Annotated in this window: 416 protein-coding genes, 13 tRNA genes, 1 other RNA gene, 3 pseudogenes and 1 other annotated feature (1 of these 434 only partly in view); of the genes and pseudogenes, 223 read left to right on the top strand and 210 right to left on the bottom strand. The window is 52.5% G+C overall.

Annotated features, from left to right (window positions below; translation table 11 throughout):
• Positions 1-93 precede the first annotated feature (93 nt).
• Positions 94-1,185 carry a LacI family DNA-binding transcriptional regulator gene (locus JQ822_RS00005; protein ID WP_213132940.1) on the bottom strand — a complete coding sequence of 364 codons (1,092 nt, stop codon included), beginning with the start codon at positions 1,183-1,185 and terminating at the stop codon, positions 94-96.
• A 154-nt stretch (positions 1,186-1,339) separates the two neighbouring features.
• On the opposite strand from JQ822_RS00005, the gene JQ822_RS00010 reads away from it, so the two are divergent.
• Complete coding sequence (locus JQ822_RS00010) at positions 1,340-1,948, top strand: class I SAM-dependent DNA methyltransferase (RefSeq protein WP_213131754.1); 609 nt, start codon at positions 1,340-1,342, stop codon at positions 1,946-1,948.
• Here the strand turns inward: JQ822_RS00010 and JQ822_RS00015 are convergent.
• On the bottom strand, positions 1,945-2,895 hold the full coding sequence (locus JQ822_RS00015) for a GlxA family transcriptional regulator (protein ID WP_213131755.1): 951 nt from the start codon (positions 2,893-2,895) through the stop codon (positions 1,945-1,947). The genes JQ822_RS00010 and JQ822_RS00015 overlap by 4 nt on opposite strands.
• A gap of 18 nt (positions 2,896-2,913) precedes the next feature.
• Complete coding sequence (locus JQ822_RS00020) at positions 2,914-3,690, bottom strand: MBL fold metallo-hydrolase (protein ID WP_213131756.1); 777 nt, start codon at positions 3,688-3,690, stop codon at positions 2,914-2,916.
• A 410-nt stretch (positions 3,691-4,100) separates the two neighbouring features.
• On the opposite strand from JQ822_RS00020, the gene JQ822_RS00025 reads away from it, so the two are divergent.
• Both JQ822_RS00025 and JQ822_RS00030 read left to right on the top strand, forming a co-directional pair.
• Positions 4,101-4,346 carry a YmjA family protein gene (locus JQ822_RS00025; protein WP_213131757.1) on the top strand — a complete coding sequence of 82 codons (246 nt, stop codon included), beginning with the start codon at positions 4,101-4,103 and terminating at the stop codon, positions 4,344-4,346.
• Between the two features lie 86 nt (positions 4,347-4,432).
• Complete coding sequence (locus JQ822_RS00030; protein WP_213131758.1) at positions 4,433-4,909, top strand: cold-shock protein; 477 nt, start codon at positions 4,433-4,435, stop codon at positions 4,907-4,909.
• An 89-nt stretch (positions 4,910-4,998) separates the two neighbouring features.
• Here the strand turns inward: JQ822_RS00030 and JQ822_RS00035 are convergent, their stop codons facing one another.
• The 3 genes from JQ822_RS00035 to JQ822_RS00045 all read right to left on the bottom strand — a co-directional run bounded on the left by JQ822_RS00035 (position 4,999) and on the right by JQ822_RS00045 (position 6,664).
• Positions 4,999-5,394, bottom strand: a complete 396-nt coding sequence (locus JQ822_RS00035; protein ID WP_213131759.1) for a VOC family protein — start codon at positions 5,392-5,394, stop codon at positions 4,999-5,001.
• A 25-nt stretch (positions 5,395-5,419) separates the two neighbouring features.
• A complete protein-coding gene (locus JQ822_RS00040) occupies positions 5,420-5,716 on the bottom strand; it encodes a putative quinol monooxygenase (RefSeq protein ID WP_213131760.1) in 297 nt (98 codons plus the stop codon).
• Positions 5,717-5,851: 135 nt separating this feature from the next.
• On the bottom strand, positions 5,852-6,664 hold the full coding sequence (locus JQ822_RS00045; RefSeq protein ID WP_213132941.1) for a DNA-binding transcriptional regulator: 813 nt from the start codon (positions 6,662-6,664) through the stop codon (positions 5,852-5,854).
• 189 nt (positions 6,665-6,853) lie between these two features.
• Here JQ822_RS00045 and JQ822_RS00050 point away from each other — a divergent pair, with 189 nt between their 5' ends.
• The 8 genes from JQ822_RS00050 to mmuM all read left to right on the top strand — a co-directional run bounded on the left by JQ822_RS00050 (position 6,854) and on the right by mmuM (position 15,642).
• Positions 6,854-8,518, top strand: coding sequence for a bifunctional 3-(3-hydroxy-phenyl)propionate/3-hydroxycinnamic acid hydroxylase (locus tag JQ822_RS00050; protein ID WP_213131761.1), 1,665 nt, complete (start codon positions 6,854-6,856; stop codon positions 8,516-8,518).
• A gap of 1 nt (position 8,519) precedes the next feature.
• Positions 8,520-9,464: a 2,3-dihydroxyphenylpropionate/2,3-dihydroxicinnamic acid 1,2-dioxygenase gene (mhpB, locus tag JQ822_RS00055; protein WP_213131762.1), complete on the top strand. Its 945-nt coding sequence runs from the start codon at positions 8,520-8,522 to the stop codon at positions 9,462-9,464.
• A 28-nt stretch (positions 9,465-9,492) separates the two neighbouring features.
• On the top strand, positions 9,493-10,359 hold the full coding sequence (mhpC, locus tag JQ822_RS00060) for a 2-hydroxy-6-oxonona-2,4-dienedioate hydrolase (RefSeq protein WP_213131763.1): 867 nt from the start codon (positions 9,493-9,495) through the stop codon (positions 10,357-10,359).
• A gap of 9 nt (positions 10,360-10,368) precedes the next feature.
• Complete coding sequence (gene mhpD, locus JQ822_RS00065) at positions 10,369-11,178, top strand: 2-keto-4-pentenoate hydratase (protein WP_213131764.1); 810 nt, start codon at positions 10,369-10,371, stop codon at positions 11,176-11,178.
• Entirely contained in the window at positions 11,175-12,125 is a 951-nt protein-coding gene (gene mhpF, locus JQ822_RS00070) for an acetaldehyde dehydrogenase (protein WP_213131765.1), read from the top strand. The genes mhpD and mhpF overlap by 4 nt, the downstream gene beginning before the upstream one ends.
• Positions 12,122-13,135, top strand: coding sequence for a 4-hydroxy-2-oxovalerate aldolase (mhpE, locus tag JQ822_RS00075; protein ID WP_213131766.1), 1,014 nt, complete (start codon positions 12,122-12,124; stop codon positions 13,133-13,135). The genes mhpF and mhpE overlap by 4 nt, the downstream gene beginning before the upstream one ends.
• Positions 13,136-13,204: 69 nt before the next feature.
• On the top strand, positions 13,205-14,416 hold the full coding sequence (mhpT, locus tag JQ822_RS00080; RefSeq protein WP_213131767.1) for a 3-(3-hydroxy-phenyl)propionate transporter MhpT: 1,212 nt from the start codon (positions 13,205-13,207) through the stop codon (positions 14,414-14,416).
• 293 nt (positions 14,417-14,709) lie between these two features.
• Complete coding sequence (mmuM, locus tag JQ822_RS00085; protein ID WP_213131768.1) at positions 14,710-15,642, top strand: homocysteine S-methyltransferase; 933 nt, start codon at positions 14,710-14,712, stop codon at positions 15,640-15,642.
• 59 nt (positions 15,643-15,701) lie between these two features.
• Here the strand turns inward: mmuM and fbpC are convergent, their stop codons facing one another.
• The 6 genes from fbpC to JQ822_RS00115 form a co-directional block, all read right to left on the bottom strand.
• Positions 15,702-16,748 (bottom strand): ferric ABC transporter ATP-binding protein, encoded by a 1,047-nt coding sequence (fbpC, locus tag JQ822_RS00090; RefSeq protein WP_213131769.1) that lies wholly within the window; start codon positions 16,746-16,748, stop codon positions 15,702-15,704.
• 11 nt (positions 16,749-16,759) lie between these two features.
• Positions 16,760-18,838, bottom strand: coding sequence for an ABC transporter permease (locus JQ822_RS00095; protein WP_213131770.1), 2,079 nt, complete (start codon positions 18,836-18,838; stop codon positions 16,760-16,762).
• Positions 18,839-18,907: 69 nt separating this feature from the next.
• Positions 18,908-19,939, bottom strand: a complete 1,032-nt coding sequence (locus tag JQ822_RS00100) for an ABC transporter substrate-binding protein (RefSeq protein WP_213131771.1) — start codon at positions 19,937-19,939, stop codon at positions 18,908-18,910.
• A complete protein-coding gene (gene uhpC, locus JQ822_RS00105) occupies positions 19,936-21,255 on the bottom strand; it encodes an MFS transporter family glucose-6-phosphate receptor UhpC (protein WP_342344232.1) in 1,320 nt (439 codons plus the stop codon). Before uhpC ends, JQ822_RS00100 begins: the two co-directional genes overlap by 4 nt.
• Positions 21,256-21,315: 60 nt before the next feature.
• Positions 21,316-22,857, bottom strand: coding sequence for an MASE1 domain-containing sensor histidine kinase (locus JQ822_RS00110; RefSeq protein WP_213131773.1), 1,542 nt, complete (start codon positions 22,855-22,857; stop codon positions 21,316-21,318).
• Complete coding sequence (locus JQ822_RS00115; RefSeq protein WP_213132942.1) at positions 22,857-23,486, bottom strand: response regulator transcription factor; 630 nt, start codon at positions 23,484-23,486, stop codon at positions 22,857-22,859. Before JQ822_RS00115 ends, JQ822_RS00110 begins: the two co-directional genes overlap by 1 nt.
• Positions 23,487-23,741: 255 nt before the next feature.
• Here JQ822_RS00115 and tauA point away from each other — a divergent pair, with 255 nt between their 5' ends.
• The 4 genes from tauA to tauD are packed head-to-tail and all read left to right on the top strand — an operon-like array spanning position 23,742 to position 27,158.
• The gene (gene tauA, locus JQ822_RS00120) at positions 23,742-24,704 is read left to right on the top strand and encodes a taurine ABC transporter substrate-binding protein (protein ID WP_213131774.1); all 963 of its coding nucleotides are present in this window, start codon (positions 23,742-23,744) and stop codon (positions 24,702-24,704) included.
• 14 nt (positions 24,705-24,718) lie between these two features.
• Positions 24,719-25,486: a taurine ABC transporter ATP-binding subunit gene (tauB, locus tag JQ822_RS00125; protein WP_213131775.1), complete on the top strand. Its 768-nt coding sequence runs from the start codon at positions 24,719-24,721 to the stop codon at positions 25,484-25,486.
• Positions 25,483-26,310 (top strand): taurine ABC transporter permease TauC, encoded by an 828-nt coding sequence (gene tauC / locus JQ822_RS00130; protein ID WP_213131776.1) that lies wholly within the window; start codon positions 25,483-25,485, stop codon positions 26,308-26,310. The genes tauB and tauC overlap by 4 nt, the downstream gene beginning before the upstream one ends.
• Positions 26,307-27,158, top strand: coding sequence for a taurine dioxygenase (tauD, locus tag JQ822_RS00135; protein WP_213131777.1), 852 nt, complete (start codon positions 26,307-26,309; stop codon positions 27,156-27,158). Before tauC ends, tauD begins: the two co-directional genes overlap by 4 nt.
• Before the next feature lie 60 nt (positions 27,159-27,218).
• On the opposite strand, the gene hemB is transcribed toward tauD, so the two are convergent.
• Positions 27,219-28,193: a porphobilinogen synthase gene (gene hemB / locus JQ822_RS00140; protein ID WP_213131778.1), complete on the bottom strand. Its 975-nt coding sequence runs from the start codon at positions 28,191-28,193 to the stop codon at positions 27,219-27,221.
• 509 nt (positions 28,194-28,702) lie between these two features.
• On the opposite strand from hemB, the gene ehaB reads away from it, so the two are divergent.
• Both ehaB and iprA read left to right on the top strand, forming a co-directional pair.
• Positions 28,703-31,627, top strand: coding sequence for an autotransporter adhesin EhaB (ehaB, locus tag JQ822_RS00145; RefSeq protein WP_213131779.1), 2,925 nt, complete (start codon positions 28,703-28,705; stop codon positions 31,625-31,627).
• An 89-nt stretch (positions 31,628-31,716) separates the two neighbouring features.
• Positions 31,717-32,340, top strand: coding sequence for a hydrogen peroxide resistance inhibitor IprA (iprA, locus tag JQ822_RS00150; RefSeq protein WP_213131780.1), 624 nt, complete (start codon positions 31,717-31,719; stop codon positions 32,338-32,340).
• Position 32,341: 1 nt separating this feature from the next.
• Here the strand turns inward: iprA and ampH are convergent, their stop codons facing one another.
• Positions 32,342-33,499: a D-alanyl-D-alanine-carboxypeptidase/endopeptidase AmpH gene (ampH, locus tag JQ822_RS00155; protein WP_213131781.1), complete on the bottom strand. Its 1,158-nt coding sequence runs from the start codon at positions 33,497-33,499 to the stop codon at positions 32,342-32,344.
• A 383-nt stretch (positions 33,500-33,882) separates the two neighbouring features.
• Here ampH and sbmA point away from each other — a divergent pair, with 383 nt between their 5' ends.
• Together sbmA and JQ822_RS00165 are read left to right on the top strand one after the other, a co-directional pair.
• Entirely contained in the window at positions 33,883-35,103 is a 1,221-nt protein-coding gene (sbmA, locus tag JQ822_RS00160; protein ID WP_213131782.1) for a peptide antibiotic transporter SbmA, read from the top strand.
• Between the two features lie 14 nt (positions 35,104-35,117).
• Positions 35,118-36,221 (top strand): DUF1615 domain-containing protein, encoded by a 1,104-nt coding sequence (locus JQ822_RS00165; protein WP_213131783.1) that lies wholly within the window; start codon positions 35,118-35,120, stop codon positions 36,219-36,221.
• On the opposite strand, the gene JQ822_RS00170 is transcribed toward JQ822_RS00165, so the two are convergent.
• Positions 36,206-36,529: a DUF2755 family protein gene (locus JQ822_RS00170; RefSeq protein ID WP_213131784.1), complete on the bottom strand. Its 324-nt coding sequence runs from the start codon at positions 36,527-36,529 to the stop codon at positions 36,206-36,208. The two genes, JQ822_RS00165 and JQ822_RS00170, sit on opposite strands and share 16 nt — an antisense overlap.
• A 265-nt stretch (positions 36,530-36,794) precedes the next feature.
• Here JQ822_RS00170 and JQ822_RS00175 point away from each other — a divergent pair, with 265 nt between their 5' ends.
• Positions 36,795-37,013, top strand: coding sequence for a DUF2754 domain-containing protein (locus JQ822_RS00175; protein ID WP_213131785.1), 219 nt, complete (start codon positions 36,795-36,797; stop codon positions 37,011-37,013).
• 22 nt (positions 37,014-37,035) lie between these two features.
• Here the strand turns inward: JQ822_RS00175 and ddlA are convergent, their stop codons facing one another.
• Complete coding sequence (gene ddlA, locus JQ822_RS00180) at positions 37,036-38,130, bottom strand: D-alanine--D-alanine ligase (protein WP_213131786.1); 1,095 nt, start codon at positions 38,128-38,130, stop codon at positions 37,036-37,038.
• A 300-nt stretch (positions 38,131-38,430) separates the two neighbouring features.
• Here ddlA and JQ822_RS00185 point away from each other — a divergent pair, with 300 nt between their 5' ends.
• The 5 genes from JQ822_RS00185 to adrA all read left to right on the top strand — a co-directional run bounded on the left by JQ822_RS00185 (position 38,431) and on the right by adrA (position 43,272).
• Positions 38,431-39,627, top strand: coding sequence for a multidrug efflux MFS transporter (locus tag JQ822_RS00185; RefSeq protein ID WP_213131787.1), 1,197 nt, complete (start codon positions 38,431-38,433; stop codon positions 39,625-39,627).
• Between the two features lie 247 nt (positions 39,628-39,874).
• Complete coding sequence (locus JQ822_RS00190; protein ID WP_244848667.1) at positions 39,875-40,117, top strand: sigma-S stabilization anti-adapter protein IraP; 243 nt, start codon at positions 39,875-39,877, stop codon at positions 40,115-40,117.
• A 106-nt stretch (positions 40,118-40,223) separates the two neighbouring features.
• Complete coding sequence (phoA, locus tag JQ822_RS00195; protein ID WP_213131788.1) at positions 40,224-41,639, top strand: alkaline phosphatase; 1,416 nt, start codon at positions 40,224-40,226, stop codon at positions 41,637-41,639.
• Positions 41,640-41,736: 97 nt separating this feature from the next.
• Positions 41,737-42,057 carry a phosphate starvation-inducible protein PsiF gene (psiF, locus tag JQ822_RS00200; RefSeq protein WP_135322908.1) on the top strand — a complete coding sequence of 107 codons (321 nt, stop codon included), beginning with the start codon at positions 41,737-41,739 and terminating at the stop codon, positions 42,055-42,057.
• Positions 42,058-42,156: 99 nt separating this feature from the next.
• Entirely contained in the window at positions 42,157-43,272 is a 1,116-nt protein-coding gene (gene adrA / locus JQ822_RS00205) for a diguanylate cyclase AdrA (RefSeq protein WP_213132943.1), read from the top strand.
• Positions 43,273-43,287: 15 nt separating this feature from the next.
• On the opposite strand, the gene proC is transcribed toward adrA, so the two are convergent.
• Positions 43,288-44,097 carry a pyrroline-5-carboxylate reductase gene (proC, locus tag JQ822_RS00210; RefSeq protein WP_096758109.1) on the bottom strand — a complete coding sequence of 270 codons (810 nt, stop codon included), beginning with the start codon at positions 44,095-44,097 and terminating at the stop codon, positions 43,288-43,290.
• 272 nt (positions 44,098-44,369) lie between these two features.
• Between proC and JQ822_RS00215 the strand changes: the two genes are divergently transcribed.
• The 5 genes from JQ822_RS00215 to ppnP all read left to right on the top strand — a co-directional run bounded on the left by JQ822_RS00215 (position 44,370) and on the right by ppnP (position 47,031).
• A complete protein-coding gene (locus tag JQ822_RS00215; RefSeq protein ID WP_213131789.1) occupies positions 44,370-44,822 on the top strand; it encodes a YaiI/YqxD family protein in 453 nt (150 codons plus the stop codon).
• Positions 44,823-45,010: 188 nt separating this feature from the next.
• Entirely contained in the window at positions 45,011-45,556 is a 546-nt protein-coding gene (aroL, locus tag JQ822_RS00220; RefSeq protein WP_213131790.1) for a shikimate kinase AroL, read from the top strand.
• Between the two features lie 26 nt (positions 45,557-45,582).
• A complete protein-coding gene (yaiA, locus tag JQ822_RS00225; RefSeq protein ID WP_096758106.1) occupies positions 45,583-45,774 on the top strand; it encodes a protein YaiA in 192 nt (63 codons plus the stop codon).
• A gap of 223 nt (positions 45,775-45,997) precedes the next feature.
• Positions 45,998-46,675, top strand: a complete 678-nt coding sequence (locus JQ822_RS00230) for an AroM family protein (protein ID WP_213131791.1) — start codon at positions 45,998-46,000, stop codon at positions 46,673-46,675.
• Positions 46,676-46,746: 71 nt separating this feature from the next.
• Complete coding sequence (gene ppnP / locus JQ822_RS00235; protein ID WP_135322902.1) at positions 46,747-47,031, top strand: pyrimidine/purine nucleoside phosphorylase; 285 nt, start codon at positions 46,747-46,749, stop codon at positions 47,029-47,031.
• Between the two features lie 50 nt (positions 47,032-47,081).
• Here the strand turns inward: ppnP and rdgC are convergent, their stop codons facing one another.
• Entirely contained in the window at positions 47,082-47,993 is a 912-nt protein-coding gene (gene rdgC / locus JQ822_RS00240) for a recombination-associated protein RdgC (protein ID WP_135324928.1), read from the bottom strand.
• A gap of 125 nt (positions 47,994-48,118) precedes the next feature.
• Between rdgC and mak the strand changes: the two genes are divergently transcribed.
• Positions 48,119-49,027, top strand: coding sequence for a fructokinase (gene mak, locus JQ822_RS00245; protein WP_213131792.1), 909 nt, complete (start codon positions 48,119-48,121; stop codon positions 49,025-49,027).
• Positions 49,028-49,033: 6 nt separating this feature from the next.
• Here the strand turns inward: mak and araJ are convergent, their stop codons facing one another.
• From araJ to sbcD, 3 genes are all read right to left on the bottom strand, one after another.
• Positions 49,034-50,203: an MFS transporter AraJ gene (gene araJ / locus JQ822_RS00250; RefSeq protein WP_213132944.1), complete on the bottom strand. Its 1,170-nt coding sequence runs from the start codon at positions 50,201-50,203 to the stop codon at positions 49,034-49,036.
• Between the two features lie 160 nt (positions 50,204-50,363).
• Positions 50,364-53,495, bottom strand: coding sequence for an exonuclease subunit SbcC (gene sbcC, locus JQ822_RS00255; RefSeq protein WP_213131793.1), 3,132 nt, complete (start codon positions 53,493-53,495; stop codon positions 50,364-50,366).
• Entirely contained in the window at positions 53,492-54,694 is a 1,203-nt protein-coding gene (sbcD, locus tag JQ822_RS00260; protein ID WP_213131794.1) for an exonuclease subunit SbcD, read from the bottom strand. The genes sbcC and sbcD overlap by 4 nt, the downstream gene beginning before the upstream one ends.
• Before the next feature lie 190 nt (positions 54,695-54,884).
• Between sbcD and phoB the strand changes: the two genes are divergently transcribed.
• The 5 genes from phoB (at position 54,885) to malZ (ending at position 62,057) form a co-directional block, all read left to right on the top strand.
• On the top strand, positions 54,885-55,574 hold the full coding sequence (gene phoB, locus JQ822_RS00265) for a phosphate response regulator transcription factor PhoB (RefSeq protein WP_135322897.1): 690 nt from the start codon (positions 54,885-54,887) through the stop codon (positions 55,572-55,574).
• A 50-nt stretch (positions 55,575-55,624) separates the two neighbouring features.
• Positions 55,625-56,920 carry a phosphate regulon sensor histidine kinase PhoR gene (gene phoR, locus JQ822_RS00270; RefSeq protein WP_213131795.1) on the top strand — a complete coding sequence of 432 codons (1,296 nt, stop codon included), beginning with the start codon at positions 55,625-55,627 and terminating at the stop codon, positions 56,918-56,920.
• A gap of 405 nt (positions 56,921-57,325) precedes the next feature.
• Entirely contained in the window at positions 57,326-58,645 is a 1,320-nt protein-coding gene (gene brnQ / locus JQ822_RS00275; protein WP_213131796.1) for a branched-chain amino acid transporter carrier protein BrnQ, read from the top strand.
• Positions 58,646-58,726: 81 nt separating this feature from the next.
• Entirely contained in the window at positions 58,727-60,100 is a 1,374-nt protein-coding gene (gene proY / locus JQ822_RS00280; RefSeq protein ID WP_213131797.1) for a proline-specific permease ProY, read from the top strand.
• A 139-nt stretch (positions 60,101-60,239) separates the two neighbouring features.
• Complete coding sequence (malZ, locus tag JQ822_RS00285; RefSeq protein ID WP_213131798.1) at positions 60,240-62,057, top strand: maltodextrin glucosidase; 1,818 nt, start codon at positions 60,240-60,242, stop codon at positions 62,055-62,057.
• Here malZ and JQ822_RS00290 read toward each other — a convergent pair.
• The gene (locus tag JQ822_RS00290; protein ID WP_213131799.1) at positions 62,051-62,953 is read right to left on the bottom strand and encodes a LysR family transcriptional regulator; all 903 of its coding nucleotides are present in this window, start codon (positions 62,951-62,953) and stop codon (positions 62,051-62,053) included. The two genes, malZ and JQ822_RS00290, sit on opposite strands and share 7 nt — an antisense overlap.
• A 273-nt stretch (positions 62,954-63,226) precedes the next feature.
• Between JQ822_RS00290 and JQ822_RS00295 the strand changes: the two genes are divergently transcribed.
• From JQ822_RS00295 to JQ822_RS00305, 3 genes are all read left to right on the top strand, one after another.
• Positions 63,227-63,868, top strand: coding sequence for a hydrolase (locus JQ822_RS00295; protein ID WP_213131800.1), 642 nt, complete (start codon positions 63,227-63,229; stop codon positions 63,866-63,868).
• A 103-nt stretch (positions 63,869-63,971) separates the two neighbouring features.
• Positions 63,972-64,517 (top strand): antibiotic biosynthesis monooxygenase, encoded by a 546-nt coding sequence (locus JQ822_RS00300; protein ID WP_213131801.1) that lies wholly within the window; start codon positions 63,972-63,974, stop codon positions 64,515-64,517.
• A 21-nt stretch (positions 64,518-64,538) separates the two neighbouring features.
• A complete protein-coding gene (locus JQ822_RS00305) occupies positions 64,539-66,407 on the top strand; it encodes an amidohydrolase (protein WP_213131802.1) in 1,869 nt (622 codons plus the stop codon).
• Positions 66,408-66,504: 97 nt separating this feature from the next.
• On the opposite strand, the gene JQ822_RS00310 is transcribed toward JQ822_RS00305, so the two are convergent.
• The 4 genes from JQ822_RS00310 to acpH form a co-directional block, all read right to left on the bottom strand.
• Positions 66,505-70,350 (bottom strand): autotransporter outer membrane beta-barrel domain-containing protein, encoded by a 3,846-nt coding sequence (locus JQ822_RS00310; RefSeq protein ID WP_213131803.1) that lies wholly within the window; start codon positions 70,348-70,350, stop codon positions 66,505-66,507.
• Positions 70,351-70,503: 153 nt separating this feature from the next.
• A complete protein-coding gene (locus JQ822_RS00315; protein ID WP_213131804.1) occupies positions 70,504-71,214 on the bottom strand; it encodes a hypothetical protein in 711 nt (236 codons plus the stop codon).
• 664 nt (positions 71,215-71,878) lie between these two features.
• The gene (locus JQ822_RS00320) at positions 71,879-72,481 is read right to left on the bottom strand and encodes a peroxiredoxin (protein ID WP_003021524.1); all 603 of its coding nucleotides are present in this window, start codon (positions 72,479-72,481) and stop codon (positions 71,879-71,881) included.
• Between the two features lie 166 nt (positions 72,482-72,647).
• Positions 72,648-73,229: an ACP phosphodiesterase gene (gene acpH, locus JQ822_RS00325; RefSeq protein WP_213131805.1), complete on the bottom strand. Its 582-nt coding sequence runs from the start codon at positions 73,227-73,229 to the stop codon at positions 72,648-72,650.
• 93 nt (positions 73,230-73,322) lie between these two features.
• On the opposite strand from acpH, the gene queA reads away from it, so the two are divergent.
• The 7 genes from queA (at position 73,323) to JQ822_RS00360 (ending at position 80,013) form a co-directional block, all read left to right on the top strand.
• The gene (gene queA, locus JQ822_RS00330) at positions 73,323-74,393 is read left to right on the top strand and encodes a tRNA preQ1(34) S-adenosylmethionine ribosyltransferase-isomerase QueA (protein ID WP_213131806.1); all 1,071 of its coding nucleotides are present in this window, start codon (positions 73,323-73,325) and stop codon (positions 74,391-74,393) included.
• 55 nt (positions 74,394-74,448) lie between these two features.
• Entirely contained in the window at positions 74,449-75,576 is a 1,128-nt protein-coding gene (gene tgt, locus JQ822_RS00335; protein WP_135322880.1) for a tRNA guanosine(34) transglycosylase Tgt, read from the top strand.
• 22 nt (positions 75,577-75,598) lie between these two features.
• Positions 75,599-75,931 (top strand): preprotein translocase subunit YajC, encoded by a 333-nt coding sequence (gene yajC, locus JQ822_RS00340; RefSeq protein ID WP_052283894.1) that lies wholly within the window; start codon positions 75,599-75,601, stop codon positions 75,929-75,931.
• Between the two features lie 27 nt (positions 75,932-75,958).
• Positions 75,959-77,806, top strand: coding sequence for a protein translocase subunit SecD (secD, locus tag JQ822_RS00345; RefSeq protein WP_213131807.1), 1,848 nt, complete (start codon positions 75,959-75,961; stop codon positions 77,804-77,806).
• Positions 77,807-77,816: 10 nt separating this feature from the next.
• Positions 77,817-78,788: a protein translocase subunit SecF gene (secF, locus tag JQ822_RS00350; protein WP_135322878.1), complete on the top strand. Its 972-nt coding sequence runs from the start codon at positions 77,817-77,819 to the stop codon at positions 78,786-78,788.
• A 144-nt stretch (positions 78,789-78,932) separates the two neighbouring features.
• Positions 78,933-79,301 (top strand): VOC family protein, encoded by a 369-nt coding sequence (locus JQ822_RS00355; RefSeq protein WP_213131808.1) that lies wholly within the window; start codon positions 78,933-78,935, stop codon positions 79,299-79,301.
• Positions 79,302-79,320: 19 nt separating this feature from the next.
• A complete protein-coding gene (locus JQ822_RS00360) occupies positions 79,321-80,013 on the top strand; it encodes a helix-turn-helix transcriptional regulator (protein WP_213131809.1) in 693 nt (230 codons plus the stop codon).
• A gap of 45 nt (positions 80,014-80,058) precedes the next feature.
• On the opposite strand, the gene JQ822_RS00365 is transcribed toward JQ822_RS00360, so the two are convergent.
• Both JQ822_RS00365 and JQ822_RS00370 read right to left on the bottom strand, forming a co-directional pair.
• Positions 80,059-80,922: a nucleoside-specific channel-forming protein Tsx gene (locus tag JQ822_RS00365; protein WP_003021561.1), complete on the bottom strand. Its 864-nt coding sequence runs from the start codon at positions 80,920-80,922 to the stop codon at positions 80,059-80,061.
• Between the two features lie 298 nt (positions 80,923-81,220).
• Positions 81,221-81,760: a DUF3251 domain-containing protein gene (locus JQ822_RS00370; protein WP_213131810.1), complete on the bottom strand. Its 540-nt coding sequence runs from the start codon at positions 81,758-81,760 to the stop codon at positions 81,221-81,223.
• A gap of 152 nt (positions 81,761-81,912) precedes the next feature.
• Between JQ822_RS00370 and nrdR the strand changes: the two genes are divergently transcribed.
• The 6 genes from nrdR to pgpA all read left to right on the top strand — a co-directional run bounded on the left by nrdR (position 81,913) and on the right by pgpA (position 86,020).
• A complete protein-coding gene (gene nrdR / locus JQ822_RS00375) occupies positions 81,913-82,362 on the top strand; it encodes a transcriptional regulator NrdR (RefSeq protein WP_096758088.1) in 450 nt (149 codons plus the stop codon).
• 3 nt (positions 82,363-82,365) lie between these two features.
• On the top strand, positions 82,366-83,469 hold the full coding sequence (ribD, locus tag JQ822_RS00380; protein ID WP_213131811.1) for a bifunctional diaminohydroxyphosphoribosylaminopyrimidine deaminase/5-amino-6-(5-phosphoribosylamino)uracil reductase RibD: 1,104 nt from the start codon (positions 82,366-82,368) through the stop codon (positions 83,467-83,469).
• Between the two features lie 90 nt (positions 83,470-83,559).
• Positions 83,560-84,030 (top strand): 6,7-dimethyl-8-ribityllumazine synthase, encoded by a 471-nt coding sequence (ribH, locus tag JQ822_RS00385; protein WP_045440500.1) that lies wholly within the window; start codon positions 83,560-83,562, stop codon positions 84,028-84,030.
• A 19-nt stretch (positions 84,031-84,049) separates the two neighbouring features.
• Positions 84,050-84,469: a transcription antitermination factor NusB gene (nusB, locus tag JQ822_RS00390; RefSeq protein WP_096758086.1), complete on the top strand. Its 420-nt coding sequence runs from the start codon at positions 84,050-84,052 to the stop codon at positions 84,467-84,469.
• A 77-nt stretch (positions 84,470-84,546) separates the two neighbouring features.
• Complete coding sequence (gene thiL / locus JQ822_RS00395) at positions 84,547-85,524, top strand: thiamine-phosphate kinase (protein ID WP_213131812.1); 978 nt, start codon at positions 84,547-84,549, stop codon at positions 85,522-85,524.
• Complete coding sequence (gene pgpA / locus JQ822_RS00400) at positions 85,502-86,020, top strand: phosphatidylglycerophosphatase A (protein WP_003021578.1); 519 nt, start codon at positions 85,502-85,504, stop codon at positions 86,018-86,020. Before thiL ends, pgpA begins: the two co-directional genes overlap by 23 nt.
• 49 nt (positions 86,021-86,069) lie before the next feature.
• Here the strand turns inward: pgpA and yajO are convergent, their stop codons facing one another.
• The 4 genes from yajO to xseB are packed head-to-tail and all read right to left on the bottom strand — an operon-like array spanning position 86,070 to position 90,130.
• Positions 86,070-87,044, bottom strand: coding sequence for a 1-deoxyxylulose-5-phosphate synthase YajO (gene yajO, locus JQ822_RS00405; RefSeq protein ID WP_213131813.1), 975 nt, complete (start codon positions 87,042-87,044; stop codon positions 86,070-86,072).
• A 56-nt stretch (positions 87,045-87,100) separates the two neighbouring features.
• Positions 87,101-88,963, bottom strand: coding sequence for a 1-deoxy-D-xylulose-5-phosphate synthase (dxs, locus tag JQ822_RS00410; RefSeq protein WP_213131814.1), 1,863 nt, complete (start codon positions 88,961-88,963; stop codon positions 87,101-87,103).
• A gap of 24 nt (positions 88,964-88,987) precedes the next feature.
• Complete coding sequence (gene ispA, locus JQ822_RS00415; protein ID WP_213131815.1) at positions 88,988-89,887, bottom strand: (2E,6E)-farnesyl diphosphate synthase; 900 nt, start codon at positions 89,885-89,887, stop codon at positions 88,988-88,990.
• Entirely contained in the window at positions 89,888-90,130 is a 243-nt protein-coding gene (gene xseB, locus JQ822_RS00420) for an exodeoxyribonuclease VII small subunit (protein WP_135322868.1), read from the bottom strand. It abuts the gene before it with no gap.
• A 196-nt stretch (positions 90,131-90,326) separates the two neighbouring features.
• Between xseB and thiI the strand changes: the two genes are divergently transcribed.
• Positions 90,327-91,775 (top strand): tRNA uracil 4-sulfurtransferase ThiI, encoded by a 1,449-nt coding sequence (gene thiI / locus JQ822_RS00425; RefSeq protein WP_213131816.1) that lies wholly within the window; start codon positions 90,327-90,329, stop codon positions 91,773-91,775.
• A gap of 47 nt (positions 91,776-91,822) precedes the next feature.
• Here the strand turns inward: thiI and JQ822_RS00430 are convergent, their stop codons facing one another.
• The 3 genes from JQ822_RS00430 to panE are packed head-to-tail and all read right to left on the bottom strand — an operon-like array spanning position 91,823 to position 94,402.
• Positions 91,823-92,905: a hypothetical protein gene (locus JQ822_RS00430; RefSeq protein WP_213131817.1), complete on the bottom strand. Its 1,083-nt coding sequence runs from the start codon at positions 92,903-92,905 to the stop codon at positions 91,823-91,825.
• Positions 92,906-92,937: 32 nt separating this feature from the next.
• Positions 92,938-93,528: a protein deglycase YajL gene (yajL, locus tag JQ822_RS00435; RefSeq protein ID WP_213131818.1), complete on the bottom strand. Its 591-nt coding sequence runs from the start codon at positions 93,526-93,528 to the stop codon at positions 92,938-92,940.
• On the bottom strand, positions 93,491-94,402 hold the full coding sequence (gene panE, locus JQ822_RS00440; protein ID WP_213131819.1) for a 2-dehydropantoate 2-reductase: 912 nt from the start codon (positions 94,400-94,402) through the stop codon (positions 93,491-93,493). Before panE ends, yajL begins: the two co-directional genes overlap by 38 nt.
• A 174-nt stretch (positions 94,403-94,576) precedes the next feature.
• Here panE and JQ822_RS00445 point away from each other — a divergent pair, with 174 nt between their 5' ends.
• Positions 94,577-95,068: a YajQ family cyclic di-GMP-binding protein gene (locus JQ822_RS00445; RefSeq protein ID WP_096758076.1), complete on the top strand. Its 492-nt coding sequence runs from the start codon at positions 94,577-94,579 to the stop codon at positions 95,066-95,068.
• Positions 95,069-95,113: 45 nt separating this feature from the next.
• On the opposite strand, the gene JQ822_RS00450 is transcribed toward JQ822_RS00445, so the two are convergent.
• The 8 genes from JQ822_RS00450 to JQ822_RS00485 all read right to left on the bottom strand — a co-directional run bounded on the left by JQ822_RS00450 (position 95,114) and on the right by JQ822_RS00485 (position 103,978).
• Positions 95,114-96,478, bottom strand: a complete 1,365-nt coding sequence (locus JQ822_RS00450; RefSeq protein ID WP_213131820.1) for an MFS transporter — start codon at positions 96,476-96,478, stop codon at positions 95,114-95,116.
• 146 nt (positions 96,479-96,624) lie between these two features.
• A complete protein-coding gene (gene cyoE, locus JQ822_RS00455; protein WP_181688417.1) occupies positions 96,625-97,515 on the bottom strand; it encodes a heme o synthase in 891 nt (296 codons plus the stop codon).
• A gap of 11 nt (positions 97,516-97,526) precedes the next feature.
• Complete coding sequence (locus JQ822_RS00460; RefSeq protein ID WP_213131821.1) at positions 97,527-97,856, bottom strand: cytochrome o ubiquinol oxidase subunit IV; 330 nt, start codon at positions 97,854-97,856, stop codon at positions 97,527-97,529.
• Positions 97,856-98,470, bottom strand: a complete 615-nt coding sequence (locus JQ822_RS00465; RefSeq protein WP_135322861.1) for a cytochrome o ubiquinol oxidase subunit III — start codon at positions 98,468-98,470, stop codon at positions 97,856-97,858. Before JQ822_RS00465 ends, JQ822_RS00460 begins: the two co-directional genes overlap by 1 nt.
• Entirely contained in the window at positions 98,460-100,451 is a 1,992-nt protein-coding gene (gene cyoB, locus JQ822_RS00470; RefSeq protein WP_135322860.1) for a cytochrome o ubiquinol oxidase subunit I, read from the bottom strand. Before cyoB ends, JQ822_RS00465 begins: the two co-directional genes overlap by 11 nt.
• 19 nt (positions 100,452-100,470) lie before the next feature.
• On the bottom strand, positions 100,471-101,418 hold the full coding sequence (gene cyoA, locus JQ822_RS00475; RefSeq protein ID WP_032942534.1) for a cytochrome o ubiquinol oxidase subunit II: 948 nt from the start codon (positions 101,416-101,418) through the stop codon (positions 100,471-100,473).
• A 459-nt stretch (positions 101,419-101,877) separates the two neighbouring features.
• Positions 101,878-103,353, bottom strand: coding sequence for a muropeptide MFS transporter AmpG (gene ampG / locus JQ822_RS00480; RefSeq protein WP_213132945.1), 1,476 nt, complete (start codon positions 103,351-103,353; stop codon positions 101,878-101,880).
• Between the two features lie 46 nt (positions 103,354-103,399).
• A complete protein-coding gene (locus JQ822_RS00485; protein ID WP_135322858.1) occupies positions 103,400-103,978 on the bottom strand; it encodes a lipoprotein in 579 nt (192 codons plus the stop codon).
• Between the two features lie 306 nt (positions 103,979-104,284).
• Here JQ822_RS00485 and bolA point away from each other — a divergent pair, with 306 nt between their 5' ends.
• The 9 genes from bolA to fadM all read left to right on the top strand — a co-directional run bounded on the left by bolA (position 104,285) and on the right by fadM (position 114,642).
• Positions 104,285-104,602, top strand: coding sequence for a transcriptional regulator BolA (gene bolA, locus JQ822_RS00490; RefSeq protein ID WP_213131822.1), 318 nt, complete (start codon positions 104,285-104,287; stop codon positions 104,600-104,602).
• Positions 104,603-104,948: 346 nt separating this feature from the next.
• The gene (gene tig / locus JQ822_RS00495) at positions 104,949-106,247 is read left to right on the top strand and encodes a trigger factor (protein WP_135322855.1); all 1,299 of its coding nucleotides are present in this window, start codon (positions 104,949-104,951) and stop codon (positions 106,245-106,247) included.
• A gap of 246 nt (positions 106,248-106,493) precedes the next feature.
• Positions 106,494-107,117 (top strand): ATP-dependent Clp endopeptidase proteolytic subunit ClpP, encoded by a 624-nt coding sequence (gene clpP, locus JQ822_RS00500; RefSeq protein WP_096758064.1) that lies wholly within the window; start codon positions 106,494-106,496, stop codon positions 107,115-107,117.
• A 126-nt stretch (positions 107,118-107,243) separates the two neighbouring features.
• Positions 107,244-108,518 carry an ATP-dependent protease ATP-binding subunit ClpX gene (clpX, locus tag JQ822_RS00505; protein ID WP_096758063.1) on the top strand — a complete coding sequence of 425 codons (1,275 nt, stop codon included), beginning with the start codon at positions 107,244-107,246 and terminating at the stop codon, positions 108,516-108,518.
• Between the two features lie 184 nt (positions 108,519-108,702).
• Complete coding sequence (lon, locus tag JQ822_RS00510; protein ID WP_016152052.1) at positions 108,703-111,057, top strand: endopeptidase La; 2,355 nt, start codon at positions 108,703-108,705, stop codon at positions 111,055-111,057.
• Between the two features lie 190 nt (positions 111,058-111,247).
• Complete coding sequence (hupB, locus tag JQ822_RS00515; protein ID WP_219352570.1) at positions 111,248-111,538, top strand: nucleoid-associated protein HU-beta; 291 nt, start codon at positions 111,248-111,250, stop codon at positions 111,536-111,538.
• Positions 111,539-111,741: 203 nt separating this feature from the next.
• Positions 111,742-113,616, top strand: coding sequence for a peptidylprolyl isomerase (gene ppiD, locus JQ822_RS00520; RefSeq protein ID WP_213131823.1), 1,875 nt, complete (start codon positions 111,742-111,744; stop codon positions 113,614-113,616).
• 146 nt (positions 113,617-113,762) lie between these two features.
• Entirely contained in the window at positions 113,763-114,137 is a 375-nt protein-coding gene (locus JQ822_RS00525; protein ID WP_213131824.1) for a helix-hairpin-helix domain-containing protein, read from the top strand.
• A gap of 106 nt (positions 114,138-114,243) precedes the next feature.
• Positions 114,244-114,642: a long-chain acyl-CoA thioesterase FadM gene (gene fadM / locus JQ822_RS00530; protein WP_016152055.1), complete on the top strand. Its 399-nt coding sequence runs from the start codon at positions 114,244-114,246 to the stop codon at positions 114,640-114,642.
• Positions 114,643-114,742: 100 nt separating this feature from the next.
• Here fadM and queC read toward each other — a convergent pair whose 3' ends face one another.
• Positions 114,743-115,438 (bottom strand): 7-cyano-7-deazaguanine synthase QueC, encoded by a 696-nt coding sequence (gene queC / locus JQ822_RS00535; protein ID WP_135322852.1) that lies wholly within the window; start codon positions 115,436-115,438, stop codon positions 114,743-114,745.
• A gap of 64 nt (positions 115,439-115,502) precedes the next feature.
• Positions 115,503-117,203 (bottom strand): SgrR family transcriptional regulator, encoded by a 1,701-nt coding sequence (locus JQ822_RS00540; RefSeq protein WP_213131825.1) that lies wholly within the window; start codon positions 117,201-117,203, stop codon positions 115,503-115,505.
• A gap of 227 nt (positions 117,204-117,430) precedes the next feature.
• Here JQ822_RS00540 and cof point away from each other — a divergent pair, with 227 nt between their 5' ends.
• Positions 117,431-118,249, top strand: coding sequence for an HMP-PP phosphatase (gene cof / locus JQ822_RS00545; RefSeq protein WP_213131826.1), 819 nt, complete (start codon positions 117,431-117,433; stop codon positions 118,247-118,249).
• A 51-nt stretch (positions 118,250-118,300) separates the two neighbouring features.
• On the opposite strand, the gene JQ822_RS00550 is transcribed toward cof, so the two are convergent.
• Positions 118,301-119,356: a PLP-dependent cysteine synthase family protein gene (locus JQ822_RS00550; protein ID WP_213131827.1), complete on the bottom strand. Its 1,056-nt coding sequence runs from the start codon at positions 119,354-119,356 to the stop codon at positions 118,301-118,303.
• Positions 119,357-119,468: 112 nt separating this feature from the next.
• Here JQ822_RS00550 and decR point away from each other — a divergent pair, with 112 nt between their 5' ends.
• From decR to amtB, 5 genes are all read left to right on the top strand, one after another.
• Positions 119,469-119,927 (top strand): DNA-binding transcriptional regulator DecR, encoded by a 459-nt coding sequence (gene decR, locus JQ822_RS00555; RefSeq protein WP_164496612.1) that lies wholly within the window; start codon positions 119,469-119,471, stop codon positions 119,925-119,927.
• Positions 119,928-119,971: 44 nt separating this feature from the next.
• On the top strand, positions 119,972-121,744 hold the full coding sequence (locus JQ822_RS00560; RefSeq protein WP_213131828.1) for a SmdA family multidrug ABC transporter permease/ATP-binding protein: 1,773 nt from the start codon (positions 119,972-119,974) through the stop codon (positions 121,742-121,744).
• Positions 121,737-123,515 (top strand): SmdB family multidrug efflux ABC transporter permease/ATP-binding protein, encoded by a 1,779-nt coding sequence (locus JQ822_RS00565; RefSeq protein ID WP_213131829.1) that lies wholly within the window; start codon positions 121,737-121,739, stop codon positions 123,513-123,515. Before JQ822_RS00560 ends, JQ822_RS00565 begins: the two co-directional genes overlap by 8 nt.
• Before the next feature lie 202 nt (positions 123,516-123,717).
• Positions 123,718-124,056 (top strand): P-II family nitrogen regulator, encoded by a 339-nt coding sequence (glnK, locus tag JQ822_RS00570; RefSeq protein ID WP_213131830.1) that lies wholly within the window; start codon positions 123,718-123,720, stop codon positions 124,054-124,056.
• 31 nt (positions 124,057-124,087) lie between these two features.
• Positions 124,088-125,374 carry an ammonium transporter AmtB gene (gene amtB, locus JQ822_RS00575; protein WP_213131831.1) on the top strand — a complete coding sequence of 429 codons (1,287 nt, stop codon included), beginning with the start codon at positions 124,088-124,090 and terminating at the stop codon, positions 125,372-125,374.
• Between the two features lie 72 nt (positions 125,375-125,446).
• On the opposite strand, the gene tesB is transcribed toward amtB, so the two are convergent.
• A complete protein-coding gene (tesB, locus tag JQ822_RS00580) occupies positions 125,447-126,307 on the bottom strand; it encodes an acyl-CoA thioesterase II (protein WP_213131832.1) in 861 nt (286 codons plus the stop codon).
• Between the two features lie 212 nt (positions 126,308-126,519).
• Here tesB and JQ822_RS00585 point away from each other — a divergent pair, with 212 nt between their 5' ends.
• Positions 126,520-127,089: a YbaY family lipoprotein gene (locus JQ822_RS00585; protein ID WP_213131833.1), complete on the top strand. Its 570-nt coding sequence runs from the start codon at positions 126,520-126,522 to the stop codon at positions 127,087-127,089.
• A 31-nt stretch (positions 127,090-127,120) separates the two neighbouring features.
• On the opposite strand, the gene JQ822_RS00590 is transcribed toward JQ822_RS00585, so the two are convergent.
• Complete coding sequence (locus JQ822_RS00590) at positions 127,121-127,432, bottom strand: MGMT family protein (RefSeq protein ID WP_213131834.1); 312 nt, start codon at positions 127,430-127,432, stop codon at positions 127,121-127,123.
• Between the two features lie 162 nt (positions 127,433-127,594).
• On the opposite strand from JQ822_RS00590, the gene ffs reads away from it, so the two are divergent.
• The 3 genes from ffs (at position 127,595) to JQ822_RS00605 (ending at position 128,339) form a co-directional block, all read left to right on the top strand.
• An RNA gene (ffs, locus tag JQ822_RS00595) (signal recognition particle sRNA small type) lies at positions 127,595-127,691 on the top strand.
• A gap of 181 nt (positions 127,692-127,872) precedes the next feature.
• Positions 127,873-128,124 carry a hypothetical protein gene (locus JQ822_RS00600; protein ID WP_213131835.1) on the top strand — a complete coding sequence of 84 codons (252 nt, stop codon included), beginning with the start codon at positions 127,873-127,875 and terminating at the stop codon, positions 128,122-128,124.
• The gene (locus JQ822_RS00605) at positions 128,121-128,339 is read left to right on the top strand and encodes a hypothetical protein (protein WP_213131836.1); all 219 of its coding nucleotides are present in this window, start codon (positions 128,121-128,123) and stop codon (positions 128,337-128,339) included. Before JQ822_RS00600 ends, JQ822_RS00605 begins: the two co-directional genes overlap by 4 nt.
• Positions 128,340-128,399: 60 nt before the next feature.
• Here JQ822_RS00605 and yczR read toward each other — a convergent pair whose 3' ends face one another.
• The gene (gene yczR, locus JQ822_RS00610) at positions 128,400-129,827 is read right to left on the bottom strand and encodes a MocR-like transcription factor YczR (protein WP_213131837.1); all 1,428 of its coding nucleotides are present in this window, start codon (positions 129,825-129,827) and stop codon (positions 128,400-128,402) included.
• A gap of 89 nt (positions 129,828-129,916) precedes the next feature.
• Between yczR and yczE the strand changes: the two genes are divergently transcribed.
• On the top strand, positions 129,917-130,528 hold the full coding sequence (gene yczE / locus JQ822_RS00615; RefSeq protein ID WP_213131838.1) for a membrane protein YczE: 612 nt from the start codon (positions 129,917-129,919) through the stop codon (positions 130,526-130,528).
• Between the two features lie 82 nt (positions 130,529-130,610).
• Complete coding sequence (locus tag JQ822_RS00620; RefSeq protein WP_135322838.1) at positions 130,611-130,964, top strand: DUF1428 domain-containing protein; 354 nt, start codon at positions 130,611-130,613, stop codon at positions 130,962-130,964.
• 54 nt (positions 130,965-131,018) lie between these two features.
• On the opposite strand, the gene JQ822_RS00625 is transcribed toward JQ822_RS00620, so the two are convergent.
• Positions 131,019-132,572: an EAL domain-containing protein gene (locus JQ822_RS00625; protein WP_213131839.1), complete on the bottom strand. Its 1,554-nt coding sequence runs from the start codon at positions 132,570-132,572 to the stop codon at positions 131,019-131,021.
• A gap of 185 nt (positions 132,573-132,757) precedes the next feature.
• Here JQ822_RS00625 and JQ822_RS00630 point away from each other — a divergent pair, with 185 nt between their 5' ends.
• Positions 132,758-133,033, top strand: coding sequence for a type B 50S ribosomal protein L31 (locus JQ822_RS00630; RefSeq protein WP_213131840.1), 276 nt, complete (start codon positions 132,758-132,760; stop codon positions 133,031-133,033).
• Positions 133,020-133,160, top strand: a complete 141-nt coding sequence (gene ykgO, locus JQ822_RS00635; protein WP_005125190.1) for a type B 50S ribosomal protein L36 — start codon at positions 133,020-133,022, stop codon at positions 133,158-133,160. The genes JQ822_RS00630 and ykgO overlap by 14 nt, the downstream gene beginning before the upstream one ends.
• A gap of 71 nt (positions 133,161-133,231) precedes the next feature.
• On the opposite strand, the gene JQ822_RS00640 is transcribed toward ykgO, so the two are convergent.
• The 6 genes from JQ822_RS00640 to acrA form a co-directional block, all read right to left on the bottom strand.
• Positions 133,232-133,702, bottom strand: a complete 471-nt coding sequence (locus tag JQ822_RS00640) for a YlaC family protein (protein WP_213131841.1) — start codon at positions 133,700-133,702, stop codon at positions 133,232-133,234.
• A 104-nt stretch (positions 133,703-133,806) separates the two neighbouring features.
• Positions 133,807-134,370: a maltose O-acetyltransferase gene (maa, locus tag JQ822_RS00645; protein WP_213131842.1), complete on the bottom strand. Its 564-nt coding sequence runs from the start codon at positions 134,368-134,370 to the stop codon at positions 133,807-133,809.
• A gap of 189 nt (positions 134,371-134,559) precedes the next feature.
• The gene (locus JQ822_RS00650; protein WP_002892050.1) at positions 134,560-134,778 is read right to left on the bottom strand and encodes an HHA domain-containing protein; all 219 of its coding nucleotides are present in this window, start codon (positions 134,776-134,778) and stop codon (positions 134,560-134,562) included.
• A 27-nt stretch (positions 134,779-134,805) separates the two neighbouring features.
• On the bottom strand, positions 134,806-135,180 hold the full coding sequence (tomB, locus tag JQ822_RS00655; RefSeq protein WP_213131843.1) for an Hha toxicity modulator TomB: 375 nt from the start codon (positions 135,178-135,180) through the stop codon (positions 134,806-134,808).
• Positions 135,181-135,664: 484 nt separating this feature from the next.
• Positions 135,665-138,814: an efflux RND transporter permease AcrB gene (acrB, locus tag JQ822_RS00660; RefSeq protein WP_213131844.1), complete on the bottom strand. Its 3,150-nt coding sequence runs from the start codon at positions 138,812-138,814 to the stop codon at positions 135,665-135,667.
• A 22-nt stretch (positions 138,815-138,836) separates the two neighbouring features.
• The gene (gene acrA, locus JQ822_RS00665; RefSeq protein ID WP_213131845.1) at positions 138,837-140,027 is read right to left on the bottom strand and encodes a multidrug efflux RND transporter periplasmic adaptor subunit AcrA; all 1,191 of its coding nucleotides are present in this window, start codon (positions 140,025-140,027) and stop codon (positions 138,837-138,839) included.
• A 141-nt stretch (positions 140,028-140,168) separates the two neighbouring features.
• Between acrA and acrR the strand changes: the two genes are divergently transcribed.
• Both acrR and mscK read left to right on the top strand, forming a co-directional pair.
• Entirely contained in the window at positions 140,169-140,813 is a 645-nt protein-coding gene (gene acrR, locus JQ822_RS00670) for a multidrug efflux transporter transcriptional repressor AcrR (protein ID WP_213131846.1), read from the top strand.
• 126 nt (positions 140,814-140,939) lie between these two features.
• Entirely contained in the window at positions 140,940-144,305 is a 3,366-nt protein-coding gene (gene mscK, locus JQ822_RS00675) for a mechanosensitive channel MscK (RefSeq protein ID WP_213131847.1), read from the top strand.
• A gap of 94 nt (positions 144,306-144,399) precedes the next feature.
• On the opposite strand, the pseudogene JQ822_RS00680 reads toward mscK, so the two are convergent.
• From JQ822_RS00680 to priC, 3 genes and pseudogenes are all read right to left on the bottom strand, one after another.
• A pseudogene (locus JQ822_RS00680) lies at positions 144,400-144,489 on the bottom strand (Rpn family recombination-promoting nuclease/putative transposase); the annotation flags it as partial.
• 32 nt (positions 144,490-144,521) lie between these two features.
• On the bottom strand, positions 144,522-144,689 hold the full coding sequence (gene rsmS, locus JQ822_RS00685) for a pleiotropic regulatory protein RsmS (RefSeq protein WP_213131848.1): 168 nt from the start codon (positions 144,687-144,689) through the stop codon (positions 144,522-144,524).
• A gap of 14 nt (positions 144,690-144,703) precedes the next feature.
• Positions 144,704-145,231: a primosomal replication protein N'' gene (gene priC / locus JQ822_RS00690; protein WP_213131849.1), complete on the bottom strand. Its 528-nt coding sequence runs from the start codon at positions 145,229-145,231 to the stop codon at positions 144,704-144,706.
• Positions 145,232-145,300: 69 nt separating this feature from the next.
• Here priC and JQ822_RS00695 point away from each other — a divergent pair, with 69 nt between their 5' ends.
• The 6 genes from JQ822_RS00695 to htpG all read left to right on the top strand — a co-directional run bounded on the left by JQ822_RS00695 (position 145,301) and on the right by htpG (position 151,393).
• The gene (locus tag JQ822_RS00695; RefSeq protein WP_213131850.1) at positions 145,301-145,678 is read left to right on the top strand and encodes a DUF454 family protein; all 378 of its coding nucleotides are present in this window, start codon (positions 145,301-145,303) and stop codon (positions 145,676-145,678) included.
• Between the two features lie 154 nt (positions 145,679-145,832).
• Complete coding sequence (apt, locus tag JQ822_RS00700) at positions 145,833-146,384, top strand: adenine phosphoribosyltransferase (RefSeq protein WP_213131851.1); 552 nt, start codon at positions 145,833-145,835, stop codon at positions 146,382-146,384.
• Positions 146,385-146,485: 101 nt separating this feature from the next.
• Positions 146,486-148,411, top strand: a complete 1,926-nt coding sequence (dnaX, locus tag JQ822_RS00705; RefSeq protein WP_213131852.1) for a DNA polymerase III subunit gamma/tau — start codon at positions 146,486-146,488, stop codon at positions 148,409-148,411.
• Positions 147,744-147,808: a sequence feature (DnaX frameshifting element), on the top strand. (Overlaps the previous gene by 65 nt.)
• Positions 148,412-148,473: 62 nt before the next feature.
• Complete coding sequence (locus JQ822_RS00710) at positions 148,474-148,803, top strand: YbaB/EbfC family nucleoid-associated protein (protein ID WP_003021764.1); 330 nt, start codon at positions 148,474-148,476, stop codon at positions 148,801-148,803.
• On the top strand, positions 148,803-149,408 hold the full coding sequence (gene recR / locus JQ822_RS00715; protein ID WP_213131853.1) for a recombination mediator RecR: 606 nt from the start codon (positions 148,803-148,805) through the stop codon (positions 149,406-149,408). The genes JQ822_RS00710 and recR overlap by 1 nt, the downstream gene beginning before the upstream one ends.
• Positions 149,409-149,518: 110 nt before the next feature.
• The gene (gene htpG, locus JQ822_RS00720; RefSeq protein ID WP_213131854.1) at positions 149,519-151,393 is read left to right on the top strand and encodes a molecular chaperone HtpG; all 1,875 of its coding nucleotides are present in this window, start codon (positions 149,519-149,521) and stop codon (positions 151,391-151,393) included.
• Between the two features lie 57 nt (positions 151,394-151,450).
• Here the strand turns inward: htpG and JQ822_RS00725 are convergent, their stop codons facing one another.
• Positions 151,451-152,137, bottom strand: coding sequence for a GntR family transcriptional regulator (locus JQ822_RS00725; protein ID WP_213131855.1), 687 nt, complete (start codon positions 152,135-152,137; stop codon positions 151,451-151,453).
• 37 nt (positions 152,138-152,174) lie between these two features.
• Positions 152,175-154,085: a PTS fructose transporter subunit IIABC gene (locus JQ822_RS00730; protein ID WP_213131856.1), complete on the bottom strand. Its 1,911-nt coding sequence runs from the start codon at positions 154,083-154,085 to the stop codon at positions 152,175-152,177.
• Between the two features lie 241 nt (positions 154,086-154,326).
• Here JQ822_RS00730 and JQ822_RS00735 point away from each other — a divergent pair, with 241 nt between their 5' ends.
• The 4 genes from JQ822_RS00735 (at position 154,327) to hemH (ending at position 159,424) form a co-directional block, all read left to right on the top strand.
• Positions 154,327-156,618 (top strand): pyruvate formate lyase family protein, encoded by a 2,292-nt coding sequence (locus tag JQ822_RS00735; protein ID WP_213131857.1) that lies wholly within the window; start codon positions 154,327-154,329, stop codon positions 156,616-156,618.
• Positions 156,619-156,623: 5 nt separating this feature from the next.
• On the top strand, positions 156,624-157,532 hold the full coding sequence (locus JQ822_RS00740) for a glycyl-radical enzyme activating protein (protein ID WP_244848670.1): 909 nt from the start codon (positions 156,624-156,626) through the stop codon (positions 157,530-157,532).
• A gap of 165 nt (positions 157,533-157,697) precedes the next feature.
• Positions 157,698-158,342, top strand: coding sequence for an adenylate kinase (gene adk / locus JQ822_RS00745; protein WP_096758027.1), 645 nt, complete (start codon positions 157,698-157,700; stop codon positions 158,340-158,342).
• Between the two features lie 119 nt (positions 158,343-158,461).
• Positions 158,462-159,424 carry a ferrochelatase gene (gene hemH / locus JQ822_RS00750; RefSeq protein WP_213131858.1) on the top strand — a complete coding sequence of 321 codons (963 nt, stop codon included), beginning with the start codon at positions 158,462-158,464 and terminating at the stop codon, positions 159,422-159,424.
• Here hemH and aes read toward each other — a convergent pair.
• Positions 159,421-160,380 carry an acetyl esterase gene (aes, locus tag JQ822_RS00755; RefSeq protein WP_213131859.1) on the bottom strand — a complete coding sequence of 320 codons (960 nt, stop codon included), beginning with the start codon at positions 160,378-160,380 and terminating at the stop codon, positions 159,421-159,423. The two genes, hemH and aes, sit on opposite strands and share 4 nt — an antisense overlap.
• Before the next feature lie 153 nt (positions 160,381-160,533).
• On the opposite strand from aes, the gene JQ822_RS00760 reads away from it, so the two are divergent.
• On the top strand, positions 160,534-161,838 hold the full coding sequence (locus JQ822_RS00760; protein ID WP_213131860.1) for an inosine/guanosine kinase: 1,305 nt from the start codon (positions 160,534-160,536) through the stop codon (positions 161,836-161,838).
• 45 nt (positions 161,839-161,883) lie between these two features.
• Here JQ822_RS00760 and ybaL read toward each other — a convergent pair whose 3' ends face one another.
• The gene (ybaL, locus tag JQ822_RS00765) at positions 161,884-163,563 is read right to left on the bottom strand and encodes a YbaL family putative K(+) efflux transporter (protein ID WP_213131861.1); all 1,680 of its coding nucleotides are present in this window, start codon (positions 163,561-163,563) and stop codon (positions 161,884-161,886) included.
• Between the two features lie 225 nt (positions 163,564-163,788).
• Positions 163,789-165,009: an MFS transporter gene (locus JQ822_RS00770; protein WP_213131862.1), complete on the bottom strand. Its 1,221-nt coding sequence runs from the start codon at positions 165,007-165,009 to the stop codon at positions 163,789-163,791.
• A gap of 174 nt (positions 165,010-165,183) precedes the next feature.
• Between JQ822_RS00770 and ushA the strand changes: the two genes are divergently transcribed.
• Positions 165,184-166,836, top strand: a complete 1,653-nt coding sequence (gene ushA, locus JQ822_RS00775) for a bifunctional UDP-sugar hydrolase/5'-nucleotidase UshA (protein ID WP_213131863.1) — start codon at positions 165,184-165,186, stop codon at positions 166,834-166,836.
• Positions 166,837-167,001: 165 nt separating this feature from the next.
• On the opposite strand, the gene ybaK is transcribed toward ushA, so the two are convergent.
• The 10 genes from ybaK to JQ822_RS00825 all read right to left on the bottom strand — a co-directional run bounded on the left by ybaK (position 167,002) and on the right by JQ822_RS00825 (position 178,498).
• A complete protein-coding gene (gene ybaK, locus JQ822_RS00780) occupies positions 167,002-167,481 on the bottom strand; it encodes a Cys-tRNA(Pro)/Cys-tRNA(Cys) deacylase YbaK (RefSeq protein WP_003831056.1) in 480 nt (159 codons plus the stop codon).
• Positions 167,482-167,682: 201 nt separating this feature from the next.
• A complete protein-coding gene (locus JQ822_RS00785) occupies positions 167,683-168,477 on the bottom strand; it encodes a TraB/GumN family protein (RefSeq protein ID WP_213131864.1) in 795 nt (264 codons plus the stop codon).
• 107 nt (positions 168,478-168,584) lie between these two features.
• Complete coding sequence (copA, locus tag JQ822_RS00790; protein ID WP_213131865.1) at positions 168,585-171,086, bottom strand: copper-exporting P-type ATPase CopA; 2,502 nt, start codon at positions 171,084-171,086, stop codon at positions 168,585-168,587.
• A gap of 146 nt (positions 171,087-171,232) precedes the next feature.
• Positions 171,233-172,003: a heme ABC transporter ATP-binding protein gene (locus tag JQ822_RS00795; protein WP_213131866.1), complete on the bottom strand. Its 771-nt coding sequence runs from the start codon at positions 172,001-172,003 to the stop codon at positions 171,233-171,235.
• A complete protein-coding gene (locus JQ822_RS00800; protein WP_213131867.1) occupies positions 172,000-172,992 on the bottom strand; it encodes a FecCD family ABC transporter permease in 993 nt (330 codons plus the stop codon). The genes JQ822_RS00795 and JQ822_RS00800 overlap by 4 nt, the downstream gene beginning before the upstream one ends.
• A gap of 51 nt (positions 172,993-173,043) precedes the next feature.
• Positions 173,044-173,667 (bottom strand): anaerobilin reductase, encoded by a 624-nt coding sequence (chuY, locus tag JQ822_RS00805; protein ID WP_213131868.1) that lies wholly within the window; start codon positions 173,665-173,667, stop codon positions 173,044-173,046.
• A complete protein-coding gene (gene hutX / locus JQ822_RS00810) occupies positions 173,667-174,161 on the bottom strand; it encodes a heme utilization cystosolic carrier protein HutX (protein ID WP_213131869.1) in 495 nt (164 codons plus the stop codon). The genes chuY and hutX overlap by 1 nt, the downstream gene beginning before the upstream one ends.
• A gap of 12 nt (positions 174,162-174,173) precedes the next feature.
• Positions 174,174-175,511: a heme anaerobic degradation radical SAM methyltransferase ChuW/HutW gene (gene hutW, locus JQ822_RS00815; protein WP_213131870.1), complete on the bottom strand. Its 1,338-nt coding sequence runs from the start codon at positions 175,509-175,511 to the stop codon at positions 174,174-174,176.
• Between the two features lie 18 nt (positions 175,512-175,529).
• Entirely contained in the window at positions 175,530-176,354 is an 825-nt protein-coding gene (locus JQ822_RS00820; protein WP_213131871.1) for a heme/hemin ABC transporter substrate-binding protein, read from the bottom strand.
• 2 nt (positions 176,355-176,356) lie between these two features.
• Positions 176,357-178,498: a TonB-dependent receptor plug domain-containing protein gene (locus tag JQ822_RS00825; protein WP_213131872.1), complete on the bottom strand. Its 2,142-nt coding sequence runs from the start codon at positions 178,496-178,498 to the stop codon at positions 176,357-176,359.
• A 290-nt stretch (positions 178,499-178,788) separates the two neighbouring features.
• On the opposite strand from JQ822_RS00825, the gene cueR reads away from it, so the two are divergent.
• Positions 178,789-179,199: a Cu(I)-responsive transcriptional regulator gene (gene cueR, locus JQ822_RS00830; protein ID WP_135324924.1), complete on the top strand. Its 411-nt coding sequence runs from the start codon at positions 178,789-178,791 to the stop codon at positions 179,197-179,199.
• Here the strand turns inward: cueR and JQ822_RS00835 are convergent.
• The 4 genes from JQ822_RS00835 to JQ822_RS00850 are packed head-to-tail and all read right to left on the bottom strand — an operon-like array spanning position 179,196 to position 183,418.
• Positions 179,196-179,912, bottom strand: a complete 717-nt coding sequence (locus JQ822_RS00835; RefSeq protein ID WP_213131873.1) for a DUF3142 domain-containing protein — start codon at positions 179,910-179,912, stop codon at positions 179,196-179,198. The genes cueR and JQ822_RS00835 overlap by 4 nt on opposite strands.
• Positions 179,882-182,026, bottom strand: a complete 2,145-nt coding sequence (locus JQ822_RS00840; protein ID WP_213131874.1) for a hypothetical protein — start codon at positions 182,024-182,026, stop codon at positions 179,882-179,884. Before JQ822_RS00840 ends, JQ822_RS00835 begins: the two co-directional genes overlap by 31 nt.
• Positions 182,027-182,045: 19 nt before the next feature.
• The gene (locus JQ822_RS00845) at positions 182,046-182,504 is read right to left on the bottom strand and encodes an NfeD family protein (protein ID WP_213131875.1); all 459 of its coding nucleotides are present in this window, start codon (positions 182,502-182,504) and stop codon (positions 182,046-182,048) included.
• Positions 182,501-183,418: an SPFH domain-containing protein gene (locus JQ822_RS00850; protein ID WP_213131876.1), complete on the bottom strand. Its 918-nt coding sequence runs from the start codon at positions 183,416-183,418 to the stop codon at positions 182,501-182,503. Before JQ822_RS00850 ends, JQ822_RS00845 begins: the two co-directional genes overlap by 4 nt.
• A gap of 134 nt (positions 183,419-183,552) precedes the next feature.
• Here JQ822_RS00850 and fetA point away from each other — a divergent pair, with 134 nt between their 5' ends.
• Both fetA and fetB read left to right on the top strand, forming a co-directional pair.
• The gene (gene fetA, locus JQ822_RS00855; RefSeq protein ID WP_213131877.1) at positions 183,553-184,230 is read left to right on the top strand and encodes an iron efflux ABC transporter ATP-binding subunit FetA; all 678 of its coding nucleotides are present in this window, start codon (positions 183,553-183,555) and stop codon (positions 184,228-184,230) included.
• Positions 184,217-184,996, top strand: a complete 780-nt coding sequence (gene fetB / locus JQ822_RS00860) for an iron efflux ABC transporter permease subunit FetB (RefSeq protein WP_213131878.1) — start codon at positions 184,217-184,219, stop codon at positions 184,994-184,996. Before fetA ends, fetB begins: the two co-directional genes overlap by 14 nt.
• Before the next feature lie 40 nt (positions 184,997-185,036).
• Here fetB and JQ822_RS00865 read toward each other — a convergent pair whose 3' ends face one another.
• From JQ822_RS00865 to tesA, 3 genes are read right to left on the bottom strand one after another with little or no spacing between them, the layout of a single operon-like run.
• Complete coding sequence (locus tag JQ822_RS00865; protein ID WP_213131879.1) at positions 185,037-185,891, bottom strand: co-chaperone YbbN; 855 nt, start codon at positions 185,889-185,891, stop codon at positions 185,037-185,039.
• A gap of 59 nt (positions 185,892-185,950) precedes the next feature.
• Positions 185,951-186,721: an SDR family oxidoreductase gene (locus JQ822_RS00870; RefSeq protein ID WP_213131880.1), complete on the bottom strand. Its 771-nt coding sequence runs from the start codon at positions 186,719-186,721 to the stop codon at positions 185,951-185,953.
• A gap of 28 nt (positions 186,722-186,749) precedes the next feature.
• A complete protein-coding gene (gene tesA, locus JQ822_RS00875; RefSeq protein ID WP_213131881.1) occupies positions 186,750-187,376 on the bottom strand; it encodes a multifunctional acyl-CoA thioesterase I/protease I/lysophospholipase L1 in 627 nt (208 codons plus the stop codon).
• On the opposite strand from tesA, the gene ybbA reads away from it, so the two are divergent.
• From ybbA to JQ822_RS00905, 6 genes are all read left to right on the top strand, one after another.
• Entirely contained in the window at positions 187,344-188,030 is a 687-nt protein-coding gene (gene ybbA, locus JQ822_RS00880; protein ID WP_213131882.1) for a putative ABC transporter ATP-binding protein YbbA, read from the top strand. The genes tesA and ybbA overlap by 33 nt on opposite strands.
• On the top strand, positions 188,027-190,441 hold the full coding sequence (gene ybbP, locus JQ822_RS00885; RefSeq protein WP_213131883.1) for a putative ABC transporter permease subunit YbbP: 2,415 nt from the start codon (positions 188,027-188,029) through the stop codon (positions 190,439-190,441). The genes ybbA and ybbP overlap by 4 nt, the downstream gene beginning before the upstream one ends.
• Positions 190,442-190,631: 190 nt before the next feature.
• A complete protein-coding gene (locus JQ822_RS00890; RefSeq protein WP_213131884.1) occupies positions 190,632-191,765 on the top strand; it encodes a porin in 1,134 nt (377 codons plus the stop codon).
• A gap of 205 nt (positions 191,766-191,970) precedes the next feature.
• A complete protein-coding gene (locus tag JQ822_RS00895; protein WP_213131885.1) occupies positions 191,971-192,801 on the top strand; it encodes a MetQ/NlpA family ABC transporter substrate-binding protein in 831 nt (276 codons plus the stop codon).
• A 62-nt stretch (positions 192,802-192,863) separates the two neighbouring features.
• Positions 192,864-193,880: a virulence-associated ABC transporter ATP-binding protein SfbB gene (gene sfbB / locus JQ822_RS00900; protein WP_213131886.1), complete on the top strand. Its 1,017-nt coding sequence runs from the start codon at positions 192,864-192,866 to the stop codon at positions 193,878-193,880.
• Positions 193,873-194,532 carry a methionine ABC transporter permease gene (locus JQ822_RS00905; protein WP_213131887.1) on the top strand — a complete coding sequence of 220 codons (660 nt, stop codon included), beginning with the start codon at positions 193,873-193,875 and terminating at the stop codon, positions 194,530-194,532. The genes sfbB and JQ822_RS00905 overlap by 8 nt, the downstream gene beginning before the upstream one ends.
• Here the strand turns inward: JQ822_RS00905 and mnmH are convergent.
• Positions 194,529-195,623: a tRNA 2-selenouridine(34) synthase MnmH gene (mnmH, locus tag JQ822_RS00910; protein WP_213131888.1), complete on the bottom strand. Its 1,095-nt coding sequence runs from the start codon at positions 195,621-195,623 to the stop codon at positions 194,529-194,531. The two genes, JQ822_RS00905 and mnmH, sit on opposite strands and share 4 nt — an antisense overlap.
• 69 nt (positions 195,624-195,692) lie before the next feature.
• Positions 195,693-196,619 (bottom strand): HTH-type transcriptional activator AllS, encoded by a 927-nt coding sequence (gene allS / locus JQ822_RS00915; protein WP_213131889.1) that lies wholly within the window; start codon positions 196,617-196,619, stop codon positions 195,693-195,695.
• 227 nt (positions 196,620-196,846) lie between these two features.
• Here allS and allA point away from each other — a divergent pair, with 227 nt between their 5' ends.
• The 10 genes from allA (at position 196,847) to glxK (ending at position 208,696) form a co-directional block, all read left to right on the top strand.
• The gene (gene allA, locus JQ822_RS00920; protein WP_213132947.1) at positions 196,847-197,329 is read left to right on the top strand and encodes an ureidoglycolate lyase; all 483 of its coding nucleotides are present in this window, start codon (positions 196,847-196,849) and stop codon (positions 197,327-197,329) included.
• A gap of 45 nt (positions 197,330-197,374) precedes the next feature.
• Positions 197,375-198,226: an HTH-type transcriptional repressor AllR gene (gene allR, locus JQ822_RS00925; protein WP_213131890.1), complete on the top strand. Its 852-nt coding sequence runs from the start codon at positions 197,375-197,377 to the stop codon at positions 198,224-198,226.
• An 83-nt stretch (positions 198,227-198,309) separates the two neighbouring features.
• Complete coding sequence (gene gcl, locus JQ822_RS00930) at positions 198,310-200,091, top strand: glyoxylate carboligase (protein WP_213131891.1); 1,782 nt, start codon at positions 198,310-198,312, stop codon at positions 200,089-200,091.
• 12 nt (positions 200,092-200,103) lie between these two features.
• A complete protein-coding gene (gene hyi, locus JQ822_RS00935; protein WP_213131892.1) occupies positions 200,104-200,880 on the top strand; it encodes a hydroxypyruvate isomerase in 777 nt (258 codons plus the stop codon).
• A 99-nt stretch (positions 200,881-200,979) separates the two neighbouring features.
• Positions 200,980-201,858 (top strand): 2-hydroxy-3-oxopropionate reductase, encoded by an 879-nt coding sequence (gene glxR / locus JQ822_RS00940; RefSeq protein WP_213131893.1) that lies wholly within the window; start codon positions 200,980-200,982, stop codon positions 201,856-201,858.
• Between the two features lie 68 nt (positions 201,859-201,926).
• Positions 201,927-203,177, top strand: coding sequence for an MFS transporter (locus JQ822_RS00945; protein ID WP_213131894.1), 1,251 nt, complete (start codon positions 201,927-201,929; stop codon positions 203,175-203,177).
• 97 nt (positions 203,178-203,274) lie between these two features.
• Positions 203,275-204,735, top strand: a complete 1,461-nt coding sequence (locus JQ822_RS00950; RefSeq protein ID WP_213131895.1) for an allantoin transporter — start codon at positions 203,275-203,277, stop codon at positions 204,733-204,735.
• Between the two features lie 72 nt (positions 204,736-204,807).
• Positions 204,808-206,169: an allantoinase AllB gene (allB, locus tag JQ822_RS00955; RefSeq protein ID WP_213131896.1), complete on the top strand. Its 1,362-nt coding sequence runs from the start codon at positions 204,808-204,810 to the stop codon at positions 206,167-206,169.
• A gap of 58 nt (positions 206,170-206,227) precedes the next feature.
• Positions 206,228-207,526, top strand: coding sequence for a uracil/xanthine transporter (locus JQ822_RS00960; protein ID WP_213131897.1), 1,299 nt, complete (start codon positions 206,228-206,230; stop codon positions 207,524-207,526).
• A gap of 21 nt (positions 207,527-207,547) precedes the next feature.
• Positions 207,548-208,696: a glycerate 3-kinase gene (gene glxK / locus JQ822_RS00965; RefSeq protein ID WP_213131898.1), complete on the top strand. Its 1,149-nt coding sequence runs from the start codon at positions 207,548-207,550 to the stop codon at positions 208,694-208,696.
• A gap of 78 nt (positions 208,697-208,774) precedes the next feature.
• Here the strand turns inward: glxK and allE are convergent, their stop codons facing one another.
• Genes allE through allD form a run of 3 tightly spaced genes read right to left on the bottom strand, consistent with a single transcriptional unit; the run spans position 208,775 to position 211,877 of the window.
• Positions 208,775-209,560 (bottom strand): (S)-ureidoglycine aminohydrolase, encoded by a 786-nt coding sequence (gene allE / locus JQ822_RS00970; protein ID WP_213131899.1) that lies wholly within the window; start codon positions 209,558-209,560, stop codon positions 208,775-208,777.
• A gap of 10 nt (positions 209,561-209,570) precedes the next feature.
• Positions 209,571-210,806 (bottom strand): allantoate deiminase, encoded by a 1,236-nt coding sequence (gene allC / locus JQ822_RS00975; RefSeq protein WP_213131900.1) that lies wholly within the window; start codon positions 210,804-210,806, stop codon positions 209,571-209,573.
• Positions 210,807-210,827: 21 nt separating this feature from the next.
• Positions 210,828-211,877 carry an ureidoglycolate dehydrogenase gene (gene allD, locus JQ822_RS00980; protein WP_213131901.1) on the bottom strand — a complete coding sequence of 350 codons (1,050 nt, stop codon included), beginning with the start codon at positions 211,875-211,877 and terminating at the stop codon, positions 210,828-210,830.
• Positions 211,878-212,193: 316 nt separating this feature from the next.
• On the opposite strand from allD, the gene JQ822_RS00985 reads away from it, so the two are divergent.
• The 4 genes from JQ822_RS00985 to JQ822_RS01000 are packed head-to-tail and all read left to right on the top strand — an operon-like array spanning position 212,194 to position 216,848.
• A complete protein-coding gene (locus JQ822_RS00985; RefSeq protein WP_213131902.1) occupies positions 212,194-213,861 on the top strand; it encodes an acyl-CoA synthetase FdrA in 1,668 nt (555 codons plus the stop codon).
• Positions 213,862-213,870: 9 nt separating this feature from the next.
• On the top strand, positions 213,871-215,130 hold the full coding sequence (locus JQ822_RS00990; RefSeq protein ID WP_213131903.1) for a DUF1116 domain-containing protein: 1,260 nt from the start codon (positions 213,871-213,873) through the stop codon (positions 215,128-215,130).
• Between the two features lie 11 nt (positions 215,131-215,141).
• Positions 215,142-215,951 carry a DUF2877 domain-containing protein gene (locus JQ822_RS00995; RefSeq protein WP_213131904.1) on the top strand — a complete coding sequence of 270 codons (810 nt, stop codon included), beginning with the start codon at positions 215,142-215,144 and terminating at the stop codon, positions 215,949-215,951.
• A 3-nt stretch (positions 215,952-215,954) separates the two neighbouring features.
• Positions 215,955-216,848, top strand: a complete 894-nt coding sequence (locus tag JQ822_RS01000; RefSeq protein ID WP_213131905.1) for a carbamate kinase — start codon at positions 215,955-215,957, stop codon at positions 216,846-216,848.
• Between the two features lie 36 nt (positions 216,849-216,884).
• Here the strand turns inward: JQ822_RS01000 and purK are convergent, their stop codons facing one another.
• The 4 genes from purK to ppiB all read right to left on the bottom strand — a co-directional run bounded on the left by purK (position 216,885) and on the right by ppiB (position 219,905).
• Positions 216,885-217,952: a 5-(carboxyamino)imidazole ribonucleotide synthase gene (gene purK, locus JQ822_RS01005; RefSeq protein ID WP_213131906.1), complete on the bottom strand. Its 1,068-nt coding sequence runs from the start codon at positions 217,950-217,952 to the stop codon at positions 216,885-216,887.
• On the bottom strand, positions 217,949-218,458 hold the full coding sequence (gene purE / locus JQ822_RS01010; RefSeq protein ID WP_213131907.1) for a 5-(carboxyamino)imidazole ribonucleotide mutase: 510 nt from the start codon (positions 218,456-218,458) through the stop codon (positions 217,949-217,951). Before purE ends, purK begins: the two co-directional genes overlap by 4 nt.
• A gap of 227 nt (positions 218,459-218,685) precedes the next feature.
• The gene (gene lpxH, locus JQ822_RS01015; protein ID WP_213131908.1) at positions 218,686-219,408 is read right to left on the bottom strand and encodes a UDP-2,3-diacylglucosamine diphosphatase; all 723 of its coding nucleotides are present in this window, start codon (positions 219,406-219,408) and stop codon (positions 218,686-218,688) included.
• Between the two features lie 2 nt (positions 219,409-219,410).
• Positions 219,411-219,905, bottom strand: a complete 495-nt coding sequence (gene ppiB / locus JQ822_RS01020) for a peptidylprolyl isomerase B (RefSeq protein ID WP_213131909.1) — start codon at positions 219,903-219,905, stop codon at positions 219,411-219,413.
• Between the two features lie 173 nt (positions 219,906-220,078).
• Here ppiB and cysS point away from each other — a divergent pair, with 173 nt between their 5' ends.
• Complete coding sequence (gene cysS / locus JQ822_RS01025; RefSeq protein ID WP_213131910.1) at positions 220,079-221,464, top strand: cysteine--tRNA ligase; 1,386 nt, start codon at positions 220,079-220,081, stop codon at positions 221,462-221,464.
• A gap of 35 nt (positions 221,465-221,499) precedes the next feature.
• Here cysS and JQ822_RS01030 read toward each other — a convergent pair whose 3' ends face one another.
• The 5 genes and pseudogenes from JQ822_RS01030 to folD all read right to left on the bottom strand — a co-directional run bounded on the left by JQ822_RS01030 (position 221,500) and on the right by folD (position 224,503).
• Positions 221,500-222,324, bottom strand: coding sequence for a DUF2145 domain-containing protein (locus tag JQ822_RS01030; protein WP_213131911.1), 825 nt, complete (start codon positions 222,322-222,324; stop codon positions 221,500-221,502).
• Positions 222,321-222,758, bottom strand: coding sequence for an STM0539 family protein (locus JQ822_RS01035; protein ID WP_213131912.1), 438 nt, complete (start codon positions 222,756-222,758; stop codon positions 222,321-222,323). The genes JQ822_RS01030 and JQ822_RS01035 overlap by 4 nt, the downstream gene beginning before the upstream one ends.
• Positions 222,759-222,790: 32 nt before the next feature.
• Positions 222,791-223,297, bottom strand: a pseudogene (locus JQ822_RS01040) (metal-dependent hydrolase); the annotation flags it as partial.
• A 125-nt stretch (positions 223,298-223,422) separates the two neighbouring features.
• Complete coding sequence (gene ybcJ, locus JQ822_RS01045) at positions 223,423-223,635, bottom strand: ribosome-associated protein YbcJ (protein ID WP_096757997.1); 213 nt, start codon at positions 223,633-223,635, stop codon at positions 223,423-223,425.
• A gap of 1 nt (position 223,636) precedes the next feature.
• A complete protein-coding gene (folD, locus tag JQ822_RS01050; RefSeq protein ID WP_213131914.1) occupies positions 223,637-224,503 on the bottom strand; it encodes a bifunctional methylenetetrahydrofolate dehydrogenase/methenyltetrahydrofolate cyclohydrolase FolD in 867 nt (288 codons plus the stop codon).
• Positions 224,504-225,077: 574 nt separating this feature from the next.
• Here folD and fimA point away from each other — a divergent pair.
• From fimA to sfmF, 6 genes are all read left to right on the top strand, one after another.
• On the top strand, positions 225,078-225,632 hold the full coding sequence (gene fimA, locus JQ822_RS01055) for a type 1 fimbrial major subunit FimA (protein ID WP_213131915.1): 555 nt from the start codon (positions 225,078-225,080) through the stop codon (positions 225,630-225,632).
• 77 nt (positions 225,633-225,709) lie between these two features.
• Positions 225,710-226,243, top strand: coding sequence for a type 1 fimbrial protein subunit FimI (gene fimI / locus JQ822_RS01060; protein WP_213132948.1), 534 nt, complete (start codon positions 225,710-225,712; stop codon positions 226,241-226,243).
• Between the two features lie 41 nt (positions 226,244-226,284).
• Positions 226,285-226,977, top strand: a complete 693-nt coding sequence (gene fimC, locus JQ822_RS01065) for a type 1 fimbria chaperone FimC (RefSeq protein WP_213131916.1) — start codon at positions 226,285-226,287, stop codon at positions 226,975-226,977.
• A gap of 7 nt (positions 226,978-226,984) precedes the next feature.
• Positions 226,985-229,597: a fimbrial biogenesis usher protein gene (locus tag JQ822_RS01070; RefSeq protein WP_213131917.1), complete on the top strand. Its 2,613-nt coding sequence runs from the start codon at positions 226,985-226,987 to the stop codon at positions 229,595-229,597.
• Between the two features lie 13 nt (positions 229,598-229,610).
• Entirely contained in the window at positions 229,611-230,618 is a 1,008-nt protein-coding gene (fimH, locus tag JQ822_RS01075) for a type 1 fimbria D-mannose specific adhesin FimH (RefSeq protein WP_213131918.1), read from the top strand.
• Entirely contained in the window at positions 230,611-231,147 is a 537-nt protein-coding gene (gene sfmF / locus JQ822_RS01080) for a fimbria assembly protein (protein WP_213131919.1), read from the top strand. The genes fimH and sfmF overlap by 8 nt, the downstream gene beginning before the upstream one ends.
• Positions 231,148-231,184: 37 nt before the next feature.
• Here the strand turns inward: sfmF and fimZ are convergent, their stop codons facing one another.
• The 4 genes from fimZ to fimW all read right to left on the bottom strand — a co-directional run bounded on the left by fimZ (position 231,185) and on the right by fimW (position 234,636).
• On the bottom strand, positions 231,185-231,817 hold the full coding sequence (gene fimZ, locus JQ822_RS01085) for a fimbria biosynthesis transcriptional regulator FimZ (protein ID WP_117342165.1): 633 nt from the start codon (positions 231,815-231,817) through the stop codon (positions 231,185-231,187).
• Between the two features lie 589 nt (positions 231,818-232,406).
• The gene (gene fimY, locus JQ822_RS01090) at positions 232,407-233,129 is read right to left on the bottom strand and encodes a fimbria biosynthesis regulator FimY (RefSeq protein WP_213131920.1); all 723 of its coding nucleotides are present in this window, start codon (positions 233,127-233,129) and stop codon (positions 232,407-232,409) included.
• Positions 233,130-233,157: 28 nt separating this feature from the next.
• Complete coding sequence (locus JQ822_RS01095) at positions 233,158-233,877, bottom strand: EAL domain-containing protein (RefSeq protein WP_213131921.1); 720 nt, start codon at positions 233,875-233,877, stop codon at positions 233,158-233,160.
• A gap of 165 nt (positions 233,878-234,042) precedes the next feature.
• Positions 234,043-234,636 carry a fimbria biosynthesis transcriptional regulator FimW gene (gene fimW, locus JQ822_RS01100; RefSeq protein ID WP_213131922.1) on the bottom strand — a complete coding sequence of 198 codons (594 nt, stop codon included), beginning with the start codon at positions 234,634-234,636 and terminating at the stop codon, positions 234,043-234,045.
• Between the two features lie 255 nt (positions 234,637-234,891).
• On the opposite strand from fimW, the gene JQ822_RS01105 reads away from it, so the two are divergent.
• Positions 234,892-234,968, top strand: a tRNA-Arg gene (locus JQ822_RS01105).
• A 155-nt stretch (positions 234,969-235,123) separates the two neighbouring features.
• Here JQ822_RS01105 and uspF read toward each other — a convergent pair.
• Complete coding sequence (gene uspF, locus JQ822_RS01110) at positions 235,124-235,552, bottom strand: universal stress protein UspF (protein ID WP_213131923.1); 429 nt, start codon at positions 235,550-235,552, stop codon at positions 235,124-235,126.
• Positions 235,553-235,997: 445 nt separating this feature from the next.
• On the opposite strand from uspF, the gene JQ822_RS01115 reads away from it, so the two are divergent.
• Together JQ822_RS01115 and JQ822_RS01120 are read left to right on the top strand one after the other, a co-directional pair.
• The gene (locus JQ822_RS01115; RefSeq protein ID WP_213131924.1) at positions 235,998-237,092 is read left to right on the top strand and encodes a NapC/NirT family cytochrome c; all 1,095 of its coding nucleotides are present in this window, start codon (positions 235,998-236,000) and stop codon (positions 237,090-237,092) included.
• A 21-nt stretch (positions 237,093-237,113) separates the two neighbouring features.
• Complete coding sequence (locus tag JQ822_RS01120; RefSeq protein WP_213131925.1) at positions 237,114-239,558, top strand: trimethylamine-N-oxide reductase 2; 2,445 nt, start codon at positions 237,114-237,116, stop codon at positions 239,556-239,558.
• 69 nt (positions 239,559-239,627) lie between these two features.
• Here the strand turns inward: JQ822_RS01120 and JQ822_RS01125 are convergent, their stop codons facing one another.
• The 4 genes from JQ822_RS01125 to cusR form a co-directional block, all read right to left on the bottom strand.
• Positions 239,628-240,431, bottom strand: coding sequence for an MBL fold metallo-hydrolase (locus tag JQ822_RS01125; RefSeq protein WP_213131926.1), 804 nt, complete (start codon positions 240,429-240,431; stop codon positions 239,628-239,630).
• Between the two features lie 83 nt (positions 240,432-240,514).
• Positions 240,515-240,724 carry a hypothetical protein gene (locus JQ822_RS01130; RefSeq protein ID WP_213132949.1) on the bottom strand — a complete coding sequence of 70 codons (210 nt, stop codon included), beginning with the start codon at positions 240,722-240,724 and terminating at the stop codon, positions 240,515-240,517.
• A gap of 144 nt (positions 240,725-240,868) precedes the next feature.
• Entirely contained in the window at positions 240,869-242,320 is a 1,452-nt protein-coding gene (locus JQ822_RS01135; RefSeq protein ID WP_213131927.1) for a Cu(+)/Ag(+) sensor histidine kinase, read from the bottom strand.
• Positions 242,310-242,993, bottom strand: a complete 684-nt coding sequence (cusR, locus tag JQ822_RS01140) for a copper response regulator transcription factor CusR (RefSeq protein ID WP_213131928.1) — start codon at positions 242,991-242,993, stop codon at positions 242,310-242,312. Before cusR ends, JQ822_RS01135 begins: the two co-directional genes overlap by 11 nt.
• Before the next feature lie 181 nt (positions 242,994-243,174).
• Between cusR and JQ822_RS01145 the strand changes: the two genes are divergently transcribed.
• The 4 genes from JQ822_RS01145 (at position 243,175) to JQ822_RS01160 (ending at position 249,461) form a co-directional block, all read left to right on the top strand.
• A complete protein-coding gene (locus JQ822_RS01145) occupies positions 243,175-244,557 on the top strand; it encodes an efflux transporter outer membrane subunit (protein WP_213131929.1) in 1,383 nt (460 codons plus the stop codon).
• A 32-nt stretch (positions 244,558-244,589) separates the two neighbouring features.
• A complete protein-coding gene (cusF, locus tag JQ822_RS01150; RefSeq protein WP_213131930.1) occupies positions 244,590-244,937 on the top strand; it encodes a cation efflux system protein CusF in 348 nt (115 codons plus the stop codon).
• Between the two features lie 76 nt (positions 244,938-245,013).
• Positions 245,014-246,306: an efflux RND transporter periplasmic adaptor subunit gene (locus JQ822_RS01155; RefSeq protein WP_213131931.1), complete on the top strand. Its 1,293-nt coding sequence runs from the start codon at positions 245,014-245,016 to the stop codon at positions 246,304-246,306.
• Positions 246,307-246,317: 11 nt separating this feature from the next.
• Positions 246,318-249,461 carry a CusA/CzcA family heavy metal efflux RND transporter gene (locus JQ822_RS01160; protein ID WP_213131932.1) on the top strand — a complete coding sequence of 1,048 codons (3,144 nt, stop codon included), beginning with the start codon at positions 246,318-246,320 and terminating at the stop codon, positions 249,459-249,461.
• 43 nt (positions 249,462-249,504) lie between these two features.
• Here JQ822_RS01160 and rclR read toward each other — a convergent pair whose 3' ends face one another.
• On the bottom strand, positions 249,505-250,359 hold the full coding sequence (gene rclR, locus JQ822_RS01165) for a reactive chlorine-specific transcriptional regulator RclR (RefSeq protein WP_213131933.1): 855 nt from the start codon (positions 250,357-250,359) through the stop codon (positions 249,505-249,507).
• A gap of 237 nt (positions 250,360-250,596) precedes the next feature.
• Between rclR and rclA the strand changes: the two genes are divergently transcribed.
• From rclA to JQ822_RS01195, 6 genes are all read left to right on the top strand, one after another.
• Entirely contained in the window at positions 250,597-251,922 is a 1,326-nt protein-coding gene (rclA, locus tag JQ822_RS01170) for a reactive chlorine resistance oxidoreductase RclA (RefSeq protein ID WP_213131934.1), read from the top strand.
• Between the two features lie 175 nt (positions 251,923-252,097).
• Positions 252,098-252,334, top strand: a complete 237-nt coding sequence (gene rclB / locus JQ822_RS01175) for a reactive chlorine resistance periplasmic protein RclB (RefSeq protein ID WP_342344233.1) — start codon at positions 252,098-252,100, stop codon at positions 252,332-252,334.
• A gap of 11 nt (positions 252,335-252,345) precedes the next feature.
• Entirely contained in the window at positions 252,346-252,906 is a 561-nt protein-coding gene (rclC, locus tag JQ822_RS01180; RefSeq protein ID WP_213132950.1) for a reactive chlorine resistance membrane protein RclC, read from the top strand.
• A gap of 390 nt (positions 252,907-253,296) precedes the next feature.
• Complete coding sequence (locus JQ822_RS01185; RefSeq protein ID WP_213131936.1) at positions 253,297-253,986, top strand: pilus assembly protein PilZ; 690 nt, start codon at positions 253,297-253,299, stop codon at positions 253,984-253,986.
• A 21-nt stretch (positions 253,987-254,007) separates the two neighbouring features.
• Positions 254,008-254,589 carry a helix-turn-helix transcriptional regulator gene (locus tag JQ822_RS01190; RefSeq protein WP_213131937.1) on the top strand — a complete coding sequence of 194 codons (582 nt, stop codon included), beginning with the start codon at positions 254,008-254,010 and terminating at the stop codon, positions 254,587-254,589.
• A 93-nt stretch (positions 254,590-254,682) separates the two neighbouring features.
• Positions 254,683-255,450, top strand: coding sequence for a putative bifunctional diguanylate cyclase/phosphodiesterase (locus tag JQ822_RS01195; RefSeq protein ID WP_213131938.1), 768 nt, complete (start codon positions 254,683-254,685; stop codon positions 255,448-255,450).
• 110 nt (positions 255,451-255,560) lie between these two features.
• Here JQ822_RS01195 and JQ822_RS01200 read toward each other — a convergent pair whose 3' ends face one another.
• The 3 genes from JQ822_RS01200 to JQ822_RS01210 all read right to left on the bottom strand — a co-directional run bounded on the left by JQ822_RS01200 (position 255,561) and on the right by JQ822_RS01210 (position 267,459).
• Positions 255,561-264,896 carry an autotransporter outer membrane beta-barrel domain-containing protein gene (locus JQ822_RS01200; RefSeq protein ID WP_213131939.1) on the bottom strand — a complete coding sequence of 3,112 codons (9,336 nt, stop codon included), beginning with the start codon at positions 264,894-264,896 and terminating at the stop codon, positions 255,561-255,563.
• Between the two features lie 195 nt (positions 264,897-265,091).
• Positions 265,092-265,670 carry a helix-turn-helix transcriptional regulator gene (locus tag JQ822_RS01205; RefSeq protein WP_213131940.1) on the bottom strand — a complete coding sequence of 193 codons (579 nt, stop codon included), beginning with the start codon at positions 265,668-265,670 and terminating at the stop codon, positions 265,092-265,094.
• Positions 265,671-266,283: 613 nt separating this feature from the next.
• Positions 266,284-267,459: a DNA repair protein gene (locus JQ822_RS01210; RefSeq protein ID WP_213131941.1), complete on the bottom strand. Its 1,176-nt coding sequence runs from the start codon at positions 267,457-267,459 to the stop codon at positions 266,284-266,286.
• A 307-nt stretch (positions 267,460-267,766) separates the two neighbouring features.
• Between JQ822_RS01210 and JQ822_RS01215 the strand changes: the two genes are divergently transcribed.
• On the top strand, positions 267,767-268,852 hold the full coding sequence (locus tag JQ822_RS01215) for a YncE family protein (RefSeq protein ID WP_213131942.1): 1,086 nt from the start codon (positions 267,767-267,769) through the stop codon (positions 268,850-268,852).
• A 146-nt stretch (positions 268,853-268,998) separates the two neighbouring features.
• Positions 268,999-270,393, top strand: a complete 1,395-nt coding sequence (gene pheP / locus JQ822_RS01220; RefSeq protein ID WP_213131943.1) for a phenylalanine transporter — start codon at positions 268,999-269,001, stop codon at positions 270,391-270,393.
• Between the two features lie 54 nt (positions 270,394-270,447).
• Here pheP and JQ822_RS01225 read toward each other — a convergent pair whose 3' ends face one another.
• The 4 genes from JQ822_RS01225 to JQ822_RS01240 form a co-directional block, all read right to left on the bottom strand.
• Positions 270,448-271,692 (bottom strand): mechanosensitive ion channel family protein, encoded by a 1,245-nt coding sequence (locus JQ822_RS01225; protein ID WP_213131944.1) that lies wholly within the window; start codon positions 271,690-271,692, stop codon positions 270,448-270,450.
• Between the two features lie 64 nt (positions 271,693-271,756).
• Positions 271,757-272,410 carry an oxygen-insensitive NAD(P)H nitroreductase gene (gene nfsB / locus JQ822_RS01230; RefSeq protein WP_213131945.1) on the bottom strand — a complete coding sequence of 218 codons (654 nt, stop codon included), beginning with the start codon at positions 272,408-272,410 and terminating at the stop codon, positions 271,757-271,759.
• Positions 272,411-272,529: 119 nt separating this feature from the next.
• A complete protein-coding gene (locus JQ822_RS01235; RefSeq protein ID WP_213131946.1) occupies positions 272,530-272,898 on the bottom strand; it encodes an MmcQ/YjbR family DNA-binding protein in 369 nt (122 codons plus the stop codon).
• Positions 272,898-273,479, bottom strand: a complete 582-nt coding sequence (locus JQ822_RS01240) for a TetR/AcrR family transcriptional regulator (RefSeq protein ID WP_213131947.1) — start codon at positions 273,477-273,479, stop codon at positions 272,898-272,900. The genes JQ822_RS01235 and JQ822_RS01240 overlap by 1 nt, the downstream gene beginning before the upstream one ends.
• Positions 273,480-273,668: 189 nt before the next feature.
• Here JQ822_RS01240 and JQ822_RS01245 point away from each other — a divergent pair, with 189 nt between their 5' ends.
• The gene (locus JQ822_RS01245) at positions 273,669-274,781 is read left to right on the top strand and encodes an MBL fold metallo-hydrolase (protein ID WP_213131948.1); all 1,113 of its coding nucleotides are present in this window, start codon (positions 273,669-273,671) and stop codon (positions 274,779-274,781) included.
• A gap of 16 nt (positions 274,782-274,797) precedes the next feature.
• Positions 274,798-275,139 (top strand): RamA family antibiotic efflux transcriptional regulator, encoded by a 342-nt coding sequence (locus JQ822_RS01250; protein ID WP_045440915.1) that lies wholly within the window; start codon positions 274,798-274,800, stop codon positions 275,137-275,139.
• A gap of 22 nt (positions 275,140-275,161) precedes the next feature.
• On the opposite strand, the gene JQ822_RS01255 is transcribed toward JQ822_RS01250, so the two are convergent.
• Both JQ822_RS01255 and JQ822_RS01260 read right to left on the bottom strand, forming a co-directional pair.
• A complete protein-coding gene (locus JQ822_RS01255) occupies positions 275,162-275,410 on the bottom strand; it encodes a DUF1158 domain-containing protein (RefSeq protein ID WP_213131949.1) in 249 nt (82 codons plus the stop codon).
• Positions 275,411-275,477: 67 nt separating this feature from the next.
• Positions 275,478-276,596: a YbdK family carboxylate-amine ligase gene (locus JQ822_RS01260; RefSeq protein WP_213131950.1), complete on the bottom strand. Its 1,119-nt coding sequence runs from the start codon at positions 276,594-276,596 to the stop codon at positions 275,478-275,480.
• 142 nt (positions 276,597-276,738) lie between these two features.
• Here JQ822_RS01260 and JQ822_RS01265 point away from each other — a divergent pair, with 142 nt between their 5' ends.
• Entirely contained in the window at positions 276,739-277,443 is a 705-nt protein-coding gene (locus JQ822_RS01265) for a GNAT family N-acetyltransferase (protein WP_213131951.1), read from the top strand.
• Positions 277,444-277,531: 88 nt separating this feature from the next.
• On the opposite strand, the gene JQ822_RS01270 is transcribed toward JQ822_RS01265, so the two are convergent.
• On the bottom strand, positions 277,532-281,935 hold the full coding sequence (locus JQ822_RS01270) for an alpha-L-fucosidase (RefSeq protein WP_213131952.1): 4,404 nt from the start codon (positions 281,933-281,935) through the stop codon (positions 277,532-277,534).
• 38 nt (positions 281,936-281,973) lie between these two features.
• Entirely contained in the window at positions 281,974-282,366 is a 393-nt protein-coding gene (locus JQ822_RS01275; RefSeq protein ID WP_213131953.1) for a M15 family metallopeptidase, read from the bottom strand.
• A gap of 219 nt (positions 282,367-282,585) precedes the next feature.
• On the opposite strand from JQ822_RS01275, the gene JQ822_RS01280 reads away from it, so the two are divergent.
• Complete coding sequence (locus JQ822_RS01280; RefSeq protein ID WP_213131954.1) at positions 282,586-283,449, top strand: LysR family transcriptional regulator; 864 nt, start codon at positions 282,586-282,588, stop codon at positions 283,447-283,449.
• A 30-nt stretch (positions 283,450-283,479) separates the two neighbouring features.
• Here the strand turns inward: JQ822_RS01280 and JQ822_RS01285 are convergent, their stop codons facing one another.
• Both JQ822_RS01285 and JQ822_RS01290 read right to left on the bottom strand, forming a co-directional pair.
• Complete coding sequence (locus JQ822_RS01285; protein ID WP_213131955.1) at positions 283,480-283,818, bottom strand: hypothetical protein; 339 nt, start codon at positions 283,816-283,818, stop codon at positions 283,480-283,482.
• Between the two features lie 58 nt (positions 283,819-283,876).
• Positions 283,877-284,305, bottom strand: a complete 429-nt coding sequence (locus JQ822_RS01290) for a hypothetical protein (protein ID WP_213131956.1) — start codon at positions 284,303-284,305, stop codon at positions 283,877-283,879.
• Positions 284,306-285,243: 938 nt separating this feature from the next.
• Between JQ822_RS01290 and JQ822_RS01295 the strand changes: the two genes are divergently transcribed.
• Positions 285,244-285,606 (top strand): hypothetical protein, encoded by a 363-nt coding sequence (locus JQ822_RS01295; protein ID WP_213131957.1) that lies wholly within the window; start codon positions 285,244-285,246, stop codon positions 285,604-285,606.
• Between the two features lie 41 nt (positions 285,607-285,647).
• On the opposite strand, the gene entD is transcribed toward JQ822_RS01295, so the two are convergent.
• On the bottom strand, positions 285,648-286,331 hold the full coding sequence (entD, locus tag JQ822_RS01300; RefSeq protein ID WP_213131958.1) for an enterobactin synthase subunit EntD: 684 nt from the start codon (positions 286,329-286,331) through the stop codon (positions 285,648-285,650).
• A gap of 50 nt (positions 286,332-286,381) precedes the next feature.
• Positions 286,382-288,655, bottom strand: coding sequence for a TonB-dependent siderophore receptor (locus JQ822_RS01305; RefSeq protein ID WP_213131959.1), 2,274 nt, complete (start codon positions 288,653-288,655; stop codon positions 286,382-286,384).
• Between the two features lie 252 nt (positions 288,656-288,907).
• Between JQ822_RS01305 and fes the strand changes: the two genes are divergently transcribed.
• The 4 genes from fes (at position 288,908) to wzz(fepE) (ending at position 295,619) form a co-directional block, all read left to right on the top strand.
• The gene (gene fes, locus JQ822_RS01310) at positions 288,908-290,125 is read left to right on the top strand and encodes an enterochelin esterase (RefSeq protein ID WP_213131960.1); all 1,218 of its coding nucleotides are present in this window, start codon (positions 288,908-288,910) and stop codon (positions 290,123-290,125) included.
• A 30-nt stretch (positions 290,126-290,155) separates the two neighbouring features.
• Positions 290,156-290,374, top strand: coding sequence for an MbtH family protein (locus JQ822_RS01315; protein WP_213131961.1), 219 nt, complete (start codon positions 290,156-290,158; stop codon positions 290,372-290,374).
• Positions 290,371-294,261, top strand: coding sequence for an enterobactin non-ribosomal peptide synthetase EntF (gene entF, locus JQ822_RS01320; RefSeq protein WP_213131962.1), 3,891 nt, complete (start codon positions 290,371-290,373; stop codon positions 294,259-294,261). The genes JQ822_RS01315 and entF overlap by 4 nt, the downstream gene beginning before the upstream one ends.
• 224 nt (positions 294,262-294,485) lie before the next feature.
• Entirely contained in the window at positions 294,486-295,619 is a 1,134-nt protein-coding gene (gene wzz(fepE), locus JQ822_RS01325; RefSeq protein ID WP_213131963.1) for an LPS O-antigen length regulator Wzz(fepE), read from the top strand.
• 45 nt (positions 295,620-295,664) lie between these two features.
• Here wzz(fepE) and fepC read toward each other — a convergent pair whose 3' ends face one another.
• From fepC to fepD, 3 genes are read right to left on the bottom strand one after another with little or no spacing between them, the layout of a single operon-like run.
• Positions 295,665-296,462 carry an iron-enterobactin ABC transporter ATP-binding protein gene (gene fepC / locus JQ822_RS01330; RefSeq protein WP_213131964.1) on the bottom strand — a complete coding sequence of 266 codons (798 nt, stop codon included), beginning with the start codon at positions 296,460-296,462 and terminating at the stop codon, positions 295,665-295,667.
• Positions 296,459-297,451, bottom strand: a complete 993-nt coding sequence (gene fepG, locus JQ822_RS01335) for an iron-enterobactin ABC transporter permease (RefSeq protein ID WP_213131965.1) — start codon at positions 297,449-297,451, stop codon at positions 296,459-296,461. Before fepG ends, fepC begins: the two co-directional genes overlap by 4 nt.
• On the bottom strand, positions 297,448-298,455 hold the full coding sequence (fepD, locus tag JQ822_RS01340) for a Fe(3+)-siderophore ABC transporter permease (protein ID WP_213131966.1): 1,008 nt from the start codon (positions 298,453-298,455) through the stop codon (positions 297,448-297,450). The genes fepG and fepD overlap by 4 nt, the downstream gene beginning before the upstream one ends.
• A 110-nt stretch (positions 298,456-298,565) precedes the next feature.
• Here fepD and entS point away from each other — a divergent pair, with 110 nt between their 5' ends.
• Positions 298,566-299,804, top strand: a complete 1,239-nt coding sequence (gene entS, locus JQ822_RS01345) for an enterobactin transporter EntS (RefSeq protein ID WP_213131967.1) — start codon at positions 298,566-298,568, stop codon at positions 299,802-299,804.
• 44 nt (positions 299,805-299,848) lie between these two features.
• Here the strand turns inward: entS and fepB are convergent, their stop codons facing one another.
• Positions 299,849-300,805, bottom strand: coding sequence for a Fe2+-enterobactin ABC transporter substrate-binding protein (gene fepB, locus JQ822_RS01350; RefSeq protein ID WP_213131968.1), 957 nt, complete (start codon positions 300,803-300,805; stop codon positions 299,849-299,851).
• A 187-nt stretch (positions 300,806-300,992) separates the two neighbouring features.
• On the opposite strand from fepB, the gene entC reads away from it, so the two are divergent.
• The 7 genes from entC to JQ822_RS01385 all read left to right on the top strand — a co-directional run bounded on the left by entC (position 300,993) and on the right by JQ822_RS01385 (position 308,381).
• Positions 300,993-302,168, top strand: a complete 1,176-nt coding sequence (gene entC, locus JQ822_RS01355) for an isochorismate synthase EntC (RefSeq protein ID WP_213131969.1) — start codon at positions 300,993-300,995, stop codon at positions 302,166-302,168.
• 9 nt (positions 302,169-302,177) lie between these two features.
• Positions 302,178-303,788, top strand: coding sequence for a (2,3-dihydroxybenzoyl)adenylate synthase EntE (gene entE, locus JQ822_RS01360; protein ID WP_213131970.1), 1,611 nt, complete (start codon positions 302,178-302,180; stop codon positions 303,786-303,788).
• 13 nt (positions 303,789-303,801) lie between these two features.
• On the top strand, positions 303,802-304,659 hold the full coding sequence (locus JQ822_RS01365; protein ID WP_213131971.1) for an isochorismatase family protein: 858 nt from the start codon (positions 303,802-303,804) through the stop codon (positions 304,657-304,659).
• Positions 304,659-305,414, top strand: coding sequence for a 2,3-dihydro-2,3-dihydroxybenzoate dehydrogenase EntA (gene entA, locus JQ822_RS01370; RefSeq protein WP_213131972.1), 756 nt, complete (start codon positions 304,659-304,661; stop codon positions 305,412-305,414). Before JQ822_RS01365 ends, entA begins: the two co-directional genes overlap by 1 nt.
• Before the next feature lie 2 nt (positions 305,415-305,416).
• Entirely contained in the window at positions 305,417-305,830 is a 414-nt protein-coding gene (gene entH, locus JQ822_RS01375) for a proofreading thioesterase EntH (RefSeq protein ID WP_213131973.1), read from the top strand.
• A gap of 184 nt (positions 305,831-306,014) precedes the next feature.
• Positions 306,015-308,120: a pyruvate/proton symporter CstA gene (cstA, locus tag JQ822_RS01380; protein ID WP_213131974.1), complete on the top strand. Its 2,106-nt coding sequence runs from the start codon at positions 306,015-306,017 to the stop codon at positions 308,118-308,120.
• Between the two features lie 63 nt (positions 308,121-308,183).
• Positions 308,184-308,381 (top strand): YbdD/YjiX family protein, encoded by a 198-nt coding sequence (locus tag JQ822_RS01385; protein ID WP_213131975.1) that lies wholly within the window; start codon positions 308,184-308,186, stop codon positions 308,379-308,381.
• Positions 308,382-308,426: 45 nt separating this feature from the next.
• On the opposite strand, the gene JQ822_RS01390 is transcribed toward JQ822_RS01385, so the two are convergent.
• Positions 308,427-309,515, bottom strand: a complete 1,089-nt coding sequence (locus tag JQ822_RS01390) for an oxidoreductase (protein ID WP_213131976.1) — start codon at positions 309,513-309,515, stop codon at positions 308,427-308,429.
• A gap of 132 nt (positions 309,516-309,647) precedes the next feature.
• Between JQ822_RS01390 and JQ822_RS01395 the strand changes: the two genes are divergently transcribed.
• Positions 309,648-310,808, top strand: coding sequence for a pyridoxal phosphate-dependent aminotransferase (locus JQ822_RS01395; RefSeq protein ID WP_213131977.1), 1,161 nt, complete (start codon positions 309,648-309,650; stop codon positions 310,806-310,808).
• On the opposite strand, the gene JQ822_RS01400 is transcribed toward JQ822_RS01395, so the two are convergent.
• The 4 genes from JQ822_RS01400 to dsbG all read right to left on the bottom strand — a co-directional run bounded on the left by JQ822_RS01400 (position 310,809) and on the right by dsbG (position 314,654).
• A complete protein-coding gene (locus JQ822_RS01400; RefSeq protein ID WP_213131978.1) occupies positions 310,809-311,426 on the bottom strand; it encodes an IbrB-like domain-containing protein in 618 nt (205 codons plus the stop codon).
• Positions 311,411-312,634, bottom strand: a complete 1,224-nt coding sequence (locus tag JQ822_RS01405) for a phosphoadenosine phosphosulfate reductase (RefSeq protein WP_213131979.1) — start codon at positions 312,632-312,634, stop codon at positions 311,411-311,413. Before JQ822_RS01405 ends, JQ822_RS01400 begins: the two co-directional genes overlap by 16 nt.
• Before the next feature lie 163 nt (positions 312,635-312,797).
• The gene (gene citR / locus JQ822_RS01410; protein WP_213131980.1) at positions 312,798-313,703 is read right to left on the bottom strand and encodes a DNA-binding transcriptional repressor CitR; all 906 of its coding nucleotides are present in this window, start codon (positions 313,701-313,703) and stop codon (positions 312,798-312,800) included.
• 204 nt (positions 313,704-313,907) lie between these two features.
• Positions 313,908-314,654, bottom strand: a complete 747-nt coding sequence (gene dsbG / locus JQ822_RS01415) for a thiol:disulfide interchange protein DsbG (protein WP_213131981.1) — start codon at positions 314,652-314,654, stop codon at positions 313,908-313,910.
• A gap of 373 nt (positions 314,655-315,027) precedes the next feature.
• Between dsbG and ahpC the strand changes: the two genes are divergently transcribed.
• From ahpC to JQ822_RS01445, 6 genes are all read left to right on the top strand, one after another.
• Positions 315,028-315,591 (top strand): alkyl hydroperoxide reductase subunit C, encoded by a 564-nt coding sequence (gene ahpC, locus JQ822_RS01420; protein WP_004859485.1) that lies wholly within the window; start codon positions 315,028-315,030, stop codon positions 315,589-315,591.
• 129 nt (positions 315,592-315,720) lie between these two features.
• Positions 315,721-317,286: an alkyl hydroperoxide reductase subunit F gene (gene ahpF / locus JQ822_RS01425; protein ID WP_213131982.1), complete on the top strand. Its 1,566-nt coding sequence runs from the start codon at positions 315,721-315,723 to the stop codon at positions 317,284-317,286.
• A 226-nt stretch (positions 317,287-317,512) separates the two neighbouring features.
• Positions 317,513-318,067 (top strand): TorD/DmsD family molecular chaperone, encoded by a 555-nt coding sequence (locus tag JQ822_RS01430; protein ID WP_213131983.1) that lies wholly within the window; start codon positions 317,513-317,515, stop codon positions 318,065-318,067.
• Positions 318,064-320,340: a molybdopterin-dependent oxidoreductase gene (locus JQ822_RS01435; protein ID WP_213131984.1), complete on the top strand. Its 2,277-nt coding sequence runs from the start codon at positions 318,064-318,066 to the stop codon at positions 320,338-320,340. Before JQ822_RS01430 ends, JQ822_RS01435 begins: the two co-directional genes overlap by 4 nt.
• Positions 320,337-320,894 carry a 4Fe-4S dicluster domain-containing protein gene (locus tag JQ822_RS01440; RefSeq protein WP_213131985.1) on the top strand — a complete coding sequence of 186 codons (558 nt, stop codon included), beginning with the start codon at positions 320,337-320,339 and terminating at the stop codon, positions 320,892-320,894. The genes JQ822_RS01435 and JQ822_RS01440 overlap by 4 nt, the downstream gene beginning before the upstream one ends.
• Positions 320,894-321,661: a dimethyl sulfoxide reductase anchor subunit family protein gene (locus JQ822_RS01445; protein ID WP_213131986.1), complete on the top strand. Its 768-nt coding sequence runs from the start codon at positions 320,894-320,896 to the stop codon at positions 321,659-321,661. The genes JQ822_RS01440 and JQ822_RS01445 overlap by 1 nt, the downstream gene beginning before the upstream one ends.
• A 69-nt stretch (positions 321,662-321,730) precedes the next feature.
• Here the strand turns inward: JQ822_RS01445 and uspG are convergent, their stop codons facing one another.
• The 10 genes from uspG to citC form a co-directional block, all read right to left on the bottom strand.
• A complete protein-coding gene (uspG, locus tag JQ822_RS01450) occupies positions 321,731-322,159 on the bottom strand; it encodes a universal stress protein UspG (RefSeq protein ID WP_096757918.1) in 429 nt (142 codons plus the stop codon).
• Positions 322,160-322,356: 197 nt separating this feature from the next.
• Positions 322,357-322,767 (bottom strand): nucleoside diphosphate kinase regulator, encoded by a 411-nt coding sequence (gene rnk / locus JQ822_RS01455; protein ID WP_135322712.1) that lies wholly within the window; start codon positions 322,765-322,767, stop codon positions 322,357-322,359.
• 146 nt (positions 322,768-322,913) lie between these two features.
• The gene (rna, locus tag JQ822_RS01460) at positions 322,914-323,720 is read right to left on the bottom strand and encodes a ribonuclease I (protein WP_213131987.1); all 807 of its coding nucleotides are present in this window, start codon (positions 323,718-323,720) and stop codon (positions 322,914-322,916) included.
• A 110-nt stretch (positions 323,721-323,830) separates the two neighbouring features.
• Positions 323,831-325,294 (bottom strand): citrate/succinate antiporter CitT, encoded by a 1,464-nt coding sequence (gene citT, locus JQ822_RS01465; protein ID WP_135322710.1) that lies wholly within the window; start codon positions 325,292-325,294, stop codon positions 323,831-323,833.
• A gap of 23 nt (positions 325,295-325,317) precedes the next feature.
• The gene (gene citG / locus JQ822_RS01470; protein ID WP_213131988.1) at positions 325,318-326,223 is read right to left on the bottom strand and encodes a triphosphoribosyl-dephospho-CoA synthase CitG; all 906 of its coding nucleotides are present in this window, start codon (positions 326,221-326,223) and stop codon (positions 325,318-325,320) included.
• Positions 326,195-326,746, bottom strand: a complete 552-nt coding sequence (citX, locus tag JQ822_RS01475) for a citrate lyase holo-[acyl-carrier protein] synthase (RefSeq protein ID WP_213131989.1) — start codon at positions 326,744-326,746, stop codon at positions 326,195-326,197. Before citX ends, citG begins: the two co-directional genes overlap by 29 nt.
• 3 nt (positions 326,747-326,749) lie before the next feature.
• The gene (gene citF / locus JQ822_RS01480) at positions 326,750-328,282 is read right to left on the bottom strand and encodes a citrate lyase subunit alpha (RefSeq protein ID WP_213131990.1); all 1,533 of its coding nucleotides are present in this window, start codon (positions 328,280-328,282) and stop codon (positions 326,750-326,752) included.
• 9 nt (positions 328,283-328,291) lie between these two features.
• A complete protein-coding gene (locus JQ822_RS01485) occupies positions 328,292-329,200 on the bottom strand; it encodes an aldolase/citrate lyase family protein (protein WP_213131991.1) in 909 nt (302 codons plus the stop codon).
• Positions 329,197-329,493 carry a citrate lyase acyl carrier protein gene (citD, locus tag JQ822_RS01490; RefSeq protein WP_213131992.1) on the bottom strand — a complete coding sequence of 99 codons (297 nt, stop codon included), beginning with the start codon at positions 329,491-329,493 and terminating at the stop codon, positions 329,197-329,199. Before citD ends, JQ822_RS01485 begins: the two co-directional genes overlap by 4 nt.
• Positions 329,490-330,566 carry a [citrate (pro-3S)-lyase] ligase gene (gene citC, locus JQ822_RS01495; protein WP_135322706.1) on the bottom strand — a complete coding sequence of 359 codons (1,077 nt, stop codon included), beginning with the start codon at positions 330,564-330,566 and terminating at the stop codon, positions 329,490-329,492. Before citC ends, citD begins: the two co-directional genes overlap by 4 nt.
• A 389-nt stretch (positions 330,567-330,955) precedes the next feature.
• Here citC and dpiB point away from each other — a divergent pair, with 389 nt between their 5' ends.
• Positions 330,956-332,617 (top strand): sensor histidine kinase DpiB, encoded by a 1,662-nt coding sequence (gene dpiB, locus JQ822_RS01500; RefSeq protein ID WP_213131993.1) that lies wholly within the window; start codon positions 330,956-330,958, stop codon positions 332,615-332,617.
• Positions 332,586-333,266: a two-component response regulator DpiA gene (gene dpiA / locus JQ822_RS01505; RefSeq protein ID WP_213131994.1), complete on the top strand. Its 681-nt coding sequence runs from the start codon at positions 332,586-332,588 to the stop codon at positions 333,264-333,266. Before dpiB ends, dpiA begins: the two co-directional genes overlap by 32 nt.
• A 145-nt stretch (positions 333,267-333,411) precedes the next feature.
• Here the strand turns inward: dpiA and dcuC are convergent, their stop codons facing one another.
• Positions 333,412-334,794, bottom strand: coding sequence for an anaerobic C4-dicarboxylate transporter DcuC (dcuC, locus tag JQ822_RS01510; RefSeq protein WP_213131995.1), 1,383 nt, complete (start codon positions 334,792-334,794; stop codon positions 333,412-333,414).
• A gap of 460 nt (positions 334,795-335,254) precedes the next feature.
• On the opposite strand from dcuC, the gene pagP reads away from it, so the two are divergent.
• Positions 335,255-335,818, top strand: a complete 564-nt coding sequence (pagP, locus tag JQ822_RS01515) for a lipid IV(A) palmitoyltransferase PagP (RefSeq protein WP_342344222.1) — start codon at positions 335,255-335,257, stop codon at positions 335,816-335,818.
• Between the two features lie 188 nt (positions 335,819-336,006).
• A complete protein-coding gene (cspE, locus tag JQ822_RS01520; protein WP_000034826.1) occupies positions 336,007-336,216 on the top strand; it encodes a transcription antiterminator/RNA stability regulator CspE in 210 nt (69 codons plus the stop codon).
• 52 nt (positions 336,217-336,268) lie between these two features.
• On the opposite strand, the gene crcB is transcribed toward cspE, so the two are convergent.
• Positions 336,269-336,652 (bottom strand): fluoride efflux transporter CrcB, encoded by a 384-nt coding sequence (gene crcB / locus JQ822_RS01525; protein ID WP_135322700.1) that lies wholly within the window; start codon positions 336,650-336,652, stop codon positions 336,269-336,271.
• An 89-nt stretch (positions 336,653-336,741) separates the two neighbouring features.
• On the opposite strand from crcB, the gene JQ822_RS01530 reads away from it, so the two are divergent.
• Together JQ822_RS01530 and tatE are read left to right on the top strand one after the other, a co-directional pair.
• Positions 336,742-337,530 (top strand): deaminated glutathione amidase, encoded by a 789-nt coding sequence (locus JQ822_RS01530; RefSeq protein ID WP_213131996.1) that lies wholly within the window; start codon positions 336,742-336,744, stop codon positions 337,528-337,530.
• 128 nt (positions 337,531-337,658) lie between these two features.
• On the top strand, positions 337,659-337,862 hold the full coding sequence (gene tatE, locus JQ822_RS01535) for a twin-arginine translocase subunit TatE (protein WP_135322698.1): 204 nt from the start codon (positions 337,659-337,661) through the stop codon (positions 337,860-337,862).
• A gap of 97 nt (positions 337,863-337,959) precedes the next feature.
• Here tatE and lipA read toward each other — a convergent pair whose 3' ends face one another.
• The 10 genes from lipA to JQ822_RS01585 all read right to left on the bottom strand — a co-directional run bounded on the left by lipA (position 337,960) and on the right by JQ822_RS01585 (position 347,415).
• Complete coding sequence (lipA, locus tag JQ822_RS01540) at positions 337,960-338,925, bottom strand: lipoyl synthase (protein ID WP_213131997.1); 966 nt, start codon at positions 338,923-338,925, stop codon at positions 337,960-337,962.
• A gap of 206 nt (positions 338,926-339,131) precedes the next feature.
• Entirely contained in the window at positions 339,132-339,773 is a 642-nt protein-coding gene (lipB, locus tag JQ822_RS01545; protein ID WP_213131998.1) for a lipoyl(octanoyl) transferase LipB, read from the bottom strand.
• 114 nt (positions 339,774-339,887) lie between these two features.
• Positions 339,888-340,151 (bottom strand): DUF493 family protein YbeD, encoded by a 264-nt coding sequence (ybeD, locus tag JQ822_RS01550; protein WP_003022706.1) that lies wholly within the window; start codon positions 340,149-340,151, stop codon positions 339,888-339,890.
• Between the two features lie 106 nt (positions 340,152-340,257).
• Positions 340,258-341,469: a D-alanyl-D-alanine carboxypeptidase DacA gene (gene dacA / locus JQ822_RS01555; RefSeq protein ID WP_181618889.1), complete on the bottom strand. Its 1,212-nt coding sequence runs from the start codon at positions 341,467-341,469 to the stop codon at positions 340,258-340,260.
• 142 nt (positions 341,470-341,611) lie between these two features.
• Positions 341,612-342,703 (bottom strand): endolytic peptidoglycan transglycosylase RlpA, encoded by a 1,092-nt coding sequence (gene rlpA, locus JQ822_RS01560; protein ID WP_213131999.1) that lies wholly within the window; start codon positions 342,701-342,703, stop codon positions 341,612-341,614.
• A 10-nt stretch (positions 342,704-342,713) separates the two neighbouring features.
• Entirely contained in the window at positions 342,714-343,826 is a 1,113-nt protein-coding gene (mrdB, locus tag JQ822_RS01565) for a peptidoglycan glycosyltransferase MrdB (RefSeq protein ID WP_213132000.1), read from the bottom strand.
• A gap of 2 nt (positions 343,827-343,828) precedes the next feature.
• Positions 343,829-345,730: a peptidoglycan DD-transpeptidase MrdA gene (gene mrdA / locus JQ822_RS01570; RefSeq protein ID WP_213132001.1), complete on the bottom strand. Its 1,902-nt coding sequence runs from the start codon at positions 345,728-345,730 to the stop codon at positions 343,829-343,831.
• A gap of 30 nt (positions 345,731-345,760) precedes the next feature.
• Complete coding sequence (gene rlmH / locus JQ822_RS01575; RefSeq protein ID WP_213132002.1) at positions 345,761-346,228, bottom strand: 23S rRNA (pseudouridine(1915)-N(3))-methyltransferase RlmH; 468 nt, start codon at positions 346,226-346,228, stop codon at positions 345,761-345,763.
• Between the two features lie 3 nt (positions 346,229-346,231).
• Positions 346,232-346,549, bottom strand: a complete 318-nt coding sequence (gene rsfS / locus JQ822_RS01580) for a ribosome silencing factor (RefSeq protein WP_096757898.1) — start codon at positions 346,547-346,549, stop codon at positions 346,232-346,234.
• A gap of 254 nt (positions 346,550-346,803) precedes the next feature.
• A complete protein-coding gene (locus tag JQ822_RS01585; RefSeq protein ID WP_213132003.1) occupies positions 346,804-347,415 on the bottom strand; it encodes an adenosylcobalamin/alpha-ribazole phosphatase in 612 nt (203 codons plus the stop codon).
• A gap of 96 nt (positions 347,416-347,511) precedes the next feature.
• Between JQ822_RS01585 and cobD the strand changes: the two genes are divergently transcribed.
• The gene (cobD, locus tag JQ822_RS01590) at positions 347,512-348,606 is read left to right on the top strand and encodes a threonine-phosphate decarboxylase CobD (RefSeq protein WP_213132004.1); all 1,095 of its coding nucleotides are present in this window, start codon (positions 347,512-347,514) and stop codon (positions 348,604-348,606) included.
• Here the strand turns inward: cobD and nadD are convergent.
• From nadD to leuS, 4 genes are read right to left on the bottom strand one after another with little or no spacing between them, the layout of a single operon-like run.
• Complete coding sequence (gene nadD / locus JQ822_RS01595; protein WP_213132005.1) at positions 348,581-349,222, bottom strand: nicotinate-nucleotide adenylyltransferase; 642 nt, start codon at positions 349,220-349,222, stop codon at positions 348,581-348,583. The two genes, cobD and nadD, sit on opposite strands and share 26 nt — an antisense overlap.
• Before the next feature lies 1 nt (position 349,223).
• Positions 349,224-350,255, bottom strand: a complete 1,032-nt coding sequence (gene holA, locus JQ822_RS01600) for a DNA polymerase III subunit delta (protein WP_213132006.1) — start codon at positions 350,253-350,255, stop codon at positions 349,224-349,226.
• Complete coding sequence (gene lptE, locus JQ822_RS01605) at positions 350,255-350,848, bottom strand: LPS assembly lipoprotein LptE (RefSeq protein ID WP_213132007.1); 594 nt, start codon at positions 350,846-350,848, stop codon at positions 350,255-350,257. The genes holA and lptE overlap by 1 nt, the downstream gene beginning before the upstream one ends.
• Positions 350,849-350,862: 14 nt before the next feature.
• Positions 350,863-353,445 (bottom strand): leucine--tRNA ligase, encoded by a 2,583-nt coding sequence (gene leuS / locus JQ822_RS01610; RefSeq protein ID WP_213132008.1) that lies wholly within the window; start codon positions 353,443-353,445, stop codon positions 350,863-350,865.
• A 235-nt stretch (positions 353,446-353,680) separates the two neighbouring features.
• Between leuS and JQ822_RS01615 the strand changes: the two genes are divergently transcribed.
• Complete coding sequence (locus JQ822_RS01615; protein ID WP_005121423.1) at positions 353,681-354,163, top strand: zinc ribbon-containing protein; 483 nt, start codon at positions 353,681-353,683, stop codon at positions 354,161-354,163.
• Between the two features lie 35 nt (positions 354,164-354,198).
• Here the strand turns inward: JQ822_RS01615 and rihA are convergent, their stop codons facing one another.
• From rihA to miaB, 10 genes are all read right to left on the bottom strand, one after another.
• Positions 354,199-355,134: a pyrimidine-specific ribonucleoside hydrolase RihA gene (gene rihA, locus JQ822_RS01620; RefSeq protein ID WP_213132009.1), complete on the bottom strand. Its 936-nt coding sequence runs from the start codon at positions 355,132-355,134 to the stop codon at positions 354,199-354,201.
• Positions 355,135-355,250: 116 nt separating this feature from the next.
• The gene (gene gltL / locus JQ822_RS01625; RefSeq protein ID WP_213132010.1) at positions 355,251-355,976 is read right to left on the bottom strand and encodes a glutamate/aspartate ABC transporter ATP-binding protein GltL; all 726 of its coding nucleotides are present in this window, start codon (positions 355,974-355,976) and stop codon (positions 355,251-355,253) included.
• Positions 355,976-356,650, bottom strand: coding sequence for a glutamate/aspartate ABC transporter permease GltK (gene gltK, locus JQ822_RS01630; protein ID WP_213132011.1), 675 nt, complete (start codon positions 356,648-356,650; stop codon positions 355,976-355,978). Before gltK ends, gltL begins: the two co-directional genes overlap by 1 nt.
• Positions 356,650-357,390 carry a glutamate/aspartate ABC transporter permease GltJ gene (gene gltJ, locus JQ822_RS01635; protein WP_213132012.1) on the bottom strand — a complete coding sequence of 247 codons (741 nt, stop codon included), beginning with the start codon at positions 357,388-357,390 and terminating at the stop codon, positions 356,650-356,652. Before gltJ ends, gltK begins: the two co-directional genes overlap by 1 nt.
• Positions 357,391-357,548: 158 nt before the next feature.
• The gene (gltI, locus tag JQ822_RS01640) at positions 357,549-358,457 is read right to left on the bottom strand and encodes a glutamate/aspartate ABC transporter substrate-binding protein GltI (protein WP_213132013.1); all 909 of its coding nucleotides are present in this window, start codon (positions 358,455-358,457) and stop codon (positions 357,549-357,551) included.
• 356 nt (positions 358,458-358,813) lie between these two features.
• On the bottom strand, positions 358,814-360,352 hold the full coding sequence (gene lnt / locus JQ822_RS01645; protein ID WP_213132014.1) for an apolipoprotein N-acyltransferase: 1,539 nt from the start codon (positions 360,350-360,352) through the stop codon (positions 358,814-358,816).
• A 24-nt stretch (positions 360,353-360,376) separates the two neighbouring features.
• A complete protein-coding gene (gene corC, locus JQ822_RS01650) occupies positions 360,377-361,255 on the bottom strand; it encodes a CNNM family magnesium/cobalt transport protein CorC (RefSeq protein ID WP_181618902.1) in 879 nt (292 codons plus the stop codon).
• Between the two features lie 97 nt (positions 361,256-361,352).
• Entirely contained in the window at positions 361,353-361,820 is a 468-nt protein-coding gene (gene ybeY, locus JQ822_RS01655) for an rRNA maturation RNase YbeY (protein WP_135322680.1), read from the bottom strand.
• Positions 361,817-362,863 carry a PhoH family protein gene (locus tag JQ822_RS01660; RefSeq protein ID WP_003022776.1) on the bottom strand — a complete coding sequence of 349 codons (1,047 nt, stop codon included), beginning with the start codon at positions 362,861-362,863 and terminating at the stop codon, positions 361,817-361,819. Before JQ822_RS01660 ends, ybeY begins: the two co-directional genes overlap by 4 nt.
• Before the next feature lie 155 nt (positions 362,864-363,018).
• Positions 363,019-364,449, bottom strand: coding sequence for a tRNA (N6-isopentenyl adenosine(37)-C2)-methylthiotransferase MiaB (gene miaB, locus JQ822_RS01665; protein WP_213132015.1), 1,431 nt, complete (start codon positions 364,447-364,449; stop codon positions 363,019-363,021).
• 145 nt (positions 364,450-364,594) lie between these two features.
• On the opposite strand from miaB, the gene ubiF reads away from it, so the two are divergent.
• Positions 364,595-365,770, top strand: coding sequence for a 3-demethoxyubiquinol 3-hydroxylase (gene ubiF, locus JQ822_RS01670; RefSeq protein ID WP_213132016.1), 1,176 nt, complete (start codon positions 364,595-364,597; stop codon positions 365,768-365,770).
• 103 nt (positions 365,771-365,873) lie between these two features.
• Here ubiF and JQ822_RS01675 read toward each other — a convergent pair.
• The 12 genes from JQ822_RS01675 to nagB form a co-directional block, all read right to left on the bottom strand.
• A tRNA-Gln gene (locus JQ822_RS01675) sits at positions 365,874-365,948 on the bottom strand.
• 36 nt (positions 365,949-365,984) lie between these two features.
• Positions 365,985-366,059, bottom strand: a tRNA-Gln gene (locus JQ822_RS01680).
• Positions 366,060-366,104: 45 nt separating this feature from the next.
• Positions 366,105-366,181: transfer RNA gene (locus tag JQ822_RS01685), tRNA-Met, on the bottom strand.
• Between the two features lie 21 nt (positions 366,182-366,202).
• Positions 366,203-366,277 (bottom strand) — tRNA-Gln (locus JQ822_RS01690).
• Between the two features lie 36 nt (positions 366,278-366,313).
• A tRNA-Gln gene (locus tag JQ822_RS01695) sits at positions 366,314-366,388 on the bottom strand.
• A gap of 23 nt (positions 366,389-366,411) precedes the next feature.
• A tRNA-Leu gene (locus JQ822_RS01700) sits at positions 366,412-366,496 on the bottom strand.
• A 9-nt stretch (positions 366,497-366,505) separates the two neighbouring features.
• Positions 366,506-366,582: transfer RNA gene (locus JQ822_RS01705), tRNA-Met, on the bottom strand.
• Between the two features lie 228 nt (positions 366,583-366,810).
• Entirely contained in the window at positions 366,811-368,475 is a 1,665-nt protein-coding gene (gene asnB, locus JQ822_RS01710; RefSeq protein WP_213132017.1) for an asparagine synthase B, read from the bottom strand.
• 253 nt (positions 368,476-368,728) lie between these two features.
• Entirely contained in the window at positions 368,729-369,481 is a 753-nt protein-coding gene (gene nagD / locus JQ822_RS01715; RefSeq protein WP_213132018.1) for a ribonucleotide monophosphatase NagD, read from the bottom strand.
• Between the two features lie 167 nt (positions 369,482-369,648).
• Positions 369,649-370,869, bottom strand: a complete 1,221-nt coding sequence (gene nagC / locus JQ822_RS01720) for a DNA-binding transcriptional regulator NagC (RefSeq protein ID WP_213132019.1) — start codon at positions 370,867-370,869, stop codon at positions 369,649-369,651.
• Between the two features lie 8 nt (positions 370,870-370,877).
• Positions 370,878-372,026 carry an N-acetylglucosamine-6-phosphate deacetylase gene (nagA, locus tag JQ822_RS01725; protein WP_213132020.1) on the bottom strand — a complete coding sequence of 383 codons (1,149 nt, stop codon included), beginning with the start codon at positions 372,024-372,026 and terminating at the stop codon, positions 370,878-370,880.
• A gap of 61 nt (positions 372,027-372,087) precedes the next feature.
• Positions 372,088-372,888 (bottom strand): glucosamine-6-phosphate deaminase, encoded by an 801-nt coding sequence (gene nagB, locus JQ822_RS01730; RefSeq protein WP_003022803.1) that lies wholly within the window; start codon positions 372,886-372,888, stop codon positions 372,088-372,090.
• A 345-nt stretch (positions 372,889-373,233) separates the two neighbouring features.
• Here nagB and nagE point away from each other — a divergent pair, with 345 nt between their 5' ends.
• The 4 genes from nagE to chiQ all read left to right on the top strand — a co-directional run bounded on the left by nagE (position 373,234) and on the right by chiQ (position 379,260).
• Positions 373,234-375,180, top strand: a complete 1,947-nt coding sequence (gene nagE, locus JQ822_RS01735) for a PTS N-acetyl glucosamine transporter subunit IIABC (protein ID WP_213132021.1) — start codon at positions 373,234-373,236, stop codon at positions 375,178-375,180.
• Positions 375,181-375,366: 186 nt separating this feature from the next.
• Positions 375,367-377,034, top strand: coding sequence for a glutamine--tRNA ligase (gene glnS / locus JQ822_RS01740; RefSeq protein ID WP_213132022.1), 1,668 nt, complete (start codon positions 375,367-375,369; stop codon positions 377,032-377,034).
• 437 nt (positions 377,035-377,471) lie between these two features.
• Positions 377,472-378,878 (top strand): chitoporin ChiP, encoded by a 1,407-nt coding sequence (gene chiP / locus JQ822_RS01745; RefSeq protein ID WP_213132023.1) that lies wholly within the window; start codon positions 377,472-377,474, stop codon positions 378,876-378,878.
• A gap of 49 nt (positions 378,879-378,927) precedes the next feature.
• Positions 378,928-379,260, top strand: coding sequence for a ChiQ/YbfN family lipoprotein (chiQ, locus tag JQ822_RS01750; RefSeq protein ID WP_213132024.1), 333 nt, complete (start codon positions 378,928-378,930; stop codon positions 379,258-379,260).
• Between the two features lie 103 nt (positions 379,261-379,363).
• On the opposite strand, the gene fur is transcribed toward chiQ, so the two are convergent.
• The 5 genes from fur to ybfF form a co-directional block, all read right to left on the bottom strand.
• A complete protein-coding gene (gene fur, locus JQ822_RS01755) occupies positions 379,364-379,810 on the bottom strand; it encodes a ferric iron uptake transcriptional regulator (protein ID WP_213132025.1) in 447 nt (148 codons plus the stop codon).
• A complete protein-coding gene (locus tag JQ822_RS01760; RefSeq protein WP_100247215.1) occupies positions 379,803-379,889 on the bottom strand; it encodes a ryhB-regulated fur leader peptide in 87 nt (28 codons plus the stop codon). The genes fur and JQ822_RS01760 overlap by 8 nt, the downstream gene beginning before the upstream one ends.
• Positions 379,890-380,099: 210 nt before the next feature.
• The gene (fldA, locus tag JQ822_RS01765; protein ID WP_167817546.1) at positions 380,100-380,630 is read right to left on the bottom strand and encodes a flavodoxin FldA; all 531 of its coding nucleotides are present in this window, start codon (positions 380,628-380,630) and stop codon (positions 380,100-380,102) included.
• A gap of 280 nt (positions 380,631-380,910) precedes the next feature.
• Positions 380,911-381,198, bottom strand: coding sequence for a LexA regulated protein (ybfE, locus tag JQ822_RS01770; protein ID WP_135322665.1), 288 nt, complete (start codon positions 381,196-381,198; stop codon positions 380,911-380,913).
• A gap of 128 nt (positions 381,199-381,326) precedes the next feature.
• Positions 381,327-382,100, bottom strand: a complete 774-nt coding sequence (gene ybfF, locus JQ822_RS01775) for an esterase (RefSeq protein ID WP_213132026.1) — start codon at positions 382,098-382,100, stop codon at positions 381,327-381,329.
• A gap of 196 nt (positions 382,101-382,296) precedes the next feature.
• On the opposite strand from ybfF, the gene seqA reads away from it, so the two are divergent.
• Together seqA and pgm are read left to right on the top strand one after the other, a co-directional pair.
• Positions 382,297-382,839: a replication initiation negative regulator SeqA gene (gene seqA / locus JQ822_RS01780; RefSeq protein ID WP_213132027.1), complete on the top strand. Its 543-nt coding sequence runs from the start codon at positions 382,297-382,299 to the stop codon at positions 382,837-382,839.
• A 24-nt stretch (positions 382,840-382,863) separates the two neighbouring features.
• A complete protein-coding gene (gene pgm / locus JQ822_RS01785) occupies positions 382,864-384,504 on the top strand; it encodes a phosphoglucomutase (alpha-D-glucose-1,6-bisphosphate-dependent) (RefSeq protein WP_213132028.1) in 1,641 nt (546 codons plus the stop codon).
• 71 nt (positions 384,505-384,575) lie between these two features.
• Here pgm and potE read toward each other — a convergent pair whose 3' ends face one another.
• The 9 genes from potE to kdpF form a co-directional block, all read right to left on the bottom strand.
• Positions 384,576-385,895 carry a putrescine-ornithine antiporter gene (gene potE / locus JQ822_RS01790; protein ID WP_213132029.1) on the bottom strand — a complete coding sequence of 440 codons (1,320 nt, stop codon included), beginning with the start codon at positions 385,893-385,895 and terminating at the stop codon, positions 384,576-384,578.
• Positions 385,892-388,090 (bottom strand): ornithine decarboxylase SpeF, encoded by a 2,199-nt coding sequence (gene speF / locus JQ822_RS01795; protein WP_213132030.1) that lies wholly within the window; start codon positions 388,088-388,090, stop codon positions 385,892-385,894. The genes potE and speF overlap by 4 nt, the downstream gene beginning before the upstream one ends.
• 253 nt (positions 388,091-388,343) lie before the next feature.
• Positions 388,344-388,448 (bottom strand): leader peptide SpeFL, encoded by a 105-nt coding sequence (speFL, locus tag JQ822_RS01800; RefSeq protein WP_213132031.1) that lies wholly within the window; start codon positions 388,446-388,448, stop codon positions 388,344-388,346.
• A gap of 279 nt (positions 388,449-388,727) precedes the next feature.
• The gene (kdpE, locus tag JQ822_RS01805; RefSeq protein ID WP_213132032.1) at positions 388,728-389,405 is read right to left on the bottom strand and encodes a two-component system response regulator KdpE; all 678 of its coding nucleotides are present in this window, start codon (positions 389,403-389,405) and stop codon (positions 388,728-388,730) included.
• A complete protein-coding gene (gene kdpD / locus JQ822_RS01810; protein ID WP_213132033.1) occupies positions 389,402-392,086 on the bottom strand; it encodes a two-component system sensor histidine kinase KdpD in 2,685 nt (894 codons plus the stop codon). The genes kdpE and kdpD overlap by 4 nt, the downstream gene beginning before the upstream one ends.
• 10 nt (positions 392,087-392,096) lie before the next feature.
• The gene (gene kdpC / locus JQ822_RS01815) at positions 392,097-392,663 is read right to left on the bottom strand and encodes a potassium-transporting ATPase subunit KdpC (protein ID WP_213132034.1); all 567 of its coding nucleotides are present in this window, start codon (positions 392,661-392,663) and stop codon (positions 392,097-392,099) included.
• An 8-nt stretch (positions 392,664-392,671) separates the two neighbouring features.
• A complete protein-coding gene (gene kdpB / locus JQ822_RS01820; RefSeq protein ID WP_213132035.1) occupies positions 392,672-394,720 on the bottom strand; it encodes a potassium-transporting ATPase subunit KdpB in 2,049 nt (682 codons plus the stop codon).
• 20 nt (positions 394,721-394,740) lie between these two features.
• Positions 394,741-396,420, bottom strand: a complete 1,680-nt coding sequence (kdpA, locus tag JQ822_RS01825; RefSeq protein WP_213132036.1) for a potassium-transporting ATPase subunit KdpA — start codon at positions 396,418-396,420, stop codon at positions 394,741-394,743.
• Complete coding sequence (kdpF, locus tag JQ822_RS01830; protein WP_023204346.1) at positions 396,420-396,509, bottom strand: K(+)-transporting ATPase subunit F; 90 nt, start codon at positions 396,507-396,509, stop codon at positions 396,420-396,422. The genes kdpA and kdpF overlap by 1 nt, the downstream gene beginning before the upstream one ends.
• A 308-nt stretch (positions 396,510-396,817) precedes the next feature.
• Between kdpF and JQ822_RS01835 the strand changes: the two genes are divergently transcribed.
• From JQ822_RS01835 to JQ822_RS01850, 4 genes and pseudogenes are all read left to right on the top strand, one after another.
• A complete protein-coding gene (locus tag JQ822_RS01835) occupies positions 396,818-397,024 on the top strand; it encodes a YbfA family protein (protein ID WP_213132037.1) in 207 nt (68 codons plus the stop codon).
• A gap of 97 nt (positions 397,025-397,121) precedes the next feature.
• Complete coding sequence (locus JQ822_RS01840; RefSeq protein ID WP_213132038.1) at positions 397,122-397,676, top strand: DUF1722 domain-containing protein; 555 nt, start codon at positions 397,122-397,124, stop codon at positions 397,674-397,676.
• A gap of 18 nt (positions 397,677-397,694) precedes the next feature.
• Positions 397,695-399,113: a deoxyribodipyrimidine photo-lyase gene (gene phrB / locus JQ822_RS01845; RefSeq protein ID WP_213132039.1), complete on the top strand. Its 1,419-nt coding sequence runs from the start codon at positions 397,695-397,697 to the stop codon at positions 399,111-399,113.
• Positions 399,114-399,274: 161 nt separating this feature from the next.
• Positions 399,275-400,188 (top strand): annotated as a pseudogene (locus JQ822_RS01850) (Rpn family recombination-promoting nuclease/putative transposase).
• Positions 400,189-400,237: 49 nt separating this feature from the next.
• Here JQ822_RS01850 and dtpD read toward each other — a convergent pair.
• Positions 400,238-401,719: a dipeptide permease DtpD gene (gene dtpD, locus JQ822_RS01855; RefSeq protein WP_213132040.1), complete on the bottom strand. Its 1,482-nt coding sequence runs from the start codon at positions 401,717-401,719 to the stop codon at positions 400,238-400,240.
• A gap of 284 nt (positions 401,720-402,003) precedes the next feature.
• Here dtpD and ybgI point away from each other — a divergent pair, with 284 nt between their 5' ends.
• The 8 genes from ybgI to nei are packed head-to-tail and all read left to right on the top strand — an operon-like array spanning position 402,004 to position 408,313.
• The gene (gene ybgI, locus JQ822_RS01860; RefSeq protein WP_196208736.1) at positions 402,004-402,747 is read left to right on the top strand and encodes a radiation resistance protein YbgI; all 744 of its coding nucleotides are present in this window, start codon (positions 402,004-402,006) and stop codon (positions 402,745-402,747) included.
• A 29-nt stretch (positions 402,748-402,776) separates the two neighbouring features.
• Positions 402,777-403,433, top strand: a complete 657-nt coding sequence (gene pxpB, locus JQ822_RS01865) for a 5-oxoprolinase subunit PxpB (protein WP_213132041.1) — start codon at positions 402,777-402,779, stop codon at positions 403,431-403,433.
• The gene (gene pxpC / locus JQ822_RS01870; protein ID WP_213132042.1) at positions 403,427-404,359 is read left to right on the top strand and encodes a 5-oxoprolinase subunit PxpC; all 933 of its coding nucleotides are present in this window, start codon (positions 403,427-403,429) and stop codon (positions 404,357-404,359) included. The genes pxpB and pxpC overlap by 7 nt, the downstream gene beginning before the upstream one ends.
• Complete coding sequence (gene pxpA / locus JQ822_RS01875) at positions 404,349-405,083, top strand: 5-oxoprolinase subunit PxpA (protein WP_213132043.1); 735 nt, start codon at positions 404,349-404,351, stop codon at positions 405,081-405,083. The genes pxpC and pxpA overlap by 11 nt, the downstream gene beginning before the upstream one ends.
• A 55-nt stretch (positions 405,084-405,138) precedes the next feature.
• A complete protein-coding gene (locus tag JQ822_RS01880; protein WP_213132044.1) occupies positions 405,139-405,861 on the top strand; it encodes a DUF969 domain-containing protein in 723 nt (240 codons plus the stop codon).
• Positions 405,858-406,853 carry a DUF979 domain-containing protein gene (locus tag JQ822_RS01885; protein WP_213132045.1) on the top strand — a complete coding sequence of 332 codons (996 nt, stop codon included), beginning with the start codon at positions 405,858-405,860 and terminating at the stop codon, positions 406,851-406,853. The genes JQ822_RS01880 and JQ822_RS01885 overlap by 4 nt, the downstream gene beginning before the upstream one ends.
• Positions 406,854-406,862: 9 nt before the next feature.
• The gene (gene pcp, locus JQ822_RS01890) at positions 406,863-407,507 is read left to right on the top strand and encodes a pyroglutamyl-peptidase I (protein ID WP_213132046.1); all 645 of its coding nucleotides are present in this window, start codon (positions 406,863-406,865) and stop codon (positions 407,505-407,507) included.
• A gap of 14 nt (positions 407,508-407,521) precedes the next feature.
• Positions 407,522-408,313: an endonuclease VIII gene (nei, locus tag JQ822_RS01895; protein ID WP_213132047.1), complete on the top strand. Its 792-nt coding sequence runs from the start codon at positions 407,522-407,524 to the stop codon at positions 408,311-408,313.
• Positions 408,314-408,315: 2 nt separating this feature from the next.
• Here nei and JQ822_RS01900 read toward each other — a convergent pair whose 3' ends face one another.
• Entirely contained in the window at positions 408,316-409,164 is an 849-nt protein-coding gene (locus JQ822_RS01900; RefSeq protein WP_213132048.1) for an AraC family transcriptional regulator, read from the bottom strand.
• 191 nt (positions 409,165-409,355) lie between these two features.
• Here JQ822_RS01900 and JQ822_RS01905 point away from each other — a divergent pair, with 191 nt between their 5' ends.
• The 4 genes from JQ822_RS01905 (at position 409,356) to JQ822_RS01920 (ending at position 414,508) form a co-directional block, all read left to right on the top strand.
• The gene (locus JQ822_RS01905; RefSeq protein ID WP_244848678.1) at positions 409,356-411,137 is read left to right on the top strand and encodes a DUF2264 domain-containing protein; all 1,782 of its coding nucleotides are present in this window, start codon (positions 409,356-409,358) and stop codon (positions 411,135-411,137) included.
• A 24-nt stretch (positions 411,138-411,161) separates the two neighbouring features.
• Positions 411,162-412,427 (top strand): oligosaccharide MFS transporter, encoded by a 1,266-nt coding sequence (locus tag JQ822_RS01910; protein WP_213132050.1) that lies wholly within the window; start codon positions 411,162-411,164, stop codon positions 412,425-412,427.
• Positions 412,428-412,448: 21 nt separating this feature from the next.
• Entirely contained in the window at positions 412,449-413,639 is a 1,191-nt protein-coding gene (locus JQ822_RS01915; protein ID WP_213132051.1) for a glycoside hydrolase family 88 protein, read from the top strand.
• Positions 413,640-413,719: 80 nt separating this feature from the next.
• Positions 413,720-414,508, top strand: a complete 789-nt coding sequence (locus tag JQ822_RS01920) for an oligogalacturonate-specific porin KdgM family protein (protein ID WP_213132052.1) — start codon at positions 413,720-413,722, stop codon at positions 414,506-414,508.
• A 7-nt stretch (positions 414,509-414,515) separates the two neighbouring features.
• Here the strand turns inward: JQ822_RS01920 and JQ822_RS01925 are convergent, their stop codons facing one another.
• The 3 genes from JQ822_RS01925 to JQ822_RS24580 all read right to left on the bottom strand — a co-directional run bounded on the left by JQ822_RS01925 (position 414,516) and on the right by JQ822_RS24580 (position 417,337).
• On the bottom strand, positions 414,516-415,565 hold the full coding sequence (locus JQ822_RS01925) for an AbrB family transcriptional regulator (protein ID WP_213132053.1): 1,050 nt from the start codon (positions 415,563-415,565) through the stop codon (positions 414,516-414,518).
• A 176-nt stretch (positions 415,566-415,741) separates the two neighbouring features.
• The gene (locus JQ822_RS01930; protein WP_213132054.1) at positions 415,742-417,025 is read right to left on the bottom strand and encodes a citrate synthase; all 1,284 of its coding nucleotides are present in this window, start codon (positions 417,023-417,025) and stop codon (positions 415,742-415,744) included.
• 189 nt (positions 417,026-417,214) lie between these two features.
• Positions 417,215-417,337: a hypothetical protein gene (locus JQ822_RS24580; protein WP_442879133.1), complete on the bottom strand. Its 123-nt coding sequence runs from the start codon at positions 417,335-417,337 to the stop codon at positions 417,215-417,217.
• A 383-nt stretch (positions 417,338-417,720) separates the two neighbouring features.
• Between JQ822_RS24580 and sdhC the strand changes: the two genes are divergently transcribed.
• From sdhC to JQ822_RS01975, 9 genes are all read left to right on the top strand, one after another.
• Positions 417,721-418,125 (top strand): succinate dehydrogenase cytochrome b556 subunit, encoded by a 405-nt coding sequence (sdhC, locus tag JQ822_RS01935; protein WP_213132055.1) that lies wholly within the window; start codon positions 417,721-417,723, stop codon positions 418,123-418,125.
• Positions 418,119-418,466, top strand: coding sequence for a succinate dehydrogenase membrane anchor subunit (sdhD, locus tag JQ822_RS01940; protein ID WP_198904906.1), 348 nt, complete (start codon positions 418,119-418,121; stop codon positions 418,464-418,466). The genes sdhC and sdhD overlap by 7 nt, the downstream gene beginning before the upstream one ends.
• The gene (gene sdhA, locus JQ822_RS01945; protein ID WP_213132056.1) at positions 418,466-420,232 is read left to right on the top strand and encodes a succinate dehydrogenase flavoprotein subunit; all 1,767 of its coding nucleotides are present in this window, start codon (positions 418,466-418,468) and stop codon (positions 420,230-420,232) included. The genes sdhD and sdhA overlap by 1 nt, the downstream gene beginning before the upstream one ends.
• A 15-nt stretch (positions 420,233-420,247) precedes the next feature.
• Entirely contained in the window at positions 420,248-420,964 is a 717-nt protein-coding gene (gene sdhB, locus JQ822_RS01950; RefSeq protein WP_135322635.1) for a succinate dehydrogenase iron-sulfur subunit SdhB, read from the top strand.
• Between the two features lie 324 nt (positions 420,965-421,288).
• Positions 421,289-424,090 carry a 2-oxoglutarate dehydrogenase E1 component gene (gene sucA, locus JQ822_RS01955; RefSeq protein WP_213132057.1) on the top strand — a complete coding sequence of 934 codons (2,802 nt, stop codon included), beginning with the start codon at positions 421,289-421,291 and terminating at the stop codon, positions 424,088-424,090.
• A 14-nt stretch (positions 424,091-424,104) separates the two neighbouring features.
• Entirely contained in the window at positions 424,105-425,328 is a 1,224-nt protein-coding gene (odhB, locus tag JQ822_RS01960; RefSeq protein ID WP_213132058.1) for a 2-oxoglutarate dehydrogenase complex dihydrolipoyllysine-residue succinyltransferase, read from the top strand.
• A 92-nt stretch (positions 425,329-425,420) separates the two neighbouring features.
• On the top strand, positions 425,421-426,587 hold the full coding sequence (gene sucC, locus JQ822_RS01965; protein WP_135322632.1) for an ADP-forming succinate--CoA ligase subunit beta: 1,167 nt from the start codon (positions 425,421-425,423) through the stop codon (positions 426,585-426,587).
• Complete coding sequence (gene sucD / locus JQ822_RS01970; RefSeq protein ID WP_213132059.1) at positions 426,587-427,456, top strand: succinate--CoA ligase subunit alpha; 870 nt, start codon at positions 426,587-426,589, stop codon at positions 427,454-427,456. Before sucC ends, sucD begins: the two co-directional genes overlap by 1 nt.
• A 225-nt stretch (positions 427,457-427,681) precedes the next feature.
• Positions 427,682-428,572 (top strand): PocR ligand-binding domain-containing protein, encoded by an 891-nt coding sequence (locus tag JQ822_RS01975; protein ID WP_213132060.1) that lies wholly within the window; start codon positions 427,682-427,684, stop codon positions 428,570-428,572.
• On the opposite strand, the gene cobA is transcribed toward JQ822_RS01975, so the two are convergent.
• A complete protein-coding gene (cobA, locus tag JQ822_RS01980) occupies positions 428,551-429,339 on the bottom strand; it encodes a uroporphyrinogen-III C-methyltransferase (protein WP_213132061.1) in 789 nt (262 codons plus the stop codon). The genes JQ822_RS01975 and cobA overlap by 22 nt on opposite strands.
• 405 nt (positions 429,340-429,744) lie before the next feature.
• On the opposite strand from cobA, the gene JQ822_RS01985 reads away from it, so the two are divergent.
• Positions 429,745-430,644 (top strand): LysR substrate-binding domain-containing protein, encoded by a 900-nt coding sequence (locus JQ822_RS01985; RefSeq protein WP_213132062.1) that lies wholly within the window; start codon positions 429,745-429,747, stop codon positions 430,642-430,644.
• Between the two features lie 42 nt (positions 430,645-430,686).
• Here JQ822_RS01985 and cobO read toward each other — a convergent pair whose 3' ends face one another.
• The 10 genes from cobO to glmS all read right to left on the bottom strand — a co-directional run bounded on the left by cobO (position 430,687) and on the right by glmS (position 441,878).
• Positions 430,687-431,289 carry a cob(I)yrinic acid a,c-diamide adenosyltransferase gene (gene cobO, locus JQ822_RS01990; RefSeq protein WP_213132063.1) on the bottom strand — a complete coding sequence of 201 codons (603 nt, stop codon included), beginning with the start codon at positions 431,287-431,289 and terminating at the stop codon, positions 430,687-430,689.
• A gap of 9 nt (positions 431,290-431,298) precedes the next feature.
• Positions 431,299-432,951, bottom strand: coding sequence for a class I fumarate hydratase (locus tag JQ822_RS01995; RefSeq protein WP_213132064.1), 1,653 nt, complete (start codon positions 432,949-432,951; stop codon positions 431,299-431,301).
• A 93-nt stretch (positions 432,952-433,044) separates the two neighbouring features.
• Positions 433,045-434,046, bottom strand: a complete 1,002-nt coding sequence (gene glsA / locus JQ822_RS02000; protein WP_213132065.1) for a glutaminase A — start codon at positions 434,044-434,046, stop codon at positions 433,045-433,047.
• Positions 434,047-434,172: 126 nt separating this feature from the next.
• The gene (locus tag JQ822_RS02005) at positions 434,173-435,477 is read right to left on the bottom strand and encodes a dicarboxylate/amino acid:cation symporter (protein WP_213132066.1); all 1,305 of its coding nucleotides are present in this window, start codon (positions 435,475-435,477) and stop codon (positions 434,173-434,175) included.
• Positions 435,478-435,647: 170 nt separating this feature from the next.
• Positions 435,648-435,965: a DUF4387 domain-containing protein gene (locus JQ822_RS02010; protein ID WP_135322622.1), complete on the bottom strand. Its 318-nt coding sequence runs from the start codon at positions 435,963-435,965 to the stop codon at positions 435,648-435,650.
• Complete coding sequence (locus tag JQ822_RS02015) at positions 435,962-437,332, bottom strand: acyclic terpene utilization AtuA family protein (protein WP_213132067.1); 1,371 nt, start codon at positions 437,330-437,332, stop codon at positions 435,962-435,964. The genes JQ822_RS02010 and JQ822_RS02015 overlap by 4 nt, the downstream gene beginning before the upstream one ends.
• Before the next feature lie 3 nt (positions 437,333-437,335).
• Positions 437,336-438,577: a methylaspartate ammonia-lyase gene (locus JQ822_RS02020; protein ID WP_213132068.1), complete on the bottom strand. Its 1,242-nt coding sequence runs from the start codon at positions 438,575-438,577 to the stop codon at positions 437,336-437,338.
• Entirely contained in the window at positions 438,577-440,022 is a 1,446-nt protein-coding gene (locus JQ822_RS02025) for a methylaspartate mutase subunit E (protein ID WP_213132069.1), read from the bottom strand. Before JQ822_RS02025 ends, JQ822_RS02020 begins: the two co-directional genes overlap by 1 nt.
• 18 nt (positions 440,023-440,040) lie before the next feature.
• Positions 440,041-441,429 carry a methylaspartate mutase accessory protein GlmL gene (gene glmL / locus JQ822_RS02030; RefSeq protein WP_213132070.1) on the bottom strand — a complete coding sequence of 463 codons (1,389 nt, stop codon included), beginning with the start codon at positions 441,427-441,429 and terminating at the stop codon, positions 440,041-440,043.
• A complete protein-coding gene (gene glmS / locus JQ822_RS02035) occupies positions 441,429-441,878 on the bottom strand; it encodes a methylaspartate mutase subunit S (RefSeq protein ID WP_096757824.1) in 450 nt (149 codons plus the stop codon). Before glmS ends, glmL begins: the two co-directional genes overlap by 1 nt.
• Positions 441,879-443,103: 1,225 nt before the next feature.
• Here glmS and cydA point away from each other — a divergent pair.
• The 18 genes from cydA (at position 443,104) to pnuC (ending at position 454,855) form a co-directional block, all read left to right on the top strand.
• Positions 443,104-444,672, top strand: a complete 1,569-nt coding sequence (cydA, locus tag JQ822_RS02040) for a cytochrome ubiquinol oxidase subunit I (protein ID WP_135322617.1) — start codon at positions 443,104-443,106, stop codon at positions 444,670-444,672.
• A gap of 15 nt (positions 444,673-444,687) precedes the next feature.
• The gene (gene cydB, locus JQ822_RS02045) at positions 444,688-445,827 is read left to right on the top strand and encodes a cytochrome d ubiquinol oxidase subunit II (RefSeq protein ID WP_213132071.1); all 1,140 of its coding nucleotides are present in this window, start codon (positions 444,688-444,690) and stop codon (positions 445,825-445,827) included.
• Positions 445,828-445,841: 14 nt separating this feature from the next.
• Positions 445,842-445,955 carry a cytochrome bd-I oxidase subunit CydX gene (cydX, locus tag JQ822_RS02050; protein ID WP_071828905.1) on the top strand — a complete coding sequence of 38 codons (114 nt, stop codon included), beginning with the start codon at positions 445,842-445,844 and terminating at the stop codon, positions 445,953-445,955.
• On the top strand, positions 445,955-446,248 hold the full coding sequence (gene ybgE, locus JQ822_RS02055) for a cyd operon protein YbgE (RefSeq protein WP_213132072.1): 294 nt from the start codon (positions 445,955-445,957) through the stop codon (positions 446,246-446,248). The genes cydX and ybgE overlap by 1 nt, the downstream gene beginning before the upstream one ends.
• Positions 446,249-446,397: 149 nt before the next feature.
• On the top strand, positions 446,398-446,802 hold the full coding sequence (ybgC, locus tag JQ822_RS02060; RefSeq protein ID WP_003835413.1) for a tol-pal system-associated acyl-CoA thioesterase: 405 nt from the start codon (positions 446,398-446,400) through the stop codon (positions 446,800-446,802).
• A complete protein-coding gene (gene tolQ, locus JQ822_RS02065) occupies positions 446,799-447,491 on the top strand; it encodes a Tol-Pal system protein TolQ (RefSeq protein WP_135322614.1) in 693 nt (230 codons plus the stop codon). The genes ybgC and tolQ overlap by 4 nt, the downstream gene beginning before the upstream one ends.
• Before the next feature lie 3 nt (positions 447,492-447,494).
• Positions 447,495-447,923 (top strand): colicin uptake protein TolR, encoded by a 429-nt coding sequence (gene tolR, locus JQ822_RS02070; RefSeq protein WP_005125437.1) that lies wholly within the window; start codon positions 447,495-447,497, stop codon positions 447,921-447,923.
• A gap of 64 nt (positions 447,924-447,987) precedes the next feature.
• The gene (gene tolA / locus JQ822_RS02075) at positions 447,988-449,244 is read left to right on the top strand and encodes a cell envelope integrity protein TolA (RefSeq protein WP_213132073.1); all 1,257 of its coding nucleotides are present in this window, start codon (positions 447,988-447,990) and stop codon (positions 449,242-449,244) included.
• 128 nt (positions 449,245-449,372) lie between these two features.
• Positions 449,373-450,665, top strand: a complete 1,293-nt coding sequence (gene tolB / locus JQ822_RS02080; RefSeq protein WP_135322611.1) for a Tol-Pal system beta propeller repeat protein TolB — start codon at positions 449,373-449,375, stop codon at positions 450,663-450,665.
• 34 nt (positions 450,666-450,699) lie between these two features.
• Positions 450,700-451,218 (top strand): peptidoglycan-associated lipoprotein Pal, encoded by a 519-nt coding sequence (pal, locus tag JQ822_RS02085; protein ID WP_006685431.1) that lies wholly within the window; start codon positions 450,700-450,702, stop codon positions 451,216-451,218.
• 9 nt (positions 451,219-451,227) lie between these two features.
• Complete coding sequence (cpoB, locus tag JQ822_RS02090; RefSeq protein ID WP_213132074.1) at positions 451,228-452,016, top strand: cell division protein CpoB; 789 nt, start codon at positions 451,228-451,230, stop codon at positions 452,014-452,016.
• Between the two features lie 167 nt (positions 452,017-452,183).
• Positions 452,184-452,259, top strand: a tRNA-Lys gene (locus JQ822_RS02095).
• Positions 452,260-452,294: 35 nt separating this feature from the next.
• Positions 452,295-452,370: transfer RNA gene (locus JQ822_RS02100), tRNA-Val, on the top strand.
• 3 nt (positions 452,371-452,373) lie between these two features.
• A tRNA-Lys gene (locus tag JQ822_RS02105) sits at positions 452,374-452,449 on the top strand.
• A gap of 148 nt (positions 452,450-452,597) precedes the next feature.
• Positions 452,598-452,673: transfer RNA gene (locus tag JQ822_RS02110), tRNA-Lys, on the top strand.
• Positions 452,674-452,721: 48 nt separating this feature from the next.
• Positions 452,722-452,797: transfer RNA gene (locus tag JQ822_RS02115), tRNA-Lys, on the top strand.
• A 269-nt stretch (positions 452,798-453,066) separates the two neighbouring features.
• Complete coding sequence (gene nadA / locus JQ822_RS02120; protein WP_213132952.1) at positions 453,067-454,110, top strand: quinolinate synthase NadA; 1,044 nt, start codon at positions 453,067-453,069, stop codon at positions 454,108-454,110.
• Between the two features lie 25 nt (positions 454,111-454,135).
• Positions 454,136-454,855, top strand: coding sequence for a nicotinamide riboside transporter PnuC (pnuC, locus tag JQ822_RS02125; RefSeq protein WP_213132075.1), 720 nt, complete (start codon positions 454,136-454,138; stop codon positions 454,853-454,855).
• Here the strand turns inward: pnuC and zitB are convergent.
• Together zitB and JQ822_RS02135 are read right to left on the bottom strand one after the other, a co-directional pair.
• Positions 454,852-455,793, bottom strand: a complete 942-nt coding sequence (gene zitB / locus JQ822_RS02130) for a CDF family zinc transporter ZitB (protein ID WP_213132076.1) — start codon at positions 455,791-455,793, stop codon at positions 454,852-454,854. The genes pnuC and zitB overlap by 4 nt on opposite strands.
• 113 nt (positions 455,794-455,906) lie before the next feature.
• Entirely contained in the window at positions 455,907-456,281 is a 375-nt protein-coding gene (locus tag JQ822_RS02135; RefSeq protein ID WP_213132077.1) for a YbgS-like family protein, read from the bottom strand.
• Between the two features lie 317 nt (positions 456,282-456,598).
• Here JQ822_RS02135 and aroG point away from each other — a divergent pair, with 317 nt between their 5' ends.
• On the top strand, positions 456,599-457,651 hold the full coding sequence (gene aroG, locus JQ822_RS02140) for a 3-deoxy-7-phosphoheptulonate synthase AroG (protein ID WP_213132078.1): 1,053 nt from the start codon (positions 456,599-456,601) through the stop codon (positions 457,649-457,651).
• 67 nt (positions 457,652-457,718) lie between these two features.
• Here the strand turns inward: aroG and gpmA are convergent, their stop codons facing one another.
• Positions 457,719-458,471, bottom strand: a complete 753-nt coding sequence (gene gpmA / locus JQ822_RS02145) for a 2,3-diphosphoglycerate-dependent phosphoglycerate mutase (RefSeq protein WP_096757810.1) — start codon at positions 458,469-458,471, stop codon at positions 457,719-457,721.
• A 408-nt stretch (positions 458,472-458,879) separates the two neighbouring features.
• Here gpmA and chbC point away from each other — a divergent pair, with 408 nt between their 5' ends.
• The 3 genes from chbC to JQ822_RS02160 all read left to right on the top strand — a co-directional run.
• Positions 458,880-460,238, top strand: a complete 1,359-nt coding sequence (chbC, locus tag JQ822_RS02150) for a PTS N,N'-diacetylchitobiose transporter subunit IIC (RefSeq protein ID WP_213132079.1) — start codon at positions 458,880-458,882, stop codon at positions 460,236-460,238.
• Between the two features lie 12 nt (positions 460,239-460,250).
• Positions 460,251-461,069 (top strand): transcriptional regulator ChbR, encoded by an 819-nt coding sequence (gene chbR / locus JQ822_RS02155; RefSeq protein WP_213132080.1) that lies wholly within the window; start codon positions 460,251-460,253, stop codon positions 461,067-461,069.
• 72 nt (positions 461,070-461,141) lie between these two features.
• Positions 461,142-461,373, top strand: the 5' end (the start) of a protein-coding gene (locus tag JQ822_RS02160; protein ID WP_213132081.1) for a 6-phospho-beta-glucosidase. Its footprint extends 1,127 nt past the window's final position; the window shows 232 of its 1,359 coding nt (coding positions 1-232); it begins with the start codon at positions 461,142-461,144; the stop codon falls past the right edge of the window.

Here is a 461,373-nt window from a genome sequence, read left to right on the forward strand (position 1 = left end):
GCTCACAATTCCAATCAAAATACGAATAAGCGATCCCTGCTGTAAAGGACAGGGCGTTCAATGAGTGAACTGACTCACACAATTGTTATGCGTTCACATTTTAGGTGTGAGTTGCGAAACTTGCCGCGCTAACTGGATGAGTGAATCGGCCAGCGCCTGAGGGGAGGTGGTTTGCGTATCGGGAGGCAGAACCGTTTTGCGCTTAACCAGGGTTACGGGCAGCAGTTGATTACCCACGGTTGATTCGCCATGGGGAAGTTGTAGCAGTCTGTCGACGCTGGTTTCACCCAGTAATGGAAAATCCTGCCTGATGGTGGTCAGCGGTGGGATATAGCAGGCGCTGTCTTCGGTGTCATCGTAGCCAATCACTGAGATATCAGCCGCTACCCGCAGACCAAACTCGCTAATTGCCCGCATTGCGCCCAGCGCCATTTGATCGTTGGCAACCAGCATGGCGGTGGGGATATTGCCGTTGTTGAGCATCTGCATGGTCTGGTTAAAGCCGGACATCGCGCTCCAGTCGCCTTCCAGCTCCGCGGCGGGTTGCAGCTGGTAGTGCGCCAGATACTTATGCCAGCCCGCATGCCGTAACCTTGCCGATACCGAAGTGCGCGGCCCACTCAGCAGGGCAATGTGCTGATGCCCGTGCTGTACCAGATGTTCAACGCCGAGGCGCGCCCCGTCGTCATGGGAGAAAATCACGCTGTTAATCGGCGTCTGGTCAGAGACATCGAGAAACAACACCGGCACTGTGCCGCAGGCGGCAGCCACGGCAATGGCGTCTTCTTCATCCAGCGGATAGTTGATGATAAGCCCGGTTACGCGTTGAGAAAGCAGGTTGTGGACCGCGGCTTTACACGCCTCAACGCCGCTGCGCTCGACCATGGCGATCACCACGCTGGCACCGGACTGGTCGGCGCGGGATTTAATGGCGGCAACGATTTGCGAGGGGGCATGCAGGGCAAGATTAGAGGTGGCCACACCAATCAGTGGCGTTTGCTTTCCGGCCAGCTGCTGCGCGACGCGGTTAGGAATGTAATTGAGCTCCGCCATCGCGGCCTCGACTTTCTGTCGAGTTTTTGCGGAAACGTGGCTGGCCTGATTCACGACGCGCGAGACGGTCTGGTAAGAGACTCCTGCATAGTCTGCTACATCGTACAGCGTTACCGGTTTCACGTTTATCACCCCTGTCATGTCGTTATCTGCGCGCTATGATGCCACAGTGGGGCAGTTTTGGGGTATTTGCGCATTGGTTCTGCGAGGCGCATTCCAGGGTTGCGGATCGTGTGCTGGAGGATTTATCGTCGTTAAACTTATCAGAATAAAAAGTGAGGACATCGTGAGCGACTCTGCGGCAAACAACATTCTGTCTATCTACCGACGTCATGCAGATGCCTTTGCCAGCCAGCGCTCACGCGCCTTGTTTGAGAAAAGCTGGCTGGACAAGTTCATCACCGTGATGGGCGGGCAGGGTAGCATTGTGGATATTGGCTGCGGCAACGGTCAGCCGATTGCCGGTTATTTTATCCAGCAAGGTTTTCAGCTTACAGGAGTTGATGGTTCCCCGGAAATGCTGGCGCGCGCCCGACAATCTTTTCCCGCACAGCGCTGGCTGGAGCAGGATATGCGCGAGCTGGCGCTCAATGAAACCTTTGACGGTCTGATTGCCTGGGACAGCTTTTTTCATTTAACCCGGCAGGACCAGCAAAAGATGTTCCCGATATTTGACCGGCTCAGCCACCCCGGCAGCGCGTTGATGTTTACCAGCGGTACGGACAACGGTATCGCGATGGGGCAATTTGAAGGCGAGCCGCTGTTTCACGCCAGCCTCGCGCCGGATGAATACCGCGCATTGCTGTCAGCGCACGGTTTTGAGATGGTTGATATGATGATGGAAGACCCGAACTGCGCAGGGCATACCATCTGGCTGGCGAAAAAAAGCGGCTAAACGCCACGAAAGGTTTTGCGCCATTCCGCCGGACTGACGCCAAAGTGGGATTTAAAATGCTGACGCCAGGTGACGGGCGACTGAAAACCGACCTGCTCAGCGATGCGCTCAACGGGCAGTGAGCTGGACTCCAGTAACGTCTGGCTACGGCGCAGGCGCTCGGTAATCAACCATTCCGCGATGCTCGACCCGGTGGCCTTCATAAAATGGCGGGTGAGGGTGCGACGACTCATCATCACCCGCTGCGCCAGAACGTCGAGATTTTGCGGCTCGTGGAGATGCTGGCGTAAGTAGTCGAGCAGGGCGTTGATGCGCCTATCCTGAGTATTTTTCGCTACCGGTTGTTCGATAAACTGCGCCTGACCGCCCTCACGGTGCGGCGGCACAATCATCCGTCGGGCAATCTGATTAGCCACCGTGCTGCCAAAACGCTGGCGGATAACGTACAGACAGCAATCCAGCGCGGCGGCGGTGCCTGCCGAGGTAATAATGCCGTCATCATCCACATACAGGGCATTGATATCCAGATGCGCCGCGGGAAAGCGGGCCTGAAAGTCCTGCTCAAACTCCCAGTGCGTGGCCGCCCGTTTGCCATCCAGCAGACCGGCATAGCCGAGGACAAACGCGCCCAGACACAGCCCGACAATCTGCGCGTCGTTTTGCCGTGCGCGATTGAGCGCATCAAGCAGGCTTTGCGGCGGGCGATGCGCCGTGGTGCCCCAGTAGGGGATCACCACGATATCGGCGGCTTCCACTGCCTCAAAACCATGAACCGCGTTAATGGAAAAGCCATCCTGAGAGGAGACGATGCCGGGCCGTTCGGCGCACAGTTGCACCTCAAAGCGTTTTTTCGCCGCCACTTTGTCACTGAAAATGATGCACGGCACCGAGAAGTGAAACGGGCTGAAATCTTCCACGGCAACAATGGCAACGGTAAGCGGCTGCATACGATTCCTCTACGGGCATTAAAATGTCAGGGTTTCGCCATCTTCCGGCACGTTAACGAATGGCGCAATCTGGTTGTCGCGGGCGTACTCTTTCAGGGCCGCGCGGGTCAGCAGGCAGTGGTTAATCGCCTCCATATGAATCGCGATAATCTGCGCTTCGGGCAGCGTGAAGTGGGTTTTCAGCACATCTTCCGCACCCATAATGATGGGGCCAAAACCGATGACGTGAGCAAAGCCTGCGTTCAGAATAACCACGTCTGGCTGGAAGGTCTGCATGTTGGCTTCCACTTCGTCGCGCCAGATTGTGTCGCCGACCAGATACAGCGTTTTTTCCGCCGGATGCTGGAAGATAACCCCGCAGGCATCGCCTAAACGCTCCGCCATTTGTGGGATGGCGTAAGCGCGATCGGAGCCGTGCTGGCCTCCGGTTTTACACAGGGTGATGTCGCCGAGCGTGGTGCTGTGCGTCAGGATGGTCAGTTGCGTGAACCCCTGACCCCGTAACACCTGTGCATCCTGCTCATTTTGCACATAGATCGGTTTGTTTTTCGGCACAACGCGAGCCGCAGTTTCATCCCAGTGGTCTTCATGCAGATGGGTGACGATCAGCGCATCGACGTTGAGCAGCGTGTCGATATCGACAGGTAATTCCACGGTCGGGTTGCGGATCTCGGCGCGCGCCGTTCCGGCAAAACCCGGATAAGCACCTTTCTCCGCCAGCATTGGATCGATCAGAAAAGTTTTGCCGCCAAAGGCGATGCGCTGCGTAGCATTACGAATTTGCGTGATGTACATGGTGCTTGCTCCACGTGTTGGGTCAGTGGTGGTATCGTAGAGTGTTGTTCAGAAGATGAATGTGGGCAAATGGGCGACTAACGATGGGATCGGGCCAACCGCATTCAGGCCTACAGGGAGCGTTATTTATTGCGTTTAATCACTGACTCATCCACGAAATTAAATAACGTCTACCTTCACATTTTTTCTGCATTATTTAACCTGTGGCTATTATATCGTGCTGAATAAAAATACAGTCATTTAAATAACAGAAGATTTATTAAATGCGAAGCGGCTCCAGAAAATATTGTTGATATATGCAACGCATTACAGCCAATAAAACAGTTCGCGAACCATGAAATAAGAATGCTATCATTCACACCAGACGCGGCAGGCAACTGCTGGCATACGCATTCACCCCGGAGCACCTGATGAACAACGACATTCCGCTAAAATATTATGATATCGCCGACGAGTACGCGACCGAGGCCGCAAAGCCGGTGAGCGATGCTGAACGCGACGCGCTGGCGCACTACTTCCAGCAGTTGATCACCCGTTTGATGAACAACGAAGAGATCGGCGAAGACGCGCAGCAAGAGATGGCAACCGTGGCCGGCGTCGACGCACAGCGTATCGATGATATCGCGGAGTTCCTCAATCGCTGGGGTAACGAGTAGCCAAAGACATGGCCTGTGTTTTACACTGCGCGCAAATTGAGTAGATATACTCTACGAGTATTAGGTTTAATCAGGCGGAAACAGCAATGAACGGAACAATCACAACGTGGTTTAAAGATAAAGGCTTTGGATTTATCAAAGATGAAAACGGCGATAACCGCTATTTTCATGTGATTAAGGTTGCTAATCCTGAGCTGATCAAGAAAGACGCGGCGGTGACTTTTGAGCCCACCACCAACAACAAAGGCCTGTCTGCCTACGCGGTAAAAGTCATACCAGACAGCAAATACATCTATATCGCGGGCGAGCGCCTGAAGCTCACGGCGATCAAGTCCTATCTGGTTTACAGCGAAGAAGTACCGGTTGAAACCCGCATTGATAAAGAAAATGCGGTGCTGTCCGTGGGCGCGCTGATGAACAGCATCAAGCCGAAATCAGATGTGAAGCCTGGCGAAATGCGCTCGCTGAAAAAGCTGGCTATCACCACCTTCCAGGGCACGACGCTGATCTTCTCGGAAGATGAGATCGACATCGACGAGACGGTGAAACTGCTTAAGGTCTGAAGCCCTTCAGACTGAATAAAAACCGAAGCTCAACTCCTTTTCAGGAGCGGGGTTTCGGTTTTTTTGTGTCAAAAAACTAACGCCAGGATTTAAGCCTTCTGCAATAAATCCCATCGATTGCCATAGAGATCCTCAAAGACCACCACGGTACCATACTCTTCTTCTCTGGGAGCTTCGCAGAACTGAACACCGGCTGACTTCATTTTATTGTAATCGCGCCAGAAATCATCGGTTTGCAGAAACAGGAAGACCCGTCCGCCACATTGGTTACCGATGAACGCTTCCTGAGTCTCATTAGCGGCTCTGGAGAGTAACAAATGACAGTCACTGTCCGGGTTCGGTGATACCACAACCCAACGTTTTCCTGGTTGTGGAGTATCTTCAACCAGGGTAAAACCGAGCTTGTTGGTGTAATAATCAATAGCCCTGTCGTAATCATCGACAACAATCGAAATAAATCCCAGGCATTTTTTATGCGTTTTCAAGATGTTTCCCTGTATAAAGTTAATATTAGCGAGGGTTCACTACGTTATCCATAAGTATGTAACGTGCCTCTTTGCGCGTGTATTGATCGATTAACGGCACAAGTCGGCGGAAATGCTCACTGGCACAATGTTCATCTAGCGCCGCGTGGTCTGGCCATTCTTCTATAAAAATAAAATGGCCCGGATCTTTTTCATCAATATAGAGGTCATAAGCAAGACAGAGTGGCTCCTTTTTCGTTGCCGATATTAGCTCACGATACAAAGGGAGAACGGTTTCAATACACTCAGGTTTGATAAAATCTTCAGCAATGACCTTTAACATGCCGCCTCCTGGCAAATAAACAATGCACACTATGTAATGAAGATATCATTTGGGCAAGACGCCACAATGCTATATCGGCAGATTAGTGAGCCGTTCCTGATATCAATCAGATGATCCGCATAACTGTGATCCACTTCACCTCCCGGCAACCAATATCTCCTGCGACGCGACGCCGTCCTCAATTTGTTTTGCCACCTTTTGTAAGGCTGGAAGATGCTTTTCCGCGGCCTGTTCGATGGACATTGCGCTGGCCATATACACCAGGTTCAAGCAGCCGATCACCCGCTGCTCGCTGCGGATGGGAACGGCGATGGAGGCGATTTTCTCCTCCTGATCCCAGCCGCGATAGTTCTGGCCAAAGCCGTCTTTACGCGCACGGTCCAGTATGGCGTCGAGCTTTAAGGGTTCGCGCGCCAGTTGGAACGCTTCTCCCGGTCTTGAGGCCAGCATTTCAATCAGTTCCTGACGCTCATTCTCTGGGCAAAACGCCAGCCAGGTCAGGCCGGAGGCGGTTTTTAATAGCGGCAAACGACGCCCGACCATCGCCCGGTGAAACGACAGGCGGCTGAAGCGGTGGGTGGTTTCACGCACCACCATGGCGTCCACATCCAGCGTGGAAACGTCGGTCGGCCAGATGACCTCGCGTAGCAGATCCCCCAACAGCGGGGCGGCGAGCGCAGAAATCCACTGCTCGTCACGAAATCCCTCGCTGAGCTGGCGGACTTTAATGGTTAAGCGAAAGCTGTCATCGGACAGGCTGCGCCGGACGTAACCCTCATCCTGCAACGTTTCCAGCAGTCGCCTGACCGTGGTGCGGTGCAGGCCGCTCAGCTCTGCCAGCAGGCCAACGCTGGCTCCGCCGTCTAGCCGATTTAACATATTTAATAACATTAACCCGCGCGTTAATCCGCGCACGGTTTTGTATTCGGTACCGTCGTCATTTTTCATATTCATTGACAAATCTACAGATAAAACAACGTTGTGCACTTAGTGCACGCCCAGGCATGTTTTGATTGTAGCGCAAAAACGCGCACCTATACTGACCGCACAATAAAAATATTCACATCTTTTTAACAAAACAAAATGCGCCTCGCCAGGGTCTGTCATTGCGTTTTGTCTGAGTAGTGAGGTTCTGAAATGACAACGATAAACCCGGATATCCAACCCGCTGTGCAGCACACCGCGCAGGTAGCGATTGCCGGTGCCGGTCCGGTAGGGCTGATGATGGCGAACTATCTTGGCCAGATGGGCATTGAGGTACTGGTGGTGGAAAAGCTCGATACGCTGATCGACTATCCCCGCGCCATCGGTATTGACGATGAAGCGCTGCGTACCATGCAGTCCGTCGGTTTGGTCGAGAATGTGCTGCCGCACACCACGCCGTGGCACGCGATGCGCTTTCTCACCCCGAAAGGTCGCTGCTTTGCCGATATCCAGCCGATGACCGATGAATTTGGCTGGTCGCGCCGCAACGCGTTTATTCAGCCGCAGGTGGATGCGGTGATGCTGGAAGGGCTGTCGCGTTTTCCCAACGTGCGCTGCCTGTTCTCACGTGAACTGGAGGCGTTCAGTCAGAAGGATGGCGAAGTGACGCTGAATCTGAAAGCGCCGGACGGTCAGCGTGAAACGGTGAAAGCTCAGTGGCTGGTGGCCTGCGACGGCGGTGGTAGCAACGTCAGGCGTTCGCTGAATGTGCCGTTCGAAGGCAAAACCGCGCCGAATCAGTGGATTGTGGTGGATATCGCCAACGATCCGCTCAGCACGCCGCATGTGTATCTGTGCTGCGATCCGGTGCGTCCGTATGTCTCCGCCGCGCTGCCGCATGCGGTGCGCCGGTTTGAATTTATGGTGATGCCGGGAGAAACCGAAGCGCAGCTCAGCGAGCCACAAAATATGCGCCAGTTGCTGAGCAAAGTGCTGCCGAACCCGGACAACGTCGAGCTGATCCGCCAGCGCGTGTATACCCATAACGCTCGTCTGGCCGAACGTTTTCGCATTGACCGCGTGCTGTTGGCTGGCGACGCGGCGCACATTATGCCGGTCTGGCAGGGGCAGGGGTACAACAGCGGCATGCGCGATGCCTTCAACCTGGCGTGGAAACTGGCGCTGGTGATAAAGGGTAAAGCCTGTGACGCGCTGCTGGATACCTACCAGCAGGAACGCCGCGACCACGCCAAAGCGATGATCGATCTCTCCGTGACCGCAGGCAACGTACTTGCGCCGCCGAAGCGCTGGCACGGCGCGGTGCGCGACGGGGTTTCCTGGCTGCTGAACTATATTCCGCCGGTCAAACGCTACTTCCTTGAAATGCGCTTTAAGCCGATGCCGCAGTACCACGCCGGGGCGCTGGTGCGTGAAGGCGACGCGAAAAGCTCACCGGTCGGCAAGATGTTTATCCAGCCGAAAGTGACGCTGGAAACGGGCGACGTGACGCTGCTCGACAACGTCATCGGACCGAATTTTGCGGTGATCGGCTGGGGCTGTAATCCTCTGTGGGGCATGAGCGAGACGCAAATCCAGCAGTGGCGTGCGCTTGGCACGCGGTTTATCCAGGTGGTACCGGACACGCAAATAAGCACCGATCAGGATAACCACGACGGCGTGACCCGCATCGGCGATACGCAAAACCGTCTGCGCGCGTGGTTTGCCCAACACAACGCTTCGCTGGTGGTGATGCGTCCGGACCGCTTTGTGGCCGCCATCGCCATTCCGCAAACTCTGGGCAGCACCCTGAATAAACTGGCGTCGGTGATGACGCTCACCCGCGCAAATGCCGATATTCCCGTTGAAAAGGTCGCCTGATATGCACGCTTATCTTCACTGTCTTTCTCACTCGCCGCTGGTGGGATACGTCGACCCGGCGCAGGCCGTACTCGATGAGGTTAACGGTGTGATCGCCAGCGCCCGCGCGCGTATTGCGGCGTTCGACCCTGAACTGGTGGTGCTGTTTGCCCCCGATCACTACAACGGTTTTTTCTACGACGTGATGCCGCCGTTCTGTTTAGGCGTGGGGGCCACGGCGATCGGTGATTTCGGCAGCGCGGCGGGGGAACTGCCGGTGCCGACAGATCTCGCTGAAGCTTGCGCCCACGCGGTAATGAAAAGCGGCATCGATCTGGCTGTCTCTTACAACATGCAGGTCGATCACGGCTTCGCGCAGCCGCTGGAGTTTTTGCTTGGTGGTCTGGATAAGGTGCCGGTGTTGCCGGTGTTTATCAACGGTGTCGCCACGCCGCTGCCGGGCTTTCAGCGTACCCGCATGCTCGGCGACGCGATTGGCCGTTTCGCCAGCTCGCTAAATAAGCGCGTGCTGTTTATTGGTTCCGGCGGGCTGTCGCATCAGCCGCCGGTCCCGGAGCTGTCGAAGGCCGATGCTCACATGCGCGATCGCCTGCTCGGCAGCGGCAAACAGCTACCCGAAAACGAGCGTGAACTGCGCCAGCAGCGGGTGATCAGCGCCGCCGAGAAGTTTGTGGCCGATCAAAACACGCTGCATCCGCTTAACCCTGTCTGGGATAACCGCTTTATGACTCTGCTTGAGCAGGGGCGTTTGCAGGAGTTGGATGAGGTCAGTAACGAAGAGCTGTCCGCGATGGCGGGCAAATCAACGCACGAAGTGAAAACCTGGGTCGCCGCCTTTGCCGCCATTTCTGCCTTTGGTAGCTGGCGTAGCGAAGGCCGTTATTACCGCCCGATCCCGGAGTGGATAGCCGGATTCGGCTCCCTGAGCGCCGCCACACAGAACTGAAACAGAACTGAATATGCAGGAGAACATCATGACTTACCAACCGCAAACCGAAGCCGCCACCAGCCGTTTTCTGGAGGTGCAGGAAGCAGGCGAAACCCTGCGCGTACATTTCAATGACTGTGGGCAGGGCGATGAGACCGTCGTGCTGCTTCATGGCTCCGGTCCGGGCGCGACCGGCTGGGCGAACTTCAGCCGCAATATCGATCCGCTGGTGCAGGCCGGATACCGGGTGATCCTGCTGGATTGCCCTGGCTGGGGCAAAAGCGATGGGATCGTTAACCGCGGTTCGCGATCCGATCTCAATGCCCGCATTCTGAAAAGCGTGGTCGATCAGTTGGATATTCAGAAAATCCACCTGCTGGGCAATTCGATGGGGGGGCACAGTTCCGTGGCGTTCACCCTGAGCTGGCCGGAACGTGTGGGTAAGCTGGTGCTGATGGGCGGCGGGACGGGCGGTATGAGCCTATTTACGCCGATGCCGACCGAAGGCATCAAGCGGCTGAATCAGCTGTATCGCGAGCCGACCATCGAGAACCTGAAGCTGATGATGGAGATCTTTGTCTTCGACACCCGCGATCTGACAGAAGCACTGTTTGAAGCGCGCCTGAATAACATGCTGTCGCGCCGCGATCATCTGGAAAACTTTGTCCAGAGCCTGGAAGCCAACCCGAAACAGTTCCCGGACTTCGGCCCGCGCCTGGGGGAAATCAAAGCCCAGACCCTGATTGTCTGGGGACGCAACGACCGCTTCGTACCGATGGACGCCGGTCTGCGCCTGCTCTCCGGAATTGCCGGTTCTGAGCTGCACATTTATCGCGACTGCGGACACTGGGCGCAGTGGGAACATGCGGATGCCTTTAACCAGCTGGTGCTGAATTTCCTCGCACGCCCTTAAGGAGCGGACATGACCAATCTTAATCTTGAGCAGATAGCCGCCGACTTACGACAGGCTGAGGAAAAAGGGGAAGCTATCGCCCCGCTGCGTGAACTGATCGGCGTGGACAACGCCGAAGCGGCCTACGCCATTCAGCGTATTAACGTGCACTACGACGTTGCGCAGGGCCGACGTGTGGTCGGGCGCAAAGTGGGTCTCACGCACCCGAAAGTGCAGCAGCAACTGGGCGTCGATCAGCCGGATTTCGGCACGCTGTTTGCCGACATGTGCTACGGCGATAACGACACCATTGCGTTTGAGCGCGTGCTGCAACCGCGTATTGAAGCGGAAATCGCGCTGGTGCTGAACCGTGACCTGCCCAATGCCGACACCACTTTTGACGAGCTGTATAACGCCATCGAGTGGGTGCTGCCCGCGCTGGAAGTGGTCGGCAGCCGTATCCGTGACTGGTCAATCAAGTTTGTTGATACCGTGGCGGATAACGCCTCCTGCGGCGTGTATGTGGTCGGCGGCCCGGCACAGCGTCCGGCAGGGTTAGATTTGAAAAACTGCGCGATGAAAATGACGCGCAATAACGAAGAGGTTTCCAGCGGGTGCGGCAGCGAATGTCTGGGACATCCGATCAACGCCGCCGTCTGGCTGGCGCGCAAAATGGCCAGCCTTGGCGAGCCGCTGCGCGCCGGAGACATTATTCTCACTGGGGCGTTAGGCCCGATGGTAGCGGTGAATGCGGGCGATCGTTTCGAGGCCCATATTGAGGGTATTGGTTCAGTTGCCGCCACGTTCTCTGCGGCGGTTACAAAAGGAAGTCAGTCATGAGTAAGCGTAAAGTCGCCATTATCGGTTCCGGCAACATCGGCACTGATTTGATGATTAAAATTCTGCGTCACGGCGTGCATCTGGAAATGGCGGTGATGGTCGGTATCGACCCGCAATCCGACGGCCTGGCGCGCGCCAGTCGCATGGGCGTCGCCACTACCCATGAAGGGGTGAAAGGTCTTATCGCCATGCCGGAGTTTGCCGACATCGACATCGTGTTTGACGCCACCAGCGCAGGTGCGCACGTGAAAAACGACGCCGCGCTGCGCGCCGTTAAACCGGGGATCCGCCTGATTGACCTGACGCCCGCGGCAATTGGCCCGTACTGCGTCCCGGTGGTAAATCTTGAGGCTAACGTCGATCGGCAGAACGTCAATATGGTGACCTGCGGTGGGCAGGCGACCATTCCGATGGTGGCGGCGGTCTCTCGCGTGGCAAAAGTCCATTACGCGGAGATTATCGCTTCGATCGCCAGTAAATCTGCGGGACCGGGCACGCGTGCCAATATCGATGAGTTTACTGAAACTACCTCGAAAGCCATTGAAGTGGTCGGCGGCGCGGCAAAAGGTAAAGCCATTATCGTCCTTAACCCAGCCGAACCGCCGCTGATGATGCGCGACACGGTGTATGTGCTGAGCGAAGCGGCCTCCCTGGTGGAAATCGAGGCGTCAATCAACGAGATGGCGGCGGCGGTACAGGCGTACGTACCGGGCTATCGCCTGAAACAGCGCGTGCAGTTTGAAGTCATCCCGCAGGATAAACCGGTCAATTTGCCGGGCATTGGCCAGTTTTCCGGGCTGAAAACCGCCGTCTATCTGGAAGTGGAAGGCGCGGCGCACTATCTGCCAGCCTACGCGGGCAACCTCGACATTATGACCTCCAGCGCGCTGGCGACCGCAGAGAAGATGGCGCAGTCACTGGCACGCAAGGCAGGAGAAGCAGCATGAACGGTAAAAAACTCTATATCTCTGACGTGACCCTGCGCGACGGTATGCACGCCATTCGTCACCAGTATTCGCTGGAAAACGTGCGCCAGATAGCTAAAGCGCTGGACGGTGCGCGGGTGGATTCCATTGAAGTGGCGCACGGCGACGGTCTACAGGGTTCCAGTTTTAACTATGGCTTTGGTGCACACAGCGACCTGGAGTGGATTGAAGCGGCGGCGGACGTGGTGAAACACGCAAAGATCGCCACGCTGCTGTTGCCGGGTATCGGCACTATTCACGACCTGAAAAATGCGTATCAGGCCGGGGCGCGCGTGGTGCGTGTGGCGACCCACTGCACCGAAGCGGACGTGTCGGCCCAGCATATTCAGTATGCGCGCGAGTTAGGTATGGACACCGTCGGCTTTCTGATGATGAGCCATATGACCACGCCGGAGAACCTCGCACAGCAGGCGAAACTGATGGAAAACTATGGCGCGACCTGTATTTATGTGGTCGATTCAGGCGGGGCGATGAACATGTCCGATATCCGTGACCGCTTCCGCGCCCTGAAAGCGGTGCTGAAGCCGGAGACGGAAACCGGGATGCACGCCCACCACAACCTGAGCCTCGGCGTGGCGAACTCCCTTGCTGCGGTAGAAGAGGGTTGTGACCGCATCGATGCCAGCCTGGCCGGTATGGGCGCAGGCGCGGGTAATGCGCCGCTGGAGGTGTTTATCGCCGCGGCGGATAAGCTTGGCTGGCAGCATGGCACCGATCTGTATGCGCTGATGGATGCCGCCGACGATCTGGTGCGTCCGTTACAGGACCGCCCGGTGCGGGTGGACCGCGAAACGTTGGCACTGGGCTATGCCGGGGTATATTCGAGCTTCCTGCGCCACTGTGAAGTGGCGGCGGCGCGTTATGGCCTGAGCGCGGTAGATATTCTGGTTGAACTGGGCAAACGCCGGATGGTGGGCGGCCAGGAAGATATGATCGTCGACGTGGCGCTGGATCTGCGCAACAGCAAATAAAAAATGATTATGCGGCTGGCAACGTATCAGCCGCGATTCACCTGCATCGTGACCTCAGAGGTACATCTTATGACTACCCGTACCCCCTCATCCACCCGCCTGACGTTGACCGTCGGGCTGTGTTTTTTAGTCGCCCTGATGGAAGGGCTGGATTTACAGGCCGCCGGTATCGCTGCCGTCGGTATCGCCCACGCGTTTGCACTGGATAAAATGCAGATGGGCTGGATCTTCAGCGCGGGCATTCTTGGGCTGCTGCCCGGCGCGCTGGTGGGCGGAATGTTGGCCGATCGCTATGGCCGCAAGCGCATTCTTATTGCCTCGGTGGCGCTGTTCGGCCTGTTCTCGCTGGTCACGGCGCTTTCCTGGGATTTCTCATCGCTGGTATTTGCCCGCCTGATGACCGGCGTCGGGCTGGGCGCGGCGTTGCCGAACCTGATTGCGCTGACTTCCGAGGCGGCGGGGCCACGTTTTCGCGGTACGGCGGTGAGCCTGATGTACTGCGGCGTGCCGATTGGCGCGGCGTTAGCGGCGGCGCTCGGGTTTAGCGGTCTGGCCTCCGCCTGGCAAACCGTGTTCTGGGTCGGCGGGGTGATCCCACTGCTGTTAGTGCCGTTGCTGATGCGCTGGCTGCCGGAATCGCAGGTGTATGCCCAGCAAACGCAGGTCGCCGCCGCGCCGTTGCGCGCCCTGTTTGCGCCTGCCACCGCGACAGCCACGCTGCTGCTGTGGCTGTGCTATTTCTTCACCCTGCTGGTGGTGTATATGTTGATCAACTGGCTGCCGATGCTGTTGGTGGAGCAGGGTTTTCAGCCCTCGCAGGCGGCGGGCGTGATGTTTGCCCTGCAAATCGGCGCGGCCAGCGGGACGTTGATCCTCGGAGCGTTGATGGACAAACTGCGCCCGGTGGTGATGTCGTTGTTGATCTACACCGGAATGCTGGCGTCATTGTTGGCGTTGGGGACGGTATCTTCATTGAGCGGTATGCTGATGGCCGGATTTGTGGCGGGGATGTTTGCCACCGGCGGGCAAAGCGTGCTGTATGCGCTGGCGCCGCTGTTTTACAGCACGCAGATCCGCGCGACAGGTGTGGGCACTGCCGTCGCGGTGGGGCGTTTAGGCGCGATGAGCGGCCCGCTGCTGGCGGGGAAAATGTTAGCGCTCGGCACCGGAACGGTAGGGGTGATGGCGGCTTCTGCGCCGGGCATTTTATTGGCAGGCCTGGCGGTGTTTATTTTGATGAGCCGAAAATCGCAGATCCAGGTTCAGGCCAGCGGCTCCTGACCGCGTGCTCATCCAGACGTATGAGAGGCGACACGCGGTTCCCACTTCCGGGTGAACGCCATCGGCTGACTTCGTTGCCAGAGTTGACATAAACCCTGGCAACGGAGGCGTTATGAGCTGGCGACCCTTTTTGTATCTGATCATTACTCCTTACCCAATGTTAAGCGCCCGACGCGGACATCTGCGCCTGGTGCAGGGCTGAGGCATATCCATAATTGTGGGCGCGCGCGGCTCCCCGTCTGTACGGCTGTGTTATGGTGGCAGTTTACATCTGTGAAAACAGGAGCCAGAACATGTCGCAGAATAATCCGTTAAGCGCCATCCTCGATCAACAGGATTTCCTGCTGCTGGATGGTGCGATGGCGACGGAGCTGGAAGCGCGTGGCCGTAACTTAGCTGATAGCCTGTGGTCAGCTAAAGTGCTGGTCGAAAACCCGGAGCTTATCCGCGAAGTCCATCTTGATTACTTCCGGGCGGGAGCGCAATGTGCGATCACCGCCAGCTATCAGGCGACACCGGCGGGTTTTGTCGCGCGCGGTCTGGATGAAGCGCAGTCGAAAGCGCTGATTGGCAAAAGCGTGGAGCTGGCGCGCAAAGCGCGTGAAGCGTATCTGGCAGAGAGCCCGCAGGCGGGCACGCTGCTGGTGGCAGGGTCCGTCGGGCCTTACGGCGCGTATCTGGCGGATGGTTCTGAATACCGTGGTGATTACCAACGTAGCGCTGAAGAGTTTCAGGCGTTTCACCGCCCGCGCGTGGAAGCGTTGCTGGATGCAGGGGCCGATCTGTTAGCCTGTGAAACCCTGCCGAATTTTGCCGAGATTAGCGCGCTGGCTGAGCTGCTGACCGCCTATCCGCGCGCCCGCGCGTGGTTTTCGTTTACCCTGCGTGACAGCGAACACCTGAGCGATGGCACGCCGCTGCGTGACGTAGTCGCGCTGCTGGCGCGTTATCCGCAGGTGGTGGCGATTGGCATCAACTGTATTGCGCTGGAAAACACGACCGCCGCGTTGCAGCATTTACACGGCTTAACGGCGCTGCCGCTGGTGGTGTATCCGAACTCGGGCGAACACTACGATGCCGGGAGCAAAACCTGGCATCATCACGGCGAGACCTGCGCTACGCTGGCGGATTATTTACCGCAGTGGCGGGCCGCTGGAGCACGGCTGATTGGCGGGTGCTGTCGCACCACGCCTGCGGATATTGCCGCGCTAAAAGTTCTGCGCTGATGTTTATTGCCGGATGCGGCTAACGCCTTATCCGGCCTGGAAAACCCTCGCCAATCCCGTTATGCCGCGTCTGCCAGGACAAACATGCCGTACGGGTGGATTTCGAGGTAATACTGCTCGCCGACGTCCGGCTGCAGACGCGTGGCGTTGACCTGCAATAAAATCTCCTGTCCGTGCCACTCCACCGTGACCTCATACTGCGGCCCCATATACGCCACGTGGCGGATTACGCAGCGCTGGCTCTCTTCGCCGCGATCGCTGAGCGTGATCGCTTCCGGGCGCACGCCGACCATGCCTTCGCCTTGCGTGCCAAAGTGCGGCGGGCGCGGCAGATGATAGCCGTAGATATCAACGTATCTGTCGCTGAAGGTGGCCGGGAACAGGTTGGCATCGCCCATAAAGCTCGCCATAAAGCGCGAAGCGGGCTGGCGATACAGATCCTGCGGCGAGCCGATCTGCATGATGTGTCCTTTGTTCATCACCAGCACGGTATCGGATACCGCAAAGGCTTCGCTCTGATCGTGGGTCACGTACAGCGAGGTGATATCAAACTGCTTTTGCAACTCACGGATCTTGTCGCGCATGCTGCGCCTGAGGTTGGCGTCGAGGTTGCTCAGCGGTTCATCAAACAGCAGCACTTTCGGTTTGAGGATCAGCGCACGGGCCAGCGCCACGCGCTGCTGCTGCCCGCCGGAGATCTGATCGACATAGCGGTCTTCAAAGCCTTCCAGATCCACCATCGCCAGCGCTTCTTTTACGCGCGTTTTCAGCTCACTACGCGACACGCCGAGCATCTTCAGGCCGTAACCGACGTTTTCGCCCAGCGACATATGCGGGAACAGGGCATACGATTGAAACACCATGCAGATATCGCGCTGCTGAATTGAGCGATGGGTGACGTCTTCGCCATCAATATAAATTTGTCCTTCGCTCGGTTTTTCCAGCCCGGCGACCAGACGCAAAATGGTGGTTTTGCCGCAGCCGGATGGGCCGAGCAGCGTCACCATTTGCCCCTGTGGAATGGTGAGATTGATATTGTCGATAACCGTGTTGCTGCCAAAACGTTTGGTGACGTTGCGCAGTTCAACGAAATTTTTCTGAGTCATAATGCGCTCCATTACGCCGGGTTTTTGGCTTTTGAACGGGAGGTTCGTGATTCACCGATCAGCCAGTCAAAGATGAAAATAATCGCCAGCATCACCACGATCAGAATCGACCCGTAGGCAATCGCCACGCCGTATTCGCCGTCTTCCACACGGTTCAGAATGTAGGCGGTCGCCACGCGGGTGTCTGGCGTGACGAGGAACACAATGGCGCTGACGGTGGTAATGGCGCGTACAAAGCTGTAGATCAGCGCCGAGAGGATTGCCGGGCGCAGCAGCGGCAGCAGGATGTGCGTAATGGTACGCAGGGAACCGGCGCGCAGGCTGAGCGAGGCTTCATCCAGCGATTTATCGATCTGACCGAGCCCTGCGATCCCCGCGCGAATGCCCACCGGGACGTTACGCATCACCATTGAGATAATCACGATGGCGGCGGTTCCGGTGAGGTACACCGGGGCGCTGTTAAAGGCGAGAATATAGGAGACACCCGCCACGGTGCCGGGGACGGCAAAGCACAGCATGGTGGTGAATTCGATGGTCTTTTTGCCTTTAAACTGCTGGCGCACCACGACCCAGGCGATCAGCAGGCCGAAGATAGCGGTGATCGGTGCGGCGATACCGGCGTAGAGCAGGGTGTCGAGTAGTGAAGGCCATGCGCCGTCGCTCATCCCCTGACCAAACAGTTTGGTAAAGTTGGCCAGCGTCAGGGTGTAGTCCACGCCCCAGTTAACGGTGAAACTGCCGTAGAAAATGCTGCCGTACAGCAGGGCGTTAAAGGCAATCCACACCGCCAGCAGCGCGACCACGCTCCACACCAGCGTCACCGGCAGCGGCTGCACGTCACCACGGTAGGATTTACCGGAAACGGTGACATAGGAGCGTTTACCAATCCACATGTACTGCACGCAGAACACCAGCAGGGAGAACAGCAACAGGAACGCGCCCAGCGTACTGGCGGCCTGGTAGTCGAGCTGTGAACCGGTGATGTAGAAGTAGATTTGCGTCGCCAGCACGTCGAAGTTTCCGCCGAGCACCAGCGGGTTACTAAAGTCAGCCAGCGATTGCACAACTACGATCAGGAAAGCGTTAGCCAGCGCCGGTTTCAGCAACGGGACAAACACGCCGTTAAAGGTCTGCCAGCGGCTGGCGCGCAGGGTATATGACGCTTCTTCCAGCGACGGATGAATGGTCTTAATAGCCCCGTCCAGGATCATAAACGCCATCGGGGTGAAGGCCAGCACCTGTGCCAGCCAGATGCCGGTAAACCCGTACAGCCAGTTGGTGTTGGTTAAACCAAACCACTCGACCATTAATTCGGTGATATAGCCGGAGCGACCCATCATTAAGGTGACGCCAAGGCCGACGACAAACGGTGGGGTGACGATCGGCAGTATTGAGAAAATTCGGCCAATGATGGCGCTACGTCTGGCGATACGGGTGGTGTAAATTGCCAGCACCAGGCCGAAGAAGGTACAGCCGACGCCGACCGCAATTGACAGCATAATCGAGTTGAGGATCACCTGAATGATATGCGCCTGCGACAGCACATTCATAAACGCCAGCGGGGCAAATTCTCCGGCGTCGTTGGTGAACATCGGAATGAAAATAGCGATACTCGGCCAGACGATAAAAATACCGATCAGCGCGACAATCGCGGTGAGCGAGCCGATGACGAAACGGTCGCCGCCCAGCCATTCCAGGCGGGTGAGCGCCAGGGTCATTATCGCGCCAAGTGCGACAAACAGTACGATGGTGGCATAGCCTAAGCCGCGCCCTTCAATTGTGGCGCTGGCGACGATGAACGCCATACAGAAAAACGCCCAGCCCGCGTCGAGATAATGGCGGCTGCGCTGTTCGCGTTTAGCTTCATGGAAGGGGCGAACCAGCAGCAGGCTCGGCAGCAGATACCACAGCCAGCTGATATTGAAATGTGACCAGCTGTAGGCGGCGAGTATTTCGTCGCGCGTGGACTCCAGCAGCCCGTAGTCCAGGCTCCAGCTTGGCAGTAAGGCAAACGCCAGCCAGCCGAACAAAACCCAAAGGAATATCGCATCCCGTTTTTTCACAGGATGGAGTGCAAGTGTGTGTGACATAGCGGTTCCGGTATTCCAGGCCGGGTGCGGTAATTATGCCACACCCGGCAAATGATCGCCGATGTAGGCTTATTTACCCATCTTCACTTCGCTGACCCATTTGTTGATCAAGGCCTTACGCACGTCTGTCGAGCCGTACTTATCCATGTCGTAATTGATAAGCTTCAGGTCGTCGAGCTTCAGCGAGTTGGGGGAAGTCTCTGCGGTGGTATTGGTCAGGATCTGATAGGACTTGCCTTTCTTCCACGCCAGTTCCTGGGCGTCTTTTGATAACACCCAGTCAACGAACAGTTTGGCGTTATCGAGGTTACGCGCGCCTTTCAGGATGCTAACGCCGCCGATTTCATAGCCGGTGCCTTCGCAAGGGGAGATAAGCTCCAGCGGCGCGCCCTGTTCCTTTTCCAGCGAGTAGTCGTGCAGGAAGCCAATACCGATAGCCGTTTCGCCACGGGCGGCGTTACGCGCCGGGGCAATGCCGGATTTGGTGTACTGAGAGACGTTAGCGTTGAGCTGTTTCAGGTAGTCAAAGGCCTGATCTTCCCCCCATAGCTGGGCGAAGGTCGCAAGCGCAGTGTAGGCAGTGCCTGAACTCTGCGGGTCAGCAATCTGGATTTCGCCTTTGTATTCCGGTTTGGTCAGATCTTTCCAGCATTTTGGTATCGGTAGATTTTTCTCTTTCAGGCGCTGGGTATTGACGCCAAAGCCCAGAATACCAACGTAAACCGCCGAGGAGAGGTTGCCTTTCACTTTGGCCGGATCGCGGAAGTTCTCCATAATCTGCGTGAGGTTCGGCGATTTATACGGTTGCAGCAGACCCATTTCACCGGCCTGAGACTGCGGGTCCAGCGTTCCGCCGTACCAGACATCCGCCTGCGGGTTTTTCTTCTCGGCATCCACTTTCGCCAGCGTACTGCCCGAGCCGTTGCGAATGAATGAGGTCTTCACATCATATTTTTCGCCGAAGGCTTTGGTTTCGGTTTCGCACATCTCGTTGGTGGCGCTGCAGTAGACCACCAGACGACCTTCTGCCTGTGCAACGCTGCTTAACGCCGCCAGAGCAAGGCCGGAGGCAATCAGGGTAGAGGTAAGCGTCAGTTTCATTGTTTTATCCTTTGACTGAGAGAAGGGGTAATGCCTGCAATAAGCAGCGGCATCAGCAATAAACCCATAAAGACAGCGGCAACCGAGAGCAAACTGAACATTCCCGACCAGCCGTAGTGTTCTATGACCAGCGACAGCGGCCAACCCGCCAGCGCGGCCCCCAGGTAGGCGAACAACCCGAGAAAACCGGTGATCGAACCTGCCGCCGCCTTGTGCCCGCATTCGACGGCGGCCAGGCCAATCAACATCTGCGGGCCAAACACAAAAAAGCCCACGGTAAAGAAACAGGCTGCCAGCAGCGCGTAGTGGTGCACTGGCGCCAGCCACAACGCAGCGACGGAGACCATCAACCCGAGCGTGAACAGCAAAATCATCGGTGCACGCTGGCCGCTAAACAGCAGATCCGAACCCCATCCGGCAAACAGCGCGCCGAGCAAGCCGCCGACTTCAAACAGCATCACCGTGGCATTGGCGCTGAGCAGATTGACCCCGTGGCTTTCCGTCAACCAGATGTTGCCCCAGTCGTTGAGCGCAATGCGGATCAAATAGACCAGTACATACGACACACCGAGCAGCCAGATCATCGGGTTCTTCAGCATGGTGGTGCGTAACATTTGCCACAGTCCCATCGGCGGGCTTTGCTGCTCCTGACGCAGCTCCAGCGGATCCTGCCGCCATTCTCCAACCGTCGGTAATCCCTCTTCCCGGGGCGTGCCTTTCAGTTGCAGGGTGAGCCAGATGCCTAACGCCATGCTGATTACCCCCGGTGTCAGCATCGCCGCCTGCCAGCCCCACCAGTGGGCGGCAAAGGCGCTAATCAATGGGATAATTGCCCCACCGATGTTGATCGACATGTTCCAGCAGCCCCACCAGAAGCCGCGCTCATTGCGCGAGTACCAGTGGGTCAGCAGTCGAGCGCAGGGCGGCCAGCCCCAGCCCTGAAAAAATCCGTTTAGCGTCCACACCGCCAGCAGCAGCGGTAGGGATTCACCAAAGGCGAACACCACGTTTAAGACGCCGGTAGCAAACAGGCCGATACCCATAAATGCCCGCTGCCCGTGGCTGTCGTGCCACAGTCCGGCGGTGAACTTCGACAGGCCATAGGTCAGATAAAACAGCGATCCCAGCAGGCCGATATCACTTTTATCCAGACCCAGATCCGTTTGCAGCGCCGGCAGCACGTAGTTCACGCTTTTGCGCGTCAGATAAAACGCCGCGTAGCCAATCACCATGCACAACAGCAGGCGTGGACGTAGCGTCCGGTAGCGTTGGTCTGTTTCGCGTGTATGCATGGCCGTCTCCGTTTTGCTGACTATAGGAAAGTGAAATCGAAAGGGGATGAGAGAAAGTCCAGAGTGGCTAAGACTTTTTCCTGGTTAGCGGCGGGTTTGTTGCAAATTTGTGGGCAAGTTAACAATTACCCGCGTACCGTTGTTCGATTCGAGCGTTAGCTCACCGCCCAACGCGCTGACCCGCTCACGCATCCCCTGGATGCCGAAGCCGGGGATTTTTTCCGGCAGAATGCCCACGCCGTTGTCTTCAACGTGCAGATACAGGCTCTGTTCCTGTTGGCGTAACGCAATCGACACCGCACTGGCATTGGCATGTTTACAGACGTTATTGAGCAGCTCCTGCAGCAGGCGGTACAGCGTAAAGCGGACGGTTTCATTGTCTGGCGTATTTTCAAGCTGGTAGTCAAACCGACAACGAATGCCCCGTTCGGCAAAGGCAAATTCATTCACCAGATGATGGAGCGCCTCTTTAAAGGACAGTTCATCGAGCGCGGGCGGACGAAGCTGGCGTAACAGTTGGCGGGTGGAGTGGTGAATGCGTCGGGCAAGGTCGTTGATCTGATTCGCCGCCTCCAGCGTTTGCTGTGGATCCTGCGCCCGCTTGACCAACTGCGAGTGGATCTGAATGGCGGTAATGTTCTGACCAATTTCGTCATGCAGCTCCCGTGCCAGGCTCTTACGCGTATTTTCTTCCGTGCGGATCAACTGCTCGGTCAGCGCGCGCCGCGCCGTTAACTCGGCTTCCAGACGCTGACGATAATGATGCAGGTTCTGCGCCAGATGCTGCTGGCGGCTGATGGCGATCCCAAGACCAATACCCAGCAGCGCCTGGGTCGCGAGGAAAATCTCCAGCTCCAGCAGATTGCTGAATCCCACGCCTACCTGACGGGCGATGGTGATCATCATGCTGCCGAGTAGTCCGGACAACACGCCGCCCTGCCAGCCAAATTTCCACGCCATTACTACGTTGGGCAAGAACACCACGATCAGCAGCAGGCGTTCGATGTCCGGTGACAGCACCATCTGTGTGCCGATGCCGATGATAAAAAACAGGCTACACCAGATGATAAGCGAGGTGCGCAGCGGTGGATTGCTGGTGTCCAGGCCGAGTAAATGATAGCGGTGCTGCTGGCGCAGAAATTCGTAGATCAGATAAACAAATGGCGTCAGCAGTACGCCACCGGTAAACGACGCCAGGCCAATCAGCGTTGCCGGACTTTGAATAAAGGGTGACAGCAGGACGGTATTAAGCAGCGAGGTGATGGTCACGGCAGCCAGTAATAGCGTTAATCGCTGCCAGTAGAGCGGGAAGCGGTGCCAGTATGACTGACCGATACTTGCTGGTAGCAGACTTATCAGCGGGGCAGCCAGCAGAATATAGCTGTTCAATAATTGTTCGCTGTGTAGCCAGAACAGCATCAGCACCGGTGGTAGCACCAGCGCGGGCCAGTAACGGCGCGACAGCAGGATCAGCAGAGCAAGATAGACACCGTGTGGCAGGAATAGCGCCGCCTGCTGCCCGTTATGTGTCAGGTAAAAACCGAGTGTCCACAGCATCAGCCAGCCCGAACCCCAGGCCAGCAGGATAAACAGGGAGATCACCCAATGGCGAGTCGCGCGTGACATTAATGCCCCGTCAGCAACTGGTGGTCGAGCGCAAAATGCACCAGATCGATGGTGCTATGGCATTGCAGTTTGCCCAGCACGTTCGCGCGGTGGACGTGCACCGTTTTATGGCTGAGGTCGAGCTTGAAGGCTATCTCTTTCACGCTGTCGCCTTTAACCAGCAGATCAAACACTTCGCGCTCGCGAGGGGTCAGCACTTCCAGCACCTGTGCGGGCTGCTCACCGCCGCGTAACGCCCGTAGCGCGTCGGCGCACAGGTAATGTCCGCCCATACCTACTGAACGCACCGCTTGCACCAGTTCTTCCGGTCCACAGCGTTTGGTCAGATAGCCGCTGGCGCCGGCATCCAGCGCGCTTTGCACGAACGTGGGCGAGTCATAAATGCTGAGAATAATGGCGCGAAAGTTGGGTTTCTGCGCCCGCAGGCGTTTTAACAGGCTCAGGCCATTTTCATCCGGCATGGCGATGTCCATCACCGCCACGCTGACGTCATCGCGCAGTAATGCAGGCCAGGCCTCTGCGGCGCTGCTGAACTGACCGGCGACGTTAAGGTCATCTTCGAGACTGAGTAATTGCGCAAAGCCGGAACGCACCACCACATGGTCATCCACCAGCACAACATGAATCATGATATTTCTCTCTTGCCTGACAATGGCGTCTATGATGCCTGCCCCCGTCCTGCTGGCAATCCCCGTGGCGCGGATATGTAACGAATGTAACAAAATCGCAATAATTTGCCAGCCTGGAATCAAATGCATTTCTGAGCTAACCATTGCTGCTTTTTTTCTAAAAACGCTTTGTTCTTAGCCAGAATTTTTAATTCCTTCATCAAACGCATCGCGCCGGAAATACTGCACCCATAACAAATAAGGGGAGCAGACACTATGGCACTAACATCGCGTATTACACTCATTGCCACATTGGCATTCGCGGCATTTCAGGCGCAGGCGGTGAATGTCACCGTTGCTTATCAGACCTCCGCCGAACCCGCTAAAGTGGCGCAGGCGGATAACACGTTTGCCAAAGAGAGCGGGGCTACCGTTGACTGGCGCAAGTTTGATAGCGGGGCGAGCATCGTCCGGGCGTTGGCCTCTGGCGATGTGCAGATTGGCAATCTGGGTTCCAGCCCGCTGGCGGTGGCTGTCAGCCAACAGGTGCCGATTGAAGTGTTCCTGCTGGCATCAAAGCTCGGCAATTCTGAAGCGCTGGTGGTGAAGAAAAATATCAGTAAACCGCAAGATTTGATTGGCAAACGCATTGCCGTGCCGTTTATTTCCACCACCCATTACAGCCTGCTGGCAGCGCTAAAACATTGGGGCATCAAGCCCGGTCAGGTAGAGATTGTGAACCTGCAGCCGCCAGCGATCATTGCCGCCTGGCAGCGCGGGGATATTGACGGTGCGTATGTCTGGGCACCGGCGGTTAATGCACTGGAAAAAGACGGCAAGGTGTTAACCGACTCCGAAAAAGTAGGCGAGTGGGGCGCACCAACGCTGGACGTGTGGGTGGTGCGCAAAGATTTTGCTGAGAAGCATCCTGAGGTGGTGAAAGCCTTTGCCAAAAGCGCAATTGCTGCGCAGCAACCTTATATCACTAATCCCGAAGCATGGCTAAAACAGCCTGAGAACATCAGCAAGCTGTCGCGCCTGAGCGGCGTGCCGGAAGCCGATGTGCCGGGGCTGGTGAAAGGTAACACTTACCTGACGCCGCAACAGCAGGTTGCCGAGCTGACCGGAGCGGTGAACAAAGCGATTATCGACACCGCGCAGTTCCTCAAAGAACAGGGCAAAGTGCCTGCCGTCGCAACGGATTACAGCCAGTATGTTACCGATCGCTTCGTGCAATAAATAAGGAGGCGCTGATGCTGCAACTCTCTCATCTCTCTGCCGATTACGACGGTAAACCGGCACTGGAAGATATCAACCTGATGCTTGATAGCGGTGAACTGCTGGTGGTCCTCGGGCCTTCCGGCTGCGGTAAAACCACGCTGCTGAACCTGATTGCCGGGTTTGTACCGTATCAACATGGCAGCATCATGCTGGAGGGTAAAAAAGTAGAGGGGCCGGGGGCGGAGCGCGGGGTGGTGTTCCAGAACGAAGGTCTGCTGCCCTGGCGCAACGTACAGGACAATGTGGCCTTTGGTCTGCAACTGGCGGGCGTGGAGAAATTGCAGCGCCAACGTACTGCGCAGGCGATGCTGAAGAAAGTGGGGCTGGAAGGTGCGGAAAAACGTTTTATCTGGCAGCTTTCCGGCGGTCAGCGTCAGCGCGTCGGCATTGCCCGCGCGCTGGCGGCTAATCCACAGCTGTTACTTCTGGACGAACCCTTTGGTGCGCTGGATGCCTTCACCCGCGAGCAGATGCAAACTCTGTTACTGACGCTCTGGCATGAGACCGGTAAGCAGGTGCTGCTCATTACCCACGATATTGAAGAGGCGGTGTTTATGGCTACCGAACTGGTGCTGCTCTCGCCGGGGCCGGGTCGGGTGCTGGAACGCCTGCCGCTTAATTTCGCCCGCCGCTTTGTGGCCGGTGAGCCGAGCCGCCGCATTAAATCCGATCCACAGTTTATTGCCATGCGCGAGTACGTGTTAAGTCGTGTTTTCGAGCAACGGGAGGCTTTCTCATGAGCGTGGTCATCAACGATAAACCGCGTCAGCGCGCGTTGAGTTGGCGCTGGCCGTTCTCGCGGCAGTTCAGCCTTAGCGTGGCCACCCTGGCTGTGTTGCTGGCTATCTGGTGGGTCGTTGCCGCTTTACAGCTAATCAGCCCGCTATTTTTACCGCCGCCGGGGCAGGTGCTGCAAAAACTCATCACTATTGCCGGGCCGCAGGGGTTTATGGATGCGACATTGTGGCAGCATCTGGCGGCCAGCCTGACGCGCATTGTCACCGCACTGCTGGCGGCAGTGCTGCTGGGCGTCCCGGTTGGGATCGCCATGGGGCTGAGCCCGACGGTGCGTGGCATTTTCGATCCGATCATTGAACTGTATCGTCCGGTGCCGCCGCTGGCCTATTTACCGCTGATGGTGATCTGGTTTGGCATTGGTGAAACCTCGAAGATCCTGCTGATCTATCTGGCGATTTTTGCCCCTGTCGCGATGTCTGCGCTGGCGGGTGTAAAAAGTGCGCAGCAGGTACGGGTGCGGGCGGCGCAGTCACTGGGGGCCAGTCGTACGCAGGTGTTGTGGTTTGTGATTTTACCTGGCGCTTTACCGGAAATTCTTACCGGGCTGCGCATTGGACTGGGCGTGGGGTGGTCGACATTAGTGGCGGCGGAGCTGATTGCCGCGACGCGAGGTCTGGGGTTTATGGTGCAGTCAGCCGGTGAGTTTCTGGCAACCGATGTGGTGCTGGCGGGAATTGCGGTGATTGCCGCGATCGCCTTTATTTTAGAATTGGGTTTGCGTGCGCTCCAGCGCCGTCTGACGCCCTGGCATGGAGAAGTACAATGAGTGAACGTCTGAGCATTATCCCGCTGGGGCCGTACATTGGCGCACAGGTAACAGGGGCGGATTTGACGCGCCCGCTAAGCGATAACCAGTTTGAACAGTTGTATCATGCGGTGCTGCGTCATCAGGTGGTGTTCCTGCGTGAGCAGGCGATCACGGCGCAGCAGCAACGGGCGCTGGCGCTGCGTTTTGGCGATCTGCATATTCACCCGGTCTACCCGCATGCTGAAGGCGTTGAGGAGATAATTGTACTTGATACCCACAACGATAACCCGCCGGATAACGACAATTGGCATACCGACGTGACCTTTATTGAGACGCCGCCTGCCGGAGCGATTTTGGCGGCGAAAGAGCTGCCATCAACCGGTGGCGACACGCTGTGGACCAGCGGAATTGCTGCCTTTGAGGCGCTTTCAGAACCTTTTCGCCAGTTGCTGAGCGGCCTGCGCGCAGAACATGATTTCCGTAAATCGTTCCCGGAGTACAAGTACCGTAAAACCGAAGAGGAGCATAAGCGCTGGCTGGAGGCAGTAGCGAAGAATCCGCCGCTGCTGCATCCGGTGGTACGCACCCATCCGGTGAGCGGAAAACAGGCGCTGTTTGTGAATGAGGGCTTCACCACGCGAATCGTTGATGTGACGGAGAAAGAGAGCGAGGCGCTGCTTGGCTTCCTGTTCGCTCACGTCACCAAACCGGAGTTTCAGGTGCGCTGGCGCTGGCAGCCGGACGATGTGGCGATCTGGGATAATCGCGTGACCCAGCATTACGCTAATGCAGATTATCTGCCGCAGCGGCGCATTATGCACCGGGCGACGATTCTGGGAGATAAACCTTACTTTCGTGCGGGCTAACTGCCCGGTGGCGATTTTTTATCGGGCCTGCAAAATAGCAGGCCCGACAAGGCGACGTCATTAGCGCAGGATTTTTTTCTCTGCCAGATCCAGTGCGAAGTAGCTGAAGATCAGATCCGCGCCCGCCCGTTTGATCGATCCTAAGCTTTCCAGCACCACTTTCTCTTCATCTATTGCACCTGCCAGGGCCGCGAATTTGATCATCGCGTATTCACCGCTGACTTGGTAGGCGCCGATTGGCAGTTCGGTGCGTTCGCGAATATCACGCAGGATATCCAGGTACGCGCCAGCCGGTTTCACCATCAGGCAGTCTGCACCCTGGGCTTCATCCAGCAGAGATTCACGAATAGCTTCGCGACGGTTCATTGGGTTCATCTGATAGGTTTTACGATCGCCCTTCAGCGCGGTGCCTGCGGCTTCACGGAACGGGCCGTAGAATGAGGAGGCGAACTTGGTGGAGTAAGACATGATGGCGGTATCGGTGAAGCCCGCGGCGTCCAGCGCCTGGCGAATAGCCTGCACCTGACCGTCCATTGCGGCTGAAGGGGCGATGAAATCTGCGCCTGCAGCGGCGGCTACCACTGCCTGCTTGCCAAGATTGGCAAGGGTTAAATCGTTATCCACGCCGTGATCGCATAATACGCCACAGTGACCGTGCGAAGTGTATTCGCAGAAGCAGGTATCGGACATGACAATCATTTCCGGTACGGTTTGCTTGCAGATGCGGGACATACGCGCCACCAGACCGTCTTCTTTCCAGGCATCGCTGCCGGTGTCATCAGTATGGTGGGAAATCCCGAAAGTCATCACCGAGCGGATGCCAGCGTTAGCGATACGCTCGATTTCACGAGCCAGATGCTTCTCCGGAATGCGCATCACGCCGGGCATGGCCTCGATGGTTTTGTAATCGTCGAGTTCTTCTTCAACAAAGATCGGCAACACCAGGTCATTTAAGCTCAGTGTTGTCTCTTCAAACATAGCGCGCAGCGCAGGAGATTTGCGCAGGCGGCGAGGGCGTTGGATTAGGTCTGTCATGGTATGCCTGATGTTTGTGGAATCGAAGGCCGTAGTATACCCCAACCAGTGCACCGGTGTTTTACGAAAATGGGTTTTATACTTGCATTTTCTGGGACATACGAGAGTAGTCAGAGCAATATATATATATGAATGGTAATTTATTTATATTTGTCAGTGGTATTGTTATTCGTTAATTGATTTTAAATATCAATGTGTTTTGTTTTTTGGCGTTCAAGTTAATATTAATTATTTATTCATTGATTCTTTATCTATTTTAAGATCCATTTGTTTATTATATGAATCATCTGTCTTTTCTTTAATTAACTATATGAAGAGTATGATTTTTACTGTTTCCCGGTAAAGGTTTTTGCGGGGTTTTAAATGTTGTCCGGTTTCGGACTCGCGGGAAAGAATAATTGAACCTTTCTACCATGACGCCGCATAATCATTCCGCGAAACATAAAATGTTTTCTATGCATTGATAATTGATGGATCAACTATATTACGTCCCTGAGGAGGGATGACAAATGCACACTTGGAAAAAGAAACTCGTAGTCTCACAATTAGCATTAGCCTGCACATTGGCAATCACTTCTCAGGCGAATGCTTCAACTGATATCTCTGGTACCTCTTATACCACGTTCACCCATTATAATGACGCCTCCTACAGTGATGGTGTTTACTATGATGGATACGTTGGCTGGAACAACTATGACACGGATAGTATTTACAACGGTGATATTTACCCAGTAATTAATAACGCTACCGTTAACGGCGTAATTTCTACTTATTATCTGGATGATGGTCTTTCTACTAACACCAATACCAATAGCCTGACGATCAAAAATAGTACCATTCACGGTATGGTAACATCCGAATGTATGACGACGGATTGTACTAACCGTAGCGGCACGGATTATTACTACGACCGTCTGGCGATGAGTGTTATCAATTCAACTATCGATGATAACTACGAACATTATACCTACAACGGTACCTATAATGACGCAGCCGACACGCACGTTGTCGATGTTTATAACCTGGGTACGGCTATCACCCTCGATCAAGAAGTTGATCTGTCTATCTCCAATAACTCACACGTTGCAGGCATTACGCTGACTCAGGGTTATGAGTGGGAAGATATTGACGATAATACGGTTAGCACCGGCGTAAACAGCAGCGAAGTGTTTAATAACACCATCGCTGTCAGCGATTCTACCGTGACCTCTGGTTCATGGTCTGATGAAGGGACCTCCGGCTGGTTTGGTAACACTTCTAACGCCAGCGATTACAACGGTAATGGTTGGAACGCTGATGATGTAGCACTAGCGGTTATTGCGCATCCAGATGCAGACAACGCGATGCAAACCACCGCAGCTTTCAGCAATTCCACGCTGATGGGGGATGTGTTGTTCTCCAGCAACTTCGATGAGAACTTCTTCCCGAACGGTGCTGATACTTACCGTGATACCGATGCAGACCTGGATACCAACGGCTGGGACGGTACTGATCGTCTGGACCTGACTCTGAACAACGGCAGTAAGTGGGTTGGCGCGGCAATGTCCGTGCATCAGGTAGATGCTGATGGTGACGGTGTTTACGACAGCTATGCTGCAGGTACTGAAGCTACCGCTACGCTGATCGATATCGCTGCCAACAGCCTGTGGCCTTCTTCAACCTACGGCATCGATAGCGACACGACCTCTTATGATGAAAATGGTCATGTAGTAGGCAATGCTGTCTACCAGAGCGGTCTGTTCAACGTAACGCTGAACGGTGCTTCTCAGTGGGATACCACTAAAACTTCTCTGATTGATACTCTGAGCATCAACAGCGGTTCTGTGGTGAATGTCGGTGATTCCTCACTGATTTCTGACTCCATCTCTCTGACTGGTGGCTCTGCGCTGAACGTCAATGAAGATGGTCATGTTGCGACCGATACTCTGTCTATCGACAACAGTATTGTCACGATTGCTGATGATGTTGCTGCTGGTTGGGGTGTAGGTAGTGCTGCCCTGTATGCAAATACCATCAACGTTACTAACAACGGTGTTCTGGATGTTGGCAACAGCACGGGTGATGCGCTGCAGGTTGATACGCTGAACCTGACCAGCTACACCGACGCTTACAACCATGTTAATGCCGGTGTTTTCGACATCAACAGCACCAACTATGTGCTGAATGCTGACTTGACCAACGACCGTACCAACGACACAACTCAGGCTAACTACGGTTATGGCGTGATTGCGATGAATTCTGATGGTCACCTGACTATCAATGGTAACGGCGATTCCGACATCTCTGGCGATCAGTCTGAAGTTGATAACTTCGGTGACCACGTAGCTGCGGCAACGGGTAACTATAAAGTGCGCGTCGACAATGCGACGGGTACAGGTTCTATCGCTAACTACAAAGGTAAAGAACTTATCTATGTTAACGATCAGAACAGCACCGCAACGTTCTCTGCAGCAAATAAAGCTGACCTCGGGGCATACACCTATCAGGCTCAGCAGCAGGGTAACACCGTTGTTCTGCAGCAGATGGAGCTGACTGATTACGCAAATATGGCGCTGAGCATCCCGTCTGCTAATACCAATATCTGGAACCTGGAACAAGATACCGTGGGTACTCGTCTGACCAACGCGCGTCATGGCCTGGCAGATAACGGTGGCGCATGGGTGAGCTATTTCGGCGGTAGTTTCGACGCGGATAACGGCAGCATTAACTATGATCAGGATGTTAACGGCATCATGGTCGGTGTTGATTCCAAAATTGATGGTAACAACGCTAAGTGGATTGTTGGTGCCGCAGCAGGCTTTGCGAAAGGTGACATGAGCGACCGTACCGGTCAGGTGGATCAGGACAGCCAGACTGCCTACATCTACTCTTCTGCATATTTTGCCAACAACATCTTTATTGACGGTAACTTAAGCTACTCTCACTTCAACAACGATTTGTCTGCCAACATGAGCAATGGTCAGTATGTTGACGGTAGTTCTTCTTCTGATGCCTGGGGCTTTGGCTTGAAACTGGGTTATGACCTGAAACTGGGTGATGCAGGTTACGTAACGCCTTACGGTAGCGTATCTGGTCTGTTCCAGTCTGGTGATGACTATAAGCTGAGCAACGACATGAAAGTTGACGGTCAGTCTTATGACAGCATGCGTTACGAACTGGGTATCGATACTGGCTATACCTTCAGCTATAGCGATGACCAGGCACTGACTCCGTACTTCAAACTGGCCTACGTTTACGACGATTCTAACAACGATTCTAACGTAAACGGTGACTCTATCGACAACGGCGTAGAAGGTTCAGCGGTACGTGTTGGACTGGGTACTCAGTTCAGCTTCACCAAAAACTTCAGCGCATATACCGATGCTAACTACCTCGGCGGTGGTGATGTAGATCAAGACTGGTCTGCGAATGTAGGTGTTAAATATACCTGGTAAGAAATTTCTTACAGATAAAGTAAAGATAATTTAATCCAGAAAAATGCCCGTCACGGATTTGACGGGCATTTATTGCAAGGAATGCGAAAATGTTATCTATGAATAAGCCACTTCAGGAATTTGGTAAGTTAGATAAATGTTTGTCTACATATGGCACTTACTTTGAGTGTGATAATGAAAAGCAAATCATATATTCTAGTGATGTAAATCATGATGACACCTTTGTTATTTTAAGTGGTGTTGTTTCTCTTCGGCGAGGGGAGAACGTACTTGTTGGCATTGCACAGGCACCGTTTATTATGGGCCTGTCAGATGGTGTGATGAAAACAGATGTACAATACATATTAATGACAGAAAGTAACTGTACGGGTTACCACCTACCTGCCTTACAAACAATTAGCATAATTGAACAGTGTCAGCTATGGCGTGAAGCCTTTAGCTGGTTAGCCTGGCAGCATTGCATGTTTGAAATGCGCGATCTGCAGTTGATTGGCAATAACTCCTACGAGCAGATCCGAGCCACGCTGATATCTATGACGAAATGGGATGAAGTCCTGCGTTCGCGTGTCGGCGTTATGAACTATATTCACCAACGCACACGAATTTCACGCTCTGTTGTCGCTGAAGTCCTCGCGGCATTGCGTAAAGGTGGTTACATTGAAATGAATAAAGGCAAACTGGTAAGCATTAACCGTTTGCCTTCTGAGTACTAAATCAGGATGCGGGAACGACCTGTGGCTTGTTTCCACTTAACTCAGCGACCAGATCGTTAATACCGTCGCTCATATTGGTAAATCGGGTCAGCGGAGAACGGGTTACCACGATAAAAGCCCCAACGTTTTTCTGCGGGATCATCGCCATATAGGTGATGAATCCACCGCCACCGCCTGTTTTCTGAATAATTCCCGGTCGGCCATTCTTCGGTGCCATATAGACCCAGCCCAGGCCAAGCGCATCGGCTTTGCCTGGCACGTCCATGCCAATCACTTTAGTTAACTGCGCGCGCTGATAAATCAACGTCTGCATACGGTCAGCCTGCTGGCTACGTTGATAAAAGTCGGATGAGAGGTACTGCTGCATCCAGCGCATCATATCGCCAGGCGTTGAATAGACGCCGCCGCTGCCCATCGCAGCCAGCGTATTGTTACACGGGCTGGCCCCTTTTTCGGCGATCATCAGTCGCTTGCACTGATCGGGAGAGGGAGTGAATGTAGTGTCCTTCATCCCGAGCGGTCGGGTTATTTTCTCTTCAAACAGCTGCGGATAAGGCTTACCGGATGCGGCGGCCAGCGCATCGGCCAGCAGATCAAACGCCAGGTTCGAGTAAGATGCCTGCGATCCGGGGGCGGCTTTCAGCGTGGCGGTTGAGAGGTAGTTCCAGCGCTGTTCGCGCGTTGGCCAGACAAACACCGGGCGTTTTGCCGCGCCGCCTGGCTGCTCGCGTGGCAAGGCACTGGTATGGGTTGCCAGATTCACCAGCGTGATTGGTGTGCCCTGATACGTCGGGACACGTGCGCCGGGTGGCGCATATTTACTCAATGGGTCGTTTAGTTTTACCGTGCCTTGATCGAGCAATTTCACCAGCATTTCGCTGGTCATTAATTTGGTAATCGAAGCGATGCGGATCACTGAATCCAGCTGCGGATGAACATTATTGCCGGGGCGCGTTTCGCCAAAGCTGCGGAACACACGCTGATTACCATCAATGACCACTAGCGCCATCCCTGTAGCCCCGCTGCCGTAGTAGATATGATCGGCATAACGATCGACAATATCAGAGGCGAAGACCGGATCGGTTATAGGCTGTGCAGCCTGGACAGATGTCAATGACGCCGCACACAGCGCGGCAGAAAAAAGCAGACTACGTTTCAACGGTGGTGTCCATGAGTTAAAGGAAGTAAAAAAGGATGACGTGCGTATGCGTATTTATACTACTCAACGGCATATTGCAAAGCGCTATTACGGCAATGATAGTGTGAAAAACGTAACGATGAGTAAACGTTACCTTTTCCCCCGGAGTGGATGTTCGCTTTTGTGATCTCGCGCTGCGATAATCTGAATATGCCGGAACGCTTTATGGCATGAAAACCATAGAAACAATTCTTCAAGGTTGGTAGCGAACTAAGCGCGTCGGTTCTGGTCACAATTGTCGGTTTCAGCATGTGTTTATTGGGCGTTAGCCGTCTTGCCATCGTTTGCACGCTGGCAAATGCACAGCAGTCGTCATAACGATAAGAAGTTAGCAGGAGAGCACTATGTTTAAGTCTTTTTTCCCAAAGCCGGGACCGTTCTTTATTTCGGCATTTATTTGGGCACTTGTTGCAGTCGTATTCTGGCAGGCAGGTGGGGGAGCCTGGGTTGCACATATCACTGGCGCATCGGGTGATGTTCCTATCAGCGCTGCCCGATTCTGGTCGCTGGATTACCTGATCTTTTACGCGTATTACACTCTCTGCGTCGGCCTGTTTGCCGCGTTCTGGTTTATCTACTGCCCACACCGCTGGCAATACTGGTCCATACTCGGTACGTCGCTGATTATCTTTGTGACCTGGTTTCTGGTTGAAGTCGGGGTTGCCGTCAACGCCTGGTATGCACCGTTCTACGACCTGATTCAAACCGCCCTGAGCGCGCCTCATAAGGTGAAAATTGAGCAGTTCTATCATGAAGTGGGGATCTTTCTCGGCATTGCGCTGATTGCCGTAGTGATTGGCGTGATGAACAATTTCTTCGTCAGCCATTATGTGTTCCGCTGGCGTACCGCGATGAACGAACATTATATGGCGCACTGGCAGCATCTGCGTCATATCGAAGGTGCCGCGCAGCGTGTGCAGGAAGACACCATGCGTTTTGCCTCCACGCTGGAAAATATGGGCGTCAGTTTTATCAACGCGATTATGACGTTGATTGCCTTCTTACCGGTGCTGGTCACGCTGTCTGCGCATGTCCCTGATTTGCCGATTGTCGGACATATTCCTTATGGGCTGGTGATTGCCGCCATTGTCTGGTCGCTGATGGGCACAGGGCTGCTGGCGGTCGTTGGGATTAAACTCCCGGGGCTGGAATTCAAAAATCAGCGAGTGGAAGCCGCCTATCGTAAAGAACTGGTGTACGGTGAAGATGATGCGAATCGCGCGACGCCACCGACCGTTCGTGAGCTGTTCCATGCGGTGCGTCAGAACTATTTCCGCCTCTATTTTCACTACATGTACTTTAATATTGCCCGTATTCTGTACCTGCAGGTGGATAACGTTTTCGGGTTGTTCCTGCTGTTTCCGTCGATTGTTGCCGGTACGATTACGCTCGGTCTGATGACGCAAATCACCAACGTGTTTGGTCAGGTGCGCGGATCGTTCCAGTATCTGATTAACTCCTGGACGACGTTAGTAGAATTAATGTCTATCTATAAGCGTCTGCGCAGCTTCGAACGTGAGTTGGATGGCCAGGAGATTCAGGCAGTTACCCATACACTTAGCTAACAAAAGGAGATGTTATGTCGACGGTTTCCCGTCTTTACCCCTGGTCTTGTCTGGCGGTGTTGGCGCTGGTGGGATGTAGTAGCCAACCCTCACAGCCGCTAAAAAAAGGGGAGAAAGCCGTCGATGTGGCAAGCGTGGTACGTCAGAAGATGCCTGCCAGCGTGAAGGACAGGGACGCATGGGCACAGGACCTGGCGAAGACGTTTGAAAGTCAGAAGCTGGCTCCGACGGTCGAGAACGTCTGTTCGGTGCTGGCGGTGGCGCAGCAGGAGTCTAACTATCAGGCGGACCCGGCCGTTCCTGGCTTAAGCAAAATTGCCTGGAAAGAGATCGACCGCCGCGCCGAACGGATGCACATTCCGCTGTTTGTGGTGCATACCGCGCTGAAGATTAACTCCTCGACGGGGAAAAGCTACAGCGAGCGTCTGGATTCGGTAAAGACGGAAAAGCAGCTTAGTGCCATTTTTGATGATTTTATCAATATGGTACCGATGGGGCAGACGCTGTTCGGTTCGCTGAATCCGGTGCATACCGGCGGCCCGATGCAGGTCAGTATCGCGTTTGCCGAACAGCATGCCTCGGGCTATCCGTGGAAAATGGCGGGGACGGTACGTCAGGAAGTGTTCACCCGCCGCGGTGGACTGTGGTTTGGGACGTATCATTTGCTGAATTATCCGGCGAACTACAGTGCGCCCATCTTCCGCTTCGCGGATTTTAACGCTGGTTGGTATGCCAGTCGTAATGCGGCCTTCCAGAATGCAGTGAGTAAAGCCAGCGGCGTGAAGCTGGCGCTGGACGGTGATTTAATTCGTTACGACAGCAACGAGCCGGGGAAAACGGAGCTGGCGGTGCGTAAGCTAGCAGGAAAGTTGGGGATGAGCGAGAGTGATATCCACCGCCAGCTGCAAAAAGGTGACAGTCTTGCGTTTGAAGAGACAGTACTGTACGAAAAAGTGTATAAGCTGGCGGAAGCGAAAACAGGCAAAACATTACCCCGCGAAATGCTGCCGGGCATTCAGCTCGAAAGCCCGAAAATCACCCGTAATCTGACCACCGCGTGGTTTGCGAAACGGGTGGACGAGCGGCGGACGAAATGTATGAGTCAGTCATCTTTATGATGGCGTTGGCGCCAGCTTAGTACCGCGGCGATGACGCCAAGAATCAGCCCGCCAGCCAGGAAAGGGATTACACCAAAAATCGTTCCGACGCCCAACCCTATTTCGATCCGCGGGCGTCCGCTTTCCTGCATCTGTAGTTGCATCAGCTGTTCATAAATGCCGGGTGCGTGAGCCAGCAGGGTTAATACCTGCGCCCCGACCCAAAAACAAAACAGCACAAAGACGGCATAGACAATATTGCCGGTCAGGGAGGAGGGATCCCGATGCTTGCCCTTAAACGGGAATTTTGAGAGCGTAAAATCAGCCATGAAAGACCTCCAGAAACAACCTGCTTTTCTTGACAGAGTGCCAGTAACTGACAGCAAGTCTGACAGGTGATCGGGATTGTCAATATCAGAATGATGGTAATTTCGGCCAGGGATTATTCCTGGATTTTGGTTTTATGTTTGTCATCACAAATATACAACATTAAGTGAAAATTGATTACATTTAAGAAATTCCGCATACGCCACAGACCGCCGTAGAGAAATGTGCGAGGATGCTGCTTTATGTTGTGATTCCTCCGGAGCTGCTATGAACCTGCCTGTAAAACTTCGCCGCGACTGGCACTATTATGCGTTTGCCATTGGGCTTATCTTTATTCTCAACGGAGTGGTGGGATTACTGGGCTTTGAAGCGAAGGGCTGGCAAACCTATGCGGTGGGGCTGGTCACCTGGGTGATTAGCTTTTGGCTCGCCGGATTCATTATCCGTCGCCGCGTGGAAGATGATGAGGCGCAGGATGCCCAATAGCTATCGGGCATCCCGGTGGATTTTACATGCTGGTTTTCAGTGCGCTGTCCGCAGCGTGACGCTCTAGCGCCAGTTCGATCAGTCGGGTGATCAGATCGGTATAGCCTAAGCCACTCGCCTGCCACAGTTTTGGATACATACTGATATTGGTGAAGCCTGGCAGTGTGTTGATCTCGTTGATCACCACCTCATTTTCTGCGGTCAAGAACACATCCACGCGCGCCATGCCAGCGCAGCCCAGCGTCTGGTAAGCTTGGATTGCAATTTCGCGGATCTTGTCGTTAATTTCCGGTGCGATCGCTGCCGGAACTACTACTTTGGCGCCGTTGTCGTCAATGTATTTAGTGTCGTAGGCGTAAAAATCACTGTTCAGGACGATCTCACCACAGGTACTGGCCTGCGGAAGATCGTTACCCAGCACCGCGCATTCGATCTCACGACCGTTGATCCCTTGTTCCACCACCACTTTATGATCGAACTCAAACGCCAGCGCTACGGCCTGATGGTATTGGGCTTCGTTGGTGACTTTGCTGACGCCAACGGACGATCCCTGATTTGCCGGCTTGACGAACAGCGGCAAGCCCAGACGGGATTCAACCTCTGCGAAGCTGATGCTATTGCGGTTGGCGCGGGTGAGCGTGATAAAGGGCGCGATGTTTAACCCGGCATCGCGCAGCAGGCGTTTGGTCACGTCTTTATCCATGCACGCTGCCGAGCCCAGCACGTCGGACCCAACAAACGGCAGATTCGCTACGCGCAGCATGCCCTGCAGAGAACCATCTTCGCCCAGTGTGCCGTGCACAATAGGGAAAATCACATCGACGGTTGGCAGCGGCTGACCGCTGTGCGCATCAATCAACTGATGTTCTTGCTTTCCTGGTACCTGCGCCAGGCTGGTTGCCGACGGACGGAGCGCAATACGTGCCGGATCGTTGGCATTAAGCAGGTAGTTACCGGCATCACTGACGTGCCATTGCCCTTGTTTATCAATACCTAACAGCACAACATCAAAGCGAGCCTTGTCGATGGCATCGACAATATTTTTTGCCGATTGCAATGACACTTCATGTTCTGCTGATTTACCACCAAATACGATTCCTACCCGCAACTTTGCCATCTTAAAAACCCATTCCATGAATGCAAAGCACATACATTACCACGACAAAACGCAGGATTCCTCGGCTTCTGGCAGAATGTTTTTGCAAAGCCCTGGAGAACGATACGCGTCAACTTATGGACGCCGGAGGGAGTATATTCCCCTGCAATGATTAGGGTTTTAGTGTGATGAATATCACAAATATGATGAGCGGGGAGATAAAATACTAAACTGTGAGGTATCGCACCTCTGAACCCTTGTCCTGACACGTAATTTGTTAAGCTGCTCGCAGTTTTCAGCTACTTATCGTTAAGAGTCCATATGGAATCCTGGAGAGTTAACCTTATTTCCGTTTGGTTCGGGTGCTTTTTTACCGGACTGGCGATCAGCCAAATCCTGCCTTTCTTACCGCTCTATGTCTCCCAGCTAGGGGTGACCTCGCATGAAGCTCTGTCGATGTGGTCTGGGTTAACGTTTAGCGTTACGTTTCTGATTTCTGCCATTGTTTCCCCGATGTGGGGCAGTTTAGCCGACCGTAAAGGGCGTAAGCTGATGCTGTTGCGTGCTTCGCTGGGGATGGCGATTGCGATTTTACTGCAGGCTTTTGCCACTAACGTCTGGCAGCTTTTTCTGCTGCGTGCGGTGATGGGGTTGACGTCGGGATATATCCCCAATGCGATGGCTCTGGTGGCGTCGCAAGTCCCGCGCGAGCGCAGCGGCTGGGCGTTGAGTACGCTCTCTACGGCACAAATTAGCGGGGTTATTGGCGGACCGCTGATGGGCGGCTTTATTGCCGACCACGTTGGCTTACGAGCGGTATTTTGTATAACCGCCGCGCTGTTGGTAGTCAGTTTCCTGGTTACGCTGTTCTTAATCAAAGAAGGCGTGCGCCCGACGATTAAAAAAAGTGAACGCTTAAGCGGTAAGGCTGTTTTCGCCTCCCTCCCTTATCCGGCGCTGATGATTAGCCTGTTCTTTACCACCATGGTTATCCAGTTGTGTAATGGCTCAATCGGTCCCATTCTGGCGTTGTTTATCAAATCGATGGTGCCAGATAGCAGCAATATTGCCTTTCTCAGCGGGCTGATTGCCTCCGTGCCGGGCATATCGGCGCTGATTTCAGCGCCCCGACTCGGAAAGCTGGGGGACAGGATTGGTACTGAGCGCATTTTAATGGCGACGTTAATCTTCGCGGTGGTGCTGTTTTTCGCTATGTCGTGGGTCACAACGCCGTTGCAGTTGGGGATATTGCGTTTCCTGCTTGGATTTGCCGATGGCGCGATGCTCCCCGCAGTGCAGACTCTGCTGGTGAAATACTCCAGCGATCAGGTGACCGGACGTATTTTCGGATATAACCAGTCGTTTATGTATCTTGGCAACGTTGCCGGGCCGTTAATGGGCGCCACCGTTTCGGCAATGGCAGGTTTTCGCTGGGTGTTTATCGCCACCGCGAGCATTGTGCTGATCAACATCTGGCAGTTGGCTGTCGCGTTGCGACGTCGACGTCGTGTGCGTTGAATACCGGATTAACACCGGTGGCTACCGGGTTGTTAATCCATAAGTTTGTATTATATTTTTGGGTGATTATTAAGCACCTCACCCTTTTATATTGAATAATTCTGTCGTAATACCAAATTCATCTTATTTTGCGGTGTGATTGTTTTCGCAAAACGTTTTATTTCTGCTAAAAATACAACTTTCATCCCCTAGGCAGTTGGGAACCATAATGTTACCGTGACCCATATTTTGTTAAGGGAATAGGCAAATGAAAAATCTCGTCACTGAGTTGTTACTGAAGCTCGCCCAAAAAGAAGAAGAGTCACAGGACCTGGCCGCTCAGGTAGAAACATTAGAGCGTGTCATCATGGAAATGCTGCATACGATGGCGAAGCATGATCAGCAAATACTGATTCGTCATCTTGAGGGCGCACTGGCTGGCGTAAGCCGCATGCCAGCCTGTTTAACAACCCTGCATGACGCTGGCGAGAGGGTGCCAAAAGCGTATTGAGGTATCTGCGGATCCTCACGACGATAAATCATCATAAAATTGTCACATCAAATACTTATAGTCGCTTTGTTTTAATTTTACCGTATTTATACATGGAGAAAATAAAGTGAAACAAAGCGCACTCGCTATTGCCCTGTTACCTTTGTTGTTTACCCCGGTTATTTATGCAGAATCATCTGCTATGCCGGTTCTGGATAATCGTGCTGCCCAGGGGGATATCACCACTCCGGGTGGCGCTCGTCGATTAGCCAGCGATCAAACGGCTGCTCTGCGTGATTCACTGATTGATAAACCTGCTAAAAATATTATTTTGCTGATCGGCGATGGTATGGGTGACTCAGAAATTACTGCAGCGCGAAATTATGCCGAAGGTGCGGGCGGCTTTTTTAAAGGGATTGATGCCTTACCCCTGACCGGACAATACACCCATTATTCGCTGGATAAGAAAACGGGTAAGCCCGATTATGTGACCGATTCTGCGGCATCGGCGACGGCATGGACCACCGGGGTAAAATCCTATAATGGTGCGCTGGGTGTCGATATCCACGAAAAAGATCACGCCACGATTCTGGAAATGGCAAAAGCCGCAGGCCTGGCGACCGGCAACGTTTCTACTGCAGAATTACAGGATGCTACTCCGGCCGCGCTGGTTGCGCATGTGACCTCCCGCAAATGCTACGGCCCGAGCGTAACGCGTGAAAAATGTCCGACTAATGCGCTGGAAAAAGGCGGTAAAGGCTCAATCACCGAACAATTGTTGAATGCTCGTGCTGACGTCACGCTGGGGGGCGGGGCAAAAACCTTTGCTGAAACCGCAGCAGCAGGTGAATGGCAGGGTAAAACGTTGCGTGAGCAGGCACAGGCTCGCGGCTATCAGCTGGTGAGTGACGCCGCAACGCTTGCGGCGATCGGCGAGGCGAATCAGGATAAACCGTTGCTGGGCCTGTTCTCCGAGGGCAACATGCCGGTGCGTTGGGAAGGACCGAAAGCCTCTTATCACGGCAACATTGATAAACCGGTTGTGACCTGTACGCCAAATCCAAAACGTGACGACAGCGTGCCAACGCTGGCTCAGATGACGGATAAAGCGATTGAGCTGTTAAGCAAAAATGAAAAAGGCTTCTTCCTGCAGGTAGAAGGCGCGTCAATCGATAAACAGGATCACGCCGCTAACCCGTGCGGGCAGATTGGTGAAACGGTAGACCTGGACGAAGCAGTACAGCGCGCGCTGGCCTTTGCGAAGAAAGATGGCAATACGCTGGTGGTGGTAACTGCTGATCACGCGCATTCCAGTCAGATTGTGGCACCTGATACCAAAGCCCCTGGTCTGACTCAGGCGCTAAACACGAAAGATGGCGCGGTGATGGTCATCAGCTACGGTAACTCCGAAGAGGAATCTCAGGAGCATACGGGCAGCCAGTTGCGTATTGCCGCCTATGGGCCACATGCGGCGAATGTGGTTGGCCTGACCGACCAAACCGATCTGTTTTACACCATGAAATCGGCATTAGGATTGAAATAAGTACACGCCCGGCGGCAATACTTTTGCTGTCGGGTGGTTTTTTTGTCGTTAGCAGCCAGACTTATCTGTGTCTCGTCGTTCAGAAAAGGATGGTGCTATGAAAATTACATTATTAATGACGCTGCTTTTTGGTCTGATTTTTTTAACTACCGTCGGCGCTGCCGAGAAGACGCTAACCCCGCAACAGCAACGGATGACCACCTGTAATCAGCAGGCGACAGCGCAGACCTTAAAAGGGGATGCGCGCAAGACCTATATGAGTGACTGCCTGAAAAACAGTAAATCAGCCCCCGAAGAAAAGAGCCTGACGCCACAGCAGCAGAAAATGCGTGAATGTAACGTCCAGGCGACAGAGCAGTCGCTGAAAGGTGACGATCGTAACAAATTTATGAGCGCCTGCCTGAAAAAAGCGGCGTAGTTGCGTAGTACATAAGGGTGAGCCGCGAAATTCGCTCACCCGAAATATCATACTCCCGCGCTTTACCCCGTTCCTATAATTTGGGAAATTTGTTTCAGAATATTCCCAAATACGATGAATGATGAAAATTTCTATCAAAAACAGGTTGTCCCGAATGAAGCGTTTTTATCCCTTCATCAGAATGACCACCAGCGCTCCGGACTGCGATTTGCCCGACGGATCAGGCTGCCGCGCGCGGTGGGACTGGGAGGGATGTTTTTCCCCATTGCATCGGTCTTAGTGTCACAGCCGATTACCGGTGGTTGGTGGCTTTTGTTGGTGGGATGGGCCTTTGTCTGGCCGCATCTGGCATGGCAGCTGGCGGGCAAAGCCGACGACCCGATGCATAGCGAATTCACCAACCTAAAAGCTGATGCGATCCTGGCGGGAATGTGGATAGGGCTGATGGGAGCGAATCTGTTGCCGTCAACGGCGATGCTGATGATTATCTGTATTAACCTGATGGGCGCGGGGGGAATACGGTTGTTCCTCGCGGGTCTGGTGTTGACGGTCGTTTCATGTCTGGTCACTCTGCAGCTGACGGACATTCCCATAGCGCTTAGCAGTACGCAGGTGAGCGTGCTGCTGTCTCTGCCGGTTCTGGTGCTGTATCCGCTGCTGTTTGCTTGGGTGAGCTACCAGACGGTCATCAAGCTGGCAGAGCACAAGCGTCGGTTGAAGGTGATGAGTACGCGGGATGGAATGACCGGTGTATATAACCGACGCCATTGGGAGCTTTTACTGCGTAATGAGTTTGATAATTGCCGTCGTTATCAACGTGACGCGACGTTACTGATTATCGATATCGACCACTTCAAGAGTATCAACGACACCTGGGGTCATGATGTTGGTGATGAAGCCATTGTGGCGCTGACGCGTCAGCTGCAAATGACGTTGCGCGGCAGCGACGTGATAGGGCGTTTTGGTGGCGATGAGTTTGCCGTGATTATGTGCGGCACTCCCGCGGCCAGTGCCATCGCCGCAATGTCTCGTGTCCACGAACGACTCAGCCTGTTGCGACTGTCCTGTGCTCCGCAGGTTGCTCTGCGCATCAGCGTAGGCGTCGCGCCCTTGACCTCAGAAACGGAACATTATCGAGAATGGTTAAAATCAGCGGATATGGCCCTTTACAAAGCAAAGAATTCCGGACGTAACCGCACCGAAGCGGCGGCCTGACGTCCGGTTGCCTACTCAGGATTTGCTGAGTTTTTCAGATTGTTCCATGCATTTAACCATTGCTTCAATGACTGAAGAACGGAAACCGCGCGCTTCCAGGACGCGCACCGCCTCAATGGTGGTTCCGCCAGGCGAGCACACCATATCTTTCAGCTCTCCGGGATGTTTCCCCGTTTCGAGTACCATTTTTGCTGACCCCATTACCGCCTGCGCGGCGAATTTATACGCCTGCGCGCGGGGCATTCCGCCCTGAACGGCCGCATCGGCCATGGCTTCGATAAACATAAACACGTACGCCGGTGCGGATCCGCTGACGCCGACGACCGGGTGAATCATCGATTCTGCAATCACTTCGGCTTCGCCAAAGCAGCGGAAGATATTTAATACGTCAGCCGTATCTTCCGGCGTCACCAGCGCGTTTGGCGTTACGGAGGTCATGCCAGCATTGACCAGGGATGGCGTATTAGGCATCGCGCGGATAATTTTACGGTCATGACCCAGCGCGCGGGCAAGCTGATCGAGCGTGACGCCTGCGGCAATAGAGACGACCAGAGAATCTTTGTTCAGGCTGGAGGTAATTTCACTTAGCACCTTAACCATAATGCCCGGCTTCACGGCGCCAAAGACAATGTCTGCAATTTGCGCGACTTCTTGCGCCGATTGTGCCGCATTAATGCCGTACTGGTCGTGCAGCGCGGCGACTTTATCAGGAGAGGGGGTATAGACCCAAATTTGTCCGGGGAGAACCTGGCCGCTGGCGATCATACCGCCAAGAATGGCTTTGCCCATATTGCCGCAGCCGATAAAACCAATTTTCTTGTCCATTTGTCACTCCCTATGGATGATATTCATTGTTTTATACCCGTCATACTTCAAGTTGCATGTGCGTTGGCTGCGTTCGCTCACCCGAATCACTTACCAGAGTAAGCTCATCGGGACTCACTCTCTTGCCGCCTGCCTGCAACTCGAATTATTTAGGGTAAATCTGGGAAAGCTAAGCTTAGCGCGGAATGAATGTGTTCAGAAGGAGAAACAGCACTTTGCTGGAAAGTAAAAGCACGAGACAATGTGCGATTGCACGGGAGCCAGGAGGTGTTATGACAATATGGGTGGATGCGGATGCGTGTCCGAATGTGATTAAAGATATTTTGTACCGCGCCTCTGAGCGTATGCAGATGCCGCTGATTTTGGTCGCCAATCAGAGTTTGCGTGTGCCACCTTCGCGTTTTATCCGTACATTACGTGTTCCTGCCGGGTTTGATGTCGCCGATAACGAGATTGTGCGCCAGTGTAGCGCCGGTGATTTGGTGATCACTGCTGATATCCCGCTGGCGGCTGAAGTCATCGAGAAAGGCGCTGCGGCGCTTAACCCACGTGGCGAACGCTATACCGAAGCGACGATACGGGAGCGTCTCACGATGCGTGATTTTATGGATACGCTACGCGCCAGCGGCATCCAGACTGGGGGGCCAGACAGTCTTTCACCGCGTGACCGACAGCATTTTGCCGCTGAACTGGATAAGTGGTGGCTGGAAGTTCAGCGTAGATAATAACGACTGTAATTTATTTTTTACACTTTAATCGTTGTGAAATCTTGTTATAGTAGGGTTTAATGGACTTTTTAGTCTTAAGTGGAACTTATTCTTTACGTTTTGGCGATGTACTAGTTTGATGATATGATTATAACTTTAATAGCATCAGATCCCGCTCGTGGGCGGCTCTCTGGGGAATTTCTGCGATGACGCAACCTCTTTTTCTTGTTGGCCCCCGGGGGTGTGGTAAGACGACAACCGGTATGGCGCTGGCGAAGGCTATCGACTTTCAGTTTGTTGATACCGATCGCTGGTTGCAATCACATGTGCAAATGACTGTCGCCGAAATCGTTGAAAGAGAGGGATGGGAAGGATTTCGCGCCCAGGAAACGACCGCTCTGCAGAGCGTGACCGCTCCCTCGACGGTTATTGCGACCGGCGGCGGAATTATTCTTACCGAATATAATCGTCACTATATGCGAAGTAACGGCATGGTGATTTATTTAAGCGCACCGGTATCGGTTCTGGTGAATCGCCTGGAGGCTGCACCTGAAGAGGGATTGCGCCCGACCTTAACCGGCAAACCGTTGACCGAAGAAGTGCAGGAAGTGCTCGAGCAGCGCGATGTGCTGTATCGCGCAGCGGCGCACTATATTGTTGATGCAACAAATGAGCCTTCCCAGGTGGTAGCGGACATTCTTGGGATAATGTCGCAAGCGCCGTCACGGTTACAGGGCGGGGTCTATACTTAACGCTCATCCCCTCAAAAGGAAGCGCTATGCCGACAAACCCCCCTTATCCACGAAAAGCGACGATTGTTACTGTTGAAAAAGGTACTCCAGGCCAGACAGTAACCTGGTATCAACTCCGTGCTGACCACCCTAAACCTAATTCGTTGATTAGCGAACATCCGTCCGCACAGGAAGCGATGGATGCAAAAAAACGCTATGAGGATCCGCAGAAAACCTGAGGTTAGACGCTGTCTGTATGTATCTGTATCACATTTTTCGCACGTTGCCGGATAGTGCGAAAAATGAAAATTAAACGATAACAATAAAGTACTGGAGCGATTGGGAATCTTTACACAATGCATCGCTTATCTGCTGCTACGCTTTTGAGCATTTATAACGCAGGTCAGCGCTCGGTATTTGTCCGGGATTTTACCGCAAAGTAAGAAGACGGTGGAGCAACACATGAGTACGTCGTTGGCTATCCTCACGATTGGCGTTGTGCCGATGTGTGAGGTATTACCGCTCCTGACGGAATATATTGATGAGCAACACATTACCCACCATAGTCTGCTGGGGCAGATGCGGCGGGAAGAGGTGATGGCCGAGTACGCGGTCTCGCCGGGTGATGAGTTGTTATTAACGCTGCTCAGTGACCGGCAGCTCGCTCATGTCTCACGCCAGAAAGTGGAACGCTCACTGCAAAGCATCGTTGAAGTGCTGGACAACCAGGGGGTTGACGTTATTTTACTGATGAGTACCGCCTCCATTACCCGCCTGACGGCCCGCAATAGCATCCTGCTGGAACCCTTACGGATTATTCCCCCCTTAGTGGCATCAATTGTGGAAGGGCACCAGGTCGGGGTGATTGTCCCCGTTGAGGAGTTGCTGGAAGCCCAGACGCAAAAATGGCAGGTATTACAAACACCTCCGGTCTATGCCGTGGCAAATCCGATTGACGGTTCTGAACAACAGTTGATTAATGCCGGGAAAGATCTCCTTGAGCAAGGTGCTGATGTGATCATGCTGGACTGTCTGGGTTTTAACCAACGTCATCGTGATGTATTGCAAAAATCGCTGGATGTTCCGGTGCTGCTGTCTAACGTCCTGATCGCCCGACTGGCTTCAGAGTTGCTCGCGTAATTTTGCGTGACAGGTGGAACGTCAGGCCCCTATATTGGTCGTTAACTTAATAACGAGACAGGGCCAGTGGTATGCTTCAAAGTAACGAATACTTTTCCGGCAAAGTAAAATCGATTGGTTTCACCAGCAGCAGTACTGGCCGCGCCAGCGTTGGCGTGATGGTGGAAGGCGAATACACCTTTGGCACCGCGGCACCTGAAGAGATGACGGTGGTGAGCGGGGCGCTGAATGTATTGCTGCCGGGCGAAACCGAGTGGAAAGTGTATGCTGCGGGGGATGTGTTTAACGTGCCTGGGCACAGTGAATTTCATCTGCAGGTGGCAGAGCCTACGTCGTATCTTTGCCGCTATCTGTAAGCGTAAAAATAACGAATGGCGACATTGAGCCGCCATTCGGTAAACACGGCTTAACGTTGCGCTTCGCCGCCTAATCCTTCCACCAGACTTTTAATCAACGCGGCCAGTTCACCGGTCATCAGGATGAAATCGGCATCAAAACGCTGACCATAGTCTTCTCTGTCGATATCTTCGTTCTGGTCGCGCAGTTCATCGCTGAACTTCAGACGCTTGATTGAGCCGTCGTCGCACATCAGAAACTGAATGCGTTGCTGCCAGTCGAGAGCCAGTTTGGTGACGACTTTTCCGGCCTCAATGTGAACGGCAATTTCATCGCTCACCAGGTCCTGTTTCTTCGCCCGGATCACGCCGCCGTCTTCCAGCATGGCTTTCAGCTCGGCTTCATCCAGCAACTGGAATCCCTGAGCAACGGTACCGGAACGGACCCATTCGGTGAGCGTAAGCTCAATCGGGTTTTCCAGCGCCAGCGGGACCACCGGCAGTGAGCCGAGGCTTTTACGCAGCAGTGCCAGCGTGTCTTCTGCTTTCTTGGCACTCGCGCAGTCGACCATAATCAGGTCATTAACGGTGTCGATCCACATCATTGTCTGGCTAAAGCGGCTAAAGGCGCGCGGCAGCAATGAGTGCAATACTTCATCTTTTAGCGAGTCTTTCTCAGTCTTCTTGAGTTTGCGACCCTGCTCGGCTTCCAGTTTGAATATTTTGGCTTCCAGCGCCTGTTTGATAACCGGCGACGGCAGAATTTTCTCTTCTTTGCGGGCGCAGATAATAATTTGGCCATTGTTGGAATGCGTCAATGCATCGCTGTGCGATCCCATCGGCGGAACCCAGCCCATTTTTGCCATATCCTGGCTACCACAAGGGGTAAACGTCATTGAGGCTAGCTGTTTTTCCATCTCTTCGGCACGCAAAGATACATCGCGGCTAAGACGGTAAACCATTAAATTTTTGAACCACAGCATGATAATTTCCACGGCCTTGTCGTTAAATCCAGCGGGCATAATAGCGAATTGTCGGCGGGCTTGCATTGCCTAACACCATGCTCGCCTCTACTCTGTTGATATTCCCAAAAAATGAGGAACAGTGTGTGCGTATAGGAATCGATTTAGGTGGCACGAAAACAGAGGTTATCGCGCTTGGCGATGCGGGGGAGCAGCTTTTTCGCCATCGCCTGCCCACGCCGCGTGATGATTATCGGCAAACCATAGAAACCATTGCTGTGCTGGTGGAGATGGCGGAACAAGCAACCGGGCAGAGTGCAACGGTCGGTATGGGGATCCCCGGATCGATTTCGCCTTACACCGGCGTGGTGAAGAATGCCAACTCGACCTGGCTCAACGGTCAGCCTTTTGACAAAGACTTAAGTGCGCGTCTGAACCGTGAGGTTCGTCTGGCTAACGATGCTAACTGCCTGGCGGTCTCTGAAGCGGTAGACGGCGCTGCGGCGGGCGCACAAACGGTGTTTGCGGTGATTATCGGCACCGGCTGCGGATCCGGTGTGGCGTTCAACGGTCGGGCACATGCGGGCGGCAACGGTACAGCGGGCGAGTGGGGACATAACCCGCTGCCGTGGATGGATGAAGATGAGCTGCGCTACCGGCAGGAAGTGCCTTGCTATTGCGGCAAGCAGGGCTGCATTGAAACCTTCATCTCCGGGACGGGATTCGCCACGGATTATCATCGCCTGAGCGGTAACCCGCTGAAGGGCAGTGAAATTATTCGTCTGGTGAGCGAAGGCGATGCGCTGGCGGAGCAGGCGTTACGCCGCTATGAGTTACGTCTGGCGAAATCGTTAGCCCATGTGGTGAACATTCTTGACCCGGACGTCATCGTGCTGGGCGGCGGGATGAGCAATGTCGACCGGTTGTATCAAAACGTTCCGACGTTGATTAAGCAGTTCGTCTTCGGCGGCGAGTGTGAAACGCCTTTACGCAAGGCGTTGCACGGTGACTCGAGCGGGGTTCGCGGTGCGGCCTGGCTGTGGCCGCAGGGGTAATCGTTTCTAGGTCGCGGGTGCAACTTGTTGCACGCCGCGCTTCAGGCGACCATACAGCAGCAGCGACGACATCGCGGAAAACGACAGCAGGGCCGCCGGGATGGTCACGTAATTGTAGGCAAAGCCCAGCGTCAGCATCATGCCGCCGCAGTAAGCGCCGACCGCGCTACCGAGGTTAAAGGCCATCTGCCCCCCGGCAGCGCCCAGCAGTTCACCGCCTTTCGCATTTTGCAGCAGCAAAATTTGTAGCGGGGCCGACAGCGCAAACAGGCCCGCGCAGCAAATAAAGGCGAAGGTCAGCGACGCGGCTTTCATATCGCCGACGAAAAACAGCATGACCAGGGCCAGCACTATCACAAAGTCGGTCACCACCGCGATGCGCAGCGGCGTATAGCGACCCGAGATCCGCCCGCTCAGCAGGTTGCCCAACACCATCCCCAGGCCAGCCAGCATCATTATAAAGGTCATCAGCGCTTCGGAAAAACCGGAGATATACATCATGTACGGCTTCACATAGCTGAACCAGGCGAACACACCGGCATTGCCAAACATAGTGGCGGAAAAAATGAGCCACGGTGCCGGGCTTTTCAGAAAGTGAAATTGCTCGCGCAGTTTGCCTTTTGCTTCATCGCTGATGTTGGGTACCCAGAAGGCAATCGACACAATGACCGCGATATTAAACACGGCAATCAGCAGGAAGGTATAACGCCAGCTAAATGCCTGGCTTATCCAGGTGCCGACGGGAATACCAATCAGGTTGGCGACGGTCATCCCACTGACCATTCCCGCGACGGCGGCGGTCACTTTTCCTGGGCGCACGAGTTTAGTCAGGATAATCGCCCCGACGCCAAAAAATGCCCCGTGCGGAAAACCGGAAACCAGCCTGCCGACCGCCAGCATAAAATAGGATGAGGAGAGGGTGAAGATGGCGTTGCCAATCACACACAACGTGACCAGAAACAGCAGAATATGTTTCAGCGAAAAACGGCTGGAAAAGATCGCAATAATCGGTGCGCCCAGCACCACACCAAAGGCATAAAACGAAATCATATGGCCTGCCGCGGGTATTGTAATACCCACATCTCGTGCCAGTTCGGTTAATACGCCCATGATGCCAAACTCGGCCATGCCCAGCCCAAACGTCCCGAGGGCTAAAGAGAAAATGACTTTTTTCATACCACCTGCCAACAAGAAAGACGCCGGTTGAGCGTCGTAGCGGCGAACGGTCGCCGCCAATGAGGGAATAGCTTGCGGATAAGCGAAGTGGAATGCCATTTCATATCCGTCTTTGTGTATTCACTATCGTGCTATATAGGGCGCCGAATGGCGCTAACGCTTACTCCACCGCAAACATCCTGTCGAGCTTGCTATAACCCAGTCCGTTGATCTTTTTCACTTTGATCTGCACCGGAATGCGTTCTTTCATTGCCTCAACGTGGCTGATAACCCCGATGGTTTTGCCAGTCGCGTTCAGAGCATCCAGGGCGTCCAGCGCAGTATCCAGCGTTTCGCTGTCCAGCGTGCCAAAACCCTCGTCGAGGAACAGGGAGTCAATGCGCGTTTTGTGACTGACCAGATCGGACAGCGCCAGCGCCAGCGCAAGGCTTACGAGGAAGCTTTCGCCGCCGGACAGCGTGCGGGTATCGCGAACGGCGTCGGCCTGCCAGGTATCAACCACCTCCAGTTCCAGTGCTTCGCTGGCTTTCCGCTGCAGCAGATAGCGACCGTGCAGGCGAGTCAGTTGATTGTTGGCCAGCCAGACCAGGTTATCCAGCGTTAATCCTTGAGCAAATTTGCGGAATTTATCGCCTTCTTTCGAGCCAATCAGCGCATTCAGATAGCCCCAGTCTTCAACCAGACGAGCTGCCTCTTTAATTTCCTGCATTAATGCCTGCTGGCGCTGACGGTTATCGCTGTCCTGCTTAAGCTGTTGGCGGATCTCCCCCTGTTGGGTTGTGTTCTCACGAAGTTGTTGCGCCAGTTGTTGCAGCTGTGTTTGCAGGGTTTGTATGTCGACATCCAGCTTTTCCGGGCGCAGCGCCTGATGCGCCTGCAGTTGTTGGTTGGCTTGTCCGGACAGCGCCGTCGCCTGCTGCGTCTGATTTTCCAGCGTTTGTTTTAACTGCTCAAGGCGTCGGACGGTATCGTCATCCAGCAACGCGGCAAGGAATGCGTCTTGATCGGCAAAGCAACTTGCCGCCAGGGCAGTGGCAAAGTGGGCCTGCGTTTGTTGCAAGCGTTCGCTTTCCAGCATTTCCTGCTGCTGTTGTGCGGCAAGTTGGCTTTGTAGCGACACGCAGTCGTCGTGAATGTCGCGCCAGTTTTCAGGGATAACCGTTTCGGCATCTGTGGTGTCCGTTGCCGGAAGCGTGTCGAGCAGCGGCTTCAGGGCATTAATACGCTCCTGAATCACGCCATGCTGCGTCTGTTTCTCCTGCCACTGCGCGAATTCTGTTTCGCGGGAGCTTAGCCAGGCGGCCTCTGTGCCCTCTTCAGGTGCGCTGAGTGACAGCGCGGCCAGGGCGCTTTCCAGACTCTGACGTATTGTCGCCAGCTGTTGTTGATACTGGCGTTCCTGCTCTTCCTGATCGTTTAGCTGGTTTTGCAGCGTCAGACGCTGGCTGAGCTGATAAAGCTGGCGCTCGTAGTGCTCTTGTTCGTCCATCCAGGCGGAAATATCCTCTTGAATATTCAGCGTAATATTCAGGGCGGTGCAAACGTCCAGCCACTCTTTAGTGAGTGCTTGCTCTTCCTGAGACAGCGTCTGTGCGTCTTCTGTCTCGCGTTGGATCTGCTGTGTCAGGGCATTGACTTGCCCGAGAACCAGCAGGCCTTCTTCTTTAAGTGCTGCGACCTCTTTGGCTAACTGGTCGCGACGGCGTTGGTTTGCACTCAGTTCCAGCGCCTGATATTCCGTGACTGCAGGATGTGCAGGAGATCCGCACAACGGGCAGGGGAGTCCGGGCTGCAGAAGTGCACGCTCTGCCTCCAGGCTTTTGATTTTTTCTTCCTGCTTGCAGAGCGTTTCAACGTCCAGATAGTGCTGATTTTTCTCTTTATATTGCTGTCGGCGTAGTGTTAGCGTTTCATTGAGCGTTGCCTGTTCTGCCTGTGCTTTTTGCACGCTTTCACTGTTCTGACGCAGGCGTTTTTGCAGCGGCTGGTAACGGGCATGAAGTGAGGTCAGACGCTGACGGAAAACCCGTGATTGCGCTTGCTGTTCCATCGCTACCGTGACGTCATCTGCGCTTAGTGTCAGGGGATTTTCTGGCAGGCCAGCCAGCTTCAGGCGTAACTCAAATATACGGGCAGCGAGCGCCGTAAGCTGATTTTTATCGCGATTGAGCTGAGAAAAATGTGCGCGCCAGCCGGCAATCTCCTGGCCCCACAAACGGAACCGATCATGCTCCGCCAGCCATTGCGCCAGTGCGGTAAGTTCGGTCTGAAGTTGCTCATGGCTGCGCAGTGCGCCGTTACGGATACGCGAACGTAGCGAGGTTCTGGCGTGTAAGCGAGTATTTACTTCAATAATTCGCTGCGTTGTTTGCGCCAGGCGCGCAGTCTGCTCCTGCTGGCGGTCCCACAGTGGACGTAGCTGGGCGGCGGGCTGAGAAATCTGGAGTTTCGCCAGTTCAGGTGCCGCATCTGCAAGCGCCTGTTGAGCCTGCTGCTCTAAGAGCGCGGCACGCTGCTGTTCACGAACAAGTTCATCGTTGCGCGTAAGCCACTGAAAATCTTTCTGCTGACGTTGTTGCAGCGCCAGCAGGCTTTTTTCTTCGTCAGTAAGCGCCTGCAAACGTTGCTGCAACTGTTGCTGCTGCTCTTCGGTCAGCAGTACGACGCCCGCAGCCTGCGCTTCGCACAGTTCAAGGGTATTGCGTGCTGCTTTGTGTTTTTCAAATACCATCGCCGAAATCTGTCCGTAGATCTCGGTGCCGGTCAGCTCTTCCAGCAGCTCGGCGCGTTCTTTCGGCTTGGCGTTCAGAAAAGCGGCAAATTGCCCCTGTGACAGCAGCATTGAGCGGGTAAAGCGTCCGTAATCCAGTCCGGTGAGCGCGGCGGTCATCTCCAGCTTGTCTTTGACTTTATCGGCGAGAATTTTTCCGTCGGCGCAGCGGGCAAGCTCTACGCGCGGGACCTGCAGGTTACCCTCAGGCTGATTTCGCGCCCGGTTCTGGCTCCAGAATGCACGGTAGGCTTCGCCTTTTACTTCGAATTCCACTTCTGCCAGACACTCCGCGGTATCACGGGTCATCAGGTCATTTTGCGACTGTGATACGGTATTCAGGCGCGGCGTTTCGTGGTAAAGCGCAAGGCAAATCGCATCCAGTAGAGTGGTTTTTCCGGCGCCCGTAGGCCCGGTGATAGCGAACAGTCCGTTGCTGGCAAAAGGCTCTGCCGCGAAGTCGACTTTCCATTCCCCCTTCAGGGAGTTGAGGTTTTTCAGGCGCAGGCTGAGAATTTTCATGCGTCAGCCTCCCCGGTAAGCGTCTGTAACGTATCACTAAACAGCTGATTAAGCCGCTCGCGCTGCGCCTCTTCCAGCTCCTCCAGCGCCAGGCGGCGGTCAAACACCTCCGCCACGCTCAGCTCACTTAACGTTTCACGTCGTTCATTGGCCATAATACGTTCGCGCTGTTCCCGACTGCGGCGCACCAGTAACACCTCAACCGGTAAATCTTCGGTTAAGACCTGGATCTTGCGCTGCATGTCGTGCAGGTAATCGTCGGTGGTGATTTCGATATCTAACCAGACGGGCGGTTGCTGCTCTGTGCCGCGCCATTGTTCAAGCTGGGCAGTAATGGCGGCTAAATCGCCTTTCAATACCGCAAGTGGCTGCGTCACCGGTACGGTGAGGTTCTCAACGGCGCTGAGTTTCCCTTTATCGAAGCTCACCAGATGTACGCATTTGCTTTTACCACACTCGTCAAAACTGAGAGCAATCGGTGAGCCGCAGTAGCGAATATGTTCCGTCCCGCCGATAACCTGCGCCCGGTGAATATGCCCCAGCGCGATGTAATCCGCGGGTGGGAAATTCTGCGCCGGAAAGGCATCCAGTGTGCCAATATAGATGTCACGCACCGCGTCACTTTTGCTGGCGCCGACGGTAGTCAGATGTCCCGTCGCAATGATTGGCAGATTCAGTTCGCCGCGCAGTTTGCAGGCGTCCTGGTACTGCTGCTGGTAATAGTCGGTAATCGCCCCCAGTAGATGCTGCTGCTTTTCGCCGCCGGTCAGTCCCGCCTGGCTGGTGATGATGTCGCGTGGACGCAAAAAAGGAATTGGGCACAGTACAGCGCCCGGCGTGCCGTCGCGGCGTTTCAGTATTTGCGGTGTATGGCCCGCGTTTGCGACCACCGTGGTATTCAGGAACGCCAAAATATCGCGCGATTCATTAAGTGTGGCGACGGAGTCGTGATTACCTGCCAGCACCACCAGATGGCAGCCTGTTTGCTGCAAATTGACGACAAAGCGGTTGTAAATCTCGCGGGCGTAGCTTGGCGGTGAGCCGGTATCAAAAATATCGCCTGCCACAATAATGGCATCCACCTGATGGGATTGTGCGGTCTCCAGCAGCCAGTCAAGAAAAGCCTGATGCTCGGCGGCGCGGCTCTTGCTGTAGAAATTTTGGCCCAGATGCCAGTCAGACGTGTGGAGGATGCGCATAAGAGTTCCATGACGATAAAACAGTGGCGGGGATTATAACCTTTCAAGGACGCTAATATCTCGTCTCCGGGCTGTCATAATTCGACAGGCTGCATTAAACCAGGGTTATCTTTTCATAAATCTGTCATAAATCTGACGCATAATGGCACCGTATTGATGATAAACGATTTAATAATAAACAGGGCAAATCATGGCGAGACGTATTCTGGTCGTAGAAGATGAAGCTCCAATTCGTGAAATGGTCTGCTTCGTGCTCGAGCAAAACGGGTTCCAACCTGTAGAAGCCGAAGATTATGACAGTGCGGTGAACCAACTTAATGAACCCTGGCCGGATCTGATTCTGCTGGACTGGATGCTGCCCGGCGGCTCGGGCCTGCAGTTCATCAAGCATCTCAAGCGAGAAGCCATGACGCGGGATATTCCTGTGATGATGCTGACGGCAAGGGGCGAAGAGGAAGACCGCGTGCGTGGACTGGAAACCGGTGCGGATGACTATATCACCAAGCCGTTTTCCCCCAAGGAACTGGTGGCGCGTATTAAAGCTGTGCTGCGTCGTATTTCGCCAATGGCGGTTGAAGAAGTCATTGAGATGCAGGGGCTGAGTCTTGATCCCACCTCGCATCGCGTGATGACCGGCGAGGCTCCACTGGATATGGGGCCGACCGAATTCAAGCTGTTGCACTTCTTTATGACCCATCCTGAGCGCGTCTACAGTCGCGAACAATTACTCAATCATGTCTGGGGCACCAATGTGTACGTGGAGGACCGGACGGTCGATGTGCACATCCGCCGCTTGCGTAAGGCGCTGGAGCACAGCGGTCACGATCGCATGGTGCAGACGGTTCGCGGGACGGGATACCGTTTTTCAACCCGCTTCTGACGGGTAGGTAAGATTGCCCATTAGATCAAGCTGTAATTGGAGTGTGACGTTTGCTTGAACGATTGTCATGGAAAAGGCTGGTGCTGGAGCTGATCCTTTGCTGCATACCGGCTTTTATCCTTAGTGCTTTTTTGGGTTACCTGCCCTGGTTTTTACTGGCGTCGGTAACGGGCCTGCTTGTCTGGCATTTCTGGAATTTACTGCGTTTATCCTGGTGGTTATGGGTCGACAGGAGTATGACGCCTCCGCCGGGGCGCGGCAGTTGGGAACCGTTGCTCTATGGCCTGCATCAAATGCAGTTGCGTAACAAAAAACGCCGTCGAGAACTGGGGAATCTGATTAAACGTTTTCGCAGTGGGGCAGAATCGTTGCCCGATGCGGTGGTGCTGACCACCGAAGAAGGCGGTATTTTCTGGTGTAACGGCTTAGCGCAGCAGGTTTTGGGACTGCGTTGGCCGGACGATAGCGGGCAAAATATTCTTAACCTGCTCCGCTACCCGGAATTCACGCTATACCTGAAAACGCGCGATTTTAGCCGGCCAATCAATTTGGTTCTGAATACCGGACGGCATCTGGAAATCCGCGTGATGCCCTATACCGACAAGCAATTGTTGATGGTGGCGCGCGATGTCACCCAAATGCACCAACTCGAAGGCTCGCGGCGTAACTTTTTCGCCAATGCCAGTCATGAACTGCGCACGCCGCTGACGGTGCTGCAGGGCTATCTGGAGATGATGCAGGAGCATCCGCTGGAAGGGGCTACGCGAGAAAAAGCGCTGCACACCATGCGGGAGCAAACACATCGCATGGAAGGGCTGGTGAAGCAGCTACTGACGTTGTCGAAAATAGAAGCTGCGCCAACGCTGCAGCTGAATGAGAGGGTAGATGTACCGATGATACTGCGCGTCGTGGAACACGAAGCGCAAACGTTGAGTCAGAATAAACACACATTTACCTTTGACGTGGATAATCACCTGAGCGTGATGGGCAACGAGGAGCAGCTGCGGAGCGCTATCTCGAATCTCGTGTATAACGCAGTGAACCATACGCCTGCGGGAACGCACATCACCGTGCGCTGGCAGTATGTCGCGTCGGGGGCGGAGTTTTGCGTTGAGGACAACGGTCCAGGTATTGCTGCTGAACACATCCCACGTTTGACCGAGCGCTTTTATCGCGTGGACAAAGCGCGATCGCGACAAACGGGCGGTAGTGGACTCGGACTGGCTATTGTGAAGCATGCCTTAAATCATCACGACAGCCGATTGAATATTGAAAGTCAGCCGGGCAAAGGGACGCGGTTTAGCTTTGTGCTTGCGGAACGTTTACTTGCCAAAAGTAACGATTGACGCTTCTTCGTAAGATTATCTTTCCAAAAGCCAGCGCAAGCTGGTTTTTTTTATACGGTCAATGGATACATCCTGAATTTTACGACGTTTGATTGTTTTTTGTTCGAACTATTACCCATACCTTTTTCCATGAAATGGTGTTTTGTGCTAACTCTGTTTTTCATATCACTATATTGTTCCGGTTTTTGGATCCCACCTTGCTTTAAAACGTTATAAGCGTTTAAATTGCGCACCATATGCTGTCATACCGACTGCATTTACGCGGTAAATCGAAAAACTATTCTTCGCCGCGCCAGACTGGGAGAATTTCCCGCTGGAATTGATTAAAAATGCCGCTGTATCGTCCCTCAGGGAAAGGCAAAAATTAAACGTTTACAACACCACATCCACAGGCAGTAAGACTTTATGACCCATCAGTTAAAATCACGCGATATCATCGCTCTGGGATTTATGACATTTGCACTGTTCGTTGGTGCAGGTAACATTATTTTCCCCCCTATGGTTGGTTTGCAGGCTGGCGAGCACGTCTGGACTGCAGCTTTTGGCTTTCTGATTACCGCTGTTGGCCTGCCGGTGCTCACCGTTGTGGCGCTGGCGAAAGTCGGTGGTGGTGTAGACAGCCTGAGCACCCCGATCGGCAAAGTCGCCGGTTTGGTGCTGGCCACCGTCTGCTATCTGGCCGTCGGACCGTTGTTTGCTACGCCGCGTACCGCGACAGTTTCCTTTGAAGTGGGGATTGCCCCGCTGACCGGTGACTCCGCGCTGCCGCTGTTTATCTACAGCGTGGTTTATTTCGCGATTGTTATCCTGGTGTCGCTCTATCCGGGCAAACTGCTGGATACCGTGGGCAACTTCCTCGCACCGCTGAAAATCCTTGCGCTGGTTGTGCTGTCTGTTGCCGCGATTGTCTGGCCTGCCGGTCCGATCAGCGATGCAATGGAAGCCTATCAAACCGCTGCGTTTTCGAACGGCTTCGTGAACGGCTATCTGACGATGGATACGCTGGGCGCGATGGTCTTTGGTATTGTTATTGTGAACGCCGCTCGCTCGCGTGGCGTCACCGAAGCACGTTTGCTGACGCGTTATACCGTCTGGGCGGGTTTAATGGCGGGTGTCGGCTTAACGCTGCTGTATCTCGCCTTGTTCCGTCTGGGGTCAGATAGCGCAGTGCTGGTCGATCAGTCTGCTAACGGCGCGGCAATTCTGCATGCGTATGTTCAGCATACTTTCGGTGGTGCAGGTAGCTTCCTGCTGGCCGCGTTGATTTTCATCGCCTGTCTGGTTACGGCGGTTGGCCTGACCTGTGCGTGCGCCGAATTCTTCGCGCAGTACATTCCGCTGTCTTACCGTACGCTGGTGTTTATCCTCGGCGGCTTCTCCATGGTGGTGTCAAACCTGGGCCTGAGCCACCTGATTCAGATCTCGATTCCGGTTCTGACGGCTATCTATCCGCCATGTATCGCACTGGTTGTATTAAGCTTTACCCGCTCATGGTGGCATAATTCTTCCCGCGTCATTGCACCTGCGATGTTTATCAGCCTGATTTTTGGTATCCTTGATGGCATTAAAGCTTCTGCAATTGGCGACGTCTTACCGGTCTGGACTCAGCGTTTACCGCTGGCGGAGCAAGGTCTGGCGTGGTTGATGCCAACAGTCGTGATGGTGGTCCTGGCCGTTATTTGGGACCGCGCAGCAGGTCGACAAGTGACCTCTAGCGCACACTAATATCACTGACAATAAGTTTTAACCACGGGGCTATTAATATGGCCCCGTGGTTTTTTTATTGTGTTAACAGGTTAGGAATCGATGGAAAGTAATAACAAGCTAAAGCGTGGGCTGAGCACCCGGCACATCCGCTTTATGGCATTAGGTTCAGCAATTGGTACCGGATTGTTTTATGGCTCAGCCGATGCCATCAAAATGGCGGGGCCAAGCGTGTTGCTGGCCTATCTTATCGGTGGCGTGGCGGCGTACATTATCATGCGTGCGCTGGGCGAAATGTCCGTTCATAACCCGGCAGCCAGTTCGTTCTCGCGCTATGCGCAGGAAAACCTCGGACCGCTGGCAGGCTACATTACCGGCTGGACCTACTGTTTTGAAATCCTGATTGTCGCCATTGCCGACGTGACCGCTTTCGGTATTTATATGGGCGTCTGGTTCCCGGCGGTGCCCCACTGGATCTGGGTTCTGAGCGTGGTGCTGATTATCTGCGCCATCAACCTGATGAGTGTGAAGGTGTTTGGCGAACTGGAATTCTGGTTCTCGTTCTTTAAGGTCGCCACCATCATCATCATGATTGTCGCCGGTTTCGGCATCATCATTTGGGGCATTGGCAACGGCGGGCAACCGACCGGTATCCATAACCTGTGGAGCAACGGTGGTTTCTTCAGTAACGGCTGGCTGGGTATGGTCATGTCGCTGCAGATGGTGATGTTCGCCTACGGCGGGATTGAAATTATCGGTATTACCGCTGGCGAAGCAAAAGACCCGGAGAAATCCATTCCGCGCGCGATCAACTCTGTGCCGATGCGAATCCTGGTGTTTTATGTCGGCACGCTGTTCGTCATTATGTCTATCTATCCGTGGAACCAGGTGGGCACCGACGGTAGCCCGTTCGTCCTGACGTTCCAGCATATGGGCATTACCTTTGCGGCAGGTATCCTTAACTTTGTGGTGCTGACCGCCTCGCTGTCGGCGATCAACTCTGACGTCTTTGGCGTGGGCCGCATGCTACACGGCATGGCGGAGCAGGGTAGCGCACCGAAAATGTTCGCCAAAACTTCGCGCCGTGGCGTGCCGTGGGTGACGGTGATGGTGATGACCATCGCGCTGCTGTTTGCGGTGTATCTTAACTACATCATGCCGGAAAACATCTTCCTGGTGATCGCCTCACTGGCGACCTTCGCCACCGTGTGGGTGTGGATTATGATCCTGCTGTCGCAGATTGCCTTCCGCCGTCGTCTGCCGCCGGAAGAAGTCAAAGCATTGACGTTTAAAGTCCCAGGCGGCGTGGTCACGACGGTGATTGGTCTGATTTTCCTGGTCTTTATCATCGGGCTTATTGGCTACCATCCGGATACCCGTATTTCGCTGTACGTCGGTTTCGCGTGGATTGCCCTGCTGCTGGTCGGCTGGGTATTTAAACGCCGTCGCGAGCGTCAACTGGCTGAAGTTAATTGATTCTCTGCCGGGTAATGTATTGCGTTACCCGGCATTTTTCTCCTCCCCCGAACTCCTCCCCTAATAAACGTTAAGATGATGAGTGATCCTTAACTTCCCTATGGCAAGGTGACTTTATTTTCATCAAAGGGGATACGTGATGTTGAACGCCTGGCACCTTCCGGTTGCCCCATTTGTTAAGCAAAACAAAGACAAACTGACGATTACGCTCTGGCTGGCAGGGGACAATCCACCCCTGCGGGTAACGCTACGCGCGGAAAATGATAACGAAGAGATTTCGCTCTGCATGCACAAGCAGCGCAGCCAGCCGCAGCCGGGTGTGACCGCATGGCGCGCGGCAATCGATCTCTCCAGCGGCCAGCCTCGTCGGCGCTATAGCTTTAAATTACTGTGGCTCGATCGCCAGCTGTGGTTTACCCCGCAAGGGTTCAGCCGTATTCCGCCCGCGCGTCTGGAACAGTTTGCTGTCGATGTGCCGGACAACGGCCCGCAATGGGTGGCCGACCAGATTTTCTATCAAATCTTTCCGGATCGTTTTGCGCGCAGCCAGTCGCGTGATGCCGGGCAGGATAATGTCTATTACCACCACGCCGCCGGACACGATATTGTGCAGCGCGACTGGGAAGAACCGCTTACGGCCCAGGCCGGTGGCTCGACGTTTTATGGTGGCGATTTGGATGGGATCAGCGAGAAACTGCCGTACCTGAAAACCTTAGGTGTAACGGCGCTGTACCTGAATCCGGTGTTTACCGCGCCAAGCGTACACAAATACGACACCGAGGATTATCGGCATGTTGACCCGCGATTTGGCGGCGACAGGGCGCTATTACGCCTGCGACATAACACGCAGCAACAGGGCATGCGCCTGGTGCTGGACGGCGTATTCAATCACAGCGGCGATTCGCACGCCTGGTTCGACAGGCATAATCGGGGAACTGATGGGGCGTGTCATCATCCGGACTCGCCCTGGCGCGGTTGGTACCATTTCTCTGACGATGGCGTTGCGCTGGACTGGCTGGGCTATGCCAGTTTGCCCAAGCTGGACTTTGCCTCTGAAAGTCTGGTGAATGAAATTTATCGCGGCGAAGACAGTATTGTACGTCACTGGTTAAAAGCACCGTGGAGTATGGATGGCTGGCGGCTTGATGTTGTGCACATGCTGGGGGAAGCCGGTGGGGCGCGCAACAACCTGCAGCATGTGGCCGGGATTACCCAGGCGGCGAAAGAAACGCAGCCAGAAGCCTATGTTGTGGGTGAACACTTTGGTGATGCGCGCCAGTGGTTACAGGCCGATGCTGAAGATGCCGCCATGAACTATCGCGGTTTTACCTTCCCACTCTGGGGATTTCTCGCCAACACCGATATCTCTTACGATCCGCAGTTTATTGATGCCCAGACCTGTATGGCGTGGATGGATAACTACCGGGCGGGGTTGTCGCATCAGCAGCAGTTGCGCATGTTTAACCAGCTCGACAGCCACGATACCGCCCGCTTTAAATCGCTGTTGGGCAAAGATGTTGCGCGCCTGCCGCTGGCGGTAGTGTGGCTGTTTACCTGGCCTGGCGTTCCGTGTATTTACTACGGTGACGAAGTCGGGCTGGATGGGAATAACGATCCGTTCTGCCGCAAGCCGTTCCCGTGGCAGAAGGAAAAGCAGGACGGCGAACTGCTGGCGCTGTACCAGCGGCTGGCGAAATTACGTCATCACAGTAAGGCGCTACGCCACGGCGGCTGTCAGGTAATTTACGCCGAGGATAACGTGGTGGTGTTTGCGCGGGTTCTAAACCAGCAGCGCGTACTGGTGGCGATTAACCGGGGGCACGCCTGTGAAGTGGTGTTGCCGTGGTCACCGTTGCTAAATGTCGCACAGTGGCAGCACAAAGAGGGCAAAGGTCAGGTTGTTGGCGATGTGCTGACGCTGCCCGCCATCTCGGCTTCGGTGTGGATGAGTCATTGATATAAACTCGTAATCTCCGGGCTTGCCAGCAGCGTTTCCCGCCACCAGCGCTGCGCCAGCCCGTCGCTACTATTGCGCCATGCCATATAAGCGACATCCTGTTGACGAAAAGAGGTCACCGTTTTTTCTACTAACTCGCCCGTGGCAAGCCATGGGCTGGCAATGTGGCGGGGGAGAAATCCGCAGCCCATGCCTGCCCGCAGCAGCAGCACCTTACTGTGGAAATCATCGACGCGAATTTGTGCCTGCTCCTCCATCAGGTTGCTTTGTAGCGGATGACAAAACCGGGCGCTGTCGCTGATAACAATCGCCCGATGCAGACACAATTGTTCGTTCGTTAAGTCAGTTTGTGCTGTGGCCAGGGGATGGTTGGGAGCGACAACAAACACGTTATCCAGCGTACCGAGCATTTTGTAAGACCAGGCGGCGGACGTTGGTGGTTCATTAATCGCGCCCAGAATGATATCCGCCCCGTTGTGGGTGAGTTCTTCCCACGAACCCGCCAGCGTGTGGTGGGTAAAGTTGAGACGCGTTTGTTTATTGAGGGCGTAAAAAGCATCGATTACCGGTAATAAGGCGGCAAAAGGAAAGGAGGCATCCAGCGCAATCGCCAGTTCTTTTTCCCAGCCAGCGCTCAGCTGTAACGCTTGTTTTTCGAGATCTTTTGCCGCACTCAGCAGTAAACGTCCCTTTTCCAGCATCATCAGTCCGGTATCGGTAAACTTTGCCCGATGCCCGGAACGGTCAAGCAATTCGATATTCAGATCGCTTTCCAGCTTCTGAATCATATAGCTGAGTGCCGCAGGGGTTTTGAACAGCGATTCGGCCGCTGCGGCAAATGAACCCTGTTTGTCGAGTGCGTCGAGGATAAGCAAAACATCCAGATTGATGCGCATAAGCAGAAAATATCCTGAAAATTTAATCCCTCTGTTGTACCGAATGAAGAAAAACAATGCCAGTGAATAAATTAGATAAGCCATGCGCATTTTTTTGATGATCATTAGGATATTTCGCAACGCAGAATAAATAGTTTCACAAGATGGTAAGTTTTCTTTAATAACTCGTTAGAAATTTCCCGCTATACTCAACAAGCTTTCTGATTCAGGATCCTGCTGCTGACGGCAGATACAGACCGTTGCCTTTTAACTTATTGATTAAGAAGGTGTGCTATGTCTATTCGGGAACTGATTGACCCACAAAACTCGACGCTTATTTTTATTGATCATCAGCCGCAAATGTCATTTGGTGTGGCGAATATTGATCGTCAGACGTTAAAAAATAATACCGTAGCATTAGCTAAAGCCGGGAAAATATTCAATGTTCCGGTGATCTATACTTCTGTGGAAACGAAAAGTTTTAGCGGATATATCTGGCCGGAATTGTTAGCAGTTCATCCTGATGTAAAACCGATTGAACGCACCTCGATGAATTCCTGGGAAGATGCCGCGTTTGTGAAGGCGGTGAAAGCGACCGGACGTAAAAAACTGATTATCTCTGCGCTATGGACCGAGGTCTGTCTGACCTTCCCGGCGTTGATGGCGCTGGAAGAAGGTTATGAAGTGTATGTGGTGACCGACACTTCTGGCGGTACTTCCGTGGATGCTCATGAGCGTTCTATTGACCGCATGGTGCAGGCGGGTGCGGTACCTGTGACCTGGCAACAGGTTCTTCTCGAGTACCAGCGCGACTGGTCACGCAAAGAAACTTACGACGCGGTGATGGATCTGGTGCGCGAGCACAGCGGCGCGTACGGCATGGGCGTGGATTATGCCTATACCCTGGTGCACGGTGCGCCGGAACGTAAAGCTTAAATACACGTCATCCTTCATGCTGCCTGAATGCATCGTTAAAGATCTCGTGTATTGATATTTATGGCGGGCTATCCCGCCATTCTCCTTCAACAAGGAACCCTTCATGGCGCAGAACAAACATGTGACGTTGGTGATTACTCACACGCTGTTGCCTGAGCAGGCGCAGCGGTATGAGCAATGGCTGGGCAAAATTATGCCGGTAGCCGCAGAGTTTCCCGGTCATTTGGGGGCGAACGTGATTCGTCCCACTGATGGGCAAAATCTGTGGAACATTATTATCCGCTTCGACACCCTTGAGCATCTGTATCAGTGGACCCAGTCCGATACGCGCCGTGCGCTGGTTGAGGAGATAGCACCGCTGTTGGCGGAAGGTGATAAAACCGAGGTGCGTACCGAGGCGGCGTTCTGGTTTACACCGCCCGCGCCTCATGTCCGCCAACCCAGGCGCTGGAAACAGTTCCTGATAACCCTGCTGGTGATTTTTCCCAGCACTAATCTGGTGCCGTGGTTAACCGGCATGGTGCTGCCCTCGTTGAAGGGATCGTTACTCTTGCATCTGATTAATGATGCCTGTGTGGTTGCGCTGGTGGTCTGGCTGTGGATGCCCATCGTAACCCGTCTGTTTGCCGGATGGCTGAAAAAAGCCTGACCGGTTTCTCAGGAGATTGTTATGTCTCAAACTGCCACTCTGATTCTGACTCACGGAAAAATTCATACCCTTGAAAGCCAATGCCCGCAGGTGGAGGCGGTGGCGATCAAAGACGGGAAGATCCTGGCGACAGGTAGCCACGATCGGGTGATGAGCTTTGCCGCTGAAGGCACGCAGGTTGTCGATCTGCAAGGTCATACCGTGATTCCGGGTCTTAATGACTCACACCTGCACCTGATTCGCGGTGGGCTGAACTACAATCTGGAACTGCGCTGGGAAGGCGTTCCGTCACTGGTGGACGCGCTGCGTATGCTCAAAGAGCAGGCTGACCGCACGCCTTCTCCGCAGTGGGTGCGCGTGGTGGGCGGCTGGAGCGAATTTCAGTTTTCCGAACGCCGCATGCCAACCCTGGAAGAGCTCAATGAAGCGGCACCGGACACCCCGGTATTTGTGCTGCATCTCTACGACAGGGCGTTGCTAAACCGCGCGGCGCTGAAAGCCGTGGGGTATACCAAAGCGACGCCGGATCCGGCGGGGGGCGAGATCGTGCGTGATAGCAACGGCAACCCAACCGGCATGCTGATCGCCAAACCTAACGCCATGATCCTCTATTCGACGCTGGCGAAAGGGCCAAAGTTGCCGCTGGACATGCAGGTGAACTCGACGCGTCAGTTTATGCGCGAGCTGAATCGTCTGGGATTGACCAGCGCCATTGATGCGGGCGGCGGTTTTCAGAACTATCCGGAAGATTACGAGATAATCGAGCAATTACACGCCAATAAACAGATGACGGTACGCATTGCCTACAACCTGTTTACCCAGCGTCCGAAGCAGGAAGTGGAAGACTTTGAACGTTGGACCGATATGCTCAAGCCAGGGCAGGGGACCGATTTCTATCGTGCTAACGGGGCCGGGGAAATGCTGGTCTTTTCGGCCGCGGATTTCGAAGATTTCCTCCAGCCGCGCCCTGATTTACCGGAAGGCATGGAAGATGAGCTGGAGCGCGTGGTACGCCACCTGGTGGAACATCGCTGGCCGTTTCGTCTGCATGCCACCTATGATGAGTCCATCAGCCGCATGCTGGACGTGTTCGAGAAGGTGAATCGCGATATCCCGTTCAACGGTCTGCACTGGTTCTTCGATCACGCCGAAACCATTACCGAACGTAATATCGATCGCGTAAAAGCGCTGGGCGGCGGGATTGCGGTTCAGCACCGCATGGCGTTCCAGGGTGAGTATTTTGTCGATCGCTACGGCAAAGACGCGGTAAAACATACGCCGCCGGTGGCGAAAATGCTGGCGGCGGAGGTTCCGGTAGGACTTGGCACTGACGCGACTCGCGTGGCCAGCTATAACCCGTGGACGGCATTGTACTGGCTGGTTTCAGGGCGAACCGTTGGCGGTATGGCGATGTACGATGATAACAACCGCTTGCCGCGCGACGTGGCGTTGGAACTGTGGACCGCAGGCAGTGCCTGGTTCTCCAGCGAACAGGGCAAGAAAGGGCGTATAGAAAAGGATCAACTGGCTGACCTGGTGGTGCTGTCGAAAGACTATTTCAGCGTGCCGGAAGAGGAGATTAAAGGCATTGAGTCAGTGATGACGATTGTCGATGGCAAAGTGGTTTATGCCGCCGGGCATTTCACGCCGCTGGCACCACCTGCCATCCCGATCGTTCCTGACTGGTCGCCGGTGGTGAAGGTTCCGGGACATTATCGTTCCGCGCCGCCGGTTGCAGCGAAAGTCGGGGCGATGGTCCAGATGCACCAGTGTTGCGGCAGCTGTGGCGTACACGGTCATCAACATGATATTGCGCGTAAATCTGGTGTTCCGGTATCGGATGACCGGGCATTTTGGGGCGCGCTGGGCTGCTCCTGCTTCGCGTTTTAATCAAGACGCACAGCCCTGGCAGGAGCTGTGCGTCTTTACGTACTCAGATCAAAATACTCGTCATCCGGTGCGCTGAGGGCGAGTATTTTTAATTACATCAGAAATTATAATTAAATACAGCCATTGCCCCTTGACCAGTCTGGTGCTCAGATGCGTCGATGTTGTAGTTGATGCCGAAAGTTACATTCCCTTTTTGCGCTTTAACGCCTAACTGCCCGGAGAACGAAGTATCATCAACAATGGTTGAAGACAACGTATCGGAAGCATTAATACCGTAGGTACGAACACGGGTTTTCGCGTGGGTATCGCCAGTAACCGGAATAACTGACAGGTCAGCCTGCGAGCTAATTGCCCAGCCCGAATCAAGTGAATACGTTGTACTTAAACGAACACCGACCGGGAATTGCCAGAGGTTTTGTTTTTGCTCTGCGGTTTCAAACAGGTTCTCTTCGGACTGTGTAGTGGTATCAAAATGCTCAGTTTTGAGCTGTATATAACGTAAGCCGACATGCGGAATAATATCAATAGATGACATGCTGTACAGGTATTCTCCAGTAATACCTGCGGTAAGCATTTCTGAATCAATATCTGCTTTTAACTTACTACCCATATCAACGTAGGCAGGAAGATTTTGTTCAACGTCATTACTGTTATTGGACAATCCTAAATCAACGGTGACACTGAAATTATTATTCGTCCAGTTTTCATAGAACGTAGCCCCCCAAAAATCAACATCATTTTTGGTATATTGCAGATCGCCTTTGGAAGATGATTTCCCGGTTCCTGAATGGAATGCTAAACCACTGCGCAAATGACCCAGGGATATCTCATGAGTGATATCTGCGCCAACCATTAAACCAAAGAAGTTAACGTTATTACCCGTATCCAGTGCGCCAGTACTAAACCCATGGGTACGATCGTGTCCGTATAATGTGCTGGCCCAGAAATTCAGACCTTCAGATCCCGCGTTTGGTTGGTGTTTGCTGTTGAGTATTGAATTACGATCGAGGATCGTACCGGAGGCGGATAGCCCAGTGGACAGGGTGGTGTTTTGTACACCTCCGGCCACGGCTAACTGAGCCGCACTGTTAATGGTTTTCACAATATCCTGCGTAGAGACGTAAGGATTATCTATAGCACGTGCCAGGAAACGACTACCGGCAAAGTGACTTTGCGTGTCGTTGATTCCCAGGGCCATCATGGTATCGAGGGTTTGCGTCAGGGCGACGCCTGGTAACGCATCGGCAGCGGATTTAGCCGCTGTTGTAACCTGCAATTGTCCGCTTTTTTCATCCCAGTGACGTGTCGCAATTAACAGGCGGTTGGTCAGCAAGTTTTCGCCATTCCAGCCCTTATCCGAAACACCTGTATGAGTTGAATTATTGGTAACAATTGGCGAATTACCATTAAAACCGTCGACGACATAATAGGTCTGTCTGGCTTGTGCATCGGCAATGTAAAGGCGGGCGCTATCGCTGACATTGAGATTGCCACTTTCAGCGGTGAGTGCATACTGCCCGTCGGCAATGGCTTTGCCGTTCACCATCAACAGTGAATTATCGGCAAAAGTAGCCGTATTGGCATTTGTGTTGGGGACTGACGTCAGTGAACCATCCACAACCAGACTCCCCTTGGTTTCATCCAGTAATTGCGGGGCATTGATGGCTAATGCGGCGGTAATTCCTTCTTCAGACCATTGCTGACCCGTTTTGGCAAACTGTGCTTCAGCCCACTCGGTCGTCGCCTCACCTAAGACCAATAACGCGTTTTGCCCTGCGGTGAGCTTACCGTCAATGCTGTCACCGATAAATTGCAGTGCTGCTTTGGAAGCCTGGGCAATAGTGCTATCGGCATTCCATTGCGGATCAAGGAACAGCGAAGCGCCGTTCAGGTTTACATTCTCGGCAAGTAAATGTCCCGCAGCGCCCTTATCTTCTGTGGTGCCGACATTAATGGTTGTGCCTGTATTAGCGGTGAGTGAGGCGGTTTGCAATGTGCCATTGACCTGCATATTGGTATCTGTCATCTCAATTTTTGCCGCTTGTAACGCCGCGCTATCAGCAATATTGATTGTACTTCCATTGCTTGCAGCAATATCTCCGGTAACGTTGTATTTGCCTCCGGCGACCTGTAAATTTCCTTTATCCAGGTTTACGCCGGCATTCAACGAACCAGTGGCTCCGGACAGAGAAGTATGCCCCAACTGCAATGTACCTTCGGTGACATTAACACTGATGTTTGCGCCTTCCCCGGCGGAAATAAGGTTGGTGCTTTCTTTACCGGTTGCATCACCGGTCAAGGTTAGCGTTTTATAACCTTTTACAGTGACACTGGCTGTGTTGCTTTCACTGGCAGCCAGTACAATGTTTTTCACCCCAATACTGTTTATACTGCCGTCTTGACCTGTACTGGGTTTGTCACCACCAATAACGATTTCACTTTTTGTTGATTCAACGGTAACGCCGGCAAGCAAGGTATTTTCACCCACAGAACCGGCGGTGCCAAAATCTACAATACCAGTAGGATCAGTACCATCAGAAGACACCATGTTGCCCAGCATAATAAGTTCGGCATTGTCGACCAGACCGTTAACAGACTTCACATAATTAAAGTTAAATAACGCATCAGATAGCGCTAATGTGCCATCACTAAAAGTCACCTTTTTACCTGTTGCATTCAGGCCAGTGGCTGCTGCGGTGAGACCGTGACTTCCCAGACCATCAGTGAATAGTTGCGCTGAGCTGGTTTGCAAGGTTCCCTTATTGATGGTTAACGAAGAGTCGCCCCCCAAAGAGAGATTATCTGCCTGCAGAGTGGTTTTATCTGCAACGGTGAGTTGACCATGACCCGCTAAATTAACATCAGCAATGATGTGATTCCCTGTCAGTTTTAGCGTTGGCCCCACGTTTACATCATTAAGACCATTGATGATGGAGCTTTTTCCCTGCACATCTAACGCCGTAAAATCGACAAATTTTCTGCCGTCAAATTCAGTCGCTTCTTCACCCAATTGCAGGGTTGAATCGACTTTGTTGCCGATGATTTTGTTAACGTTGCCGGTTGCGACATTATCGCCCAGAGATACCAGGGCTTCACTGCTCTGGCTGACGTTGATATCTCCGAGCACTTTTGAATTATTATTAACACTGACATTACTCACCCCATCACCGGTGATAATATTACCAGTGAGCGTTGTCTGCTTTGTCAGTTCAATACTGACATCTTGCGAAAGTCCGGCTTGAACAGAACCGTAAAGGGTACTTTCAGAAGCCGTAATATCAACGGAGTCAGAGCCGCCGGTGAAAATACCCGCTTTCCAGTTTTCCGAGCCTAACTGACTGTTATCAATATCGACGGTAATATTGCCGGTGTCACCAAAATCGACATAAACTCCATATCCATTATCATCGTCCTGATTTGCAATCCAATTTTTGTTCTTTGCCGCCCCATTTTTAAGGGCGTTGTCGTAGTTGGCATCCATCTGAGCACCATTAATATGGGTGCCCTTTAAGCTGATGGCAATATTGGTATCAGAACCAGTGCCACCTGATTCGATAAAATCAACAGAAGCGTTTTTCATATTAAGAATAGAGTTGTTTTCAGCAATATTAGTTTTGCTAAAGTTGATGTAATATCCACGCAGATCAAGATCGGCAACATTAACGGTTCTTTGCGGCAACCTTTCGAGGGGGGGGTTGAAATAGATATTCCCTTTATTGCTATTTGCATCAAGAAATATTTCCGCTTGCGTGTTATTAAAGTTCCAGGCATAAATGCCTGGAACGGCTGTATCGCCAGAGCCAGAGTTGGGCTGTAGCAGGCTCCAGTTAAGACCAGATACCTGGCCTGGTTCTAAGTCAGAGGCTATGGCAGTTCCTGATATTGCGAGTAGTATAGAAACTACTAACGTTTTCTTTGAGAAAGCAACGTTTGTTTGAGACATAAATAAATCCTTATATTTGTTAACGGATGGTACTTTCCACAATATGGTGATGAAGCGATAAAGAACTCATCGTTACCTGTGGTGATTTATTTTTTATTTGCTAAGCTTTAAATAATCCATTAATCCGCACTGTGTTGTAGTCTCTGTAAATATTTACCTGTCATGATCTTTCCAGCTTGTTGGTCCCGCTTTTACAGTGAGTGAGTGAATAAAATCTCTACTGCAATGGCGTATGCCTAAAGCTTGCATCATCAACCGGCGATAGTGGTACATCACTTTTTCACTTCTTTTCAGTTGCTTTGCCGTTTCGCGAAGTGAGATGCCTCTGGCTAACCAATCCAGCGTAATAGCGCGCGTACGCGATGAAGGTATTACTCCTGATAACCTTCTTCTGATCCAAATTTCAAGCGAACCCAATACCACCTGCGGAGGAACGCTAGCGCAAAAAGGTCTGATCGGTGGGTGTGCTGCTGAAAATAGTGATGATGTAATATGTTCTGCTATTCCTACATTTGGGTATCCAGAGATTAAAGCATCATATTCCTTGAGCAGCATTGCACCAAAATACTCAGCGACCATACGATCTGAGTAGAGAAAATATTGCTGCGTACAAATCATTAGTGCTTGAGGAAAAATTTTACGGAAAGCCAGTATCAATGCTACATATCGTCCTGGAGGAACATCAAGAATGATTACATGTGGAGGCGGCCCGACATAACTGCACAGATCACTGATAGTGAGTTGCGACAATAAAATATAGCGCTCAGTGGTTTTTTTACCCCTGATTAAATTTTGCAATGCAGTTGCATGCGTCCAGTCTGCGGAATAAATAAAAACTGGCGTGCATTTATCTTTGCTGCTCATGCATATCCCTCATCAATTTGCAAGAAAAACACTGTAAAAAGTGTGGTTTTCTGGAGAAATCCTAATCTGCTGATAAATTGATGGGTAATGATTAAAATCGATCGATAAGATCTGAGTTTTTAATCGAACGTGTAGAATGATGAAAAAAAAGCGTTAATCAGTGATGGAATAATTAGTTTGGTGAATCAATTTATACATTAATTATAACTATTATGATTAATATCGTTTTTTTACTGTTATTGATTTTGTAAAAAATGCTAACACTTTATATAACAGGAACATACAAAATGAGTCGCAAGGTATGCAGTAACACATCCACAGATGTGAAGACATTAAATATATTTATCTCGTTTTGATAAATCACTGCATTTTTGCTCTTTCTTTTTTTCAATTTCTCTTAAAAATTCAGATATCACCTTAAAAAAGTCAGGAAAATTCCTGGTCAATAATGTGATGAAGCGCAAAGGATGATTATCTGAGAGGCAGGATAAACGGCAGTTTTAGGGTCTTTACTGATTCAGAAGCGCGCGTGAACTTAGTGCGGAGTTGAGCTGGGGCGGTGCAAGGGGAAAAAGGGAAAAAAGACGTCAGGCACCTATTAACCTGAATGCTGTTCTACAAAAAAGGCTCGCATTAGCGAGCCTTTTCTCAATTCATCCGCCAATTACAGGCTGGAAACGTTCTCGGTCAGGTATTTTGCAACGCCGTCCGGAGACGCGTTCATACCTTCTTTACCTTTTTCCCACTGTGCCGGGCAAACGTCGCCGTGCTCTTCGTGGAACTGCAGCGCGTCAACCATACGCAGCATTTCGTCGATGTTACGACCCAGTGGCAGGTCGTTTACAACCTGGTGGCGAACAACGCCGTTTGCGTCGATCAGGAAAGAACCGCGCAGAGCAACGCCCGCTTCCGGGTGCTCGATGCCGTAAGCTTTCTGGATTTCGCGCTTGATGTCAGCAACCATTGCGTATTTCACTGCACCAATGCCGCCTTTGTCGACAGGGGTGTTACGCCATGCGTTGTGGACAAACTCAGAGTCGAATGAAACGCCAACCACTTCAACGCCGCGCTTCTGGAATTCTTCGTAACGCTTGTCGAATGCGATCAGTTCAGACGGGCAAACGAAGGTGAAGTCCATCGGCCAGAAGAAAAGAACGGTGGTTTTACCGTTGGTATGCTGTTTGAAGTTGAAGTTCTCAACAATCTCACCGCTACCCAGTACCGCAGCTGCTGTGAAATCCGGAGCCTGACGAGTTACCAGTACCATATAATTCTCCTGCAAAGTTAAGGGGTTTTTGGAACGCAACGCGGGCCAGTATAGAGAGTGTTCGGGAATAAGACAAAGAGGCGCTGACAATCAATGAGACAGGTTTTGGCTATCAATGTTTGCCGGATGGCGGCGTCGCCTTATCCGGCACGTAGCAATAAGGTCATCAAAGCGCTTTACGGCGGGCCTGTTCCATCATTTGCGGATAAAAACGCCAGAAGCGTTCTTCCAGGGCATCGTAGTGCCTGTCCAGGTCATACCATGAGTCACGCAGGGCATCGAGCCGCGGGCGGCGGCTGGCCATGCCATTGAGAACATTCTGGATAAAATCCATATCCTGATAGCGTTCCAGCCATTTCTCTGACCATATATAGCTGTTCAGATTGATAAAACGCGGCGGCGATTCTGGCAGGATAGCGACAACCTGGGTTTGGGCGTAGCTCACAAAGTCCGCTAGCGGGAAGTCGGGGGAGATTTCTGACCAGTGGCGCGATAAAAAGTGATCCCACATTACGTCCAGCGTAATCGGTGCGACGCGGCGCGTCTCGCTGCGAAACCATTCTTTGGCTTCACGGACTTCCGGCAGGTTGTCGGTCATCACGTCGATTCGACGATGCATGAAAATGCCGTCCACCACGTCAGGTGAATAGTGCGTTTCCGGATTACCCCGGACAAAATCGGCCAACAAATTACCGGAAAGCGAGCTGTCGGCTAAATGCGCTAAGTGCAGGTGTGCAAGAAAATTCATTATCTATTATCTGTCCGAAAGAGGGGTAAAGGTTGCAGGGAAAGCGCCCCGGCACTAGACTACCCGCCTCTTATTTTAGTCTGAGTCAGTGTCATGCGCGTTACCGATTTCACCTTTGAACTACCCGAATCCCTGATTGCCCACTATCCGCAAGCCGAGCGCAGTAGCTGCCGCTTGCTGTCTTTGGACGGGCCGACGGGCGCGCTGACGCACGGTACTTTCACTGATTTGCTCGACAAGCTCAACCCTGGAGATTTGCTGGTCTTTAACAATACCCGCGTGATCCCGGCCCGCCTGTTTGGGCGTAAAGCCAGCGGCGGCAAGATAGAAGTGCTGGTTGAGCGCATGCTGGATGACAAACGCATCCTGGCACATATTCGCGCCTCCAAAGCGCCAAAGCCGGGTGCCGAGCTGCTGCTGGGTGACGACGAGAGTATTAAAGCCACGATGGTGGCGCGCCACGATGCGTTGTTTGAAGTTGAGTTTGACGACGAGCGCAGCGTACTGGATATCCTTAACGCCATCGGCCACATGCCGCTACCACCGTATATCGACCGTCCGGATGAAGACGCTGACCGCGAGCTGTACCAGACGGTGTATAGCGAAAAACCGGGCGCCGTGGCGGCGCCGACCGCCGGTTTGCACTTTGACGATCCGTTGCTGGCAAAACTGCGCGATAAAGGCATTGAGATGGCGTTCGTGACGCTGCACGTTGGGGCGGGGACGTTCCAGCCGGTGCGCGTAGACACCATCGAAGATCACATCATGCACTCAGAATATGCCGAAGTGCCGCAGGATGTGGTCGACGCGGTGCTGGCGGCGAAAGCGCGCGGCAATCGTGTTATTGCGGTAGGGACGACGTCAGTTCGTTCGCTGGAAAGCGCGGCCCAGGCGGCTCAAAATGATCTGATCGAACCGTTCTTCGGTGATACGCAAATCTTTATTTATCCAGGCTATAAATACCAGGTGATTGATGCGCTGGTGACTAACTTCCATCTGCCTGAATCGACATTGATTATGCTGGTATCCGCGTTTGCTGGCTATAAAAACACCATGAACGCCTATCATGAAGCGGTTAAAGCGGAATATCGCTTTTTTAGTTACGGGGATGCCATGTTTATCACGTACAATCCGCAGGCTATTTCTGAGCGCGTCGGGGAATAAATTCGCGGCGCAGGTCTTAAACGTTGGACTGTTTTTCTGACGTACTGGAGAAAAAATGAAATTCGAACTGGATACCACCGACGGACGCGCCCGCCGTGGCCGCCTGGTGTTTGATCGTGGCGTAGTGGAAACGCCTGCTTTTATGCCTGTGGGTACCTACGGTACGGTAAAAGGCATGACGCCGGAAGAAGTTGAAGCCACCGGCGCACAAATTATTCTCGGCAACACCTTCCACCTGTGGCTGCGTCCGGGTCAGGAAATCATGAAGCTGCACGGCGACCTTCACGATTTCATGCAGTGGAAAGGACCGATCCTCACTGATTCCGGTGGTTTCCAGGTATTCAGCCTGGGTGATATTCGCAAGATCACCGAGCAGGGTGTGCATTTCCGCAACCCGATCAACGGCGATCCGATTTTCCTCGATCCTGAGAAGTCGATGGAGATTCAATACGATCTCGGTTCCGATATCGTGATGATCTTCGACGAATGTACACCGTACCCGGCTGACTGGGACTATGCTAAACGCTCAATGGAAATGTCTTTACGCTGGGCGCAGCGTAGCCGTGACCGTTTTGATGGCCTCGGCAACAAAAATGCGCTTTTTGGCATCATTCAGGGCAGCGTTTACGAAGATTTACGTGATATCTCCGTCAAAGGTCTGGTAGATATCGGCTTTGATGGCTACGCTGTCGGCGGTTTGGCTGTGGGTGAGCCGAAAGAAGACATGCACCGTATTCTGGAACATGTTTGTCCGCAAATTCCGGCAGATAAACCTCGCTACCTGATGGGCGTCGGCAAACCGGAAGATCTGGTTGAAGGCGTGCGTCGCGGTATTGATATGTTTGACTGCGTGATGCCAACGCGAAATGCCCGTAATGGTCATTTGTTTGTGACTGACGGCGTGGTAAAAATTCGTAATGCGAAGCATAAAAGCGACACCAGTCCGCTCGATGCCGAGTGTGATTGCTACACCTGTCGCAATTATTCACGCGCTTACTTGCATCATCTTGACCGTTGCAACGAAATATTGGGCGCGCGACTCAATACCATTCATAACCTTCGTTACTACCAGCGCTTGATGGCGGGTTTACGCAAGGCTATTGAAGAGGGTAAATTAGAGAGCTTCGTGACCGATTTTTACCAACGTCAGGGTCGACCTGTTCCACCTTTGAACGTTGATTAATATTAATAATGAGGGAATTTGAATGAGCTTTTTTATTTCTGATGCGGTAGCGGCAACAGGTGCTCCGGCGCAGGGCAGCCCGATGTCTCTGATTCTGATGCTGGTGGTGTTTGGTCTGATTTTCTATTTCATGATCCTGCGCCCACAGCAAAAGCGTACCAAAGAACATAAAAACCTGATGAGCTCCATTGCCAAAGGTGATGAAGTCCTGACGAACGGTGGTCTGGTTGGTCGTGTGACTAAAGTAGCAGAAACTGGCTACATCTCTATCGCACTGAACGACACCACTGAAGTGGTTATCAAACGTGACTTCGTAGCTGCCGTTCTGCCGAAAGGCACCATGAAGGCGCTGTAATATTTCGTTTTCCCAAAGGGAACTGCCGTGTTAAACCGTTATCCTTTGTGGAAGTACATCATGCTGGTCGTCGTGATTATCGTCGGCCTGCTTTACGCACTTCCCAACCTGTATGGTGAGGATCCGGCTGTTCAAATCACTGGCGTGCGCGGTGCCGCCGCCAGTGAGCAAACGCTGATCCAGGTCCAGAAAACGTTACAAGAAGAAAAAATCACACCTAAGTCTGTGGCTCTGGAAGAGGGCGCTATTCTTGCGCGCTTCGACTCCACTGATACCCAATTGCGCGCGCGTGAAGTGCTGCTGGGCGTGCTGGGTGATCAATACGTCGTGGCGCTTAACCTTGCTCCGGCAACACCGCGCTGGCTGTCTGCTATTCATGCAGAACCGATGAAACTCGGTCTTGACCTGCGTGGCGGCGTTCACTTCCTGATGGAAGTGGATATGGACACCGCGCTGAGTAAGTTGCAGGAACAAAATATCGATAGCCTGCGCAGCGATCTGCGTGAAAAAGGCATTCCTTATACTACCGTTCGTAAAGAAGATAACTACGGCCTGAGCATCACCTTCCGTGATGGCAAAGCCCGTGACGACGCTATCTCTTACCTGAGCAAGCGTCATCAGGATCTGGTTATTTCCAGCCAGGGCAGCAATGCGCTGCGTGCGGTCATGACCGATGCTCGTCTGAGCGAAGCCCGTGAGTATGCGGTACAGCAGAACATTAACATTCTGCGTAACCGTGTTAACCAACTGGGTGTAGCTGAGCCGGTAGTGCAACGCCAGGGTGCTGACCGAATCGTGGTCGAACTGCCAGGTATTCAGGACACCGCGCGTGCGAAAGAGATTCTGGGCGCAACGGCGACGCTGGAGTTCCGTCTGGTAAACACCAACGTGGACCAGTCTGCGGCGGCATCCGGGCGTGTACCGGGTGACTCAGAAGTGAAACAGTCTCGCGAAGGACAGCCGGTTGTGCTGTACAAGCGTGTGATCCTGACCGGTGACCATATCACCGACTCCACTTCCAGCCAGGACGAATACAATCAGCCGCAGGTTAATATCTCGCTGGATAGTGCAGGTGGGAACATCATGTCCAACTTCACCAAGGACAACATCGGTAAGCCGATGGCGACCCTGTTCGTGGAGTACAAAGACAGCGGTAAGAAAGATGCCAACGGTCGTGCCGTGCTGGTGAAACAGGAAGAAGTGATTAACATCGCTAACATTCAGTCTCGACTGGGTAACAGCTTCCGTATCACCGGTATCAACAACCCGAACGAAGCGCGTCAGCTTTCTCTGCTGCTGCGTGCCGGTGCGTTGATTGCGCCGATTCAGATTGTTGAAGAACGCACTATCGGCCCGACTCTGGGTATGCAGAACATCAAGCAGGGTCTGGAAGCGTGTCTGGCCGGTTTGGTGGTTTCTATCCTGTTCATGATCTTCTTCTACAAGAAGTTTGGTCTGATTGCGACCAGCGCGCTGATTGCGAACCTGGTACTGATTGTCGGTATCATGTCGCTGCTGCCGGGCGCTACGCTAAGTATGCCGGGTATAGCGGGGATCGTCTTAACCCTTGCCGTGGCGGTCGATGCTAACGTACTGATCAACGAACGTATCAAAGAAGAGTTGAGTAACGGACGTTCGATTCAGCAGGCGATCAACGAAGGTTATGCGGGCGCATTCAGTTCCATCTTCGATGCGAACATTACGACGCTGATTAAAGTTCTGATCCTGTATGCAGTCGGTACCGGGGCAATTAAAGGGTTCGCGATTACTACCGGTATTGGTGTGGCGACGTCGATGTTTACCGCGATCGTCGGGACACGTGCCATCGTAAACCTGTTGTATGGCGGCAAGCGCGTCAAAAAGCTGTCAATCTGAGGAGTGCGAAGTGGCACAGGAATATACTGTTGAACAATTGAACCACGGCCGTAAAGTCATCGACTTTATGCGCTGGGACTACTGGGCTTTCGGCATCTCTGGTTTCCTGCTGATTGCGGCTATTGTCGTGATGGGCGTACGCGGATTTAACTGGGGTCTCGATTTCACCGGTGGTACGGTGATTGAAATCACGCTGGAAAAACCGGCGGAAATGGACGTGATGCGCGATGCGCTGGAGAAAGCGGGCTTCGTTGAGCCGCTTTTGCAGAACTTCGGTAGCAGCCACGACATTATGGTACGTATGCCGCCAACCGAAGGTGAAAACGGTGGGCAGGTGCTGGGTAGTAAGGTGCTGAGCGTCATTAACGAAGCCACCAACCAGCATGCAGCTGTGAAGCGTATCGAATTCGTTGGGCCTAGCGTCGGTGCCGATCTGGCACAAAACGGTGCCATGGCGCTGATTGTGGCGCTGATTTCTATTCTCGTGTACGTCGGTTTCCGCTTTGAGTGGCGACTGGCGGCGGGTGTGGTTATCTCACTGGCGCACGACGTGATCATCACGCTTGGGGTTCTGTCGTTGTTCCATATCGAGATTGACCTGACTATCGTCGCTTCATTGATGTCGGTAATCGGTTACTCGCTAAACGACAGCATCGTGGTCTCTGACCGTATTCGTGAGAACTTCCGCAAAATCCGTCGCGGCACACCTTACGAAATCTTTAACGTGTCGCTGACCCAGACGCTGCACCGTACGTTGATCACCTCTGGTACGACGTTAGTGGTTATTCTGATGCTGTACCTCTTCGGTGGTCCGGTACTGGAAGGCTTCTCGCTGACCATGCTTATCGGTGTGTCCATCGGTACGGCGTCGTCTATCTACGTAGCATCGGCGCTGGCGCTGAAGCTGGGTATGAAGCGCGAGCACATGCTGCAGCAGAAGGTCGAGAAAGAAGGGGCGGATCAGCCGTCTATTCTGCCTTAATCGGCGTGAAGTGTAAGAACAGAAATCCCGATCGCAAGGTCGGGATTTTTTTGTCTGTAGATTGTCACAATACTACTGACAGTACGCTGTCAGTAGCCCTGTTTTATAGTCCTCCTGAACTTACTCATTAAGGCAGGAGGATGTATGAAAAATGTCATTAACTGGTTTGAAATTCCGGTGGTGGAAATGGATCGTGCCGTTGCATTTTATGAGACGGTGATGCAGGTTTCGCTGCGCCGGGAGAAGATGGATTGTGCCGATCTGGCGGTATTCCCGCATCAGGATCCTGCTCCTGGCGGCGCACTGGCAAAATTTGACGGTATTATACCTTCGCAGCAGGGCGCTATTATTTATCTGCATACGGACGATCTGGCGGCGACGCTCGATCGGGTCACAACGGTGGGTGGCGAATGTGTGTTTGGGCCACTTGAACTGGGGCAGGATATCGGCACGATTGCGTTATTTACCGACAGCGAAGGCAATCGTGTTGGCTTACATCAGCCTGCGCAATAATTCCTGAGAGAGAGCAAAGATGACCAGACGCGCCGATCGGTTGTTCCAGATTGTGCAGATCCTGCGAGGCAGGCGACTGACAACGGCGGCGCAGCTGGCGGAGCGTCTCGGGGTTTCGCCACGTACGATCTACCGTGATATCTGTGATTTATCATTATCCGGCGTACCCGTCGAAGGTGAGGCTGGCAGTGGTTATCGCTTGCTGGCCGGGTTTGATCTGCCGCCCCTAATGCTTACGCATCGTGAGTCGGAAGCACTTATTGTCGCTATCCGTTTGCTGAAAACCTGGGGAGGGGATTCTCTCGCCCGCGAGCTGGAATCTGCGCAGGAAAAAGTGTTGGCGATCTTGCCGCAAGAGAGCCGTCGCAGAGCGGAGCAAACGCGGATTTTTGCTCCAGATTTTGGCAATCAGCCACATTCACGCAGCGCGTTTGATCTCATTCACCGCGCGGTTTCGGCGCAGCAGATGCTGGCGCTGCATTATCGCGATGAATCCGGGAATCTCTCCTGCCGCGACGTTCAGCCGCTGGGGTTATTTTTCTGGGGTGAGCACTGGCTGCTGGTGGCGTGGTGTGAGAGGCGCGAAGATTATCGCTGTTTTCGTGTGGATCGTTGTCTGCAAATCACCCCACTCGACAGGCAATTTCGCGAACGCGCCGATCGCTCGCTAAGTGACTTTTTACGTAAAGTCCGCTGTGAAGACCAACCATAAAAAAGCCAGCGGTTAAGCTGGCTTGTCGTTGATAAATTGTCTGGATTAGAAGTTGTAACCAACTACCAGGTAACCACCCCAACCGGTAGATTTCGCGCTGAAGTCGCCTTCGCCCCAGTTCAGCGTATCGCCACCTTTCCACTGGCCGCCGTTATGGAAGTAACGAGCGACTACGGAGTAGTGCCAATGATCGTAGTTCAGTGCCAGAACGTGACTGGAAGCGATAGAGTTGCTGGTGCGGTTCGGATCATCGCCCAGATCTGAGCCCCAGTCGAAGTTAGTGAAGCCGATGTAGGTCAGTTGGCCGCCCCAAACCTGGGTGATCGGCACAAAGTATTTCACTTTGAAACGGTAGCCATCCCACTCGTTTTCGTTGGATGCGCCATAGTTCTGCCACTGGTATTTAGCATACACGTTCAGGGACAGACCCATCGGCAGACCGGTGTCGATATCGGTACCCAGACCCATATACCAGGTGCTCTGGCGGCTGGCTTTATTATCACCCATATCGTAGATGTAGTTGTTGGCGAAGTACCATTCTTTGAACGGACCAAAGCTCAGGTCAGCACCGGTCAGTTTGTCGATGGAGAAACGTGGTTCGATTTCCATAAACAGCGGGGAACCGTCAGACCAGATACCTTTATCGTTGCCGTTACCCCAGTCAAAGGTCTTCGGAATATCGATGTAGCCATAGAAATCAAACCAATCTTTTTTGGCGAATGCTTCGTATTCCAGATAGACATCGTTGTTCAGTTTCGGAGAGAAACGGGTGTGGTAGCTACCCACCACGTTAACACTCTGATGCCACCAGTCGGACAGATATTGCGGTTTGTCATTTTCTGCTGCGTTGGCAGTAAAAGACGAGGAGAGCGCCAGCACTGCACCGGCTGCAAGTAATGTTTTTTTCATATGTATGCCACTGTTTGAAATCCCTTTCGGGAGTGAAAAAGGCGCAAATTGCGTTTCTAAATATTTCGTAATTCTTCGGAGCCTATTATAAAAATCATTGTTCACAAAAATATGTCTTGTTTCACAGTTCTATCATTTACGTAATCGATTGCGTTCACGTTTGCGTACTTTAGGCGGCGAATTGTACTGACTCCGGTGAATGTTGCCAAGTTTTACTAAAAATCTCGGTGATGTCAGAGGAGTAACAAAATGGTGGAGGATAGTGTTGCGGAACGCACAAAACATTCCGCGAAAAAGTTTATTGGGTCACAGGTTGGATGTCATGGATGCGCACAAAACCGAGCTGGTCAGGCGACAGGCCATTCAGTTGCAGCGGAATGTCTATGTCGCTGGGGGCAAGAACGCTTGCTGGGGCGTTGATCAATTCATTCTTAACACCCACTTCCTGGTAGTTGTCCGTGGTGCCCTGAATTTGCCCGTACTCCAGGGTAGCGCTAAATGCCGGTAGAGGCGTGTCGGATTCCCCCTGAATACGCAGGGTCAGACGTGTGCCGTCTGCATTTGGTGCAATATTCACCAGCGACATGCGTAGCGTACCAATCTGGCTGTTCAGTCGGGCCGGGGTTTTTGAACCGGGTAATAAATAGACGCCGCGGGTGGATTTCGCATTCAACATATTTTGTTGCGTTATTTTTACCGTTTCCTGATTGAGCTGCGTCATCTCTTTGCTCAGCGTGTTAACGCTTTGATGCATTTGACGTACTTCGGCTTGCTGTGCGCAGGCACTAAGGCTAAAGAGGCTTCCCACCAGGAGAATTCTTAGGTAACGTCTTGTCATTGTGATTACTTCCTTCATTGTCGCGATAGCATAATGGTAGTGTGCACAGAGCACGAAGGCATCGATCCTTTGTCTCAAAAGCGCTCTGCCTTTGTTGTCACGCCAGTTCAGGGTAAAATAGATTTCTGTTAACCACCTGATCAGGACGCCGTATGCATTGCCCATTCTGTTTCGCCGTAGACACTAAGGTAATTGACTCTCGTCTTGTAGGCGAGGGCTCTTCAGTACGCCGACGCCGGCAGTGTCTGGTCTGTAACGAACGTTTTACCACTTTTGAAGTGGCTGAGCTGGTTATGCCGCGCGTTGTGAAAAGCAACGACGTGCGTGAACCCTTTAATGAAGAAAAGCTGCGCAGCGGCATGCTCAGAGCACTTGAGAAACGGCCGGTCAGCGCAGATGACGTCGAAATGGCGTTGAACCATATAAAATCCCAGCTGCGCGGGACAGGCGAGCGCGAGGTTCCGAGTAAAATGATCGGTAATCTGGTGATGGAGCAACTGAAAAAGCTCGATAAAGTCGCCTACATCCGTTTTGCTTCGGTCTATCGGAGCTTTGAAGATATCAAAGAATTTGGCGAAGAGATCGCTCGCCTACAGGACTAAGCCATGCAGGATGAATTTTACATGGCGCGCGCGCTGAAACTTGCTGCGCGCGGACGTTTTACCACCCACCCCAATCCCAACGTGGGCTGTGTAATTGTTAAAGACGGGGAAATCGTCGGTGAGGGGTATCATCACCGTGCGGGTGAACCTCATGCCGAGGTCCATGCGCTGCGTATGGCTGGTGATAAAGCGCAAGGGGCCACCGCTTATGTGACGCTTGAGCCGTGCAGTCATCACGGGCGCACGCCGCCGTGCTGCGATGCGTTGATTGCTGCGGGCGTGACGCGCGTGGTTGCCGCGATGCAGGATCCCAACCCGCAGGTGGCTGGACGCGGGCTTTACCGTTTACAGCAGGCGGGCATTGACGTCAGTCACGGCATGATGATGAGCGACGTTGAGCTGCTGAATAAAGGCTTTCTCAAGCGGATGCGCACCGGATTTCCGTATCTACAGCTTAAGCTCGGCGCATCGCTTGATGGTCGCACGGCGATGGCCAGCGGTGAAAGCCAGTGGATAACGTCACCACAGGCGCGTCGCGATGTTCAGCGCCTGCGTGCGCAAAGTCATGCCATATTAACCAGCAGTGCCACGGTACTGGCGGACGATCCTCAGCTTACCGTCCGCTGGTCGGAGCTTGATGAATCAACCCAGGCGTTGTATCCGCAGGAAAATCTGCGTCAGCCGATCCGCATTGTTCTCGATCGCCAAAACCAGGTCACGCCTGAGCATCGTATTGTGCAACAGCCGGGAGAAACCTGGATTGCCCGCAGCAACGACGATTCGCGTATCTGGCCTGAGAGCGTTCGCAGTCTGAAGGTGCCGGAGCATAACGGGAATCTGGATCTAGTGGTGTTGATGATGCAACTGGGTAAGCAGCAAATTAACAGCATTTGGGTTGAGGCTGGCCCAACGCTTGCTGGCGCGTTATTGCAGGCTGGGCTGGTCGATGAGCTAATCGTTTATGTTGCGCCTAAACTGTTAGGAAGTGATGCGCGAGGATTATGTGTGCTGCCGGGCCTTGAGAAACTGGCCGATGCCCCCCATTTCAAATTCAACGAGATACGCCAGGTGGGCCCGGACGTTTGCCTGCATTTAACGACTGCGTGAGGCTTTCTGATTTAGAGGAAGCAGCGCACAGAATATTATGATAAAATCCGCCCCCCTTACGGGGCTATAAATCGAACCCGAAGGAAGAATATGAACATTATTGAAGCTAACGTTGCTACTCCGGACGCTCGCGTCGCCATCACCATTGCGCGTTTCAACAACTTTATCAATGACAGCCTGCTGGAAGGTGCGATCGACGCCCTGAAGCGTATTGGTCAGGTTAAAGATGAAAACATTACCGTCGTTTGGGTTCCAGGCGCGTATGAGCTGCCGCTGGCGGCTGGCGCTCTGGCAAAAACCGGTAAATATGACGCGGTGATTGCGTTAGGCACGGTGATCCGTGGTGGTACCGCACACTTCGAATATGTGGCTGGCGGTGCCAGCAATGGCCTGGCGCATGTCGCTCAGGACAGTGGCATTCCGGTAGCCTTCGGTGTTCTGACCACCGAAAGTATTGAACAAGCCATCGAACGTGCTGGCACGAAAGCCGGTAACAAAGGCGCAGAAGCTGCTCTGACCGCGCTTGAAATGATTAATGTATTGAAAGCCATTAAGGCCTGATTTTTGTAAGGGGAAATCCGTGAAACCTGCTGCTCGTCGCCGCGCCCGTGAGTGTGCCGTCCAGGCGCTCTACTCCTGGCAGTTGTCCCAGAACGACATCTCTGATGTTGAATACCAGTTCCTGGCGGAACAGGACGTAAAAGATGTCGACGTTCTGTATTTCCGTGAACTGCTGTCCGGGGTGGCGACTAACAGCGCGTACCTGGATGGACTGATGAAGCCATACCTGTCTCGTCTGCTGGAAGAGCTGGGTCAGGTAGAAAAAGCCGTACTGCGTATTGCACTGTTTGAACTGTCTAAACGTAGTGATGTGCCGTATAAAGTGGCCATCAACGAAGCGATTGAACTGGCGAAAACCTTCGGCGCTGAAGATAGCCATAAGTTCGTCAACGGCGTACTGGATAAAGCAGCACCTGCGATTCGCCCCAACAAAAAGTGATCTCCAGGCCGGCAGGATGGCGGAATTATATTTCCGCTGTCGCCGGCCTTTTCTTTTTTCCTGCTGAGGCATAACGTATGGCATGCGGCGAATTCTCCCTGATTGCCCGTTATTTTGACCGTGTTAGAAGCTCTCGTCTTGACGTCGAAACCGGCATTGGTGACGATTGCGCACTCCTGAACATCCCTGAAAAACAGACGCTGGCGATCAGTACCGATACGCTGGTGGCGGGTAATCACTTCCTTCCCGATATTGATCCAACAGATCTGGCCTGGAAAGCGCTGGCGGTTAATCTAAGCGATCTGGCGGCGATGGGCGCTGACCCTGCATGGCTGACGCTGGCGCTCACGTTACCTGACGTCGATGAAGCCTGGCTTGAAGCCTTCAGCGATGGCCTGTTTGAACTCCTCAATTACTATGGTATGCAGCTGATTGGCGGGGACACCACGCGTGGGCCACTGTCGATGACGCTGGGTATCCACGGCTACGTCCCCGCAGGGCGGGCCTTAAAACGCTCAGGCGCGAAGCCGGGAGACTGGATTTACGTCACCGGCACGCCGGGCGACAGTGCCGCCGGTTTAGCTATTTTGCAAAACAGATTGCAGGTTACAGAGACAAAAGACGCAGACTATCTGCTTCAGCGTCATCTTCGCCCCACGCCGCGTATCTTGCAGGGACAAGCCCTGCGTGACCTGGCTAGTGCGGCTATCGATATTTCCGACGGCCTGATTTCCGATCTGGGACACATCGTTAATGCCAGCGGCTGCGGCGCGCGGGTTAACGTCGATGCGCTGCCTTACTCACCGGCATTTATCCAGCACGTTGAACCGGAACAGGCGCTGCGCTGGGCGCTCTCGGGCGGTGAAGATTATGAGTTATGCTTTACCGTACCGGAAATTAACCGTGGTGCACTGGACGTGGCGCTGGGACATCTCGGCGCGTCGTTTACCTGCATCGGGCAGATGAGCGCGGATGTGGAAGGCATTCACTTTACGCGCGATGGAAAACCCGTCACGTTCGACTGGAAAGGATATGACCATTTTGCCGCGCCTTAAAAAAGATGTCGCCAAAAGCCGCCTGAGTATGCGCAACCCGTGGCACCTGTTGGCTACTGGTTTTGGCAGTGGGCTAAGCCCAATAGTTCCTGGCACGATGGGATCGCTGGCGGCGATCCCATTTTGGTATTTAATGACGTTTCTGCCGTGGCAGCTGTATTCGCTGGTGGTCATGTTGTCGATTTGTATCGGTGTTTACCTGTGCCATCAAACGGCGAAAGATATGGGCGTTCACGATCACGGCAGCATTGTCTGGGACGAATTTGTCGGGATGTGGATAACCCTGATGGCGCTACCGACCAACGACTGGCAGTGGGTTGCCGCGGGCTTTGTGATTTTCCGTATTCTGGATATGTGGAAACCGTGGCCGATCCGCTGGTTCGATCGCAACGTACATGGCGGTACAGGGATCATGATCGACGACATTGTGGCCGGGATACTTTCTGCCGGGATCCTGTATTTTATCGGCCATCACTGGCCGGTAGGTATTATTTAAATGGGTTTGCCGGATGGTAGCGTAAACGCCTTATCCGGCAAACCGAGACTTATTTAAATCCCACCACCGGATGCTGTTTGTACGGTGTTTCCAGTTCGGCAATCTGTTCCGGCTTCAGCGTTAAATCCACCGCATTGAGCAACTCATCCAACTGTTCCTCACGCGATGTGCCGATAATCGGTGCTGCCACGCCGGGTTTGCTCAGCAGCCATGCCAGTGCCACCTGCGCACGCGTTACGCCCAGCTCTTCACTGACGCCGGTCAGCCGTGCGGCAATTTGCGCGTCGTTTTCATCGCTCTCACGGTACAAATTTTTGCCGACTTCATCTGAGACTACTCGCGCGGTTGTTTCTCCCCATGGCCGCGTCAGGCGACCACGCGCCAGCGGACTCCATGGGATCACCGCCACACCTTCCTGATGGCAAAGCGGCAGCATCTCGCGTTCTTCTTCGCGATAGATAAGGTTGTAGTGATCCTGCATGCTGACAAACTGCGCCCAGCCGTGTTGCTTCTGTAAGGCCAGCGCCAGCGCAAATTGCGCAGCATGCATCGATGAGGCACCGATATAGCGCGCTTTACCGGCTTTTACTACGTCGTTGAGGGCTTCCAGCGTTTCTTCGATTGGCGTGTTGTAATCCCAGCGGTGAATTTGCAGGATGTCCACATAGTCCATACCCAGGCGTCTGAGACTGTCGTCGATCGAGCGCAGGATTTGTGCGCGGGATAAGCCTTCAGCTAAATCATCAACCTGGTGAAAAACTTTGGTAGCGACCACGACATCTTCACGGCGGGCGAAATCACGCAGCGCACGGCCGACAATTTCTTCACTGCTGCCAGCGGAGTAGCTGTTAGCGGTATCGAAAAAGTTAATGCCGCCCTCAAGGGCGTGTTTGATTATCGGGCGACTACTCTCTTCAGGCAGCGTCCAGGCGTGATTGCCGCGATTGGGCTCGCCAAACGTCATGCAACCCAGGCAAAGGCGGGAGACCCGTAGGTCGGTTTTTCCTAAGGTGTTGTATTTCATCAATCCACTCCTGCTTAGCTCGTGATGAATTAAGCATAGCAGGAGCGGGGAGGGGATTATGCCAGCCAGGCCTTGATTTTGGCCTCAATGCCGGCGGCATCAAGACCCAGATCGGTGCGAGCCTCGTCCTGAGTTCCCTGCGGGATGAAGAAGTCAGGCAGTCCAATGTTCAGCACCGGAACGGGCTTGCGATGGGCCATCAGCACTTCGTTTACGCCACTGCCAGCACCACCCATAATGGCGTTCTCTTCGATGGTGACCAGCACCTCGTGTTGGGCGGCCATTTCCAGGATTAACGTTTCATCCAGCGGCTTCACAAAGCGCATATCGACCAGCGTGGCGTTCAGCGATTCTGCGACCTGAGCGGCTTCCGGCATCAGGGTACCGAAGTTGAGAATTGCCACTTTTTCCCCGCGACGCTTCACGATACCTTTACCAATTGGCAGCTGTTCCAGCGGCGTCAACTCGACGCCCACTGCGTTACCGCGCGGATAGCGCACAACCGTTGGACCATTGCTGTAGTGATAGCCGGTGAACAGCATCTGGCGGCATTCGTTTTCATCGCTCGGGGTCATAATGACCATTTCCGGGATGCAGCGCAGAAAGGAGAGATCGAACGCGCCCTGATGGGTTTGTCCATCTGCGCCAACAATACCTGCCCGGTCAACGGCGAACAGGACCGGCAGTTTCTGGATGGCGACATCATGCAGCACCTGATCGTAGGCGCGTTGCAGGAAGGTAGAATAAATGGCAACGACCGGCTTATAGCCGCCAATCGCCAGACCCGCAGCAAAGGTCACCGCGTGCTGTTCGGCAATTGCCACGTCGAAGTAGCGGTCCGGGAACTTACGTGAGAACTCCACCATACCGGAGCCTTCGCGCATCGCCGGAGTGATCGCCATCAGCTTGTTGTCTTTCGCCGCGGTCTCGCACAGCCAGTCACCGAAGATTTTTGAATAGCTCGGCAGGCCGCCGCTGCTTTTCGGTAGGCATCCGCTGGACGGATCGAATTTGGGCACCGCGTGGAAGGTGATCGGGTCTTTTTCCGCCGGCTCGTAGCCACGACCTTTTTTGGTCATGATGTGCAGGAACTGCGGGCCTTTCAGATCGCGCATGTTCTTAAGCGTCGTGATAAGCCCCAGCACGTCGTGACCGTCTACCGGGCCGATGTAGTTAAAGCCCAGCTCTTCAAACAGCGTACCCGGAACAACCATGCCTTTGATGTGTTCTTCGGTACGTTTGAGCAGCTCTTTAATCGGCGGTACGCCGGAGAACACTTTCTTCCCGCCTTCGCGCAGCGAGGAGTAAAGTTTGCCGGAGAGCAACTGCGCCAGGTGGTTGTTCAGTGCGCCGACGTTCTCTGAAATCGACATTTCGTTGTCGTTCAGAATCACCAGCATGTCGGGCTTAATATCACCTGCGTGGTTCATGGCTTCAAACGCCATGCCGGCGGTGATGGCACCGTCGCCAATCACGCAGACGGTACGACGTTCTTTGCCTTCTTTCTCGGCAGCAACCGCAATGCCGATGCCAGCGCTGATGGAGGTCGAGGAGTGTCCAACGCTCAGTACGTCATACTCACTCTCTCCGCGCCACGGGAACGGATGCAGACCGCCTTTCTGGCGAATCGTGCCGATTTTATCGCGGCGGCCGGTCAGGATTTTGTGCGGATAAGCCTGATGTCCCACATCCCAGATTAACTGGTCAAACGGGGTATTGTAGACGTAGTGCAGCGCGACGGTGAGTTCCACCGTGCCCAGACCAGAGGCGAAGTGCCCGCTGGAACGGCTCACGCTGTCGAGCAAATAGCGGCGCAGCTCGTCGCAAAGCTTTGGCAGGCTCTCTTTTGGCAGCAGGCGTAACTCCGGAGTGGAGTCGACCAGCGCCAGGGTCGGGTATTTGGCTATATCAAAACTCATCGCAAGCTCATGGGATATGTTGGTTTATTTATCACGCTGGATTATATAGTCCGCTAGCGCTTCCAGTGCCGAGGTATCGAGTGACTGTGCGGCCAGCAGGCTTAGCGACTGGCGGGCATCTTCGATTAAATCCCGGGCTTTATTCCGGGCTTGCTCAAGACCCAGAAGTGCAGGATAGGTACTTTTGCCAAGCTGCTGGTCAGCACCCTGACGTTTACCCAATGTTGCAGTATCGCCTACCACATCCAGGATGTCATCCTGAACCTGGAAGGCCAGACCGATGCTTTCTGCGTATTTGTCGAGTATTGCCAGGCAGTCTCGCCCTTTATCGCCAGCGCTTAACGCACCCAGACGCACGGCGGCGCGAATCAATGCCCCGGTTTTATGGCGGTGAATACGCTCCAGCGCATCCAGCGCTACCTGATGACCTTCAGCTGCCAGATCCAGCGCCTGGCCGCCGCACATACCGGCGATACCGCTGGCTTGGGCCAGTTCAGAGATCATCGCGATGCGGTCTCGGTCAGAAACTTCCGGCATCGGGGCGTCGCTGATAATGGAAAACGCCAGTGTTTGCAGCGCATCGCCGGCCAGGATCGCGTTTGCCTCGCCGAATTTAACATGGCAGGTCGGCAGACCGCGTCGCAGGTCATCATCGTCCATCGCGGGTAAATCATCGTGCATCAGCGAATAGGCATGGATGCACTCAACCGCAGCGGCGGGAGCGTCGAGCGTACTCAGGCTGACGCCAAACATCTGACCGGTCGCATACACCAGGAACGGGCGCAGACGTTTACCGCCTAATAATGCGCCATACTGCATGGTCTCGACCACGGGAGTGTTCTGAAAGGGCAATGGCGTGATAAAACGGCTCAGTGCCTGGTTGGCCTGCTCAACGCAAGCCTGCAGCTGCTGCGTAAAATCCATTTACTCATTATCCGGTGTAAAAGGCGTGAGGGTGGCATCTTCAGTATCTGACAGCAGGATTTGTACGCGCTGTTCAGCCTGCTGCAATTTGACCTGTCCCTGACGTGCTAACTGTACGCCACGTTCGAACTCGTTTAACGCTTCTTCCAGCGGCAGGTCGCCGCTTTCCAGACGGGTAACAATCTGTTCCAGCTCGCTCAACGCAGTTTCAAAACTGGCGGGCGCTTCATTTTTCTTCGGCATAATGAATGTCTGACTCTCTGTATTGGCAGCACAAGACTATGGTAACGGACTCGCACTGATAAGCAAATAACGCGCAATGTGCACAGTAGCCGTGTGATGGTGATATACTTGCGCGCCTGGATGCAGTCGCGGGTATGGGCTGCTGTATTTTTTTCCATTACAAGTCGTTCAGACTTGCCAAAGAACCATTGCCGCCATGAAGTTTATCATTAAATTGTTCCCAGAAATCACCATCAAAAGCCAATCTGTGCGTTTGCGCTTCATAAAAATTCTGACAGGGAACATCCGTAACGTTTTAAAGCACTATGATGAAGACCTTGCCGTTGTCCGCCACTGGGATCACGTTGAGGTTCGCGCTAAAGATGAAACCCAGCGTCTGGATATTTGTGATGCGCTGACCCGTATTCCGGGGATCCACCATATTCTCGAAGTAGAAGACGTGCCGTTTACCGATATGCACGATATTTTCGAGAAAGCGTTGGTGCAGTATCGCGATCAGCTGGAAGGTAAAACCTTCTGCGTGCGCGTTAAGCGTCGCGGTAAGCATGAGTTTAGCTCCATTGAGGTGGAACGTTATGTTGGTGGTGGACTGAATCAACATATTGAATCCGCGCGCGTGAAGCTGACCAAGCCCGATGTGACCGTTAATCTTGAAATCGAAAACGACCGTCTGCTGCTGGTGAAAGGCCGCTACGAAGGTATTGGCGGCTACCCGATTGGCACGCAGGAAGACGTGTTGTCATTGATTTCCGGTGGTTTTGACTCCGGTGTTTCCAGCTATATGCTGATGCGTCGCGGCTGCCGTGTACATTACTGCTTCTTTAACCTCGGTGGTGCTGCGCATGAAATCGGCGTTCGCCAGGTGGCGCATTACCTGTGGAACCGCTTTGGGAGTTCGCATCGCGTGCGTTTTGTCGCCATCAACTTTGAGCCGGTGGTGGGCGAGATCCTCGAGAAAGTTGACGATGGCCAGATGGGCGTGGTTCTTAAGCGTATGATGGTTCGCGCGGCGTCGAAAGTCGCTGAACGCTACGGTGTACAGGCGCTGGTAACCGGTGAAGCGCTGGGCCAGGTCTCCAGCCAGACGCTGACCAACCTGCGTCTGATCGACAACGTTTCTGATACCCTGATCCTGCGCCCGCTGATCTCGCACGACAAAGAACACATCATTGATCTGGCGCGTGAAATTGGTACCGAAGACTTTGCCCGTACCATGCCGGAGTACTGCGGCGTGATTTCAAAAAGCCCGACGGTGAAAGCGATTAAAGCGAAGATTGAGGCCGAAGAAGAAAACTTCGATTTCTCAATCCTCGATAAAGTGGTCGAAGAAGCGAACAATATTGATATTCGTGATATCGCCCAACAGACGCAGCAGACCGTGGTGGAAGTGGAAACCGTGAGCGGTTTTGGCCCGAACGATGTGATTCTGGATATTCGCTCTGTGGATGAGCAGGATGACAAACCGCTGAAAGTGGAAGGTGTGGACGTGGTTTCCCTGCCGTTCTACAAGCTGAGCACCAAATTCGGCGATCTTGACCAGAATAAAACCTGGCTGCTGTGGTGTGAACGCGGAGTGATGAGCCGCCTGCAGGCGCTTTATCTGCGCGAACAGGGCTTTGAAAACGTGAAAGTGTATCGCCCGTAGTCGTTCGATGGTTGCCCGGTGGCACGTTGCTTACCGGGCAGACATGACTATTCAAAACGGACGGGGAGCGTCTTCCCGTTCGATTCCCATACTCCCTGATAGACCCCGTCTTTTAAATCCAGCGTTATCTTCTCTTGCGATTGTTCAGCGGCAGACGTCTTCAGTTCATAATGTTGATTGTTGGCTGTGTTGCACTTGCCGGCTAATTCAATCGGTGCACCAAATTTTTGGTAATAATAGGCCCCTTCAAAAAAATCACCGTATTTGCAGTCCACCTTCAACACGATGCGCATACTTTTCCCCAGCGTGCCGTACATCACCTTGCCGTCAATGCCGGGTGCTGGCGAAACCGGTTTTGTATTCTTAGCGGAAGTCAGATACTGACCGTAGGGCGTGAGCCGATCGTGCAGTTCCACGGTTAGGATTTTTGTTGTGAAATCACCCAGCTCGTCGAGCGCACGGCTGGCGTGGTTGCTACAGCGTCCGTTCAGGAAGGCCAGATGGTCTTTTTGCAGGGAGAACTTGCCGATGTAGTACAAACCGTCGGTGTAGGTTGCGCACGATGCGTAGAATTCTACGTAGTTAAAATCCTCACCTTTCTCGTCTTTTATTTGCTCCGGCGTCTGCGATTTATGCGCATCAACAAAGGTGTCGATTTGGCCGCGAATATCTTTTCTGACGCGGGTGTTCAATTCGGCCATCGTGGAGCGGGAAAAGAGGTCGTTGAGGGTAATTGCCGCGCCGTTGGTTAAATCGAAGCTGATCGGCACATTGTACGACTCACAATACGCCCCGCAGCCTTCGACAAACATGTTCAGGGTCAGGACTCTGGCGTCGCGAGACTCAACCGTGTAGTCAAGGTTTGCGGTGGGGTTCATCTCTGATTTCGCAAACTGATTCACTGTTGTTTGCGGATTATTACCCGGTAGATGATTGATGAAGTTTGTGAAAATATAATCGTTTATGCGTTTTGCGACCTTTGGGTTATCCGCTGAGGAAAACCAGGGCAGGCGATACTGCACTTCAGTGCTTGCCGGGTAGCGATACTCAATGCTGTTGATTGCAAGCTGAGCTGCTGTCGCGTAGTCGGAAAGAAGCAATAAAGCCACTCCGTTCAGATATCCTTTCATCGTTATTCCTTGTAAGAGAGTGGCCTGAAGATTTACTCGTAGTAGTTATAAATTCCCGCTGCCATCACCAACTGTGACGCCACCTCGTGGGCTTTTTCGCGACTGACCAGGAGATCGATGATTTTTAAACCGAAATCGATGGAGGTTCCCGGCCCCTGGCTGGTTAACAGGTTGACGCGCGGATCCCACACGACGCGTTTGTCCTGCCACTGTTCAGCAGGAATCTTATCTTTCAGCGCCGGGAAGCCGGTCATGTTCCCTATGGGGAAAATGTCATGCGGGACAAGCACGGTGGCGGCTGCGGCACAAATAGCTGCAACAATGCGTCCGGAGCGGTGAAACTGTTTCACGGTTTCAACCAGCAACGGGCTGTCGCGAAAACACTCTGCGCCTTTAATGCCGCCGGGCAGTACGATAATGTCGTAATCGCCGTCGGCAACTTCGACCAGCGGCGCATCTGCCAGCAGTTTTACACCGCGCGAGCACACAATGGTCAGGTTGCCATCGCTGGCTACGCTGGCGGTAGTCACCTTAATTCCGCCACGAACCAGTAGATCGATAGTGGTGACCGCTTCGGTCTCTTCACTACCATGGGCGAGGCAAACCAGTGCCTGAGCGCTCATACTCACTCTCCTTTCGCTTAACCATTTCAAACAGGTGGGCATTTTCCGGGACGGCGATGCCGTGTGCACGCGCGCGTTTCAGCAAATAACCGGTAATGTAGTCAATCTCTGTATGGCGTAGAGCACGGATGTCCTGCAGCATTGAAGAGACATTTTCCGCCGTACTGTCAATCACTTGCTCAACATAATAGCGTAAATCATCCACGGATGTATGATGGCCTTCGCGTTCGATAACCGCCGCAACTTCCTGACAGATTAGCGCTATTTTTTCAGGATGCTGGCGTAGCTCGCCGTTTTGGCAGTTCCACAGCGCGGTAAGCGGGTTAATGACGCAATTGACTGCCAGCTTGCGCCACAGTTCCGCGCGGATGTTATCGTGCCAGGCAACGTCCGGTAGCACCTCTTGCAGGGTCTCTGCCAGATAGCTGAAATCGCCATCCTGTTCACGCGCTGGTCCGATGCGTGTTGTCCCTTTTGCCACGTGGATAATGACGTTGCCATCACGGCGCGCAGCATGCGTCGTGGTGCCCATCAAAAGCGGTTGTACAATGCTTTGCAGCTCATCAATGGTGCCCATTCCGTTGTGAATTAACAGGATTGGGGTAGTTTTGGGCAGAATGGTTGCCAGACTTTTTACCGCATCAGAAACCTGCCAGGCTTTCAGCGTTACCAGCAACAGATCGCTTTTTGCCAAAAAGTCGGGATCGTTTGCCGTCAGGGATTCATTAAAAACCGACCCATCCGTGTCAATCAAATTAACGCTGCAATAAGGTTGTGGCACGCGTAGCCACCCTTGAACTTCATGTCCATGTTTACACAGCGCTGTCAGCCAAAGCTGCCCTAAGGCTCCGCATCCCAGTACGGTAATTCTCATTCATCCTCCTCACCTGCAACAGCACCAGGTGCTAATCCATATCGTCTGCATCCCATTATTGTTCGCCGCTACCTTTGCCACGTACAATTAGGGGATACAGCCTAGTATAGCGCTGTCTGTTGAGTAACTTTGCAGGTATTATGCTTCGCATCAAAAACGAAGGGAGAGGAAAAGATGCCATCTTTCGATATTGTCTCTGAAGTTGATCTTCAGGAAGCGCGTAACGCGGTCGATAATGCGAGCCGTGAAGTAGAGTCACGCTTCGATTTTCGGGGCGTTGAAGCCACTTTTGAGCTGAACGAAGCAAATAAGACCATTAAGGTGCTGAGCGAGTCTGATTTTCAGGTCAATCAGCTGTTGGACATTTTGCGTGCCAAGCTGCTGAAGCGCGGGATTGAAGGGACGTCGCTGGACGTTCCGGAAACGTTCACCCACAGCGGAAAAACCTGGTTTGTGGAAGCGAAACTCAAGCAGGGCATTGAAAGCGCGGTACAGAAAAAAATCGTCAAGCTGATTAAAGACAGCAAACTGAAGGTGCAGGCGCAGATTCAGGGCGAAGAAATTCGTGTTACCGGCAAAGCGCGTGACGATCTGCAATCTGTCATGGCGTTGGTTCGTGGTGGCGATCTCGGCCAGCCGTTCCAGTTTAAGAACTTCCGCGACTAAGTTGTTATGTCAGATGGCGCGAGTCGCCATCTGACAATCTCATTATCACGCCTGGCTTATTGCCTGCTCAACTTCGAATCGATTGGTCACTTTGCTGTCTATTTTCACGTAGGCCGAATGCTCCTTCGCTACAATTAACACTTCGCTTATCCCTTCTTTCGCCAGCAGACGCTGCTTTAACGTGTCATCTGGGGCAATCCCAGATGGGATTTCTACGCGCAGGCTGCTGACATACGGCGGTTCTTTCATTGTGCTTGCCACCAGTAACCAGACTGCTGCCAGCAGCGCACCGGCCAGGAATACTGCCTGACCATCAAACATTTCGACCACCCAACCGCCCAGCGAACCGCCAATTGCCACGCCAAGAAACTGGCTGGTGGAGTAAACGCCCATCGCTGTGCCTTTGTAACCCGCAGGTGATTCTTTGCTGATAAGCGAGGGGAGGAGGGCTTCCATCAGGTTAAAGGCGAGGAAGAACAGTTGAACGCCCGCAATCAGCCCCCAGAAACGCACGTCAGCGCTCCATAGTACGATCTCTGCGATAAGGATCAGTACCACGCACGACAGGAACACGCGTTTCATACGGCGTTTTACTTCGGCATAAATGATGAACGGTACTACGGAAACAAAGGACAGCAGCATCGTCACCAGGTAAATTTTCCAGTGCTCGGCGGCGGGGAAACCCGCTTTTGCGAGCTGGCCCGGCAGTGCGACGAAGGTGGACATTAATAAAATGTGCAGGCACATGATGCCGAAATTGAGCTTCAATAGTTTAGGCTCAGCCAGCACTTTGCTAAAGCTGCCCTTTACCATGCCCGATTCGCGGTTCAGAACGTGGTTGGTGCTATTGGGAACGACCCAGATGGTCAGCACGATACCTGTGGTTGCAAGCGCGGCGATCATCCAGAACAGTGCATGTAACCCTAGCGCATGAGTGACGATCGGCCCGAGCACCATAGCAATGGCGAAGGTGATACCAAAGCTAACGCCGATAAACGCCATCGCTTTGGTACGATTTTGCTCTCGGGTTAAGTCTGAAAGCAGTGCCATCACGGCGGCGGCAATTGCCCCGGAACCTTGCAACGCGCGACCGAGAATAATTCCCCAAATAGAATCTGATAGCGCAGCAATCACGCTGCCGAAAACGAATACCGCCAGCCCGCCGACGATAAGCGGTTTACGACCGATGCGGTCAGAGAGCAGACCAAAGGGGATCTGGAAGACGGCCTGCGCCAGGCCATAAATGCCAATGGCGAGGCCTATCAGCGCTTCGCTGGCACCCTGCAGCGCCATGCCGTATGTGGTCAGAACCGGCAGGACCATAAACATGCCAAGCATGCGCAAAGAGAATACGGTCCCTAAACCCCAGGTGGCGCGCAACTCACCGGGCGTCATTTTATAATCGTTCATTCCCACCTCTGTTTTAATTTCGCGCCTAGTGTAAAGCGGTAAGCAGGCAGGGTAAATACGTGGTTATTTAACAAATATGACATTGTCATGTTTTATGATGAGAATAAAAAAGGGTGCCGAAGCACCCTTTTCGTATCAGCAGATTCTTACCAGACGTAAGTCAGCAGGTTCTGCGAGTTTGGCACCATAAAGTCGACGGACATCATTACGCTCAATGCTGTGATGGCGATGATGGAGAAACCGAACAGCTTGCGCGCCCAGACTCTGTCATCTTCCACTTTATAACCGCGCAGTGCCATGCCCAACCACCAGACGCTCACCGCCGCAGCAACAATCAGGTATTTATAACCTGCATAACCGCCCAGGGTTAGCATCAGCGTGGCGATAGCAAACGCCACGATGTACAGCGTGATATGGTTCTTCGCGACCGAAATGCCTTTCACCACCGGCAGCACCGGAATGTTGGCAGCCTGATAATCCTTAAAGCGGAAAATCGCGATGGCGTAAGAGTGCGGCATCTGCCACAGGCTGAAAATCGCCAGCAGAATCAGCGCACCGCTGTCGAAACTTCCGGTGACGGCGCAGTAACCAATCACCGGCGGCGCAGCGCCGGAGAGTGAGCCAATCAACGTGCCGTAGACCGAGTGACGTTTCATATACAGGCTGTACACGCCCACATAGACCACGAAGCCCATTACCCCCAGCCAGCAGGCCAGAGGATTCGCGCCAAACCACAGCAGCATAAAGCCAGCAATACCCAGCAAGGTGGCGTATACCAGCGAGACCGCAGGGGAAATCAGACCTTTAACCAGCACGCGGTTTTTGGTCCTCTCCATCTTCCTGTCGATATCCCTGTCGATGTAGTTGTTAAATACACAACCCGACGCCACAACCAGTGACACCCCGACCAACGTGTAGATAAACAGGGGATAATCAATACTGCCTTTCGAGGCCAGCAGGAATCCACCAATCACCGAGATCAGGTTGCCAAAGATGATGCCTGGTTTCGTTACTTGCAGGTATTGCTTAAACATCATAATCGCCGCTCTTAGTGCATCATCATGTTGTAGTTCAGGTTCCACATAATCCAGATGGAGCCCACAACCAGAATGGCGATGATTAGCACAGTAAAGACAAAGGCCGTCATGTTCCAGCCTTCATCAGATTTGCTATTCATGTGCAGGAAGCACACCAGGTGAACCAGTATCTGTACTACTGCCATTGCGAGGATAGTCCCCAGAATGACGGCAGGAGAGGCAGAACCAGTCATCACCATCCAGAACGGAATGACCGTCAGGATCACCGACAGGATAAAGCCTGTCATGTAGGTTTTTACGCTGCCATGGGATGCGCCGCCGCTGACATTAGAATGACTCATTACATCGCCCCCATCAGATAAACAACAGTGAACACACAGATCCACACCACATCCAGGAAGTGCCAGAACAGGCTCAGGCACATGATGCGGGTACGGTTAGTGCTGGTCAGGCCGCGACGGGCAACTTGCACCATCAGCACCGCCATCCAGATAAGGCCGGAAGTGACGTGCAGACCGTGCGTACCGACCAGCGCGAAGAACGCCGACAGGAAGCCACTACGATCCGGGCCCATACCGTTAACGATCAGGTGATGGAATTCATAGATTTCCATCCCGATGAATCCGGCACCGAACAAGAAGGTCAACGCCAGCCAGGAAATGACCTGGCTCTTGTTGTCCTTGTACATGGCGATCGCCGCCATGCCGTAAGTTATGGAGCTGAATAACAGCAGGAAAGTTTCAACCAGTACGAACGGCAGTTCAAAAATGTCCTTACCTGTTGGGCCACCCGCGGTGCCGTTCACCAGAACGGCATAGGTTGCAAACAGAATAGAGAACAGAATGCAGTCGCTCATCAGGTAGACCCAAAATCCGAAGATTTTGGTCTGGCCTGCATCGTGGTGCCCGTGTTCGTGCGCGTGGGCATTCGCGTGCGCTAAAGTATCAGTTGCCATTTTTCAGCCCTGCCTTAGTAATCTCATCGAAATGCTGATTTTCCAGTTTTTCGACTTCCGGGACCGGCACGTAGTAATCCACGTCTTCATCAAAGCTTTTCACAATCCAGCTGATAATCATGCCTGCGAAGCTTGCAATCGCCAGCCACCAGATATGCCAGATCATGGCGAAACCAAACAGTGTCGCGAAGGCGGTAATAACGATACCGGCGCCGCTGTTCTTCGGCATATGAATCTCTTCATAGTGCGCAGGCTGCTTGTACGCTTCACCTTTTTCTTTCATTTCCCAGAAGGCATCACGCTCGTGAACATGTGGCACAACGGCAAAGTTATAGAACGGAGGCGGGGAAGAGGTTGCCCACTCCAGCGTACGGCCACCCCACGGGTCACCGGTCAGGTCACGGTTCTGCTCGCGGTCGCGAATAGAGACGTAGATCTGAATCAGCTGGCACAGGATACCCAGTGCAATCAGCGCGGCGCCACAGGCGGCAACAACCAGCATCGGGTGGAACTGCGGGTCAATCTGCTGGCTGAGGCGACGGGTCATACCCATAAAGCCCAGCACGTACAGCGGCATAAATGCCACGAAGAAGCCGATGATCCACAGCCAGAATGCGCGTTTACCCCAGGTTTCGTTCAGCGTGAAGCCAAACGCTTTTGGCCACCAGTAGGTCATACCGGCGAAGCAGCCAAATACGACGCCGCCGATGATAACGTTATGGAAGTGCGCAATCAGGAACAGGCTGTTGTGCAGCACGAAGTCCGCACCCGGAACCGCCAGCAGTACGCCGGTCATACCGCCGACTGAGAAGGTGACGATAAAGCCAATCGTCCACAGCATCGCTGAGTGGAATACGATACGACCCTGGTACATGGTGAACAGCCAGTTGAAGATCTTCACCCCGGTCGGGATGGCGATGATCATGGTGGTAATACCGAAGAAGGCGTTAACGTTAGCGCCTGCACCCATGGTGAAGAAGTGGTGCAGCCAAACAACGAACGACAGAACGGTGATACACACGGTTGCCCACACCAGCGAGGTGTAACCAAACAGGCGTTTACGCGAGAAGGTCGCCGCGATTTCGGAGAACACCCCGAAGACCGGCAGAACCAGAATGTACACTTCCGGATGGCCCCAGGCCCAAATCAGGTTGATGTACATCATCATGTTGCCGCCCATATCGTTGGTAAAGAAATGGGTGCCCAGATAGCGATCCAGGGTTAGCAACGCGACGGTAACCGTCAGGATTGGGAAAGAAGCGATAATCAGGATGTTGGCGCACAGAGATGCCCAGGTAAATACCGGCATCTTGAACATGGTCATTCCTGGCGCACGCATCTTAATGATGGTCACAAAGAAGTTGATACCGGTTAAGGTCGTACCAATACCGGACAACTGCACCGCCCATATCCAATAATCAACCCCGACGCTTGGACTGTACTCTATTCCCGAGAGCGGCGGATACGCCAGCCAGCCGGTCTGTGCGAACTCACCTACGCCCAGAGACAGGTTAACCAGGATAACGCCGACAACAGTGAACCAGAAGCTCAGGTTGTTCAGGAATGGGAATGCAACGTCACGCGCGCCGATCTGCAGCGGAACCACCAGGTTCATCAGACCGATAACAAATGGCATTGCGACGAAGAAGATCATAATCACGCCGTGAGCCGTGAAGATCTGGTCGTAGTGGTGCGGTGGCAGGAATCCCGCTTCCCCTGCGGAAGCCAGCGCTTGCTGACTACGCATCATGATGGCGTCGGCAAAGCCACGAATTAACATGACGATTGCGACGATGACATACATGATGCCAAGGCGTTTATGGTCAACCGAAGTCAGCCACTCTTTCCACAGGTAGGTCCACTTACCGAAGTAAGTAATGAGGCCCAGTAAGGCCGCTCCACCGATGATAATGGCAGCGATCGTAACCATGACGATTGGTTCATGGAACGGGACTGCATCCAGTGTCAATTTTCCGAACATCGTATTCTTCCTCGGCCCCTTAGTGAGCGGATTCCGCGTGGCTCATGTCCATGCCTTCCATTCCTTCGTGTGCGCTGTGCTCACCTTCTGGTTGGGTCATGTCCATGCTCTTACCGTGAGCCATAAATTTGTTAATAACGTCTTTAAACAAATCTGGTTTCACGTTGGAGAAGTATTCCACCTGGTTGTATTCACTTGGCGCAGCCACTTTTTCGAACGCAGCCATGTCGCTCATGGTGTTCGTGGACTGTTTAGCTTTAGCAACCCATTGGTCGAATTCGGCGCGGTCCTTTGTTGCGATAGCCTTGAACTTCATGCCGGAGAAGCCTGGTCCGCTGTAGCTTGCGGAGATACCATCATAAGTACCGACTTCGTTGGCGATCAGATGCAGTCGAGTCTGCATACCGGCCATGGCATAAATCTGGCTACCCAGACGCGGGATGAAGAAAGAGTTCATCACGGAGTTGGACGTCACTTTGAATTCAACCGGAGTGTTCGCCGGGAAGGCGATTTCATTCACGGTAGCGATACCCTGTTCCGGATAGATGAAGAACCATTTCCAGTCCATGGAAACCACTTCGATGGTAATGGGCTTCTCGTCATGCGCCAGCGGTTTGCTTGGCTCAAGTGCGTGAGTGGTTTTCCAGGTCAGTACCGCAAGGAAAATGATGATTAAGATCGGCACCGTCCAGACCACAGCTTCCACTTTATTGGAGTGTGACCAGTTCGGGCTGTACTTCGCATCTTTATTGCTTGCACGGTACTTCCAGGCAAAACCAACAGCCATCAAGATGGCTGGAATAACGACAATCAACATCAGGCCAAATGCCGTCAGTATCAATGAACGTTGTTCCAGTCCAATCTGTCCTTTAGGGTCAAGCAGCGCAGAATTACAACCACTGAGTAACGCAGTGCCTGCAATTAATGACAACCATCCCAAACTTTTATTGTATTTCCTGAGTCTCATTTAACGACCTCAATTCCACGGGACCGGGTGGCGTTTAAAGTGTGAGGGCATTTTACGGGAAGGTTACATTACTGTAAACATCATTGGATCTGTGTTACCGGGTTCTGCCGTGCATGTCACATATGTTGCAATATACGTCGCATTGACTTTAAGAACCTGTTGCATCATCACGTTATAACGAAAGCCGGTGCGTGGGGGCAGCGTGGAGGGCAATTGGTATAACCAATGCGAAAATAAAACAATTGTTTAACAATTGATTATCAATGAAAAGACAATTAGAGAACAAAAAATAGAATGGTATTGGCTGAATCGAGTAAGGAAAATAGAATTTATAAAAAGCGTCAATAATTTCCAAAATCTATGGCGCACAAAACAACAAATAATATTTTTACTAATTGTTGTTTATTTAGCCGTTATAATTACGCAGGGTTATTACAACGGCTATATTAATGCGGATTTTTACGCCAGACGAGTTTTGCGCAGTGCCAGATAATCCAGTAGTCCACCGAATACCACACCGCAGACGGCGACCACGACCGCTACTTCAAGCAGTTCCGACAGGAAGGAGAAGTTAGTGTAATCAAGGGCGTTCATCGTCAGCAGTAACAGCCAGACTGCCAGCAAACAACAGCCTACCACCAGCGTCATTAATGCCAGATTGTACGCGCCGCGAAATTCTGTGCGTGGGATAAAGCTTTCGTTTTGCCAGCTATGCTCCAGCGTCTGGCGACAAACCAGCAGCAGAATAAGACCCGGGATCGCGGCAAAGACCGAGAACAGATAAAACGTAGGCCAGCCGTGCGCTTCGACAAACCAACCAGCCACCGGACCTACATAAACGCGTCCAACAGCCGAAAGCGCAGAAAGCAGGGCGAATTGCGTTGCGGAGAAGGATTTATTACACAGCGTCATCAACAGGGCGACAAATGCCGCGGTCCCCATACCACCGCACAGATTTTCGAAGAACACTGCCGCACCCATGCTGAACATATGTTTGTCGGTAATGGAGAGCAGCCAGTAACCCGCGTTCGATGCGCCCTGTAAAATGCCGAAAATCAGCAATGCGCGAAACAGCGACAGGCGCTGCATCAGGATCCCACCGTACAGTGCGCCAACAATCGTCGCCAGCAGTCCCAGCGTTTTATTGACCACGCCGACTTCACCGGCATCAAATCCGACACCGCGGATCAAAAACGTGGTGGTCAGGCTCATGGCGAAGGCATCGCCAAGCTTATACAGCACAATCAACAGCAGGATCAGCCAGGCGTTGTTACGGCCAAAGAAATCGCGCAGCGGGGCGGCAACCGCTTGTTCCAGCGTTTTAGGAACAGGAATAGCATCTGTGGGCTCGGGGGCTAACAGGGTGGCGATAATACACGGCACCAGCAGGGCCGCCATCAGCCAGTACATACCTTGCCAACCCAGCCAGCGATCGGCCATCCACAGGGCCAGTCCACCGGAAACCAGCATCCCTAAGCGGTAGCCGAGCACGCTGATGGCAGCGCCGGTTCCGCGTTCTTCGGCGGGTAAAACGTCCGTCTTCCAGGCGTCAAAGACGATATCCTGCGACGCCGAGCAAAAGGCGATGACCACGGCGAGTGCCGCCATCCAGCGCAGCTGCGTACCGGGCTCAAGAAAACCCATCGCGGCAATAGAAATAAGCAGCAAAATCTGCGTGGTTAGTAGCCAGCCGCGACGCCGACCTAAAAACGGCGGCGTGTAGCGGTCCATCACCGGGGACCAGAGAAACTTAAAGACGTAAGCCTGGCCAACCAGGGAAAAGAAACCAATGGTTTTAAGATCGATGTTCTCGACCGTCATCCACGCCTGGAGCGTACCGGAGGTCAGCGCGAGCGGTAACCCGGAAGCAAAACCCAACATCAGCAGAATCGCTGATTTTGGTTGCTGAAAAATGCGTAAGTAGTGATTGGGCATGGGCATTTACAGTTGACCCGGCGCAATGCCGGGTCAGGGGCTTAAATTAACGAGCGTTCTGCTTGATGAAATCGTGAATGCTGGTGTCCTGAGACATATCAGCGATGGTATCGGTCAGGACGCTGTTTACGGCATCAGCAATATTTTTGTTAGAGGCTTGCAGTGCGCCTTCAACAGAGTAGCTTGCACGGTAGTTTTTGGTCATTTTGCTGCCGTTAGCTGCGGTCGCAATAATAGCGATGTCTGCTTTAGTGGCGATGTTATAACGCACGCTACCCTGAGACACGTCAGCATACAGCTGGCTAACAATGATTTGCAGGTTAACTGCACCGTTCGGGCCAATCATATAACCACGCGCGGTCATCTGTTTTTCCAGCACTTCTTGCAGCAGGAAACGCAGATCGCGGGAAGCGGTCAGGGTAACCAGTTGGTTGTCGCGGGTCACTTTTGCCAGTGCCTGATCCTGACGCTGATCGGCCCCGTTAATGCTGACGGTCACGCCCATCAGACTTGGGTCCTGCTGCGGCAGGGTGATTTTTGGGGAAACGTCGATGGTGGTCGGTGGGGTTGCACATCCAGCCAACATAAACAGCGCGACTAACGGAAAGAGGATTTTTTTAAACATGCCAGGGGTCTCAGCGAATCTAAATTGTATGGTTAGAGAAAATTCCCGCCATCATAACATCGCCTACGATGAGGGGAAGTGGGTAACGCATGTAAATTCATCGCGTTGTCCGTTTATCTACTTTAGTGAGACTATAAATGGACTTTTTGCAATAACACGAACAGATGAACCAGTGAACTTCATTCGTTTGAATGAGAAAATCAGATAAACGCTAATTTTTTGTTGATAAGGTGTAATGGAAACGGTAAAAGCGGCTAGTATTTAAAGGGATGGGTGACATCTCAGCGTTGTCGGAGGAAAAATTTCATGATGATTCGTGAGCAAATAGAAGAAAAATTAAGGGCAGCGTTCCAACCCGTGTTCCTCGAAGTTGTGGATGAAAGCTATCGTCACAATGTTCCGGCAGGTTCTGAAAGCCACTTTAAGGTTGTGCTGGTCAGCGATCGCTTTACAGGTGAACGTTTTCTTAATCGTCATCGGATGATTTACAGTACGTTAACGGCGGAACTCTCCACAACCGTACATGCGCTTGCCCTGCATACCTACACCATTAAGGAGTGGGATGCGTTGCAGGATACGATTTTCGCATCGCCTCCTTGTCGTGGAGCGGGAAGCATCGCGTAGAAAAACGGATTTGCAACAACCGACGCTTTTCCAGTATGTTGCTACAGATTATGTGAAAACGGCCTGCGGGCCGTTTTGTTTTGTCTGAATTCTGAGTCAGGCGTACAGTATTCAGACAAAAATTAGCCGGGAATTGTGAAAAAAGCCGCAGCAACGCGCGATAACCGTTCTCGACTCATAAAAGTGATGCCGCTATAATGCGCGTCTTATTTTTCGGAATGTCTTCGGGATGATTCTGACGACAGGGAATGTGATTGATTATGAGAACATCCCGGTTCCGCGAAGCCAACAACCTGTGCTTGCGGAGAAGAGTTGACCGAGCACTGTGATTTTTTGAGGTAACAAGATGCAAGTTTCAGTTGAAACCACTCAAGGCCTTGGCCGCCGTGTAACGATTACTATCGCTGCTGACAGCATCGAGACCGCTGTGAAAAGCGAGCTGGTCAACGTAGCGAAGAAAGTGCGTATTGACGGCTTTCGCAAGGGAAAAGTACCGATGAATGTTGTTGCTCAGCGTTATGGCGCTTCTGTTCGCCAGGACGTTCTGGGCGACCTGATGAGCCGTCACTTCGTTGATGCAATCATCAAAGAAAAAATTAATCCGGCTGGCTCCCCGACCTACGTTCCGGGCGAATACAAGCTGGGTGAAGATTTCACCTACGCGGTAGAATTTGAAGTTTACCCGGAAGTTGAACTGACCGGTCTGGACGCAATCGAAGTTGAAAAACCGGTTGTTGAAGTCACCGACGCTGACGTTGACGTTATGCTGGATACCCTGCGCAAGCAGCAGGCTACCTGGAAAGACAAAGACGGCGCTGCTGATGCAGAAGACCGTGTCACCATCGACTTCACCGGGTCTGTAGACGGCGAAGAGTTCGAAGGCGGCAAAGCGTCTGACTTCGTACTGGCGATGGGCCAGGGTCGTATGATCCCGGGCTTCGAAGAAGGCGTTAAAGGTCACAAAGCTGGCGAAGAGTTCACTATCGAAGTGACCTTCCCGGAAGACTACCACGCTGAAAACCTGAAAGGTAAAGCGGCTAAATTCGTTATCAACCTGAAGAAAGTTGAAGAACGCGAACTGCCAGAACTGACTGAAGAATTCATCAAGCGTTTCGGCGTGGAAGATGGTTCTGTTGCCGGTCTGCGCGCTGAAGTGCGTAAAAACATGGAACGCGAGCTGAAAGGCGCCGTGCGTAACCGCGTTAAGTCTCAGGCGATCGAAGGTCTGGTAAAAGCGAACGACATCGACGTTCCTGTTGCGATGATCGACAACGAAATCGATGTTCTGCGTCGTCAGGCTGCACAGCGTTTCGGTGGCAACGAGAAACAAGCTCTGGAACTGCCGCGTGAACTGTTCGAAGAACAGGCTAAGCGTCGCGTCGTTGTTGGTCTGCTGCTGGGCGAAGTTATTCGTACCAACGAGCTGAAAGCTGATGAAGAACGCGTAAAAGGCCTGATCGAAGAGATGGCTTCTGCTTACGAAGATCCGAAAGAAGTTGTTGAATTCTACAGCAAAAACAAAGAGCTGATGGAAAACATGCGCAACGTCGCTCTGGAAGAGCAGGCTGTTGAAGCGGTTCTGGCGAAAGCGAAAGTGTCTGAAAAAGCCACTACCTTCAACGAACTGATGAACCAGCAGGCGTAATTCGGCGCGATTTAGCACGAAATTCGTACATAAGCCCGTCACCTTCCGGTGGCGGGTTTTTTTTTGTCACGCATTTTGCATGGGAAGAGTGCGAAAACACCGTTTCAGTGTTAGCGTTACAACAAAAGATTGTTATGCTTGAATTATGGCGATGTCGTACCCATTACAGAGGGACTAGCTGATAATCCGTCCATAAGGTTACAATCAGCACAGCAGGTTTTTTCAAATTTTATCCAGGAGACGGAAATGTCATACAGCGGCGAACGAGATAACTTTGCACCCCATATGGCGCTGGTGCCGATGGTCATTGAACAGACCTCGCGTGGCGAGCGCTCTTTTGATATCTATTCTCGTCTACTTAAGGAACGCGTCATTTTTCTGACAGGCCAGGTCGAAGACCATATGGCTAACCTGATCGTGGCGCAGATGCTGTTCCTGGAAGCGGAAAACCCGGAAAAAGATATCTACCTGTACATCAACTCACCGGGTGGGGTGATTACCGCAGGGATGTCTATTTATGACACCATGCAGTTTATTAAGCCGGACGTCAGCACCATTTGTATGGGTCAGGCGTGCTCAATGGGCGCGTTCTTGCTGACTGCAGGAGCAAAAGATAAACGTTTCTGCCTGCCTAATTCTCGCGTCATGATCCACCAGCCTCTGGGCGGTTACCAGGGCCAGGCAACGGATATTGAAATTCATGCCCGTGAAATTCTTAAAGTGAAAGGGCGCATGAATGAACTCATGGCGCATCATACGGGTCAATCGCTTGAGCAGATTGAACGTGATACCGAGCGCGATCGCTTCCTCTCTGCTTCTGAAGCAGTAGAGTACGGTCTGGTCGACTCGATTTTGACCCATCGTAATTGATGCCGAGGACGCAAGTGTGCCGCTATAATTACCAGGAGCGGCACAGCGCTGACAAGCGGCTTGCGCCTGAGAATGGCATTTGCGTCGTCGTGTGCGGCACAAAGAACAAAGAAGAGGTTTTGACCCATGACAGATAAACGCAAAGATGGCTCGGGCAAATTGTTGTACTGCTCTTTTTGCGGCAAAAGCCAGCATGAAGTGCGCAAGCTGATTGCCGGACCATCCGTGTATATCTGCGACGAATGTGTTGATTTATGTAACGACATCATTCGCGAAGAGATTAAGGAAGTAGCACCGCACCGTGAACGCAGTGCGCTGCCGACGCCACATGAAATTCGCAACCACCTGGACGATTACGTTATCGGCCAGGAGCAGGCGAAGAAAGTGCTGGCGGTCGCGGTATACAACCATTACAAACGTCTGCGCAACGGCGACACCAGCAATGGTGTCGAGTTGGGCAAAAGTAACATCCTGCTGATTGGCCCGACGGGTTCCGGTAAAACGCTGCTGGCTGAAACGCTGGCGCGCCTGCTGGACGTTCCGTTCACCATGGCCGACGCCACCACCCTGACCGAAGCGGGTTATGTGGGTGAGGACGTTGAAAATATCATTCAGAAATTGCTGCAGAAGTGCGATTACGACGTGCAAAAAGCGCAGCGCGGTATTGTCTATATCGATGAGATCGACAAGATCTCACGTAAATCAGACAACCCGTCCATTACGCGTGATGTTTCCGGCGAAGGTGTACAGCAAGCGCTGTTGAAACTGATCGAAGGTACGGTTGCCGCTGTTCCGCCGCAGGGGGGACGCAAACATCCGCAGCAGGAGTTCTTGCAGGTTGATACCTCTAAGATCCTGTTTATCTGTGGTGGCGCATTTGCCGGTCTGGATAAGGTGATTGCTAACCGTGTTGAAACTGGCTCCGGCATTGGTTTTGGCGCGACGGTAAAAGCCCAGTCTGATAAAGCCAGCGAAGGTGAACTGCTGTCGCAAGTTGAGCCGGAAGATCTGATCAAGTTTGGTCTGATCCCTGAGTTCATCGGTCGTCTGCCGGTGGTGGCTACGCTGACCGAGCTGAGCGAAGACGCACTGATCCAGATCCTGAAAGAGCCGAAAAACGCCCTGACCAAGCAGTATCAGGCGCTGTTCAATCTTGAAGGTGTGGATCTGGAATTCCGCGATGAAGCGCTGGATGCTATCGCCAAGAAAGCGATGGCGCGTAAAACCGGTGCGCGTGGTCTGCGTTCTATCGTAGAAGCCGCACTGCTCGACACTATGTACGATCTGCCTTCCATGGAAGATGTCGAAAAAGTGGTCATCGATGAGTCCGTTATTGGTGGTCAGAGCAAGCCATTACTGATTTACGGTAAGCCGGAAGCGCAGCAGGCATCTGGCGAATAATTAACCATTTCATACAATCGGTTAATCAAAAAGGGGGGATTTTATCTCCCCTTTTATTTTTCCGTAAACATGGCGTTGAATGTGTGGGAAACATCCCCATATACTGACATACATGTTAAAGGTGGTAAGAAGCACAGCTTTACCATCTAATTACCTGGCGGACACTAAACTAAGAGAGAGCTCTATGAATCCTGAGCGTTCTGAACGCATTGAAATCCCCGTATTGCCGTTGCGCGATGTGGTGGTTTATCCGCACATGGTCATACCCTTATTTGTAGGGCGGGAAAAATCTATCCGTTGTCTGGAAGCGGCCATGGACCATGATAAAAAAATCATGCTGGTCGCGCAGAAAGAAGCGTCAACGGATGAGCCGGGTGTAAACGATCTTTTCACCGTCGGGACCGTGGCCTCTATTTTGCAGATGCTGAAACTGCCTGACGGCACCGTAAAAGTGCTGGTCGAGGGGTTACAGCGCGCGCGTATTTCTGCGCTGTCTGATAACGGCGAGCATTTCTCTGCGAAAGCGGAGTACCTTGATTCGCCGGCCATTGATGAGCGCGAACAGGAAGTGCTGGTGCGTACCGCAATCAGCCAGTTCGAAGGCTACATCAAGCTGAACAAGAAAATCCCACCAGAAGTGCTGACGTCGCTTAATAGCATTGACGATCCTGCACGCCTGGCGGACACCATCGCTGCGCATATGCCGCTGAAGCTGGCGGATAAGCAGTCCGTGCTGGAGATGTCCGACGTTAACGAACGTCTGGAATATCTGATGGCGATGATGGAATCCGAAATCGATCTGCTGCAGGTTGAGAAACGCATTCGCAACCGCGTGAAAAAGCAGATGGAGAAGTCCCAGCGTGAGTACTATCTGAACGAGCAAATGAAAGCTATTCAGAAGGAACTCGGCGAGATGGACGACGCGCCGGATGAAAACGAAGCGCTGAAGCGTAAAATCGACGCGGCGAAAATGCCGAAAGAGGCAAAAGAGAAAGCGGAAGCAGAACTGCAGAAGCTGAAAATGATGTCTCCGATGTCGGCAGAAGCGACCGTGGTGCGTGGCTACATCGACTGGATGGTACAGGTGCCGTGGAACGCGCGTAGCAAGGTCAAAAAAGACCTGCGTCAGGCGCAGGAAATCCTCGATACTGACCATTATGGTCTGGAGCGCGTGAAAGATCGCATTCTTGAGTATCTTGCGGTCCAGAGCCGTGTGAACAAAATTAAGGGGCCGATCCTGTGCCTGGTGGGGCCGCCGGGGGTGGGTAAAACCTCTCTGGGGCAGTCCATCGCCAAAGCGACCGGACGTAAATACATCCGTATGGCGCTGGGCGGCGTACGTGACGAAGCGGAAATCCGTGGTCACCGCCGGACCTATATTGGTTCAATGCCTGGCAAACTGATCCAAAAAATGGCCAAAGTGGGTGTTAAAAACCCGCTGTTCCTGCTTGATGAGATCGACAAAATGTCTTCCGACATGCGCGGCGATCCGGCTTCAGCACTGCTTGAAGTGCTGGATCCAGAACAGAACGTGGCGTTCAGCGATCACTACCTGGAAGTGGACTACGATCTCAGCGACGTGATGTTTGTTGCGACGTCTAACTCCATGAACATTCCGGCGCCGTTGCTGGATCGTATGGAAGTGATCCGTCTGTCCGGTTATACCGAAGACGAGAAGCTGAACATTGCCAAGCGCCACCTGCTGCCGAAGCAGATTGAGCGTAATGCGCTGAAAAAAGGCGAGCTGACGGTTGACGATAGCGCCATTGTGGGCATTATTCGTTACTACACCCGTGAAGCGGGCGTGCGTAGTCTGGAACGTGAAATCTCCAAACTGTGCCGCAAAGCGGTTAAACAGTTGTTGCTTGATAAGTCACTGAAACATATTGAGATCAACGGCGATAACCTGCACGACTACCTGGGTGTACAGCGCTTTGACTATGGCCGTGCGGACAACGAAAACCGCGTGGGTCAGGTCACTGGTCTGGCATGGACTGAAGTAGGTGGCGATCTGCTGACCATTGAAACCGCCTGCGTACCGGGCAAAGGTAAGCTGACTTACACCGGTTCTCTGGGTGAAGTCATGCAGGAGTCCATTCAGGCTGCGCTGACCGTGGTGCGTGCGCGTGCGGAAAAACTGGGTATTAATCCAGATTTTTACGAAAAACGCGACATCCACGTTCACGTACCGGAAGGGGCGACGCCAAAAGACGGCCCGAGCGCGGGTATTGCCATGTGCACTGCGCTGGTTTCTTGTCTGACCGGTAATCCGGTTCGTGCGGATGTCGCCATGACTGGCGAAATTACCCTGCGTGGTCAGGTTCTGCCGATCGGTGGTTTGAAAGAAAAACTGCTGGCAGCACACCGTGGCGGCATCAAAACGGTCTTAATTCCTGATGAAAACAAACGTGACCTGGAAGAGATTCCGGACAACGTAATCGCCGATCTGGACATCCATCCGGTGAAACGCATTGAGGAAGTTTTGACTCTGGCGCTGCAAAACGAACCGTCTGGAATGCAGGTTGTGACGGCAAAATAGTGACCTCGCGCAAAGAGCACTAATAAATATAGGGCTGGCAGGCCATTTCGGACTTGCCAGCCTTTTTTTGTATAGCTAATTTAGATGACGGATTAGGCTTGCCATCATTAACGGGTGTTGTAAGGGCATGGCAGGCCTGATATAACTGCTGCGCGTTCGCACTTTGAAGGATTCCGGTGCGATATAAATTATAAAGAGGAAGAGAAGAGTGAATAAATCTCAACTGATCGACAAAATTGCTGCAGGGGCTGATATCTCTAAAGCTGCGGCTGGACGTGCGTTAGATGCAATTATTGCTTCTGTTACCGAATCCCTGAAAGAAGGTGATGACGTAGCGCTGGTAGGTTTTGGTACTTTTGCCGTTAAAGAGCGTGCTGCCCGTACTGGTCGCAACCCGCAAACTGGTAAAGAGATCACCATTGCTGCGGCTAAAGTACCGGGTTTCCGTGCAGGTAAAGCACTGAAAGACGCGGTAAACTAAGTGATTCCCCCTATGGGGATGTGACTAAGTACAAGGGCGCATCAACCGATGTGCCTTTTTTATTTGTGATTCCGGGACTTTCTACGTGTTGTGGGCTGACAATTGCCCCTGTTTCTTGTCACAATAGACCTTTCCGCGCAGCGTTCAGGAAACGCTATGCTGCGTGAGGTATACAGTCACCTACAGCGGAGTGTGGTTACACCATGATGGACAGCTTACGCACGGCTGCTAACAGTCTCGTGCTCAAGATTATTTTCGGTATCATTATCGTGTCGTTCATTTTGACCGGCGTGAGTGGTTACCTGATTGGCGGAAGCAACAACTACGCCGCAAAAGTGAATGGCCAGGAAATTAGCCGTGGGCAGTTTGAGAATGCGTTTAACAGCGAACGTAATCGCATGCAGCAACAGCTGGGCGATCAGTTCTCTGAGCTGGCGGCGAATGAAGGCTATATGAAAACGCTGCGCCAGCAGGTGCTGAATCGTCTGGTAGACGAAGCGCTGCTGGACCAATACTCTCGCGAGTTGAAACTCAGCATCAGCGATGAGCAGGTAAAAGAGGCTATCTTCTCAACGCCTGCTTTCCAGGTTGACGGTAAATTTGATAACAACCGCTATAACGCGATTGTTAATCAGATGGGGATGACTGCGGACCAGTACGCTCAGGCACTGCGTAATCAGCTCACTACTCAGCAACTGATCAACGGCGTTGCCGGGACTGACTTCATGCTGAAAGGTGAAACGGACGAGCTGGCTGCGCTGGTCGCACAGCAGCGTGTTGTGCGTGAAGCGACTATCGACGTTAACGCGCTTGCCGCGAAGCAGTCTGTTACCGAGCAGGAAGTTGCCAGCTACTACGAGCAAAATAAAAACCACTTTATGATGCCGGAGCAATTCCGTGTGAGCTATATCAAGCTGGATGCTGCAACTATGCAGGAAACGGCCAGCGATGCGGATATTCAGTCTTATTATGACCAGCATCAGGATCAGTTCACTCAGCCGCAGCGTAACCGCTACAGCATCATCCAGACCAAAACGGAAGATGAAGCCAAAGCGGTGCTGGATGCGCTGAACAAAGGCGGCGATTTTGCTGCCCTGGCGAAGGAAAAATCCGCCGACATTATCTCTGCCCGTAACGGCGGTGATATGGGATGGCTGGAAGAATCCACCACGCCAGAAGAACTTAAGAATGCGGGTCTGAAAGAAAAAGGCCAGCTGTCAGGCGTAATCAAATCTTCTGTGGGTTTCCTCGTGGCACGTCTGGATGATGTCAAGCCGGCGCAGGTTAAACCGCTGAGCGAAGCGCGTGACGAGATTGCAGCGAAAGTGAAGCAGGAAAAAGCGCTGGACGCATACTATGCGCTGCAGCAGAAAGTCAGCGATGCAGCCAGCAACGATAACGAATCCCTCGCGGGGGCGGAGCAGGCTGCGGGTATGAAAGCAGTTGAAACGGGCTGGTTTAGCCGTGACAGTCTGCCGGAAGAGCTGAATTTCAAACCTGTTTCAGACGCCATTTTCAATGGCGGTCTGGTTGGCGAGAACGGTACGCCTGGCAGTAACTCTGACATCATCACCGTGGATGGCGATCGCGCGTTTGTTCTGCGCATTGCAGAGCACAAAGCCGAGGCTGTTAAGCCGCTGGCTGAGGTGAAAGAGCAGGTTACTGCGCTTGTTAAGCACAATAAAGCCGAGCAGCAGGCGAAGCTTGATGCCGACAAACTGCTGGCTGAGCTGAAAGCCGGTAAGGGCAATGACGCAATGAAAGCGGCGGGTCTGAGCTTTGGTGAAGCGAAAACCCTGAGCCGTACCGGTCAGGATCCGCTAAGCCAGGCGGCGTTTGGCCTGCCTCTACCTGCGAAGGACAAACCGAGCTACGGCGTGGCAAACGACATGCAGGGCAACGTCGTTCTGCTGGCGCTGGACGAGGTGAAAGCCGGTTCTATGCCTGAAGCGCAGAAGAAAGCAATGGTTCAGGGGATCACCCAGAACAACGCTCAGATTGTCTTCGAAGCACTGATGAGCAACCTGCGAAAAGCGGCAAAAATTAAAATCGGTGATGCGCTGGAACAGCAGCAATAATCGAGACGCTTCGCAAAAAATTGCAAAAAGTTGTATACACCAAAGGCCGCTTTCGCGGCCTTTTCCATTTCTGAACTTTGCCATTTGTCTGCCGTTCTACACCCCGTTATCGTGATTCCACTGTTAACAAACAAGGAGCAAACAGTATGAAACATGGAATCAAAGCACTGCTTATCACCCTTTCTCTAACCTGTGCAGGCATGAGCCAAAGCGCACTGGCCGCCGAACCTGTCGCCAAAAACCAGGCGGTCCAGACCAGGGTAGACAGCTCTGGCGCAGCACAAAGCAAAGCGACGCCACCGGCGAAAGCGAGCGATGAAGAAGGCACCAGGGTAAGCATCAATACCGCTTCAGCGGAGGATTTAGCGCGAGCTATGAACGGTGTCGGACTGAAGAAGGCGCAGGCGATAGTCAGTTATCGGGAGGAGTACGGACCATTTAAAACCGTCGATGACTTAAAGCAGGTACCGGGAATGGGCAGCTCGCTGGTAGAGCGTAATTTGGCAGTTTTAACACTTTAATAACTTGCAGAGCGCTGAAAGTTTGCCAGAATAGAGAGGTCATACCAGTTATGGCCTCTCTACCCTGAAGTCTATTCCTATAAAAACAAACGAAGGTTCCTGCGCTATGCAAACACAAATCAAAGTCCGTGGTTTTCATCTTGATGTCTATCAGCACGTTAACAATGCCCGCTATCTTGAGTTTCTGGAAGAAGCACGATGGGATGGCCTGGAAAATAGTGACAGCTTTCAATGGATGACCGCGCACAACATCGCCTTTGTGGTCGTTAACATCAATATTAACTACCGCCGTCCTGCTGTGCTGAGCGATCTACTGACCATTACCAGCCAGGTGCAACAGCTAAATGGCAAAAGCGGCGTATTAAACCAAACCATCACACTGGAACCGGAAGGGCAGGTCGTTGCTGATGCGCTGATTACTTTCGTCTGTATTGATTTGAAAACGCAAAAAGCGCTGCCGTTGGAAGGGGAGTTACGCGAAAAACTGGAACAGATGGTGAAGTAAGGCAAGATTGCCTGATGGTGCTTCGCGTACCAGGCCTACGGGCATGTCTTTTGTTGGCCGGATAAGGTGCAAGCACTGTCATCCGGCACAACGCATCAAATCACTTTAACCCGGTTTTCTGCTTCATGGCTGCCATAACCGCCGGTTTATCCGCCAGATAATGGTTCAGACCGTTGGCGCGTAGGTTACAGGCTGCACACTGGCCGCAACCGTCGCCCTTGATGCCGTTATAGCAGGTCAGCGTCTCTTCACGAACCAGGTCCAGCTTGCCCCAGTAGTCGGCCAGCGCCCAGGTTTCGGCTTTATCGATCCACATCAGAGGGGTTTCAAAGCGGATATCTTTTGCCATACCCAGATTAACGGCATGATTCAGCGCTTTGACAAACTCATCGCGACAGTCCGGATAACCAGAGAAATCGGTCTCGCAAACGCCGGTAATGACAGCTTCAGCTTTTACCTGATACGCGTAAATCGCGGCCAGTGTTAAGAACAGAATATTACGCCCGGGTACAAAGGTGTTGGGAATGCCGTTAGCGTCTGGTTCGTAATCCGGTACCGGAATGTTATCGCGAGTCAGGCTGCTGACCGCCAGTTCGCTAAGCAGCGTGACATCAAGAACCTTGTGCGCACGCGCGCCCAGTTTTAAGGCCAGGTCACGTGCGACATCAATCTCAGCGCGATGGCGCTGACCATAATCAAAGGTCACGCAGTGGACTTCATCATACTGATGTAGCGCCTGCGCCAGACAGGTGGTGGAGTCCTGACCTCCACTAAATACAACAACGGCACGTTTCATGGCTTTTCCTGACAAATAACGAAAACCCTATGGTAGCGCCTGGGCTTGGCGTCGACCAGCTTCTTCACGACGAAGGTGGTGGCAACCAGGCTTCGGTGAACTCAAACCAGCCTCTGGGATTAAGTCGCACGCCGTATACGCCCGGCGGGGCGCTAATGCGGTAATGGTAATTAAATAGCGGCGTCAGCGTTGCGTCATTCATCAGGCTGGCGAAAACCTGCTGTAACGCCGCGTGACGATGGTCCTCATCAGCCTGGATTTGCAGCGCATCCAGCGTGGCCTGCAGATGAGAGAATGCCGGGGCATCCAGAACATGCGGCCAGAGCTGATCGCAGCGTAACCACTGTTCAAGCGTATATTCTGGTGCCTCGCCAATCAGCCTGTCACCCATCATCAGATCGGCCTGAGCCAGAGGATGGTCGCCGTCCCAGTTCTTGGCATTGTGAAAAATCAGCGTTAACTCGCAGCCGAGCTTCGCCAGTGCCTGACGAAGCTGCTCAGCCATGACGTGCAGTTCTACCGGCAGGTGATAGGCTAGCGTCAGTTTTTCCGGCAGAGCCACGTCATCCAGATCATCCCATTGCGGAATGGTCCACCCTGGTAGCAGCGCATTGCTTGGCGTGATTAGGTTTTCATCTACTTCAAGCGTTTGTAGCAGGGAAGAACGGTGGATAATATTGACCAGCCGGCGGGCTTGCTGCGTATTCAGGCGCGCGCTTTTTCTGAGCGTGAGATAGCAAAACCCAAGGCTGATTCCGCTACTGACCTGGCTTAGCATAGGCAGTTCTTCAGGTTTACCAATCGCAATTTGCACCGGATGGCGGCAGCTGGTACCCAGATCCTGGTCGAAAAGCTGTGGCGTTATCCAGAATTCAATGGCTTTCAGCAGGGGGTGGTTAAGGTGATAGTAGTCGTGGCTCTCAATGCGTACCAGGTCAGGTGTAAACAGCGTTAGCCGAAACGGACCGGTGCCGACGAGCGGCTGTTGTGGGTGTGCCAGATGACTGCTGTAGCTTGCCAGACGATGCGCCAGCCAGAAGTCAGGTCGATGCAAAATAAACGTCAGGCACTGAGGATGTGTCACTTCAATACGCTTCACGCTGATAAACAACTTATTGAGCGCGGGCAGGTCCAGCAGCGATTGCAGGCGTTGATGTAGCTGCGTGGTGCTGAGCGCGTCGCCGTTATGCCAGTGCAGAGTGGAGCGAATATAGAAATCCCAGCGCAGTCCGTCGGCGGAAATATCCCAGCGGTGAGCCAAATCGCCGCAGGGGCGTTGGGTCTTACTGTCAAAGTGGGTCAGCCCGGAGAATATCTGCCCGGCCAGATGCTGCTCGGCGCGACCGGGGAGAAAGCCGGGGCGAAGCGGATCAAGCGGGCGATAATAGGGAATACGCAGGGTTGGCGTATCGTTTTGCCACTGGCCGCCCATAAACGGCTGTAGCAGCGTTTTTAACTCTCCGGGGGCCAGCTGCGCCAGTTCCAGCACGCTAAGCTGTTCTCCTTTTTGCAGTGCCTGCTCCATCATCGTGTTGCGCAGTGAATCGGGTGTCACCAAAAAGCGCAGCTGTCCCCGTTTTCCCCGTCCTGAGCGTGCTTCCCATACCAGCCAGCCAGCCTCCTGCGCTTGTTTTAGCAGGGTACGCACGTGGCGCTCGCTACAAAAACAGCGTTCAGCCAGTTCGCCGACGGTGGCCGATTGCGGTTCTCCGTTCGAGGGCTGCCACAGGCGTTGGTACTGATTCAGGCGATTTAACAGACGCATTTACTCTTCATCCTTCAGGCTGCCTCGTTGTTGGCTGCGTTTATTCACCCCAGTCACATACTGGGATGTATGCTCCAGGGGATTCATTCACTTGCCGCCTCGATGCATCTCGAATGATTTTGTGTAATGAAACCCGGAACAATTTGTTTTATCTATTCACTATTACTTCCGTATATCTCAGGTGATACTGAACCACAAGTTAACCGCGTCACAGTGTGGAGAAAGAAATGGCTCGTCTGGCTGCATTTGATATGGATGGCACCCTGTTGATGCCGAATCACCATTTAGGTGATGAAACGCTCTCTACCCTGGCGCGCCTGCGTGAACGCGACATCACGCTGACGTTTGCCACCGGCCGCCATGTGCTGGAGATGCGTCATATTCTGGGCACCATCTCGCTGGACGCGTTTTTGATAACGGGCAACGGCACGCGTATTCACTCGCTGGAGGGCGATGTGCTGCATCGTCAGGATCTGGATCCCGCAGTGGCTGATATCGTGTTACACCAGAAGTGGGATACCAAGGCCAGCATGCATGTCTTTAATGACAATGGTTGGTTCACCGGCCAGGAGATCCCGTCGATCCTTAAGGCGCATGTGTACAGCGGATTTCGCTACCAGATAGTGGATGTGAAACGTATCCCCGCGCATCAGGTGACGAAGATCTGTTTCTGCGGCGATCATGATTCCCTGATCCGCTTGCGTATTCAATTGAATGAGGCACTGGGCGAGCAGGCAAATCTCTGTTTCTCCGCCGTGGATTGCCTCGAAGTACTGCCGCTGGGCTGTAACAAAGGTTCTGCGCTGGCGGTATTGAGCGATCACTTAGGTTATTCAATGGCCGAGTGTATGGCATTTGGTGACGCAATGAACGATCGTGAAATGTTGGGTAGCGTAGGGCGCGGCTTAATTATGGGTAATGCTATGCCGCAACTGATTGCCGAGCTGCCTCATTTATCGGTGATTGGGCATTGCCGCAATCAGGCGGTGTCACACTTTTTGACGCATTGGCTGGACAATCCGCATCTACCTTATTCCCCCGAATGAGAGATCCCTTCCAGCAAGCCAGACGTTAAGGTCTGGCTTTTTTTTGTCCGCTTAACGGACGTTCAGGAGTTTAGCAAGTTCTGCATTCCACGGTGTCAAATCACCGATATGCGTCTCGACCCACTGCGGGTTGTAGTAGGTCTCCAGATAGCGTTCGCCGCTGTCGCACAGCAGGGTCACCAGCGAGCCCGTTTCTCCGGCATCACGCATGCGGGAGGCTAGTTGCAGCGTACCCCACATATTGGTCCCGGTAGAGGCGCCAACCTTGCGACCTAACTGCGTTTCCAGCCAGTGCGCGGTGGCCACGCTTGCGGCATCCGGCACGCGCAGCATTTCATCAACCACGTCAGGAATGAAAGACGGCTCGACGCGCGGGCGACCGATACCTTCGATTTTACTGCCTACCGGACTGCGTAATGTGGCGTCACGTTCCTGCCAGTACGGCAGAAAAACGGAGTTTTCCGGATCAACCACCATCAACTGCGTGTCATAACCCTGACAGCGGATGTAGCGCCCAATGGTGGCTGACGTGCCGCCGGTTCCGGCGCTCATCACAATATGGCGGGGAACGGGATTTGGCTCGCATGACATCTGGCGGAAAATACTGTCGGCAATATTGTTGTTGCCCCGCCAGTCGGTGGCGCGCTCGGCGTAAGTGAACTGGTCCATGTAATGCCCGTTGAGCTCACGTGCCAGTTGTTCTGAGGCGGCATATATTTCGCAGGCGCTTTCCACAAAATGGCAGCGACCGCCGTAAAACTCAATCTGCTCAACTTTGCGTTTTGCCGTGCAGGACGGCATGACGGCGATAAATGGCAACCCCAGCAGGCGAGCGAAATAGGCTTCAGAAACTGCGGTGGAGCCGGAAGACGACTCAATAATGGTGGTGCCCTCTTTTATCCAGCCGTTGCACAGTCCGTACAGGAACAGTGAACGCGCCAGTCGATGCTTCAGGCTACCGGTCGGGTGTGTACTTTCATCTTTCAGGTACAGTTGAATACCCGGAAACGCCGGAAGTGACAGGCGGATAAGATGGGTGTCTGCGGAGCGTTGATAATCCGCGTTGATTTCATTGATGGCGTTTTTAACCCAGGTGCTATTCATCATTAATATCCATTTGTCATTTTGTGCCCAGATTAGCGAAAAGCACGGAAAAAATTGTTGCCATTTAGCCTTTAAAATAGAATGTAGGGAGAAAATTCTTCTCTGTGGAGTGGATATGTTAGACAAAATTGACCGCAAGCTGCTCAGCTTGCTGCAACAGGATTGCACCCTTTCTTTGCAGGCGCTCGCGGATGCCGTTAATCTGACAACCACCCCCTGCTGGAAACGACTCAAGCGACTTGAGGACGACGGTGTTCTGCTTGGCAAAGTCGCGCTGCTGGATCCCGAAAAGCTGGGGCTGGGTTTAACCGCCTTTGTGCTGATCAAAACGCAGCATCACAGCAGTGAATGGTACTGTCGCTTTGTTACCGAAGTGACCGGGATGCCTGAGGTACTGGGATTCTGGCGCATGGCCGGGGAGTATGACTATCTGATGCGGGTTCAGGTCGCCGACATGAAACGCTACGATGACTTCTACAAGCGGCTGGTGAACAGCGTGCCGGGGCTGTCGGACGTCACCTCAAGCTTTGCGATGGAACAGATTAAATACACAACTGCTCTACCTATTGAATAATTCTCCCGGCGTTCATTGCCGGAAATCATGTCAGGACATAACGCGTGCGATTATTTGCTCAATTAAGCTGGTACTTCCGCCGGGAGTGGCGCCGCTACCTCGGGGCTGTGGCCTTGCTTATCATCATCGCTATCCTTCAGCTTATCCCGCCTAAAGTGGTCGGCATTATTGTGGATGGCGTGACGGCCCAGCGCTTCACTACCGAACGGCTGTTGATGTGGGTCGGCACGATCGCCCTGATTGCGGTCGTCGTCTATTTGTTGCGCTACGTCTGGCGCGTGCTGCTGTTTGGTGCATCCTACCAGCTGGCGGTTGAGCTGCGTGAAGATTACTACCGCCAGCTAAGTCGCCAACATCCAGAGTTTTATCTGCGTCATCGCACCGGCGATTTAATGGCGCGCGCCACTAACGATGTTGACCGGGTGGTGTTTGCCGCCGGGGAAGGCGTGCTGACGCTGGTGGACTCGCTGGTGATGGGCTGCGCTGTGCTTATCGTGATGTCTACGCAAATCAGCTGGCAGCTGACGCTGTTTGCTCTGCTGCCGATGCCGGTGATGGCGTTGATGATCAAACGTTACGGCGATCGGCTTCATAACCGCTTTAAGCTGGCGCAGGCGGCGTTCTCCAGCCTTAACGATCGTACCCAGGAGAGCCTGACCAGCATTCGCATGATTAAAGCCTTTGGCCTGGAGGACCGGCAGTCGGCATTATTTGCTGCAGATGCCAAAGATACCGGCAAGAAAAATATGCGCGTCGCGCTTATTGATGCCCGTTTTGACCCCACCATTTATATCGCCATTGGTATGGCGAACCTGCTGGCGATTGGCGGCGGCAGTTGGATGGTGGTTCACGGTTCGCTGACGCTCGGTCAGTTGACCAGTTTTATGATGTATCTCGGGCTGATGATTTGGCCGATGCTGGCGCTGGCGTGGATGTTTAACATCGTCGAACGCGGCAGCGCCGCTTACAGTCGTATCCGCGCCATGCTCGCTGAAGCCCCCGTGGTTAATGATGGCACGGAACCGGTGCCGGAAGGTCGTGGGGAGCTGGCGGTAGCGATTCGCCAATTCAGCTACCCGTTGATGGCGCACCCAACGCTGGAAAACGTCAACTTCCAGCTCAAACCCGGACAGATGCTGGGTATCTGCGGGCCGACCGGCGCGGGGAAAAGTACCATTCTGTCGCTGATCCAGCGCCACTTTGATATCACCCAGGGCGACGTGCGCTTCCATGATATTCCGCTGACGCGCTTGCAGCTTGATAGCTGGCGCAGTCGGCTGGCGGTTGTGAGCCAGACGCCGTTCCTGTTTTCGGATACGGTCGCCAACAATATTGCGCTTGGACGTCCGCAGGCTACGCAGCAGGAAATCGAACATGTGGCGCGGCTCGCCAGCGTACATGAGGATATTTTACGCCTTCCGCAAGGCTACGACACCGAAGTGGGTGAGCGTGGCGTGATGCTCTCGGGTGGGCAAAAACAACGAATTTCTATTGCTCGCGCGCTGCTGCTTAATGCGGAGATTCTGATTCTGGACGATGCGCTGTCGGCAGTCGATGGTCGTACTGAGCACCAGATTTTGCACAATTTGCGCCAGTGGGGCGAGGGAAGAACGGTCATTATCAGCGCCCACCGTTTGTCGGCGCTGACGGAAGCCAGCGAGATTATCGTCATGCAGCACGGGCATATTGCTCAGCGTGGCGAGCATGACACGCTGGTTCAGCAACCCGGCTGGTATCGTGATATGTATCGCTATCAGCAACTGGAAGCGGCGCTGTCTGACGCCCCGGCACTAAATGAGGAGGCGGCTAATGCGTAGTTTTGGGCAATTATGGCCGACCCTGAAAAGGCTGCTGCGGTATGGCTCACCGTGGCGAAAACCGCTGGCTATCGCGGTGGTGATGCTGTGGGTGGCGGCGGCGGCAGAAGTCAGCGGCCCGCTGTTGATAAGCTATTTTATCGATAACATGGTGGCGAAAAATAATCTGCCGCTGGCGATGGTGGCCGGTCTGGTCGCGGCATATATCGGCCTGCAACTGCTGGCGGCAGGCTTGCACTACGCGCAGTCGCTGTTGTTTAACCAGGCAGCAGTCGGCGTGGTGCAACAACTGCGTACGGATGTCATGGACGCCGCGCTGCGCCAGCCGCTAAGCGAATTTGACACCCAGCCCGTCGGGCAGCTTATCTCTCGCGTAACCAACGATACTGAAGTCATTCGCGACCTGTACGTGACGGTCGTGGCAACGGTGCTGCGCAGTGCGGCATTAATTGGTGCCATGCTGGTGGCAATGTTCAGTCTGGAATGGCGCATGGCGCTGGTGGCGATGGCCATATTCCCCGCGGTGATGGTGGTGATGATAATTTATCAGCGCTACAGCACGCCGATTGTGCGTCGCGTTCGCGCTTATCTGGCCGATATCAACGATGGCTTCAACGAAGTCATTAACGGTATGAGCGTAATCCAACAGTTCCGTCAGCAGGCGCGCTTTGGGGAACGCATGGGCGAGGCCAGCCGTTCGCACTACATGGCACGTATGCAGACCCTGCGGCTGGACGGTTTTTTACTGCGTCCGTTGCTGAGCCTGTTTTCCGCTCTGATCCTCTGCGGGCTGCTGATGTTGTTCAGCGTGACTTCTGGAACCTCCATCGAGGTTGGGGTGCTGTATGCGTTTATCAGCTATCTTGGGCGTCTGAACGAGCCGCTGATTGAGCTGACGACACAACAATCCATGTTGCAGCAGGCGGTTGTCGCCGGTGAACGTGTTTTCGAACTGATGGATGGGCCGCGCCAGCATTACGGTGACGATGACCAACCGCTGAAGAGTGGCAACATCGAGGTTGATAACGTGTCATTTGCTTATCGCGATGACAATCTGGTGTTGCAAAATATCAGTCTGTCCGTGCCTTCGCGCAGTTTTGTGGCGTTGGTCGGGCATACCGGCAGCGGCAAGAGTACGCTCGCCAGCCTGATGATGGGCTACTATCCGCTGACGCAAGGGGAGATCCGTCTTGACGGGCGACCGCTCTCCTCGCTGAGCCATCGCGTCTTGCGTCAGGGGGTGGCGATGGTGCAGCAGGACCCGGTGGTGATGGCGGATACCTTCCTGGCAAACGTTACGTTGGGCCGCGATATTTCTGAGGAACGGGTGTGGCAGGCGTTGGAGACCGTTCAACTTGCTGAGCTGGCGCGCGGCCTGAGTGACGGTATTCATACCCGACTCGGCGAGCAGGGTAATAATTTGTCCGTGGGGCAGAAACAGCTGCTGGCGCTGGCGCGGGTTCTGGTCGAAACGCCGCAGGTGCTGATTCTGGATGAAGCCACCGCCAGTATTGACTCCGGTACGGAGCAGGCCATTCAGCAGGCGTTGGCGGCAGTGCGCGAACACACCACGCTGGTGGTGATTGCCCATCGGCTTTCTACGATTGTGGAAGCAGACACCATTCTGGTGCTGCACCGGGGGCAGGCCGTCGAGCGCGGTACGCATCAACAATTACTGGCGGCGCAAGGGCGTTACTGGCAAATGTATCAGCTGCAGCTGGCGGGTGAAGAGCTGGCGGCTAGTGCACATGAGGATTCAATTATCGCCTGATATCGCTGCTCCGACACGATAATCAACAATCTGGTGCAAAAATGTAACGCACTATGCACCGTCATAGTGCGTTTTTTCTTTTTCCGCTCTGCCCGCGCCCTGCGAGCCTGAATCATCCCGCGTTTTTCATTCCTGGCACACCCCTTGCAATATTCATCCTGTGTATCTGCAGCCACTACTGAATTCTGACTGGAGGGGATCTATGAAGCTGGTTACCGTGGTAATCAAACCGTTCAAACTGGAAGACGTCCGCGAAGCACTGTCGTCTATTGGTATTCAGGGGTTGACCGTCACCGAAGTGAAGGGCTTTGGACGACAGAAAGGCCATGCTGAGCTGTACCGGGGGGCCGAATACAGTGTCAATTTTTTACCGAAGGTGAAGATTGATGTGGCGATTGCCGACGATCAGCTTGATGAAGTGATAGATATCATCAGCAAGTCGGCCTACACCGGAAAAATTGGCGACGGCAAAATTTTCGTCGCCGAGCTGCAACGTGTGATTCGCATTCGTACCGGTGAAGCCGACGAAGCCGCACTGTAACTTTTGGCACACAGTGATAGGAAACCAAAAAATGAAGATAGCAACGATGAAAACGGGTATCGCTTCACTGACGCTGCTGCCTGGGCTGGCGATGGCAGCGCCGGCCGTCGCGGACAAGGCCGATAACGCCTTTATGATGATATGCACCGCGCTGGTATTGTTTATGACCATTCCAGGCATTGCGTTGTTTTACGGCGGTTTGATTCGCGGCAAGAACGTCCTGTCGATGCTGACGCAGGTCACGGTGACGTTCGCCCTGGTATGCATTTTATGGGTGGTTTACGGCTACTCGCTGGCCTTTGGCGAGGGGAATAGCTTCTTCGGCAACTTCAACTGGGTGATGCTGAAAAGCATTGCGCTGACGGCGGTCACAGGGAGCTTCTACCAGTATATTCACGTTGCGTTCCAGGGCTCGTTTGCCTGCATCACCGTTGGGCTTATCGTTGGTGCGCTGGCTGAACGTATTCGCTTTTCTGCGGTACTCATTTTTGTGGTGGTATGGCTGACGCTGTCTTACATTCCGATTGCGCATATGGTCTGGGGCGGCGGTCTGCTGGCTTCCCATGGCGCGCTGGATTTTGCGGGCGGGACGGTGGTGCATATCAACGCGGCGATCGCCGGGCTGGTTGGAGCTTATCTGATTGGCAAACGCGTCGGTTTTGGCAAAGAAGCCTTTAAACCACATAACCTGCCGATGGTCTTTACCGGTACTGCCGTTCTCTACATCGGCTGGTTTGGCTTTAACGCCGGCTCTGCGGGCACGGCTAACGAAATCGCCGCGCTGGCCTTCGTAAATACCGTAGTGGCGACCGCGGCTGCCATTCTCGGTTGGATCTTTGGTGAGTGGGCGCTGCGTGGCAAACCATCGTTACTGGGCGCGTGTTCTGGTGCCATCGCGGGTCTGGTTGGCGTGACGCCTGCCTGTGGTTACATTGGTGTCGGCGGCGCGTTGATCATCGGCGCAATCGCCGGTCTGGCAGGTCTGTGGGGCGTGACGATGCTGAAACGTTTTCTACGCGTTGATGACCCGTGCGATGTGTTCGGCGTGCACGGCGTTTGCGGCATTGTCGGCTGTATCCTGACCGGGGTGTTCGCCGCCAGTTCTCTGGGAGGCGTGGGCTTTGCTGAGGGCGTGACCATGGGGCATCAGCTTTTGGTACAGCTGGAAAGCGTGGCGATTACCATTGTCTGGTCCGGCGTGGTGGCCTTCATCGGCTACAAGCTGGCGGATATGACGGTAGGGCTGCGTGTACCGGAAGAGCAGGAGCGCGAAGGGCTGGATGTGAACAGCCACGGTGAAAATGCCTATAACGCCTGATTCTCAAATTGCCGGATGGCGCTAAACGCTTATCCGGCCTACGACGATTTAGTCTGTAGGCCGGATAAGACATCAATTGCGATTGCGCATTACCCCTTCTTGCACCGTAGAGGCAACCAGCACGCCGTCCTGCGTATAAAACTCCCCGCGTACAAAGCCTCGGGCACCGGATGCTGAAGTGCTCTCGACGTTATACAACAACCACTCATTGATATTGAACGGGCGATGGAACCACATCGAATGGTCAATAGTCGCTATCTGAATTCCTTTCTCCAGAAAACCAATGCCGTACGGCTGTAGCGCCACGGGCAGGAAGTTCAGGTCAGAGGCGTAGCCGAGCAAATACTGATGCACGCGCAGATCGTTCTGCACCGTACCGTTGGCGCGGATCCACACCTGGCGAGTTGGGTCCGCGACGTGACCTTTGAGCGGGTTATGAAACTCCACCGGACGCACTTCCAGCGGGCGGTCATTGATAAATTTCTCTTTCAACAGCGGCGGCAGCAGATGCGCTACCGAGCGGGCAATTTCCGTTTCTGATTTCAGCGCTTCAGGTCCCGGCGCTTGCGGCATGGTTTTCTGATGTTCAAAACCCTCCTCCGGTGCCTGAAAAGAGGCGGTCATGTAGAAAATGGGTTTGCCATTTTGGATAGCGGCAATGCGGCGAGCGCTGAAACTGTTACCATCGCGCAAAACTTCGACATCGTAGATTATCGGTTTTTGGCTATCGCCGGGGCGTAAAAAGTAACTGTGAAAGGAGTGCACCAGGCGTTCTTCTGGCACGGTTTCTTTAGCGGCATACAGTGCCTGACCGACGACCTGTCCCCCAAAAACCTGACGTAACCCTAAGTCTTCACTTTGGCCGCGAAAAAGCCCTTCTTCAATTTTTTCCAAATTCAACAATGTCAGCAAATTTTTCAGTGCCAGACTCATACGTGCTCTCCAGGTGATATCGATGTCGCAGCGAGGTAGGCAGAGTATAACGCAATTTTGAAAGTGGTCCGATGGGTGCAATTGTCTGAATTACGGGCCTATTACAGGCAAAAGCAGCTGTCTTGTGCCACACTTAGTCACGTTATGTTTTTGTTAACCACTCTTCTGGCGAGGAAAGTTCTCGCTGGTGCATAGATGAGAAGGAGAATTTAATGAAACTCGTGCACATGGTAAGTGGTTTAGCAGTTGCGGTCGCTCTGGCGGCCTGTGCTGATAAAAGTGCAGATATTCAGACACCTGCGCCAAGCCCTAACACGTCAATTGCTGACACACAGTCAAAAATTCAACAGCCGAATGTTTCTGGTACGGTATGGATCCGCCAAAAAGTGGCCTTGCCGCCGGATGCTGTGCTGACCGTCACACTGTCGGATGCTTCGCTGGCCGATGCACCGTCAAAAGTTCTGTCGCAAAAAGCGGTTCGTACTGAAGGTAAGCAGGCGCCATTCAGCTTCGTGTTACCGTTTAATCCGGCGGATATTCAGCCTAATGCCCGCATTTTGTTGAGTGCGGCGATCATGGTGAATGACAAACTGGTCTTTATTACGGATACCGTTCAGCCGGTCATCAATCAGGGCGGCACCAAGGCCGATCTGACGCTGGTCCCTGTCCAGCAGATGGAAGTCCCGGTTCAGGCCAGCGGCGGCGCGGCAACCACGGTGCCGTCAACGTCACCCACGCAGGTGAACCCGTCTTCTGCTGTTCCAGCGCCTACGCAGTACTAAGGTTGTCATAACCCTCTCCGCAAGGGGAGGGTTAATACACCCAGCGATAACGCTGTAAATCGATTTGCCCACCCCCTGAAACCATGACACCTTCAGCCAGTAATGCCTGGCGCTGGCGCTGTAAATCCGGCCCGGTTAGCGATATTGCACCATGACGATTAACGACGCGATGCCAGGGCAGGGTGCTGCCTTCGGGAAGTCGTTTGAGTACGCCGCCGACCTGGCGTGCTGCACGTGGCGATCCGGCAAGCCTGGCTACATCACCATAGGTGGTCACGAATCCTTCGGGGATTGCGGCGACGATTTGCCAGACACGTTGGGGAAATGAGTCTTGTATATCCATCGTTTATTCCTGCGCTAATCCTCCAGCATAATCCGGAATGCCGGGTGAGTGAAGCCGCATTGCACAAGAAAACAGCATCCGGTGCTGGATGGGTTGCAATTACAGGGTGCAGCAGTGATAATGCGCCTGCGCGTTGGTTAACAACGCTCTCAATGGGGGCTCTGTTGGTTCTCCCGCAACACTACTCTGTTTACCAGGTCAGGTCCGGAAGGAAGCAGCCAAGGCAGATGACGTGTGTGCCGGGATGTAGCTGGCAGGGCCCCCACCCAATTCTGCCTTCCGGTAATCTCTCTCACTTTTTCTTATTTTTGTCACTGTACTGTCATTTTTTTGTCATCAAATGCTGTCAATGTGTTTCAGGGATGTTATTCACTGTTTCTGCTATCTCGTTCGCGCCGCCTGGATGTGTTTCCAGTGCCTGACCACAAGGATTTTTCACGATGTCGAACGCAGTATTGAATGTCAAAATTGATGAGACGCTAAAAGAAAAACTTCGCCATTACGCTGAAGTGAATAATGAAAATCTAAGCATCACCACACAAAAGTTGCTGCTTATTGCATTTTCCGCAGTAGAAGAGGCGGGAGTCTGTGCAGAAGAGATTGACAGCCAGCACACGGAGGAATCCGTAGTTGAGGCGCTGACTCCTAAAGAAATCAAAGCATTGCGTAGATTGCTGAAGAAGAAAAAATGAAACAACAACCGCTCTCAACCGCCTGTAATTATGGCGAAGCCTGTGAAATGCTGCGTTCCGGCTATGTAAAGCATGTACGCCTGAGCTGGGATGTCGGCAGCGATGAGTTCTTCCGTATTGCTTCTGACTGGTGCGATGCCGGGGCAAAAATTAAGAAAGATGGCGAGAATTTTATTATTTCCCTCAAAGGGTTCCCCGTCCCTCGCCAGCAGTAATAATGTCCTGTCTCACTTCGTGAGTTGTGGCAATCAATGACGAGTCCTGCGACTCGTCGCTTAGATTATTTTGCGTATTTTCCCGTGGCTTGCCTGTGAACGCAGGTTGTCCCAAATCGGCTGCAATGTTCTGAAGGCGGAGCGCATCGTTTCATCCGGCAGCGCGAAGGGCATGCGTAAGAAACGATCGAATGCACCCGCTAATCCGAAGCGCGTGCCGGTGCCCAGTTGAATACCGGCGCTTTCGGCGCGGGTGGCAAACAGCGTCGCCAGCGTATCGGGTAATTCGACCCAAAAAGATAACCCGCCCTGCGGTTGGGTAAATTGCCATTCCGGAAAATGAGACGTCATCAGGGCGCGACACTGGTCGCGTCTGGTGGTGAGCAATTGCCTTCTGCCGGGGAGAAAATGCGCGGCGTTATCCAGCAACCAGCCGGTAGCGAGTTGCTCCAGCACCGGTGAACCTAAATCAAACGTGTCGCGGGTTTGCACCAGTGCGGCAATGGTTCGCGACGGTGCGCGCACCCATCCCAGACGTAATCCTCCCCAGAAACTTTTCCCCGTAGATCCCAGCAAAATGATCGGGGCGTCGCGATTGAAGGCGGCGAGCGGCGGCGGTGGCGGGGCGTCATACCACAGGTTGACCATGGTTTCGTCCACCACCAGGGTGGTGTGTGTCCTGGCGGCGATATCGGCCACAACCTGACGTGTGGCCGCATCCATACAACGTCCGGTGGGATTATGAAAATCCGGCATCAGGTAAGCCATGCGTGGGGCGGTTTGCGCGATAGTCGCGATAAGACCCGCGGTATCCCAGCCTTGTTCGGGCAGCGAGACCCCGACCGGTCGGCAGGAGGCCCCCTGAATAGCCGCAATGGCGAGCGGGTAAGTGGGGTGATCGACCACCACACGATCGCCAGGACCGGTAAGCAATCGCAGGATCAGTGCCAGTCCGCTGACTGCACCATTTACCACCATTACCTCGTCGGGCAACGTAGGCAATCCGCGTTCGCAATAATGACGGGCGATAGCTTCACGCAACGAAGGTAGCCCCTGAGGCAGATACCCCGAACTCAGCAGATGCTGCGGCATGGCAGACAGCGCCTGCTGGTAAGCCTGATGAATTTCGGGGCCGGCACTGAGTGCGGCAGTGGACAGATCGAGCGCGGTGCTGGTGCCGGTGCGCGTAGGGACATGCCGAATATGATCCGGCAGGATCACCCGTGAGCCGCTTCCATGGCGACTTTCCAGATACCCCTCTTCACGCAGTTGCGCCATTGCGCTGGCGATAGTCGTACGGCTGACTTCCAGTACCGCCGCGAGTTCGCGCTCGCCGGGCAGTCGGCTATCCAGCGCCAGCCGACCATCGAGTATCAGCAGACGCAGGGCTTCAGCCAGCTGTCGCCAGATTGGGGTGCGTGAGGAGGTCTCCTGCCAGTGCCCGAGCAGGCGCTGAAGAGACTGACTTCCGTAACGGCGAGATGACATAGCAGTCCACTTTTTGAAAACTGGACATTAATCATAGTGCCAATTGCGGCGAAGATGAAAATAATCTGAGTGGGGAGAGGTGAAAAAACATGCTACGTCGTTTACTGCAATTGTTTATCGGGCTGACGCTTTATGGCGTGTCGACGGCCATGTTTGTGCGTGCGGATTTAGGGGCCGACCCCTGGAACGTTTTTCATCTGGGCGTGGCAAATCTGTTGACGATGAATATCGGCGTGGTGATTATTGCCGTGGGTGTATTGGTACTGTTGGCATGGATACCGCTGCGCCAACGCCCGGGATTTGGCACGTTGAGTAATGTCATTATGATCGGATTGGCGGCTGATGTGGCGCTGATGGTGATCCCGGGATTTGAATCCTTGTTCGCACGCAGTGGGCTGTTAGTGTCGGCGGTGATACTGAATGCCTTAGCGACCGGACTGTATATTGGTGCGGGTTTTGGCGCCGGCCCTCGCGACGGTCTGATGACCGGTATTCACGCGCGTACCGGTTGGCCAGTAAGGCGAATTCGTACTGCCATCGAAGTGTCTGTGTTGCTTATCGGCTGGCTACTTGGAGGAACGGTAGGCGTTGGTACGGTGCTGTATGCGCTGGCTATTGGCCCGCTTATTCAGCTTTGCCTGCCGTGGTTTCGGCATCAACCGCAGTCACGCATTCGGGTTCGGAATGAACCTACGGCATGATCGTGAGCTGACGACTAAACTTAATCTCGACTGACGCGGCCGGAATCGGCTTGCCGCGCAGTAAACTTCGGAGGCTTTTCTCATGAAGTATGTCGATGGTTTTGTGGTTGCCGTACCCGCTGAAAACAAGGAGGCTTACATCGCGATGGCGGCAAAAGCTGCTCCGCTTTTCAAGGAATTCGGTGCATTGCGGGTTGTTGAATGCTGGGCAGATGATGTTCCCGACGGCAAGTTGACCGATTTTCGCATGGCAGTGAAAGCGCAGGATCATGAAGAAGTGGTATTCAGTTGGATTGAATATCCTTCAAAAGAAGCCCGTGATGCGGCGAATCAAAAGATGATGTCCGATCCCCGAATGAAAGAATTCGGGGACTCGATGCCCTTTGATGGCAAGCGCATGATTTACGGGGGATTCTCGCCCATTATGGACGACTGATGTGACTGGCTGTGCGGCGTGCCGCCAGCCATCTCAACATTCACCGGTATCATGCTACAACCGTTGCTCCGCCCACAGGATAAACTCCGCTTTCGGCAATGCTTTACTGTATAGCCAGCCCTGGCCGTATTGCACGCCGTGCTGTCGTAGCCAGTCCTCCTGATTTTTCGTCTCGATACCTTCAGCCACCATCTCCAGCTTCAGCGTTTTGGCGATCTCGATAATATGCGGCGTCACGTTGTTGTATTCCAGCGCATCTACGAAGGATTTGTCGATCTTCAGAATATCGACATCCAGATCCTGCAAATAGCTGAGGCTGGAATAGCCAGTGCCAAAATCATCAATATAAATAGAATGCCCCGCCTGGCGGTATTTGGCGATAAACGGGCCGCTGGTTTTCGGATCGGCAAAGGCGCGTTCTGTCAGTTCCAGGGCAATCTGCGACGGTTTTATCTGACAGTGATTAATCTTCTGGCTGAGCAGACCCGGCAGTGTTTCTGACATCAGATTATCTGCCTCAAGATTGATGGAGATATGCTGTTCTGGATGGTGGTGCAGCCATTTTCCCAGATCGTCAAAAACGCTTTCAATAATCAGGCGAGTGAGTGGCGTCGTCAGTCCGGTCTGTTGTGCCAGCGCGACGAAAATCTCTGGTGAGAGAAAATTGCCATCAGGCTGTGGCCAGCGGGCTAACGCTTCGGCACCCACCACTTTCCCGGTACGAAGGGAAATGATTGGCTGATAGTACACCTTAATATCGCGGTGCTGGATAGCTTCCTGCAACTGGTGATGAGGGGACTGCAAACGGCGCAAAATACGCAGCGTAAAGGCGGCGGTGAGCAGGCCGATAAGGATCCCCGCCGGGAGCCAGATAAGCGCCTGCCGGTGCCATATTTTTTGCAGCGGCAGCGTTGAGGCCCAGCTTACGACAGTGATACCTAATTCAGGGAAGGGGCGGACATTGTAAATAATCCCCTCTTTTTGCAAGTGTGAAGTGGCATTGTCTTGTTGAAGATTATGCAAAATATCTGCAGGCAGCGTGCCGCTACTGGTGACGATCCTTTTTTTATCGGCGCCAATAATGGCGACATCAATCGGCCAGGAACCAAACGGAACAACGTCAATGAAAGTGCTGGGATCGATCATCACCACATAATGTTCGCTACCTAACGCGGCCATAAAACGCTGGATCCCTAAATCGTTTTCAGTGGTTAACCAGGCACGATAACCATCCTGTGTTATTTTCATTGGTGCAGGGAAGGCAGCGGCGCGACTTTTTTTCTCGAGGGAGGAGCATTGCGGAACATTGCCCTTGAGGTACAGCACCTCCTGAATATAGCGATAGCTGTAGGACAATCGACGCATTTCCAGCAAATGTTCCTCCCCGCAGGGTTCTCCCTGAAAGGTCTCGATTTGGCGTAATGCTTGTTTCGCCTGCTCGCCTACTTTCTCTGTCCGCAAAGCAACCCGGTTGGTGTAAGAATCAAGCTCATCAAAAAATTTTGTTTCGACCTGACGATACGCCAGCCACAGGCTTAACCCCACTGGCACAAGGATGGACAGGATCAGTATTCCGGTCACCAGGCCGATCAGATGTCGTGTTGTCACAGTGATATCCTTATTTACACAGCGTAGGGAAAGTATATCCGAAACTGAAAAAGCTATTCGAACGACATCATATATTTAGGCAGCGTATTTCCTGAATTACTTACCCACAGTGAAAATCAGGTTGAGCCTGGGGGGAGAGTGGTGTACTTTATGTGTTATGTTATATTGTAACAATAGAGGTTGCTATGAAGCCGGATATCCATCCCTTTTATCGTACCGTGGTGTTCCACGATACCAGTGCTAATGAATACTTTAAGGTTGGTTCAACCATCAAAACGGAACGTGAGATTGAATTTGAGGGGAAAACGTATCCGTACGTGACCCTTGATATCTCTTCTAAGTCGCACCCGTACTATACCGGGAAACAAAAGACGTTCGACAACGAAGGCAGCGCGGCGCGCTTCCAGAAACGTTTTGGTCATTTTATTGGTGTTAAGCGAGGTTCAAATGCAGGTTCTTAATTCACTTCGTAGCGCCAAACAGCGTCATCCTGACTGCCAGATAGTTAAACGCAAAGGGCGTTTGTATGTTATCTGCAAAACAAATCCGCGATTTAAAGCGGTGCAGGGTCGAAAGAAAAGACGTTAGATATTTTGCCAATATTTCAGGGGATCAAGTGCGTGCCAAAGGGGACGCACTTTTTTTTGCGGGCTGGCAGGTTACTGGCTGGCTTCTGCGCGGGTTAGCGTGAAGACATCGTAGAAGGAGAGTTCGCCTTTACGCGCCATCATTTTTTGCAGTTGTGTCTTACGTTCGCTATCTACTCGCGGTGAGCGCAGTATGGTCTCAATGAGCGTCGGTGGAACAAAGCGCGTGTTGTACCATTCGCCGTTATAGCAAACCCGGAAGTCCAGCACGTCAATGTCTTCAAAGCGGTAACGTGGCGCGACGTCAAAAAAGAAAAAACCATTGAGGATGACAAACAGTACCACCAGCAGCCACACCGAATCGACCAACGTTTCTGATTGCAGCATCACCGCCAGTGTGGCAAACCAGGCGACATACATGCCGATAAACAGCCCCGGATGTTTGCGAATGAAGCTGATGCTAAAACGTGGTCTGTTATCGCGCTTCTCGCGAATATTTAAGTCGTCAATTGTTTCGGTGAGCAGGCGCTGTATTTCTGTCATCTCTTGCCTTCGTGATGTCTTCAATATTCAGGTAGGATCATCCTATTTTAAAAGGGGATAGTGCCTGAAAAAAGTAACAGATTAACCACAATTTAGCATAACAGTTACATTTGAGAACATAGCGTTTTGATGATCCGTGCGGGATTACCGCCCACAACGGTATTGGCTGGGACGCTTTTGGTAACCACCGCCCCTGAAGCCACGACCACGTTGTCTCCCAGCGTTACGCCGGGATTTATCACTGCGCGTCCGCCTATCCAGACGTTATTACCAATGGTAACGGGTTTACCCAATTCTTTACCGCTGTTTCGTTCATCAGCATCCAGGGGATGCGTTGCGGTATAGATATGAACCCCCGGTGCCAGCATGCAGTTATCGCCAATATGGATCGGGCAGACATCAAGCATAACGCAGTCGAAGTTAGCGTAAAATTCTTTACCGAGAGTGATGTTATAGCCGTAGTCGCAACGGAAAGAGGGTTCAATATACGCCCCCTCGCTTTGACCCAACAGATCATGCAGAATAACCTGACGCTCGTGAGTATCTTCGGGAGCGGTGAGATTGTATCGATGAATCAACTGACGAGCGCGCAGTCGGTCGTTGCGCAACGTATCATCTGAAGGACGATACAGGTCGCCGGCGATCATCTTTTGTTTTTCCTCACTCATTACGATTTTTCCTGTTTGCTGATGGTTTATCGCAATACAGTAAAACGCAATAGGCATAAGGGGAACGTTCCCATCACTTCGCTGTGATCGCAATCACGTGATTTGAATTAAATAATAGTTGTATAAACGAAGAGGTGGTCAGTCAGACAAACAAATGTACCGCGATAGCTGACTTAACCTCGTGAGCAATTAGCGAATAAATTTCCAAACGGAAGTTGGGATCTTGTCGTAGAGCTTATTCATCGTCAATTCAGCAAGGCGATGGTCTGCTGCTGAGTAAAATACAGCCAGTTCATTGTCGGACAATTCATATTTATTTTTCTCAATAACGCGCTCAAGCGTGTCAATTGTCTGGCAGCGTCGCAGGCGCATCAAATAATCAGTTTTAGTTAATGGTTTATCGGACATAACTCTTACCTATGATTGTAATAATTTTTAACAAGACAAACTAACAGGATTAGCCCTGGTGGCATTGACAAAACAGCGAAACAGTCGATTTCCGGACTTTCGCCATTTCTGCAAATCCTGCGTATTAATACCATAATTGCTGAACAACATAAAAGTGTCATCCAGGTATTCATCAATCTGTGCAATCAGCTTATTGTCCTCATTGTACTTAATTTTATAATTAAGTGCGAAGGTTGCAATATGCTCTATCAGTTCATTGAGCTGCAAGCTGGTTGCTGAGGTTGGGTCATTAACCCAGCCATGGCTGCTTTGTTCAAGGTTTGCAAGACAATCATGATACAGGGTTTCACAGAGAAATTTAAGCTGTGCGATATCATGTCTTTTAGGTGAGTACTCGTCCATAACGCATCCCCTTCTTAGTGGTTAACTAACCGAACACCTTCGGGGTGGATACAACAAACTACCTGGAACTTGCCCGTGACTCCTGATGATTTAACTATAATCTACTCTAAAAAAGATTTCATCGTCATATCACGAAAAATTACAATTACGCAAAATTATGATGTGGCACCCTTTTACATTCTACCTGACAAATGTGGGTATTCGAAATGGAACAACTTCTTTATTGTTCGGGCAATCATCAGCTTAACGGGTTTAGCTTTAGCAATCAAAGGCAACCCTTAACAATGTCGATGAGTGGCTAGGATTAATCTTAATATTTATTTAAGTAAATAAGAAATCTCAATGAATTTTAAGAATAGCCTTTAAGCCAACAAGGATTATATCGCTTATTCACCTGACAGAAAATAAACGTTATCACAATAAGTGAATTTTATGAGATTAACAGAAAAAAGGCCGCTTGCGCGGCCTTTTCATTAGCGATGAATCAATGGTGATCAACCGGGTGGCTGTGCTCAACATCTTCGGTCTTGCGGCTAAAGCGGCGGCGGACCACCACAAAGAATACCGGAACGAAGAAGATAGCCAGTACGGTTGCCGTGACCATCCCGCCCATTACGCCTGTACCGACGGCGTTCTGCGCACCACTACCTGCGCCGGAGCTGATAACCAGCGGCATAACGCCGAGAATAAAGGCCAGCGACGTCATCAGGATCGGACGTAAGCGCATGCGGACCGCGTCCAGCGTCGCCTCGACCAGACCTTTACCCTCTTTATCCATCAAGTCTTTGGCGAATTCGACGATCAGTATCGCGTTCTTCGCCGACAACCCAATGGTTGTGAGCAGGCCTACCTGGAAGTAAACGTCGTTGGTCAGTCCGCGGAACGTCGCGGCCAGCAATGCACCGATAACCCCCAGCGGAACCACCAGCATAACGGAGAACGGAATTGACCAGCTCTCGTACAGTGCTGCCAGACACAGGAAGACGACGATCAGTGAAATGGCATACAGGGCAGGGGCCTGGTTGCCGGACAGTCGTTCCTGATAAGACATACCGGTCCAGTCATAGCCGATACCGGACGGCAGTTTGCTCGCCAGTTGCTCCATCATCGCCATGGCTTCACCGGTACTTTTACCCGGAGCAGCCTGACCTAAGATTTCCATGGAAGGCAGACCGTTATAGCGTTCCAGACGCGGTGAACCGTATTCCCAACGTGAGGTAGAGAAGGCGGAGAATGGTACCATCTGCCCATCGCTACCGCGGACATACCAGTTTCCGATATCTTCCGGCAACATACGGTATTTAGCTTCAGACATAACGTAAACTTTCTTCACACGACCACGGTCGATGAAGTCGTTCACGTAGCTTCCGCCCCATGCTGCACCCAGGGTTGTATTAATATCACTAATGGAAACGCCCAGCGCCTGCGCTTTTTCCTGATCGATATCGATCTTGAATTGCGGCGTATCTTCCAGGCCGTTAGGACGAACACCCACCAACAGGTCAGGATGTTTGGCCACTTCACCAAACAGCTGGTTACGCGCCTGGGTCAGTTTATCATGGCCCAGACCGCCCTGGTCAATCAACTGGAAGTCAAAACCGGTTGCCGTACCCAGTTCAACAATCGCAGGCAGGTTAAAGGCGAAGACCATCGCATCTTTAATCTTCGAGAACGCACCCATCGCGCGAGCGGTGATTGCTTCAACCTTGTTCTCTTCGCCCGGACGTTCGCTCCAGTCTTTTAACGACACGAAGGCAATACCGGTGTTCTGACCACGTCCCGCAAAACCGAAGCCGTTAACGGCAAACACCGATTCAACGTTCGCTTTTTCTTTGGTCAGATAGTAATCCGTCATTTCGTCCAGCACCTTCTGGGTACGCTCTTGCGTTGCACCCGCTGGCAGCTGAGCCATGGACAGGAATACCCCCTGGTCTTCATCCGGCAAGAAGGAGCTTGGCAGACGAACGAACAGATAAGCCATGCCCACGACGATGATCAGATACAGCGCCAGATAACGACCCGTACTGCGCAGAATGCCGCCAACGCTGTCGGTATAGTGGTGGGTGCTCTTATCGAACATGCGGTTGAACCAGCCGAAGAAGCCTTTTTTGCCTTCTCCGTGATCGCCCTTAGCAATCGGTTTGAGCATGGTTGCACAAAGCGCCGGGGTCAGAATCAATGCCACCAGTACTGACAACGCCATCGCAGACACAATGGTGATGGAGAACTGACGGTAAATTGCCCCGGTAGAACCACCGAAGAAGGCCATCGGGATAAATACCGCTGACAGAACCATCGCGATACCCACCAGTGCGCCCTGAATCTGGCCCATTGATTTACGCGTCGCTTCTTTCGGTGGTAGTCCTTCTTCAGACATAACACGCTCAACGTTCTCGACCACCACGATGGCGTCATCCACCAACAGGCCGATGGCGAGTACCATCCCGAACATCGTTAGGGTGTTTATCGAGAAGCCGAAAATAGCCAGAACCGCAAAGGTACCCAACAAGACCACCGGTACGGCGATGGTCGGAATCAACGTCGCGCGGAAGTTCTGCAAGAACAGATACATAACCAGGAACACGAGGATGATCGCTTCCGCCAGCGTTTTCACCACTTCGTGAATTGAGATTTTCACGAACGGCGTGGTGTCATACGGGTAAACAATTTTCAGGCCTGATGGGAAGTACGGCTCCATCTTCGCGAGTTCAGCGCGGATGGCGTTAGCGGTATCCAGAGCGTTAGCGCCTGTCGCCAGTTTGATACCCAGACCGGAAGCGGGTTTGCCGTTAAACTTCGCAATGATGTCGTAGTTTTCGCCACCCAACTCCACTTTTGCCACGTCACGCAAACGAACCTGAGAACCGTCCTGATTAACTTTCAGCAGAATTTTGCTGAACTCATCGGCAGACGTCAGACGGGTTTGTGCAATGATTGACGCGTTAAGTTGCTGGCCTTTCACCGGTGGCGTACCACCAAGCTGACCGGCTGCAACCTGGGCGTTCTGCGCTTTAATTGCGCTGATCACATCAACCGGCGTCAGCTGGAAGTTGTTCAGTTTGTTCGGATCCATCCAGATACGCATTGCGTACTGGGAACCGAATAACTGAACGTCACCCACACCTGAGGTTCGGCTGATGGCGTCCTTCATGTTGGCGCCCACGTAGTCGGAAATATCCTCCTGCGTCATGGTGCCGTTGGTGTTGATAACACCAACAACCATCAGGAAGCTACTTGAAGACTTCTCAACGCTAACCCCTTGTTGTTGAACTTCCTGAGGCAATAACGGCATCGCCAGCTGCAGTTTGTTCTGTACCTGCACCTGTGCGATATCCGCATCAGTACCTGACTGGAAGGTAAGGGTGATCTGCACGGTACCCGTGGAGTCACTGTTGGAGGACATGTACATCAGGTTATCGATACCGTTCATATTCTGTTCGATAACCTGCGTAACAGTATCCTGTACTGTTTTCGCATCAGCGCCAGGGTAGGTCGCGGAGATCGTCACTGCAGGCGGTGCAATAGTCGGATATTGCGCTACCGGCAATTTGAGGATCGCGAGCCCCCCTGCCAACATGATGATAATGGCGATCACCCATGCAAATATGGGGCGATCGATAAAGAAATTAGGCATGTCTTAACGGCTCCTGTTTAAGTTAAGACTTGGACTGTTCAGGCTGGCTACCGCTTGCGGCTTGCTGGTTATTATCCGCGGTGACTTCCTGTGCTTTTACCTGTGCGCCAGGACGTACTTTTTGCAGCCCACTCACAATCACGCGGTCGCCCGGCTTCAGTCCTTCTGTGACCAACCATTTATCGCCAATTGCTTGTGCTGCCACAATTTGACGGGTTTCCACTTTGTCATCTGCACCGATAACTAACGCACTGGCCTCACCGCGCGGTGTACGGGTTACACCTTGCTGCGGAACTAGTATTGCCGTTGGGTTGATCCCTTCTTCCAGACGCGCACGGACGAACATACCCGGCAGTAAGGTGTGATCCGGGTTAGGGAAGATGGCGCGCAATGTGATAGAACCGGTGGTCTGATCAACCGTCACGTCAGAAAACTCCAGCGTACCGGACTGCGGGAACTTAATGCCGTCGCTGGTCACCAGTTCCACTTTCGCTTTACCGTTTTCTTGTTTCAGTTTGCCATTTGCCAGCTCTTGTTTCAGACGCAGGAAATCGTTGCTTGACTGCGTAACGTCGACATAGATTGGATCCAGTTGCTGAACGGTCGCCAGTGCGGTCGCCTGACCGTTTTGTACCAGAGCACCTTCCGTGACGGCAGACTTACCAATGCGGCCGCTAATGGGCGACGTGACTTTGGTATACGCCAGGTTAATGCGAGCAGTTTCTACTGCGGCTTTAGCAGCAACAACGGCGGCATTCGCCTGTTGTGCATCGGCCTGAGCGGTATCGTAGTCCTGTTGACTGATGTACTTGGTACCCAACAGTTTCTGATAACGTTTCACCGTCAGTTGAGCGATATTAGCCGCCGCCTGTGCTTTGGCCAGATCGCCTTTTGCGCTTTCATACGCGGCCTGGTAAGTAGCAGGATCAATCTGATACAGAGACACACCCGCTTCGATATCGCCACCTTCTGTGAAATTACGCTTCAGGATGATGCCGCTAACCTGAGGGCGAACTTCTGCAATGCGGAAAGCACTGGTGCGACCCGGGAGTTCAGTTGTGATCTGTAGAGGTTCAGTTTTGAGCGTCACAACTCCAACCTCTGGCATCTGCTGGCCTTGTTGGGCCTGTTTGTCGTCACATCCTGTTAGCGCTAAGCTGCCTGAGAGCATCAGAACGACTGCCAGAGGCGTTAACCCTCTGTTTTTGTTCATATGTAAACCTCGAGTGTCCGATTTCAAATTGATCAATGGCTTAAAGCCCATAAACCCATTGCTGCGTTTATATTATCGTCGTGCTATGGTACATACATTCACAAATGTATGTAAATCTAACGCCTGTAAATTCACTAACATATGGCACGAAAAACCAAACAACAAGCGCAGGAAACGCGTCAGCACATTCTCGATGTTGCTTTGCGTTTGTTCTCACAACAAGGGGTCTCTTCCACCTCGCTTGCGGAGATCGCAAAGGCCGCTGGCGTCACACGCGGTGCAATCTATTGGCATTTCAAAAACAAGTCGGATTTATTCAGTGAAATCTGGGAGCTGGCAAAACCCAATATTGATGAACTAGAGACTGAGTATCAGGCAAAATTCCCTGGCGATCCACTATCAGTATTAAGAGAAATTTTAGTTTACGTTCTTGAAGCTACTGTGACAGAAGAACGCCGACGTTTATTGATGGAGATTATATTCCACAAATGCGAATTTGTCGGGGAAATAGCGACAGTTCAACTGGCGCAACGCAGCCTGTGTCTTGAAAACTATGACCGTATCGAACAGACTTTGCGCAACTGCATGAGTGCAAAAATGTTGCCGGAGAATCTGAACACACGCCGCGTGGCGGTGTTACTGCGAAGCTATCTTTCCGGAATTTTAGAAAACTGGTTATTTGCACCAGAGTCTTTTGATCTGAAAAAAGATGCGCGTGAATATGTCGCCGTGCTGCTGGAAATGTGTCTGCTTTGCCCTACGTTGCGCGTGGCGGAGACCTGTTAACCCGCGGGTTCGATACCAGGAATTCTCCTGGAGGCTTTCCCTCCCGCTATTCTGCCTGTCACAGCCGTGATATTCTATCCGCTTGACTATTTTCGGTCACTTTTCCGGTTAGAAACGTTCATTCTCATGACTATGTTGCAGCTATATAAACGTTCACAGCATCTCATTGCTATTACAATTATTTTCTTCATTCTATTGCTGTCTTGCCAGTCATCAGCATTTGCGCGAGCGCAACAGAATGGCGAACTGCCGACGAAAGCGGATATTCAGAGCCAGCTAGATACGCTGAATAAACAAAAAGACCTTTCTGCGCAGGATAAACTGGTTCAGCAGGATCTCGTCGAGACTCTTGCCACGCTGGATAAAATAGAGCGCGTGAAAGACGAGACCGTGCAACTTCGTCAGCGAGTTGCTCAGGCACCAGAGAAAATGCGCCAGGCGACGGACGCATTGAATGCGCTCAACGATGTCGATAACGACGACGAAACCCGAAGAGTGCTGGGTTCACTTTCTTCAAGTCAGCTGGAAGCGCGGTTAACGCGCGCGCTGGAAGAACTGCAAAGTAATCAAAACGATCTCGCCACTTATAACAGCCAACTGGTGTCATTACAGACACAGCCGGAGCGCGTACAGAATGCCATGTACACGGCGTCTCAGCAGTTACAGCAAATCCGCAATCGTCTAAGCGGCACAAGCGTTGGTGAGGGCGCATTACGTCCCACTGAAGAAGTGTTGTTGTTAACGCAGCAGGCGCTGCTCAATGCGCAAATAGATCAACAGCGTAAAAGTCTGGAGGGAAATACGCTGTTGCAGGACACCTTGCAAAAACAGCGTGACTATGTGACGGCCAACAGCAATCGTCTGGAACATCAACTGCAGATCATGCAGGAAGTGCTGAATAATAAGCGTCTTACAATAAGCGAAAAAACGGCGCAAGAGGCTATTTCGCCGGATGAAGCCGAAAAAATTCAGTCCAACCCGTTGGTAAAGCAAGAACTGGAGATAAACCATCAGCTTAGCCAACGTCTGATTACGGCGACGGAAAACGGCAATGTACTGGTCCAGCAAAATATCAAAGTCAAAAACTGGCTTGACCGGGCGCTGCAGTCGGAACGCAACATTAAAGAGCAAATCGCCGTACTGAAGGGCAGCCTGCTGCTGTCGCGCATTCTGTATCAGCAGCAACAAACGCTACCGTCGGCAGATGAGCTTGCCGATATGACTAACCGGATTGCCGATCTGCGTCTGGAGCAATTTGACATAAATCAGCAGCGCGATGCACTTTTTCAGAATGATGCCTTCGTTGCCAAACTGGAAGAAGGGCACAGCAATGAAGTGAACGGCGAAGTGCATGATGCACTGCTACAGGTTGTGGATATGCGTCGAGAATTGCTGGATCAACTGAACAAGCAGTTGGGTAATCAGCTAATGATGGCTATTAACCTGCAGATTAACCAGCAGCAGTTAATGAGCGTATCGAAAAACCTCAAGAGTATCCTCACTCAGCAAATCTTCTGGGTTAACAGTAACCGCCCAATGGACTGGGACTGGGTGAAATCTTTCCCGCAAACGCTGAAAGACCAGTTTAAGTCGATGAAAATCACCGTGAACTGGGAAAAAGCCTGGCCGGCGGTGTTTATCGCATTCCTGGCCGGCTTACCGCTGTTGCTGGTGGCAGGGCTTATCCGTTGGCGCCTGAAATGGCTGAAAGCGTATCAGGCGAAACTTGCCGCCGCGGTCGGTAACTTGCGTAATGACAGCCAGCTCAACACGCCAAAAGCGATACTGATTGATCTGGTTCGCGCCTTACCAGCATGCCTGATTATCCTCGCCGTAGGGTTGATTCTGCTGACTATGCAACTGAATGTCAGCGATTTGCTGTGGGCATTTAGCAAGAAGATGGCGGTTTTCTGGCTGGTATTTGGCTTGTGCTGGAAGGTCCTGGAAAAAGATGGCGTGGCGATCCGCCACTTCGGTATGCCAGCGAAACAAACCAGCCACTGGCGTCGCCAGATTGTGCGCATTAGCCTCGCGCTGTTGCCGCTGAATTTCTGGTCGGTGGTCGCTGAACTTTCGCCGCTCAACTTGATGGACGATGTGCTTGGCCAGGTTGTTATTTTCCTGAACCTGCTGCTGATCGCGTTCCTGGTGTGGCCAATGTGCCGCGAAAGCTGGCGTGATAAGGAATCGCATGGTTTGCGTCTGGTGACGATTACCGTACTGTCGATTATTCCGATCGCGCTAATGGTGCTGACGGCGACCGGTTATTTCTATACCACGCTGCGTTTATCCGGTCGCTGGATTGAGACCGTATATCTGGTGATTATCTGGAACCTGTTGTACCAGACGGTACTGCGTGGGTTGAGCGTCGCGGCGCGCCGAATTGCCTGGCGCCGTGCGCTTGCCCGTCGCGAGAACCTGGTGAAAGAGGGGGCCGAAGGTGCTGAGCCACAGGAAGAACCCACCATTGCACTGGAGCAGGTAAACCAGCAAACGTTGCGTATTACGATGCTGCTGATGGTGGCTCTGTTTGGCGTTATGTTCTGGGCAATATGGTCCGATCTGATCACCGTGTTCAGCTATCTCGACAGCATCACGCTCTGGCATTACAACGGAACAGAGGCCGGGGCCGCCGTGGTGAAAAATGTCACCATGGGCAGCCTGCTGTTTGCAATCATTGCGTCAATGGTGGCATGGGCGCTGATCCGAAACTTACCGGGCCTGCTGGAAGTGTTAGTGCTCTCGCGCCTGAAAATGCGCCAGGGGGCATCGTACGCGATCACCACGATCCTTAATTACGCGATTATTGCTATTGGCGCGATGACGGTCTTCGGTTCGCTCGGCGTATCGTGGGATAAATTACAGTGGCTGGCAGCGGCCTTGTCGGTCGGTCTCGGTTTCGGCTTACAGGAAATCTTCGGTAACTTTGTCTCGGGCCTGATTATTTTGTTTGAACGCCCGGTGCGTATTGGCGATACCGTCACGATTGGCACTTATTCCGGGACCGTCAGTAAGATTCGTATCCGTGCGACCACCATTACCGACTTTGATCGCAAAGAAGTGATCATCCCGAACAAAGCGTTCGTGACCGAGCGACTGATCAACTGGTCGCTCTCGGATACCACCACGCGTCTGGTGATCCGCATCGGTGTTGCCTACGGGTCAGATCTCGATAAAGTGAAGAAAGTGCTGCTGCAGGCGGCAATGGAGCACCCGAAAGTGATGCACGACCCCGAGCCGGCCGTGTTCTTTACCGCTTTCGGTGCCAGCACGCTGGATCATGAACTGCGCTTGTATGTCCGTGAACTGCGCGATCGTAGCCACACGGTAGATGAACTTAACCGTGCGGTCGACCGTCTGTGCCGTGAGAACAACATTGATATCGCCTTTAACCAGCTCGAGGTTCACCTGCATAACGCCAAAGGTGATACCGTGACTGAGGTTAAGCGTGACATTAGCAAAGGTGATGATCCAACGCCTTCGCTGAGCTAAGTTCAGTACAGGGCGGCGATAATGCCGCCCTGATTGCATCTAGTGTGCAAGCGTGACGAGTTCTTCCGTTGTCACGCCAGTAAGATCCGTAATTGGCGGCAATGGCGTAGCGCATCAGGCGAAAGGCCATGAATTTATCTGGCTTGCTCTGGTGTTCGATCAGTGCGTAAACGTAGGCAGGACCCTCACTGATGCCAACGACAGACCAGACGGCAATTAATCCGTTTGCGAGGCGTCTTCCGCACTTTTTAGTTTGTTTTCATAATCACGCATGACGATTTCCAGCGCACGTAGCACCGTTCGGGCAGGTAAGTGATTCTCCTCAAGCAAGACGATCAAATCGACGGCCAACTTGACCTCGTCTGGGGCGTTTTCAAGTGACATACTTTCTCCGACGGCTAACGGGTTATACGCGCAAGTACGTTTTCTATTCTTTCCAGCGCATGGCGACAGCGTGCCAGACGCGCCTCGAAGGCTTCGACTTCCCGGTGCAGGCGCTGCTGCTCCTCAAAACCGGTTGCCTGAGCCAGTTGAGCCTTACGCTCGCGCGTCATCTCGACCAGCCGGCGTTCATATTCCTGATGTTGAACGCGTTTGCGCTGCCAGCGGGCAAGCCCTGGCGATGCGCTGTCCCATTCTCTTAGCGACCAGGTAGCCGTTTCGCGCGCAATAGCCTCCAGTTGTGAGGCCAGATGTTCAGCAAGCCAGGCAACTTGTGGGGCTTGCTGGTGTTCAACGGCATGACGTAACGCGCTCAGGTTGGTATCAGCTTCATCCAGACAGGCCTGTAACCGCGTGCTGCGGGTGCGAAAAAGATGGCGATCGAAACGAGCGCTGAGCGTTGCGTGATGTGCCAGCGGGGCGCAAAGCTGCCGCAGGCTGTTGAGCTGGCTTTCGAGCTTCTGAAGCAGCAGGGCGGTTTTCACGAGAACACTCCGATGAAAATGAGAACCGTTATGCTAAAGTAGCGATTCTCTGTGTTAAGTATTGATATTATGCAACGCATTATTCTAATCATCATTGGCTGGATAGCGGTAGTGTTAGGCACGCTGGGTGTGGTTTTACCCCTACTGCCCACGACGCCGTTTATCCTGCTGGCCGCCTGGTGTTTTGCCCGCTCATCGCCGCGTTTCCACGACTGGCTGCTTTACCGTTCGTGGTTCGGCGGTTATCTGCGCCACTGGCAGAAACACCGCGCGATGCCGCCAGGAGCAAAGCCGCGCGCTATTGCGTTTATTTTGGTGACGTTTGGCGTTTCGCTGTGGCTGGTCGAGATGATGTGGGTACGCGGGCTGCTGTTGGTTATTCTCGCCTGCTTGTTGATTTTTATGTGGCGGATCCCGGTGATTGATGAAAAACAACAAAAGCAGTAAAGCGCAATAATCGCTGTTGCAATTGTCTCCCACAGCCAGTAAATTCGACCGTTTTCGAGCACAGGTGCCGATGGTCAAAGGTTAAGCAAATGTAACCCTGGATCTCATTTTTCGTGCGCCGTGAAGTAATACCGTATCAATCAGGCACAAACTTATGACCGCAACTGCACAGCAGCTTGAGTTTCTCAAAGATAGCATTAAAAGCATCAACGACTACCCAAAACCGGGCATTCTTTTCCGCGATGTCACCAGCTTGCTGGAAGACCCGAAAGCTTACGCACTCAGCATTGAACTGCTGGTTGAACGTTACAAAAATGCGGGCATCACCAAAGTTGTCGGCACCGAAGCGCGTGGCTTCCTGTTTGGCGCGCCAGTTGCATTGGGTTTAGGCGTCGGGTTCGTTCCCGTGCGTAAACCACGTAAGCTTCCGCGTGAAGTGATTGCGGAGAGCTATGAGCTGGAATACGGCACCGATCAGCTGGAGATCCATGTTGATGCTATCAAGCCGGGCGACAAAGTCCTGGTGGTGGACGATCTGCTGGCTACCGGTGGCACGATAGAAGCGACCGTGAAGCTGATCCGCCGTCTGGGCGGCGAAGTGACCGATGCTGCGTTTATCATCAATCTGTTCGATCTGGGCGGCGAACAGCGCCTGGAAAAACAGGGTATTACCAGTTATTGCCTGGTGCCTTTCCCAGGACACTAATCAGTTAAGCAGTACCTGACGACACAACCTCGCCGTCGCTGCGAGGTTGTGGTAGCATTACCCCCCTGTGAATCCACCCTCCAGTCTTTCAGAGCCTGCCAATGAGTTATCAGGTCTTAGCCCGAAAATGGCGCCCACAAACCTTTGCTGACGTCGTCGGCCAGGAACATGTGCTGACGGCACTGGCTAACGGCTTGTCGTTAGGGCGTATTCATCATGCTTATCTTTTTTCCGGCACCCGTGGCGTCGGAAAAACCTCTATCGCCCGTCTGCTGGCGAAGGGACTCAACTGTGAAACCGGCATTACCGCCACACCTTGCGGGGTGTGCGACAACTGCCGTGAAATCGAGCAGGGGCGTTTTGTCGATCTGATTGAAATTGACGCTGCGTCGCGCACCAAGGTCGAAGACACCCGCGACCTGCTGGATAACGTCCAGTACGCGCCCGCACGTGGACGCTTCAAGGTCTATCTGATCGACGAAGTGCACATGCTGTCGCGTCACAGTTTTAACGCCTTGCTGAAAACGCTCGAAGAGCCGCCAGCGCACGTTAAGTTCCTGCTGGCGACCACCGATCCGCAGAAGCTGCCGGTTACTATCCTGTCGCGCTGTTTGCAATTTCATCTTAAAGCGCTGGATGTTGAGCAAATTCGCCATCAGCTTGAGCATATCCTCAATGAGGAACACATCGCTCATGAACCGCGCGCGCTGCAATTGCTGTCTCGCGCGGCAGACGGCAGCCTGCGCGATGCGTTGAGCCTGACCGATCAGGCGATTGCCAGCGGTGATGGACAGGTTTCAACGCAGGCGGTGAGCACCATGCTCGGCACGCTTGACGACGACCAGGCGCTGTCTCTGGTTGAGGCGGTGGTTGCCGGTAATGGCGAACGCGCGATGACGCTGGTCAATGACGCTGCCGCACGCGGCATTGAATGGGAAGCGCTGCTGGTTGAGATGCTGGCATTGCTACACCGTATTGCGATGGTTCAGCTATCGCCCGCCGCGCTCGGCAGCGATATGGCCGCCATTGAACAGCGTATGCGCGAACTGGCGCGGACCGTGCCGCCTACTGATATTCAACTGTATTACCAGACTCTGTTGATCGGGCGAAAAGAACTCCCGTATGCACCGGACAGGCGCATGGGCGTAGAAATGACGCTGCTGCGGGCGCTGGCTTTTCATCCGCGCGTGCCGCTACCGGAACCTGAAGTGCCACGCCAGTCGTTTGCACCGGTGGCAACTGCTGCGGTAATGACGCCGACGCAGGCCCAGGAGCAGCAACCTGCGCCTGGGCATCAGGACGTGCCGCTGTCTGAGGCGACCAGCCAGGTCCTGGCTGCGCGTAGCCAACTGCAGCGTGCTCAGGGAGCGACCAAAGCAAAAAAGAGTGAACCGGCAGCCGCATCCCGCGCGCGGCCGGTGAATAATGCTGCGCTGGAAAGACTGGCTTCGGTGTCGGAACGCGTTCAGGCTCGCCCTGCGGCTTCTGCGCTGGAGCAGACGCCTGCGAAAAAAGAAGCCTATCGCTGGAAGACGACCAATCCCGTCGCAGAAGTCAAAGAAGTCGTGGCCACGCCAAAAGCGTTGAAAAAAGCGCTGGAGCATGAAAAAACGCCGGAACTGGCGGCAAAGCTGGCGGCGGAAGCCATTGAGCGCGACCCGTGGGCCGCGCAGGTCAGTCAGCTTTCACTGCCCAAGCTGGTGGAGCAGGTGGCGCTCAATGCCTGGAAAGAAGATAAGGGTAACGTGGTTTGCCTGCACCTGCGTTCCACGCAGCGGCACCTCAATTCCAGCGGTGCGCAGCAACGGCTTGCCGAAGCGTTGAGCACCTTAACGGGCTCAGCGGTTGAATTGACTATCGTTGAAGATGATAATCCTGCGGTGCGTACGCCGCTGGAGTGGCGTCAGGCCATTTATGAAGAGAAACTCGCGCAGGCGCGTGAGGCAATTATTGCGGATAATAACATTCAGACGCTGCGTCGTTTCTTTGATGCGGAGCTGGACGAAGAGAGTATTCGCCCCATTTGATCGTAAGCCATTTTCCATGGTTTTATGGTTGTCATCCCTTAACGTGATTGAGAGAGAAGCCTATGTTTGGTAAAGGCGGTCTGGGTAACCTGATGAAACAGGCCCAGCAGATGCAAGAAAAAATGCAGCAGATGCAGGAAGAAGTCGCCAAGCTGGAAGTGACCGGCGAATCTGGCGCTGGTCTGGTGAAAGTGACCATCAACGGCGCGCATAACTGCCGTCGCGTGGAAATCGATCCAAGCCTGCTGGAAGACGACAAAGAGATGCTGGAAGACCTGGTTGCTGCGGCGTTCAACGATGCGGCGCGCCGCATTGAAGAGACCCAGAAAGAGAAAATGGCCTCCGTTTCCTCCGGTATGCAACTGCCTCCTGGCTTTAAGATGCCGTTCTGATGCAAACCAGCCCGCTGTTAACTCAGCTTATGGAAGCACTGCGCTGTCTACCGGGCGTTGGCCCGAAGTCAGCACAGCGCATGGCGTTCGCGCTACTCCAGCGCGATCGCAGCGGCGGGATGCGTCTGGCGCAGTCGTTAACGAAGGCGATGTCGGAAATCGGCCACTGTGCTGATTGCCGCACCTTCACCGAACAAGACGTATGCAACATCTGTGCGAATCCGCGTCGTCGGGAAAACGGCCAAGTTTGCGTGGTAGAGAGTCCAGCGGATATCTACGCCATTGAGCAAACGGGGCAGTTTTCTGGCCGTTATTTCGTGCTGATGGGACATCTGTCGCCGTTGGATGGTATCGGGCCTGATGATATCGGGCTTGATCGTCTGGAGCAGCGGCTGGCGTCTGAGCAAATCAATGAAGTGATCCTGGCGACTAACCCGACGGTCGAAGGTGAGGCTACTGCCAACTACATTGCCGAGCTGTGCATGCAATATGACGTTGAAGCCAGCCGTATCGCCCATGGCGTGCCGGTCGGCGGCGAGCTGGAAATGGTCGATGGCACCACGCTGTCGCACTCTCTGGCAGGGCGTCATAAGATTAAATTCTGAACAAACGGAAGCCGCGACGGCGGCTTCCGCTTGAAATCTTTCCCGCTTGTCCCCATTTCACCCTCAACGTGTTTTTACCATTAAAAATGGCATTGTTGAGGTAGACCTACATGAAAGGACAAGAAACTCGTGGTTTTCAGTCAGAGGTAAAACAACTTCTGCACCTGATGATCCATTCTCTGTATTCCAATAAAGAAATCTTCCTGCGTGAGCTTATCTCTAACGCCTCGGATGCGGCAGACAAGCTGCGTTTCCGTGCACTGTCTAACCCGGATCTGTATGAAGGTGACGGTGAACTGCGCGTGCGCGTCTCCTTCGATAAAGATAAGCGTACGTTGACCATTGCCGATAACGGCGTGGGGATGAACCGCGATGACGTTATCGATCATCTGGGGACCATTGCCAAATCCGGTACCAAATCTTTCCTCGAATCTATGGGTTCCGATCAGGCGAAAGACAGCCAACTGATCGGTCAGTTCGGGGTCGGTTTCTATTCCGCGTTTATTGTTGCTGACAAAGTCACCGTACGCACCCGTGCGGCGGGCGACAAACCTGAGAACGGCGTGTTCTGGGAGTCTGAGGGTGAAGGCGAATACACCGTGGCCGACATCACCAAAGACGATCGCGGCACCGAAATCACTCTTCACCTGCGTGAAGGGGAAGATGAGTTCCTCGATGACTGGCGCGTACGCTCCATCATCAGCAAATATTCCGACCATATCGCGCTGCCGGTAGAGATCGAAAAATCCGAAGAGAAAGACGGCGAGACCGTGGTTTCCTGGGAAAAGATCAACAAGGCGCAGGCGCTGTGGACGCGTAACAAGTCAGAAATCAAAGATGACGAGTACAACGAATTCTATAAGCATATCGCCCACGATTTCACCGACCCGCTGACCTGGAGCCACAACCGTGTGGAAGGTAAGCAGGAGTACACCAGCCTGCTGTACATCCCGTCGCAGGCGCCGTGGGATATGTGGAATCGCGATCACAAGCACGGTCTGAAACTGTATGTCCAGCGCGTGTTCATCATGGACGACGCCGAGCAGTTCATGCCGAACTACCTGCGCTTTGTGCGCGGTCTGATAGATTCTAACGATCTGCCGCTGAACGTATCCCGTGAGATCCTGCAGGACAGCGCCGTCACCCGCAATCTGCGCAGCGCGCTGACCAAACGCGTGTTGCAGATGCTGGAAAAACTGGCGAAAGACGATGCAGAAAAATACCAGACCTTCTGGAAACAGTTTGGCCTGGTACTGAAAGAAGGTCCGGCGGAAGACCACGCCAACCAGGAAACCATCGCGAAGCTGATGCGCTTTGCCTCTACGCACACTGACTCTTCTGCGCAAACTGTATCGCTGGAAGACTACGTGTCGCGGATGAAAGAAGGTCAGGAGAAAATCTACTACATCACCGCAGACAGCTATGCGGCGGCGAAGAGCAGCCCGCACCTGGAGCTGCTGCGTAAGAAAGGCATCGAAGTCCTGCTGCTTTCTGACCGCATCGATGAGTGGATGATGAACTACCTGACCGAGTTCGATGGCAAGCCGTTCCAGTCCGTAGCCAAAGCTGACGAATCCATCGACAAGCTGGCGGATGACGTTGACGAGTCGGCAAAAGAAGCGGAAAAAGCGTTGACGCCGTTCGTTGAGCGCGTGAAAACCCTGCTGGGCGATCGGGTGAAAGAAGTGCGTCTGACCCACCGTCTGACCGACACGCCGGCCATCGTCACCACCGATGCGGATGAAATGAGCACCCAGATGGCGAAGCTGTTTGCCGCTGCGGGTCAGGCCGTACCGGAAGTGAAATACATCTTTGAACTCAACCCGGACCACGTGCTGGTAAAACGCACTGCGGATACCCAGGACGAAGCGCAGTTTAAAGAATGGGTTGAACTGCTGCTGGATCAGGCGCTGTTCGCCGAGCGCGGCACGCTGGAAGATCCTAACCAGTTCATCCGTCGTATGAACCAGCTGCTGGTGTCATAATCTTCACTACACGCTGAACATCACCACAAAAGGCAACGCAGGTTGCCTTTTTTATGCTTAGCGCATCGATACCGTCGTCACACTGTTGGTCGCCAGTGTTTCCTGGGTGTACTGCGCCAGCTCGCCACTTTGCAAATAGACTTTGTGCTTAATGTACAGGCTGATTTGTCCTTCTGGTAAGCGTAACAGCCAGGCCTCATCTGCATTGAGTATTTTTCCCGACCAGATTTTCACATCGTGACTGATGGCATAACCACAGGTCTGCTCAATGTAGTGCAGCACCGACTGGCGGCAGTTTTCCTCGGTGAACGCCGGGAACAGCGCGCGTGGCATCCAGGTTTCTTCAATAATAGTGGGCTGCTGGTTAATGATGCGCATGCGACGATAATGGATCATCGGCGCTTCTGGCGGTAAATCGAAAAGCGTGGCGATCTCCGCATGGGTCGACTGTGCGTCGTAACTGAGCACCACGTTATCCAGCGTCTGATCGCGGTGTATACGCTCAGACAGGGTAATGACGTTGTTGTCCTGATAAAACTCCGGCGGGTTCACGAAAATCCCTGAACCCTGCCGGGTATGGACAAAAGATTCTCTTTTCAGGCGCGCAACGGCTTTCTGAATAGTCGGCCGACTGACGCCATAGCGCTCTGCAAGAGCATGTTCACCTTCCACCGGCTCACCGGCAGCGTATTCCCCTTTGAGAATTTTCTCTCTTAACAACAGATAGATATCAAGATACTTCATGGCGTCCGTTCTGGCGCGTCTTAAGGCGCGCCCTTGGTTAGGCTTGCGATTGAACGAGAAATTGCTGTTTTTTCGCCATTCTAAGTCGTTTGAGCGCAATAGCAATTGTGGCAGTCGTGATAATGCCACCGCTCATTGCGATCAACGCCATCAGCGGCCGATCGAAACCGCCGAGCAGAACGATGATTGGCCCGCCATGCGCGACATTGCAATGTAGACCAAAAACAAAGCCGAGAATGCATGCCACCGCAGAGCCAATCATGTTAGCCGGGATAACCGACAGCGGATCGCGGGCAGCGAAAGGAATTGCACCCTCAGAAATCCCAACCAGACCCATGGCTGCCGCCGCTTTGCCGTTTTCGAACTCTTCATCGTCAAATAAACTAAAGCGTCTGCCGATAAATGCCGCCAGCGCCATACCCAGTGGTGCAACCGGAATAGCGGCCGCCTGCGCGCCCATAAATTGCGTTTGTCCCTGGGCGATAAGACCCACGCTGAACATGAAGACCACTTTGCCAAACGGTCCGCCCATATCAAAGCCCTGCATCAACCCCATCACCAGGCCAATTAAAATAATGTTGCCTGTGGAAAGGTTGGTCAGCAGATGATTCAGGAAGGCCATCAGATCGGCCACCGGCGCGCCGATCACAAAGATAAACAATGCGGCGATGAAGGCGGTGCCTGCTATAGGCGCAATCATGATAGGCACCAGCGGGAGCAACATTTTGTGCCATGAAAGGTGCGTCAGCCAGCGGATGAAATAGCCTACCAGCAGACCGGCAATAATCGCGCCGATAAACCCACATCCTGCGCTGGCACCGTAAAACGAGCCAGTATTGGCAATCCAGCCGCCGATAAGCCCAGGAGCCAGCGCGGGCCGCTCGCCAATCGCGAACGCAATATACCCAGCGAGGACCGGGATCATCAGCGTGAAGCCAACGACACCGACATTCAACACCTGATTCCACAGGCTTCCCTCCGGGATAGCCAGTCCGGACGGTGTTGGTACGCCGCCCAGCGCCAGCGCCAGGGCGATCATCAGCCCGCCGGTCACCACAAACGGGATCATATAGGAGACCCCGTTCATCAGCGACTTGTACAACTGGCTGCGCACAGTGGTGTTCGATGCCTGGGACTTTGTTGTTGTTCTCGCCTGGTAAGGCTGTGCCGCCAGCGCCTGGTGAATCAATCCAGGCGCATCTTTGATTGCCGCTTTAACGCCTGTAATAATCACCTTTTTGCCGTCAAAACGCTCCAGATCCACCTGCTTATCGCAGGCGACAACAATGGCTTCAGCCCGGGCGATATTGGCTTCGCTGGGCGCATTTTTGACGCCAATAGAGCCGTTGGTTTCAACAATGGCTTCATAGCCCATTTCCGCCGCGGCTTTTTCCAGCATCTCTGCAGCCAGGTAGGTGTGCGCAATGCCCACCGGGCATCCGGTTACGCCGATGATCAGCCCACGCGGAGCCGCAATATTGATTTTTGCGTGAGGCTCTTCTTGCTGGCAGAAATAGTCCACGATCGCCTGAGCGTCCTGGCAGGCGAGGATCTGCCTGACGCTGTCATCTTCAACCAGCCGCGAAGAGATCTGCGCCAACACATCGATGTGCGCAGCGCTAGCCTGTTTTGCTGATGCGATCATCAGGATCAGGTGAGTCGGCTGGTTATCTTCCGCGCCATAGTCAATGCCCTGACGGCTGATACCAATCGCCACAGCCGGGGATAAAACGCTGTCGCAACGTGCGTGCGGTAGCGCAACGCCGCCTTCAAATCCGGTATTGCCTGTTTCCTCTCTTGCCCATACCTCCTGGAGAAATGTTTCTATGTCGCGAATCTTATTCGCGCGCAATAACAGGTCGGCAAGTTCGGTGAGTGCCGCGTCTTTTTGGGTTGATTTGAGATCCAGACAAATCAACGCTGGTTGAACAAGGTCGTTTATCTTCACAGTAGACTCTCTATGATTATTTGTATTTACAACTTTTTCAGAGGCTAAAAGTTTACCTGCGAAATGATCTTGATATTGATCATCTCTTAAGACGCGGATCTGGCCATTATTTCCGTTATGCAGGCTATTTCACACATTATTGTTGGTGATGATTTGTTCATTTGCTGATTTTTGATGCAGGTCAAAGATTGTGATTTGTAATTACAAGTTAATAAGGGACGTTTCTTTTGGAGGCAGGGCCGTGAGCAAACAAGCGATTATCGCCGAACAAGTTGATGTGAATAAAAAGATCCCGTGCGAAAAGAGCCCGGAAGAACAACTCGTGATTATGGAAGCCTACACCAGGGCATTTCAGTCAACCCCAGACCGTATTCAGCGCGAGGTCCGCTGCTTGCAGGCGCTTTATCCCACGCTGTTCCGCCGCCCCTGTGCAGACGATCTGATTCTGGGGCGCGTCGATGCGCTGCCGATTGGCTTTGGCTGCGTCACCTCCGTTGGCGGCGTGGGTCACTACTGTAATTTTGTAAAGCTGGATCAGTTGCGGGGAACGCTGGAGACCTCCGCCCAACAACAAAGAGTCGATGTGCTTGAGCGCTTCTGGCGTGAGCATGACACCCGTTCCGTCTATTTTCGCCAGGCGCTTAGCGATGACACTCTCGGCAAATTTGTTGACGTTAACTTCCCGGCGATTGCGACGGCGCGTTTAAGCGGCATGTATCTGGATTATCCGCAGCTGATGGCACTCGGGATCGGTGGATTGCTGCAACGCATAGATCAGTTGCAACAGCAGGCTGAACTCGCCGGAGATGAGGCAGCGGTGCAATTACAGCAATCTTTCAAGGATGTGCTGGGAATTTTGCAGCAGGTGATTGACCGACACATTGAGATTGCCGCAGATGAAATGGTGAATTGCACAGACGCCGGGCGTTGCAAGCATTTGCTGCTGCTAATGAGTGAGCTGGCCGCTATCCGTAATGACAAACCCGCGACGTTTATTCAGGGCATTGAGCTGAGTTGGCTCTATAGCCTGTGTGCTGGCGTGGTGAATTACGGGCGTATGGATGACTATTTGGGCGATTTGCTGGTGGCGGATCTTGAAGCCGGACGTCTCACGGAACGCATGGCTATTGATTGTATCCGTTCCCACTACCGCCTGATTGAAGCGCGGAAAACCACGGTGAATGGGCGCGTGGTGGTTGGCGGGAAAGGGCGGCGGAACCCGAAAAATGCGGATACCTATTGTCGACTGGCGATCCAGGCCGTTGAGGAAAATGGTGATACGGAACCGCAATTTACCTTGCGTATTTATCAGGGAATGGACAGCACTATCTGGCAACAGGCGCTGACGGTGATTGGCACCGGCCTGACCTATCCCATCCTGTATAACGATGACGTCAATATCCCGGCGGTGATGAATGCGATGCAGGTGCAGGAAACGGAGGCAGAGCAGTATGTTCCTTTTGGCTGCGGTGAGTTTGTGCTGGCCGGGCGAAGCGTGGGCACCCCGAATACCTGTATTAATCTGCTTAAAATTCTCAATATTTCGCTTAGCGGCGGCATCGATTTTTGGGATGGTAAACAAAAAAGCGGTGGCGTGGCGTTAACCCCGCCAGAGCAGATAACGTGCTTTGATGAGGTGCTGGGTAACTACCAGCGATTGCTGGATTACTACATCGATATTACGGCGCACGCTCAGGCGTTGTCTTATCAGGTAATGAATGAACAGGTTGGCTTTTTGTTCACTTCGATCCTGACGGCAGACTGCGTGGCGCGCGGCAAGGCGCTGCTTGACGGTGGCGTACGTTACCTCGGTGGTACAAACGAAACGTACGGCAATACCAATGCGGCAGATTCACTGACGGCGATCAAACAGGTGATTTTTACCGAGCAGCGTTATGACTATGCGACATTGATTGCGGCGCTGAAAGCAGATTTCGTGGGCTATGACGACCTGAAGCGGGCGTTGATTGCAGCGACCAAATTTGGCAATGACGACAATGCGGCGGATGATCTTGCGGTGATGATGCATCGCTATGTCTGTAGCGGAGTACGTGACGCGGCGAAGCGGGTCGGGCTGGACAGTTATCTGGTCGTGATCATCAACAACCAGGTGAATACTGAATGGGGGCGTGCGACCAGTGCGTCAGCTGACGGACGGCATAAAGGCATTTACATGAGCAACGCCAACAACCCGCAGAGCGGTGCAGATAAAAATGGCCCGACGGCGATGCTGAACTCGCTGCTGAAACTGGAAGCGAAATATCACGCTGGTTCGGTACAAAACATCAAATTTAGCAAAGGGCTGTTCAACACCCGCCGTCCGCTGGTGGAAGCGTTGATGCACTCATATTTTGAGCGCGGTGGACCGCAGTTGATGGTCAGCGTGGTCGGAAAGGGCGAGCTGGAGGCGGCGTATCAACACCCGGAAAACTACCCCAATCTGATTGTTCGTGTTGGCGGATTTAGCGCGCGTTTCGTCAATCTGGACAGAGATGTACAGCAAGAAATCCTGAATCGTACGCTGAACGACTGAGGTGGATGATGAGCGAAGCGGGCACGGTTTTTGATATTCAGAAATTTTCACTGCACGATGGGCCGGGGATCCGCACCACCATCTTTCTGAAAGGATGCCAGATGCGCTGCGTCTGGTGTCACAATCCGGAATCGCTGAGAGCCGAAAAGCAGCTGGCGTTTCTGGAACATAAGTGCCAGCAATGCCGGCTCTGCGCAGAGGTTTGTCCGCACGGGTGTCACCAGTTTTCCCTGGGGCGGCATGAGATTGACTATGCCGCCTGCCAGGCGTGCGGACGCTGTGTTGAGGCATGTCCGGCGCAGGCGCTTAAAATCTACGGGCAGACCCGAGAGGTTGCTGAAATCATTGCTGAGGTTATCAAGGATAAACCCTACTTTGACAAAACCGGGGGCGGAATAACTTTGTCCGGAGGGGAAGCCATGTTCCAGTTCCCCTTTGCGCTGGCGCTGGCAAAAGCGGCGAAAGTCGCCGGTTTGCACGTCTGTATTGAAACCAACGGCGCCTCGCGACCTGAGCGGTATCGCGAAATTGCCCCGTGGGTGGATCTTTTTCTCCTCGATTATAAAGTGACCGACGCGCGTGCACATAAAGCGCACACCGGTATTGCCAAACGTGTGGTGGAGACCACGCTGGAAACGCTCAACGAGATTGGCGCACGGGTGATCCTGCGCTGTCCGCTGATTCCTGGCTATAACCTCAACGATGAGCATCTGGCTGCGATCCGCGCGATAACAGAGCGCTACGCGGCGGTCCTGCATAGCGAAATATTGCCATACCATAACCTGGGCATGGCGAAACATCGTGAGCTCGGACAGATCCCCGTTTGCACGATCAGCGTACCGGATGAGGCTGCGGTGGTGCAGGTGCTGGAAAAACTGCATCAGGACGGAGGAAAGGAGATCCGCCGAGGATAAGAGTGGCTTCATAAGCAGAATATAGAAAGCGTGATGAAAGATATTTCACGATATCCCGCCGTTAAACGTTTCAGCGCCAAGCGCCTTTCTTGAGACAATTGCGTGATGGTGGTATCGTTTAGCGCTTTTTAAAAAATATCGACAACCTTTAAGGGGATTTTCGTAATGCGTATCATTCTGCTTGGCGCTCCGGGCGCGGGTAAAGGAACTCAGGCTCAGTTCATCATGGAGAAGTATGGTATTCCGCAAATCTCCACCGGTGATATGCTGCGTGCTGCCGTGAAATCTGGCTCCGAGCTGGGCAAACAAGCGAAAGACATCATGGACGCCGGTAAACTGGTGACTGATGAGCTGGTGATCGCGCTGGTAAAAGAGCGTATTGCACAGGAAGACTGCCGTAATGGCTTCCTGCTGGACGGCTTCCCACGCACTATTCCGCAGGCTGACGCCATGAAAGAAGCGGGTATTGTGGTTGATTACGTTCTGGAATTCGCTGTACCGGACGAACTGATCGTTGACCGTATCGTTGGTCGTCGCGTTCACGCGGCATCTGGCCGTGTGTATCACATCAAATTCAACCCGCCTAAAGTTGAAGGTAAAGACGATGTGACCGGCGATGAGCTGACCACCCGTAAAGATGACCAGGAAGAGACCGTACGTAAGCGTCTGGTTGAATACCATCAGATGACTGCTCCGCTGATTGGTTACTACCAGAAAGAAGCGGAAGCGGGTCAAACTAAATACGCGAAAGTTGACGGTACTCAGGCCGTTGCCGCTGTTCGCGCAGACCTTGAAAAAATCCTCGGTTAATCCGTGAATGCCCGATGGCGCTACGCTTTCGGGCAAATCTTTACCTCTCGCAGCAATTAGTTCTTCTTCCTCGCTTTTCCGCTACAATTATCAACAATTTGAATCAATAAGAGGCGGTAATGCGTCAGACGAAAACCGGTATCCTGCTGGCTAATCTCGGCACTCCCGATGCCCCAACTCCCGAAGCAGTTAAACGTTACCTGCGTCAGTTTTTAAGCGACACACGCGTGGTCGATACCTCCCGTTTGCTGTGGTGGCCGCTGTTGCGCGGTGTGATCTTGCCGCTGCGCGCGCCGCGCGTGGCGAAGCTGTACCAGTCAATCTGGATGGATGAAGGCTCGCCGCTGATGGTCTATAGCCGCCGTCAACAGCAGGCGCTGGCAGGAGCCCTGCCTGATACGCCGGTCGCCCTGGGGATGAGCTACGGTTCACCCTCGCTGGAAAGCGCGGTTGATGAATTATTAGCGAGCGGCGTTGAGCACATTGTGGTGTTAACGTTGTACCCGCAATATTCCTGCTCAACGGTGGCCGCAGTGTGGGATGAACTGGCGCGAATTTTAGCGCGTAAGCGCGCGATCCCCGGCGTCTCTTTTATTCGCGATTACGCGGACGATAGCGCCTATATTGACGCGCTGGCCAAAAGCGCCCGCGACGCGTTTGCCCGGCACGGCGAACCCGATTTACTGCTGCTTTCCTATCACGGCATTCCGCAACGCTACGCCGATGAAGGCGATGACTACCCGCAACGCTGTCGCGATACCACGCGTGAACTGGTTTCGGCACTGGGTTTAGCGCCGGAAAAAGTGATGATGACCTTCCAGTCGCGCTTCGGTCGGGAGCCGTGGCTGACGCCGTATACCGACGAAACACTGAAAATGTTGGCGGAAAAAGGGACCCGACATATTCAGGTCATGTGCCCGGGCTTTGCCGCTGATTGCCTCGAAACGCTGGAGGAAATCGCTGAGCAAAACCGGGAGATTTTCCTCGACGCTGGTGGTCAGAAATATGAATACATTCCGGCGCTGAATGACGCACCGGAGCATATTGAGATGATGCTGAAATTGACCGCCGCCTATCGCTAAAGCTGGGCTCTGAAGTAACGTGCGCCATCCCGTAAGGCATCGTCGGCGGTTTTCATCATTCGCGAGTAGTGCAGGAAGGCGTGCAGCGTGCCGGGGTACATTTTGTACTGACAGGGTTGCTGATGCGCCTGTAGCGTCTGGAACAGCAAGCGGCTGTCGTCAATCAGCGGATCAAACTCCGCGCCAGCGATAAAACACGGCGGCACATCGCGGGTGAGATCGTTGTTAAATAAACAATAGTAGGGTGACTCGCGATCGTCGGCGCTGCGCAGGTAGGCGTCTTCGTACATCTGCAGGTCTTCGCGCGCTAAGCCATCCCATGCTCCGCCCATCAGCCGTCGGCTGAGTGAATCCTGTAAACCGTACAGCCCGTACCACAACAGCACGCCCGCAACGTTACCGCAGGCAATTTGCTTATCGCGCAACCATAGTGCGCTGGCGAGCGCCAGCATGGCTCCGGCGGAATCACCGGCAAAACCAATATTCTCCACGTTGAGGGAATAGTCGCCAGCGTGTTGCTGAAAGTACTGACAGACGGCGACAATCTCTTCGATGGCCTGAGGGAAGCGCGCCTCCGGTGAGAGCGAATAGTCGATGCCAATCACCGTGCAGCGTGTGTAGCTCGCCAGCAAACGCATAATGCGATCGTGCGTATCCAGATTCCCAAGAATAAAACCGCCGCCGTGTAAATAGTACAGCGTGGCTTGTGTGTGGGGCTGCGGGGAATAAATCCGCGTAGCAACCGGGCCGTATACGGTAGAAATGACGCATTCCCGGGTGCTCATCTGTGGGGCATCGGCATTCCAGAACTGGCGTTCGTGCACATAGTGCTGGCGTTGGGCAACGAAATCATCCGTGGCGGGCCACGGCGGCAGATCATCGCGATGAAAATTCACCACGCTTTTCATTTCGTCTGAAATTCTGTCGAGTACGGGGATCTTGTTTTCCGGCTTCATAAAACGCTCCTTGTGAACGGTGAGCTATTGTAGAAATTAACGCCGGATAAACTGCGATCTCACCGTCCGATATTGAAAATTAGCGCCGCGTCGTGCGTTCAGGATGGAATGTGCTACCATGCACCGCTCAGTTAACCACCCGTAAAATCGACCATGAAATTTCCCGGCAAACGCAAATCCAAACACTATTTTCCCGTCAGCGCGCGCGATCCGTTGCTGCAACAAATTCAGCCTGAAAACGAGACCAGCGCCGCCTGGGTTGTCGGTATCGATCAAACTCTGGTGGATATAGAAGCCAAAGTTGATGACGACTTTGTGAGACGTTATGGATTAAGCGCCGGGCATTCTCTGGTGATTGCTGACGATGTTGCTGAGGCGCTCTATCAGGAGCTGGTGCGTGAAAACTTAATCACCCATCAGTTTGCGGGCGGCACTATCGGTAACACCATGCACAACTACTCTGTGCTGGCGGATGACCGCTCGGTGCTGCTGGGCGTCATGTGCAGTAATATTGAGATTGGCAGCTACGCGTATCGCTATTTATGCAATACCTCCAGCCGTACCGATCTGAACTACCTGCAGGGCGTTGACGGTCCTATTGGTCGCTGCTTCACGCTGATTGGGGAATCCGGTGAGCGTACCTTCGCCATCAGTCCTGGTCACATGAACAAACTGCAGGCGGACAGCATTCCTGAGTCGGTGATTGCCGGAGCCTCTGCGCTGGTCCTGACCTCGTATCTGGTGCGCTGTGAGCCGGGCGAGCCAATGCCGGAAGCGACCATGAAGGCCATTGAGTTTGCCAAAAAACACAATGTTCCGGTGGTACTGACCTTAGGGACCAAATTCGTTATTGCGGATAACCCGCAGTGGTGGCAGGAATTCCTGAAAGAGAACGTTTCCATTCTGGCGATGAACGAAGAAGAGGCCGAAGCGTTGACCGGCCTGAACGACCCGCTGCTGGCGTCTGACAAAGCGCTGGATTGGGTGGATCTGGTGCTGTGTACCGCCGGTCCGGTGGGCCTGTATATGGCCGGTTTTACGGAAGATGACGTCAAACGCAAAACTCAGCATCCGCTGCTGCCGGGAGCCATTGCTGAGTTCAACCAGTACGAGTTCAGCCGCGCAATGCGCCATAAAGACTGTACCCATCCGCTGCGTATTTATTCGCACATTGCCCCGTATATGGGTGGACCGGAAAAAATCATGAATACCAACGGCGCGGGTGACGGTGCGCTGGCGGCCCTGCTGCATGATATTACGGCGAACAGCTATCATCGCGGCAATGTGCCGAACTCCAGCAAACACAAATACACCTGGCTGACCTATTCCTCGTTAGCGCAGGTGTGTAAATATGCCAATCGCGTGAGTTATCAGGTGCTTAACCAGCATTCACCGCGCCTGACGCGCGGATTGCCGGAACGTGAAGACAGCCTCGAAGAGGCTTACTGGGAGCGTTAAATCTTTTGGTTGCCGGATAAGCGATAGCACCATCCGGCAACGACATTAACCTGTAACGACCACTTCACCCGCGGGCGGTGTTTCAATCAGCTCCAGCATGGTGCGGGCGATTTCACGTTCGCCCATCACCACCTGATTAGCACCGCGCTCGGTAATGTATTCCACTTCATCGTCATAATGCGCGCGGGCGATAATCTCAATCGACGGGCATTTCTCACGCGCGGAAGCGACAATCTCACCCGCTTCATAACCATTCGGGATAGTCAGCAGCAGCCAGCGCGCGCAGTCCAGATGTGCCAGGTTCATGATCTCTTCGTTGGCCGCATTGCCCAGAACGGCGCGGATCCCGCGTTCACGCAGCTCGTCCACGCGGGTACGTGATGTTTCGATAACCACCAGCGGAATACCCGCAGCCATCAACTTTTCCCCCAGCAGACTGCCGACGCGACCAAAACCCACCAACAGGGCATGATTACAAATATCGACCGGGATCTGCTTCTCTTCTTCGATAGCTTCTTCCAGCGTCTGCTCTTCCAGCGTTTCGGTTTTCGCGAGGTATTTTTCCAGCACGGCGAACAGCACCGGATTAAGCATAATGGACAGGATTGCCCCTGCCAGCACCAGGTTTTGTCCGGCCTGCGGCAGCAGGCCAAGTGCCATACCAAGACCTGCGAGGATAAAGGCAAATTCACCAATCTGCGCCAGGCTGGTGGCAATGGTGAGCGCAGTGCGCTGGGAGTGACCGAACAAGCGCACCAGGAAATAGGCAGCAAGGGATTTGCCAAAGATAATAATCGCCAGCGTACCCAGCACTGCCAGCGGCTGCTGGATCAGGACTAATGGGTCGAATAACATGCCGACGGAAACAAAGAACAGCACGGCAAATGCATCGCGCAGCGGCAGTGTGTCATGCGCCGCACGGTGGCTTAGCTCAGACTCGTTTAGCACCATACCGGCGAAGAACGCGCCCAGCGCGAAGGAAACATCGAACACCTCCACGGCACCAAAAGCGATACCTAAGGCGAGAGCCAGTACCGACAAGGTAAACAGTTCACGCGAGCCCGTGGCGGCGCTGCGGGCCATAATCCACGGCACCAGGCGACGGCCAACCAGCATCATAATGGCGATAAACGCCACCACTTTACCGATGGTGATGCCCATATCGACGGCCAGCGAAGCAAAGCCGACATCTTCTTTTTCCAGCATACCGGCGACGGCGGGCAGGAGAACCAGCGTCAGCACCATCATCAGGTCTTCTACAATCAGCCAGCCAATGGCGATTTGCCCGCGCTGGCTGTCAATCAACTGTCGTTCTTCAAGCGCGCGCAGTAGTACTACGGTACTGGCGGTAGACAGACATAATCCAAAGACGATACCGACCATCAGCGACCAGCCCAGCACAGCTGAAAGCGCCATACCCAGCAGCGTCGCCACGGCTATCTGGGCGATCGCACCGGGAATGGCGATGGACTTTACCGCCATCAGGTCCTTCAGGGAAAAGTGCAGCCCCACGCCGAACATCAGCAGGATCACGCCAAGTTCCGCCAGTTCCGGCGCAAGCTTGGTATCAGCAACAAAACCAGGTGTAAATGGACCGGCCAGAACGCCCGCTAACAGATATCCCACCAGAGGAGAAATACGCAGTTTATTGGCAAGCATGCCAAATATAAAAGCGAGCACAAGGCCGCCAACAATGGTGGTGATAAGCGGGGTGGCGTGATGCATTCCGTCTCCTTTGGTTGCTGTGTTGATCCTGAAAACCCTAACTCCGAGTAATAGTTTATGACAATTTTAATGTTTATGTTTATGAATAATTATTGAAATTTGATGAAAAGAGGAATTTAGGCGTAAAAAAGCACGGATCGGAAAACTGCGGGTGTATGCATAGAGCAAACGCTGATGGTCTCTGTAAGTGATGGCGGCCAAAGTTTACTTTTGGCCGCCATAAAATCAGGCTTTATGTCGGTTATCAGGTAAGAATATGGTCAGTATCCCCAGAAGTGGCAAGAAAGCACATATTTTATAGACCAAATCAATACTGGTATGGTCTGCAACCAGCCCTAACACCGCAGCGCCTAAGCCGCCCATGCCAAAGGCAAAACCGAAAAACAGCCCAGAAACCATGCCGATACGTCCCGGAAGCAGCTCCTGCGCGTAGACCAAAATGGCAGAAAAGGCCGATGCCAGGATAAAACCAATGATCACGGTTAAAATCCCGGTCCATTCAAGCGTTGCGTAGGGTAAAACGAGGGTAAACGGCGCTACGCCGAGGATAGACCCCCAAATCACATATTTTCTACCGATTTTATCGCCTAACGGTCCGCCAATAACCGTTCCGGCCGCAACGGCAAACAGGAAGGCGAACAGGTGGAATTGCGCGTTTTGTACCGATAATCCGAATTTTTGCATCAGATAAAAGGTGTAATAGCTGCTGATGCTCGCCATATAGAAGTATTTGGAGAAAATCAGCACCAGCAGGATGCTAATCGCCAGCACCACTTTGTTGCGTGGCAGTGGGTTAACGATAGCGACTTTCGGCTTACCTTTACTCATCCGATGCTGGGCCGAATACCAACGGCTGATTTGCGCCAGCACCACAATCGCTAACAATGCCGCCAGCACGAACCACGCCACATTACCCTTACCGTATGGCGCGATGATGACAGCTGCCAGCAACGGCCCCAGAGAGCTGCCGAAGTTGCCGCCCACCTGGAAAATAGACTGGGCAAGACCATGACGACCACCGGAGGCCATCCGCGCCACGCGGGACGATTCCGGGTGAAACACCGATGATCCCGTACCGACCAGCGCGGCGGCGAGCAGCACCATGTGGAAGTTGCCTGCCATCGCCAGCAGCACCAGCCCGCTCAGCGTAAAGCACATGCCAATAGGCAGCGACCACGGCATCGGATATTTATCTGTCCAGTAGCCCACCACCGGTTGAAGCAGGGATGAGGTGAGCTGGAAGGTCAGGGTAATCATCCCGATCTGCATAAAGCTCAGCGAGAACTCTGACTGCAGCAGCGGATAAATCGCCAGGATCAGCGACTGGATCATATCGTTTAGCAGATGGGAGAGACTGATCGCCCCTAAAATGCCAAATGAGGTGCGTGCTTTAGCAACCGACGCTGACGCGCCAGCCACTGGCTGGGTTGGTTCACTTATTGCCATAGAAAGTCACTTCTGTTTGGGTTGCGATTATGAGGGTAATCTAATTTGTTATTATTACCTGACTAACATACCTGCGGAAGGTGTTTGAAGGAAGTCTCATTTCTGAAAACATTTTCGGCTATTATTTCATATCATTGTAATTTCAGTGATTGATATTGAGTCAGGGAGAGAAGCATGAAATTTTTGAAACGGGGCGTGGCGCTGGCGTTATTAGCCGCATTTGCGCTGGCAGGTCAGCCTGCTCAGGCGTACGAAAAAGATAAAACCTATAAAATCACCATTCTGCATACCAACGATCACCACGGCCACTTCTGGCGCAGTGAATACGGCGAATACGGGCTTTCCGCGCAAAAAACGCTGGTGGACGGTATTCGTCACGAGGTTGCCGCCGAAGGCGGAAGCGTACTGCTGCTTTCCGGTGGCGACATTAATACCGGCGTACCGGAGTCCGATCTTCAGGATGCTGAGCCTGATTTTCGTGGCATGAACCTGATTGGCTATGATGCGATGGCGGTGGGAAACCACGAATTTGATAATCCGCTTACCGTACTGCGCCAGCAGGAAAAATGGGCTAAATTCCCGTTCCTTTCCGCCAATATCTACCAGAAAAGCACCGGCGAGCGTTTATTTAAACCCTGGGCCATCTTTAAGCGCCAGGATTTAAAAATTGCCGTTATCGGTTTAACCACCGACGACACGGCGAAAATTGGCAACCCGGAATTCTTTACCGATATCGAGTTCCGCAAACCCGCGGACGAAGCAAAACTGGTTATTCAGGAACTCAATATGGGTGAAAAGCCCGACGTCATTATTGCCACCACGCACATGGGGCATTACGACAATGGCAATCACGGCTCGAACGCCCCTGGCGATGTGGAAATGGCGCGCAGCCTGCCCGCCGGTGCGCTGGCGATGATTGTGGGTGGTCACTCACAGGATCCAGTATGCATGGCATCCGAAAACAAAAAGCAGGTTGATTACGTACCGGGAACCCCGTGTGCGCCCGATAAGCAAAATGGTATCTGGATCGTGCAGGCGCATGAGTGGGGAAAATACGTGGGCCGCGCGGACTTTGAATTCCGTAATGGCGAAATGAAAATGGTCAACTACCAGCTCATTCCGGTAAACCTGAAGAAGAAAGTGACCTGGGATAACGGTAAAAGTGAGCGCGTACTTTTCACCCCGGAAATCGTTGAGAATCCGCAAATGCTCTCGCTGCTGACGCCGTTCCAGAATAAAGGCAAAGCGCAGCTGGAGGTAAAAATTGGTAGCGTCAATGGGCGTCTGGAAGGGGACCGCAGTAAAGTCCGTTTTGTGCAGACCAATATGGGGCGTCTGCTGCTGGCCGCGCAAATGGCCCGTACCAGCGCTGATTTTGGCGTAATGAGCGGCGGCGGTGTCCGTGACTCCATTGAAGGCGGCGACATTACCTACAAAAGTGTGCTGAAGGTGCAGCCGTTTGGCAACATCGTGGTGTATGCCGATATGAGCGGCAAAGAGGTGATTGACTATCTGACCGCTGTGGCGCAAATGAAGCCGGACTCTGGTGCCTACCCGCAATTTGCCAACGTCAGCTTTGTGGCGAAAGACGGCAAACTTAACGATTTGAAAATCAAGGGCGAGCCTGTCGACCCGGCAAAAACCTATCGTATGGCGACGCTGAGCTTCAACGCCACCGGCGGTGACGGCTATCCGCGAATTGATAACAAACCGGGCTATGTGAATACCGGGTTTATCGATGCGGAAGTGTTGAAAGAGTACGTGCAGCAGAATTCGCCGCTGGATGTCAGTGCGTATGAGCCGAAGGGCGAGGTGAGCTGGCAATAACAGGGCTATTTTGTTCGTCATTTTGAACGCGGGCAGTGCTCGGAATCCTCACGTACTGCATGTACGCTCCGGTTCCTGCGCGCTGGCCGCGTCCAAACTGCCTTCACCAATAACGCCCTGTAATCGTTGTAGGCTCGATTGCTGCATCAACGGGCAAAAAGACATTTAATCCCGGCGTGCGATATCGGCGAATTTAGCATCCAGAATTTTTGCCAGATCGCCCGCCGCCAGTTCGATGTCCAGTCCGCGTTTGCCACCGGAAACGTAAATGGTGTCAAACGTTTGGGCGGGCGCATCGATGAGCGTCGGCAATCTTTTTTTCTGCCCCAACGGGCTGATGCCGCCTACCAGATAGCCGGTTGTACGTTGAGCCACCATCGGGTCGGCCATATCAACCTTTTTCGCGCCCAGCGCTTTGGCGACCTTTTTCAAATCCAGTTGACCGGCTACCGGCGTAACGGCTACGGCCAGATGTTTCATATCGCCATTCACGGCAACCAGCAGCGTTTTATAGACCTGGTCCGCATTCAGACCTAGCTTGCGTACGACTTCGTCGCCAAAGTTGGTCTCGGACGGATCGTGATCGTAAGTGTGGATCTGGAACGAAATTTTGTTTTTTTCGAGTAATTTAACGGCGGGTGTCATAGCAATTTTTCCTGGCTCAAACAAAATACGGCTAAAGCATACGCCTGATGGCGGTCTAAAAAATAGTACCATCTTGCGCATTAGTATTGGCAGGATGCTGACTTTGAGCGACAATCGATCTACACCGACGCTTTAAGCGTCGGTATAATAATAACGATGAAATTCCTCTTTGACGGGCCAATAGAAATATTGGCCATTTTTTTAACGCAACATCTCCGGCAAATTCCCTTCTCCATAAAGATGCAGTGCGCCAACGGCCACCACATAGTGACCCGCTGGCATCGCGTAGAGTTTGTCCCGCCAGGCCTGATTACGCTGGCGCATCAGGACGTCATATAACGACTGGCTGAACGTATTGGGTAACGTGAGATCGTTATTCTGCGGCGGCGTTTTTAACCACCATCCCATCATCTGCTGCAGCAGTCGGGCATTGGTGTGCCAGTGCGTCAGGGTATCGTCCAGCAACGCCAGACCGTTATCCGGTAGCTGACATAACAGGTCAATCTGACTGGATGCGCCTTCCAGCTCAACGATCGGTTTCTGCGCCTGCTTTGCCACTTTCAGCAGTTGGTAATCAATCCCGTACTCCGCGCGTAATCCCAGCTGCTGCGCCTGGGTCGCCTGTAATATCATGGCGATTTGCCATAAAGGCTGGGTGGAAAACAGGGAAGGGGAAATACCCAGCTCTGCGCTGACTTTCTGCAGATGGCTGAGCTGCTCGTCGCTGATGCGCTCTTCCAAAGCGGCAAAAGTGGGGAGGTTAGCAAACGGCGCATCGTCACCGGAAACATCGGCTTCGACGATCAGCGCGTCAGCGCTGTTGAGTTTTTTCAGTAGTTTTGCTGGCAGGGGGGCCATTTCACGGCTGCCCATATGAATACTGCCAATCAGATGAAAATGGCGATTGCCGGGCAACGAGATGTCGATAGCAGGCCAGGTATAATGGTGACCGCGCAGCGCAGACCATAATGCTTTTACCCGGTATAACAAATCCATGCGACCTCCCGTTGAAAAATCCCATGCTAGCGCGTGGTCAGGAAAGTCGCAATGAATTCACCCTCTGATGAAATGCCGGATGAGCGATAGCGCCATCCGGCAAAGGCTTACTCTTTTGGTTTAAAGCGCAGCAGTCGGTTCGCGTTGCTTACCACGGTGATGGAAGAAAGCGCCATCGCTGCCCCGGCAACCACCGGGTTGAGCAGCGTGCCGGTGAATGGCCACAGGATCCCGGCGGCAACGGGGATGCCGATGCTGTTGTAGATAAACGCGCCGAGCAGGTTCTGCTTCATGTTACGCAGCGTGGCCCGCGAGATAGACAGCGCATCCGCCACGCCCATCAGACTATGGCGCATCAGCGTAATTGCCGCGGTTTCAATGGCGACATCGCTACCGCCACCCATCGCAATCCCCACATCGGCCTGAGCGAGTGCCGGAGCATCGTTAATCCCATCGCCAACCATTGCCACCTGACGTCCCTGGCTTTGCAGACGTTTAATCGCCTCGGCTTTACCGTCCGGCAGAACGCCCGCGATCACCTCGTCGATGCCCGCCTCTTTGGCAATAGCGTTGGCGGTGGTCGGATTGTCCCCGGTGAGCATGACCAGACGATATCCGGCGCGGTGCAGGCGCTGGAGCGCCGCCACGCTGCCGCTGCGCAGTGGGTCACGTACCGCAAGCAGCGCGGCCGCTTTGCCGTCAATCGCCAGCAGAACCGGGGTTGAACCCTGAGAGGCCTGCGCGGTGATTTCGGCTTCCATCTCCGTAGTGACCACCTGCTGTTCATTGAGCAGCGCCTGGTTGCCCAGCAGCAGCGTATGACCTTCCGCTTCGCCGCTGACGCCTAAACCGCGCAGTGTACGGAAACCGTTAACCTGCGGCAGAGCAGTATCGCCAGCTTTATCCAGAATCGCGCGGGCCAGCGGGTGGCTCGAGCCCTGTTCAAGGGCCGCGGCCAGACGAATTGCCAGCGCTTCATCGGTATTGCCAAACGTTTTGATGGCAACAACCTGCGGTTTACCTTCGGTCAGCGTCCCGGTTTTATCAAATACGAGAGTATCGAGCGTGCTGGCGCGCTGCAGCGCATCGGCATCGCGGACCAGAACACCAAACTCTGCGGCACGACCGACCCCGGAAATAATCGACATCGGCGTTGCCAGGCCCAGCGCACACGGGCAGGCGATAATCAGTACGGTGGTGGCAATCACCAGGGTATAGACAATTTGCGGTGCCGGTCCGAAGAAATACCAGATAGCGGCACTGACCAGCGCAATAACCACCACCACCGGAACAAATACCGAGGAGATGCGGTCGGCCAGTTTGCCAATCTCCGGCTTGCTGCTTTGCGCCTGACGGACCATGCGAATAATGCGCGACAGCGTAGTGTGGCTGCCGACGGCGCTTGCGCGAAACAGTACGCTGCCATCCTGAACGACCGTACCGGCGTGGACGCTGTCGCCTTCACCTTTTTGTTGTGGGATCGGCTCGCCGGTGAGCATGGCTTCATCCAGCCAGGCTTCGCCCTGGGTGATTTCGCCATCTACCGGCACGCGGTCGCCGGTGGTCAGGCGCAGTAACATACCTGCCTGAACGTCAGCCAGCGGCACGTTTTTTTCACCTTCTTCCGTCACCACGCGAGCCGTCGGCGGCGTGAGGTCGAGCAGTTTTTCCAGTGCTTTGGAAGAGCGTTGACGGGCGCGGGCTTCCAGCATATGTCCGAGGTTAATCAGACCGATAATCATCGCGCTGGCTTCATAATAGAGGTGTCGTGCTTCCATTGGGAACCACTGCGGCCAGAGGTTGACGCTCATCGAATAGAGCCATGCCACCCCGGTTCCGAGCGCCACCAGCGTATCCATGGTCGCGGTGCCGTTCATCAAGCTTTTCCACGCGCTGCGGTAAAAATGACCGCCCGCGAAGACTATCACGGCAAGCGTCGCCAGACCAATGACCAGCCACAGGCTGCGGTTGTCGGCGCTGACCATCATGTTATCGCCAATCATACCCCACACCATGACCGGTACGCCCAGCAGCAGCGCGACGGCGGCCTGCCAGCGGAAGCGTTTCATGGTGGCCACGGCCGTTTCCTGCTGGCGTTCACGACGCTTAACGTCATCTTCTATGGCTTCTGCGCCGTAGCCAGCTTTCTCTACGGCCTGCACTAATTCGTCGGCGGAAGCGCTGCCCATCACCAGCGCAGTACGCTCCGCCAGGTTTACCCGTGCCTGCGTGACGCCCGGTACGTTTTGCAACGCATTTTGTACGCGGGAAACACAGCTGGCGCAGCTCATGCCGCTTAACAGCAACTGTTGGCTGTCATCATCAGCCATCGCTACCGGAAGCTCGGAAGGGACCGCTGCCAGTGCTTCCGACGGGATTGATGACTCCGTCAGCGGTTTAGCCTTTGGGTGGCTTAACTCCGCGCCGTAACCGGCTTGTTTGATGGTTTCAATTAACGCTTCGGCGCTGGCGCTCCCGGTAATATGTGCTTGGGTTACAGTGACATCCGCTTGCTCCACGTCCGGGCGTTGCTCCAGACTTTCTTTAACGCGTTTAACGCAGTGACCACAGGACAGGCCGTCCAGGGTTAGATCGATTGTTTGAGACATAACCAACTCCTTTATTACGGGATTAACTGACTGTGATAAAGGTTAAACCTTCCAGCAAGGGGAAGGTCAAGGGTGTTTTTAGAAAAGATGAAAAAAGGGTGTAAAGGGGAAAAACGGGAACGCCACGTCAGAGCATTCCCGGTCTGCTATTGATTGAGGATGATAAACGGCGTTCGATGATCCGGTTCATTTATGACCGTGAGATCGGCGCCGTACAGTGCGTTCAGCGATCGTTGCTTCAGGACATCCTGCGGGGATCCGTTATCAACTATTCTGCCGCGCTCCATCAATACCACGCGGTCGGCATAGCGCGCCGCAAGGTTGAGATCGTGCAAGACGCAGCACACGCTAAACTGCCGTTCACGCACCAGACGACGCAGCAGACGAAAAAGGTGCTGCTGGTGGTGAATATCCAGGGCAGAGGTGGGTTCATCGAGAAACAACCATTTTGGCCCAGGTTCGGGCTCCCAAAGCTGAACCAGCAGACGCGCCAGTTGTACCCGCTGTTGTTCTCCTCCCGACAGATGCCGATAATCGCGCGTGGCCAGCGCCTGGCAATCACACAACGTCATGATGTGCTCCGTTTCATCGCCCGTGTTGCGCGTACGATACGGATGCCTGCCCATGCGAATCACCTCCTGCACGCTGAACGGGAAAGCCATATGGCTATTCTGGCGCATCACGGCACGAGTTTTTGCCAGCTCGGTGATTGACCACTCGTCCAGCGGCTTGCCAAATAAGCTACAACGCCCACTGTGGGGTTGCAGATAACCCGTAAGCTGGCGTAGCAGCGTCGATTTCCCGGCTCCATTCGGGCCAAGAATCGCGATGATCTCTCCACCGGGTAGCGTCAGGGAAACATCGTCGGTCAGTCGTCTGCCCTGAATGTGGTAGACCAGATTTTCTGCGACGATCATGACATCCTCCGGCTACGCAGTATTAACCACAGAAAATACGGTCCACCGATCAAGCTGGTTAACAGGCCAACGGGCATTTCGGCAGGCTGAACAAGTGTGCGGGCCAGCGTGTCGGCAATCAGGAGTAAACAGGCGCCTGCCAGCGTAGAGCAGGGAATCAACCAGCGATGGTCGGCACCGGTAGTCATTCTGATCAGATGCGGGATCACCAGGCCAATAAAGCCAATTACGCCGCTGACGGAAACGGCAGCGCCAACCAGTAACGAACTGAGCAACAATAACTGCTGACGCTTACGTTTGACGTTCACGCCGAGGTAATGCGCTTCTTCATCACCCAGTTGCAGCAAATTAAGCGTTCCCGCCATACAGACGGTGACAGCAATGGCTGGAAGAACAAACGTGCAGGCAACCAGCAGCGTTGGCCACTGGGCCTGACCAAGATTGCCCATCATCCACAGCGTAAGTTGACGTAACTGCTGCTCATCGCCCACATAGCTCAGCACGCCAATAGCCGAACCGCACAGAGCATTGATAGCAATACCGGCTAACAGCAGTTGCATCATGCCACCGTGGTTATGGCGCTGGCTTATCAGGAAAATAATCGTGCAGACCACCATGCTGCCCGCAACGGCAAAAATCATTTGCTCATACAGCACCAGCACCACGGGGAATGAAAAGGGGATAACTATCGCGATGCCGACCATCAGCGCAGAACCGCTACTGACGCCAAGCAGGCCAGGATCGGCCATCGGATTGCGAAAAAGTCCCTGCATGATGACCCCTGCGGTAGCCAGCGCAGCGCCCACCAGAACGGCCAGCAGCACGCGAGGCAGGCGGATGTTCAACCAGATGTCACGGTATTCGTCGTTGAACAGCGCGCTGAAGCTAATGTTCAGCGCTCCCTGGCTGGCACCGAAGAGCATCAAAGCGACCAGCAAGAGAGAAAGACCCGTCAGGATGCTGACGGAAGAAAGCGAGTCCTTAAGCACGCAACGCTCCATAACGTCTTTGCGGCGCGAAGTTCCCGCGCCGCGAGGGGTTTACGCGGGTTTCAGTCCTGGCTCAACCAAACTGTAAATCTGGTTATTGAGTGACGGGGCTGTGGCCAGCTCGTGAATGTGCTGTGCAACATCTGCACGCATCACAAAACCGTGACATTCCTCGGCCTGTATCCGTTGCGCCTGGCCTGTGGCTTCACCGTTCAACAAACCGCCCGGTCGGAGAATGGCGTAGTCCAGTTGACTGGTTTGTAGCCAGCTTTCTGCCAACGATTTTTCCCGTACCGCCTGACCAAATGCGGCCCTGGCGCGTGGGGACAAAAAGGGCCAACTGTCACCACAGCCTAACGACGTCACTAGAATCATGCGTTTGATCTCCGCTTTTTCTGCTTCATCAATGACGGTTCTGTGCGCCAGGTAATCCTGGGAGCCGCCCATGGAGGAGATCACCGTAGCGTGTTGACCCGCAGCGCGACAGGCACAGGCAGTGAGCTGGCTATCGCAGGCGTCGCCGATAAAGACCTGCACACCTTTTTCCTGCAACCTGGCAGCGACCTGTGCGTTGCGAACGACGGCAATTACCTGACGTTGTTCCGCGAGTGCGAGTTCAAGCGTTTTCGCGCCGACGCCGCGACCACCCGCACCAAAAATGAGCCATGGAGCCATCAGGCATGTTCCTTTAAGGATGAAGACAACGCGTGAAAGGCGCTGACCTGGTCGGCCAGTAGCTGGCGATGCTCATCCCGACCGAGGAAAATTTTGAACATTGCGCTACCCGCCTGGTTAAAGAAGAGAATGGACGCGGTGTCCATGCCCATAAATTTGCGTTCAATCAGGGCAATGTGCGTACAGTTTTCTGCCTTGATATGACCGGTCATGCCTTTTTTGCCGCGCAGGTTGAAGTAACCGTGGCGGTGGAATCCGGAAGGTAATTCACCGGTAAATTCCAGAATGACATCAGCAGTATGGACCAGGGTGGTGACTTTGCCCCATTCGCTGACGGTTTCCCAGACGGTATCAAATTGACTGCCGGAAACCAGCGTTGGGGAGGGGAGGTTTTTCACCACCTCCAGCAGCGTGGTGTTGTACTGGGTCGCGATAGCTTCCAGCGTACCGTCCGGCTCAGTTTTCAAAAAATCCTGTAAAGAGACATGGCTCATACTTCACTCCTTTTATGGTTGCTCTACCGCAATACGCGGCGCGTTAAGTGCCTGAATCAGTTCATCAAGAGACTGCAAAATATTGCTCGCCCAAAAACGCCCTTCATTGGTCAGGCGCAAACAGGTGCTGGTATCTCGCGTCAGTCCTGCGTGATGCCATTGGGTCAGTAGCGGGGTCAGTTTTTGTGCATGAGGCGTCAGTTCATCTAACGGGACGCGAGCCGTTTCAATGCCGGCCTGGAGGGTGTGTCGCCACTGGAAACCACGCTCGGCGGTACGCATCATCATCATTAGCGGTTTTTTCCCAGCGGCGATGGATTCATGCCATGTGGTCAGATTGCGCTCGACCATCCAGGAATAGCCATTGACTGACCCTCCTGCGCCAGAGCCAAATGCCAGACAGTCTGCTCCCTGTTTAATCAGCAGGTTGTACAGATTGCGTTCCCGCGTGGTACGCGCCCAGTGGCTGTTGCTGATGCAGCGCCAGCCCGCGCTGTCCATAAAATCGCAGCCCTGAAGATAGAGGTCACGACGTTCGGCAGGAGAGGGAACCGTTGTGCGCCCAGTTTCAACCGCTTTGCCAAGCGGCGTATTGGGGATCAGGTTCAGCGCATAAAGGTCTACACCGTCAAGGCCGATGTCGCGGGCAATCGCCAGATCGTCGCCCCACAGTTTGGCGTCCTGTCCTGGCAGACCAAACAGCAGATCGCAGACCACGGCGGCACGATCCCGTTTGACCAGCCCCTGCATAAAGGCAATTGCGGTCGGGCCGTCCGAGGTGCGCGCCATTTTCTTGCGGATCCGACTGTTAAAGGACTGAATACCGATCGAAAACCGATTGGCGCCAGCGTCAAGGCAGGCATCGATTCGGGCATCGTCAAAATTGAGCACCCGCCCCTCAATGGTGATTTCGCAGTCCGGCGCCAGCGGTAACTTTTCACGCAGCGCAGTGATGATTCTGGCCAGATCCCGTGCCGACAGTGCAGACGGTGTACCGCCGCCAAAATAAACGGCGTGAATCGGGGCCGACTGATGCAATGCGCTGTCGGCTTCCAGCTCTATTTCGTGTAATAACGCGTTGGTGTAGTGGGCGCAGTGATCCTCTTCAAACCGGTTTTGATAAAACCCACAGAAAGTACAATGCGTAGCACAAAAAGGGATATGCAAGTACACCAGCCGTTTACGCGGTGGGGTGGGCTGGCTGATGACATCCTGCCAGGTTTGTGACAATAGCTCTTTGGCAACCGGGATCGCTCCACGCCATGGCATGGTGGCGCGCCTGTCCTTAAATGGCTGACTTCCCTCGAGCGCAAAATGCGCGGTGAGATCCAGCGAGTGTTCAGTTTTCATTCTTCTTTATACATCCAGTTAGTGAGGCCAGAATTGCTGGTGCAGGGTTTCAACCGCATCGGCGACGCGAGGCCCCATTCCCAGAATCAGCGCCTGATCTACCGCCACAATGCGCTGATTTTTCCAGGCTGCAGTGTGGGTAATACCGGCGATTGCGCTCAGACGATTCAGATTGCCGTCAACCATTTGCGACGTCACCACGATGACCTCCGGGTTGGCAGCGATCAGCGATTCCGCGCTGTAGCTTTTGTACTGCACGTGGTTGGCGACATTTTGTGCGCCTGCGAGGGTCATAATGGCATCGGCAACGCTACCCTTGCCGGCGACCTGTGGCGCACTGCCGCCAGCGGAGAGAATGAACATGGCTTTGACCGGTGCGTTTTTCGCCGCCACGCTGTGCTGAACACGCTCCAGACGTTGCTGCAGGCGATTGACTAACGCCTCGCCTTGCTCAGGAATGTGCAGTGTTGTAGCCAGTTCTCGAATGTTGGCGTACATCTGTTCGACGGTGGCCGGTACGCGCGGCAGCGTCACGACGTTAACCTTTTGCGCCCGCAGCTGATCCAATACGATTTGAGGGCCTGCATCCTGCCAGGTGATAAAGCTGTCCGGATGCAGCGATAAAATGCCCTCGCTGCTTAACTGCTTCCAGTAGCCGATATGCGGGAGTGCGGCAGTTTCGGGTGGGTACGAAGTGGTTTCATCGACGCCGACCACCCGGTTGCCGATGCCCATGGCGTAAATCAGTTCGCTAAGCGAGCCGCCCGCCACCACCAGGCGGTCGGCGGACTGGGCAGTGAAAACGCAGGCGAGGCTCAGTAAGCCAATCAGGAGTTTTTTCATCGTCAGAAATTCCACGCAAAGCCAACGGCGGCATTGAAACCAGCATCTGGAATAGATTCATGCGCGGTTCTGTAACGCTTGTCGGTCAGGTTGTTGAGCGCGAGGTTGACCTGATACTGGTCCTGCGGACCAAACTCGGTGTTGAATGCAAGGTTAAGCGTGGCCCAGCCTGGGTAGTTAAGTTCCGTGGTGCCGGTATTATCTTTGGCGCTGGACGCCGCGCGGATAAAGACATTGGACGTCACGTTAGCGACATTCATCAACCAGGTATGTTTCAGGCCAACGCGCCCGGTTAGCGTGGGTTCGCCGGTATCCCAGGTTTTTATGGTGTCGCCTTCGTACTGACGGCGAATGAGATTACCGCTCAGGTAAGGTGAAACCGCCCAGCCGTTGTATTCTGCGGTGAGTTCCATGCCCCAGGTTTTGGCCCGATCGATGTTGTCATAGTAGTAATAGCCGCCGCGTGACGAGGTGGTGTTGCCGTAGCAAACGGGTTGGCCTGAACAGGCCAGACTGGCGATATAGTCTTTGGCTTCGGAATAATAAATGGCACCGTCTATCAGCCACATATTCCCTTTGTACCGCGCGCCCAACTCATAGTTATTCGAGTGTTCAGCCTTCAGATTTGGGTTGCCGTAGGTCACGCTGCCGCCTGCGGACGTCTGTGTGAACAGCTGAGTAAGTGTAGGGAAAACATAGCCCTGGGCGTACGCTGCCCGAAGTTCAAGATCTTCAAAACCGGAATAGCGCAGGCTGGTTGAGGTCACCAGTTCATCATCGTGAACGGAATTTCCCCCGGAGGATTGCCAGGTGCTGCCGCTGCTTTGGAGGGTTTGCGTATCGTTGCGATTGAGTTTCGAAGACAGCCAGTACTGGCGTGCGCCCACGGTCCACGTCCAGTCATCGGCAAAGCGCCAGTCGTTTTGCGCGAACAATGAGGTGTTACTTTGTTCCGCTTCGTTATATGACAGAGTACGGGTTTGCGTATCGAAGAAGCCGGTAGCCGCGGTCTGGCGCGTGCTGCCGTCCGTGTCCTGTTTTATTTTGTCATGCTGATACTGAGTACCAATCACCAGCTCGTTGTTAGCGGGAAGGGAGAAATTGCCCTGGAGCGTTACCCCCTGGGTATACTGCTTGTCGTTGGTATTGGTTTGATTGCTAACCGTCAGTGCTTTAATCATTGGGCTGGGTATAACCTGGGTTGTTTTGACCCGGTTTTCAAATTTGCGCTCAATTGTCTGGGTGTATGCGTCAATATGGATATTCTTCAGGTAATCCCCGTCGGCCGCGTAATCGTAGAAAAGACCGATTTTCTCGCGTTCCAGCTTAGGAATTTTGACGCTAAAGTCGTCGAACTGGCCTTCCGGATCGTCAAACCAGGTCTGAGTGGACAGCTTGTAACGGTCGAGGGAGAGCCCAATTTTGTGGCGATCGAAGTTGTAGCCAAGCCACACACCCTGGCTGTTATTACGGAAGTTGGTGTCGGGCAATCTTCCGTCAGGTGTGTCGCGGTCCCCCTGGTCGGAATAGCTGCCATTGATGCGGTAGTCAAAGTTACCGATGCTGCCCCAGGCTGCTGCCGACTCTTCCCATCCTGCCGTTGCGGAGTTATAAACAGCCTTGACGCTACCGCCGAGGGGCTTATCACCACCTTTTTTCGTAATAAAGTTCACGACGCCGCCAATGGCCTGCGAACCGTAGAGGACAGAATAGGGGCCTTTGACCACTTCAATACGTTCAAGCGCGGATTCGTCAATCAGCAAACCGGCTCCGTAGTTTTGTCCGGCACGTTGGTAGCTGACGACCTGACCATCTATCAAAATCAGCACCCGTGAAGACGCTTCGCCACGGATACGAATTTGTTTCCGGCCTGCGAGGGCGTTATCGGTGACTTCGACGCCGGGGATATCTTGTAAATCATCAGCAATAGATACGCTGGTGGAGTTTTGCAGCGTCTGGCGATCGATAACCTGAATGGTTGCCGGGCTATCCCAAAGACTACTTTCTGTGCGGTTAGCCGTAACGATCACCGTATCATCGTCGGGCGAAGAAGCGTGCGTTGGAGTAGCTGCAAAAGCAGCGCCGGACATGCATAATGTCAGGGCTGAAAGAATAAATGGCCTTTGGTTAATCCGTGGCAACATAAGGGAACCTTTGTTGAATGTAAATGATCATCATTATCATTCGCATTTGTATATAAAATTGTTTCCCTTTGTTCAATATGAAAGGTGTAGAACCAATGCATCTTTTGATTTGAGTCAATTTTGTGCGGTTAAGAAATACTGAAATGTGATCTGAATCGGATATAACAATGTGAATTAGAAGGATTTGTACATCGCTGTCATAGTGGGGAATGTGCGGGTTTCTCGGGTAAATCATTATGGTAATCTGGGCTATAATGGGGCTCTGCACCAACAAGATCTGTGGGGGAAAAGTGAATATTAGCGATGTAGCGAAAAAAACCGGTTTAACCAGTAAAGCGATACGCTTTTATGAAGAAAAGGGGTTAGTGACGCCGCCGCTGCGTAGTGAAAATGGCTATCGCACATACAACCAACAGCATCTGAATGAACTGACGCTGCTGCGCCAGGCGCGGCAGGTTGGCTTTAACCTCGAAGAGTGCGGCGAGCTGGTAAATCTGTTTAACGATCCGGCACGTCATAGCGCGGATGTGAAAAAGCGCACGCTGGAAAAAGTGGCCGACATCGAGCGGCACATTAGTGAACTACAGGCTATGCGCCAGCATTTACTGGCGCTGGCGGACAGTTGCCCTGGCGATGACAGCGCCGAATGTCCGATTATTGATAATCTCTCCGGCTGCTGCCACCACAAAGCGAAGGCCTAGCCGCGAGGTGGTTGCAGCATAAAGACCACCGTGCCGCGATACCACGCTGACTTCTTCAGCTGCGCTTCAGCCTGCACATCCCGGCTCCCGTGTTGTACCAGCCCGAGCTTAAACGGAATGCGTAACCGGGTGAGTGCGGGCAGATACGCCTGATAGTTGGCTACCGTGTGACGTCCCTGATAGCTCTGCACCACCAGTTCATCAACCGGTAACGCGTTCAGCGTGGCGACATCGCCGGTCTTGGCCCAGTCCAGCAGTCCGGTCACCCCAAGAGCGAACTCTGACGGTAGCTGTTGGCGCAGCTGTTGCAGAAAACGGGCGTAATCGGCGAGCTGGTGCGTAGCGGCGTCAAAATCAACCTGCAGGCCGACCACGTGATTGCCAGCGGCCTGCCAGCGTTGCATTAACCGTATGATCCGCGCCGGGATCGCTTCCGGCATGTCAAGGGTAGTAAAACGCACGGTCAGCCAGATTGACGGAAAGGTCAGATGGCTGACCGGCAGACCGAGACGCTGGAAAACCACCTTTCCCGAACGAACCAGCACCTCGCCCTGGTGCAGATACACCGTCTGCGCATCCCGCAGTTCGTCGCTGGCCTTTACCCCGGACCATAACCAAAAGGCCGGATGTTCGTGGGCTGTGACCGTCTCCATAGCCTGAGCCTGTCCGGTCAGCAGCGCGATTACCAGTAGTATTTGAGTTTTTGCGCCCACGGGCTTCCCGGATACTGTGTCTTCAACTGCGTGTACCAGGCTTTACGCTGCGACTTATCTACCTCTTCACCGCCGCATTCGTTCGAACCGGAAGGCGCGTAGCACATGATGGCACGATACAGCGCAAAACTCTTATCTTCGACTTCGGCGGTGGGCGAGGTGATTACCTGCTGATAGTAGCTTTGCCTGTCGAACTGGCCGAAGGGTTTCTTACGCGAGATGGCTGCTTCAAGCACGTCGTTACCGGCGCTGTCGGCCCACAAATCAACATGGGTTTGCGTGGTGCGGAAGAATTCGCCTAAGCAGTTCAGGGCGTGAGCATCATCCGCTTTTTTGCTTAATACTGTGACCGTTTCATTGAGGCTGCGGCAGGTGTAACCGGTTTGAGCGGCATCGCCATTCCAGTCAAAGGTGCTCAGATTAACGTCAGCAAACGCGTCGCCAATAATCGGTGGAGTAATAGCGCTGGCCAGTTTTCGGTCATTCAGCCAGTCGCCAAAGCGATTTTCAGTAAGATCCCGCACCAGCAGCGTATGCAGGGCAATGGTGCGCTCTTCGTTATTAGGACCGTGGACGGCCTGCTGGCGCAGCAGCTCTGGTGTTGCCTGCGCTTTCAGCACCTGTGAGCGAAAACGCAGGTTAGTCACCGCGCTGTCCGGCGCGAAAATGGCCGCAACGTCACCGCTGTAGGCAAGCGTAGCCGCCAGTTTGGCCTGTACATACTGCTGCTGTTCAGGGGCCTGACTGAGTTTCAGTAGCTGTTGCCAGAACGCGCGCGCGGCGGGCCACTGCTGTTGCCCCATCAGCGCTTCGCCGTACAGCACCTGCTCACTGAAAGCGAGAATATCGTGTGCGGGGAGTTTTTGCGCCGGAGTGACAGCTTGCACAATGGCCGCGTAGTTGCCCGTCGCCATCCACAGATTTAGCTGCAGATCGCGCCACAGTGGTAGTTTTCCGTCCTTTTCAAACACCGCTTTGCTGGCATCAAGCTGGGCCTGCGTTAGCGTCGGTTTGTTATCGTTATTCAGACGCAGCGCGCGCAGCAGTTCGATGTAGCTGATGAGCGGGGCATCCGGGAAGGCTTCAACCACGGATTGTTCGTAAAATTGTATGCCGAAGACATTATCGTATTCGGTGACCGTCTCGCGCAGCTGTTGCGCGTCGGTTGCCTGCTGGAAAGTTTGCTCATACAGCCCTGCCAGCGGCGTCCACGCCTGTAAATACCAGTTGATACGACGCAGCATACCGCGCGCGGAGTCGGCATACAGGCCCTGCGGGTAGCGTTGCAGATAGGCGTGTGCCTGGGTCTGTGCCTGGCTGGCATCCTGGCGGTTGATTTTTGCGCTATCAAAATCGCCGTATTCGCCGACGCTGTTCTGGCTGCTCTTGTTCAGCGCGGTGCGCATCAGCATATATTGCGCGGTCTCTGCCAGCCACGGGCGATCGCTTGTGGCAAGCTGTGTGAAATCCTGTTGCGCGTTGGCGTAGTCGCCTTCATAGAAACGGGCGGCGGCGATCAGATAGGTTTTGTACTGTTGGGCAGATGAATCGGCTGGGATTGTGGCAAGTGAGGAGGCAATTTGCTCAGCGGTTGCGCCTGATAACAGTCCCAGCCGCGCCCGGGCTAACGCCTGGCGCTGCTCAACGGTCAACGTGGTATCAGCCAATAGCGCGGCAAAGAACTGGCTGACGCTGTCCGAATTATTCGACACATGGCGGTTCTCATGCTCTGCGTCGTCGGCGTTTATCTCTCCGGCAGCGATCTGCAACTCGGTCATCTGGCGGGCCAGCGTGTCATCTGTACGTTGCTCCACCGTCGCGGCGGCTGGCGGCGTGATTTCATCCCACTGTGGGTGATAAGCAAAATAGTAATCGCGGGAGCGGGTAAGATCCGCAGGCAGTGACTGTACCGGCAGGTCGAATGATTTCTCCTGGCTTAGCAGTCGCAGCAGATTATCGCGGGAATCGTTTTCCGGGCTGAGTACCGGGATGCCTTTCAGCAGACAGCTTTCATCGCTCCATTTGCAATCTTCCATATCGAAAGAGGCGAATGCCTGCGGGGCACCCGCCAGCAATGTACACACGGCAAAGGCGAGGGATGTCTTCCTGACCATAATCTTTTTCCTGTCTGTTTTATTGTGATACCGCTTTAATCACCAACGTTATGCCTTCAACGGCAATGACCTCAACGTGTGTTCCGGCGCTCAAATCGTCACTCGCGCTGACCGGCCAGGAGCTGTCGCCGACGCGCATATGTCCGCGCCCGTTAACCAGCGCCGTTTCCAGCACAAACCGGCGGCCGACCAACTGCTGCCCGCGCTGGTTAAGATGACTGTCGGCCGGTTTTTGTTCCTGCACGCGCCTTGCCAGCCACTTCCACCACAGCCAGGCCGCCAGCAGCGTTAAGACGGCGAACATCGCGCCCTGCCATGCCCAGTCGAGCGGCAATAGCCAGACCACCAGACCGGTGATGACCGCCGCCACACCGCTCCACAGCAGGTAGCCGTTGCCGCCCAGCATCTCGGCGGCCAGTAACAGACCGCCGAGGCTGAGCCAGAAGATGTGTGGGTGAACCAGAATCATCGCAATCATGATTTGTTCCGCTCGCTGGCGCTGTCCTTAATCAGTTCGCTGATACCGGCAATGGAGCCCATCAGGCTGCTGGCATCCAGTGGCATCATCACCACTTTGCTGTTATTCGCTGAACCGATTTGTTGCAGCGCTTCGGTGTATTTCTGCGCCACGAAGTAGTTCACAGCCTGAATATCCCCGGCGGCAATGGCCTCAGAAACCATCTGCGTTGCGCGGGCTTCGGCTTCGGCGGAACGTTCGCGCGCTTCGGCCTGCAAGAACGCGGACTGGCGTTCACCTTCCGCTTTCAGGATTTTAGACTGCTTCTCACCTTCGGCTTTGACGATCTCGGCCTGGCGGATCCCTTCGGCTTCAAGAATATAGGCGCGCTTGGTACGTTCCGCTTTCATCTGCGCGTTCATAGCGTCGATAAGTTCGGCCGGTGGGCGCACATCGCGGATCTCAATACGGGTAATTTTGATGCCCCACGGGTTGGTGGCTTCATCAACGATATGCAGCAAACGCGTGTTGATGTTGTCGCGCTGGGAGAGCATTTCGTCCAGCTCCATCGAACCGAGAACGGTACGGATGTTGGTCATCGTCAGATTGATGATCGCCAGTTCCAGATTGCTGACTTCATACGCCGCCTTTGGCGCATCGATCACCTGAATAAAACACACGGCATCGATGGATACATTGGCGTTATCTTTGGAGATGACCTCCTGCGACGGAATATCGAGAACCTGTTCCATCATGTTGATCTTACGACCAATCCGGTCCATAAACGGTACCACAAGGCTTAAGCCTGGCTGCAGGGTTTTGGTATACCGACCAAAACGTTCCACCGTCCACTGGTATCCCTGTGGGACGATTTTAACACCTGCGCCGACAATCACCAGTGCGACAAAAATGAGAATGGGGATAAAAATAAGCATTGTTAAAACCTCCTGTTACGCTGTCCTTTACTGCCTGATTAGTCAAATTATACCCGATTATTCAAGGTGGTCTCCCCTATAATAAATTACAGGCATAGACTGTCTGCACGAAAGCGGTAAAAAAGGGAAATGTGATGGATGAAAGCAGCATTCTGCTTCAGTTAAAAAATGTTGGCTGGCAGGCGGGCAGCACGAAGATCCTCAATAACATCTGTTTTAATCTCCAGGCCGGGGAATTTAAGCTAATTACAGGCCAGTCCGGCTGTGGTAAAAGCACGCTGCTGAAGATAGTGGCGTCGCTCATTAGCCCAAGCGACGGTGAGATCCTCTTTGAGGGAAAGGATATTACGACTCTCAAACCCGAAGCGTATCGCCAGCAGGTATCTTATTGCGCGCAAACCCCTGCGCTGTTTGGCGATACCGTTTACGACAACCTTGTGTTCCCGTGGCAAATTCGCAATAAACGTCCGGATCCGGATGCGTTTCTTGCAGACCTGGCTCGTTTTGAGTTGCCGGAGTCCCTCCTCAACAAAAACATCAACGAGCTGTCTGGCGGTGAAAAGCAGCGTGTCTCGTTAATTCGTAATTTACAGTTTTTGCCCAAAATCCTGCTGCTTGATGAAATTACCAGCGCGCTGGATGAAACCAATAAACGAAACGTGAATGAGCTGATTCACCGCTACGTTCGCGAGAAAAATATTGCGGTGCTGTGGGTAACGCACGACAAAGACGAAATTAACCATGCGGATAATGTCATAACCCTTCAGCCGCATGCCGGAGAAATGCAGGAAGCACGCAATGAACGAGCATAATATTACCAATGAGTCCCTGGCATTAGCGATGATGCTGGTGGTGGTGGCGATTCTAATTAGCCACAAAGAAAAACTGGCGCTGGAAAAAGATATTCTCTGGAGCGTTTGCCGGGCGGTTGTCCAGCTTATTATTGTCGGCTACGTGCTGAAATATATCTTCGGCGTTAACCACAGCATTCTGACCTTATTGATGGTGCTGTTTATCTGTTTTAACGCCGCCTATAACGCGCAAAAACGCAGTAAATATATCGGCAAAGCCTTTATCTCATCGTTTATTGCGATCACGGCGGGGGCTGGACTGACGCTGACGGTGCTGGTGCTGTCAGGCTCTATTGAGTTCACGCCGATGCAGGTGATCCCCATTTCCGGCATGATTGCGGGCAATGCGATGGTGGCTGTGGGATTGTGTTACAACAACCTGGGTCAGCGCTTTAACAGCGAGCAGCAGCAAATTCAGGAGAAGCTCAGCCTCGGGGCCACGCCGAAAATCGCCTCTGCGCCGCTTATTCGCGACAGTATTCGCGCTTCGCTGATCCCGACTATTGATTCCGCAAAAACGGTGGGACTGGTGAGTTTACCGGGGATGATGTCTGGTTTGATCTTTGCCGGGATTGACCCGGTAAAAGCGATTAAGTATCAGATTATGGTGACATTTATGTTGCTTTCTACCGCCAGCCTGTCGACCATTATTGCCTGCTATTTAACCTATCGGAAATTCTATAATTCGCGCCACCAACTGGTGGTGACGCATTTGAAAAAAACGTGACGTATTGCCCGATAAGCACCATCGGGCAAAATGCGGCGGGTTAGTACAACAACGCGTACAGCTGGCGGCGGTATTTTGAGGCCAGTGCATCACCGGTTCCCAGTGCGGCGAGGATCTCCTGGAAAGTCTTACGTGCCTGGCCGTCAGCGGCGGCAAGATCTTTTCTCAGGTGGCTGAACAGTAACTCCAGCGCCTCTTCGTTACGTCCGACCTGATGCAACTGGATCGCCAGTTGGGTAGCCAGCGCGGCATCCTGCGGGTTTTCCGCCACCTGTTGCTGCAGTTGCTGAATTTCCGGCGTATCCGCCGCCTGTTTCAGCAGTTCGATCTGTGCGACCAGACCCTGATAGCGGGTGTCCTGATCCTGCAACGGAATGGTTTTCAGCACCGCTTCGGCGTCGTCGGAGCGGTTCAGGGCAATTTGCGTTTCCGCCAGCAGCAGGCCAATTTCGCTGCTCTGATTGGAAATCTGCCAGGCTTCTTTCAGCAGCGGTAGCGCGTCGGCGTGATTACCTGCTTCGATGAACTCGATGGCCTGGCGCGCTTTCAGTTCTTCTTCGCTCGGCAACACTTTCTCCAGCAGTGCGCGAATAACCTCTTCTGGCTGAGGTCCCTGGAATCCGTCCACCGGCTGACCGTTCTGGAACAGGTACACCGTTGGAATGGCGCGCAGGCCAAACTGCGAGGCGATCATCTGCTCGGCGTCGCAGTCCAGTTTGGCGAGAATAAACTGACCGTTGTACTGGGCGACCAGGCTTTCCAGCACCGGCGTCAGTTGCTGGCAATGCTGGCTGCGTTCAGACCAGAAATAGAACAGGACCGGCGTGGTCATCGACAGTTCAAGGGTCTGCTGCAGGTTAGATTCGTTAATATTGACAATATTTTGTACGGACATGGAGTCACTCTCTATTCGTCGATTTGTTTTTACATGGGGGCAGACGCGTAGGCTTCAACTCAGCCCTGTAAAATTTTGTCCATTACGCGACTTGGCAACAGGCGTTTCAACAGCATGACCGCCCAGGTCACCAGGGTGACGGGATAGCGCAGTTTCGGTTTATCGCTCTCAAAAGCATGGCGCACTTTGGCGACAACCGCTTCCGGTCCCAGCGTAAAACGTGCGGCAATACCGGGGTTTTCAACCGGGGAATCGCTCTGGGTCTGGTTAACGTTTTCAGTGAAACGCGTACGGATAGGGCCGGGTTCAATCAGGCTGACTTTGATTCCACTGTGACGTAACTCCATGCGTAGCGCATCAGACCAGGCTTCCAGTGCGTATTTGCTGGCGGCATAGGCGCCGCGTCCCGGCGTGGATATGAGCCCCATCACTGATGAAGTCATCACAATGCGCCCTTCGCCATGGGGTAACATGGCGGGCAACAAACGCATAGTGAGTTGGTGCGCGCCAAAGAAGTTGGCGGAAAATTGCTGTTCCATCTGCTCACGGCTGATGGTTGGCAGCGGGCCATACACGCCGAATCCGGCGTTGTTAAAGATCCCATACAAACGATTATCGGTCAGGGCGATCACCTCATCGGCGGCGCGATCCACGCTTTCGGGTGAATCCAGATCCAGCAAGATGCCGGTGAATCCCATGCCGTTCATGCGTGCGACATCGTCAGGTTTACGGCAGCCTGCCAGAATTTGAAAACCCTGGCGCTTCAGCTCAAGTGCGCTTTCCAGGCCGATTCCGCTGGAACATCCTGTTATTAAGACCGATTTTTGCATAACTTTACCTGTCAGGATCTCCGTTGTTTTACGAGTCGTGGTTAACTAAAGGCGTGAGTTGTTTCGCCATCCAGTCGGCAATAAACGGCTGGGCGTCACGATTAGGGTGGATACCATCATCCTGCATCCACTGGGGTTTTAGATAGACCTCTTCCATAAAAAAGGGCAGCAGAGGAATATTAAACTCGCTGGCGAGCTTTGGATAAATTGCGCTAAAGGTTTCATTATAACGGCGACCGTAGTTTGCTGGCAGACGAATTTGCATCAGCAGCGGTTCGGCATTCGCCGCTTTGACGTCGTGTAAAATTTTACGCAGAGTCTGTTCAGTTTGCGCGGGCGCAAATCCGCGCAGGCCGTCGTTACCGCCCAGTTCGACCAGCACCCAGCGCGGCTGATGCTGTTGCAGTAACGCGGGCAGGCGCGCCAGGCCCTGCTGTGAGGTGTCGCCGCTAATGCTGGCATTCACCACCGACGTTTTGCTTTGCCATTTATCATTAAGCAGCGCTGGCCACGCCGCGCTGGCAGACATACGGTATCCGGCACTCAGGCTGTCACCCAGAATTAATAACGTGTCCGCTGCGGCGACGCGGAAAGTTAACAGAACCAGGAACAGGAAGGGCAAATGCCAGCGGAAAACATTGTTGAAGTTCATCATCTTAAGAAATCCGTCGGTCAGGGTGATCAGGAGTTATCCATCCTTACCGGAGTTGAACTGGTTGTCAAACGCGCCGAGACCATTGCGCTGATTGGCGAGTCGGGATCGGGGAAATCCACGCTGCTGGCGATCCTCGCCGGGCTGGACGATGGCTCGAGCGGCGAAGTCAGCCTGGTCGGGAAGCCGTTGCATACCATGGATGAAGAGGCCCGGGCGCAGCTGCGCGCACAACATGTTGGCTTTGTTTTTCAGTCCTTTATGCTTATTCCGACTCTCAATGCGTTGGAGAACGTTGAGCTGCCCGCGTTACTGCGCGGCGAAAATAGCGGTTCCAGCCAGGCCGGAGCTAAAGCCTTACTGGAGCAGTTGGGATTAGGCAAACGCCTCGACCACCTTCCGGCTCAGCTTTCCGGCGGGGAGCAGCAGCGCGTGGCGCTGGCGCGGGCGTTTAACGGCCGACCGGACGTGCTGTTTGCCGATGAACCGACGGGCAACCTTGACCGACAAACCGGGGACAAAATTGCCGATCTGCTGTTTTCCCTCAACCGTGAACACGGCACCACCCTGATTCTGGTGACCCATGACCCGCAGCTGGCGGCGCGTTGCGACCGGCGCTTGCGTCTGGTGAACGGGCAGTTACAGGAGGAGGCATGATTGCACGCTGGTTCTGGCGCGAATGGCGCTCACCCTCATTACTCATTGTCTGGCTGGCGCTGAGCCTGGCGGTGGCCTGCGTGCTGGCGCTGGGGAATATCAGTGACCGCATGGAAAAAGGGCTGAGCCAGCAAAGCCGCGAATTTATGGCGGGCGACAGGGCGCTGCAAAGCTCGCGGGATGTACCGAAAGCGTGGATTGACGAGGCGCGACAGCGCGGCCTGAAAGTGGGCGAGCAGCTGACCTTCGCCACCATGACTTTTGCTGCCGATACCCCACAGCTGGCAAACGTCAAAGCGGTGGATGACGTGTACCCAATGTATGGCAACCTGCAAACCGATCCTCCGGGGCTGAAACCGCAGCCCGGTTCGGTGCTGCTGGCCCCGCGTCTGATGGCGCTGCTCAATTTGAAAACCGGCGATTCCATTGATGTGGGCGACGCCACGCTGCGTATAGCAGGCGAAGTGGTACAGGAGCCGGATTCCGGCTTTAACCCGTTCCAGATCGCGCCACGCCTGATGATGAACATCGCGGATGTCGAAAAAACGGGGGCGGTCCAGCCGGGAAGCCGTGTGACCTGGCGCTATAAATTTGGCGGGACGGCGCAGCAGCTTGAAGCTTATGAAAAGTGGCTGCTGCCGCAGTTAAAGCCGGAACAGCGCTGGTACGGTCTGGAGCAGGATGAGGGTGCGTTGGGGAAATCTCTCGAGCGTTCGCAACAGTTCCTCCTGCTGTCGGCACTGTTAACGCTGCTGCTGGCGGTGGCTGCCGTTGCCGTGGCGATGAATCATTACTGCCGCAGCCGCTACGATCTGGTGGCAATATTAAAAACGCTCGGCGCGGGCAGGGCGCAACTGCGCAAGCTGATTATCGGCCAGTGGCTGATGGTGCTGGCTCTGTCCGGCGTCACCGGCGGGGCGTGTGGGCTGCTGTTTGAACGTGTGCTGGTGCTACTGCTCAGGCCCGTTTTGCCGGGTGAATTGCCGCCTGCCAGCCTGTGGCCGTGGCTGTGGGCATTCGGTACGATGACCGTCATTTCTCTGCTGGTCGGGCTACGCCCTTACCGCCTGCTGCTGGCCACGCAACCGCTGCGGGTATTGCGTCGCGACGTGGTGGCAAACGTCTGGCCGCTGAAGATCTATCTGCCCGTGGCGATGATAGTTGTGGTTGCGCTGCTGGCCGGACTGATGGGCGGAAGCATGTTGTTGTGGGCGGTACTGGCTGGTGCTGTGGTGCTGGCGCTGCTGTGCGGCGTGCTGGGTTGGATGCTGCTTAACCTGCTGCGCGGCCTGACGCTCACCTCGTTGCCGCTGCGTTTAGCGGTCAGTCGCCTGCTGCGCCAGCCGTGGTCAACGCTTAGTCAGCTGTCGGCCTTTTCGCTCTCCTTTATGCTGCTGGCGCTGTTGCTGGTGCTACGAGGCGATCTGCTCGATCGCTGGCAGCAGCAAATGCCGCCGGAAAGCCCGAACTACTTCCTCATCAACATTGCCACTGAACAGGTGGTGCCGCTGAAAGCGTTCCTGTCTGAGCATCAGGTGATCCCGGAGTCGTTCTATCCGATTGTGCGGGCGCGTCTGACCGCCATCAATGAGAAGCCGACCGAAGGCAATCAGGATGAGTCGCTCAACCGCGAACTAAACCTGACCTGGCAGGATACCCGCCCGGATCATAACCCGATTGTTGCCGGAAGCTGGCCGCCAAAAGCGGGCGAAGTGTCGATGGAAGAGGGGCTGGCGAAACGGCTGAACGTCAGGCTCGGCGATCGGGTCACCTTTATGGGGGACACCCAGGATTTCAGCGCCACGGTCAGCAGTCTGCGCAAAGTGGACTGGGAAAGCCTGCGGCCTAACTTCTTCTTCATCTTCCCATCCGGCGCGCTGGACGGGCAGCCGCAAAGCTGGCTGACCAGCTTCCGTTGGGAAAATGGCAACGGTATGCTAACGCAGCTTAATCGCGAGTTTCCGACCATCAGCCTGCTGGATATCGGCGCCATCCTCAAACAGGTGAGCCAGGTACTGGAGCAGGTGAGCCGCGCGCTGGAGGTGATGGTGGTGCTGGTCACCGCCTGTGGCATGTTGCTGCTGCTGGCGCAGGTGCAGGTCGGGATGCGTCAGCGTCATCAGGAGCTGGTGGTCTGGCGTACGCTGGGGGCAGGCAAGAAGCTGCTGCGTACCACGCTATGGTGCGAATTCGCTATGTTGGGGATGGTCTCCGGGCTGGTGGCCGCTATCGGCGCAGAGACGGCGCTGGCGGTGCTGCAAACCCGCGTGTTTGATTTTCCGTGGGAGCCTGACTGGCGGCTGTGGGTTGTATTACCGGTTTGCGGGGCGCTGCTACTCTCATTATGCGGTGGGTGGCTCGGCGCACGCCTGCTAAAAGGCAAAGCCCTGTTCCGCCAGTTTAATAGTTAATTCATTTCAGTGATGATTACGCACCGGTTTTTATCCCGGTGCGTATTTTTCGTCTATACCGCACATTTTGATAACTCCTTGATATTTAACCGCACAGAACATTAAAAACCTGCCAACACGAGAGTATTAATAAACGTTAATATTTGTGCGCTGAATAATTGGCAGGCTATCTATCAAGGTAAAACAAACCATGACTATAAAAAAAACAGCGCTGGCGGTATCGATCGGCGCAGCAGTGGCATTAACGACGTTCGCCTCCCAGGCGGAAATCACCGTTCTGAAACAAGACCCACAGGCGGGTAATCCGCTGAGCCGTCTTAACTTCACCGTCGGCGGCAGTATCCGTCCCCAGTTCCAGAACATGGCGGGCGACGATGGTAAGAATGGTTACAAACGAAATGGTTTTGACGGCGGTACCCGTTTCCGCTTCGCCGCAGACTACTATCTGTTTGATGACATCAGTTGGGTGAGCTACTACGAGCTGGGCGTTAACTTCCCGGCGATGTTCAACTGGGATAACCACTATGCTAACGGCGCCAACGATACCACGCGTCGTATGCTGTACACCGGGCTGAAGAGCGCAACCTGGGGGACGCTGACCTTCGGTCAACAGAACAGCATTTACTATGATGTGGTCGGTGCGAAAACGGATATTTGGGACTACGACATGATCGGTCAGGCGCCAGGTAACGGTATCAATGGTGACTACGATGGTTCATATCGTACGCGTAAATCGCTGAAGTATAAAAATACGGTAGGCGATGTTGATCTCTACGCGTCTTACCTGTTCAGCGATGATTACAACCCGAACAACGGGTTGCGCTACAAACGTAAAGGCGGCGGCTCGCTGGGGGTGGATTACCACATTACCGATGACTTAACCTGGGGTACGGCGTGGAACTACACCCGTGCGGAAATGCGTGGCAACACCAGCAAAACCTACGATCAAAACATCGTCGGTACCGCGCTGAGCTGGAAACCGGACAACTGGACCCTCTCCCTGGGCGGCGGCTGGTACCAGAACTTCATGACCACCAAAAAAGTGTCGGTTAACGACTATTTTGCCGGCGATGCATGGGGCCTGGAATACTTCGCGGGTTACACCTTCCCGGTGGGTCAGTATGCGCTGAAATCCGTTCAGCCATACTTCATGGGCGATCGTATTGAATACGTGAATGGCCGTAACTACCTGCGTACCGACAACGGCGTGGGGATCAGCTTCCAGCTGGATTACGGTTTCCGTGTGGATTACGAACACGTCTTCACTTCCAGCACCGACAACCTGGGCGACATGAACCTGGTGCGTCTGCGTTACGACTTCTAAGTCGTATTTGTCCTGCCAGTGAGATCTGACAGGACATCTCTCCCATCTCCGTTTAACGACACACTCTGCAACATCATGAAATAATTTCAAGGACAGCAGCGTGTGATCTGTGTCATGTTAAGAATCAGCCTGTTAACAGGCCAACAACAACAACGCCGCATGAACGGCGTGAGACACCACATCACAACGTTAAAATGGAGAGATTATGGGATTGCGCCAAAGTTTACGCGTCGCGACCGGAGCATTGTTACTGGCCTGCGGCTTACAGCTTGCCCACGCGAATAGCGATCCGCACACCATCGTATTCGGCGTCGCACCGGGTCCGTATGGCGATATGGTGAAGCAGGCTATTGCACCAACGCTGAAAGAAAAGGGCTACAAGGTCGTGGTGCGCGAATTCAGCGACTACGTCCAGCCAAATATGGCGCTCTCCAACGGTAGCATTGACGCTAACCTGTTCCAGCACTCGCTGTACTTTGACAAATTCACCGCCGATAAGGGCCTGAAGCTGAGTAGGCTAATTGTGGTCCCGACGGCCGGAATGGGTTTTTATTCTCATAAAATCAAAAGCCTGGATGAGTTGAAAAAAGGTGATGTGATCACGCTTTCCAACGATCCAACCAACCTGGCTCGCGGTTTGCGCTTCCTGCAGTCCATCGATTTGGTAACCATTAAAGATAACATCGATCCGACCAAAGCCTCCGAGCGTGATATCGCCAGCAACCCGAAAGGGCTGGTGTTTAAACCGCTGGAAGCCGCGCAGCTGCCGCGCACGCTGGACGGCGTGACCGGGGCGCTGGTCAACGGTAACTTCGCCGTGGCGGCAAAGCTGGATCTTACCAGCGCCATCAAGCAAGAACATCTGGACGAAAATCTGAAAAATATCATTGCGGTACGCAGTGAAGATGCGGATAAACCGTTCGCCAAAGACATTGTTGAAGCGGTGAAATCTCCGGCGTATCGCGCCGTGATCGATGACCCGAAAAATATCTACAGCGCCTTCCAGAAACCGGAATGGATGTCGGCAGCCCAATAATCGCTGCGCCAACGGTTTAACAGGGCAGCGATGACTGCCCTTTTCGCATTTCTGAGGTGGCTATGATTGAGATTGAGAAGGTTTGCGTGGATTTCACTGCAGGCCGCGGGCCGTCAACCCGCGCGGTGGATGACGTTAGCTTGCGTATCGGCGCAGGCGAGATATTCGGTATTGTCGGGACCAGCGGCGCAGGAAAAAGTACCTTGCTGCGTACGCTGAACGCCTTAACGCGTCCGAGTCAGGGAAGCGTAAAAGTGAATGGTGTGGAAATCTCTGCGCTCGAGGGGAGCAATTTACGCAAAGCGCGTCAGCGTATTGGCATGATCTTCCAGCATTTTAACCTGATGCATACCCGCACCGTGGCGCAAAACGTTGCCTTTAGCCTGAAGGCCGCGGGCTGGGAGCGTAGTAAAATTGCCCCGCGCGTGACGGAGATCCTGGCCCTGGTGGGCTTGTCTGATAAAGCCAACCGTTTTCCGGTTCAGCTCAGCGGTGGGCAAAAGCAGCGCGTGGGTATCGCCCGTGCGATTGCCAACCACCCGGATGTACTGCTTTGTGATGAACCTACTTCCGCATTAGATCTGGAAACCTCGGCGACCATTCTGACGTTACTCAAGCAGATCAACACCCAGTTGGGGATCACGATCGTGCTGATCACCCACGAGATGAACGTGATCAAATCCATTTGCGATCGCGTGGCGGTGATGTCTGGCGGCAAGGTGGTGGAATCCGGCGAGGTGTTTGATGTCTTTGCCCATCCGCAGCACGCGTTCACCCAGCAGCTGGTGTCGCATACGCTCAACCTGACGTTACCCGAGCGCCTGCGGCAACATCTGCCGGGTCAGCTGTTAAAGATTCTGTTTATTGGCGATTCGGCTGAACAGCCGGTGCTGTCTGAAGTGGCGGTTAAATTTGGCGTGGCGGTGAACATTCTGCACGGCAAAATTGAATACATTGGCGAACGCGCTCTGGGGATCTTAGTGGTGCAACTGACCGCGCCGCATAATCCTGCGGCGGTGGATGTCGCCGTGGAGCACATTCGTCAACGTACTGCACAGGTGGAGGTGATTCGTGGATGATTTATTGCCGGATTTGACGCTGGCGTTCAATGAAACCTTTCAGATGCTAAGCATCTCAACGGTGCTGGCGGTTGTTGGCGGCCTGCCGCTGGGTTTTTTAATCTTCGTGACCGACCGCCATTTATTCTGGCAGAACCGTTTTGTGTATCTGCTCAGTTCTGTGCTGGTGAATATCATCCGCTCGGTGCCGTTTGTGATCCTGCTGGTGCTGCTGCTGCCGCTAACCCAGTTTTTGCTCGGCAATACCATCGGGCCGATTGCCGCGTCGGTACCGCTGTCGGTGGCGGCGATTGCGTTCTATGCCCGTCTGGTGGACAGCGCCCTGCGCGAGGTCGATAAAGGTATTATTGAAGCGGCGGAAGCCTTTGGCGCCAGCCCGATGCGCATCATTTGTACCGTGCTGTTACCGGAAGCCAGCGCGGGTCTGCTGCGCGGGTTGACGATAACGCTGGTGAGCTTGATCGGGTATTCCGCGATGGCCGGGATCGTTGGCGGCGGTGGGGTAGGTGACCTGGCGATTCGCTTTGGTTATTACCGCTACGAAACCCAGGTCATGATCGTCACCGTGGTGGCGCTGATTATTCTGGTACAGGTTGTTCAGGTTCTGGGCGACTGGTTGGCGAAACGCGCGGATAAGCGCGACCGGCATTAATGCGCCTGGACCCAGTTATTCACGTCCTGCCATGAGCCGCGAAAGACAATTTTCGCGGCTTTCTTCTCTAGCTGGTAACGATACATCGGATCGTAATATTCGTTGAGTAACGGTACCAGCCAGCCCATATGCGCGTCGGTACTGCCGTTAGCCTGTTGCGCTTGCAGGGCAACGTCCAGCAGCGCGGTCAGCTCCGCGAAGCGTTGTAACCCCAGACGACGGCGGATGGCGAACAGGCCGTGATGCAAATATTCACTGTATTCCTGCCAGCCCTGACTCTCGCCGTAAGCCTGGGTGAAATCGTGGTGCATGCGCACAAAATATTCTTCACGTAGCCGCTCCAGGCGTAGCTCAAAGGGATCTTCCACCACCGCAATAGCGGCCTGGCTCATGCGCTCACGCAGGCATTCGGGCAAATGATTGGCGCCAATCATGCGGCCTTCATCCTCCAGCACCCAGCAATGCAGCTCCTGACGGCTATCGGTTTTCAGCATCTCGACCGCAAGCAGGTTTTCAAAGCTCGCCTGGCTCAGTTGGGGTTCTACCGTGCGGCCAAAAGAAGAGCCGCGATGGTGCGCCAGACCTTCGAGGTCTACGCCGTTCGGCTGCTGTTGCACCAACTGCGTTTTACCGCTGCCGGTGCAGCCGCCAATTAAGACGATGGGCTTTTGTACTAAATCTTCGGTTATCTGTATCGCCGCCTGACGCAGGGCTTTATAACCGCCGCGTACCAGCGGGTAGTCAATGCCGGACTCACGTAGCCATTGCTGCACAATGTGCGAACGCTGACCGCCGCGTGCACAGCATAAAAAACCCTCAGGATGCTGGCGGCAGGCAGTTTGCCAGGCATCCATTCGCTGCTGGCGAACGTCACCGCTAACAAGCTGATGCCCAAGTGCCAGCGCAGCTTCCGGCCCCTGACGTTTATAGCAGGTACCGACAGCGGCACGTTCGTCATCGTTCATCAGGGGAAGGTTGATTGCGCCCGGCATTGCGCCCTGCTGAAATTCGACGGGCGCGCGTACATCGATTAAGGGCGTACCGGCGAGCAGAATCGCGCGGTAGTCCTGTGCTGTTTGTGTGTCTTGCATAGTAAAAAACGAAACCTCAAATCATCCTGCGTACCATTTTACGCGCCAAATGAGAGGATGACTTGATTTTCAATCGCGTGAGTTGTTGAAAATTGCTAAAAACCCGGCGATTTCAGATTTTCGTTGGGTGAACAGCGTGACAATATCTTCAACGGCCTTACCCGCGCCAAACTTATGCCACGCGAGACTTAAGGGAGAAGGGGGACGCATGGTGGGAATGATGTTGCTGACCAGCTGGCCGCTATCGAGCAACGGTTGGCAGAGCGGCTGCGGAACGAATCCAATACCGACTCCCGCAAGATGAGCAGCAAGCTTGGTTTCCATGTCCGGGACGATGATCTCTTTTTGACCGGGAAGACGCCATGCGACCCGTTTACTCAGGGTCCGCGCGCTATCCTCAATGTTAATAGCCGGAAAACGGCGCAGCTGCGCTTCTGTTAATGGACCGCTGGCGTCTGCCAGTGGATGATCCGCTGACATAACAAATCGCCACTGAACAGAACCCAAAGGATCGAGGGTAAAGGTGTTGGTCATCGGTTCCGTGCCGGTAACGCCGATAGCCAGCGAGAATCCTTCATACAAGAGTGAATCCCACACGCCCATATAAATTTGCCGGGAAAAGTGAAACTGAGTAAAGGGATAGCGGGCGTTAAGCCAGGATAACAGGTGAGCGACGGCTTCAGGGCTGTACAGCAGGTTGTTAACCACAATATTCACCTGGCGCTCTACACCGTCGTTCACTTGCTGCAATTCGCTGGGCATGCTGTCCAGCCAGGCGAGCCAGTCTTTTGCCTGAGAAAGAAGGTGAGATCCTGCTGCGGTTAACGTCACGCTTCGGGTAGTGCGAAAAAATAACGCGACGCCGGTGTTTTCCTCCAGAAGCTTTATACGGTAACTGATGGTGGCTGTGGTTTTGCACAAGCGCTCCGCCGCCCTGGAGAAACTCCCCGTTTCGGCGACGCCGATAAAGGTACGCAGTGTTTCCGGGTCAAACATCGTCAGCTACTCCTTTAATGATCTTCTACAAGCCTGATTTCTTGTTCTCTGATTTATAAGTATTTTTGCATAATGGCCTTGTTCAAATTGTGGTCTAAATCTAGTTTTGGAAAATTTTTCCAATTTTTGTGTTGATGTTAAATCACGAAGGTTTTAGATTGCATGGTATTGAAGCCGCTAAGTGTTCTGGTTGCGGTTTAGAGGAATTCAGTTACAAGGAAATAATGATGAAACTTGAGGTCTTACCGTTAAATCAGCACACGTTCAGCGCCTATGGCGATGTCATCGAGACGCACAAACGTGATTTTTTTCATATCAATGATGGGCTCGTTGAACGTTATCACGATCTGGCCAATGTGGAGATCCTTAAGCAGGATCGCACCCTCATCAGTATCAATCGCGCGCAACCGGCAGCAACGCCGATTGTTGTGCATGAGTTGGAGCGCCACCCGTTAGGTACCCAGGCATTTATGCCGATGAATGGCGAAGCGTTTGTGGTGATTGTCGCACTCGGTGAGGACAAACCGGACCTTTCCACCTTAAAAGCCTTTATCACCAATGGACAACAGGGCGTGAATTACCACCGAAATGTCTGGCATCACCCGTTGTTTGCCTGGCAAACCGTAACCGATTTTCTGACCGTCGATCGCGGCGGCAGCGATAATTGCGATGTTGAAAGTATCCCGACGCATGAGCTCTGTTTTGCGTGACGCTATCGGCCTTCTTGCTTAATATGCGCATATTGTTCATTGTTTATGCTCATATTTTGGGCCGGAGTAAGCGTAGTGGAGACGGAAGTAAGACGGCGTGGCAGGCCTGGACAGGCGGAGCCAGTTGCGCAGAAAGGCGCTCAGGCGCTTGAGAGAGGCATTGCGATTTTGCAGTATCTCGAAAGAAGTGGAGGCAGTTCGTCAGTGAGCGATATTTCCGCCAGTCTGGATTTACCGCTCTCTACGACTTTTCGCCTGTTGAAGGTTTTACAGGGTGCTGATTTTGTCTATCAGGACAGCCAGTTAGGCTGGTGGCACATTGGTTTAGGCGTATTTAACGTGGGCTCCGCGTATATTCATAATCGCGACGTCCTGTCGGTAGCCGGACCGTTTATGCACCGATTAATGCTGCTGTCAGGCGAAACGGTTAATGTCGCGATTCGCAATGGCACCGAAGCGGTGTTGATTGGTCAGAAGGAGTGCAAATCGATGGTCAGAATGTGCGCACCTTTAGGCAGTCGTATGCCGTTACATGCTTCCGGCGCGGGAAAAGCGCTGCTTTATCCGTTGATGGAAGAAGAGTTAATGGACATCGTCGTGAAAACGGGTTTGCAGCAGTTTACGCCGACCACGTTGGTGGATTTTCCTACTCTGCTGCGTAATCTGGAACTGGCGCGTGAGAATGGTTATATCATCGATCACGAAGAACATGTTATTGGTTTGAATTGCATCGCATCAGCTATCTATGACGATGCAGGCAGTGTCGTTGCTGCCATCTCTATTTCGGGGCCCGCATCCAGACTGACGGAAGATCGTTTTATCAGTCAGGGAGAGCTGGTACGGGATACTGCACGAGATATCAGTACGGCGCTGGGTTTAAAAGCCCCCGTAGCTTAAGTCGCAACCCGCTCAGAGGAGCGGGACTTTTTTGGATTTTTTCAAAGTTGGAAAATTTTTCCAATAAATAGAGGTAGAAAGAAATGGCAAAAATGAGAGCCGTTGACGCGGCAATGTATGTGCTGGAAAAAGAAGGCATCACCACCGCATTTGGGGTTCCGGGGGCGGCAATTAACCCGTTCTATTCCGCAATGCGTAAGCACGGAGGCATCCGTCACATTCTGGCTCGTCACGTTGAAGGCGCTTCCCATATGGCGGAAGGCTATACGCGTGCGACGGCAGGAAACATTGGCGTCTGCCTTGGCACTTCTGGCCCGGCAGGCACTGACATGATTACTGCGCTGTATTCCGCTTCTGCCGATTCTATTCCTATTTTATGCATCACCGGCCAGGCGCCTCGCGCTCGCCTGCATAAGGAAGATTTTCAGGCTGTTGATATTGAATCTATTGCCAAACCGGTCAGTAAAATGGCGGTAACGGTGCGTGAAGCCGCGCTGCTTCCTCGGGTTTTGCAGCAGGCATTTCATGTAATGCGCTCTGGTCGTCCTGGTCCGGTATTGATCGATTTGCCTTTTGATATTCAGGTTGAAGAAATTGAATTCGATCCAGACATGTATGAACCGCTGCCAATCTACAAGCCTGCGGCCAGCCGCAAACAGATTGAGAAAGCGCTGGAAATGCTGGTTCAGGCTGAGCGCCCGGTCATCGTGGCTGGGGGCGGGGTGATTAATGCTGATGCCAGCGAACTGTTGCAACGCTTTGCTGAATTAACCAACGTACCGGTAATTCCTACGCTGATGGGCTGGGGATGCATCCCGGACGATCATGAGTTAATGGCCGGAATGGTGGGGTTACAAACGGCGCATCGTTACGGCAACGCCACGCTGCTAGCCTCCGATATGGTGTTCGGTATTGGTAACCGTTTTGCGAACCGACACACCGGTTCCGTTGCGAAATATACCGAAGGACGCAAAATCATTCATATCGATATTGAGCCGACGCAAATTGGCCGCGTTCTTTGCCCGGATTTAGGCATCGTTTCTGACGCTAAAGCCGCGCTGACTTTGCTGATTGACGTTGCTCAAGAGATGCAGAAAGCCGGGCGTTTACCTTGTCGGAATACCTGGGTTGATGAATGCCAACAGCGTAAGCGGACGTTACTGCGTAAAACCCACTTCGACAATGTCCCGGTTAAACCGCAGCGTGTGTATGAAGAGATGAATAAAGCCTTCGGTCGCGATGTCTGCTACGTCACTACCATTGGGTTATCGCAAATTGCCGCCGCGCAAATGCTGCACGTATTTAAAGAGCGCCACTGGATCAACTGCGGTCAGGCTGGCCCTCTTGGCTGGACGCTGCCGGCGGCATTAGGGGTTTGTGTTGCCGATCCTGCGCGCAATGTTGTTGGGATTTCCGGCGATTTTGACTTCCAGTTCCTGATCGAAGAGCTGGCGGTGGGCGCGCAATTCAACATTCCTTATATCCATGTTCTGGTCAACAACGCCTATCTCGGCCTGATTCGCCAGTCGCAGCGCGCTTTTGATATGGATTACTGCGTCCAACTAGCGTTCGAAAATATCAACTCCAGCGAAGTAAACGGTTATGGCGTCGATCACGTCAAAGTGGCAGAGGGATTAGGCTGTAAAGCCATTCGCGTGCTCAAGCCGGAGGATCTTGCTCCGGCATTTGAACAAGCCAAAGCCCTGATGGCGCAGTATCGCGTTCCGGTTGTCGTCGAAGTGATACTCGAGCGTGTGACGAACATCTCTATGGGTAGCGAACTGGATAATGTGACCGAGTTTGAAGAGATTGCAGACGGTGCGACCGATGCGCCAACCGAAACCTGTTTTATGAAATACGAATAGATGAGGTGACAGATGTTACGTTTCTCAGCCAATCTTTCCATGCTGTTTCTGGAATACAGTTTTCTTGAACGCTTCGATAAAGCGGCACAATCGGGATTTCGTGGCGTAGAGTTTATGTTTCCCTACGATTACGACATTGACGTATTAAAGGAAAAACTGCAGACCAACCAACTGGAACATACGCTGCATAATCTGCCTGCCGGAGACTGGGCAGCGGGTGAACGCGGTATCGCCTGTATTCCGGGCCGCGAAGAGGAATTTCGCGATGGCGTCGCGGCGGCTGTTCGTTATGCGAAGGGGCTCGGCAATAAGAAGATCAATTGCCTGGTAGGTAAAACACCTGTGGAGTTTTCTGCCGAACAGATCAAGCAGACGTTGGTGGAAAACCTGCGCTATGCGGCAAATGCGTTAGCGAAAGAAGATATTTTATTGCTGATTGAGCCGATCAACCATTTTGATATTCCTGGATTCCATCTCACCGGGACCCAGCAGGCGCTGGCTTTAATAGATAGCGTCGGTAGCAATAATATCAAGATTCAGTATGACATTTACCATATGCAGCGAATGGAAGGGGAATTAACCCAGACCATGACCACATGGGCAAATAAAATAGGTCATTTGCAAATTGCTGATAACCCTCGTCGCGGAGAACCAGGTACCGGTGAAATTAATTATGACTTTATTTTTAAGTTTATCGATAAATCAGGTTATGACGGATGGGTTGGTTGTGAATATAAACCACTGACCACCACCGAAGCGGGATTATCGTGGATTAATCAATATCGATAATTTGTAAGGGTTTTCAGGCAACGTCATTTTTCCACTTTGCTGGAAGGGGATCGTGTTGCCTGAATTCGGGAAAACCGACAGAGATATAAGAGGTTAAAAATGAAACTGGGATTTATTGGCCTGGGTATTATGGGTTCGCCAATGGCTGTCAATCTGGCTCGCGCCGGACATCAATTACATGTCACGACCATTGGTCCGGTTGCGGACGAATTGCTGTCATTGGGGGCCGTTAATGTTGAAACTGCGCGTCAGGTAACTGATTTCGCAGACATCATCTTCATAATGGTTCCGGACACGCCGCAGGTGGAAGAAGTGCTTTTTGGCGAACACGGTTGTGCCAAAACCGCGTTGCAGGGAAAAACCATTGTCGATATGAGTTCTATCTCTCCTATCGAAACCAAACGTTTTGCGAAACAGGTTAATGAGTTGGGTGGGGATTACCTCGATGCGCCCGTCTCTGGCGGGGAAATTGGCGCTCGCGAAGGTACCTTGTCCATTATGGTTGGCGGTGAGCCAGATGTATTTGCACGGGTCAAACCGCTGTTTGATATTTTGGGTAAAAACATCACGCTGGTCGGCGGTAATGGTGATGGTCAAACCTGTAAGGTGGCTAACCAAATTATCGTTGCCTTAAATATTGAAGCGGTTTCAGAGGCGTTAGTCTTTGCTTCGAAAGCTGGCGCGGATCCTGTTCGCGTACGTCAGGCATTAATGGGCGGATTTGCCTCTTCCCGTATTCTGGAGGTTCATGGCGAGCGGATGATCAAGCGCACCTTTGAGCCCGGTTTTAAAATTGCATTGCATCAAAAAGATCTCAATCTTGCATTACAAAGCGCCAAGGCACTGTCATTGAATTTGCCTAATACGGCAACCTGTCAGGAATTATTTAATACCTGTGCCGCGAATGGGGGGAGCCAGTTGGATCACTCGGCTATGGTTCAGGCGTTGGAATTAATGGCAAATCATAAATTGTCATGACCATTCGTATCGCTGCACTTACTGCAGCGATACATTTTAATCAGACACACTTTGGAAAGGTGCATGTCATGAGTGAAAAGAAAACATCCGGTATTGAATACTGGAAGAAGATTGTCGTCGTAATGAGTCTGGGCTGGGTGGCAATATGGATATATCGCACCGTGCTCACGCCTATTTATCCTGAGATTCAGGCATCGCTGGGCAATGTCAGTAATGCTGAAATTGGCGCTATCGCCAGTTTTTATTTCTTTGCCTATTGCAGTATGCAAATTCCCTGCGGAATTCTGGTCGATAAACTTGGCCAGAAAATTATGCTGATGTGTGGGTTTACGCTGTTTATTATTGGTACGCTGAGCATTGCAAAAGCCGCTGGACTGGTGATGATCTATGCGGGTTCGCTAATGGCGGGAGCGGGCTGCGCCTCTTTCTTTAGTTCAGCGTATTCACTCTCTTCGGCAAATGTCCCACAGGCTCGTCGGGCACTGGCCAACGCCATTATTAATAGCGGCTCAGCAATTGGGATGGGGATCGGGTTAATCGGTTCCAGCGTGCTGGTAAAAAGCATGAGCATGGCCTGGCAAAATGTGTTGTTCCTGGTTGCGGCCATTCTGGTGGTGATGCTGTGCGTATTCACTCTGGTTATCCGTGGCAAGGCTAAAAGTAAAACACCTGCGTCAGGCGAGAAAACACAGACGGTAGCGACGAAGGAAGAGAAGAACCCGCCGCTGTTTTCGGGTCTGTTATGTAGCGTGTACTTCCTCTACTTCTGTACCTGCTATGGCTATTACCTGATAGTGACCTGGCTTCCGTCTTATCTGCAGACTGAAAGAGGATTTGATGGCGGCGCGATTGGGGTGGCCTCGGCGTTAGTCGCCGTGGTGGGTGTCCCTGGCGCATTGTTCTTTAGCCATCTGTCCGATAAGTTTCGCAACAGCAAAGTTAAAGTCATTCTTGGTCTGGAAATTATGGCTGCCGCAATGCTGATATTTACGGTGCTATCGCCGAATACCACTATGCTGATGGTCAGCCTGACTCTGTACGGTTTACTGGGCAAAATGGCGGTGGATCCGATTCTGATCTCCTTTGTTTCTGAGCAAGCGTCGCCAAAAACGTTAGGTAGAGCATTTAGCCTGTTTAATTTCTTTGGCATGAGCTCAGCGGTTATTGCGCCAACATTAACCGGATTTATTTCTGATTTGACAGGCTCTAAAGAAATAAGCTTTGTTATCTCCGCTTGTCTGGTTGTTACCGGAACGCTTATTTTTGCGGCCGTTACGTTATATAAAAAGAAAGCAACGACAGTCATTGCTTCAGCATAAAAACATAATTAAAACTATTTAACTTATTTCTTTATTGTTTTTGTTCCGCATAGCTAAACCCATTACAACGTTATCCGATACGTGACAAGAGGGATTTATGGAACATCAAAGAGATCTATACCAACAACGTGGTTATAGTGACGATTTATTACCAAAAACGGCCGAGCAACGAAACTGGAAAACATTCAACTATTTTACATTATGGATGGGTTCTGTGCATAACGTACCTAATTACGTTATGGTTGGCGGATTCTTTATTCTTGGACTTTCTACATTCAGCATCATGCTGGCTATTATTATTAGTGCATTGTTTATTGCGTTAGTTATGGTAATGAACGGTGCAGCAGGAAGTAAATACGGTGTGCCTTTTGCCATGATTTTGCGTGGCTCGTATGGTGTCCGTGGAGCGCTGTTCCCTGGGTTATTAAGAGGGGGAATTGCTGCAATCATGTGGTTCGGTCTGCAATGTTACGCCGGATCGCTGGCTTTTCTTATTCTGATTGGAAAAATATGGCCTGGGTTTTTAACGTTGGGCGGTGACTTTACCTTATTGGGACTTTCTCTGCCGGGGCTGATTACATTTCTTATTTTTTGGCTCATTAACGTTGGTATTGGTTTTGGTGGTGGTAAGGTATTAAATAAATTTACCGCAATCCTCAACCCCTGCATTTATATTGTATTCGGCGGGATGGCTATCTGGGCGATATCCCTGGTAGGAATTGGACCGATTCTGGACTACATTCCGGGCGGTGTGCAAAAGGCGGGCAACAGCGGATTCCTGTTTCTGGTTGTTATCAACGCGGTTGTCGCGGTATGGGCTGCTCCGGCGGTGAGCGCATCCGATTTCACGCAAAATGCCCACTCATTTCGTGAACAAGCGTTGGGGCAGACGCTGGGGCTCATTGTCGCCTACGTGCTATTTGCCATTGCCAGCGTGTGTATTATCGCCGGAGCCAGTATTCATTACGGCATGGATACGTGGAATGTGCTGGATATCGTTCAACGTTGGGATAGTCTGTTTGCCTCGTTTTTTGCGGTACTGGTTATTTTGATGACGACAATCTCTACAAACGCTACCGGTAATATTATTCCGGCTGGTTATCAGATTGCCGCTATTGCACCCACTAAACTAACGTATAAAAATGGTGTGTTGATCGCCAGTATTATTAGTTTGCTGATTTGTCCATGGAAGTTAATGGAGAATCAGAACAGTATTTATCTGTTTCTGGATATCATTGGCGGGATGCTCGGCCCCGTTATCGGAGTTATGTTAGCGCATTATTTTGTCGTGATGCGCGGTGAAATTAATCTTGATGAATTATATACCGCCAGCGGTGATTACCAATATTATGAAAACGGATTTAATCTGACAGCCTTCTCCGTAACGTTAGTAGCCGTCATTCTTTCACTGGGGGGTAAATTTATTCCTCTCCTTGAACCGTTATCGCGAGTGTCGTGGTTTGTTGGCGTTATTGTCGCATTTGTCGCCTATGCCTTGCTGAAGAAAAGATCGGTTGCTGAATCAGATGGAGCGCAAAAAGCCACAGGGCAGATGTGATGAAATCAGTAAGCGCTTATTTAAGCGTGAGTTATTTATAAAAATTATCTGTATCCATACAAGGAGTTCGTTATGTCTTTTGATTTAATTATTAAGAACGGTACTGTTATTTTAGAAAATGAAGCTCGTATTGTTGATATTGCCGTCAAGGCAGGAAAAATCGCCGCCATTGGCGAGAATCTGGGTGAGGCGAAGCAGGTTATGGATGCGACGGGTCTGGTGGTTTCACCAGGCATGGTTGATGCGCATACCCATATCTCTGAGCCAGGTCGTACCCATTGGGAAGGGTATGAGACGGGGACGCGTGCTGCGGCAAAAGGCGGTATCACCACGATGATCGAAATGCCCCTTAACCAGCTGCCAGCAACGGTGGATCGTGAAACCATCGAACTGAAATTTGATGCGGCCAAAGGCAAATTGACTATTGATGCCGCGCAGCTTGGCGGTCTGGTCTCTTACAACCTCGATCGTCTGCACGAGCTGGATGACGTCGGTGTCGTCGGTTTCAAATGCTTTGTTGCCACCTGCGGCGACCGCGGTATCGATAATGATTTCCGCGACGTGAACGACTGGCAGTTCTACAAAGGCGCGCAGAAGCTGGCGGAAATGAACCAGACGGTATTAGTGCATTGCGAAAACGCGCTCATCTGTGACGAGCTTGGCGAGGAAGCTAAACGTGAGGGTCGCGTGACGGCGCATGATTATGTGGCCTCACGCCCGGTGTTTACCGAAGTGGAAGCGATTCGTCGCGTACTGTATCTGGCGAAAGTTGCCGGTTGCCGTCTGCACGTCTGCCATATCAGCAGCCCGGAAGGTGTCGCAGAAGTCACCCGTGCGCGCCAGGAAGGCCAGGACGTCACCTGCGAATCCTGTCCACACTACTTCGTGCTGGATACCGATCAGTTTGAAGAGATTGGCACCCTGGCGAAATGTTCTCCGCCGATCCGCGATCTGCAGAACCAACAGGGTATGTGGGAAAAGCTGTTTAACGGCGAGATTGACTGCCTGGTTTCCGACCACTCACCATGCCCACCGGAAATGAAGGCCGGCAATATCATGCAGGCGTGGGGCGGCATTGCCGGACTGCAAAGCTGCATGGACGTTATGTTTGATGAAGCCGTGCAAAAACGCGGTATGTCGCTGCCGAAGTTCGCTAAATTGATGGCAACCAACGCCGCAGATATTTTTGGTCTGAAGCAGAAAGGACGTATCGCCCCGGGTAAAGATGCTGATTTCGTCTTTATTCAACCGGACAGCAAATACGTTCTGAAGAACGAAGATCTGGAATATCGCCATAAAGTCAGCCCGTATGTAGGCCGTACAATTGGCGCGCGCATTACGAAAACTATTCTGCGTGGTGATGTTATTTATGACATTGAGCAAGGTTTTCCTGTATCGCCAAAAGGTCAATTTATCCTTAAACATCAACAATAATGTGATGTGAATTAATGCCCGTCGTGTCGGCGGGCATTCTCTATTTTAAGGTATGAATATGCTTCCTGTTATTAACCGTGAAAGTATGCTGTCCGGCTTTCAGTGGTTTTTCTTTATTTTTTGTAATACGGTCGTGGTCCCGCCAACGCTGGTTTCTGCTTTTCATCTCCCTGCGAGCAATTTGCTAATGCTCACGCAGTACGCTTTTTTAACGACGTCGCTGGCCTGTCTTGCCCAGGTCATTTGTGGTCATCGCCGAGCCATTATGGAAGGGCCAACCGGTTTATGGTGGGGAACCATTTTGACGATTACTCTGGCTGAGGCGTCGCGCGGAACCCCGCTCAATGATATCGCCACCAGCCTGTCCGTCGGGATTGTGATTTCCGCTGTTCTGACGATGATTATCGGCTTTAGTGGCTTAGGGCATCGATTAGCTCGGCTTTTTACCCCGACGGTAATGGTCTTTTTTATGCTGCTGCTCGGCGCGCAGCTAACCACCATCTTTTTTAAGGGCATGTTGGGGTTGCCCTTTGGCATTGCGGATGCCAGCGTCAAAATTCAACTGGCGCCCTTTAGCCTGGCATTAGCCGTGATGTGCTTCATCCTTGCGATGATCATCTTTTTACCGCAGTGGATTTCACGCTATGCCCTTTTGGTGGGGGCGGTAGTGGGATGGGGGCTTTGGCGATTGTGTTTTCCATTAACATCCTTGCCGTCCGGCGAATTAAGCTGGCAGTGGTTTCCGTTAGGCAGTCACGGCAGACTGTTACCGGGCATTATTCTGACGGCCGTTATCACCGGCCTAGTGAATATCAGTAATACCTATGGCGCGGTACGCGGCACGGACATCTTTTATGCGCAGCAAGGCTCCAGCAGCTCACGTTATCGTCGCAGCTTTATTATTTCCGGCTTGATGACGCTGGTGACAGTCCCTTTTGCCGTGATTCCATTTTCACCTTTTGTCTCTTCTATCGGCCTGTTAACGCAGACCGGCGACAGCTCGCGAAAATCATTTATTTGCGGCAGCGTATTATGTTTGTTCGTGGCGATAGTGACGCCGCTAACCCGCTTATTTTGCGCCATTCCGCTGGCGATCAGCAGTGCCGTGATGCTGGTTTCTTATCTTCCGTTGCTCTATTCCGGTCTGGTTTTTAGCCAACAAATCACATTTACCGCACGCAATATTTATCGACTGGCGCTCCCGCTGTTTTTCGGCATTTTTTTGATGGGGCTACCTCCGATTTATTTACAAGATCTTCCGCTGACTATTCGGCCATTACTGAGCAATGGCCTGCTGGTGGGGATTTTACTGGCGGTACTTATGGAAAATCTCATTCCATGGGAACGCATTAAATAACATGATTAAAAAGGATTAATGATGAAAATTGTAATTGCGCCAGATTCATTTAAAGAGAGCTTAAGCGCTGACCAATGCTGCCAGGCAATTAAAGCCGGGTTTTCAGCCATATTCCCGGATGCGGAATATATTTGTTTGCCGGTAGCTGATGGTGGAGAAGGAACCGTGGATGCGATGGTGGCGGCAACAGGGGGAAAATTTATCTCTGTGGAAGTTTGCGGGCCGATGGGCGAAAAAGTCATGGGATTTTATGGCCTGACCGGTGACGGAAAGACCGCAATTATTGAAATGGCGGCGGCGAGTGGGCTGATGCTGGTCGAACCGCAGGCGCGCAATCCGCTACTGGCCACAAGCTACGGCACCGGCGAGCTGATTCGCCATGCGCTGGATGCCGGTATTCGTCATATTATTCTTGGTATTGGCGGGAGTGCCACGGTTGATGGCGGTATAGGGATGGCTCAGGCGCTTGGCGTTCGTTTTCTGGATGCGCAAGGTGCGTCATTAAATGCAGGTGGCGTTAGCTTGTCTCGCCTTGCGAGCATCGACCTGCAACAGTGCGATCCACGGCTGAAAACGTGTCGCATTGACGTTGCCTGTGACGTTGATAATCCGCTGGTTGGTCCGCGCGGTGCTGCAAGGGTGTTCGCTCCGCAGAAAGGGGCGACACCTGAGATGGTTGAGATGCTGGAAGAAGGGTTACTTAACTATGCCCGTGTGCTGCAAACGCTGACTGGTGAGGATGTTGCTCAGGTGCCGGGGGGCGGAGCGGCTGGAGGAATGGGGATTGCTGCGGTTATCTTCCTGCGGGCTAACATGAAACCAGGCATTGAGATTGTGTTGCAGGCCGTACAGCTGGAGCAATCCATCAAAGACGCGGCGCTGGTTATCACCGGCGAAGGGCGTATTGATTCGCAAACGGTCGGTGGCAAAGCGCCAATCGGCGTGGCGTCGGTGGCCATGCAGCATCATGTTCCCGTTATTGGTATCGCAGGGGTGTTGGGGGAAGGCGTAGAGGTGGTTCACGACCATGGTATTGATGCGGTATTCAGCATTTTGCCGCGACTCGCGCCATTAGCGGAAGTGTTGGCGAGCGGCGAAACCAATCTCTATCACTGCGCGCGTAACATCGCCTGTGCGATGAAACTGGGCCAGGCTATGAATCATCGCTGAGCATAAAAAAAGCCACGGTATACACCGTGGCAAAACCCAACATAGCTAAATAAAAAAGTATCAGGCGGGCCGTACGCCTTAGATCTCAACATCGCGGTTGCAATCTTTGGAATAGATGTAGCTGAATGCTTCACCACGACCCACGCCGTATCCGGCCTGCAGGGAATAAGCGCCCATAAAAATGTAGTCGCCTTTTTTCACCGGTATCCACTGATTGTCGAGGTTATAAACCCCCTGTCCTGAAAGAATATAAGCACCGTGTTCCTGGACGTGCGTTTCGATATAACCGTGGCTGGCGCCCGGCTCGAACGACAGAATGTGCATATTCATATCGAAGCCCAATTCTTTCGGCAGGAAATCCAGCAGGATCACGTCATCCATACCTTCATAATGAATACGTTCTAACTGATTGGCGTTACCGGAAACCAGCCACGGCGAATGACCTGCTGCTGGTGTATAACGACGTTTGTATAAAAATAACTGGCTGTCCTCAGCCTGGGCGTTGCTAAAGGTGAGCAGCTCGCCCGGCGGGCAATAAAGATATCCGCCCTGAGTTAAAGAGAACGTTTTACCTTCCGCTTTTGTCTCAATTTTGCCGGAAATAACATAAACGAACGTTTCAATGCCTTCGCCGCCGAAACCGCTCTGGTTGCCACCTTTCTGGTGCACCGTCACCAGATAATCAACAAACGATGCGCCCAGTTTTGGCGTTGAGAGGATGGTGACGTCACAGTTTTCAAAACCCGGAATGATATTTTTAACCAGTCCATCGGGGGTTAAGAGGGCGAAGTTACCGTGTTTTACAATTGCACGGTTAGCCAGTAAATCATCGCGGTAACCCGTGACGTTATTCAGATATCCCATTGTTGACTCCTTATTTCTGCCAGGCAAGTTGATGAAGCATTAATGCCAGAGTTTTGACCCCTTCGGCAAGGTCGTTAATATTTGTGCGTTCAGCGGGGTTATGGCTGATGCCGTTAATGCTGGGCATGAAAATCATGCAGGTCGGCACACGGGGAGCGAAAATCTGCGCATCGTGACCCGCGCCGCTGTGCATCACCCGGTAGTTCAGTTGCTCCTTTTCACACAGTTCGGTGAGGGTGGCGACCAGTTTGCTGTCCATCGGGACCGGCGTTTCATCCATCCACAAATCGATATCAATGCCGATATCCATTTCGTCGCAGATGGCGCGCATGTCATTTTCCAGCTGCTGAGTAAAATCACGCAGCACTTCGGCGTCGGTATGACGGCAATCGATGGTGAAGGTCGTTTTTCCTGGCACCACGTTGACGGTGTTTGGCTGCGGCTCAACTTTGCCAAAGGTCAGTACCAGAGGATCGCCATGTTTTTTGGCTTTCTCAATCGACTGACTACAGATACGGCTGAAGGCGTAAACAGTGTCACGACGATAGCTCAGCGGCGTTGTCCCCGCATGGTTGGACTCGCCGTTTAGCGTGACCGTATAGCGACGCTGACCGACAATCGCGCTGACGACCCCGATGGACTGACCATTGCTTTCAAGCACGCACCCTTGCTCGATGTGCAATTCAACAAAGGCTTTGATGTCATTGCGTGCGTGGAGCGGTTCTGCGGGGAGGGTAAAGCCGCAGGCGTTCATTGCATCACCAAATCGTGTACCTTTAGCGTCCTGAATGTTGCGGACGTCATCGGGATTTGCCAGCCCGAAAATGTTCTTGCTGCCCCAGAAGACATACGGGAAACGGCTGCCTTCTTCTTCTGCCATCGAGACCACTTCGACCGTTTTCAGCGGTGCGCCGTAGGTGGTCTTAAGCCAGTCAATCGCTAACCACGCCGCCAGCGCGCCAAACTGGCCGTCAAGATTGCCGCCGTTGACGACGGTATCAATATGCGAGCCGCTTAAAATGACCTGTTCCGGGGATTCGCTCCCGCGCAGGCGACCGTATAAATTGCCCACTTCATCAAAGCGCGTTTCCAGGCCGCTGGCACCCATACGCTTTTTAAATTGCTGCTGTGTTTCAAGCCATTCTGGCGAATACAGCAGTCGCGTCATCCCACCTGTAGGATCTGCGCCAAAGGAAGAGAGCCAGGGAAGAGATTCTTCTATTGCATGACGAAAATGATTAATCATATGAAATTCCTGTTTCAATAATTATTGCGCAAAGGGATTCTTTGTTTCGTATGACTTGATATAGAGATCATCGGAAATCAGGTATTGATAAATATCATCAACAATGTCGATGCCATGAACGGCAGCATTGCGTTGATTAATATCTTGATCCTGTCCGGGGTAATAAACCTGTTTAAAACCAGGCGCAGGGGTAACGGCATTTAACTCTTGCATGGTTTGACTGAGATGCTGACGAAATAATTGGCTGGAGGAGAAAAACTCGGGGTTAATCACTAAATGCAGTTGGCCTAAATTACGTCCAGCATGGAGGTCTTCATACATAGAACTGACCTGACGACCAAACGGTAATCCCAGCAGAATCCCGGATAACACATCGATCATCATCATCAGACCATAGCCTTTTGGTCCGGCTGCGGGAAGCAACGCATTAACCGTAAAAGGATCGGTTGTAGGTGCGCCATTTTTATCGACAGCCCAGGTATCCGGGATCGGTTCGTTGCGTGAGCGGGCATCCAGAACTTTGCCCCAGGCCTGCACCGTCGTCGCCATATCAAAGGTCATGATATCGTCGCCTTCCCCTGGCGCTGCGAAGGCTAGCGGATTGGTACCGTAGTAAATATCCGCGCCACCGAACGGGACGACCATCGGATCGGACTGGCAAATGGAGAGGCCAATCAGGCCTGCGCGGGCGGCTTGTTGCACAAAGTAAGAAATGGCTCCGCTGTGCCCCATTCGGCTAATTCCGACAACGGCGACACCATTTTTTTTAGCAATTTCAATTGCATGCTCCATACCCATCATTGCTGCGACTTGCCCGGCGGCATTATCGGCATGCAAAATCGCTGTGCAGGGACCGGTATTTTCAAAACGAAATGTGGGTTCGCGGTTGGTGCCGCCTTTTGAAATGCGCTCGGCATAGTATTCAACGCGTACGGCGCCATGAGAATGAATGCCTCTGGCATCGGCATAGACCAATACTTCGGCAACCGTTGCGGCGTGCTCACGTTTTAGTCCGGCCTTGCAAAGCTTATTCTCGATAAGCTGGTGGAGTGTTTCCCGACTGATTTTCATCTGTCTTCCTTTTTAACGACGGTGTGAAGCATGACTGCTGTTAACATACCGGGAAAATAAATCTAATATGTGATCCAGACAGACAAAAAAATATAGTTAGAATTTATTTGATAATCAGTGCTGATTTGCCTTTTATTTTTAAATAAATAATGCCGTTAGAAAATAACATGTAATACTCGGGTGGTTATTAAAATTCTTTTGCTAATAGTCTGTGTGTGATGCCAGTCACTCTATTTGTGATGTTGGATATATACCTTGAGTTCCACATTAACACTACTCGTGCAATTGCCATGGGTGCAATTATTAAGGGGTTGTTATGATTCACGCCTTTATTAAAAAAGGGTGTTTTCAGGACTCTGTCAGTTTAATGATTATTTCACGCAAGCTGAGTGAGTCCGAAAATGTAGACGATGTATCGGTCATGATGGGAACGCCAGCGAATAAATCATTGCTGGAAACGACCGGATTCTGGCATGACGATTTTAATCAGGCGACGCCGAATGATATTTGCGTGGCTATTCGTACTGAAGCGGCAGATGAAAGTATTACCCAGGCCATTTTGCAGCAACTGGATGAGTCGTTGCAGCAGCTGGCGCAGGCAACCGGGGGGAGCCAAGCGCTATTGCAGGTCAGACGCTGGGAAAGCGCGTGTCAGAAATTGCCTGAAGCGAATATGACGTTAATTTCTGTGGCGGGCGAATATGCGGCTGAACTGGCGAACCAGGCGCTGGATCGCAACCTGAACGTCATGATGTTCTCCGACAACGTCACGCTGGAAGATGAAATTAATCTGAAACGGCGTGCACAAGATAAAGGCCTGCTGGTGATGGGGCCCGATTGTGGAACCGCCATGATCGCTGGTACGCCGCTGGCTTTTGCCAACGTGATGCCGGAAGGCAGCATCGGCGTCATAGGCGCCTCCGGCACAGGGATCCAGGAGCTCTGTTCACAGATAGCACTGACCGGGGAAGGCATCACTCACGCCATCGGTCTGGGTGGACGCGACCTGAGCGCTGAGGTGGGGGGAATTAGCGCACTTACCGCGCTGGATATGCTCGGTGCGGATGATAAAAGTCAGGTGCTGGCTTTTGTGTCTAAACCGCCGGCGGAAGCCGTTCGCCAGCGTATTGTCACGGCGATGAAAGCCACGGGTAAACCCGTTGTGGCCCTGTTTTTAGGTTACACCAGCGCAGCGGCCCGCGATGAGAACGTCTGGTTTGCATCAACGCTGGATGATGCGGCCCGTCTCGCCTGTTTGCTGGCACGCGTCACGGCGCGACGTGGCGCGCTTTCTGCCACGGGGGATGGCCTTATTCGGGGGCTCTATACCGGAGGAACGCTGGCTGCCGAAGCGGCGGGTTTGCTGGCCGCAAACCTTAACGTTGCTGCGGATGCACAACACCATCACGGCATGATGTTGGATGCCGCCGGGCATCAAGTCATCGACCTCGGGGATGATTTTTACACCGTCGGGCGGCCGCATCCGATGATCGACCCTGCGTTACGTAATCAGCTTATTACGGATTTGGGTTCGCAGCCGCAGGTGCGGGTGCTGCTGGTGGATGTCGTGGTTGGTTACGGGGCGACAGCAGATCCTGCGGCATCACTGGTTCAGGCCTGGCAAAAGGCATGTACTGCCCGAGACATCGACCAACCGCTGTTTGCGATTGCAACGGTGACAGGTACAGAACGTGATCCGCAGTGTCGTTCACTGCAAATCGCCACGCTGGAAGATGCTGGTATCGCCGTGGTGAGTTCACTGCCGGAGGCTACTTTGCTTGCCGCCGAACTGATTCGACCGTCTCAACCGTTATCTCATCAATCCGCACCTTCGCTACTGGAAAAAGTCGCGGTTATTAATGCCGGGTTACGCAGTTTTGCACTGGATTTGCAGGCAGCAGAAAAGCCTGTGGTGCATTACCAGTGGGCGCCTGTCGCTGGCGGTAACAAAAAACTGGCTCGTTTATTAGAACGTTTGCAATAAGGGGTTCCAATGTTTACATCAGTGGCACAAGCCAATACTGCAGTAATCGAACAAATTCGTCGTGCGCGCCCGCACTGGCTGGATGTGCAACCCGCGTCCTCGTTAATCAGTGAACTTAATGAAGGAAAAACGCTGCTTCATGCGGGACCGCCAATGCGCTGGCAAGAGATGACCGGCCCGATGAAAGGGGCCTGCATTGGTGCATGCCTGTTTGAAGGGTGGGCCCATGACGAAATGAGCGCACTGGCATTACTGGAGCAGGGGAAAGTCAATTTTATACCTTGCCATCACGTTAACGCCGTGGGGCCAATGGGTGGGATCACTTCTGCCAGCATGCCGATGTTGGTGGTGGAAAACATCACAGAAGGGAACCGCGCTTACTGCAATCTCAATGAAGGCATTGGCAAGGTGATGCGCTTCGGTGCGTACGGCGAGGATGTTCAGCAGCGCTTACGCTGGATGCGCGATGTTCTGATGCCGGTCTTAAGCGCTGCATTGGGGACGTTGGAACAGGGTATTGATCTGACTGCCATGATGGCGCAGGGCATCACGATGGGCGACGAGTTCCATCAGCGCAACATTGCCTCTTCAGCCCTGCTGATGCGTACGCTGGCACCGCAAATTGCTCGTCTGCAACATGATAAGCAGCAGATTGCTGAAGTGATGGATTTCCTCAGCGTAACCGACCAGTTCTTCCTCAACCTGGCGATGGCTTACTGTAAAGCGGCGATGGACGCCGGAGCGATGGTGCGTTCTGGCAGTATTGTGACGGCGATGACCCGTAATGGCAACATGTTCGGGATTCGCGTGAGTGGACTTGGCGATCGCTGGTTTGCCGCACCTGTTAACACCCCGCAGGGACTGTTCTTTACTGGTTTTTCGCAGGAACAGGCCAACCCGGATATGGGCGATAGCGCCATCACCGAAACGTTTGGCATTGGTGGTGCAGCGATGATCGCCGCACCAGGCGTCACGCGTTTTGTCGGTGCGGGAGGGATGGAAGCGGCGAAATCTGTCTCCGAGGAGATGGCGGAAATCTATCTGGAGCGCAATATGCAGTTGCAGATCCCCGGCTGGGATTTCCAGGGGGCTTGCCTGGGACTCGATATCCGTCGCGTGGTCGAAACGGGGATTACGCCGCTGATCAATACCGGTATTGCGCATAAAGAGGCTGGTATTGGCCAGATTGGCGCGGGAACCGTCCGTGCGCCGTTGGCCTGTTTTGAGCTGGCTCTGGAAGCGCTGGCTGAAAGCATGGGCATTAGCTAAAAGGAGCGCGCATGATGATCATCCATCCTCTGCTGGCCAGCCAGCAGTCCCCGGATTTCCGCCAGTCCTGGCAATTGTCTGGCGTATGGCGACGCGCGATTAATCTCGTGGCCAAAGGCGGCGCACTGTTGACGTTGCACCGCCAGGGGAGCGGCTTTAGCCCGGCAGGATGGGTGATCCGTACGCATGATTTTGATGCGCTGCGTGCGGCGTTACGTGGAAACGAAACTCCTCTGGCTGTGCCTGGTGGGATCCAGTTGGGGTCATTTTTGCTGTGCCAGCCGCAGCGCTGCTGTTCGTTGAGAATCACTTCCCGGCCACATTCCCCGCGCCTTGCACCCGCCTGGATGGCTCGCGGCGAGGAAACGGGATTGTTCGGGCCGTTAATGTTGGCGGCAAACCAGCCTTTGTGCCCCGAACTACGCCAGTTCCGCCACTGCTTTTTCTCGGCGCTTGCCGGGTTGTCGACAGACTGGCGACAGTGGTTAGGCAAGGGGCCCGGGTTAACGCCCAGCCATGATGACACGTTGACTGGCATGCTGCTGGCGGCCTGGCATTTCGGCGCGCTGAATAAGGTTTCCGGGCACCGTTTCTTTAATTACTCCGGCAACCTTGAGCAGGCGACGACTGTGGTTAGCGTGAGCTACTTGCGCTACGCGGCAGCAGGTTACTTCGCTTCACCTTTACTCCACTTCACCCATGCTCTGCGTCGCCAGGAAAGGCTGGATGCGGCGATAAATTCGCTGCTGGCGCTTGGGCATACCTCCGGCGCAGACACTCTGTTGGGGTTCTGGATTGGACAACAAATCATAGAAGGATAGGGAATGAAAACGCTGGTTGTTGCTCTCGGTGGCAACGCATTATTGCAGCGCGGCGAGGCGCTGACGGCACAAAATCAGTATCGCAATATTGCCACTGCCGTACCTGCGCTGGCACGTCTGGCGCGCACATATCGCCTGGCTATCGTCCATGGCAACGGGCCGCAGGTTGGCCTGCTGTCGTTACAGAATCTTGCCTGGAAGGAGGTTGAGCCTTATCCATTAGATGTGCTGGTGGCCGAGACGCAGGGCATGATTGGTTATATGTTGGCCCAGAGCCTGACCGCAGAACCGGAGATGCCGCCAGTCACCACGGTGTTAACGCGGATTGTGGTGTCAGAGGACGATCCTGCGTTTATGGCACCGGAAAAATTTATCGGCCCGGTATATTTGCCCGAAGAACAAACGCAACTGGAAGCGACCTACGGCTGGCATATGAAGCGTGACGGAAAATACCTGCGGCGCGTTGTTGCCTCGCCAGAACCTCGGCAGATTGTAGAAAGCGATGCCATTAAGCTCTTACTCAAAGAAGGGCATGTGGTGATTTGCAGCGGGGGCGGTGGCGTGCCCGTCACTGGCGAAGGATTAGGGTCTGAAGCGGTCATTGATAAGGATCTGGCGGCGGCGTTGCTGGCCGAGCAAATCGATGCCGATGGTCTGGTCATTCTGACCGATGCCGATGCGGTCTATGAAAACTGGGGGACGCCGGAACAGCGCGCGATTCGTCAGGCTTCTCCTGATGAACTGGCGCCGTTTGCTAAAGCCGATGGTTCAATGGGGCCAAAGGTCACCGCCGTCAGTGGATATGTGAAACGCCGCGGGAAACCGGCATGGATTGGCGCGCTGTCACGCATTGAAGATACGCTGGCGGGCAAAGCCGGAACCTGTATCCGTCTGTAAAAAAACGGGGCGTGTGTATACCCGCCCCGTGTCTTCTTATTTCAGTTTTGATTGCGCCCAGATAATACTGCTGGCGTATTCCGGCGGTAGCAGGGGAATCAGCGCTTCCAGCGTCGCGCTCAGGCGAGCGGTATCGCTGTCGGTCAGGTTCAGGTGACCGACCTTGCGACCTTCGCGCACGTCTTTGTCGTACCAGTGCAGATGCACCAGCGGCAGCTTCAGCCAGTCATAGTTCAGGTCGCTACCAATCAGGTTTACCATCACCGAAGGATTATTCACCACCGGCGTCGGTAACGGCAGGTTGGTAATGGCGCGCAGATGCAGCTCAAACTGGCTGATGCTGGCGCCGTTCTGTGTCCAGTGCCCGCTGTTGTGCACGCGCGGGGCCAGTTCGTTGATCAGCAAGCCTTCCGGGGTGATAAAGCACTCCATCGCCATCACGCCGACATACCCCAGTTCCTGCATAATGGCGGACAGCATCGCCTCGGCCTGTGCCTGCTGTCTGGCGTTAGCCTGCGGGAAGACCACGCTGGTGCGCAGAATGCCGTCCTGATGCAAGTTATGGGTCAGCGGATAGAAGACGGTGCTGCCGTCGCGCGCGCGGGCACCCACCAGCGACACTTCGCCAGAGAAGTTGATCCCTCGCTCGACGATGCACTCGCCGTAGCAGTCATCCGGCAGTTGTTCGGTTTCATGGGCGCGCAAACGCCACTGCCCGCGGCCATCGTAGCCACCGACGCGGCGTTTGACGATCGCCAGCTCGCCGAGTTTATCGAATACCGCAGACCATTCGTCTTTGTTTGCCAGCAGTTGCCACGGCGCGGTCGCGAGGCCGAGCTTGTCGAAAAGCTGCTTTTGCGTCAGACGGTCGGCAATAATCGGGAAAACGTCGCGGTTCACAAACGCCGGATGACGCGCCAGTTCGCGGGTTAGCGCCGTTTCCGGCCAGCGTTCAATCTCGGCGGTAATCACGCTTTGCTGAAAGGGAACGGCAGCGGGCTCAGCATCCAGCCCAACGGGCCAGACCGCAATCCCCAGCGGCTCACCGGCCTGGCGCAGCATGCGTCCTAGCTGACCGTTACCGAGTACGCAAACCTGCTTCATGCCGCACCTCGTGGGTCCGGGTTTTCCAGCACCTCATCGGTTTGCGCTTTACGCCAGTCATGTAGACGCTGATGCAGTTCTTTATCGTGTGTCGCCAGAATTTGTGCTGCCAGCAGGGCCGCATTCGCCGCACCCGCTTTGCCGATAGCCAGCGTCCCGACCGGAATGCCGCGCGGCATTTGCACGATGGAATAGAGGCTGTCGACACCGCTCAGCGCTGCGCTTTGCACCGGAACGCCTAATACCGGCACCAGCGTTTTTGCCGCAATCATTCCCGGCAGATGTGCTGCACCGCCTGCGCCCGCAATAATCACCTGATAGCCGTTCTCTTCAGCGTTTTCGGCGAAGCTGAACAGCTTGTCTGGGGTGCGGTGAGCGGAGACGACTTCAACATGATGCGGAACGTTCAGGATTTCGAAGATTTCGGCGGCGAACTGCATGGTAGCCCAGTCGCTTTTGGACCCCATCACGATGGCGACACGCGCCGGATTATTGCGGGAAGACATGCGTCTGAAAACTCCTGTGGTGCACAACACTCGACTTTTGAGGACACAGAGAATAGCATGTTTCAATCTCAAGGAAAACGATTGCGCACTTTACACTTCACTCTTCAAACTGCCTCTTTGTTGGCTGCATCTGCTCACCCCAGTCACTTACTTATGTAAGCTCCAGGGGACTCACAGATTTGCCGCCTCGATGCATCTCGAATAGTTTTGTGTAAATATCTGCAGAATTAAAACGGAAACGCGATCAGCTCAACGTCGTCTGGCGTGACCTTAACCATTGAACCTTCGGTGTGCCATGCGCCTAATACCACGCGGAAAGCGGGTTGGTGGTTGGCCGTCAGTTCATGCACTGCCGGACGATGGGTATGACCGTGAACCAGCCACTGCGTCTGATGTTTTTCCATCTCTGCAACCACGGCCTGCGGATTAACGTCCATGATCTCCAGCGATTTGTTGCTGTTGGCGGCAAGGCTTCCGGCGCGCATCTTTGCGGCAATGCGTTGGCGAACGAATAGCGGCAGGGCGAGAAACAGCGTTTGTAGCCAGGGTTGATGTACTTTGGCGCGAAACGCCTGATAGCCTGCGTCGTCGGTGCACAAGGTGTCGCCATGCATGATCAGTACTTTACGGCCATACAGGTCGAGCACTTTTTCCTGTGGCAACAGGGTCATGCCACTCTTACGGGCAAACCGTTTACCAAGCAGAAAATCACGGTTGCCGTGAATGAAGAAGCAGGGGACGCCGGAGTCAGCCAGCGCTTTTATCGCGGTGGCTATTTCATGATGCAGCGGGTTGGGGTCGTCGTCGCCTATCCAGGCTTCGAACAGATCGCCAAGAATGTATAGCGCATCGGCTGTTCGTGCCTCACCGGCTAAAAAACGCAGAAAACCGGCGGTGATCGCCGGTTCTTCCGTGCAGAGGTGAAGATCTGCAATAAACAGTGTCGCCACGATTACTCGCTGACGGTCACGTTTTCGATAATAACGTCTTCTTTCGGTACGTCCTGGTGCATGCCGCTGCGGCCGGTGGAAACGTTTTTGATTTTATCAACCACGTCCATGCCTTCAACCACTTCAGCAAACACACAGTAACCCCAGCCCTGCATACTTTCGCTGGAGAAGTTCAGGAAGTCGTTGTCGGCAACGTTGATGAAGAACTGCGCCGTTGCGGAGTGCGGAGCCTGAGTACGGGCCATCGCCAGCGTACCACGGGTATTTTTCAGACCGTTGTTCGCTTCGTTTTTGATAGCTTCTTTGGTTTCTTTTTGCTTCATGCCGGGTTCAAAACCGCCGCCCTGGATCATGAAACCGTTAATAACACGGTGGAAAATAGTGTTGTTATAGAAACCTTCGCGGCAGTAGTCCAGGAAGTTTTTAACTGTTTCAGGCGCTTTATCATCAAACGTTTTGATTACGATATCGCCGTGATTAGTGTGGAAAGTAACCATTTTTGCATCCTGTTCCGATAGAGTGGTGCTTCGACCCCGTTAAGGGTCAGAGTTAGGGGGGTGTTATAGCATAACCGCAAGCTGCGATCACCTCGCAAAGTGTGCTGCTTCCAGTCCCAATTATGGGTATTATACAGACTTTGTTATCCACACACGTCTACACGGAATCTTCGATGTTAAAAATCTTTAATACACTGACGCGCCAAAAAGAGGAATTCAAACCCATTCATGCCGGGGAAGTCGGCATGTACGTGTGTGGTATTACCGTTTACGATCTCTGTCATATTGGTCACGGACGTACCTTCGTTTCTTTCGACGTGGTTGCGCGCTACCTGCGCTTCCTCGGCTATAAACTGAAGTACGTGCGCAACATTACCGATATCGACGACAAAATCATTAAGCGCGCTAATGAAAATGGCGAGAGTTTTGTGGCGCTGGTCGACAGGATGATCGCGGAAATGCACAACGATTTTGATGCGTTGAATATTCTGCGCCCGGATCTTGAACCGCGTGCTACGCATCATATTGCGGAAATTATTGAAATTACCGAACAGCTGATCGCCAAAGGTCATGCCTATGTAGCCGATAACGGCGACGTGATGTTCGACGTACCGACTGACCCGCACTACGGTCAGCTGTCGCGCCAGGATCTGGATCAACTGCAGGCGGGTGCCCGCGTGGATGTTGTTGATGTGAAGCGTAACCCGATGGACTTCGTGCTGTGGAAGATGTCCAAAGAGGGCGAGCCGAGCTGGCCGTCACCGTGGGGGGCGGGCCGTCCTGGCTGGCACATTGAGTGCTCGGCGATGAACTGCAAACAGCTGGGCAACCATTTCGATATTCACGGCGGCGGCTCTGACCTGATGTTCCCGCATCATGAGAACGAAATCGCACAGTCCACCTGTGCGCACGACGGCGAATACGTTAACTACTGGATGCACTCCGGGATGGTGATGGTTGACCGTGAGAAAATGTCCAAATCACTGGGCAACTTCTTTACCGTGCGCGACGTGCTGAAATACTACGACGCCGAAACCATTCGCTACTTCCTGATGTCCGGCCACTATCGTAGCCAACTGAACTACAGCGAAGAGAACCTGAAGCAGGCGCGATCTGCGCTGGAGCGTCTGTACACCGCGCTACGCGGCACCGACAAGTCCGTTGCCCCTGCCGGTGGTGAAGCCTTTGAAGCGCGTTTCATTGAAGCGATGGACGACGACTTCAATACGCCGGAAGCCTACTCCGTGCTGTTTGATATGGCGCGTGAGGTTAACCGTCTGAAGGGCGAAGATATGGCCGCGGCCAACGCTATGGCTGCGCATCTGCGTAAGCTGTCCGGCGTACTGGGCCTGCTGGAGCAGGATCCGGAAGCGTTCCTGCAAAGCGGCGCGCAGGCGGATGACGGTGAAGTCGCCGAAATTGAAGCGTTAATCCAACAGCGCTTAGATGCCCGTAAAGCGAAAGACTGGGCGGCGGCAGATGCGGCGCGTGACCGTCTCAACGAGATGGGCATTGTGCTGGAAGACGGCCCGCAAGGCACCACCTGGCGTCGTAAGTAATTATTTTTACAGGCCGTTCTGTTTGAACGGCCTTTTTACTTTTTGGCTTCAGGCGAAAGATACACGCACACCGATGCTCCTAAATTCTGATGCTCACATTCAGGTATTGCTCGGCTGTAATGAGCGATAAAGCGAATCACACTATCCCCACTGTTTAGTCCTACCTTTCCCGCTTGCAACAATTCCTCAGGTTGATCGTCGGTGAAAACGTTGGCGGCGAAGAGCTTCGCGCCTAATCGTTCAAAACTGCTGGCCCTAACGACAGAAGGTTGGTAATCATGGCGCTGCAGCCAGCGGCGAGCGTCATCACGTGACCAGATATTGCTATCATTTGCGCGAGCAAAAACCTCAAGCAACCAGCCGTTCGAGTTCTGATAGGGGCCGGAAAAGGGCCAGGCAATTAGGTTGTAGCGGGGACTGTGGAAGAGATTAAGCTTAATTGAGCTTTGCAGGAGCGTTTGCAGCGCCGTGGCAAGTTCTGTACGAGGGCGCAAAACCGCAATTTGCTGATTTACCAAATTATCTGCCAGAAACTCATACAGACCTTGTATATAGAGTGCTGACTCGGCGGTTTCGCAGGTATTCAGATTATGGTAAACCCGCCAATTACCGTCTGGCTGGCGCATGGCATAGCCGGCATGTGACCAGGTCAAATGTCGACTCGACATATCTTGTCCCTGACGCACAAGAATGGCGAGCGTCTCGGGTTGGCTATTAAGCTGTTGTTTGAGCTTTAGCGCCTGATCCATCGTTGCAGCGATGCTTTCCGGTGTGTGGGTTTTCTGGCCGCAGTTTGTGCTGTCTGCATAAGCGTTGAGTGAGCAAACGATGAGCCAGAAGGCAAAAATGAATGGCTTCATTTTACGGGGACCGTCTGGTTGCTGGAGAGGCCCGCATCATCATTATTCACCATATGGGCAAGGACTTTCCCCTCTTTTTTCAAATAAGCGCCAGTCCCTTCCTGCGTTTTTTCCAGCGTGATTTTATCCCCCGCCTTAAGGTTGCCCTCTTGAACGACATTCAGCGGCACCTCCATTTTTACCTCTTTGTTATCTGGGGCTTTCGCTGTTATGTGTGCAGTTTTTTGTTTTTTATTTTCAGTAACAGAGCCGATTATTAAGTTTAGCGGGAGCAGTACCGGAGAAAGAATAATTCCGCTAACCAACGCAGAACTGCCCACGCTGACAACGGCAGACGATGCTGCGTACCAGCCTGATGCCGACATTTCTTCACTGTGGCTGACATGAGAAAATGCGAAATACATCAGTGCGACAGTGAGTGTCTTTTTGTGCATATTGATTCCTTTTAATATGATTTTTTAAGTAGCCATACACATAATACAAAAATACTTCCCGGTAGCCACACCCATAATAATTCCGAAATAATCACCTGATGCCCGTAAGGGGTCGCGTAGCGTGATAGCGCAAACGGCGCGACCTTAATCACCTGCCATGGTGCAAAGAAGCGTTCATCTGACCAGGGCCACAGCCAGCCAACGCCTTTTCCTCCGGTCGTTACCGAATCCAGCAGGCTGTGAGACAGCAGTGAAACTGTCAGGAATAACCAGCAGCGAACCAGCCCGGCTTTAAACCATCGTCGGCCAATCATTACGCACAGCAGCGGCACCACAAAGGCGAACAGCAGCGAGTGGGTAAATCCACGGTGACCAAACACGTTGCCGTAGGCGATGCCGAACTTAAACGACAGGACGTCGGCGTCAGGCAGCATTGCCAGCACAACCCCGGCAAACAATAAGCGTGGTGGAATGGCTTTGAGCCCCAGACCCAATCCTAAGCAAAGAGGTACGGCTGCGTGGGTAACGATGGTTGGCATGATGGTCGCTTCGAATGAGAAAACAACATGCTAACAGCCTGCTGTGAAGTGAAGGTGAAGTTAATTATCTGAAAATTCGGGGGGACGGGCCGGATGCGGTGTTAACCGCTATCCGGCACCTGGGATCATGCCACGACGTTAATGCTCTGACCTTCAAAGCTCACGGTTTGTCCGGCAACGATTTTGCAGCGCTTGCGCGTTTCTACAACACCATCGACCTTCACCAACCCTTCGCCAATGGCGATTTTTGCCTGGGCGCCGCTTTCGCTCCAGCCTTCCAGCTTCAGCAGATCGCAGAGTTCAACGTGTGGGTGTTTACCCAGTGAAAATGTGGCCATCTTAAACGTCCTTTACATCATGATATTCAACACACGCCTGCAGCGTGTTTTCGATAAGTGTAGCGACGGTCATCGGGCCAACGCCACCCGGCACCGGTGTAATATACGAGGCACGCGCAGCGGCATCTTCAAAGACCACATCGCCAACAACCTTGCCATTCTCCAGACGGTTGATGCCGACATCAATCACAATCGCACCTTCTTTGATCCATTCACCGGGAATAAAGCCCGGTTTGCCGACGGCGACAATCAGCAGGTCAGCATGCTCAACGTGGTGACGCAGATCTTTGGTGAAGCGATGGGTTACCGTGGTGGTACAACCCGCCAGCAGCAGTTCCATGCTCATCGGGCGACCGACAATATTTGAAGCGCCAATCACCACGGCATTCAGGCCGTAGGTATCAATGTTGTAACGCTCAAGCAGGGTCACAATGCCGCGTGGCGTACACGGACGCAGGCGCGGTGCACGTTGACACAGGCGACCGACGTTATACGGGTGGAAGCCGTCGACGTCTTTATCCGGCGCAATGCGTTCGAGCACCTTGACGTTGTCGATACCCGCCGGTAACGGTAGCTGGACCAGGATACCGTCGATGGCTGCATCCGCATTGAGCGTATCGATGAGCTCAAGAAGTTCCGCCTCACTGGTGGTTTCAGGCAGGTCATAGGAGCGGGAGACGAACCCCACTTCGTCGCAGGCTTTGCGTTTACTCGCGACGTAAATCTGCGAAGCCGGGTTGCTACCTACCAGCACAACAGCCAGGCCTGGGGCGCGTAATCCAGCCGCTAAACGCGCCTGAACTTTTTGAGCAACCTCAGAGCGTACCTGCTGCGCAATCGTTTTACCGTCAATAATCTTTGCTGCCATCAGAGAGAGGATTCCGTCTGTTACGTTAAATCGAAGGGGATGCCACTATTTTGTCAGAAGCGCAGCGTGCTGTCAGTTTTCGTTTGCATTTTTAGGTGAGATTTGACGCGGCATGTTGTGGCAATGCAGGAGAGACAGAAGGTGAAAGCATTGCAATGATTAATGAGCATGCTAATTAAAATTAACCATAATGAAACAACTCATCACCCTTCTGTTTTCATGGGTAATGCTTCATAAACCAGACTGTTACGTACTATTGTGACGGTGTTTAAGTAATATTTACCCAGACTTTTCTTAGATCTCAATAAGAATTAGCCGGGGCCATTGCAAGTATTTGCAGGTATTTTTCATTAATTGAAATGTTTAATTTATCCCGGTGACGAATTGTCATATTCGTAAAGATTAATTAGTGAATCTCGTGCTCAGGAGAGTTGGAGTCAAGAATCGCTAATTCTCTTTCGATATATATCTTTACAGGACGCAGAGATAATTTGCCTGACATTTAATGTCGATAATGATTCAAACGGATCCGGCAGGATACCGGAACCGGATGTGTGTAATTCAAGGGAAAACCATGAAACGTAAATTAATTAACTCTTCTGTTATTGCCAGCCTGATGTTAGTGGCAGGTGCCGCAGTCGCAGCAGATCCGGTTAGTGTGAGCGGCGGTACCGTTCATTTTGAAGGTGAACTGGTCAATGCAGCCTGTGCGGTGAGTACTCAGTCAGCCGATCAGGTGGTGACATTAGGGCAGTATCGTACCGCCAGCTTTGCCGCAGTGGGTGATACCACGGCACAGATTCCATTCTCCATCGTGCTGAATGACTGCGATCCTGCCGTTGCCGCGACGGCAGCCGTGGCTTTCTCTGGCCAGGCGGATGCCACCAACTCGGCTCTGCTGGCTGTTTCTTCAGGGAATAACACCACCACCGCTGGCGGTGTAGGTATCGAGATTCTGGACAACGCGTCTACTGCGCTGAAACCTGATGGCGCGACCTTCTCTACTGCCCAGGCGCTGGTAGAAGGCACCAACACCCTGCGTTTCTCCGCACGTTATAAAGCGACTGCTGCAAGCGCCACGCCAGGCCAGGCAAACGCTGATGCTACCTTCATCATGAAATACGAATAAGCCGTTCTGATTTGCGCAAGGAAGACGACAGCCTCAATGGATGAGGCAATATCCGGGGATGATAAGGGATGAGGCAAATAACTTACAAAGGCATGGCGCTGGCGGGAATGCTGTGCGTAATGCCTGCGCTTGCACAGACGGTAATACTGGAAAGCGGTCGCCTCCACCTGCGTGGGCAGTTCGTCAATGGGGCCTGTACGGTTGCGGCCGATAGCCAGAGCTTGCGGGTGCAGATGGGGCAATATCGCACCAATGCATTCGGCGAACCGGGGAGTTTTGCCTCGACCAGCGTGCCGTTTTCGCTGCGCTTAACATCCTGTAACGCCGACGTTTATGACCATGTTGGGATTGCGTTTGCTGGCGTCACACCCGCAGAAGATCCGCAGGTTTTTCTGGCCAGCGGCGATGCGTCTGCGGCCTCGGGTATTGGTCTGGCATTATTTGATGAAGGGCAAAGACAAATTATTCCGAACGCGCTGCCGCTTCATTATGCCCCTATTTTAACGCAGGAAATGACGTTCCATTTCACCGCTCGCTATCGGGCCGTCTCGGAAAATATCACTCCGGGAACGCTTCGTTCAGACGTGTGGTTTACGTTGGTCTATCCCTGATTTATTTGCCAACGATAATCACACTAAAGGTATTTGTAGCCATGTTTAATTATCTTAAATCAGGTTTTATTATTATTTTCGCCTTATTTGCTTCCGGTAGCGTACAGGCTGCCGGAGGAATTGCATTAGGCGCCACCCGCGTTATTTATCCAGCTGAGGCTAAGCAAACTTCTCTGGCTATTAGCAACAGCGATACCCAAGAACGTTTCCTGGTTAATTCATGGATTGAGAATAGCGCAGGTGTTAAAGAAAAAGCATTTGTGGTAACGCCGCCGCTGTTTGTCAGCGAGCCCAAAAGCGAAAATACGCTGCGTATCATCTATGCCGGACAGCCGCTGCCCACCGACCGTGAATCACTGTTCTGGATGAACGTGAAGGCGATTCCGTCAGTCAATAAAAACAGTCTTGAAGGTAAAAACGTTCTGCAACTGGCGATCCTGTCACGCATTAAACTCTTTGTCCGACCGAATAACCTGCCGCAAATACCGGAAGACGCACCCGGCATGCTGCAATTTTCTCGTTCCGGCAACCAGTTGAAAATTACGAATCCGTCAGCCTATTACGTCACGCTGGTCAACCTCAATGTGGGAAAAACGAAGGTTGATAACGTCATGGTGGCACCGAAAAACGCGACGCAGATCCTGTTGCCTGCAGGCGTTCAGGGCAGTGTGACGTTCCAGACGGTCAATGATTACGGCGCAGTGACCCCCGCCAAAACGGTCAGCGTGCGTTGAGAAAACGATGAATAAGACAACGTATTTACCTGGCCTGTTACCGGGGTTTACGCCACCGCTAGCGGGCGTGGCGTTGTCCACGCTGGCAGCGGTATTTCCGCTATCAGGCCACGGGGAAAGCTATTTTAACCCTGCATTTTTATCTGCGGATACGGCGTCCGTGGCGGATTTGTCGCGTTTTGAAAAAGGTAATCACCAACCTGAAGGCGTCTACCGTGTGGATATCTGGCGCAATGATGAGTTTATTGCCACCCAGGATGTCCATTTTGCCACCAGTACAGCTAAAACCGGCGAGAAATCCGGTGGGCTAATGCCGTGCTTTGGTCTCGACTGGGTTAAGCGTCTGGGCGTTAACACCGCGGCGTTTCCGGCGCTCAATCAGGACCCGAACAGCACCTGTATTAATTTGCCTGAGGCGATCCCGGGTAGCGAAATCGCCTTCGATTTCTCTGCACTGCGCCTGAATATCAGTTTGCCGCAGGCCAGTATGCTGAACAGCGCGCGAGGCTACATCCCACCAGAGGAGTGGGATGAAGGCATTCCGGCGGCGCTGGTGAACTACAGCTTTACTGGCAGTCGCGGGAGCGACTCTGACAGCTATTTCTTAAGCATGCTGAGTGGTCTGAACTATGGCCCCTGGCGGCTTAGAAACAACGGTGCCTGGAGTTATTCCAAAGGCGACGGATACCACTCGCAGAGCTGGAAAAACATCGGGACCTGGCTTCAGCGCGCCATTATCCCGCTGAAGGGCGAGCTGGTGATGGGCGACAGCAACACTGGCAACGACGTCTTTGACAGCGTCGGGTTTCGCGGGGCGCGGCTTTACTCCTCAGACAGCATGTATCCGGATAGCTTGCAGGGGTATGCGCCCACGGTTCGCGGCATTGCCCGTACTGCGGCGAAGCTGACCATCCGCCAGAACGGCTATGTTATCTACCAAAGCTATGTGTCGCCAGGGGCGTTCTCGATTACCGACCTCAACCCTACGTCGTCCAGTGGTGACCTTGAAGTGACGGTGGATGAAAAAGATGGTAGCCAGCAGCGCTATACGGTGCCGTACTCCACGGTTCCACTGTTACAGCGCGAAGGGCGCATGAAGTATGACCTGGTGGCCGGGGATTTCCGCAGCGGCAACAGCCAGCAGTCATCTCCGTTTTTCGTTCAGGGCACGTTGATCGCCGGGCTGCCCGATGGGTACACCGCCTATGGCGGCACACAGCTGGCCTCTCGTTACAGCGCGTTGGTGTTTGGTACCGGGCGTAATTTGGGCGACTGGGGCGCGGTCTCCGTCGATTTAACCCATGCGCGCAGCCAGCTGGCGGATGACAGCACTCACCAGGGGCAATCGCTGCGTTTCCTGTACGCAAAATCACTGAATAATGTGGGCACCAACTTCCAGCTGTTGGGATATCGCTACTCAACGCGCGGGTTTTATACCCTCGATGACGTAGCGTATCGCAATATGGAAGGTTACGAGTACGAATATGACAGTGAAGGCAATCGTCATAAGGTGCCGGTGGTACAGAGCTATCACAATCTGAGCTACAGCAAAAAAGGCCGTTTTCAGATCAATATCTCGCAGAATCTCGGGGACTACGGATCGCTGTATGTCTCGGGGAGTCAGCAAACCTACTGGAATACGTCTGATACCAACACCTGGTATCAGCTCGGCTATGCCAGCGGCTGGCAGGGGATTAGCTATTCGCTCTCCTGGTCGTGGAATGAATCGGTAGGGATTGCCGACACCGACAGGATTCTGGCCTTCAATATGTCGGTGCCGTTCAGCCTGCTGACCGGGCGGCGCTATACGCGTGATAACGCGCTTGATCGCACCTATGCCACCTTCAATGCTAACCGTAATAGCAACGGACAAAACAGCTGGCAGAGCGGGATTGGCGGTACGTTGCTTGACGGGCGCAACCTGAGCTACAGCGTGAATCAGGGTCACAGTAGCACCAATGGTTACAGCGGTAGCGCCAGCGCAAACTGGCAGGCGGCCTATGGCACGCTAGGCATGGGATACAACTACGATCGCGACCAGCATGACTATAACTGGCAACTCTCCGGTGGCGTGATAGGACATGCGGACGGCATCACCCTCAGCCAGCCTCTGGGTGATACCAACGTGCTGATTAAAGCCCCTGGCGCCCAGGGCGTAAGGATAGAGAACCAGACCGGCGTGCAGACTGACTGGCGCGGTTACGCGGTCATGCCGTACGCCACCGTCTATCGCTACAACCGCGTGGCGCTGGATACCAATTCAATGAACAACCATACCGATGTGGAAAATAACGTCAGCAGCGTGGTGCCGACGCAGGGGGCGCTGGTGAGGGCGGCGTTTGATACGCGTATTGGCGTGCGAGCGTTGATCACGGTTCAACTGGCTGGAAAACCCGTGCCGTTCGGTTCAATTGTACGTGAAACCGTCAGCGGTGTGACCAGCATGGTGGGGGAAGACGGACAAATCTACCTGAGCGGACTGCCGCTGAAAGGCGAGCTGCTGATCCAGTGGGGCGAAGGCGCGAACGCGCGCTGCATGGCGCACTATGCCTTGCCTGAAGAGAGTCTGAAACAAGCGGTGACGCTCACCAATGTGACCTGCGAACGCCCGTCGGCATGAAAGGAATAATACGATGAAACGACAAACTGGTTTGTTACTCGGGAGCGCTTTACTGCTCCTGGCGAATTCGTCATGGGCAACGGTCTGCCAGAATTCGAACGGAACGCCGACGGATGTTTTTTACGACCTGTCGAATGTCTTTAACAGCAGTAACAACCATCCCGGACAGGTGGTGACATTGCCGGAAAAGTCCGGCTGGATTGGCGTCAATGCCACCTGTCCGGCCGGGACGACGGTGGATTACACCTATCGCAGCTATGTGACGGATCTTCCGGTGCAAAGCACCGAAGGGGGCTTTCAGTATCTGAAGCTCAATGACTACCTGCTGGGGGCCATGAGCATTACCGACAGCTACGCCGGGCTGTTTTATCCTCCACGAAATGATATTCGTATGGGGACTCACCCGAACGTACCCAAGCAGAAGCCCTTTGGCGTAATGGATTCAAAGTTGGTATTCAAATTAAAAGTGATTCGCTCATTTATTAACATGGTGCCGATCCCCCGGCAAACGATGTTCAGGGTCTATGTCACGACCAGCACCGGCGATGCCCTGAGTATGCCAGTGTACACCATCAGCTATAGCGGTAAGGTCGAAGTACCACAAAACTGCGAAGTGAATGCCGGGCAGGTTGTTGAATTTGATTTCGGTGATATCGGTGCCTCGCTATTTAGCAAGGCCGGGGCGGGTAATCGGCCAGAAGGCGTCAACCCACAAACCAAAACCATAGCGATAAAATGCACCAATGTCGCCGCGCAAGCCTACCTGACCATGCGCGTAGAGGCCGAAAAATCCTCCGGGCAAATGATGGTATCGGACAACGCCGATTTAGGTTTCATCGTTGCCGACAGCAGCGGCGTGCCGCTGACGCCTAACAACCTGTCCAGCACGATTCCGTTTCGCCTGGATGATAACGCCGCAGCAAGTGTCAGCATCCGGGCATGGCCGGTTAGCGTGACGGGTAATAAACCGGCGGAAGGGCCATTTACCGCCCGTGGATATCTGCGAGTGGATTATGAATAAGAGGAGAACACGGGGCATTCGCACACTGTTGGTGGCCGCAGTCGCGCTGTCATTCAGCTCGTTAAGCCGGGCGGATACCTCGTTGGGTGAGATCAATATTGAGCTGCGCGGGAACGTGGTGGACTTCACCTGTGTCGTGATTGCCGGCGACAGCAATAAATACGTGGATCTGGGCACCTGGCCGACAAAGCAGCTGAAAACCAGCGGCGATAGTACTCAACCGATCTCTTTTTCGCTAAAGCTGGAAGGCTGCCCGCCAGGGTCGGCATCAATCACCTTTTCCGGCACGCCAGCAGCAGGCACCACGCTACTGGCGCTGGATGATACGGTGATGGCACAAAAGGTGGCGATTGAACTGCGTGACAGCGATCGCACGCGATTGCCGCTCGAACAGGCCAGCCAGAAGGTGGCAATTGATGATAATGGCAATGCCACGCTGACCTTTTTCGCGAACTATATTGCTATAGCGGATGGAGTTCAGCCTGGACTTGCCAGGGCCGATGCGACGTTTATGATCAACTATAACTAACAACCTACTCCCGAACGACATCTCGCCGGGAGTGGGGTTACATTAATTCATGCATTTTCGCATAATCGATGAGCTCGACAATAGTATGCAAACCAAGCTTGGAGTAGATATTGGCTTTGTGCGCACTGATCGTTTTATTGCTGAGTAATAGCTGCTCAGCGATTTCTTTATTGGATAACCCATTTGCCAGATAACGCAAAACCGTGACTTCGCGATTGGAAAGCGGCATGTCATTCAGCTCTCCTTTACGTATATTAATGTTATTAATAAAGTTAAGCGTATCGGACGGGAAAAAAGAATACCCGGATAAGATCATTTTAACCGCATTATAGATATCGTTCAGATCCTTCCGTTTACTGACGAAACCATTTGCGCCTGCCCGGATAGCACGTCCGGCGTAAAACGATTCAGATTTTGAGGACAAAAACAGGACCCGCGTTTTTTCCTGCAGTGATTTAATTCTCTTGAGTAAGGTAAATCCGTCGGCGCCAGGCAGTTCAATATCCAGAATGACGAGGTCGACAGGATAGGTACGCAGATGATCTATTGCCGTGCGGCTGTCATCGGTTTTCAGTACTACCTCGATATTACTATTTTTTTCGAGCAGCACTTCTATCGACATTCTGACAATAGGGTGTTCGTCCATAATGATAACGGATGCTGGTTTCATTGTTTTATGCCTCAAACTGTTTGTGTATCTTGCGATTTTGATAAAACATCAGGCGTTATTAATATTGTCAAATAGCCAAAGATTGTTCTGCGAGAAGAACCGAAAGAATAATATTTCATCCTTGTTCATTCGGTCGTTCTTCGTCAGAACAATAAGTGTGTGGAATATCCATTTCACACCAGGAAAATTTACAATTAATCATAAAACAGTAGGGATTATACCCGCTCTGCTCCTTCGGAAAAGTCTTGTGGTAAGTAACTTCTTAATGGTTGTTACGATATCCTGAAAGATCCCGGTATGTTTACGATTGTTAGTATTATTTTCCTTATGTTTTAATTATGGCAGATTGAAAGTTTTTTTAAAATACTAAAAACAATACAACAGGCTAATTGTTTAGGTTTTGTTAAGAAGTCCCAGGTCGTCTATTAAGAGGTAATACGCAGTATTCGTAAGGTTAAACGCGGTGAGAGGCGTGGTCATAATACCAGGACTAGTTGTAAATATTAAATTTATGTAAAAAATACACGGCATGTCTCAGTGTGAAATAAGTAATTTCTTAAAAAATCTTATTTCACAGCGAGTTATGGTGTTAAATTAAATGAGTAGAGGTAACATTAAGACGGTGTATCAGATGCAAAAAGCGTTGGCGGTGCGGCAATCCCAGGCGTGTAATCAGCTGATTCAGGCGATAGATGATGCGGTGATAAGGCCGGTTCTGCGAATGGGCAATCTTTTTTAGGGATTCACCGCGTAATAGCAATGAAACCATCTCCCAGTCAGCCTGACTTAAGCGCTCAGAATGAATATTATTTAGATTTGGTGATAATAACGCTTCGCGTATGTCTGCAAGCTGCTGCTGACGAGGAAGAACGTAAAAGGGGCCCGTCATGGCAATAAATTTACTTAGACTCTCGTCATTAGCGGTGAGCAATAAAAAAATCTGAATATCACTGCGCTGTTTAACCAGTTGGCGCAACCATTCGAGCGTCTCGAAATAAGATAATTGTAACCCGTCCATGTCAATCACTAACTGACGGCATTCAGGGTCCTGCAGGCTGGTGAGTGCGGACTCAAAATTCTGGAATACGGCCGTGCGGGTACCCGAAAATAAAAAGCGGTTCAGCGTGTAGGCGAGGTAGTAATCGGTGGTGATAATCGCCTGCGATATAGTATCTCCGGGTAGCGTATAATTGAGTTTTTGTGTCAGATACTCAAGTCGGTCAAATACCTGTGGCGCACAGTGATGATATTGATGGGTACAGTGAGTATTGCGTAAACGGCGATGTCGTTCCCGGCGTAGTGCGCTGCGCATCCTTCCTTTTTTCCTTACCGTTTTATTTTCACTGAACCGGATGAATGGCAGGCCATAAATATCCCTGCCCCAATTCCGCGCCAGCCTGCAGGGCAATTTCCTTGTGCTTTTGGGTTTCAATCCCTTCTACAATCATTCGATTCGCGATTGCCTGTCCCCACTGAATGGTTTGTTGGAGCCTGCCTGGTTTTTTACTCAGTGTCCAAAAGGTATTTTTATCCAGCTTAATGCCTGACAATTGCCAATTAGCCTCAATGAATGCAATAAGCAATTCTTCATTAGCATCATCCATCCAGATGGGGGTACCCAAAGCTTCAATATGTTGAATTGTCTTATACACCACAGTGCGTTGAGCGGTGCTGAGCGAAAGGAAAGTAACAGCATCCTGTATTTCGATGACGAGGTTAGGTGGAAAAACAGTGCTGGCCCAATGAAACGATGCCCAGTCCAGGAAGGCCTTCATCGGCAAATTCAGGGAATAAGCGTATTCTGGCCGAAAACGCATGATGTTGGCTATCTGCTGATAAAACAGACTCTGTTGGCGTGGTAAAGAAAGCTGGCGAAAATAGTTTTCGCTATTAATTTTGCGGGGAAAATGGGTCAGGACTTCAAAACCATATCGGTGCGAAGTCGACAAATCAACAATGGGTTCCAGTTTAAACGTAAGGGGGAAAACACGGGCATCATTTTCTATTGAGGACGGTGCATGCTCATATTTATCATTCCATAATAACAGGCTCGGTGTCACGATATCCCCCCGAAGCAGAGCAAATATTACCGAGTGTGTATTTTTATTACCCCGGAAATAATATATAGGTATTATTGTGGCAGCGTAGAAACCGGCACAGTAGGTACTGATACTTAATTGGCTATGAGACATTTCTCATAAAAACACCGGTGCATAAGAAACGGTTCAACTTTGTAGAAAACTCAGGTTAACCCTGATGTATCTTAAGAATTGCTGCTCGTTTTTCACATGCAGCTTTTTCATGATGCTGCGGCGAGTCGCCTTCGCCTGGAGCTCACTGAGCGCAAGCAGATGCGCCGTTTCGGCGATGGTATATCCGCTGGCGAGAAACATTAAAAACTGGCGCTCTGCAATGGAAAAGTTGCGGGTGGTGCAATAGTGGCAGACGGTGGCGGGGACGCTGGAGCGGAGTGCGCGTTTTTGCAAAATGAGCACCATTTTTTTGCTGATCTCTTCGACGTCATCTTCGCGATAAATAAGCGGCAACATGTACAGGCAGGGTCTGAACATCAGCTTATCTTTATCGCATTTGTTGCAAATAATGACCCGATGCTGGTGTCTGGTATGGACAGGAATTTCGTAACAGCCTGCGCTGAACCAATCTTCATCTAACGATAAAAAGGCGATGTCTGCACAATCAATATCGTCGACAGGCAAGAAGCAAATCTTCTGGTGCCACTGATTTGCCAGGCGAGTAATAATGATTTTCAGTCCATGTTCGAAGTGACTGTTTTCTTCTTTGATGGCGATACTTAACATTGAAGAGGTCCTAAACCGCAGGGAAGGGAGTAGGAGAATGTTAAGCAAAATCATTAATTTTCTAAATACATTTAACCTTAATCCGGGCTTTACGGTGCCTGAGTTGTTACCAGGTGATTTCCTGGATACCCGTGGACGAGCAGAAAAAACAACATTCGTACACTTCGCAAGCAACCAGAACAAAAGGCATTGACTCAGCAGGCGCTGACCGTATAATTCACGCGTTTCATCCGCATGAAGTAACCACTTCGCAATGCGCCCTTAGCTCAGTTGGATAGAGCAACGGCCTTCTAAGCCGTAGGTCGTAGGTTCGAATCCTACAGGGCGTACCATTTCGACAGCATTTATCTCTCATCATCCCTGTTGCATTCGCCATTACGCCTAACCTGTAACCTCGTAGTAGACATTTTCCGCAAGATTCAGGAAATGCGTAACGGACAGCAACGGGAGCGTATTCGCTCCCGTTTTCGTCATTTTTCCGATGACATCACCGTACAACAAGAACCGGACATTTTGCGTGGCGCACCACGGCTGAGGCCGTTGAACCCAGCAGATAAGTGCTAAAACCTGGCTTATGTGAACCGATGACGATGAGTTCCGCGTCTACTGCTTCCGCGAGCTTCAGGATCTGATCTTTAGGCGGGCCGTAAACCACGTGGAGCTCCGTCCTGCCGGCAGGAATGTTGAATTGCTTAACGATCTCTTCCAGCTTTTCGGTGGCCTTAACCTGAATGCCACTTCTGTCCGGAAATTCACTGGAGTAGGCCAGTCCTAATGATGCGTAGAATGGGACGGTGGGGATAACGGCTAAAAAATGGACCTTTGCCGTTTTTGCATGCGCCTCGACCTGAGGAATCACCTGGCGAGTTAAATCGGTTTCGGAGATATCAATCGGCACCAGAATAGAACGATACATATTCACCACCTCTTGTTTGTTTTACCGTCCTCTTGAGTGTAGCGAATTGGCACCTTGTGTAATAAGTGACCAGATCAAGGATGTGTGACTATCCCCCTGTCTATCGCGTGGCGAAAGAGATTTATCTTTGCCTTTTTTCATTGTATATTTATTTATATAGCGAGTGGGTATTTAAGGTAATATTCATCCCTGTGCTGCATTCTCCACTTTTTACGCTGATATTTTATTTAATAATGGATTTTTAAACTAATATTCGAGTTTTATATTCTGTTTTTAAGCTAAATTATATAGATACATTCTTATTATATTAAATATGCGATCGCCTTCAAACTTGCCTACATGCTAATTATCATTCCCTTCCAGTTTTGATGAAGGTCAAGAAGTAACCAGGTCGGTGTAATTATTGTCTACCTATTAAAGGGTACGTGGCCTGTGGGAATGAAAGATGAGAAAAATAAATAAAACCATCCTCTGGACAATGCTGCTGTGTATTGTTCTGGGAGCCGTTATTGTTTTGGCTGGGCAATGGACATTGCATAAAACGTCGAGTACTGAGTTTTGTCTGTCATGCCATACCATGCAGGCACCTTACGAGGAATATACCGGCTCGGTCCATTTTCAGAATAAGAAAGGTATTCGCGCTGAATGTGCAGATTGTCATATTCCGCAAGGTGGACTGGATTACCTGATGGCGAAGGTGCGAGCGACAAAAGATGTTTACCATCAGTTAGTCACTAAAAAGATCGATACCCCAGAAAAATTTGAAGAACATCGCCTGGAAATGGCACAAACCGTGTGGGCGCAATTGAAAGCCAGTGATTCGGCCACCTGCCGTAGCTGCCACAGTATGGACGCGATGGATCTTGCCGCACAAAGCGCCGATGCGCAGAAAATGCATAAAATGGGCATTGCGGAAAAACAAACCTGTATTGATTGCCACAAAGGCGTCGCTCATTTCCCTCCTGAAATAAAAATGGATGACAGCGCCCTTAAAGGGCTTGAAGCGCAGTCCGCATCAACTCCCGTAACGGCGAAAGAACTTTATGTTGTCAGTAATACCGCGCTTGGCGACCTGGGTACGGTCTATCCGGCGACCAAAATGCAGGTACTGAAATCGACGGATAATTCGCGACTGGTTGAGATTCGCGGCAGCCAGATGCAGGGAACGGAACAAATCATTTATTACGCGGCGGGTCAGCGCCTGATCCTCGCCAGCCTGAGTGAAAAAGGACAGCAGTCGCTCAAGATTCTCTCTGACTGGAAAGCAGATGACTACGGCAATACGTGGCGGGACGTGGCTCTGCAAGGAGAATGGAGCGGTTCTGCTCTTGCCAGCCGTGAACCGATGTGGGATTACGCACGCAAGCTCGACAATGTGTATTGCGCTGGCTGCCACGCGCCGATCCCTGCTAATCACTTTACGCTCAACGCCTGGCCTTCGGTGGCAAAAGGGATGGGCGCTCGCACCAATATCAGTGAAAACGAACTGGATATCCTGAGCCGTTACTTCCAGTACAACGCGAAAGACATGAATAAATAAGCGATAACACCAGGAGAAATCATGAAACTCACAAGACGTGACTTTATCAAGACGGCTGGCGCGGCAACCGGGACTATGGCGATTTCTTCGGTGATCCCGATGCCAGCCTGGGCTGAAGGCGAAAATGGCGGGGCAATCCTGACGGCCGCACGTTGGGGTGCGGTGTATGTGGAAGTGAAAGACGGTAAAGTGGTTTCCTCAAAAGGCGCATTACCAAAAACCGTGCCGAACTCCTTACAACAAACCGCACCGGACCAGGTGCATACCAATATCCGCGTAAAATATCCGATGGTGCGCAAAAGCTATCTGGAAAACCCAGGTAAAGCAGACGGCAAACGCGGCAGCGATCCTTTTGTGCGGGTGAGTTGGGATCAAGCCCTGAAACTCATCCATGAACAACATAGCCGGATCCGCAGCAGCTATGGTCCAGCTTCGATATTTGCCGGTTCTTATGGCTGGCGCTCCAGCGGCGTTTTGCATAAAGCGCAAACGTTGCTGCAACGTTACATGAGCATGGCGGGCGGATATGCCGGACACTCAGGGGATTATTCAACCGGGGCCGCACAGGTCATCATGCCCTACGTTGTGGGATCGGTTGAAGTCTACGAGCAGCAAACTACCTGGCCAATGGTGCTTGAGCACAGTCAGGTCGTGGTGCTGTGGGGGATGAACCCGCTCAATACGTTAAAAATTGCCTGGAGCAGCACAGATGAACAAGGGATTGAATACTTTAATCTGCTGAAGAAATCAGGGAAAAGCGTCATCGCCATCGATCCTATGCGTTCTGAAACGATTGAATTCTTCGGTGATAACGCCACCTGGATTGCGCCACATATGGGCACCGACGTGGCGATGATGCTTGGGATTGCCCACACGCTGGTGAAGAAAAACCTCCACGACAAAGCGTTCCTGGAAAAATACACCACCGGATACCCGCAGTTTGAAGAGTATCTGCTCGGTAAGAGCGACAACATTGAGAAAACCGCTGAGTGGGCTTCCGGCGTGTGCGGTGTACCTGCAGAACAGTTGGAAAAACTGGCAGACATTTTCTCCAGTAACAAAACCATGTTAATGGCTGGGTGGGGGATCCAACGCCAGCAATACGGCGAGCAAAAACACTGGATGCTGGTGACGCTGGCGGCCATGCTGGGGCAAATTGGTACCGAAGGCGGTGGTTTTGGTTTCTCTTACCACTACTCTAACGGCGGCAACCCGACGCGCACCGGTGGGGTATTACCGGCGATATCCGCCAAAATTGAGGGCGGTTCGTCAGCGGGAAACGACTGGGCGGTTTCTGATGCGGTAACCAGCCTGCCGGTGGCGCGAATCGTCGAAGCGCTGGAAAACCCTGGCGGCAAATATCAGCATAATGGTAAAGAGCAGATCTTCCCGGAGATCAAAATGATCTGGTGGGCAGGTGGCGCTAACTTTACCCATCATCAGGATACTAACCGTTTAATTAAAGCCTGGCAGAAGCCCGAACTGGTTGTTATCTCCGAGTGCTACTGGACCGCAGCGGCCAAACACGCCGATATTGTCCTGCCAATTACCACCTCGTTTGAGCGTAACGATCTGACCATGACCGGCGACTACAGTAACCAGCATCTGGTGCCGATGAAGCAGGTCATCGCGCCGCAGTTTGAAGCGCGCAGTGATTTTGACGTATTTGCCGATCTGGCCGAAATGCTCAAACCAGGCGGAAAAGCGGTCTATAACGAAGGCAAAGATGAAATGGCGTGGTTGAAGCAATTCTACGACGTTGCGCAGAAGGCCGCCCGCGCCCAGCGTGTCGCGATGCCACAGTTCAATGCATTCTGGCAGCAGAATAAATTGATCGAAATGCGTGAAAATGAGAAGAACAACAAATATATTCGCTATGCCGATTTCCGCAGCGATCCGGTGATGAACGCACTCGGTACGCCGAGCGGTAAGATAGAAATCTACTCGAAAACGATTGAGGGCTATAAATATAAAGACTGTCCGCCACATGCCTCCTGGATTGAACCGGATGAGTGGAAAGGCTCTGCGGATAAGGATCAGCTGCAACTACTGACGGCACACCCGGCACATCGTCTACATAGCCAGTTGAACTACGCGTTGCTGCGCAAAGAGTACGCCATTGCCAATCGCGAACCGGTGACGATTCATCCGGATGACGCAAAAGCCAGAGGTATTGCCGAGGGTGATCTGGTGCGTGTCTGGAATGCGCGTGGACAGGTGCTGGTGGGGGCGCACGTCAGCGACGGGATCAAACCTGGGATCATCTGTATTCACGAAGGGGCCTGGCCAGATATTGAAAACGGTATATGTAAAAACGGCGGGGCCAACGTATTGACGGCGGATATTCCAACCTCAAGACTGGCGAATGGCTGCGCAGGTAATACTAGTCTGGTGTACGCGGAGAAATATACTGGCGAAGCGCCAAAACTCACCGTCTTTGATGAGCCTGAAATCGTCACTATGTAATAATGACTGATAAACGGGAACCGCAAGGTTCCCGTTTTTTATTGCTGTTTTGGCAACGTTTTACGGTCGTTAGTCTGCCAGCACGATCACATCCCCCGTTGCAGGAGCATTTGTTCCAGGTAGCCACAATCGCCCCCATGAACCGGTGCAGTGACAGCCGAGAACCGTGTCTGGTTTTTGTTGCTTAATAAATTGCCGTGTCTGCCATAGCTTAAAGGGCGACGCCGTGCGTAAATGAAATCCGCCGATCAGGGCGTGGATCTTTGTCATGCCGGTAATATTTTGACAATGGCGGACGATGTTTTCTATTCCCCGATGCCCGCAGCCGGTAATGATGACTAACCCGCGCTCAGATTTATAGATCAATACACCTTCGTCGCTAATGTAATCCGGTTGGGGGGACTGTCCGTGAATAACGCCATAGGCTTGCGGAGCGGGCACGCTAATTTCGCCGGACCACAAAAAACGCTCACTAATGGCCAACGGTTCGCGGGTGTATTCCATAATGAGTCGAGAGTAGTCGTTATCGCGGGAGAGTTTTTTTATTTTTCGCGACGTTCCCGCGAAGTTTAGTGAGGCGTAACGCTCGCAGGCGATTTGAGGATGGCAAATGATACGACTGTTATCCGCAAGCCACGGCACGCCGCCACAGTGATCATAATGGCCGTGCGAAAGTACCACGGCGGTAAGCTGCGATAAATCAACGCCCATTCGCGCGGCGTTCAGCATAAAGCTGTCATCCGGCCCGGTATCGAACAGGATAGTGGTTGTTTCATCCTGGACTAACAGACTTAATCCAGGCTTTGCCCGTAATGATGTATCTGCGCCAGCAGCGCGTCTGTTTTCAAGCAATACCGTCAGGGTTAACGCCACGTCTGACTCCAGTATTAAAACGGCATACTGTAGCGCAGGGTATTTGAGAGCGTTGTGATCGCAACGCTCTTTAGCGTTATCCGTTATCGCGCACGATTTGCCTGGGCGCGGTGTTTTTCCGCTTGCTGTTCATGGGCATAGGAATGACCATTATTCATCGACTGATGTACGACCATCGCTTTCTCATGTTCATTCATTTGTGCAAATGATTGTGCGTGAGGTGACGTTTCTGCCGCATTAACGCCAGCTGAAATAAAAAATGCGATAGCTAAAAAAGAGGACATCTTATTCATCATATTTCTCCTGTGTGAGTTTACGGAAGAAATTATAATTAGCGAGGACTGTCAGCGGCGTGACAAGATTATGACGGTTATGTCAGAGAATAAATAAAAATACCCGGTCGTCACCGGATGGCGTATTTGCGCCATCCGGTAGGGTTAAATCGCATGTTTTGGCAGCGTCAGAATAAAACGGGTGGCGCGGGCGTCGGAGGTGACAGCCACTTTCCCCTGGTGGGCCGTAACAATCGATTTCACAATCGCCAGGCCAATGCCGCTACCTTCGCCTTTACGCTGTCGTGACGGGTCCACGCGATAGAAACGATCGAAGAGTCGCGGAAGATGTTCTGCGGCGATGGGGTTTCCGGGGTTCTCGACGATAATCTGTACTTGGCCATCTGCCTCTTTAACTCGCACGGTCACCGACTGGCCTTTGGGCGTGTAGCGCATAGCGTTAGACAGCAGATTGCTCAGGGCTCTGCGCAGCATTAACGGATCGCCAGACACCCAGCATGCGCGGCCCTCAAAGCGTAAACTGACCTCGCGCTCTTCTGCCCAGGCCTCGAAAAAGTCAAACACCTTACCGACTTCATCCGCTAGGTTGAGCGCTGTCTTTTCCGGGATTAGCTGATTGTTGTCTGCCTGTGCCAGGAACAGCATATCGCTCACCATCTTCGACATCCGGCCAAACTCTTCGAGATTGGAATAGAGCACATCTTCCAGTTCTTTCTGGCTACGGGGCTGGCTGAGCGCAATTTCCGTTTGTGTGACCAGGTTGGTGATGGGCGTGCGGATCTCATGGGCAATATCCGCTGAGAAATTGGACTGGCGTTTAAATACGTCCTCGATACGTTCGATCATGTGATTAAACGAACTCACCAGTTGTTCCAGTTCAATAGGAACGGCTTGGGGATCCAGGCGCACATCAAGATCTTTCGAGGTGATATTTTGGATGCGGCGACTGACATTACGGATCGGTTCATGACCTTTATAAACGGCGAACAGCACGATAAAAACAATCATCATGCTAATTATCGATGCCGTCATAATCAGTTTGTTTTTCAGATCGTTAATATAATGCAGATGGAAATCTATCGATAACGCTATATACAGCGTCAAGGCCGGTTTACCGTCCGCTAACTGGCCCACAGGCAAACGAATCATTCGCCAGTTGGAGGGGCTGTTTTGCCCGTGATCGTGATTCTGCGTGCGTAGCGTGGGGCCGGAGATTAAAAAGACGTTATTGTTACGGGCATTTTTATCCGGTGTCGCACTGGCGATAAATTGGCGCAGATCCGGCGCGCCAGGTGAATGGAAAATGGCCTTATGGTTGGTATCTTCCAGCGAAATAATGACGTTAGAGTAGCCGGAAACCACATTTTTTAGGGTTTCCAGCCGGCGGGATTCGGGTTCGTTGGGTTGATTGAGGATCCGTTCCAGCGTGGTGCTTATTTCTCTTAAATCGTTGATATCCTGCTCGGCAAAATGGACCTTCACGGAGTGGATCATTATCCAGGCGAAGGCGAAAAATGAGGCGATGGTCGCCAGACTGATAAAAAAGGTCAGGCGCGTTGCCAGCGAAAAGGGGCGTTGCAGGCGCTTAATTGCCATCTGGCACCTCAAGCATATATCCCACACCGCGCACGGTCTGAATCAGCTTCGGTTCAAAATCATTATCAATTTTAGCGCGCAGGCGCTTCACGGCGACGTCAATCGCATTGGTGTCGCTGTCAAAATTCATGTCCCAGACCTGCGAGGCAATCAGCGAGCGGGGCAACACTTCCCCCTGATGGCGCAGGAAAAACTCGAGCAGCGTAAATTCTTTGCTGGTGAGGGTAATGCGGGTGCCGCTGCGGGTGACTTTTCGGCTGACCAGATCGACCATTAAATCCGCAACCTGAAACTGACTCTCGACAATCACCGCCGCTCCGCGACGCAGCAACGTTCTGACTCGCGCCAGCAGTTCGGCAAAGGCAAACGGTTTAACCAGGTAATCATCCGCCCCCAATTCCAGACCTTTGACCCGGTGTTCAATCGTACCCAGCGCGGTGAGGAGTAGAATCGGCATGCCTTTGCTGGCACTGCGCAGCATACGCACGATATCCCAACCGTTCACGTCAGGCAGCATGATGTCGAGAATGATCAGGTCATAATCAGCGGTCATAGCCAGGTGATACCCGTTCAGGCCGTTATCTGCCAAATCGACAACAAAACCGGCTTCCGTCAGGCCCTTAGTCAGGTACTCGCCGGTTTTTTTCTCATCTTCGACGACCAAAATTTTCATCACTTTCTCCTTCACCCACTGGCTGTGCGGGTTTCAATTCTAGAGAAGCGGGATCGGATAGCAATGAGTTATTGGGAAAATGACAGCTTTGTCATTTTACTGTCACCGCTTAAACAGAGTCGATTCGATAAGATGCACGGTAATAAATTCACATTCCAGTCCGGTTTGGACGAAAAGAACTATGTGCAAATTTAAGCTTCTTACCCTCAGTGTTGTTTTTATTCTGGCCGGTTGTTCGCTGGCGCCGGAGTATCAGCGTCCGGCAATGCCGGTGCCGCAGCAATTCTCCTTAAGCCAGAATGCGCTGGTTCCGACACCTCAGGGATATCAGGACACGGGCTGGCGCACCTTTTTCGTTGACGATCAGGTGAAAGCGCTGATTGGCGAGGCGCTGCTGAATAACCGTGATTTACGCATGGCAACCCTGAAGGTTCAGGAAGCAAGAGCACAATATGGGGTGACGGATGCAGACCGCTATCCACAGCTTAATGCTGGCTCCAGCGGCACTTATAGCGGAAAATTTAAAGGTGATACCAGCACGCAGAAAGAATTTGAGGCTGGACTGAATCTCAGTTTCGATTTGGATTTCTTCGGACGGCTGAAAAATATGAGTGAAGCCGAACGACAGAATTTCTTTGCCAGCGAAGAAGCGCGCCGGGCGGTGCATATCTTATTAATTTCCAACGTGTCGCAAAGTTATTTCAACCAGCGCCTGGCTTACGCACAGTTGCAAATCGCCGAAGAAACGCTGCAAAACTATCAGCGCTCTTATGCCTTTGTCGAAAAACAACTGCTAACGGGAAGTACCAATGTCCTGGCGCTGGAACAGGCGCGGGGTGTGATTGAAAGTACGCGCGCCGATATCGCAAAACGTAAAGGCGAACTGGCGCAGGCGAATAATGCGCTGCAGCTGCTGCTGGGCACCTACGGGAAATTACCGGATGACCGGGCGCTCAGCCGCGGTGATATTAACGCGGTGACGCTGCCGCCGTCGCTCCCGTCACAAATACTGCTCCAGCGTCCGGATATTTTAGAAGCCGAGCATGCGTTAATGGCGGCAAATGCCAATATCGGTGCCGCGCGGGCGGCTTTTTTCCCATCTATTACGCTTACCAGTTCGGTATCTGGCAGCAGTAGCGAGCTCTCCAGCTTATTTAATGCCGCCAGCGGCATGTGGAATTTCGTGCCCAAAATTGATATTCCGATTTTTAACGCTGGACGTAACCAGTCAAATCTCGATTTGGCCGAAATACGCCAGCAGCAGTCGGTAGTGAATTACGAACAAAAAATCCAGAACGCGTTTAAAGAAGTGGCGGATGCACTGGTGCTGCGCCAAAGTCTGGCAGATCAAATTACCGCTCAGCAGCGCTATCTGGACTCTTTGCAAATCACGCTGCAACGCGCCAGAGCGCTCTATCAAAATGGTGCAGTCAGCTATATCGAAGTACTGGACGCAGAGCGTTCTTTATTCGCTACCCGGCAATCGTTGCTCGATCTTAATTATGCCCAGCAGGTTAATGAAATTAAGCTGTTTACTGCCCTGGGCGGCGGTTGGGTGGAATAACCTTAAATATTAATTTTTCAGGAGCATAAAGTATGAATACTACCGTCAAAGCCGCATTATTGAGTCTTTTCTCTGTGGTTATATTTAATGCTCAGGCCAGTGAGCATCAGCATGGCGAAATGATGAATATGCAAACTGCTGCCCAGCAGGGACAAATTATCAGCGCTACTGGCGTGATTGAATCTATTGATACGGCAAGCAAAAAAATCACCATCAAGCATGAACCTATTCCGGCGGTGAACTGGCCTGCCATGACCATGCGTTTTACGCTGGTCCCGGAAACAAAGGCTGATGATATTAAGCCCGGCGATAAGGTTGCCTTTACCTTTGTTCAACAGGGAAACCTCTCTGTATTACGTGATATTCACGTCAGTCAATAACGTCGTTCGCAGGTCTCTTTTATTCTCACCCGCCTTCCCTGAACGCGGGTGAGACACTCGCGCAATGGAAATCACTATGGCGTCTTTAAACATTAAAAATACCGCGCTTATTCTTGCCAGCATGATTATCGGTGGAGTTATTTCTGTCGGTATATATCCTTATTTGTCATCAGCAAACGTCTCGACCGACAGCGGCTCCGCTACGCAAAAAGAGGCGCGTAAAGTGCTGTTCTGGTATGACCCAATGTACCCGAATACGCGTTTTGATAAGCCGGGTAAATCGCCGTTTATGGATATGGATCTGATCCCGAAATATGCCGATGAAGAGACCGCGAGCGACTCAGCTGCAAGCGTGCGAATCGATCCAACGCAAACCCAAAATCTGGGGCTAAAAACAGAGGCCGTGCGCCGCGGGCCGTTGCAGTATGCACAAACTTTCCCGGCCAACGTCAGCTATAACGAATATCAGTTTGTCATTGTGCAGGCGCGTTCTGCGGGTTTTATCGAAAAAGTGTATCCATTGACCGTCGGAGACAAAATTAAAAAAGGCGCGCCGCTGATTGATCTGACCATCCCCGACTGGGTTGAAGCGCAGAGCGAATATCTGCTGCTGCGTGAAACCGGCGGTACCGCCACCCAGGTCGACGGTATTCTCGAAAGATTACGTCTGGCCGGGATGCCCGAGCAGGACATCCAGCGCTTAAAATCGACCCGTCAAATTCAGACCCGCTTCACCCTGCGCGCCCCCATCGATGGGGTAATCACTGCCTTTGATTTGCGCACCGGCATGAACATTTCGAAAGATAACGTGGTGGCAAAAATTCAGGGAATGGATCCGGTGTGGGTCAGCGCGTCTGTCCCGGAATCTATCGCCTGGCTGATTAAAGACGCCTCGCAGTTTACGATTACCGTACCCGCCTGGCCGGATAAAACGTTCACCATCAGCAAGTGGAGTATTTTGCCGAGCGTGGATGCCACAACGCGCACCCTCCAGTTGCGTTTGCAGGTCGAAAACCCTGACGAGGCGCTCAAGCCGGGTATGAATGCTTACCTCAAGCTAAAAACACAAAGCGAGCCGATGCTGCTGATCCCGTCCAAAGCGCTGATTGATACCGGCAGCGAGCAGCGGGTGATAACCGTCGATAACGATGGGCGCTTTGTGCCGAAGCAGGTTGCCGTATTCCATGAATCTCAGGGGCTAACGGCTATCCGTTCCGGCCTGACGGAAGGTGAGAAAGTCGTCTCCAGCGGTCTGTTCCTGATTGATTCCGAGGCGAATATTTCCGGTGCGCTGGATCGGATGCGCGCCTGGAAGAGTGGTGCGCAAGATGCCCCCGCAATGCCAGCCCCGGCGACCCATTCACACTGAGGATATAACAAATGATTGAATGGATTATTCGTCGCTCGGTGGCTAACCGTTTTCTGGTGATGATGGGGGCGCTGTTCCTTAGCATCTGGGGAACATGGACCATCATCAACACCCCCGTGGATGCGCTGCCGGATCTCTCTGATGTGCAGGTGATTATCAAAACCAGCTATCCGGGACAGGCTCCGCAAATCGTTGAGAACCAGGTCACTTATCCTCTGACCACTACCATGCTGTCGGTGCCCGGTGCGAAAACGGTGCGCGGCTTCTCGCAGTTTGGCGACTCTTATGTGTATGTGATTTTTGAAGATGGCACCGACCCATACTGGGCACGCTCCCGCGTACTGGAATATCTCAACCAGGTGCAGGGGAAATTACCAGCAGGCGTCAGTGCGGAAATGGGGCCGGATGCCACCGGCGTCGGCTGGATCTTTGAATATGCGCTGGTGGACCGCAGTGGTAAACACGATCTGGCCGAATTACGGTCTCTGCAGGACTGGTTTTTAAAGTATGAGTTAAAAACGATCCCCAACGTAGCGGAAGTGGCTTCGGTAGGCGGCGTGGTCAAAGAGTACCAGGTTGTTATCGATCCGATGAAGTTGACGCAATACGGTATCAGCCTGTCTGAGGTGAAATCGGCGCTGGATGCGTCTAACCAGGAGGCGGGCGGTTCCTCCGTGGAGATGGCGGAAGCGGAATACATGGTGCGTGCCAGCGGGTATCTGCAAACCCTCGATGACTTCAACACTATTGTGCTGAAATCCGGGGCTGACGGTGTACCTGTGTATCTGCGCGATGTCGCGCGCGTGCAGATTGGGCCGGAAATGCGCCGTGGGATCGCCGAACTGAATGGCGAAGGTGAAGTGGCTGGCGGCGTTGTGATTCTGCGCTCGGGTAAAAATGCGCGTGAGGTCATCTCCGCCGTTAAAGACAAACTCGAGACGCTGAAAAGCAGCCTGCCGGAAGGCGTTGAGGTAGTTACAACATACGATCGCAGCCAGCTTATTGACCGCGCGATTGATAACCTGAGCTACAAGCTGCTGGAAGAGTTCATCGTTGTGGCGCTGGTGTGCGCGCTGTTCCTGTGGCATATCCGCTCGGCGCTGGTGGCGATAATCTCCCTGCCGTTGGGGTTGTGTATTGCGTTTATCGTGATGCATTTCCAGGGGCTAAACGCCAACATTATGTCGCTTGGGGGAATCGCTATTGCGGTGGGGGCGATGGTCGATGCCGCGATTGTAATGATTGAAAACGCGCATAAGCGGCTGGAAGAGTGGGAGCATCAGCATCCGGGTGAAAAGCTGGATAACGCCACGCGCTGGCAGGTGATCACCAACGCCTCGGTGGAAGTGGGACCGGCGCTATTCATCAGTTTACTGATTATTACCCTGTCGTTTATCCCTATTTTTACCCTTGAGGGACAGGAAGGGCGACTGTTTGGCCCGCTGGCGTTCACCAAAACCTATGCCATGGCCGGCGCGGCGTTTCTGGCGATTGTGGTGATCCCAATCCTGATGGGATTTTGGATCCGCGGCAAAATCCCGGCGGAAAGCAGCAACCCGCTTAACCGTTTCTTAATTCGTATTTACCATCCGCTGCTGCTGAAGGTACTGCACTGGCCGAAGGCCACCCTGCTGGTGGCGGTGCTGTCGATCCTGACGGTTATTTGGCCACTGAATAAAGTTGGCGGCGAATTCTTACCGCAGATCAACGAAGGCGATCTGCTGTATATGCCGTCGACCCTGCCGGGGATTTCGGCGGCGCAGGCGGCGGATATGCTGCAAAAAACCGACAAGCTGATCATGACCGTCCCGGAAGTGGCGCGTGTGTTTGGTAAAACCGGCAAGGCTGAAACCGCCACCGATTCCGCGCCGCTGGAAATGGTTGAAACCACCATTCAGTTGAAACCGCAGGATCAGTGGCGTCCGGGAATGACGATGGACAAAATCATTGAGGAGCTGGATAAAACGGTTCGGCTGCCGGGGCTGGCAAACTTGTGGGTGCCGCCGATTCGTAACCGCATCGACATGCTCTCTACCGGGATCAAAAGCCCAATCGGGATTAAGGTGTCGGGCACTGTGCTGGCGGATATTGACGCCACGGCCGAGCAAATCGAAGAAGTGGCCAGAACCGTGCCCGGCGTCGCCTCCGCATTGGCGGAACGTCTGGAAGGCGGGCGCTATCTTAGCGTCGATATTCAGCGTGAAAAGGCTGCGCGTTATGGCATGACGGTAGGTGATGTACAGCTATTCATTACCTCGGCGGTAGGTGGCGCGATGGTAGGCGAAACGGTTGAAGGAATTGCCCGCTACCCGATCAACCTTCGCTATCCGCAAAGCTATCGCGACAGCCCGGAAGCGTTACGACAGCTGCCGATCCTGACGCCAATGAAGCAGCAGATAACGCTGGCCGATGTGGCGGATGTGAAGGTTGTTTCAGGCCCGTCGATGCTGAAGACCGAGAACGCGCGACCGACCAGCTGGATTTACATCGATGCCCGCGATCGCGACATGGTTTCGGTGGTGAACGATCTGAAAAAAGCGATTGCTGAGAACGTCCAGCTAAAACCGGGGACCAGCGTGGCGTTTTCGGGGCAGTTTGAGCTGCTCGAACGCGCCAGCCATAAGCTCAAACTGATGGTGCCGATGACGCTGATGATCATCTTTGTGCTGTTGTATCTGGCGTTCCGTCGTTTTGGTGAAGCGCTGCTGATTATCACCAGCGTGCCGTTCGCACTGGTGGGCGGGATTTGGTTCCTCTACTGGATGGGATTCCATATGTCGGTAGCGACCGGGACCGGATTTATTGCGCTGGCAGGCGTTGCCGCTGAGTTCGGTGTGGTTATGCTGATGTATCTGCGCCACGCCATCGAGGCGGAGCCTGCGCTGGAAAATCCGCAGACCTTTACGGTCGCTAAGCTGGATGAGGCGTTATACCACGGGGCGGTGCTTCGCGTGCGTCCCAAAGCGATGACCGTGGCGGTGATTATTGCTGGCCTGTTGCCGATTTTATGGGGAACCGGGGCCGGGTCTGAAGTGATGAGCCGGATAGCCGCCCCGATGATTGGCGGTATGATCACTGCGCCGCTGCTGTCGCTGTTTATCATCCCTGCGGCCTATAAGCTGATGTGGCTGCACCGACATCGTCCGCAGAAATAAAGCCCTGATAGCGTTGCGCCTGAAAACCCCGTCAGGCGTGGCGCTACTTTTCCAATGCCTTAACCCGTTTTCTGTACTCGCCCGGCGTGCAACCATATTCGCGCAGAAAAATTTTGTGAAACGACGATTCGCTGGCGTAGCCTACCGATTCGGCAATCACGATCAAAGGCCGTGAATCGCGAGACAGCATCTGGGCGGCGAATTGCAAACGTAGCGTGGTTAAGACGGCGAGCGGCGTGGAGTTTGAGACTTCACGGAACAGCTGCGCGAAGCTGGCCCGCGACATATGCGCCCGCTGCGCCAGTTCTTCGACGGTCCACGGATGAGCGGGCGACTCCAGCATCAGGTTGACGATGGCTCCCAGTCTGGGATGCAGCAGCAGATTCAGCATATTTTTGCCCGGTGAGGCCTGTGCCAGCCACTCGCGAACGGCGAGTGTAAACAGCGTGGCGCATTGCTGGCTGCATACCACCTCAGAACCCGGCTGCATATTTATCGATTCCTGTTGCAGCAGCTCAATCATGGCTTTCAGCCACTGACTGACGGGGCTATTTCCCTCTGGCTGCAACAACAATACTTCCGGCAGCGCGGTTAAAAAATAGCGTGAAGATGCCTGTAGCCGCAGGCTTCCGCAGACAATATGCGTTTGTTCATCGCCCGACTGGCTGAGTCGATGTGCGGAGTTTTGCGGCAGGATGACTATCGTACCAGGATGTAACGTAGAAGATGTTCCGTCAGGCATATCCAGTTGAACCGCGCCCTGAGTCACCGTATGCCAGCGGATAACCGACAGCTCTCCCGCCGCATGCGGCAACTGCCAGTCTTTGCCCAGTGGACAGTTTTTATCAATGGAACCCTGCGGGTCGTTAAGTATCAGTAATCGGCTAAGCGCGTCCATAAAGACTCCTGAACAATTTCATGCGTTGAGGAAAGCATCGCTATTATCGCTAAAATTCTATATTAAATTAATATCATCAAATTGTTAGCATGATCTACTGTTTCATTATCACGGGATTTGTTTTGTCGTCATTTAGACGATTGGACAAAAACAAGCGCGTTATGGATACGCTGTTCATCTTCTTCACTCCTTATAATTGGGTTTAACAAATGAACAGTGACTTTGCGGAGAGACAGCATGAATCAGTATCAGGCGATTATTATTGGATTTGGCAAGGCGGGTAAGACGCTGGCGGTTACCCTGGCAAAAGCGGGTTGGCAGGTGGCGATTATCGAGCAGTCGAACACGATGTACGGTGGAACATGCATTAATATCGGCTGCATTCCAACTAAAACCCTGGTACACGATGCTGAGCTTCAGCATGACTTTGCCACGGCGATGCAGCGTAAGGCCTCGGTGGTCAGTTTTCTGCGCGATAAAAACTTCCATAACCTTGCCGATCTGGACAACATAGATGTGATTGAGGGGCGCGCGGAGTTTATCGATAACCATACCGTGCGGGTGATGCAGTCCACAGGGACGCTTGAACTTCGCGGTGAGAAGATCTTTATCAATACTGGCGCGCAGGCAACGATGCCGAACATCGAGGGATTAACCAGCACGCCTGGCGTGTTCGACAGCACCGGATTGCTGAATCTGACGCAGCGCCCGCAGCGGTTGGGGATTTTGGGTGGCGGATATATTGGCGTTGAATTCGCCTCAATGTTTGCCAACTTCGACAGCAAGGTCACTATCTTTGAAGCCGCGCCGCTATTTTTACCGCGTGAAGACCGGGATGTTGCAGATGCCATAGCCCAAATTTTGCGCGATAAAGGCGTCGAGCTAATCCTTAATGCCAATGTACGCTCGGTATCGTCCCAGGACGGTGCGGTGCAGGTACAGATGCAGGAAGAGACGCATTTGGTGGACGCGCTGCTGGTCGCATCAGGACGCAAACCGGCGACGGAAAAACTGCAGCTGAAAAATGCCGGTGTGGACGTCAACGATCGCGGCGGGATTATTGTGAATAAATATCTGCGCACCTCCGCAGATAATATCTGGGCGATGGGTGATGTCACCGGTGGTTTGCAATTTACCTACATCTCCCTGGATGATTTCCGTATTGTACGTGACGGCCTGTTGGGTGAAGGGTTGCGCAATACCGACGATCGCCAAAATGTGCCGTATTCCGTCTTTATGACGCCGCCGCTTTCCCGCATAGGGATGACAGAAGAACAGGCTCGTACCAGCGGTGCGGAGGTACAAGTGGTGTCACTACCCGTCGCGGCGATCCCACGAGCACGGGTGATGGATGATACGCGCGGTATGCTGAAAGCGGTGGTTGATGCAAATACTCAGCAGATATTAGGTGTGTCACTACTGTGTGTGGACTCTCATGAGATAATTAATATTATTAAAACCGTTATGGATGCCGGATTACCGTATAGCGTATTACGTGACCAAATATTTACGCATCCCAGCATGAGTGAATCATTAAACGACCTTTTCTCATTAGTTAAATGATAATAACTGTGTCTGCATTTTTGCCCCACCAGTGTGGGGCTTTTTTATTGGTGTAACACAGTGTCTCAATAATACGTATTGACAGTTATTCTGGCGTTATTGATGGCATAAAATAAAGCGGATTCTTTTATTCTGTTGCGACTGAAATCACTCGTTAATGGAAATCAATATGAACATGTTTAAAACAACGTTATTGATGACTTCTTTGCTGACTGCATCTGTGACATTTTCTGCTTTGGCGCAGCAACCCATCGAGGTCGCCCGCGTTAGCGTATCGGCGATCGCAGGCACCCCTTCTGGCGTTGAAGATGCGATTGCGAAACTGGCGCAGGAAAAGCAGGCATCATCGTGGAAAATCACCTCAATGAGAATGGATGGAAGCACCCACGCTACGGCGATTTTGTACAAGTGAGGAACGCTGCAATGGAAAAATATCTTCGCCTGCTGGGGCAGGGGGATCGCGTTGGATTAACGTTGATTCGTTTGAGTATCGCGATTGTTTTTATCTGGATTGGCTTATTAAAATTTGTACCTTACGAGGCTGACAGTATTACACCATTTGTCGCTAACAGTCCGGTGATGTCATTTTTTTATGAACACCCCGAAGAATACAAACAGCATTTGACGCACGAAGGTGAATTTAAACCGCAAGAGCGAGAATGGCAAACTGCCAATAATACTTACAGCTTCTCGAATGGGCTTGGTGTCGTTGAGATTATTATCGCACTGCTGGTGTTGACGAATTCTGTTAACCGCTGGTTGGGATTAATCGGCGGTCTGCTGGCATTTGCAACACCGATTGTCACCCTGTCTTTTTTAATTACCACACCAGAAGCATGGGTTATGCCGCTGGGCGATCTCCACCATGGATTTCCGTATTTATCGGGGGCCGGGCGACTGGTTCTAAAAGATACGTTAATGCTGGCGGGTGCGGTAATGATTATTGCTGATTCAGCGCGGGCAATCGTTAAGCAGCGGTACTGACTTTCTCGCGTTGTACCCTCTGTAAGATAGTATGCCACTATAGTTTAATACGGTAATTACCGAGGCCAGCATGATGCTGGCTTTTTTTTACCTTAAGTTAAATATTTTTTATCTCCAAAAGTCCGCTTTCTTCATCTTTTTATTCCTTTTTGTTATGCTTGATGCGCAACTTCGCATGGTTTTAGGCATGACTTCAGCTAGAATTAATTCACATCAAACGTTTTTACATATCAATAAAACATTAAAGATAGTTAAAAACTTAAATTTGTACCAACTGTTTGACATGGAATCCACTATGGTAATTAAGCACCAGGGGTGGATGCTGTTCTCGCGTTTTTGTCTACCAACAAGACCGGGACATATCTTAAATATGGACATAAGGATTTTAGAATGAGCTTTGGATTAGCAAAGGACAACAAGTTTGAAATCATCGCTACCCTACGTGAAGAGCTGCACAAGAAGGCGAAGCTGGAAGTCTTATGTGGTGACAGCAGCGTTATCACGCAGTTAGAAAAGATCGATTTCGAACGCTTTGTGCTCTCCCCGCACAAAGACATTGTTCCTGAAAAGGTCCAATACTTTATCCTGCACAGCGATAGCGGGATTGTTAAGTTTAGCGCCAGATACGAGCCATCATCAGACGCGGAAGCAGGGTTGTCCTACCATATCCCGGATATGATTTTCTTTGCTCAACAGCGACAAAATCAGCGTTTCTCCTTCTTGAAAGGCTACGATTTTTTCTGCACGGGTCGTTACAAAAACGGCGAAAACTATTCTCTGAAGGTTAAGAATATTTCTCAGGGGGGCTGCGCGTTAGTTGTGAAGGATGTGAATGCACGATTCCTTTATAAAGATGCGGTTATTAAAGCTGCCTCCCTGGATTTTGATGTGTTCGGCAGTTTAGTGCTTGATTTAAAAGTGATTGATGTCGTCATGATCAATGAGTTTGATGAGGATAATCAGCTGTACTCCTGCTACCAGATATCATGTGGGTTTGATTTTAAGAACCGCCGTGAAGAGGCAGAAGTAGAGAAAATAATCATCAAGTTTTTAATGAGTAATAAGATTAGAAGTTTATAAGGAACGGTGAACAGGATGTTGATGTGCGGTACTGATAATTTTGTAGGCAGCGGTATGTTCGCCTATCTGACAAGTAAACATGTACCGATCAAAACATTCCCGTTTGATGACATGTTGCATCAATCATCCTTGTGCCAACATCAAACAATGGTTTTTAATATCATTAACAACGAACAACCGTGTTCTGCAATAGTGCAGTTTTTGAATAAAAACCGATTTAAATTTTATAATAACGTTATCGTCATTGTTGCTGACAGTTTGGTGGCGAAATTATGTGCTGAGTTATTATATGTTGAAAAAACCATTGTTCTGACGGAAAAATCATCACTGCGTGATTTTGCGCAATTAGCAACGTTAGCAGTCGGGAAATGGAATCCCCGACTGTATCGTTCGCAGAAAAGGTTAACGGAAAGAGAACAGCAGATCCTGAGTCTATTGGTAAATGGTTATACTGCCAAAGAAATTTCTGAATTAGTGGGCCTGAACTATAAAACGATTCAAGCGCATAAAATGCGGGTGGTCGCAAAACTGGGGCTGGCCAACACCTCTGATTTGAATAAACTAATTATTCGATTTACCCATAGTTTGTCTTTTTTGCCCTAATCTGAACATTCTTTTCTGATGTAAAACGCGTAAAGTAGATTCAATTTAGACGTGACTTCGACGGGTTTTTGTTGGGGGGATGGGGGAGGAGGTGTGTTAGATTCCAGTGATGTACTAACTGCGCTTGAAAAAGCATTGAATACCAGCCAACTTTATATGGTTTATCAACCTATTTTTAATTTGCATACCCATACTATTAGTGGGTTTGAAGCGTTGATGCGCTGGAATAGCCCTCAGATGGGCATGATCTCTCCTGATGTTTTTATTACGTTACTGGAAAATAGCGGCAATATATTTTCAATAGAAGAAATGGTAAGTAATCCCCCGTGGGGCATTGCTGCATCCTGGCCGGACCCTCTTTCACTCTCCGTCAATATTTCTGCACTCGAATTCTGCGACCCACAGCTCCCACAACGTGTCAGACAAAATCTTACTGCCAGCGGGCTGCCAGCCCATCGATGCCAAATAGAGGTGACGGAAACGTCGCCGTTGCGCGACAGTCAGATAGCCGCTAAAAATATGACAGAATTGAAGGCGACAGGAGTAAAGTTAGCGCTTGATGATTTTGGTACCGGGCATGCTAATCTTAATTACCTGTTAAGGTATCCATTCGATACTTTAAAAATTGATAAAGAGTTTGTTGCGGGTATTGAACCCGATACCCGATCGGCGAAGATCGTTGAGGGCATTATTTCATTAGCGCACAATTTTGGCATTGAAGTGCTGGCGGAAGGGGTGGAAACCCAGTCCCAGTTAGAACGTTTGAAGCTGATTGGCTGCGATAAAATTCAGGGTTTTCTCATCTCTCCTCCGGTGATGGCCGAAGACATTCCCGCACTGTTAACGCACTATAATCGTTAATCAATATATCCCTACGCTGCAATATGTTTTGCCGGATGACACCGGGTTATAAACTGATACGCATAAAAAATCCCCCTGTTTAACAGGGGGATTTTTCCGTTCACGTCCGATTAAAACGATTTCTTAAAGCCAATTGATGCGTTGACCGGCGCTTCAACCTGCGACTTACTGCCACCGTTGCTGAATTGCGTACCCAGTTCACCGTAGACCTGCAGGTTTCTGTCGATAGACCATGACAGACCGGCTGCTACTTCGGTGCTGGAGTACTGCTGTGACGATTCCAGCGTGGTGGTAGCGACCGCGTTGCTAAAGTGCGTTTTGTCTTTTGAACCCAGACCCTGCCAGACGTTCACTCGACCATACGGCTGGAATTTGCCATGGTTGGTGTCATAGTCAGCGACCAGACGCACGCCCAGACGCGCGGTAAAGGAATCCGCGGTATCCATTTTCACTTTCGTTTGGGTCACGCCATCCAACGTACTGTTATCAAAGTCGCTGTACTGGTAGATCAACTGAGCCTGCGGTTCCAGACTCCATGCGCTGGCACCTAAACGGAACGATTTACCCACTTCTGTAGACGCCGTCAGCGTGTTGCCTCTGACAGTATACGAGCCGTTGTTACCGGTCGCCGACAGGCGGGATTTATGGTTCCCGTACTGCAGGACGTTATCAACATACATGCCGTTACCCGAGAACCAGGTGGCGTAGCCGCCGACGTAAAATGCGTTGTCGTCAATATTTCCGCCTTTACCGTCGCTGCCTGTCTTCGTGCCTTTCACGTTGCTGTCGATATCAAGGATGCTGGTATACATCCCGGCCTTCCAGCTTTCGTTAGCATACATATCGACGCCGACCTGAATACCCATGGTATGTGAACTGGTTTGCGTACCCGCAGCATCATCCAGCTTGGTTTTGCCTGAGTAGCCAATCATTCTGGCCCACGCGCGGTTGTCTTCATCAAGACCCGGTTTAACCTCGTCCCCCATACGCTGGTGCATGTTGCCTAACAGGCTGATGTCACCCTGGCGAACCACGCTGGCGAGACCCGAGTACAGCATGGTTTCTGGGCGGTATTCGCTTCTCAGATACCAGTTTTCGCCCTGACCCTGCGCATTACCCGCGTGCAGTTGGTACTCAAATGCGCCCGCAGCCATACGCTCGGCGGCAAGATGGAAGGCGTCCCGCGAGGTTTGCGCCGTGGTGGTTGCGCCGTTGAGCGCCGTGACCACTTCGATACCGTCACCGACAGTTGGTGCGCCAAGGCCGGAACCATCGACATCCAACAGCGTACTGCCGCTGGCTTTACCACCGTCGATAATCAGACGGTCGGCAGTGCCTGTGCCGTTAGCATTCTGCGTGGCTGCCATGTTGACGGTGCCTTTTTCGCCGGTGTAATCCCCTTTGACGGTTAAGGTTGTGCCAATTTGTTGGCCGATGAGCGATACATCACCGCCGTTGCTCAGCCCGGCGACCGTCTGGCTATAGCCCTGCGTGTTCAGGGCGGTGTCAGCGACAACATAGTGGTGCGATGCGGCACTCAGCGTGTTGGTATCACCCGCTTGCAGCACACCGTTAGCAACCAGCGTTGCGCCGCTGTAGCTGTTTTCACCTTGCAGTACCGTCGTACCGATACCGGTCTGATGCAACTGGCCTTCGCCGCTGATATTGCTGGTTAATGCCAGGGTATCGGCACGGTTGACGTTGAGCACGCCGTTATCAACGATATCCCCCTGAATGCTGCCGATATCGCCACCGGTACCGAGCTGTAAAACGCCTTGTTCGATGGTGGTGCCACCGGTGTAGGTGTTATCCAGCGTCAGGGTCAGAGAGCCTTTACCGGTTTTGGTCAGTTGACCGTTACCTTCAACTTCCGTCAGCAGAGAAACGTCATGTCCGTTGGTGTCGAATGTCCCGCCGCCGGATTCCAGCGTCACCTGACGGGCGGTATCAAACGCTTCGCCATACTTCAGCGTACCGCCGTTGAAGGTAATTCCCGTATCTGCGGCACCGAGATTGGTATCACCGGCCACCTGTAACGTACCGGAGGTGATAGTGGTACCACCGCTGTAGGTGTTGTCGCCGGTGAGAATCAGCGTACCGAGATCGCCTTTATTCAGGCCGCCGGTACCGCGGATCACGCTGTTGATGGTGGCGGTGTAGTTGACGCCGTCTACCGTGCCATCGCCGACGCGAATCAGCGTATTGTCGGTATCGGTCGTGATGGCCTCACCGCCGACGTGATAACCATCGGTGGCGAACTGCGCACCGCTGATGATGACGTCGCTTTTGCTGTTATCGACGGTTACGTTGCCCGCTTCACCCTGGAAGACGGCGAACGCAGCATCGGTAAACGGGGCGTTCAGCGCGCCTTCTGGCGTTGATTCATCGGTGGTCCAGTTGTCGTTACCCTGGCTGGATTGCCAGATACCGTCGCCGCCGTTGATGACGCCGTTGTTTTTCAGCTCGCCATTCTCACCGCCGGTACCGTCCCAGAAGCGCAGCGTCAGTCCGGCGTGGTTGACCAGGTTAACCTGGTTTTTAACCGAAGTTTGTACGTACAGGCTGTCGGCGGCTTCCGGTGCGTTAGCAATGTCCATCACATTGTTGGTTAATGTGCCGGTGTAGTTGATGACGCGATAAACGCCAACGTCAAAGCTACCGCCCGGTGAGGTTTCAATATTGAGTTTACCGTCGAGCGTCAGGTCGCCGTTAACGTCAATCAGGTCGTTGAACGCGCCGCCTGGGGTATAAGCCTGACCGAACTGGTAATCAAGCTGGGCGTTATCACTCAGCTTCAGTGAACCGGTAGTCAGTTTACCTACGCTGTTGATAGCGGCACCGGCGGTAATATGGCCGTCGTCCAGCACATCAACCGCGCCGCCGATAATACCGTTACCGCCGAGTGTCGCCCCGGATTTTACCGTCACCTGACCCGTAGCCGCAGACTGATTCCCGTTGACCAGCAGCACGCCTTCGTTGACGTCCGTGGTGCCGGTCCAGGTGTTGTCGCCGGTCAGCGTTAACGTGCCGTTGCCGATTTTCACCAGGCTGCCGTCGTTGCCGCTGATAATACCGCTAATGGTGTCAGCCAGATGCAGATTCCCCAGCGACAATTCTTTATTGCCCAGCTCGACATTACCCGCACCGGACAATGAACCGATGGAGGTCGCGCTGTTGACTGCGCTCACATCGACCTTGCCGCCCGACAGGTTCTTGACGAGCGTATTTTCCGCCATCGCCTCATCGGCCATGGTCATCAGTCCGCTGTTGGTGACATCGGCATTGCCGCCGCTGGCGTTTTCTTCCAGCGCCAGCGTACTGTCTTTCGCAACGCTAACCGTCGCGTTGCCCCCTGTCGCATTGCGGGTTAACACCGCTTTTGCTGTACCGGTGAGATTCAGTTTGGCGCTGGCGGCGGTTACGGTATCGGCCAGCGTCAACAGACTGTCGGCAATGTTCATGGTCAGTGATTGCAGACTGGTGTCTGCGCCGCTGACGTTGAGCGCAGCACCGTTGTTGACGTTAACGGTGCTGCTCTCATTACTGCCGAACGCGCCTGTTTTGCTGACGTTGACCGTCACATTGTTGGCATTGCCGGTACCGGCGATTTCGGTGTCGCCTTTATAGCTGTTGGCGCGGTCGAGCGTTAATGTACTGCCCGCATCGCTTGAGCTGCTGGTGACTTTCAGTTTACCGTCGCCGGTAATCTCACCGATTGGTGCGAAGTGGTGCGAGTTAAGGTCAAACACCGCCGCGTTATCATTCGCGCCCAGTTCAATGGTGCGATTGCTGGTCAAATCTGCGCCCATCTGCAGCGTAGAGCCGTTATTGATGGCCAGGTCGGTACCGCTCTGGCCGAGGTTGCTGTCGGCGGAGATTTGCAACGTACCGCCATCAATGCGCGTGCCGCCACGATAGGTGTTATCACCGCTGAGGATCAGACGACCGAGGTCGGTTTTCACCAGCGTTAATTTGTCGTTGGTACTGGCTTCGCGGATGATGGATTCAATGGTCGCGGTATAGTTTTGTCCCGCGCCACCGGCACCAACGCGCAGCATCAGTTCGCCCGTTCCCGGCGTCTGACCCGCATGGGTTGCGCTTTCCGTGGTGGCATAAGCGTTAAGCGCATCACCTTTAACGACATAGCCATCGGCGTCAAACTGCGCCCCGGAGAAGTTAACTTCACCCGCAGCGTTATCCACGGTCACGGTCCCGCCTTGGGTAGTGAAGACAGCGAAGGACTTCTGTGCCCACGGCGCGTTGCCGTCGCCGGTAGCCGTTGTCCAGTTATTGTCGCCCTGAGCGCCAATCGCCATCCATTTGCCATCGCCGCCGTCAATTTTGCTGTCGCCTTCAATGCCCGATGCGCCGTGACTTTGGTTTACGGTTGCGCCGTCCCAGAATTGCAGGGTGACGCCGTTGGCATTCACCAGGTTGACCTGTTTGTCGATGGAGGTCTGGACAAAAATATTGCTCTTATCCTGACTGTCCGGCACAACGCCCAGATCCAGCGTCTGGTTGTTCAGCGTGCCGCCGTAGTTATAAATACGGTACACGCCCGGTCCGAAGTTACCGCCCTGTGAAGTGGTCACATCCAGGGTTCCGTCCAGTTGCAAATCGCCTGCGACGTTGATCAGATCGTTCAACTTACCGCCCGGCGTATAAGCCTGACCCAGTTCGAAGGCCGAGGTGGTTTTGCTGCCAAGCTGCAGATTGCCGTTAATGGTTAACGTATCCGCGCCGCCATCGCCTGCGCTAAGGGTAGAGGCATCGTTCATCATCACGTCGCCGCCGATCACCCCGTTACCCCCTAGCGTCGCCGTGCCACTCACTTTGGTTGCACCCGTCGCGGCACTTTGATTACCTTTCACCAGCAGCGTACCGCTGGAGACGGTCGTGTCGCCGGTATAGGTGTTATTGCCCGTCAGGCGAGTAATACCGTTACCAATCTGCTGCAGCGCGCCGATCCCAGAGATAACGCCGCCAAGCAGCACGTTATCGGCCCGATTAATCGCCAGTACGCCGTTGTCGATGATATTTGAAACGGCGCTGACTTCACCCGTAGTACCGCCGGTGCCTAATTGAAGCGTGCCATCTTTATCAATGGTCGTGGAGCCGGTGTAGGTGTTGTTGGCATTAAAGATGGTCGTGCCGCCCGCCGCACGTTCGAACTTCCCATCACCACTGATGACGCCGTTATAGATCTGCGCCGCTGTCGTATCACCCTGTGTGTCAAAGATAACCCGGCTGCCTGCGCCCTGAGTTTTCACGTTGTAGTCAGCGATGGTCGCGGCAGTGCTGGTCGACTCTCCGTGATCGCCGGTACGCAGCGTTGCGCCATTGGTCACCGCAATGGTTTTACTTGCCAGTTGCAGACGATCGACGATGCGCATATCTGCACTTGAACCGCTAATGGTCAGTGAGTCCCAACCCGTGCCGATGTTGGTGCCGGTGGTCAGGTTATCGCTGCTCAGGCTGCCAATTTTCGCACTGTTGCCGTGCGTATTGGTGAAGGTGAGGGCGTTGCCACTGCCGGTTTCGGTGGTGATATGGCGCGTTTTATCCAGCGAGATGTTACCGATGTTGGCTTTATTATTGCCGCCGGTTCCGGCGAAATTCACCTCGCCCGCAAAGGTTCCGCTTTGCCAGTTAAAGGTGTCCTTGCCTTCACCGGTGTTGATCACGCCGCTGGTGATACCTTTGCTGATATCAATGGTGTCATTGCCCTTGCCAGATTGAATCGCCACTGCCGTATCGTTGATAGCCTGGAGGGTACCCGTATTAGTGACGGTTTTATTGCTGTCTCCGCTGGCATCAATTACCGACGCGCTGGTGCTGGCGGAGATAATTTTTCCGCTATTGGTGAGTGCACTAACATTTTTAGCGATGATCGCAGAACCACCTGCGCTGTCGTACACGTTGATATCGGCACTGGTGGTGACCTTACCGTTCGTATTAGCGCGAATACCGCTGCCTTCGCTGTTATGAACCTCAACGGTATAGCCTTTACCGATGGCGAGATCGCCTGTAACGGCGTCGCCGTTTCGTTGTTCAAAGGCGAAGCCGGTACCTTCACCGTTAACGTTCAGGATGTTATTCAGGCCATCTTTCATGTTCAGCGCGACGCTAGTGCGGATCCCTGGGCCGTCGTTGGCATTGATGGTGACATCGTTGAGTGTGATATCGGTATTGTTGGCGTCATTTTGAATGCCAGCACCCGTACCTTCGGCGCTGATAATGACCCCTTTGGCAGCCAGCTTACCGGCCCCGGTGTCCAGACGAATACCGTCAGCAGAGCCATTGGTAGTGATGGCATCACCATCGCTACCAGTAATATTCAGACTGGCACCATTGGTCAGCAGAACCCCTGCGGTCCCGTCATCGACTTGAATCTGACCCAGTTTTTTAATCTGCGCATTCGAACCAGAAGCTTGTACGCCGATGCCGTTGCTCACATGTAAGGCAGTGGTCGCGTTATTGGTTAAACTGCCGCCTTGTTGCACGTTAACACCAATACTGTCGGTGCTGGCAAGATCGATAATCGCCAGGGTATCGAGGATCAGACTGCCCTGGTTTCTCGCCACATAGGCAATGACCTTGTTGCCGGTGGCTTCCGACGTGATTTTTGCGTTTGAAGTGAGGGTGGTCGCAACGGTGCTACCCTGTACGCTGCCGTTCAACTGATGAGCCTGACCATCCACTACCCCGGCAATGGTTCTTTCACCGGTTAAATTGATGGTGGTTTTATCGCTGATGTTACCTGTGGCGCCGCCTTCAATCAGCAGCGCCGCGGAGTCGTCGCCCTGCACGGTGAACGAGGCTTCGCCGGTATCAACTTTACTGCCTGTGCCCGTCGCTAATACGCCAACGGAATTCTTACCACTGAGGGTAAGGTCAAGGTTAGAGCTGGCCTGCCCGCCAGGAGGGGTGGTGTTGCCGGCCAGCAATGCACCGTTGGCAATGCGGAAAATGGTAGTGCGATCCTGACCGTTGTCATTCATTACCGCCTGACCAATATTGGCGGTAGCGCCTTTACCGTACAGGTAATAGCCAATTTGATCGGTGCTGTTGAATGCCGGGCTACTCAGGTTGTCGACGTTAGCGACGGCGTTATCACGTACGTGTACGCCGATGTTCCCGGCTTTATTTAGCGTAATGTTGGAGTAGACGTTGACCACCGCCTGGCCGTTGGCGCCTTCAGCCCAGACGGCGTAGTTACGGTTACCGACACCACCTTCACCGTCCACCACGATAGAGCCTGAAGCGCTGGTGGTGACTTCGGCATTTTTGTTATTGGCGCTGACGTGGATGCCGACGTTATTGGTACCATTAACATTAATCTTGCCGTCGTTGCGGATTTCCTGACTATTTTCTGCGCCGCTGTCACGCACGGTGATACCGTAGTTCTTGCTACTGCCTGCGCTGGAATCGCCATTGATCACGATATTACCGGTATTGGTTACGTTGCCGGTCGCGTTACCAATCAGAATACCCGCGGCGTTACGCACGCCGGTTCCCAGCGTGATAAGGCCGTTGTTAATGACCTCTTTGGCGCTCTTGGTCATGATCCCGGCGCTCAGGCTGGAACCTCCTGCCATGGTGACATCTGTAGAGTGGTCACTTGCGTTGCGACCAAGATAAATAGAGGCACCCACGCTGTTGGTAAAGGTGGCGTTATCGGCGACTTCTACGCCATAGGCGGTGCCTTTAGCATAGGATGCACCGTTTTTGCGCCCGTCCACGACGTTGATATCGCCGTTGTTGACCCCTTGCGCATTGTCAGACAGTTGCATACCAATGGCCAGCGTCAGCGAGTCAGCGGGTTTGTCCTTGCTCCAGGGATCGGCAGCAGAAGCGGTGCCGAAGTTATCGGTGGTGATCGCCTGGTTGATGGTGCCTTCATTGGTGATTTGACTGGCGCCTTGCCCCTGCATACCAAATGCGCCATAGCTGTTGACGTTTTGGTTACCGTCTTTGTCAATAAACAGCCCCGAGTTGATGGTCCCGCTGTTGGTTGCCGTGGCGTCTTTTGCCAGCATACCAATCGCCAGGCTCTGCCCGGTGGAAGTCCGTAATGCGTTCAGTTCGCCCAGGTTAGTGATAACCCCACCATCAATAGCTTTCATTACGCCATTAATACTACCGTCAACGGCAATAATCGCATCTTTATTCAAGGTGCCGGAGGTGCCTGCACCGTTGGCGTAGATGGCATGTAACTCACCGCGGCCAGCGGTCGCGTTGTTGGTATGTGACAAACCGTCGGTCCAGACGTCGTAATCCCAACTGAGTATGTCAGCTGGCTTACCGGAGGTGAGCAGATTATCAATCAGCTCAGCATACTTCGTTTGCGCAGCGGTGACGGTCGTGACTTCCCCCGCATCTATCCACAGCTGGATTTGGCTGACTTTTTCACCGTCAGGGTTTTGTGCCGCGTCGTCGCTGTTGCCCAACAGCCAGTCATTGAATTCGGCCAGCTCTTGTGTGCTGGTAATGGTAAATGTGCGCTCCCCGGTTTCGACAACCTTGCCATCCTCGTCATAGCCATAGGTCATTAGCGAAAATTCATCACCAAACACGGAGGTTTGCTTTGAACCGGTGAACGTTTTTTCAGGGATCACCGGGGCTGCGTTAAATTTTATATAGTTATCAGACTGCCAGTTCACCTGGCTTGCAGTACCTTGCGCTTCCAGCAGCGAGGAATCTTTTGCCAGTAATTCGATGGTATTGGCCTGGTCACGCACATTGAGCGTGTCGTTGCCAATATTCAGATTCGCAATGGAACCATTTGTCGCCAGTGCAATACCAAATTGCTTATAGATTTCTGACTTTTGAGCATCGTATGTATTTAATACCGCATCGCCGATTTGCGCTTCGGTAAGAAAACCACTTAACGCATTGGTATCAAATACTTTTATGGTCGTTTTTTCGCCGGGAAACGCCGGATCGTTGATATCAAATTCTGTGCTCTGCGACGGCGTTGACGATTGGTTGTAAGTCAGGTATTCCGCCAGATCCTCTGCAGTGGTGATCGTTTTAACGCTTTGGTCAGGGCTGGTCGCCAACAGGGTGATTTTGCCGCTTTCCAAAAGCTCCCGGATGGTTGTTGATTCAACAACGCCGCTTTGACCAGGGTTAAATGTTGGGATTGCACCACTGATATTCAGTGCCTGACCGGTGGTGATATCTTCATATAAGAAGCCGTAGTCGTGGACTCCCTCATAAACTCCAGCGGAAATACCAGCCTGGAAGTCATCATGAATATTGTGTGCGCCCGTTGCGGTAATCTGGGCAGCAGAAGCCAGCATTGAAGCACCGCTTAATACGCCAGCCGCCAGTACGGCGACAGTTTTACGCGAACGACTTTTTTTCTTGCCTTTGGATAATTCAGAAACGACTACCCAGATACCGAGCGCCGCGTTCCAAATAATGCTGTAAACTTTGTTCATATATAACCCTTGTCTACATTCCTGTTATGTATGTGTTAATACGTTGAGTTGTTGGCTATGGTGGGCACGCGGATGTGCTACCCGGTATGTCGATTTTGGAAAATAGAGCTCCCTTCCGTGCGATGCGGAATGAAAAAATGAGCTGAAATAAATCTTTTAAAAAATAATCGTGATAATTGTCCTTAAATAAGTCAGTTACTGCTGGCTATAGTGAGAAATGGTGTACTTGAGCCGGGTGTTATTTTTGCCGAGTTTTCTGGCGATGTTGCTTTTGTACGCCCCGATGGTTTTTTCACTTTTTTGTGACGCGCCGGCGATTTGTGTCAGTGACCAACCGCGGGCCAGCATCATCATGACGTTGAATTCGTTAGCGGTTATTTTGTTATGTACTTCTTTGATACTGCGTGATTTTTTATTTTTTACGATTGACGTGACTTTATGTAGTAACCGATCGAGGCTGGCGTCTTGATCCAGAAACTGCATGTTCATCCCGCAAACGGTTTGAAAAAGTGAAAAAGTGGCTTCATCAGCCAGAACAATTACCGTCGTTGCAGGGCGTAATGCCATGTTACGGATAATTCTGGCATATTTTAAAAAATCCGAATTACCAGGATTAATAATGATGCAATCCATTTCATGAAAAAATATTTTGACGGCAGAAAGCGTCTGAGAGGAGTGGTGCGTAATATCCGTAAATAATGCTGAGCCACGTAGAATTTCTCGCATGCCTAGCCATGGGTAAAATGAGTCACCCAAAAAGACAGCTTTAGACATAACGATCTCCTTGAAATTTTGGTGCAGGCAATCGCCTCCTTTTTATTAAAAAGAGTTTCTCGCGATGCGTGATATGTTAATTAAATATCGTGCTCCGTTCTTTACTTTGAACGCGTCCTTATTTATGTCGGATATCAACAGATACTTTCTGTATTTATTAATAACTTTAACTATTCTTAATGTAGATATTACGCTTTGTTAAAATTTAAGATAAATCGTTTATATCACCTCTGAGCAGATGATTGATAGATTTCGCTTATGGATAGAGGTGTTACTTCGATTGATAGCCCTGCAAACACAGGGGATTCTTATCGTCAGGGGTGGGCGTTTAAGAAAAAAACGCGTTATTTCAGTTGGATATTATTTTTTTCACCCAAGATTTATATGAGGTAGGAGAATTCTTACATTATGCCAGGACAGCGAGAGAGGACTGGGTTGGAAGGATGAAAATATCGTAGAATTTACAGTTATCGGCTAAAAACGTGATGATTTAAGATAATTCCTCCGGTGTGTGGTTATCTGTTGGTGTTTTGTCCTTTATTGGTCTTTTTGTGCCTAATTTTGACATCTGACTTGCAGATGCCATTTTGCCAACCTGCATCGCCGTTAGCGTTTAGCCTGCTAACAGCTCCTGCTCGACCTGCTGCACCTGTTGTTCCAGCGTGTTACGGATTTCCGTAAGCGCCCGTTGTTGATCGGCAAAATAGGCTTCTTTGTCCGTCACTGAGGCGGCGAGACGCCAGGCATTCTCGGCTTCCAGTTCGGTAATCTCGTTGAGCAGGCTGTTAATTTGCTCTCTGAGCTGCTGTATTTTGCTGCGTAAATGCTGCAGATCGTTCAATCGATCACTCGCCATCATCGGTTCGAGGCCACTTTGTAATTGAGTCAGTAGCGCCCGAACGGCGGCAAGATCGGCATTTTGGCGCGCCTGGTTAAGCTGAACCATCATCTGGTGCGCTTTCTCTTTCAGGCAGTCTGCCACCACATCTGGATGACAAAGACGGCTGGCTTGACGCCACAGGCGTTTTAACTCATTACGTTCATCAGCGGAAAGTCGTTGGTCACGGCTAAAACGGTGCAGTGCATCCTGCTGCTGCTCCTGATACTCATCATATTCATGACTGGCCTCTTCCTGTGCCTGGCGAGTGGCGCTGTCATCCTGACGAGAAAAGTCGTTTTCCAGTTCACGAATCTCCGCCAGCAGGGCGGTGATAAGCTCCGTTTGTTGCTGAATGCGCTGCCGGGTTTCCACCGATTCGCGTGAGTCTGAACGCTGGCTCACCCAGAGTTGTTTGAGCTGCGCCAGTTGGTCGACCGCCTGAGAAATAAAGTGCTGACAGGACTGGTAATCTTTTTCCCGTCGTTTGCGCTCAGCTTCCTGCTTACGCTGTGCGCTGGCGGCCAGGTGTTTACGCAGTTCAAGAATACGGCTCATCAGCGGCCCGAGACGCCGATGGTACAAATCGTTGAAATCATCAAGAATTTGAATGCGCGTATTGCGCTTATCGATTAAGTCACGCAGCTGCGTTTCGAGTGCTTTCAGCTCCAGTTTGCTGGCGGCGATGCCGGGATCTTGCCACGTTGATACCGCCCGCTGCGATTGCAGCCAGCAGGTGATTTCATGCAGGGCATCGCTGAAACGCCGCGCTTCAAGCGCCTGAACGATCGCCTCCGGTACGTCCGTCAACGCTTCATTTTTCAAATGCACCAACTGCTGGAAAATAATCTCCTCGTCTTCCAGTTCGATGGCGCTTTTGACGATCTCAAGGCGTTTAATGATTTTATTCATGACGGTCGCTGCCTGGCGTGGCTTAAAAACGGGTGACAGGAACCTGGCCTGGTTCACCCGTTTGAAAATGTCGAAAAAACAGTAAGGTGCATTCTGTGGCCTGCGATGCCTTTTCGTCCAGAATAATTCACTTAAATTATAAGAAAGCGGAGGCAACGCGCACCTGTAGCACTCTTCAAACCCACGTTTCATCTTTTTTATTCAGCGGCTAATTATTCTTGATTCGATAAAGATAATGCGTATAGTTCTCATTCTCATTCTCTTTTGATGTTAGGCCTCTACGCGAACTCTGGTAAGGATCCCCACAATGAAAAAAACAACATCCGCCCTGGCATTGCTGATTGCCGCGGCGCTAAGCGGCTGCGCTGCACAGTCAACGCCAGCCAGTAATTCGATCGTTACGGAAAAAACTGCGCAACCTGCCGTCACCGATATGCAGCAGCGTGCGCTGGCTGACGGCCTGTATGAAATGGCGCTGAGTCCGGCGGGGGATGCGCTTTTTGTTGCCAGCGCAGAGGGGTTCAAAGATGTACAGGGCGGGGTGGTTTACAAGCTGGATCCGAAAACGCTTAAAACCATCGGGCTTAGTCATACCGATCTGAAAAACTTTGGCATGGCGCTCTCACCAGACGGTAAAACGGTATATGTCACCAACTCACTGGACGGTGGCCTGAGCGCTCTGAACACCGCCGATGGTAAAGTGAAAAACCGCGTGCTATTCCCGGAGCGCAATGCCGAAGGTTTCCCGTACGGTGCGCGTCAGGTGCTGCTGCATAATGGCCTGCTCTACATTGGCGCCGTTGCCGACCCGGCGGTGATTTGGGTGGTGGACGCCGAGACCCTGAAGCTGAAAACCCGCATTAAAAATACCGGAAAATGGATGACCGGACTGCATTATTCGGACGCCACACAGCGTATTTACGCTGCCAATGGCGGCGGCGAAATCCTGGTGATCAATCCGCGTAATCAGCGCGTTGAGAAACGCTGGAAGCCGCTGGGTGAGAAACCTGCGCTGTTGCTGAACATGGCGGAAGACGCGCAAACGGGCCGTTTGTTTGTCACCGATAACTCGCAAGCGAAAACCACTCTGGTGCTGGATATCCACACGGGAAAATTGCTCAAAAAACTGGATGTTGGCGATTCGTTAGCGGTTAAATTCAACGCAAAACGCAATGAAATCTACATTACCCAGCGTGATGCCGGGAAATTACTCAGCCTGAATGCGACTGATTACAGCGTGAAGAAAAGCTGGGATCTGCCGCCAAACCCGAACAGTCTGCTGCTCTCTGCTGATGGGCAAACGCTGTTTGTCACCGTGAAGCAAAAATTCAATAAAGACCACTCCACGGATGCGCCAGATAACGTGGTGCGTATTGAATTGAATAAACAATAATAGTACGCCTTCTTTCTATTGTTTCTCTCCCGAGCCTCGGTGCGTTGGGCAAGGATGCCCGACGTATCTAAACGATTGCGCCTTGCGGCAACCAGGTTGAAATGTTAAAAGAAGCCCCTTCAATAAAAACGACACAGGGGTAGGGCGTGAAAAACGCGTCAACTGCATCAGACACCAGCGTGTCCGATGCCGCGTCAACAAATGAACCGACGCTTCAGCGGGGGTTGCAAAACCGCCACATTCAGTTAATTGCGCTGGGCGGCGCAATTGGTACGGGCTTGTTTCTGGGGATCGGCCCGGCAATTCAGATGGCGGGACCTGCGGTTCTGCTGGGCTATGGCGTAGCCGGGATCATTGCGTTTCTGATCATGCGCCAGCTGGGCGAAATGGTGGTTGAAGAACCCGTTTCCGGATCGTTTGCCCACTTTGCTTATAAATACTGGGGACCGTTTGCCGGTTTTCTGTCTGGCTGGAACTACTGGGTGATGTTTGTGCTGGTCGGCATGGCGGAACTGACGGCGGCCGGGATCTACATGCAATACTGGTTACCCGATGTCCCCACCTGGATTTGGGCCGCCGGTTTCTTCGTCATCATCAATGCCGTCAACCTGGTCAACGTGCGCCTGTACGGCGAAACCGAGTTCTGGTTTGCGCTGATCAAAGTGCTGGCGATTATCGGCATGATTGGCTTTGGCGTATGGATGCTGTTTTCCGGCCACGGCGGCGAACATGCAAGTATCGATAACCTCTGGCGGTATAACGGCTTTTTTGCCACCGGCTGGAATGGCCTGATTCTCTCGCTGGCGGTGATCATGTTCTCCTTTGGCGGACTGGAGCTGATCGGCATTACCGCAGCAGAAGCGCAGGATCCGCAAAAAAGCATCCCGAAAGCGGTAAACCAGGTGGTGTATCGTATCCTGCTGTTTTATATCGGTTCACTGGTTGTGCTGCTGGCGCTGTACCCGTGGGTTGAAGTGAAATCAAACAGCAGCCCGTTTGTGATGATTTTCCATAATCTCGACAGTAACGTGGTGGCTTCCGCGCTGAACTTCGTTATTTTGGTGGCTTCGCTGTCGGTGTATAACAGCGGCGTATACTCCAACAGCCGTATGCTGTTTGGTCTCTCCGTGCAGGGCAATGCACCGAAGTTCTTAACTCGCGTCAGTCGTCGTGGCGTGCCGGTTAACTCGTTGATGCTTTCCGGTGCCATCACCTCGCTGGTGGTGCTGATCAACTACGTGCTGCCGCAAAAGGCGTTTAGTCTGCTGATGGCGCTGGTGGTGGCGACGCTGCTGCTGAACTGGATTATGATTTGCCTGGCGCACCTGCGTTTTCGCGCGGCGATGCGTCGCAAAGGGCGTGACACCCAGTTTAAAGCGCTGCTGTATCCGGCCGGAAACTATCTGTGTATCGCGTTCCTTGGCATGATTTTAGTGCTGATGTGCACCATGGATGAGATGCGTCTGTCGGCGATGCTGCTGCCAGCATGGATCCTGTTTCTGTTTGTAGCCTTCAAACTGCTGCGCCGTAAATCCCGCTAATCGCTGGCCGATCTCATCCTTTGCGATGAGATCGGCCATGCTTCACAATACGTTTTAACGCTGAAATACACCTGACAGTGCGCGAACGTCATTTCCAGTAGGGGACTGATGAATGCGTAAACCGAACTCTTCGACCACGGCAAAAATATGGTCGAAGATGTCAGCCTGAATACTTTCATATTCCAGCCACACCACCGTATTGGTAAACGCATAAATCTCAATCGGCAAACCGTGATCGTCCGGGGCCAGTTGGCGAACCATTAACGTCATATCTTTACGAATGCGCGGATGGTGACGTAAATATTCGTTCAGGTAGGCGCGAAACGTCCCTATATTGGTCATCTGGCGATGATTCAATACGGATTCAGGCGCATCTAATTGCTGGTTCCACTCGTTAATTTCCTGATGTCGCGTGGTTAAATACGGTTTCAGCAGGTGTGCTTTATGCAGTCGCTGGCGCTCATCTTCATCGAGAAAATGAATGCTGGTGGCATCGATACTGATGCTGCGCTTAATTCGCCGACCGCCGGACGCGGACATTCCGCTCCAGTTTTTAAACGAGTCAGAGACCAACGACCAGGTGGGAATGGTGGTGATGGTATTATCCCAGTTGCGTACTTTGACGGTGGTTAAGCCGATATCGATCACCGCGCCATCTGCGCCGTACTTCGGCATTTCCAGCCAGTCACCCAGTTTGAGCATATCGTTGGCTGAAAGCTGTATTCCTGCCACCAGACCGAGAATCGGGTCTTTAAAGACCAGCATTAAGACTGCCGCCATCGCACCCAGACCGCTTATCAGGATGGCGGGCGACTGACCAATCAACAGGGAAATCATCAGAATGCCGATGATAATCGCGCCGATTAACTTGATGCCCTGGAATATGCCTTTAAGCGGTAACTGCGATGCGGCGGGGAGTTTTTGCGACAGATTGAGAATAACGTCGAGCAGAGAAAATACTGACAGCAAGGCGTACATCATGATCCACAGCTGGGCGCAGGTGACTAATATTTCTGCGGCTTCGCTGCCTTTTTGTAGCCAGAGCGCGGCCTGTATATTGATGATGATACCTTGCAGCGTAAACGCCAGGCGGTGAAATAACTTGTTTTGCGTGATAATTTGCAGCCACAGGCGAGAGCTGGCGTTGGCGCGTTTTTCAAATGCGCGTAATACCACCCAGTGCAAAATAACGTGAACAATAATGGCGGTGATAAAAATAATGCCAAAAATCATCATCAGCGAGGTGGTGTGATTCATTTCAATACCGAGGTCTTCTACCTGAGATATCAATTCCTGCATAACGTCTCCTTAATAAACAGCGGTCTATGATGACCGCTGTGCGGAGGTTATGCAAATGCGAGGATCAGACTTCCGTCAGCGTCGTTTCCTGCGGCAGACGTGATTTTGGCAGCGCGGCGTTGAAGTCTTCTACGCTGTGATGGCCCACCGGGACGACAACCACGCTGGTGAAACCTTTTTCTTTAAGACCGAACTCGGCATCGAGAACTGCGGCATCGAAGCCTTCGATTGGCACCGCATCCAGGCCCATTGCCGCCACACCTAACAGGAAGTTGCCGACGTTCAGGTACACCTGTTTTGCCATCCAGTGAGCGTCATCTTTGAGATCTTTGCGGTGCATATCGGCAAAGAAAGTACGACCTTTGTGGTTGGCGGCTTTGGCTTCCGGGGTGGCAAAACGACCATCGACTTCTTCTTGATCCACCACGCGCTCCAGCCATGCATCGTCCATCGCCGTTTTGGCGCAGAACACCACGACGTGGGACGCATCGAGCATTTTACGTTCGTTGAATACAAAGCCACCGGCGGCGGATTTTGCTACGCGCGCTTTGCCTTCGTCAGTGCTGGCAACGATAAAATGCCACGGCTGCGAGTTGGTACTGGACGGGCTAAATTGTAACAGCGTTTTTAATTTTTCTGCCTGCTCAGCGGTCAGCTTTTTGGTCGGATCGAATGCCTTAGTGGAGTAGCGTTTTAAGGCGACAGAAACAATATCCATAAAAACTCCTGGTCGTTATTCTTACCCTGCGGGTGCGTTTTGTTTCAGCAGGGTACAGGGTTAGCGTGAAAAAGATAAGACAGAAAAAGGCAGAAACACTTATCGGGGTTAACGATAAATCAGCCGGGACGCAGGCGTTTTTGCTCCCGCTTTGGCAGGCCGTCTACCACTCGATGCCATGAGTCGTTTACCAGATCTGCCAGCAAGGATTCGGTAATATCGTCACCCGGATAGACTGAAATCCAGTGCTTTTTATTCATGTGATAGCCGGGTTTGATGCTGCGGTAGATTTGCTGGTTTAGCAGCGATTTTTGCGGATCGGACTTCAGGTTGACCAGTGGGCGTCCGCGGATCTCCGAGCAAAGCATGAATATTTTACCGCCAACCTTAAAAACGTCGTATTCCGGGCCGAACGGCCAGCAGTGTTCGGTAAATGGCAGTTCAAGCGCAAGGCGTTTTGCGCACGCGTGTAATGTCTGACCGTCCATTATTTTTCCTCGCGGGTGAGGGCGCGCCACATGGCTTCAAACCCCATTGCAATATATTCATCTGCACGGGCAGGGTCGCGGGCGGCAAATTCCATCGTGGTTTCTGCCAACGACAAAAAAAGCGCGTCGCCAAAGGCACGATACTCGTCAGACATAAACTCCGGGCGCACCGAGCGATGACAAAGATCGCGCAGCTCCGGGAACATATCGTCAGCCTGTTGCTCTGTTTCTTTGCTGATTTTCTCGCTGACGGCGAGCTGTCGAATAGTGCGATGCCCGCAGGTATGGTTCAGGCCCCAACTGATGTAGCTGTTCCAGATGTAGTGAGTCATGGTTTTGGCATCGGTCACTGAGCGATCCAGATCGGCCATCATCGACTGGCAGAGATCGTGCTTTAAAAAGAGGTAAAGCTCGTTGATCAAATCATCTTTTGTCGCGAAATAGCGAAACAGTGTTCCCTCTGCAACGCCTGCATTGCGGGCAATGACGGCCGTTGAGGCCGCAATGCCAGATTGCGCAATGGCGGTGGTTGCCGCTTCCAGTAATGCCAGTTTTTTGTCTTCACTCTTCGGACGAGCCACTACACTTTACCCTTAAGTCTGTTAAAAACACGATTGAATCACGGCCTTCGCAGTACCGCAACGGCGAATGTCAAAGATTGAAAATCATCTTGACGGCGAACTTTCGATTTCTATAATGAGTGCTTACTCACTCATAATCAAGAGTCAGTCGCGCAAACCAGCGGAAAGGGGCGCGTTTAAGGCCAGGATATGAAGCGTCTCACAGTTTGTGTGGTTGTTATTATGCTCATTGCCGCTGCTGCAAGTTTACCGTTTGTACTCAACGCTGGATTCGGTCAGGCGCCGCAAGGGGCACAGCTGAGCCAGGTTGAACAGTCACCACACTATCGTGACGGGCAGTTTCATAATCAGGTACCAACGCCAGGCTATACCGGTAATAAAAGTATGCTGGCGGCATGGTGGGAATTTCTGGTCGCGAAGCGGGAAAATGCCCGTCCTGCTCAGCCGTTACCGCTGGTGACGACCGAACTCGCCAGCTTGTCACCGCAGCAGGATACCCTCGTCTGGCTTGGCCACTCCTCGTGGTATTTGCAGCTGGCGGGTAAACGTATTCTGATCGATCCGGTGTTGAGCAACTACGCTGCACCGTTTTCATTTCTGAATAAAGCCTTTGCCGGGGAGTATCCGTGGACGGCACAAAATATGCCGGAAATCGACTTGCTGATCATCTCGCACGACCATTATGACCACCTGGATCTCGCCACCATTAAGGCGCTAATGCCAAAGATTAAGCGGGTGATTACGCCGCTTGGCGTTGGGTCGCATCTGCGGTATTGGGGAATGAACAGCGAGATTATCGAGGAGCGGGACTGGAATCAGTCCGTCAGAGTGACGGATTCTCTGATTGTGCATGTACTACCGGCTCGGCATTTTTCTGGCCGGGGCATCAAGCGTAATCAGACGCTGTGGGCAAGCTTCATGTTTGAAACGTCGGAGCAAAATGTTTATTACAGCGGAGACTCCGGTTACGGACCGCATTTTAAAGCGATTGGCGAACAGTTTGGCACGGTCGATGTGGCGATCATGGAAAATGGTCAATATGACCAGGACTGGAAGTTCATCCATATGATGCCGGAAGAGACCGCGCAGGCGGCGGCCGATCTCCATGCAAAAGCCGTTTTGCCGGGCCATGCTGGTCGCTTCGTACTGGCGAAACATACCTGGGACGATCCCTATAAGCGTTTGGCGCTCGCCAGCCGTCTCAAAGATTACCGTCTGCTGACGCCGATGCTGGGTGAGCCGGTAGCACTGTCCGACCCGGACCAACTGTTTACGGCCTGGTGGCAGCCAGCGGCCCGATGAATAAAGGGAAATAACGATGACGATTTCTGCACAAGTTATCGAGACAATTGTCGAGTGGATTGATGATAATTTGAATCAACCCTTGCGCATTGATGATATTGCCCGCCACGCGGGATATTCGAAATGGCATCTGCAGCGTCTGTTTATGCAGTATAAAGGCGAGAGCCTTGGGCGCTACATTCGCGAGCGTAAGCTGCTGCTGGCGGCGCGTGATTTACGCGATACCGATCAGAAAGTGTACGATATCTGCCTGAAGTACGGCTTCGATTCACAGCAGACTTTTACGCGTATCTTCACCCGCACATTCAGTCAACCGCCGGGTGCTTATCGCAAAGAAAATCACAGCCGTACACATTGATGGCACTCGGGCTCTCGCAGGGCTAATCTGCCAGCGAGAACCAGCGCCGCCAGATGAAACGCAGAACAGAATACTCAATCACCCCAAGAAGTAAGAACCACAGGCAAAACAGCAAGGTATAAAACTGGTTAAGATCCATCAAATGAAAGATGGTGACGAGCTTTTGCGCCAGCACCAGGCCGAGAGAAGGCGCGGGCAGCAGCAGGCAGGATAAAAAAGCCAATAGCAGGATCCCGGCGGCGGTCATCAGTGATTCAAGCGGGTGTTTCATAACATTGTTAAACTTGAGTTAAAAGACCATTGTCCGGGATCTGTGGCGCTAACGCAAATCCCCCCGATTAGTGTCCCGCCCAGATCTCACAATGTTTTTTCACCAACCCGCTTAGTGACCCGCCGTCTGCCACGAAATCACGCATGTTCTGGGCTTCGTTGTGCCCATTTTTAACCTGCTGGCGTAAGGCATCAATGGCGCTGGCGGCGCCTACTTTACCTGCCGAAGGGGCGACATGTTCCAGCAGCCGCAGCACGTCATCCGCCAGACGATGATGATCGCCGGTATGCACGTCGGTGACTATCCCTTCCAGACCAAAGCGGCAGGCCTGAAAACGGTTAAATTTATACAGCAGGTAATCACGTTCCTGGTACTTGAACGGACGTTCCTTCAGCAGCCAGTGGGCCGTAGCCTGAATTAACCCGGCCATATTGATTGCATGCCCGAGAGTGAGCGGGGTGTCCATCACCCGAACTTCTACCGTACCAAAGTGCGGACTGGGACGGATGTCCCAGTGCAAATCCTTAATACTGTCAACGAGGCTGGTCCATGCCAGTTGGCGAAACAATCCCTCAAATTCCTGCCAGTTGTTGACCCACGGCATCGGACCGTTATCGGGAAATCCTGAGAAGATATTGAGCCGTGCGCAGGCAAATCGCGTGTCGGCTTCCTGCATATACGGCGAGGCGGCAGAGAGCGCAATAAAATGCGGAACAAAGCGTGACAGGCCGTGCAGCAGGTAAATGGCGTCGTCACCGCTGGTACAGCCTACGTGGACATGCTGGCCAAACACTGTCGCCTGCTGAATAAGATAACCAAAGTTCTCCAGGTTGCGGCGGTAGCGCTCATCATTGCTCACTTCCTGACGCCGCCATGTCTGAAACGGGTGCGTGCCGCCGCCGCAAATTTCGAGGTGATGGTCTGCGGCTGCTCGCAAAATTATCTGCTGCATGGCTGAAAACTGCGCCGCGGCCTGGTCGATGTTGTGGCAGATACCGGTCGCCATCTCCAGCATACTTTCGGTGATATCGTGCTTCACTTCTCCGGTGTTGAGCTGTGGTTTTACAGTATCAATCAGCCGGGATGAGTCCTGGCTCAGGTCATAGCCTGGTGGATTGACCACCTGCATTTCCAGCTCAATGCCCAGTGTAAATGGTTCGGAGACATGAAAGTCGGGGAGTGGCATAGCGTTCCTTTGAGCATTGATTTTTAATCAGTATAGAAGGGTAGACGGTTTTCCGTACGGCAAGGGAAATCCGCATCCTGCGCTTTGAACGTAAAATGACAGGTGCTATAACTATTTTTTGCTTTCACGACAGGGGTGAACTGTGCCGGAAATAAATCTTTATGGACAGACGGTGGGCGATGCTCTGCCGGACTGGAATGGCGCGTCAGTGCTACCGCGAGATGTACTGGAAGGGCGGTATTGCCGTCTTGACGTGTTGGATGCCGCCAGCCATGCCGCCGATCTGTTTGACGCCTATGCGCAAGCGCCTGATGAGCGGGACTGGACATGGCTTGCCAGCAAGCGGCCAACGAGCGTTGCGGCAGCGTCCCTCTGGGTAACGGGAAAATCCACGGATTCTGCGCTGGTTCCCTACGCGGTTATTGATTTGCGCTCCGGGCGCGCCGTCGGACTGGTGTGTTTTATGGCGATAGACCGTGAGAACGGCTCGGTTGAAATTGGTCACGTAACCTGGTCGCCACGCATGAAAAATACGGTGTTGGGCACGGAAACCGTTTGGCTGCTACTGCGTCAGGCATTTGCCCTTGGATACCGTCGCGTAGAGTGGAAATGCGACTCGCTGAACGTCGCATCCCGCCGGGCTGCGGAGCGCTTAGGGTTTATCTATGAAGGACGCTTTCGCCAGAAGATCGTGCGTAAGGGGCGTAATCGCGACAGCGACTGGTTATCAATGATTGACGGCGAATGGCCGCAGTGCGACGCCGTTTTACAGCGCTGGCTGGCCCCGGAAAACTTTGATAAAGAAGGGCAGCAACGCCGGTCACTCGCGGTACTTCAACAGGAATAACCATTTTCCTTCGGTCAGTTAATATAAGTTCATCAGTTGGGATGCTAAAGGTGTAAAAATTCCGCCCCGCACAGGGCGGAATAAAATATTAGCCAATGATGTTAATATTTCTCTTATTTAGTTTTTCACTTAGGATTTCATTCGCTACACCTTCTGTTGAAATAATGTATCCCATATTGCTACTCATATTGCCCAGAGAGAGGGTTATGGTTTTTTTATCTGAGCTTAGCATGATGTTGTTGATGCTGGCCGATTGATTGATAGTATAAGATGTTATATCTACAGCGCTTGCTCTGTCTGTTGCCTGATTCACTTGTAAAATGAGTGAGTTTGTTGCAGCATCGAAAGTTGATTTAATAACATCGAAACTGTTGCTGGCATAAACTTTCATGGCATCAACCGTTAACCATTTCCCACTTCGCTTCACGCCTTTTAGCACATGGGTGTCAGGTGAAAGGTCTTTAACACTATAAATAATATCGCTATACACCAGAGATTCACTCCATGTACTTGCCGTGCCTAAAAATACATCATCCAGATAGAAATCTATATCACCCTGATCGCTATTTTTTTCGCAATATACTGAGACATTGCGACCCTTGAAGGTAAATTCAAAATAATCTCCATTATTCTGTGTAACCTGACACTTGCCATCAGTACTGTCTGGTCTATCCTCAGATAACCACCAACCGGAGCCTGTATAGACGATGGAGTTACTACTTTCCTGAACTAACATTTCTGGTAACTGCGGGTCGAAGATTTGCTGATTTCCTGCAGAAACTACCGGGTGTTTCATATAGGTATCCCATATCAGACCACTACGATAATTTTCGATCATAATAAGCGACAGACCCTTTATCAGGCCGGAGTTGTTATCGCAATACCATGGCGCTGCTTTGGAAGTATTAAAGGATTCAATAAACCCATATCCGGTCCACAGTTGCGGATTTTTATACCATGCCATCATTGCTTGAAGCACATCTTGCGGCATAAATGGTAGGCTGCCAATAGGACCACTTGGTGTGATTGTGCCATCCGTGAAATGCATATTATTAGCACCGATATCACCTGACGGTGGCGCACCGTAGGCTGCATATCCGTTCGGTCCATTGCATGCAGTAAGGCCCCAATTTTCAGCATCCAGGGAAGGTAGTACATCGTTGTTTGCAATACAAAACTCTTTGTTTGCTTTGCTGGCATTAATGCTATTTTGCCACCAATCCGCCCCTTTTTTGTCCCACAGACGACGGAAATCAAGCCAGGCATGTGAAAACTGATATGTAAAAAGTTGACCGCCCCAGACATAAATCAGATCCCCACTATTACCATAATGCCCAGATTTTCGTTCAAGTTTATAAAACATTTCTGCTGCGTTTTCTGGCGCGTGAGTCATGGATCCTGTTGCCATAGGGTACATACAGAATTGCTCAGCGTATCCGCCCCATGTTGCCGATAATTGAACTAGATTCGAATCCCACCCCATGGTAAAGGCTCCATTCGGCGCAACCGCAGCATCCCATTCCACATCATCAAAAATCTGCTGAGCTAGCGTGCCCACCGTTCCGCCAAAATACTGACCAGCCGTCAAAATACCATTCAGTGCGAGCATTGTATCGACTGTTGAGATCTCAGAACCCAGTGTATCCAGACTATCCATATCAATGAAATGATAATAAAAACCTTTATAACGCAGTGACGGATTCTGCAGCGTCTGGAGTGATTTAATTAACCGATCTTCAGCCTTAACCTTGCTGATCCATCCGCGTTCTACTGCAATAACTAATGCGCTGAATGCAAAACCTGAACCAGCTATAGTTGCCCGGCGGGAATTGGCTCTGTCAGAAATTAATCCGTAACCCATAGAACCGTCAGTGATATTGGCTTCTCTCCAAAAATATTCAAAGCAAAACCTCGCTTCTGCCTCCAGTAGTTCCTCCTCCGACAGTGTGGCTGGCGTTCTTGCTGTCTGGTATACGCCGACCTCATAAAAAGATGGTCCCTTGTTATTGATAAGTTCTGTAATCACATACCTAATAGCTTTACTGGTGGTCAGATAGGGCAGAACGATTAGTTTACTAATATCACTCCCTTGATAAATATCTTTCCAGTTTTCGCCAGAACTATCTAAAATTTGTAAGGTAAAGGCCTTAACTCTTGATAATTCGTCTGGGTTAATAAATTCCTTCACTAAAATACGATCAAAAAACTCATCTTTTAGGAAAGTAATAGTGAGGGTCACTGGCAGCGTTGTATTATCATTTGCAGCCCAGCGTGTTGACGAATTTCCATCTGTGGCAAAGGCGGCCTTATATTCAGTTCGTTGGTCATACCAGACATCGCTTGCGACAGTCACTGCGCCTTTGGCAAGATTAACTGGCTGAATAACCGGCAGCAGCGATGACGTTGAGTTAAAGGCAGAGAATGTATACAGGCTTGCTGGTTTTTTAGCATCAATACAGGAGGCAATTGTCAGGATAATTTTATCAGTAGCGATCAATGCAGGAAGGAGGGCTAGATAGTTCTCAGTCGGTTTATTACCTTGTAGGGTTGTGACTAACTCAGCGCCAGCATAAATATCAATACTGAAATTATCAATGCGCTGCTCGTATTGATTAAAGCCGATAAGGTCAATTAATGTCGGTGTATCGAAAGTTAGCGATAACGTTACATTGTTTGCCAGATCGGTTGCCCATCGGGTTTGTGGATTACCGTCGACCACGTTTTGAGGCGAATAATCTTCATTATCATCGTACCAAACGTCGCTGGCTTCAGCATGACTAAAGATCGCTACATCTGGGTAAATTTTAGGTTGAGGCGTTTCATCAAATTCCATAACCAAAACCATTCCTAACGGATCGCTCAATGAATCAGGAAGGGCAAATACCATGCAGCCGCTGAGTAGTTCGAAATCCAGGGTGGTCTCCGGTGTGGTAAGCCAGTAAACTTTTGATGGGAGTGTGATGGGTTGTTCTACTCTAAGTTTGTTATCTCCCGGTAAGGTTGTTACCGTCACATAAAGTTTGTTTTTTTTCTTTTGAAGACCCTTTGTTTTACCCAGGCTGCAAAATGTTCCAGGCTGCATTGAAACATTAAGGGTACCTGCTCGAGTTTCATAGACAGCCTCACCCCATGTCTGCATCCATTTACCCATTTCATTTAGCCTGTCCACACATGGTTGTGGGATAACCCCCTCAGCATCCGGGCCTGTATTGAGCAATAAATTCCCCCCTTTACTGGCACAGTCCAGCAGATCGGTGAGAAGTATTTGAGCGTCTTTCCAGTTAGTATCATTGGTATTGTATCCCCACGAATTATTTATGGTCATACAGGCTTCCCATGGACCGCTCTGCGAGCCAGCAGGAATGCTCTGTTCAGGTGTGGAATAGTCTCCGAGTCCATTACCAATGCGATCATTAATAATGATGTCAGGTGATAAACGGTGTAAAAAATTCCTAATATCAGTGGATACATCTTTGTTCAGGAATGCAGCCCATGCACCATCAAACCAAATTAAAGCCGGGTTAAAGATTTCTATCAGCTCTTTGAGATGTTCTTTCATCTCAGAAAGATAGCGAGTAATATCTGCCGGATTAATTGTGGTTGGGACAGTCGCGGCATCCTCAATAGCAACTTCATTAACGTTACCCCAGTCTAACAATGAGTAGTAGCAACAGAAAGTAATCCCTCGTTCACGACAAGCCGCGGCCAAAGGACGAAGAACTGACTGGTGAATAGATGCTGTATTTTCGACATCATAAGGTGCAAATTCAGTTACGTTAGTATCGAACATGGCAAAACCATCATGGTGCTTGGTCGTGATGGTGAGATATTTTTGGCCTGTACTTTGAATGATATATGCCCATTCGTCCGGACTGTACTTATCTGGATTAAAGGGTTCACACGCTTCTGTTATGTAGTCATTTTTAGGTATCTTATTGGTGTTCATAACCCACTCACCTTCACCTAAAACAGAATAAGCTCCCCAATGCATCATATGCCCGAACCGAGAGTCATCGAACCACTTCATTCGTCGGAGTTTTGCTTCTTCAGTCTCTGTTCCTGAGTATTGAGAAAAAACAAACCAATTTAGATAACCAGTAAAACCATCAGGGAATAATATATAAATATCAGTTAATTCCGCTTTATTATAATCAATATTATTACTGACCGACTCGGTAAAGAATTTATCTACGCCAGATGATTTGATCGTCAGTGTCCAGAGCGGATCACTTTCGAGTGACTCACTAAAAACTTGGATTATTTGATCAGATGTTTGTGTCGCAGCAAATAACATACAATTTGCAAACATCCCTGTGGGAATAGTTGTGTTAAATTTTAACCATGAACCTGCGGGAAGGTTTATGACCGACTGATCTGTGTTTAGTCTTGGTGAATTGTCAAAGTGGGTTAGACTGTAGTTATCAATAGATGCACGCTGAACGTCAGTGTTCGTATCAATATAGTCCTGGAAATAGATAATATTATTATTCATGATATTCCTCTTCATGTGCTTTGTTTGTATATGTGTGGTTATCTTGCAGGGTATTGCTGCCACGGTAATTGAAAATGCGGCCCGTCACAAAAGGGTTTCCAATCACCTCCCCATTCAATAGGAATATCTAACATTGAAGATGCTTTTTTAAAAGCAATGGAAATTTCTTGGTAATATTTAAATTCCCATGACCCTGAAGTTGTAGGATAAGCCAGGACATCAATTGCATGGCCAGAAAGATGCCGGCTATTAAGTGTTTTAGATTTCCCTTCAATGAAAAGTTGTTTTTGTCTCTCAATAGAGCGAACGCCTTCGATGATACCAAAATCGATGATAGATAATTCAAGTGCTTTACAAGCTAGTTTTGCTAAGTCTGAATGAACACTTTTAAGCATAATAATGCTTCTCTCACTAAATGAATCTTCTTTCATCACTCCCTCACGTTTTTTAAGAAAATTGAACGAAAATGTTAGGTTAGTACTTTAAAATCGTTACAATATTTTTTTAGTCATACATCACAAAAAATTTATCAGGTATTTGATTAATAAATGTCTATTTTTTAGGTTTTGAACGAACAAATAATGATCATTTCAAGTGATCAAAAAATACTTTCTTCGGTTAGTATTTAGGCTCTTGAATAAGGGAGGTCTATGATGTCTATTTTCATATCAAAACAACTGAAATACTTTATGGTTGCAATGGAAAAAAAGTGTATATCTAAGGCCGCAGATGAGTTGTATTTAACAAGAACACCGCTGTGCAAAAAATTGGTTGATCTTGAGAATGTGCTGGGGGAAATATTGTTCATTAGGAAGTATAATGAGCTTATCCCTACAAAGTATGCCGTTTCATTACATAAAGAATTAATGCCAATATATGAGGCTCAATCAAGACTTGAAAGTAGGTTGAGCAATAAGAATAATGGAAATGTGTTAATTATATTTTTTGATATTTCTATTCCTGAGTTTATTTACCGTTCTATAATTTCATCGATACAGGGAGAAATCACTCAACTGATAATGAAATTTCAACGTACTGTCATTACAGAACAGCTAATTAGTGAAAACGCATATGCAAAAAATGTTTTTTTCATTTTGTTAAGGCCATTGATATTTAGTCATCCTTTTAAAGAAGTTGCCTGGCATGGAAGTGAAGTGTCTATATTAATGCCTAAGCATCATTTAAATACCTCCGAACTTATTGAAATTTATGTGTGGAATGATGGTTATATCAATCACTTTAAAGATAAAATTGAAGAGACTTTGCAGGAGAAATATCGAGCTATAAATTTCATATCCCATAATTATGACATCACGGCGGTTTTGCATAAGTTATATCGTGGGAAAGGTGCTTGTATCTTACCATTAAAAACAGCAATGATTTATAAAAATGAGAGTTTAGGAATAAAGTTAATTCCATCAAAACAAATTTCAGTTTATATGTATTGGAATGAATGCGTGGATTTTAAAGACGGATTTGAGCGAACAAAACAGGTTGTTTTAACGTTTATCTAGAAATGGGAAAGCTCTCTTTCCAGAGAGCTTTTATTGTTTGTTGTTGATATCGATTCCCGTTTTAACCTTTATGGCGAAAAGGAATATTCGTCCAATGCCATGGGTGCCTAGCAATGATATAATAATAGCAATAGCCCCCGCTGATACTTTTATACCGTGAAATGTAGGTAAGCTGACAATATGTGGTTTTACAAGAAAGAAAATCAGCAAGCATATAATTAAATCGCCACAGCGCTCTCTTAATTGCCCCCCGCCATATAACCAGCGACCAATTTCTCCTAGTGTAATAATAAAAATCATCTTAATGGTATCAACAGGTTCTGAGAATAGAGCTAACACCAAGCCGCTGAATGTTAATTTTGAAGACATGAACCCTCCTAAAAGGCCAGGTTAACGCCCTGGCCTTGGTTAATTTGAACGAAAAATATTATTTATTGACTAGCAGACGCACATCATCAATATCGACCGCATCGGTAGTTTCCGCATTATATGTTGCCTGGAAATGTAGCATAAGGGGGCCGGTCCAGGAAGGATCAACAGTAAATGAAGTTGTTTCAGTAACCCAATCGATACTCATTTCTGAATTGAAAGGTTGGCTCCAATAAGTTGTATTGGTGTTCAACATCATTACAGAAACAGTACCACTGTTTGGGCCACGGCATTTAAACGTTAACAGACTTTGTTGCCCTGCATCTATACCAATTTGCTGCCAGGCTGATTCTGTAGCATTCACGTGAGCATAGTAGTTCTCTACTGTTTCCGAGTCATTCTGTACACCTGCAGAACTGTCAGAAAAAGACCAGGCATTGAGTTGTTCTGGGTTGAAATCGCCGTCATTGATAATATTAGTAATCATTTCTAATCTCCAGTTTTAATATGATGGTTATAATGTTACTGACTCAGTAACATGGGTTTAGATTAACAAATTTATATTCGATGAATTTCCAGCTTTTAGATAAGGTATGACTAAAAAATAGAAAAAAATAATAATATTTAGCGATTCTTTTTTTGCTAACGAGATCTGAGTTAGCCTCTGTATGTGCGGCACCATAGAAGCTCGAGGTTCCCATGGTCGTGCATCTATTTCCCATTTGCTCCGAAGGATTAACAGCAATTCTGAACGGCATATTGATTGTAAACTTTATGTTACACCTGACTGCAAACTAATGTAGTTGCATAATTTACGGAAATTTAAGTCTATTTTGGAATTTGTCGCTTCTAAACATTAATGCGGAATTCGCATTAAACGCAAGGTTGGTACTCAACGCTCTTGCGCAATAGTCAACTTTCGGCGGGTATGTCTTCAGCGCTGTGAATAGGTATGCGGCCGGGGAGATAAATGCGATGTTACGTCCCGGTTTTGGCGCTGGAATGTTGTACAGTCATATAGGAATTTTAAAGCGATAAAGGAACTATCATGCACAGCATTACAACATTTTGTCCGTTCTGCCGATCTACCCTATTTGTCGGCGCTGAACGGTGTAGCAGTTGCGGGGCAACCATTGAATACGGTCGTATTCCACTTCGATACTTTTTTCTGCTTGTTGTACTGCTGTGGTTGATCATTGGTGGCGTTCACCTATTTTGTGACGACATCGGGCTCATGGATTTTATTGTACAACTGAGCATTGCGACAACGCTCAGCCTTGTTGTATGGGGGTGGGTAATCAGGAAGTTGCGAAAAAAATATACAGGCCGAATACGGTTTACTCGTTGAGTGACCCGTTACGTCCTGGAATTTTCTGGGGGTTACCGTAACGCGATAAATATCATTTTTAAAAGGATAAAGATTGTATGCCAGTTAACGACATTGCTGTTTTGATATTCACGTTTATCGCAGCATGTGTGTTCATTTTTTGCGCTGCCAACATTGTTGTGCAGGTAAAAACCCATGATCTCAGACGGCTACTTCAGGATGATTTTGATAAAGCCCGGCAAAAACTTGTGAATGAGTGGGAAGAGGCAAATCTAAAATATATGAATGAAATAGCAGGGTTAAAAATTGAAATAAAAACTATCAGGAATCAGATGGTGAAAAAAGAAGCTGTCGGTGAATATTTGAGCAGCGCAGAGGTTCTGAGTAAGAAAAATATTTCTGAGGATGATCCCCTATGTAGCCCGTCAAAACTTGATGGTGGAACTAATCAGCTTCATTGATTAAGCAAAAAACAGGAACTGGGAGCCTATCTATCCTGCGATTACTCTGGCGGGCAGCTAGCGGCACTTTCCTGACGAGAGGGCGTACACAGAGTAATGATGTTTACATCATGCTGAAACCAGCGAACATTGACTTCCTGCCCGGCGAGGCTGGGCGAAAATGACGGCATGATTTGCATCGTTAAGTGTGTCGCTGTGAGTTCAATTATTTTGGCGCTGGCAAAACCCGGCAGCCCCGATGCCTGTGCGGAAAATGCTTTATACACGCTCTCTTTAGCGGAGAACGCCAGGGTTAAGGCGAGCGGAAAGGGCTCCGGGCTGATCTGTAAAAGCAGTTGTTCACGGTTGTCGACAATGCTGTCGGCCAGGTCAGCTGCAGTGTGGGGCGTAAAAATAGCTTCAATGTCCAGCCCTACGGGGTGTGGCGAGACAACCGCCAGCGCGGTCGTGGCGCTATGGCTGATGCTGCCAAACAGACCTTCTGGCCACAATGGCTGGCGATGTTCGCCGATGCCGGGTACGGTTTTGAGGCCAAATTCACGCAGTGCCAGGACAGCGGCAATACGCCCCGCTAAATGTTCAGCTTTACGCTTGCGCCCACTGGATATCAACTGAGTGTGGTGGGGGAGCCATAGCAGATCGTGCTCATGGAAACTATCGGGATCAAACCCGACAATATGCAGCGTATGGTCTGCGAAAGGGAGTGGGGTGTGCGTTGTGCGCATGGTTTCTTACGGTTTCCCTCTCCCCGCAACGAGGAGAGGGAAAAACGTTATCAGAAGTGCGTGTTCACGCTCATGAACCATGTACGGCCCGGTTCGTTATAGGTGTGCGCGCCTGCGCCTGCCATATAGTTTCCGGTCACGATATCGCCCGTGGTCTGGGCATTACCTTCACGCCACAAACGTTTGTCAAAGACGTTATCCACGCCGCCGGTCAGGCTGACGTTTTTCATCACGTCCCAGGTCGCGCTCAGGCCGACAATGCTGTACGGACTCACTTCACTTGCCGAGCTGCCGGTTACCGGTTTACCCTGGTAATCGTATTTCTTCGGCTGCTGTTTGCCGTACCAGGTGAAGGTTGACTGCAGTGACAAATCTTCGCGTGCCTGCCAGCTCAGGGTTGAGTTCAGCGTGTATTCAGGAATAATCGACAGTCGCTCGCCGGTCTCTTTATTCTTACTTTGCAGCATGTAGGTGATGTTGTTGGTCCAGTTAACGGTTTCGCTAACCGGCACGTTCAACGTACCCTCCAGACCCTCAACCACCGCTTTAGGAATGTTTTCCCACTGATAGATATCGGTGTAAGTCGTCTTCCCTTTGCTGGTGATAGACGTTCTGTCGAACGGTACCGTACCCGCTTCAATCTTGTTGCGATAGTCGTTGCGGAACCAGGTGACACCAGCCAGCCAGCCGTCACGTTTGAACTCAAGGCCAATCTCTTTGTTGATACTGGTTTCGGCCTTCAGATCATCATTACCCATCATGTAGCAACCAATGCCGGTCGCAGAGCCGGTGGCATAGCACCCCTGGCCTTTACTGTACAGGATATAGTTCGGGTTGAGCTGGTACAGGCTTGGCGCTTTATAAGCGCGTGCAATCCCCATCTTCAGGGTGAAATCATCGCCCAGACCTTGTGAGAGGTTCAGAGACGGGCTCCAGTTGTCGCCGACGATACTGTGGTGATCAAAACGCAGACCCGGCGTCAGCATGGTGCTGTCGGTCAGTTCCATGTTGTTTTCAGCAAACAGAGAGAAAATCTCTGCATCGGAGTACGGGCTGCGGTTGGTGCTGCTGGAGCCTGGAATATCACCGCCCATAAAGGTCTGCGAGTTGGACAGCATGTCCTTCATGCGCTGCTGGTTCCACTCGGTACCGAGCGTCAGGTTTTGGTTAACCAGCAGATCCAACGGAATGCTGATTTCACTGTGTAGCATGACGTCACTCAGGTCGGCATCGACATATTTTTGTGACGCATTCGGGTCGAAGATCCCTTCCGTACCACCCGCCAGACCTTCCGGCGTACGGGAGTTGCGCGTGTGTTCATACTGCACCCAGTTGCTGGTGGTGACGCCGTTATCCCAGCCGCCGTTCCAGGTCAGGGAGTAGTTCTGGCGATAAAGACGGTTGGTCTCTTTACCGTAGTTATCTTTCACCAGCTGGTTGGTGTTAGTGTTTTGCGTGTCACCCGCATACAGGTTGCCCTGACGACTATAACCGGCTTCCAGTTCGAGAGACTGGAGCGGGGCGAAATCCCAGCGGACCATGCCGTTAATATCTTTGTTGATGACCCCTTCACGACCCGCAGGCAAAGTGTTGGCGTAGGTGCCGGTACGTTCTGACTGATGACCCTGGTTGATGTCCCATGCGTCAGCCTGGGTTTTATCGAGATTTCCGTACAGACGGAAGCTGAAATCCCCGCCCATTGGGCCGTTCAGGCTAAAGTTGGTGCGTTTAGTGGAACCTTCGTCTTTGTGTTCCGGGGCATTGAAATAGGTATCCCAGGAGCCGTGCCATTCGTTGCTGCCTTTTTTGGTGATGATATTCACCACGCCGCCAGCCGCACCGTTGCCGTAACGTGCCGCGGCAGGGCCGCGCAGCACTTCAATACGCTCGATCATTTCCGGCGGCACCCAGGCGGTATCACCACGGGTATCACGCTCGCCGCGCCAGCCCTGACGCACGGAGTTACGGCTGGTGACCGGCTTGCCGTCGATCAGAATCAGGGTGTTTTCTGGACCCATGCCGCGAATATCGATCTGACGGTTGTTGCCGCGTTGACCGCTGGTTGAGTTACCGGTCAGGTTCACGCCTGGCATGGTACGAATGATTTCCGCCACATCGCGCGCGGGAGGATTCTTACGGATTTCATCAGCAGTGATGGTGGAAACGCCTGGTGCCTGCAGGTTCTGCTGGGCGGCGGTAACGACGATGGTATCTTCATGCGAGACGGTGGTGCTATCGGTTTTATCTTCTGCCATCGCTGGCAGCGCTACTCCGTAAATCCCCAAATTGACCAATAAGGCCAGTGAATGAATCTTGTTGTTCATTGTGTGTCCTGCTTTCTTTTAGCCACGTGAACCAATATGCCGTTGTGGGGCATTTGGCCTGATGTCGCCCGCTCCTGCGAAAACCATCCGTTCCAGAAAAAGTTCGCAGCGTCAGGTCGGTTTATAAGTGGTGAAAAACTGTACGCGCTTCCCACAGCGCGACAATACGCTATTGCAAATGCAAATAGTTATCAATAATATTATCAATATATTTCACGCTAGATCATAAAATTTCACAGTAAACATGGGGTTATGGCGGTGACGACGTTAAAGATGGGAAGCGAGGCGTGGTGGCGGTCGAAAAAAGGCCCGGAGTGGGAGCGTGAAGACAACGGAAAATATCGGGTAACTTTTTGGTGGCGTGACCCGCAGGGAACGGAAAAACGCTCCACTACCCGTCGCGTGTGGGTCTACATTACCGGTGTGACCGACCACCATCAAAATGCTATTCCCCAGTCGATGCAACGCATTGATGGCACAAATGTTTGGTGCTGGAGTATTACCCTGAACGCCCACTGGCGCGGGAGCTATTGCTTCATTCCTTCTGCACGCGACGACATTTTTGCCGGGCTGAACGCAGGTGAAACTCCGGACAGAACGTTACTGCGAGAAGGCTGGCGACAGTTGTTACCGCAGGCTATCGCCGATCCGCTCAATCCTCAAAGCTGGCAAGGCGGGCGTGGCCATGCAGTGTCTGCGCTGGAAATGCCGGACGCGCCCGTACAGCCGGGCTGGGATCGTCCTGAGAAACCCGATTCCCCTGCCGTTTGCCTGCAATGGCACAGCGCGAGGCTCGGCAATACGCGCCGCGTGTGGGTCTTTACCACCGGCGAAGCGGAGCCTGAGGAACGTCCACTGGCCATTCTGCTGGACGGACAGTTTTGGGCGCAAAGTATGCCTGTCTGGCCCGTGCTGACCTCACTTACCCGACGACATCAGCTCCCGCCTGCCGTTTATCTCCTGATTGATGCCATCGATACGCCTCATCGCAGTCACGAGCTGCCATGCAACGCAGATTTTTGGCTGGCGGTGCAACAAGAGTTACTGCCGCTGGTGAAAACGACCACCGCGTTCAGCGACGATCCACAGCGCACGATCGTTGCCGGGCAAAGCTTTGGCGGCTTGTCATCGTTGTATGCCGGGCTGAACTGGCCGGAACGCTTTGGCTGCGTACTCAGTCAGTCAGGATCCTACTGGTGGCCGCACCGTGGTGGTCATCAGGATGGAGTTATCATTGAGCAACTGAAGACCGGAAAGGTAAGCGCTCAGGGGCTGCGTATTGTTCTGGAAGCCGGTATTCGCGAACCGATAATTTTTCGCGCCAATCAGGCGCTCTACGCGCAGTTGCCCTGTGCGCCACAGTCTATTTTCTGGCGTCAGGTTGAAGGTGGACATGATGCACTTTGCTGGCGCGGCGGTTTGATGCAAGGGCTAATGACGCTCTGGCAGCCGCTCACTGACACGATTTAACCGGACGATGTTCCACGACAGGAGTTGAGTATGGAATTCAGTAACCCCTTCGATAACCCTCAGGGCCAGTTTTACATTCTGCAAAATCCCCAACGTCAGTTTAGCCTTTGGCCGCAGCAATGCTCGTTGCCTGATGGCTGGAATATCGCGTGCGAACCGCAATCCCAGGAAGCCTGTCAACAGTGGCTGGCGGCGAACTGGACCACGCTGACGCCGGCACAGTATGCCGATACACAGGAGGCAAAATGACTCAGCGCTTACCGTTAGTTGCGGCCCAGCCGGGGATCTGGATGGCGGAAAAACTCTCCACTTTGCCTTCGGCGTGGAGCGTCGCACACTACGTGGAATTAACCGGTGAACTTAACGCGCCTCTGCTGGCAAAAGCAGTCGTCGCCGGCTTGGATCAGGCCGATACCCTGCGCATGCGGTTTAGCGAAGACAACGGCGAGGTCTGGCAGTGGGTTGATCCAGCGTTCACTTTCGTGGAGCCTGACATTATCGATGTCCGTGAAAAGGCCAGTCCACACGACGCCGCGCGTGCGTTGATGCAGGCCGATCTGCAGCAAGACATACGCGCCGATGGCGCAAAACCGCTGGTCTGCCATCAGCTTATTCAGGTGGAAGATAACCGTTGGTACTGGTATCAGCGTTATCATCACTTACTGGTGGATGGCTTCAGTTTCCCGGCAATTACCCGCCAGATAGCGGCAATTTACCGGGCATGGCAGCGTGGCGAACCCACGCCTGCATCGCCTTTTACGCCCTTCGACGAGGTAGTGGAAGAGTATCAACAGTATCGCCACAGCGAGGCGTATCACCGTGACGGCGCATTCTGGGCCGGGCAGCGAGAACAGCTGCCACCTCCCGCTTCGCTATCGAGTAAACCATTACCGGGAAGGGCGGCCAGCGCGGACATTATTCGTATGCAGTTGACCGCGCCCGACGGCGCATTCCGCCAGCTTGCCGCGCGTATGCCTGACGTTCAGCGTGCAGATTTAGCGCTGGCACTGGTGGCGTTATGGCTGGGGCGTTTATGCAGCCGGATGGATTATGCCGCCGGGTTTATTTTCATGCGCCGCATGGGATCGGCGGCGTTAACGGCAACCGGACCCGTGTTGAATGTTCTACCGTTCGGCGTACATCTTGATGCAGCGGAAAGTCTGCCCGAACTGGCAAAACGACTGGCCGGTCAGCTTAAGAAAATGCGTCGTCATCAGCGTTATGATGCGGAGCAAATTGTGCGAGATGGCGGGCGGGCAGGTGGTGAAGAGGCGCTGTTTGGTCCGGTACTGAATGTGAAAATCTTTGACTATCAGCTGGATATCCCTGGCGTACAGGCGCAAACCCATACGCTGGCGACGGGGCCGGTTAACGATCTCGAACTGGCGCTGTTCCCGGATGAAAACGGCGGCCTAAGCATTGAGATCCTCGCCAATAAACAGCGCTACGATGAAGCGACGCTGGCCCAACACGCGCAGCGGTTAACCGCGCTGATGAGACAGTTTGCCGAAAATCCGGCGCTGCGTTGTGGTGATGCCGACATGCTGTTGCCGGTGGAACAGGAACAGCTGGCGCAAATAAACGATACGGCCGTTGATATACCCTTCACCACGCTCAGTGCGCTGGTGGCGGAGCAGGCCGCTAAAACACCGGATGCGCCAGCGCTGGCTGACGCCTGTTATCAGTTCAGTTATCGCGAAATGCGTGAGCAGGTCGTGGCACTGGCAAAGGTGCTTCGCGAACGCGGCGTACGACCGGGTGACAGCGTTGCCGTGGCACTGCCGCGCTCTGTTTTCCTGACGCTGGCGCTGCACGGTATTGTTGAAGCCGGTGCCGCCTGGCTGCCGCTGGACACCGGCTACCCGGACGATCGTCTGCGGATGATGCTGGAAGACGCGCGCCCCACGCTGTTGATAACCACCGATGAACAACTGTCTCGCTTTCGCGATATTCCGGGGCTGGACAGCATGTGCTATGACGCGCCGCTGCCGGGTGGGGATACCTCGCCGTGCGTATTATCGCGCCCAGAGCATACCGCCTATATCATCTTTACCTCGGGATCGACCGGCAGGCCCAAAGGGGTGATGGTGGGGCAAATCGCCATCGTTAACCGCCTGCTATGGATGCAAAACCACTACCCGCTGACCGCCGATGATGTGGTGGCACAAAAAACGCCGTGCAGTTTTGATGTCTCGGTGTGGGAATTTTTCTGGCCCTTTATTGCCGGGGCAAAGCTGGTGATGGCAGAGCCAGAGGCGCACCGTGATCCGCTGGCGATGCAGCAGTTCTTCGCCCTGTATGGGGTGACGACCACGCACTTTGTGCCGTCGATGCTGGCGGCATTTGTTGCATCACTCACGCCGGAAACGGCGCGGGAAAGCTGCGCCACGCTGAAACAGGTGTTTTGTAGCGGCGAAGCCCTACCAGCAGAGTTGTGCCGTGAGTGGGAACAGTTGACCCACGCACCACTGCACAATTTGTACGGTCCGACCGAAGCGGCGGTGGATGTCAGCTGGTATCCGGCATGCGGGGAAGCGCTTGCCGCTGTAACCGGCAACAGCGTGCCGATTGGCTATCCGGTCTGGAATACCGGTCTGCGGATCCTTGATGCCATGATGCGTCCGGTGCCTGTTGGTGTGGCGGGCGATCTGTACCTGACCGGGATCCAACTGGCGCAGGGGTATCTGGGCCGACCAGACCTGACAGCAAGCCGCTTTATTGCCGATCCGTTTAACGCCGGTGAGCGCATGTATCGTACCGGGGATGTGGCGCGCTGGCTGGAAAATGGCGCGGTGGAATACCTCGGGCGCAGTGATGACCAGCTTAAAATTCGCGGACAGCGTATTGAGCTTGGTGAGATTGACCGGGTGATGCAGCAACTGCCAGATGTCGAGCATGCCGTGGCCCATGCCTGCGTATTCAATCAGGCGGCAGCGACAGGCGGCGATGCACGCCAGCTGGTGGGGTATCTGGTGTCGCAATCGGGTTTACCGTTGGATGCTTCTGCATTACAGGCGATCCTGCGCGAAAAACTGCCCGCACATATGGTGCCGACGGTGCTGTTGCAGTTGACGGAATTACCGCTTAACGCCAATGGCAAGCTGGATCGTAAAGCATTGCCGATGCCACAGCTGACGCCGCGCGTGGCAGGACGTGCGCCGCGAGCGGGCACTGAATCCACAATTGCGGGAGCCTTTTCTGCGCTACTGGACTGCGAGGTCAATGATGTGGAAGCTGACTTCTTTGCGCTGGGCGGTCATTCGTTGTTGGCGATGAAGCTGGCAGCACAGTTGAGCCGCGTATTTGAGCGTCAGGTGACGCCCGGACAGATTATGGTCGCCTCCACCGTTGGGCAACTGAGCGCTCTGCTCGACAGCAACGATGACGAACAGTCGCAGCGGCTGGGGTTTGAAGCGCTGCTGCCGCTGCGCACAAGCCACGGACCCACGCTGTTTTGCTTCCATCCGGCTTCTGGCTTTGCCTGGCAGTTTAGCGTGTTGTCGCGCTATTTGAGTCCTGAGTGGTCAATTATTGGCATCCAGTCGCCACGACCACATGGACCGATGCAGATGGCGTCAAATCTTGATGAGGTCTGCGAGCATCATCTTAAAACGCTGCTGGAGCAGCAGCCTCATGGCCCCTACTACTTACTGGGGTATTCGCTGGGCGGCACGCTGGCGCAGGGCATTGCAGCACGCTTGCAGGCGCGGGGAGAAAAGGTTGCGTTTCTGGGACTGTTGGACACCTGGCCGCCGGAAACACAAAACTGGCAGGAAAAAGAGGCCAATGGGCTGGATCCGGCGGTGCTGGCAGAAATCGATCGTGAGCGGGAGGCCTTTTTGGCTGCGCAACAGGGGAACGCGTCTGACGCGCTGTTTAGTGCAATAGAAGGCAATTACGCCGATGCGGTTCGTCTGTTGACCACCGCGCACAGCGTGCCTTTTGACGGTCATGCCACGCTGTTTGTGGCCGAACGTACGCTGCCGCAGGGCGTCAGTCCGGAGCGCAGCTGGTCGCCGTGGATATCCAGTCTGGGTATCTATCGTCAGGACTGCGCGCACGTTGATATCATTTCTCCCACTGCGTTCGAGAGGATAGGGCCCGCAATAAATAGGCTTGTTAATCACCTCGCATAGCAAGATTCCGGGTTATCGCAGCCTCTGAATAACTCCATAATGATAAATAAATGTTATGGAGTTGTTTTATTTTTGTGTTGTTCTGGCGTTAAGGGCTAATAAATTCCGAATATTATATTTGGTAGGTTTTTTGAGGCAAAGAATGTTTCGGATAATTCTTACTAGCTGGTAGACTTCTTCGACAAGAATATTTTTCCCCAGGCAAAGATTTCAGGTTACACAACATGTCATCACTCAATATCAAGCAAGACAAAGATTCGGAATTTACTGCTTATCCGCAGACGGTGGTAAACAGTAATGAAATTGATTTAATCAACCTGCTTGAGATTTTATGGCGAGCCAGGACAAAAATTGTTGCAACCGTTTTCACCTTTGCCTGTGTGGGTATTCTTATCTCCTTCCTGCTGCCGCAAAAATGGACCAGTCAGGCAATTGTGACGCCAGCCGAAGCCGTGCAGTGGCAGGGTCTCGAGAATACGTTGACCAAATTACGCGTGCTGGACATGGACATTAACGTTAGCCGTGATGATGTGTTTAACCTGTTTATCAAGAAGTTCCAGTCGCCATCGCTTTTGGAAGCCTATCTGCGTTCTTCACCTTATGTGATGGCACAATTGAAGGGTGCCGATATCGACGAAATGGATCTGCATCGGGCGATTGTCAGACTCAGTGAAAAAATGACCGCGGTTGATAACAATGCGAGTAAGAAGAATGAAACGTCGCTCTACACCGCATGGATGCTGAGTTTTACCGCACCAATGGCACAAGAAGCGCAGGACGTGCTGGCGGGCTATATCCAGTATATTTCTAATATTGTGGTGAAAGAAACGTTAGAAGATATTCGCAATAAGCTGACAACTAAAACCAGCTTCGAGAAAGAAAGACTGGATATGGATCGAGAAAGGCTTAAAAATCAACTGGCCGCAAATATTCAGCGCCTCAATTACTCGCTGGAAATTGCTAATGCCGCAGGAATTAAAAAACCGGTTTACAGCAACGGTCAGGCGGTAAAAGATGACCCTGATTTCTCTATTTCGCTAGGGGCAGATGGTATCGCGCGTAAATTAGAAATTGAAAAATCGGTAACAGATGTTGCAGAGATTAACGGTGAATTACGCAATCGCCAATATCACGTTGAACAACTGTTGGCGATGAATGTGAAAGATGTAAAGTTTACACCGTTTAAATATCAGCTTGCCCCTTCGCTACCGGTAAAAAAAGACGGTCCAGCCAAATCTATGATCGTTATTCTGGCGGCGTTACTCGGTGGTATGGTGGCGTGCGGTGGGGTTCTACTGAATTCTGCCCTGATGTCGCGTAAACAACATGCTGCCTTTATGGGCGATCGGTTAGTGTAAGTCATTGCGTATGGCGGCGAGATGGCCGCCACACGATTCATCCTGTTATTTTTGGCGTCCAAGCGGCACCACCAGCGGCGTTCCGGCAACCGGATCGTCGATTATCATGCAGCGCAGGCCGTAGATCTTTTCGATAAGCTGCGGCGTGACAATCTCCTTCGGCGCACCCTCGGCAACAATCTTCCCTTCCCGAAGCGCTATCAAATGTGTGGCATAACGGCAGGCCTGGTTCAGATCGTGCAAAACGGCGGCCAGCGTATAGCCTTTCTCGCGGTTTAGCTCACTGAGCAGCTCCAGTAAATCAATCTGATGGCTGATATCAAGCCAGGTCGTCGGTTCGTCGAGCAGCATGATCGACGTTTCCTGCGCCAGCACCATCGCTATCCAGGCTCGCTGGCGCTGTCCGCCGGAAAGGGTATCCACGCTTTGCGCCGCCAGGTGGGTGATCCCGGTGGCTTTCATGGCGTTCACTACCGCGTCCTCATCTTCTTTACGCCAGCGGGTAAATAATGGCTGATGGGGGTAACGTCCGCGAGCAACCAGTTCCTGCACGGTAATATCGCCCGGCGTGGTGGCATTTTGCGCCAGCAGACCAATGCGGCGCGCCACCTCTTTACTGGCGTAATGTTGAATATGTTCCCCGTCCAGCCAGACTTTGCCGTGTGCGGGCGTCATCAGGCGACTCAATGTGCGCAGCAGCGTCGATTTTCCACAGCCGTTAGGTCCAATAATGGCGGTGAAGTGACCGTCGGGAATGGCAACATTGAGATTTTCCGCCACGGTAAATTTGCCATAACCCAGCGTTAACTGGTCGCCACGCAAACGGGCTACTGATTCGGTCATTTTTTGCGGGACTCCTGAATTAACAAGATGATAAGATAAATACCGCCGAGGCTTACGGTGACAACGCCAACCGGAAGCTGATAAGGCAAAAATAACTGCTGAGCGCATAAATCGGCCATCAGCAGTAACAGTGCGCCGCACAGCGCAGACTGGGTTAATCCCCAGCGCGCGGTGCCGCTAAGACGGCGGGCAATGTGCGGTGCGACAAGTGCAATAAATGAGATAGGACCCGCCAGCGCGGTGGCGGCGGCGGTCAGCACGACGGCGACCAGCATCATCATCAAACGCGAGCGTTCGACGCTGACGCCCAGGGCACAGGCGCTGTCATCGCCCATTTCCAGCAAGCGCAGGCGGCGCACCAGCAGCGTGGCGCATACCAGCATCACAATAATCAGCGGTGCAGACGGCCAGGTTTTCGCCCAGGTCAGGCCGTTGAGCGATCCGGCGTTCCACAGCCCGGCCGTCAGCGCGGTTTCTAAAGAGGCTTTAAGCAGCAGCCAGGTGTTAAACGCCACCAGCATGGCGCGAATACCGATGCCGATGATAATCAGCCGGAACGTTTCTATCCCGTTGCGCCAGGCCAGCGCCCATACCACCAGTGAAGTCAGAACACCGCCGAGCATGGCGGCCAGCGCAATGGCGGTAAGGTGCTGACCAAACAGCACCATCGCCACCAGCACTCCGCTCCAGGCTCCGGTATTGAAGCCCATCACGTCCGGACTGCCCAGCGGGTTACGCATCAGTGACTGGAATATTGCGCCGCTTACGCCCAGCGCCGCGCCAATCAGTAGCGCCATCAGTACGCGCGGTAAACGCCATTCGGTCACCACAAGAGTAATGCTGCGCGGCGCGTCACCCAACAGGGCGGCAATGATCTGCTGTGTTTCCAGCGTCACGACGCCGCTACGCAGGCTCCATAATCCGATGGCGATGCAGACCATAACCAATAGCAGGCAACTGATAATCAGTCGACGAGAAAGGTGCATCATGCGCCACCTCCGCGCGGCTTACGGCGTACCAGAAAAATAAGCACTGGCGCGCCGATAAACGCGCTGACCACCGACACGCGCAGTTCACCGGGAACAATCAGGCGACCGATGATATCGGCAATTAACAGCAGGGACGGAGTTGCCAGTAAGGTAACGGGCAGCGACCAGCGGTGATCGGCGCCCACCAGCCAGCGCGCCATATGCGGCATCATCAGGCCGATAAAGGCGATTGGCCCGACAATCGCAGTAGCGCTTCCGCACAGGACGGTGATTGCCAACAGACCGATAAACTGCGTGCGGGCCACTTTGCTGCCCAGCGCGGTGGCGGTATCTGTGCCCAGACTCAGGCTGTTCAGGCCACGGCTGAGAAACAGGGCAACGGCACCGGCAATAACGACCGGGATTAGGACCACCTTCAGGGTATGCAGACTGCGAATATCCAGCGAACCGGCCTGCCAGAAACGCAGCTGATCGTAGACGTCCGGGTTGAGCAGGGCGATGCCGCTGGATAAGCCCTCCAGGACCGCACCCAGCGCCACACCTGCCAGCGTCAGGCGTACCGGACTGAGCTGCCCGCCGCCCTGACTGCCGGTAAAGGCCACAATCAGCGACGCGGCCAGCGCCCCGGAAAAGGCCATCAGCAGTTGCTCTTGCGGGGAGGAAAAGCCGAACAGCGAGGCGCCCAGCACAATGGCGAAGCTGGCCCCGGAATTGACGCCAAGAATACCGGGGTCTGCCAGCGGATTACGGGTGAGCGTTTGCATTAGTGCGCCAGCCAGCCCCAGCGCGCCGCCTGCGAGCAGTCCTGCCAGCGTACGCGGGAGTCGCGCGTCCAGCACGATGGTGCAATCGGCGCTTTGACAACTGCCGATGAGCGCATCCAGCACCACGGAGGCAGGGAGCGACTTCGCGCCAATAACCAGACTTAATACCGTGGTGACAACAAGTAATAACAACAGTCCGAACACGGCGAAGGCGCGCGTCGCACAAACAGAGCATGACATATCAACTATCCTTGATAATGATAGTAATTATCGTTATCGATCTTATTTGGGTATGTTAGCATGTGCAACCATTGAATGGATATTGAAAAAGTACCTGGTAAGGCTCTGTAATGAATCGACAATCCTGGCTGCTCAATCTCAGCCTGTTAAAGACCCACCCTGCATTTCGCGCCGTTTTCCTTGCCCGTTTTATTTCCATCGTCTCTCTGGGGTTACTCGGCGTGGCGGTGCCGGTACAGATCCAGATGATGACCCAGTCGACCTGGCAGGTTGGTTTGTCGGTGACGCTTACCGGCAGCGCGATGTTTATTGGCCTGATGATCGGCGGTGTGCTGGCCGATCGCTATGAGCGCAAAAAAGTGATCCTGTTAGCGCGTGGAACCTGTGGCATCGGCTTTATTGGCCTGTGTCTGAACGCGCTGCTTCCGGAACCTTCGTTGTTGGCGATTTATATCCTGGGCTTATGGGACGGTTTTTTTGCCTCGCTGGGTGTGACGGCACTGTTGGCGGCCACGCCGGCGCTGGTCGGGCGTGAAAACCTGATGCAGGCGGGGGCCATCACCATGCTGACGGTGCGCCTGGGTTCGGTAATATCACCGATGATTGGCGGGGTGCTGCTCGCCACCGGCGGCGTGGCGTGGAACTACGGTCTGGCAGCCGCTGGCACCTTTATTACCTTGCTGCCGTTGCTGAGCCTTCCGGCGTTGCCACCACCACCGCAGCCGCGTGAACACCCGTTGAAATCCCTGCTGGCGGCGTTTCGTTTTCTGCTTGCCAGCCCGCTGATTGGCGGCATTGCGCTGCTTGGTGGCTTGCTGACTATGGCCAGCGCCGTGCGCGTACTTTACCCGGCGCTGGCGATAAACTGGCAGATGTCGAGCGCCCAGATTGGTCTGTTGTATGCGGCGATCCCGCTGGGGGCTGCCGTCGGCGCATTAACCAGCGGACAACTCGCTCACAGCGTGCGTCCCGGTTTGATTATGCTGGCCTCAACCGTGGCGTCTTTCCTCGCGATTGGCCTGTTTGGGCTGATGCCGGTCTGGGAACTGGGCGTGGTCTGCCTCGCGCTGTTCGGCTGGCTGAGCGCGGTGAGTTCTTTATTGCAGTACACCCTGTTACAGACGCAGACGCCGGAAGCGATGCTCGGGCGTATTAACGGTTTGTGGACCGCGCAGAACGTCACCGGTGATGCCATCGGTGCAGCGCTGTTAGGCGGTCTGGGCGCGATGATGACGCCGGTCGCTTCGGCAAGCGTGAGTGGATTTGGCCTGGCGATTGCAGGCCTGCTGCTGTTGCTGCTGTTGAATGAGTTACGTCGTTTCCGTCAGACGCCGCCAGAACTGGCGTGAGGTATCAGGCCGGATGGGGCGTAAACCGCATCCGGCACGAGCCATTAAAACAGTGAGGAGAAGCGTTGCAGCAGCAGCGTGGCGCTGTAGTAATCCAGACGGAAGGTTTCTGTGCCCAGCGCGTAGACGCGTTTATTCTGCACGGCAGGCAGGTGCGCCAGCAGCGGATTCGCGTAAATAGCATCGGCATCTTTGTTGTCGCCCGCGAACAGGAACAGCGCTTCGCCGTTCAGCCCGGTCGCCAGATTCTCACCGCCAAGTTGAACGATATCGTGGCGCTTGCCCTGACTCTGGCTGGTGTGCAGTCCGGCTGGTAGCGGCGCTAGCGTGAAACCTAACTGCTCCATTAGCTTGCCCTGCGCAGATTCCGGCGTCCACAGGTTGGCACTGTGCGCGGCGGCGGTGTACACCAGCGCGTTGACCGGCTGTGGCGGCAGGGTAATGCGCTGTTTAACCGCCTGCAGTTGCTTATCAAACTCGGCAATACGTGCTGCAGCCTGTTGTTCCTGACCGGTGATTGCACCCAATTGCGTTAGCAGCGACTGCCAGCTTTTGTCGTCGTAATTAATGATAAGCGTGGGCGCAATGGCGGACAGCTGATCGTACAGCGCGAGAGCAGAATCACCGCCGGTGGCGCTGACCAGAATCAGATCCGGCATTTGTGCGGCAACGGCTTCGGCGCTCGGTTCGCCAATATACAAACGGCTTAGCTTACGGGCTTTTGCCACATCACTCCACTGACGTAAAAAGCCCTGAGCATCGCCGATTCGGTTGTTCGGCGTCGTGGCCCCGCTGGCGATAACGGGGGCATCAATCGCCAGCAACGAACCGGTCAGCGTCACGCTGGTGGAGACAATGCGCTGCGGCTTATGTTCCAGCTTGTGGGTTCCACGGCTGTCGGTGACCTGACGCGGCCAGTCAGCGGCATGGCTTAAAGAAATTCCTGAAATAGACAGCCCAACCAGTAAGAGCGCGGTTCGGTAAAACGCGGGGAGTCGCACGAATAAGCTTCCTGTTATCAGCATGGTTAATGCTTCTCATTTTCATTGTTAGCGGGCAGGGATGCAAGCCTAAGTCGCACATTGTGTTACCGCAGGAGTTGACATACCGGCACTTTGCTTTTAGGTTAGCGACCGAAAATATAAATGATAATCATTATTAAAACCTTTATCATTTTTGGAGGATGATATGGATACGTCACTGGCCGAGGAAATACCGCAGACTATGGCAACACTTGCTCCCGACAGTTTTTTCTTTATGTCGCCGTACCGTAGCTTTACGACGTCAGGATGCTTCTCCCGCTATGCGGAACCGGCAATTAATGGGGATTCACCGGATAGCCCGTTCCAGCAGAAAATGCACGCCCTGTTTGCCAATGCCAAATCGCAGGGTATCAATAATCCCATCATGGTTGGGGCCATCCCCTTTGATACCCGCCAGCCGTCGTCGCTGTTTATTCCTCAGTCCTGGCAGAGCTTCTCCCGCACGGCGAAGCAACAATCATCGCGCTATTTTACCGCCCATCAGTCGCTGAATGTCGTGGAACGTAAATCGATCCCCGAGCAGGACTTTTTTGAACAAATGGTCGCGCAGGCTGCGGCACGGACGGCAACCCCGGAAGTTGACAAAGTGGTGCTGTCACGCCTGATCGATGTCACCGCCGACGCCAACATTGACAGCGGGGCGCTGCTGGAGCGTTTGGTGGCCCAAAACCCGGCGAGTTACAACTTCCATGTACCCATCGAAGACGGTGGCGTTTTGATTGGCGCCAGTCCGGAACTGCTGTTACGTAAAGACGGTGACCACTTCAGCTCACTACCGCTGGCGGGCTCTGCGCGTCGCCAGCCGGATGATGTGCTGGACAGAGAGGCGGGTATTCGCCTGCTGGCCTCCGAGAAAGATCGCCATGAACACGAGCTGGTGACGCAGGCCATGAAAACCGTACTGCGCGATCGCAGTCGTGAACTGCAACTGCCGTCTTCTCCGCAACTGGTCACTACACCCACGCTCTGGCATCTCGGTACACCGTTTGAAGGTAAAGCCAACGCGCAGGAAAACGCCCTGACGCTGGCGTGCCTGCTGCATCCAACGCCTGCGCTGAGCGGTTTTCCGCATCAGGTTGCGCGCAAGCTGATTGCCGAGCTGGAGCCGTTTGATCGCGACCTGTTCGGCGGCATCGTCGGCTGGTGCGATGCGCAAGGCAACGGCGAGTGGGTGGTGACGATCCGCTGTGCAAAGCTGCTGCGTAACCAGGTGCGTTTCTTCGCCGGTGCCGGCATTGTGCCTGCCTCATCCCCGGTTGCGGAGTGGCGTGAAACGGGCACCAAGCTTTCCACGATGTTGAATGTTTTTGGACTGCATTAAGGAGTGATGATGAGTATTCCTTTCACCCGTTGGCCGGAAGAATTTGCCCGCCGCTACCGTGAAAAAGGCTACTGGCAGGATTTGCCGCTGACCGACATTCTTACCCGCCACGCCGACAGCGACCAGACGGCAGTGATTGATGGGGCGCGCCATCTGAGCTACCGCCAGCTTAACCAGGCTGCAGACAATCTCGCCAGCAGCCTGCGTCGCCAGGGTATTAAACCCGGTGAAACCGCGCTGGTGCAGTTGGGCAATGTGGCTGAACTGTATGTCACCTTCTTCGCGCTGCTCAAGCTGGGCGTGGCGCCTGTTTTTGGGCTGTACAGCCATCAACGCACCGAGCTCAACGCCTACGCGGCACAAATCAAACCGGCGCTGCTGATAGCCGACCGTGCGCATGCGCTGTTTGCCGCTGATGACTTTCTGAACGCGTTTGTTGCCGAACACAGCTCGTTACGCGTGGTTCTGTTGCTCAATGACGAGGGCGAACACAACCTGCAAAACACGATAAGCCAGCCTGTGAATGATTTTACCGCCACGCCATCGCCTGCTGATGAAGTGGCGTATTTCCAGCTTTCCGGTGGCACCACCGGGACGCCGAAGCTGATCCCGCGTACCCATAACGATTATTACTACAGCGTGCGCCGCAGCAACGAGATTTGCCATTTCACTGAGGAAACGCGCTATCTGTGCGCAATTCCGGCGGCGCATAACTACGCCATGAGTTCACCGGGTGCGCTGGGTGTGTTTCTTGCCGGTGGAACCGTAGTGCTGGCGGCCGATCCAAGCGCCACGCTGTGCTTCCCGTTGATTGAACAGCATCAGGTTAACGTCACGGCGCTGGTGCCGCCTGCCGTAAGTCTGTGGCTGCAGGCGATTACGGAGTGGGGCAGCAATGCGCAGTTGGCGTCGCTGAAATTGCTACAGGTTGGCGGGGCGCGCTTGTCCGCGACGCTTGCCGCCCGCATTCCGGCGGAAATAGGCTGCCAGTTGCAGCAGGTATTTGGCATGGCGGAAGGGCTGGTGAACTACACCCGCCTGGACGACAGCCCAGAGCGCATCATCAACACCCAGGGGCGCCCGATGTGCCCGGATGACGAGGTTTGGGTGGCAGACGCTGACGGTAATCCTCTGCCGCAGGGCGAAACAGGACGCCTGATGACCCGTGGCCCGTACACCTTCCGAGGTTATTTCAACAGCCCTGAACACAATGCCAGCGCCTTTGATGCCAACGGATTTTACTGCTCAGGCGATCTGATCGCTATCGATCGGGATGGCTACATCACCGTGCAGGGGCGCGAGAAAGATCAGATCAACCGCGGCGGGGAGAAGATCGCCGCCGAAGAAATCGAAAACCTGTTACTGCGCCATCCGGCGGTGGTGCATGCGGCGCTGGTCAGCGTGGACGATGAGCTGATGGGCGAGAAAAGCTGTGCCTGTCTGGTGGTGAAAGAGCCGTTGCGCGCGGTACAGGTACGCCGTTTTCTGCGCGAGCAGGGTGTGGCGGAGTTCAAATTACCGGACCGCGTCGAGTGCGTTGCGTCACTGCCGCTAACCCCGGTCGGTAAAGTGGATAAAAAACAATTACGTCAGTGGCTGGCATCACGTTCACTGGCCTGAAGGAGAAAAAGAGATGGCAATTCCTAAACTGCAGGCTTATGCGCTGCCCACGGCGCTTGATGTTCCGGCCAACAAAGTTGACTGGGCGTTCGAACCTGAGCGCGCTGCGCTGCTTATCCATGACATGCAGGACTACTTTATCGGTTTTTGGGGCGATAACTGCCCGATGATGGAGCAGGTGGTAGCCAATATCGCTGCGCTGCGCCAGTACTGTAAAGCGCATAATATTCCGGTCTATTATACCGCTCAGCCGAAAGAGCAGAGCGATGATGACCGCGCGCTGCTGAACGATATGTGGGGACCGGGGCTGACGCGCTCGCCTGAACAGCAGAAGATTGTCGACGCGCTGACGCCTGACGAAGCAGATACCATCCTGGTGAAATGGCGCTATAGCGCGTTTCATCGCTCCCCGCTGGAACAGATGCTGAAAGAGACCGGACGTAATCAACTGATCATTACCGGTGTGTATGCGCATATTGGCTGTATGACCACGGCAACGGACGCATTCATGCGCGACATTAAGCCGTTTATGGTCGCCGATGCGCTGGCCGACTTTAGCCGCGACGAACACCTGATGTCGCTGAAATATGTGGCGGGGCGCTCCGGGCGCGTGGTGATGACCCAGGAACTCCTGCCGACGCCGGTACCGGCCAGCAAAGAGGCGCTACGCAGCGTTATTCTGCCGTTGCTGGATGAGTCCGATGAGCCGATGGATGACGAAAATCTGATCGACTACGGTCTGGATTCGGTACGCATGATGGCGCTGGCCGCGCGCTGGCGTAAAGTTCATGGCGACATTGATTTCGTCATGCTGGCGAAAAATCCGACCATTGACGCCTGGTGGAAACTGCTTTCCCGCGAGGTGAAGTAATGGTCGGGTTTGATTTCACAGGGAAAACCGTCTGGGTCACCGGTGCGGGTAAAGGGATTGGTTACACCACGGCGCTGGCGTTTGTTGATGCGGGTGCGCGGGTTATCGGGTTTGACCGTGAGTTCTCTTTAGTGACGTACCCGTTTGCCACCGAGGTGATGGACGTCGCGAACGCGCAGCAGGTGGCGCAGGTGTGCGAGCGTCTGCTGGCGAATACCGAACGGCTGGATGTACTGGTTAACGCCGCAGGGATCCTGCGTATGGGGCCAACCGACGCACTGAGCGTTGAGGACTGGCAGCAGACATTTGCCGTCAACGTTGGCGGTGCGTTCAACCTGTTTCAACACACCATGGCGCAGTTTCGCCGTCAGCAGGGCGGGGCGATTGTCACCGTTGCATCGGATGCAGCACATACACCACGCATCGGTATGAGCGCCTACGGCGCATCAAAAGCCGCGCTGAAAAACCTGGCATTGACCGTCGGTCTGGAACTGTCGGCTAGCGGTGTGCGCTGTAATGTGGTGTCGCCGGGATCAACCGATACCGATATGCAGCGCACGCTGTGGGTCAGCGACGATGCGGAACAGCAGCGTATTCGTGGATTTGGCGAGCAATTTAAGCTTGGCATCCCATTAGGTAAAATCGCCCGTCCGCAGGAAATTGCCAACACCATTTTATTTCTCGCCTCCGACCTGGCCAGCCATATCACTTTGCAGGACATCGTGGTAGATGGCGGCTCGACGCTGGGAGCGTAACGATGATCTGGAAACGACACCTCACTCTCGATGAACTCAATGCCACCAGTCAGAACACGCTGGTGGCGCATTTGGCTATTGTCTATACCCGCCTGGGCGATGACGTGCTGGAAGCTGAAATGCCGGTAGATGAGCGCACTCATCAGCCGTTTGGCCTGCTGCACGGCGGCGCGTCGGCGGCGCTGGCTGAAACGCTGGGATCGATGGCGGGCTACCTGATGACCCGCGACGGACAATGCGTGGTGGGTACGGAACTCAATGCCACGCACCATCGCGCGGTATCACAGGGGAAAGTGCGCGGCGTGTGCCAGCCGCTGCATCTCGGGCGACAAAATCAAAGCTGGGAAATCGTTGTTTTCGATGAGCAGGGACGGCGCTGCTGTACCTGTCGTTTAGGCACGGCGGTGATGGGGTGACATTGCCGACAACGTAAAATGAAATTGCAGGGTTAACAGGTAAATGAAGTGATCTAGTTAACAATGCAATGTAAATAGTCAGTGGTGTCTCGGGTTTATGTGGTTGTCAGGTTGTTAAATTCAGGAAAGGTGTTATAGAAACAAAATGTAACATCTCTCTGGATCACGCAAACGGACAACAACTATGAATAAATCAGGGAAATACCTCCTCTGGACATTGCTCTCCGTTATCGGAGCATTTGCCCTTGGATATATTGCGTTAAACCGTGGTGAACAGATCAACGCGCTGTGGATTGTGGTGGCGTCGGTCTGTGTCTATCTTATTGCCTACCGTTTTTATGGCCTGTACATCGCAAAAAATGTGCTGGCGCTGGACCCAACGCGTATGACGCCAGCGGTGCGGCATAACGATGGTCTGGATTATGTCCCTACCGATAAAAAAGTACTGTTTGGGCACCACTTTGCGGCTATCGCCGGGGCGGGGCCGCTAGTCGGACCGGTACTGGCAGCACAAATGGGCTACCTGCCGGGCATGATCTGGCTGTTGGCCGGGGTGGTGCTGGCAGGGGCAGTACAGGACTTTATGGTGCTGTTTGTTTCCACCCGTCGCGATGGTCGTTCCCTTGGCGAGCTGGTGAAAGAAGAAATGGGTCAAACGGCGGGCGTCATTGCGCTGGTGGCCTGTTTTATGATCATGGTGATTATCCTGGCGGTGCTGGCGATGATCGTCGTAAAAGCGCTGACCCACAGCCCGTGGGGAACCTACACCGTAGCGTTCACCATCCCGCTGGCGATCTTTATGGGTATTTACCTGCGCTATCTGCGTCCGGGCCGCATTGGCGAAGTATCGGTCATCGGCCTGGTGTTCCTGGTGTTTGCCATTATTTCCGGCGGTTGGGTTGCTGAAAGCCCAACCTGGGCACCGTACTTTGACTTTACCGGCGTACAGCTGACCTGGATGCTGGTGGGTTACGGTTTTGTCGCCGCTGTGCTGCCGGTATGGCTGCTGCTGGCGCCGCGTGACTACCTCTCAACCTTCCTGAAGATTGGTACTATTGTTGGTCTGGCTGTCGGTATTCTGATTATGCGCCCAACGCTGACCATGCCAGCGCTGACCAAATTTGTTGACGGCACCGGTCCGGTCTGGACGGGCAACCTGTTCCCGTTCCTGTTTATTACCATTGCCTGCGGGGCGGTTTCTGGCTTCCACGCGCTGATTGCTTCCGGCACCACGCCGAAGATGTTGGCGAATGAAGGGCAGGCCTGCTTTATCGGCTACGGCGGGATGCTGATGGAGTCCTTTGTCGCCATTATGGCGCTGGTCTCTGCCTGTATCATCGATCCGGGCGTATATTTCGCGATGAACAGCCCGATGGCGGTGCTGGCACCTGCGGGTACGGTGGATGTGGTGGCTTCTGCGGCGCAGGTGGTCAGTAGCTGGGGCTTTGCAATTACCCCGGATACCCTGCATCAAATCGCTAATGAAGTGGGTGAGCAATCCATTATTTCTCGTGCGGGCGGTGCACCTACGCTGGCCGTAGGGATGGCCTACATTCTGCACGGTGCGCTGGGTGGCATGATGGATGTAGCGTTCTGGTATCACTTCGCCATTCTGTTTGAAGCGCTGTTTATTCTGACCGCGGTAGACGCCGGTACACGCGCCGCGCGCTTTATGCTGCAGGACCTGCTGGGCGTAGTATCTCCGGGTCTGAAACGTACCGACTCGTTGCCTGCGAACCTACTGGCGACGGCGCTGTGCGTGCTGGCCTGGGGTTACTTCTTACATCAGGGCGTGGTGGATCCACTGGGTGGCATCAACACCCTGTGGCCGCTGTTTGGTATCGCCAACCAGATGCTGGCCGGTATGGCGCTGATGCTGTGCGCAGTGGTGCTGTTCAAGATGAAACGTCAGCGCTACGCGTGGGTGGCGCTGGTGCCAACGGCCTGGCTGCTGATTTGTACCCTGACCGCTGGCTGGCAGAAAGCGTTTAGCCCGGATACGAAAATCGGCTTCCTGGCTATCGCCAACAAGTTCCAGGCGATGATTGACAGCGGTAACATTCCGGCGCAGTACACCCAGTCGCAGCTTTCACAGCTGGTGTTTAACAACCGTCTGGATGCCGGTCTGACCGTCTTCTTTATGGTCGTGGTAGTGGTTCTGGGTCTGTTCTCCATTAAAACGGCGCTGGCGGCGCTGAAAGAGGACAAACCGACCTCGAAAGAAACGCCGTACGAGCCAATGCCAGAGAATGTCGAAGAGATTGTGGCGCAGGCGAAAGGCGCGCACTAATATTCTCTTAACCCACAAGCCCTCTCCGCAGCGGGGAGGGCATTTGTATGACAGGGAATGACTATGTTTGAAACACTCGCCAAAGCCGGGAAATATTTAGGCCAAACCGCCCGCTTGATGATTGGCGTGCCGGATTATGAAAACTATGTTGAGCATATGCGCGTCACGCATCCGGATCAGGCGCCGATGACTTACGAAGAATTCTTCCGTGAGCGCCAGGATGCGCGCTACGGAGGTAAAGGCGGCGCGAAGTGCTGCTAATGCACTGCAACTCGAATTCTTTTGAGTATTCGGAATATTTCACGATTAAGCTGTAAACGATTCTACCTTTTCGAATGCTGTGCGCAGGATTTCCGGTGTTAACGTTATTGGTAACGCGTGAATGGATTCCACCGGACGCAGGGTGTGTGCAATGACCTTATCGATCTCAGTGCGGTTATTGATGTCCACTTCCAGTTGGGCCAGTCGAGTAGGCAAGTTAAAGCGCTCATAGGCGGCGATCAACTGCGCCAGCACATCATCTTGTCCCAACAGTGCGCTTTGCACCAGGATGCCGTAGGCCACTTTGGTGCCGTGTAAAAACTTCTCGGTCTGCGCAAGGACGGTTAAGCCGTTATGCACTGAATGCGCCGCCGCTACCCGGGTGTAGCGTTCGCCCAGACCACCGACCATACCGCCTCCGGCAATAATGGCATCGACCACATCGCAAAAAGCCTGAGTGAGTTTCCCCTGTTTTTTATCGGCCAGCGCCTGCTCGCTGCTTTCCAGTAGAACGTCGCGGATCGCCAGTGCGCCGTTGATCCCCAGGCGCACGGTCAGCGGCAATGTTTCGGGTTGTGGCGCTAGCACCACGGCTTCATACCATTTCGCCAGCGTGTCGCCGATCCCTGCCAGTAAATACTCCTCCGGTGCATTGAGTATTATCTGTGGCTCTACCAGCACCAGAAAGTTAGCATCATCGAAAATGTCGAAGTGCAGCGCCTGGCCGGCATCGTTGTACCACACGGAAAGCGGCGTCCAGGCCGCGCAGGTGGCGGCAATAGTCGGGATCGCCACGAAAGGTAAACCGAGACGACGGGCCAACGCTTTGGCGGTGTCGAGCAGTGCGCCGCCGCCCACGCCAATCACCATGCTGCGGTTATCTCCGGCATCTTTTGTCAGTTGGCTAACGTCCGTTTCACTGCAATGACCGGTAAACAGCAGGTGCGCTGCCCCGGTAAGAGTAAACGCCTCAGGCAGATAAGGACGAGCTGCCGCGATGGCGCGTTCGCCATACACCCAGACGGCGCGTGACAGTTGGTCGGTGGTAAAAAAATCATGCAGTCTGGACAGGCTACCGGTGTGGGAAAAATAGTTGGCCGGGCCGGCGACGACGCGAATCTCGGTATTACTCATGTTGTGTTGTCCTTTTGGCTGTCCTGTCCACGCAGGTTATTTTTATATAGACGTCTGAACGTCTTGATTGCCAAATACTAGCATCGTGTTATAGTGGCTTCAACCACAACATCACACGCCGGGATAACAATAATGAGTAATAACTCGCTGATTGTGCAAAGCAAACTCCCCAATTTAGGCACCACCATATTCTCGCAAATGAGCGCCCTGGCACAGGAACATCAGGCTATTAACCTGTCGCAAGGGTTTCCTGATTTTGACGGTCCGCACTATCTGCAAGAGCGTCTGGCGTATCATGTGGCGCAAGGGGCGAACCAATATGCGCCAATGACGGGGGTGCAGTCGCTGCGCGAGGCCATCGCCGACAAAACCGTCGAGTTATACGGCTACAAACCCGACGCTGATAGTGACGTTACGGTGACGGCGGGAGCGACAGAGGCGCTGTATGCGGCTATTACGGCCTTAGTGCGTCCTGGCGATGAGGTGATATGTTTTGACCCGAGCTACGACAGCTATGCGCCAGCGGTGGCGCTATCCGGTGGGATAGTGAAACGCATTGCGCTGCAGCCGCCATCTTTTCGTGTGGACTGGCAGGAATTTACCGCGTTGTTGAGCGATCGTACCCGGCTGGTGATCCTCAATACGCCACATAATCCCTCCGCTACTGTCTGGCAGAAAGCGGACTTTGACGCGCTGTGGCAGGCCATTAAAACACGAGAGATTTTTGTCGTTAGCGATGAGGTTTATGAACATATCTGCTTTGCCGCACACGGACATGCCAGCGTGCTGGCTCATCCGCAACTGCGGGAGCGTGCGGTGGCGGTTTCATCGTTTGGTAAAACCTACCATATGACCGGCTGGAAGGTGGGGTACTGCGTTGCGCCCAAAAACATCAGCGCAGAGTTACGCAAAGTGCATCAGTATTTGACTTTCTCGGTCAATACGCCGGCACAGCTGGCGCTGGCGGATATGCTGCGCGCAGACCCGAGTCATTATCGCGACCTGCCCGCGTTTTATCAGAAAAAGCGTGACGTGCTGGTGAACGCGCTGCGTGACAGTCGACTGGAAATTTTACCCTGTGAAGGAACGTATTTTCTGCTGATTGATTACAGTGCCGTATCCGATCTCGACGATGTGGCATTTTGTCAGTGGCTGACCAAAAAGGTTGGCGTTGCGGCGATCCCGCTGTCTGTTTTTTGCGCCGATCCTTTCCCACATAAACTGATTCGTCTGTGTTTTGCTAAGCAAGAATCGACGCTATTGGCGGCGGCAGAACGTCTGGTTTCGCTGTAATTACTTCACGGTCCAGGCTTTAGAAAATCGACGGTCGGCGAACAATTCTTGCAGACCGTTAATTTGTTTAAGGCGCAGCACTTCGTCGTCATCCATACCTAACTCTTTACTGATCTTCTCTTCACTCCAGCCTAATTGTGATAATTCTCGGACGATTTCCGACATGGCATGGATTTGATGACGGCCACGGGCGCGGTTATGGCGAATTGTCGCCGCCATGCGTTCATGGCGTTCGCGCTGTAAACAGGTGACGGGCAGATAGCCTTTCAGGCGTGATTTCAGCAACGACTTGCTTTTACCTAACTCATGACGGTGGAAGCCATCGACGATTTCATAGTCTTCCGCCGTTGACTGGACTACAACAATAGGTTGAGTGAATCCGTCGGCTTCGATGGACTTCAGCAGCAGCTTTTTCTCCGGCGGTGCAACGTTGTTTGGGTTGTAATCATTGGGCGAGATATGCTCATGTTTGACCCATAATACGCAATCGACAGGCTCTTCGCGAAATGGGCTGACGCTGTGAATTGCCATTCTGAATTGGTTAATGGCTTCAATTCGCTCTTCTTCTGACAGGCCAGAAAGAAAACCGGTGAGTTCCTGAGTTAGTTTGTGTTGCATAAGATCCCCCATTCCTGGCGTTTGGTTTTCATACGTTCGTTATAGCGTTGGTAGTTTTTGGGTTTTGTTGGGCTGAATGAAAGTGCCCGACACCAGTAATCATTATTCAGCAGGACTTTACATATGCGCCGCCACGACGGGATATCCTTCGAGCCAATATCGCTTTCTTGCGTTTGTGGAATATTGTCCATGCCCTTTTTCTTATACCACTGCAAATAAACGGCGATTTTATTGCGATAATGCTCTGCGGTAGTCTCCGGCATGCTGTTCAATAGCAGCATGGCATATTCCTGCCAGCTTAAATGTTCTGGTTTAAGTATTTTCCGGTGACCGTAAAAATGGTTGTCATGACCGGCATAAATACCGCCACTTTTAACACCGCTGACGCGGGCGCACATGGCTGCCCAGCGCTCGGGTTCAATGACGTGATATAGCCATAATCCCTGACGCTGTTCCGGGCCAAAGGGCTCACAAATACGCATGTAGCGCGTTGGAACACCGGCCTGATACATCAGGTTGTATAAGGGATTACACGGCATTTTAGTCTTCGCAAACCATGTCCAGATGTCGGCGGTTTTCCAGTCATAAATTGGGTAAATATACCAGGTATGTCCGCCGGGGGCGCTGGTAGTCCAGGGTTTATCATCGGCAAAACGCTGCTTTTGCGAATTGGCAATGGCAACAAAGCGGTTATATGACTCGTCGGCGCGGATCCCCACCATCATGGCGGCAGGGCGTTTTGCTGAGAACCAATCAGCGAACTCGCGAACAAATTGTTCGAAGGTCATGCCGGGTTGGTAGAACGAGAAGAACGTGGGATCGGTAATAGCGTCAGCGGGAGGTTGGCGAACCCATTGTGTGTTCGGTTCCCAGCACTGCCATTCAGGTTGAAATTGTGAGAGTGAATTTTGCGTTGTCAGTGGCAATGCCACCCAATAAAACTGGTCAATCACATCGGCATAATGCTTGCGTAGTGCCTCGACATAGTCGATGGTACAGGAAAATTGCGCTTCCCAGTCGATAAACAAGACGTTTATTTTTTTATGCATCTGGCGTGCAAGCGTGGCTGTCAGATGCAACATCAGTCCTGAGTCTTTCCCCCCGGATAAAGAAAGACATACGTGCGGCAGGGCTTCTAGCGTCCAGGTGATGCGTTCCAGAGCGGCTTCCAGAACATTTTGATTCAACGGGATTTTATAAACAGACATATCAAATCCAAATCAGAATTATTATTAAATCCATAACAAATGCTGACAATAAGATATGCTAATTTGCGTTAGGTGCAACAATTAAATACATTCATGAAACATCTTTAACTGTATTGATTTATATAAAAAGCAAATGAATGAAGACGGCATCGGCATAACCCACTTAGTTGTTTGTATTCTCTATTTTTTTAATGAACTCAACGAATCCGGCGTTGTTGAGCGACGCTCGATTGTACATTAAAAAAAGATTCATTTTGGGCGGAGTGACATCAATATTTATTTCCTTTAATTTGAAGGTGGAAGAATATTGTTCATAAATTTTCTTTGGTACCAGACCAATGATATCAGTATTTGAGATAACGTTGGCAATCGATATTAGCGAATCACTACGAAAACCAATGTCTCGATTGGTTAGAAAAGCATTTGTCTGTTGCCTGAAATCTTTAACGCCTTGATCTTCAGATGAAAATAACGTAAACTGTTCTTTCATGATTTGTTCGAAAGTGCTTGATTCATCTAATCTGGGATGATTTTCACTACGAATTAATACGGTTTCAAGGACTCTGAATGGGGTGCAAACAATAGAACGATTGCTAAGTGGAACGGTAGTGATAACCAAATCTGCTTTTCTATAAGCCAGCAAATCTTCAGCATTTTCGGCAGATATTAATATATCGTGATGTTCAATTTCGATATGCGTATCATCTCTGATAAAATGAATTAATTCCTTTATGTTAGCGTCAGTGACAAGTTGAGGGCCATAAATAACAAACTTTTTCTTCAGGTTGGAACTGTGCATTATATTTATAGTCTGTTCCAGACTGTTGAGATTTTTCTCAAGATGTTGATGCAGGTTAATTCCGGTCGTCGTTGGAGTGATTCCTTTACCTGAACGAATAAACAGCGGGTCATTAAACTGTGTACGTAGTCTCTGCAATGACTGACTGACAGCAGAGGGCGTAATATACAATGTTTCCGCCGCTTTACTGATGCTTAAATGTTGATAAATACATTCAAAAATAACCAGTAGATTGAGATCGAACTTTTTGAGATCATAGAGGTTAGCCATGCATACCTTCCTGTGATGGTAATGTATTGAAAAATTCAATTATGGAATATTTTAAATGCTAATTATTCTTGAGATTTATGTTTATGTGCTTAATGAATAATTAACTTTAGCTAAAATAGCACAGATTGCGTAATTTTAAGCAAGAAAGTTAATTTAAATGAGTGATTGAAATGAGAACGATAACAATCACTCATTTTGTTACCTTTATTTATTTCCCATAATGATATTTAATTTATCCTTATCGGGTAATCCTACTTCCTGCTGCAATGTATTGTCCTTGCTCATGTAATAGATTGCCGGTGTGACGTTAGCACCTAAATCATCCATTAATTTTTGATTTATATTCAATAGCTTAAGTTGTTCTGTAAGGGGCATCGCAGGCATCTTCAGCGTTAATTTACCGCCGGAGGCCTCATAGTCATGCCAGGTTTTAGCGGGATCTTTGGTGGCCATAATTGCTGCGGCCGTTGCCGGGCTTTCTGGTTTGATTACGCCAACCAGTAGCGTACGTAGCTGAACTTTACCGGCGTCGACCCACGGACGCGCCTGTTGCCAGAACTGTTTGCAATAGGGACAGAAGGGATCGGCAAACACGTAGACGATGACCGGAGCCTCTTTTTTCCCGTCCAGAATCCACGATGCTTTTTCCATGCGCTGCCACATCTCTCGTCCGGCAGGGGCATAGATCTCTTTTTCGATTAGCGCATTGCTGAGGTTTTCGCCTTTTTCGTTATACATGTAGCCCGAGATGGCATGTTTACCGTCAGGCGTAACATAGATTGTGACCCCCATGTCCTGGTATTTTCCCAGATAACCTTTCAATCCTCCCGGCGCGTCGAAGGGTTTCAGGATAGTAATGCCCTGTTTCTCAATCGCTTTAACGGGAGCTGGCAGTTCTTCGGCGTGCACGGCCACAGGTAACAGGGCTAACAGTAATGTACGCTTTAACATTGATTTTCCTCATAAAATCAGAAGGAAAGGGACCAAATTGCAAAACCTATCACAACCATAGGTAAGAAAGACGGTCTGCCGATTGCCCTTTCTTGAGTTGGGTGATGTAATCCCAATCGCTGTTACGGCCTTTGTTAAGGTAATGTAGAGCGCAACACATAGCCAGCCCTGCTGGCACTGACGTTACCTGCGGGTAGCTCGGGTAATGAGGCTCCCTGCAAAGGGGGCCTTTTTTACTTTTATCTTTAGGTTCACAACATGTGTTTGAGTGGGTTGTTAGTTATCGCTTATTGATTTGATAAAGGAAACGCATTAGCCCTGCGAAGAGATTTTCGTTAACTTATCTCTCAACGAAAACACGGAGGAAGTACAGATGTCTTTGATTAATACCAAAATTAAACCTTTCAAAAACCAGGCGTTCAAAAACGGTGAGTTCATCGAAGTAACCGAGAAAGATACCGAAGGTCGCTGGAGCGTCTTCTTCTTCTACCCGGCTGACTTTACTTTCGTATGCCCGACCGAACTGGGTGACGTTGCAGATCATTACGAAGAACTGCAGAAACTGGGCGTAGATGTGTATTCCGTGTCTACCGACACCCACTTCACCCACAAAGCATGGCACAGCAGCTCTGACACCATCGCGAAAATCAAATACGCGATGATCGGCGACCCGACTGGCGCCCTGACCCGTAACTTCGACAACATGCGTGAAGATGAAGGTCTGGCAGACCGTGCAACCTTCGTTGTTGACCCGCAGGGTATCATCCAGGCAATCGAAGTTACCGCTGAAGGTATCGGCCGTGATGCTTCCGACCTGCTGCGTAAAATCAAAGCCGCGCAGTATGTCGCTTCCCACCCAGGCGAAGTGTGCCCGGCGAAATGGAAAGAAGGTGAAGCCACGCTGGCTCCATCCCTGGATCTGGTCGGTAAAATCTAAAATTCGCTGCGAATTTATCCTCAAACGGGTGCGTAGCGCCCGTTTTATTCCAGCACCATGACGCAAGTTGCATTAATGCAGTCCCATAAAGTCGGCTTGCATGATGATGTTTTCAGAGAGGGAAGAACAATGCTCGACACAAATATGAAAACCCAGCTCAGGGCTTACCTTGAGAAACTGACCAAACCTGTTGAGCTGATAGCCACGCTGGATGACAGCGCTAAATCGGCAGAAATCAAGGAACTGCTGACTGAAATTGCTGAACTGTCAGAAAAAGTCACCTTTAAAGAAAACAACACCCTGGCAGTACGTAAGCCATCATTCCTGATTACTAACCCAGGCTCTCACCAGGGACCACGTTTTGCCGGTTCTCCGCTGGGTCATGAATTTACTTCACTGGTACTGGCGTTACTGTGGACCGGCGGCCATCCGTCAAAAGAGGCGCAGTCTCTGCTGGAGCAGATTAGCGCCCTTGACGGCGATTTTGAGTTTGAAACCTATTATTCGTTGTCCTGCCACAATTGTCCGGATGTTGTCCAGGCGCTGAACCTGATGTCCGTACTGAATCCGCGAATCAAGCACACGGCGATTGACGGTGGCACCTTCCAGAATGAGATTACCGATCGCAACGTGATGGGCGTTCCGGCCGTCTTTATGAACGGCCAAGAATTTGGCCAGGGGCGTATGACGCTGACAGAAATCGTCGCCAAAGTGGATACCGGTGCTGAGAAGCGTGCGGCGGAAGAACTGAATAAGCGTGATGCCTACGATGTATTGATTGTCGGATCCGGCCCGGCAGGGGCGGCAGCGGCGGTATATTCCGCACGTAAAGGTATTCGTACCGGCCTGATGGGCGAACGCTTTGGCGGTCAGGTTCTTGATACCGTTGATATCGAAAACTATATTTCGGTACCGAAAACCGAAGGTCAGAAACTGGCCGGCGCGCTGAAAGCGCACGTTGATGATTATGACGTTGATGTGATTGATAGCCAGAGCGCCAGCAAACTGATTCCGGCGGCGCAGGAAGGGGGGTTACATCAGATTGAAACCGCATCCGGCGCGGTGCTAAAAGCACGCAGCATTATTATTGCCACCGGTGCAAAATGGCGCAACATGAATGTTCCGGGCGAGGATCAGTACCGTACTAAAGGCGTAACCTATTGCCCGCACTGTGACGGTCCGCTGTTCAAAGGCAAGCGTGTTGCGGTGATTGGTGGCGGTAACTCGGGTGTTGAAGCGGCTATCGATCTGGCTGGTATTGTTGAGCATGTAACGCTACTGGAGTTTGCCCCGGAAATGAAGGCTGACCAGGTTCTGCAAAATAAACTGCGCAGCCTGAAAAACGTCGACATCATTCTGAATGCCCAAACCACCGAAGTGAAAGGCGACGGCAGCAAAGTCACCGGTCTGGAGTACCGTGACCGTGTCAGTGGTGACGTCCACAATGTGGAACTGGCGGGTATTTTTGTGCAGATTGGCCTGCTGCCGAATACCAACTGGCTGGAAGGTGCCGTTGAGCGTAACCGCATGGGCGAAATCATCATCGATACCCGGTGCGAAACCAGTGTGAAGGGCGTATTTGCGGCGGGCGACTGCACCACCGTACCGTACAAGCAGATCATCATTGCCACTGGCGAAGGCGCAAAAGCGTCGTTGAGTTCCTTTGATTATCTGATCCGCACGACTACAGCATAAAAAGAAGTAAGACTCACCTGCAATACTCAAACCGCCAGTTATCTGCTGGCGGTTTTTTTATTTCCGTTCCTCGCAGATTGTCAATTCTTGAAACAATAAACTGCAAAAATCATTATTTTAGTTAGCCTGATCATTTCTTTGGTCAAAGAAAGAGTTAGCGTTTTCGTTATTATATTAACCTGCATTATGTTTTCATTTGTTGTATGAATAAATGGTTGGTTAATTCATGGGTGAAATTTATGAAACCCTGACGAGCTTTGAATCGACAGGGTTATTGTTGCGTGACTTTTTTATCTCTTACGATAGTAACACGCTGAAAGAGGCTTATTCAGCCCTGAATAAAAATGCCTCAACGCTAACAGAGCAGGAGTGGCTGGAAGCGGAGTACGACTTCAATGCGCTATTTGTCGGGCCGCAGACGTTAAAGGCCGCGCCGTTCGCGTCGGTTTATCTCGAAGAAGATGCCCTTGTGATGGGTAAATCAGCCCTGAACATTCGGGAGTTTATGGCGAATATAGGTCTATCCATAAATAACGCAAATAATATACCTGATGATCATATTTCTTATGTATTGGAATTGACGGTTTTATTATCAGCTAACGCCAGGGCATCGTCTGAATATCAGGTTGCATTAAACCGCTATGCAAAAGAGTATATAGCGAGTTGGGTGCCCGAGTATATAGAAAAAATAAATATAAATGCACAAACCGTCACGTTGAAAAGCGTAGCGGAAAAATTGTCTTTTTGGCTTGATGAATTAAACACGAGAGTATCACTATGAGCAATGATCCGGGACTTCTGAACAGACGTTCTTTTTTAAAGGGATTGGTTGTACTGGGCACGGTAGCGGCTTTGCCGGGCGGGTTGTTGTCATCCCGCTGTGCTTATGCGCAGCCGCCGGTTCCGTTTAACCCTAAGACTTATAAAATTTTTCGCAATGCTTGTCCGCGTAACTGCTATGACACCTGTAGCATGAAAACCTGGGTGAAGGATGACGTTATCACCTTTGTGGAAGGTGCGCCGGAGTCGACTTTCACGCACGGAACGCCTTGTGTTAAAGGGCTGACGTATCCGCGTCGGGTATACAGCCCCGATCGCATTAAGTATCCGATGGTTCAGGATGGTCGTGGCAGCGGTAAATGGCGTCGGGTTTCCTGGGATGAGGCGATGCAGCGCATTGCCAGCAAAATGCTGGAAATCAAAAAGAAAGACGGCTCAATGTTGGGGCTGGCGCTGTCAAAATACTCAGGCAATCTTGGGGTAATGGGATACGCCGTTGAGGGGATGATGTCTTCTCTGGGTTACACCACGCGTTTTGCCGGTACACCATGCTGGCCTGCGGGTATTGATGCGCAGAACTACGACATGGGTGATATGTGGTGTAACGACCCGGAGGATTTTGTTAAAGCCAAATACATTATTATTTGGGGGGCAAATCCGGCATGGTGCTCGATGCACACCATGAAGTATATCTATCAGGCTCGCGAGAAAGGGGCGAAGGTCGTGGTGATTGACCCACTGCTGACGCAAACGGCGGCCAAAGCCGATCTGTACCTGCGCGTTCGTCCGGGTTCTGATGGTGCGCTGGCGCTCGGTATGGCGCGTCACCTGGTGGACAAAGGTCTGGTTGATCAGGATTTCGTTAACAACTATTCCCACGGCTATGCCGAATTTGAAGATTACCTGCGCAATAACGTTACCGTCGAGTGGGCGTCTGAAATTTGTGGCCTGCCAGCCGATGTGATCCGTGAATTGGCCGAAGAGTTCACCGCGGTAAATCCTGCCACGGTGTGGATTGGCTACGGGATGCAGCGCCATGTCAACGGCGGCGCTAACGTCCGTGCGATCGACGCGTTTGTCGCGATGACCGGTAATATCGGCATTGAAGGCGGTGGCGCTCGCTACGGCCATTTGCAGACCTGGGGCTACAACTACCATGGCATGATGCAGAAACCGCCGGTGGGCTCTGTCGGGATGAAGGGGGCGGGTGGCCCAGTGGGTGAGTTTGTCAGCGATAGCGGTGAAAAGAGCGAATACTCCGACCGCGCGCTGAACATTAACCAGACGGCGCAGGGGATCCTCGACGCCAGCGAACCGCCAGTACGAATGCTGTGGGTCGCGTCTAAAAACCCGTTTGCCCAGGATTTCGACCGCAACAAGATGGTGAAAGCGTTCGATAAACTGGAGATGGTGGTTTGTGTCGATCAGTTCTTCAATGAAACCGTGCAACACGCCGATATCGTCTTGCCTGTCACCACCACGTTTGAGCAGTGGGATGTCTCCTCGTCTTATTGGCACTACTGGTTGTCGGTCAACGAACCGGCCATTAAACCGCTGTATGAGTGCAAAAGCGACCCGGAAATCGCCGCGTTGCTGTCCAAAACTATTAATAAACTGGAGCCGGGTTCGTGTACCTTCCCGCAGGAGTTTGATGCCAAACGCTGGTTGGATCAGGAGTTCAACGAGGCGATGGGTAAACAGTTTGGTATTGCGGGCTGGGACGATCTGCTTGAAGGACCGCGCAAAGCGAAAATGGTCAGCACAGCGGCCTGGTACGATCGCAAATTTAAAACACCATCAGGCAAGTACGAATTTAAATCAGAACGCTGTGCGGAAAATGGTCACACTGCCTTGCCGGAATATAAGGCCGGTGCCAAAGGCGCGCTACCGTTCCATTTGTTTACGCCTCATCTCCAGTACGGACTGCACTCGCAGTTTGTGAATCTGGACTGGATGCAGGTTTTCTGGCCGGAACCGTTTGTGTATATCCATCCGTTTGCTGCGCAGAAAAAGGGGATTGCTGAAGGGGATCGCGTCAAAGTCTTCAACGAGGCGGGCCACGTTGAACTGCGCGCCAAAATCACCACCAACGTGCCGGAAGATTTCCTTGTGATGTATGAGTCCTGGTTCAACAAGCTTAGTTACAACGTACAAAACGTGGTTAAGGACACGCCGGCCGATATGGGAAAAATGGCGACCGGCGCACCCGGCGCGGCCATTCACAGTCAATTTGTAGATATTACCCTGTTGGGAAGTGAAGGAGCTGCGGCATGAGACGCGCGTTTTTAGTCAATAGCGATAAATGCATCGGCTGCCGTGGCTGCGCGATGGCGTGTAAGAGCTTTAACCAACTGGAGCCTGAACGCTACTGGCGCTATGTCTACCCGCTGGATAAAGAAATTTATCCGCATGAGGAGCGGGCGTTCTACTCGCTGGCCTGTAACCACTGCGAAAATCCGGCCTGCCTTGCGGCTTGTCCGGTAGAGGCCTACACCAAACGCGAAGATGGTGTGGTGGTGCATAACCCAGAACGCTGTATCGGATGTAAAAACTGTATCCGCAACTGCCCTTACGGTGCTCCGCGCTTCAATGAAGAGACGAAAAAGGCGGAAAAATGCAGTATGTGTTACGAACGTCTTGATGTCGGGATGAACCCGGCGTGTGTGAACGCCTGTCCGGTAGGTGCACTTACTCTTATTGATCTGGATGCTGACCCCATCCCGAACAATGCCGTGCAGTATCCGCCGGGGTTCCCACGCATGCCGCAGCTTAATCCTGGGACGCGTTTTATCCTAGCTCGCCAACCGAAGCAGCCGGAGGACAAGTAATGGAAAAGTATGAACTTCCTCTGGTGATTTTTACGGTTTTAAGCCAGATGTCTGTCGGGATGACACTCATTCTGACGCTGCGCACATTGCGTGGGCAACTGGAGAGCAAGCGTCTTTACTGGCTGGTTAGCGGACTGATCCTGGCGGCGGCGTCCGTGGCGGCGGTGTTACACCTCGCACACCCGGATCGCGCCTACAACGCCCTGATTAACCTGCAGCATGCATGGTTGAGCCGCGAAATTCTCGGTGCAACCTTGTACGGAGCGGCAGTCGGTGTGGCGTTCCTGGCGAAGGGGCACAAAGTTCCGGCCGTTCTGGCATCTCTTCTCGGGATCGCGCTGGTGGCGGTACAAGGCATGACCTATGCCGCACCGGCAATGGTCGCTATCGCCAATGGTCTGACGATGCTGCTGTTCTTTACTACGGTATGGGTCATGGGCTGTGCGGCGATTCCGCTACTTAATCTCGCACCTGCGGTTAGCGCATTACGCCAGGGGATTGTGGTTTGCCTGGCAGTGCTGATCGCCGCGCCGATTATCTGGTTAAGCGGTGGCACCATTATGCAGATGACGGCACATGCCTGGCTTTCGTCACCGCTTTATCTGGCGAGTCTGGTGTGTCTGGCGCTGGCCTTCGTGCTGAGCCGTCACGGTGAGCGTAGAGCTAAGGTGCTCTTTATCCTGCTGTTTGTTGGCGTATTTCTGAGCCGTCTGACGTTCTTTGGCGATACGGTCAGCACCATCGTAAATATCGGTCACTTGTACTGATCGTGATGAAATAAAAACCCCTGTCAGGGCTTCACCTGGCAGGGGTTTTCTATAGCAAATCAGTTACTGTTAACGTACAACCAGCACCGGCAGGGTCGCGTGACGCACAACGCTGGAGGCGTTAGAGCCGAGCAGATGAGTGCTGATTGACGGGTTACGTGACCCAATGACCACGACATCCGCATTGAGCTCTTCGCCCAACTCGTTGACTACATCACGCACGCTACCAAAGCGAACGTGCTGTTTGATGCGCGAAGGGTCAATACTGAAGTGACCGACCATCGTTTGCAGACGGGTTTCCGCTTCGTGCTGCAGATGTTCCTCAAAACGACGAACGTCAGCAGCAAAACGATGCAGGCTTAAGCTGGCGGAGCCAGGAAGCACATGCAGGAGATGGATAATCCCGTTTTCCTGTGCCAGAAATTCTGCATGGCGAACAGCCTTATCGCTCAGTTCCATTTCGAATACATCAACAGGCATTATGATTGTGTTGTACATAAACATTCTCCTTGTCATTACATGAACACATAACAGCATAGTATTAAAAATGATTCTGTCAGTCACGACACAGATTTATGTTTTGCGAGCAGGAGAGGGAAAGCGGTGACAATGTAAATGAGGGTTGAGATTTCAGCGGAAAGAGGATGCGTAAGCATCCCCTGTAAGATAAAGCGAGTGGCTTTGATATGACAGAGTTAGCGCAGGTAGTCGCCTGCAGCTTCAGGCTGGTACTCAAGTGCAATGACTTCGAGATGAGTTGACATACCGCCTGGCAGTTCCCAGTGGATCGTGTCGCCAACGCGCAGGCCCAGCAGGGCTGCACCAACCGGGGCCATCACTGAAAGCTGAGTACTGCTGTCGGTCATATTTGCCGGATACACCAGGGTACGCACCCGGACTTCACCATCGCTCAGATTGCGGAATTTCACGCGGCTGTTCATGGTGACGACATCGTGCGGCATGGTTTCCGGAGAACACATTTGAGCGCGATCCAGTTCGGCGTTTAAGGCGTCAGCAATCGGTAAACCAGCAAACGCAGGTTGTTCCAGCAGGCGGTCAATGCGCTCAGCATCGAGGTCGTTAATGATGATAGTTGGTCTGGACATTTATTACTCCATGTCGTCGATACTGCGAGTGCGCAGGTAAATAATCCCAAAAGAAAACCCTCACCGTCAGGCGGCAAGGGTTTAGCTTTTATGATGATACTGAGACTTACCCCAGGTTTGAAGTGATTTAGTTCACATTCAGGCGATCAATAACCGACTTTATCGAGGATAAACTGCTTACCGCAGTTGCCGGGATGCGCCTGTGGCAGGAATGACGCAGCTGAAAGCGGGGAATTAATGGTGTCCGCTTTCAGGGTAAACTGGATTTCCGTCAGGTAAGCCGGGTTACCATGGCAGCTTAATTTCACCGCCTTCACGCTCTCTTTACCCCAGCTTTTCGCGACTGCGGCGTCAAATTCGTTGCGGCTGATGGCTTTTCCGTAATTGTCGGCAATAAATTTGCCTAATTCGGTATTTTTTATCTCGCTACTCATTCGCACCATGGTGCCAAAGTACGCGTCAGGGTCGAAACCAAAACAGGCCCCGTGTTTGGCATATTCGTAACGTTCGAGGCAGGATGTTCCGCCAGCACCGGGCATCACGGCGCTCAGTTTCGCCGCACTCTCCAGTGACAGCCCCGTTTCTGGTGCAGCGCATTTACGGCTGGCACGGGCTTCCGGCAGATTTGGGATTGGGCGCGTTGCGCAGCCAAAGCGCATCCACCGACGATTATCCACGCCGCGGGCGGCGATTGATTTTGGCAGGCCCGGCCACAGACCGTGGACGGTCAGGAAATCCGTTTTATTTGCAGCTTCTTTTTGCAGGCGACATTCGTCGGGTTCCTGGCGATTACGCTCGTGTTGGCTCTGACAAAAACCGGTTTGCCAGGAGAGCGCCAGCACATAGCGGTCAAAATCACCGTATTGTTTTGCCTGAAGTTGTTCGGCCTGGGCCGCAGAGACCGGCAGCAGAAGTGCCGCCAGCAAAGAGCAATAACGCCATGTTGATATCATGATGAATTCGAATACTTATATAATTTCTGAATGTCATCTATTAAATCATAAAAAATGCCAGTCAGGTTTAGCCGACTGGCATCATTTTCGTTACGCGTCAGGAGGAACGATTAGCTCCACATCGCCAGAATCGGCCAGCCGACCAGCAGAAGCATGGAGATGTAGATAACGCCGAAGATTGCACCCAGACGCCAGTAGTCTTTGGACTTCACATAACCACAGCCGTAGATGATAACGCCAGGACCGGTGGCATACGGAGTCAGACAGCCCATGATACCGATGGACAGTACCAGCAGAATACACAGATGCTCCATTGGTACGCCCGGGATCCCTTTACCAACGGCCAGAATCACCGGCAGCATGGTCGCGGTATGCGCAGAAAGGCTGGCAAACAGGTAGTGAGCAAAATAGAACACCAGTACCAGCACGATGACGGTCGCGTTAGGCGAGAAGCCTTCCAGATGCGAGCTCATGGCGTTGGCGAACCAGTCGATAAAACCTGAACGGGTTAAGCCGTTGGCCATCACCACCAGGGTAGCGAGGTTGACCAGCGTGTTCCATGCGCTGTTATAGCGGGTAATGTCTTTCCACGGTACCACGTGCAGCGCCAGCATCAGAGAAACCGCCAGCAGACCTACTGCGGTGGCATCAATCACCTTGCCACCGAATACCCACAGACCCAGGCTCAGCAGCACCAGACCGATCAGTGTCAGCTCTTTACGGGTCAGTTTACCCATGGTTTTCAGTTCGTCACCGGCCCATGCGGCAACTTCTGCACTGTGAGTGACTTCCGGTTTGTACAGAACGTAGGACAGCCACGGCGCAACGATCAGTAAAATAATACCGACCGGCAGGAAGCTGAGGAACCACTGCAGCCAGCTGATTTGGATGCCGGCAATTTTGTTGACGAATTCCAGACCCAGTACGTTTGGTGCCGCGCCAGTAACGAACATTGAGGAACTCAGGCTGGTACTGATCACCATCATCCACATCAGATAACCGCCGATACGGCGTGCTGAAGGATCGTTAGGGAATGATTTAAACAGCGGCGGCAGGTTTTTGATAACCGGGAAGACGGTACCACCGGTACGCGCGGTGTTAGATGGTGTAAACGGCGCCAGCAGGATGTCGATAATCACAATCGCATAGCCCAGCGTCAGGGTACGTTTCCCCATGAACTTCACCAGGAACAGTGCGATACGACGACCCAGACCGGTGACTTCATAACCCAGTGCGAAAATAAACGCACCGAACACCAACCACACGGTGGTGCTGGAGAAGCCCGCCAGACCCCATTTCAGCGCCTGTTTACCGGCGTGAAAGGTTGGATCAGCCAGTTCTTTGGCATCAAACAGCAGGTAGTTACTGCCGATAACGCAAATAGTCACGGCAATAAAGCTGATCGCTGTTGCCGGGATTGGCTCGAGGATCATACCGACGATCATAGCCACAAACACGGCAAAGTAGTGCCAGGCCTGCGGGGGCATTCCATCAGGGACGGGGATAAGAAACATGACGCCCATTACAACCAGCGGGGCCAGTAACTTCCATATACTATCTTTTGATAAAGACATGAATGATTCTCCGGAAAGGATCTTTAATTGTGATAATGATGAACTTGTGAAATCTGAGCTAAGAACCAGGTGACAATCAGCAGATCGGCGCAGCCTCCAGGACTGAGATTGCGTTCAATACACTGTTGGTCGAACTGGTGCAGGTAATCGAGATCGGCGGGGGTACGAATTCCCCCTTGCTGCAATAATGTGGCGGATTGCTGCTGTAACCAGCGCAAGCCCTCAGCGCCACCGCGGGAAGCCACGTTGGTATCGCCGTTGATTGCCATGAGCAGCAGTAAGGTGTCGAGCAACGCCAGTTCAGGATCGAGGCCCTGAGCCAGCAACGTGCGGTAGTGCGGTAAAGCGTGGTTGATCACTAATGGATAGCCCGCTTCTGCTTCACCGCGTGCGCCGGTTAACCCCAGTTGTTGATACAGACGCTGGCCAGCCGTGAGTTGTTGATTGTTCTGGCGCAGTTCGCGCTCGGTCAGGCCGCGGCAAAAGGTTGCCGCCGTAGAGCAAATGGTTTCAGGTGTAACGGTTTGGCGGAGCTGGTGCAGGCGGCCAATGGCGGCGCACAGCAATCCCAGCGAAAAGATACTGCCTTTATGGGTGTTCACCCCGGCGGTGGCGCGAAACATCTCGGCCTCGCAGGCCATACCCACTGGACGCAGTCCTTTCAGCACATCTTCAGGCGCGAGTTGCGAGCTGAATGCTCCGTATTCGACGAAACGTGGCAACCAGGCCTGGATGGCCTCTGCGCTGCGGTGAAAATCTTCCAGCGCCATGTCTTTGTGCGCGCCGTTATTAATGCGATCCACCAGACCGGGTTTGGGCGACAAGTTGACTTCCGTCATCATGGCGCGCCACGCGAGCGTCGCGTAGGCTTCAGGCAGATCCTGAGGAAGGACGGTGGAATCAGTCGATGTTGCGGGAATCGGCATCATGCAGCAGTTCCTCCATGCGAATAAGTAGGTCGGAAAGCGCGTGGGTTTTACCCCGCGCGCAGTCGGCAGCGCTTTGCTCGCACAGCAGGCAGCGGCGGGCAGGGAGCGCGAAATGACGGCGGGACAGGATCTCCCCTTCAGGGGTCAGGACATCGAGGTCCCATAACCGTCCCAACGGATGTGAATGCTCAAGCCCGATGGTGGCGAGTTTGAGGTCGTGTGCCGGGGCTTCAATAGACAACAGACCTTCCGGTCCGCTGGCAGAAACCCGCGCAGTTTGCTCCCTGACAATCCAGCCAGATTTTTCCGCCAGCGCGAGCAGGGCAGTCATGCCGTGATTAAAAATACGACGAGTGAGCTCGCTGTCTTTAATCGGGCCCGGCGCTACCACGGTAAAAGAGACCAGTGGTGCGTGGTGGCGCGTGAGCCAGGCATGCTGCCGCGCTTGTCTCTCATCCCGGCTGGCGAGCAGCTCGACAATAGAAACCGCGTGGCAGGTGGCATGTTCAGGGAGCAGGTGCATGGCTTATTCCTTCACCTGATGCACAACGTCAATCACTGAACCGTCGCGGTAACGCACAACGGCAATCACGCGATCGGTAAATTCGATAGCGCGTGGCTGACCGGTGAGCTGCTGTGCACGTTCGCGCAGCCATTCGATGGATACCACTTTCATGCCCGCTTCCTTCAGACGTTCAGCCAGTTCAGGGCGTGCAGGATTGACTGCGATACCGTGGTCAGTGACCAGGATATCAACGCTGGAGCCTGGGGTTACGCAGGTCAGCACGTTATCAACCAGAGTCGGGATGCGACCACGTACCAATGGCGCGACGATGATCGACAGCGCAGCGCCGACGGCGGTATCGCAGTGGCCACCGGATGCGCCACGCAGCACGCCGTCAGAGCCGGTCAGTACGTTGATGTTGAAGTTCGTATCCACTTCCAGCGCGCTCAGCACCACGACGTCCAGACGATCGACAGATGCGCCTTTCGAACCCCAGTTAGCGTACTGGTTAGCGCTGATCTCAATGTGGTTTGGGTTGCGGGCCAGGGACTCAGCGGCACAACGATCGAAGCTTTGTACGTCCAGCAGTTTGCGGATTAAACCTTTTTCATGCAGGTCAACGATGGTGGCAGTGATGCCGCCCAGTGCGAAGTCGGCGCGGATATCGCGGCTGCGCATTTTGTCTTCCAGGAAGCGGGTCACGGCCAGTGAAGCGCCGCCGGTTCCGGTCTGCAATGAGAAGCCTTCGTTGAAGTAGCCGGAGTTCGCGATCACCTCTGCAGCGCTGCGGGCGATCAGCAGTTCACGCGGGTTGGTAGTCATACGGGTCGCATCGGCGCCGATCTTGTCGGCATCGCCGACCTGCTCGATCTGCACGATCAGATCCACCTGATCCTGGGTGATGCTGGCTGGATTATGCGGATAGGTCAGCAGTTGTTCGGTGAGCAGGACGACCTGCTTCGCGTTTTCAGCATCGACACGGGCGTAACCCAGCGAACCGCAACAGGCTTTACCGGTGTAGCCGTTGGCGTTACCAAACTGATCGCAGGACGGCACGCCGAGGAATGCCACGTCAATATTTAACTCGCCGCTTTGTACCAGGTGTACGCGACCACCGTGAGAGTGGACCTGTACGGGTTCAGCCAGCAGACCACGAGAGATTTCTTCTGCCAGCGGGCCGCGTAGCCCGGAGGTATAAATACGGCTGACCACGCCCTGACGGATGTGCTCAACCAGCGGAGCATGGCAGTCGCTCAGGGAGCTGGAAGCCAGCGTCAGATTTTTGAAACCCATTTTGGCGATGGCATCCATCACCAGGTTAATGGTCAGATCGCCGCCGCGAAAAGCGTGGTGGAAAGAGATAGTCATCCCATCCTGTAGACCTGAACGGCGTATTGCGTCTTCCAGGTTAGCGCACAGCTTTTGGTCGCGTGGTTTTTGCGTCTGCAAATCCACTTTTGCGCTGCTGTGGAAAGCGGAAAGGTCGCTTTCTGCATGACGACTCCAGGTCGCCACGCGATCCTGGCGTTGAGACTGTTCGATTTTCTGCGTCATTTTTTTGCCTTATTCTTCGCGAATGCCGGAAAGTTCTGCACGGGAGATAACCAGAAGGGCGCGCTCGATAACCGGGCTGTCGACCATCTTACCGTTCAGGGAGACAACGCCACGGCCTTCGCGAGCGGCGGCTTCAGCGGCTTCTACAACCAGGCGGGCGTGCGCCAGCTCTTTGCGCGTTGGCGCGTACAGGTTGTGCAGGAGTTCTATCTGGCGCGGGTTGATGAGCGACTTACCGTCAAAACCCAATTGCTTGATGTGTGCGGCTTCGTGCAGGAAACCGGCTTCGTTGTTGGCGTCGGAATAGACGGTATCGAACGCCTGAATACCTGCGGAGCGTGCAGCCTGCAAAATAGAGCAGCGGGCGAACAGCAGTTCGGTGCCTTCCGGCGAACGTTCGGTGCGCAGGTTGCGCACGTAATCTTCTGCACCCAGCGCAATGCCGATCAGGCGCTCAGAAGCATGGGCGATTTCAACGGCGCGGGTGATACCCAGCGGCGATTCGATGGCGGCAAGCAGACCGGTGCTGCCGGGCTCGCGACCGCAGGCGTTTTCGATACGCAGGATTTCGCTTTCGATGTCGATGACATCCTGTGCGGTATCGGTTTTGGGTAATCGCACGATGTCAGCACCACCGCGAACGACCGCTTCGAGGTCGTTGATACCCCATTCTGAGTCGAGGGCGTTCACGCGGACAATAGTTTCAACATCGTGGTACAGCGGGTGCTGCAGCGCGTGGTAAACCAGACGACGCGCGGTATCTTTCTCGCGCAGTGCGACGGAGTCTTCCAGGTCGAACATCAGCGCATCTGCCGGGTAGATAAACGAGTTGCTGATCATTGCAGCATTGGCACCCGGCACGAACAGCATGCTGCGGCGGGTACGGGATTTACGTTGTTGCAAAGAGTCGGAAATCACTGGCAATCCTCCCATGGCAGTGCCGGAATGCCGCTGGCGCGGGCCAGTAATGCTTCCAGTCGCGCACGTAAAATGCAGTCCAGTGCGCCTTTATCATCAACATTTAATTGCACGCCGCGTACGTTGTAGCGGGACAGTACGTCCAGAATGGTGGTGCGAATGGCTTCACCAAACTGTTTTTCAACGCTACTGTTAACCTGCAGGTCGATATCCTGCGTATCGAGTGGGGCGATGCGAATCATCACATCACCGGACTCGAGAGTGCCTGCGACGGCTGCCTGCTTTATTTTCATTTTTCACCTGTTGCTAATGCGGGGGTATTTTGGCGGACTACCGCGCCCGGTGAGGTTCTCTCAAGCATGTTTTGCAGGTAGTGCAGCGTGGCTTCAGGAACCAGAGGGGCGATAGCCGTGAGATCTTTTTTAACCAGCAGCTTGCGTACCCAGGAGGCGGAAATCGGCATCTCCTGGAAGCACAGCCGCTCAATTTCCACCAGTTCAATCGGTGGGGCGGGGAGCATTGGGGTCTCCAGCCAGTAGCGCATGTCGTTGTTGTACTGGGAGGTGACGGTGCAATACGGTTCGGTACCGACGAAGCGGTGCGTGACGCCGAGTGCCGGGGCCAGATACTGACGGAAGATTTTCAGGTCAATTTCGGTGTAGCAGTGGTTAATGACGCTTTGCTCTTTAATGAAGTAGCACGGGAACGTGGCGCGAGAAATGATGTATTCCGATCCGCGATGCACGGTTAAATGCGGAATGTCTTTTGTTCCCTTAAGCACCAGATCCAGTCGGTCTTCATACGGGAAGCGTGAGGTATCTTCTTTCACCAGGAACAGATGCAGCCAGTCGCACTGGGCTGCCGCCTGTTGGATCAGAAAACGATGACCGTTAGTAAAAGGGTTGGCGTTCATGACGATACAACCAATTTTCTTCCCTTCGCGACGTTGTTTTGTCAGCGATTCGGCGTAACGTTTCAGACGCGTAGTGCTGTTTTCCATCAGCACCATAATGCCCGGTACGCTGGTCAGCGTAGAGAAACCACACTGCTTAAACAGCGTTTCGTATTCGGTTTTGGTATAAATGAAAAGATGTGTGCAGTGCCGCTCATAAGCGAGATTGATGAGCTCAGTGGCCAGCGTCAGCGCCAAACCTTCGCCGCGCACGGTTTCGCTGATTGCCACGCATTTAATGATATTTCCGGCAATGCCTCCGCAGGCAATCAGGCGGTCATCACGGGTGACGGTGATAAATACTTCAACGGTTGTATCAACGCTCAAATCATTCTCTTTCAGAAATTGAGCGATAGCCGCCATCTTTTTATTTTCTGAGCGTTTAACGTGCGAGAATATATTATTACCGAACATAGTAAAAAGTGTCCTGATGGTATATTTGTTACTTGTTTTTGGGTTTTGTTGCCAGGCTTAGCAACCTGATAACGTTTTGTTTGCAATTGAAGGGAAGGTTTTTTTATTACGGAGTATTTCTTTTTTTCCCTGTTGCATACATCGTAAGGGGTATTTTGGAGGTAAATTTTGATTTATTTCACAATAAGTTAGAAGGTTTTAATGTGTTTTATGGTTTTAAGTTTTTTAATTAATTTAACCCGGAAATAGCGCGTGGTTTTAATTTGTTTAATTGATTTAAAGTGGGGAATCTGCAACGATCCTATTTTATGCCGTGACTTGTAAATAAAACATTTTTATTACAAATACAAAGAAAAATAAGTTTCGGTTAACGTCGGTAAGGAAAAATTATGTCACAGCATAAAAATAAAACGCGGTTTTCATTTTTTCGGAAGCTGGCGTTCCCATTGCGTATTTTCCTGCTGATCCTGGTGGTTTCCGTTTTTATCATTGCCGCATTGGCGAAATATTTTACCGCCAGTTTTGAAGACTATCTGACAACGCATGTCCGTGATATGGCGATGAACCAGGCGAAAATCATTGCCTCCAACGACAGTATCATCACGGCGGTGAAACATCGCGATTACAAGCGCCTGGCGACCATAGCCGACAAGCTTCAGAGCGGGACTGATTTCGATTACGTGGTGATTGGCGACGAGAACTCTATTCGTCTCTACCATCCGAATCCGCAAAAAATTGGCTACCCAATGCAGTTTACCAAGCCCGGCGCGTTGGCAAACGGGGAAAGCTACTTTATCACCGGTACGGGGTCTATTGGGTCGGCGATGCGCGCTAAAACGCCCATTTTTGATGATGATGGCAAAATTATTGGCGTTGTCTCGATAGGCTACCTGATCAGTAAAATCGACAGCTGGCGATCGGATTTCTTATTGCCGATGGCTGGGGTGTTTCTTTTGCTGTTGTTGTTACTGATGTTGCTCTCCTGGTTTTTTGCCGCGCATATTCGCCGCCAGATGTTGGGGATGGAGCCGAAACAAATTGCTCGCGTCGTGCGCCAGCAGGACGCGCTGTTTAGCTCAGTATACGAAGGTTTGATTGCCGTGGACCTGGATGGATGCATTACGGCCATCAATCGGAGTGCGCGTAAAATGCTGGGGCTGCCATCGCCAGGGCGGCAGTGGCTGGGGAAACCGATTGATGAAGTCGTTAACCCGTCGGACTTTTTTACGCAGCAGATTGCGGAACAACGTCAGGATGCGATGGTGAATTTTAATGGGCTGAGCGTTATCGCCAATCGGGAGGCTATCCGTTCCGGCGAAGAATTACTGGGGGCGATTATCAGTTTTCGTAGCAAGGATGAGATAGCCACCCTCAATGCCCAGCTTACGCAAATCAAGCAATATGTTGAGAGTCTGCGAACGCTGCGTCACGAACATCTGAACTGGATGTCGACCATTAATGGCCTGCTGCAAATGAAAGAGTACGATCGAGTTCTCGAGATGGTCCAGGGCGAGTCCCAGGCTCAACAGCAGCTGATTGATGACCTGCGCGGCGCATTTGCCGATCGTCAGGTTGCCGGCTTGCTGTTTGGTAAAGTCCAGCGTGCGCGGGAACTGGGGCTCCAGATGATAATTGTCCCCGGTAGCCAGCTTCATCAACTTCCCGAAGGACTGGATAGCACAGAGTTTGCAGCAATTGTTGGCAATCTGCTTGATAATGCATTTGAGGCCAGCTTACGTACCCAGCAAGGAAATAAGGTCATTGAACTCTTTTTGAGCGATGAAGGGGACGAAGTGATCATTGAAGTCGCCGATCAAGGCTGCGGTGTGCCGGAAGCGTTGCGTGAAAAAATATTTGAACAGGGTGTGAGTACCCGTACCGATGAACCAGGCGAACATGGCATCGGTTTGTATCTGATTGCAAGTTATGTGAGGCGCTGTGATGGGGTTATTACGCTCGAAGATAACTCCCCTTGTGGCACTTTATTTTCTCTATTTCTTCCGAAAGTGAAAAAAAACGATGACGGAACCATTAACGCTATTGATCGTTGAGGATGAAACGCTGCTGGCGGAAATGCATGCTGAGTATATCCGCCATATACCCGGCTTCAGCCAGATATGGCTGGCGGGTAACCTTGAGCAGGCGCGGATGATGATTGCGCGTTTTAAGCCCGGACTGATTCTTCTGGATAACTATTTGCCGGACGGTAAGGGCATTACCCTGCTACATGAACTGACCCAGGCACGCTACCCTGGCGGCGTGGTGTTTACCACCGCAGCCAGTGATATGGACACGGTGTCTGAGGCCGTGCGTAGCGGGGCGTTTGACTACCTGGTCAAACCGATTGCCTACGAACGACTGGGGCAGACGTTGACGCGCTATCAGCAGCGCAGGCGCATGTTGGCGGGTAATGACAGCGCCAGTCAAAAGCAAATTGATGAAATGTTTAACGCTTATGCGCGCGGTGAGCCGAAAGGGGATTTGCCAACGGGGATTGATGCCTTAACGCTGAATGCGGTGCTGAAGTTATTTGCCGATCCGGCGGTGCATCATACTGCAGAAACCATCGCCCAGGCGCTGACCATCAGCCGAACAACCTCGAGGCGCTACCTGGAATACTGTGCCAGCCGCCATTTGATTATTGCGGAGATTATTCACGGGAAGGTTGGGCGGCCGCAGCGGATTTATCACGGCGGCTAATACACATCATCCTTTAAGCTGTCACTTTGTTGGCTACGTGAAGACATCCCCAGTCACATCGTTATCTACGCTTCTGGGGATTTCACCACTTGCCGCCTTGATGCAGCTTAAATGATTTTGTGTATCAAGGTCTTATAGACAGGTTTCAACCGCCAATCAGAGCGGACGTTGCCGGTACCATCACTTCCGTTGCGATAATCACAACCAGCAGTCCGACCATTACCGGTACAGAAGTACGTTTGACCACTTCAAACGGTGAAATCTTCGCCATACCCGCAACTGCCACTACCACGCCGGAAACCGGGGAAATTGTGCGCCCAAGGTTTGACGCCTGCAGCATCGGAATCGAGAGGTAAGCCGGGTTAATTCCGGAAGAGTGCGCCAGTTTTGGGATCATCTCAACGAAGGCATAGAACGGCGCATTACCAGAACCGGTGGTCATCGCTGCCAGCATAGTCAGGATAACCAGCACCAGCATCAGAATAATGCTCGCTGAGCCAAACGAGGTGGCGATCGAAATCAGGCTCTGAATAAAGCCGATCGTGCTCAGGCCCTGGGCGAACACCCCGGCGGCAACTAACAGCATAACCACGTTAGCAAAGGCATCTGCCATGCCGCGGTAGGCCACTTCCAGACCAGAGAAAACCTTCTGGGTATTGAATCCACGAACAAACTCCAGCACCGCTGCAATAAGCATGCACAGCACCAAAATGGTAATGATGTGCAGTTGCGGACCCCATTTACCATCAAAAATGAGAACACCCACAATCGGGGTAAACGGCAGGATGGCGTAAAACGACGGTGCGGTGGTAGTGATTTCGGCCACGTCTAACATTTCGTGAGAAACGTTCTCTTTTTTATCCAGATAGCGCTGCCAGAAAAAGTGGGCAATCGCCATGCCGATGATGGCGGCAATGGAAATCGGCAGCGTAGTTTTAAACGCGAAGTCGATCAGCGGCATTTCTGCGGCTTTTGCGGCAAGTACTACGTCACCAGAGGTGGGGGAAAGAATAATGGCGGCAGGGGAGGCGCAAATGGCCGCCGCAGCGCCACGGCTGATACCCACGTTAACCATGACCGGAAAGAGGGTTGCCATTAGCAGTACGCCAAGCCCCGTCGCCGAAGAAACAGCCAGTGACATCAGGCAGGCGACAAAGTAGGCGGCAATCATTAACACATAGGGTGAGTTGATATATTGCAAAGGCTTAGAGGCCAGCTTTACGACCATATCGTTCGCACCAATATGCGTCATGTAGGCGGCAAAACCACACAGCATCATGATCATCATGCCGAGATCGCCACCGCGGCTCATCAGCAAAATTTTAATGTATTCAACGATGTCTGTTGCCGTGTAGCCGGTACTTTCTGCACTGCCAGGCAGAACCTTATGTCCCATAAGGGCGCTGATAATCAGTAACACCAGGCCACCGACAAACAGTACACCGGTCGCGGAATAACCTTTAATGATGTAGCGCGCTACACCCACAATAATCATAACTCCGATAAGGAGTTCTATAAATGTCAACATTGTTTCCCCTGTCACATTGACGCCCAGAAAGTAAAAAAACTAAAAAAAGCATAAAACGGTGAGAGAATGTGCCTAATAAATGGATAACCCTTGCTGATTGAAATCAATAAAAATACGGATTAAACCAATGGCTGAGTCGTTTTCTCAACATAGAGGATGAACAGGGAATACTGAAATCAAAAAATGTGAAGCATTCTATGGTTGTATTCTGTTTGATATTACATTGATCTTTTATTGTTAATAAATTGTTTGTTTGTTTAACTTTTGCATACAAAAAGAGCAATTTATTGGCGCTAAGAAAAAAACGGCTATTTTTGATAATCCTCAGGAAATACAGGGGAATGATCTAAGAACTATATACAGGGAATATTCTGATTTTTTATAAGTGCTTTTTTGTTAAGCTATCATTAAGGTTGTGTTTGCTACAATTAATATTAAATCCCGGGATGGTAATTAAGTTGTGATTGTTGCTAAACGATATATTCTCATTTTTTCATTTCTTTTTATTCAGTTAGCCTTTATTCCTCAGAGCCTTGCGGAAGATAAAGGCTGGTTTGATACCTTTAAAGATAATGTCAGCGAAACCTGGCACCAGCCGGAACATTATGATCTGTATGTACCAGCCATTACCTGGCATGCGCGCTTTGCCTACGATAAAGATAAAACGGATCGCTACAACGAACGCCCGTGGGGAGCAGGATTTGGTCAGTCCCGTTGGGATGATAAAGGCAACTGGCATGGGCTTTATATTATGGCCTTTAAGGACTCCTACAATAAATGGGAGCCGATTGGTGGCTATGGCTGGGAAAAAACCTGGCGGCCGTTGGCCGATGAGAATTTCCATACCGGCCTGGGCTTTACCGCCGGTTTCACTGCGCGTGATAACTGGAACTACATTCCTGTTCCGGTGATACTGCCACTGGCATCAATAGGTTATGGTCCGGCAACGTTCCAGATGACCTACATACCCGGTACGTATAACAACGGAAATGTCTATTTTGCCTGGATGCGTTTCCAGTTTTGATGAACGGTGTGTATTGTTAAGTGGATAAATTAAAGCTAATAAAAAACAATGCGTTATGATGTTATCTGTAAAAATAACGCGACATTTATCACTTTTTGGCAAAGTTCGACTGGACAAAGTCCATCACAATTGTTGTACTGATACCCGACACAGCATTTGTGTCTATTTTTCATGTAAAGGTAATTTTGATGTCTAAGATTAAAGGTAACGTTAAGTGGTTTAATGAGTCCAAAGGATTCGGTTTCATTACTCCGGAAGATGGCAGCAAAGATGTGTTCGTACACTTCTCTGCAATCCAGACCAATGGTTTTAAAACTCTGGCTGAAGGTCAGCGTGTAGAGTTCGAAATCACTAACGGTGCCAAAGGCCCTTCTGCTGCAAACGTAACCGCTCTGTAAGCATACGACAGCAAGAATTCAAAACCCGCTTAATTGCGGGTTTTTTTTGTCTTCAGTGCGCCGGAGAGGCGGAAACCAGCCAGAAAGCCAGGGCAGTCATAGCAAAAGATCCCAACAGATTAATCAGTACGTTCACCATTGCCCAGCCAAAGCGTCCATCCTGCAGTAAAAATACCACTTCTGCTGAGAAGGTAGAGAACGTGGTCAATCCGCCGCAAAAACCCGTTGTAATCAATACCTTCCACATGGGGTCAATGTTGGTCATGCGATTAAACCATGCCAGTCCCATGCCAATAATAAATGCGCCAATCAAGTTTGCGGCCAGCGTGCCGAAGGGAATTGCCTGATGAAGTGGGTTAAATCTCATGCTCAATAGCCATCTGGCTACGCTACCGGTACCACCACCAATAAAAACCGCTAAAAGGAGTTGTAACACTGCATAATCCTGCTATTTGATTGTATATATTGTGAGTGTAACGCTGAATAATCATCATTGGCGAGCCTAACCGTTTTTCAGGAGGGAATATGTTCGTTGCTGCAGGGCAATTTGCCGTGGGTCCCTCATGGGAGAAAAACGCCGAAACGTGCGCATCATTGATGTCTCAGGCAGCAAGTGAGGGCGTCTCATTGCTGGTCTTGCCTGAAGCGTTGCTGGCCCGTGACGATCTCGACCCGGATCTGTCAGTGAAGTCTGCTCAATTGCTGGAAGGAGGATTTCTGACGAGGCTACTGCGAGAGAGCGCGCAGAATGGTATGACAACGATCCTGACGATTCATGTTCCCTCGCTGCCGGGACGGGCGTTTAACATGTTGGTGGCGCTGCGGGAAGGGCGAGTTGTTGCGCATTACGCCAAATTACATCTCTATGATGCCTTTTCGATTCAGGAGTCGCGTAATGTTGATGCAGGGGATGCCGTGGCGCCGCTGTTGGACGTTGAAGGTCTCAAGGTAGGGTTGATGACCTGCTACGATTTACGCTTCCCTGAACTGGCGTTAGCGCATGCTTTGCAGGGGGCGGAAATCCTGGTACTCCCAGCGGCGTGGGTTCGGGGCGCGCTAAAAGAGCATCACTGGGCTACGCTACTGGCGGCAAGGGCGCTGGATGCAACCTGCTATCTGATTGCAGCAGGTGAGTGCGGTAATAAGAATATCGGCCAAAGCCGGGTTATCGATCCGTTTGGCGTGACGATTGCTGCTGCCGCAGAGACGCCCACGCTGATAGTCACCGAGGTTTCTGCTGAGCGGGTAAGGCAAGTCAGGGCGCAACTTCCGGTGTTACGCAACCGACGCTTTGCGCCACCGCAATTATTATGACGTTTTTTTAAACAAGGCTTGATTCACCTTGTTACAGATTGCTATTGTGTGCCCGCGTCGAAAGGCCGTTAATATTCTCAGGTTAATATGGCGCTTTATGCAGCCTGGTTTAAGTGAAGAAGGTATCTATGGGTGAGATTAGTATTACCAAACTGCTGGTGGTTGCCGCACTGGTCGTTCTGCTGTTTGGTACCAAGAAGTTACGTACACTGGGTGGAGACCTGGGAACGGCAATTAAAGGCTTCAAGAAAGCGATGAACGATGAAAATGCCGAAGCGAAGAAAGATGCTGATGGTAGCGTTCAGGCTGAGAAGCTTTCTCATAAAGAGTAATATCAGGAGCATGATGCTCATACTGCATACTCTGCATGAAAAAAACCGGCAATTTGCCGGTTTTTTTATTGCTGAAATGTAAGTGAGTATTACACGATCACTTCACTTCCAGTCCTTTTGCCTGCATATCTGCATGGTATGAAGAGCGAACAAACGGACCACAAGCCGCATGGGTAAAGCCCATAGCCATCGCTTCCGCTTTCATCTCATCGAACTCATCCGGGCTAACATAGCGCTGAACCGGCAGATGATGACGGCTAGGCTGCAAATACTGCCCCAACGTCAGCATAGTTACGCCATGGCGACGCAAGTCGCGCATAACCTCAATGATTTCGGCGTTGGTTTCGCCCAGACCCACCATCAGACCTGATTTGGTCGGGATCTCCGGATGGGCTTCTTTGAAACGTTCCAGAAGCTTCAGTGACCAGTTGTAATCAGCGCCCGGGCGCACATTGCGATAAACTCGCGGTACGTTTTCGAGGTTGTGGTTGAATACGTCTGGCGGCGTTGCGGTGAGGATATCCAGCGCGCGATCCATACGGCCACGGAAGTCAGGCACCAGCGTTTCGATTTTAATTGACGGACTTTTTTCACGGATAGCCGTGATGCAGTCAGCGAAATGCTGAGCACCGCCGTCACGCAGATCGTCGCGGTCAACGGAGGTGATGACGACATAGCGCAGCGCCATGTCCGCAATCGTCTGAGCCAGTTTTAACGGTTCATTGACATCCGGGGCAACCGGACGGCCATGTGCAACGTCGCAGAACGGGCAACGGCGAGTACAGATTGCGCCGAGGATCATAAACGTTGCGGTTCCGTGATTGAAACATTCCGCCAGGTTAGGGCAGGACGCTTCTTCGCAAACAGAGTGCAGGCCATTTTTGCGCATTGCTGCTTTGATGCCCTGGATGCGAGTGGAGTCCGCTGGCAGTTTTATTTTCATCCATTCCGGTTTACGCAGCAGGGCTTCACGCTCTGTTGCCACATTTTTTACCGGGATAAGAGCCATCTTATCGGCATCGCGGTATTTAACACCGCGTTCCATCACAATGGGTTTACTCATAGCTTGCGTGTTCCAGTTGCGAATTACGAAGGAAAGCGTTTCAATTCAAGGGAATGTTGCATTTATCAACTATTTTTGAATTAGTGATACGCAGTATATCATTGAAACGGGCCAGAAAGCAGCCTGACAGGCTGGCAAAATGTAAAATAGTTGTTGTTTTGTGCCATTTGCCACAACATTTGCCGTGGCAAAGTATGACCGTATTTTCAGTCTGCAATGTACTCGTGTGGTGGGTTACCCAACAGCGCTAAGATGTTGGCCAGCAGCCGGGGGCGAACGCTCTCGGTCGTAGCATTACTCTCCCACTGCGATACTTTCGCCATCTCCATTCCGGCGTAACCACAAGGATTGATACGCAGGAAAGGCGACAAATCCATATCCACGTTGAGCGCTAAGCCGTGAAACGAACATCCTCTACGAATTCGTAATCCCAAAGAGCAGATTTTCTTCTCCCCGACGTACACGCCAGGCGCATCGGCTCGCGGGTGGGCATCAATACCGATTTCCGCAAGCGTATTCACCACGGTTTGCTCCAGTAGCGTAACCAGTTCGCGAACGCCCAGTTTACGACGCTTCAGGTTCAACAGCACATACATGACCTGCTGGCCTGGGCCGTGGTACGTCACCTGGCCGCCACGATCGCTCTGAATAACAGGGATGTCACCCGGCACCAGTACGTGTTCTGCTTTGCCTGCCTGCCCCTGGGTAAAGACCGGATAATGCTCTACCAGCCAGATCTCATCATGACTATTTTCATCGCGGGTATCGGTGAATTCGTGCATGGCCAGAGAGACGGGCTCATAAGGTTGCAGACCGAGCTGGCGAACCAGAATTTTATCCTGATACAAAACGGCATCTCCGTAGATACTCACATAGAGTAGAGAATGTTAAAGAGGGGAAAAAGTATATCACAGGGGGGAGAGGTTACCCGAGCGAGGATGCAGCGGGTAACCGACAGGTTTTTACAGCACCATGCGTACGATATCGATGTTGCCTAATTCTTCGTACAGGGTTTCAACCTGCTCAATGTGCGTAGCAGTAATGGTGATAGAGACCGAGTGGTAGTTGCCTTTGCTGCTCGGTTTTACCGTTGGGGAGTAATCACCTGGCGCATGGCGCTGTACCACTTCAACCACCTGATCAACCAGCTCAGGCAACGCCTGCCCCATTACTTTGTAAGTAAATGGAGTAGGGAATTCAAGCAGTTCGTTAAGTTTGGTTTTCATGTCAGCTCCGGCGTTACATCAAAAAATAATAACTCCCACGCTGAGTGGGAGTTATCTGGATACCTAGTATATGGGGACGTAAATCACACTTTCAAGTGTTCAATTTTTAGCCAAACCAGTGATGAAACATTAATTTAATGTAATCAATGATTTTACCAAAGAAGTTGCCCTCAGGGATTTCCTGCAAGACCACCAGCGGGCGCTGTTCAATGGTTTTGCCATCCAACTGGAAGTTGATAGTACCGACAACCTGATTTTTCTGCAGCGGTGCGTGCAGTTCAGTGGTGTTCAGCACATAGCTCGCTTTCAGGTCTTTCATACGACCGCGCGGAATGGTCAGGTAGACATCTTTATCAACACCCAACGATGCGCGATCGGTATTACCAAACCAGGCCGGTTCAGAGGCAAATTCTTTGCCGACTTTCAGCGGGTTCACGGTTTCGAAGAAACGGAAGCCCCAGGTCAGCAGCTTTTTGCTTTCAGTCTCACGACCTTTATAGGTGCGACCACCCATGACGGCGGAGATCAGGCGCATCTGACCTTCGGTTGCGGAGGCCACCAGGTTATAACCTGCCTTATCGGTGTGACCGGTTTTAATCCCGTCAACATTCAGGCTGTTATCCCACAGCAGACCGTTACGGTTTAACTGACGAATGCCGTTGAAGGTGAACTCTTTTTCTCGGTAGATAGAGTATTCGTTAGGCACGTCGCGAATCAGCGCCTGACCAATCAGCGCCATGTCGCGTGCAGAGCTGTACTGGCCTTCAGCATCCAGACCATGAACGGTCTGGAAATGGGTGTTCTTCAGACCCAGCGCATTCACATAGCTGTTCATCAGACCGACGAAAGCGTCCTGGCTACCGGCAGCAAAGTCGGCCATCGCCACACAAGCATCGTTCCCGGATTGCAGGTTAATACCACGGATCAGTTGTGAAACGGGAACCTGCATGCCTGGTTTGAGGAACATCAGCGATGAGCCTTTAAATACCGGGTTACCGGTAGCCCACGCGTCATTGCCAACGGTGACCAGATCGGTTTCTTTGAATTTCCCGGCTTTCATTGCCTGGCCGATGACGTAGCTGGTCATCATTTTGGTCAGGCTGGCGGGGTCGCGGCGGGTGTCCGCATTCTGTTCGGCCAGAACTTTACCTGAATTGTAATCAATCAGGATATAGGACTCCGCGTCGATCTGCGGAACGCCCGGGATCATGGTTTTAATATTCAGGTCATCGGCATGAGCAGCAGAGAGAGAGGCTGCGCAGAGAGCCGCGGTGAGCGCCATGCGCTGCACGAAACGAGCGGAAAAAGTGGTCTTCATGGTCTGAACTACGACGTCCGTGATGAAAGTAAAAAAAGTGCCCTACTATAGCAAATGCGTAACTTGCAGGCATCCGACTTTCCGCATGACTTTGTTAACGTCATTGACAGAAATTGACAGATCGGGTGCCTGATTTACGTTACTACACGCCTGTGATGAAGGACTGTAATTGCGCTTCGGATTGCAGGCGCTGCTGCAAAGTACTGGCTTCCGCTTTGCTGGCGAATGGCCCCATCTGGATACGCCACACTGCACCGTTTTGTACCACGCGGCCCGGCACACCAAACTGCTGGCTTAGCCGTTTTTGATACTGTTGCGCACGAGCCTGCTCGCTGACGGCGCCCACCTGCACAACATAACGTCCATTAGACGCAGCGACTGGCGTAGCGGCGGTCGGAGCAGATACCGGTGCTGACGCTGTTGCAGGGACCGTTGCTACAGGCTGTGGGGCCGGCGTCGGTTCGCTACCTTCGAGCACACCAGCGGCAAGCGTGGTTGGCGCGCCGAGGAAACCGCTGCTGTTAACAGGTGCGCCGGAAGCGTCATCGCTTTTCAGCGTTGAATTACTGATAGGGCGGATATCGCTTTGCGGCTGGCCTGCGTCCGGTGCGGAAGGCATTGTGCCACCCCCGCTTAAATCAGGACGCGAGGGCAGGGCGTAAGTCTGTTTCGCGACCGTTGTACACGCCATGCCGGGACCAGACAACGAACCATCCTGCGCAACGATGATCGGATCAATGCGTACTTTTGTATTGTTCGAGGTATTCAGACGATCGGCTGCGGCACGTGAAAGGGAGATCGCGCGATCGTTACCGTAAGGGCCGCGATCGTTAATCCGCACAACGATCATCCTGCCGTTTGCCAGATTGGTAATCCGGGCGTAGCTGGGGACCGGTAATGTTGGATGTGCGGCAGTGAGCTGCATCGGGTCAAACGCTTCTCCTGATGCGGTTAAATTGCTGCCGGGTTCTGCATCATAGATAGCAGCCAGTCCGGCCTGGCTAAAGCGAGAGGGATCCTGAACGATTTTATAGCTCTTACCATCACGCTGGTAATCCTGATTAGCCGTCGGGTTCAGAGGTTCAAAGCGCGGATCGGCCCCGCTGATTTCAACAATCGGGCCATTACACACCGCCGGCTGCGGCGCGACAGCAACCTGTTGCTGACCATCATCATTCGAACACGCCGCGAGCATTCCTGCTGCGATGCAGATTCCAAGCCACTGCTTACGCATTGCGTACCCCTTACACGCTTTTCGACAACATTTTTCTATGGGTGTGGATCGACATCACAATCCCGAACCCGGCCATCAGCACAATTAGTGCAGAGCCTCCGTAACTGACCAGCGGGAGTGGAACCCCTACTACAGGCAGAATACCGCTCACCATACCAATATTTACGAAGACATAAACGAATAATATCAACATTAAACCGCCAGCCATGACGCGACCAAAGGTGGTTTGTGCGCGTGCGGCAATCCATAGCCCGCGCATAATCAGCAAAATATACAGCGCCAGCAGAATTAAAATCCCTACCAGTCCAAGCTCTTCGGCTAATACCGCGAAGATAAAGTCGGTGTGGCGTTCGGGTAAAAATTCAAGCTGCGACTGCGTACCGTGCAGCCAACCTTTGCCGCGCAGACCGCCAGAGCCAATAGCAATTTTGGACTGAATGATGTGATAACCCGCGCCCAATGGATCGGTTTCCGGGTCGAGAAGCATCATCACGCGCTGACGCTGGTAATCATGCATCAGGAAAAACCACAGTATCGGGATAAACGCGGCGACCAGAACCACGGCAACGCCGATTAAGCGCCAGCTTAATCCCGACAGGAACAGCACAAACAGACCGGAAAGGGCCACCAGGATAGAGGTCCCCAGATCGGGCTGTGCGGCAACCAGCAGCGTCGGCATGAAAATCAACACCAGCGCGATGGCGGTATTCTTCAGCGACGGCGGACAAACATCACGGTTAATAAAGCGCGCCACCATCAGCGGGACGGCGATTTTGGCAATTTCAGAGGGCTGAAAACGCACAATGCCCAAATCCAGCCAGCGCTGTGCGCCTTTGGAGATGGCGCCGAAGGCATCTACCGCCACCAGCAGAATAATACAGATAATATAAAGATAGGGGGCCCAGCCTTCGTAGACCCTGGGAGGGATCTGCGCCATCACTACCATGATGACCAGGCCCATGGCGATCTGACCGACCTTACGCTCCATCATGCCAATGTCCTGGCCGCTGGCGCTCCAGATAACCAGCGAGCTGTAAACCAGCAGCGCCAGCAAAATAAGCAACATCGTGGGATCGATGTGTATTTTATCCCAGAACGTTCTTTTGTTCGGATTATCCGTCACGATTATTGGTCCTCAGCTGCGGCAGCCACCGGGTTTTCCGCAGGCAGATTGGTGTTGTTGTCGCCCAACATAATATGGTCAAGGATCTGGCGCATAATGGTACCTACAGCCGGACCGGCGCCGCCGTTTTCGAGGATTATCGCGACAGCAACCTCGGGTTTATCGTAGGGCGCGAATGCGGTCATTAGCTTATGGTCGCGTAAACGCTCGGCAATTTTATGGGCATTATAGGTTTCATTGGCCTTCAGGCCGAAGACCTGAGCGGTACCGGATTTCGCCGCAATTTTATACGGTGCACCGGCAAAATACTTATGTGCGGTACCGTTAGGACGGTTTGCCACGCCGTACATACCGTCTTTGGCGATTTCCCAGTAACCCGAATGAATGTCACCCACAGGCGGTTCATGTGGCTGAACCCACGGCACTTGTTTACCGTTCTCCGTGGTGCTCATCAGCAGATGCGGGACTTTTACCATACCGTCGTTGATAAGAATCATCAGCGCTTTACTCATCTGGATAGGGGTTGCTGTCCAGTAACCCTGGCCGATGCCTACCGGAATGGTATCACCCTGGTACCACGGCTTTTTAAACCGTTTTTGCTTCCATTCACGCGTGGGCATATTACCGGCGCGTTCTTCAGCAAGATCGATGCCCGTATAATGGCCGTAGCCGAACTTACTCATCCACTCGGAAAGACGGTCTATCCCCATATCATAGGCGATTTGGTAGAAAAACGTATCCGCTGACTCCTCAAGAGAGCGGGTGATGTTCAGATGGCCATGCCCCCACTTTTTCCAGTCGCGGTAACGTTTTTCAGAACCGGGCAGTTGCCACCAGCCGGGATCGAACAGTCCGGTATTACGGGTAATTACGCCCGCGCTTAATGCGGATACCGCCACGTAAGGTTTAACCGTGGATGCAGGGGGGTAAACACCTTGCGTTGCGCGGTTAACCAGCGGGGTATTGGGGTCATTGAGTAACCCTGAATAATCTTTGCTGGAGATACCATCCACAAACAGGTTGGGATCGTAGCTGGGCATAGAAACCAGCGCCAGCACGCCGCCGGTACGCGGGTCAGTGACCACTACGGCGGCGCGACTGCCCGCCAGCAGAGTCTCAATATACTGCTGGAGTTTCAAATCAAGTGTCAGATAGATATCGTGCCCGGCCTGGGGGGCGACTTCCTTCAGCTGACGGATCACACGACCACGGTTATTCACTTCAACTTCTTCGTAACCGGTCTGGCCATGAAGTACGTCTTCGTAATAGCGTTCAATACCCAACTTCCCGATATCGTGGGTGGCGGCGTAGTTGGCGAGCTTACCGTCTTTGTCCAGGCGCTCAACGTCTTTATCGTTAATTTTCGAGACGTAGCCAATGACGTGGGTCAGCGCAGAGCCGTAGGGATAGTAACGACGTTTGTAGCCTTTGACTTCCACTCCGGGAAAACGATATTGATTAACAGCGAAGCGCGCCACCTGAACTTCAGTCAGGTTGGTTTTCACCGGAATGGAGGTGAAGCGGTGGGAGCGTGCGCGCTCTTTCTTAAAGGTGGCAATATCGTCGTCCGTCAGGTCTACGACGTTACGCAGCGCGTCGAGCGTATCCTGAATGTTGTCGACCTTCTCAGGCATCATTTCTATTTGGTAAATGGTGCGGTTGAGGGCCAGGGGGATACCATTGCGGTCGTAAATGATACCGCGACTGGGCGCAATGGGCACCAGTTTGATGCGGTTCTCGTTTGAACGGGTCTGATAATCGGTGAAACGAACGATTTGCAGATTATAAAGGTTGGCGATCAGCACGCCAGTGAGCAGCAAAATCCCCAAAAAAGCGACCAGCGCCCGACGCACAAACAGCGCGGACTCAGCCGTATAGTCGCGAAAAGAATTCTGTAGTTTCATCCGCTGCTTAATCTACTCAAGACTCAATGATCACTCACGGTGATAAGGGTGGTTGGTGGTAATGCTCCACGCCCTGTACAGACTCTCTGCCACCAAAACCCGAACAAGAGGGTGGGGAAGGGTTAATGCAGAGAGTGACCAGCTTTGCTCCGCGGCAGCTTTACAGGCAGGGGATAGACCTTCCGGTCCGCCAATCAGCAGACTCACGTCACGGCCATCCAGTTTCCAGCGTTCCAGCTCGACCGCCAACTGTGGCGTGTCCCAGGGTTTCCCGGGGATATCAAGGGTGACGATGCGATTTTTGCCCGCGGCAGTCAGCATCTGTTCACCCTCTTTATCGAGTATGCGTTTAATGTCCGCGTTCTTGCCGCGTTTTCCTGCCGGGATCTCGATTAGCTCAAAAGGCATGTCTTTTGGAAACCGGCGGAGATACTCCGTAAAACCGGTTTGCACCCAGTCAGGCATTTTCGTACCCACAGCGACAAGTTGCAGCTTCACGCATTAACTCCAGAGTTTTTCCAGTTCATACAGGCGACGGCTTTCTTCCTGTAGAACGTGGACAATCACTTCGCCGAGATCAACGACGATCCAGTCAGCCACGTTCTCACCTTCAACGCCAAGCGGCAGCAGACCGGCAGCGCGAGATTCCTGAACAACGTGGTCAGCGATAGACATAACATGACGGCTGGACGTGCCGGTGCAGATAATCATGCAGTCAGTGATGCTGGATTTGCCCTGAACGTCTAAGGCGATGATGTCTTGACCTTTCAGGTCATCAATTTTGTCGATTACAAAATCCTGAAGTGCTTTACCCTGCAAGTGTTCCCCCTGGGTGAAAATAATTAAAAACGCCTGTTAGTATACCTGAACCAGAGGCGATATCGGGACAAATGTCTCCGAAAGCGTTTTTGAAGTGGGCTATCATCCCACCCCGCGCAACAGAATGCATCGCCATTTTTGTAAAACAATTTCTGCAAAGCTCTGAAGGGCGGGAAAAGTCAGGCTGCGGAGAATAGCAGCCTGTCATGGGGTGTCAATGGGCGTGAGGCTCTTCGGCAGAAAAAACCGCGTATTCACTCCCCCACATGCCACACGGCCCGGCTGTTTAATACTTTCAACACCGCAAAATTGTCACAGAAATCAATCGCGCTCCAGCAACCCTGTTCAACGCGGAAATGCCACATTGATGCTGCTGGCATTGACATGAGTCGGGCGATCAGCACGCTGAGTACGCCCTGATGGCTGACCACCAGCAGGTTCTGCGCATCTTTATAATCAGCAAGTTGAGCAATGAAGCGTTCGACACGTTGTGAAAACGCCTGAAAGCCTTCGCCGTTGGTGGGCCTCGCATTCTGCCAGTCGTTACACCACAAGGCGTAGTTTTCTGCGTCCTCACGCGCCAGATCGCGATGATGGCGCATTTCCCAGTCGCCAAAGAACATCTCATTGAGTTCGGGCATGATGCGTAGCGGAACGTCGCGCCCTGCTAAGACCAACTGAGTGGTATGGCGTGCGCGCTCAAGCTCGCTACAGAGGACGTGTTCGAAAGGAACATTGCGTAACAGCGCTGCCAGCGTTTCAGCCTGGGTTACTCCCCGCGCGGTTAGCGACGTGGGAGCATGCCCGCTGTATAACCCGGCAACATTGGCTTCCGTTTCACCGTGGCGTACTAACCAAAGTCTCATTTTTTCCTCGTGAGGCTATTCGCACAAAACATGATGTTGGCCCTGATTGCGCAGAGATTTTTCAATAAAATACCCTTTTTTACCTGGAGCAGCACGATGTCTTTATTGAAGAGCGCGCATGGTGGTAATACCCGGGAAGCCGCCGCATTATTGGGCATCCTGCCTGAGCAACTGCTGGATTTTAGCGCGAATATTAACCCGTTGGGTATGCCAGCAAGCTTAAAACGCGCGCTTACCGACAATTTGGACCGTGCGGAGCACTATCCGGACGTAGACTACGCCCACCTGCATGCCGCACTGGCGGAGCATCATCACATTCCTGCTTCGTGGATCCTCGCCGGTAACGGGGAGACGGAGTCGATCTTTACGTTGGTTAATAGCCTTAAGCCGCGCCATGCGATGATAGTCACCCCAGGATTTGCGGAATACCGTCGGGCATTGCAATGGGGCGAATGTGCAATACATGAGTTTGCGCTGTGCGAAGAAGATGGCTGGCAGCTAACCGGGGCGATTCTCGACGCGCTCACCCCGGACCTGGATTGCCTGTTCCTGTGTACGCCTAACAATCCCACCGGGTTGTTGCCCGATAAGCCTCTGCTGTTGGAGATAGCACAGCGCTGTGAACAACTCGGCATCGCGCTGATCCTTGATGAAGCGTTCATCGACTTTATCGCCGGGGAACAGGGATTCATCCCGTTGTTGTATGAGAATCCGCATATCTGGGTATTGCGTTCATTAACCAAATTTTATGCGATACCCGGGCTGCGATTAGGGTATCTGGTCAACAGCAACGAGCAGGCCGTAGCGCACCTGCGCAGCCGGCAGATGCCCTGGTCAATCAATGCATTTGCCGCACTGGCGGGCGAAATCATTCTCCACGATAGTGCCTATCAGCAGGCAACGTGGGAGTGGCTGGAGCAAGAGGGAAGTCGCTTTGATCAACAATTGCAAAAACTGCCTGGCCTGACGGTCTTTCCCGGTCAGGCTAACTATCGTCTGTTACGCTGCGATCGACCGGGTTTAGATTTGCAAAAATCAATGCTGGAACAGCATATTTTGATCCGCAGTTGCGCCAATTATTCGCGGTTGGATGCGCGCTACTATCGGGTGGCGGTCCGTGGATTTGAAGAGAATAACCGCCTGCTGGTGGCATTACGCTATGCGCTTAGCGGTACAACCCCTGCTGATTGATGTAGTCCAGTACGGAATCCGGCATTAAGTCGTCGCACGGCTCGCCGTGTTCCAGGCGCTCGCGGATGAGGGTGGCGGAGATATTGAACCACGGGGTTTCGGCCAGGTAAATTTTCCCGCAAGGCAGGTTATGCAGGTCATCCGGGGTTGGGGTCAGATGACGTTCCAGCCACTGCTGGTGCTGCGCCTGAGCCATCTCCAGCGGATATCCCGGTCGTCGGCAAACAATGAGATGAGTATTGTCCAGAATGGTGTCGGAATCATGCCAGGAAGGAAAGGTAAGCAGCGAGTCCTGACCGATAATAAACGCCAGCGGCGCGTGTGGCCCTTGCTCCTCGCGCCACTCTTTTAGCGTCTGCGCGGTGTAAGAGGCGGTATCTCGTTTGAGCTCACGTTCATCCAGAATAAACAAAGGTTTATCAGCGATTGCCAGCTCAAGCATCTGTTTACGCTGTGCGCTGGAGGCTTCTGGCTGCGCACGATGTGGGGGCACATTATTGGGCATGATAATCACCCGTGACAAGCCAATCAGATTAGCCAGAATTTCCACGGGTTTTAAATGACCATAATGCACCGGATCAAAGGTGCCACCGAACAGAGCCTGTAATGATTTCATATCAACCGTCAATAAAAACATCTGCCAGCGATTTATGGCAGAGTAGCAGGGAAAGTCCCTCAAGCTCCGCCCACACTGACTGACCATAGTCTTGTTTAAGCGTAATTTCCATGCGCGTTAACAGTTGCACTGCCTGACGTAATTGTGCAGGTGAGAGTCGGTTTAGCGCATCACTCATCATGCCGCGGCGGTTTTGCCATACCCGGTGCTTATCAAACAGTGCACGCAATGGCGTATGGGATGATTGCCGTTTCAGGTTTACCAGCAACAATAATTCACGCTGTATCGTGCGTAGCAAAATAACCGGTTCACTACCCTCAAGGCGCAGTTGCTGCAGAATGTGCAACGCGCGCTTACTTTTGCCCATCAGCAGCGCATCCACCCAATGGAAAGGGGTAAAGTGCGCCGCATCGTTAACCGCTTGCTCCACGCGAGGTAGCGTGAGTTTGCCATCAGGCCACAGCAACGATAACCGCTCCAGTGCCTGCGCCAGGGCTAACAGGTTGCCTTCATAGCAATAGCACAAGAGCTGATTGGCTGCGTCATCCAGTTGCAGGTTATTTTGTTTTGCTCTGGCGGCAACCCAGCGTGGAAGCTGCGCCTGCTCAGGCGTCTGGCAGCTAACCTGAACCGCATTGTTCGCCAGTTCGGTATACCACGCGGCGTTTTCCTGCGCTTTGGTCAGCTTGTTGCCGCGAACAATCAGCAGCAGATCGTCATGTAGCAGGCTAACCAGCGTGGCGAGCTGTTCGTTAATGGCGGCATTTGGACCGTTTTCAGGCAGTTGCAGAAGTAATGTCTGACGGCTGGCAAACAGGCTCATGGCCTGGCAGAGGGAAAAAATAGCCCCCCAGTCAGTGCTGGTGTCGAGAGTGAAAGTGTGGTGTTCTTCGAACCCTTGCGTGGCAGCGGCCAGACGGACAGCATCCTGGCTTTCCTGCAACAACAGGGGATCGTTGCCCAGTAATAAATACGCCGCGCGCAGCCCTTCTTTGAGCTGTGCGCGGAGTTGTTCAGGGTACAACTTGAGCATCAGTTACCCAGCGTGGTGGAAACACGCGCCGGAGAAGACGTTGGCGCTGCTGTGTTGTTCTCAGCAGGTTTTACGTCATCACTGGATGACTGAACGTCAGCAACATGTACGCTTGGCAGTTTACGAATCAACTGTTCGGCCGCTTTGTCATACATCTCTTTAACGATCATCTCCTGCTCATTATCCTTCGCCAGTGCCGCCTGTGGGTTGTCAAAGAACGAGCGGAAGACGGTGGCGCTGATCGGGTAAATGTCATGACCCGGAATCAGCACTGAGGCACTGACCGACATCACCATCTGGTATTCAGCCGTTTGACCGTTCTGGAATACAGACGCCGTATCTTGGGAAATACTGACCGCACCAAGGCGCAGGGACGGAACGTCCTTACGCATTGAACCGTCTTCAAGCAATGTTACACCGTTCAGACGTAATTGATTACGTACCGCACGGCTTAACGGGCCATTCGGATCGCCAGAGTTCAGAATCATGGTTTTCATCGTGGGTGGGACCTGCGTAGTGCTACGCAGATGCCATCCACACCCGGCGGTGACCAGCACCGCCAGAGATAACAACAATGTTGTCAGAAGTCGCACGCTTCCTCCCGCGCTTAGCCAACGACCAGATTGAGGAGTTTACCCGGTACATAAATCACTTTACGTACGGTAACGCCATCAAGATATTTTGCCACCAGGTGTTCCTGGCCAGCACGCTCACGAACCTGCTCTTCGGTGGCGTTTACCGGAACGGTAATTTTACCACGGACTTTACCGTTTACCTGAACCACAACCAGCGTTGAGTCTTCGACCATTGCGCTTTCATCAGCAACCGGCCACGGTGCGTTGTCGATATCGCCTTCACCTTTCAGCGCCTGCCACAAAGTGAAGCAAACGTGTGGGGTGAACGGGTTAAGCATACGCACAACGGCCAGCAATGCTTCCTGCATCAAAGCTCTGTCCTGCTCGTCTTCCTGCGGCGCTTTCGCCAGCTTGTTCATCAGTTCCATAATCGCCGCAATGGCGGTGTTAAAGGTCTGACGACGGCCGATATCATCGGTCACTTTAGCGATGGTTTTGTGAACATCACGACGCAGCGCTTTCTGATCTTCGCTCAATACGTCAACGTTCAGGGCAGCAACATCACCTTTGCTGGTGTGTTCGTAAACCAGTTTCCAGACACGCTTCAGGAAGCGGTTTGCTCCTTCAACGCCGGATTCCTGCCATTCCAGAGTCATGTCAGCCGGGGAGGCGAACATCATGAACAGACGCACGGTGTCCGCGCCGTAACGCTCAACCATCACCTGCGGGTCGATGCCGTTGTTTTTCGACTTGGACATCTTGCTCATGCCGGTATACACCAGTTCATGACCTTCGGCATCCTGCGCCTTCACGATACGGCCTTTCTCGTCACGTTCAACGATCGCGTCAACCGGAGAAACCCAGTTACGTTCGCCATTGGCTCCGACGTAGTAGAAGGCATCAGCCAGTACCATACCCTGACACAGCAGCTGTTTAGCCGGTTCGTCAGAGTTCACCATGCCCGCGTCACGCATCAGCTTGTGGAAGAAGCGGAAGTAGAGCAGGTGCATGATGGCGTGTTCAATCCCGCCAATGTAGATGTCAACCGGCAGCCAGTAGTTGGCGGCCTTAGAGTCCAGCATGCCTTCCTGATACTGCGGGCAGGTGTAGCGCGCGTAGTACCATGAAGATTCCATAAAGGTATCAAAGGTGTCGGTTTCACGCAGCGCAGGCATACCGTTAACGGTCGTTTTTGCCCACTCCGGGTCAGCTTTGATCGGGCTGGTGATTCCGTCCATGACCACATCTTCTGGCAGAATGACCGGCAGCTGATCTTCTGGCGTTGGCAGTACGGTGCCATCTTCCAGCGTGACCATCGGGATCGGTGCACCCCAGTAACGCTGACGGGAAACGCCCCAGTCGCGCAGACGGTAGTTCACTTTACGCTCGCCTACACCTTTTTCGACCAGCTTGTCGGCAATGGCATTAAAGGCGGCTTCGAAGGCCAGACCGTCAAACTCGCCAGAGTTAAACAGTACGCCTTTCTCGGTCAGTGCCTGCTCAGACAGATCCGGTTCTGAGCCGTCAGCTGCCAGAATGACCGGTTTGATGCTCAGGCCATATTTGGTGGCAAACTCGTAGTCGCGCTGATCGTGGCCCGGAACGGCCATTACGGCACCTGTGCCATATTCCATCAACACGAAGTTTGCCGCCCAAACCGGGATCTCTTCGCCGGTCAGCGGGTGAATCGCTTTGAAGCCGGTGTCGACGCCTTTTTTCTCCATGGTCGCCATTTCAGCTTCGGCAACCTTGGTGTTGCGGCACTCGTCAATGAAGGCGGCCAGTTCTGGGTTGTTCGCGGCGGCTTTCTGCGCCAGCGGGTGACCTGCGGCAACCGCCAGGTAGGTCGCACCCATAAAGGTGTCCGGGCGGGTGGTGTAAACGGTCAGCGTGTTGTCGTAACCATTGACGTCGAAGGTGATTTCCACGCCTTCAGAACGGCCAATCCAGTTACGCTGCATGGTTTTAACGGTGTCCGGCCAGTGATCCAGGTTATCCAGATCGCGCAGCAGTTCGTCTGCGTAAGCGGTGATTTTGATGAACCACTGTGGGATCTCTTTACGCTCAACCTTGGTGTCGCAGCGCCAGCAGCAACCGTCGATAACCTGTTCGTTCGCAAGGACGGTCTGGTCGTTAGGGCACCAGTTAACCGCTGAAGTTTTTTTGTACACCAGACCTTTTTTGTACAGTTCGGTGAAGAATTTTTGCTCCCAACGGTAATATTCCGGGGTGCAGGTCGCCAGCTCACGGCTCCAGTCATAGCCGAAGCCCAGCATTTTGAGCTGGTTTTTCATGTAAGCGATGTTGTCGTACGTCCACGGTGCGGGCGCGGTGTTGTTTTTAACCGCAGCGCCTTCTGCAGGCAGACCGAATGCATCCCAGCCAATAGGCTGCAGGACGTTTTTACCCAGCATACGTTGGTAGCGGGCGATTACGTCACCGATGGTGTAGTTACGTACGTGGCCCATGTGTAGTCGACCAGAAGGATAGGGAAGCATAGACAGGCAGTAATACTTCTCTTTGCTCTCGTCTTCGGTAACTTCAAATGTGCGCTTCTCATCCCAGTGAAGCTGTACTTTGGATTCTATCTCTTCCGGGCGGTATTGCTCTTGCATGGCAGCCAGTGGTCCTGTTTTCAATACAGCTACAAACGTAGCTTTAGATGTGGTGTTTCAGATCCGCATAGCATAGCCCAAACGTCCGCGTCAAAACAGCCTTTCGCGCATTCAGCATTGAATTCCCGCAAGGATAAATATTGCACGAATTTACATACTCTGTGGACAGTCTTGCAAAGCGTAGCGTAAATAACGTCTATTATTATAGACAGTTAACGACCCAGGAGGCGAAGCGATGAACAAGGTTGCTCAATATTACCGTGAACTGGTGACGTCACTTAGCGAGCGTCTGCGCAATGGTGAACGCGATATCGATGCGCTGGTGGAGCAGGCACGTCAGCGAGTTATGCAGACCGGGGAGTTAACGCGAACCGAGGTGGAGGAACTCACAAGGGCCGTCAGACGCGACCTTGAAGAGTTTGCGCTTAGTTACGAAGAGAGCCTTGATGAGGAGACTGACAGCGTCTTTATGCGGGTCATCAAGGAAAGTATCTGGCAGGAACTGGCAGATATTACCGATAAAACGCAGCTCGAATGGCGCGAAGTGTTCCAGGATCTCAGCCATCACGGGGTTTATCACAGCGGTGAAGTGGTTGGGCTGGGGAATCTGGTGTGCGAGAAGTGCCACTTCCACTTAGCCGTTTACACACCGGATGTGCTGCCGCTTTGTCCGAAATGTGGTCACGATCAATTCCAGCGACGACCGTTTGAGCCGTAATTTTGTGCCGGATGGTATCGCCATCCGGCAATTCATCAGGCATAAAACTTGAGACGTTCGGCCAGCAGATCGACAAATCCTTCGCGATCCACATCTACCATCACTGTGGCGTTTGGCTTATTACCGCTCAGGAAGTAGTAATCCACCACGGTCATGCCTTGCGTGTATTTCCCCTGCGTCTCTACGCCGACCCAACGTTCAACAGTAGTGAACAGTTCCGGTTTCAGCAACCAGGCGATGGTGCACGGGTCGTGCAGCGGTGCGCCGACGAACCCCCATTTCTCGTCTTTGTGATATTCGAGAAAGAAATCCAGTAACTCAGCAACAATCGTCGAAATGGGATTACCAATAGCGCGGAATCGCTCGGTATCTTCACGATGAATTTGCGCTTTATGCGTGACATCAAGTCCGGCCATCACCACCGGAATGCCCGACTGGAATACGATCTCAGCGGCTTCTGGATCCACGAAAATGTTGAACTCGGCGGCGGGCGTCCAGTTCCCGAGGCCCATCGCACCGCCCATAATCACGATGCGGGCAATTTTATTGTGCAGTTCAGGATGGCTGTTCAGCAGTAATGCCACGTTAGTCTGCGGGCCGGTTGACACAATAGTGACCGGTTCAGGGCTTTCACGCAGGGTTTTCGTCATCAACTCCACTGCTGTACAGCGTTGTGGGGCGAAAGCGGGATCCGGTAGCGCTGGGCCGTCCAGGCCGCTCTCCCCGTGAACGTTATCGGCAATAATCAAATCACGCATCAGCGGTTTCACCGCGCCACCAGCAACGGGAATATCCGTACGGTTGAGCAGCGTTAACATACGCAGCACATTACGCAGGGTTTTGTCAGGTGTCTGGTTACCGGCAGATGAGGTTATCGCTTTCACATCCAGTTCAGGTGAGGCGAGGGCGAGAACAATTGCGATAGCGTCGTCATGACCTGGATCGCAATCAAACAGGATCGGAAGTGCCATTGTTGCTCCTTGTGAGTGGGACTTTGTGACAAGGTTAACGCCGGGCTGTATGTGATTCGAGAAGCGAAGAGATAAAGCGTGAGTTGGCGCGCACTCTGATGTGCGCGCCGGGAAAATTAATGCAGTATTTTGGCCAGGAAGTCTTTAGCGCGGTCTGATTTTGGATTGGCAAAAAACTCTTCTTTCGGTGAGTCTTCCACAATCCTGCCTTCATCCATAAAGATCACCCGGTTCGCCACTTTCCGCGCAAAGCCCATTTCATGGGTGACTACCATCATGGTCATCCCTTCATGGGCCAGTTCAACCATGACGTCCAGCACCTCGTTGATCATTTCGGGATCGAGCGCCGACGTTGGTTCATCAAACAGCATGGCAATAGGATCCATACACAGCGCCCGGGCAATGGCCACGCGCTGCTGCTGCCCACCGGAAAGCTGGGCCGGAAACTTTTCAGCATGTGCAGATAACCCCACTCGTTCAAGCAGCTTTTGCGCTTTCTCGCGTGCTGGCGTTTTATCGCGCTTGAGCACTTTCACCTGGGCCAGCGTCAGGTTTTCGATGATCGACAAATGCGGGAACAGTTCAAAGTGCTGGAAGACCATACCCACGCGGGAACGCAGTTTGGCCAGATCGGTTTTTTTGTCATTCACCACGGTACCATCAACGGTGATCACACCCTGCTGCACAGGTTCCAGACCGTTTACCGTTTTGATAAGCGTTGACTTACCTGAACCTGACGGACCGCAGACCACGACCACTTCACCTTTTTTGACTTCCGTGGAGCAGTCGGTCAGCACCTGAAAGTGACCATACCATTTAGAAACATTTTTCAGGGTAATCATTAAACTGTCCTTTTCTTCAAATAGCTGACCAACAACGATGCGCTCAGACTGAATACAAAATAGACGGCGCCAGCGAACAGAATCATCTCGACCTGTGTACCGTCACGCTCGCCAATGGTGGAGGCGGTGCGGAAGAAATCTGCCAGACTCAATACGTAGACCAGCGAGGTATCCTGAAACAGGACGATGCCCTGAGTGAGCAGCAATGGCACCATCGCGCGAAATGCCTGCGGCAATATGATGAGCTTCATTGACTGCCAGTGGGTCATCCCCAATGCCAGCGCGGCGCTGGACTGTCCACGAGAGATACTCTGGATCCCGGCACGGATAATCTCTGAGTAGTACGCCGCTTCAAACATTGAAAACGCCACCATTGCTGAGATCAGGCGAATATCGGTTTTCGGTGACAGGCCTAATACGTTCTGCAAAAATCCGGGCACAATCAGGTAAAACCACAGCAGCACCATCACCAGTGGAATGGAGCGGAAAACGTTAACGTAGATCTTCGCAAACCAGGCAATGGGGGCGAAGCTGGACAGGCGCATCACTGCAAGGAGCGTGCCCCAAACGATGCCGATGATAACCGCCGTGACGGTAATTTTTAGCGTAATAAGCAGCCCATCCAGCAGATACGGCAGGGAGGGGACGATTGAACTCCAGTCAAATTCGTACATTATTTGCCTCCCAAATTGCCCGGCAGGCGAGTTTTACGTTCAACCAGATTCATCACCAGCATAATAAAGGCGTTAATCAATACGTAAGCAAGGGTGATAGCGGTAAACGACTCCCAGGCGTGGGCAGAATAATCCAGCAGTTTGCCTGCCTGCGCCGCCATATCTACCAGACCGATGGTCGAGGCGATGGCGGAGTTTTTCACCAGGTTCATCATCTCTGAGGTCATTGGCGGGACAATCACGCGGTAAGCGTTAGGCAGCAGAACATAGCGATAGGCCTGCGGCAGCGTCAGCCCCATCGCCAGCGCGGCGTTTTTTTGCCCGCGGGGTAGGGACTGAATCGCAGCGCGCACCTGCTCACAAACGCGGGCGGCGGTAAACAGCCCCAGACATAGCATTGATGAGAGGAAAAACTGAATGTTAGGATCCAGTTCTGACTTGAACCACATGCCAATATTTTCCGGCAGCAGCTCGGGGATCACCAGATACCAGGTAAAAAACTGAACGATCAGCGGAACGTTACGAAACAGTTCAACGTACAACGTGCCAATCCCGGAAAGAAAACGATTGGGAACGGTGCGTAAGATGCCGAATAAGGAGCCTACCAGAAAAGCGATAATCCAGGCGGTGATAGATAACGCGACGGTGACCTGGAAGCCGCTCCAGAGCCAGCCGAGATAGGTGGTGTTGCCGAACGGGGCTGCTTGTAAAAAAATACCCCAGTTCCAGTCTATAGACATAAATCTACTCCAGAAAAAAAAGGGTAGCAGCGCTACCCTCGAAGATTGTTGAGAAGCTCATTTTTCGCGTTGAGTGGGGAACGACCACTCAACGTATAGTCTGTCCATGCTTCCCGACAATCGTGAGGGCAAGGTGAACTCGCCCCATTTCGTTTTAGTTAGTTAAGTGCTTTATCATTCGGTTCTTTGAACAAGGCCTTCATTTCGCTCGACAGTTCGAAATTCATGTTCAGGTTCTTCGGCGGAATTGGGTTTTTAAACCACTTATCAAACCATTTCTCCGCTTCGCCTGAGGTTTGTGCCTGCGCAATGGTGTCATCCATCAGCTTTTTGAACGCCACGTCGTCTTTACGCAGCATACAGCCGTAGGCTTCCTGAGATTGCGGCTTGCCGACGATCTCCCAGTTGTCCGGCTTCTTCGCCTTCGCGCGTTCGCCTGCCAGCAGGGCGTCATCCATCATAAAGGCAACGGCGCGACCACTTTCCAGGGTGCGGAAAGAGTCACCGTGGTCTTTTGCGCTGATGATGCGCATATCCATTTTTTGCTCTTCATTTAGCTTATGCAGCAGCACTTCCGAAGTGGTGCCGGAAGTCACGACCACCGCTTTGCCTTTCAGGTCGGCGAAATCTTTGATGTCGCCGCCTTTTTTCGCCAGCAGACGGGTGCCGACAACGAAAATGGTGTCAGAGAACGCAGCTTGCTTCTGGCGCTCAACGTTGTTGGTGGTGGAGCCACACTCAAAGTCGAAGGTGCCGTTTTGCAGCAGCGGGATACGGTTCTGGGAGGTAATTGGAATCAGCTTCACCTGCAGGTCAGGCTTGTTCAGCTTTTTCTTCACGGCCTCAACAATGGCGTTGGAGTAATCCTGTGAATAACCGACCACTTTTTGCTGATTGTCGTAGTAGGAAAACGGGACCGAGGATTCGCGGTGTCCGACGACGATCACGCCATTTTTAGCGATTTTATCCAGCGTACTGCCTGCCGCAGGGGCGGCATCTTCTGCGTGCGCCAGGCCAGCAGACATTCCCATAACCAGCATGGTTGTGGCGAGCTTACGTAATTGCATATCCAACTCCTTTATCGTCTGCGCCATGGACGCATTGATACCCATTGTGATGTTGTTATTGTTTGCTACTTAAAAGTGCAGTCTTGTATATGTTTGTTAACATTTAGTTTGGATGAATGTAAAGAATTTGCTGTGTTATTGTTTATTTTTGCGAGGTGCGCCGCACCATTTGGGGGCAAAAATATCTTGTTGCACTTATCAGGTGCTACCTGTGCTCAACTTTGGTGCGACCAGGTTGCACATTCAGCCAAAACAACGTTTGCCTTGTATAACAAAGCAATAGGCGTGCCAGAATGGGAAGGGGAAGTGTTTTGTTGGCCGGATAAGTGAAACGTTATCCGGCCGGGGGGCGAGGGTTACTTACGACGCTGGCGCAGACTCATTAGGACCGCACCAAAGCCAAACAGCGCGGTAAGCAGCCACAGCGGCCAGTTTCCGGTACGCGCATAGGGCGTGAGGCCCGTCGTCGGCGTTACGCTGGTGGTCAGTACCTGGCGAGTAAACTGTGGAATCATCGCCTGAACTTCACCCTGCGGGCCAATCACCGCCGTGATGCCATTGTTGGTGCTACGTAGCAGCGGACGCGCCAGCTCCAGTGACCGCATACGCGCCATCTGGAAGTGCTGCCACGGACCGATGGATTTACCAAACCAGGCATCGTTGGAGACGGTCAGCAAGTAGTCCGTATCCGGGCGGAAGTTATCCCGGACCTGTTCGCCAAGAATGATTTCGTAGCAGATTGCCGCCGTCAGCTTAAAGCCGTGCGCCTGCAGCTGTGGCTGCACATACGGCCCACGACTAAACGATGACATTGGCAGGTCAAAGAACGGTGCCAGCGGGCGTAGAATCGATTCCAGCGGGACAAACTCACCAAATGGAACAAGGTGGTTTTTATTGTAGCGATTCGCGGAGTCGTAGCTGTACGGACTGTCTTTACCCAACGTGATGATGGTGTTGTAGGTGTCGTAACGATTCTGCTTATTCAGACGCGCGTCAACAATACCGGTGATCAGCGTACTGTTTTTAGATTTCAGCAGGTCATCCATCATGCTAAGAAAGCGTTGCTGGTTGATCTCCAGATCCGGAATAGCGGATTCTGGCCAGATGATCAGCTGCGATTTCCCCATCTCGGGCTGGGTGGCGTCGAGATAAATCTTCAGGGTGTTGAGTAACTGACCTTCATCCCATTTAAGCGATTGAGGAATGTCGCCCTGCACCATCGAGACCTGAGTGGTTTTTTCCGGCTCAAGCGTGTACCACTGGATATAGCGCAGTGGAAAAGGCAGAGCAAAGAGCACGAGTGCGGCAACCAGCGGCTTCCAGTTACGCGTCACCAGCGCCAGCGCCAACAGGCCGCTAACCATCATCAGCAGGAAGTTTATCGCCTCAACGCCCATAACCGGCGCCAGTCCCTTTAACGGGCCGTCAATCTGGCTGTAGCCAAACTGTAGCCACGGGAAACCTGTCAGCACCCAGCCGCGCAGGAATTCGGTTATCTGCCAGACAACGGGGGCGGCAATGGCGACGCGTAGCCAGGTTGCTTTTGGCCACAGGCGCGACAGAATGCCGGCAAACAGACCGGTATAGAGTGAGAGGTATGCGGCAAGCAGCACCACAAGGAACACGTTAACCGGGCCAGGCATACCGCCAAACTGCGCAATGCTGACATAGACCCAGTTGATTCCGGAGCCAAAAAGCCCCAGTCCCCAGACGTAGCCGATAGCGGCAGACTGGAGCGGGCGGCGGTTGAAGGTGAGAGCCTGCAGGCCCATCAGCGAAATAATCGCCGCAGGCCAGATGTCATAAGGAGAGAAAGCCAGCGTCCCGCAGGCACCGAATAATAACGCCAGCAGCAGGCGAATGCGCTGGCGTTCAATCAATGGGGCAAATGCCATGTAGTCTTTGATCCAGTTTCGGGTTTATTCGTCCAGTTTTGGCTGGGGTGAGTCGTCCGGAATTCTGACATGAACCTGAATAATACGACGGCTGTCGGCCATTGCCACTTTGAACTGGTAACCATCAATGTCGATGGTCTCCCCACGCGCGGGCAGATGACCAAAGGCCTGCATCACCAGACCGCCAATCGTATCGACTTCTTCGTCGCTAAAGTGGGTGCCGAAGGCTTCGTTGAAGTCTTCAATCGGCGCCAGCGCGCGAATGGTCCAGGTGTGACGACTGAGCTGACGGAAATCGATATCGTCTTCTTCGTCATATTCATCTTCGATTTCACCGACGATCAGTTCAAGGATGTCTTCAATGGTCACCAGACCCGAGACGCCGCCGAACTCGTCAATGACGATAGCCATATGGTACCGCTGAGAGCGGAACTCTTTCAGCATGCGGTCAACACGCTTGCTCTCAGGTACGACAACCGCCTGGCGTAACACTTTCTCCATGCTGAAGGCTTCGGCGTCGCTGCGCATAAACGGCAGCAGATCTTTGGCCATCAGAATCCCTTCTATGTGATCTTTGTCTTCGCTAATCACCGGGAAACGCGAGTGGGCAGACTCGATGATGACATCAAGACATTCATCCAGGGTCTGGTTGCGTTTCAGGGTGATCATCTGGGAACGGGGGATCATGATGTCGCGAACGCGCTGGTCCGCAATGTCCATCACCCCTTCGAGCATATCGCGCGTATCTTCATCGATAAGGTCGTTTTGCCCGGAATCACGGATCAGCTCCAACAGTTCGTCGCGGTTTTTCGGTTCACCGTGGAAAAGTTGGCTCAGTAACAGGGAAAAGAATCCCTTTTTGCTGTGTAAGGTGTCACTACTGTGTGAATTGTCGTCGCTCATGGCGTCGTATGGGTTCTCATGTTAGTTAATAGGTGGCTCAAGGCACGCAAACTCAGTGCCTGGCGTCGTGACCTGTTACCGGTTTACCGGCAGCAGGTTATTCCTTCTCGGCAATGTACGGATCCTCATAGCCCAGAGCAAGCATAATCTCTGTTTCGAGGGATTCCATTTCTTCCGCTTCGTCGTCTTCGATATGGTCGTAGCCCAATAGATGCAGGCTACCGTGTACCACCATGTGCGCCCAGTGGGCCTCAAGTGGTTTACCTTGTTCCTGGGCTTCCTTTTCAACGACCTGACGACAGATGATAAGATCGCCCAGCAGCGGCAGTTCGATGCCCGGAGGGGCTTCAAACGGGAAGGACAGCACGTTGGTTGACTTGTCTTTCCCGCGATACGTCAGGTTCAGTTCGTGGCTTTCAGCGTCATCGACCAGACGAATGGTTACTTCTGACTCTTCCTGAAACTGCGGGATCACCGCATCCAGCCATGCCTGAAACTGGCTCTCATCCGGTAAACCGGCGTTATCTTCACATGCCAGTTGTAAATCGAGAATAACCTGACTCATTTTTGTTCCTGCTCCTGAGCTTCACGCTTGCGTTCCGCTGCCTGTTCGGCTTTACGTTTTTGTTCTGCTTCTTCCCAGGCTTCATATGCCGTCACGATACGGGCAACCACCGGATGGCGCACCACGTCTTCGCTATGGAAGAAATTAAAACTAATCTCATCGACTTCAGCCAGCACTTCTATGGCATGACGCAGGCCGGATTTGGTGCTGCGTGGCAGGTCAATCTGAGTGATGTCACCGGTGATAACCGCTTTAGAATTGAAGCCGATACGGGTCAGGAACATTTTCATCTGTTCGATGGTGGTGTTCTGGCTCTCATCAAGAATGATAAATGCATCGTTCAGCGTACGACCGCGCATGTAGGCCAGCGGGGCGACTTCAATGACGTTACGCTCAATCAGTTTCTCGACCTTCTCAAAGCCAAGCATTTCGAACAGCGCGTCATACAACGGGCGCAAATAGGGATCGACTTTCTGGCTGAGATCGCCCGGCAGGAAGCCCAATTTTTCACCGGCTTCCACCGCCGGGCGGGTCAGCAGGATACGGCGAATTTCCTGACGCTCAAGCGCATCGACTGCGGCGGCAACCGCCAGGTATGTTTTACCCGTACCTGCAGGACCCACGCCGAAGGTGATGTCATGATCGAGAATATTGGCGATGTACTGCGCCTGATTAGGCGTACGCGGTTTAATCACGCCGCGCTTGGTTTTGATGTTCACCGCTTTGCCAAACTCCGGCACGCTGTCTGCGCTCTGCTCAAGCACGCGCGCTTCTTTAATCGCCAGATGAATTTGTTCGGGTTCAATGTCCTGGGTCTGACCGCGCATCGGGGCGGTATCGACGTACAGGCTGCGTAAAATATCTGCCGCAGCGGTGACGCAAATTGGGCGACCGGTCAGCTTAAAGTGGTTATCACGGCGGTTAATTTCGATGCCGAGGCGACGCTCCAGCTGTTTGATGTTGTCATCAAAAGGACCGCAAAGGCTCAACAGGCGGGCATTATCTGCGGGTTCAAGGGTAATTTCGCGAGTGTCTATGTTCAAACTGTTCCTCTTATGCTGAATATCGCCGGACGTTGAACATTTACCGGCATCTAAGGAAATTATTCACGCCACAGGGGAAAGGCGCAAGCATTGCGACAAATATGGGGATTGCGGGAGGAAAAACAAGACCCGCCAGAGCTGACGGGTCATAAAGATTACGGCTGATAAATACCGACGCCGAGATCGTTTTCTTTGCGAGTGCGTGCAATGACCGACTCCGGGCTTTCTGCGATGCGCAGGCCCATTTCGTCTTCGGTACGCACCACTTTGCCGCGCAGGGAGTTGGTCCAGACGTCGGTAATTTCAACATCCACAAACTTACCGACCATCTCCGGGGTGCCTTCAAAGTTCACCACGCGGTTATTTTCGGTACGACCAGACAGCTCCATCACGCTTTTACGCGACGTACCTTCGACCAGAATGCGTTGGGTGGTGCCGAGCATACGACGGCTCCAGGCCATTGCCTGCTGGTTGATGCGATCCTGCAGGATATACAGACGCTGTTTCTTCTCTTCTTCCGGGACGTCGTCAACCATATCGGCGGCAGGTGTGCCAGGACGCGCTGAGAAGATAAAGCTGTAGCTCATGTCGAAGTTGACGTCAGCAATCAGCTTCATGGTCTGTTCGAAATCTTGCGTGGTTTCGCCAGGGAACCCCACAATAAAGTCGGAGCTAATTTGAATATCCGGGCGAGCGGCGCGCAGTTTACGGATGATCGCTTTGTATTCCAGCGCGGTATGGGTACGCCCCATCAGATTCAATACGCGGTCTGAGCCACTTTGTACCGGCAGGTGCAAGAAGCTCACCAGCTCCGGGGTATCGCGGTAAACTTCAACGATATCGTCGGTGAACTCAATCGGATGACTGGTAGTGAACCGGATACGGTCGATGCCGTCGATCGCCGCCACCAGACGCAGTAAATCCGCGAACGAGCCGGTTGTGCCGTCATAGTTTTCACCGCGCCAGGCGTTCACGTTTTGTCCTAACAGATTGACTTCACGCACGCCCTGTGCCGCAAGTTGGGCGATTTCAAACAGGATATCGTCAGCCGGACGGCTGACTTCTTCACCACGGGTGTACGGCACCACGCAGTAAGTGCAGTATTTGTTACAACCTTCCATGATGGACACAAACGCGCTTGGACCTTCAGCACGCGGCTCCGGCAGACGGTCGAATTTTTCGATTTCCGGGAAACTGATATCAACCACCGGGCTACGCTTAACGCTTCCGCGAACCTTGTTGATCATCTCAGGCAGACGGTGCAGGGTTTGTGGCCCAAATATAATATCGACGTAGTGCGCGCGTTGACGAATGTGATCGCCTTCCTGAGAGGCCACACAGCCACCCACGCCGATAATCAGATCCGGGTTTTTCTCTTTTAAGAGTTTCCAGCGACCTAACTGATGGAACACTTTTTCCTGAGCCTTCTCGCGGATTGAGCAGGTATTCAGCAGCAGCACATCCGCTTCTTCCGCCACGTCGGTCAGTTGATACCCGTGAGTGGCATCCAGCAGATCGGCCATCTTCGATGAATCGTATTCGTTCATCTGACAGCCCCAGGTTTTAATATGGAGTTTTTTTGTCATCGACTTGCTCTTGCGAAATTGTGGCTGAAATGCAGGGCGCATAGTGTACTGCGTTGGCGCGGTTGTGACCAGTATGACGGATGTCAGCCTCAAGGGGTAAAAAATCCTGTAAACTTACACAATACATGTAACAGGATGATTGACCATGACAAATCAACCAACGGAAGTTGCCATTGTCGGCGGGGGGATGGTCGGCGGCGCGCTGGCGCTTGGACTGGCGCAGCATGGATTTACGGTGGCGGTGATTGAGCATGCCGCGCCTGCGCCGTTTGTGGCTGACAGCCAGCCTGATATCCGTATTTCGGCCATTAGCTCTGCCTCTGCATCGTTGCTGAAAGGTCTGGGCGTCTGGGATGCGGTGCAGGGTATGCGCACTCATCCATATCGTCGTCTGGAGACCTGGGAGTGGGAGAATGCCCACGTCGTGTTTGATGCCGCTGAGCTAAAGCTGCCATTGCTGGGCTATATGGTAGAAAACAACGTCCTGCAGCAGGCCTTGTGGCAGGCGCTGGAGGCACACCCCAAAGTGACCCTGCGCGTGCCGGCATCACTGATTTCTCTGCATCGGCATAATGACCAACACGAACTTGAATTAGCGGGTGGCGAAAAGATAACCGCAAAGCTGGTAATTGGTGCCGATGGCGCGAATTCTCAGGTTCGTCAAATGGCCGGGATTGGCATTCATGCCTGGCAGTATGCGCAATCCTGCATGCTGATTACCGTGCAATGCGAGAATTTGCCGGGAGACAGCACCTGGCAGCAGTTTACCCCTGACGGGCCGCGTGCGTTTTTACCGCTGTTCGATAATTGGGCCTCGCTGGTGTGGTACGACTCTCCGGCCCGTATCCGCCAGTTGCAGAGTCTCGATATGGCACAGCTCCAGGCGGAGATCGCCAAATATTTCCCTTCACGGCTGGGTCACGTTACGCCTGTTGGCGCAGGGGCATTTCCTCTTACACGCCGTCACGCGTTGCAGTACGTGCAGCCAGGGTTGGCGCTGGTGGGCGACGCCGCGCACACTATTCATCCGCTGGCCGGGCAGGGGGTGAATCTCGGATACCGTGATGTTGATGCGCTGATTGATGTTCTGGTGAGCGCCCGCAGCTATGGTGAGGCGTGGGCCAGCCAACAGGTACTGAAGCGCTACCAGGCGCGTCGTATGACCGATAACTTCATCATGCAAAGTGGGATGGATCTGTTCTACGCCGGATTCAGCAACAACCTGCAACCGCTGCGCATTATGCGTAACCTCGGGCTGATGGCGGCCGAACGCGCAGGCGTTCTGAAACGTCAGGCGCTGAAGTATGCGTTAGGGTTGTAATTCAGGCAGGCCTACAGGGAGTTTCGTGGGCCTGATAAGCGTAGCGCCATCAGGCAATAAATGCAGAAAAGCAAAAAGCTCGCCGAAGCGAGCTTTTCTAAAATGGCTGGGGTACGAGGATTCGAACCTCGGAATGCTGGTATCAGAAACCAGAGCCTTACCGCTTGGCGATACCCCAACGGGTGCACCCACAGAGTGGACGACTTTTTGAAATTGGCTGGGGTACGAGGATTCGAACCTCGGAATGCTGGTATCAGAAACCAGAGCCTTACCGCTTGGCGATACCCCAACAATTTTTTTGGATTTATCGAACTAGATCGATACGTCCTTAATATGGTGGCTACGACGGGATTCGAACCTGTGACCCCATCATTATGAGTGATGTGCTCTAACCAACTGAGCTACGTAGCCAAATACTATCATATTCTTCGATGGCTGGGGTACCTGGATTCGAACCAGGGAATGCCGGTATCAAAAACCGGTGCCTTACCGCTTGGCGATACCCCAATGACCGTCGCGGTGAACCGCTATATCGAAGAAAAATGGCTGGGGTACCTGGATTCGAACCAGGGAATGCCGGTATCAAAAACCGGTGCCTTACCGCTTGGCGATACCCCATCCGTGCAACGCTTTCGGGTGAATGGTGCGGGAGGCGAGACTTGAACTCGCACACCTTGCGGCGCCAGAACCTAAATCTGGTGCGTCTACCAATTTCGCCACTCCCGCAAAAAAAGATGGTGGCTACGACGGGATTCGAACCTGTGACCCCATCATTATGAGTGATGTGCTCTAACCAGCTGAGCTACGTAGCCATCTTTTTTTTCGCGTTACCTTATCGGCGTTGCGGGGCGCATTATGCGTATTGAGCCTTGAAGCGTCAACCCCTTTTTCATTGAAAATAGCTGGAATGTGACTGTTTGGTTAGGTTGCGAACAGCATGACGCAATATTCGGCAATTATTAGTTATTAATTGTTTTTCCGCGCGTTAAATCGATATAAAAAAAGAGCCCCGCAGGGCCCTTTGCTGATGATTGGTTTACTTACTTATAAGCCGACTGGTGTACGCCAACCGCACGACCTGAGGGATCGTTCATGGTTTTAAACGCTTCATCCCATTCAATGGCTTTGGCAGAAGAACAGGCGACGGACGGACCGCCCGGAACACACTCGGCGGCGCTGGCTACCGGGAACAGCTCTTCGAAAATTTCACGGTACAAATACGCTTCTTTAGACGACGGCGTGTTGTACGGGAAACGGAAGCTGGCGGTTTCCAGTTGTTGGTCGGAAACTTGCTCCGCCGCGACTTCTTTCAGTGTGTCAATCCAGCTATAACCGACACCGTCAGAGAACTGCTCTTTCTGACGCCACGCAATGCTGGCCGGCAGGTAGGATTCAAAACATTCGCGCAGGACGTGTTTTTCCATTTTCCCGTTACCGCACATTTTATCCTGCGGGTTGATGCGCATCGCCACATCAAGGAATTTCTTATCGAGGAATGGCACGCGGGCTTCAACCCCCCAGGCTGACATGGCCTTGTTAGCACGGGCACAGTCGAACATATGCAGCGCCTGTAGTTTACGTACTGTTTCTTCGTGCAATTCTTTTGCATCTGGCGCTTTGTGGAAATAAAGGTAACCGCCAAACACTTCATCGGAACCTTCGCCCGATAGCACCATTTTAATGCCCATCGCTTTAATTTTGCGTGACATTAAGTACATCGGCGTTGAGGCACGAATGGTGGTTACATCATAGGTTTCAATGTGATAAATCACATCGCGGATGGCATCCAGGCCTTCTTGTACGGTGAAATGGATCTCGTGGTGTACGGTACCAAGGTGGTTAGCCACTTCCTGAGCGGCTTTCAGATCCGGTGCGCCTTTCAGGCCTACGGCGAAGGAGTGCAGCTGTGGCCACCAGGCTTCACTGCGCTCTTGATCTTCAACACGGCGCGCCGCGTATTTTTTGGTGATGGCGGAAATCACCGAGGAGTCCAGACCACCAGACAGCAGCACACCGTAAGGAACGTCTGACATCAGGTGGCTTTTAACCGCGTCTTCCAGCGCCTGACGCAGTTCGTTTTTATCCGTCACATTGTCTTTTACGGCGTCGTATTCGAACCAGTCGCGCTGATAGTACTGACGGATTTCCCCGTCTTTGCTCCACAGATAGCTACCAGCCGGGAATTCTTTAATCGTGCGGCATACCGGAACCAGCGCTTTCATTTCAGACGCCACATACAGGTTGCCGTGTTCGTCATGTCCCATGTACAGCGGGATGATCCCGATATGATCGCGGCCGATCAAATACGCATCCTGTTCGCTGTCGTACAGTGCGAAGGCAAACATGCCTTGCAGAGAGTCGAGGAACTCAGGACCTTTTTCCTGGTACAACGCGAGGATAACTTCGCAGTCGGAACCGGTCTGGAACTGGTAGCGATCGCCGTATTCAGCGCGTAACGCCTGGTGGTTATAAATCTCGCCGTTCACCGCCAGGATGTGCGTTTTTTTCACGTTGTACAGCGGTTGAGCACCGGCGTTGACGTCGACAATGGACAGACGCTCATGCGCCAGAATTGCGTTATCGCTGGCGTAAATACCCGACCAGTCCGGACCGCGATGGCGCATCAGACGAGACAGTTCCAGGGCTTTTTTACGCAGCTCAACTGCGTCTGTTTTAATATCGAATACGCCAAAAATAGAACACATAACCTTCTCCGTTAACCTGTTGCGTGATGCTTTTTATGTTTGCTTAATAAAGAAAATGCCGCAAAGCCGCAGGGGGCGCAAGGAGTTTGGTGGGCGGAAAAGAAAAAAATCAATGATGATTGCTGAATGATGAAAAAGGGTTATGAAATGGACGTATTTATTGATGAATTGTCAGTGAAGTGGCGATTTTATTAGATGAGGTGATTTTGCGTGCCGGCTAACGCGTTCTTATGATTATCCGGCACAGCGTTGCTTAAATAACATCTATCTCGGCAACGGATGGGTAGATCCAGCTTGGTCGGAACGGCATGCTGTCGATATCGTCAAGCGTTGAGACGCCGGACAGAACCAGGATAGTTTCAAGACCGGCCTGAAAACCTGCCAGTATATCGGTACGCAGGTTGTCGCCAACAATAACGGTTTCTTCCGAGTGCGCCTGCATTTTGTTGAGCGCTGCGCGGATAATCCACGGACTAGGTTTACCAACATAAAACGGCTTACGGCCCGAGATTTTTTCAATACCGGCGCAAAGCGCACCGCAGGCAGGGTAAAAGCCGCGGCCGTGCGTATCCGGGTTGGTGGCGATGAAACGTGCGCCGTTGGCAACAAAGTACGCCGCTTTATGCATCATGTCCCAGTTGTAGGATCGCGTCTCACCAACAATCACAAAATCGGGGTTAACGTCGGTAATAGTAAAGCCCGCTTTGTACAGCTCGTGAATCAGTGCGCCTTCACCGACGACGTAGGCTTTTTTCCCTTCCTGGCGACGCAGGAAATCGGCGGTAGCCATGGCGGAGGTATAAAAAACGCTGTCGGGAACATTCACACCTGCGGTAGCAAAGCGGTTCGCCAGATCCTGACCGGTTTGCGAAGGGTAATTAGTCAGCAGGACTAACGGCAACCCTTTTTCCAGTACGGCGGTCAAAAATTCTGCCGCACCCGGTACGGCAACATTGTCGTGCATCAGCACGCCGTCGATATCACAAATTACATTCTTAATGGCCATGGATAATCCGACATCAAAAAAAGAAGGCATTACTATACACAAAATACACTAAATCATTCGAGTCGCATCAAGGCGGCAAGTCTGAGAATCCCCTGGAGCTTACTGAAGTAAGTTACTGGGGTGAGCAGACGCAGCTAACGCAGAGGCGGCTAGAAGGATGACGTGTATTAGCTTTCCAGCAAATGTTGCAATAACGTCCCATTGAGCATCGCACGCTTCACCAGCGCAAAGGCGCCAATGGCGGAACGGTGGTCCAGCGTGGAGCGAACCACGGGCAAATTGTGGCGAAACGCCTTCAACGCCTGGGCATTAATGCAGCTTTCTATTGCCGGAAGAAGAACCTTATCTGCCTCAGTAATCTCACCGGCAATAACGATTTTTTGCGGGTTAAACAGGTTGATAGCGATAGCGATCGTTTTACCCAGATGGCGACCTACGTGCTCAATGACTTCCGACGCCAGGTTATCACCTTTGTTGGCGGCCTTGCAGATGGTTTTGATATTACAATCATCCAGCGTGAGTCGGCTCGGATAGCCCTGCTTGAGTAAATTCTGGACGCGATGTTCGATGGACGCGTTGGCCGCGATGGTTTCCAGACAACCAAAATTGCCGCAGTGGCAGCGCTCTCCCAGCGGTTCTACCTGAATGTGACCAATCTCACCGACGTTACCGTTACGGCCAATGAAAATGCGACCATTGGAGATTATCCCGGCACCGGTCCCGCGATGCACTCGCACCAGAATGGAGTCTTCGCAATCCTGGCTTGCCCCGAAATAGTGCTCAGCCAGCGCCAGACTACGGATATCGTGGCCGACAAAGCAGGTCACCTGAAACCGTTTTTCCAGCGCTTCGACCAGACCCCAGTTTTCAACCTGGATATGCGGCATATAGCGAATGACGCCGCTTTCAGGGTCAACCAGCCCTGGCAGAATGACGGATATGGCAATCAGTTCACGAATTTTCCGCTGACAGCTGTCAATAAAGGTGGCAATGGTATTGAGCAGCGCATGCTCCAGCGTTTCCTGGGTACGCTCAGGCAGAGGGTAGTGCTCTTCAGCGACGGCTCTGCTGCTCATATCATAGAGCGTTAACGTGGTGTCGTGACGGCCCAGACGCACGCCAATAGCGTGGAAATTGCGGGTTTCGGTGACGATAGAGATAGCGCGGCGGCCCCCGGTGGAGGCCTGCTGATCCACTTCTTTGATCAGCCCACGCTCGATAAGCTGGCGCGTAATTTTCGTTACGCTAGCGGGAGCAAGCTGGCTCTGCTCAGCAATCTGAATTCGCGAGATTGGCCCATGCTGGTCAATCAAGCGATAAACTGCCGCGCTGTTAAGCTGTTTTACGAGATCAACATTACCTATTTGAGCTTGTCCGCCTGGTGTCATTCTTTCTCTTACTCAGTAACGACCTCGTTGCCATTAACGATGGTCTTGATAATTTTAAAGTCGTGTGTGAACGCGGTCAGGTTGGCGACTTTGCCAGGGACGATGCTGCCGAGTTGCTTGTCGACGCCGATTGCGCGAGCAGGGTAGAGCGTTGCCATGCGCAGCACTTCGTCCAGTGCAATACCGCAATGCTCAACCAGATTACGCACGCCTTCAATCATGGTTAATGACGAGCCGCTCAGGGTACCGTTTTCATCCACACACAGTCCATTGCGGTAGTATATTGTTTTACCAGCGAAAATGAACTGTTCAATATTTGCACCTGCCGGCGCAGTTGCGTCGGTCACCAGGCACAGCTTGTCACCTTTCAGGCGTTTGGCGTTACGGATGTTTACGTAGTCGACATGCAAACCATCGGCGATGATACCGCAATAAATATCGGCTTCATCAAGGATAGCGCCAGCCAGACCCGGTTCGCGGCCAGTAATGTAAGGCATGGCGTTGAACAGGTGGGTTGCAAAGGTAATGCCCGCGCGGAAGCCAATTTTGGCTTCTTTTACCGTCGCGTTAGAGTGACCGGCAGAAACAACAATGCCCGCATTTACCAGTCGGGTGATCACGTCGACCGGTACCATTTCTGGCGCCAGCGTGACTTTGGTGATCACATCAGCATTATCGCACAGGTAATCGACCAGCGCAGCGTCAGGCTGACGGACAAAGCCAGGATTATGGGTGCCTTTTTTTACCAGGTTCAGCCACGGGCCTTCAAGATGAAGTCCTAATGCCTGGTTCGGGTGTTTCGCCAGGTATTCGCGCATGACGCGAACGCCTTGTTTCATCAGCTCATCGCTGGTGGTAATTAGCGTTGGCAGATAGTTAGTGCAGCCTGATTTCTCGTTGGCTTTTTGCATGATTTCCAGCGTTTCAACGCTCACAGCTTCTGCCGTATCGTTAAACTGTACGCCGCCGCAGCCGTTTAACTGCACATCAATAAAACCGGGGGAAAGAATGGCCCCATTCAGTGAGCGTTGTTCAATCTCCGGCGTTAATTCAGCCAGTGGGCAAACGCTGGCTATCAGGCCATCAGCGACAACTATCGCATGGTCATCAAGAATTTCGTGACCGGTAAAGATCCGGCCCTGGGTTAAAGCATACATTCCGACCCCCGATTTCAAAAAAATGCCGCCCTGCAACGCTTTTGGCAGGGCGGAAACATCATTACAGACCTTTAATATTTTCTGCTTCTAACTCGTTAAAGTATTTCAGCGTCTTCACTTTCAGTTCCATCGTGGAAGGCTCATCGCAGACCACAACGGCTTTTGGATGCAGTTGCAGGCAGCTGATGGTCCACATATGGTTAACGTTACCTTCAACGGCAGCCTGCAGGGCCTGTGCTTTCTGGTGGCCCAGCACCAAAATCATCACTTCTTCGGCATCCAGCAGGGTGCCCACGCCAACGGTCAGCGCATATTTCGGCACCTGGCTTACGTCACCGTCAAAGAAGCGAGAGTTCGCGACGCGAGTGTCATGAGTCAGCGTTTTGATACGCGTACGAGAGGCTAAAGAAGAAGCCGGCTCGTTAAATGCGATGTGCCCGTCGTTGCCGACGCCACCCATAAACAGGTGGATTTTACCGTAAGAACGGATTTTTTCTTCATATTGACGGCATTCTGCATCGATATCTGGCGCATTACCATTGAGGAGGTTGATGTTTTCTGCTGGAATATCAACATGATCAAAGAAGTTGCGATGCATAAAGCTGTGGTAGCTTTCCGGATGCTCTTTCGGCAGGCCAACATACTCGTCCATATTAAACGTGACAACATGTTTGAAGCTCACCTGGCCCGCTTTGTGCATTTCGACTAATGCTTTATAGGCTGTCAGTGGGGTTCCGCCAGTAGGCAGGCCCAGAACGAACGGACGATCGGCCGTTGGTTTGAACGCATTGATACGGTTAACGATATGGCGAGCAGCCCATTTGCCGACTTGTTCAGCGGTATTCAGGGGGATCAGTCTCATTCTTCACCTCAGTAGTAAATGTAAGCAATTGGCGGATTGAGTCGCTGTGCAGCATTAAGCGTAACCTGGTTTTGCATCGGTAAGGATCAATCCGTTTCGATTTTTTGAATGATAAAATAAGTTTTCGTAGTTAGCCAGTAGAAGGGAGGGTTGATAACGATATTTGGTGACTTTAATCACAAAAAACACGCTTTTAATTTGCGATACGAATTAATTTTCCACACACTCTGAATGTAGATGAATGGTTAATATCGTTGTTCCAGAATATCTTGCTGTCTGAATTGGTCGCACAATAAAAATATGGCTTCAAAGGAGCCTGAATCGGGGTCTCGTAGGGGGAATAAAATGAATATTTTAGGTTTTTTCCAGCGGTTGGGTAGGGCGTTACAGCTTCCCATCGCTGTGCTGCCTGTCGCGGCACTGTTGCTGCGATTTGGCCAACCAGATTTGCTTAACGTACCCTTCATCGCGCAAGCGGGTGGGGCCATCTTTGATAACCTCGCGTTAATATTTGCCATCGGTGTGGCATCCAGCTGGTCGAAAGACAGCGCAGGTGCTGCAGCGCTGGCAGGTGCGGTCGGTTATTTCATATTGACCAAAGCAATGGTTACCATTAACCCGGCGATCAACATGGGCGTGCTGGCTGGTATCATCACCGGTCTGGTCGGCGGTGCTGTGTATAACCGCTGGTCTGGCATCAAACTGCCTGACTTCCTGAGCTTCTTCGGCGGTAAACGCTTTGTGCCAATCGCTACCGGTTTCTTCTGCCTGGTGCTGGCTGCTATCTTCGGCTACGTGTGGCCGCCGGTGCAGAACGTCATCCATGCAGGTGGTGAGTGGATCGTGGGCGCTGGCGCGCTGGGTTCCGGTATTTTTGGTTTCATCAACCGTCTGCTGATCCCAACCGGTCTGCATCAGGTTCTGAACACCATCGCCTGGTTCCAGATTGGTGAGTTCACCAACGCGGCAGGAGCGGTCTTCCACGGCGACATCAACCGCTTCTATGCGGGTGACGGCACTGCAGGTATGTTCATGTCTGGCTTCTTCCCGATCATGATGTTTGGTCTGCCGGGTGCGGCACTGGCGATGTACTTCGCCGCGCCGAAAGCACGTCGTCCGATGGTTGGCGGTATGCTGCTGTCAGTGGCGATCACTGCATTCCTGACCGGTGTTACCGAGCCGCTGGAATTCCTGTTCATGTTCCTGGCGCCGCTGCTGTACCTCCTGCACGCAATCCTGACGGGTATCAGCCTGTTCGTTGCGACATTGTTGGGGATCCACGCGGGCTTCTCTTTCTCCGCAGGTGCTATCGACTACGTGTTGATGTACAACTTGCCAGCTGCAAGTAAGAACGTCTGGATGCTGGTTGCGATGGGGCTGGTTTTCTTCGTCATCTACTTTGTGTTGTTCAGCGCGGTTATTCGTATGTTTAACCTGAAAACGCCGGGCCGCGAAGATAAAGAAGACGAAATTGTTACTGACGAAGCCAACAGCAATACCGAAGAAGGTTTAGCACAACTGGCTACCAGCTACATTGCAGCGGTTGGCGGTACCGATAACCTGAAAGCGATTGACGCCTGTATTACTCGTCTGCGTCTGACCGTTGCCGATTCCGCAAAAGTGAACGATGCAATGTGTAAACGTCTGGGCGCATCGGGTGTGGTTAAGCTGAACAAGCAAACTATCCAGGTCATCGTGGGTGCGAAAGCTGAATCCATCGGCGACGAAATGAAGAAAGTTGTGATGCGTGGTCCGGTTGCTGCAGCATCTGGTGAAAGTGCTCCAGCAGCAGCTCAGGTTGCAAAACCGCAGGCGGTTGCGAATGCCGTCACCGTTGAAGCGCTGGTTTCTCCGATTACCGGTGACGTGGTTGCGCTGGAGCAGGTTCCTGATGAAGCCTTCGCCAGCAAAGCTGTCGGCGACGGTATCGCGGTGAAACCGACGGATAAAATCGTGGTTTCTCCGGCAGCGGGCACGATTGTGAAAATATTCAATACTAACCATGCGTTCTGCCTGGAAACCGTGAAAGGCGCGGAAATCGTGGTCCACATGGGCATCGATACCGTAGCGCTGGAAGGTAAAGGCTTTAAACGTCTGGTTGAAGAAGGTGCGGAAGTTACTGCAGGTCAACCTATTCTGGAAATGGATCTGGAGTACCTGAACGCCAATGCACGTTCAATGATTAGCCCGGTCGTTTGCAGCAACAGCGATGACTTCGGTGGTCTGGTCATTAAAGCCGAAGGTCATGTGGTGGCCGGACAAACACCACTGTATGAGATTAAAGGTAAATAACTGCTCCTGAGTAAAGTGAGTTAAGTGCCTTAAGCGGCGGGGGATATTCCTCCGCCGCTTTTTTTTGCAGCAAATGCCCTCATAATGACTGTCTGATACGTATTTTGCGTAACTAAAGGTTGTCAGTCAGTCCTGCTTATAAGATCATACGCCGTTATACGTTGTTTACGCTTTGAGGAATCCACGATGAGTGAGGCTGAAGCCCGCCCGAGTAACTTTATTCGTCAGATCATCGATGAAGATCTGGCCAGTGGTAAGCACACCACTATCCATACCCGTTTTCCGCCGGAGCCAAATGGCTATCTGCATATTGGCCACGCGAAATCCATTTGTCTGAACTTTGGTATTGCGCAAGATTACCAGGGCCAGTGCAACCTGCGTTTTGATGATACGAACCCGGTTAAAGAAGATATCGAGTACGTTGAATCGATTAAAAACGACGTTGAATGGTTAGGTTTCCACTGGACTGGCGACATTCGCTACTCGTCGGATTACTTCGATCAACTGCATGCCTATGCGGTAGAGCTTATCAACAAAGGTCTGGCGTACGTTGACGAACTGTCGGCGGAAGAAATCCGTGAATATCGCGGTACTTTGACGCAGCCTGGCAAAAACAGCCCGTATCGCGATCGCAGTGTGGAAGAGAACCTCGCGCTGTTCGAAAAAATGCGGACCGGTGGTTTTGAAGAAGGTAAAGCCTGCCTGCGTGCGAAGATCGATATGGCCTCGCCGTTTATCGTGATGCGCGACCCGGTGTTGTATCGTATTAAGTTCGCTGAACACCACCAGACCGGCAACAAGTGGTGCATCTACCCGATGTACGACTTTACCCACTGCATCAGCGATGCGCTGGAAGGCATCACGCATTCACTGTGTACGCTGGAGTTCCAGGACAACCGTCGTCTGTACGACTGGGTGCTGGATAACATCACCATTCCGGTTCATCCGCGCCAGTACGAATTCTCGCGCCTGAATCTGGAATACACCGTGATGTCCAAACGTAAGCTGAACCTGCTTGTGACCGACAAGCACGTTGAAGGCTGGGACGACCCGCGTATGCCGACCATCTCTGGTCTGCGTCGTCGTGGCTATACTGCTGCCGCTATCCGTGAGTTCTGCAAACGTATTGGCGTGACCAAACAGGATAACACCATTGAGATTGCTTCACTGGAATCCTGTATTCGCGAAGACCTGAACGAAAATGCGCCGCGCGCGATGGCGGTTATCGATCCTGTGAAACTGGTTATCGAAAACTATCCGCAGGGTGAAAGCGAGCTGGTCACTATGCCGAACCATCCGAACAAACCGGAAATGGGCAGCCGTGAAGTGCCGTTCAGTGGTGAGATTTGGATCGATCGCGCAGATTTCCGCGAAGAAGCCAACAAGCAGTACAAACGTCTGGTGATGGGCAAAGAAGTGCGTCTGCGCAATGCTTATGTGATCAAAGCCGAGCGTGTAGAGAAAGATGCACAAGGGAATATCACTACCATTTTCTGCACCTACGATGCTGACACCCTGAGCAAAGATCCGGCTGATGGGCGTAAAGTGAAAGGCGTTATTCATTGGGTCAGCGCTGCACATGCGCTGCCAATTGAAATTCGTCTGTACGACCGTCTGTTCAGCGTAGCGAACCCTGGCGCGGCGGACGACTTCCTGTCTGTTATTAACCCGGATTCACTGGTTATCAAACAGGGCTACGGTGAACCGTCGCTGCAGACTGCAGTAGCGGGTAAAGCCTTCCAGTTTGAACGTGAAGGGTACTTCTGCCTTGACAGCCGTTATGCAACGGCGGACAAGCTGGTATTTAACCGTACCGTGGGTCTGCGTGATACGTGGGCTAAAGCGGGCGAGTAAGCCGCATTACATCCTGTCAAACGCCGCGCTCTGCGGCGTTTTTTTTATCTCTACAATCCGCATCACAAGCTCAGTTTTCAGAGCGAATTAATTATTATTCAGTTTGATATTTGGAATAAATTAATTACATATCAAAATTTTGTAATCTGAGGGGCGCTCGGGTTGTAACCGATTTCATCCCCATGGAAAACAAGCGATTTTTTCAATTTTTCAACGCTTTTTTATCTGTCGATGAAAATGTAACAGAAAGCAATCAAATATGTGCGGTTGCTCATACTATTACATACTCGTTACAGAAAGAGATTGATAATTCGCGTCGCGAAAAATAGTCTATTCATTGTAGTCACTGAGGTTTTCTTAGCGCTACTTTTTTAATTTTTGTTTTTTTCGCTGACCGCTTTTATCGGCAGCATTTTTATGTCAAAGAGGATTAACATATGCGTACGTTTAGTGGCAAACGTAGTACGCTGGCGCTGGCTATCGCCGGTATCACAGCAATGTCAGGTTTAGTGGTCGTCCCCCAGGCGCATGCCGAAGGTTTTTTTGATGATTCAACCCTGACGGGTGGCATCTATTACTGGCAGCGTGAGCGTGACCGTAAAGATGTCACTGACGACGACAAATACAAAACCAACCTTTCTCACGCCACCTGGAACGCCAACCTTGATTTCCAGTCTGGCTACATAGCCGATATGTTCGGTCTTGATGTGGCGGCCTTTACCGCGATTGAAATGGCGGAAAACGGTGACAGCGGACATCCAAACGAAATTGCATTCTCGAAAAAAAATAAAGGCTACGACGAAGATTACTCCGGCGATAAGAGCGGGATTAGTCTTTATAAAGCGGCAGCGAAATTTAAGTATGGCCCAACCTGGGCACGCGCCGGTTATATTCAACCAACCGGGCAGACTTTGCTGGCTCCACACTGGAGTTTTATGCCGGGTACCTATCAGGGTGCTGAAGCCGGTGCCAACTTTGACTATGGTGACGCGGGCGCCTTGAGCTTCTCCTACATGTGGGCCAACGAATATAAAGCACCGTGGCACACTGAAGTCGATAAATTCTATCAGGCCGATAAAAAGACCAGCGTAGATTACCTGCACTCAATCGGCGCAAAATATGACTTCAAAAATAACCTGTTGCTGGAAGCGGCATTTGGTCAGTCCGAAGGTTATGTCGATCAATACTTCGCGAAAGCCAGCTATAAATTTGATTTAGGCGGCAACCCGTTTACCACCAGCTATCAGTTCTACGGTGCACGCGACAAGGTTGATGACCGTACGGTTAATAACATTTATGACGGTACCGCCTGGCTGCAGGCGCTGACCTTTGGCTACAAAGTGGCGGAAGTGGTTGATCTGCGTCTGGAAGGGACCTGGGTTAAAGCGGATGGGCAGCAGGGCTACTTCCTGCAGCGTATGACCCCAACTTATGCTTCTTCAAACGGTCGTCTGGACGTGTGGTGGGATAACCGCTCAGACTTCAACGCCAACGGCGAAAAGGCGGTCTTCTTCGGTGCAATGTATGACCTGAAAAACTGGAACTTGCCGGGTTGGGCGGTGGGCGCCTCCTACGTTTACGCCTGGGACGCTAAGCCATCAACCTGGCAGATTAACCCGGATGCGTATTACGACAAAAATCGTACTATCGAAGAGTCGTCTTACAGCCTGGATGCGGTCTACACCCTGCAGGATGGTCGCGCGAAAGGCACCATGTTTAAACTGCACTTCACCGAATACGACAACCATTCAAACATCCCGAGCTGGGGCGGTGGTTACGGCAACATCTTCCAGGATGAGCGTGACGTGAAGTTCATCGTGATTGCACCATTCACCATCTTCTAATGCCAACAGCGGCGGGCCTGGTGCCTGCCGCAACGTTGAGGACTGTTCTATGAAAAAGCTGATACTCATTGCCGTTATGGCAACCGGGCTGGTGGCCTGTGCGCAATCTCCGGCACCAAAAGAAGACAGCCGTTTGAAAGAAGCCTACAGCGCCTGTATTAACACCGCGCAGGGATCGCCAGAGAAAGTCGAGGCCTGCCAAAGCGTGTTGAACGTGTTGAAGAAAGAAAAGCAGCATCAGCAGTTTGCCAATGAAGAAAGCGTACGGGTACTGGATTACCAGCAGTGTATCCAGGCGACGCGTACAGGCAACGATCAGGCCGTTTCGGCCGATTGTGACAAGGTCTGGCAGGAAATTCGCAGCAAGAATACGGCTCAGTAAAACGTCACCGTTGTTATCTTAAAAGGACTCGCTGATGCAGCGGGTCTTTTTTATGCGTATAAAAAAAGCCAACCGCAGGGTTGGCTTTTCAGAAAGCATCACATTATTTGCCGTCGTGCGCGTGCTCATCTTCGCGGCAATCGCCTTCGGCGCAGTGGCCGTAAAGATAGAGGCTATGGTTGGTTAAACGAATACCATGCTTAGCCGCAATCTCACGCTGGCGCGCTTCGATGGAATCATCACTGAATTCGACCACTTTGCCACAGTCGAGGCAGATCAGGTGATCGTGATGGTGCTGCTGGGTTAGTTCGAAGACGGATTTACCCCCTTCAAAATTATGGCGGGTCACGATACCGGCATCGTCAAATTGGTTCAGCACGCGATACACGGTCGCCAGGCCAATCTCTTCACCCATATCGATCAGGCGTTTGTATAAGTCTTCCGCACTGACGTGATGGTTATCCGGTCCCTGAAGAACTTCCAGAATTTTTAAACGAGGAAGCGTTACTTTCAGGCCAGCCTTCTTTAATGCGGTATTGTTGTCAGTCATGCGGAATCTGTCCTGTAGCTAAACGGTTCACTTCATTAACAGAAGTGACAGAAATTGCACTTGAGATAATGCGTATCATTATAGAACTGCCATGGCTAAATGAAAACTGCAAGTCTCTGGCAAATATTGTTAATCAAAACGTGGTATCGCCAACAATCACACTGTGCAATACCCGATTGGCATCCAGCCATTGTACAGGGTCGGGCGAAAAAGTTAAAAATTTGTAGCAATTATTTTGATTGGTTTTATCTATAGATGAGGCACCGATGAAGATCAGCGCCTCATGAAATCAGGCATTAATGATTTCGTCGAGATGCAGTTCGGATGAAATCTGCTTAACCCATTTTTCTACGCGTTCAGCGGTCAGCTCCGGCTGGCGATCTTCGTCGATAGCCAGGCCAACAAAGTGATCGTCGTCCGCCAGACCTTTGGACGCTTCAAAGTGATAACCCGCCGTTGGCCAGTGGCCGACGATAGTTGCGCCGCGCGGTTCGATGATGTCGCGAATTGTACCTAACGCATCACAGAAATATTCTGCGTAATCTTCCTGATCGCCGCAGCCAAACAAAGCAACCAGTTTGCCGTTAAAATCAATGTCTTCGAGGGTCGGGAAGAAGTCGTCCCAGTCACACTGCGCTTCACCGTAGTACCAGGTCGGGATGCCGAGCAGCAGAATGTCATACCCTTCCAGGTCTTCTTTGCTGCTTTTTGCAATGTCATGTACATCGGCAACGTCTTTACCAAGCTGTTTTTGAATCATTTTTGCGATGTTTTCGGTATTACCGGTGTCGCTGCCGAAAAAGATGCCAGTGATTGCCATGAGTAAAATAACCTCTTGAAACTTATTGAAATGGTGGTGGCGCAATGCCCACGGATAAGGGCAATCATAGCAGAACAGTCAGGCATGCGGAAACAGCAAACACGCTGGACTGCACTCTGTGCTACACGATTTATGATTTATACCCGTCATACTTCAAGTTTCAGGTGCGTTGGCTTTCCTCGCTCACCCCAGTCACGTACTTATGTACGCTCCTGGAGATTCGCTGCGTCACCGCCTTCCTGCAACTCGAATTATTTAGGGTATGGAGCAGAAATTCAGACTATGCCTGACCATGCAATGCGGCGAGTTGATTCATCAGCATCTCTTCGATGAGCTCGCTGCGACTCATGTTACGCGCGTCCGCCAGTTCATTCAGAGCGTCAACGGCGTCGGCGTTCAGTTTCAGTTCGACACGCTTAAGCCCACGAACTTTGTCGCGTTTAAGCTGATTACGTTTGTTAATACGTAACTGTTCATCACGCGAAAGCGGATTGGTTTTGGGTCGTCCCGGTCGACGCTCCTGCGCGAACAGATCTAATGTCGTACGGTCCGTTTGTTCTTTGGCCATGATCTTGGTGACTTCGGGGAAACAATCAGCCAGGCGTCTGCCCGGATGGATAGCGCGCCATCATACATCAGCAGGGGAGACGCGCCAACGCCCACGCACGTAATCGCGCGCGGACGCTGAGTTTTTAATCAGTTAGCCTGTTCTGTCAGATAACGACGGATGGCGCGCAGCACGGCATCGGGTTTTTCTGCATGCACCCAATGGCCTGCTCCGGCAATGACGTGCGCCCGCGCCAGCGGAAATTGCGCCAGCAGTGGGGCGCGATACGCTTCGCTCACGTAAGGTGAATTGCCTCCAGGAATGAACAGCGCCGGGTGGTCCCATGCCGGAATGGTTTCCCAGCCGACAATATGCGGGTACTGATCCCACAGCACCGGGACGTTAAAGCGCCATTCACCGTCTACAAAGGATTTCAGCAGAAACTGGATCACGCCTTCTTCTTGCAGGAATTGGCACATCACGCTTGCCGCCTGCTGGCGTGAGGCAGCTTGCGCTTCCGTCACGGCATTTATTGCGGCAAAGATCTCATCGTGACGGCGGACATGATAGTCAACCGGGGCGATATCGATAGCCACAAGCTTGTCGATACGTTCCGGTGCGAGGGCGGTGAGTGCCATGACGGCCTTGCCTCCCATAGAATGACCAATAAAGGTGGCTTTTTCTATTTGATGAGCATCTAACGTATCCAGCAGATCTTGCGCCATCGCCGGGTAATTCATCTCTGGGGAACGGGGGGAGAGACCATGGTTTCGCATGTCGACCTGGATGATATTGTGATCAACAACCAGATCGCGTGCCAGTATGCCCAGATTGTCCAGGCTACCAAACAGGCCGTGAACCAGGACGATGGGAGAATTATTGTGCAGGTTTTGTGCAGATTGCGCTCGGATATTCAATTTCATGGCAAAGTTCTTTTTTTCACGCTAGCGGGTTAGGGTATCATGTTGACCATTCTGCCACACGGCTGCAACAACTACGGTTACTCCGAGTTTTTCCAGCCATCGGGCTTGACGCTATCCGCTGTTGGGATTTGCCTTTACACTACCGGTGTACAATCCCAACGACTTGTATTCAGCAAAGACACCGTACTGGATTAAGATGAAAACGATTGAAGTTGATGATGAACTCTATAGCTATATTGCCAGCCACACCAAGCATATCGGCGAGAGCGCATCCGACATTTTACGGCGTATGTTGAAGTTTTCCGCCGCATCACAGCCTGCCACGCCGGTGGTGAAAGAAGTCCGCGCCGTGCAACCTGCCGTGGAAGCCAAGCCGGTTAACCCCGTAAAAGACAAAGTGCGCGCCATGCGTGAACTGCTGCTTTCCGATGAATATGCGGAACTGAAAAAGGCGGTGAACCGCTTTATGCTGGTGCTGTCTACACTCTATTCACTGGATCAACACGCGTTCGCTGAGGCTACGGAATCGTTGCACGGCCGTACGCGCGTTTATTTTGCAGCGGATGAACAGACGCTGCTGAAAAATGGTAATCAAACCAAGCCGAAACACGTGCCAGGCACGCCGTATTGGGTGATCACCAACACGAATACCGGCCGTAAATGCAGCATGGTTGAACACATCATGCAGTCAATGCAGTTCCCTGCGGAATTGATTGAAAAGGTTTGCGGAACAATTTAATCCTTGCATTAGAAGGACCAGGCAATGGCAATCCACAATCGTGCAGGTCAACCTGCGCAACAGAGTGATTTGATTAACGTCGCCCAACTGACGGCACAGTACTATGTACTGAAACCAACGGCAGGGAACGCTGAGCACGCCGTCAAGTTCGGTACGTCCGGACATCGCGGCAGTGCAGGTCGTCATAGTTTTAACGAGCCGCATATTCTGGCTATCGCTCAGGCGATTGCCGAGGAACGTGCGAAAAACGGAATTACTGGTCCTTGTTATGTGGGCAAGGACACCCATGCGCTGTCAGAACCGGCATTTATCTCTGTACTGGAAGTGCTGGCGGCAAACGGTGTTGATGTCATCGTGCAGGAAAATAACGGCTTTACGCCAACGCCTGCGGTGTCGAACGCTATCCTGGTCCACAACAAAAAAGGCGGCCCGCTGGCCGACGGTATTGTGATCACGCCGTCCCACAACCCACCGGAAGACGGCGGGATTAAATACAACCCGCCGAACGGCGGTCCGGCAGATACTAACGTCACTAAAGTGGTGGAAGACCGGGCTAACGCGCTGCTGGCTGATGGTCTGCAAGGCGTGAAGCGTATTTCATTAGACGCTGCGCTGGCATCCGGTCACGTCAAAGAACAGGATCTTGTGCAGCCGTTCGTGGAAGGGCTGGCAGATATCGTCGATATGGCGGCAATCCAGAAAGCGGGCCTGATGCTGGGCGTTGATCCGCTGGGCGGCTCCGGTATTGAATACTGGAAGCGTATCGCTAAGCACTACAACCTGAACCTGACCATCGTTAACGATCACGTTGACCAGACTTTCCGTTTTATGCATCTCGACAAAGATGGCGCCATCCGTATGGACTGCTCCTCCGAGTGTGCGATGGCGGGTCTGCTGGCGCTGCGTGACAAATTCGATTTGGCGTTCGCCAACGACCCGGACTACGACCGTCACGGTATCGTCACCCCGGCTGGGTTGATGAACCCGAACCATTACCTGGCGGTGGCGATCAACTACCTGTTCCAGCATCGTCCGCAATGGGGCAAAGATGTCGCTGTTGGAAAAACGCTGGTGTCCTCGGCGATGATTGACCGCGTGGTGAATGATCTGGGCCGTAAGCTTGTGGAAGTCCCGGTTGGCTTTAAATGGTTCGTTGACGGTCTGTTCGACGGCAGCTTTGGCTTTGGCGGCGAAGAGAGCGCGGGCGCATCATTCCTGCGCTTCGATGGTACGCCGTGGTCGACTGACAAAGACGGCATCATCATGTGCCTGCTGGCAGCGGAAATTACCGCAGTGACCGGTAAGAACCCGCAGGAGCACTACAACGAACTGGCAGCTCGTTTTGGTGCGCCAAGCTATAACCGTTTACAGGCTTCCGCGACGTCTGCACAGAAAGCGGCGCTGTCTAAGTTGTCTCCTGAAATGGTAAGTGCCAGCACCCTGGCAGGCGACCCGATCACCGCGCGTCTGACGGCGGCACCGGGTAACGGTGCATCGATAGGCGGTCTGAAAGTGATGACCGATAACGGCTGGTTCGCTGCGCGTCCATCTGGTACCGAAGACGCCTACAAAATTTACTGTGAAAGCTTCCTCGGCGCTGAGCATCGCCAGCAAATTGAGAAAGAAGCGGTAGAGATTGTCAGTGAAGTGCTGAAAAACGCGTAAAATGACCGCATTAAAAAGGAGCCGCAAGGCTCCTTTTTTACATCTTTATTTCTTCTTACTTTTCTGGCTGTTTAACCGTGTTTATTTTTCAGTTCAAAACGCGGTGAAACCAGACCATATAACGTCCAGCCAAGGAAAGTCACGATCGAACCGTACAGCATAGCTTCTTCTCCGGAAGAGTAGAGCGCGTAGAAGCTATACAGTGCGCCAATAAACGCAACGGCGTTAGCGACTTTGGCTTTTGACGGATTCACGTTCGCCATTTTCTGAATAATAACCAACGCGGCCATCGACAGAATGTACGGAATGATATTGGTCACGACCGCCAGGTTGACCAGCACATTAAACTGGCTGTTCAGTGACGGGCTGATGGTCATTAGTGATAACCCGCTCTGGATGACCACGATAGCCAGCATCCCCTGCACCGGCGCATCGACTTTAGATACACGAGAGAAGATCTTCGGAAAATAACCTTCATCGGCGGATGATTTAAAGACCTGGGCGATGGTGAACTGCCAGCCTAACAGCGAACCGCAGCAGGACATTACCATCAATGCCATGATTACTTTACCGACTTCCGGGGTAAACATTTGGGCGAAAGCCAGACCGAACGGCGCCGTGGAGTTGGCCAAATCCATGTTTGGCACAATACCGGCAATGACGTTGGTTGAGATGATGTAAATCACCGCCGCGCCCAGCGTCCCACCGAGTACGGCGATGGGCACATTACGCTCCGGATTTTCTACCACTTCGGCATTGGCGCAGGCTGATTCCAGACCGAGGAATGCCCACAGCGTCATGGCAATCGAGGAACCGACAGCCGTGAAGAACGGAACGTGATGCGGGTTCCAGGAGTTGGCGTACAAGGTCGGACTGAACCAGAACCAGCCGATAATGCACAAGCCTACAACCGGAATAATGACGCCCCAAACGGTGATGCTGCTGATCTGCCCGGTAATACGCGCACCACCAAAGTTAGCGACAGTACACAGCCACAGCACGCCGATAGTCGCAAGACCAATCTGCACCGGCGACAGCGTGGCCCCCAATAACTCGGTGCCGTAACCGACGGCGGAAATTGCGATCGCCACGTTGGCAATGAGCAACGATACGCCATAGGTGTAGTTCGCCATAAAGTTGCCGGATTTGCCGAACGCATACTCCGCGTAGCCGCCCATGCCGCCCGATTTACGGCTGAACATTCCGCACTTGGCGAATGCCCATGCCAGCGCCATTGAACCGACCGCGGTCACCAGCCACGAGATGATCGAGATGGTCCCGACTTCTGCCAGTTTGGTAGGCAGCATAATGATCCCGGAACCCATCATATTGACCATGGTCAGAATGGTGAGCTGTACAACGCCCATTTTATTCGATTTGGCTTTACTCATAATTTTTCCCCTTTCAGCAGGGCGCTCTGCACTTCACGTGGTGTAATGACGTAACACCACACTTGTTTAAGACCGTCGTTTTCTTCGATGTATACGCCCTGCAGTTCAGGCGCAAAACCAGGTAGCAGGTTGATGCCTTCTTCCAGTGCGCTGAAATATCGCAACACCGAACCGCCCCATACTTCGCCTGGTACGACACACAGCACACCAGGAGGGTAGGGAAGTGCGCCTTCCGCCGCGATTCGGCCTTCGGCATCCGACAGACGAACCAGCTCGACTTCACCGCGCAGATAGGCGTAATTAGCTTCCTGCGGATTCATGCCAACGCGTGGGAAATGCGATTTACGGAACATCTCTTTTTGCAGTTGCTTCACGTTGTGACGGGAATACAGATCGTGCATTTCCTGGCACAGTTGACGCAGGGTGTAGCCTGCATAACGTTGTTCGTGCTGCTTGTAAATTGACGGTAAAACCTCTGCCAGCGGCGCATCGGTTTCCAGCAGTTTTTCGAAACGCACCAGCAGGGCTATCAGCTGCTGTAACTTTGCCATGTCTTCTGCCGGGGTCAGCAGGAACAGAATAGAGTTGAGATCGCATTTTTCTGGGACGACGCCGTTTTCACGTAAAAAATTGGCGAGGATGGTGGCTGGAACGCCAAAGGTGTCGTATTCACCGTTGCGTGCATTAATGCCCGGAGTGGTGAGCAGCAGTTTGCAGGGGTCAACGAAATACTGGTGTTCGGCGTAACCTTCGAACGCATGCCAGTGTTCACCAGGTACAAAGTGGAAGAAACGGAGATCGCTTGCGATCTCTGATGTGTCGTAGGACTGCCAGGGTTGACCATCGACCGTTTCCGGTACGAACGGACGGATGTGATGGCAGTTATCAAGAATCAGTTTGCGCGCATCGATGCCATTCACGACGCAATCCATCCACATGTTACGACCGCTGACGCCTTCGTGCATTTTGGCGTTGATATCCAGGGCGGCAAACAGCGGATAAAACGGGCTGGTGGAGGCGTGCATCATAAACGCATTATTCATACGTTTATGCGGCACATAGCGCGACTGGCCTTTGATGTGGCTGTCTTTTTTGTGGATCTGTGAGGTTTGGGAGAAACCCGCCTGTTGTTTATGAACAGACTGAGTCACCAGAATGCCAGGGGAGTCTTCGTTCAGATCCAGAAGTAGCGGAGAACAGTCAGCCATCATTGGGATAAACTGCTCGTAGCCAACCCACGCGGAGTCAAACAGGATGTAGTCGCACAGGTGACCAATCTTGTCCACTACCTGACGGGCGTTATAAATGGTGCCATCGTAGGTACCTAACTGAATCACCGCCAGACGGAATGGGCGTGCATCTCGCGCACGTTGTGGTGCCACTTCGCTCAACAGCTCACGCAGATAACCTTCTGTGAAGCAGTGCGCGTCGATTCCGCCGATGAAGCCGTAGGGATTGCGCGCGGTTTCCAGATAAACCGGCGTCGCACCTGCCTGTAATAATGCACCATGATGGTTGGACTTGTGGTTGTTACGGTCAAACAGCACCAAATCCCCAGGGGTAAGCAGTGCGTTAAGGACGACCTTGTTGGAAGAGGAAGTCCCGTTCAGCACAAAGTAAGTTTTATCCGCGTTAAATACTTTTGCTGCATGTTGCTGGGCGATACATGGCGCGCCTTCGTGAATCAACAGATCACCCATTGCCACATCGGCATTACACAAATCGGAGCGGAAAAGCGTTTCGCCAAAATACTCAACAAACTGATTACCTGCAGGGTGGCGACGAAAGAATTCGCCCCCCTGATGCCCTGGGCAGTCAAATGCACTGTTACCCTGGTTGACGTAGTCGACCAGCGCACGGAAGAACGGTGGTCGCAACTGGGTTTCATAATGGCTGGCAGCCGTCTCCAGTTGGCGACCATAGAAGGCAGTACGGGATTCATTAGGTTCGAATACACCTGAGATTCGTGGCAGGTGCTCTGACGGAACGCGTTCTTCATTTTCAGTGGCGATAAAAACAGGAATACCGTAGCCGGTAGCGTCAATTTCATCGAGTTTCCCACGTTCAATATCATTGATGGATAACACGATAGCGGCAACATCAATAAAATTACTTTCATCGATATTTACACATGTACGCTGGGTGAGAAAACAATCTGGGCAATTTCTGCTTACGGCAATTTTTAATTCAGACATTTTCATCTCTTTAATTTTAGATAATAGCAGGTCCTCAATTTCTCAAATGAGAAATTGATATCTCCGGAAAAAAAGCAAAGTGAGTCCGCTGATAAATAAATCAGTAAATTGCTTTTTTTAGAATGCAAAAAACCATGCCTGCCCGGTCACAGGTATGTCAGGTATTTGCAGGGTGAGCACCACGGATACAGGCGTAGGCCTGCATTACAGGGGTCAGGAAGACCTGTATGCTGGAGTGCCCTTAGTCGAGTGACTAACGGGCATTAAAGAAATGAAAGTCGAAGCTGTTACGGTGGGCAAACATCATAATATGCGTTGTCCGCCTTATATGCGGCATCATACGGCTATTATTTTCCATTTTTTGTTACCTTTCCTGGATAAGTTGAAGGTGTGGGTATTTTATCCAGGAAATGGCTATGATCTGTGAAGAAGATCAATAATAAACGATCATTTTCAAAATATTTAGTTAAAAATTATGCATATCACGAAATAAGATACTGAATTGTTGTTTGTATGTTATCTATTGGTGTTTTGTTATTTTTGCCACGTTTTTACCTGGCTGCATAATTATTATTATGCAGCCGGAAAAGTGATGGAAAGTATAATCATTGTTTAATCAAAATAAATGAATAACGATTCACGGCATAAAACGATAACCAATGCCGGTTTCGGTAATGAAATGGCGGGGGCGGGCAGGATCTTGCTCCAGCTTCTGGCGCAGGTGCCCCATATAAATTCGCAGGTAATGGCTATGTTCGACGGCGTTCGGCCCCCAGACCTGATTCAACAGCTGGCGTTGGGTGAGCACTTTACCTGCATTGTTAAGCAGAACCGCCAACAGGCGAAATTCAATGGGTGTCAGATGAATTTCTTCTTCAGCGCGGTGTACCAGCCGCGCGGCAATATCTACTTTAATATTGGAGAAGTGGACCACCGGTTCGGGTGTCTGTCCGCTTGCGTGGCGACGCAATGCCACGCGTAAACGGGCCTGCAGCTCGCCAATACCAAATGGCTTGCTGAGATAGTCATCGGCACCGGCGTCCAGCGCGGCGATTTTGTCGCTCTCCTCACTGCGGGCAGAAAGCACAATCACCGGAATGGCGCTCCATTGTCGCAGGTCGCGAATAAAATCGATGCCGTCACCGTCCGGCAGGCCGAGATCGAGAATGATGAGATCGGGTTTTCGCGTGGCCGCTTCCAGCAGACCGCGTTGCAGCGTTTCTGCTTCGTAAACGCGCAGGCCATCGGCTTCCAGCGCGGTACGCAGAAAGCGGCGGATGGCCTGTTCATCTTCAACAATCAGTACGTTTGTCACATATCCTCATGAAAATCTTCAAGTTCAGGGGGGGCTTCCTGCGGCAGTGTAACACGGAAACACGCACCTCCCTGTGGGCGATTGTGAGCAGAAATCGTGCCGCCGTGGACGTCTACAATCGCCTGACAAATTGCCAGCCCCAGCCCGACGCCGGGTACTGATGACTCTTTGTTTCCTCGGGAAAATTTGTCGAAAATAAGTTGCTCCTGACCCGCCGGGATACCGGGGCCGTCATCCCACACATCCAGTAGCAAATGCTCACCTTCAACTTGTGCATCAATACCGATTTTCGCCTGCGGTCCTGCGTATTTGATGGCGTTTTCCAGCAGGTTAATCAGTACCCGTTCAAACAGTGGACCGTCAACGTGGATAAGCGTCAACGGAGCCGGAAGCGACAGGTTAATCGGTGCGGCCAACCCAGGTTCGAGCATTTGCAGGGCGCTTCCCACCACTTCTTCCAGCGTTAACCACTCCTTCTTAAGATTAAAGCCGCCAGATTGAATTCGCGCCATATCCAGCAAATTATTGACCAGTCGGGTGGTATTGAGCACATGTTGTCTAATTTCGCTGGCCTGGCGCGCGTGCGGCGATCCCTCGCTGGCCAGATCCAGTGTTAAGATTTCTGCCTGGCCGAACAACACCGTCAATGGCGTGCGCAAATCGTGGGACAGGGCCGCCAGCAGGGAATTGCGGATGCGCTCTCGCTCACTGGCAAACCGCGCCAGCTCTTCGCTGGCGGTCAGCGTCAGGCGTTCCAGCGCGCTGGCAACCAGCAGGGTAAAGGTTTCCAGCAGACGCTGCTGTTCCGGGATCATCAACTGACGCAGGTTCCCCGGCTCCACCACCAGCAGCCCGTGCGTTTTGTCAGCGCTTTTTAACGGCAAGATTTGATACGGCACGCCGGGTAAGGTATCGGTGCCTGCGCCTGCCGGTTGTCCTTTATCAAAACTCCACTGGGCAATGGCATCGTCCCACGGCGTCATGCCCTGCTGGTGTGTCAGGGGGGCCAGCTTACCATTCTCATCGGGTAATAATACCTGGCTGCGGGCCTGAAAGGTGGAGGCGATAAACTGTTCGCTGGTGGCGGCGATATCTGTCTGGCTGCGTCCGACGGCCAGCGCTTTCGACATCTCATACAGATGGCGCGTACGCTGTTCCCGATAACGCGCGACCCGCGCCTGATAACGTACCCCGGCGGTCAGATTGCCGATAACCAGACCGACCGTTAGCATCACCGCGAAGGTGAGCAGGTACTGGACGTCTGAGACGGCAAGCGTCCCGCGCGGAGCAATAAAGAACAGATCAAAGCTGGCGACGTTAATCACGGTCGCCACCACCGAGGGCCAGCGGCCATAAAACAGAGCGATAACCACCACGCCTAACAGATAGAGCATCACCAGGTTGGCGGCGTCAAAGGCAACCAGCCATTGCATGGCGATAAGCGTAGTGATGGCGCACAGCGCGGCGGCAACCAGACAGCCCTGAATTTGTACCCGCCATTTATCCTTAAAGGTGCGAGTATCCGCGGTTTGGAGCGCCGGGCGTGAAGGGGGATCGTCCAGCGCGACAATCATCAGGTCGAGGTCCGGGGCGCGACGAGCCAGCTTGTCGGCAAAGGAATCGCTGCGCCACCAGCGACGCGTGGTTGGACGCCCGAGCACAATTTTTCCCAGATTATGCTCACGGGCGTAGCGAACAAGCGCCTTGTCTTCAGCGGGATCGGAGAGGGTGGCGGTTTCCGCACCCAGTTCCTGTGCCAGTCGCAGAGCGCTCAAGATTGCGCGGCGCTGTTTTTCCGGGAGCTGATGCAGCGCCGGGGTTTCGACATACACCGCGTGCCACACGCTGCCGAGACGCGCCGCCAGACGCGCGGCGGCGCGCACCAGCTTTTCGCTGCCGGTATTGTGCCCAATACACAGCAAAATAGCGTCGCGGGTGTGCCAGACTTTTTCCTCTCCCGGATGTCCCCGCCAGGCACGCATCTGATCGTCTACCCGGTCAGCGGTACGGCGCAGGGCCAGCTCGCGCAGGGCGATCAAATTACCTTTGCGAAAGAAATGCTCGATCGCCCGCTCAGCCTGACCGGCGATATAGACCTTGCCTTCGTTCAGACGCTGGCGTAAATCGTCAGGCGGCAGATCGACCAGTACCACATCATCGGCGGCATCAAAAAAGGGGTCGGGGACGGTTTCGCGCACCTGAATACCGGTCACGCCGCTGACCACGTCGTTCAGGCTTTCCAGATGCTGCACGTTAACGGTGGTAAAGACGTCAATACCGGCTTCCAGCAGTTCTTCAATATCCTGCCAGCGTTTTGGATGGCGTGACCCAAGCGCATTACTGTGCGCCAGTTCATCCATTAAAATGAGCGCCGGGCGGCGGGCCAGCGCGGCATCGAGATCGAACTCGCTGATATGACGACCGTGACGCGCTTGTCGCTTTAGCGGCAGAATACTGAGACCGTCCAGCAGCGCAGCGGTCTCTTTGCGCCCGTGGGTTTCCACCACGCCGATCAGCACATCCAGACCTTGCGCCCGCAGTCGCTGGGCTTCTGCCAGCATGGCCCAGGTTTTACCCACACCTGCGCAGGCACCGAAGAAAATTTTCAGTTTTCCACGATGTGGGGTGGCGGTCTGCTCCAGCAGGCGATCGGGGTCGGGGCGTAAGGGTTCTTCAGTCATGACCTTTTTCTCAGCGCTTATCCAGCGCTAAATTAAGTTCCACCAGGTTCACTACCGGCTGGCCGATAAAACTCACCAACGGCTTTTGCGTATATTGTGCAACGAGCTGCGTAACCTCTTCAACGCTGAGGTTACGGGCTTGCGCTACGCGCGGGATTTGCCAGATAACGGCCTCTGGTGTCAGATTATTATCCAACCCGCTGGCGGATGCCGTAACCAACTCAACCGGAACGGCAGGGCTGGCCTGCGGGTTGGCGGCACGCAGCGCGGCAATACGGCTTTGCAATTGCTTATCCAGCTCCGGGTTGCTGGCCGCCAGATTACTGCCGCCTGAAGCCATTGGATTATAGGGCATTTCCGCCGTTGCTGACGGGCGTCCCTGAAAATACCCGGCGGCGGTAAAGTTTTGCCCGATGAGTTCAGAACCGCGAACGACCTGACCTTCGCGCATCAGCGATCCGTTGGCCTGATGGGGAAACCACCACTGTCCCAACGCGGTGGTCAGCAGCGGGTAAACCCCCCCGGTGATGAACATCAGGAAAAGTAATGTTGATAATGCAGGACGTAATCCACTCATCTTAAACCTCACACCAGACCCAGCAGGGTCAGCAGTAAATCAATCGCTTTGATGCCAATAAACGGCACAACCAGGCCACCCAGACCGTAGATCCACAGGTTGCGGCGTAGCATGGCGGAAGCGGACAACGGTTTGTAGCTCACGCCTTTTAGCGCCAGTGGGATCAAAAAGACAATCACCAGCGCATTAAAGATAACCGCGCTGAGGATCGCCGAGTCCGGCGAATGCAGTCCCATCACGTTAAGCGCATTGAGCTGCGGGTAGGTTGCGGCAAACGCTGCCGGGATAATGGCGAAATACTTCGCCACGTCGTTGGCAATACTGAAGGTGGTCAGCGAGCCGCGCGTCATCAGCATCTGTTTACCAATGTGCACCACTTCAATCAACTTGGTGGGATTTGAGTCGAGATCCACCATGTTGCCCGCTTCTTTCGCTGCCTGAGTCCCTGAGTTCATGGCGACCGCGACGTCTGCCTGTGCCAGTGCGGGAGCATCGTTAGTGCCATCGCCGGTCATCGCCACCAGACGACCTTCCGCCTGATACTGACGAATCAGCGCCAGCTTGGCTTCCGGTGTGGCTTCGGCTAAAAAGTCGTCCACCCCGGCCTCTGCCGCGATCGCGGCAGCGGTCAGACGGTTATCACCGGTGATCATCACCGTTTTGATACCCATTTTGCGCAGTTGGGCAAAACGTTCTTTGATCCCGCCTTTAACGATATCTTTCAGGGCAATCACGCCCAGCACGTGCGAACCTTCGGCAACTACCAGCGGCGTTGCGCCAAGACGAGCCACGTTTTCGACCTTCTGCTCAACATCGGCAGGGAAGTGGCCACCATTGGCTTCGACGTGACGACGAATGGCATCGACCGAACCTTTGCGGATCATGCGGTTGTCGATGTTGATGCCGCTCATCCGACTTTGCGCGGTAAATGGCACAAAGGTGGCGTGCAGCGATTGCACGTCGCGTATGCGCAGATTAAAGCGCTGTTTTGCCAGAATGACGATGCTGCGACCTTCTGGCGTTTCATCCGCCAGCGATGAAAGTTGTGCGGCGTCGGCCAGCGTTTTTTCGTCCACGCCGTGGGCGGGAAGAAAATCCGATGCCTGACGATTACCCAGCGTAATAGTGCCGGTTTTATCCAGCAGCAGTACGTCCACGTCACCCGCCGCTTCAACTGCTCGTCCGCTGGTGGCGATGACGTTCGCGCCCAGCATGCGGCTCATACCGGCAACGCCAATCGCTGAGAGCAGCCCGCCGATGGTGGTAGGGATCAGACACACCAGCAGAGCAACCAGCACCGTGATGCTGACCGCACTGCCGCCCCAGGCGGAGAACGGCCATAGGGTGGCGGTCGCCAGTAAAAAGACGATGGTCAGGGCAATCAGCAGGATCGTCAGCGCGATTTCATTGGGCGTTTTACGCCGCTGCGCGCCTTCAACCATGGCGATCATCCGGTCAAGGAAGGTTTCACCGGGGTTTACGCTGCATTCGATAACCAGCCAGTCGGAAAGGATGCGGGTCCCGCCGGTTACCGAGGCAAAATCACCGCCAGACTCGCGGATAACCGGCGCGGATTCCCCGGTAATAGCGCTTTCGTCCACTGACGCGCCGCCTTCGATCACCTCGCCATCACAGGGAATAATATCGCCTGCTTCTACCAGCACGATATCGCCTTTGCGCAGCTCCTCAGCGGGAACATGATCCATCTCTGCCCCGTACTTAGGTTCGCGCAGTTTGCGGGCAAAAGCGGTTTTTTTAACGCCTTTCAGGCTGTTGGCCTGAGCCTTGCTGCGTCCTTCCGCCAGCGCCTCGGCAAAGTTGGCGAACAGAACGGTAATCCATAGCCAAAGACTTATCGCGCCGGTAAACAGTGGGTTCCCGACCAGATGTCCGGTAGCCATCATCACCGTTAACAGGGTGGTCAGCAGGCTGCCCAGCCAGACGATAAACATCACCGGATTGCGCCACTGGGTATGTGGGCTTAACTTTTTGACTGCGTCCATCAGCGCTTGTGCGACCAGAGAAGGTTCGAACAGTGCCAGTTGTTTGCGACTCATAACAATGTGCTCCGCATCGCTCAACGTAAAGAGAGGTATTCCGCGACCGGGCCAAGCGCCAGTGCAGGAATAAAGGTGAGGGCGCCAACCAGCAACACCGTACCGATCAACAACCCGACAAACAGTGCGCCGTGGGTGGGAAGCGTGCCAGGGCTTGCCGGCTGGCTCTTTTTACCCACCAGCGAACCGGCAATCGCCATCACCGGAATAATGACCCCGAAGCGACCGAAGAACATGCAGAACGCCAGCAGGCAGTTCCAGAATGGACTGTTAGCGCTTAATCCGGCAAAGGCGCTGCCGTTGTTGTTGGCGGCAGAAGACACGGCGTACAGCACTTCGCTGAAACCGTGCGGGCCGGGGTTAAGCATCGCACTGCGCCCGGCGTCGCTCATCATGGCTATCGCCGTACCGAGCAGTACCAGCGCGGGGGTGACCAGAATCGCCAGTGCGGTCATTTTCATTTCGCGCACATCGATTTTCTTACCCAGATATTCCGGCGTGCGGCCGATCATCAGCCCGGCGATAAACACCGCCAGCAGGACGAACAGCAGCATGCCGTATAAACCAGAACCCACGCCGCCGAACACCACTTCACCTATCTGCATTAACCACATTGGTACCATTCCGCCCAGCGCGGTGAAGGAGTCGTGCATCGCATCGACAGCACCGCAGGATGCCGCCGTCGTGACGACGGAAAACAGACTCGTGGCCAGCACGCCAAAGCGGCTCTCTTTACCTTCCATGTTGATATTGCTGTCTGCACCGAATGCCATCAGGTGCGGGTTTCCCTGGACTTCGGCCCACATCACGACCGCCACGCAGACCGCAAAGATCAGCGACATGGCCCACAGCAGGGTGCGTCCCTGACGGCGATCGCCCACTACGTCACCAAAGGCAAAGCACAGCGCGGCGGGAATGCAAAAGATCGCCAGCATCTGCACCATATTGGTCAGCGCGGTTGGGTTTTCAAACGGATGCGATGAGTTAGCATTAAAGAAGCCGCCGCCGTTGGTGCCGAGCATCTTAATGGCCTCTTGCGAGGCGACAGGTCCCATCGGTAGCAGCTGTTTAACCCCTTCGAGGGTGGTGAATGACTGATAGGGCAGCAGGTTTTGCAGCGTACCTTGCTGAATAAAGAACAGAGCGATGAGCAGAGAAAGGGGGAGCAGGATCCACAGTGTGATACGCACCAGATCCACCCAGGCATTACCCAGCGTGCTCATACTCTGGCGTGTAAAGGCGCGGATCAAGGCAAAAATCACCGCAATACCGGTCGCGGCAGACAGGAAGTTCTGCACGGTTAACCCGGCCATCTGGCTGAAGTAACTTAAGGTGGTTTCGCCAGCATAAGATTGCCAGTTGGTATTGGTGACAAAACTTACCGCCGTGTTGAGCGCCAGATCCCACGAAAGCCCCGGTAGCTGTTGAGGGTTCAGTGGCAGCAGGTTTTGCGCCATCAGCAGCGAAAACAGCACCAGCAGACCCAGGATGTTGAGCGCCAGGATCGCCAGCAGATACTGTTTCCAGTTCATCTCATGTTGTGAAATCCCTAACCCGCGCCAGAGAATACGCTCAACACCTGCGACGCCAGGCAGGGATGTGTTGATTATGAGTCGTGCAAGCCCAGCGCCCAGCGGCCTGGCAATGACAAATAACACGAGTAAGAAACTGGCGATGAGTAAAAATCCTTGGGCCGCCATCAGAACGCCTCCGCATTAATCAGGGCATACACCAGATAACCTAATAATAAAAAAACCAGCACAATGCCGGTTATCACGCCTGCACCCACGGTGCACCTCCAGTGACATCAATGTGATAACCAGAGCGTAGATTTTTGCTTGCAAAGATTTTGCAAAAATCAGCAGGCGGGGTGTAAAAAAAGTATAAAAATGGCAAAGACCGTTATTTAACTAATGGTTAGTATTAATTTAACCTTTACGTAACTTAATTACGGTTTTAGGTTAAACGAAGCATCAATAGATAAAAATAAGTGGTCGGATGAGTAGCAAAATTACACACAAAGCGGTATTATTTTCATCAGTTAACCAAGTTTATTTTTCCGGTGCTATTCACCGAACAGATATAGGGGAGAAAAGTATGGATCTTTATAAAGAATATCCAGCACATGTTGTCTTACTACGCCGTACTTTCGCTGTTGTGGCGGGCGTGCTGGCGCTACCGGTCATGCTGTTCTGGAAAGATCGCGCCCGTTTTTACAGCTACCTGCACCGCGTCTGGTCGAAAACCAGCGATAAGCCGGTGTGGATGGATCAGGCTGAAAAGGTCACCTGCGATTTCTATTAAGTCATCGTAATTGCTCAAGAAAACCGCCAACAACAATGTGGCGGTTTTTTTATGCGTCGACGTCTACACTTATCCGAATAACGGATAAGGAGTGGCGATGAACAAGAGAATTCCTGTGGGTATCCGCGCCTGTCTGACTACAGAAGCGAGCGAGAAACCTCTGTTCGACGAAAGTACATTGGTACGTATTTATGCGCTGCATGAACTGTATCAACTCCGCCAGCGCGGATTAACGCGTGGGGCATTGATTGACTACCACACCCGCTACAAACTGATCCTGTTGGCGCATTCCCAGCCAGAATATCGTGAACTTGGGCCCTTCGTTGCAACCATCCACGAATGGCAGAGTCTCGACGCTTTTTTTAATGAGTACCGTTTACGGCTGACTCATCTGCTGTTAAATAATGCGACCCGGCGCAACCATACCAATGTTCTGATGCACGTTCAGGGTTATTTCCGCAATCAGCTCAACCTTCATCAACGCCAGGAACTGACCTCAGTAATTGATAGCTATCGACGTGAAGCGCAGCCGCTGCTTGCACCGTTAACGCTCATCAAACACTATATGGTCGAGCACCCGAACACCTGGCTGTCCGGGCAACGTTACTTTGAACTCTGGCCGGCAATTCTGAGTTTGCGCGGCAAAAATTAATTTATCTGCGGGAGTTTTATGACCACGCATCTGGTCTGGTTTCGGCGTGATTTGCGCCTGCATGACAATCTTGCTCTCGCGGCGGCTTGTCGGGATCGTTCAGCCCGGGTGCTGGCGTTATATCTTTCTACCCCTGAGCAATGGACGGCGCATGATATGGCTGCGCGTCAGGCGGCGTTTATCAGCGTGCAGTTGAATTCGCTGCAAACGGCGCTGGCAGATAAAGGTATCCCGCTTCTGTTTCATGAAGTCGCCGATTTTACCGCCAGCGTAGAAACCGTCAAAAACGTCTGCGCACAGCATGGCGTCAGCCGACTGTTTTATAACTATCAGTATGAAATCAACGAGCGGCAGCGTGATGCAAGTGTGGAGAAGCTGTTGCCTGACGTTGTATGCGAAGGATTTGACGATAGCGTGATCCTGCCTCCGGGCGCGGTGATGACCGGCAATCACGAAATGTATAAGGTCTTTACACCGTTTAAAAATGCCTGGCTGAAGAGGATTAAAGACGGCATTCCGGAATGTGTTAGTGCGCCAAAGGTGCGGGATAGTGGGGTACTTACTGCGCCGTTAACGTCACTCACGCTGAATTATCAGCAGCAAGATTTTGATGCAGTGCTATTCCCGGCAGAAGAAAAACAGGCTATCGCGCAGTTACGCCAGTTTTGCCAGCAGGCGGCAAGCAAGTATGAACAACAGCGTGATTACCCGGCAATTGAAGGCACCAGTCGTTTATCTGCGAGTCTGGCTACGGGCGGGCTGTCGCCGCGTCAATGCCTGAACCGTCTGCTAGCAGAGCAGCCACAGGCGCTTGAGGGCGGGGCCGGGAGCGTCTGGCTGAACGAGCTTATCTGGCGTGAATTTTATCGTCATCTGATGACTTATCATCCGGCGCTGTGTCGGCATCAACCGTTTATCCGTTGGACCGATCGCGTGCAATGGCAGAACAACGCGGCACATCTTCAGGTATGGAAAACGGGAAATACGGGATACCCGATTGTGGATGCCGCGATGCGTCAGCTTAATGCCACCGGCTGGATGCATAACCGTTTACGCATGATTACCGCCAGTTTCCTGGTTAAAGATCTGCTGATTGACTGGCGTAAAGGGGAGCAGTACTTCATGTCACAGCTGATCGACGGCGATCTGGCAGCCAATAACGGTGGCTGGCAGTGGGCAGCTTCCACCGGCACCGATGCGGCACCGTATTTCCGCATTTTTAACCCGACAACCCAGGGGGAGAAATTTGACCGCGACGGCGAGTTTATCCGCCAATGGGTGCCGGAACTACGCGACGTGCCCGGAAAAGCCATTCATGAACCGTGGGCGTGGGCCGAAAAGACGCAGATGACGCTTAACTATCCGCGTCCGATTGTCGATCATAAGCAGGCAAGACTAGCAACGCTTGCGGCGTATGAGGCCGCGCGTAAAGGATGAGCGCATTGCGGATTTCTGCGTAATGCCTTCCAGCAGAATGAGTATGTTGCAGTCGGGCGCATTTAGCGCTGAAGCGCGTGCGCAAGACCGTTAATGCCTTGATGCAGGTGTTTTTACCCAGCAGTAAAGTCCCGTTATCTTCAGTCAGGTGACGGGACTTGATGACAATGCCAACGACATCCACACCGCACGATGCGGTATTTAAAACGTTTTTACACCATCCAGAAACAGCCCGGGATTTCCTTGAGATTCATCTTCCCAGAGATCTGCAAACGCTCTGCGATTTAACTACGCTGAAGCTGGAGTCAGAAAGCTTTATTGAAGCGGATTTACGTACCCGCTACTCCGATGTGCTCTGGTCTGTTCATGCACACGGCGGTGACGGTTATATCTATGTAGTTATTGAGCATCAGAGCTCTGCCGATTCGCATATGGCTTTTCGTCTGCTGCGCTATGCAATGGCGGCGATGCAGCGCCACCTGGACGCCGGACACAAGGAATTGCCGCTGGTGATACCGATGCTGTTTTATCATGGCTGTCGAAGTCCGTATCCGTACTCATTGTGCTGGCTGGATGCGTTTGCCGACCCAGCAACAGCGCGGCAACTTATACCAGTGCATTTCCATTGGTGGATATCACGGTAGTGCCGGATGACGAAATCATGGCTCACAGGCGTATGGCGCTGCTGGAACTCATGCAAAAGCATATCCGTCAGCGGGATTTGATGAGTCTGGTAGAACAGCTGGCCGCGCTGCTACTTACTGGATGTGCTAATGACACGCAATTACAGGTGATGTTTAATTACATCCTGCGATCCGGCGATGAATCTCGCTTTAATGAATTTATGCAAGAGATGGCGCAACGGATCCCCCAACACAAGGAGAAGCTGATGACTATTGCGGAACGGTTACGGTTAGAGGGATTACAGGAAGGATTACAGAAAGGATTACAACAAGGAAAACAAGAATCTGCATTGCGTATAGCGCAAACCATGTTGGAGCAAGGAATAGATCGCGAAATGGTGCTATTGGTTACAGGTTTGACTGAACAGGATTTAGCCGTTAAAAAATTGTAATCTTCTGAAAAACAGGCCCGATTCTTATTACATCATCGGGCCCATACACTCAGGATTCTACCGCTAACGGACGGTTTCTGAACTTAAGCGACTGGTACAGCCAAATCAGCAGCACCAGCGCCACGCAGGCCAGTGCGCCCCAGGTAATCTCACTGAAGACATCAATATACGCGTTGATGGTATAGTTGATGGCCCCGGAGGCATCAAATGCACCTTGTGACGTCTGGTCGGCAATCACCCCTGCCAGGTAGTTGGCAATGGCACCGGAAAGCAGCATATAGATACCGGTTAATACACCGGTGACGCCGGGGATCTCAATGCGCGTAATTTGCGACATGGCGACCGGGTCGATAAACAGTTCTGCAAATCCCATTACCGCCAGCCCCAGTACCATCAACGGCATAGAGGAGTGGCCGTAAGTTGCAGACCAGCGGGCGCTTAAGGTCAGAATACAGAAGCCGGCGCTCATTAAACCGAGACCAAGGGCAAATTTACCCCAGATGCGCACGGTACGATTACCGCTCACGCTTTCTTTTACCACCCAGGCCAGCACGATGCCGCACAGCATCACAGCAAAGGCGTTAACCGACTGGAACATGGCGGTAGGGATGGAATATCCCAGAATATCGCGATTAACAAAGCGGTCGATATACAGACTAATGGAGCTGCCGCCCTGTTGCGCGAAAGCCCAGAACAACAAACTAAAGAACGTCAGCGTGATAATAAGCCCCAGTTCTTTGCGTTGCTTCTGGGTCTGCGCCTGACGGTAAATTTTCGCCAGTACAGCCAGACCAATGATGGTGGCGACGATCAGCGCATAAACGGACCACTCTTTCCAGAACAGAACGGTAATCAGCAGCGGTGCGGCAACCAGCAGCACTAACAGCCAGGCCCAGTTTGGCAGAATAAATTTTTTCGCACACAGGACGGCCTTGTTAACACCGGTGGTATGGGCGAAATGGCGATTACCGCACAAGAAAATCACCAGTCCTGCCAGCATGCCAATAGCAGCCAGCGCGAAGCCCATGGCCCAGCTGTATTCTTCCTGCACATAACCACAGGCGATGGGGGCGATAATCGAACCAATATTCCCAGCGGCGTAGAGCAGTGAGAACCCGCCGTCGCGGCGCGGATCGTCGGTTTGATACAGTTCGCCCAGCAGACAGCTGATGTTGGATTTAAACAGACCGTAGCCGCAGACGATGATCGCCAAAGACAAATAAAGGAACGCCGGGGCCATTTCACTGGCACCGAGAACCAGGTGCCCAACAGCCATTAGCAATGCCCCAATCATCACTGCCATACGGTTGCCAAGTACCTTATCCGCCAGGAATCCCCCGAGAATGGGTGTGACATAGACCAGTGAGCAGTAGGCGCTGAACAACGCGTATGCATGAGTATCGTTGTACTTAAGCTGGTTGGTGAGATACAGGATCAGCAGTGCGCGCATGCCGTAAAAACTGAAATATTCCCAAATTTGCAGCGCGACAACGTAATAAATTGCGCGCGGCTGAGATGATTGTTTATTCATTCTATTCTCGAAGTAAATGCCTCACGGCAGGATGAACGTCCTGTGTGAGCGTGTTTCCTTAAAGTTGTAACTTTGATACAGATCTGATTATTTTTGCAATATGCTGTCTGATTGCATAAATATACATGAATAAGATTGCGTGGGGGTAAGCAATTTACGTTCAAAAGACGAGTGATTGTTTCTTGATGTGTCCGTGAAATGGTTATCGACGAATGGAGGCGGGGACGCTATTTTACATAAGCTGTATTGCTGATTAGACAGAATTTATGACAACGAGGGCGATGATGAAAAACACCGAACTGGAACAACTGATCAACGACAAACTGAACAGCGCCGCGATTAGCGACTATGCGCCGAATGGTTTGCAGGTTGAAGGCAAAGAGACGGTGCATAAAATCGTGACCGGTGTGACCGCAAGTCAGGCGTTGCTGGACGAGGCTGTACGCCTGGGGGCTGATGCGGTCATCGTTCATCACGGTTACTTCTGGAAAGGTGAATCTCCGGTGATTCGCGGCATGAAGCGCCATCGTCTGAAAACGCTGTTGGAAAACGATATCAATCTGTATGGCTGGCACCTGCCGCTGGATGCTCACCCGGAGCTGGGCAATAACGCGCAGCTGGCGGCGCTGTTGGGTATTACCGTAATGGGTGAAATCGAGCCGTTGGTACCGTGGGGGGAGCTCGCCATGCCGGTTCCCGGGCTGGAACTGGCCTCGTGGATTGAGGCGCGTTTAGGGCGTAAACCATTATGGTGTGGTGACAGCGGGCCGGAAAAAATTCAGCGTGTTGCCTGGTGCACCGGGGGCGGTCAAAGTTTCATCGATAGCGCGGCCCGTTTTGGCGTTGATGCATTTATTACCGGCGAAGTCTCTGAACAAACTATCCACTCTGCCCGTGAACAGGGGCTGCATTTCTATGCCGCCGGACACCATGCCACCGAGCGCGGCGGTATTCGGGCATTAAGTGAATGGTTGAATGAAAATACCGAACTGGATGTGTCGTTTATCGATATTCCTAACCCCGCCTAATGAATTTGGTTGTAAAAAGAGGGACGAAAGTGCAGCGAGCGCGTTGTTATCTGTTAGGTGAAACTGCGGTGGTTCTGGAGCTGGAACCCCCCATTACTTTGGCGAGTCAGAAACGTATCTGGGGTTTGGCTCAGCGCCTGGTTGACGCCCCGAATGTGCTTGAAGTCATTCCGGGCATGAACAATATTACGGTGACGCTGCGTAATCCGCAAACCCTGGCGCTGGATGCCATTGAGCGTCTGCAGCGCTGGTGGGAGGAGAGTGAGGCACTGGAGCCGGATTCGCGCTTTATTGAAATTCCGGTTACCTATGGTGGTGCACTGGGACCGGATCTGGCTGACGTCGCGTTACACAGCGGATTAAACGAGAAGCAGGTCGTTGAACTGCACGCATCCGTTGATTATGTGGTCTGGTTTTTGGGCTTTCAGCCGGGGTTTCCGTATCTCGGAAGCTTGCCGGAACAACTGCATACCCCAAGACGTGCGGAACCGCGTCTGATTGTTCCAGCAGGTTCTGTCGGCATCGGCGGCTCGCAAACGGGTATCTACCCGCTTGCTACGCCAGGTGGATGGCAGCTGATAGGGCATACCTCCATTAAGTTGTTTGATCCGCAACGGGATGAACCCATCCTGTTACGACCCGGAGATGCCGTACGCTTTGTACCGCAGAAGGAGGGAGTATGTTAACGATCATTCGTGCGGGCATGTACACCTCCGTACAGGACGGTGGTCGTCACGGTTTTCGCCAGTCAGGAATCAGCCACTGCGGGGCGCTGGATAAACCCGCCTTGAACGTGGCTAACCTGCTGGTGGGCAATGATGCGAATGCCGCCGCGCTGGAGATAACGCTCGGGCAGTTGGTGGTGGAATTTGACGTAGATAGCTGGTTTGCCCTGACCGGCGCGGGATGTGACGCGCATTTAGACGAGAGTCCCGTGTGGAGCGGATGGCGGCTGCCGGTGAAAGCCGGACAACGGCTGACGCTAAAACGTCCGCAGCATGGTATGCGTAGTTATCTGGCGGTGGCGGGCGGCATTGATGTTCCCGACGTTATGGGCTCGTGCAGCACCGACCTGAAAGTCGGTATTGGCGGTCTGGAAGGACGTCTGTTACGGGATGGCGACCGGCTGGCCGTGGGCGTTTCAACGCGACGGTTCAGCGGACCACAAGGGGTAAAACAATTGATGTGGGGCAACCGCATTCGCGCGCTACCTGGGCCTGAGTACCATGAGTTTGATGAGGCTTCGCAGGCGTCGTTCTGGCGTTCACCGTGGCAGCTCAGCCCACAGAGTAACCGCATGGGGTATCGCCTGCAGGGGCAGCCGCTGACGCGTAACACCGATCGTGAGTTGTTGTCGCACGGACTCCTTCCTGGCGTGGTTCAGGTACCGCACAACGGCCAGCCGATAGTGTTGATGAACGACGCCCAGACCACAGGCGGCTATCCGCGCATTGCTTGTATCATTGAGGCGGATATGTACCATTTGGCGCAAATCCCCCTCGGCCAGCCGATTCATTTTGTTCAGTGTTCGCTGGAGGAGGCGCTGAAAGCGCGTCACGATCAGCAGCGTTATCTGGAACAGTTAACATGGCGACTTAACGATGAAAATTGATCTGAATGCAGACCTCGGCGAAGGCTGCACAAATGACGCCGCGCTGCTGCAACTGGTGTCCTCTGCCAACATCGCCTGCGGGTTCCACGCCGGGGATGCGCAAACCATGCTATCAAGCGTGCGTGAAGCGCTAAAAAATGGCGTGGCGATAGGTGCGCATCCGAGCTTTCCAGACCGGGAAAATTTTGGTCGTAGCGCCATGACCCTTCCTGTCGATACGGTTTATGCTCAGACGTTGTACCAAATCGGAGCGCTGGCCGCGATAACCCGGGCAGAAGGCGGAGTGATGCGCCACGTCAAACCGCACGGCATGCTCTATAACCAGGCGGCAAAGGATCCACAACTTGCCGATGCTATTGCCAGGGCGGTTTATGCCTGCGATCCGTCGCTGCTGTTGGTGGGGCTGGCGGGCAGCGAACTGATTCGAGCTGGCGAGCACTATGGCTTGCTGACGCGTCAGGAGGTGTTTGCCGATCGAGGTTATCAGGCCGATGGCAGCCTGGTTCCGCGTAGCCAGCCGGGTGCACTGATTGAGGACGAAGAGCAGGCGCTGGCGCAAACCTTAGAAATGGTGCAATTCGGCAGAGTAAAAAGCCAGACCGGAGCATGGGCAAACGTTACTGCACAGACGGTCTGTATTCATGGGGATGGCGAGCACGCACTCGCTTTTGCCCGCCGCTTGCGCGAAGCCTTTAATGCATGCCATATTCACATTGGCGCATAATTTTTTTCATACAAAACAATAATATATTACACAACAACATAGACGAGATTGAATTATGGAAGAGGTCATTTCTCTCTGGCCATTGACGGGGATCGCCGTCATCGTGGTCGGGTTTCTTTTACGCTTTAACCCGGTATTGGTGGTGATTATTGCCGGGGTTGTCACCGGACTGGCGGCGCATATGCCGATCGCCACCATCCTCGAAAAACTGGGTGAAGGCTTTCTTAACACCCGTAACCTGCCGTTTATCTTATTGATCCCACTGGCGGTAATCGGTCTGCTGGAGCGCCACGGCCTGAAAGAGCGAGCGCAGGCGTGGATCGCAAAAATCCGCAGCGCCACCAGCGGCCGTCTGCTGATTGTCTATCTGTTCATTCGTGAAGCAACCGCCGCGCTGGGGCTGACCAGTCTGGGGGGCCATCCGCAAATGGTGCGTCCGCTGCTGGCGCCGATGGCAGAAGGGGCCGCGGAGAAAAACCATGGCGAACTACCGGGGTCGGTGCGCTATCGCCTGCGGGCGATGTCGGCGGCGACCGATAACGTCGGGCTGTTTTTCGGTGAAGATATCTTTGTTGCCTTCGGGGCAATCATCTTCATGCACAACTTTATGCTGGAATCCGGCGGGATCCAGACGGAACCGCTACATATTGCCCTGTGGGGGATCCCAACGGCGATTTGTGCCTTCCTGATCCACGGCGCACGCTTGTGGCGACTGGATAACTACCTGCAACGCGAAGTGGCGAAAGCGAATGCCGCAGCAAAAGGAGAAGCGAAATGAATTTTCAGCAAAGCTATCTCTATTGGCTGGCGGGTGCCGTTTTGTTGATTGTGGCCATCATGTCCTGGCAGGACAAAGCGAATCCCCGGCGTTTGACCACCGGTCTGTTCTGGGGCGTGTACGGTCTGCTGTTTCTGCTGGGCGACTGGACCTATTCACTGTTTGGCGACAAACGAACGGTGCATATCGCGGTCGGTGTCGCGGTGGTGTTACTGGCGCTAATCGCTGGTTTTGGCGGCGTGAAGCTTGGCAGCTACCATCAACGCACGCAGCAACAGCGCGAAGAAAGTGCCAGCCGACTGGGCAACCGCCTGTTTTTTCCAGCGCTGGCGATCCCGGTGGTGACCGTTATCGGCGTGCTGATGTTTAATCATATTCCGGGCTTACAGGATGCGTTGTTTGGGCCGGGTAATCACGCCACGCTGGTGACGCTGTTTTCGATGACCGCAGGTTCATTAATTGGTCTGGCAATGGCGGTTAAGATGACCCATGAGCGGGCACATCAGCCGATTCAGGAAGCGCGTCGCCTGCTGGACTCCATTGGCTGGGCATTCATCCTGCCGCAAATTCTGGCCACGCTCGGGCTGCTGTTTACGGCAGCGGGCGTCGGTAGCGGCATTTCGTATCTGACGCAGGAGTATCTGGCGGTGGACAGCCGCTTTATCGCGGTGGCGGTGTACACCATTGGCATGGCGCTGCTGACCATGATTATGGGCAATGCGTTTGCTGCCTTCCCGATTGTGACTGCCGGAATTGGTATCCCGATTCTGGTGTTGCAGCACGGCGGCAATCCGGCGGTGATGGCGGCAATCGGCATGTTCTCCGGCTATTGCGGCACGCTGATGACGCCAATGGCAGCAAACTTTAACATCGTGCCTGCGGCGCTGCTGGAACTGCCGGATAAAAACGCGGTGATTAAAGCGCAGGTGCCGACGGGCATAATGCTGCTGCTGGTCAACGTATTCCTGATGTATTTCCTGATGTTCCTGTAAGGAGGAAGGATGAAAACGGTATTAATCACCGGATTTGAACCCTTTGGCGGCGAGTCAGTTAACCCTTCCTGGGAAGTGGTCTCGGGTCTCGACAATGCTATCATCGCGGGATGTCGCGTCGTTGCGCGCCAGCTACCGTGCGTATTTGGCGAATCTCTTGCGGTACTCAATACCGCGATTGACGCGCTGTCACCGTCGCTGGTGCTCGCAGTCGGACAGGCCGGAGGTCGCCCGGACATCACCGTAGAGCGCGTCGCCATCAACGTGGATGATGCGCGTATTGCGGATAACCACGGTCAGCAGCCGGTAGATGAACCGATCGTGACCGATGGTCCGGCGGCGTGGTTCAGCACGCTACCGATCAAAGCAATGGTGGCGGCCATGCGCAGCGCCGGTATTCCGGCATCGGTTTCGCAAACCGCAGGCACATTCGTCTGTAACCACGTAATGTATGGCCTGCTGCACAAACTACGAGACACACCGGCAGTAAAGGGCGGGTTTATTCATATTCCTTACCTGCCACAACAGGCCGCAGAGCACCCTGGTGCGCCAAGTATGGCGAGTGATACGGTGCGCCGTGCGCTGGAAGTCGCGATTGTCACTGCCTTACAGGTGGAACGCGATATCGCAGTGACGGGCGGTGCAACTCACTAACAAAGGACAGTATTATGCCTGAAGGCCCGGAGATCCGCCGCGCGGCGGATAACCTGGAGGCGGCTGTCAAAGGCAAACCGTTGACGGATGTCTGGTTTGCCTTTGAGCAGTTAAAACCGTATCAATCGCAACTGATTGGGCAGCGTGTAACCCAGCTCGAAACACGGGGTAAAGCATTGCTGACCCATTTTTCCAATGGTCTGACGCTTTACAGTCACAATCAGCTTTACGGCGTCTGGCGGGTTGTGGACACGGGTAATATCCCGGATACCACCCGGGTATTGCGCGTTATGCTGCAAACAGCCGATAAGACCATCCTGCTCTATAGCGCGTCGGATATTGAAATGTTGACGCCAGAACAGCTCACCACCCATCCATTTCTGCAGCGGGTGGGACCTGACGTACTGGATCGGCGTTTAACGCCTGATGAGGTGAAAGCGCGCCTGCTGTCGCCCCGTTTTCGCAACCGGCAGTTTTCTGGCCTGCTGCTCGACCAGGCATTTCTCGCGGGATTAGGTAACTATCTGCGGGTAGAAATTCTCTGGCAGGTGCGGTTGACGGGGCTGCATAAAGCGTCGCAGCTGAGCGATGAACAACTGGATGAACTGGCGCATGCGCTGCTTGATATTCCGCGCCTGTCCTATCACACCCGCGGTCAGGTTGATGAGAATAAACATCACGGTGCGCTGTTTCGCTTTAAGGTCTTCCATCGCGACGGCGAAGCCTGCGAGCGATGCGGTGGGATTATCGAGAAAGTAACCCTCTCTTCACGTCCGTTTTACTGGTGTCCGGGCTGTCAAAGATAGATCTATACCGAAGCATATGTTTTGCGATATTGCAGCGGCGTTTTGCCCATGTTTTTGCGAAAACAGGTAATGAACCAGGCGTACTCGGAGAAGCCGACCTGTGCGGCAATATCGCGTACCGAGCCGCTGGTATGTAGCAGCAATTCACAGGCCTGACGAATACGGCGCATCATAAGATATTCCTGAATAGTACCGCCGGTCTCTTCGTGAAAACGGCGTGAGGCGTGACCTCGCGAGCACCCCATCTCGCTGGCGATATCTTCCAGCGAGCAACGTTGATGAAAGTGTGTCTCGATCCAGCGGATGATGCCGACAGAAAATGTATTCTGACCCGTGGCCTGCGCCTGATGTGGCAGTAGGCTAATGAGTTGCATCACCAGAAATGCGCTGTCACTGATGCTGAAGGTCTGACTTTTGATCTGCTCTTCAAAGCGGCTCAGCAGGGTTTCAATGACTGGCTGAACGTCGCCTACGTCAAACACCCGCGCTTTCTCTCCCCGAGCACACAGCTGGCGCAGCAGCATTTGCTGACGCGGAAAATCCCGCAGGTACTGCTCAATCTGCGGGGCGCTAAAATGCAGTGTTGTTCGGTGATAAATATTGCGCGCATCCTGTTCGACAAACACTTTATGAAGCTTTCCCGGCGGGAAAATAAAAATACGCCCGGGTTTGACGGTGTACTGCTGGTGCTCCATCAGCGCTATTCCTACCCCCTGAGAGACCGACAAGATCTCCACACACTGATGCCAGTGATAGTAGTTGGCTGGCATATCTTTCATACGATTAAAGTAAATCGACTTATCGTTGAGACTAATGTGCTCAAGATAGCTACTGTCTTCCGTCTGCTGCATTTGCGTCTCACCTGACAATGTGAACAAACTTAAATTTTTATCACTGTAATCGAATTTTCTGCGCAAAATTCAGATAAATGTTGTTCTTCATCACCAGAGTTGTGCGGAAATACGACAATTATCACATTTGTATGTCTGACCAAATCCTTATTATGCGCCCAATACTTCATCAAATGAAACGAGGTTTCATTATGCAGGAACGGCAAGAATACGCTGAAAAGGCGCAGCAATGGTTGGCATCAGCCATCCCTCATCTCACACGCGAAAGCACGCGTCTGGACATCGGGGAAACGTCCGCACAATACCCGGCAGATATAGCCGGAATGGAGGGGTTCGCCCGTCTGCTGTGGATCCTGGCACCTCTCCTGAGCGGAGGAGAGTCGGGAGATTATCGTGAGACATTTATTCGCGGTATTCGCCACGGCTGCGATGCGGAACATCCAGATTATTGGGGCGATCTAGTCGATAACGATCAACGCTGCGTGGAAATGGCCGCCTTTGGCGTGGCGCTGGCGCTGCCCAATACTGGGTTATGGGACGCGTTAACAGCCGATGAGCAGAACAATCTGGAGCGTTGGTTACGGCAAAGTGCTGATATCCAAATCCCGGATAATAACTGGCACTTTTTCCCGGTGTTGGTGCAGGTTGGTCTTAAATGTGTCGGGCAGCACTACGACATGATGGTCATTGATAAGCATCTGAACGCGATTGAACCATTCTGGCTCGGTAACGGCTGGTACTCCGATGGCGAAGACAAGCCACGTGATTATTATATTTCTAGCGGTTTTCATTTTTACAGCCTGCTATACAGCCATTTTATGCAGGATGTTGATCCGGAACGTTGCTTGCGCTATCGCCAGCGCGCACGTCAGTTTGCTAAAGATTACATCCACTATTTTACTCGCAACGGGAATGCCATTCCGTTTGGTCGCAGCCTGACTTATCGTTTTGTACAGGTTGCTTTCTGGAGCGCGGTAGCATTTACCGGGCTGGACATTTTTTCCACACCGATTATCAAAGGGCTGATAGTGCGCCACCTCGACTGGTGGTTAGCGCAGCCGTTCATGAGTCCGGATGGTTTATTCACACTGGGATACACCTACCCGAATCTGGTTATGACCGAGGATTACAACAGCCCATGTTCGCCGTACTGGGCGTGCAAGGCGTTACTGATCCTGGCGCTGCCGGAGGAGAGCGCGTTCTGGCAGACTGAACCTGCTGAATTACCTGAGCTGGAGGCTGTTTATCCCATCAAGGAGGCCGGGCAATTTATTATCCATAGTGATGGCAATCGTCATGCTTCATTGCTGATGTCCGGGCAGTACGATCGCAATAACTTCGTTAATTTCGATGCCAAGTACGGCAAATTTGCCTACTCAAGCCACTTCGGTTTTACCCTCGAACGAGGGATTTATGGCCTGAATCATGCTGCCTGCGATTCTATGCTGATGTTCAGTGAACAGGACAACTACTGGCGTGGACGTCGTAAATGTGAGGTGGTTGAAATGACGGACGCATTGATCCGAAGCGTGTGGCGTCCATGGTCAGATGTGATTGTCACGACCTGGCTGATTCCACATGAATACGGGCATGTTCGCATTCATCGTGTAGAAACGCCGAGGACGCTAAATTGTGTGGAAGGGGGGTTTGCGGTTAATCGTCACCAACTTACTCGTAACGATACTACGGAAAACCAACTGACTCTTACCGCCAGTACCGGAGTGTGTCAGATTGTTGATCTTCTTGGAAAATGCCAGCCATTGACAGTTACCACTCCGCCAAATAGCAACGTTATGTATTCATCTCCAGGCGAAATCCCTTGTCTGAGCACCACGCTCACGCCGGGTACCCACTGGCTGGCCTGCGCCATTAACGCCACGATGTTGTCGTCTCTGCCGCCTCCGGTGGCCATGGCGTTCGACAGCGTAAATCAGGTGCTGATGCTGGATTCGAAAACGCTGGAAATAAAATAACTGACGCATGTGCGGAGAAAAATAATGACTAACCCTGTTCAGTCGACGCGTTCGGCATACATCAAACTCAGTCTGTTTGTTTTCTTATTTACTTTTACCTGGGCGGCTAGTTTTGGCCTCTACGCTATCTGGCTGGGAGACAAAGCCGGGTTGGATGGCGTGGAGATCGGCACGGTGTTTGCCGTTAACGGCGTTTTTGCCGTGATTATCAAACCTGTTTACGGCTACATCATGGATAAAATGGGCATGAAAAAGCACCTGCTCTATTTTGTCTGCATTGTGTCGGCCCTGATGGCACCTTTTTTTATCTGGTGTTACTTACCGCTATTACAAACCCATTTTATCAGCGGGATGGTTGTTGGCGCGCTCTTTTTCAGCCTTGGCTGGTATGCAGGCGTGGCGGCGGAAGAGTCCTATGTTGACCGCTTTAGCCGCCTGTATGACATGGAGTTTGGTCGCATTCGCATGTGGGCGGCGCTCGGTTGGGCGACTGCATCATCGTTCTCTGGTTTTCTCTATAACATTTCGCCAAAAATAAACTTTGTCATCAGTAGCGTCTCTGCACTGTGCATGTTCGCGGTTCTGTTGACGTTGAAAGTTGATCACTTTGGTCAGGAGGAAAATGACGTCCTGTCAAAAGAGAAGATCGTAATTGGCGATGTGTTCGAACTGCTGCGTAATAAAAAGTTCTGGACCTTTGCGCTGTATATCGCGGGGGTAGCGTGGATGATGTTTATCGCCGAGCAGCAATTCTCTCGTTATTTCGTCACCTTCTTTAGCACCAAAGAAGAAGGCAACGCCATGTTTGGCTATATGAGTACCGCACAGTCTGCCGCTGAGTTTTTCGGCATGATGCTGGTGCCTGCCATTATCAACCGTATTGGCGCCAAGCAGGGGATGATCCTGACAGGACTGGTAATTAGTTTGCGTCTTATTATTTCTGGTTTAACCAACGACCCACTAATTATCTGTTTGGTCAAACCGCTATACGGAATTGAAATTGCGTTGATCCTGGTTTCGGTCTTTAAATACATCGCCGAGCATTTCGACAAACGCGTTAACGCCACGATGTACCTGCTGGGCTATCAGGCAATGATTTACGTCGGTTCCATCGTCGTTGCGCCACCTGCGGGCTACGCCTATCAAACAATCGGTTTTGAACACACCTATCTGATTATGGGGGTGATTGCGCTGGTGTTTACCGGAATATCTGCCATCACTCTGTCCACTTGTTATCAGCATAAAAAAGCCGTCATTATTTCGCCCCAGGGGCAAAAAGCTATTCACTAAAGCAGAGAAAACGAGAGAATTATGTCTGAGTTTATCCGTAAAGAATCAATTGCCCATTATGCCTTCCGCCCTGGAGAAAGGGCTGGCATTGCGCTGAAAATTCGAGAAGCGATGCCGGTAATTTTAAATGCTATCGACCGTAACAGCATTTATTTTGGTCAGCGTTTTCCTGACGCTGCCTGTAAAAATGGTGTGTATCCAATAATCGATAATCAGGAATGGACGACCAGTTTTTGGACCGGACAACTGTGGCTGGCCTGGGAATGGACGGGAAAGTCGGCGTACCGTGTGCTTGCGGAACAGCACGTTCATTCGTTTGGCGAGCGCATCGCCACGCGTGATTGCACAAATCATCATGACCTGGGTTTTTTGTACAGCCTTTCTTGTATTGCCGCCAATAAACTGACCGGCGACCGAAAGGCGAAGTATATCGCGCAGCAGGCGGCGGAAGTGCTAATGGAGCGTTATCACGATAAATGCGGCATTATTCAGGCATGGGGTGAACTGGATAATCCCGAGCAGCAGGGCAGGATGATCATCGACTGCAATATGAATCTGCCGCTGTTGTATCAGGCAAGCGAATCAACCGGCGATCCGCGCTATGCCGAGGCGGCAAAGACGCATATTGAGCAGGCCAGGCGCTATATTGTGCGTGAAGATGGCTCGACGTTTCACACATATTACATGGATGTTGGCAGTGGTGAACCTCGATTCGGCAATACTCATCAGGGGTTTTCCGACGATTCCTGCTGGTCACGTGGACAGGCTTGGGGCGTGTACGGCTTCCTGCTGAACTACCTCTATACCGGTGATGAAAAACTGCTGGAACTGAGCCAGACGCTGGCGAACTATTTTATTAATCGTCTGCCGGAGGATCTAATTTGCTACTGGGATCTGACGCTGACCGATCCTAATAGTGAAAAGGATAGCTCTGCCAGCGCGATCCTCGCCTGCGCGTTGCTGGAGTTGGTGAAACAATTGCCAGTGACGCATCCAGACCGTGAAAGCTACGAAACTCTGGCATTGCGAATGATTGAGCGGATGCTTGATAACTATCTCAATACTACGCATAAAGCAGGTGAAGGATTATTAAAGCACTCTGTTTATTATTTTAAAGGCAATGTCGGTGTGGATGAATGTTGTGCCTGGGGGGATTATTTCCTGATGGAAGCACTCGCTCGGGCAACATCCTGCTGGAATAGTTACTGGTAATATCCCGCTCCCCCAGTTAGATGAATATGCTATTGATTTAGCAGGGGGAGGTTTTATCTTTGTACGGCGAGGAAAATATAATGAAAAGCACTAATATTAATACAGCCATATTAATGGCCGCACTGATCATGCCTACAGCTAGCGTTTTGGCTGCGGAAAATAATACGGCAACAGCTCCTCAGATAAAATCAACACCCTTTACGACAGTTTATTTTGCGCCACGTACGCAGTACCGTACAGCCAGTAAAGGCTTTCTGCAGAGATTAATGTTGACTGGCGTGGTGCAGGATCATGACTCTATTTTTAGCAAAATGTACTGGAGTTTTGAAACCGATGCCGACCTTGGTAAAAATATGGATCAGTGGAAAAGCAGCTACCAGGAAGCCGAGTTTAATAAGCCTTTTGCGCTGGGTAAGAGTGACTTCTGGCTTGAGCCTGGCGTGGTGTTTCACTGGGAATCTGCCGGTTCACGCGTCGATCCTTATATTGGTATTGGCTATCATTTTGACCCAACGCTGGGGGCCGTATTACGCTACCGTTATAATCACCAAAATCATGACAGCGAAACATTGCAGGGTGACTGGGATGACTCCTCGGAACATCGCGTTGATATTTATTTAACCAAATATTTTACACCAAATTTCTGGGTGCAATATAACCCTACGTATTACAGTAAAACGCATGGCGATAAATTTGAGTATGCTAATGGTAAGAATCATACGCTACAGAATAACGTTGTTTTTAACTTCCATATTACACCACGATTTTATCCATTTTTTGAATTAGGCTATCTGGATAAATACAAGGATGGTGATGATACTAAAAATGAATATCAAATCAGGGTTGGGTTTAAATATAATTTAAACTAATCCCGGTTTACGATGGGAATTGTTTTTGCGCGTGCGCCGAAATAAACCGCGCAACCGCCGGACCCGTCAATAAAATACTGAATAGCCGCAGGGTTTGCATCGCCATGATCAGCGCCATATCGGCGTGACTTCCTGCGGCAATCACCGCAACAGAATCTACCCCTCCAGGACTGGTTGCCAGGTAGGCAGTGAGAAAATCGATCTGCATATAATGCGCCAGTCCCCATGCCATGGCGGCGCAGATAGCCATCAGTGAAAAAATCGACAGCAGGATCTGCGGCAACGGACGCAGCGCTATTAAAAATATCTGTTTGTCAAAACCCAGACCGATTTGCCATCCGATGGCCATATACGCTATCGCCAGCAGCCATTCCGGCAGTTCAATCACCATCACACCGCCCGCGTTCAGCAATGCGCCTGCCACCATCGGCAGCAGCATCACGCCCGAGGGAATGCGCAGTAATCGCCCGGCAGTCCCAGCAACGGCAGCCAGTAAAATGGTGCTGAACAGGTGACTGCTCAGTGGCGGAAACCAGACGATTTGTTCGCTGACCGTTTGGGCCTGGTCGCCCATTACCAGCCGGGTCACCAGCGCCGCCGCGCCGACCACCAACAGTACGCGCAGATACTGCATAAACGCCACCAGACGAATGTCGGCACCATAATCCTGCGCCATCGCAACCATTGCCGCGGCACCGCCAGGTGATGAGCCCCATGCGCCGGTATTTCCCGGTAGATTACTGTAGCGAACCAGCAGCCAGCCTATCACTGCGCTGCTGATGAGAGTCGCCAACAGGATGACGATGACCATCGGCCAGTGTGCTGCCAGCGTAGTAAAAATGGAGCCCGTGAGGTTTTGCGCAATCATGCAACCGAGAATGGCCTGTGCGGCAAGAAACGTACAGCGGGGAGGATGCAGCGAGATGCCGCGCAAACTGAAAATAATGCCGACGATCATTGACCCGAGCAGTAAGGGGCCTGGGAGATGGACAAACAGCAAGAGCAGGGAAAGCAGGAGCGATAGCAGAAATAACAGGCTCCACTGCAAAACGGGCATCCCATGCTCCTGAGTGAAATGAGGGAAATCTCAGTAAATCATAGAGAAAGCGCGACGAGAATAAAATAATATGGATCAAGAAAAACGGGCCGGATACGAGCATTAACGCCTTATCCGGCCAGGAAGAGTAATGGCTTTAGGCCGGACAGGCGCTGGCACTATCCGGCAGACAGTTATTAACGCTTAATATCAGACTTATAATCGCGTTTGTCGTAGCCGGTGTACAGCTGACGCGGACGCGCGATTTTCATGCCGTCGGTGTGCATTTCGTTCCAGTGTGCAATCCAGCCAACGGTACGCGCCATGGCGAAGATGACGGTAAACATGGAAGACGGAATGCCCATCGCTTTCAGAATGATGCCGGAATAGAAGTCGACGTTCGGGTACAGTTTCTTCTCAATGAAGTACGGGTCGTTCAACGCGATGTGCTCAAGCTCCATCGCCACTTCCAGCAGATCATCTTTAGAACCCAGTTCTTTCAGCACTTCGTGGCAGGTTTCACGCATCACGGTGGCGCGCGGGTCATAGTTTTTGTAAACACGGTGACCAAAGCCCATCAGGCGGAAAGAATCATTCTTGTCTTTCGCGCGGCGAACAAATTCCGGAATATGTTTAACCGAGCTGATTTCTTCCAGCATTTTCAGCGCAGCTTCGTTTGCGCCGCCATGTGCTGGTCCCCACAGGGAAGCGATACCGGCCGCGATACAGGCAAACGGGTTTGCGCCAGAAGAGCCCGCGGTACGTACGGTCGAGGTTGAGGCGTTCTGTTCGTGGTCGGCGTGCAGGATCAGGATCCTGTCCATTGCGCGTTCCAGGATCGGATTCACTTCATACTTTTCGCACGGCGTAGAGAACATCATGTTCAGGAAGTTACCGGCATAAGAAAGATCGTTACGCGGGTAAACAAACGGCTGACCGATGGAATATTTGTAGCACATCGCAGCCATGGTCGGCATTTTGGACAGCAGACGGAAGGCGGCGATTTCGCGGTGACGTGAGTTATTGACATCCAGCGAGTCGTGATAGAACGCTGCCAGCGCACCGGTGACACCGCACATCACGGCCATCGGGTGGGAGTCGCGGCGGAAACCGTGAAACAGACGTGTGATCTGCTCGTGGATCATTGTATGGCGAGTGACTGTGGTTTTAAACTCGTCGTACTCTTTCTGCGTGGGTTTTTCGCCGTACAGCAGGATATAACACACTTCAAGATAGTTGGATTCGGTTGCCAACTGGTCAATCGGGAAGCCGCGATGTAGCAAAATACCTTCGTCACCGTCGATGAACGTAATTTTGGATTCGCAGGATGCGGTAGAGGTGAAACCTGGGTCAAAAGTAAACATGCCTTTTGAGCCAAGGCTACGAATATCAATAACGTCCTGACCGAGCGTACCTTTCAGCACATCCAGTTCAATAGCAGTATCACCGTTTAGAGTGAGCTTTGCTTTAGTATCAGCCATTTACGGTCTCCTTAGCGCCTTATTGCTTAAGACTACTCAGGTGAGATCTGCTTCAACTCATCAATTAACCGTTACCAGTTTGTTATTCGGCTCGTCGCTCTGCGAAAGAGGAGAAAACCAGGGTACAGAGCAATGGGCGCTTGCAGGTAAATCAGTTAACTCATGGTGAATTAGCAACAAATCAACAACTTAGCAATCCGAATTATTAAACCTGTCTACACTAATAACTGTACTGAATTTATTGGTCAACCTTTTCACACTGTTACATAACTTACTCATCGGTGAAAGAGTGACCCCATAACTTTTACGCATTATATGCTTTTTCTGGTGTCGTTTGTAACAAGTTTGTTTAATGATTGTCAAATCAGATGATTAAAAATTAAAATAATGTTGTTATCGTGACCTATGTCACTGTTCGGGATAAAACCCGACAAACTATATGTAGGTTAATTGTAATGATTTTGTGAACGTCCTATACTGCCGCCAGGTCTCCGGAATACCCTGCAATCCCGAGCCAACCAGCGTTGTAACGTGTCGTTTTAGCAACTGGAAGCAGTGTTTTATATGACGCGTAGTTATAGTAAGGACGCTGTCTGACCCGCACGCAGACCGGAGGAAGGAAACCCCGTCGTCTTTCAGGCAACAGGAGTCTTCATCTTCTGTACCCGAAGTCCAAAGGGAATAATAAGAACAGCATGTGGGCGTTATTCATGATAAGAAATGTGAAAAAACAAAGACCTGTCAATCTGGATCTGCAAACGATTCGGTTCCCAATCACGGCGATAGCGTCCATTCTCCATCGCGTATCTGGAGTGATCACCTTCGTGGCGGTCGGGATACTGTTGTGGTTATTGGGTACCAGCCTTTCCTCCCCTGAAGGTTTCCTCGCGGCATCTTCCATTATGAATAACTTCTTTGTGGAGTTCATTCTGTGGGGAATTCTGGTCGCGCTGGCCTATCACGCCGTCATGGGCATTCGCCATCTGTTGATGGATTTTGGCTACATCGAAGAAACCCTCGAAGCAGGGACGCGTTCTGCCAAAATTTCTTTTGTTATCATTGTCGTGCTTTCACTTCTCGCAGGAGTCCTCGTATGGTAAGCAACGCCTCCGCATTAGGACGCAACGGCGTACATGACTTCATTCTGGTCCGTGCTACCGCTATCGTTCTGACGTTATACATCATCTATATGGTCGGCTTCTTCGCCACCAGTGGCGATCTGACCTGGGAAATCTGGACCGGTTTCTTCTCATCGGCATTCACCAAAGTCTTCACCCTGCTGGCACTGTTTTCTATCTTGATTCATGCCTGGATTGGCATGTGGCAGGTGTTGACCGACTACGTTAAACCACTGGCCGTGCGCCTGATTCTGCAACTGGCTATCGTCGTTGCACTGGTGGTTTACGTCATTTATGGATTCGTTGTGGTGTGGGGTGTGTAATGAAACTGCCAGTCAGAGAATTTGATGCTGTTGTGATTGGTGCCGGCGGTGCAGGTATGCGCGCGGCGCTGCAAATTTCCCAGAGCGGCCAGACCTGTGCGCTGCTCTCCAAAGTGTTCCCAACCCGTTCCCATACCGTCTCCGCGCAGGGTGGCATCACCGTCGCGCTCGGTAATACCCATGAAGATAACTGGGAATGGCACATGTACGACACCGTTAAAGGGTCGGACTACATTGGTGACCAGGACGCGATTGAATATATGTGTAAAACTGGCCCGGAAGCGATTCTGGAGCTGGACCACATGGGCCTGCCATTCTCGCGTCTCGACGATGGCACCATCTACCAACGTCCGTTTGGCGGCCAGTCGAAAAACTTCGGCGGCGAGCAGGCGGCACGTACCGCAGCGGCGGCTGACCGTACCGGTCATGCGCTGTTGCACACCTTGTATCAGCAGAACCTGAAAAACCACACCACCATTTTCTCTGAGTGGTACGCGCTGGATCTGGTGAAAAACGCCGATGGCGCAGTAGTCGGTTGTACCGCACTGTGTATCGAAACCGGTGAAGTAGTTTACTTCAAAGCCCGCGCTACCGTGCTGGCGACCGGCGGTGCAGGCCGTATTTATCAGTCCACTACCAACGCACATATCAACACCGGCGACGGCGTAGGTATGGCTATCCGCGCTGGCGTGCCGGTGCAGGATATGGAGATGTGGCAGTTCCACCCGACCGGTATTGCCGGTGCAGGGGTTCTGGTTACAGAAGGCTGCCGTGGTGAAGGCGGTTACCTGCTGAACAAACACGGCGAGCGCTTTATGGAGCGTTATGCCCCGAATGCGAAAGACCTGGCGGGTCGTGATGTGGTGGCGCGTTCCATCATGATCGAAATCCGAGAAGGTCGCGGCTGTGACGGTCCATGGGGCCCACACGCCAAGCTGAAGCTCGACCATCTGGGTAAAGAGGTTCTCGAATCTCGCCTGCCGGGCATCCTTGAGCTGTCCCGTACCTTCGCCCACGTTGATCCGGTGAAAGAGCCGATCCCGGTTATCCCAACCTGCCACTACATGATGGGCGGTGTGCCGACCAAAGTGAGCGGCCAGGCACTGACCGTGAACGAGCAGGGCGAAGACGTGGTTATTCCAGGGCTGTTTGCGGTGGGCGAAATCGCCTGCGTATCGGTTCACGGTGCCAACCGTCTGGGCGGCAACTCGCTGCTGGACCTGGTGGTGTTTGGTCGTGCGGTGGGTCTGCATCTGCAGGAGTCTATCGCGGAGCAAGGCGACCTGAAGGATGCGACTGAAGAAGAAATCGATGCTTCTCTGGCGCGTCTTAACCGCTGGAACGGTAACCGCGACGGCGAAGATCCGGTCGTCATCCGTAAAGCGCTGCAGGAATGTATGCAGCATAACTTCTCGGTGTTCCGCGAAGGTGACGCGATGGCGAAGGGGCTGGAAGAGCTGAAGGCGATTCGTGAGCGTCTGAAAAACGCCCGTCTGGATGATACCTCCAGCGAGTTCAACACCCAGCGCGTTGAGTGCCTGGAGCTGGATAACCTGATGGAAACAGCATACGCCACGGCGGTGTCTGCGAACTTCCGTACCGAAAGCCGTGGCGCGCATAGCCGCTTCGACTTCCCGGAACGCGATGATGAAAACTGGCTGTGCCATTCCCTGTACCTGCCAGAATCGGAATCCATGACGCGACGTCAGGTCAACATGGAACCGAAACTGCGCCCGGCATTCCCGCCGAAGATTCGTACTTATTAATGCGGAGACAGGACAATGAAACTCGAGTTTTCAGTTTATCGTTATAACCCGGACGTAGACGATGCTCCGCATATGCAGGATTACACCCTGGAAGCGGAAGAAGGTCGCGACATGATGCTGCTGGATGCACTGATGCAGCTGAAAGAAAAAGATCCATCGTTGTCGTTCCGTCGTTCTTGCCGTGAAGGGGTCTGCGGCTCAGACGGTTTGAACATGAACGGCAAAAATGGTCTGGCCTGTATTACGCCTATTTCTGCGCTGAATCAGCCGGGCAAGAAAATTGTCATCCGCCCGCTTCCTGGTTTACCGGTGGTGCGTGATTTGGTGGTAGACATGGGGCAATTCTACGCACAGTATGAGAAGATTAAGCCTTACTTGTTGAATAATGGGAAAAATCCACCGGCTCGTGAACATTTACAAATGCCGGAGCAGCGTGAGAAGCTCGATGGGCTGTATGAATGTATTTTATGTGCATGCTGCTCAACGTCCTGCCCGTCATTCTGGTGGAATCCGGACAAGTTTATTGGCCCGGCAGGTCTGCTGGCCGCGTATCGCTTCCTAATTGACAGCCGCGATACCGAAACCGACAGCCGCCTGGATGGGTTAAGTGACGCTTTCAGCGTATTCCGCTGTCACAGCATCATGAACTGCGTCAGCGTATGTCCTAAGGGGCTAAACCCGACGCGCGCCATCGGCCATATTAAGTCGATGCTGCTCAAACGTAGTGCGTAAGTAGTTGTTGCCGGGGAAGCGATTCCCCGGCAGTGCAGGCAACCTCTAAAAACTGCCCTCTGACCGTTAGACAGTTTTTAAAGGTTCCTTCGCGGGCCAAATGAAAAGAGCTCGCAAGTGAACCCCGGCACGCACATTGGTGTGCGTGGTAGTATCCACGGCGAAAATACTCGTCATATTTCACGTTGCATGTGCGTTGGCTGCACTTGCTCACCCCGGTCACTTACTGGATGTAAGCTCCCGGGGATTTGCAAGCTTGCCGCCTTCCTGAAACGTGAACTATTTAGAGTATTAAGTAAGCAAAAAGATGCTTAAGGGATCACGATGCAGAACAGCGCTTTGAAAGCCTGGTTGGACTCTTCTTACCTCTCTGGTTCGAACCAGAGTTGGATAGAACAGCTCTATGAAGACTTCTTAACCGACCCTGACTCGGTAGATGCTAACTGGCGTTCGACGTTCCAGCAGTTACCTGGTACCGGAGTCAAACCGGATCAACTCCACTCGAAAACACGTGATTATTTCCGTCGACAGGCGTTGGTTACCCCGCGTTACTCTTCTTCTATTTCCGACCCTGATGCCAATGTGAAGCAGGTTAAAGTCCTGCAGCTCATTAACGCCTATCGTTTCCGCGGTCATCAGCATGCGAATCTCGATCCGCTGGGGCTGTGGCAGCAAGAAAACGTGGCCGATCTGGACCCGTCTTTCCACGATCTGACCGAGGCCGATCTCCAGGAAAGCTTTAACGTCGGTTCTTTTGCCGGTGGCAAAGACACGATGAAGCTGGGTGAGTTACTGGAAGCACTGAAACAAACCTACTGCGGTCCGATTGGCGCTGAGTACATGCACATTACCAGCACCGAAGAGAAACGCTGGCTGCAGCAGCGTATCGAGTCTGGTCGTGCGGCGTTCAGCGGCGAAGAGAAAAAACGCTTCCTCAACGAACTGACCGCAGCGGAAGGTCTGGAACGCTACCTGGGCGCGAAGTTCCCGGGGGCGAAACGCTTCTCGCTGGAAGGCGGTGATGCGTTAATTCCGATGCTCAAAGAGATGATTCGCCATGCCGGTAACAGCGGTACGCGCGAAGTGGTTCTGGGCATGGCGCACCGTGGTCGTCTGAACGTGCTGGTGAACGTGCTGGGTAAACGCCCACAGGAACTGTTTGACGAATTCGCGGGCAAACATAAAGAACACCTCGGTACTGGTGACGTGAAGTACCACATGGGCTTCTCATCGGATATCGAAACCGAAGGCGGTCTGGTTCACCTGGCGCTGGCGTTTAACCCGTCGCATCTGGAAATCGTTAGCCCGGTGGTTATTGGTTCCGTGCGCGCGCGTCTGGACAGACTGGACGAACCGAGCAGCAATAAAGTTCTGCCGATCACCATTCACGGTGACGCGGCGGTGACCGGGCAGGGCGTGGTTCAGGAAACCCTGAACATGTCGAAAGCGCGGGGTTACGAAGTGGGCGGTACCGTTCGCATCGTTATCAACAACCAGGTCGGTTTCACCACCTCTAACCCGCTGGATGCGCGTTCCACACCGTACTGCACCGACATCGGTAAGATGGTGATGGCGCCGATTTTCCACGTTAACGCGGATGACCCGGAAGCGGTCGCTTTCGTGACCCGTCTGGCGCTGGATTTCCGTAATACCTTTAAACGCGATGTGTTCATCGATCTGGTGTGCTACCGCCGCCACGGCCACAACGAAGCCGACGAGCCGAGCGCAACCCAGCCGTTGATGTATCAGAAAATCAAAAAGCACCCGACGCCGCGCAAAATCTACGCTGACAAACTGGAAGCCGATAAAGTCGTCACGCTGGAAGACGCGACCGAAATGGTCAACCTGTATCGCGACGCGTTAGATGCGGGTGAATGCGTGGTGAAAGAGTGGCGTCCAATGAATATGCACTCTTTTACCTGGTCACCGTACCTCAACCACGAGTGGGACGAAAACTACCCAAGCAAGGTTGAAATGAAGCGTTTGCAGGAGCTGGCAAAACGCATCAGTACCGTACCTGAAGCGGTTGAAATGCAGTCGCGCGTCGCCAAGATTTACGGTGACCGTCAGGCAATGGCCGCAGGCGAGAAGTTGTTCGACTGGGGTGGTGCAGAGAATCTGGCTTACGCCACGCTGGTAGACGAAGGTATTCCGGTGCGTTTATCCGGTGAAGACTCCGGTCGCGGAACCTTCTTCCACCGCCACGCGGTGATTCATAACCAGGCGAACGGTTCAACCTACACGCCGCTGCAGCATATCCATAATGGTCAGGGCGCGTTCCGCGTGTGGGACTCCGTTCTGTCTGAAGAAGCGGTGCTGGCATTTGAATACGGTTATGCCACGGCTGAACCGCGCACGCTAACCATCTGGGAAGCGCAGTTTGGCGATTTCGCCAACGGTGCGCAGGTGGTTATCGACCAGTTCATCTCCTCTGGCGAGCAGAAATGGGGCCGCATGTGTGGTCTGGTGATGCTGCTGCCACACGGCTATGAAGGTCAGGGGCCGGAGCACTCCTCCGCGCGTCTGGAACGTTACCTGCAACTTTGCGCTGAGCAGAACATGCAGGTTTGTGTTCCGTCTACCCCGGCACAGGTTTACCACATGCTGCGTCGTCAGGCGCTGCGCGGTATGCGCCGTCCGCTGGTGGTGATGTCACCGAAGTCACTGCTGCGTCATCCGCTGGCGGTGTCTACGCTGGACGAACTGGCTAATGGTGCGTTCCTGCCAGCCATTGGTGAAGTGGATGACCTGGATCCGAAAGGCGTGAAGCGCGTTGTGATGTGTTCTGGTAAGGTTTATTACGACCTGCTGGAGCAGCGCCGCAAGAATGGTCAGAAAGATGTTGCCATTGTGCGCATCGAACAGCTTTATCCGTTCCCGCACAAAGCGATGCAGGACGTGTTGAAACAGTACGCTCACGTACATGATTTTGTCTGGTGCCAGGAAGAACCGCTCAACCAGGGCGCATGGTATTGCAGCCAGCATCATTTCCGTGAAGTGATTCCATTTGGGTCTGCTCTGCGTTACGCAGGTCGCCCGGCCTCTGCCTCGCCGGCAGTAGGATATATGTCCGTTCACCAGAAGCAGCAGCAAGATCTGGTTAATGACGCGCTGAACGTCGATTAAATAAAGGATAAATAATGAGTAGCGTAGATATTCTTGTTCCCGACCTGCCTGAATCCGTCGCGGATGCAACGGTTGCAACCTGGCACAAAAAACCGGGCGATGCAGTACGTCGTGATGAAGTACTGGTAGAAATCGAAACTGACAAAGTGGTACTGGAAGTACCGGCATCAGCGGACGGCATTCTTGATGCGGTTCTGGAAGATGAAGGGACAACCGTCACTTCTCGCCAGATCCTGGGTCGCCTGCGTGAAGGCAACAGCGCCGGTAAAGAGACCAGCGCCAAGTCTGAAGAAAAAGATTCTACTCCGGCACAGCGCCAGCAGGCGTCTCTGACTGAGCAGAACAACGATGCCCTGAGCCCGGCTATTCGTCGCCTGCTGGGTGAGCATAACCTCGAAGCCAGCGCCATTAACGGTACCGGCGTCGGCGGGCGTATCACCCGCGAAGATGTTGAAAAACATCTGGCGAAAGCGCCGGCAGCAAAAGCTGAGGCCAAAGCGCCGGTAGCTGCACCTGCAGCTCAGCCTGCGCTGGGTGCACGTGGTGAGAAACGTGTTCCGATGACCCGTCTGCGTAAGCGCGTGGCTGAACGTCTGCTGGAAGCGAAAAACTCTACCGCGATGCTGACGACCTTCAACGAAGTCAACATGAAGCCGATTATGGATCTGCGTAAGCAGTACGGTGATGCGTTTGAAAAACGTCACGGCATCCGTCTGGGTTTTATGTCTTTCTACGTGAAAGCGGTGGTTGAAGCGCTGAAACGCTACCCGGAAGTCAACGCCTCTATCGATGGCGACGACGTGGTGTACCACAACTACTTTGATGTCAGCATGGCAGTCTCTACGCCGCGCGGCCTGGTGACCCCGGTTCTGCGTGATGTCGATCTGCTGGGTATGGCTGACATTGAGAAGAGCATTAAAGAACTGGCAGTTAAAGGTCGCGACGGCAAGTTGACGGTAGAAGACCTGACGGGCGGTAACTTCACCATCACCAACGGTGGTGTGTTCGGTTCCCTGATGTCTACGCCGATCATCAACCCGCCGCAGAGCGCCATCCTGGGTATGCATGCCATTAAAGACAGACCGATGGCGGTAGACGGTAAGGTTGAAATCCTGCCGATGATGTATCTGGCGCTGTCTTATGACCACCGTCTGATCGATGGTCGTGAGTCAGTAGGCTTCCTGGTGACCATTAAAGAGTTGCTGGAAGATCCAACGCGTCTGCTGTTGGACGTGTAAATATAAAGAGTATCACCTGCCCCGTAGGTCTGTAGGCCTTATCAGGCCTACGGGTTATAAGATAACGATTACCTGAAGGATGGACAGAACACATGAACTTACATGAATATCAGGCAAAACAACTTTTTGCCCGCTATGGCTTACCGGCACCGGTGGGTTATGCCTGTACTACTCCGCGTGAAGCCGAAGAAGCTGCCTCTAAAATTGGCGCAGGTCCATGGGTAGTAAAATGTCAGGTTCACGCTGGTGGCCGTGGTAAAGCGGGCGGTGTGAAGGTCGTTAACAGCAAAGAAGACATTCGCGCTTTTGCTGAACACTGGCTGGGTAAACGTCTGGTTACTTACCAGACTGACGCCAATGGCCAACCGGTAAATCAGATTCTGGTTGAAGCTGCGACCGACATTGGTAAAGAACTTTACCTCGGGGCCGTGGTTGACCGTAGCTCCCGTCGCGTGGTCTTTATGGCCTCGACTGAAGGCGGCGTGGAAATCGAAAAAGTGGCGGAAGAAACCCCGCACCTGATCCACAAAGTAGCGCTTGATCCGCTGACCGGCCCAATGCCGTATCAGGGCCGCGATCTGGCGTTCAAACTGGGTCTGGAAGGTAAACAGGTTCAGCAGTTCACCAAGATCTTCATGGGGCTGGCGGCTATTTTCCTTGAGCGCGACCTGGCGCTGATTGAAATTAACCCGCTGGTTGTCACCAAGCAGGGCGACCTGATCTGCCTCGACGGCAAACTGGGCGCTGACGGTAACGCACTGTTCCGCCAGCCGGATCTGCGCGAAATGCGCGACCAGTCTCAGGAAGATCCGCGTGAAGCGCAGGCGGCACAGTGGGAACTGAACTACGTCGCACTGGACGGCAACATCGGCTGTATGGTTAACGGCGCGGGCCTGGCAATGGGCACCATGGACATTGTTAAGCTGCACGGTGGCGAACCGGCTAACTTCCTTGACGTTGGCGGCGGCGCAACCAAAGAGCGCGTTACTGAAGCGTTCAAGATCATCCTCTCTGACGACAATGTTAAAGCCGTTCTGGTTAACATCTTCGGCGGTATTGTACGCTGCGACCTGATCGCAGACGGTATCATCGGCGCGGTAGCGGAAGTGGGCGTTAACGTCCCGGTTGTTGTACGTCTGGAAGGTAACAACGCCGAACTCGGCGCGAAAAAACTGGCTGACAGCGGCCTGAATATTATTGCAGCGAAAAGTCTGACGGATGCAGCTCAGCAGGTTGTTGCCGCAGTGGAGGGGAAATAATGTCTGTTTTAATTAATAAAAATACCAAGGTCATTTGCCAGGGTTTCACCGGCAGCCAGGGGACATTCCACTCTGAACAAGCTATCGCTTATGGTACGCAAATGGTTGGCGGCGTAACGCCGGGCAAAGGCGGCACGACTCATCTGGGCCTGCCGGTGTTCAACACCGTGCGTGAAGCCGTTGAAGCGACCGGCGCGACGGCGTCAGTTATCTACGTACCGGCACCGTTTTGCAAAGATTCCATTCTGGAAGCTGTTAACGCGGGCATTAAGCTTATCATCACCATCACCGAAGGTATTCCGACGCTGGATATGCTGACCGTGAAAGTGGCCCTCGATGAAGCTGGCGTACGTATGATTGGCCCGAACTGCCCGGGCGTTATTACTCCGGGAGAGTGTAAAATCGGCATCATGCCGGGTCACATTCATAAACCGGGTAAAGTGGGTATCGTATCCCGTTCCGGTACGCTGACCTATGAAGCCGTTAAGCAGACCACCGACTACGGTTTTGGTCAGTCTACCTGTGTAGGCATCGGCGGTGACCCGATCCCGGGTTCTAACTTCATCGACATCCTGAAGCTGTTCCAGGAAGATCCGCAGACCGAAGCGATTGTGATGATCGGTGAGATCGGCGGTAGCGCGGAAGAAGAAGCGGCAGCCTACATTAAAGATCACGTGACCAAACCGGTCGTCGGCTACATCGCCGGTGTGACCGCGCCGAAAGGCAAACGTATGGGTCACGCGGGCGCGATTATCTCTGGCGGTAAAGGGACGGCGGATGAGAAATTCGCGGCTCTTGAAGCGGCTGGCGTGAAAACCGTGCGCAGCCTGGCCGATATCGGCGAAGCGCTGAAGGCCGTGATTAAGTAAGAAATAAAAAAACAGCCCTGACTATTTGCATGGTCAAGGGCTGGTCTTGTTTCGACATGGTTGGCCATCTGACGATGGCCTTTTTTATTTTTTGCTACCTATATCTTGAAAATTAATCACAATCATCTTCACAAATGAGATTATTTTTTGCGGTAAGCATCATTCTTTCTTTAGGGTAAATTCTGCATATTACCGGCTTAAATATCAACTTTGCCGGAGGATGGCGTGTCGCTGAAAATTCAGAATGACTACTTACAGAGTTTTTTCTCCATCGCCGATGTTTTTTCCCGTGCGACAGGGTTAGCGACGGTAGTGATTGATGTTACGGGCAAGGTTATATCTGACTGCCATAATTTTAATTCATTCTGCACATTAATGCGTAAGAATGAACAGTATCGTGCGAATTGTCAAAAATGTGATAAATATTGCGCTTTTGAAGGGTTAAAACAGGTTAAACCCAGAATACTCTGCTGTTATGCAGGATTAAGCCTCTTCTCAATGCCACTCATTCATGAAGGAAACCTTTACGGTTTTATTATCTGTGGCCAGGTGCGGGCAAAATATCAGGAATACAAAACGATCGTGGTTAATGAGCAACCGCAATGGATGAATGATTCTAAAATAAAAAGAGAGTGGGACCAGATTGTTGTCGTGGATAATAATATGCTGACTGCGTCTGCGAACCTGCTTAATTTTATTGTTGATAATTTTGAACCCGCGAGTGCTACTGAAGTAGTTAATTTCTCTGAAGTAAATAACTCGAAGTCATATTCTACTGAACTTTCCCGTCACGAGAAAAAACTTATGGAAGCGCTACGCTATATTGATGAAAATCTATATGGTGAGTTATCTCTGGAATCCGTGGCGGCTCATGTTTTTCTCAGCGCTAATTATTTCAGTCGTTTCTTTAAGAAACGTCAGGGTGTGAATTTTAAAACGTGGGTGAATCAGAAGAAAATGCAAAAAGCGGGCGAATTATTGCATGATCCTGTGCATTCAATAGACAGCATTGCCCGGAAACTTCACTACGCGCAAACCAGCTACTTTTGCCGTGTCTTCCGGGCAGCGCATCAAACGTCACCCCAGTCTTTTCGTCACGCGAGGCTTTCGCAGTAGAGGCTTTGTGGCAGCGAGAGGGCTTCTGGAATAAAAGACAATCTGTCGCTCAGCGTCACGACATCACCAATAACGATAAGCGCAGGCGGTACGATGTTCGCCTCCTGTGCTTTGTTCAATAATGAACCCAGCGTACAGGTCAGGCGACGCTGATTCTCCCGCGTGGCAGACATGATAATGGCGGCGGGGGTATCTGCTGATTTCCCCCCCATTAGCAACTCCTCGCAGATAAACGCCAGATTGGCGATCCCCATCACGATAACCAGAGTACCCTGGAGTTTGGCCAGCTGGCGCCAGTCCTGCTGCTGATTTCCTTCCCGCGTATGACCTGTCACCACGTGAAATCCGGAGGCGTAGTCACGATGCGTGACCGGAATACCCGCGCAGGTCAGGCCGCCAATGGTGGAGCTGATGCCGGGCACGACTTCGAAAGGAATGCCGATTTCAACGAGATCCTCAACTTCTTCAGCGCCGCGGCCAAACACGTAAGGATCGCCGCCTTTTAAACGAACGATGTGGTGATGGGTTTGGGCATACTGGACGAGCAGCGCGTTGATTTCATCCTGCGGTACACAATGGAAGCCTGGATTTTTGCCGACATTGATAAGCTGGCAGCCAGGAGCGGCCCATTCCAAAATTTTAGGGTTGACCAGCCTGTCGTAAATAATGACATCAGCCTGCTTAATGCACATCATCGCTTTGAGGGTGAGTAACGATATATCACCGGGACCAGCGCCAACGAGCCAGACCTTTCCGAAAGTTTTCACACTGTATCCTTTATCACGTCTAACAAAAAAAGGCAGAAACTACATCAAGGAATGATTTAAAGCAGTCGTTTGCCCGTAGGTTATAACGTGAAATTATCCAAAATTATGGCATGGATAATATTGATTAATCTCGCAAAGTTTTTTCTGCAATAAACAAGATAACTTGAAAAATTATTAAGAACTTATTGGCACTATTTGCTCGGATTTAACCTTATTTAAATTGTGTTTATTGTTGTGCTTGAGTATTATTGGTTAATATTTATCCGCCATCAGTATGAGTAAATCATGGATTGGATCAATGACATCAATGGACAAAATAAAATATAACTCTCGGTGCTTATCTGGGTAGCTTGAATTATTTTTTATAAATTAAACTATTTTTGTACGCTGCATATGGAAGAGGTTATGAGAGGAAAAATACCGAAGACGGAGTTGCTGGTAACTTTTGAAGTAGTTGCGCGTCACGAAAGTTATACCCGGGCAGCAGAAGAACTTGCTTTGACACAAAGTGCTGTTTTCCGCCAGGTGAATGCGCTGGAGGACTTCCTAAATACCGCGCTATTTAATCATGCCAAAAAGCGTATTTTTTTAAATGCCGCAGGCAAACACTATTTAAGTATCGTTAAAGAAACGTTAAATAAGCTCGAACGAGATACGACGACGATAATGACCTGGCAGCCGACTGTACAGGTTATTGAGCTGGCGGTGAATCCAACGTTTAGCACGCACTGGCTGATCCCTAACTTGCGTGAGTTCAATAAACTTAACCCTGATATTATCGTGAACATCCATTCTTTGGCGAATATCGGCGATTTCCTCAATCGTGAGTATGATGCGGCAATCATGCGCGAAGATTTTTACTCGCCGTGGTCAGAAGTGGAGTACCTGTTTGAAGAGGAAATTTTACCTGTATGCAGCAGCAGCCTGCTGAACGAAGCCGAACGGAAGCTGGCAGTCAACGATCTGCTGAATGAATTTCCCCTGTTACACCAAAGTACGCGCATCAAAGGCTGGCAGGAATGGTTTGCACTGTCCGACGTCAGCAGCCCGCTGGTCAATAAAGGCCCGCGATTTGATTTGCTCTCGATGCTGATCGCAGCGGTACGCTCGAATTTGGGGGTCGCATTGTTACCCAGATTTGCCATTCAGCACGATCTGGATTGCGGTGATATGGTGATTCCCTGCGATGTTCCGATGCGTACCGGGAACCGTTTCATCATGACATGGCGCGAAGAGAAAGCGGAATCCCCGCATTTGCAGACATTCCGTAACTGGCTGCTCAGTAAGTCCGTCGTGTCAGGTTGATAGATACTTCGGCCTACAGTCCTGTAGGCCGAAGTATTATTCCTACCAGTCGATACCAACCTGGGCCTGAATACCGCTATCAAACGCGTGCTTGACCGGGCGCATCTCACTGACCGTATCAGCAAGCTCCAGTAAAAGCGCGTGACATCCGCGTCCCGTGACGATCACGCTCTGTTCGGCGGGACGATTCTCGATGGCGCCGATAACCTCCTGTGTATCCAGATAGTGATAAGCCAACATATACGTGAGCTCATCCAGCACCACCAGGTCATAGTGCGCATCGGCGAGCATGCGCTTACTTTCCTGCCAGACGGCTGTCGCTGCCGCGATGTCTGCTTCCTTGTTCTGGGTTTCCCAGGTAAAGCCGGTACCCATAATATGGAATTCTACACCGAGCGGTTGTAGCGTGTTGTACTCGCCATTATCCCACTGGCCTTTAATAAACTGCGCGACGCCAACGGTTTTTCCGTGACCGACCGCGCGCGTTGCCGTACCAAAGGCGGCGGTGGATTTTCCTTTACCGTTGCCGGTGAAGACTATCAAAATACCTTTCTTCTCCGTTGCTGCCGCCACGCGGGTATCAACCTGCTCTTTCAGCTTTTGCTGACGTTGACGGTGCCTGTCGTTATTGGCTCGCGCTTCCATTGTTGCTCCTTAATGCCCGGCAGGGCAGGTTGCGCAGCGATGCTGCTGCTCAAACTGACTAAAGAAGTTATTGCCTTTGTCATCCACTAATACGAAGGCGGGCATATTTTTAACTTCCATCATCCACACCGCTTCCATTCCCAGTTCGGGATATTCAAGGCAATGCAGGCTCTTCACGTGTTGCTGTGCCAGCAGGGCCGCGGCACCGCCAATGCTGCCGAGGCTAAATCCACCGTGTTTGTGACAGGCATCAGTGACCTGCTGACTGCGGTTACCCTTGGTGAGCATAACGAGACTTCCACCTTCTGCCTGGAAAGCATCGACGTATCCATCCATACGCCCACCGGTAGTCGGACCCATTGAACCACAGGCCTGATTTTCGGGTGTTTTGGCGGGGCCAGCGTAATAAACGATATGTTTTTTCATGTATTCTGGCATCGGCTCGCCGTTATCCAGACGCTCTTTGATTTTGGCATGAGCAATATCGCGGGCGACAACAATTGGGCCGCTGAGCGACAGCCGGGTGCCTATCGGCAGTTGCGAGAGATCGTGCATGATCTCTCGCAGCGGACGGTCCAGATTGAGCTGCACGGTCTGACCGCTGTTTTCTACGCGGTGAGAATCGGGAATAAATTTGCCTGGATTGTGTTCAAGTTTTTCCAGCCAGATACCGTGCTTATTAATTTTGGCTTTAATGTTGCGGTCGGCAGAGCAGGAGAGGGCCATGGCGATAGGGCAGGAGCCTCCGTGGCGTGGCAGGCGAATCACGCGAATGTCGTGCGCAAAGTATTTACCGCCAAACTGTGCGCCAATACCAAACTCGCGGCTGGCATTGAGCAGCTCGGCTTCCAGCGCCGTATCGCGGAATGCCTGACCCAGTTCGTTCCCGCTGGTGGGCAGGTTATCGTAATATTTGGTTGAGGCCAGCTTCGCCACTTTCAGCGATTGATCGGCGGAGAGTCCTCCCACCACGAACGCGATGTGATACGGCGGGCAGGCAGCGGTACCCAGCGATTTCATTTTTTCGATCAGGAAGGCGGTGAGCTTTCCCGGCTGCAGAATGGATTTGGTTTCCTGGAACAGCGCTGCTTTATTGGCTGAGCCGCCGCCTTTGTTGACGAACAGGAAGCGGTATTCATTACCCGGGGTGGCACTAATGTCAATTTGCGCAGGCAGGTTAGTCTGAGTATTCACCTCGGTGTACATATCCAGCGGGGCGTTTTGCGAGTAGCGCAGGTTGTTTTCCGTGAAGGTGGTATACACGCCCTTGCTTAATGCTTCGGCGTCATCGCTGCCGGTCCACACCTGCTGCCCTTTACTGGCGACAATGGTCGCAGTGCCGGTGTCCTGGCAGTTGGGCAGTACGCCTTTGGCGGATACTTCGGCATTGCGCAGCAGCTGGAGCGCGACATATTTATCGTTACTGCTGGCCTGGGGATCGTGCAAAATGCTGGCTATCTGTTTCAAATGTCCGGCGCGCAGAAAAAATGAAGCCTCATAAAATGCCTGCTGTGCTAATAAGGTTAACGCCTCAGGCGCCACCTTAATCACTTCCTCTCCGTCTAACTCCGTTACCGTTACGTGCTGGTTACTCAGTAATTCATACTCGGTACTATCTTTACTCTGAACAAAGAGTTCCTGCCAGACAAATGGTTTAGACATGTTTACTTCTCACCTCTTCATTTTTGCCGGATGACGGCGTAAATAAATGCGCTAATCGTAGGCCGGATAAGCGAAACGCCATCCGGCATAGTGCTATTTTGCTAAAAAGACATTGGCCTGCGTCGCTTCGGCGACATATTCGATAGTTTGCTGAGCGCGAACGCTGTTACCGGCTTCATCCAGCGGCGGAGAATAGACGGCTATGGCATATTCACCCGGAACAACGGCAACCATCCCGCCGCCGACGCCGCTTTTCGCCGGGATGCCGACGGTGTACAGCCACTTGCCGCTGCCGTCGTACAATCCGGCAATGGCCATTTCTGCCAGCACCTGCGGAACATATTTTTCATTCAGCAACTGCTTGCCGTTAAACGGAGATTTGCCTTTGTTGGCGAGTACCGCACCCATTTTGGCCAGTTGCTCAACGGTGATATCGACTGAGCACTGACGGGTATAAATTTCAACGGCTTCGTCGGTGTTGCCATAGAAGCTGTTATAGGATTCCATCAGCTTCGCCAGCGCCTGATTGTGCTGGTTGGTTTCCATCTCAGATTTGAAAACCGGCTCGTTAACGGTGAGCGTGGCATCTGCCCAGACGTTCAGGTTGTCGAGAATTTTGTTCCAGCGATCGGTTTTGTCTTTGGCTTCAATCAGGCTAACGGTGCTCATCGCGCCGGCGTTAACCAGCGGGTTTTCCGGTGCGCCTTTGGTCAGTTCAACGGCTAAACCTGAGTTGAATGGCATACCGGTGGCATTAGCACCGAGTTTTTCCAGAACCACCTGCGGGCCGTGCTGCTCCATGGCTAGCGCCATGGTGAAGACTTTACTCAGGGATTCCATCGGGAAGGGTTTATTGACATCGCCAACCTGGTAGATTTTACCGTCAACCGTGGCGATGGTGATGGCAAAATTTTTCGGGCTATAGGTCGCCAGGGCAGGGATGTAGTCGGCGACTTTTCCGTCATTGTTACTTTTATATTTCTGGTGGGCCTGTTCAATCAGTTTGGCGTAATCTGGCGTGGTTTGCGCGAACGTGGTTGCGCTAAACAAGACGCTAAAAGAAAAAAGACTCACGCCGAGAAGTGTTTTGTTCATTGTGCATTCCTGCTGATTTGATAACTATGTTGCCGGATGGCGGTGCAAGCACCTTATCCGGCCTACAGGTTAGTGCATGATTTGTAGGCCGGATAAGCGTAAGCGCCATCCGGAAATCGTGTTTTATCAGGACAAAGCCACTTCCGTTTCAGTAACCGGACGTTCCTGCTCTGGGGTTTTCACTGGTGCAGTGCCACGACAACCCTGGCCGAAGTGTTCACCTTCCCAGCGACCGACAATGGCAGCGCCCATGGCGTTACTCATGACGTTGGTGGCAGAACGACCCATATCGAGGAACGGATCGACGCCCATCAGCAGGATCAGACCGGCTTCCGGAATGTTGAACTGGTTCAGCGTGGCGGCGATAACCACCATTGACGCACGCGGTACGCCCGCCATCCCTTTGGAGGTCAGCATCAGGATCAGCAGCATGGTGATTTGCTCGCCCATGCTCAGTTCGATGTTGCACGCCTGGGCAATAAAGACAGTGGCGAAGGAGCAGTAGGCCATGGAGCCGACCAGGTTAAACGAGTAACCGATAGGCAGCACGAAGCTGGCAATTTTGGAAGATACGCCAAACTTCTCCAGTTTATCCAGCGTGCCCGGGAAGGCGGCTTCAGAACTGGAGGTGGTAAAGGCCAGCAGCGCAGGTTCGAGAATAGATTTGGTCAGACGGCTGATGCAAGGACCGACGATCATTGTCGACAGGCCAATCAGGATGGCCCACAGCATACCCAGTGTCAGGTAGAACTCACCCATGAAGATCCCGGCGCTCACCATCACACCCAGACCACGTTCGGCAATCAGACCAGAAATAGCGGCAAAAACGGTCAATGGCGCGAACAGCATGACGTAACCCGTCAGCTTCAGCATCACGTGTACCAGCGAGTCCAGAACCTTCACGATCGGTTCGGCTTTTTCGCCAATGGCGGCCAGGCTGCAACCGAGGAAAATTGAGAACACCACGATCTGCAGGATTTCGTTACGTGCCATCGCGTCAACGATACTGGTCGGTACCGCGTGGGAGATAAATACTTTCAGCGTGAACGGCTCTGACTTAACGGCAGCGACAGCGCCTACGTCATGCGGAACAAAGTTAATGCCCGCACCTGGCTGGAAGATATTAACGATAACCAGGCCTAATGCGATTGACAGCAGTGAGGCGCAAATAAACAGGAAAAAGGTTTTAGAAAATATACGTCCCAGCGTTTTGGCATCACCCATTTTGGCAATACCAACAACCAGCGTGGAGATAACCAATGGCGCGATAATCATTTTCACCATACGTAAGAATATGGTGGTGAAAATGGAAATATCCGCCGCATAAGATTTTGCTGTTTCAGCCGCAGCCATATTATTAATGCCCACACCGGCAATCATGCCGAGTATCAGGCCTAATATGATCATCTTCGTTAAACTAATTTTCTTCATGTGTACTCCATATCGGATAAAGGCTGGTAATGAAAATTGTGTAGGGTGGCGCGCGCCTGAGCCGGAACAGCAGCTCAGGCGCGCGCCTGTTGTGACCAACCGCATGAATACTTCGAAGCACTGTGATACCGCTGAATTCTGTGCCCCAATGGTTGTTATTGTGTTTTTTATTACAAATCGAACTCAATACTTAATAATGGTGCGTGTTGCTGCGCGCCATAAACATCATTGTCACCGACGTTGCCAGAAATAATATCTCGCGGCATGACGATTTTTACTGCATTTGCTGGGTCAAACCAGACGATATTGTGAATAAACTCGGGTTTAACATTATATAAGCCAGCAATAAGCTGCGGTGTTAATTGTTCGCAGGCTTTTACTCGCAGATAGTCTTCCTTGGTTTTAAATAAAATATCTAAAACCAATTCGTACGGTCCGGCGTTTTTGGAACGAATTACCTGCGCCAGTGAACAAATTGAGTGTTTCATGCCTGAACTCCTTCTGGCGTCACCTGTTCAATGTGGAAATCGAAACGCAGTGCATCACTCGCTTCAATCAGGTGATAGATTGAGAACTCATACACAGGACCACTCTGAATATCAGATGGCGAGAACGGGAAAGCGAGGTTGCCCGCCGTCGCAATGCGATTTTCATAACCGTAGTGCAGCAGGGTAGAGCGCACCAGCGAGCACACGCTGTTGGCGATATCCTGCGTTGGCGCGACCACGTCCAGTAAAATCCCCAGTTCATGACCGGCGGTTTTCATTGGTTCATGATTGCCCATCACGCCGTTCTTACCGTACAGGTGGAACGTCATGCGGATACTGTCATCATTCAGCGAAAGGTTACGTGCAACGCTTGCCTGTACCTCTTCGAGAATGGTGTCAATCCCGGCAATCATTATTGGGTCGCGCGTTCCGGCGATGGTCAGGCAGCGGAAGCCAACCTGACGCGCACCTTCCAGTTTCAGCGCATATGGCGTCTCTTCATGACGTGAACCGCTGACATACACTTCACCGTCGTTTACCGCAGTAAAGGTACACGCTTTCAGGTTCAGCACGCCGCCCGGTCCCGGCAGGAAGTACGGATCGGATTTCTCATACAAAGTGTGCGCCGCGGCGGAAGTTTCAGTGAACTTACGCTTTGGATTGAACGCCTTCAGCGTAAAGCCGTTGTCGTCAATGATCCCCATCGCACAATCTGAGCCGGAGCCCGGGGTGGCGGCAATAGCAGCACACTCAAGGATCTTACCGCAGTGAAGCGCCAGACCTTCATCAAAGCCCTGCATAATCGGCAGTGCGGCAAAACAGGCCGGATCGTAGGCTCGTCCGCCCAGTACCACCTGCGCACCTGCTTCCAGCGCACGCTGGAAAGGTTCGACGCCCATTTGCGCGACGATGTAGGTGCTCTCTTCGATAGCTGTGTGAGTCAGTTCAGGGACAAAATCGAGCGCGGTGATTTTGCCGTTATCCAGCGCCTGATGAACGACCTCTTTGTCGACATCAGATGGGATCAGCGCCATTGAGAAGGACAGTTTTTCTTCCTGAGCAATCTCGTGGATTATCTGGCGACACCACTCCAGATGCGGAGCGGCACCTGAACCACCGGCTGTGCCGATCACGACCGGGATGTTGTTCTTAACGCCTGCCACGATCATATAGCGCAGATCGCGTTTTACACCGGCCCTGTCGGTAAACGGTTTACCTGCCCCGAGGTAGTGGGGGCCAGGATCGGAGGAACCCGCGTCAACAGCAATAAGATCCGGTGACTCTTCCATGGCTTTACGAAAACTTTCTTCCGGGAAGCCATAACCCAGGATAGCCGTAGGCGATAAGATCTTAAATGTGCGTGCCATCTCTTAATCCTTAGTCTGCAACAGCGCGATGGTGCGGTTCATTTCGTTAAACACGATGTTGAGACCTTCATCGAAACCCATACCTGGTTTTACCAGCATGCGCATTGGGCGTGCAGCCAGCGCGACGTGTACGCAGGTACGCGCACTGATTTCGGTTTCGTTACAGGTACCGCCCTGATAGGCTTCCATGGCGTGTTTGTTGCAATACAGCACCGCGTCAACGATGTTGTGAATGCCGCCGAGATCCGGGGTTTTGATCTGCACCATGTGGCAACTGCCCGCATCGGTGAAGTCGACGATATCCTGATAGGTATTACACCATTCATCAGCCACGATTTTCACGCCGGAGCCCAGACGGGTCAGCTCTTTGGTGATGGCGGTCAGCATGCGGATCTGATCCGGCTTGTTACCGGCATCAACCGGACCCTCAATGTACAGCGGCAGGCCCTGTGCTTCGGGTTCCAGGCTAGCGATGTATTCGGCGCAGCGAACCGGATCCATATCGAAAATCAGGCCGATAGTGCCGTATACATCAATATGCAGTGTCGGGTGATAACGTTCGCTGGTGCGCAGGCTTAAGATGCGGTTGGATAACCAACGCACGTACTCACGCAGTTTTTCGCCTTTAAAGCCCAGCTTCTCTTCAACGTTGTTGATCAGCGCATGCGGCAGGACGTCCACGCCTTTGAGGATCATTTTGTCGACGGCGACGTAGCGATCGTCACCACTCTGACCAAATAAAGGGATCGCTTCCGGGACGCACGGCAGCTGCCATTCATCGCAAACCACTTCTGTTTTCAGGCGACCGGTAGCCAGCGCAGCGGCATCCAGCAGCGCCTGAGACAGACCGTAACGTACGGCGGTATGCAACAGATGGCCGTCAATACGCAACTGGTCGAAGAAACGGGCGTTCGGCAGGAACGCATCGACGTCACGGCCTTCCAGCAGCGGTTTGATGTGATCGTTGAGGAACGGAATGAAGTTCTCTGCCAGGAACAGCGGATCACGACCGCCCGCACCGGAATACTGTACGGCGGCACAATCACCGACTGCTACCGCGCCGTTTTCCAGAATCAACTGAACCGAAACGCATTCACCTGCCTGACGAACAGAGGTAAATCCAGGCGTTACCGGGGTACCGGTATAGATGAACCCATCGTGACCTGCGCCGTCTTTAATGGCCTGCTGGTCGTCAAAATAAAATGAGGAGTAGCCAGCGGTGAAAAGGGCCTGTTTAATTTTCATTATGGTCTTCCTATTAATTTACTGTGGGATACGGCGTTGATGTCATCAATGACCATCTGGAAAGAAGGCTTGCGACCTTCAAAGTGGGCGCGCTCTGCGACATAGTCGTGGTGCAGGGCGAGAATATCTTTCGGTAACGGAACGGAACCGGCTTCAAGAATACGGATGGCGCCCGAGTTATCGCGAACCGGCAGGATTTTGCCGGCGTTACAGGCGGCAGGTGCGAAAGGCACATCCAGTACGCCAGCTTCAAAGGCCAGCACGGTACCGCGTGCAATGTCGCCATTACCCAGCTCGAAGACTTTCTTCAGTACCGCGCGGACTTCGCTTTTAATCAGATCAACTTCCTGCTCAACGGCTGCGCATTGTGGGAATTTCTGGTCGCTAACCATGTTAAGCATCTGGCGGGACGCTTTCAGACCCTGGGCGTTAGCTGCCGCCGTTGGGATACCGAACGCTTCGTGCGGGCTCTTGGTGATCACTTTCGTGGCGCCAGACATGCCAGCCACTGCCGCACCCCAGGCGATAACGGAGAAGGCTTTCGCTTCATCTTCCGGGAATCCGCCCATCCACTGGTGGAATACGGTGCTCAGCTCATAGTCGTCGAAACCGTGGTTATGGAAGTATTCGTGAGACAGTTCGCGCAGCGCCTGAATGGCGGCGATATCCTGCGTCAGGCTACCGACCTGGCCGTAGCCTACGGTAATGGACTTCACGCCCTGTTCCAGCGCCAGCAGACCTTCGATGATCGCGACCGAGTGGGACATAAATGGTGGGATCAGGGTGCCGGTCAGTGGGCCAAATGGCTCACGGTTAATGCGAATCCCGTTTTCTTCGTACAGTCCCATCAGACGATCGCAGTACTGCCAGTCACGGATGGATTTTTCCAGGGTAACGCGCTTGGCGTAAGGGATGTTGTAGGAGATACCGCCACCTTCGTAGCTGGTAAAGCCACTGGCCATGGCAATTTCTGCCAGCAGGCGCGCATCCGGGGTTCCGTGGCGAACCTGGATTGGTTTTTCCAGAGATTCAGTCATACGGCGGCAGGCAGCAACCCCGTGATTGACGACCGGTAAACCGTTCAGTTTGGATGTGCCCGCTTCGATAGATTTCTGGATCCCGACGGCGGCTTCTTCATAGCGGTTCAGGCGGGTATAAGCATCGATGGTACTGGGCAGCAGGTCGCACTCTTCTTGCAGCGTTTTAAGCAGTTCAATGTGCTCATCCATTAATGCAACGCCTGCACGCGGCTGGCTCAGGGTTTTACCCTCTTGATCGGCCTTCAACAGCGCAAGGGAGAAGCGCTTCTGATCTGGAATTGTTTGCTGGTACTTCACGCCATCTTCGAAGTTCTCTACGTCTTTGCCGGTCTCCCAGGTTTGTAACACCTGCAGCCTTTCGGTCATAAATTCGTCATGGGTCAGTTTTTTATTTCGAAGTTCCATTCGTAGCTGCCTTAAGTTTTATAGGGTTAAACACTGAATGCTGGTGCGAGCAGCGGCTTGCGGGTACAGCCTGGCGACGTTTGCCAGTAGAGGGAGCAGGCCATATGAATCGCGGTAATACTCAAACTGATTCGGTAACAGAATTCTTTTACCCTGGTCGTCCAGCTCCCGATATTTAAGCCAGTTATGAATATCAAACTGGCTGGCGCGCGAGAGCCATCCACCTGAACCGACGACTTTTCGTACGGTGGTGAGATCGCGACCCATCTGTAAATCCACGTTACCTACGCAGGTGCAAACCTGCTTTTTAGTGCCCGCGTGGCGCTCAGCGGCATAGCCCACGCATAAACCTGCCAGCAGGGTGTCGAAATATTTCTCTTCCCCGCTGAGTGGCAGGTAATCCGGTTGCCCAACCAGATGGCGCAGATAGCGGTAAAACGCTTCCTCGCGCTGCGGTTGTTGGGCAAAGATAACTTTCACCATTTCCTGCGTGCTTTCCCCGACGACGACGGCGGAAACGCGCATCCCCAAATCGCCTTCAACGGTACGTTTGACGAAAGGTTCAGGGACGCCGTGCAGGACGGTGTCGGGGGAGAGGGTATTCGCGCTGGCTGAATAGACATCCGTGGTGGCGCCGCCCATATCGATCAGCATGAATTCTTTCCACGCGCTGTCGTAATCGCTAATCGCTTTTACCAGTTCATACACTGTCCACGGCGTGGGCATGGGTTCTTCACCGGTTTCACCGACGATAACGTCCAGGCCTTTGCCTTTGACGATGCGGGACAAAAACACATCGCAAATGGCCTGACGTGCAGCAAACGGATTGGGGTGGTCGAGATCGGGCAGGATGTTATCTACCGTGGTCAGATCTTTATGTCCCAGGATTGTTTGAACATCGTCCTGAATGTCGCGGTTCCCGGCGTAGATAATGGAGCAATCAAGCTTTGACTCGGCAAGTGCACGCGCATTCGCCAGACCATAGCTCTCTTCACCGCCATCCGTGCCGCCGGTAAATAGCAGGATGTCTGGTGGTGATGTTTCCAGCTCCTGAATGTCATGGCGGTTCAGTTTGTACGAATAATATTGCGCGATTTTTGCGCCAGCCGAATGGGCGGTAACTTTTGCCGATTCCAGCGTAATGGAAGGCACCAGCCCCATTGCTGCAACGGCGAGTCCCCCTTTGGCCGACGAGGAGTACTTCAACTGCACTTCACCACTTTTCAGTAACGGGCGAGCATCGGCAACATTCAGCACCTGATTCAGGCTGGCAAAGAAACCGTCTGCCAGATGATGTGTGGTGGTTGGGGTCAGGACATGGTTTACCAGCGTTAACTCATCCCCTTCATGGGCGAAGAGGGCTGCCTTGGTCCATGTCGAGCCGATATCGACAGAAACTGTTTGCATCAGATAGCCTCTTCCAGGCAACGCTGCTCGAGGCCATTGTGTTGGTGAATATCATTGGTGATTAGCGCACAGACATCTTCCAGATCGTGGCTTGGTGCGAAGACGCGGTTAAAGCCCATCTCTTTAAACTTCACTTCCACGTCTGCAAAGTCGTGTTTACCAACAACCAGGTTACCGCCAACGTAGAGCAGGATGTCGCCAAGACCACGTTCGATGCAGCGCTCACGCAAACCGAGGCAATCAATATCGCCGTGCCCGTAGATAGATGACACCACGATGGCATCGGCACCGGTTTCAATCGCGGCATCAATATATTCATCCTGACTCACCATCACCCCTAGGTTGATTACGTGAAAATCATGAGAGGTAAAAACGCGATCCAGAACTTTATTGCCTACTGCATGGCAGTCAGCACCGATAACGCCAATAACAAGTGTAGATTTCTTCATGGGTAATCCTCTGTAGGGCTGATGGTCAATAAGTGAAAATTATTTTTTAATATTTAGTACTTGGCTTGTGGCAACCTTTTAATAGGTTCGGAGTTTCTGTGGAAGCTGGAAAGGAAGCAATTGATCTATTTTCAAAATATCCTGATTAAAATGATTGTTATAATTGAATTTTATTAAATCTGCGCAAAATCAATGTGTTATAGTGTTGTTTTTGCTGTGGTGTCATTTTGTTAGTCAATTCGCTAATAAATAACTTGCCATCTTTGTGATCAAAATCTTATTTTGTTGTGCGCAGTTTTTAGGTGGTATTTTTAATAAGTTAAAAAATTAAATTCACTAAATAACTTGTGAACGACATAACGTTTTTTTATTTATTAATCTTATATGTCAGAAATGTCTTTTGTTAAATTTAAGATAAAAATGATAATGGATTGTTCTGGACATATTTAATCTTTAGTACGTAAGCGAAGGGGAGGCTGAACCAATAACTAATGGTGATGTATTGAGGGGATTAGGTTAGGTTCTGCGCGCATGGCCGATCCCGCTTCGTTAAGTTAGTGAATGCACCCGCGTTTCGCTTCCAATTGAGATAGTCACATTTGGGTGTTAACTATAAGTAAAATATAAATGAATGAGTTGTATAAAATGGCGATAATAAGGCTTGCTAAAAAAAATCTGTGAGCTACCCGGCAAGAAAGACTCTTTATCTATCCCCCCTAATTTTGCCGCCTCGATGGGTTAAAAGATCGTGTAGATTTTAATTAATAACCTATCATTTATGGTAACGACGATTACTTATTGTAAAACAATAAATTAACATAGGTTTCACTAATCACTCTCATGACAAACATCATTAACATTAAACTTGAAAATTGATTTAAATCAATGTTTAAAACTTGGTAAACCAACTCGAAAGAGGTTAAATTGCTGCAGATCAAATTGGTCTGAAAGTGATAAATTAGCTATAAATTGATCACTGTCGAAAAATGCAAATTTGTCGCGATAAAAACCTGTTTATTGTAAGGATTTTACGGCGTAATATAATTGCGGGATCAATTTGAGTGTTTTATTAACATGTTTGTAACTTTTCATCATTGTCCTTTCTTCACATGAGAAGAAAGAGCGACGGCGGAAGGAAGCAAATAAATTTGTATTGGGGCATGCGTGTGACCCTTTCTAACGGGGTTCACTCTCGGAGTCTTCATGCGATGAGCAAGGAGTCATGATGTTAGATATAGTCGAACTGTCGCGCTTACAGTTTGCCTTGACCGCGATGTACCACTTCCTGTTTGTGCCACTGACGCTCGGTATGGCGTTTTTGTTGGCCATCATGGAAACGGTCTACGTCCTTTCCGGCAAACAGATTTATAAAGATATGACCAAGTTCTGGGGCAAGTTGTTTGGTATCAACTTCGCTCTGGGTGTGGCTACCGGTTTGACCATGGAGTTCCAGTTCGGGACTAACTGGTCTTACTATTCCCACTATGTAGGGGATATTTTCGGTGCGCCGCTGGCGATCGAAGGCTTGATGGCCTTCTTCCTCGAATCCACCTTTGTAGGTCTGTTCTTCTTCGGCTGGGACCGTTTGGGTAAAGTCCAGCATATGTGCGTCACCTGGCTGGTGGCTTTGGGTTCTAACCTGTCCGCGCTGTGGATTCTGGTTGCGAACGGCTGGATGCAAAACCCAATCGCAGCGGATTTCAACTTCGAAACCATGCGCATGGAGATGCTGAGCTTCTCTGAGCTGGTGCTTAACCCGGTTGCGCAGGTGAAATTTGTTCACACTGTAGCGTCTGGTTATGTCTGCGGCGCGATGTTCGTTCTGGGTATCAGCTCTTACTATATGCTGCGCGGTCGTGACTTCGCGTTTGCTAAGCGTTCTTTTGCTATCGCTGCCAGCTTTGGTATGGCTGCCATTCTGTCTGTTATCGTTCTGGGTGATGAGTCCGGTTACGAAATGGGCGATGTGCAGAAAACCAAACTTGCCGCGATTGAAGCAGAGTGGGAAACCCAGCCTGCACCGGCATCCTTTACGCTGTTCGGTATCCCGGACCAGGATGCGCAGGAAAACCATTTTGCGATTCAAATCCCTTATGCGCTGGGCATCATTGCCACCCGCTCCGTTGATACACCGGTCATTGGTCTGAAAGACCTGATGGTGCAGCACGAAGAGCGTATCCGTAATGGGATGAAAGCGTATCAGCTGCTGGAAGAACTGCGTGCGGGTTCCACCGATCAGGCCGTTCGCGACCAGTTCAACAGCATGAAGAAAGATCTGGGGTACGGTCTGCTGCTGAAACGCTATACCGATAAAGTGACCGATGCGACCGAAGCGCAAATTCAGCTGGCGACGAAAGACTCCATTCCTCGTGTGGCGCCGCTGTACTTTGCGTTCCGTATCATGGTGGCGTGCGGCATTCTGATGCTGGCGATTATCGCTGTCTCCTTCTGGACCGTGATTCGTAACCGTATCGGTGAGAAAAAGTGGCTGCTGCGTACGGCTCTGTATGCGATTCCGCTGCCGTGGATTGCGATTGAGTCCGGTTGGTTTGTTGCAGAGTACGGGCGTCAGCCGTGGGCGATTGGTGAGGTGTTACCGACAGCCGTGGCGAACTCGTCGCTGACTGCGGGCGATCTGATCTTCTCGATGCTGTTGATTTGCGGCCTGTACACCCTGTTCCTGGTGGCTGAACTGTACCTGATGTTCAAGTTCGCACGCCTTGGCCCGAGCAGCCTGAAAACCGGTCGTTATCACTACGAGCAGTCCACTGTGACTTCTCAGCCGGCACGCTAAGACAGGAGTCGTCAAATGATCGATTATGAAGTATTGCGTTTTATCTGGTGGCTGCTGGTTGGCATTCTGCTGATTGGTTTTGCAGTCACTGATGGTTTCGACATGGGGGTGGGCATGCTCACCCGTTTCCTCGGTCGTAATGATACCGAGCGTCGAATTATGATTAACTCCATCGCCCCGCACTGGGACGGTAACCAGGTTTGGCTCATCACCGCGGGTGGCGCACTGTTCGCTGCCTGGCCGATGGTGTATGCCGCTGCATTCTCTGGTTTCTATGTGGCGATGATCCTTGTGCTGGCGTCCTTGTTCTTCCGTCCGGTCGGTTTTGATTACCGTTCCAAGATTGAAGACATGCGCTGGCGCAACATGTGGGACTGGGGCATCTTCATTGGTAGCTTCGTACCGCCGCTGGTCATTGGCGTCGCGTTCGGTAACCTGCTGCAAGGGGTTCCGTTCCACATGGATGAGTACATGCGTTTGTACTACACCGGTAACTTCTTCCAGTTGCTGAATCCGTTTGGTCTGCTGGCCGGTGTTGTGAGCGTGGGTATGATTATCACCCAGGGCGCGACCTATCTGCAGATGCGTACCGTGGGTGAACTGCACCTGCGTGCACGTACCACCTCTCAGGTTGCAGCGCTGGTCACTCTGGTATGCTTCGCGCTGGCAGGTGTTTGGGTGATGTACGGTATTGACGGTTATGTGGTGACTTCCGCTCTGGATCACCATGCAGCCTCTAACCCGATGACCAAAGAAGTGGCACGTGTTGCGGGTGCATGGATGGTGAACTTTAACAATGCACCTATCCTGTGGGTGGTTCCGGCTCTGGGCGTAGCCCTGCCGCTGCTGACCATCCTGACTTCTCGTATGGAGAAAGGGGCCTGGGCGTTCGTCTTCTCTTCACTGACGTTGGCCTGTATCATCCTGACGGCCGGTATCGCAATGTTCCCGTTTGTGATGCCATCCAGCACCATGATGAACGCAAGTCTGACTATGTGGGATGCCACCTCCAGCCAGAGAACATTGAACCTGATGACCTGGGTTGCGGCGGTGTTTGTACCGATCATTCTGCTCTACACCAGCTGGTGTTACTGGAAGATGTTCGGTCGTATCACCAAAGAAGATATTGAAAACAATACCCACTCTCTGTACTAAGTAAGGAGCTAAAAATGTGGTATTTCGCATGGATTTTGGGAACGCTTCTTGCCTGTGCATTTGGGATAATCACAGCGCTGGCGCTTGAGCACGTAGAAGCAGGCAAAGCCGGACAAGAAGAAAGCTGATGACCAATATTATCGCGATGTTATATGCGGTAATGGACAAGCGCCCCTTGCGGGCGCTTTCCTTTGTGCTGGCAATCGTGTTGGCTGGCTGCATATTCTGGGATCCCTCACGCTTCGCAGCGAAAACCAGCGATCTGGAAATCTGGCATGGTCTCCTGTTGATGTGGGCGGTCTGCGCCGGCATTATCCACGGCGTTGGATTTCGTCCTCGCGCCGTACACTGGCAGGGCATCTTCTGCCCGCTGATAGCCGACATCGTGCTGGTGGTTGGTCTGATTTTCTTCTTCTTTTGAATAAGAAACATCCTTAAATATTTATGGGCTTGCATAAGCCCATAATTTTTTACTCTCCGTTTACTTTCCCCCATTCCAAAGCATCATTCCCGCGCGTATAGTAGCATCGGTTAAAAGTTCTAACTTTTGTTGCATTACCGGGATGTAAAGTGAATACAACGCTGTTTCGATGGCCGGTTCGTGTCTATTATGAAGACACCGATGCCGGTGGAGTGGTTTACCACGCCAGTTACGTCGCTTTTTATGAAAGAGCACGCACAGAGATGCTGCGTCATCATCACTTCAGTCAGCAAGTGCTGCTGGCCGAACGTGTGGCCTTTGTGGTGCGCAAGATGACCCTGGAGTATTTTGCGCCAGCCAGGCTCGACGACATGCTCGAAGTCCAAACCGAAATTACGTCAATGCGTGGCACCTCATTGGTTTTCACGCAACGCATTGTCAACGCAGAGAACACCGTGCTGAATGAAGCCGAAGTTCTGATTGTTTGCGTTGATCCACTCAAGATGAAGCCTCGTGCGCTTCCCAAGTCTATTGTCGCGGAGTTTAAGCAGTGACTGACATGAATATCCTTGATTTGTTCCTGAAGGCAAGCCTTCTGGTTAAACTTATCATGTTGATTTTGATTGGTTTCTCAATCGCATCCTGGGCCATTATTATCCAGCGGACCCGTATTCTTAATGCCGCTTCACGTGAAGCAGAAGCGTTTGAAGATAAGTTTTGGTCCGGCATTGAGCTATCGCGCCTGTATCAGGAAAGCCAGGGGCGTCGTGATAATTTGGCGGGTTCTGAACAAATTTTCTACAGCGGGTTCAAAGAGTTTGCGCGTCTGCATCGGGCAAATAATCATGCGCCGGAAGCCGTGGTTGAGGGGGCATCCCGTGCGATGCGTATCTCCATGAACCGTGAACTGGAAACGCTGGAAACGCATATTCCGTTCCTCGGGACCGTTGGCTCGATAAGCCCGTATATCGGTCTGTTCGGTACCGTTTGGGGGATTATGCACGCATTTATCGCCCTGGGCGCGGTAAAACAGGCAACGCTGCAAATGGTTGCGCCGGGTATCGCAGAAGCATTGATTGCAACGGCTATCGGTCTGTTTGCGGCAATCCCGGCGGTTATGGCTTACAACCGACTGAATCAGCGCGTGAACAAGCTGGAACTGAATTACGACAACTTTATGGAAGAGTTCACCGCGATTCTGCACCGCCAGGCGTTTACCAGTAGCGAGAGCAACAAGGGGTAAACCATGGCCAGAACGCGTGGACGAGGTCGTCGCGAACTCAAGTCCGAAATCAATATTGTACCGCTGCTCGACGTACTGCTGGTGCTGTTGCTGATCTTTATGGCAACGGCGCCGATCATTACCCAGAGCGTGGAAGTTGATCTGCCGGATGCAACCGAATCGCAAGCCGTCAGCAGCAACGACGAGCCTCCGGTCATTATTGAAGTTTCCGGTGTCGGGCAGTACAGCGTGGTGGTTGAGAAAGACAGGATGGATCAACTGCCGCCGGAGCAGGTAATCGCGGAAGCGAAAAGCCGCCTGCAGACCAATCCGAAAACGGTCTTCTTAATCGGTGGTGCGAAAGACGTGCCTTATGATGAAATAATTAAAGCGCTGAACTTGTTACACAGTGCAGGCGTGAAATCGGTTGGCTTGATGACGCAGCCAATCTGATGTCTGCGTATTCCTGGCTTGAAATATAGCGCGTAACAGGCGAACAGTTTTTTGGGAACCGAGAGTGTCAAAGGCAACCGAACAAAACGACAAGCTCAAACGGGCGATAATTATTTCAGCGGTGCTGCATGTCATTTTATTTGCAGCACTGATCTGGAGTTCGTTCGATGAGCACATTGATGCTTCAGGCGGCGGTGGCGGCTCGTCTATTGACGCCGTTATGGTCGATCCTGGTGCCGTTGTTCAACAGTACGATCGCCAACAGCAGCAGCAGGCAAGTGCGAAACGTGCAGAAGAACAGCGTGAAAAACAGGCGCAGCAACAAGCTGAGGAGCTTCGTGAGAAGCAGGCGGCTGAGCAAGAGCGACTGAAGCAGCTGGAAAAAGAACGTTTGGCCGCGCAGGAAAAAGTGCGCGAACAGACGGAGCAGCAAAAACAGGCTGAAGCCGCAGCGGCGAAAGCGCAAGAGCAACAGAAGCAGGCTGAAGAAGCGGCGGCGAAAGCTGCTGCGGACGCGAAGGCCAAAGCGGATGCTCAGGCGAAACAAGCCGCAGAGGCCGCGAAGAAAGCGGCTGCGGACGCACAGAAGCAGGCTGAAGCTGAAGCTGCGAAAGCCGCTGCTGATGCGAAGAAAGTCGCTGAGGTGCAAGCGGCTAAGGCTGCGGCTGACGCTGCGAAAAAAGCCCAGGCAGAAGCCGCTAAACAAGCTGCAGCCGAGAAGGCCGCTGCTGAGAAAGCTGAAAAAGCGGCTGCCGCGAAAGCTGCTGCCGCTGAAAAAGCCGCTGCGGATAAAAAAGCAGCAGCTGAAAAAGCGGCCGCAGACAAGAAAGCGGCCGCCGCCGAAAAAGCAGCAGCCGATAAGAAAGCTGCGGCAGATAAAGCCGCTGCCGCCAAAAAAGCGGCTGCGGAGAAAGCAGCAGCAGCCTCTGGTGTTGACGATCTGTTAGGTGACTTAAGCTCCGGTAAGAATGCACCGAAATCCGGTGGTGGAGCGAAAGGTAGCGGACAACCGGCGAAAGACAGTGGTACAAGTGGTGCAAACGGTGGTGCATCGGGTGCTGATATTAGCGCTTACGCGAAGCAAATTCAGGTCGCGATTCAGAGCCGTCTGTTTGATGCGGGCCTCTATCAGGGGAAACAATGCGTATTGCATATTAACCTTGCGCCAGATGGACGATTGAAGAGTGTGACATCTGAAGGTGGTGATCCTGCACTCTGCCAGGCTGCGTTAGCGGCGGCGAGATCGGCAAGTATTCCTAAACCGCCTAACGAGGCTGTTTACGAAAAGATAAAAGACGCCAAGCTGGACTTTAAACTGTAACCGTTTTCCCGGGTTTTCGGACGAAAACAGTCTAAGGTTGAGACAGAGTTCTGGTAGTTTTGTGTATTTGAGTTTGTTAACATTCTGCTAAATTATCGTGGGCTTTCCGTCCAGATAAGGGAGATATGATGAAGCAGGCATTACGAGTAGCATTTGGTTTTCTGATGCTGTGGGCAGCGGTGCTGCATGCAGAAGTACGTATCGAGATCACCCAAGGGGTGGACTCGGCACGCCCGATTGGTGTTGTCCCGTTCCAGTGGGCAGGGCCGGGTGCTGCACCTGAAGATATCGGCGGTATCGTGGGCGCCGACCTGCGTAACAGCGGTAAATTTAACCCGTTAGATCGTGCTAAGCTGCCGCAGCAGCCGGGTACTGCGGCGGATGTTCAGCCTGCTGCATGGTCTGCGCTGGGTATTGATGCCGTGGTTGTAGGCCAGGTTACGCCGAATCCGGACGGTTCCTACAGCGTGGCTTATCAGTTGGTAGATACCGGCGGTGCGCCGGGTACTGTACTGGCACAGAACACCTATAAAGTGAACAAGCAGTGGCTGCGTTACGCGGGCCATACTGCCAGTGATGAAGTGTTTGAAAAACTGACCGGTATTAAGGGCGCATTCCGTACCCGTATCGCGTACGTTGTTCAGACCAATGGCGGCCAGTTCCCGTATGAATTACGCGTGTCTGACTACGATGGTTATAACCAGTTCGTTGTTCACCGTTCTCCGCAGCCGTTGATGTCTCCGGCATGGTCTCCGGACGGTTCTAAACTGGCCTATGTCACCTTCGAAAGCGGCCGTTCTGCGCTGGTCATCCAGACGCTGTCTAACGGCGCGGTGCGTCAGGTTGCTTCGTTCCCGCGCCACAACGGTGCGCCAGCGTTCTCTCCGGATGGCAGCAAACTGGCGTTTGCACTGTCTAAAACCGGTAGTCTGAACCTGTACGTGATGGACATTGGCTCGGGTCAAATCCGTCAGGTGACTGATGGTCGCAGCAACAACACGGAACCGACCTGGTTCCCAGACAGTCAGAACCTGGCCTTTACCTCTGACCAGGCTGGTCGTCCGCAGGTATACAAAGTTAACGTCAACGGCGGTGCTCCGCAGCGCATTACCTGGGAAGGTTCGCAAAACCAGGATGCAGATGTCAGCAGCGACGGTAAATTTATGGTAATGGTTAGCTCAAACAGTGGGCAGCAGCACATTGCCAAACAAGATCTGGTAGCGGGTGGCGTACAAGTTCTGTCGTCAACGTTCCTGGATGAAACGCCAAGTCTGGCACCTAACGGCACTATGGTAATCTACAGCTCTTCTCAGGGGATGGGATCCGTGCTGAATTTGGTTTCTACAGATGGGCGTTTCAAGGCGCGTCTTCCGGCAACCGATGGTCAGGTTAAATTCCCTGCCTGGTCGCCGTATCTGTGATAATAAATAATTGATTAATAAAGGAATCATTGAAATGCAACTGAACAAAGTGCTGAAAGGGCTGATGATTGCTCTGCCTGTTATGGCTATTGCGGCATGTTCTTCTAACAAGAACGCCAGCAATGACGGCAGCGAAGGCATGCTGGGTGCCGGCACTGGTATGGATGCAAACGGCAGCGGCAACATGTCCTCCGAAGAGCAAGCGCGTCTGCAGATGCAACAGCTGCAGCAGAACAACATCGTATACTTCGATCTGGACAAGTACGATATCCGTTCTGACTTCGCTGCAATGCTGGATGCGCACGCTAACTTCCTGCGTAGCAACCCGTCTTACAAAGTCACCGTAGAAGGTCATGCGGACGAACGTGGTACTCCTGAGTACAACATTTCCCTGGGTGAGCGTCGTGCGAACGCCGTTAAGATGTACCTGCAGGGTAAAGGCGTTTCTGCTGACCAGATCTCCATCGTTTCTTACGGTAAAGAAAAACCTGCAGTACTGGGTCATGACGAAGCGGCTTACTCCAAAAACCGTCGTGCCGTACTGGTTTACTAAGAGAATTGCATGAGCAGTAACTTCAGACATCACCTGTTGGGTCTGTCGTTACTGGTTGGCATAGCGGCCCCCTGGGCCGCTTTTGCACAGGCGCCAATCAGTAGTGTCGGCTCAGGCTCGGTCGAAGACCGTGTCACTCAACTCGAGCGTATTTCTAACGCTCACAGTCAGCTTTTAACCCAGCTTCAGCAACAACTCTCCGATAATCAGTCCGATATTGATTCTCTGCGTGGTCAAATTCAGGAAAGTCAGTATCAGCTGAATCAGGTTGTTGAGCGCCAGAAGCAGATCTTGACGCAGATGGACAGTCTTAGCAGCGGTGGTACGCCTGCGGCACAGCCAGCAGGTGGCGACCAGAGCGGGGCAGCGGCCCCGGCCTCGAATACAGGTGCTGCAGCTACGTCAGGCGTTCCAGCGAGCTCTGGCGATGCGAATACCGATTACAATGCGGCAATCGCGCTGGTGCAGGATAAATCCCGCCAGGACGACGCGATTGAGGCGTTTCAGGACTTCATCAAAAATTATCCTGATTCTACTTACCTGCCAAATGCGAATTACTGGCTGGGACAGTTGAATTATAACAAGGGTAAAAAAGATGATGCTGCGTTCTATTTTGCATCGGTAGTTAAAAACTTCCCAAAATCACCTAAAGCTGCAGACGCGATGTTTAAGGTCGGCGTCATCATGCAGGACAAAGGTGATACAGCAAAAGCTAAAGCGGTTTATCAGCAGGTTATCACTAAATACCCTGGTACTGATGGCGCGAAACAAGCGCAAAAACGCCTCGGCGCGATGTAATGCACACCATGCGACCAGAAATCGTGTTATTTCTGGTCGCGTCGTGTGATTCCTAAGCAGTTGAGTTATATACATCGAAATTTTTGTTGCGCTAAAATCTGAAATCAGTAATATATGCCGCCGTTGCCAAGGGATATCAAACAGCCCGAAAGCGGCGAGAAAAAGTGGGGGCGTTAGCTCAGTTGGTAGAGCAGTTGACTTTTAATCAATTGGTCGCAGGTTCGAATCCTGCACGCCCCACCACTAACTTAGCAGTAAGCAGTATCCAGCGTAGTATCGGGTGATTAGCTCAGCTGGGAGAGCACCTCCCTTACAAGGAGGGGGTCGGCGGTTCGATCCCGTCATCACCCACCACTCGGGGCGTTAGCTCAGTTGGTAGAGCAGTTGACTTTTAATCAATTGGTCGCAGGTTCGAATCCTGCACGCCCCACCAACATTAACATCGTACTCAGATGTTAAACGTGAAGGATAACGTTGCTTTAGCAACGGCCCGTTAGGGCGAGACGAAGTCGAGTCATCCTGCACGCCCCACCAATTATTTGGTGGTTCCGAGTAAAAAATCTTTCAGGCGACACCCGAATGGGGCGTTAGCTCAGTTGGTAGAGCAGTTGACTTTTAATCAATTGGTCGCAGGTTCGAATCCTGCACGCCCCACCAATATCGCGGTGGGTTCCTGAAAAAGAGTAAAGTAGTAAACCCCATATGGGGGCGTTAGCTCAGTTGGTAGAGCAGTTGACTTTTAATCAATTGGTCGCAGGTTCGAATCCTGCACGCCCCACCAGTGTAAAAAGGCGCCCTAAAGGCGCCTTTTTGCTATCTGCGATTTATAAGATTGCCTGATGTGCTTCGCTTATCAGGCCTACAGACGACACTACTCGCGTAGGCCGGATAAGACGCCAGTCGCCATCCGGCATCATCACTCGCAATTATTGTGACTTTTTTACGCCAATCCGCTATCTTGTTTAGCATATAAAACAATTCTAACCGATTATGGCGTTAGTCACGCTTTTACTCGGTTATTTCGTTAAGCCAGTAAAACGAGAAAGCATGATGAGCGTGATATTTGACCCAGAAGCCGCAATCTATCCGTTTCCGCCAAAGCCACTGCCGCTGAGTGCGGATGAAAAACAATTTTATCGCGAAAAAATCAAACGCCTGCTAAAAGAGCGCGATGCCGTGATGGTCGCGCACTATTACACCGATCCTGAAATTCAGCAGTTGGCCGAAGAGACCGGCGGCTGTATTTCTGATTCTCTCGAGATGGCACGGTTTGGCTCAAAGCATTCAGCCTCTACGCTGCTGGTGGCGGGGGTCAGATTTATGGGGGAAACGGCCAAAATTCTGAGCCCGGAAAAAACCATCCTGATGCCGACGCTGCAGGCGGAATGTTCATTAGATCTGGGCTGCCCAATCGATGCGTTCAGCGCATTTTGCAATGCGCATCCTGACCGCACCGTCGTGGTTTACGCCAACACGTCGGCTGCAGTTAAAGCTCGTGCGGACTGGGTGGTGACGTCCAGCATTGCGGTTGAACTAATTGAGCATCTGGATAGTTTAGGCGAAAAAATCATCTGGGCACCGGACAAGCATTTGGGCAACTACGTGCAAAAACAGACCGGGGCCGATGTTCTCTGTTGGCAAGGTGCCTGTATCGTCCATGACGAATTCAAAACTCAGGCATTAACGCGTATGAAAGGGCTATACCCTGATGCCGCCGTGCTGGTGCACCCTGAATCACCTCAATCAATAGTCGATATGGCCGATGCCGTTGGCTCAACCAGCCAGCTTATCAACGCGGCAAAAACGTTACCGCATAAGCAGCTCATCGTGGCGACCGACCGGGGCATTTTTTACAAAATGCAGCAGGCCGTGCCGGACAAAGAGCTGCTTGAAGCGCCGACGGCCGGCGAGGGTGCAACCTGTCGCAGTTGTGCGCATTGCCCGTGGATGGCGATGAACGGCCTCAAGGCGATTGCTGAGGGCCTTGAGCAAGGTGGGGTGGACCATGAGATACATGTTGATGAAGCGCTGCGAGAAGGGGCACTATTGCCGCTAAACCGCATGTTGGATTTTGCGGCTACACTACGAGCTTAAATAAATCATTGCTCTGGGGGAAAAGATGGATTTTTTTAGCACGCAGAATATTTTGGTTCATATCCCGATTGGTGCGGGGGGGTACGATCTGTCGTGGATCGAAGCCGTGGGGACTGTTGCCGGTTTACTGTGTATTGGCCTGGCGAGTCTTGAGAAAATCAGTAACTACTTCTTCGGTCTGATAAACGTCACACTGTTTGCGATCATCTTTTTTCAGATCCAGCTTTACGCCAGCCTGTTATTACAGGTGTTCTTTTTTGCCGCCAATATCTACGGCTGGTATGCCTGGTCCCGGCAAACAAGTCAGCATGAAGCGGAGCTGAAAATTCGCTGGTTGCCGCTGCCGAAAGCGCTAAGCTGGCTGGCAGCTTGCGTGGTGGCGATTGGGCTGATGACGGTATTTATCGATCCGGTCTTCGCGTTTCTGACCCGCATGGCGGTGAACATAATGCAAGGGCTGGGATTACTGGTTGCGGCACCCGAATTGCAACCCGATGCATTCCCGTTCTGGGATTCCTGCATGATGGTGTTGTCGATTGTGGCGATGATCCTGATGACGCGTAAATACGTCGAAAACTGGCTGCTGTGGGTGATCATTAATGTTATCAGCGTGGTGATCTTCGCTTTGCAAGGTGTGTATGCGATGTCGCTGGAATACATGATCCTCACCGTTATCGCGCTTAACGGCAGCAGGATGTGGATTAACAGCGCGCGCGAACGCGGTTCACGCGCGCTGTCCCATTAGTGATGGTGATGTGAATGGCCGGACAGTCCCTGATAAAGGTGACAGTCCGGCCCGTTACATGGTTGATATTCCATCTGGATCGTTGCGTGTTCAATCTGGTAGTGATGAATAAGAAAATGCTGAATACGCTCCAGCAATGCGTCGTGATCGTGCGGTGGGATCACCTGCACATGCAGCGTCATCACCGGTTTTTCACCCACCATCCAGACGTGTACATGGTGCACATTGCGAACTTCAGGAATATCCCGGCTGAGGTGGCGCTGCAGCGCCGAAATATCCAGCGCCAACGGTGCGCCTTCCAGTAATTCGTTCACGCTATCTTTCAATAAACGCCAGGCGCTGCGCAGCACCAGCACGGAAACCAGAATCGACAGGATCGGATCCGCTGGCGTCCAGCCGGTCCAGATAATGATCAGTGCTGCAATGATAGCGCCGACCGAACCCAGTAAATCGCCCATCACGTGCAGGGCCGCAGCGCGAACGTTGAGGTTTTTCTCTTCGTTCCCGCGATGCAACACCCAGAAAGCGAGGATGTTCGCGAGTAAACCCGCAACGGCGATAACCATCATCATGCCGCCTGCCACTGGTCTTGGCGTGTAGAAGCGCTCTATCGCTTCCCAGACGATTAAAATCGTGATCACCACCAGTGCAATAGCGTTCACAAATGCGGCCAGCGTCGTGAGTCTCAGCCAGCCGAAAGTGTGCCGTATCGTGGGGGGGCGACGAGCAAACCGGACAGCCAGCAGTGCAAAAAGTAGTGCTGCTGCATCCGTAAGCATATGCCCGGCGTCCGCCAGCAGCGCCAGCGAGCCTGAAAGTATTCCGCCAACCACCTCAACGAACATAAAGCCAGCCGTAATGCAGAAGGCGAACAGCAGTCGACGGGCATTATTATCTTTAGGCAGGTCATCAGGAGTATGGGTATGTGTGTGCGCCATAATGTCATCCCTTTGTTATTCTCATCATTACTGTATGACATCATACCGGGTTTGGGCTGACAAAATTAAAAAGGAGAGCTTTTGCTCTCCCGTTATTAGCCATATTTTCAGCTTTACTGGGTGGTGCCGTCGGTTTTGGTATCTACATCATTGTTGATGCCGTTTCCGGTCTCTACCTTCTTATTGATATCCGGGCAGCGACCGTCTTTGCACATTGAGTTTTTGTGCATCTCGTCTTTGGACATCCCTTCATGATTCATTGACGAACCGTTCGGATGCAGCATGGTGCCACCTGAATTAATGTTGCTGTTGTCGACATTATTCGGCGCAACGTTCTCGCGTGCGTCCGGAGCTATTTGACCGGCGTCTGCCGAAGAATTTGCCTGACCGTTGTTTGACTGCGCGTTGGTATCTGCAGCCAACGCCGCGCCGCTGGCGAGGCTAAGAGTGGCGGTAAGAAAGAGTGAGGCCAGTTTTGTCATTTGCATAATATGCTCCTGTTATGGTCGATATGTCGGATAACCTCTTCCAACAGTGCATGTGCCAGTTAAATCCTCAGTGGGTGGTTAAATATTTCAGATTGAAAATTAAAACCAGCATAGAATATTGAAATTAATGAGAAAATAAGCTGTTGCAGTTATAAATTGTAGTTTGGATCTCGTTTTTCGCTACTTTATTGCGTTTTTTGGGTTGATTCCAGGATTAATCCGTCCAAAGTGTAAAACCCCGTTTACACTTCATAACTGAAGATATAGATTGGAGGGATTGCATTCATTTATATAAGTATGGCAACGCTGGAATAATCATGAATTATCAGAACGACGATTTACGCATTAAAGAGATCAACGAGTTATTACCCCCAGTCGCACTGCTGGAAAAATTCCCTGCTACTGAAAATGCCGCAAACACGGTGGCGCACGCCCGTAAGGCTATCCATAAAATTCTGAAAGGTAGCGACGATCGCTTGCTGGTGGTGATTGGGCCGTGCTCGATTCATGATCCGGCTGCTGCCAAAGAATATGCCGCTCGCCTGTTGGCGCTGCGTGAAGAGCTAAAAGACGAGCTTGAAATCGTCATGCGCGTTTATTTTGAAAAACCGCGTACTACCGTAGGCTGGAAAGGGCTTATCAACGATCCGCACATGGACAACAGCTTCCAGATCAACGATGGCCTGCGCATTGCGCGTAAGCTGCTTCTGGATATCAACGACAGCGGTTTGCCTGCTGCGGGTGAATTCCTCGATATGATCACCCCGCAATATCTTGCGGACCTGATGAGCTGGGGCGCAATCGGCGCGCGTACTACCGAGTCTCAGGTGCATCGTGAACTGGCGTCCGGTCTGTCCTGCCCGGTTGGTTTTAAAAATGGTACTGATGGCACTATTAAAGTTGCTATTGATGCCATCAACGCCGCTGGTGCGCCGCACTGCTTCCTGTCCGTGACCAAATGGGGTCATTCTGCGATTGTGAATACCAGCGGTAATGGCGATTGTCATATCATTCTGCGCGGCGGCAAAGAGCCGAACTACAGTGCTCAGCACGTTGCAGACGTGAAAGAAGGGCTGGTTAAAGCTGGCCTGTCTGCGCAAGTGATGATCGATTTTAGCCATGCCAATTCCAGCAAACAGTTCAAAAAGCAGATGGATGTTGCAAAAGACGTCTGCGGACAGATTGCCGGTGGAGAAAAAGCGATTATTGGCGTGATGATCGAAAGCCATCTGGTCGAAGGTAATCAGAACCCGGATAGCGGTGAGCCGCTGACCTACGGCAAGAGCATTACCGATGCCTGTATTGGCTGGGAAGATACTGACGCTGTACTGCGCCAGCTGGCGAATGCGGTCAAAGCGCGCCGCGGCTAAAGGTTAGCCTTGCTGAAAAACAAAAAAGCGCGGGTTATCCGCGCTTTTTTTATGTGCCACGAAGAAATTACTTCGCTTTCCCCTGGTTGGCAACGGCAGCAGCTTTTGCTGCGATCTCATCAGCATTACCTAAATAGTAACGTTTGATCGGCTTGAAGTTTTCGTCGAACTCATACACCAGCGGTACGCCGGTCGGGATGTTCAGTTCCAGAATTTCATCTTCGCCCATATTATCCAGGTATTTCACCAGCGCACGCAGAGAGTTACCGTGAGCGGCGATAATCACGCGCTCACCGCTTTTCATGCGCGGCAGAATGGTTTCGTTCCAGTAAGGAATAACGCGCTCGATGGTTAACGCCAGGCTTTCAGTTACCGGCAACTCTTTGTCGGTCAGTTGGGCATAACGCGGATCGTGACCCGGATAACGCTCGTCATCTTTGGTCAGCTCCGGTGGGGTGACTGCAAAGCCACGACGCCATTGCTTAACCTGCTCATCACCGTATTTTTCAGCGGTTTCAGCTTTATTCAGACCTTGCAGCGCGCCGTAATGGCGTTCGTTCAGCTTCCAGGATTTCTCAACTGGTAGCCACGCCTGATCCAGTTCGTCCAGCACGTTCCACAGGGTGTGGATGGCACGTTTCAGCACAGAGGTATAAGCAAAATCGAAGCTGTAGCCTTCCTCTCGCAGCAGCTTACCTGCCGCTTTTGCTTCGCCCACGCCTTTCTCAGACAGGTCCACATCATACCAACCGGTAAAGCGGTTTTCGTTGTTCCACTGACTTTCACCGTGACGTACCAGAACCAGCTTAGTTACAGCCATACACTCACTCCTATAAATCATATTGAATGATAATAATTCTCATTATATTGCCGTAATGCGTCAGCGGCAATGGTTATCCTTATACAATAGCGAAAATTAGGCATTAGTGTAAGAAACATGTAAATGAGACGTTGTGTTGGGGCGAAAGGAGAGTGTCTGAGCGTCAGAGGCAAAACAGGGACGAAATTTTCAGCGGTTTTTCGGCCTGAGAATTGTTCAAAATGTGAAAATCCTCATATCAAAAAGTCAATCAAACAGAATTATAGTACCTCACTCATTACTGCCTTTAGATGTCTTCAAGTATGCTATTCATAATTTATGAGTAAACGTGCAAACGATTAATTTTCCGTCAAAGAGTGCGAGTTATTTCACTTTCCTTATCAAGTGTCGTATTTGAGGGTATTTATTATGTCTGGCGCAATCAGTTCTCTTGAAAGTGTTATTTTACCTGTTGCCGTAAAACTGGGAAAACAGGTGCATGTCAACGCGATTAAAAATGGTTTTATCAGATTAATGCCTCTGACGCTTGTTGGGGCAATGTTTGTGCTCATTAACAATGTTTTTCTTAATTTTGCTGAAGGATCATTTTTCTGGTCTATGGGTATACGCCTGGATGGGGGAACAATTGCGTATCTGGAAAAAATACAGATAATTGGTAGCAGCGTCTATAATGGAACGCTGGGGATTATGTCACTCATGACGCCATTTTTTATTGGCATGGCGCTTGCCGAAGAGCGAAAAGTTGATCCTCTTGCCGCAGGATTATTATCAATTGCCGCATTTATAACCGTGACTCCATTTACCGTTGGCGGCATCAATGGTATTGGTCCAAATTGGCTGGGCGGTGCTAATATTATTTCCGGGATCATTATTGGGTTGGCGGTTGCTGAATTATTCGCTTTTATTATCCGTCGCCAGTGGGTTATCAAATTACCTGATAGCGTCCCGGAGTCGGTATCTCGGTCGTTTACTGCATTAATTCCCGGATTTATCATTCTTTTGTTGATGGGACTGACCTCGTGGGGACTGTCGTTGGCGGGGACGCATTTTCACCAGGTGATCATGAATTCAATTGCGACGCCGCTTGCGTCACTCGGGAGCATCGTGGGGTGGGCCTATGTGATATTTAATTCGTTGCTGTGGTTTTTTGGCGTTCACGGGGGTCTGGCATTAACTGCGCTAAATAGCGGTATTCTCGGTCCGTGGGGCATGGAAAACATGGCTGTCTATACCCAGTATGGTTCGATCGACGCCGCTCTGGCTGCAGGTAAAACATTCCATTTCTGGACCGGGCCTATGCTGGAATCTTATGTTTACCTGGGAGGAACAGGTGCGACGCTAAGTCTGATATTTGCGATTTTCATCGCTTCTCGTCGGGCAGACTACCGGCAGGTTGCCAAAATGGCGCTGCCGTCGGGGCTGTTTAATATCAACGAGCCCATATTGTTTGGTTTGCCGATCATTATGAATCCGGTATTAATGATCCCCTTTGTGCTTATTCAACCGATCCTGGCAGGTATCACATTATTAGTCTATTCATTGGGCATAATTCCACCCTCCACAAATTTTGCACCGTGGACAATGCCGCCGGGCCTGGGTGCATTCTTCAACTCTAATGGCAGTATTGCCGCATTGATTATGGCTTTAGTGAATCTTGCCGTGGCGACAATGATTTATCTACCATTTGTCATTATTGCCAATAAAGCACAAAACGTCATTGATGAAGAAGAGAGCGAAGCCGATATTGCGGCAGCATTGAAATTTTAATAAGGATGTACCATGGAAATCAGCACGGTTCATGAGAGTCAGTTTTTAAGGGGTAATGATTTTTATTTCTTTATTCTGGATAAAACAGAAAGTGTGAGTGGACTGCACCAACACGACTATTATGAGTTTACTCTTGTTCTGACAGGAAGTTGCCGCCAGGAGATAAACGGTAAACGCGTGATTATGGAACGTGGTGATTTTGTCTTTATTCCGGTTGGTTCTTATCATCAAACCTTTTATGACTATGGCGTTACGCGCATTTTAAACATGGGGGTGAGCAAACGCTATTTTTCTGAACATTATCTGGAAATGCTGCCATCCTGTTTTATCGCGTCGCAATGCTATGCTATGTCAAACGCGTTTTTAACGTTTATAGAAGCTACGCTGTCAACACTGGACATACACCAAAATGAATGTGAGGAGTTCAATAAATTACTCACTTTTTATGTGGTTAATCGTTTACGGCATTATGAAGATAACCCACAACTGGAGTCCATACCGGGCTGGTTAGTTCAGTTGGTGAGAGAAATGCACAAAAAATCGATGTTTGCTGATAATGCGTTGGAAAATATGGTCCGATTATCAGGAAAAACGCAATCGTATCTCACGCGAGCGACCAATCGTTATTATCAAAAAACACCTGGGCAAATAATCAATGATATTCGCATCAACTTTTGTAAAAAACAGTTAGAGACAACTAATTTCTCAGTGGCTGATATTTCATTTGAGGCGGGTTTTAGTAGTCCGGGTATTTTTATAAATAATTTTAAAAAGTTGACGTCATTCACACCTGGAAATTATCGAAGGAGTTTGGCGTGTCCGAAGAAATAACATGGTTATTGATAATATATAGCAAATAAATAAAATTTTAAAGAAAGCAGAATGCTGCTTTCAGGAGCTAAAATGAAAAAATTAAAAGTGGTCACCATTGGTGGCGGGAGTAGCTATACTCCGGAACTACTCGACGGCTTTATTAAGCGCTATCATGAGTTACCCGTCAGCGAACTGTGGCTGGTGGATGTCGCAGAAGGTAAAGAAAAACTCGATATCATTTATGCACTTTGTCAACGCATGGTCGCTCGTGCTGGTATACCAATAGTTATCCATAAGTCTCTGAATCGTCAGGAAGCGTTGC

Source organism: Citrobacter sp. FP75 (assembly GCF_018342065.1).
GTDB lineage: Bacteria > Pseudomonadota > Gammaproteobacteria > Enterobacterales > Enterobacteriaceae > Citrobacter.

Excerpts from the sequence above, each read along its gene's own strand:
- JQ822_RS00015 (WP_213131755.1), bottom strand. The coding sequence starts at position 2,895 with ATGCAGCCGCTTACCGTTGCCATTGTTGCCGTGGAAGATTTCAGCCCG.
- JQ822_RS00020 (WP_213131756.1), bottom strand. The coding sequence starts at position 3,690 with ATGTACATCACGCAAATTCGTAATGCTACGCAGCGCATCGCCTTTGGC.
- JQ822_RS00025 (WP_213131757.1), top strand. The coding sequence starts at position 4,101 with ATGAACAACGACATTCCGCTAAAATATTATGATATCGCCGACGAGTAC.
- JQ822_RS00030 (WP_213131758.1), top strand. The coding sequence starts at position 4,433 with ATGAACGGAACAATCACAACGTGGTTTAAAGATAAAGGCTTTGGATTT.
- JQ822_RS00040 (WP_213131760.1), bottom strand. The coding sequence starts at position 5,716 with ATGTTAAAGGTCATTGCTGAAGATTTTATCAAACCTGAGTGTATTGAA.
- JQ822_RS00045 (WP_213132941.1), bottom strand. The coding sequence starts at position 6,664 with ATGAAAAATGACGACGGTACCGAATACAAAACCGTGCGCGGATTAACG.
- JQ822_RS00050 (WP_213131761.1), top strand. The coding sequence starts at position 6,854 with ATGACAACGATAAACCCGGATATCCAACCCGCTGTGCAGCACACCGCG.
- mhpB (WP_213131762.1), top strand. The coding sequence starts at position 8,520 with ATGCACGCTTATCTTCACTGTCTTTCTCACTCGCCGCTGGTGGGATAC.
- mhpC (WP_213131763.1), top strand. The coding sequence starts at position 9,493 with ATGACTTACCAACCGCAAACCGAAGCCGCCACCAGCCGTTTTCTGGAG.
- mhpD (WP_213131764.1), top strand. The coding sequence starts at position 10,369 with ATGACCAATCTTAATCTTGAGCAGATAGCCGCCGACTTACGACAGGCT.
- mhpF (WP_213131765.1), top strand. The coding sequence starts at position 11,175 with ATGAGTAAGCGTAAAGTCGCCATTATCGGTTCCGGCAACATCGGCACT.
- mhpE (WP_213131766.1), top strand. The coding sequence starts at position 12,122 with ATGAACGGTAAAAAACTCTATATCTCTGACGTGACCCTGCGCGACGGT.
- mhpT (WP_213131767.1), top strand. The coding sequence starts at position 13,205 with ATGACTACCCGTACCCCCTCATCCACCCGCCTGACGTTGACCGTCGGG.
- mmuM (WP_213131768.1), top strand. The coding sequence starts at position 14,710 with ATGTCGCAGAATAATCCGTTAAGCGCCATCCTCGATCAACAGGATTTC.
- fbpC (WP_213131769.1), bottom strand. The coding sequence starts at position 16,748 with ATGACTCAGAAAAATTTCGTTGAACTGCGCAACGTCACCAAACGTTTT.
- JQ822_RS00095 (WP_213131770.1), bottom strand. The coding sequence starts at position 18,838 with ATGTCACACACACTTGCACTCCATCCTGTGAAAAAACGGGATGCGATA.
- JQ822_RS00100 (WP_213131771.1), bottom strand. The coding sequence starts at position 19,939 with ATGAAACTGACGCTTACCTCTACCCTGATTGCCTCCGGCCTTGCTCTG.
- JQ822_RS00110 (WP_213131773.1), bottom strand. The coding sequence starts at position 22,857 with ATGTCACGCGCGACTCGCCATTGGGTGATCTCCCTGTTTATCCTGCTG.
- JQ822_RS00115 (WP_213132942.1), bottom strand. The coding sequence starts at position 23,486 with ATGATTCATGTTGTGCTGGTGGATGACCATGTGGTGGTGCGTTCCGGC.
- tauA (WP_213131774.1), top strand. The coding sequence starts at position 23,742 with ATGGCACTAACATCGCGTATTACACTCATTGCCACATTGGCATTCGCG.
- tauB (WP_213131775.1), top strand. The coding sequence starts at position 24,719 with ATGCTGCAACTCTCTCATCTCTCTGCCGATTACGACGGTAAACCGGCA.
- tauC (WP_213131776.1), top strand. The coding sequence starts at position 25,483 with ATGAGCGTGGTCATCAACGATAAACCGCGTCAGCGCGCGTTGAGTTGG.
- tauD (WP_213131777.1), top strand. The coding sequence starts at position 26,307 with ATGAGTGAACGTCTGAGCATTATCCCGCTGGGGCCGTACATTGGCGCA.
- hemB (WP_213131778.1), bottom strand. The coding sequence starts at position 28,193 with ATGACAGACCTAATCCAACGCCCTCGCCGCCTGCGCAAATCTCCTGCG.
- ehaB (WP_213131779.1), top strand. The coding sequence starts at position 28,703 with ATGCACACTTGGAAAAAGAAACTCGTAGTCTCACAATTAGCATTAGCC.
- iprA (WP_213131780.1), top strand. The coding sequence starts at position 31,717 with ATGTTATCTATGAATAAGCCACTTCAGGAATTTGGTAAGTTAGATAAA.
- sbmA (WP_213131782.1), top strand. The coding sequence starts at position 33,883 with ATGTTTAAGTCTTTTTTCCCAAAGCCGGGACCGTTCTTTATTTCGGCA.
- JQ822_RS00165 (WP_213131783.1), top strand. The coding sequence starts at position 35,118 with ATGTCGACGGTTTCCCGTCTTTACCCCTGGTCTTGTCTGGCGGTGTTG.
- JQ822_RS00170 (WP_213131784.1), bottom strand. The coding sequence starts at position 36,529 with ATGGCTGATTTTACGCTCTCAAAATTCCCGTTTAAGGGCAAGCATCGG.
- JQ822_RS00175 (WP_213131785.1), top strand. The coding sequence starts at position 36,795 with ATGAACCTGCCTGTAAAACTTCGCCGCGACTGGCACTATTATGCGTTT.
- ddlA (WP_213131786.1), bottom strand. The coding sequence starts at position 38,130 with ATGGCAAAGTTGCGGGTAGGAATCGTATTTGGTGGTAAATCAGCAGAA.
- JQ822_RS00185 (WP_213131787.1), top strand. The coding sequence starts at position 38,431 with ATGGAATCCTGGAGAGTTAACCTTATTTCCGTTTGGTTCGGGTGCTTT.
- JQ822_RS00190 (WP_244848667.1), top strand. The coding sequence starts at position 39,875 with ATGAAAAATCTCGTCACTGAGTTGTTACTGAAGCTCGCCCAAAAAGAA.
- psiF (WP_135322908.1), top strand. The coding sequence starts at position 41,737 with ATGAAAATTACATTATTAATGACGCTGCTTTTTGGTCTGATTTTTTTA.
- proC (WP_096758109.1), bottom strand. The coding sequence starts at position 44,097 with ATGGACAAGAAAATTGGTTTTATCGGCTGCGGCAATATGGGCAAAGCC.
- JQ822_RS00215 (WP_213131789.1), top strand. The coding sequence starts at position 44,370 with ATGACAATATGGGTGGATGCGGATGCGTGTCCGAATGTGATTAAAGAT.
- aroL (WP_213131790.1), top strand. The coding sequence starts at position 45,011 with ATGACGCAACCTCTTTTTCTTGTTGGCCCCCGGGGGTGTGGTAAGACG.
- yaiA (WP_096758106.1), top strand. The coding sequence starts at position 45,583 with ATGCCGACAAACCCCCCTTATCCACGAAAAGCGACGATTGTTACTGTT.
- JQ822_RS00230 (WP_213131791.1), top strand. The coding sequence starts at position 45,998 with ATGAGTACGTCGTTGGCTATCCTCACGATTGGCGTTGTGCCGATGTGT.
- ppnP (WP_135322902.1), top strand. The coding sequence starts at position 46,747 with ATGCTTCAAAGTAACGAATACTTTTCCGGCAAAGTAAAATCGATTGGT.
- rdgC (WP_135324928.1), bottom strand. The coding sequence starts at position 47,993 with ATGCTGTGGTTCAAAAATTTAATGGTTTACCGTCTTAGCCGCGATGTA.
- araJ (WP_213132944.1), bottom strand. The coding sequence starts at position 50,203 with ATGAAAAAAGTCATTTTCTCTTTAGCCCTCGGGACGTTTGGGCTGGGC.
- sbcC (WP_213131793.1), bottom strand. The coding sequence starts at position 53,495 with ATGAAAATTCTCAGCCTGCGCCTGAAAAACCTCAACTCCCTGAAGGGG.
- sbcD (WP_213131794.1), bottom strand. The coding sequence starts at position 54,694 with ATGCGCATCCTCCACACGTCTGACTGGCATCTGGGCCAAAATTTCTAC.
- phoB (WP_135322897.1), top strand. The coding sequence starts at position 54,885 with ATGGCGAGACGTATTCTGGTCGTAGAAGATGAAGCTCCAATTCGTGAA.
- brnQ (WP_213131796.1), top strand. The coding sequence starts at position 57,326 with ATGACCCATCAGTTAAAATCACGCGATATCATCGCTCTGGGATTTATG.
- proY (WP_213131797.1), top strand. The coding sequence starts at position 58,727 with ATGGAAAGTAATAACAAGCTAAAGCGTGGGCTGAGCACCCGGCACATC.
- malZ (WP_213131798.1), top strand. The coding sequence starts at position 60,240 with ATGTTGAACGCCTGGCACCTTCCGGTTGCCCCATTTGTTAAGCAAAAC.
- JQ822_RS00290 (WP_213131799.1), bottom strand. The coding sequence starts at position 62,953 with ATGCGCATCAATCTGGATGTTTTGCTTATCCTCGACGCACTCGACAAA.
- JQ822_RS00295 (WP_213131800.1), top strand. The coding sequence starts at position 63,227 with ATGTCTATTCGGGAACTGATTGACCCACAAAACTCGACGCTTATTTTT.
- JQ822_RS00300 (WP_213131801.1), top strand. The coding sequence starts at position 63,972 with ATGGCGCAGAACAAACATGTGACGTTGGTGATTACTCACACGCTGTTG.
- JQ822_RS00305 (WP_213131802.1), top strand. The coding sequence starts at position 64,539 with ATGTCTCAAACTGCCACTCTGATTCTGACTCACGGAAAAATTCATACC.
- JQ822_RS00310 (WP_213131803.1), bottom strand. The coding sequence starts at position 70,350 with ATGTCTCAAACAAACGTTGCTTTCTCAAAGAAAACGTTAGTAGTTTCT.
- JQ822_RS00315 (WP_213131804.1), bottom strand. The coding sequence starts at position 71,214 with ATGAGCAGCAAAGATAAATGCACGCCAGTTTTTATTTATTCCGCAGAC.
- JQ822_RS00320 (WP_003021524.1), bottom strand. The coding sequence starts at position 72,481 with ATGGTACTGGTAACTCGTCAGGCTCCGGATTTCACAGCAGCTGCGGTA.
- acpH (WP_213131805.1), bottom strand. The coding sequence starts at position 73,229 with ATGAATTTTCTTGCACACCTGCACTTAGCGCATTTAGCCGACAGCTCG.
- queA (WP_213131806.1), top strand. The coding sequence starts at position 73,323 with ATGCGCGTTACCGATTTCACCTTTGAACTACCCGAATCCCTGATTGCC.
- tgt (WP_135322880.1), top strand. The coding sequence starts at position 74,449 with ATGAAATTCGAACTGGATACCACCGACGGACGCGCCCGCCGTGGCCGC.
- yajC (WP_052283894.1), top strand. The coding sequence starts at position 75,599 with ATGAGCTTTTTTATTTCTGATGCGGTAGCGGCAACAGGTGCTCCGGCG.
- JQ822_RS00355 (WP_213131808.1), top strand. The coding sequence starts at position 78,933 with ATGAAAAATGTCATTAACTGGTTTGAAATTCCGGTGGTGGAAATGGAT.
- JQ822_RS00360 (WP_213131809.1), top strand. The coding sequence starts at position 79,321 with ATGACCAGACGCGCCGATCGGTTGTTCCAGATTGTGCAGATCCTGCGA.
- JQ822_RS00365 (WP_003021561.1), bottom strand. The coding sequence starts at position 80,922 with ATGAAAAAAACATTACTTGCAGCCGGTGCAGTGCTGGCGCTCTCCTCG.
- JQ822_RS00370 (WP_213131810.1), bottom strand. The coding sequence starts at position 81,760 with ATGACAAGACGTTACCTAAGAATTCTCCTGGTGGGAAGCCTCTTTAGC.
- nrdR (WP_096758088.1), top strand. The coding sequence starts at position 81,913 with ATGCATTGCCCATTCTGTTTCGCCGTAGACACTAAGGTAATTGACTCT.
- ribD (WP_213131811.1), top strand. The coding sequence starts at position 82,366 with ATGCAGGATGAATTTTACATGGCGCGCGCGCTGAAACTTGCTGCGCGC.
- ribH (WP_045440500.1), top strand. The coding sequence starts at position 83,560 with ATGAACATTATTGAAGCTAACGTTGCTACTCCGGACGCTCGCGTCGCC.
- thiL (WP_213131812.1), top strand. The coding sequence starts at position 84,547 with ATGGCATGCGGCGAATTCTCCCTGATTGCCCGTTATTTTGACCGTGTT.
- pgpA (WP_003021578.1), top strand. The coding sequence starts at position 85,502 with ATGACCATTTTGCCGCGCCTTAAAAAAGATGTCGCCAAAAGCCGCCTG.
- yajO (WP_213131813.1), bottom strand. The coding sequence starts at position 87,044 with ATGAAATACAACACCTTAGGAAAAACCGACCTACGGGTCTCCCGCCTT.
- dxs (WP_213131814.1), bottom strand. The coding sequence starts at position 88,963 with ATGAGTTTTGATATAGCCAAATACCCGACCCTGGCGCTGGTCGACTCC.
- ispA (WP_213131815.1), bottom strand. The coding sequence starts at position 89,887 with ATGGATTTTACGCAGCAGCTGCAGGCTTGCGTTGAGCAGGCCAACCAG.
- xseB (WP_135322868.1), bottom strand. The coding sequence starts at position 90,130 with ATGCCGAAGAAAAATGAAGCGCCCGCCAGTTTTGAAACTGCGTTGAGC.
- thiI (WP_213131816.1), top strand. The coding sequence starts at position 90,327 with ATGAAGTTTATCATTAAATTGTTCCCAGAAATCACCATCAAAAGCCAA.
- JQ822_RS00430 (WP_213131817.1), bottom strand. The coding sequence starts at position 92,905 with ATGAAAGGATATCTGAACGGAGTGGCTTTATTGCTTCTTTCCGACTAC.
- yajL (WP_213131818.1), bottom strand. The coding sequence starts at position 93,528 with ATGAGCGCTCAGGCACTGGTTTGCCTCGCCCATGGTAGTGAAGAGACC.
- panE (WP_213131819.1), bottom strand. The coding sequence starts at position 94,402 with ATGAGAATTACCGTACTGGGATGCGGAGCCTTAGGGCAGCTTTGGCTG.
- JQ822_RS00445 (WP_096758076.1), top strand. The coding sequence starts at position 94,577 with ATGCCATCTTTCGATATTGTCTCTGAAGTTGATCTTCAGGAAGCGCGT.
- JQ822_RS00450 (WP_213131820.1), bottom strand. The coding sequence starts at position 96,478 with ATGAACGATTATAAAATGACGCCCGGTGAGTTGCGCGCCACCTGGGGT.
- cyoE (WP_181688417.1), bottom strand. The coding sequence starts at position 97,515 with ATGATGTTTAAGCAATACCTGCAAGTAACGAAACCAGGCATCATCTTT.
- JQ822_RS00460 (WP_213131821.1), bottom strand. The coding sequence starts at position 97,856 with ATGAGTCATTCTAATGTCAGCGGCGGCGCATCCCATGGCAGCGTAAAA.
- JQ822_RS00465 (WP_135322861.1), bottom strand. The coding sequence starts at position 98,470 with ATGGCAACTGATACTTTAGCGCACGCGAATGCCCACGCGCACGAACAC.
- cyoB (WP_135322860.1), bottom strand. The coding sequence starts at position 100,451 with ATGTTCGGAAAATTGACACTGGATGCAGTCCCGTTCCATGAACCAATC.
- cyoA (WP_032942534.1), bottom strand. The coding sequence starts at position 101,418 with ATGAGACTCAGGAAATACAATAAAAGTTTGGGATGGTTGTCATTAATT.
- ampG (WP_213132945.1), bottom strand. The coding sequence starts at position 103,353 with ATGCCCAATCACTACTTACGCATTTTTCAGCAACCAAAATCAGCGATT.
- JQ822_RS00485 (WP_135322858.1), bottom strand. The coding sequence starts at position 103,978 with ATGTTTAAAAAAATCCTCTTTCCGTTAGTCGCGCTGTTTATGTTGGCT.
- bolA (WP_213131822.1), top strand. The coding sequence starts at position 104,285 with ATGATGATTCGTGAGCAAATAGAAGAAAAATTAAGGGCAGCGTTCCAA.
- tig (WP_135322855.1), top strand. The coding sequence starts at position 104,949 with ATGCAAGTTTCAGTTGAAACCACTCAAGGCCTTGGCCGCCGTGTAACG.
- clpP (WP_096758064.1), top strand. The coding sequence starts at position 106,494 with ATGTCATACAGCGGCGAACGAGATAACTTTGCACCCCATATGGCGCTG.
- clpX (WP_096758063.1), top strand. The coding sequence starts at position 107,244 with ATGACAGATAAACGCAAAGATGGCTCGGGCAAATTGTTGTACTGCTCT.
- lon (WP_016152052.1), top strand. The coding sequence starts at position 108,703 with ATGAATCCTGAGCGTTCTGAACGCATTGAAATCCCCGTATTGCCGTTG.
- ppiD (WP_213131823.1), top strand. The coding sequence starts at position 111,742 with ATGATGGACAGCTTACGCACGGCTGCTAACAGTCTCGTGCTCAAGATT.
- JQ822_RS00525 (WP_213131824.1), top strand. The coding sequence starts at position 113,763 with ATGAAACATGGAATCAAAGCACTGCTTATCACCCTTTCTCTAACCTGT.
- fadM (WP_016152055.1), top strand. The coding sequence starts at position 114,244 with ATGCAAACACAAATCAAAGTCCGTGGTTTTCATCTTGATGTCTATCAG.
- queC (WP_135322852.1), bottom strand. The coding sequence starts at position 115,438 with ATGAAACGTGCCGTTGTTGTATTTAGTGGAGGTCAGGACTCCACCACC.
- JQ822_RS00540 (WP_213131825.1), bottom strand. The coding sequence starts at position 117,203 with ATGCGTCTGTTAAATCGCCTGAATCAGTACCAACGCCTGTGGCAGCCC.
- cof (WP_213131826.1), top strand. The coding sequence starts at position 117,431 with ATGGCTCGTCTGGCTGCATTTGATATGGATGGCACCCTGTTGATGCCG.
- JQ822_RS00550 (WP_213131827.1), bottom strand. The coding sequence starts at position 119,356 with ATGATGAATAGCACCTGGGTTAAAAACGCCATCAATGAAATCAACGCG.
- decR (WP_164496612.1), top strand. The coding sequence starts at position 119,469 with ATGTTAGACAAAATTGACCGCAAGCTGCTCAGCTTGCTGCAACAGGAT.
- JQ822_RS00565 (WP_213131829.1), top strand. The coding sequence starts at position 121,737 with ATGCGTAGTTTTGGGCAATTATGGCCGACCCTGAAAAGGCTGCTGCGG.
- glnK (WP_213131830.1), top strand. The coding sequence starts at position 123,718 with ATGAAGCTGGTTACCGTGGTAATCAAACCGTTCAAACTGGAAGACGTC.
- amtB (WP_213131831.1), top strand. The coding sequence starts at position 124,088 with ATGAAGATAGCAACGATGAAAACGGGTATCGCTTCACTGACGCTGCTG.
- tesB (WP_213131832.1), bottom strand. The coding sequence starts at position 126,307 with ATGAGTCTGGCACTGAAAAATTTGCTGACATTGTTGAATTTGGAAAAA.
- JQ822_RS00585 (WP_213131833.1), top strand. The coding sequence starts at position 126,520 with ATGAAACTCGTGCACATGGTAAGTGGTTTAGCAGTTGCGGTCGCTCTG.
- JQ822_RS00590 (WP_213131834.1), bottom strand. The coding sequence starts at position 127,432 with ATGGATATACAAGACTCATTTCCCCAACGTGTCTGGCAAATCGTCGCC.
- JQ822_RS00600 (WP_213131835.1), top strand. The coding sequence starts at position 127,873 with ATGTCGAACGCAGTATTGAATGTCAAAATTGATGAGACGCTAAAAGAA.
- JQ822_RS00605 (WP_213131836.1), top strand. The coding sequence starts at position 128,121 with ATGAAACAACAACCGCTCTCAACCGCCTGTAATTATGGCGAAGCCTGT.
- yczR (WP_213131837.1), bottom strand. The coding sequence starts at position 129,827 with ATGTCATCTCGCCGTTACGGAAGTCAGTCTCTTCAGCGCCTGCTCGGG.
- yczE (WP_213131838.1), top strand. The coding sequence starts at position 129,917 with ATGCTACGTCGTTTACTGCAATTGTTTATCGGGCTGACGCTTTATGGC.
- JQ822_RS00620 (WP_135322838.1), top strand. The coding sequence starts at position 130,611 with ATGAAGTATGTCGATGGTTTTGTGGTTGCCGTACCCGCTGAAAACAAG.
- JQ822_RS00630 (WP_213131840.1), top strand. The coding sequence starts at position 132,758 with ATGAAGCCGGATATCCATCCCTTTTATCGTACCGTGGTGTTCCACGAT.
- ykgO (WP_005125190.1), top strand. The coding sequence starts at position 133,020 with ATGCAGGTTCTTAATTCACTTCGTAGCGCCAAACAGCGTCATCCTGAC.
- JQ822_RS00640 (WP_213131841.1), bottom strand. The coding sequence starts at position 133,702 with ATGACAGAAATACAGCGCCTGCTCACCGAAACAATTGACGACTTAAAT.
- maa (WP_213131842.1), bottom strand. The coding sequence starts at position 134,370 with ATGAGTGAGGAAAAACAAAAGATGATCGCCGGCGACCTGTATCGTCCT.
- JQ822_RS00650 (WP_002892050.1), bottom strand. The coding sequence starts at position 134,778 with ATGTCCGATAAACCATTAACTAAAACTGATTATTTGATGCGCCTGCGA.
- tomB (WP_213131843.1), bottom strand. The coding sequence starts at position 135,180 with ATGGACGAGTACTCACCTAAAAGACATGATATCGCACAGCTTAAATTT.
- acrB (WP_213131844.1), bottom strand. The coding sequence starts at position 138,814 with ATGCCTAATTTCTTTATCGATCGCCCCATATTTGCATGGGTGATCGCC.
- acrA (WP_213131845.1), bottom strand. The coding sequence starts at position 140,027 with ATGAACAAAAACAGAGGGTTAACGCCTCTGGCAGTCGTTCTGATGCTC.
- acrR (WP_213131846.1), top strand. The coding sequence starts at position 140,169 with ATGGCACGAAAAACCAAACAACAAGCGCAGGAAACGCGTCAGCACATT.
- mscK (WP_213131847.1), top strand. The coding sequence starts at position 140,940 with ATGACTATGTTGCAGCTATATAAACGTTCACAGCATCTCATTGCTATT.
- rsmS (WP_213131848.1), bottom strand. The coding sequence starts at position 144,689 with ATGTCACTTGAAAACGCCCCAGACGAGGTCAAGTTGGCCGTCGATTTG.
- JQ822_RS00695 (WP_213131850.1), top strand. The coding sequence starts at position 145,301 with ATGCAACGCATTATTCTAATCATCATTGGCTGGATAGCGGTAGTGTTA.
- apt (WP_213131851.1), top strand. The coding sequence starts at position 145,833 with ATGACCGCAACTGCACAGCAGCTTGAGTTTCTCAAAGATAGCATTAAA.
- dnaX (WP_213131852.1), top strand. The coding sequence starts at position 146,486 with ATGAGTTATCAGGTCTTAGCCCGAAAATGGCGCCCACAAACCTTTGCT.
- JQ822_RS00710 (WP_003021764.1), top strand. The coding sequence starts at position 148,474 with ATGTTTGGTAAAGGCGGTCTGGGTAACCTGATGAAACAGGCCCAGCAG.
- recR (WP_213131853.1), top strand. The coding sequence starts at position 148,803 with ATGCAAACCAGCCCGCTGTTAACTCAGCTTATGGAAGCACTGCGCTGT.
- htpG (WP_213131854.1), top strand. The coding sequence starts at position 149,519 with ATGAAAGGACAAGAAACTCGTGGTTTTCAGTCAGAGGTAAAACAACTT.
- JQ822_RS00725 (WP_213131855.1), bottom strand. The coding sequence starts at position 152,137 with ATGAAGTATCTTGATATCTATCTGTTGTTAAGAGAGAAAATTCTCAAA.
- JQ822_RS00740 (WP_244848670.1), top strand. The coding sequence starts at position 156,624 with ATGATGAGCGAAGCGGGCACGGTTTTTGATATTCAGAAATTTTCACTG.
- adk (WP_096758027.1), top strand. The coding sequence starts at position 157,698 with ATGCGTATCATTCTGCTTGGCGCTCCGGGCGCGGGTAAAGGAACTCAG.
- hemH (WP_213131858.1), top strand. The coding sequence starts at position 158,462 with ATGCGTCAGACGAAAACCGGTATCCTGCTGGCTAATCTCGGCACTCCC.
- aes (WP_213131859.1), bottom strand. The coding sequence starts at position 160,380 with ATGAAGCCGGAAAACAAGATCCCCGTACTCGACAGAATTTCAGACGAA.
- JQ822_RS00760 (WP_213131860.1), top strand. The coding sequence starts at position 160,534 with ATGAAATTTCCCGGCAAACGCAAATCCAAACACTATTTTCCCGTCAGC.
- ybaL (WP_213131861.1), bottom strand. The coding sequence starts at position 163,563 with ATGCATCACGCCACCCCGCTTATCACCACCATTGTTGGCGGCCTTGTG.
- JQ822_RS00770 (WP_213131862.1), bottom strand. The coding sequence starts at position 165,009 with ATGGCAATAAGTGAACCAACCCAGCCAGTGGCTGGCGCGTCAGCGTCG.
- ushA (WP_213131863.1), top strand. The coding sequence starts at position 165,184 with ATGAAATTTTTGAAACGGGGCGTGGCGCTGGCGTTATTAGCCGCATTT.
- ybaK (WP_003831056.1), bottom strand. The coding sequence starts at position 167,481 with ATGACACCCGCCGTTAAATTACTCGAAAAAAACAAAATTTCGTTCCAG.
- JQ822_RS00785 (WP_213131864.1), bottom strand. The coding sequence starts at position 168,477 with ATGGATTTGTTATACCGGGTAAAAGCATTATGGTCTGCGCTGCGCGGT.
- copA (WP_213131865.1), bottom strand. The coding sequence starts at position 171,086 with ATGTCTCAAACAATCGATCTAACCCTGGACGGCCTGTCCTGTGGTCAC.
- JQ822_RS00795 (WP_213131866.1), bottom strand. The coding sequence starts at position 172,003 with ATGATCGTCGCAGAAAATCTGGTCTACCACATTCAGGGCAGACGACTG.
- chuY (WP_213131868.1), bottom strand. The coding sequence starts at position 173,667 with ATGGCTCCATGGCTCATTTTTGGTGCGGGTGGTCGCGGCGTCGGCGCG.
- hutX (WP_213131869.1), bottom strand. The coding sequence starts at position 174,161 with ATGAGCCATGTCTCTTTACAGGATTTTTTGAAAACTGAGCCGGACGGT.
- hutW (WP_213131870.1), bottom strand. The coding sequence starts at position 175,511 with ATGAAAACTGAACACTCGCTGGATCTCACCGCGCATTTTGCGCTCGAG.
- JQ822_RS00820 (WP_213131871.1), bottom strand. The coding sequence starts at position 176,354 with ATGAAAAAACTCCTGATTGGCTTACTGAGCCTCGCCTGCGTTTTCACT.
- JQ822_RS00825 (WP_213131872.1), bottom strand. The coding sequence starts at position 178,498 with ATGTTGCCACGGATTAACCAAAGGCCATTTATTCTTTCAGCCCTGACA.
- JQ822_RS00840 (WP_213131874.1), bottom strand. The coding sequence starts at position 182,026 with ATGGTCAGGAAGACATCCCTCGCCTTTGCCGTGTGTACATTGCTGGCG.
- JQ822_RS00845 (WP_213131875.1), bottom strand. The coding sequence starts at position 182,504 with ATGATTGCGATGATTCTGGTTCACCCACACATCTTCTGGCTCAGCCTC.
- JQ822_RS00850 (WP_213131876.1), bottom strand. The coding sequence starts at position 183,418 with ATGCTTATTTTTATCCCCATTCTCATTTTTGTCGCACTGGTGATTGTC.
- fetA (WP_213131877.1), top strand. The coding sequence starts at position 183,553 with ATGGATGAAAGCAGCATTCTGCTTCAGTTAAAAAATGTTGGCTGGCAG.
- fetB (WP_213131878.1), top strand. The coding sequence starts at position 184,217 with ATGAACGAGCATAATATTACCAATGAGTCCCTGGCATTAGCGATGATG.
- JQ822_RS00865 (WP_213131879.1), bottom strand. The coding sequence starts at position 185,891 with ATGTCCGTACAAAATATTGTCAATATTAACGAATCTAACCTGCAGCAG.
- JQ822_RS00870 (WP_213131880.1), bottom strand. The coding sequence starts at position 186,721 with ATGCAAAAATCGGTCTTAATAACAGGATGTTCCAGCGGAATCGGCCTG.
- ybbA (WP_213131882.1), top strand. The coding sequence starts at position 187,344 with ATGCCAGCGGAAAACATTGTTGAAGTTCATCATCTTAAGAAATCCGTC.
- tesA (WP_213131881.1), bottom strand. The coding sequence starts at position 187,376 with ATGATGAACTTCAACAATGTTTTCCGCTGGCATTTGCCCTTCCTGTTC.
- ybbP (WP_213131883.1), top strand. The coding sequence starts at position 188,027 with ATGATTGCACGCTGGTTCTGGCGCGAATGGCGCTCACCCTCATTACTC.
- JQ822_RS00890 (WP_213131884.1), top strand. The coding sequence starts at position 190,632 with ATGACTATAAAAAAAACAGCGCTGGCGGTATCGATCGGCGCAGCAGTG.
- JQ822_RS00895 (WP_213131885.1), top strand. The coding sequence starts at position 191,971 with ATGGGATTGCGCCAAAGTTTACGCGTCGCGACCGGAGCATTGTTACTG.
- sfbB (WP_213131886.1), top strand. The coding sequence starts at position 192,864 with ATGATTGAGATTGAGAAGGTTTGCGTGGATTTCACTGCAGGCCGCGGG.
- mnmH (WP_213131888.1), bottom strand. The coding sequence starts at position 195,623 with ATGCAAGACACACAAACAGCACAGGACTACCGCGCGATTCTGCTCGCC.
- allS (WP_213131889.1), bottom strand. The coding sequence starts at position 196,619 with ATGTTTGACCCGGAAACACTGCGTACCTTTATCGGCGTCGCCGAAACG.
- allA (WP_213132947.1), top strand. The coding sequence starts at position 196,847 with ATGAAACTTGAGGTCTTACCGTTAAATCAGCACACGTTCAGCGCCTAT.
- allR (WP_213131890.1), top strand. The coding sequence starts at position 197,375 with ATGCTCATATTTTGGGCCGGAGTAAGCGTAGTGGAGACGGAAGTAAGA.
- gcl (WP_213131891.1), top strand. The coding sequence starts at position 198,310 with ATGGCAAAAATGAGAGCCGTTGACGCGGCAATGTATGTGCTGGAAAAA.
- hyi (WP_213131892.1), top strand. The coding sequence starts at position 200,104 with ATGTTACGTTTCTCAGCCAATCTTTCCATGCTGTTTCTGGAATACAGT.
- glxR (WP_213131893.1), top strand. The coding sequence starts at position 200,980 with ATGAAACTGGGATTTATTGGCCTGGGTATTATGGGTTCGCCAATGGCT.
- JQ822_RS00945 (WP_213131894.1), top strand. The coding sequence starts at position 201,927 with ATGAGTGAAAAGAAAACATCCGGTATTGAATACTGGAAGAAGATTGTC.
- JQ822_RS00950 (WP_213131895.1), top strand. The coding sequence starts at position 203,275 with ATGGAACATCAAAGAGATCTATACCAACAACGTGGTTATAGTGACGAT.
- allB (WP_213131896.1), top strand. The coding sequence starts at position 204,808 with ATGTCTTTTGATTTAATTATTAAGAACGGTACTGTTATTTTAGAAAAT.
- JQ822_RS00960 (WP_213131897.1), top strand. The coding sequence starts at position 206,228 with ATGCTTCCTGTTATTAACCGTGAAAGTATGCTGTCCGGCTTTCAGTGG.
- glxK (WP_213131898.1), top strand. The coding sequence starts at position 207,548 with ATGAAAATTGTAATTGCGCCAGATTCATTTAAAGAGAGCTTAAGCGCT.
- allE (WP_213131899.1), bottom strand. The coding sequence starts at position 209,560 with ATGGGATATCTGAATAACGTCACGGGTTACCGCGATGATTTACTGGCT.
- allC (WP_213131900.1), bottom strand. The coding sequence starts at position 210,806 with ATGATTAATCATTTTCGTCATGCAATAGAAGAATCTCTTCCCTGGCTC.
- allD (WP_213131901.1), bottom strand. The coding sequence starts at position 211,877 with ATGAAAATCAGTCGGGAAACACTCCACCAGCTTATCGAGAATAAGCTT.
- JQ822_RS00985 (WP_213131902.1), top strand. The coding sequence starts at position 212,194 with ATGATTCACGCCTTTATTAAAAAAGGGTGTTTTCAGGACTCTGTCAGT.
- JQ822_RS00990 (WP_213131903.1), top strand. The coding sequence starts at position 213,871 with ATGTTTACATCAGTGGCACAAGCCAATACTGCAGTAATCGAACAAATT.
- JQ822_RS00995 (WP_213131904.1), top strand. The coding sequence starts at position 215,142 with ATGATGATCATCCATCCTCTGCTGGCCAGCCAGCAGTCCCCGGATTTC.
- JQ822_RS01000 (WP_213131905.1), top strand. The coding sequence starts at position 215,955 with ATGAAAACGCTGGTTGTTGCTCTCGGTGGCAACGCATTATTGCAGCGC.
- purK (WP_213131906.1), bottom strand. The coding sequence starts at position 217,952 with ATGAAGCAGGTTTGCGTACTCGGTAACGGTCAGCTAGGACGCATGCTG.
- purE (WP_213131907.1), bottom strand. The coding sequence starts at position 218,458 with ATGTCTTCCCGCAATAATCCGGCGCGTGTCGCCATCGTGATGGGGTCC.
- ppiB (WP_213131909.1), bottom strand. The coding sequence starts at position 219,905 with ATGGTTACTTTCCACACTAATCACGGCGATATCGTAATCAAAACGTTT.
- cysS (WP_213131910.1), top strand. The coding sequence starts at position 220,079 with ATGTTAAAAATCTTTAATACACTGACGCGCCAAAAAGAGGAATTCAAA.
- JQ822_RS01030 (WP_213131911.1), bottom strand. The coding sequence starts at position 222,324 with ATGAAGCCATTCATTTTTGCCTTCTGGCTCATCGTTTGCTCACTCAAC.
- JQ822_RS01035 (WP_213131912.1), bottom strand. The coding sequence starts at position 222,758 with ATGCACAAAAAGACACTCACTGTCGCACTGATGTATTTCGCATTTTCT.
- ybcJ (WP_096757997.1), bottom strand. The coding sequence starts at position 223,635 with ATGGCCACATTTTCACTGGGTAAACACCCACACGTTGAACTCTGCGAT.
- folD (WP_213131914.1), bottom strand. The coding sequence starts at position 224,503 with ATGGCAGCAAAGATTATTGACGGTAAAACGATTGCGCAGCAGGTACGC.
- fimA (WP_213131915.1), top strand. The coding sequence starts at position 225,078 with ATGAAACGTAAATTAATTAACTCTTCTGTTATTGCCAGCCTGATGTTA.
- fimC (WP_213131916.1), top strand. The coding sequence starts at position 226,285 with ATGTTTAATTATCTTAAATCAGGTTTTATTATTATTTTCGCCTTATTT.
- JQ822_RS01070 (WP_213131917.1), top strand. The coding sequence starts at position 226,985 with ATGAATAAGACAACGTATTTACCTGGCCTGTTACCGGGGTTTACGCCA.
- fimH (WP_213131918.1), top strand. The coding sequence starts at position 229,611 with ATGAAACGACAAACTGGTTTGTTACTCGGGAGCGCTTTACTGCTCCTG.
- sfmF (WP_213131919.1), top strand. The coding sequence starts at position 230,611 with ATGAATAAGAGGAGAACACGGGGCATTCGCACACTGTTGGTGGCCGCA.
- fimZ (WP_117342165.1), bottom strand. The coding sequence starts at position 231,817 with ATGAAACCAGCATCCGTTATCATTATGGACGAACACCCTATTGTCAGA.
- fimY (WP_213131920.1), bottom strand. The coding sequence starts at position 233,129 with ATGCGCAGCGCACTACGCCGGGAACGACATCGCCGTTTACGCAATACT.
- fimW (WP_213131922.1), bottom strand. The coding sequence starts at position 234,636 with ATGTTAAGTATCGCCATCAAAGAAGAAAACAGTCACTTCGAACATGGA.
- uspF (WP_213131923.1), bottom strand. The coding sequence starts at position 235,552 with ATGTATCGTTCTATTCTGGTGCCGATTGATATCTCCGAAACCGATTTA.
- JQ822_RS01115 (WP_213131924.1), top strand. The coding sequence starts at position 235,998 with ATGAGAAAAATAAATAAAACCATCCTCTGGACAATGCTGCTGTGTATT.
- JQ822_RS01120 (WP_213131925.1), top strand. The coding sequence starts at position 237,114 with ATGAAACTCACAAGACGTGACTTTATCAAGACGGCTGGCGCGGCAACC.
- JQ822_RS01130 (WP_213132949.1), bottom strand. The coding sequence starts at position 240,724 with ATGAATAAGATGTCCTCTTTTTTAGCTATCGCATTTTTTATTTCAGCT.
- JQ822_RS01135 (WP_213131927.1), bottom strand. The coding sequence starts at position 242,320 with ATGGCAATTAAGCGCCTGCAACGCCCCTTTTCGCTGGCAACGCGCCTG.
- cusR (WP_213131928.1), bottom strand. The coding sequence starts at position 242,993 with ATGAAAATTTTGGTCGTCGAAGATGAGAAAAAAACCGGCGAGTACCTG.
- JQ822_RS01145 (WP_213131929.1), top strand. The coding sequence starts at position 243,175 with ATGTGCAAATTTAAGCTTCTTACCCTCAGTGTTGTTTTTATTCTGGCC.
- cusF (WP_213131930.1), top strand. The coding sequence starts at position 244,590 with ATGAATACTACCGTCAAAGCCGCATTATTGAGTCTTTTCTCTGTGGTT.
- JQ822_RS01155 (WP_213131931.1), top strand. The coding sequence starts at position 245,014 with ATGGCGTCTTTAAACATTAAAAATACCGCGCTTATTCTTGCCAGCATG.
- JQ822_RS01160 (WP_213131932.1), top strand. The coding sequence starts at position 246,318 with ATGATTGAATGGATTATTCGTCGCTCGGTGGCTAACCGTTTTCTGGTG.
- rclR (WP_213131933.1), bottom strand. The coding sequence starts at position 250,359 with ATGGACGCGCTTAGCCGATTACTGATACTTAACGACCCGCAGGGTTCC.
- rclA (WP_213131934.1), top strand. The coding sequence starts at position 250,597 with ATGAATCAGTATCAGGCGATTATTATTGGATTTGGCAAGGCGGGTAAG.
- rclB (WP_342344233.1), top strand. The coding sequence starts at position 252,098 with ATGTTTAAAACAACGTTATTGATGACTTCTTTGCTGACTGCATCTGTG.
- rclC (WP_213132950.1), top strand. The coding sequence starts at position 252,346 with ATGGAAAAATATCTTCGCCTGCTGGGGCAGGGGGATCGCGTTGGATTA.
- JQ822_RS01185 (WP_213131936.1), top strand. The coding sequence starts at position 253,297 with ATGAGCTTTGGATTAGCAAAGGACAACAAGTTTGAAATCATCGCTACC.
- JQ822_RS01190 (WP_213131937.1), top strand. The coding sequence starts at position 254,008 with ATGTGCGGTACTGATAATTTTGTAGGCAGCGGTATGTTCGCCTATCTG.
- JQ822_RS01200 (WP_213131939.1), bottom strand. The coding sequence starts at position 264,896 with ATGAACAAAGTTTACAGCATTATTTGGAACGCGGCGCTCGGTATCTGG.
- JQ822_RS01205 (WP_213131940.1), bottom strand. The coding sequence starts at position 265,670 with ATGTCTAAAGCTGTCTTTTTGGGTGACTCATTTTACCCATGGCTAGGC.
- JQ822_RS01210 (WP_213131941.1), bottom strand. The coding sequence starts at position 267,459 with ATGAATAAAATCATTAAACGCCTTGAGATCGTCAAAAGCGCCATCGAA.
- JQ822_RS01215 (WP_213131942.1), top strand. The coding sequence starts at position 267,767 with ATGAAAAAAACAACATCCGCCCTGGCATTGCTGATTGCCGCGGCGCTA.
- JQ822_RS01225 (WP_213131944.1), bottom strand. The coding sequence starts at position 271,692 with ATGCAGGAATTGATATCTCAGGTAGAAGACCTCGGTATTGAAATGAAT.
- nfsB (WP_213131945.1), bottom strand. The coding sequence starts at position 272,410 with ATGGATATTGTTTCTGTCGCCTTAAAACGCTACTCCACTAAGGCATTC.
- JQ822_RS01235 (WP_213131946.1), bottom strand. The coding sequence starts at position 272,898 with ATGGACGGTCAGACATTACACGCGTGCGCAAAACGCCTTGCGCTTGAA.
- JQ822_RS01245 (WP_213131948.1), top strand. The coding sequence starts at position 273,669 with ATGAAGCGTCTCACAGTTTGTGTGGTTGTTATTATGCTCATTGCCGCT.
- JQ822_RS01250 (WP_045440915.1), top strand. The coding sequence starts at position 274,798 with ATGACGATTTCTGCACAAGTTATCGAGACAATTGTCGAGTGGATTGAT.
- JQ822_RS01255 (WP_213131949.1), bottom strand. The coding sequence starts at position 275,410 with ATGAAACACCCGCTTGAATCACTGATGACCGCCGCCGGGATCCTGCTA.
- JQ822_RS01260 (WP_213131950.1), bottom strand. The coding sequence starts at position 276,596 with ATGCCACTCCCCGACTTTCATGTCTCCGAACCATTTACACTGGGCATT.
- JQ822_RS01270 (WP_213131952.1), bottom strand. The coding sequence starts at position 281,935 with ATGAATAATAATATTATCTATTTCCAGGACTATATTGATACGAACACT.
- JQ822_RS01275 (WP_213131953.1), bottom strand. The coding sequence starts at position 282,366 with ATGAAAGAAGATTCATTTAGTGAGAGAAGCATTATTATGCTTAAAAGT.
- JQ822_RS01280 (WP_213131954.1), top strand. The coding sequence starts at position 282,586 with ATGATGTCTATTTTCATATCAAAACAACTGAAATACTTTATGGTTGCA.
- JQ822_RS01285 (WP_213131955.1), bottom strand. The coding sequence starts at position 283,818 with ATGTCTTCAAAATTAACATTCAGCGGCTTGGTGTTAGCTCTATTCTCA.
- JQ822_RS01290 (WP_213131956.1), bottom strand. The coding sequence starts at position 284,305 with ATGATTACTAATATTATCAATGACGGCGATTTCAACCCAGAACAACTC.
- JQ822_RS01295 (WP_213131957.1), top strand. The coding sequence starts at position 285,244 with ATGCCAGTTAACGACATTGCTGTTTTGATATTCACGTTTATCGCAGCA.
- entD (WP_213131958.1), bottom strand. The coding sequence starts at position 286,331 with ATGCGCACAACGCACACCCCACTCCCTTTCGCAGACCATACGCTGCAT.
- JQ822_RS01305 (WP_213131959.1), bottom strand. The coding sequence starts at position 288,655 with ATGAACAACAAGATTCATTCACTGGCCTTATTGGTCAATTTGGGGATT.
- fes (WP_213131960.1), top strand. The coding sequence starts at position 288,908 with ATGGCGGTGACGACGTTAAAGATGGGAAGCGAGGCGTGGTGGCGGTCG.
- JQ822_RS01315 (WP_213131961.1), top strand. The coding sequence starts at position 290,156 with ATGGAATTCAGTAACCCCTTCGATAACCCTCAGGGCCAGTTTTACATT.
- entF (WP_213131962.1), top strand. The coding sequence starts at position 290,371 with ATGACTCAGCGCTTACCGTTAGTTGCGGCCCAGCCGGGGATCTGGATG.
- fepC (WP_213131964.1), bottom strand. The coding sequence starts at position 296,462 with ATGACCGAATCAGTAGCCCGTTTGCGTGGCGACCAGTTAACGCTGGGT.
- fepG (WP_213131965.1), bottom strand. The coding sequence starts at position 297,451 with ATGATGCACCTTTCTCGTCGACTGATTATCAGTTGCCTGCTATTGGTT.
- fepD (WP_213131966.1), bottom strand. The coding sequence starts at position 298,455 with ATGTCATGCTCTGTTTGTGCGACGCGCGCCTTCGCCGTGTTCGGACTG.
- entS (WP_213131967.1), top strand. The coding sequence starts at position 298,566 with ATGAATCGACAATCCTGGCTGCTCAATCTCAGCCTGTTAAAGACCCAC.
- entC (WP_213131969.1), top strand. The coding sequence starts at position 300,993 with ATGGATACGTCACTGGCCGAGGAAATACCGCAGACTATGGCAACACTT.
- entE (WP_213131970.1), top strand. The coding sequence starts at position 302,178 with ATGAGTATTCCTTTCACCCGTTGGCCGGAAGAATTTGCCCGCCGCTAC.
- JQ822_RS01365 (WP_213131971.1), top strand. The coding sequence starts at position 303,802 with ATGGCAATTCCTAAACTGCAGGCTTATGCGCTGCCCACGGCGCTTGAT.
- entA (WP_213131972.1), top strand. The coding sequence starts at position 304,659 with ATGGTCGGGTTTGATTTCACAGGGAAAACCGTCTGGGTCACCGGTGCG.
- entH (WP_213131973.1), top strand. The coding sequence starts at position 305,417 with ATGATCTGGAAACGACACCTCACTCTCGATGAACTCAATGCCACCAGT.
- cstA (WP_213131974.1), top strand. The coding sequence starts at position 306,015 with ATGAATAAATCAGGGAAATACCTCCTCTGGACATTGCTCTCCGTTATC.
- JQ822_RS01385 (WP_213131975.1), top strand. The coding sequence starts at position 308,184 with ATGTTTGAAACACTCGCCAAAGCCGGGAAATATTTAGGCCAAACCGCC.
- JQ822_RS01390 (WP_213131976.1), bottom strand. The coding sequence starts at position 309,515 with ATGAGTAATACCGAGATTCGCGTCGTCGCCGGCCCGGCCAACTATTTT.
- JQ822_RS01395 (WP_213131977.1), top strand. The coding sequence starts at position 309,648 with ATGAGTAATAACTCGCTGATTGTGCAAAGCAAACTCCCCAATTTAGGC.
- JQ822_RS01400 (WP_213131978.1), bottom strand. The coding sequence starts at position 311,426 with ATGCAACACAAACTAACTCAGGAACTCACCGGTTTTCTTTCTGGCCTG.
- JQ822_RS01405 (WP_213131979.1), bottom strand. The coding sequence starts at position 312,634 with ATGTCTGTTTATAAAATCCCGTTGAATCAAAATGTTCTGGAAGCCGCT.
- citR (WP_213131980.1), bottom strand. The coding sequence starts at position 313,703 with ATGGCTAACCTCTATGATCTCAAAAAGTTCGATCTCAATCTACTGGTT.
- dsbG (WP_213131981.1), bottom strand. The coding sequence starts at position 314,654 with ATGTTAAAGCGTACATTACTGTTAGCCCTGTTACCTGTGGCCGTGCAC.
- ahpC (WP_004859485.1), top strand. The coding sequence starts at position 315,028 with ATGTCTTTGATTAATACCAAAATTAAACCTTTCAAAAACCAGGCGTTC.
- ahpF (WP_213131982.1), top strand. The coding sequence starts at position 315,721 with ATGCTCGACACAAATATGAAAACCCAGCTCAGGGCTTACCTTGAGAAA.
- JQ822_RS01430 (WP_213131983.1), top strand. The coding sequence starts at position 317,513 with ATGGGTGAAATTTATGAAACCCTGACGAGCTTTGAATCGACAGGGTTA.
- JQ822_RS01435 (WP_213131984.1), top strand. The coding sequence starts at position 318,064 with ATGAGCAATGATCCGGGACTTCTGAACAGACGTTCTTTTTTAAAGGGA.
- JQ822_RS01440 (WP_213131985.1), top strand. The coding sequence starts at position 320,337 with ATGAGACGCGCGTTTTTAGTCAATAGCGATAAATGCATCGGCTGCCGT.
- JQ822_RS01445 (WP_213131986.1), top strand. The coding sequence starts at position 320,894 with ATGGAAAAGTATGAACTTCCTCTGGTGATTTTTACGGTTTTAAGCCAG.
- uspG (WP_096757918.1), bottom strand. The coding sequence starts at position 322,159 with ATGTACAACACAATCATAATGCCTGTTGATGTATTCGAAATGGAACTG.
- rnk (WP_135322712.1), bottom strand. The coding sequence starts at position 322,767 with ATGTCCAGACCAACTATCATCATTAACGACCTCGATGCTGAGCGCATT.
- rna (WP_213131987.1), bottom strand. The coding sequence starts at position 323,720 with ATGATATCAACATGGCGTTATTGCTCTTTGCTGGCGGCACTTCTGCTG.
- citT (WP_135322710.1), bottom strand. The coding sequence starts at position 325,294 with ATGTCTTTATCAAAAGATAGTATATGGAAGTTACTGGCCCCGCTGGTT.
- citG (WP_213131988.1), bottom strand. The coding sequence starts at position 326,223 with ATGATGCCGATTCCCGCAACATCGACTGATTCCACCGTCCTTCCTCAG.
- citX (WP_213131989.1), bottom strand. The coding sequence starts at position 326,746 with ATGCACCTGCTCCCTGAACATGCCACCTGCCACGCGGTTTCTATTGTC.
- citF (WP_213131990.1), bottom strand. The coding sequence starts at position 328,282 with ATGACGCAGAAAATCGAACAGTCTCAACGCCAGGATCGCGTGGCGACC.
- citD (WP_213131992.1), bottom strand. The coding sequence starts at position 329,493 with ATGAAAATAAAGCAGGCAGCCGTCGCAGGCACTCTCGAGTCCGGTGAT.
- citC (WP_135322706.1), bottom strand. The coding sequence starts at position 330,566 with ATGTTCGGTAATAATATATTCTCGCACGTTAAACGCTCAGAAAATAAA.
- dpiB (WP_213131993.1), top strand. The coding sequence starts at position 330,956 with ATGTCACAGCATAAAAATAAAACGCGGTTTTCATTTTTTCGGAAGCTG.
- dpiA (WP_213131994.1), top strand. The coding sequence starts at position 332,586 with ATGACGGAACCATTAACGCTATTGATCGTTGAGGATGAAACGCTGCTG.
- dcuC (WP_213131995.1), bottom strand. The coding sequence starts at position 334,794 with ATGTTGACATTTATAGAACTCCTTATCGGAGTTATGATTATTGTGGGT.
- cspE (WP_000034826.1), top strand. The coding sequence starts at position 336,007 with ATGTCTAAGATTAAAGGTAACGTTAAGTGGTTTAATGAGTCCAAAGGA.
- JQ822_RS01530 (WP_213131996.1), top strand. The coding sequence starts at position 336,742 with ATGTTCGTTGCTGCAGGGCAATTTGCCGTGGGTCCCTCATGGGAGAAA.
- tatE (WP_135322698.1), top strand. The coding sequence starts at position 337,659 with ATGGGTGAGATTAGTATTACCAAACTGCTGGTGGTTGCCGCACTGGTC.
- lipA (WP_213131997.1), bottom strand. The coding sequence starts at position 338,925 with ATGAGTAAACCCATTGTGATGGAACGCGGTGTTAAATACCGCGATGCC.
- ybeD (WP_003022706.1), bottom strand. The coding sequence starts at position 340,151 with ATGAAAACCAAACTTAACGAACTGCTTGAATTCCCTACTCCATTTACT.
- dacA (WP_181618889.1), bottom strand. The coding sequence starts at position 341,469 with ATGAAGACCACTTTTTCCGCTCGTTTCGTGCAGCGCATGGCGCTCACC.
- rlpA (WP_213131999.1), bottom strand. The coding sequence starts at position 342,703 with ATGCGTAAGCAGTGGCTTGGAATCTGCATCGCAGCAGGAATGCTCGCG.
- mrdA (WP_213132001.1), bottom strand. The coding sequence starts at position 345,730 with ATGAAACTACAGAATTCTTTTCGCGACTATACGGCTGAGTCCGCGCTG.
- JQ822_RS01585 (WP_213132003.1), bottom strand. The coding sequence starts at position 347,415 with ATGAGACTTTGGTTAGTACGCCACGGTGAAACGGAAGCCAATGTTGCC.
- cobD (WP_213132004.1), top strand. The coding sequence starts at position 347,512 with ATGTCTTTATTGAAGAGCGCGCATGGTGGTAATACCCGGGAAGCCGCC.
- nadD (WP_213132005.1), bottom strand. The coding sequence starts at position 349,222 with ATGAAATCATTACAGGCTCTGTTCGGTGGCACCTTTGATCCGGTGCAT.
- holA (WP_213132006.1), bottom strand. The coding sequence starts at position 350,255 with ATGCTCAAGTTGTACCCTGAACAACTCCGCGCACAGCTCAAAGAAGGG.
- leuS (WP_213132008.1), bottom strand. The coding sequence starts at position 353,445 with ATGCAAGAGCAATACCGCCCGGAAGAGATAGAATCCAAAGTACAGCTT.
- JQ822_RS01615 (WP_005121423.1), top strand. The coding sequence starts at position 353,681 with ATGAACAAGGTTGCTCAATATTACCGTGAACTGGTGACGTCACTTAGC.
- rihA (WP_213132009.1), bottom strand. The coding sequence starts at position 355,134 with ATGGCACTTCCGATCCTGTTTGATTGCGATCCAGGTCATGACGACGCT.
- gltL (WP_213132010.1), bottom strand. The coding sequence starts at position 355,976 with ATGATTACCCTGAAAAATGTTTCTAAATGGTATGGTCACTTTCAGGTG.
- gltK (WP_213132011.1), bottom strand. The coding sequence starts at position 356,650 with ATGTACGAATTTGACTGGAGTTCAATCGTCCCCTCCCTGCCGTATCTG.
- gltJ (WP_213132012.1), bottom strand. The coding sequence starts at position 357,390 with ATGTCTATAGACTGGAACTGGGGTATTTTTTTACAAGCAGCCCCGTTC.
- gltI (WP_213132013.1), bottom strand. The coding sequence starts at position 358,457 with ATGCAATTACGTAAGCTCGCCACAACCATGCTGGTTATGGGAATGTCT.
- lnt (WP_213132014.1), bottom strand. The coding sequence starts at position 360,352 with ATGGCATTTGCCCCATTGATTGAACGCCAGCGCATTCGCCTGCTGCTG.
- corC (WP_181618902.1), bottom strand. The coding sequence starts at position 361,255 with ATGAGCGACGACAATTCACACAGTAGTGACACCTTACACAGCAAAAAG.
- ybeY (WP_135322680.1), bottom strand. The coding sequence starts at position 361,820 with ATGAGTCAGGTTATTCTCGATTTACAACTGGCATGTGAAGATAACGCC.
- miaB (WP_213132015.1), bottom strand. The coding sequence starts at position 364,449 with ATGACAAAAAAACTCCATATTAAAACCTGGGGCTGTCAGATGAACGAA.
- ubiF (WP_213132016.1), top strand. The coding sequence starts at position 364,595 with ATGACAAATCAACCAACGGAAGTTGCCATTGTCGGCGGGGGGATGGTC.
- asnB (WP_213132017.1), bottom strand. The coding sequence starts at position 368,475 with ATGTGTTCTATTTTTGGCGTATTCGATATTAAAACAGACGCAGTTGAG.
- nagD (WP_213132018.1), bottom strand. The coding sequence starts at position 369,481 with ATGGCCATTAAGAATGTAATTTGTGATATCGACGGCGTGCTGATGCAC.
- nagC (WP_213132019.1), bottom strand. The coding sequence starts at position 370,869 with ATGACACCAGGCGGACAAGCTCAAATAGGTAATGTTGATCTCGTAAAA.
- nagA (WP_213132020.1), bottom strand. The coding sequence starts at position 372,026 with ATGTATGCTTTAACCCAGGGCCGGATCTTTACCGGTCACGAAATTCTT.
- nagB (WP_003022803.1), bottom strand. The coding sequence starts at position 372,888 with ATGAGACTGATCCCCCTGAATACCGCTGAACAAGTCGGCAAATGGGCT.
- nagE (WP_213132021.1), top strand. The coding sequence starts at position 373,234 with ATGAATATTTTAGGTTTTTTCCAGCGGTTGGGTAGGGCGTTACAGCTT.
- glnS (WP_213132022.1), top strand. The coding sequence starts at position 375,367 with ATGAGTGAGGCTGAAGCCCGCCCGAGTAACTTTATTCGTCAGATCATC.
- chiP (WP_213132023.1), top strand. The coding sequence starts at position 377,472 with ATGCGTACGTTTAGTGGCAAACGTAGTACGCTGGCGCTGGCTATCGCC.
- chiQ (WP_213132024.1), top strand. The coding sequence starts at position 378,928 with ATGAAAAAGCTGATACTCATTGCCGTTATGGCAACCGGGCTGGTGGCC.
- fur (WP_213132025.1), bottom strand. The coding sequence starts at position 379,810 with ATGACTGACAACAATACCGCATTAAAGAAGGCTGGCCTGAAAGTAACG.
- JQ822_RS01760 (WP_100247215.1), bottom strand. The coding sequence starts at position 379,889 with ATGATACGCATTATCTCAAGTGCAATTTCTGTCACTTCTGTTAATGAA.
- fldA (WP_167817546.1), bottom strand. The coding sequence starts at position 380,630 with ATGGCAATCACTGGCATCTTTTTCGGCAGCGACACCGGTAATACCGAA.
- ybfE (WP_135322665.1), bottom strand. The coding sequence starts at position 381,198 with ATGGCCAAAGAACAAACGGACCGTACGACATTAGATCTGTTCGCGCAG.
- ybfF (WP_213132026.1), bottom strand. The coding sequence starts at position 382,100 with ATGAAATTGAATATCCGAGCGCAATCTGCACAAAACCTGCACAATAAT.
- seqA (WP_213132027.1), top strand. The coding sequence starts at position 382,297 with ATGAAAACGATTGAAGTTGATGATGAACTCTATAGCTATATTGCCAGC.
- pgm (WP_213132028.1), top strand. The coding sequence starts at position 382,864 with ATGGCAATCCACAATCGTGCAGGTCAACCTGCGCAACAGAGTGATTTG.
- potE (WP_213132029.1), bottom strand. The coding sequence starts at position 385,895 with ATGAGTAAAGCCAAATCGAATAAAATGGGCGTTGTACAGCTCACCATT.
- speF (WP_213132030.1), bottom strand. The coding sequence starts at position 388,090 with ATGTCTGAATTAAAAATTGCCGTAAGCAGAAATTGCCCAGATTGTTTT.
- speFL (WP_213132031.1), bottom strand. The coding sequence starts at position 388,448 with ATGGAAAATAATAGCCGTATGATGCCGCATATAAGGCGGACAACGCAT.
- kdpD (WP_213132033.1), bottom strand. The coding sequence starts at position 392,086 with ATGACTGAAGAACCCTTACGCCCCGACCCCGATCGCCTGCTGGAGCAG.
- kdpC (WP_213132034.1), bottom strand. The coding sequence starts at position 392,663 with ATGAGTGGATTACGTCCTGCATTATCAACATTACTTTTCCTGATGTTC.
- kdpB (WP_213132035.1), bottom strand. The coding sequence starts at position 394,720 with ATGAGTCGCAAACAACTGGCACTGTTCGAACCTTCTCTGGTCGCACAA.
- kdpA (WP_213132036.1), bottom strand. The coding sequence starts at position 396,420 with ATGGCGGCCCAAGGATTTTTACTCATCGCCAGTTTCTTACTCGTGTTA.
- JQ822_RS01835 (WP_213132037.1), top strand. The coding sequence starts at position 396,818 with ATGGATCTTTATAAAGAATATCCAGCACATGTTGTCTTACTACGCCGT.
- JQ822_RS01840 (WP_213132038.1), top strand. The coding sequence starts at position 397,122 with ATGAACAAGAGAATTCCTGTGGGTATCCGCGCCTGTCTGACTACAGAA.
- phrB (WP_213132039.1), top strand. The coding sequence starts at position 397,695 with ATGACCACGCATCTGGTCTGGTTTCGGCGTGATTTGCGCCTGCATGAC.
- dtpD (WP_213132040.1), bottom strand. The coding sequence starts at position 401,719 with ATGAATAAACAATCATCTCAGCCGCGCGCAATTTATTACGTTGTCGCG.
- ybgI (WP_196208736.1), top strand. The coding sequence starts at position 402,004 with ATGAAAAACACCGAACTGGAACAACTGATCAACGACAAACTGAACAGC.
- pxpC (WP_213132042.1), top strand. The coding sequence starts at position 403,427 with ATGTTAACGATCATTCGTGCGGGCATGTACACCTCCGTACAGGACGGT.
- pxpA (WP_213132043.1), top strand. The coding sequence starts at position 404,349 with ATGAAAATTGATCTGAATGCAGACCTCGGCGAAGGCTGCACAAATGAC.
- JQ822_RS01880 (WP_213132044.1), top strand. The coding sequence starts at position 405,139 with ATGGAAGAGGTCATTTCTCTCTGGCCATTGACGGGGATCGCCGTCATC.
- JQ822_RS01885 (WP_213132045.1), top strand. The coding sequence starts at position 405,858 with ATGAATTTTCAGCAAAGCTATCTCTATTGGCTGGCGGGTGCCGTTTTG.
- pcp (WP_213132046.1), top strand. The coding sequence starts at position 406,863 with ATGAAAACGGTATTAATCACCGGATTTGAACCCTTTGGCGGCGAGTCA.
- nei (WP_213132047.1), top strand. The coding sequence starts at position 407,522 with ATGCCTGAAGGCCCGGAGATCCGCCGCGCGGCGGATAACCTGGAGGCG.
- JQ822_RS01900 (WP_213132048.1), bottom strand. The coding sequence starts at position 409,164 with ATGCAGCAGACGGAAGACAGTAGCTATCTTGAGCACATTAGTCTCAAC.
- JQ822_RS01905 (WP_244848678.1), top strand. The coding sequence starts at position 409,356 with ATGCAGGAACGGCAAGAATACGCTGAAAAGGCGCAGCAATGGTTGGCA.
- JQ822_RS01910 (WP_213132050.1), top strand. The coding sequence starts at position 411,162 with ATGACTAACCCTGTTCAGTCGACGCGTTCGGCATACATCAAACTCAGT.
- JQ822_RS01915 (WP_213132051.1), top strand. The coding sequence starts at position 412,449 with ATGTCTGAGTTTATCCGTAAAGAATCAATTGCCCATTATGCCTTCCGC.
- JQ822_RS01920 (WP_213132052.1), top strand. The coding sequence starts at position 413,720 with ATGAAAAGCACTAATATTAATACAGCCATATTAATGGCCGCACTGATC.
- JQ822_RS01925 (WP_213132053.1), bottom strand. The coding sequence starts at position 415,565 with ATGCCCGTTTTGCAGTGGAGCCTGTTATTTCTGCTATCGCTCCTGCTT.
- JQ822_RS01930 (WP_213132054.1), bottom strand. The coding sequence starts at position 417,025 with ATGGCTGATACTAAAGCAAAGCTCACTCTAAACGGTGATACTGCTATT.
- JQ822_RS24580 (WP_442879133.1), bottom strand. The coding sequence starts at position 417,337 with ATGCGTAAAAGTTATGGGGTCACTCTTTCACCGATGAGTAAGTTATGT.
- sdhC (WP_213132055.1), top strand. The coding sequence starts at position 417,721 with ATGTGGGCGTTATTCATGATAAGAAATGTGAAAAAACAAAGACCTGTC.
- sdhD (WP_198904906.1), top strand. The coding sequence starts at position 418,119 with ATGGTAAGCAACGCCTCCGCATTAGGACGCAACGGCGTACATGACTTC.
- sdhA (WP_213132056.1), top strand. The coding sequence starts at position 418,466 with ATGAAACTGCCAGTCAGAGAATTTGATGCTGTTGTGATTGGTGCCGGC.
- sdhB (WP_135322635.1), top strand. The coding sequence starts at position 420,248 with ATGAAACTCGAGTTTTCAGTTTATCGTTATAACCCGGACGTAGACGAT.
- sucA (WP_213132057.1), top strand. The coding sequence starts at position 421,289 with ATGCAGAACAGCGCTTTGAAAGCCTGGTTGGACTCTTCTTACCTCTCT.
- odhB (WP_213132058.1), top strand. The coding sequence starts at position 424,105 with ATGAGTAGCGTAGATATTCTTGTTCCCGACCTGCCTGAATCCGTCGCG.
- sucC (WP_135322632.1), top strand. The coding sequence starts at position 425,421 with ATGAACTTACATGAATATCAGGCAAAACAACTTTTTGCCCGCTATGGC.
- sucD (WP_213132059.1), top strand. The coding sequence starts at position 426,587 with ATGTCTGTTTTAATTAATAAAAATACCAAGGTCATTTGCCAGGGTTTC.
- JQ822_RS01985 (WP_213132062.1), top strand. The coding sequence starts at position 429,745 with ATGAGAGGAAAAATACCGAAGACGGAGTTGCTGGTAACTTTTGAAGTA.
- cobO (WP_213132063.1), bottom strand. The coding sequence starts at position 431,289 with ATGGAAGCGCGAGCCAATAACGACAGGCACCGTCAACGTCAGCAAAAG.
- JQ822_RS01995 (WP_213132064.1), bottom strand. The coding sequence starts at position 432,951 with ATGTCTAAACCATTTGTCTGGCAGGAACTCTTTGTTCAGAGTAAAGAT.
- glsA (WP_213132065.1), bottom strand. The coding sequence starts at position 434,046 with ATGAACAAAACACTTCTCGGCGTGAGTCTTTTTTCTTTTAGCGTCTTG.
- JQ822_RS02005 (WP_213132066.1), bottom strand. The coding sequence starts at position 435,477 with ATGAAGAAAATTAGTTTAACGAAGATGATCATATTAGGCCTGATACTC.
- JQ822_RS02010 (WP_135322622.1), bottom strand. The coding sequence starts at position 435,965 with ATGAAACACTCAATTTGTTCACTGGCGCAGGTAATTCGTTCCAAAAAC.
- JQ822_RS02015 (WP_213132067.1), bottom strand. The coding sequence starts at position 437,332 with ATGGCACGCACATTTAAGATCTTATCGCCTACGGCTATCCTGGGTTAT.
- JQ822_RS02020 (WP_213132068.1), bottom strand. The coding sequence starts at position 438,577 with ATGAAAATTAAACAGGCCCTTTTCACCGCTGGCTACTCCTCATTTTAT.
- JQ822_RS02025 (WP_213132069.1), bottom strand. The coding sequence starts at position 440,022 with ATGGAACTTCGAAATAAAAAACTGACCCATGACGAATTTATGACCGAA.
- glmL (WP_213132070.1), bottom strand. The coding sequence starts at position 441,429 with ATGCAAACAGTTTCTGTCGATATCGGCTCGACATGGACCAAGGCAGCC.
- glmS (WP_096757824.1), bottom strand. The coding sequence starts at position 441,878 with ATGAAGAAATCTACACTTGTTATTGGCGTTATCGGTGCTGACTGCCAT.
- cydA (WP_135322617.1), top strand. The coding sequence starts at position 443,104 with ATGTTAGATATAGTCGAACTGTCGCGCTTACAGTTTGCCTTGACCGCG.
- cydB (WP_213132071.1), top strand. The coding sequence starts at position 444,688 with ATGATCGATTATGAAGTATTGCGTTTTATCTGGTGGCTGCTGGTTGGC.
- cydX (WP_071828905.1), top strand. The coding sequence starts at position 445,842 with ATGTGGTATTTCGCATGGATTTTGGGAACGCTTCTTGCCTGTGCATTT.
- ybgE (WP_213132072.1), top strand. The coding sequence starts at position 445,955 with ATGACCAATATTATCGCGATGTTATATGCGGTAATGGACAAGCGCCCC.
- tolR (WP_005125437.1), top strand. The coding sequence starts at position 447,495 with ATGGCCAGAACGCGTGGACGAGGTCGTCGCGAACTCAAGTCCGAAATC.
- tolB (WP_135322611.1), top strand. The coding sequence starts at position 449,373 with ATGAAGCAGGCATTACGAGTAGCATTTGGTTTTCTGATGCTGTGGGCA.
- pal (WP_006685431.1), top strand. The coding sequence starts at position 450,700 with ATGCAACTGAACAAAGTGCTGAAAGGGCTGATGATTGCTCTGCCTGTT.
- cpoB (WP_213132074.1), top strand. The coding sequence starts at position 451,228 with ATGAGCAGTAACTTCAGACATCACCTGTTGGGTCTGTCGTTACTGGTT.
- nadA (WP_213132952.1), top strand. The coding sequence starts at position 453,067 with ATGAGCGTGATATTTGACCCAGAAGCCGCAATCTATCCGTTTCCGCCA.
- pnuC (WP_213132075.1), top strand. The coding sequence starts at position 454,136 with ATGGATTTTTTTAGCACGCAGAATATTTTGGTTCATATCCCGATTGGT.
- zitB (WP_213132076.1), bottom strand. The coding sequence starts at position 455,793 with ATGGCGCACACACATACCCATACTCCTGATGACCTGCCTAAAGATAAT.
- JQ822_RS02135 (WP_213132077.1), bottom strand. The coding sequence starts at position 456,281 with ATGCAAATGACAAAACTGGCCTCACTCTTTCTTACCGCCACTCTTAGC.
- aroG (WP_213132078.1), top strand. The coding sequence starts at position 456,599 with ATGAATTATCAGAACGACGATTTACGCATTAAAGAGATCAACGAGTTA.
- gpmA (WP_096757810.1), bottom strand. The coding sequence starts at position 458,471 with ATGGCTGTAACTAAGCTGGTTCTGGTACGTCACGGTGAAAGTCAGTGG.
- chbC (WP_213132079.1), top strand. The coding sequence starts at position 458,880 with ATGTCTGGCGCAATCAGTTCTCTTGAAAGTGTTATTTTACCTGTTGCC.
- chbR (WP_213132080.1), top strand. The coding sequence starts at position 460,251 with ATGGAAATCAGCACGGTTCATGAGAGTCAGTTTTTAAGGGGTAATGAT.